The following is a 461,373-nucleotide window of genomic DNA, read 5'->3' as shown; positions in this document are numbered from 1 at the left end:
GTAGTGATTACTAAATTATGTTCGTTATCGGGCAGTTTATAGGCAAATTCTCCTTCGGCTGAGTATCCTGATGGCTGCTCATCACTAATGACGAGCTCGTCGCCTAAAGTTCGATCAAGAGTTGCTAAACAAGCACCTAAAACATCAAAGCCAACAATAAAATTACCGATTGTCGCCGGGGAAAAAACCTTTATTGTTTTCATCTAAGCAACCACGGTTTGTAGAATGTCACCAAAAACACCGGCTGCAGTCACTTCTGCTCCGGCACCGTAGCCTCTGATTACGAGAGGAACCGGTTGATAACGTGCCGTTGTAAATGAAAATGCATTCTCGCCATCTCGAATAGAATGTAGTGGATGTGAACGGTCGACAGCAATTAAATCAACGGACATATTATTTTGATCATCAATGACTCCAGCAAATCTTAGCACTTGATCATGCTCTTTAGCACTAGTAACTTTTTGAGCGTAAGTTTCATCAACTTCACTTAGTTGCTCGAGAAATGACTCTATATTATCTGCAGCAATAAGCTCGGGGGTTAGTAAAGGAGTAATCGCGACATCATTCAACTCACTTTGTGCACCAAACTCTCGAGCAATGATCAATAGTTTCCGAGCGACGTCCATCCCGGAAAGATCATCACGAGGATCAGGTTCAGTGAAACCTTTTTCTCTGGCTTCTAAGACAGCTTGAGAAAATGAAAGCCCGTCTTCCAATCTTCCCATTATGTAAGATAATGAACCCGACAAAATTCCACTAAACTCTACCAGCTTATCACCACTTCTTACTTGGTTTTGAATATTGGCGATAATGGGCAGTCCAGCGCCAACATTCGTTTCATAGCCAAATTGTTTTAAAGCTGAGTGTGCTGAACTTCTTAAAGCTCGGTAGTAGTCAATATTTGACGTGTTGGCTTTTTTATTGGCAGCGACAATATGAAGGCCTTGTTGGAATAATGTTACGTACTCATCCGCCAGTTCATCGCTGCTCGAACAATCGACAAAAACAGGGTTAAGAGGTCGTTGCTGATCGATGAGAGTAAGTAGCTGTTCAATTTTAGGTGAGCTGCTAGCATGTTCAAACTGACTGTTCCAGAGAGTTAAGTCAATACCAAGAGGTTCCCACAAGAGTTTTTTTGAGTTTGCAATGCCAACGACACGAACATCAACGCGTTGTTTAAGCAACTCTTGTTGTTGCCGAGATATTTGCTCTATCAATTCCGATCCTATGGTACCCACTCCGTAAAGTATAACGGAGATCATTCGCGGACAATTGAAAAAGTACTCGTAAGTTTTACTTAGTGCAACATCGGCTTTGGCTTGACGAATAATAGCTGAGATAGAACGTTCAGAAGAATCTTGTGCTATCGCTACGACATTGACATTTGCCGTCGCTAGTGCTGAGAATAGTTTGGCAGCAACGCCATGAGTCTGTTTCATATGATCACCCACAACAGTGATCGATGATAAATGTTGGCGAACTTCAATGGGATCCACTTGTTGATGCTTCATTTCAAGTGAAAACTCATTATTGAGAGCTCGAGTTGCTCGTTTAACATCCGCTTCTTTAACGCAAATTGAAATTGCATATTCTGAAGAAGATTGAGAAATTAGAATGATTGAAACTCTTTCTTTCGATATGCAACGAAATACTCGTTCAGCGAGTCCTGCTTGGCCTTTAAGGTTAACCCCAGAGAGATTAAGCATGGCGAGATTATCGAGCATGGTAATTCCAGCAATGGCGGTGTCAGCTCGCTCATTGCTTTCCGTTATCAAGGTTCCAACGGCGTCAGGGTTATAAGTATTTTTGATTAGCGTTGGAATTTTATGGCTGGCAATAGGAGCAATCGTTTTGGGGTGCAGTACTTTGGCACCAAAAAAAGAAAGTTCCATCGCTTCGCGATAACTGAGTTTATCAACAACTTGAGCCTGAGGAACTCGGTTGGGATCAGCATTGTAGATACCTTCGACATCACTCCAGATTTGCAGTTCATCGGCTTTCAACGTTGCGGCAAAAATAGCAGCCGATAAGTCAGAGCCATTTCGACCGAGTAAAGTTAAATCGCCGTCTTCATTACTAGCAATGAATCCCGGAGCTACAGCCCATTGATTTTGTCCTTTCATTGAAAGCGATTGCATGGCTTTATCTGTGAGCTCTTCATCGTAGTGTGCTTCTAAAGGTGAACCCTGAGTTTTAATAAACGATTGACTCTCGATGAGGACAACTTCAATATCATCAGAAATATCAGAGTCCACCAGAGCTGCTTTCACGGATTCGAAAAAATAATTACTTGATAGTAATTCACCATAAGCCAAAACCTTCGCTTGAGTTCGCTCATTCGCATCTTTAACTAATGTGATTCCCTGAAGAAGTTGATAAAGATTATTGAGATGTGCCTTTTTTTGTTTTTCCAGTGCGTCAAAGTGATAGCCAGAAAAATGTTCTTTTAATTCTTTAAGTCGGGTTTGATGTTGGGCGACTATTTGTTGGTATTCGTTTTCAGGGAAAATTCCCGTTAGAGCTGAGTCGAGTGCCTGCTGCAACAAATTGGTAACTCCACCAAATGCAGAAACGACAACGATACCGTTTGAGTTGGCTAATTGTTTAGTAACGAGATTACAGCAGGTTAAAAATTCTTCAAAAGGTTTGAGTGACGACCCACCAAACTTCAGTACTTTCATGAATACTGGACTCCATGGTATTTAAAATTTTACACCTTAAGATTGCATGGGTTGGATGATAATTACAAGCTTGGGTTATATCTCAAGGCTATATCCCCAGACGAGAATAGAAATTACTCTTGGGTAAACTCAATTTTACCCGTAGTGTAAATATACTTGCCACTACCTTTTTCTTCACTGATGCGTATTTTTGACAGACCAAAATGGATGCGCACGCCCGGAAAAATTTTACTGACCACTTTAATATGACATTTTTCGAGATTTTCTTGTGTTTCTTTTTCGATTGTTTTAATTTTTTCTTGAATAGGTGCAAGGTCATTTTCAAGACTTAGGATAGAATTTCTAGCTTGTTCTAATTTTTTCTTTCGGTCAGGAGCTTCTTTGTTATCGAGTAATGATTTCTGAACTTGGTACAGCTGATCCAGTTGCTTCTTAATGGGAACCATCTTTTCTTTTAATTGGGCAATTTCTTCTCGACCTTCATCAGAGTTGGCGGTTAAAAAAAGTTGAGTGTTAATGAATGCTGGAGCGCCAATTTCTCCCGCTGTTATTGACTCTCCGACTTTAGTAAAGCCTGCTATCAGTTTGCTTTTTCGATCATTACCTTGACCTAAAATAACAGATTGTTTAGCTTCACTTCGACAGTGCAATAACTGTTTATTAATATGAATCGATTTACCAGCCTCTAAATGAGAGTATTGAGCGTATCCAATATTGATATGTCCTCCTGCTGTGACGTGGCAGCTTAAACCGGAATAATCATCACTCGCTTGTTCATCGACTTTCTTTCCTGCGGCGCCGTTCGCAATTGCAACGTCACAGCCGGCTAATATGGTCGCTGAATTTATTGAGCCACCGACCGTAACAGAGCCTGTAGCCTCTATTCGAACATTGTTGGAAACATCACCTTTAACGACAACACTGCCATCAAATATGATATTGCCGTGAGAAGCATCGGCTTCTTCAACCATATAAACTTCATCGACTCTCATTCCGTTGTCGATAATGACCGGCATACCGCTGCGAGATGCTATGATCAAATGACGGTCTTCCGCTGAGCGTTCTGCGCCTTCTCCTAACTCAAAAGGTGTTTCTTCGGTTTCTGGAGCCATAATTGTTTGGCCTGTCACCGTAAATCCATTAGTTCCAGGAGTTGCAGGAATGCGTTTCATGATTGGCTGTTGCGGTTGTACTGTATCAATGGTACCAAGATCGATTAAATCGACAGTTCCGTCGTCTTTAAGTCTTGGTTTGAGTACTCGGTCTAATAACGTTGGCACCAAACATTTGAACTCTGTTTTGGCGCCGGGTTCGGGAAGCTTACCGGTTGCTAAAACTGCTTCTAAATGAGACCCTGGCTCTACTTCATCAATCGTTTTTAAAAAGTCTCTTACGGCGTCTTCTTTGATGCCATCAACCACTTTATTATTGTTTAACCACTCAACGAGACTATCAAAATCAAAGGTCTTCCCGTGACAAGCTGTAGTCACCTTCACAACTGCAGACATTTCTTCTTCATCAATCTCAAGCTCAAATTCGGCGTCACGAGCTTCGGCAACAGTAATAATTTGAGTCCCGATGTTTGGATCATTATTGATATTCAGGCAGGTTTCCACCACTTCTTTGACCTTGTCTTCAAATAAGTGGCAACGCGCGAATTGGGAGCGTTTGAAAAAGTTGTGGAAGGCCACTTCGTTAATATTCATTGTTTTTTCAGACGGCTCTATGACAGCCTCAACAAAAAACGGCTGCTTACTCCACTGCAGTTTCAGTGCGCTCATAGAGTATGCCTCATGAAAATTACAAAGTACCAAAATTCATATCAACTGAATAAAGTATAGACAAAATGGATAAGAAGTTAAACTTTTGAGATTGCTGTATTTTTTGGGGTAATCATCAAGGAGTTTAATGAGCAAAAGAGGGGAAATAGGCCGGATTTAGCCTTGAATGCAAAACCGGCCAGGAAAAACGAAGTTTTTAGCTTAGTTGCTGCAGAATAACTTCGGCGGTACTGGCTTCAAATTGTTTGGGTTGTTCGACATTGAGTTTACTTACAACGCCATCATCAACAATCATTGAGTATCTTTGAGAGCGCAAGCCACCAAAGTCACCAGTTTCCATTTCTAGGCCGATTGCCTTGGTAAACTGTCCGCCGCCATCAGCAAGCATCATAATATCGTCAGCATTACTGGCTTCTCCCCAGGCTTTCATAACAAAAGAGTCGTTTACAGAAAGGCAAATAATGGTATCGACACCTTTGGCTTTAATTTTATCTGCGTTAACGACAAAGCCTGGAAGATGAGCTTCGCTGCAGGTTGGAGTAAATGCTCCGGGTACCGCAAATAGAACAACTTTTTTACCAGAGAAAAGCTCTTCTGTTGTTGGATTGCTGGAGCCTTCTTTAGTAATTAATGAAAATGTTGCTGCGGGGAGTTTGTCACCTTCTTTGATCATCTTTAATTTCCTTTCAGTCAGCTAGATTGAGTTGCTTTATTCTAGAAATAATTGACGTTGAAAGATAGACATAAATTTTGTGAGGTATTTAATACGAATTGTTAATTGAAACCTGCGATTCATTAATTCGATGCGATCTTAATCGCAGGTTGGAATGAGTTATTGTTGATAAATGATCGCTGATTTTTTAATAGCTGCTAAACCACTCTCATCGACTTCGCAGTTTTTCAGTTTTGATTTTTGGAAAACATAAATTTCATCATCATTACCTGAGGTTCTACCAAAGTTATCAAAAATCAGGGTGACATATTCATCGTTTTGTAAAGATTTCAAAGATGCTTTGTATTCGCACAAAGTTTTAATGGAATCATCAATTAAACTTTGCTTTTTTTCATTTAATTTAGCGAGCCGTTTTTCGCGGTAGGCTTGTATTTTAGCATTGTATTGATTCATAGCTTCCTTATTATTAGCAATTTGTTGCTCAATTTTCTTTTTTTGCTCGTCAAGTTCCTGCTGTTTCTCTTCATCGGCACGAAACTTTTCTCGTTCTACCTGACGGAGTTCTCTTAAGTTATCGCGTAAAATTTCCTTTTGCTCTCTGAGCTCTTCACGCATTTTCTCAAGCTCTTCTCTGATTACGCGAGACGCTTCGTCTTTGTTACGTAACTCATCCATACTGGATTCAAGTTCTACTTCGATTTCTTCGATGGCTTCAGGAGGCAGTACATCGGTCATTGGCGAGAGCGTGCTATGAACTAGCGCTAGCGTATTAGCTCCGATTTGTTCACCCCAGCTTTCCCAGTCGGTAGGTGTGCCGGTAACAGAGAGAAATCGATTAGAATAAATAGTGAAAACCATGCCTTGTTGAGCAAGATACTGCGAATCTATTCGGCCGCCAAATCGCTCATCTCCACCCAGTGATGCTTCCAATATTTTCTCCATAATTCGCATGTCTTTATTGATTTCTGAGAAATCATTGGCCGAAGCTTTGCAAAGTACCGTGCAAGCGATCGCGGCTAAAAAAGTGTGCTTAATAGTCATTGATATCTCCTAAACCTAATGGGATGTTTTGAGCACCTGATTTAGGTACTGATTATTTTCAATTTGATTGTCGACGACATAGTCGAGACGTTTGTTGAATTTTTGCTGATCGGAATCACGTTGTTGTAACCAGCTGGCCATCAACACATTCATATCTTGACGTCGCTCTGAACGATTGTGTGCTAATAATGCTTTAACCATTTCTTGATTTTCGCTGACACGATCCAGTTTTTGATTCTCAAAACGCGTGTCTATGTATTCCGCTTGCTGCTCTGCTAGCTGAGAAACTTTTTGCTCAACTATACTTGCTATTTCGGATTGTGAGCCTTTACCGCCAAAGCTCACAGAAAACCCGCTGTCATTAGAAATAAATTCGACGCGAAAGAGAACTAACATGATGGCCAGTGTTGACGTTGCCAGAGACAGTCGATTCATCCAGTTGACATGTTTGCTCTGCCGCGATCGCGCTACAAAGGCAGTTCGATGCCAATTCGGTGGAGTTTGCTCGTGCCAGGTTTTATCCATTTGTTGCATGTTTACCGCGCCATGATAAAGATCGCGGCAATGTTCACAACGATCGATGGACTGCTCGAATGCTCGGGCAAGAGAGGGCTCTAAGGTGCTCTCTAGGTATTCAAACAAATAACGTTCGACGAGTGAATGATCACATGACATGTTTTACCTCCAAATGCCCTTTAAGTTTTTTTAGGGCAGCGTAAAGTCGGGTTTTCACAGTGTTAGGCGAAATGCCTGTTTGCATAGCAATTTCGTCAAAAGTGAAGTGTTGGAAGAATTTAAGTTCAACGATAATACGCTGATTGTCGGGCAGCTCGGATAAACATCGCATAATCTCATTATTCGATTGCTCTGTTTGTAATTCGAGCTGTGGTGTTTTTGAATCGACTTTGTGATTGACATCGATAGGGTCTGCTTCGTGAGTCGGAACTCTGTGCTTGCTTCTTAGCCAGTCGGTTGATTTATTGGCTGCGATTCGAAAAATCCAGGTTAGAAGCTGGCTATTACCCTGAAAGCTCGGCAAATTTCTATAGACCGCTAAAAAAACTTCTTGCATTAGGTCCATGGCATCGTTTGCTGAGCCAGTCAGACGCAAGCAATAGTTGAAAACTCGCTTTTCGTATCTGCGTACGAGCTTGACCCACGCGCGCTCGGAGCCATCGAGCGCTTTACTGATTAGTTGTGAGTCTTCTTCTTTAAACAACATATTTTGGACTTATAAAGTTTGTGTTTGCAGAGTTAGTCGTTGAGTGGAGAAAAAAAGTTTTAAATTTGTATGATTTATTCTGGATCGACAAATACACTATCTCCAATAGAGAGAGCTAGCTCCGCCTTAACGGACCCCTGATAAATAGCGAGCTCCAGGTATCCATCGGAGTTGATAATTGCAATTCGGTTATTGGCATTAGCTTCGCAATAAAAAGGTCGAATGGGAAATTGATATTTGTTGCAGTCAACGGTTAACAGAGGATTTTTGGGAATGTCTGCCGAGGTAATATTGGTAATGGCATTTCCGAAGCGATCAAAGCTTAGAATCTGACCAATCAGTTTATTGCCAATGAACTCTGCCGGCGGAAAAGCAAGATTATGATAGCCGTCTATGGGACTCGCTAATTCTTCAAGCCTGATTTCAGGGTTTAGCAAGCAAGCAGCTGCAGGACTAAATAAGGCTAATCCATCAAAACTGGTATGCTTTTTCCACCATTCTGTTTGAGACTTTAATTGGTAACTTTCAACATTTTTGTAGCGAGAGGCCGCAAGAGATAGCACGCCGTTATCCGGCCCGACCAACCAATGTCGATCGCATCTGAGTGCCAATGCTTTCCGTTCTGAGCCAACGCCAGGATCCACCACTACCATATGGACAGTGTTATCGGGATACTCCTGGGCATAACGCTGCAGAGAAAAAGCTGCCTGCCAAACATTTTGCGGTTCAATGTCGTGAGTAATTTCGACAATTCGATGGTGTGGTGAAAGGCGTAACAATCGTCCCATCATTGCGCCAACATAACCATCTTGGCTTCCGAAATCGGTCATTAGTGTAATTATGTTAGCCATATGTGCCTCATTTGAAACGCTTTTTTAAATTTTAGGGCAGTGGTATAGTGGTGCCCGTTAGATAATATTAAGGTGAACCGATGAAAACTGCTACTCAATGGCTCGAAGAGTATGGTGAGAGTCATCAAAATTCGACTAATAAACTGATTCACTGGATTTGTGTGCCTGCTATTTTCTGGAGTGTTGCGTTAATGCTTTGGTCAATACCTGTGCCTCAGTGGTTAGCGGTTCATTCAATAGTAAATTGGGCAACCGTGGCTTTAGTGCTCGTGATGATATTTTATATTGTCACTTCTTTGTCCTTGAGTATTGGTATGTTTCTGTTTTCGGCAATCGTCATTTGGGCAACGTATGCTATCGAACGACTCGCGCCATTTGAACCTTGGGTGGTTGGCGTTGTCATTTTTATAGTCGCTTGGATATTCCAATTTGTCGGGCACAAAATTGAAGGTAAAAAACCTTCCTTCTTTAAGGACGTGTTGTTCTTGCTTGTTGGGCCTGCTTGGCTTATGGGATTTATATATAAAAAATTGGGAATTAAGTTTTCCTAGTTGGCGTGTCTTTTTTAATAAAACAAATAATAAAGTGAAAATATGGCTGTAGAAGAAAGTAGTGCTTTAATTACCAGTGATGGCGTAACGTTAGGAATCTTAGCTATCAGTTTGGGGTTTGTGTTTTACACGTCGCACTCTAACCACAACTTTTGGCGCAACTTTTACAAGTACGTTCCAGCATTATTGCTTTGTTATTTTATTCCTGCCATTTTTAACTCTGCGGGTATTATCTCAGGTAGCGACTCTCAAATTTATTATGTCGCTTCTCGATTCTTGTTACCTGCTTCACTGATATTGTTAACCCTGAGTATTGATCTCGGAAAGATCAAAAAGTTGGGAAACAAAGCCGTTATCATGTTTTTAACCGGGACGATAGGCATTGTAATTGGTGGTCCAATCGCAATTTTGCTGGTGTCGCTCGTGAGTCCAGAAACGGTCGGTGGCGCTGAGCCTAATGAAGTCTGGCGTGGTATGACTACCATCGCTGGTAGTTGGATTGGTGGTGGGGCTAACCAGGCAGCCATGTACGAAACTTTTAATGTTTCTGATGACATATTCCCCGCCATGATTGCTGTGGATATTATCGTGGCTAACATCTGGATGGCTGTTTTGCTGGTTATGGCCAGTAAAGCAAAAGAGTTAGATGCGAAACGTGGGGCCGACGCCTCATCGATTGAAGAAGTTCGTAAGCAAGTCGAAAAATTTCATATGGAGCATGCAAGAATGCCGATGCTTAATGATTTTATGATCATTCTTGCCGTTGGGTTTGGCGCTACCGGAGTAGCTCATCTTTTTGCCGACTTCTTGGCGCCTTTGATATCTCAAAGTTTTCCCGAACTTAAGAAGTTCAGTCTTGATAGTAAATTTTTCTGGTTGATTGTTGTTGCGACGACCATTGGTTTGGCGCTTTCTTTCAGTCCAGCCAGAAAACTCGAGGCCGTGGGAGCATCAAAAGTCGGTTCGGTTTTTATTTATATTCTGGTGGCTTCAATTGGTATGAAAATGGATATCAAAGCCGTAGCCGATCATCCCGGGCTCTTTATCGTTGGATTAATTTGGATTAGTATTCACGCGTTTTTGCTATTAGGGGTGGCAAAGATTATAAAAGCACCAACATTTTTTATCGCGGTTGGCAGTCAAGCTAATGTGGGTGGAGCTGCTTCCGCACCTGTGGTTGCTTCGGCGTTTCATCCCGCTTTGGCGCCGGTAGGTGTACTACTCGCTGTATTGGGGTATGCTCTCGGCACCTATGCAGCGTATTTATGTGGATTGTTAATGCAAATGGCCGCCCCCATTAGTTAAAAAGTTGGTCTACATTAGAATAAGCAACTTATAATAAAAGCCTATACTAGATAGTAGCGGTTAAACGAGATTGATATACAGAGCCGACACTTATGAGGAAACAATCGGATGTTGAAGTTACAATTCAGAGATAAATCACGCCCCGACCGATGGTTGGTGGATTCTCTGATCACGATTGGTAGTGACCCATCGTGCGATATTGTGATTGATTCAGCCCGTGTTGATCCTCATCATGCTGAATTGCATATTAAAGACAACGACATTGAGTTTGTTCACAAGTCGACAACGAAAAGCTCGTTTGTTAATGGTGCTCTTATAGCTTTAAATATCGATTTAAAAGCATGGGATATTATCAAGATTGGAGATACCGAACTTGAGTTGGTTGATCCTTTGCTTAATCGAAGTCCACGTCGAGACGAAGCGAGCAACAAGACGCAGATAAGAGACGCGTTAAGCGACTGGTTAATTCAAGCACAAACGGCTCCTTTTTCAGGACAAATATTTCCGGTATCCAAATCGATTACTCTAGGTCGAGATACCGATTGTGATATTGCAATTCCAATGCCTCATGTATCGCGAAAGCATGCACAAATAACCTTTGCCGATAATAAGCTTCGAATTAAAGATTTGCAGTCGGCAAATGGAACTTTTATTAATGGTGAGAGAAAACCGGAAGCGTTATTAAAGCATGGCGATGAAATTCGAGTAGATGAGTTTTGTTTTAAAGTCATCTTTACTGGTGAAGTAAGCGATCAACAACAGCAAGTTTACAACACGACAATACGAGAAACTAAAACAGCGAGCGCAAAAGCACCCAAAGCAACAGGCAAATACCCAACGCCGCAAAGTGTCGATACGATTACTGACGATATGACGCTTGAAAAGGCATTTTTTCATGGCAAGTCATCGGCAGTACGTGGCAAGCTTTACGAAGTTGAGTCGACAGGATCGCCAATTGGTCGAATGCTTGGTCATCATTTATCAAGAGAAGATACCAGTGTTTCTGGCCGGCATGTTGAAGTCTTCAAAAAGGGACGTTTTTGGAGTATAAAAAACAATGGCGCAGCAAATGGATTACTGGTTAACTCTCGAATGACGACTCGCGCTACCTTGGTTGATGGAGATGAAGTTACTATTGGCGGTGTTGACTTAATATTTCAAGCTGAAGGTGACAAACCAAACAAAATATTTTTTGAGGATGAAAAGTCATCGTTCGATTTTGGAATGTGGACAATTTTCGTTGCTGTTTTAGGCGGCGCGGCTTTGCTGTTTTTTGCACTTTTTTAGTGAATGCAATTTAAGGTTTTAACTGAGCAGCCCACCACAGTAAAAACTCTCTGAGTATTTGATGAATATGAATTTTGACTTCCGGTAAGAAAAAATAAATCTGCAAATAAGTGAAGCCGACCGAAAATACCAAAATCCAAAATAGATTATTGAACCACCGAAAAAAGGGCAATGAAGCTTTTGCTTTTCTTCTGATGCCGATAGGTGTGAAGACAGATTTACGCTTTAGGTCTTTTTCCGGTAGTGCTTTTAATTTAGCAAGTTCTCGTTGTACTTCAACGGCTGTTTGAAATCGAAAACTGGGTTCAAGGGCTAACATTTTCAACAAAAATTCATGCAGTCTCTTTGGTAACTCGCCGTAATTTTCAGTGTAAGCAATCTGCCCTTTTTTCCATTGTATTGGGCTTCCTGTAAGCATGTGGTAAAACACGGCTCCAAGTGCAAAGATATCCAATTGAGGGGAAATCGCTTCTTCTTTTTGTGGAGAATACCAATTGTCAACGTCTTCCTCATGATGATAATGCTCGCTTAATCCGAAGTCAGTGAGCTTTACCTCATTGGTTTGAGAAAACAAAATGTTGGAGGGGCGAATATTTCCATGATGAACTCTGTTTTGGTGTGCGAACACCAATGCATCGACAAGGTCGGTTGCAATGGAGAAAAAGTCGTTAAATTTAAAGGGGGTAAGCAAACGATCCGATAAGGCTCCGGCATTCATATACTCCATAACAACAATAAAGGCACGCTGATTACTGGCGGTACCGTAAATATTAATGATATTTGGATGTTTTAAATTGGAAAGTATTTTGGCTTCCTTAAGCCCGCTACTATCATGATTTCGTTTCTTTATGACAATTAAGTCATTGGATTTTTTCTTTTCGTATAAATAAACAGTGCTGAACTCGTTTTCATTAAGCACATCTAGCAGTGTAAATTTTTTATTGAGAGCCTGAACATCTTTTTCTGCACTTTCTTTCTGGCTAGCAGCAAGGTGTGCGCCTTTAATGACTTGTAGTAATTGGTTTTCGACAACGGAAGCTGAAGTGGGGCGTTGAGAGGGATCTTTGGCAATACATTGACTAATAACTTTTTTAATCGATTTTGGTAAGTTTGATGCTTCGATATTTGGTTGACTTACAGGATCTATAAAGTTTTCAGTAAACACTTCAAACATCATAACTCCTAAGGAATAAATATCACTTAGTAGACTTGCGTTAGCAGAGGATATTTGCACCTCAGGTGCCATGTATCTTTCTGTTCCTATCACTTGAGTTCGGTTGTTACTTTGAAAGCGCTCGTCGGTATAAAAACTGGCGATTCCGAAGTCGAGTATACGAGCGTTATCCTCAGTATCAACAATGATGTTTGCTGGTTTAATATCACTATGAACAATACTATTTCGGTGTGCGTAAGCTAATCCTCGACACACTTGAATTATATATTGTATTTTTTTACTCATTGGAATTTCATCGTCTTGAACGAGGTCGTGTAAAGTCACACCCTTAACGTATTCCATAACAAAGTAAGGCTTGCCAGATTCTGTAACTCCTTTATCGATAACGTGAATGATTTTGGGGTGATTCAATCGAGCTACGATGAGAGGCTCGTTCTCGAATAAGTCGAGAGCCGTAGTGTGATTAAGAAGTTGTTCGGATAAAAATTTTATGGCAACGGTGCGGCGCAAAGAAAGTTGCTCGGCAAGATAAACTTCTGACATGCCTCCTTCGCCAATTTGCTCTTTGAGTTGGTAGCCTGAAATTTCCATAAGTAATTGTTTTGCTTTGTTTTCGTTAAGCTTAGCAGAGAATTTAAGGCTTCCCAGTAAAAAGTGTAATCTCGGTAGGTGTCTTGAATTAGATGGTTTGCATCCCTACAATCGTCTGCTAATAATAAAAACTAAGAATAATGGGAACCTTTTGTGACTCTTTACCTTAACCATCAAATAAATTCATCTTTAATACCCCTGATTTTTCTTATCCTCGGTATCTTTTCAATTTCAGCGAAAGCATTATCAATCGAAGATTTCGCTAAAAACTATCAATATAAACAAGCGGTCATTTCGCCCAATGGAAAGCGTGTTGCCGTAACTTACGATAATGGCGAGTCAACACGCATATACTTTTTTGCCTTGCCGAGCTTAAAACAACTGGGTAATCACGGTTTGGGAGCGAATGTTCCTGGTGAGATTTTTTGGGTCAATAATGATCGGATTGTTGTTAAAGTTTTGCATAACTTAGTTCAATATGAAGAGCCTAAGTATTTGGGCGAGTTGTATGCTGTTGATTATGATGGAGATAACGGTAAATTTATATTTGGTTTTCGAGCTCACGATCCTGGAAAGCGTCACAGCCGTCGCAAAGCCAATGAGAATAAGGCTTGGGCAGAAATCATAGACGTCTTAAAAGATGATGATGACCATATTTTGATTAGTTCAGCAGAGTGGGATAATCGAGGTGCTTATCCCGAGGTGATGACATTAGATGTTTACCGTGGAAAAACACATCGTATTGCTAAATCACCTGCTCGTCGAGCAGCTTTTTACACCGATGAAAATGGCAAATTAAAACTAGCACATTCTATAGATTCCGAGCGTAATCAGACACTATTTGTAAAGAAGGAAGATGGTGGTTGGAAAGAAATTGATAAAGTTTCGATGGGAGAGTCGTTCAGTATCGCTTCAGTGGTCGGAGAGTCGTTTTATGCATTCAATAATGCTGGAGGAGATACTCTTGGATTATTTAAATATCAATTATCTGATGGAAAACGCCGTTTAATCTATCAAGATCCTGAATTGGATTTAGTTAGAGAAGGAGTGTTTAGTAAAAATACCAGAGAGGTTATCGCGTTAAAAACATACCCCGATTATCCGGTTTATCAGCTAATTTATCCAGATTCAAAAGAAACTCAAAACTTTAAATTTCTCGCAAAAACATTTTTAGGTTATTCAATATCAATTACCAGTCAATCTCAAAATGGCGAACAATGGATAGTTTCAGTTTCGGGTGATACGACTCCTGGCACTTTTGTTTTATTTAATACTAAAACTCAAGAAATTCGTCCTATATTGTCTATGGCAAAGCACCTAAGTCCATCTGAACTCAATGTGGTAGAGCCTTTCAAATTTAAATCGTCTGATGGATTGAATATTCGTGGTTACATTACCTATCCGCAAAAGCCAAAAAATGAAAAAGTACCTATGGTGGTTTTGGTGCATGGTGGACCACACGGAGTTCGAGATATTTGGGGGTATAACGCTGAGGTTCAAATGCTAGCGAATCAAGGATTTGCTGTGTTGCAAGTTAATTACCGAGGTTCAGGTGGGTATGGCCTTTCCTTTAAAAAAGCGGGATACCAAAATTGGGGAACTTTAATTCAGCGTGATATTTACGAAGCGGCAAATTGGGCGATTCAACAGGGACGTATTAATAAAAATCAAATTTGCATTATGGGGCAAAGTTTTGGTGGTTATTCCGCAGTTCAATCGTTAGTTAAATATCCTGATTTTTATCAATGTGCAGTTGCCTCGGCGGGTATTTACGACCTAAATATGTTAGACGAAGAGGGTAGTTATGCCGACTCTTACGCCTCGCGGTTAGTTTTAAGAGAGTTTGTTGGTACAGATGAAAAGCAATTAAAAGCTCATTCTCCGGTGTATAATGCGAAAAATATTAAGGCACCAATTTTACTCATTCATGGAGTTAAGGATGAAATTGCGCCGATTGAGCATGCAGAGGCTCTGAAAGAAGCACTCGATAAAAGCCAAAAAGAGTTTGAGTGGTTGGTATTTGACCAGGAAGAGCATGGTCTTCGATCCGATGAAAAACGAGTGAAGTATTACAAGCGTGTTGCTAAGTTTTTGAATACGCATATAAAGTAATGAGTTAAGTAACAAGCGAACTTTGAAAAGAGCGAGTCAATCTTTGGATTTTCTCGCTTTTTCTATTTATTTTGAGGGCAAAAAGTTTTCCGCCATCATGCAGCGCATGCTCCCTCCACCAATGTGCTCAATGGTGTGAACATCGTTTATAAGACAATGACCTAAATTTTCAAGTTGTTTCCTCTGTGTCGTGTTAAAGCCTCGCCAGGCTGATTGAGACATAACAATGGTGGTTTCGTCTTTGCTATTTTTTACTTCTAATATATTTCCACAAAAATAACGTTCCATCTGTTCAAAACTGATATCGATAACCTTTTTTTTACATGACTCAAGCTTTTCGAAAATAATTGTTCGTTCCGTTTTTGCAATACTCTCACCGCATATCACGGCGAACTCTGAGCCAATACTCATGACCACATTGGTGTGATAGACGGATTTTCCGTGAGAACTGGTTGCATTAAAAATATTAGATTGCCATCCATATTTTTGACAATAAGCCTCTACAATGGCTTGTTCACATCGATCTGAAAGTGCTGTGTAGGCTTGTTGGTATTCGTGGTCAAAAATTATGGCACCGGTGCCTTCGAGAATTTGATTTTGGTTTAATGATTCGGTGATATCTTCTATATTTTTTATTCGATAACCTGAGTTTTCCAATAGTGCATTTAATTTTTGAGGAATGACTTCAATTTTGCGATTGGCGGTTTTCATCGGGTAAAGTAAAACCGTACCATCGGAATGAGTGGTAAACCAATTATTTGGAAAGACCGCATCTGGAACGTGTAAATCTTCGGGGTGCTCCAGAACTAGCACTTCAACGCCATGTTCGGTTAATTGATTGACCGCGTTATCGAATTCCGATAACGCACTAGTAAGAACTGTTTCTGCTTCTTGTTTACTTGGCTTGTGTTGAAACTCGTTGTCAGACCCTGTTTGTTCGTTAAATCCAAATCGCAAGGGGCGACACATAATGACACTGTGAGTCGATTGCCTGTGTTTTAGCATGATCTTTGATAAATGAGTTGAGATTTTTAAATGAGAAACCAAGTTAACCGCAGGAAGGGGCTAATGGCAAGCACGAATTCGGTGCAAAAAAAAGGCTTGTCAAAAGACAAGCCTGATATTAGCTAAAAGTCGAGCCAGATAGGACCAAAAGGGTAGGAGGTGCTCTGACTACGCTAATCAATCACTGTTGGGACAGATAAAAGTTTGAGCTACTCACTCAGGAGCTTTTAGCTGAATCAGCAAAAGCCCCGAAAATCGTTCCCTTAGCGTGATTATTCCGCTAAGTTTTCCAAATTGTTCAAAACATTAGTGTTTTGTGCCAATTGATTTTTCATTGCTTTTGGCTTCGCAACTTCACCCAAAATTAAACTCTTAGGTGCTTTGAGTTGGTTCTTAATTTCGTATTTAACGCTGATTAATGCTTCAGCTTTTAAACGAGTTAATTGCAACTCGATGTTAGACTCAAATGACTGAGTATTTAAGTCTAGTGCCTGCGTATTTAAGCTCACGCCTGAGAAAAAAACTACCGCGCTAAGCGATACAAATCTTGCAAACTGTTTCATGGCGATTACCTCACTCCATCGAATTACATGTATATTGCGCTAACAAATACCTAAATCACTTTCCCATTCATCACTTGGTGATGACCGCCGTACTTCTGGCAAACTTCGAAAAAACTACCTGTTAAAACTGAGTGTGCCAACGTGTCTCTCGGGAACGGTTTGTATATTAATGATTTTGGTGCAATGCCTCAAACGATCATTTATAATGTTTCACATTAGAAAAACTAATGTTGTGATTATGGCTAGAAGACTACCTCCGTTAAATAGTTTAAGAGCGTTTGAAGCGGCTGCGAGGCATTTATCGTTTACTCGAGCTGCGGACGAACTTTTTGTGACACAGGCCGCAGTTTCTCATCAAATTAAGGGCCTCGAAGAGTTTCTAGGAGTCCAGTTATTCATTAGAAAGAACCGTAAGTTATTACTTACTGACCAAGGCCAGGAATATTGGCCAAAAATACGTGATATTTTTGAGAAATTAGCGGCGGCGACAGAGCAGTTAAAAGCACAAGGTGCAGCAGGTGCATTGAACATCTCAGTTGTCCCTACTTTTGCTATTGTGTGGTTGGTCCCAAGGCTAAGTCGCTTTAATTCACTTTATCCGGATATTGAGGTTCGTTTGAAAGCAACGGACCGCGAAGTGGATTTTTTTCAGGATGATATCGATATCGCGATATATTACGAAAAAGGTGATTATCCTGGAATGTATACCGAAACTTTATTAAACGAATTTTTAACACCAATGTGCTCACCAGCTTTGTTAACCGGTGAGAAACCTCTCTCTGAGCCTGATGACCTGAGACATCATATGTTATTGCATGATGGAACGACAGATGAATGGCGAAAGTGGCTCAAGTTGGCGGGCGTAAAAGGTATCGATCTTCGTAAAGGTCCCGTATTTTCTCATTCCAGTATGGTTATGCAGGCGGCGATTCATGGCCAAGGTATTGCTCTAGGACATAATGTATTGGCTCAACCAGAAATTGAAGCTGGGCGTCTGGTTTGTCCATACGATATTGTTTTGCCTAGCGATTTCAAATACGACCTAGTTTGCCCAGAAGAGTGGGCTGAACGGCCCAAAATAAAGGCTTTTTGTGACTGGATTATTGAGACGGTCGCTCAAGAGCAAGCAATGGAGTCGCTATTCTAGCGATTCCATTGCTTATTTGTTCGAACTATTTGTTAACTTGCAGATAATGGATGCTGAACAAGTTTTGTTCATCGGTCCAAACTTTTACAGGATCAAATCCCGCTTGTTTTACGAGATGGTGAAATTCTTCAACAGAGTACTTGTATGAGCTTTCCGTATGAATGGATTCGCCTTTGTTAAATCGATAGGTTTGATCTTCTATTTGTATGCTTTGTTCTTTGTTACTCACCAAATGCATTTCAATTCTACCGACTCGGTCATTATAAATTGCTTTATGTGAGAAGGTTTCAGGATCAATTTCTGAATTCATTTGATGGTTAATATGATGAAGCAGGTTCAGGTTAAATTGTGCTGTGACGCCAGCTGAATCATTGTAAGCATCTTCTAACACGGATTTTTCTTTCTTCAGGTCGACGCCAATTAGCAAGCCGCCTTTATTACCTACAAGCTTTGCAACTTGCTCAAGTAACCGGCACGCATCTTTGGGATCGAAGTTTCCAATACTGGAACCCGGGAAGAATGCATTGTATCTTCCTGGTCCGAAGTCTGGCACTTCCCAGTCTTGGCTGTAATCGACTCGATTTGCGTGGACCTCAAGCCATGGGTAATCCTCTGCCAATCGTTGCGATGACTCAATTAGATGAGCTTTGGAAATATCCATCGGAACATAGACACTGGGGCGAAGAGCTTCCAGTAAAATTCGAATTTTTAAGCTGCTGCCACTACCCAGCTCAAAAAGGATGCTGTTTTCACCCAGCAGTTCAGAAAATTCTCCTGCATGCTTTTTGAGTAAACTGATCTCTGTACGTGTTGGATAGTATTCAGGCAGTTCAGTGATTTCATCAAACAGCTGTGAACCGCGTTGGTCGTAAAAATATTTTGGCGATAATTTTTTAGGGGTCGCCGAAAATCCCTGGTGGACGTCGTCAGACATTGAGTCAACAACTTTATGCTGCTCATAATAGTAGATTCGTTCTTTTTTAATTGCTTGATTCATAAGTCACCTTCAGTGCTCGCACTATTTGGCGAGTCGAATTCCTGACATTTGCCAACGATCGGCTGGGTAAAAAAAGTTTCGATAAGATATGCGGATGTGATTTTCAGGTGAGAAGCAACTGCCGCCCCTCAAGACAAACTGGTTGCACATAAATTTGCCATTGTATTCACCAATTGCACCAGCTGCCGGTTTGAAGCCTGGGTACTGGGTGTAGTTTGATTGAGTCCATTGCCAAATCTGATTAAATAATGCGCCACTTGATGTCGCAATAGGTTGCAAGTTTTTGGACATTGATTCAACGAGCTGATTTTTATGCTTTCGAGCGTAATGCTCCCATTCGAATTCTGTTGGTAATCTATAACCGGCCCAACGTGCAAAAGCATCTGCTTCAAAATAATTCAAGTGGCATACCGGAGCATTTAGATCTAATGGCTGAAGACCTGACAGGGTGAATTCATTCCAGCCTTCTTTATTACTTAACCAGTATAAAGGGTGTTGAACTTTATTCTGGTTAATCCATGTCCAGCCATCCGATAACCACAGCAAAGGATTTTTGTAAGCTCTATCTGAAACAAAGCTGAGATAAGCTTCATTTGAAACGGGATGTTTAGCAATATCGTATTTTTCTAAATACACTTTGTGACAGGGCAATTCATTGTCGAAGCAAAAACCTGTTTCATTAAATCCGATATCCACCAGACCTTCGTCCTGGCTAACCCAACTTTGAGATTGCTTTTCAGATGGTTTAGTTTCGATAGGCTGGTAAGCTGGTAGTAAAGGATTTTGAAAAAAATTGTACTTGAGATCCGTTAAAAACAACTCTTGGTGTTGTTTTTCGTGCTGAATTCCCAAGGTTACACGCTCTAAAATAGTCGAATATTCAGGGTGATGGGTATTGTCCAGCAGGTTTAGAACTTTTTCAGTTATATGTTGCCGATAATTGAATATTTGATTGACGGTTGGACGAGAAAGTAACCCTCTTTTGGGCCTCAGAAATGGTTGTCCTACAGTATTATAATAAGAGTTGAATAAATGCTCATAGCTGTCGTCGAAGGGGATATAAGACTGGGAATAAGGTCTTAAAATAAAGGTTTCATAAAACCAGCTGGTATGCGCGATGTGCCATTTTGCAGGACTTGTTTCTGCAATTGCTTGCAAACCGTAATCTTCAATTTCAAGAGGATCACACAAGGCTTCACTGTCTAAACGTGACTTTTCAAAATTCTGAATTATCTGCTGCTTCGATAGCGCTGGCTGTTGTTCAGTCATAGGAAACCGTATTGTTTCGTCCTAGCATATCGTCTACTCAAATAAATGCAACTCTCGTTATGAGTTACTATCTGTTAAATCAAATTACAATTTTGCGACTCAGATTAGACCCTTTATGCGTCGCTTTCGTTACAATAGTAAACGCAATTTGCTTAAAAAATTGATGGAGCATGAAAAAATGAATAAATTATTAAGCGCATCACTCGGAAGCGCTCTTATTGTTGTTTCACCATGGGCGATTTCTGAGCCCTTTGATTTGAGTGTTGGCGTTGCCAGTGAGTATGTTTATCGTGGCTTGAGTGAATCTGGCGAAGATCCCGCTGTAAATGCAGCTTTTGAATTTCGGCCTCAAAAAGGATGGTTTGTTAGAGGATTCGTCTCAGAGGTAGAATCTCGAGCTGGTGGTAATTTGGAAGTCGAATTCGCGGGTGGTTATCGTGGCCGAATAAATAAGGATTTTACTTATGAAGGTGAGGTCGTTTACTCGATTTTTACGGATGAAGAAGGTGGCGATTCCGATTATGCCGAAGTGAATGCTTCTTTGACTTACAAAGATTTTATTACTTTATTATTTGGTCATACCAATGATTACTTTGGATTGGACGAAGCGGGCACTTATGTTGAAGGGAGATTCAATTTACCATTACACGATGTGATCAAAACTGCAGCTTATGTAGGTCATTATTCTTTAGATGGACTTCTAGAAAGCTACTCCGTCTTCGGATTTGATGCGTGGACAAATATTGGTGAGATCGAGATGAAGCTGTCTTTTAGTGATACTGACCTTGATAATTTTGATAATGGCGATAGTCGAATTTTTGTGAATGCGAGTTATCAATTTTAAATATTGCTATACTGATTACATTCGATAAAGAAAAAGGAGCTTTGGCTCCTTTTTCTTTATCTGCAAAAATATTTTGAACTCTTGTAAAATAAGTTTACTCTACTAATCAATGAGTGAGTTTTATTATATAACTGGATATCATGATAACGGCGCGCTGAATACCATAAAGGGGACCTTTAATGTTAAATTTGATAGCCAAATTTTTAAAAGTGTTGAACTCAGAAGAGTCTCCTAGTGCCGTTGGCTGGGCCATCGCTCTGGCTTTTATCTTTGCCATGCTACCTCTATTTAGTGCTGCTAAATGGGTGATTTTACTTTTGGTCGCATTTTTAAGAGTGAATCTATCCATGTTTATTTTGTTTAGTATTTTATTTCCGCTATTAGCCTGGTTACTTGATCCATTATTTAATGCTATCGGTCTATGGTTATTACAGAATCCACAACTCGAGACTTTTTGGACGACTGTGACAACTTCATCTGTTGGACAAAGTCTGGCATTAAATAATACATTGGCTTTATCTTCCTTAATTGTCGGCGTAGTGTTGCTTATTCCTCTTTACTGGGGCTCAAAAAAACTAGTTGTTTTATATCGGAACTATTTAAAAGAACGAGTTGAAAAGCTGTATTTAGTTAGAATGCTTAAAGCAACAAAGTTATATCAAATTTATCAATCAATGGCATGAGTTAATGATGAAACTATTTAGGTTATCAGGAATAGCTATCGTTGCTGTATTTGGATTGTTAGCTTGGATTCTTATCACGTTTTTTGTTAATGACTGGATTTCTGATGCTGTTGAGTCTGGCGGCTCAAAAGTTAATGGAGCAACAGTCTCATTAAGTGGTTCTCAATTAGGATGGCTCGATGGCAGTTTGCAGCTCGACAATATAGAAATTGCCGATCCAGACGACTTGATGCGAAATCGGTTACAGCTCGAGCTTCTTAAATTTGATCTATCTATTCAAGAGTTACTTAAAGGCAATTTTCATGTTGATGAACTGTCATTAAAATCAATCGCATTGAATCAAGAGCGAGTTCAAAAAGCTTCATTGTATAAAAAGAATTCTCAGGGAGATTCGAGTTGGAGTTGGCCTGAGACTATTGTAGAGAAGTCAAAGTCGGTTGATCCTAATGACATTTTGAAAAAAGTTGATATACGCTCTCCAGAATTGTATCAACAGTTTTCTGATAAAGTCAGCCAAATGAGAAGCTCATGGGAAACGGCGGCAAGTCAGTTACCTGACGAAGAAAAGTTAAATAAACATAAACAAGATTATCAACAGTTAAAAGAAGAGTTTAAAAGCGCTAATACTCTAGAGAAAATAAAAATATCAAAAGAATTAAAGCAGTTGACCAGTAAAATAAAGAAAGACAAGCAGCAAATAACGGATTTTAAAAAGCAAGTTGAGTCCGATATCGATAGTATAAAAGAAGACTGGAAGTTGCTCCAGAAGCAAGTCGATAAAGATACCGACTTGGCCATGTCGATTGTTAATTTAACACCTGAGGGAATGAAGCATATAGCGGCTAGTTTTCTTGGAGAAGGCGCTGCGGGCTGGGTTGAGCTTGTATTAGACAACACGGATGTCATCAAGAAATTGGCGACTCCATCATCAAAAGAAGAAGTCAAAAAGCCTGCACCAAGAGAAGGCATTGATATTCCTTTTGGCAATGAACCAGTACGCCCTTCATTTTGGGTGAAGAAAGCTGACGTATCTGGAACATTAAATTATGATTCCATGGTTGGTCGTGTAAATGGAAAAGCTTTTAATTTGGCCAATCGCTTGATTCCAGGTAATCCAATGAGTGGAGAGTTAAACTTCGTAATACCTAATGCATCGCAACAAAAAGAAGCCTCAGGTCAGTTTAATTTTTCAGTTGTTGCGAATAAGCAAAGCACATCGCCTATCAATGCAAACTTTTCAGTAAGTAACTGGCCGGTTGAGAATTGGCGAGCCGCTAGCAGTGCTTTAACTATTCGCGATGCGTCCGCTAATATCCAAATGGAATTAAGAGCAGGAAAGGAAAAAACAGAATTGACATCGACAATTCGTTTATCAGATTATGATGTTCAATTAGATGAAAAGAGCTCAAGCTCAACATTTAATCACCTTGTTGAAGTGGTACGATCAGCTGAGAACATCGAGCTGAATATTGCTGTTATGCAGCAACAAAAAGACGTTGAATTTTCGGTTACTAGTAACCTTGATGAGCTATTTTTTGCTAAAATCAGAGAAGAGCTTCAGGCTAAAGCTGAAAAACTTAAATCCGAAGTTAAGCAACAAATTCAATCACAGGTGCAAGGGCAGCGTGAGAAGATAGAGCAAAAGCTTGCCAGTCTCACAAATTATAAACAAGTTATTGCTGATAAAGTTAATTTATTAGACAAACTAAATTAGGCTTGTCGAGATTCCCAAGAATACCATTGATATTGCCTAACTCGAGTGAGACATTGGAGTATCGAATGCGCAATTTTTGGAACTTTCTTTTAATCATTCTTTTGTTGGTTCCTTTAAAAACCAGAGCAGACGATTTGTGTCTCGATGGAATTTGTATAGGAACCAATGTTGAAAACTTAAATGTTGAATGGAAGGAAGTCGTTTTAAGTTATGAAGATAGGCGTTTTATCGAAAACGAACTCTCGGGAAGAAACATAAATGAACTCTATTACGACTACAATGAGTCTATTGTAGCCAGCAAAGATCTGTTAAAGGATTTAGCTCCATTTATCATTCGTAAACAACAGTTCGATAAAAAAGTTCTCGATAAATTAAAGCAGGCTCGAGCTATTTGTTCTTCTTTGGCTTTAACGGGAGAAGTTGTCCACGACGGAGACTACCAACTCTTTGTAACCTTCAGGGCCGTAGCTGATGCAGGTCAAAGAGGTTTGTTAAGAGTGGTTCGCATAGAAAAGCAATATAATGTTATGGCTCCTCACTTAAGACCTGCCGATGCGAGTAAATATCGTGTGATTAAAAAGAGTCTTAAAGAAACCTATCCATCTTTAGCGGTTGTCCGTGATATTGATTCTCGCACGAGTTCTGATATTTCGAGAAAATCGAGCGCATTACTTGGTTTCAGATTTTTTTCGACAGTGTCGAACCCACTTATTCTTCGCTTAATTGATCCTGAGAATATTGAAATGATTGAGTACGACAAAAACGCCAGCTCACACTGCGGTAGTCAATAAATATTTAAAAAATGAATTGCAGAGGTGGATTTTCTGTATCAAACCAGTGAATACTACCTCTTTGTCTCATTTTTGCTTCTGTGACCGAGTGTTCAGCGTCGAGTAATAGCATCTCTGGAGCTTCATGGCGTTCTGCGTTGTAAATAACTGCTCCAGTTGTCGCTTTCAAGTTTAGTTTTTCATTGTTATCTAATGTTACCGATGCGTTATTAATTTCATCATGTAACCTTTGCAAAAACGCGCGAGTATTTTCGCCATTAGGAAGTGTGACAGCGACGCAAAACTCATCATCGTTAAGTCGACAAATCAGGTCAAATTGGCGTAAAGCTCGGGTTAGTGTCGCTGATATTATCACCAACGTTTTATCGCCCACTTCATGTCCGTAATTTTGATTGATCATTCTAAATTGATCGATATCGATGACGGCAACTAGCAGACAAAACTCACTACGACGGCAACGCTGCATCTCTTCAGACAAACGTCTTAGAAACGAGGGTTTCAAGAGCGTACCTGTTAAATGGTCGTACGTTGCTCCTTTGAAAAACTGCCAATATTTTTCAGTCGATACAAAACTTGAAGCTAATGCGAGTGATAGTAGGGCATAGATGAGAGCAGAGTTTTCTCGATAGTCGATAATGGTTAACCAAGAATATCGAGTAATATCAAAGGCGAGTAGCACTAAGTAAATTCCGAGGGCTGAAGACAACACGATTTGTAATTGGTTGTTACTCTCTCTTTTATGAAACATGGATAAAATCATGATAACAATTGGAGAAACAAACGCAGTAACCTTAGCCCAATTGAAAAAATCTTGTAAGTTATCGATTGATGGCCAAATTAAAACGCTTATTCCAAAGAGTAAGTAGAAAGACGCAACAATTCGATTAAATTGATGCTTTTTAAGTCCATAAGCTTGAAATAAGTAAGCATTGAGCGCGAGTTGGGCAAAGATAAATGCCACTGTTTTCCAGCGTAACACGCTATTCGCATCAAAGCCCTGAGCGAGAATGATGTGATGATTGAGAAATACAAAGGATGCTGCCAGTAAACTAAATGCTGACAAGGCGAGAGCATCAAGACTAGCTGGGATCCTGATGAAATAATGCAACTTAACGATAAAGATCATAAAAAAGACAGCAGTAATGAAGCTAAATAGAAGATCTTTGGTTTGTGCTTTAATTTCAATTGTGCTGTAAGGGTAAAAAATTGTGCTCATATACTCCATATTCGTTTTTTTACCCGGTGAGTAAATATGTAGCTGAAGCGTATTCGGTTTGTTGTATTGGAGCATTTCTGGAGGCAAATAATAATACCGGCTGTAAAATGCGGCATTCTCAAATCGAGGAGGGAAGTTACCTGTTGTTGCAACTAATTCTCCGTTTAAATAAAGTTCATCTGCTCCTGGAATTTCCTCGATCAAGAGTCCTGGGTAACTATTCTTCAACGTTTCATCGAGAATGAAGGACAACTGAAAAATATGTGTTCGCTCTGTTTTTGAGGGGGTGCTTTGAGCGCTCTTGATTGGATCGCACATAAATTGTAGAGCAACGGCGTTATGGACGTGGCTGTCACACATGCGCCAAAATCTGGAAGTATTTGAAGGCAAGTGGTCGATTAATATGGTGTCGTTGTCCAAAATAATTGGCGTTGTGCGAGAATTTTCGGACGAAAATAGCGTCGCGCTATACAGTAGCACAGCCAAAATACTCAGAAATTTCATTGACCCAACCTTTGCTGAATATTAATTAAAACCAGTCGCATATAGTATCTCAGTGAGTACTTTGTACTCGCTTTTTCTCTTCTGGACGGCTCGACAATCTCAATCCGATAAAAATAATCATCATACCGATTAATTGTTGAAGTCCCAATGGCTCATTATCTAGTACTCCCCATAGTATAGCGACGATTGGGATAAGATAGGTGACCGTTGAAGCAAAAAGAGGACCGCGAAGTTGAATAAGTTGATTAAAAAACACGAGGGCAAAAGCCGTGCCCATTGAACCCAGTAGCAAGACTGAAATAATAGGCTTAAAGGAATTGTTCGCCATCGTTATTGTGTCGGGAGTCTTAAGGAGCAAAATCCCGATAAAGCTTGGGATGAGATAAATAGATAACGATATCGATGTAATTGTTAATGGCGGTAAATGATGACAATAGTGTCGAATTAAATTCGTTGCTAAGCCATAACAAAACGTCGCAAGAACAATTAGTAAGCCGCTAGATATTATTGAAGACAGGTCGTTGTTGCCATACTCGCTGAATAACAGAAATAGTGAGCCAAAAAATCCTAAAATGATTCCCCAGACTTTCGTCGGTGGGACGCTATGCTTAAATGCCAGAAATGCGATACTCATGGTAAAAATGGGTTGTAATGAATTTAACATGCCTGCGACTGCGCTAGGTACGGTTTGCTGTGCTGCAGCAAACAGGAGTGCAGGAATGACATTTCCTATGAGTCCAATTAGGAGCAATATTTTCCAAGGTAAAACACTTTTTTCCGGTATATTAAACAGAAATGGGGTAAGTGAAATACCTGCGATAAATATTCTGAGCAAGGCCAGTTGTACAGGAGTGAATAATTCAAGACCAAGTTTAATGAGAAAAAATGATGATCCCCAAATAAAAGACAGTAAAAAAAGTAATAGCCAAGCTTTATTTTTCATCGTTAAAAAGTCCATTTTTGGGGTATTCGGGATTCCAAGAAAATTTTCATAGAGTTTTGGTTTGGCTAATTATTTTTAGTATTATGATTTCGAACTCGATGAATTTTACCTGAAAGGAGATATCATGAATACAGTACTTGTGACCGGTGCCAATCGAGGTTTGGGATTAGAGTTTTCCCGTCAATATGCAGAAAAAGGATTTAAAGTTATAGCAACATGTCGAGATGTGACCAAAGCTAAAGAACTTAATCAATTAGCAGAGAAAGATAATGTCGAAATTAAATCTCTCGATATTTGTTCACAGTCATCAATATCGACGTTAAAAGAGTCGCTGGCTAACGTTCCGATTGATTTACTTATTAATAATGCTGGAATTTATGGCGGTTCTCCGCAAAATTTTGAGAGTTGTGATATTGAACAATGGCAGGAAACTTTATTAGTTAATGCTATCTCTCCAATAATTATTACACGTTCATTGATGCCTGCTTTGCTAAATTCCGCTGAACCCAAAGTTATTTTCATCACCAGTAAAATGGGCAGTATGGGAGATAATGGTTCTGGAGGAAGTTATATTTATCGTTCTTCAAAAGCGGCACTCAACGCCTGTATTAAATCATTCTCTATCGACTTTGCTGATAAAATAAAGACTCTCGCAATGCATCCTGGCTGGGTTCGCACGGATATGGGTGGGCCTAATGGTCTTATTAATGCAACTCAAAGCGTTTCAGGTATGATTGAGACGATCGATACACTCAAGAGTGAAAATTCTGGCTCTTTTGTTGACTATCAGGGAAAACTTATTCCTTGGTAGTTGGATTTTCTTGGTGCCCATTGCTAAAAATGTCATTGAAAGAGCTGTAAACTCCAGCGAAGAAAATGGGAGCAATCCATGTACCCATTAGCAGGTTTAATCCGACAATTGATAATAGTTTGTAGAGAATTTCGAAGTCTGGGCCTTTCTTAAAAAGTGAGCTAATGTGTGGAAAATCGAAAAAGTAAAACTGGATACCAAAATACAAAGCTAGGATAAGGGTTGCGATCAAGCTATAAGCAAGATAAGGAACAAAATTTCTATAGCAAGCTACAAAGCTCAGCTTTATAGCTTCAATTGCATCGTGGTGATGTAAAATAATTAATGCCGGAGCAAACCATATTGCCATAATCACAGGTAACATTAATCCAATCGATATTAAGCCACCAATGACGCTTTCTAATATTCTAGGCGTTAATATAGATATGCTTTGGCTGGCATAAGAAGAAAGTCCCAAGTCAATCACTAGCATGAAAACAAAGGTAATAACCATTACAACAATTAGCATAGCAAAATAAAGGGCGCCACAAAGAAACAGTGAACTTGTTTGACTTGAAAACCCTGAAAAGTAGTCGGATACTTGAATGTTTTCTTGTTTTTGATTGGCCGCAGCCTGCATGAATCCTGCGATAAATAATGGGTAGAATAAGTGGGTTATCGCAATGCCAAGAATTGGAATCAGAACCAACAGTGACGAAACAATTAAAAGTAGAATATTAATGAATCCAATGCCCGTCCAGATTAAAGGAGCTTGGAAAAACTGGTTGAAGCCATCAAAAAACCAATGAATACCAGAGATTGCAGGCAGTCGATTGATGATTGGCTTTTCAATTGCTGAAGTAGCGTTTGGTGTGGATGCTGAGTATGGAGATTCATTAGCGGAGGAATCTGGCATTACTATTACCTTTCGCGCATATTATTGAGTAGTTTAAGTTTTGCACACCTGTAGTGCAAGTTTGAGGTTTAAACGTATGAACTATACTAATGGTACTAAAAGTTAACATCAGGATATTTGAATGACTGTTTTAGTTGTCGAACACTCGAGGGTTCAACAGTTAATTATCAAAGCCATGTTGCGAGAGTATAAACTTGATTCACTTGTCGTAGATTCTTACGAAAAAGCTCTTTCTGAGATTAGATCAAGAGAATATCATGCGATTTTGTGTGCATCACGACTGCCGGATGGAAAAGGCATTGAGCTGGCGAAACAGGCGAATGTGAGTCAAGGAAAGGAGTTGCTGTTTGTTTTGTTAACCACTGAGGATACCCGTGAATTTTTAAACGAAGCGATTGCTAACGGTGTTTCTCGAGTTATATCAAGAAAGGATGCATATGCGCTTCAAAATATTATAAAGGAGCTCGTCGATTCCGATGACGACGCAATGGCTGCAATCGGTCATGTTTTGTTAATTGAAGATAATCGCACCATGGTGCAATTAATTACTGCGATGATGAAAGTCTCAGGCTCAACTTGCGATAGTTGTGCTGACGGTAATGAGGCTATTGCCTGGATGGAACGAGAATCTTTTGATTTGGTAATTACTGATTATTATTTAGAAGGAGACTTAACCGGGCTTGATGTGGTAAGGAAAATACGATCCATGCCCGACGAAAAGCAACAGATACCCATTTTGGTGATGTCTGGCGAGTCGAGCGTTGAAAAAAGAGTTGAGGTTTTGGTGGCCGGAGCGAACGACTATTTAATAAAACCGATCGTTGAGCAAGAGCTCAGAGCTAGAGCTGGCAATTTGATTAAGCAAAAGAAGCTTCTAGATAGGGTTATTCGACAGCAAAATCGTTTAAAAGAATTGGCGATGACGGATCAATTGACAGGGCTTTATAATCGTCATTTTCTGACTCAAATGGTGCCAGGTAAGTTAGCTGAAGCACATCGACATGGTTTTGATTTAAGTTTAATGGTAATCGATATTGATCATTTTAAAGCGATTAATGACAATCACGGACATGAAGTTGGCGATCGTGTGTTAAAAGCAGTGGCTGAGTTATTGCAGACCAATTGTCGTGAAGAAGATATGGCAATTAGGCTTGGGGGAGAGGAGTTTTTATTTATCTTACCTTATTGCTCTCCGGCAGCGGCAAAAGAGAAGGCGGAAGATTTCAGGCAAAAACTTGAAGCTCTAATGCCTTGCAAGCTAAAGGTTACCGCCAGTTTTGGAGTTACTTCATTGGAAAAAGGACAAAAGAAACCTTTTCTTGAGCTATTTAATGCTGCCGATCAGGCTGTATATGAGGCGAAAAACAGTGGCCGAAATAAGGTTATCTATCATTCTTTAAGTTAATCATTCCATATTTTAATTCTCAAGTTTCCTCGTTAACCGAGCTTTTCACACATTCAATTTGGGCCATGATTCATCTGGTGATATTCTAACGCCTCGTTTGACCAAGATAATGAGAATAAAGATGCCTTACTTTAAAAGAATATTTATCAGCATCGTATTTATTGGATTACTGATACCCGCCGCGAATTCGGCGCCTGAAATATCATTAAAAAAGATTATGTCTGATCCAGAGTGGATTGGATTGACTCCACAAAATCCTTATTGGGCAGAGGATCAAAAGTCGGTCTTTTTTCAGCAAAAAATTCCTGGGCACCAAGCAACGCAATTGATGCAACTGAATCTTCAAAATCAATCAGTGACACCTGTACCACTTGAGCAGTTAGACTCTACTGAGGTTGCGCAGCGTGTTTATAACCAAGATCGCAGTTTGGCAGCCTATGTCTATCAGGGTGACGTGTACGTTATGAACTTGGCTTCAAATGAAGTTCGGCCAGTAACGCAAACTTTAGACGCTGAATCACAAGTATTATTTTTAGTCGATGGCAGAGTTGCTTTTCGTCGAGGTATGGCATTTTTTGCATATGATTTGACGAGCGGCCGAATGGCACAGCTGGCTCAAGTTGAGTTAAATAGTGAACCTGAAGACTGGCAAGAACCTGATGATTTTCTGGGGCAACAGCAACGTCGCTTATTTAAATACATAAAAGAAGAGCAAGACAAGCGGCAGTTCAATAAAAATAGATCCGATGCCATCGACAAAGCGAATCAATATTTGACGGCTAAAACGTTTTACTTGGGTGATAAGCAGGTTTTAAAACACTTGGTTCTGTCACCCGATGGGCAAAGAATTTTTGCAGCGACAAGTGATGAAAAATCAGGCAGTGGTAAGAATGATAATATGCCTCGTTTTGTTACGGAAGATGGTTATGTAGAAAATGAGTCGGTAAGAATATTAGTTGGGCAAGAACAGCCTGATAATGAGGCCTTTTTTATTCTTGACTTGAATTCCGGTGAAACTCAACCGCTGTCCATTGATGAACTTGATGGTATTGATGATGATCCTCTTGAAAATCTAAAAGAAACAACAGCAAAAGCGAAAGGTGAAAAATTTAAGTCTGAAGAATCAAATCGTCACGTTTATTTGCATAACTGGTTTGGCAATGGCGTTGTGTGGAGTAACGATGGGAGTCGTTTAGCTTTAAACGTCTTTTCTTATGATAATAAAGATCGTTGGTTGGCTAGAGTTAATTTTAAGAAAAAGGAATTAGTCACTTTACATCGTTTAACAGACGATGCTTGGGTTAACGACTGGACGTTTAATCAAATGGGATGGTTAAATGACAATGAGACGTTTTATTTTATATCGGAAGAAAGCGGGTACGCGCATTTGTATCTGAAACGTCGAGGTGATAGCCCTGAACAAATCACCGATGGGAATTTTGAAGTCAGTGATTTAACGGTAAGTCAAAATGACGAGTTCATTTATTTTCGCGCGAATAAAAAGCACCCTGGCATTTATGAAGTTTATCGAGTCAACTTAAAGTCCGAAAAAATTGAGCCTGTTACGGATATGGGGGGAAATAATGATTATGTTTTATCTCCAGACGAATCAAAATTAGTCGTAACGCATTCAACTCTTACACAGCCACCAGAGCTGTATGTTATGTCGCTGAAAGATCGTAAACCTAGCCAAATAACTCAAACAGTCAGTGAAGAGTTTTCATCTATTAACTGGACGAAACCACAGATTATCGAAGTACCTTCTTCCAATACAGATGCACCCATTTACTCGCGTTTATACTTACCCGAAAGTTTTGATGCAAATCGTTCGGAAGCTTATCCGGCGGTGGTTTTTGTTCATGGCGCGGGATATTTACAAAATGCACATCAAGGATGGTCCGGCTATTTTCGCGAATTTATGTTTCACACGTTTTTAAATAGAAAAGGGTATGTCGTGCTTGATATGGATTATCGAGCTTCGAAAGGATACGGTAGAGATTGGCGAACAGCAATATACCAAAGAATGGGAACGCCTGAATTAGAGGATTTATTGGATGGTAAACAATGGATTGTTAAAAACGCGAATGTTAATCCTAATAAAGTTGGAGTTTACGGTGGCTCATACGGTGGTTTTATGGCTTTTATGTCACTATTTAAAGCGCCTGGTGAGTTTGCTGCTGGTGCAGCGTTGCGTCCAGTGACAGATTGGTCGAGTTACAATCATGGTTATACTTCGAATATCTTGAATACGCCAGAGGTTGATCCTGAGGCTTACAATCGAAGTTCTCCAATAGAATTTGCTGAAGGGTTGCAAGATCCATTACTTATCGCACATGGCATGGTTGATGATAATGTGTTTTTCAAAGATTCGGTTCGATTGGTCCAACGATTAATTGAATTAGAGAAAACGCCATTATTTGAAATGGCAGTTTACCCAATTGAACCTCATGGATTTAGAACGCCCAGCAGTTGGCTTGATGAGTACACGAGGATATTTTTGTTGTTTGAAAACAACGTTAAGTAAGAGAGCAAAAGCAGCTGTTATTAATTGATAACAGCTGCTAGTAAAATTGTTATCAAGCTTTGTGCTTGAATTGAAAGTTGGAATTTGAATCGATGACGTTTTTGGTTTGTTCTCGTTCTAAATACGCCTGATATTTTTGTGGGTCATATACCTCGGCCAATATATCCAGAAGCAACATTTTTGCGGCTTCTTCACCGTAGCGACTCTGGATATAAGCTTTTATCGCTCTCATCCACATCGGCCAATTGAATTGCACGCGATCGGAGTTTTCCGAAAATTCTAGAGGTGTTGAAAAAAGATGATGGTAACCACCGTTGGATTCTGCCGCGTGGTGAACTACCTGCCAAATATAATCTTTATCGTTTTTTGTTAAGGTGTAGTCCATGGAATGGGTCCTCTTCGTCCTTGGATGATTAAGTATAGCAAATTATAATCAGTAAACTGCTAGCTACTACTCAATTTTGACCATTCTTGGCTTGAGATATTGAGTGTTTAACAGTCGATTTGCTGGGTTGTATAGGTTTATCTCATTGATAAATGGATAAAATAAAAATAGATGTATACAACTCTTTTTCGGTTAACAAATGTTCGCCCAAATGGCTTTGATCACTATTCGTCTAATCAAATATAGAGTAAAAAAAGTGAGATTTTGGGTCGAAAGCGAAAAAAATTTAGGAAAAAGCTTAAAATTCGCACAAATCCTTACATTCTTATTGGTCGTGTGAAAGGCGAATTGCGCTCAAAGCTGGTAAACTACAGAGTGATTTAAAAGATTAGATACTTTTATATGAAGTTGAAATTCCTGTTCCTTATCTTATTTGTTTCTGTTGTTTTATTGGGTTGTCATTCTCCGAATGACCACTCGAGTCTTTCTCAATGTAAAAAACATTTCAAAGCACAAAGCTACAAAGTTGCGCTCGAAAAGTGTCGAATTGGAGCTGAGTCTGGGAATCTGGATAGTCAATGGCTGTTAGCGAATTTGTACATTAAAGGTCTAGCTGGAGAAAAGCAGCCAGAGAAAGCCTATGAATGGCTCGAGGAAGCGGCTTCAAACGGCCATACCGGAGCACAAAGGGAGTTGGGAAAAGCTTATTTATTTGGTAAACACATTGCGAGAGATGGAGATTCGGCAGTCAAGTGGCTTAAGTTGGCGGTCAGAGAACAGGACGTTGAGGCTCAATTTCTCATGGGTATTTATTATCTTGGAGACAAGCAGCGAAATAACGATCAAGCATCGGCTATAAATTGGTTTAAAAAAGCGGCAGCTGCAAATCATAAGTTAGCGATTAATAATCTTGCATGGATTTATTCAACAAGCCCAAACCCTTCACTTAGAAATGGCATGCAAGCCGTTAAAATTATGCAGCCTCTTATTAAACGGTCGCCAGACTCTGCCGTATTATTGGATACATTGGCCGCCGCGTTTGCTGAGTCAGGCGATTTCAAGAAAGCTATTGATTACCAAAAGCAGGCGATCGATAACTTAAAATCGGAAGTCAAAGGAGCGGTTCGTCAGGGTTATCTCGACCGTTTGAAAAATTATGAGAGCAATAAGCCTTGGCGAGAAACTGTGCCTGAGTGGTCTGAAAATGAAGACTACGATAAAGAAAAAGGTGAAGACGTCAAAAATGATGAAAATGAGCAACATGAACCAGTAATGGATGCCTAGTTCATGGGGCTTGATAAGCGTCGATATTGGTGGGTAGAAAACACTGGAAGCCTGAAAGAAATTCATTTACGTGAAAGTGAGTTTTCATCAGCGTCACTGTCCGATAATGATCTAGAGATTGAAGTTCGAGCAATAGGATTAAATTTCGCCGATATTTTTGCGATAGCGGGATTATACTCTGCAACTCCAAATGAACCTTTTACGCCCGGTCTTGAAATATCAGGTGTCGTGAAGCGTATCGGACGCGAGGTAACGAGTTTCAAGCCCGGTGATAGAGTTATGGCGGCAACTCGATTCGGGGCTTATACGGATCGTATTATTTTACCTGCGAGTCAGTGTGCAAGACTTCCTGATGATTGGTCGCATGAAGAGGGTGCTTCATTTTTAATTCAAGCTTTAACCGCTTGGTACGCCCTCTTTGAACTGGGTAATTTAAAAACAGGACAAAATGTATTAGTGCATTCGGCAGCCGGAGGCGTGGGTCTCATGGCATTGAAGATGATTAAATCTTTTGGAGCTTGTCCCATTGGTACCGTCAGTCATTCTGATAAAGCTGATTGGTTAAAATCGCAAGGTTTTGAAAAAATTGTTCTGCGCGATAAAGAATTTAAGCACCGATTAACAGAACAGCTCGGTGGTCGGGCATTAAATCTGGTTCTGGATGCGATTGGCGGCAGCATTCAAAAAGTTTCATTTGATGCATTAGCACCGATGGGACGTTTGGTTACTTTTGGCGCAGCTCAATATACGCCGGGAAAAAAACGAAACCATTGGCTCAAGGCTGCATGGTTTTATCTAACGCGCCCAAAATACGATGCCTTAGCTATGATCTCAGACAATAAATCGGTGATGGGATTTAATCTGATTTGGCTTTGGCAGGAGCAAGAATTGCTCGAGTTTATTTTGCAGCAAACTTTGGCTATGAATCTTTCCAAACCTCATGTTGGCGGTTCTTTTGCTTTTGAATCGCTCCCCGATGCACTCGAACTTTTGCGAAGTGGTAAGTCAATGGGAAAAGTCGTCGTTACCATTTAAGTCAACATCAAAAGTTGTGTCGTCATCGTAAATTTTCGTGGATAAATAAGAAGCGATTCGGTGTAATAAATAGTTTCCCTTATCGACTATAGAGTCTGATAATTTGGGGAAATCCGAGTATGGCGTTACAATCGAACTTTCAGCAAACAAGCACAATTCGTCATTACGAACTCGGTATTTTTGGGGAAAATATAACCAGCATGAATGAGCAAGAACGCCTTTTTAATGATGCTTGGCGTCAGCACCACTCGGCCGTCGCTCGTGTGGTCCAGTCTTATGAGGCGATTCCTGCATTGCAAGAGGAATTGCAGCAAGACATAGCCTTTGCAATCTGGCGATCCTTACCCCGATTCAATCAAAAAAGTTCATTGAAGACTTACATTTTATCCATTGCTCATAATCGAGCTATCAGTCACGTTGCGAAGCATGTCAGAGAAGGTAAAAGCACCTCTACAGAAGACGTCGTTTTAAAAGGAGACGATTGTCCGTCCGGCTCCCTTGAAGCTCATCGAAAGCAAGGGCGTCTAGTGAAGGGGATGCAAATGTTGCCATTGGCACAACGACAGATTCTCGGATTAGCGTTGGAAGGGTTAAGTTATGATGAAATTGCTGAAGTTCTGGGTATTACCGTAAACAATGTAGGTGTACGGTTAAACCGAGCAAAAAAAGCGCTTAAACAAGCTGTTGAATCGATATGAACTCAGTAGAGCCGCATTAAGGGTTTATTAGGTATGAGTGAAGAATTTAATTGGGAAGAAGCGAAAAATGATTGGCAAAGTCATGAGCCCCATCTTCCTGAGTTGAAAAAGAATATGCGTTGGTTATCGATGCGTATGAAACTTATTTTGATCATTGATATCGTCATATTAATCGCGATGATTCCCTTTGCTGTTTATATCTTTCAAACTGCAGAATTGTTAAGCGTTAAGGTTTGGTTTGTCTTGGCATTTATCGTTGCATTAATAGGTGTTTATTTTGATTTTTATTTAAGAAAAGACTTGTGGGAAATGCCGTCAACGACTAGAGGCATGTATTTACATGTCATTAAGCGTGAAAAAGCAGGTATTAAACTCGCGCGTTTTGCTGTAATTTATCTCTCGTTTTTTGGATTTGCTCTATTAGCATGGGCAATCTATTTCGAGTTTTTTGAAGATGCTGCCACTATTCAAAAAATGGAGTATTCAATTTTTCATCATATGTTGGGACTTTTGGTTGTTGTTGCTTCTGTCTTTGTTTCAAAGTGGTATGGAAATCGTAAACGAAGAGCATTAAAAGAAGCTGAGCTTCGGCTCAAAGAGTTTGATACTGCAGATTTGTAAATTAGAAATCAAACCTGTGGAAATGAATACATCATTTCCACAATTATTAGTGGCAGAATTACTTTTTAGTTTGAATAGTAAACCAGAACTCAGAACCTTTTTGTTGCTCACTTACAACACCGATGGTACCGCCCATAAGCTCGCTTAACTTTTTAGAGACGATTAACCTCAACCGTCCAGCAAAACTGCTGTTAGTAAGCTTTGTTCTTTGTTCAAGCGAATCAAATAATCCTTTCTGAGCTTCTTCGGGTATCCCAACGCCTGAGTCTTTCACTGCAAATCTTAAGTGTTCTTGCCCTTCTTCCTCGGTAACAAGGTCGCATAATAAACAAACTTCACCATCTTTAGTAAATCGTATCGCATTACCTAATAAATTTTTAAGTATTTGTTTTACGCGTTTTGGATCATTGTAAATAGTATCAGGTACATTGTGTGATATTTTTGAAGTGAGAATTAATGTTTTAGCATCTGCATGAGGTGAATACTCTTTTACAATATCCTCGAGTAATTTTTTGACCTCAAAATTATCTTTGTACAATTTTAACAGGCCGGCATCGAGTTTGGAAAAGTCGAGAATGTTATTCAAATTGTTGATCAAAGTATTGGCTGATCGTCGCGAAATATTGAGTAATTCTTTCGGTTCATCGTCAAGTTTATATTCGCTGAGTAAGTGCAACATGTTGGATAGTGTTTTCATAGGCGTGGTAATTTCATCACCCATACGAGAAAGGAACTCTGATTTTGTTTTCGGTGCCTTTACAGCGCTGTCTCGCTCATCTAATAATGCTTTCTTCTCGCTTTTTAAGTCCTTGAGAGAATGCTCTAATTGTTTAGCTTTATTCTGCAACTGCCTATTTTGATTATTCTGCTCAGTAATTAATCCCGTAATATTTTGTACCAAGTTATTTAGTTCAGTATTAAGTGTTAAATTTTTGAGTGCTGCAGCTAGCTGCAAAGCATTTTCGGCATCTTCGGAAGCTTTTGCCATGCTTTGAACCTGATTGGTATAGCTTTGAGAAATAAAGAAGACTAGCAAAATGAGACCAACCATCATGCCAATAATTGCATAGGTGCCTATGTAACTTGTGTCTTCTTCAATGAGCTTGTCTGTTTTTAATGAGTTAACAAAAAGAATAGAAACATTCACGTTCGTTTTAATAGGAAGTTCGATGACTTCACCTTTCGAAAAATCAATGCCTGAATTCGAGACATAAGATTTATTTCCGATTGAAAGCTTGAAGTCTGCCCCGGTTAATTGTGCAAGATAATCCACCAGCGTTTGATTGAGAGGAAGAATTGAAAGTATGACGCCTGAGACCAATTCTTCTTTCACTATTCCACTCGATTGAATCAAGGCATGTTCACCTTGGTAGTTATGTATCGCGGTTCTTAAGCTGGGTGATTTTATTTGATTAAGAATTGTATTTTCTAATCCATAGTATTTATTAGCTTGAGAGGGCTTATTAAAACGATAAAGTGTTGAGTCATCGGCAGAATACACAGCGAATTCATAAAGCTTCGAAGAAGTTGCATTTAATAATCCCACTAAGTCTTTGTTGCCAAACTCTCCAAGCTGGGCAATAAAGTTGGCTTGTTGGTCTATTGCACGGCTAGCAGATAGGAATTGATTAAAGAAGGATCGAGCTTGATTTTGAATTTGATTGCTTTCATCAATTTTGATTGATTCGTGCGTGTTTTTGATGGCTGCAGCGGTATTTTGTCCATTTAGCCAAGTAATTGCAGAAGTAATAATTGCAATTCCAAGTGCAATTAATGTCAGTTTGATTTTTAGTGTCATTGCTGTTTCTTTCTCCGGAAACATGGTTAATCGACGCATTCTACTGAATTTAAGCGTAGCAAAATGTGAAGAGGTTCTCTCACTTTTTCTTCATTGGGTAGGTGGTCAGATATGTAACTGCTTATAATGCCGCCATTTTTAAATAGATTTCCTTATGTCCAGGTAAGGCAATTCCCTGTTTTTTACTCTCTGAGAGTAGAAATCCGGTAATCGATTCTATTTCTGTCGGTCTTTGTCGCTGGACATCTTGATACATTGAGCTGAAATTCGATGCGGTTTTTTCAGCGATTTTGATGACTTCTTTTAATAGGTCGTCTATCGTCAGTTCTGGCTGAACGCTCTCGAGTAAAGGTTTCAATTCGTTAACGAGGTTTTCGACATGTTTAAAGTAAACCGGATTTGAAATGAGTTCACCGTTTTTGCACTGATATAGAACTGAAAGGGGATTGATAATGGCATTCACCACGACTTTCTTCCATAAAACGAGATCAATCCGGTTGTTCCAGATGACTTCAGGTAAAGCGACGTTTAAGTGATGGCAAAATTGAACAGATGCTTTGATGGGATAACTTGGCGTCGATGGGCCTACTATTAGTTGACCTTTTCCGGCATAAACGAGTTCATTGGCTGTTTTAAAGTAGGCACCGTGAGAATTAGAGGCGAGTAGGCATTGTTTTTTGGGCAATAGATTGTTAAAAACTTCTTTATTTCCCATGCCGTTTTGCATGAGCAAAATGACTGCATTGGGAGCAAGGCAAGTTTCTATGGACTTTAAGGCCGCTTCTAACTGATAAGCTTTAACGCAAACCAAAAGGTTTTGAATTCCGGAGCAGTGCTCTGCGGTTGTTTGCGCTAGTGAAATTTTTGATGACTCGCCCTTCGTGATAAGAGTTAATTGTCGAGTAGCTTGCGTGTGTTTGGCAATTAAGTTGACCGAATATCCTGAAAGCATGAGATGCGAAGCCCATAGGCAACCTACAGCACCTGGGCCCAAAACATGAAAGTCGGAGCGAGTTGTGTTAGTCATTTACTGTTCTTTATGCTTTCTTTCAATTTGACTGATGTCATCTCGAATCCACCATAATAAGACAAGACTGGGAATTACCATTAGCGCCGTCAATAAAAAGAAAAATGCCCAATTACCGGCTAGCCAGTCAACTAAGGCTCCGCCACTGGAGCCGATTAATGTTCTCCCAAGTGTCCCCAGAGAGGCCATTAATGCGTATTGTGATGCAGAAAATGCTTTGCCTGTTAACATTGATAAGAAAGAAACAAAGACTACGGTAGACCATGCTTGAGTGATGCCATCGACAATGACTGCTGCAGCAAACAAGGTTTTATCCGGACCGGCTAAAGCAATCCATGAAAACATAAGGTTACTGGCACTCATTGCAATACCGGCAATGAGTAAACTTTTTACCAGGCCTTTTTTTAAGGCGAAGTAACTTCCAATAAAAGCGAAACCAATGGTTATCAACCAGGTCATTATCTTCGAATAAAAGCCAATATCAGTATTTGAAAACCCGATTTCTTTATAGAATACGATAGACATTCTACCCAAATACGCTTCACCAATTTTAAACAAAAAGATGAACAGCAGAAGGTTTAATCCAACACGTAGGGAGTTGCGCTGAAAGAATTCAGCAATTGGTCGAATCATGGTTTGTTGTAACCATTTAACTGAGTCTTTAATAAAATGCCCGGAAGCGACAAAATGATGAATGGCTTCTACTTCTGCATTTTCTTCCGGTTCTTTTGCCCATAAGGTAATACCCGCTAAGATTATCATCAGTATCGGAAATAAAAGATAAACGGTATTCCATCCAAAAGCGTCGGCGCCAAAAAAAGCTAAGCTTCCCAGCCCTGCGTAACCGGTCCACCATCCCGATGTGATCATTGCAGAAGCTGCAGAGACTTTATTTGTTTCTGTTCGATCAATAATATCAATTCGATAACCGTCTACGGCGATGTCATGAGTTGCTGCGCAAAAACCAATGACAACAGCGGATAACGCAACCCAATAAAGGTGTCCATGAGGAACCGCTAGCGCAATTCCCAAACAGGCTAACGCGATCGTCAATTGCATCATTAATATCCAACTACGACGGCGGCCGAATTTATTGCCAACAAACGGTAACCAAATTCGATCGACAAGTGGTGACCAAAGAAAATTAATAGAATAAGCTGCGAAAACAAGTCCAAATAGTCCGATAGAGGTTCGTGATAGTCCGCTTTCTTGTAACCAGGCATTCATGGAGGAACCAATGATTATCCATGGCACGCCTTGCGATACTCCTAACAGAAAAATAGTCAGTAAGCGTTTGTCTTTAAAGTAATGGACAAACTTTGAAGCTTTTGTGGCAATCTCAGCCATGAAAAACCTTGGTGTTGTTAGTTGTTATTGGCATAGCATATCAAAGAGGAAATCGCATCACTAAATCTATTTACAGAAATTCCCCTTTCTTAGTGATATATAGAGTCTGGATTGTGGCAGGAGTTCTGCTTTTGGGTTTTTGAGCTATCGACTTTTACCCCAATTAAAACTAAATGCGCTTAAAATGAAAAAGATCGAAGTCATTAATATTAAAGCCAAAATATTGTCAAGCACACTCATAAAAGAGGCACCTTCGGTCATTATTGCTCGAGTGGCATTAACAAAGTGAGTTAAAGGGAGCCATTGCGCGATAAATTGAATAATCTCGGGAGATCCTTCCAGACTAAACCAAACGCCTGATAGAAACATCATCGGCCAGGAGGCAAAGTTAAGTAGTCCTCCGGTAAGCTCTTCACTTTGTGAGCGAGAAGCTATCATTAGTCCGAGAGCTATCAGGCATAATGTTCCTAATACGAGTATTAGTAGGAGTAGAAGCAGCGAGCCTTTTACCATAAAGCCGATAGTCCACCAAGTGGATAGAAAAATGACAACAGAAATTGATGTGACGATGATCAATCGAGAAACAATTTGTGCCGCAATAAACTCAAAGGCAGTGATAGGAGTTGCATTCAGCCGTTTTAACACTCCACTTTTTCGATAACGGACTATGACGTAACCAACACCGAATAAACAACTAAACATAATATTCATTCCGAGAATTCCGGGTATTACCCAGTCAATATATCGTATAGGCTCCCCAGAAATACTTTCCTTTTTTAGCTTTGGAGTATGATTTTGAATGACATTTTCAGCAAGAAACCCATTGGGTGACGTATCGTTGATCCAATAAATTTTATTTTTCCAGTCAAGTAGTAGATCGAGTTGATGTTGAGCCACTTTATTTTGTGCATCATTTTGGTCTTGATAAAACAGGAACTCAGTATATTTTATTGAGCTTAAACTCTGTGGAACCGATGATTCATTGAGTAATCCGACTTTTAATTGATTTCGGCTATCACCTGAAAATACGATTGAGAAACCAACAATTAGCAAAACTGGAAAAGCGAGGTTCCATGTGAGTGCTGCTCTATCGCGGAAAAATTCTCTATTACGAGCGATAAAGATTGCGATAAAGCGTTTAATAACAAACATAGTTAAGCTCTCAATTCATGCCCGGTAAGTTTAATAAATAAGTCTTCCAGGTTCGGTGTGTGTATGTGGAGCCCATCGAGTGAAACATTACTTGAGAGTAGCTTTTTTAAGTCGGCATCGATATTTTTTGTAACAATTTCGAAGTGTTCTTGATGATAAACGACCTTTTCAAAAGGTAATTCCTGATCATTATTCAATGCAGTGATGGGAAGTCGGATAAGAGAGCCGTCAAAATTTTGTTCTATTAATTTAGACGGTACGCCTTGAGCAATGATTTTTCCGTTATCGATTACCGCTATTTCATCGCACAGTTGGTGTGCTTCATCCATATAGTGCGTGGTGAGGATTAATGTTTTTCCGTGTGACTTTATAGATTGCACTAATTCCCAGAAGTTTCGACGTGATTGAGGATCTAATCCGGTAGTTGGTTCATCCAAAAATATGATTTCGGGATTATGTAATAATGCTAGAGCAAGTAATAGTCGTTGTCTTTGTCCACCCGATAGTTTTTTGGTATCTCGATCTAAATAACTCCTCAAAGAACACAACTCAATCAGATTGTCTATGTTAGCCCGTGTTCCATAGAGATCAGCAAACATAATTAAAGCTTCATTGACTTTTAAATGATCTTGTAATGCTGTTTCTTGAAATTGAATGCCAATGTGTGATTGAAGTGATTGTTTGGATTTTAAGAGTGGAAACTCAACGGAGCCTGAATCGGCTTCTAAAATACCTTCAAGTATTTCGAGAGTGGTTGTTTTACCTGCACCGTTAGGACCGAGTAATCCAAAACACGTGCCTTTCGGAACGCAAAATGATATTTCGGCAACGGCTTTAACATCGGCGAAAGATTTTGTTAATTGATTTACGATAAGAGCATCAGTCATTTAAGTATTGTAATGACTGATGCTCACATCAACAATGTCTAATTGTCTAAAAGGTTCGTTCTTTAGCTATCTAGAAATGATAGGTTAAGTTGATGAAGACACCATCAAATTCAAGATCCGTGGTGAAGTCATCTTCGTCATCGACATCGAGGTTAAAAGTACGAATACCACCTTCTACACCCAAACCGATTGATGATTCATAACCTAAAATTAAAGAAGTGTCTGAAACTGTGTTTCCACCTGCGCTGATGTAGTTCAATATGGCGCTGACACTTAAGCCAGTGAAAGGCAGATCAAACCGTGCTTTACCGTAAAGCATGGGTAGTGTGAAATCAAAAGATTCTCTATCTGATGTTGCAGGATCGTTTGCGTCGGTTACTTCCGCAAAACCATCAAATTTTCGTGCGGTTAACCCTAAGTCAAGATTGACCCAGTTATCTAGAATTTCATAATACAGAGTGTAATCTTGATGAGACAAATCCATTTCCGCATTAATGTCACCAGCGAAGGTTTCATTACCAAATGTTCCAGTGAAAGTACCAGAACCTGAGGATGCCATATCTTGTTGAGTAATCATCACGTTAGGTATAACGGGAAGAGGATGTTCGAAAGCCAGATAAAATCCAGTTTGATTGTCACGATCGACATCAACATCGGATCCTATGTTTAAGCTTGTATCTGAGTTATTAGCAATGTTACCTGAAAAATCAGGTTTCCAATTGCCAACTCCAGCGTAAATTCCTAGTACATCTGCTGACGCTGTTGTTGAAAGTAGTGAGGCTGTTACAATCGCAGGTATGAGTTTCCGCATAATGGTTCTCTCTATTTATCATTTATTAGGCAAATAATAGCCAATGTAGTTTATAAATCCTTGACTGGTAGCACAAAACCAATAAGACGATCGTTTAAATTTTACAGACCAACGAGCTTTTTGTCTCAAAAAAGTAGAGTTATCCTTCATTTCGTTGATAAATGAGATTAAAAAAAAGGCGCTAGTCTAAGCGCCTTGTGGAAGTTGAGGGTTTGAAAAGCCGAATTTAAACCAGACATTTCAAATTCGACTTATTTAAAGTGTAGTTCAGGCACTGATCCCTGCAAGCTTTTTCCATATATTGTGTTTTTATCACCGAGAGGGACAATATAAGCTTATTGCATATTATTCATGAAGGATATAACGGACTTATCATTAAATGCTGTTTGGAGTAGCTTTCCGGCTACTTCGTTTGCAACTCCTGTAATTTCTGCTTGATTCGCCTTTAATGCAACGGTTAGCTCTTGCGATCGAGAAAATGATTTAGATATAGAATGAGGTTTTCGCTTCAAGGTAATAGCTAATTGTCCATCAACGGAGATGGTTTGTTTGATGCTGCCTTTGGTCACTCGAACATTAAACTTTGTGAAGTCTAGTTCGACGTTAAAATCGGTAAAAAACTTGTTAGAACTTATTTTGTAGCCTTGTTTTATCAGCGCATCAATCAAGTTGTTTTTAATGGCATCTTCAAAGTTGTTGTCGGGTTTAATCACCGCATATTCATTATTCGACTCGGTTGAAACTTCAGGCGGTAATACGCGAATTGCAACCGTTTTATCGTTAACTTTTTGCGCGCCATAAAATTGAATTTCTGGATCAACTTGATAGTTAGTTGGTTGATTTGCACAGGAAGTAAGGCCAAGGGTCAATATTCCCAATACCAATAATACGTAATTCGTTTTTAACATAGTCATTCCCAATCCGTTCTTGTTCATTTTTTCGCACTCAATATAACAAATTTATGATTTTCTTTAACCTTATTCACGGTATTAAAATAACGATTTAGCACTTTGTCATAATCGAGATGACGATTTGCAATAACCCATAACTTTCCTTCTTTGTTAATTAATTGGCTCGACTGTTTGAACATTAATTTTGCCGTGTCAGTGGTTACTCGGCGGTTTTGATGAAAAGGAGGATTGCATAAAATTGCATCATAAGAAGTTTCTTCAGTATGACTGAACACATTGCTTACCGTGAACGTTCCGTTAGACAGTTGATTTTGCCGAAAAGTTTCTCGTGCTGATGAAATCGCCATATATGATTCGTCAAAACCATAGAAGCGAGAATTGGGGTAATGTGAAGCGCCAAAGGCTGACAACACGCCATTCCCACATCCTAGATCAGCAATGTGCTTTGCGTCAGTTAAATCTGGAAAATTCTCTAATAGAAATCGAGCTCCAATATCCAAACTTTGTGCCGAAAAAACATTGGGCATGTTAAATAAAGTTAAGTTGTTAAATCGAAAACTTGAAAAATTTTCTTGTTCATTACTTGGCAAGTCAGATTTAAGCGAGCCTTCAATGACTCGTGCTTTTCGCTGGGCTCGTCCAGGATTTACATGATCCACATGTTGTGAAATACAGGATTTCATTCCTGTCGTGATAAATTTTTGCATGACCGGAATGATTATTTGAGTATTCGGATAAGAACTTCGTAAAGTTTTTAACTGGTAATTTAAGTATTGAATGATTTTGGGTGGGCGAAGGATGATTAGATTGGGCTTTACTTTCGGAAGTTGTGACGTTGAGTTTAATAACTCAAGATTGTTGGTACTGTGATTACTGGTATTTTTAGATACTGCCATTTGAGATAGTAAAGAGTCGCTCCAATGAAATACTTGATGCTGACTCGAAAGCGGGACAGAAAGTGCACCAAATTCATCATTCGCGATAACCACTATTCCATTTTGGGGCAAATGGCCTGTCGTCATTTTTAGAGCTAAATCATCGGCTGCATCCCAGGCTTTTAAAGTGGGATCATGCGCTTTTGGGTACCGGATGAACTCAAAGCTTCCATAGGGTGTTTCAAAGTGTGTCATAGAACATTATTTTCTAATAAATCGCAGTCTGATTTTACCATCGATGTAGCCTTAGATGGGTAATTTTGGTAGCTTCATTAAATGGTAAGATACTTGCTTTATGTTTAGTTCAGTGGGTGAAAGATTCGCCGTCCCGCTAATGTCATTATAATTAACCCAGACACACAAATATTGAAGGAGAACTCAATATGTCCAGTCGCGTTGCATTAGTTACCGGTGGTACCGGAGGAATTGGAACCGCCATATGTCAAAGATTAGCGAAAGATGGGTATAAGGTTGCTGCAGGATACAATGCAGGTGGAGACCACGATAAAGCCAAAACATGGCAAGCAGTACAAAAAGAACAAGGATTTGACTTTGATATCAGCTACGGCGACGTTCGAGACTTCGAGTCGTGTGGTCGATGTATCGCTCATGTCGAAGAGACGTTAGGTCCGATTGATATTCTTATCAATAATGCAGGGGTCACACGCGATGCGACTTTGAAAAAAATGTCAGAGAGTCAGTGGAGTGAGGTACTTAATGCTAATCTAGACTCTGTTTTCAATATGACCCGGCAAGTGATTAATGGCATGATTGAAAGAAAGTTTGGACGCATTGTTAATGTATCTTCTATTAATGCACAGAAAGGACAATTGGGCCAAACGAACTATTCGGCTGCGAAAGCGGGTATGCATGGTTTCACCAAAGCGTTATCACAAGAAGTCGCGCGTAAAGGAATTACTGTAAATACGGTCTCTCCTGGCTACATTGCGACTAAAATGGTTATGGAAGTTCCAGAAGAAATTCGAAACAAGATTATTGAAGGTATTCCTGTTGGTCGACTGGGTTTACCGGAAGAAGTTGCGAATGCGGTAAGTTTTTTGGCTTCGGAGCAATCCGGATTCATTACCGGCTCGAACCTCTCGGTGAATGGTGGCCAACACATGTTTTAAAACACCAAATTTTCCGCCTTAATAGTAATAATAAAGCCGGGAATTCCCGGCTTTATTATTGATGTCGTTTATTGAAAAAAGGAGATTGAAATTTGCGATATTCTGAAAGTAATGAGATGAGCGACACAAATTGATGTTAATTTGTACAATAGTACAACGGACTTTGTGACTTCATTCACAGCAATTTAAGGCCTAAACCCTTATTTTCCGGAAGTAAGAGAATTCTCATGGAGTTGCCCCATGCAAGGCAAGAGTTGGTATTTTAGTCGAAAGGGAAGAGTCGAAGGACCTTTCACTGTAAAACAATTGAAAGAACGGATTAAATTGGATGACGGATATAAAGTCTGGAATCCTCAGCTTGCACAATGGATGGAAGCTGAGCAGCTTTTCCGTCATTCGACAAAAGAAAAGGAATATCTGAGTCACAAAGTGGATCAACCAGCAACCGTCAGTGCTCAGTTACTTACCAAATGGAAAGCACTAGAAAAGCGTCAGGCAGAAGAGCGTCAGCAGCTCATTAATGAAATTATGGCGAAGCAACAGCATTATGGTCTTTCGATAAATAAAATGCAGCAGAGTGATAATTGCGCTCATTTTGAAATCGATGATGCGTCATCAGAGGCTATTTCGACAAAAAAAGTGGCTTACCTGAAACGCAAATAACCTCGCAAGGCTTGGTTAGCAAGGATTGCCTAGTCGATGTTGTAAACAAATTGTTTTAGGTAGTTTTTAAGTTCTGGAACAATAACTTGTTGATCGAGCTGTGGGTGAGACTCTATCAATTTCGCGATCGTCTCAGTGTTCATTTGTGTTATTAATTGATCTGCCACGGGCCGATAACTAATGTGCCATGGTTCTGGACAGACGCCTCCACGATCTTGTTGATAGGGTCGGGAAAAGTCAAAGCTTAACAAGTTATTCGTCAACCAATCATTGAGCTCGGCGCACACGCCACTTTTATCAAACTCACTTTGAACTAATTGAATTGAATGACCTGCATCCACCGGGGCTTTTAAAAATATATCTAAGTCTGTGCCCCAATGATGTCGGCTTGTACCTGGAATCGCGCTCCAGTAACATAAAGCATCAAACTTCTCTTTTTGTGAGAGCTTTGAACTATCAACTTGATCGCCCGACTTGTTGAGTAATGGACGTTTCCCCTGCCATTTTTGTTGCCAAATAGAAGCTTGATGGTCAAATGAGCGCCAATGACTTACGATTACAATTTTCAGGTCATTTTTAGTCAGTGCAGCAATTAACTTTTGTAAAGGTGCTGCTACTTCACGATGTATTGTAATTTTTTGGTTATCAAGGGTGAAATCAACGAGATAGTCATTGTGAAATCCATAAAGTAACTTTTCGTTTTCGTTAAGCGTTATCACAATAAGGTATTCTTTAATATTCGTTCATAGATTAAGCTGAGTTTTTCGAGCTCTTCAATGTTTACACATTCATCGACTTTATGAATCGTTGCATTAACAGGACCTAACTCGACAACTTGAGCTCCAGTTTTTGCAATGAATCGACCATCTGATGTGCCACCACTGGTTTCTGCACAAGCTTCGATATTTTGATAATGCCGGATTGCTTCAATGCAGGATTCTATTAATTTGCCTTTTTCGGTGATGAAAGGTTCACCATTTAACTTCCAATCCAGATCAAAGTCTAATTCATGTTGATTTAAAATATCATTGATTTGCTGTTTTAATCCTTCTGCTGTTTGCTCTGTTGAATAGCGAAAGTTGAATTCAAATCGAGCTTCTCCAGGGATGATATTTCCTGCTCCGGTACCGACGTTGATATTGGTGAACTGAAAGCTAGTCGGAGGAAAATGCTCATTTCCCTCGTCCCATGTTTTATGAGCAATTTCTGCCAAAGCAAAGATAGCTTCATGGAAGGGGTTTTTTGCTAAATGAGGATAAGCAACATGCCCTTGTATGCCATGCAGAGTTAACCATCCCGTCAGTGAACCACGACGTCCATTTTTTATAATATCACCCAATTTAGTTTTAGAAGACGGTTCGCCAACAATGGCATAATCAATGGCTTGTTTTCGACGTATTAATTCTTCGACAACTTTAATGGTGCCATTAATAAATGGACCTTCTTCATCACTGGTAATTAAAAAGCCAATACTGCCCTTGTGGTCAGGATGTTGTGTTACAAATCGTTGAGTCGCAATTAACATAGCGGCAAGACTTCCTTTCATGTCGGCTGCTCCTCGACCATATAAATAGCCTTCGTGCTCAGTAGGAGTGAAAGGATCAAATTTCCATTTTTCAAGCGGTCCTGGTGGTACAACGTCGGTATGTCCAGCAAAAATAAAAACCGGCTGGGCATCGCCGCGCAGAGCCCAAAAGTTTTCGGTATCATGAAAGTCCATTTTCTCAATATCGAAATTAAGGGCTTTTAACCAATCGATCATTAATGTTTGGCAACCTTCATCTCTCGGGGTTATCGAAGGTCGACGAATCAATTCTTTAGCCAATTGAAGTGTTGTTGAACTCATTCGTTAAATATTCCAGCGTAAAGTTCTGGCTTGAAGCCTAAATAGAATTGACCATCAACATCAAGCAGTGGTCGTTTAATGGCGCTGGTATGTTCAACAGCAATTTTTTTAGCAGTTGTTTTATTTAGGTTGTTTTTTACTTCATCATCCAGTTTGCGCCAGGTTGTTCCACGTTTATTAATAAGTTCTTCAGGAGGCAGTTGCTTAAGCCATGATTCAACCAAAGACTGTGAGAGACCTTCTTTTTTATAGTCATGAAATTCGTACTGTATGCCTTGTTCGTTTAACCAGTTAAAGGCTTTCTTCATCGTATCGCAGTTTTTAATTCCGTAAATTTTGATGGTCATAATAAGTTGAGATATCTGTGAGTGAATTTTGATAATGATAACGTCCCATCATCATACAGTAAAATAGCCAATTGATTCTTTTTCAGCGTTGTCGACGTGCAATTTATATCTTTCTCTTGGATAATTTCGTAAGTTACTGGCATTTATTATGACTAGACAACTCAGCTTAAGCGACAAATTGAAAAATTGAACGTAATACTAAAGCGAGCTTTCCACCTCAAATAAAAAGAAGATTAAGGAGACGACCGGTGAAGATATACATCTCAAAAGCACTGGCCATAGCCATTTTAGCTGTGAGTCCGTGGCTCATGGCAAATAAGCCCTTGCGTATTGATGGTCCTCACAGTGACCGAGTGCATTATACGAAAATACAAGCTGAACTCGATGCTGATGAGCACCGAGTGGACGCATCCATGACCTTGCGTTGGACGAACAAAACCAGTCAGACATTTAATGAAATTCCTTTCCACTTATACCTCAATGCTTTTTCTTCGACAGAAACCACATTTATGCAAGAAACCAATGGCGGTCAGTTGCGAGGTGATCGTAGAGAGGGGGATTCAAGAGAAAACTTTGGTTATGTCAAAGTGCTAGAGCTTACGGATGAAAAGGGGAGCAATATTATCGATCAGTGGTCTATGGATGTTGATATTGCAAAATTGACTTTGTCTCAGCCTTTGGAACCTGGTCAAACAATCACTCTTAACTTTAAGTTTGAAAGTCAACTACCAAAAGTTTTTGCTCGCAGCGGACATAATGGAGAGACTTTTAACTTTGTTGCTCAATGGTTTCCAAAACCCAGTGTTTGGTACAAAGGTCGCTGGGTGAATCACCGCTATCATGCACACAGTGAGTTCTTTGCCGATTTTGGTGTTTATGACGTGTCACTTACCGTTCCCAAGTCATATAAAGTTGGTGCTACAGGTGTGCGAGTAAATTCTGAAGAGGACGAGGAGAAGAGTACTCATCATTACCGTGCTGAAGATGTGCATGACTTTGTTTGGACTGCAGATAAAAACTTTGGGGAAGCGAGCAAAGAGTGGAATGGGCTTACAGTACGTCTTCTTTATCAAAAACCGTTGGACGATGAGTCAATTCAGCACCAGTTGGATAGTGCAATCGGAAGTTTTAAATGGTTTGATTCGGTGGTTGGTCCATATCCTTACTCAACGATGACATTAGTACAACCGCCAAGTAGTGCCAGTGGCGCTTCGGGAATGGAATATCCAACTTTAGTAACCACCATTACCAATATAGAAAAGTCTTCATTTCAAGAAATGGCTGCAATGGTGACGGTTCATGAGGTGGGGCATAATTATTGGCAGGGTATTCTAGCTTCTAATGAGTTTGAAGAATCTTGGATGGATGAAGGAATCAATAGTTACACCGAAGGACGCATCATGGAAGAGGGATTAAATATGCCCGCTTTAATGAGTATTGGAGATTGGCAAGTTAATATGCCAATGATGCATCGGATTCGAGCTGCGGCGTCACAAAATATTGATCCGGTTAACACCAACTCTTGGAGTTTTATCGATTCCAGAAGGTACGGCTCTAACTCGTACTCAAAACCGGCAACTATATTAAACACCGCCGAACGCTATTGGGGAAAAGCGACAGTTGATCAATTACTGGCAAATTATTATCGTGCCTGGGCTTTTAAACATCCGACAACAGAGGATTTTCTTACAGTTGCCAGGGAGATAAATCCTGAAATGGCCGATTTTTTAAATCGAGCAATTAACACGACACAAGGAATTGATCTTAAGATTCACAAAATTTCTTCGCGAAAAATGGATACACCTGCCGGATTTGATTTGGCAGCTAAGGAAGTAAAAGAAAGCTTTAAAAAGCCAGAAGAAACGGACAAATACCGAAATGAAGTTATATTGTTGCGGAATGGAGAGTTGTTTCCCAAGTCAATTGATGTTCGGCTCGTATATGAAGATGGAACAACTGAATATCGCAAGTGGGAGCTGTTATCTGATAGGAAATGGTCGAAATGGTTGTGGGAATCGGACCAAAAGTTAGTCGAAGCGATGGTTGATCCTAAGTTTACATGGCTACTTGACTTAAATTACACCAACAACATTCAAAGAGTTAGTTCAGAAAGCAATGAAACATGGCGTTGGTCGTTACCACTAGCTCAAGCATTACAAAACATAACAACAACATTATTTGTATTTTAGGGGGAAGAAATGAAAAGGGCATTGGATCTTGTATGGCGTTTTAAGTGGATTCCTCTATTTACAGTGATTATAGAGGCGTCTTTAATTTTTCCATTTATTTTCTTGTTAAATCAGTTCGGTGAGCGATCTTTTACTTACAACCTCAATGCAACGCCTATGGGTTCGCCTGAATTTGTGAGTATGATGGTTGAATCTGTCGTAAATGACGCTTCTTTTATCAGTGCTTTCAAGCTTTTTATGGTGATTGCTGTCATTGCGTTTATTGTTAAGCTCGCTTTGGTGGCGGGCACTTATGCTGTTTTGCATCATGACAAACCACGCATAAGAGATTGGTTATCCGCTGCAGGTGAGTATTTATTGAAGACGATTGGCCTATTTCTTCGATGGCTGCTTATTCCCATCATTATAGTGTCACTGTGGGCACTACTGCTAGTTCCCGATATTTCGTGGCTATCAATTATTGCCTTTATTATGATGGGATTAGGTTGGCTACTTTCTTTATCAATCCTCAATTACGCTATGATTTTTTCAGTCCGCGATGAAAAAAAATCTTTACGTAAAGGATATTCTGTATTTAAAAGAAATACGGTTAGGACATTGGGCGTTATTATGATTGTAATACCGTTGTTACTAGGAATTAATTATGTATCAACATTTTTAATTCAATGGACGGCTTCACCTGATTTCGGATCTTTGGTAACGGTAATTTGTGCTTTTCTATTTGCTTTAATCATGCGTTTTGTAATTCTACTTTGGCAAAGTATGCACATGAAAGTCTTCGAAGATGATCAACAGCCTGTTTATTGAGGTTTAATAAATCCTTTTTAAGGTTAAGTTTTATAAGCAAACACTATCGAAAAACTGATCATTAATAACAAAATGATCAGTTTTTTTGTCAAAAGAAACAAAAATTGTTTTTAATGAGCGAAAATTGAACGTAAAAGTTGATTTACTGCGAATGCAGACGTATATTTTTAGTTGAGTGCTCAACTCAACTGAGAGTAAGAGAAAACATTCCTTTGAATACGAGCTCGGTCTGTTTTCTCTCACTCTTTTTTTTCATCCAAAGGTTTTCACTCGTTTTATCCATTTCGATTCTTTTTATATCATTTCACTTAGCGAAGCTACCGTCATCTGTCGATTTTAAAATAGGCGTGGGATCAAATTATTTTATTCATGAACGGATAGATTGTCTTAGTCAAATTCGTTAATTTAGCTTTTACTGCTAAAAAAATCGGCGCATTTTAGTCCTATAGTTGAGTGGATGAGCTGTATTATTAGTTGAGATGAAAAGGCATTTGCGATGTAACAATCAATTCTCGTTGTAAAGCTGTTGATAAATTATAAGTAACGATAATACATCGAAAAGGATTGAAGTTAATGAGCTGGCAAGAGATGTCTCGAGCAATTGGTTTGAATACGAAATGACGGAGAGCATTCGCTCTCCGCAAAATTCGAATTAACGAGCTAGTCGTAGTAATTCATTGATGCCCGTTTTAGCGCGTGTTTTTTCATCGACTTGTTTGACGATAATTGCGCAATATAAACTGTAGGTACTATCTTCTGAAGGCAAACTACCGGGAACAACAACAGCTCCGGCAGGAATTCTTCCGTAAGATATTTCACCAGTTTCACGATTGAAAATACGAGTGCTTTGGCCAATGTATACGCCCATTGAAATAACAGCGCCTTCTTCTACGATGACACCTTCTACAATTTCAGAACGTGCGCCAATAAAGCAGTTATCTTCGATGATAGTCGGACTGGCTTGTAATGGCTCTAGTACTCCGCCTATTCCAACCCCGCCAGATAAATGTACGTTTTTACCAATTTGTGCACAACTTCCGACAGTCGCCCAAGTATCAACCATTGTTCCCTCATCAATAAAGGCACCAATGTTGACGTAAGACGGCATTAATACAACATTTGGGGCAATGTAACTGCCTTTTCGTGCAACCGCTGGTGGAACGACTCTAACTCCAGATTGTGCAAATTGCTCGGCGGTCATATCGTTAAATTTGCTGCTAACCTTATCGTAATATTGAGTAAATCCACCATCCATCGGTGAGTTGTCATTAAGCTTGAATGATAATAGAACCGCTTTTTTTAACCATTCATTCACAATCCATTCGTTGTTTTGTTTTTCTGCTACTCTGGCAGAACCTGAGTCAATCATGGTTAAAGCTTTGTTGACGGCATCGCGCACTTCTTGTGGTGTATTTTGTGGTGAGAAGCTTGCTCTATTTTCAAATGCATCATTAATTAAGGTTTCTAAATCGGACATAGACTCGCTCTTAACAGTTATAGTTGTTCAATTTGCTTCAGTAACTGGGCTTTTAATAAAGACTTTTGAGATTCATTTAAAGGATCATCGTCTAACGTAGAAATTTCAAAAATATCTTCAACTTTTTCTCCCAATGTCACAATTCTGGCTGAATGAACCGATAAGTTACAGTATCGAATTGCGTCACCAATTGCCGCTAGTAAACCGGGTTGGTCCAAAGCTGTCAATTCCATTTGGGTATATCCTTTATTGGTGGTTTCAGTAAAGGATATTTCTGTAGGAACATCGAAGTGTTTTACTCGGCTTGAAACATGTCGTTGAACCTTTTTTGACATACCATCGATGTTCTTTAAACGCTTTTGAAGTAATTTACGAATGCTTTGAACGCGTGTAGCGGATTGAATTGGTTTTCCCGATTCTTCTAATACAACGAAAGAATCGAAACATTTACCTTGTGAATTGGTATAGAGCTCTGCTGCTTGAGTGCGCAGGTTCTTTTGACTCAGGGTCGCTGTCATTGCTGCAAACAGTCCGGGCTGGTCCGCTGTATAAATGAAAATTTCGGTGCCGGCATCGTTGTAGTGCTTCTTTATTTCAACGAGCGGCCCGCTGCCATGAGCGTGAATTATGATAGAGCGGGTTTGCCAGACAATTCTGTCAACGGGAGTTGTGCGAAAATAAGCGTCATCAAGAGTATTCCAAAGAGCAACAATCTCACTTTCCGGTACTTTCTTTTTAATTAAATGTGAAAGTGCCTGATTTTTAATATCTGAAATATGCTCTGCTTCACTCAAGCGATTCTTGGTGGTTTTGGATAAGTAGTCGGTGGTATTTAAGTAGAGTTCTTTCAGAAGTGCATCTTTCCATGAGTTCCATAGTTTAGGGCTGGTTGCCCGTATGTCTGCAACGGTTAATATGTAGAGTAAATCCAGCCGTTCTTGCGTTTTTACTTGATTGGCAAAGTAAGCAATAACTTCTGGATCTGAAATGTCTTTGCGCTGTGCGGTTACGGACATTATTAAATGATATTCAACTAGCCAGGAGACTATTTGTGCCTCTTCTTCAGGCATTGCTAAGTAATGACAAAACTCGTAAGCATCTTTTGCTCCTAATGTCGAATGATCACCACCGCGGCCTTTGGCGATATCATGAAATAGCCCGGCCAGAAATATGAGTTGTGGTTTCTTCAATGCTTGCATGATTTTGCTGCAATAGGGAAATTCATCCTCGTGCTCGGAACTTGCAAACCGAGTCAGGTTTTTCAGCAAGAACAGGGTATGTTCATCAACTGAGTAGATATGGAACATGTCAAATTGCATTTGTCCCGAGATTTTTTGGAATAAAGGTAGAAATCGGGCAAGCACACCGTTTCTTTTAATGAGAAATAATGGTCGATCCCCTGTGTGCTTAATGCTAAAAAACTCGAGAAATAATTGTTTGTACTTTTTATTCTGTCGGTACTCGGAATCAATTAAATGCCGGTTATCACGAATAGCACGGAGTGTTTTTGCACTTACGTGTTTATTTCCTGGTGTTTGAGCGGCAACAATGAATGTTTGTAGTAAGAGCTCAGGATGCTTGGGTATTAATGTCGGATCTTTTAGAGCAACTCGATCATTTTCTAACTGAAAAAGGTCATCAATCGGCTCGATTTTAACTTTCTTGTTATTATCCAAAATGACTTCTTCGAATACTTGGAGTAATAGTTCGGTAACATTACGTATTTTACTCGCTGCTCGATATACTTTCTGCATCAGTTGTTCAACAGCCAGTATTTCTTCTTTATCGTTGAAACCCAGATACTCTGCCACTTTTTTTTGATGTTGGAATAATAACCTGTCTTCACCACGTCCTGTAATTGTGTGTAATGCAAAACGAACTCGCCACAAAAAGAGTTGGGAACTTATGAGTGTTCGATATTCTCTGAGAGTAAATATGCCTTGATTGGCAAGATCGTGCAGAGTGTCTGTTTCAAAGTATCGTTTGGCTATCCAGCCGACGAGTTGAATATCTCTCAATCCACCTGGATTGCCTTTTAGGTTGGGTTCAAGCTCAAAAGATGAACCGCGGTATTTACGATATCTTGCTTTCTGCTCTGCAACTTTTGCTTCGTAAAAATCTCGCGCAGGCCAGATTTTGTTAGGGCCTGTTTTTTCCCGCATTTGTAAGAAGAGCTCTTCAGCACCGGCGATTACTCGAGATTCAATTAAGTTGGTTGCAATGGTTATGTCTTCGATAGCTTTTTGAGTGCATTCTTTGACAGTGCGAACACTGTGACCAATATTAAGGCCAATATCCCACAAAAAAGTAATTAAGTTTTGTAGTGAGTCCAGAGTTTCTTTTGGCGCTTTTGGAGTAATTAAAAAGAGTAAGTCAATGTCGGATCCTGGATGCAATTCGGCACGACCGTAGCCCCCAACGGCAATGAGAGCGCAGTGTTTATCACTCATACTAAATTGACGCCAAATTTCAATCAGTATTTGATCAACAGTATTCGCTTGCGCTTTTACCAAGTGCCTGACAGACACTCGCTCATTAAAAGCTTTAGCAAGAATCTGATGACTTTCGTCTAAGTATTTTTTGCACAGGGTTATTGACTGGACTGTTCCAACTTCCTTCGTTTCTAGCTTGGGTGATTTAGGAAGTGGTAACTGCTCTAGTATACGAGAGTTCATTAAAAGGATTCTTCTCGACGTTTGGTAAGAACATCAACTCCAGTCGCAGTTACTAATAATGTGTGTTCCCATTGAGCAGATAGCCCACGATCTTTGGTCACTACAGTCCATTGATCGGGTAGAAGTTTCACGTGTCGTTTTCCTGTGTTCACCATTGGCTCAATTGTTAAACACATGCCTTCTTGCAGTTCGACACCAGTATCTGGCTTGCCGTAATGCAATACTTGGGGGTCCTCATGAAATTCTGCGCCGATACCATGTCCGCAGTATTCTCTGACTATAGAATAGCTGTGTTTGTGAGCGTGGTTCATTATGGCATAGCCAATGTCACCAAGTTTGATGCCTGGCCTAACCATTTCAATTCCGAGATACAAACATTCTTGTGTCACTTTGATTAATCGATCCGCCATGATTTTAGGTTTGCCGACGGTAAACATTTTACTGGTATCACCATGGTAACCATCTTTTATTACGGTAATATCGATATTCACAATATCGCCATCTTTAAGTTTTTTGTCAGCCGGGATTCCGTGACAGACTACATGATTAACCGAGGTACAAATGGATTTTGGAAATCCATGATAATTCAGAGGAGCTGGTATGGCTTTTTGTTCGTTGACGATATAGTCATGGCAAATATCATTGAGCTGATTGGTTGTGACGCCTTTCATCACATGAGGTTCAATCATTTCTAGAACTTCAGCTGCTAGTCGTCCTGCAACCCGCATTTTTTCAATTTCTTCAGGCGTTTTAATCTTAATGTTCATGTATTACTTGAACCCTGTCGTCTAGTCATATTGATAAGTCTCGAGGGGATTTTATAGATTTTGTAACCGGACTTCACGAATAAACGTTAACTTTCATCGAGTCTGATGTTTTTTTTCGTTGATGTTGATGCTAAAAGCCGCCAGGTTCCTGCCTTTGCATGGAGTTTTCGATTGTTCTTGAAGCCCATATATGGTATAAATCGCGCCCGGTTGGATGATCCGACCGGATAACTTAAAAACACACGCAAATCGTCACATGGGTTAGGGTGCCGGTACACCGAGAGGTCTCGCTGGTTGACTTATGGGATTTGCGGAGGTTAAACCCTTGATTTTGGAGAAAATATAATGGCAAAAGTTTCAATGCGTGACATGCTTCAGGCGGGCGTGCACTTCGGTCACCGTACCCGTTTCTGGAATCCGAAAATGAAGCAATACATTTTCGGCGCGCGTAACGATATTCATATCGTTAACCTTGAGCAAACACTCCCAATGTTCCATGATGCACTTAATTTCATTTCTAGTATCGCGTCACGGAAAGGGAAAATTTTATTTGTGGGCACCAAGCGCGCAGCTAGCGATATCATCGCTGAAGAAGCAAAGCGTTGCGGCCAGTACTTCGTTGATAAGCGCTGGTTAGGCGGTATGCTTACAAACTATAAGACCATTCGTCAGTCTATTAAGCGTTTGAAAGAATTGGAAGTTCAAAGTCAAGACGGCACATTTGATCGTTTGACTAAAAAAGAAGCTCTTCTTTTGACTCGCGAAATGCAAAAATTAGAAGCTAGTATCGGTGGTATCAAGGACATGGGCGGATTGCCTGATGTTCTTTTCGTCATTGATGCTGATCATGAGCACAATGCGATTGCGGAAGCTCGTAAACTGGGTATTCCTGTTGTTGCTGTTGTTGATACAAATTCTAATCCTGACAATGTTGATTATGTCATTCCTGGTAACGATGATGCGATTCGTGCAATTCAATTGTACGTTGGCGCTGTTGCCGATACCGTTCTCGACGCTCGTCAAAGCGCTCAAGTTGTTGAGCAAGCTGGCGAAGAAGAGTACGTTGAAGAAGCTGATAAATCAGAAGCTGAACAAGCATAATCCTCAGCTTGCTTGGATTTAAAAGGGGGCCTCGCCCCCTTTTTTAGAGTCCAAACATATAGAATCAAATTTCTTTTATTCGGCCGTGCAAACACGGCAAATAAATCGGAGAAAAATCATGGCAATCACTGCTGCATTAGTTAAAGAGCTGCGCGAGCGTACTGGCGCAGGTATGATGGAGTGTAAAAAAGCGCTTGTTGAGACTGATGGTGACGTTGAAAAAGCGATAGAGAACATGCGTAAGTCGGGCCAAGCGAAAGCTGCTAAAAAAGCGGGCCGAGTTGCTGCGGAAGGTTTAATCATTATCAAGTCTTCTGACGATGCGAAAACTGCTGCTATTGTTGAAGTAAACTGCGAAACCGATTTCGTGGCGCGAGATGAAAACTTTGTAAGCTTCGCAAATGGTGTTGCTCAAGTCGCATTAGATGGAAAGATTACTGACATCGAAGCACTCAAAGCTGCAAAGTTTGATGGAGAACATACAGTAGAGCAAACACGTGAAAATCTTGTTGCCAAAATTGGTGAGAACATGACTGTTCGACGTGTGGTTATTGTTGAGTCTACTGAGGGTTCTTTAGGTTCTTATCAACACGGTTCTAGAATTGGCGTTGTCGTAGAAACTAAAGGCGGTGACGATGACTTAAATCGTGACCTAGCGATGCACATTGCTGCAAGCAAGCCGGATTACTTAAATCCAGAGGCTATCCCATCTGAAATCATTGAGAAAGAAAAAGAAATCATCAAAGCTCAACCTGATATGGAAGGTAAGCCAGAAGAGATCGTTGAAAAAATGATTGGCGGCCGTATTCGCAAATTTGCTGCTGAAATCAGCCTTACTGGTCAACCTTTTGTTAAAGATCCTTCTCAATCAGTTGAGAACTTATTGAAATCTAAGTCAGCTGAGGTAGTATCTTTCGTGCGCTTCGAAGTTGGTGAAGGCATTGAAAAGAAAGAAGAAGACTTTGCTTCAGAAGTAATGGCTCAGGTTCGCGGCTAGTAATTGGAGAACATTGATGACAACGGCATCTTCGCTTCCGTATAAGCGGATTTTATTAAAGCTCAGTGGTGAAGCTTTAATGGGGCAAGAATCTTTTGGTATTGACCCTCAAGTGCTCGATCGAATGGCCAATGAAATTCGAGATATTGTGAGTGCGAAGGTGCAGGTTGGCATCGTAATAGGCGGTGGCAATCTTTTCCGAGGAGAGAAATTGGCGCGCGTTGGAATGAATCGAGTCGCAGGCGATCACATGGGAATGCTTGCAACGGTAATGAACTCTCTCGCTCTTCAAGATTCTTTGGAACGCTCGGGATTGGAAACTCGAGTGATGTCTGCTATCTCCTTAACCGGTGTTTGCGAAGATTATAATCGCCGATTTGCAATGCGCTTTATGGAGCGCGGTCAGGTAGTCATATTCTGTGCAGGCACTGGTAATCCCTTCTTTACTACGGACACTGCAGCGTGTTTGCGTGGAATTGAAATTGAAGCTGATTTAATTTGTAAGGCCACTAAAGTCGACGGTGTTTATTCTGCTGATCCAAATAAATTCAGTGATGCCGTTAAATATGACCGATTGTCTTATCAAGAAGCTTTGGATAAAGAGCTGGCTGTTATGGATTTGACGGCATTTTGTTTGGCTCGAGATCATCAAAAGAAGATTCGAGTTTTTAACATGAATAATCCAGGCGCTTTAGTCCGTGTGGCGACAGGAAAACAAGAAGGCACGTTAATCGAGTGCTAGACACAACTAATTTCGCAGGAGAAAGTTTGTGATTAACGATGTAAAGAGTGACGCAAAAACTCGCATGGGAAAATCAGTCGACTCATTTAAAAGTGATTTGACAAAAGTTCGAACCGGAAGAGCTCATCCCAGTCTGATTGAGCATCTAATGATCCCATATTACGGTTCCGATACACCTATTACTCAGGTTGCTAACGTTTCGATAGCAGATGCACGTACGTTGCAGGTGCAGCCTTGGGAAAAAGATATGGTAGCACCCATTGAAAAAGCCATTATGAATGCTGATCTTGGATTAAACCCAAACACAGCAGGTCAGGTTATTCGAATTCCTCTTCCTCCTCTTACCGAAGAACGACGAAAAGAGTTGATTAAAGTTGTACGAGGCGAAGCGGAGAATGCGAAAGTAGCGGTGCGTAATATCCGACGTGATGCGAATTCAACATTAAAAGATTTAGTAAAAGAGAAAGAAATTTCTGAAGACGATGAGCGTCGTGCCCAAGATGAGATCCAAAAGTTAACAGATGAGCATGTAAATAAAATTGATGCGATATTGTCTGAAAAAGAAGAGGAGTTAATGGAAATTTAATTCCATTAGTCTTTTTGGATGATGCACGCCGCGTAGATAAAACGCGGCGTTTGTGTATTTATTAATGTCAGAAAAAGAAATAATAATTTTGCAAACAAAACCACGTCACATAGCTATCATTATGGACGGCAATGGCCGTTGGGCTAAAACTCGCGGTAAGAAAAGAGTACAAGGTCATAAAGAAGGCATGGAGCGGGCCCGAGAGATGGTGCAAACTTGCGGTGCGCTTGGGATAGAAGCTTTAACTCTATTTGCTTTTAGTAGCGAAAACTGGAATCGTCCTCAAGACGAAGTCGGCTTTTTAATGAATTTGTTTGTTACTGGTTTGACTAAAGAAAGTAAATCTCTCCATAAAAATAATGTTCAGTTACGTGTGATTGGTGACGTAAGTCGTTTTGATAAGAAGTTACAAAAGGCGATATTTGAAGCTGAAAAGTTGACTTCCAGCAATGATGGAATTGTTTTGCAAATCGCTGCAAATTACGGAGGTCAATGGGATATTCTTCAGGCCGCGAGTAAAGCTGCTAATGAGTCTTTCCAGAACGGAAATGGTATGGTTGAGTTAACGAGCTCTGATATTGAAGCTAAACTCACAGGTGCCGATATTCCCCATCCTGATCTTTTGATTCGCACAGGTGGCGAGCAGCGAATTAGCAATTTTTTATTGTGGCAGTGCGCTTATTCAGAACTTTATTTTTCTCCTTTATTGTGGCCAGACTTCGATTCTGAAGCCCTGAAAGAAGCTGTGTCTGAATTTGGTCAAAGACAACGACGTTTCGGAAAAACGGGTGAGCAAGTCGAAGCCGATATATCTGCGATAAATAATAATTAGAGAATAAATATCATTATGCTGAAACAGCGAATAATTACAGGTGTTTTACTTCTACCCGTGGTGGGAGTCGTGCTCTTTGGTTTGAATCTTAAAGGGTTTGCGTTGGCGTTGTTAGCCATTAATTATTTGATGGGATGGGAATGGGCAAGGCTTGCTGGTGTTCAGTCGGGAGCTAGCAAATCTTTTTTTGCTTTGTTTGTATCTTTTTTGGCATTAGTGGTTTGGTATTTTAATCAGAACTTACAGTTATGGCCATCTACTTGGTTCGTTGAATGGCACTGGACGTCAACTCTTATATCTTATTGGCTCACTCTGATGGCATGGGTTCTAGCCATAATCATGATTTTGGTGTCGAAATATAACAAATCTTTTTGGACTCATGGCCCCTGGTTCCGCTTAGCAATTGGCGCTATTTTAATTGTTGGCTTTTGGGTTTCAGCAATATCTGTGAGGAACATTCAGATCAGTCAAGATCCCTATTTTGGGGGATACCTAGTGCTGTACATGCTAACACTTATTTGGGGAGCTGATGTTGGCGGTTATATATTCGGTAAGCTTTTTGGTAAACATAAATTGGCACCGAGCGTGAGTCCCGGAAAAACTTGGGAAGGGTTTTTGGGTGGTTTGGGATTGAGTTTGGTAGTTGCGTTTGTAGGAAGTTATCTACTTAATTTTAAAATTAACGACTATTTTATATTTGCAGGTTCAGTTATTTTTATAACGGTAATTTCAGTATTTGGTGATTTGTTTGTTAGTTTATTAAAGCGTCAAGAAAATTTAAAAGATACCAGTCATTTGTTACCCGGGCATGGTGGAATACTTGATCGACTGGACAGTTCTCTTGCGGTTGCTCCGTTCTTTTTATTAATCTTTAGTTTTCAGGGATGGATTTAATGCAGCAGGTAACTGTGCTGGGATCAACCGGTTCAATAGGCGTAAATACACTAGATGTTATTATTCGTCATCCTGATAAATACCAAGTATTTGCTCTTTCTGCACATACGAATGCAGAAAAATTAATCGAACAAATTGAATTAATAAAGCCGGCTTTTGCTGTTCTTGTTAAAACAGACAATCCATCTGAAATCGTGCAACGTGTTTCTTCTGTTTCATCAAAAACTGAAGTGCTATTTGGTGAAGATGCTTTAAAATTAATAGCGTCGCACGAAAATGTTGATACCGTGATGGCAGCTATCGTAGGTGCCGCGGGATTAATTCCGACACTTTCGGCAGCCCTTGCCGGAAAGAAAATATTGCTAGCCAATAAAGAAGCGCTTGTTGTGGCAGGCGATTTATTTATGAACGCGGTAAAGCATAACGGTGCACAATTATTGCCCATCGATTCTGAACATAATGCGATATTTCAATGTTTGCCTCATAATTATTCCGAGCGAGGCTTTGAATCCTCAGGTGTTCATAAAATATTACTCACCGGGTCGGGTGGTCCATTTCGGGAATTGCCATTAAACGAATTTGACTCTGTTACGCCAGAGCAAGCCTGCGCACATCCTAACTGGGATATGGGGAAGAAAATATCCGTTGATTCGGCAACGATGATGAACAAAGGGTTTGAGGTGATTGAAGCCTGTCATTTATTTCAAATCAGTACTGATCAGCTCGAAGTTGTGTTGCATCCACAAAGTATTATTCACTCAATGGTGAGTTACAGTGATGGCTCTGTTATTGCTCAAATGGGTCAACCAGATATGAGAACGCCCATTGCTTATGGCTTGTCTTGGCCGGAGCGAATTGATGCTGGCGTGGAACCATTAGATTTCAGTGTGGTCACTCAATTAGGCTTTGAAAAACCTGATGCTACACGCTACCCGTGTTTAAAGTTGGCCTTTGAGGCTTTTGATGAGGGTGGTAGTATGCCTGCCGTATTGAATGCTGCAAATGAAATAGCGGTTGCGTCTTTTCTCGCAGGTGATTGTCGGTTTACTGATATTTGTCGAATAAATGAACAAGTAATGTCGCGAATTGGGCGACAACATTGTGCTAGCGTCGATGAGTTACTCGAACAAGACCTGAAAGCGCGCGAGCTTGCAGCAAATATCGTTTCTATAAGTGGGTTAGGTTAGATTTAATGTCAGACTTTTTTCTTTACACAATCTCTCTCATCGTGACTTTGGGTGTCTTGGTTACGTTCCATGAGTGGGGCCATTATTACGCCGCACGAAAATTGGGAGTGAAGGTTTTACGCTTTTCCGTAGGCTTTGGTAGCCCGATCTGGAAGCGAGTCGCTAAAAATGGTGTAGAGTTTGTTGTCGCTGCCATACCTTTGGGCGGTTACGTCAAAATGCTCGACGAATATGAAGGTGACGTTGCTGAAGAAGAAAAGTCGAAAGCGTTTAACCAGCAACCTATTTGGAAAAGAAACATTATAGTCGCCGCAGGGCCCTTCGCTAATTTTGTGTTGGCACTTGTGGTTTTTTGGCTGATGTTCATGTTGGGGATATTAGAACCCAAACCCATTCTTAGCTCACCAACGAAAGATTCCATCGCGGAAAAAGCAGGCCTGCAAGCCAATCATGAAATCGTAAAAATTGATGGTGAGGACGTTTCAGGTTGGAAAGGCGTAACTTGGGCACTGGTTGAACGTCTGGGAGAGCAAGGCCAAATAGTTGTTGAAACTCAGTCGACAGAAACAGGAGTGTTCACAACTCACACTTTAAATATTGACAGTTGGCAAGTCGACGATCGGCGACCTGATGTTTTAGGGAGTTTAGGCATAATTCCTAAATTCGATCGAGATGCAATTATTGGTCAATTTTCAGAAAAGAGTCCTGCGAAAGAAGCTGGACTAAAAGCTGGCGATAAAATTGTTGCTCTCAATGGCGAAAAAATAAACTTGTTTGATGAGCTCGCGGAGTTTATGCAAAAGCTGGATTCTGCTGACCCAATTCAAGTTTCAGTCATGCGTGATAGTAACATTTTAAATTTTTCTGTGACGCCTATATCCACTGACTCAGGTTATTTATTAGGCATATGGGCAGCAAACTTGCCGGTTGAAGTCCATAAGGCTGGAGTTTTTGAAGCATTTCAGCTTGCGATGGATGAAACTTGGGAAGTAATTTCTTTAACCGTTACCATGCTTAAGAAGTTGATTTTAGGGGAAGTTTCTACCAAGTCATTGGGTGGCCCAATTTCGATTGCTGAAGGTGCGGGTAGCTCTGTGCGAGGAGGACTGGTATATTTCCTCAGCTTTTTGGGAATGATCAGCGTAAATCTTGGTCTTATTAATCTCTTACCAGTTCCGATGTTGGATGGTGGGCATTTATTGTTCAATACCATTGAGCGTTTAAAAGGTAAGCCTTTGTCCGATCGCGCTCTGGATTTTGGCCGCAGTATTGGGCTTGTTATGGTTTTGGGGTTGATGGCGATTGCAATTTTCAACGATATCGCTCGTTTGTAGTTTTGGAGTTCGAAAGTCTTGATGACAATAAAACAAAAATTTGTAGGTTCGGTGTTATTACTGGCGAGCTTAGGGGCAAATGCCGAATTTAAAGCGTTTAAAGTAGAAGATATTAAAGTTCGTGGCTTACAGCGTATAGAGTTAGGAACCTTCTTTACTTACTTACCTATTCAAGTTGGTGAAACGCTCGACGAGGCAAGACTGCCTAACGTTATTCGTGCACTCAATGACTCGGGATCATTTCAATATATTCAAGTTCTCAGAGAAGATAATGCATTAATAATTGAGGTTGAAGAGCGTCCAATTATTTCTGACATTGTTATTGACGGTAATAAGCAATTAAAGACTGAAGATTTACTCAACGGGATGCGTGGTGCTGGATTCGCTAAGGGCGAAGTTTACCAAGCAGCTGCTCTTGAGGCGATAGCATCAGAAATTCAAAACCAATATTTTTCACACGGTAAATACGGTGTCGAAGTTAAAACTCGAGCGGTAAATATGTCTCGAAATCGTGTTCAAGTTCGGCTTGAAATTGATGAAGGTGAGCCAGCAACCATTCAAGAAATTAATATCGTAGGTAATCGAGTTTTTGATGACGAAGAATTATTGGAGCAATTTGAGTTATCAACAGGCGGTGTCTTTTCTTTTTTCACTAGCGATGATCAGTACGCTCGAGAAAAGCTCTCAGGTGATATGGAAAAATTAAGAAATTATTATCTCGACCGCGGATACTTAAAGTTTCAAATTGTCTCGACTCAGGTTTCCATTTCTCCCGACCGAAAAAATATGTTCATCACCTTAAATGTCGATGAAGGTGAAAAGTTTACGGTTAAAGAAGTTAAGTTTTCTGGCGAGTTAATTTATACCGAAGAACAACTAAGAAGACTTGTCCCGCTACGTAAAGGCGACACCTATAGTGGTGCTGCGATTAGTTTTGCAGAAGAACGTATAGCAGAATGGCTTGGCTATAAGGGTTATGCTTTTGCAAATGTCGTCAGCGTGCCAGAAATTGATCAAGACAATCGAGAAGTCAGCATGACGATTTTTGTTGATCCCAAGCAGAAAACTTATGTTCGACGAATTACCTTCTCTGGTAACGAAGCTACCAACGATCACGTACTTAGACGTGAAATTCGTTTGATGGAAAAAGAGGCATTATCGACCCAGTTAGTTGAGCGTTCCAAAACTCGATTAGAACGTTTGCCGTTTATTGAAGAAGCTTCTGTTGAAACACCAAAAGTTGAAGGGACTGACGATCAAGTTGATGTTGAGTTTAAAATTAAAGAACGTTCGGCTGGTACTATCTCAGGAGGTTTGGGATATGGAAGTTTTTATGGGCTTTCTTTGCAAGCCAGCATAAGTCATGAAAACTTTTTGGGAAGTGGTAATCGAGTTGCTTTCTCATTAAATAATTCAAAAGCGATAAAAAACTATAACTTCAGTTACACCGATCCTTACTTTACGATCGACGGTGTTAGTCTTGGTTATAACTTATTTTACCGAGAGACAGATTACTCTGAACTAAATATAAATCGATCATCACAAGAATCTTTGGGTTTAGGAGCTACATGGGGCGTCCCTCTTAGTGAAGTTTCACGATTTAGCTTCGGCGGTACCTTCTTAAAGAACCAGTTAAATTCTTTCGCACGTTCGTCTCAAGGTGCTCGATCAGAATCAATCATGGATTTGTTCTCTGGATTTGGTCTGGATCCTTTTGCTGATTCATCGCTTGATTTTGAATTAATGGAAGTTCAAACCGGTTGGTTAAGAAATACCTTGAATCGCGGAATTTTTCCTGACAGTGGGTCTATGAATCAAATCTCATTGGAAGCTTCTGTACCTGGAAGTGATCTAGAGTATTATAAACTGAGTTATAACTTTTCAAATTACTGGGCTTTTGCTCGAGGCTGGTCTTTGAAAACCGGATTCCTAATGTCTTATGGCGACGGTTACGGAGATGGAGTCAGTGAAGATTTACCTTACTTTGAAAATTTTTATGGTGGCTCTTCAGACTCTTTACGAGGGTTCGAAAATAATACAGTGGGCCCACGAGAAATTATTCGAACACCAACGACTCAAACTGTGACAGGACCAGATGGTTCTCCGATAAGTATTATATTGCCTCGCGAGTTTGATTCGATAACGTTGAATCGTTTCTCAACCGGTGGTAATGCTAAAGTTACAGGCACACTGGAATTGATTTTTCCAACTCCGTTTGCAGAAAATAACCGTTCTGTAAGAACGTCATTTTTTGTTGATGTTGGTAATGTTTGGAACACCAAGTTTGATCCAGAAGATTACTCTCAACTTCAAGTCTCTTTACCAAACGGAGCAATCGGAACTATGCCAGATTACGGTGACCCAGAAACGTATCGTGTGTCGGCAGGCTTTGCGGTACAATGGTTATCACCAATGGGACCTATTTCTATCAGTTTAGGACGGCCAATTCGAGAGCAGCGTTTCGACGAGTTTGAAACTTTGCAGTTTAATATTGGACGGACTTTTTAAGGTTTAAAACTAATAACTGAATTAACATACTAAGACGCAAGATAAGGGGAAGTACTTTGAAACATATAGTGATTATTTTTGTATCAATTATCGCAATGATGGCAACAGCTCAAGCTGAAGGCGATAAAATTGGATACGTAAACGGCCAATATATTGCGCAGAATTCACCTCAGGCAGTTGCGATTCGTGAAAAAATGCAAGCTGAATTCAAAGAGCAACAAGAAGAGCTAAAAACTATCGATAGTGACTATCGAAAACTTCAAGAGAAAGCTCAAAAAGATGGCGCTACCATGAGCCAGCAAGAAAAGATTGATCTTTCTCGTAAGATGCAGGAGCTTGAGACTCAGTTGAAGCTTAAGCAAAAAGCATTACAAGAAGACATGCAACGATTCGGTCAAGGTCAACAAATTGCTTTACTTAAGCGTATCCGCAAAGAGATCGATGAATACGCTAAAGCAAACGGCTACAAAATGGTTATCAATGCCGAAGCATTATTATTTGCTGATCCAGCTCTCGATATTTCTGATAAAATTCTAGCTAAGCTTAATTCAAGTAATTAGTTGGAGGGGTTATATGTCCGATAAAGGATATACCCTGGAAGAAATTGCTCAATCTATTGGAGCAACAGTTAGTGGAAACGCGGCTTGCCGCGTTTTTGCTATAAACACCATCCAAGATGCATCTGAGGGCGAAATAGCTTTTTTGAGCAATCCTAAGTATCAGTCGTATCTTAAATCGACAAAAGCATCGGCAGTTATTCTGTTGCAAGAGCTCGCAGACAGCTGTCCGGTGAATGCTTTGGTTATGGATAATCCATATCTAGGATTCGCAAAAGTAGCCCAACTACTGGATACAACTCCATCACAAACTCCCGGAATTCATCCTTCTGCTGTTATTGATTCTACTGCCGATGTTGATCCTACAGCTTCTGTCGGGGCTAATGCAGTTATTGAGTCCAACGTAACAATAGGAAGAAATGTTCAGATTGCTAGCGGGTGCGTTATTGGTCAGGATTCTTCGATTGGTGATGACTCTCGTTTATTCGCGAATGTCAGCCTTTATCATGGCGTGGTCATCGGAAAGCGGGCCATTATTCATGGCGGTACAGTCATCGGATCAGATGGATTTGGCTTTGCTAATGAGGCTGGTGTTTGGATTAAAATACCGCAGCTGGGTAATGTAGTAATCGGAGATGATTTTGAATGTGGAGCTAATTGTACTATCGATCGTGGTGCAATTAACGATACGATCATCGGAGATGGTGTAAAATTAGATAATATGTGTCACTTGGCTCACAATGCAGAGTTTGGTGACCATAGTGCTATGGCGGCGTATTCAGGAGTCGCTGGAAGCTCAAAAGTTGGAAAATACTGCACTATCAGCGGAAGAGTCTCTGTTTTGGGACATATAGAATTAGCGGATGGTGTTCATGTAACTGCAGGTTCTCAAGTGAGTAAGTCGCTTGAGAAAGGAGCGTATTCCTCGGGTACTCCATTGATGCCAAATCGGGAGTGGAAACGTAACGTAACTCGCTTGCGGCAATTGGATGAAATAGCAAGAACAATGAAACGGCTTGAGAAGCGTTTAGCCGAACTCGAAAGTGAGAAAGATGATGAGTAATGAGAAAGACGAAATTTCAGTAATGGATATTAACGAGGTAATGAAGCACTTACCTCATCGTTATCCATTTTTATTAATCGATCGAGTTATCGATTTTAAACTGGGTGAGTCGCTTCATGCCATTAAAAACATTACAGTGAATGAGCCCTGTTTTACTGGTCATTTTCCTCACCGGCCGGTTATGCCTGGGGTCCTAATCTTAGAAGCTTTGGCTCAGGCTACAGGTATATTAGCTTTTAAAACAATGGGCGAATTACCAGATGCAGATTCATTATATTACTTTGTGGGTATTGATAATGCCCGCTTCAAACGCCCTGTTGAACCAGGTGATCAAGTACAGCTAAAAGTGGAAGTTGTAAAACGCAAGCGAGATATGTGGAAATTTAAAGCTGAAGCAACAGTAGATGGTACAGTTGTATGTTCGGCTGACTTGATGTGTGCAAAAAAGAGTATTGTATGATTCATCCTACCGCAATTATCGATCCTAAAGCAGAATTGGCTGGCGATGTCGAAGTAGGGCCTTATTCTGTGATCGGTGCGCATGTATCTATCGATTCTGGTACTCGTGTCGGTCCTCATGTGGTTATCAACGGCCATACAACGATTGGTAAAAATAATCGGTTCTTTCAATTCTCCAGTATTGGTGAAGAGAATCAAGACAAAAAATATCAAGGCGAACCGACGAAAACGATCATTGGTGATGAAAACGTTTTTCGAGAGTGCTGCACTATTCACCGAGGAACAGTGCAAGATATTGGTTACACGCAAATAGGCAGCCATGGATTGTTTATGGCGTACACTCATGTCGCTCACGATTGCATTGTTGGTGATAATGTGATTTTTGCAAACAATGCATCAGTCGCGGGTCACGTACATGTTGGTAATTGGGTCATCTTGGGCGGTTTTACTGGGGTGCATCAGTTTTGCAAAATTGGTGATCATGCTTTCTCCGGTATGGATTCAAACATTACTCAAGATGTGCCTCCTTATGTCATGTTGCAGAATGGAGTTCCGAGAGCGATCAATGCCGAAGGATTGAAGCGTCGGGGGTATACTCCTCAAGATATTCGAGCGATTAAAGAAAGCTTCAGAACTTTATACCGTAAAGGATTGAAGCTCGATGAGGCTATGATTCAACTTGAAGAACAAGCAAAGTCTGCTTCTTGTGTTCAGCTATTTGTTGATTTTATTCAGAACTCTAATCGCGGCATCGTTCGATAATCTTTCATGAATCCACTTAATGTTTTTATTGTAGCCGGTGAAGCTTCTGGCGATATTTTAGGAGCGGGTTTAATTGAGGCTCTTAACAATCGTTTTTCTCATAATATAAAATTTACCGGCATTGCCGGTGATAAAATGCAAGCAGCTGGGTGTGAGTCTGTTTATCCTATGGAGCGACTCTCAGTCATGGGTATTTGGGCTGTACTTAAGCGCTACCGTGAATTAAGCAAAAAAAGAAAGCAATTGATCAGTGAGCTTATTGCTAATCCGCCAGATTTATTTATCGGAATTGATGCGCCTGAGTTTAACCTGGACTTTGAGCTTGCTTTAAAACAGGCTGGAATCAAAACTACACATTATGTTAGTCCTTCGGTTTGGGCTTGGCGCCCCAAGCGCATTTTTAAAATTAAAAAAGCTGTTGATTTAATGTTGTGCTTGTTCACTTTTGAAGAAACTTATTATCGAGAACACAATATTAAAGTCGCTTGTGTCGGGCATCCTTTAGCTGACGACATTCCTGAAATAGTTGACTCGGCAGAATACAAAAAAAAGCTGGGTATTGATGCTGAAAAGAAAGTTCTTGCAGTACTTCCTGGCAGCCGGTCTTCAGAATTAAAGTATATCGTTGAACCATTTTTAAAAGCTGCAGAGCTGTGTAAAAAAGAAATTCAAGATTTAGAGGTTGTTGTACCACTCGTTAACGAAAAGCGGCTTGAGCAATTTAATCGAATACTGGCAGTTCTTGAATTGCCATTTAAAATTAAAACAACAGTGGGGAATGCTCGTGATGTGATGTCAGCTGCTGATGCTGTGTTAATTGCTTCGGGTACTGCAACTTTAGAAGCAACATTATTGAAGCGACCCATGGTCGTTGGATACAAGATGGCAGCATTTAGTTATGCAATTTTTAGTCGGATGCTGAAAATTAAAAATGTTTCTTTGCCTAACTTGTTAGCAGGTGAGCCTTTAGTAAAAGAATTAATTCAAGATGATTGTCAGCCTGAATACTTAGCGAATGAAGTACTTCCGTTGCTTAAAGGTACTGCTGATAGTGAAAAGATGGTTTCGGCATTTAAAAATATTCATCAGGGTCTAAAGCGAGATGCCAGTAAGATTGGTGCAGCTGCAATAGCAGATCTATTAAGAGATAAAACTAATGAAGACTAGACTCATTGCTGGTGTTGATGAAGTTGGCAGAGGGCCTTTAGCTGGGCCGGTTGTTGCAGCTGCCGTTATTCTGGATCCCAATAACCCAATTGTGGGATTGACCGACTCTAAAAAACTATCGGAAAAGAAACGCGACTTTTTCTTCGATGAAATTAAAGAGAAAGCTATAGCCTGGTCTTTGGGAAGATGTGAAGTTGAAGAAATTGATGAAATTAATATTTTGAATGCGTCAATGTTGGCAATGGAGCGGGCTGTTGAGGGTTTATCTGTACAACCAGAGCATGTGTTAGTTGATGGTAATAAAATTCCTAATATTAATATTTCTGCAGAAGCGATTATTAAAGGCGATTTAACCGAGCCAGAAATTAGTGCGGCTTCTATTTTGGCTAAGGTCACGCGAGACAGAGAAATGGTTGATCTTGAAGATCAGTTTCCTGGGTATGGTTTTGCAAAGCACAAAGGGTATCCGACTAAACAGCATCGGGAAGCATTAGTACAGCTAGGAATAACACCGATCCATCGCCGCAGTTATGGACCTGTTCAAAAATTATTGTTCTAATCATTTAACTTTATTCGTTAATCTGTTGAATTAATTATGTCACGACAAATTGAGCCTGGTATTTACCGACACTATAAAGGTAGTGATTACCTTGTGCTGGACACTGCTCGTCATTCTGAAACCGATGAGTGGATGGTGATTTATCAACCCCAATACGGTGACAAGGGATTATGGGTACGACCATTAGATATGTTTACTGAACTGGTAGACTTTGATGGCGAAAAAGTTCCTCGATTTCAATGGCTTAAAAAAGCAAATTAATTTCTTTCATTTTATTTATGCAGGATTTTGTTAATCCACTTTAATTTGCTGCATAAAGAAATAGTTCATCAATGGAATACCGGGTCACAATCTCTTGTTGTCAAGGCTACCTTTCAATGCGAGATTCGCTTAGTATTTAGTTTTCATGTCTTAATCGATTAATCTTGGTGATTCCAATAATATGACCTCATCTTTTGTCCATCTTCGAGTTCACACTGAGTATTCAATGACCAACGGCTTATGCCGCGTGAAGCCTCTGGTTAAGCAAGTTGCGGAGTTGAAACAACCGGCCGTTGCGTTAACCGATCAAAATAACATCTGTGGTTTGGTGAGATTTTATAGTGAAGCTTTGGCCAATGGAGTTAAACCCATTGTTGGCTGTGATGTTTGGGTGCATTGCGATGAGTTGGGCGATGAGTCTTTTAGAATCGTGTTGCTTTGCCAAAATGATGAGGGATACACAAATCTAAAGCGATTGATATCTGAAGCTTTCAAGACAAATCAACATCGTGGAGTTCCCATAGTAAAGCGCGAGTGGCTTAGGACCTGGTCGGAAGGCTTGATAGTTTTATCGGGTGGTCGACAAGGTGATGTTGGAAAAGCCTTATTGGCCAATAATATGGAACAAGCTGCACATTTGCTGGGATTTTGGAATCATTATTTTGCTGATAGATATTATTTGGAACTACAGCGCACTGGGCGAGAAAATGAGGATGATTACATACATGCTGCAATAGGACTTGCTCAAGGTTCAAATATCCCAGTGGTTGCGACAAATGATGTTCATTTTTTAGATAAAGAAGAGTTTGTAGCCCATGAAGCTCGTGTTTGTATTGGAATGGGGCGCGTACTAGAAGATCCCGATCGTCCTCGAAACTATAGTGATCAACAGTACTTAAAAACAGCAGATGAAATGATAGAGTTGTTTTCTGATATTCCGGAAGCTATTGAAAACACGGTAGAGATTGCAAAACGTTGCTCAGTAGAGCTAAAACTTGGAACCTATTACCTTCCCAAGTTTCCAACTGGAGACATGGACGAAGCGGAGTACTTATGTAAGGTAAGTCGAGAAGGATTGGAAGAAAGGCTGGATGTCTTACTTGACCGTGACGCCCCTGATTTTAATGAGAAAAGGAAACCTTACGATGACCGCCTTGAAGTCGAATTGGGCGTGATCAACCAAATGGGGTTTCCGGGTTACTTTTTGATTGTTGCAGACTTTATCCAATGGGCCAAAGATAATGATGTGCCGGTTGGACCAGGGCGGGGCTCGGGGGCCGGTTCTCTTGTGGCCTATGCGTTAAAAATTACCGATCTCGATCCGCTCGAGTACGATCTTCTATTTGAGCGATTTTTAAATCCCGAACGTGTTTCCATGCCCGATTTCGATGTTGACTTTTGCATGGACGGGCGTGACCGAGTCATCGATTATGTGGCAGATACTTACGGTCGAGATGCGGTTTCACAAATTATTACTTTTGGTACCATGGCGGCGAAAGCTGTGGTTAAGGATGTTGCACGAGTTCTTGGCAAACCTTACGGATTGGCCGACCGATTATCGAAGCTCATTCCACCGACACCAGGAATGACGTTATCTAAAGCTTTAGACGAAGTCCCAGAGTTGGTGGACTTTATTGAGCAAGATGAAGAAGCTCAAGAAATTTGGGATATGGCAAAGTTATTAGAGGGTGTTGTTCGGCAAGCGGGTAAACACGCAGGTGGTGTTGTTATCTCTCCGACAACATTGACTGACTTTACTGCCATTTATTGCGACGAAGACTACAGTGGTTTAGTAGCCCAATTTGATAAAGATGATGTTGAAAAAGCAGGTTTGGTCAAGTTCGACTTTTTAGGATTAAAAACACTGACCATTATTGATTGGGCAATGGACATTGTAAATCGTTTACGAGAAAAACAGGATGAGCCTGCACTCGATATTAATCATATTCCTTTAGAAGATTCAAAAACATTCGACTTGTTGAAGCGTTCAGATACTACCGCGGTATTTCAGCTGGAATCCGCAGGAATGAAAAATCTGATTGATCGCTTGGTGCCCAGTAATTTTGAAGAGATTATCGCACTGGTAGCATTATTTCGTCCGGGTCCTTTGCAATCGGGTATGGTGGATGATTTTATCAATCGTAAACATGGACGAGCAGAGGTATCTTATCCGCATCCTGACTATCAACATGAGTCATTGCAGCCGATTTTAGAACCGACTTATGGCGTTATTGTCTATCAAGAGCAAGTCATGCAAATTGCTCAGGTTCTTGCGGGTTACAGTTTGGGTGGCGCCGATTTATTACGTCGTGCAATGGGAAAGAAAAAACCAGAAGAAATGGCGAAGCAGCGTGCTATTTTTGAAGAAGGTGCAAAAAGTCAGGGAATTGATGCACAGCTCGCGATGAATATTTTTGATCTGGTGGAAAAGTTTGCCGGTTACGGATTTAATAAGTCGCACTCTGCGGCTTATGCACTTGTCGCTTATCAAACCGCTTATTTAAAAGCACATTATCCAGCAGCATTTATGGCAGCGGTTATGTCTGCTGATATGGATAATACCGATAAAGTCGTTACTTTTGTCGATGATTGTTTACAACACAAAATTGAAATTATGCCTCCTGATGTCAATCAAGGGGAATATAAATTTACAGTGACTGATGAAAACACCATCATCTACGGTATCGGTGCGATTAAAGGAGTCGGTGAGGGAGCTATTGAAAGCTTTGTCATTGAACGAGAAAAAAATGGCGCTTACAAAGACTTATTCGATTTTTGTCAGCGTGTCGATTTAAGAAAAGTTAATCGCCGAACGATTGAAAATTTAATTCGAGCCGGCGCATTAGATAAACTGGGCCCCAATCGTGCCGTGTTAATGGCTAGTCTTGATGAAGCGATTCGTGCTGCCGATCAGCAAAATAAAGCCGCCGCGATTGGTCAAGATGACTTATTTGGCAATGCTTTTACAGCAGATGCCACAACTGGCGAATTAAACTGGGCTAAGGTACGCCCATGGCCTGAAGAACAAGTATTACAAGGAGAAAAGGAAACCCTCGGACTCTACTTAACAGGACATCCAATTGACCGTTATATTGTTGAATTAAAAAATTTCGTATCTTGTCGATTCAATCAATTACAACCGACACGTCGCGGAGAATCGATTAAAGCTGCGGGTTTGATCATTGATGTTATGGTGAGAACGAGTAAACGAGGCGATCGCTTTGCTATCGTAACTCTTGATGATAAAAGCGGACGAATAACTCTGTTTGTTGGTGCCGCACTCTATGAAGAGTACAAAGAGATATTGAACAATGACAATATCGTTATTGTTGAGGGCGACGTGAAGTATGATGACTTCAGTGGTGGTATGCGTATAAACGCCATGAAGCTCTATGATTTTGTGGTTGCTCGTGAGCAATATGCTAAATGTATTTCTGTTCAAATGAGTGATCAACACTGTAAAGATTCCATTGCTTATGATTTAAAACGTCATATTGAGCCTTGTTTAAATGGTAGTACTCCTATTAAGTTTATTTATCGAATGAACGGACATTCAGCAACCATTGCCCTATCAGACGAATGGAAAGTTCAGCCGACGAATGAGCTACTGTATCATCTTGAAGGAATTGAGGGATGTGAGAAAGTTGAGTTGGAGTATTAGTAGATTGCAATAGGAAACGTTATGAAGCTAAATATTCTCGTCACTCTTTTTGTATTAGTCAGCTTTAAAGCTTGTTTTGCTGATGTTTTAACTGAAGAAAAAAGAAAAGATATTGTCGAGTTGTTAGATCTTATGCAAGGTGAAAAACTTAGCTATCAATTGGCCGATGCTATAGTTTCACAACAGACTAGTATCATGTCGGATGATAAAAGAACTCGAAATCAAATGGCTGTCATTAAGGAAGTAACATTAAATCTTTTCAAAGAGAGTTTTCCTGAATTAACGAAAAAAATGGTTAAACTTTATAGTAAGTATTTTACTCATGAAGAAATCAAAAAGCTTTTAGCTTTTTACAAAACAGACATAGGTAAAAAAACGATAAAAGTTATGCCTGGATTGCTACAAGAGAGTATTTTTTTGAGCCAAGAGTGGGCAGATGAGCTAATTCCTGAAGTTCAAAAGCGAGTTCAAAATCGTTTAAAAGAGATTGAATCGCCATCGAGCTCCTAAGTTTATAAACTGTTTTAAAGTACTCTATTAAAGAAAAGGCGCCCCAAAGTAAGGCGCCTTTTTTCATCATTTAATTTTTTGACAAGAAATGGCCAGCTAGTGCAACAACGGGAGCTGCTGTTGGCTTATCATGTTGCCAGTCGCCAGCCTCGACTCCACTGCCTGCAATATCGATGTGACAGTAAGCAAGTGGCTTGGCTGAGTGTTGGCCATGTTCATCAAGGCCTGATGCTAAACTCAAAAATGCCATTGGAAATTGGTGGCCTCGAGCGACTGAAACAGATGGTCCATTATTAGACGATAAAACATCATCGGCTTCGCTTCGCGCTTTAATTATTTTCCAATCTTCGCGTCGTGGTCGGCTTAGTTCAGCACAGTCGCCCCACAATTCCCCCGCTTGTTGCATTTGAGACGCTAATTTTTTATTACGAGCGGGACCATTTTCAACAAATATTGTGTAGGGGCCTGCTGTTAGAGCTGCATGACCCGTGAGAGTTGCAATGGTAAATAAAGCAGCATCGGATTCTCCGGCAGCTTGTTCTCTGAGGTGAGAAAGTAAGTCGCACATGACTAAGCGACCCTCGGCATCGGTATTTCCTATTCTTACCCGTTTACCTGAATGTGCCTTTATGATTTCGTCAGCGACAAAACAATCAGCACCAATGCTGTTTCTTACGGCACCAATGGAAGCAACCACTTTTAAACCTTTTGGTTTGAGTTCGGCGACCGTTTTCATAAATCCAGCAACTGCCGCTGCACCACCTTTATCGCGGCTCATACCCGCCATATGACCACCCACTTTTAAGTCGGCACCACCGGTATCGTAAGTAACAGCCTTGCCGACGAAGAAAAGTGTTTTCTCAATGGGTCCGTCACCTTGATAAGTAAGGTTTACAACTCTTGGTTGGTGGCGTTCTACACCTTGTGAAGCTCGAGCAACAGCGGCGAGTAATGGATACTTCTCTTCGAGGACTTCACGTTTTGACTCGACATCAACTTTAACTTCCGTTCCGGCAAAAGCATCATTGCAATAATCTGCAAATTTTGGCGGTGCCATGCGCTCTGGTTCTGTTCCACATAAATCACGAGCCAGTCGTCGGCCTGACTCAACCGCTGCTAAATATTGAGTATCAACGGATCCGTCGGGATCAAATAGACCAATTGATTGAACAGGCTCAAGCGTTTCTTCCTCCAGTGCTTCTCTTGCTTCAAGTGGTTTCCATAGCGCTTGGCAAGCTGACAAATAGGAAACTTCGATAGCCTTTAAAAATATATCGTTTTGTGGCAAGCCATCTATTGCTATGACTGGGTTTTTCGCGCCGATGTTTTTTGCTGTTTCAATGGCTCTTTTAGCCGCATCACCGAAGTCGCGAACATCGGCAACATCAACATTTAAGTTGGTGACTGGTGCATGAATTATTCGATTACCAGGCACACCATCCTGATAAATAGTGATTTCTTCTTTTCCGAAACGACTGTCTAATTTTGCTACGGATTGCAATGCTTCGTTGATTGTTGCATTGAGCGAGAATTCAGTTTGTCCACACACAAGAATGAGTGCATCAAATTTTGAATCTTTTAGCATATCGTCAAAGTTCGATACGCTCACTGGATTTGGAAATGGCATGATAATCTCCGGATCTTATTTTTAATTTTGTGTTAAATAACCAGTAAAACTACTGTCTGAGGCGCAGAATTACAAGTGCAAACTGGTTGGAGGGGCTATTCTCCAACCTGATATTTTTAGACTTCTTTTAGTTTCCAGTGACCACGACGAAAGATCCAAACTCCTACGATGGCCATCAAAGATTCAGCCAAAGTAATTGCGAGAAACACGCCAAGCGGTCCCAAACCTAATGTATTGGCTAAACCATAGGCTAATGGGATTTGAAATATCCAATAACACAGAAAGTTTATTTTTGTTGGCGTCATTGTGTCTCCCGCACCATTAAAAGCTTGAACTACAATCATGCCGATAGCATAAAACCCATAGCCATAGCTTATAAATCGTAAACAGTCAGTCGCGTAGTTAATTACTACCGTTGACGTTGTAAATACTCCGATGATCACTTCAGCAAAAGTGATAAATACAACAGCAATCGTTACCATAAATACCACATTGTATTTGGTTATTTGCCAGACTGAACTTTCCGCACGCTCCGGTTTTCCAGCTCCCAAATTTTGACCGACCAAAGTGGCCACTGCGTTGCTCAATCCCCATGCGGGTAAAATAGTGAAAATAATTATCCGAATAGCAATTGTGTATCCGGCGACGGCTTCGCTTCCGTATTGAGAAACAATTCTGACTAAAACTACCCAGCTTGCGGTGGCAATGAGGAATTGCATGATTCCACCTATGGACACTCTCGCAATTCGCGAAAGAATCTGCGGTGCAAGTTTCAAGTGTTGAGCTTGAACCCCGACTCGGCGTCTTATATCAAATAAATGATACAGTTGATACAAAACACCGACACCACGGCCAATAGTTGTTGCAACTGCAGCGCCAGTTACGCCCATTTCAGGAAAAGGACCAATTCCGTAGATTAATAATGGGTCGAGCACAATGTTGATGCCATTAGCGAGCCATAAAGACCGCATCGCTATAGTTGCGTCGCCTGCACCCCGGAAAATGGCGTTGATTAGGAATAAGTAAAGTATGGTGATAGAGCCACCGAGCATGATCATGGTGTAACTCTCGCCATTTTCTAAAACGCTTGGAGAGGCTCCCATAAATGCCAAAATAGGTTTTGCAAAGACAATGCCGGAAAGACCAACAGTAATTCCAACAATCAGTCCAGCCCATAGTGTTTGTCCGGCAACTAAACTGGCGGCTTCAGTATTCTTTTCTCCCACACGACGGGCAATCATTGCAGTGACAGCCATACTCAATCCTATCGCAATGGCATAAAGGAGCGTAATTACGGCTTCGGTTAAACCGACAACAGCAATCGCCTCCGAACCGAGCCCTGAGACAAAGAAAATATCGACAATTGCAAATATGGATTCCATGCTCATCTCAAGAACCATGGGTACCGCTAATAGGAATGCCGCTTTACCAATCGAACCCTCTGTAAAGTCATGTTTTATATCGCCCTTTAAGGCTTGCTTGAACAAAGCAAAATAATTTGTTTTTTCCTTTATATGTTCTTTCATTGAAAAATCCTCTCTCCCAAATTACAGCGATCCTTTGTGAATCGGAAGATAATAAGTCTGGATAGGAAGGCGAAAACCGCCCATAGACTAATACCAGGTGCTAACCTGAGATCTCACTATTTGAAGATTGGGATCGAAACTGATTCAGTCAGTACTAAGCTTCACCGAGATCGCAGCGAACACGTCAGCGAGGAGAGCGCAAAGAATATTGTTCATGGGTTCATCTCGGTATATGAAGGAATGGAAATGATGGGCCGAATGTGCTTTTGAGTCAAGTGTTTTAAACTATCTTTGATAGCTCAATGTACTAGATTTCAGTAAGAAATAATTTTTAACATTTTTAATTAATCGATCCAAACGGTTGGTTGCATCTTATTATATGGTTAATAAATTAGTGAATTTTACCAACTATTTGTTAACAGAATAGAGATAAATGAAAAAAATGTTATATAAATCAGCAGTATAGGTTTTGGCCTGTTTTCTGCATTCGCCTCAGTGGCAATGGCGGTTTGGTTAGTTTTGACATTTAAAATGTTCGCTAGTGTGCACATGTCGTTACATTTGCCGTTTGTGTTATAGTGAGTTGGTGTTATATATTGGTATAACACCAAGTTTTGATAGGTCATTGTCATTGAGTGTTTTGACGAAATGGCGATGCAATTATTTAGGAAGTCTCATGCAAACAGAGAATCGTTTAAACAGTTTATTGGTATTGGTCTTCGGAATTCTTATGCTGACCGGATGCAGTAATGCACCGGAAGAGAAAGTCGTCGCAGACAAAGAAAAGGAAAAAGAAGAAGTTGCAGTTCCCGTTGAAATTGCACGTGTTAGCACAGGAGATATTAGTGCGGTTTACACCAACACCACCTCTCTGGAAGCTGAGCAGGAAGCAATTGTTGTGGCAAAAACCAGTGAAATCATTACTGAAATCTTTGTCGAAGAAGGTGATTTGGTAGAGAAAGGTCAGGTGCTTGCACAGTTAAAAACCGATCAGCAGGTTTTGGAGTTGAAGCAGGCACAGGTGAATTTAAAGCGACTCAAAGCAGAACTCGACAGAAATAAACGCATTTTTGAAAAGAAAATGGTGAGTTCTGATATTTACGAAAAATTAAAATACGATTATGAGGCACAGCAAGCCGCATACGAACTCGCAAAACTCCAACTTGAGTATGCCACAATTGTTGCGCCAATCGATGGTGTTGTATCAGAACGTATGGTTAAAGTTGGCAATATGGTTACCTTAAGTGAGCCTCTTTTCCGAATTACCGATTTTGATCCATTACATGCCGTGATTCATGTTCCTGAGCAAGAACTTTCAAAGTTAACAAAAGGAATGCCAGCTTTGGTTGGGGTTGATGCACGGAAAGATGAAATTTTTAACGCTCATGTGTTGCGAATCAGTCCTATTGTCGATGCGAACTCGGGTACGTTTAAAGTGACTGTAGAAGTCAGAGATCCAGAACGAAAACTCAAGCCGGGAATGTTTGGTCGAGTGGGAATTGTTTATGCTAATCACAAAGATACGATCTTAGTCGATAAGAATGCTTTGATCGCGGAGGAAGAAAAACCATCAGTTTATGTTGTCTCTGATAACAAAGCTTCAAAAGTTGTCGTAACAACAGGATTTGAAAACAGTCAACAAGTAGAGATTATCGATGGATTGAAGCCGGGCGACAAAGTTGTTATCGCGGGACAGAACAGTTTAAAGGAAGATTCTAAAGTTGAAGTCCTTAATGATGAGCAAGTAAACACTGCAATTGCCAATATAAGTCAAAGTTAAGCCAAACGTTAAACTGATTTGGGGAAAATAAATGAGTGTTACTAGTACCGTCGTTGATGTTTCAACGAAGCGGCCCGTTACTGTCTCAATGTTTACGGTTGCATTTTTAATCTTTGGTTTTGTGTTAGTGGGGCGCTTGGGGCTCACTTTATTACCAGACTTATCTTATCCGACCTTAACTGTGCGAACGGAATATACAGGAGCTGCCCCAGCAGAAGTCGAAAACTTAATTTCAAAACCGATAGAAGAATCACTGGGTGTTGTCAAAAATTTACGAAAAATTCAGTCGACATCAAAAGCTGGTCAGTCGGATGTTTTATTGGAGTTTAACTGGGGCACCGACATGGGGATGGCGGGGTTAGATGTCCGAGAAAAACTCGATATTGTTCAATTACCTCTGGATGTTAAACGTCCCTCTTTGCTTCGCTTCAATCCTTCTTTAGCGCCGATTGTTCGATTGTCATTATCACATAGCAGTAGCGATGAACAATTATTTGATGAGTCAACGCTGATTGAATTACGCCGGTTTGCTGAAGAAGAGGTTAAGCGGCGACTTGAGTCTGTTGAAGGTATTGCCGCTGTTAAGGTAAGTGGCGGTCTGGAAGATGAAATTCAAGTGCTGGTTGATCAAAGCAAACTTAGTCAGTTGAACTTGTCGATTGAACAAGTGGCTTCCAGGCTGAAGTCAGAGAACGTTAATCTTTCTGGAGGTAGGCTTGAAGAGGGAACACAGCAGTATTTAGTTCGCACGATTAATCAGTATCAAAGTGTTGACGAAATTGCGAATTCAGTAATCTATTCACAAAATGGAAAGCCGATCTATCTTAAAGATATTGCAAAAATTCAACAAAGATATAAAGAAAGAGAAGCGATTACTCGACTCAATGGTCACGAAGCAGTTGAAATAGCCATTTACAAAGAAGGTGATTCTAATACCGTTTCTGTCGCTGAGCGGCTGAACCGTAAACTTAACTCTTTAAAACGAAACATTCCTGAAAGTCTTTTACTTGAAGAAATATATAATCAAGCGGAGTTCATTGAGCAAGCCATTAGTGAAGTTATCTTCAATGCTATCATTGGTGGATTACTCGCGATGCTTGTTTTGTATTTATTTTTACGGAATTTTCGTGCAACGCTGATTATTTCATTATCTATTCCTATCTCTGTCATTATCAGTTTCAACTTAATGTATGGTTTTGACATTACCATGAACATTATGTCGCTAGGAGGAATTGCACTTGCGGTTGGTTTGTTAGTTGATAACGCTATCGTAGTACTGGAAAACATAGCACGAAAAAAAGAAGAGGGGTTGGACGACCAAAAAGCGGCAAGAGAGGGAGCGAAGGAGGTTTCTGGAGCAATTTTTGCGGCGACAATGACAACCATTGCTGTATTTTTACCGTTGGTGTTTGTTGAGGGAATTGCTGGGCAATTATTTAGCGATCAGGCATTAACCGTAACTTTTGCTCTGTTAGTATCTTTGGTTGTTGCACTCACTTTTATTCCAATGGTTGCATCGTCGAAAGGTCGCAAAAGTACTTACGCAGACTCGTCAAATCAACGAAAAATACCGACTACTCGATCGCAACGTTTCTTCGGTTTTATATTTGTAAAAATTCCAAAGAATATAGTATTTGTCATTCAGCTATTATCTCATTTAATACGGCGTGGTGTTTATTGGCCAATGCAATTACTTGTTATTCCATTTACTCATTTTTACAACGCAATAGAACATGTGTATCAAAAGCTACTAACAAGTTCATTAAAGCATCGAGCTTTGGTTGTGTTATCAGCTATAGCGGTACTTGTCGGGTCTTTGGCTTTAGTTTCTCGAATTGGTATAGAGTTAATACCACAGCTATCACAAGGTGAATTAAAGATAGAAATCAAGGCACCTACCGGCACGCCTCTGGTTAAAACTGATCAAATCGTCTTGAAGGCGCAAGCGCTAGCAATTGCGATAGATGGTATTGAAACCTCATATTCAGTCGCTGGAAGTGGAAATCGATTAGATTCGAGTCCAGAGAGAGGCGGTGAAAATATCGGTGAGTTAAATATAGTTATTAGTCAGCCGGTAAATCGGGAAAAGGAAGAGCGAATTATTCGAGAGTTAAGAGAAGCGCTCTCTGTGTTACCTGGGGTTGATATTAATATTGAGCGTCCGGCTCTGTTTAGTTTTAAAACACCATTAGAAGCAGAAATCGTTGGCTATAATTTAGAGAAAGTTAAGCAGCAAAATGAACGATTAATAACCTTGATGCAAGCAAATGATCGATTCAGCGATGTAAAGTCGACTATCCGACAAGGGCATCCAGAAATTCAAATTCGGTTTAATCATGATAAAGCGGCTCATTTGGGATTGAATGTACCGGAAGTTGCAAATCGTGTTGTTCAACAAATTCGTGGTGAAGTAGCCACCAAGTACGCCTTTCGTGACCGAAAAATTGATGTTCTTGTTCGAGTTGCGGAGGAAGATCGTTCTTCTGTAGAAGATGTGAAAAACTTAATTGTGAACCCACAAGCTGAAAAGCCTATTACGCTACAGACAATAGCTGACGTGTATGTTGATATTGGACCGAGTGAGATACATCGAATTAACCAACAACGTGTTGCAATTATCAGTGCTAATTTAACTTACGGTGACTTAGGAGAGGGTGCTGCAGAGCTACAATCGCTTGTTGAACAACTACCTGATATTCGAGGTGTAGAAACTCGCATTAGTGGACAGAATGAAGAAATGGAGGTTTCTTTCAATTCGTTAAAGATTGCTTTAGCGCTCGCTATTTTTCTAGTTTATTTAGTTATGGCTTCGCAGTTTGAGTCGTTGCTCCATCCTTTTGTTATTTTGTTTAGCGTTCCTTTGGCACTTGTTGGTGCAATTTGGGCATTATTTATCACTAATACGACAGTAAGCGTTGTGGTGTTTATTGGTTTAATTATGTTGGCAGGAATCGTTGTTAATAATGCGATCGTATTAATTGACAAGATCAATCAATTAAGAGAAAGCGGGTTGGAAAAAATCTCTGCTGTAAAAGAGGCTTGCCACTCGCGTTTAAGACCCATTGTTATGACAACTTTAACGACAACGCTAGGTATGCTTCCGCTTGCATTGGGTATTGGGGAGGGCGCAGAAATTCGTGCTCCTATGGCCATCACTGTTATTGGTGGATTGCTATTTTCTACTTTGTTAACACTGATTGTTATACCTGTGTTTTATACTTTGTTTGACCGTTCTAATTAAGGAGCATCGATGAAACTCACATCGTTGGCATTAAAGCGCCCGGTAACAACTTTCATGTTGTTTGTATGCTTTTTAATTACGGGTGGAATGGCTTCTCGGTTGTTGCCTTTAGAGTATTTTCCGGCCATTAACTTTCCTGGGATTTTTATTAATATCCCATATCCAAACTCATCGGCAGAGGAAATTGAGCAAAGTATCACTCGGCCCGTTGAAGAAGTTTTGGCGACCATGAGCTCAGTGAATACCATGTGGTCACAAACGTCGGACAATAATGTCCAGGTCTTTTTGCAATTTGACTGGGATCAGAATGCCCGAATAAAGGGGGTTGAAGCGCGAGAAAAAATTGATGCCATTCGAAATGAATTGCCAGATGATTTGCAAAGAGTTTTTGTCTTTACCGGGGGGACTGGTGATATACCTGTTTTGACTCTTCGAATTTCGAGTCAAAGAGATTTGTCGGATGCTTATGAGCTACTCGATAGAAAGCTAAAGCGTCCAATTGAACGAATTGAAGGGGTTTCAAAAGTTACTTTATACGGAGTCAATCAAAAAGAAATAAAAATTAAGTTATTGGCGGATCGAGTTACTGCCTACAATATAAATCTTGCCGACCTTAGTGCGAAACTGCAACAAAATAATTTTTCTTTGTCTGCAGGGCGAGTTACAGATGGCGAATTGCGTTATCGTGTAAAACCAGTGGGGGAATACCAGAGCATACAAGAAGTAAAGGATCTTATTATTAATGATCAAGGCTTACGGCTTTCAGATATTGCGAATGTTGTTCTTGAGCAGCCTCGACAAGAAGAAGGTCGGCATCTTGATCAAAGTTATGCGGTAGGAATGGATATTTCAAGAGAAGCCAATGCTAACTTAGTTGAAGTTTCTGAAAAAGTGATTGACCGAATTCAAGAAGCGGAAAACGACCCTGCATTTGATGGCATTAAGTTATTCACTATGGATAACCAAGGGGAAGGGGTAAAGAATTCTCTGAGAGATATTAGTTATTCGGGACTGATAGGATTTATATTATCAATTATCGTTCTGTTCTTCTTTTTACGAGACATAACCTCGACATTGATCGTCGCCTTAGCTGTTCCGTTTTCGTTAACCATCACACTCGCGTTTATGTTTTTCTTTAATGTATCGCTTAATATTTTGTCGATGATGGGGCTTATGCTAGCTATAGGAATGTTGGTAGATAATGCCGTTGTTGTGACGGAAAGTATTTTCCGATATCAAGAAAAATATCCTAACGATCATTTGAAAGCAATCAAGCTCGGTGTGAGAGAAGTTGGTATTGCTGTTTTTGCTGGCACTGTCACGACAGGTATTGTATTTTTGCCCAATATTATTGGTGAGAAAGTCGATGTTACTGTATTTCTTTCTCACGTAGCGGTGACCATTATCATTTCTTTAGCGGCATCTTTATTCATCGCTTTGACTATTATCCCATTGTTGCTCTCCAAATTTAAAATTAAAAGTAAAGAAAAATCGAGTCGTTGGATAAATAAACTAACCGAACGTTATGTCTCTTTCTTAAAGTGGTCATTACGACATCCCAAAACATCGGCTTTAGTTGCCTTCTTGACTCTGGTGAGTATTGTTATTCCTATGAAATTTGTGACTAAAGATAATTATGTTGATGATACGCAACGTCGATTATATTTACCTTATTTTATCGACAGCCAATACACCATTGAGCGCGTTGAAAAATCGGTTGATGTGATCGAAGAATTTTTATATCAGCATAAGGAAGAACTGGATATCGATTCGGTTTATAGCTTTTATACCAATCGCTTTGCTGCTTCAACTATTCTTCTAAAAGATAAAGATAATGCAACTCGCTCAGTAACAGATATACGTAAGTTTATTGAAGAGAACAAGCCGAAAATTGCAATTGGCAGGCCCAGTTTTGAAGTCAAGCGAGGCAACCAAGAGGGAATGAAGATTTATATTTCGGGAGATTCTACTGAGCGATTAGTGGGGTTAACACAAGAAGTGTCTCGAATATTAAATACAATAGATGGAGTTTATGATGCGCGCTCTGAGGCTGAATCGAACGACCGTGAAATACAAGTAAGAGTTAACCGAATTCGAGCGCAAAATGTTGGTCTTGATCCCGCTCAAGTGGCCAATATGATTGCTATCGCAATGCGTGGCCAGCCACTGCGTTCATATCGTGGAGAGGATAATGAAATTCAAATGATGCTGCAATTCAGTCAGTCCGATCGGCGATCGCTCAATGATTTAAAAGGATTGCTGTTAACGACTCCTGGTGGTGATAAAGTGACATTGTCCAGCATTGCCGATTTTGAAACCAAGCTTGCATCCAACAATATTTCTCGTCGTGATAGACGCACCAGTATTGGTATTACTGCTAACCTGGAGGATATAACATTAGATGAAGCAAAGAAGAAAATTACTGAAGTGATGAAAAAGGTTTCTTTGCCTCCTGGCTATCAGTGGACTTTGGGGCAAGCTTTTGAACGAGAAGAGAAGACAGACAATTTAATGCTGCAAAATATGCTTTTGGCGATTGTTATGATTTTTGTTGTTATGGCTGCATTGTTTGAGTCTTTGTTATTCCCTCTCGCTGTTATAACTTCTATTTTGTATGCCGTCGTTGGTGTCTTTTGGTTTTTTATGTTGACGGGCACTACCTTTTCCGTAATGTCGGGCATTGGCATTCTCGTATTGATGGGCGTTGTAGTTAACAACGGAATTGTCTTAATAGACCATATTAATCATTTGCGTAAAACCGGATTGCCGAGAGAAGCGGCGATAATTCAGGGGGGGCGCGATCGTCTCAGGCCTATTTTAATGACGGTTTGCACGACAATTCTGGGTCTTATCCCATTGAGTGTGGGTGATACCACCATTGGCGGAACGGCTAATGCACCACCTTACTATCCAATGGCTCGAGCTGTTGTCGGTGGTTTGGCATTTTCTACGGTAGTGAGCTTACTTATTTTACCGACCATTTATGTTGGCTTAGATAATTTGAGTCGCTGGGGAAGATTTATTTGGCGAGAGGCTAGAAGTCAACGCGAGAAAGTTCTTTCTTAAATAACAATATGACGAATGGCTACATGGTTTAAATTATGAAAATTGGCTAACGTAGTCTTCGATCATTTTTTGCTTTTTTGGATCTTCATCCATAAACGCAACCCGCAATTGGACGAGTTGGCAGTCGGGACGACTCTCTGTTGCCGTAAGAGAATGTATAAAACCATTGATTCTCATTACTTTGGATTCATCTTCTTGCTTAAATTCAATATCAACCGAAACGGTTTCTAACAGATTTGGAAGGTAGTCTGATATTTTGAAAACACCGAGACAATAATCTTTAGTGAGTTGTTTTACCGCACAGCGAACTTCACCTTCTGCTGTTCGGACGAGGGCGACACCTTTCGGTAAAGGTTTTTTAGGTTTGGGTTTTGCGGTTGATACGGGCTTTCCGGTAAGCACCTCTAGTGAAGAGGAGGCCGCCTTTTTAGGCTCTGCCATTTTCCCTTTTATGCCATGACGGCGGAGTGCTCTTTCTACTTTTTCGGCAAACTGTTGTCGGTTGAAAGGCTTTACCAAATAGTCACTGACACCAGCCTCAATGGCTTCCATAACAAATTCCTTGTCACCGCGACTGGTAACCATAATAAAAGGTAAGTTTTTGTAGCGTTCTTCCTTTCTAAACCAGCCCAAGAGCTCAATGCCGTTCATTTCTGGCATTTCCCAGTCGCATAAAACCATATCGATTTCTTGATGCAATAAGACAGATTTTCCAGACGCACCATTGTGCGCATCAAATAATGCCGCATTGGGAAAGTAGTCTCGCACAAACTTTTTTATCAAGTCCCGGATCATACTGGCGTCATCGATCACGAGTATGTTGTATTTTTTCATGGCAAACTATCTTAAATAAGGCTTTTATAAGTGTAGCTGAAAAATCTAAAGTCGCTTTATCATTACGTAGTCATCCATTACATAGCCAGAACCAATATCGAAAACGGCCTCTTCAACTATTTCAAATCCCAAAGCTTGATAGGCGGCAATTGAACCAGAATTATATTTATTGACGGTAAGCTTAATGTGATCCAATTTCTTCTCTCTAGCCAGCTGATCAATATGAGTTTGCGTTATTTTTGCAAATCCCTTCCCTCGATTTTGGTTCGTCAAATACAGCTTGCTTAAAAATAGCATGTTGTTTTGTGGCTGGACTGCGAAGTAACCAATTAATAGGTTGTCATAATTAATCGAAAAATATTCATAAGACTCCGACTCTATTTGTTGCTTCATCGCGGCATACGACTGATATTTTTCCAGCATATAATCGACTTGAGCTTGACCGATAATCGGAACATAGTGCTCGTTCCATATGTTGAAGGCGATACTTTCAATTTTACGGAGTTCATCTTCCGTTGTTGCTTCTTTAAACTCAAGTGTCATAGATTGTTCTTTGTTGTTGGACAGCTTTAATTGGTCATTTTAACTGGGAAAGAAATTGTCGTCATATCTAAATAAGTACTTGCATAAGTAGTGTTTGTTTTGCTAGTATCTTGGTGTCGGCAGGCGCTGCAGGGAAAAGGCAGGGGTGTCTCTAAATGCAGCAGCTTGCCGGGCAATATCTGGTGCTTTTGTTCGCCTCGATTGAGACTAGCCGTTATTATGGACGTGTTTAATGGTTTCGTTCTCACAGAGCCGGACTTCAGATAGTGAGTTAATTTACGCCGACTTGTGCTAATCCCTGAAACTAACTCACCTCATGCCTGTAGCCGTGAACGAGCGATTGCTACAGGCATTTTTTTCTCTTTCTTTCATCCAATCCTGGATTTAATTGTCTCTAATAAGTAATGTTAATTTTTTTGGAGAATTCAATGAATCCTATAGAAGTCGTTATTCCTGTTGCTTTTATTCTTGTTACAGCTGTTGTTGTCGTTACATTTCTTTATTTAAGCCATAAAAATAAAATGGCTATTCAAGAGACGATTCGTCGATCTTTGGATCAAGGTAATTCATTGACGCCTGAATTATTGGAAAAACTCGGTACAACACCATCGCCTCGGGTAAAAGATTTACGCCGAGGGATTGTTTTGGCGGCTCTTGGGCTTGCTGCAATATTATCGGGTTTAGTGGTCAATGATTCAGACGGTATGATTGGTTTTGTAATTGCTGGCTTGTTTCCGTTGATGATGGGATCAGGTTTTTTATTGGTTTGGAAGTTAAATCGGTACAATGACTAAATAGGGTTACGATTGGAACTCTGATGCTTCCGGACAATGAATTGATCGCCAAAGTGATTGCACATAATGACAGTCATGCTTTCGCACTATTGGTAAAACGTTACCAATCAAATATACGTCAGTTTTTACGTCGATTGACGGCTGGCGATTATGCAATGGCAGATGATTTAGCGCAGGACTGTTTTATGACTGCTTTTGAAAAGCTTGCCCAATATAATGGCTCGGGTAGTTTTAGTAGCTGGCTCCATACTTTGGCGTATCGGCGATTTTTGCGAGTCATACAAACTGGCGCCCAAAAATACGAGATTCCTTGTGATGTTAGTTGGCAAAAGCTAACAACAAAAGATTCAACTGACCAAGATATTTTAGCGGAAAGTTTGATGTCATATTTGGATGTAAAAGAGAGAACCGTGATTACTTTGAGTTGTGCTGATGGTATGAGCCACAATGAAATTGCTCAAGTAACGGGTATTCCACTTGGGACAGTTAAATCCCACATTGCCAAAGCGAAGCAGAAGTTACATGATTTGATGAGTAAAGACTCAGTTGAAGCATCATAGCAGGAGGTATCTATGAGTTCGGGAGATTTTATCGGAAATCTATTGCGGTACCACAAAAACTTGGTGGATCACGATTTTGTGGAGCGTTTGATTAATCGCATAGACAAATCTTATCGATTTAGACAATGGATTTTGACTTTATGTACTTTAATTGGATTAATCTTCGGTGGTCTGGGCATAACATTGTTGATGGATCACTTTACTTTATCCCTCTATAGTGAGCATCCGCTTTTTGCAACACTGGCTTCAACACTGGTGATTACGGTGATTCTCTTTTTCCTTTATTGGCTTTTTGATGATGAGTTTGAAATTTCTTAAGTCTTAAATATCTCTTTAGAGAGATAAAAAGCATCAAAATGCCAATTGGTTCTAGTAGAAAAATCTAAAAAATCAATAGTAAAAATTACCCTCTCTGGTCCATAATTTCTATTAATTACTTCTTGTAACAATGTTAGAATTGCATCGATAATCTATCTCTTTGAAAATAATAAAATTATTTGTGTAAATATCAGCCGTTTGTCCCAGCCTTAACGTTTTGAGTGACAGTACATGAGTGAAGCGCCAGCTGCCGATGTCCAAAGCATTAGCGAAAGCGATCTCTACGAAAAATGGAGCCATCACCCCTTTAAAGTGGGTGAGTTTACTGTGGATCTTAATGAGAAGCTGGTAGAGTCTCCTGATGGCGATAAAAGGAACATTACGCCAAATTCCATAAAGCTTTTATTGTTGTTAATTCACAATGAAGCCACTTATGTTTCTCTTAATGACATCCATAAGTTTATTTACGGTAATCAATACAAAGATGACTCTTCAATTAGGAAACAGGTCACTGTTCTTAGAAAGTTATTTGATGATACCGAAAAAGAGAAATTCTACATTGAAAATAAGTTAGGCCACGGATATCGGTTAATCGCTCCTGTTAAAACCACGGAATGGCGATTTGAAGGAAGTGACAATAAAAGTTTTACAACTTTAATTATTATTACTTTGGCTTTGTTATTAGTTGTGGTGACAACCTACTTCTTAATGCGAGAAGATAATGGGGCACAGCCGGTTAATCTTTCAACGCCAAAACCATTAACGCATCTGGAAGGCCTGGAGTTCTATCCTTCTTTTTCTCCCGATGGTAAATGGATGCTATTTAACCATTTACCTCACGAGCAAAGTAAGTGGGAAATCTGGGTTAGAAATATGGAATCTGGCGATTTGATTAAACTCAGTCCGGATGTGACCGCCTCAGATTATCGAGTTCCACGTTGGACGGGTGAGGAATATAAATTTATTTACTCCGAATATAATGACGGTACTTGTTATTTCACTGAATCGACATTTGATCCAAATAATGCTGTGATTACCGATTCCCAAAAATTGGTTAAATGCAGTTTTAGTTCTTTGAATGCAACGAATGCATTATGGAAGGACGGTAAAGGAATATACTTTAATAAGGCTGAATCGATTAATGCGCCTTTTGTTATTTATTCGCATTCTTTCTCATCGGGTGAAAGTTGGCCTATAGCTTCTCCGCCACCGAGTGGAAAAGGCGACTATTATTTTTCGTTGTCGCCTCACAAAGAAAAAATGGCTGTCTTAAGAAATAAAAATGGCTCTCAAACGGAAGTGTGGATTTACGATGTGAATTCCTGGGAGACCAAGTTGGTGGACACCGTCAATCAAATATTGATAACGGTGACCTGGACTTCTTCTGGCGACTCAATTCTATATCGTAACGATTCAAATCAGATTATTGAGTTTGAAATCGCTCAAAAACGCCATTCGGTGAAATTAAGACCCGCTGTACCTGTTATGGCTCCCGAGGCATTTGGTGATAAATCCATATCGGTTTCTGTTGGAAGTTATTTCAGACAAGAATTAACTAAACATAATTTGAAAGATAATGAAGCCAAAACATTAATCAATTCTTCTTATAACGACTTTATGCCAGCTGTCTCCTTTGACGGAAACACCCTTGCCTGGATTTCGAATCGAACAGGAGTATTTCAAGTCTGGATAATGCATCCTGATGGCCGAAAGGAGCAAGTGACTCATTTAAAAAATAATTTGGAATTTATTGATTTAAGTTTTAGTCCATCCGGCGACAAATTAGGTGGCACAGCCAGTGGTCGTTGGTTTGTGATCGATGTTAATTCAAAAAATATACACTGGGGACCAAAGGATAAATATTTCAAAAACTTTCAGTGGAAAAGAACAAAAGACATGGCCTATGTTGCTGTGAAACATATGGAGCAATGGGAGCAAGCGGAATTAAATACCGTGTCTGCTGATTATAAATTAGTCGATACAATGAAAGATGCCTTTATTGTGTTGGAGGATCGAGACCTACCGATCACCTACATTGCCAATTTTAAGCAAAGTGGTTTTTGGCGAGTGCATGGTGAGCACAAGAAGTACATACAAGTTGATGAACCGATCAACCAAACACGTCGGTGGGTAACAACTAAGGATGGTTTATATTTTGTCTCTAAGCAAAAGTTGATGTTTTTGGCGAATGATAGTGAGCAAGCCGTTAAATTAGACATCGAACTATTTGGCAATGAAGTTTCTGCGCCTTACAATAACTCTTGGCTGGTAACAACAAAAAAGGTTGAGGGTGAAGTAGACTTGAATAGAATTGAATGATTCTTAAACAATAAACATGATAAATCTCACAAATGGATTTTTAATATCTCAATTTTCACGTTTATTGCACGTCAAAGTCACAGCTTTCACACCTCTACTGCGATAACTTAGTTTCCGTCAACAGCAGTTAATACAAGTGAAAGCGAGGCGTTAAAAATGACACATATTAATATTTTCTTATTCTTTCTTGGTCTTCTTCCTTTAAATGAAGGTGTTCAGGTCGAGTCAACTACTGAACCTACTCAAAAGCAAATTGAAGTCGATGTTTCAGAGCAAACAGGTGACAAGGAAGAAAGTGATCAAGTTACGACTTGCCCTAATTTCCCGTTTTGCTAATTTGTTAAGACACTGCAAATAATACAATGCTGGATTGAATGGCAAGGAAGCGTCGTCCAAATAATAGTTATAAATAGCAGTTTTTATTTACTCTTAAACTTTGTTTGGAGGATTGCGAACATGCGACGAGGCGATATTGTTCAATTGAGTTCTGGCGGCTTAAAAATGACCGTATTCTCAAACTTGAAAGATTTACCATCAGAAGCGCGAGACCCATATTTATCGAAAGGGTATGACAACGAAGATGTTGTGTGTAAATGGTTTGTGGGTACAACATTGAAGAAAGAAGTCTTTCGCTCAGAAGTTCTTAAACAGATTTATTTGTGATGCTAGTCAGAAAGGTGGTGTGCAAATACACCACCTTGGATATTTTAAGAACCTTCCATTATTAATTACTTCTCTTTTTATTTTTTCTTCCTCTGAAGTTAAAAAAACGATTAAAAAACACTCATATTTCTCGCTATCTCAATTCGAACAGGCGTAGAATAAGGATCCGACTTTGAATATTTCATGAAGGAGGAAGCATGTATATACCTAAACCATTGGAGTATTTGGATTCCGAAGATATTCAATATCAACTTATTCCTCATCAAACGAGTTACACTGCGCTTGCAACTGCATCTTTGGCTCGGATTCCTGACAATTTGCTGACTAAGGTTGTTGTGGTTCAAGCTGATAACAAGTTGGCGATGGTGCTTATTCCGGCCAATTGTTGTATCGATCTACATTCACTGGCAACGCATGTTGGGGCTCAGCATATTACGCTGGTTCCCGAGGATGAGTTGGGTCATCTGTTTCCTGATTGTGAATTAGGCGCCATGCCACCATTTGGAAACTTGTACGGTATGAAAGTTTGGATTGCCAACGAACTATTCCAGAGATTTGAAATTACTTTTAATGCTGGCAATCATCATCAGTTAATTAAAATGAATACCGTTGATTTTTGTAATTTGGTGCAGGCCGTTGCTATCAGTAAGGGTTATCATCGGATGAACTCTTCGATTCTGATTAGAGAATCGTCATCACGTCCTTGGCACTGGATTTAAAATAGGACCAGTTGATGAGTGATTATTTTTTCAAAGTCTTCGCCAATAAAATGAAGAATCCCATCGGCTATGGGTTTAATCTGTCGATTGATATATCGCTCATAGTCGAAGGGAGAGGATTGAAACTCGTAAGGTTCCGGGCCTTGAGTTGTAAATACGTATTCAATCCAGCTACCGCGTCGATATCGAGTCGGTTCTCCTTTAGTTTCTAATATTCTTTCTGCAAGCTTTGCAGCTTGAACATGAGGTGGAACATTCTTTTGGTACTCATTAAGCTGACGTCTTAGCCGCTTGCGATAAATCAGTTGTTTATCGAGTTCACGTTGCATTATTTTTTGAACGTAATCAACTATAAAGTCTTGAAATGGCTCATCGTTAAAAACTTTTTTATAAAGCTCTATTTGAAATTGGCGTGCAGCTAGAGTCCAATCAGTTCTAACACTTTCAAGTCCTTTAAAAATAAGCTTTTCTTCTCCAGAACGAAGTAACTTGACTCCGGCATATCTTTTCTTTGAACCTTTTTCTGACCCTCGAATCGTTGGCATTACAAACCGTTTGAAGTGCGTTTCAAACTCAATCTCAAGATAGCTTTTTAGCTGATATGTTTTTATTAAATACTCTTTCCAATACAGATTAAGTTCGTCAGCTATTTCTTTGCCAATATTATGAATGGTCTGCTCAGCAATATTTTTATGGTAACCTTTAAGCCAGACAAATACAGAGTCGGTATCGCCGTAAATAACTTTTAACCCTTTCTCTTCCAGTACTTTTTTTGTTTGATAGAGGATTTGATGACCTCGCAAGGTAATAGAGCTGGGTAATCTGAAATCAAAAAAACGACATCCGGATGTTCCGAGTACGCCATAAAATGAATTCATCAGAATTTTAATTGCTTGGGACATAGGTTGATTATCAAGTGCTTTAGCTTCGTCCCTGGCGCACCAAAGCTCACTAATTAAATCGGGAAGAATATTATTTTCTTTGTGGAAAACAGCGCCATTAAATCCAGGTACCAATCTATCGCGGTCTTCAATTTCGGTCTCTAATTGGTTTTTAATGGCCGGATGGTCTTCAATTTTTAGGCCTTCGATTAAAGCCATGGGATCGACTTTAAAAGTTCGAATAATACTGGGATATAGGCTTTTGAAATCTAACACCAAAACATGATTATAAATACCCGGAAATGAATCCATCACATAACCACCTGGGCTACCTATGTTTTCTGGGTGTTGGGGGATATTGGGAGCTATATAACCTGTTCGATGTAACCGAGGTAAATACCGATTATCAAAACTTGCTACCGAGCCACCGAAACGATCCATTTGTAAGCCGGTCAATTGAGCTCGCTGAACAGAAAAGGGAATAAGAGAAGCCTCATGAAAAATTTTTATTACCAGTAAGCAATCTTGAAGGTTGTATTTTGCTAAAGCGACTTTATCGTTTTCATATAAATCGATAATTTCTTGTCCTCGATCGCTGCCTGTTATAAGTTTCTGCTCCTTCAATAATTCTCCTGCGACAAAGTTGAGTGAAAAACTTTCAAAGTGATAGGTTGCTGAACGGAGTGTATCAATGCCATCCAGAACGAGTCTACCTTCTAACTTCATTGTGTAGTGTTCGGAGTTATCGAATGATTGACGCCAAATAGGCGACGTACGGTTGCGTCCAATCGAAAATGGAATACCGAGCTCTTTCGCTTTGTTGTCCAGAAATTTAAAGTCAAAGTTTATGACATTCCAGCCAATGAAAATATCGGGATCTTTATCTTGAATATAAAGAATAAAGTGATTAAGTAAATCCCTTTCATCATTAAAGAATTTTAAGTAGGGTAATGAATGCTGCTCCTTCTTATTGCCAACCATAAAGACATGTTTTTCTATATTATTGTGATCGTGTGAAGAATAAAGCGCGATACCGATAGAGAAGAGTCTTCCATCATACATCGAGGTTTCAATATCGATAGATGCCACTATAAAGCTTGGTGAAAAGTTTGATGGCTTTATATGAGGATTAACAAATATTGAAAGCTCATTTTGCTTGTCGCACTTACCGGTAAAGGCCACGCCACCGGTGATAAAACGCTCCATAAGGAACCGATCGAAAGGTTGAATATCGGACTCTAAAGGGTAAATGGCATGTTCATTGAGCAAACGCCTTGCTTGGTAAAGGTGGTGTTGTGTTTTAAAGTAGAAGCCATAAATTTTCTGATCTGAAAAACTTTTTAGATTCAATAATCGATAAAAAAAGTCGTTGTTTTTATTGACTTGAGACAACAACTTGATCGCTTGTGCTAAAAACACTTCTTCAATGAAAAAGACAGCTTTCTGCTGAGGATATTTTATTAAAGCAATATCGGTATCGGTTTTTACCCAAAACCTGAGCTCTAGGCCTTGGCCAGGAATATCTTGCCAGTGCCTGGATAATAGAAAGCCTCGATTGGACGATGTCATAAACCGGAAAGATTAAAGCGAAAACAATCAATAGAATACCATACTCTAATTAACTTTAGTCGTGAGGTCTCGAAGGAGTGTTGTGATAACTTATTTAATCGGTTAAAGCGAACAAACCTATCGCATAATTAGTATTTATCTATGGCAATGAATTTGCCATACTTAGGTAAATTTTATTTAAGAGGACTCAATCATGTCTTTAGAAAACAAAGAAGGACAACGAATTCCAAAGGTTACTTTTAACGTTCGTGTCGGCGACGCCTTTAAACCAGTAACAACGGATGAGTTATTTGGTGGTAAAACGGTTGTTGTTTTTTCTCTACCTGGCGCCTTTACACCCACGTGCTCATCGACGCATTTGCCGAGATACAACGAATTAGCTGATGTTTTTAAAGAAAACGGTGTCGACGATATTGTTTGCATTTCTGTGAATGACACTTTTGTGATGAACGCTTGGTTGAGAGATCAGGAAGCAGAAAATATAACTGTTGTACCAGACGGTAACGGAGAGTTTTCTGAAGGGATGGGCATGTTGGTCGATAAGTCGGATCTGGGTTTTGGTAAACGTAGCTGGCGCTATTCAATGTTAGTCAAAGACGGTGTTATCGAAAAAATGTTTATTGAGCCAGAAAAACCAGGCGATCCCTTTGAAGTGTCCGATGCAGACACCATGCTTTCTTACATCAATGATAAAGCGGTAAAGCCACAAGCCGTGTCCATTTTTACAAAGCCAGGATGTCCTTTTTGCGCCAAAGCGAAGCAACTATTAATGGATAGAAAAATTCGTTTTGAAGAAATTATTCTTGGTCAAGATGCTACTTCGGTATCCTTAAAAGCAATAACTGGTAGAAATACAGTTCCTCAAGTATTTGTAGGTGGAAAACTCATTGGTGGCTCTGAAGAACTAGACGCTTATTTTGGTCAATAGATTTTTCATATCTCAAGCCATGGATGGCTTCTATCAAATCGTGACGGATTGACTCTATAACTTTAAGTTCTATTAAATTATATATAGATAACCTTAAATATATTCATCTTTTTGTCCAGCAGGATTGGACAATTTAAAGTAAGTGTGTAGGATATAGGTGAAACAGCAAAATTAAACCGTCAACAGACGGTGTCTAATCAGGTGGTGAACAGGAGTCTTTGTATTTGAAGCTCGCTGCACGGAGTCGCTTGTATCTTAAGTAACATCAAGTCAAATCGCTATACAGCGCGTTAACGCGGTAAGTGCGTCCGATTATAAAGTTTAAATAACACAACGAGAAGCTGTAGGCATTTACATTAAAAGTTCTTAAAGATTAAAAAAATCTGGAGACACCATGGCTTATATGCAACCTCAAGAGCAAGACTTTGGATCCGATCCTTTAGAAGTAAGAGACACTAATCATTATCAAGAAGAGTACATTCATGCTTTTGTTGATAAATGGGATGAATTAATTGATTGGGAACGTCGTGCTGAGAGTGAGGGTCAATTTTTTATAAAAACGCTCAAAGAGCACAATAAGCGAAAAGTTTTAGATGTCGCAACAGGTACCGGATTTCACTCTGTACAACTTTTAAATGCTGGTTTTGAAGTGTCGAGTGCCGATGGTAGTCCAGTAATGTTAGCCAAAGCGTTTGAAAATGCTTTTAAACGTAAACATATTCTGCAAACCATTCAAGCCGATTGGCGTTGGCTTAATCGCGATGTACATGGCAAGTTTGATGCCGTTATTTGCTTAGGAAATTCTTTTACGCACCTTCATAATGAAAATGACAGAAGAAAGTCGTTAGCGGAGTTTTATGCTGCATTACGCCATGATGGCATATTAATTTTAGATCAGCGTAATTATGATGCGATTCTGGATAAAAACGAAGAGCCGGGTCATGATTATTATTACTGCGGTGAAAACGTAAAAGCAACACCCGAACATGTTGATGATTCGTTAGCTCGTTTTCGCTATGAGTTTTCAGATGGTGATGTTTATCATCTGAATATGTTTCCTATAAGAAAAAACTATGTGCAAAAACTTTTGTATGACGTAGGCTTCCAAAGAGTAACGACTTATGCGGATTTTAAACAAACCCGTAAAGAAGGTGAGCCCGACTTTTTTATTCATGTAGCGGAAAAAAAATACATAGAAGGAAAATAGTATGAGTGGTTATACTGGCGCTGTAGAAGCGGCCCGTTCTTACTATAACAGTGATGACGCAGATAATTTCTACTTCCATATTTGGGGCGGTGAAGATATTCATGTCGGAATTTATAAATCCACTGATGAATCGATTCGTGATGCCAGTCGAAGAACCGTCACTCAAATGGCTGACCTTCTCGGCAACTTAGATAAAACAACTCGTGTGCTCGATGCGGGATCTGGATATGGCGGCTCAGCTCGTTACCTGGCAAAGCGATTTGGTTGTCAAATAACGGCACTCAATGTTGCTGAAACGGAAAACACTCGTAATCGTCAGATGACTGAAGAGCAGGGGCTTTCAAATTTGATAAATGTTGAAGATGGAAGTTTCGAAGATATCAAAGCTGAAAACGAATCGTTTGATGTTATCTGGTCGCAAGATGCAGTCTTACATAGTGGTGATCGCGAGAAAGTTATGGCTGAGTTTGCTCGTGTATTGAAACCCGGGGGACAATTAATTTTTACTGATCCAATGCAGGCTGATGATTGTCCTGAAGGTGTTCTCGATAAGGTGCTACAACGTATCCATCTCGACACTTTAGGTTCAATTGCATTTTATCGAGAGCATTTGAAAATGCATGGGTTACAGGAAGTTGGAATTGAAGAGATGACTCAAAACCTTATTACTCACTATGGTCGTGTTGCGCAAGAGTTAAAGAGCCATCGCGCGGAGCTTAAAGGTAAGGTATCGGAAGATTATATTGAACGCATGTTAACAGGATTAGGTCATTGGGTCGAAGCAGGAGAGAAAGGCTATCTTAGCTGGGGAATATTACATTTTCGGAAATCATGATTGCTGTAAAGTTATACTGATATTTTGGCCGAAATTTCTTCTTAAAATAATGTGTAAATAGGAAGAAATAGTTTCGATAAAAAAGCGACCCTCAGGTCGCTTTTGCATTTTTTAAGAGGTAATCTTTGATTCGAATATTATTCGTTGGCTGCTAGTTGAGTTACCTTATCATCTTCTTCTGAGCCTTGAATGTCGAGCAGCACTTCTGGTTTTCCTTTGATGGCCTTCGCTAAAGTTTCTTTGTTTTCAGCGATTAACATACCAATTGTCTCGGCTTGATCTTCTGTTAAGCCTTCAACTTCATTTTCTAGCCACGTGCTTACATTTTCGGCCAATTCAAGCATTTTGTCGTATTGGTCGGCTTCTTTTTTATCGGTGAATGTTTTTGATTTATCGCGATCAGACATATATAAAGTCACCACTGCCATTTTTGGAATACTCCCCATTTGGTCGGTTACCACACAGCTCATAAAACCTTAGAAATATGATACCAAGGTCCTGTTCTGTACAGTAAGTACCCATTTGTTTAATAAGTTTGATGGTTCAAAATAAATACTACTTGAATAAGTAGGTTCTGGCAAGTCGCATTTTGTTAATATTTTTCTCTGTATTTTAGCGCCTTAGACTGAATCGGTTATGCTAACCTATTGTCCTAAATGTAACCTAATGTCAGAGCTTAAATATGCAACTTTCAGTTAAAGTTTTTTGTTTATTGATGTTCGTTTTTTCATCACTTGTACTTTCTGCCGTTGAAAAAGCGAACGATGAATTGCCCGATCATTTTCCTGAAGAGGTTACCTCGGTAACTGAGCACAGTGTTCGAGTTGGCGATGAACGTATCGATTATAAGGCGATTGCCGGAACCTCTTTTGTGTTTAATGAGCAACATGAAAAAATCGGCAATATCTTTTATACCGCATATGTAAAAGAAAATGCTAAGAAAAGTCGCCCGATTACTTTTGCATATAATGGTGGTCCTGGCTCTGCATCCGTGTGGCTTCACATGGGGGCGCTCGGGCCAAAAAGAGTGGTTATGGATGATGAAGGATTTATGCCAAAGCCACCTTATCAAGCGGTTGATAATGCGTACTCGATTTTAGATCTCACTGATATTGTTTTTATTGATCCCGTAGGCACCGGTTACAGCCGAGCAGCAGGTAAAGGAACTAATGAAGATTTCCATGGTACATGGGAAGACATTAAAACCGTTTCAGAATTTATTCGTTTATATTTGACGCGCAATAATCGGTGGTCGTCGCCGAAATATTTGGCCGGAGAGAGTTATGGAACCCTTCGATCAGCGGGTATTGCTTATCATATGGGACAGAATCTTGGAGTTAACTTTAATGGCATTTTATTAATTTCAAATGTTTTAAATTATACGCTTGATAACTTTGATCATGGTGTCAATATTCAAGCTCCTATTACTTTGTTGCCGACTTACACTGCAACTGCTTTCTATCACAAAAAGTTAGACGGGCGGTTTAAATCCATTGATGAAGCGATTCAACAGGCGAAGGACTTTGCTATGGGCGATTATGCGCTGGCTTTATTGCAAGGGGATAACCTGTCGGACCAAAAGAAGAAGTCGACGGCGCAAAAATTGGCAGAACTCACGGGTTTACCAAAAGAGTTAATCTTAAGAAATAATCTTATTGTCAATATGCAAACTTTCGTTCATCAATTACGTCGCTCTGAAGGAATGACATTAGGGAGGCTTGATAGTCGCTTTGTTACTCCGGAACTGAATGCCTTTGAACAACCGGGTTATCGAGATCCAAGTTATATGGCTATTCACGGACCATACACCGAAACCTTGATGACTTACTTACGTAAAGATTTAAAGTTTGAAACGGATTTGGTTTACCATATTTTAGGTGGCGGCGTGAAAAGTTGGAATACGAAAGAGTTTGCCGATGACTCATTTGATATGAGCCGAAAGCTTCGACACGCGATGTTAAGAAATCCTGATATGAAAGTTTTTGTAGCAAATGGTTATTTTGATATGGCAACTCCATTTTTCTCGACAGAATATAATTTCAGTCATATGGGATTGCCTGAGCAGCTGCAAGACAATGTTAAAATGACTTACTATGAGTCAGGACACATGATGTACATTCGTAAAGCAGACTTAATAAAGTTCAAAAAAGACATTAAAGACTTTTTCAAATTCTCTTTATAAAGCTGTAGGAATCGATAGAGATATTAACGACGAATGACGGTAGAAAAATTAAACTCAGTGTTGGCCGAGTTGGAGGTTGAGTATCATAAATACTCGCATCCGCCGTTGCACTCATGTGATGAAGCTGACCGATTAGAATTAAAGCGCTCGGGTCAACGTTTGAAAAACTTGTTTTTGAAAGATAACTATGGTCGACGCCATTTTTTACTCGTGGTAAGTCCGGATAAAAAAGTGGACTTGAAACAGCTCTCACGTCAATTAAATATTGCTCGTTTAGGGTTCGCTTCCGAACGACGACTCGATAAGTATTTAAAAGTGAAACCCGGTTGTGTTTCTATACTGTCGTTACTGAATGACGAATCAAGCTCTGTTGAGTTCTGGATCGATAAAGAGGTTGCGTCGGCGGAGCTTTTTCAGTGTCATCCATTTATCAATACCCAGACTTACATTTTATCTCGAGCAGATGCGAAGAAATTTGTTGAGTATACTAACCATCGCTGGGAAGAGCTCGATATACCTAGCATAATGACTAAAGAAGAAAACTTTGACTGAACAATCACGAGACATTATTGAAACAAAACGTTGGTTAGAATGTGTCGTTATTGGCGAGAACTTTTGTCCATTTGCGAAGCCTGTTTTCGACGACAATAAAATTCTTTATATCGCGTCAATGGAGCAAGATTTTGAGCTGGCGCTGATGACTTTAATCCGTGAGTGTCACCATTTGGATAACACACCCGATGATGAAACAACACTGCTTATTTTTAGCAAAGGCTTTAAAGCATTTGACGACTTTTTAATACTTATCGAGTTAGCCGAAAACTTATTAATTGATCAAGGCTATGAAGGTGTTTATCAGTTGGCACACTTTCATCCAGAGTATTGTTTTGAAGGATGTGAAGAAGCCGAGGCGCAAAATTATACCAATCGCTCGCCGTTTCCAACATTGCATATCATTCGTGAGGCCAGTATTGAAAAAGCACTGCAGTCAGTGAAATCGCCCGAAAATATTCCACAGCGAAACATTCGACACGCTAACAAGAAAGGTGCGGATTATTGGCGTTCTGTTTTACAGTCGTGTATTGACTCATGAAGGTAAATGAAATGATAAAACTTGGATGTTGGTTTGTTCTTATGGGGCTTTGGCCAACCGTTTGGGCAAATGAAAATAATGAAAAAGATCGTGTAAATCAAGTTCTAGACGCGATGCACCAGGCAGCATCGAGTGCCGATGGTGAAGCTTACTTTAACTTTTTCTCTGAAGATGCAACTTATATAGGAACTGATATTGGAGAAACCTGGACAATCAGTCAGTTCAAAGAATTTGCTATGCCATATTTTTCTAAAGGAAAAGGATGGACGTACCGGCCTGTGCGGCGTCAATTGGCGTTTTCTCAATCCGGTGATGTAGTCTGGTTCGTTGAAATATTATTAAATGATAAATATGGAAAGTCGCGTGGTACAGGTGTTTTGGAACGCCATGAAAACAGTTGGAAAATTGTACAGTATCATTTAACTTTTCCCTTGCCGAATGAGTTGGCCGTTAAAATTACTCAAGAAATCAAGCAGTTCGAGATGGATGAAAAATAGGCAAAGGATAAGGTCGAAATTCGATAAGAGGTTGGGCATAATAGCCGGTCATTTTTAAGGTTGGACGGATGTTATGTGGTTTCGTAATTTTCAGTTATATCGGTTTGTCGAAAAATTTTCTCTAACAGAACAAGAGCTTGCCGATAAGCTAAATGAATTTCGCTTTCAACCCTGTGGTCGTCAGTCTAAAGAAACAGTTGGTTGGATATCGCCACTGCATCGCAATGAAGATGAGCTGGTTTACGAAGCAAATGGCTGTTTGTTGTTTTGCATGAGAAAAGAACAAAAAGTCATTCCGCCTTCAATGGTTAATGAAGCTCTCGAGGAGCGTGTTGCAGAGATCGAATTTGAACAAGGGCGAAAAGTTTTTCGTAAAGAAAAACAGCAGTTCAAAGAAGATATTATGGCAATGCTGTTACCTAAAGCGTTTACTCGAGCTACTCATACTCACGCTTATATTGATACGCGCAATGGCTTCATGCTGGTTAACGCAGCGAGCATCGCGTTGGCCGATACCTTCATCAGTTTACTGGTCGATTCGTTAGGTGTTTTGGGAGCCGTAAAGATAGATGCAGAAATGAATCCGGCACAAACCATGAGTCAGTGGTTGCAAAATGGAGTGCCTGATGATTGGGCTTTATCTGGCGACTATGAATTGAAAGATCCGGCTGACGATCGAGTCGCGCGATTCAAAGATAATGAATCTGAAAATCAGGTTATCAATGATTTACTCGATGATGGGTATTGGGTGAGTAAGCTAGGCATTCATTTTAAAGATATTTTGAAGTGTACCATTCAAGATGACTTACAAATTAAAAGTGTTAAGTTTAGTGATGAATTGTTAAACCAAAACGATGAATTAGAAATTGAAGATCATCGAGCGAAATTTGATGCCGATTATGTTTTAATGACGCAAACCGTTGCACAATTTTATGAAGATTTTTGCTCGGCTTTTCAGATCAATGATGGAGTTAGTGCACCCGCTTAATTAATATAGATAGTAGACAGGTCTTTGACGAAACATTGAGTTACTGATACGGGTTGTCTTTACCTTGAATTTTAATGAGCAATCCTTATTATGAATGAAGCAGTTTTTGAATTGACTAATTCATATGAGGTGAAGAATGAAATGTCCCCATTGTGATATTCCATTAATGATATCTGAGCGTAAAGGAATAGAAATCGATTTCTGCAGCCAGTGTCGGGGCGTTTGGCTTGATCGTGGTGAGCTCGATAAAATAATTGACCTGAGTATTCGAGAGCGTGCGGCAGATACACGCTCATCAAGACCGTCTCACAATTATAGCGACTCATCTTCAAATAGTTCCAGTATTTCAGGCTATATTGATAAGTTTGAGCAATTGATGGGAAAAAAGAAAAAGCATCATTCCAAGCATTACTACTCACAACACAAAGACTATCGGTACAATAAGCGAAAAAAGAAGAAAAGCTTGTTATCTGAAATATTTGATTTGTAAATTGATAAGAGCGCTTTGATAGCGCTCTTTTTTATCGTATTAATCATTTTAAAATTGCTTTAATTGAGCTCTAAAACATTAATAACTTGCTCGAGGTAATTGTTGATCTTGTTCTCAAAGTGACTTGAATGTTTTTCGAGTTTTAATTCGAGTTTTCTTAAATGCTTTTCATGAACTTGAACTTGCTTTTCTATTTGGGCTACCAAAGCCTCTTTGTCTTGTAATTCAATGTTTCGCTGCCGCTCTATTAGTTCAGGCAAGGAATGAACGTCGTAAGACTCGTGAGTCGCGGCAAGTGCTTCCGCTGCCTGAGCCATTTTTCGAGCCTGTATTTCCAGCTCGATGGAAGCAGGCTCCATAGTTTGGGCCATCTTCTCTAGAAGCTTTTCACTGGCTTTTAAAGCTTTTTCCAATTGTGTAAGTCGGTGCTGTTGATGCTGGCTGAGATTTTGCCAATGATATTTCTTTCCATCAACAATATAAGTTGGAAATTCGTCCTCTTGGTATTTAATGGTTAACGACTTTCCATCAACATCATCGGCTTTGATGGTACGTTCCTGTCCAGCATCGATGGGCTGAATCAGAGTTAGTAAGGCTAGCATAATCGCGCTTCCTGCGGCAGCGAGGAGCGGCTTGAAAAGCTGTATTAACATGTTGTGTCCATTACTTTGATTGTGAATTATTCTATTAGTCGCTTTCGAGAAGAAAATAGTTTGAATTTATATGGATTTTTTATCGATACTTGAGAAAGTTTTGCGTTTAAGTGAGCAAACGAAGCTTTTGAAGTGGTATAGCTTTTTAGCACTAACTCACCATTTCGCACTGTTATCACAGGTTGAGCGACTTTCAGGCGTTGCCAAGTGACTGGGAGTCTATATAATTCGAGCAATTCATTAGAAACACTGGACATTAACTATGGACGAATTAACTTCTGATCCCGAACAAAATTACCAGATATTTCTGGAAGGCGCTGTTGACTCTGGTCTGGTTTGGGCCTTGGTAACATCGGAAGAAGAAGATGGTGAATTTGCCTTATGTGAGTCTGAAGATAAAGATAATACAGATGTTATGCCTTTCTTTTCAGCACAGGATTTTGCTCAAGCGGTTTGTCATGGAGAGTGGGCTAACTATCAGCCTCGCGCAATCGAGTTGGACGATTTCATTGATAACTGGCTACCAGGCATGCAAAAAGATGGATTGCTTGTGGGCGTTAACTGGACGGAAGATCTGGAGGGATTGGAGCAAGAGCCATTAGAGCTTTCTCTCGACTTATTAGAAACAGACTAATCTCCGCCATTGAGTGTAAGCTCATGGCGCTTTCTTTGTATTGCAAAGTTAGATACTGAGCATGAGCAATAGCAAAGAAATGACGGTCGCCACTATTAAATAATATTGTAAAAACAACTGTTTAGTGCGTTGCATGCACCCTGTTCCTCTTCGGGTCATCATTTGATAATAGCTTACTGAGCGGTCATTGCATTTTTATTAAATGCTGGAAATATGCCAATTCATGAATACCTTTAATATCAGGTACCTAGGAGCTTTTGAGGAAGGTTGGTTGAGCTGAATCCGGGAAGTGAGTCCCGATTTCGGGACTCTCAACCTTGATTTACAGTTGTTGGTACATTCTAAGAAAGGTGGCGAATCGGGGTTTGTCGTTACTGGTTTTGCCTCGGTAGCGGTAAGTTATTTTAGAGCCTACCGCCGGTGGGTTCTCTCGTTCATCGACACTGAATCCTGAGCCAATTTTGAAGCGTATACCATTATCCGTCTCTACTAATATCGCTCCTAGTTTCCCTTTGTATTTTCCTTTTCCAGGAAAGTGAGCGACGACGACGGCTTCTGCATCATCATAAGGCTTTAATTTTTGTAAATCGTAGGTGCGTTTGGCTTGATACAGTGAATCTCCACGGTGAAGCATCAATCCTTCACCACCTTGGGCAACGATTCTGTCTAATTTTTCGTCGAGTTCTTTTTGATTCGCGACTTTAAAGTGTCTAACCAGTTGTAAGTGAGGTACATCAACATCATTTACCACAACCTCAAGCTCTTTCAATCTAGCATCAAACATTTTGAGGCTGTGGGGGAGGTCAAAAACCATAAATCTTACTTCTTTCCATTCCTCATCAATCGGCTCTTCTGTTCGAATAATGCCTGAAACATCGTCAAATCGGCCACGCTCAATCCAAAGCTCACCATCTAATGCTTTACGTGGAAAGCTCTCTGTGAACCATTTGGGCGCATTTATTAAGTTGCCATGTCTAGTGTAGAAAGCTTTACCATCCCAGTAGGCACGTACACCATCATACTTCTCGCTAACCCAAAATCGACTGAGGTCGCTTTTCGGTTGATAAGATTTTGCGAGTAATAATTGGGGAAAGCCATCTGTCGCTGAAGCGGAAGTGATCAACGGTAAAATAGCGAGTGAAAATTTGAGTCCTTGTTTAACGGAACGCATATTAATAAATCCTTTTGTGTCATCCATTCAGGCGACATTATGAAGCTTGGTGCGTTCAATGTTTATCAGTCGAATACGGAATTCGGTTTGAGAGATGTCTCAAAAGAGTTGGGTATTATTTCGGTGGTGAGTGCAGTCGCTCGCTGCTTGAAGCGACTGCGATTGATTTACTGCTTTCTGAGAAAGACAGGTTCTGTCGGTGTACTGCTTTTTTTATCATAACGATAACCATCAGTATTAAAATCTTTTAATTCATCGGGTGAATTAATTCGGTTATCAATGATAAAGCGTGCCATCATGCCGCGAGCTTTTTTAGCGAAAAAGCTGATCATTTTATATTGACCATTTTTATAGTCTTTAAAAGCAGGGGTGATCACGGTATGGGAAAGTTTTTTATGTTTGACAGCTTTAAAATACTCGTTGGATGCTAAATTGATGAGCTCTGGAGAGTCTTGCTTGGTGAGCTCTTTATTAATTGCTTCGTGAATAGTGGTATCCCAAAACTCATACAAATTTTTGCCACGAGCATTGGCAAATTTAGTTCCCATTTCCAAGCGATAAGGTTGGATTAAATCCAGTGGTCTCAGTAGACCATAAAGACCTGACAAAATGCGTAAATGTTTTTGTGCAAAATCAAAGTCTTTTGCTTTCATACTTTCGGCGTCTAAACCGACATACACATCACCTTTAAATGCGAGTAAAGCTTGTCGTGCATTGTCTGGTGTGAAAGGGGTTATAAAAGACTGAAAGCGATGAACATTGAGTTCGGCAAGCTTATCACTCAATTTCATTAAACTGGCGACATCTTGGTGCGTGAGCTTTTGAAGTTCTTCAATTAATGCTTCTGAATGTTCTAAATACTGAGGTTGCGTGTATTTCTTGGTCGCTAGTGGGCTTTCAAAATCCAGACTTTTTGCAGGGGATATTACCGTTATCATACCACTCAGTGTCCTAAATCAATATAAATAAACTACGATTGAGAAAGGATATCAGAATAAATAAATTGAATCATGCTTGCCAGTTTAAGTTTTCTTCTTCTGTTATCGTTTTTATCGATTGAAAGTGCAATCGTTTGAGTACAATATGTTCAAAATAGCTTTTTAACATGAAAATTTCAGATTGAAAATTAATCGTATTGATGGGAGGTGCCGTTGTGAGCGTTCGCCAAAAAGTGACTTTCGATAGCCAAGGCAATCAGTTAGTTGGATTATTGGAAATACCCAATGAAGGCGCCGAACATTATGCTTTATTTGCTCATTGTTTTACTTGCGGGAAAGATGTCGTTGCTGCATCGAGAATCGCAAAGGGATTGGTTAATCGTGGTATTGCTGTATTGCGATTTGACTTTACAGGATTAGGCGGGAGTGATGGGGATTTTGCGAATACTAATTTTTCTTCCAATATTGACGACTTAGTTGCTGCAGCCGATCATTTACGCGCGAACTATCGTGCGCCCAGTCTATTAGTTGGACATAGTTTAGGTGGAGCTGCGGTCATTCGTGCTGCTCATCGCATAAAAGAAGTTCAAGCGGTTGCAACGATTGGAGCTCCAGCACAAGCTTCGCATGTGACTCATCAATTTTCCTGTCGTTTAAATGAAATTGAATCTAAAGGTGAAGCCGAAGTGACTCTTGGCGGTCGACCTTTTTTGATTAAAAAGCAGTTTATTGATGATATAAAAGATTCTGATACTAAGCCTGTTGAAAATTTGCATGTTCCTATACTCGTTATGCACTCGCCAGTTGATACCATCGTCGATATCAAGCAGGCAGAAATAATTTACAAAGCAGCAAAACATCCAAAAAGCTTTATTAGTTTGGATGATGCGGATCACTTATTAACAAAACAGCGTGATGCTGAATACGCTGCTGATGTCATAGCCAGTTGGGCCAATCGATATTTACCTGAATTTTCTTTCTTAAAAACTCAAGCAACAGCAATTGCTCCAGGAAAAGTCCGCGTTGATGAGCGCAATCACCGCTTTGCCAGAAATGTCATTTCAGACTCTCACTCCTGGATTGCCGATGAGCCAACTAAAATGGGAGGGGATAACTTAGGTCCCGATCCTTATGAACATCTATTGGCAGCACTTGGCACCTGCACGTCTATGACTATTCGAATGTATGCAAATAGAAAAAAATGGCCGTTAAACAATATATCAGTATTATTAGAGCATGAGCGTAAGCATGTGAATGATTGCGAACACAGTGATTGTGTCGAATCTAGAATTGCGGTTTTATCGCGACGAATAAAATTAGAAGGTGATTTAAAAGATGAACAAACTGAACGGCTGTTGGAAATCGCTGATCGTTGTCCAGTGCATAAAACGCTTGAAGGCCAATTAAAGATTGAAACGAAGGGGGGATAGATTGGTCAGAGTAAAAGCTCAAGTCTATTTAACGCAATATTTTCAATTTTCTCTTAGACGGTATTTTCATCTTTTAAAATAACAGTGAGCTCACCGGCTGGATTAATTGAAACTTCAACAACAATAGGACGACAACAAACTTCACAGTCTTCAATATATTGTTGATTGCTTTCACTGCAGTCGATGAGTAGCGTGATCATTTCGCCGCAATAAGGACATTGCCCTTGATACTCTTCCCAGTCACTCATGCTCAATCTGCTCGTCAATTTTTCCTTTTACGGAAGCTCGTTTTAAGTAGTAAATAAAGAGGCTAGCTGCAACTAGTCCAATTAAAGATATAAATGACATTAATATAAAATAATATTGAAATCCAGAAGTAACATCATTAGCATCCAGAATGCGTCCAGTGATAGGAGCAAAGAAAATATCCGGTGTAAAGCCTACAAAGGATATAATGCCAACTGCGGCACCGGTGCGTTGAATCTTAAGTTGACTTTCTTCGAGAAGTGTAAAATAAACTCCGCGTAAAGCAAAAATAGCGAAGCCAGTGATTGCCAAATTCAAAATAATTAGTTGTTGAAAGACCGAAGAAGAGTCGATGAACATTAAAATCAAAAAAGAGATTATCAATAAAGCAAACAAAACTGTTATCGCACGACTGGGAGACCACCGGTCAGCCAGAATGCCAACCGTTATTGCCGCGATTGGACGCAAATAACTTAAATAGCTGGTTAACTCTGCCGATTCTAATTCGCTCATACCTAATACCTCAACAGCGTATAACCCCAAATTATCCAATGATTTGTAGCCGCAATAGGCTGCGATAACAATGAGACCTTGTAACCAAACATATTGATTCTTAAGGGTATTGAAAATATCGTTTTGCAGTGCTTCTGTGTTTTCCTGAACTGACCGCTCTACGCTAAAACGATTCGCAAAACAATAGATTAACAGTGCTGTTAATGCTGTTGTTACTGTATAAAATAGTATTACGGGTTGTAATGTCAAAGTCGAAGTTGTTTGACCTACTACGGCTGAAAGTTGTTGATGGCTATTGAATTGAAATAATAATACAGCGCCACTAGCAAATAGGCTCGCCACTAATCCACGCCCACCATCAAGAATGCCAAATGCTTTTCCTTGTCGGTAATGGCCTGCCAGTAATCGTGTTCCTTTTATCATGGCGGCCCAGAAAAGTAATATTGTCGTTGCGCCCCAGTAGCCAAATAAAATCGCTAACCCGGTCGTATCCGGTTTAGTTAGTAAAAATAAACCACCTGCAGCGGTAGCGAATAAAGAAAATGCCATTAATTTTCCGGGAGCAAATCGATCGGCAATGATACCTCCGGGAAAATATGACAGCATGGCAACAATGCCATAAACAGCAAAAATATCGCCCAACTGAGTATTGCTTAATTGAAACTCAATGAGAAAAGTGGGGCGAAAAAAACGGGTAATGTGAAAAGGTAAACTAAAAATAATTTCCCCTGCAAGAACGAGAAGAAATAGAGTCAAAGAAAAATTTTTATAAGAGTTATCGAGAGAAATGATGTTACCTCAGAATTTCCTGCTGACGTATAAGTGAGTACCTTACAGGGTTTGAATTCTTAATGGTAGCGGTATTTACTCAGTAAAAAAACGGCGCCTTATGTGGCGCCGTTGACTAAGAGGTTAAAATTTTATTCTATTTAAGGTAACTCTAGGTATCCAAAATTATATAAAGTAAAAGCAAAAATATCAGCAGCTTGCTCAATTCGTTTTGAAGTTGGTGTACCGGCACCATGGCCAGCATTGGTTTCAATTCGAATTAATGTTGGGTTACTGCCCGACTGATGCTCTTGTAGTTCCGCAGCAAATTTAAATGAGTGTGCAGGAACAACGCGATCGTCATGGTCGCCGGTGGTGATAAGCGTCGCAGGATAATTAACTCCTGACTTAACGTTATGTACTGGTGAATAACCTTTGAGATATTCAAACATTTCTTTGCTATCTTCTGCTGTCCCGTAGTCATAAGCCCAGCCAGCTCCTGCTGTGAAAGTGTGATAACGAAGCATATCGAGTACGCCAACGGCAGGCAGCGCAACTTTCATTAATTCAGGGCGCTGTGTCATGACAGCTCCAACCAACAAGCCGCCATTCGAGCCACCTTGAATCGCCAAATGATTCGAGTCTGTATATTTTTGCTCGATAAGAAATTCACCCGCTGCGATAAAGTCGTCGAATACATTTTGCTTACTCAACTTAGTACCTGCTTTATGCCATTCTTTGCCGTACTCTCCACCGCCACGCAAATTAGCGACGGCGTACACGCCACCCATTTGCATCCATACTGCTGTGGTTACAGAAAAGCGAGGCGCCAAGCTGACATTAAAACCGCCGTAGCCATACAAGATGGTTGGATTAGAGCCGTTAAGTTTTAATCCTTTCTTGTGAGAGATAATCATTGGAACTTTTGTTCCATCTTTAGAAGTGTAAAACACTTGTTTGGATTCGTAATTATCCGGATTAAATGCTATTTCTGGTTTTCGATAAACGTCAGAAGTTCCTGTTTTAGGATCGTAAGAATAAATTGTGCTGGGCGTTTTGTAATTGGCAAAGTTGTAGTACAGAACAGTATCGTCTTTCTTACCGCTGAATCCACCTACGTTGCCAACGCCGGGCAAGTCAACTTCACGAATTAATTTGCCTTCGTAGTCGTATTGTTTAACTTTTGAAATTGCGTCGACCATGTATTCGGCAAAAATATAGCCACTACCTGTTGCTGGTGTAAGTACATTCTCTGTTTCGGCTATAAAGTCTTTCCAATTTTCGACTTGTGGCTTTGAAGCATCAACAGTAACGATTTTTTTGTTGGGTGCATTCAAATTAGTCACGATAAAGAGTTTCGAACCGCGATTATCGATCGGGTAAGTATCTGAGTTGGTATGATCCAAAATAGTAATGAGTTTGGCATCGCTTTTACTCAAGTCTTTCATAAATAATTTATTGCCAGACGTCGAAACGGCGGCACTTATGAAAAGATATTGGTCATCTTCTGATACCCAACCACTAACATATCGATGTTTTTGCTCGTCTGTTCCACCAAAAATGATAGGGTCGTCTTTTTGTGATGTTCCTAACTTATGGTAGTAGAGTTTGTGTTGGTCCGTTTTCGCTGAGAGCTCGCTACCTTCAGGTTTGTCGTAGCTTGAGTAGTAGAATCCTTCATTGCCTTTCCATGAGATACCACTGAACTTGACGTCAACTAGCGCATCTTCTAGCGGCTTTTTTGTTTCAACATCGATAATGATTATTTTACGCCAATCACTGCCTCCTTCAGAAATAGAATAGGCTGCGATGCTGCCATCTTTAGAAAAGGTCAGTTGTGCCAAAGAGGTGGTGCCATCATCACTGAATTTATTCGGATCAAGGAATACCTCCGTTTCTCCTTTATCATTAGTACGATAGACGACCGATTGATTTTGCAATCCATCATTTTTATAGAAGTAAGTGTATTGTCCTTCTTTGAATGGAGAACTTACTTTCTCGTAATTCCAAAGTTTTTCTAATTTCTTTTCGATGTCTTCTCGATATTTAATTTTATCTAAAAAACTAAAGGTGACTTTATTCTGAGTTTTCACCCAAGCGGCTGTTTCTTCACTCATATCGTCTTCTAACCATCGATAGGGATCGTCGACTTTAGTTCCAAAATATTCGTCGACTTGATTGCCTTTTCGAGTGGTTGGATATTTTATAGCCATTTCTGTGGCTGCATTATTTGATGGTGTTTCTTGGGAGGCTTGTTTTTCGTCTTTGGCTGCTTTTGTTTGTGGCTCATCATGTTTCGAGCAAGCAACCAGCAGTGATGACGTAAGCACAGCAACGAGTAGTTTTTTCATTGTGTCTGTCCTGGTGTTAGTTTTTTTTCGATTGGGAGTGTACCAAAGAGGGCTGTAGGATTGAATACTTGTATATTCCAACCCGCCTGAAAGCGGGCTGGAATGGTTAAGGCGTACTAGTTTTTAATTGGAAAACCGCGATCGCGCATTAACGCTTCGACTTTGGCGTCTCGCCCACGAAATGCTCGGTAAGCATCAGCAGGGTCAACGGCATTTCTCACAGAAAAAAGGTGTTTAACCAGTTTATTCGAGATTTCTTCGTCATAGAAACCGCCAGGAGCTTCGGCAAAAGCCTCTGCGGCATCGGAGGTTAGAACCTCGGCCCAAATATAACCGTAATAGCCCGCCGAGTAACCTTCCCCTGAAAAGATGTGACTAAAGTGCGGTGTGCGATGACGCATAACCAGTTCTCCGGGCATATTCAATTTTGCCAAGGCTTCTTTTTCGAAGGCGTCTGGATCTATATTTTCTGGATCTGTTGTATGAAGCATCATATCGACAAGCGCTGAAGCCAGATACTCTGTCGTTTTGAAACCCTCATTGAAAGTTGAAGCACTTTTAATTTTTTCAACCAGCGATTTGGGCATTGGTTTTCCTGTTTCGTGATGAATTAAATAGTTATCGATCACTTCATCAGTTAATAACCAGCGTTCAAGTAATTGCGACTGAAATTCAGTGTAATCACGTACTCCTCCATTAAGTGTCGGATAAGCGACTTTGGAAGACAGTGAATGAAGAGCGTGGCCAAACTCGTGGAAGAACGTTTCTGCATCATCCCAGGAAATTAATACTGGCTCGCCAGGCGCTCCCTTAATGAAGTTAGAGTTATTTGATGAAAGAACATTTTCTTTTCCATCAAACGTGGTGTGACTGCGATAACTTGTTGCCCAGGCACCTGAACGTTTGCCTTGTCGGGCAAAAGGGTCGAGGTACCATAATCCAATATGCTCACCTGATTTCAAATCGGTGACTTCCCAAACCTTCACATCTTCATGAAAGACGGGTACTGAATTATCTGTGATAGGAGTAAATTTAAAATTGAATAAACGTCCGGCAACATAAAACATTGCGTCACGAAGTTTGTCTAATTGCAAATATTGCTTTATTTCATCGGAGTCTAAGTCGAATTTTGCTTTTCGAACTTTTTCAGCATAGTAACGATAGTCCCAGGGTTTGATAGTGATAGGATCTTTACCTGCTTTTTTGTACTCTTCATTTGCAATGGCTTGCATATCGGCGACTTCTTCATCGACTCGTGCAATGGCTGCTGGCCAAACGGCTTTCATTAACTCAAACGCATTTTCTGGCTTTTTCGCCATGCGATCGCCCAGTCGCCATTCGGCGTAATTGTTATAACCGAGAAGCTTAACTCGTTCGTGACGAAGCTTTAAAATTTTTGCAATAATGGCATTGTTATCATATTCATCGCCATTGTCGCCGCGGTTGTAATAAGTATTCCAAACTTTTTCACGAAGAGCTCGCTCGTTGGAATAAGTTAAGAAAGGATCCATTGATGAGCGCGTATTTGTAATGGCGTATTTGCCTTTTTGATCTCTTTTCTCAGCCGCTGCCGCCGCTGATTTTACAAATGAATCGGGAAGTCCGCCGAGTTGGTCTTTCTCAAGATAAAGTACATACGATTCTTCATCGTGCAGTACGTTGTTAGAAAACTGGGTGTGCAATTTAGCGAGTTCTTGGTTAATTTCAGCGTAACGCTTTTTACCTTGCTCATCTAAAGTGGCTCCATTGCGAGCGAAGCCATCATAAGTCAGTGTTAAGACACGCATTTGATCGTCACGCAATTTTTCATTGGCGCGATTATCATAGACGGCTTCAACACGTTCAAAGAGAGGTTCATTTTGATTGATTTTGGTAAAGAAAGCAGAAATCTCCGGAGCCATTTCTGCCTGAATTTTGCGAAACTCAGGGCTGGATAAATTTGAACTCCAGATTCCATAGTAAGTGAATACTCGGTTTAAATCGTTACCCACTCGCTCCAATGCTTCGATCGTATTTTCAAAGTTTGGTTTTTCCTGATTTGCGGTGATGGCATCAATTTCCTGTTGATACAGTTTCATGCCTTCATTAAGAGCGGGCTTTAAGTGTTCTAAGTTCATTTTGTCAAATGCTGGGACACCTTGGAAAGGTCCCGTCCACTCTGCTAACAGTGGGTTGTCCGATTGCTTCGCATCATTCATCGCTTGGGAATCACTGGCTGGTTTTTCCATTGCTTTTGGTTCGCTCACATTTTCTTTGGTTGAGCTCGAGTCCCCACAGCCAGAAATTGCAGCACTCAATGCTGCCGCAATTAATATGGTTTTTTTATTCATTTTCAAAGTACCTCTTTTTAGTCGCAGACAGTTTAACCACTTTTGACGCGGATCCCCAGCCTAAAAATGTTAAGGAATTTATCGGGTGTCGAGCTTTATTAATAAGAGGTTCAACTATTGCTGTTTGTAACTACTTACTATCAATCTCTATATTTGATTTCATAGCATTGTAGCGTTGATTAAAAATCGTAAATGTATTCAGCAAGGTGGCTGCCTCTGAATTAGCGAAGCAAGCAGTCAGTGCTAATGAAGCTGACTCTGCGGTCGACAGGTAATGCTTGTGAGCAGCTTGCCGTGTGGAGTAGGTTGCTGCTTCATCAGGGGATAAATTTAGAGCTGGAATATGACTTAACCACTGACTGCGGTTAAACATTCGTCTCGCTTGGCGCCAAGTTGCGTCCAATATCACAAAGGTGGTTATTGTCGGTAGTGGTGATATTGAATTAACAATGACTCGACCACTGTCTGGCTCTGCCGGGAAAATGAGATAGCAGGAACGATCTGGAGCATTCAACAGAGAGATAAGCTCCGGGTTTGGATCAATTCGATCCCATAAAAAAGCATGTGTATGGTTAGGAAACTGCTGTGCGATGAGTTTGCCTGTATTGGTGGGTTTAAACACTTCGTCGCGATGATAAATTAAAATCCACTCGACAGAGCTGTCCATAGGAGAAATGTCGTTGCAAATACAATGGCTAACTTTTAATTGACAGACATCACAACGAGTTACTAGGATACCGCGCCCATGGTAGGGGCGATTCGCGTTTTCTGTCGCTTCTTTTTTCAGCTCAAGGTAGGCGTTTTGTGCAACGGTGCTGCTCATTAGAATATGATTCGATGTTTTCGAATAGGCGAGTCTATTTCAAGCACTGTTAAATTTCAATTTTTGATATTCAAGAGCTTCCCATACAGCAAGCCGCCAATGCCTCCACTCACAATATGAGCGAGATAACCCAGAGTGCTGCGGGTTCCGGCAATAAAGGTAATATTCATGAGCATGTAAAGAGCAAAATGCATGATGAAAATCGTTAGCATACCTGCAATGCCGTATATTAGATACGTGTTTAACTTTAGATATTCATTCAGTTTTCTAACACTGTTAAATGCAATAACAAAACCGATTAAAATTAAACTGCCATAAGTTGGTAGCAAACCTACCCAATCTATGAGTATTGATTCAATCCAGTGGGGCAGTGATAATTGAGCCCCTATATTCTCAAGGCGAATTAGTACCGAAGCTGTGTGCGATAGGCTTGCTAAAGTAAAAGCAACCAGAACCGAAATCATAATATTTAACGTACTTTTTATGGGTAATTTCATAGCTTTGTACTGAATATTCTTTAAGTTTTGAGGTGTCTGTTCAGGACGGTAAGATGTTTAAATTTACGTTATTGAAGCTGTTAACTTACCTTTAATTGATTTAGGCTTCAACTAAGTTATTTATTAGGAGCTTCAATGAACTATCGAATAATAATAGTATTATTTCTTGTTGTGAGCACGCTACCTGCCATTTCTCAGGGTGTATTTAATATTAATGAGCAGTCCATAGAATATTCTATGGAAGTAAAAGTTAAAGGTCTGAAGCATCCGTGGGATTTCTCATTTTTACCTAACAACGAGATATTAATCACTGAGCGAGGTGGCCACTTAAGGGTATTTAAAGATGGTAATCTGTCAAAGCCGATAATGGGTTTGCCAGAAGTTTTTGCTAATAGTCAAGGTGGACTGTTTGATGTTGAGTTACATCCTCAGTTTTCAGAAAATAAAATCATCTTTTTGAGTTATGCTCATGGCTCGATTGAATCAAATACATTACGTGTTGTACGCGCTAAGTATAAAAATAATCGTTTAAGTGATATTCGAATTTTATTCGAGGTTGAGCCCTATAAAGATACTCCTGTGCATTATGGCGGTAGACTCCTCGCATTACCTGATAGTTCATTGCTAATAACAACGGGGGATGGTTTTGATTATCGAGAAAAGGCGCAATTACTTAACAACTCAATGGGTAAAGTCTTGCGAATTTATTTCGATGGAAGCATCCCCGGAAATAATCCCTTTTTAAATGATCCTCAAAAAGTTAAAGCTATTTGGACTTACGGGCACCGAAATCCGCAGGGACTTATTTATGATTCGGTTCGTAAAAAAGTCTTTTTGCATGAACATGGCCCAAAAGGTGGTGATGAAATTAATTTAGTTACAGCCGGTAATAATTACGGTTGGCCACTGACATCTTACGGAAAAGATTATTTTGGTGCACAAATAACACCCTTTGAGCAATATGAAGGTGTTACAGAACCTTTGTTGTATTGGAAGAGTGCAATTGCGCCTTCAGGTATGGCTGCTTACTACGGTGAACAGTTTCCTGAACTTGAAGGTGACTTATTGGTGGGCTCTCTAGTTAAAAAGGAAGTCCGCTTAATAAAGATGAATGGTTTGAATGTGGTCGAGCAAATGCCTTTGTTTTCTGAGTTAAAAGCACGAGTGCGAGCAATTAAAATTTCACTGGATGGTAGTATTTATGTTTTAACCGATGAAGAGAATGGAAAACTTGTTGAGATTAGACGGCGTAAGAAATAAAAAATTATTGGTTTTCAACCAGCTTTAATTCTTTTTTTTCTTCCATCCAACGCAAAAACTCTTCAGCAGGCATTGGTTTGGCAAAATAGTAACCTTGCATTGCGTAAATATATCGTTGTCGAAGAGCTTCTAGTTGAGTATGCTCTTCTATGCCTTCTGCAATGACCTTAATTCCTAGGTTAAAACACAGATTGACGATGGCATCGATGATTGCTGTTACTGAGTTACTGCTCATCATTTTGTGAACGAAGGATTTGTCAATTTTTAATTCATCTATTGGAAATTCGTGTAAGTAATTCAGTGATGAATAACCTGTCCCAAAGTCATCGATGGATATTTTGAATCCGAGGTTTTTTAGGTAATGCATTTGCTTTACCGTATCTTTAATATCATGAACAAGCATGCTTTCAGTCAGCTCTAACTTGACTCGACTGCAGGGTATTTTAAATTCACGACTGCTTTCTGTTAATGTTTGCAATATATGCGGATTTTTGAAATCAACAGCACTTACATTGGCAGAGATATTGAATTCGTCGTTAACAAGCTTCCTGTCGATCAGCGTGTTGAGCATCTGATAGACGTCATGCATAACGACCTGACTTAGATTTTGCGTTAAACCAAATTGTTCAGCTATCGGTATAAAGTGAATGGGAGTAATGAGCCCTTTTTCAGGATGATTCCAGCGAATTAATGCTTCGGCTCCGGTAACTTCTCCAGAGTGATTTATTTGTGGTTGAAAAAAGGCACAGAAGTCGCCTTTATCGAGTGAGATTAGAATATCTTTTTCAATTTTCAAACGATCATCAATCGATGCTTGAAGGCTTGGATCATAGAGAGTATATGTATTTCCACCTCTTTTTTTACTGGAGTACATTGCTGAGTCGGCATATTTCAGAGCATCGTCAGCGGTGCTTATGGAATCATCAATGATTGATATTCCGATACTGGCTGAGAGCTGATACTCTGAAAATGTCGAGCGGACAGGATTTTTAAGTGCTCGAATGACTTTTTGTGAAATAATGGTGGCTTCATTTGCTGCTTCTTGAAAATCTTTTTTTAAGTTCTCAAGGATAATAACAAATTCATCGCCACCTACGCGGGCAAAAAAGTTAGATGAGCCAACAAGAGGTAAAATCCTATTTTTAAAGGAGGTTAATAGGGAGTCACCCTCAGAATGACCTAGAGAATCATTGAATCGTTTAAAGTTATCGAGGTCAATATAAAGGACTATAAAGATTTTATCATTGTCTTGACTTTGTTGGATTAATTTTTTTAATTCATCGATAAGTAGTCTTCGATTAGGCAGTTGAGTTAACTGATCGTAGTAAGCTAGTTTTTGCACTTCATTCTCTGCTGTCTTTCTATCTGTAATATCGCGAGCCATCCAGAGAATATACTGCTTATCTGTTATTTTATGGTCGTAACTTTTTATTAGTGCTGTTCTTCCTTCAAATATTCGAATTCCTTTTGGCACATCGAGTTCATATTCTAAAATTTGAGTTGTGTCTGTATCAATGGTTTTTTGTACAGTGTTCAGCACCACGCTGGATAAGTCTTCGGGCAATATTTCAAAAATATTCTTACCGAGAACATTCTCTTTTGTTTTATAAAGTAATTCGGAATCAGAGCCGTATATTTCGCAACAGGTACCTTCATTATCGACGATAAAAGCGATATCTGGTAATACTGCGGTAATTGCATTAAATCGTTCATTAGCTTGTTGAACTTTCGTAATTAAATGTGCGCGTTCACTATTCTTATCCGACTGCTCAATTGCCATCCCTGCAAGATTTACAAATCGATCAATCAGGCTGAGGTGAGTCTCCGTGGGTTTTAGTGGTTCTGAGTAATATACAGCAAAGCTGCCTAGCACTTCGTTATTGACCGATATTATGGGAGTTGACCAGCAAGCTTTGAGATTATTTGATAAAGCAAGCTCTTTGTAGTTTTCCCAAAGAGGATCTTTTGCTATGTCTTCGACAATGATTCGTTGTTGCCGATAAATAGCGGTACCGCAACTGCCAACATTCGGGCCGATTTCAGTACCATCGACTTGCATACAATATTTTTTAGGTAAGCTGGGAGCTGCACTGTGCATTAGTTGGTTGTCTTTCACCATAAGCACAGAGGCAAACGCCTGTTCAGTAGAAAGTGCATTTTCGATTAATTCGCAGATGCGGTTTAGTGTAAAAGGAAGAGGCTTATCCGATAAAATCAAATGTATGATTTCTTGCTGAGCATCCAAAAGCTGTAATGGCGAAGTCTGTTCCATAGGTATCTCTAGCTAAAAAATTCCAACTTTTAAATACGGTGTAAGTCGCTTTTATACTCTAAAAGTCTTTGTTAAACGTAGTATTAGAGTAGTTGAAAGTCAAAAAGTGGTGATTATGAAATATTCAGTTTTATTTGTGGTTTCGTTATTTATTTTTGGGTGTTCGTCGACTTATCAAAACAGAAATCCCAAAAATGAGATTTTTCCGAATGTTAGTGGTGAGTCTTTAGCTAAGGAGAGCGTGACGATTCCTCAATTTTTTAATCAGGAGAAAACAATTTTACTTCTTGGGTATGTACAGAATTCGCAGTTTGATATTGACCGTTGGTTGATAGGGTTAGATATGACGGGAACAACCTTACCTGTCTATGAAATACCTACGATAGCTGGATTATTCCCTCAGTTTTTCGAAACTCAAATTAATAATGGGATGAGAGCTGGCATCCCCAAAGAGTTATGGAAAGGGGTTATTACTGTTTTCGAAGGTGGAGAAAAAGTGCAAAAGTTTACTGGAAATGAAAATCCCAACAATGCCAGAGTTTTATTAATTGATGCTTCTGGCAAAGTACTCTTTTTTCACGATGAAGGGTTCTCTGTTGGCGCATTAAAAAAATTAAGGGCGGAAGTAGAGGTCGATTCGTTTCAGAAGTAAAGTTTGAGAAGGGTTATTCTTAAACAAGTCACCTCAGGCAAAAACAGCATCAATTTGCCGGCTTAGCATAATCAATTCACCCGTTGGAGACCAAATGTTGGCCTCACAGTGGGCATATCCTTCACTGGCTTGGCGAGTAATGGCTTCGTAGCCAACCCAATCGTCTGGATGCAAATGACAATGAGGTTGTAGAATTTCTATTTGCCAACTCAGAGTACTGGCTGGCTTTGGCCAGCGGAGCATTTGTAATACAGTCGGGGGCCAAGCATCTGCAAGAGCTATAATGTGTGGCCAAGTAAGTCGTTTGTTTGCTTTTTTGAATTTCATCCAACCCGAAATATTGGATTGTTCACTGCCTGTAAATGGTAGTCGCCCATCGACGATTGCAAGTGACACATGTTGAATAAAGTTGGGAGTTACCTTAGGTATCATTGGTAAGAAGCTCGGCTTTTTGGGTAACTTGAATGCTAGGGGAGTTTTATTGGTGACGTTTACTTTTGATGAGCGGTCATTGGCAAAACAGGCTTGCGATTGAACACACACTAATTCATTTTGAATTAATTGCGCTTGTAAATGGGTTACGTTTTTACCATCTCTGAGATGGGTAACCTTTAATTGACAAGATTCTTGAGAGAGTAATGGAGCAATAAAGTTAAAGTTTGCAACACGTAGCGGCCGCTGATCAGGAAGCTCGTGCATCATCGACTGAATTAATAGTGCGGCAGATAATCCGCCAAAAACGGTGCGCCCCTGGCTCCAACTTTTGTCGATAGTTAATTGCGCCTCGGATTTCGCCGAAGCTAATATTTCATCAATTCCTAATATATTCATTATTTAAATAAGCTTTTAAGTTTGTGATAGGCCTTTCAGCTTAAACTATCGAGAATGCATTACCACCCAAGTAAATTTGAATCATTTTCATACTTTATTCGTTTTTTTTCAATGATTTATTGTCAAGTGACCTAGAGAAAGAGAGGGGGAGGTTTTCGAAGCATCAAGTTAGAACGATTGTCAGGTATGCATTCTAAATTGGTGAATATTTGGACTTTTGTACTAAAATTACTTTCATTGTCTGACAATGCTTTGCCAATATGAATGAATGTGTAAATTTTAGTAAGACAATTATGGTTGTCGATGACAATCCGACAAACCTTAAATTGATCGCAAAAATCCTTGAGGCAGAGGGCTATCATGACATCTTGCCTATCGTTGACTCCAGAAAAGTAATATCTCAATATCAAGAAAGTCGACCCGAATTGATATTGCTCGATATCAATATGCCTCACCGCAACGGCTTTGATGTTCTTAGTGATCTAAAGAGCCTTGATGATCCCTTGTTACCGCCTATTGTTATGTTAACCGCGTATCATGACAGAGAGCCGTTAATTAAGTCTTTAACACTGGGTGCTCGTGATTACATAACCAAACCTTTTGATAAGAACGAATTATTGATTCGTGTTAGAAATTTACTTGATGCTCAGTTAGCCCACCATCTCTTACATGACCAAAAGAGCACTCTAGAAAAAATAGTCGAAGAGCGCACTCGGGAACTTAGAGATACTCAACTCCAGGTCGTTCAAAGACTGGGTAAAGCCGCTGAATATCGAGATGAAGAAACGGGCAATCATATATTAAGAATGAGCCATTCTTGTGCTGCTATTGCGAAGAAATTGGGCTGGAGCCATGAGCAATGCGATCTAATATTGAACGCAAGTCCAATGCACGATATCGGTAAAATCGGTGTTCCAGATGATATTCTATTGAAGCCTGGAAAGTTTGAGCCTCATGAGTGGGAGATTATGAAATCTCACGCGACAATTGGAGCACAACTACTGGAAGGTGACGAATCTGAGTTATTGACCATGGCGCGAGATATAGCGTTAAACCATCATGAAAAATGGGATGGTTCGGGATATCCAAACGGGCTCTCAGGAACTGATATTCCTGAGGCTGCGCGAATTGCAGCATTGGCTGATGTATTTGATGCATTAACTTCAATAAGACCTTATAAAAAGGCTTGGACAGTCGATGATGCAATATCGTTTATTAAAGAAAACAGTGGCACGCATTTTGAACCAGGCTTGGTCGAAGTTTTTATTGAAGTGCTACCGGAGATATTAGAAATAAAAAGCAAATATTCTGACTAGATTACTCTTATCTTTAAACATTTTTCGTCGCGAGACCTATTTTATCTTCATATAACAATAGAACAATCAAAGTAGACGACGAGTAAAAAGAGGGAGGGATAAATAATAAAAGCTATTTAAGCATTTTAAAAATATCAAAAGCAGGTGTCGGTGATGACTAGTAGTAGCTCACATAAAGGGGTAAGGCCTTTAAGTGTATCAATAGGTGTTAGCCACCTTTTAACAAAAAGATTAGAACTAATAATTAGTCTAGCAAACAAGCTGGATGACGAAGGTTCGATACATGATGTGATTCAGGAGTTGTATATTGCTACTCATAATTTTAGAAGTGTTGCTAGTCAAGTTGGTCTTGGTGGTATTGAGAAAGATGCCGAGGCTTTAGAAATTCTAGTGAAGCAACTGAAAGAAAAAGAGGGTCATATAGGTAGATCTCAACTAAACTCAATAAAAGATATTGTTAGTGGTCTAAAAGAAAAACAGGGAGTGTTTGGCACAGAGCAAAATACTAAAAAATTACTAGAGAGAGTTTCTGTTAACCATGGTTACTCACCCATCATATTTGTTGTTGAAAGTGATTATGAGCAATCAAAGTTAATTTGTGATCTTCTTGAATTGAATAATTTTCGTACCTGTCGCTTCAATTCCTTAGTTCGCTTTAAACAACATGTTACATCAAGCAAAGTGAAGCCTGATGCTGTTTTAGTTGATGTATTTTTTCCAGAAGGTGATTTAGCTGGGCTTGAGGTTGTGCGCGAGCTTAATAATAGTGGTGCACTAAACTCTCCTGTCATAATTTTATCAGATCATGATGATTTGTATGCCCGGCAGCGGTCTGTTCAAGCCGGGGCCGATAGACACATAAAAAAACCATTTGACCCAATTAATCTAATTCATATTTTAGAGTTATTAGTCGAGAATGATTCCACAGAACCATACCGAGTTCTAATTGTTGATGATGACAAAATATCATTATCTCTTCAGAAAAAAATGCTTGAAAGTTCGAACATGGAGGTTTTGGCTATTACGGATCCCAAAAGAGCGCTCGAAGCAATTTATACTTTTCATCCGGAGCTTATCGTTTTAGACGTTTACATGCCAGATATAAATGGGCCCGAGTTGGCTGCAATAATCAGAGAGGGAGAATCTATTCTTCAAACGCCTATCATATTTCTGTCCTCTGAAAATGATATAGACAGGCAAATGGAAGCATTAAGTTTGGGAGGGGATGACTTCCTTGTTAAACCTGTTGACGCGAAGTATTTTTCTATGGTTGTACAAACCAGAGTCGCTCGCTCGAGACAGCTTAATTCAATTCAAAAAAATCTACAAAAATCACTTTATGAAAGAGAACGGGAAAGGGCGGCATTAAATCAACACGCTATTGTTAGTGTGACAGATATAAAGGGACGCATAATAGAAGTAAATGATAAGTTTTGTGAAGTTAGTGGTTATGAGCGTTATGAATTGATAGGTGAAAATCATCGTATTTTGAAATCTGGAGAACATTCTCCGAGCTTCTATCGTGATATGTGGTTGTGTATTTCTAAAGGAGAAACATGGCATGGTGAAATTTGTAATAAAAGGAAGGAGGGGGGATATTACTGGGTAAACTCGACGATCATGCCTTTGATGGATGAAAATGGAAGGCCTTATCAGTATGTTTCCATTAGAACTGAAGTAACAGAAATTAAACAGCAACAGGAACTATTGAATAATGTAAGACAAAAACTTGTAGCGACTCTTGAATCTACAGCGGATGGTGTTCTAGTAATAGATACGCAAGGTTTAACGCGAATGGCGAACAATAACTTGTATGAAATGTGGGAGGGAGAAGACGATAGTCAATATTCAACTCTTGTAGAAAAAATTGAACAACAACTCGTTCAGGTGAATGGTTCTAGAACACTGTTTTCAGATTTGTATTTATCCAATGAGGAAGCCTCTGACATCTTGAACTGTGCCGATGGAAGAGTGTTCGAATGTTATTCAAGACCATTAATTATAAGTGCTAAGGTTCACGGTCGAGTATTTAGCTTTCGAGAAATAACTGCAAGAATTGCAGCTGAAAAAGAACTAGTTAAAGCGAAAGAGGATGCGGAATCTTCAAATAAAGCAAAGTCAGAGTTCCTCTCAAATATGAGTCATGAGTTGAGAACACCATTAAATGCTATTGTTGGGTTTACTCAGCTGTTATTAAGAGAAAATCTGTCGGATGAAAATATAGAATGTGTTAAAGAAATTGAAGGTGCTGGAAATCACCTTTTAAGCTTGATTAATGAAATACTCGACTTATCAAAAATTGAAGCTGGAAAGTTAGAGCTGGAGTATGAATATTTCAGTGTTACTAACTTAATTGAAGAATGTTTGAAACTTGTTAACTCGTCTGCAACTAATGAAGGGGTTTCGTTAAACTTTGAGCCTAATAATGCATTTGATATTAGAGCTGATAAAAGACGCACTAAGCAGATATTGTTGAACTTGCTCTCGAACTCTGTCAAGTATAATAAGAAAGATGGAAAGGTTGATGTTTCTGTAGAGGAGACGTCAAGTTCTATGGTGAAAGTTACTGTACAAGATACTGGCGTGGGAATACCAGGAGATAAAGTTAGTGAACTTTTTCAACCCTTCGTGCGTTTGGAGGCGGAGTATAGCGGAATAGAGGGAACAGGGATCGGCCTTGCTTTAGTAAAAAGAATTGTTGAGCAGATGAACGGCAGAGTTGGGGCTGAATCAGTTTTAAATGAAGGAAGTCGATTTTGGTTTGAATTGCCCATTGACCCAAATGTTTCGGCCATAACATCAGAAGAGGCTATTTCTTCTAGTGTAAAAGATGGTTCCAAGAAAATCTTTACCAAAAAAGTTTTATACATCGAAGACAACCTTGCAAATTTAAAACTGGTGCAAAAAATATTTAACTCTTTTAAAAGTATTGAGTTACTAACTGAAGTTAGTCCTACTGCAGGCATTGAGCTAGCAAAAAAAGAAAGGCCTAATTTAATTTTACTGGATATAAATTTACCAGGAATGGATGGTTATCAAGTACTTGAGCGTTTGAAAGATATGGATATAACTAAAGATATACCTGTTATAGCTGTAACGGCTAATGCAATGCTTGATGATATAAATAACGCAAAAACAAGTGGCTTCGAGGAATATGTAACCAAACCTATTGATATTGCAAAGTTTAGTGCAATGATAAATAAACTTGTTGTTGACTCAAATGGCAAGGAAGAGACTATTAGCTGATGAAAAATAGCTTAGATGAACAAGAGTTCCATCGTTCACTTTATATAGGTGTTTTTCTTATTTTTTTAGTCCCCCCATTTGTCGGTGGAACTCTTTTAGGTATTGCTGGGTTTTATCCTATGCCTGAATTTTTCGGGGTTTTTTTTAATGTTACAGGTATTTATTTTGCGGGCGTTTTGAGTGTGGTTTATTTTATTTTGAAACGCTATTCAAGACAATTTGTTCAGCTTCTTTTGACTGATATACCGTCCAGTCAGTCTCGAACGAAAAAGATTCTAAAAAGACTACCTTGGTACTTAATTGGTATAACAACTACTTATTCAATATTTGGAGCTATAACAGCCGACATTTCCCTGGAAAACATGGGGTATGCTAACTATACGATGAAAGATCATTTGAATCATCAATTAGGTGTTATACCCGTTGTTTTAATCACTTGTCTGCCTATTTTTTTTTATTTAACGGATAAGCTTGGGTTGTTTCTTGGGGCATATGGTGAAGATATTAAAGTGATAACGTTAGACGTGAAGGTTATTATTCTAGGTATATTTACTCCCTTAATGATTGATACTTTCTTAGTTGGCTATTTTTTTAATCATACTGGCTTTTTTAAAATCGATACCTTAGTAGTTTGGTTTGTATTACTAAGCTTTTCTATCCTTGGTACTTTATTGGCTATCCGAAGTATTTATCAGGGGTTAAAACCACTAGAAAACTTTGTTAAAAAAGATGATGTTTCTGATAGTGGTATGAATCAATTGCTACCTATGTCCTTAGATGAATTTGGAATTTTAACAAAAAAAGTGAGAAAGCTCACGGAGCAGATTGCGAAGGAAAGAGATTTTGCAAGAAAAATTGTTCAAAACGTTCCTGCCATGATAGTCAGGCTTGATAATGATGCAAGTATTATATTTGTTAACACATGGTTTGAAAAAGTAACAGGCTACTCACTTGATGAACTAAAAGGTGAAAATTGGTTCGATATCTTTATAGATGAAAAAGACAGGAAACGTATTGAAGAAGTATTTGAAAAAGCTGTCGATGGTGATCGTACACAGGGCAATATTAACACTATAAAAACAAAAGACGGTAGGGAAATAGAAGTCGAATGGTTTGATGAAATTATAACGGATGAAATTGGTCGTTTTGATTCTTTATTGGTTACAGGGACTGATATTACGGAACGTTTGCACAATGAGAGACGATTGAGCGAAGAGAGAGAAAGATATGAAACACTATTGAATATTCTGCCTTGTGGGGTGCAAGAAAACGATAAAAACGGAATAATTACCTTTTCAAACCATGCACATTCAAAAATGTTTGGTTTACCACCTGGTGCTATGGTTGGGAAATACATCTGGGAAGTTTGTAACGACTCTGAAAAAGAGTCTTTCAAGAAATACTTAAGCCAGTTAGTTGAATGTCAACCTGAGCCAACGGTTTTTGAGGCTAAAAATGTTCATAGTGACGGTCATCTTTTTGATGTAAATGTCAAGTGGGACTATCGTTATGATAGTAAAAATAATCTTATTGGGTTTATTTCTGTAATAACCGATGTTACTGAGGATAAAAGATTTGAGAAAGAAATCCTAGAAAGTAAAATGCGTTTGGACCTTGCTCAAAGTATCGCCAAGATCGGTAGTTGGGAGCTCAATCACGTTAATGGCGCCCTATATTGGACTGATCAAATATATAAGTTATTCGGTTTAGATAAAGAGTATTTTAAGCCTAGTTATGAATCGTTTTTGAGTGCCGTTCATCCCGATGATAGAGAGTCCGTTAATAATGCATTTAAACAATCCTTAAGTACACAGAAGTCGTATCAAATAAGACATCGGATTGTGGATAAAACAGGAAAGAAACGATGGGTTGAGGAGCGATGTGATACATCCTTTGACAACGATGGCAATCCGATTATTTCTAGAGGAACGGTTCAAGATATTACTGATCTACAAAACGTCGAGGAAAGACTGAGTAAAGTTGCATCCATTGTAAAATATTCTTCTGATTTTATAGGATTTGCCGATATAGAAGGAAACGCTCAGTTTATTAATAAAGCTGGACGAAAAATGGTGGGAATCGATGAAAATGATGAGCTAGATAAGCTGAAGGTCATTGACTTTTTCGCATCTAAAGATAAACCATTTGTTGCACGAACCATAATACCAGAGGTTATGAAGTTTGGTCGATGGGTTGGAGAGTTTAACTTTAAGAATTTTAAAACGGGCGAGATGGTGCCGGTTTGGTTTGATATGTTTCGAATCGATGATAACCAGGGAGTGCCGAAGAATTTTGCGACAATAACTCGCGACACTTCCGAGTTAAAAGAAGTTAGGGAGTCTCTCGAAAGACATACAAACCACTTAGAAGAATTGGTTTATCAAAGAACTGAAGAGTTACAAAATGCAATTGTTAAGGCTGAGGAAGCAAGTAGAGCTAAAACAGACTTTCTTTCAAGAATGAGCCATGAATTGAGAACTCCACTAAATGCGATTATTGGATTTAGTCAGCTTCTCCAAGCTGATGGTGAATCTGAATTAAGTGATGATCAAAAGGATAACCTTAGTGAAATACTATCGGCTAGTGAGCATTTATTACATCTCGTTAATGAAGTATTGGACTTGAGCCGTATTGAGAGTGGCAGAGTCGACTTAAACATAGAGCCTGTGCCGCTAAAAAGTATTTTTGAGCGCTGTGTAAGTCAACTAGAGCCCTTGGCGAAGCAGCGTAATATTCTTTTAGAAATTAACGAAAGTGCCGACTGCTGGGTTAGCGTTGATGCATTTAGACTTAAACAAATACTCATTAACTTGATTTCCAATGCTATTAAATACAATAAAAATTCAGGTAGTGTTTTAATTTATTGTGAAAATAAAGATAGTCACACCGTTAGGGTGCTAGTTAAGGATACTGGTCGAGGAATTTCTGAAGATAAATTAGTGGAAATATTCAGTCCCTTTGAGCGTTCTGTTTTACCGAATGAGAACATTGAAGGAACGGGTATTGGCTTGGCTCTAGCTAAGCGATTGGTCACAGCAATGAATGGTGAGATTGGTGTATCTAGCACAATTGGAGAAGGCAGTGTTTTTTGGCTGGATATCCCATTAGCACAAAGTAATCAATAATTAACACGAATGATTAGAGGAAAATCATGAATAATCCCATTGTTTGTTATGTTGATGACAACAAAAGCAACCTCTTATTGATAGAAAAATCTTTAAAAAATGAATATCAGGTTGATACTTTTGTTGATCCGGAAGAGGCTTTTGAAAAATTACTAAACTCATCTCCCGATTTGATTTTACTTGATGTGAATATGCCAAAAATTGACGGATATCAACTTTGTCGAAAAATAAAGCAAGTAGAGAAACTTGCGAATATACCAGTTGTTTTTTTGACCGCGCGCAAAGAGTTAGAAGACAGGCTAACCGGATTTGAATGTGGCGGCGAAGCGTATGTTTCTAAGCCATTTGACTTGTCTGAATTGGAACATGTTATTCATGTGCTTATTACACGATCTAGACTTCAACAGGAAGCAGAGAAGAAAGCCAGTGATAATAGCTCATTAGCGTTTATGTTAATGAAGAATAATAGTGAAACTGGAAACTTGGTAGCCTATGCAAGAAATATAGCAAAAGCTAAAGAGGTTAATACTTTGAAAGAAGAAACTTTTGAAACGTTAAATAGTTTCGGCTTAAACAGTACGATTTTATTTAGAATTTTAGACGAAGAAATTGTTGTTCGCTCTGACAACGCTTCGATTACTCCATTAGAGAGAGAACTTTTTGAAATGGTAAAGAGCAGAGGTCGTATTATTCATGCGGGTGATAAATATCTATTTAATGGAGAATCCGCTGTTTTTCTGATCAAAAATATGCCTATTGAGGATGAAGAGCTAACAGGAAGATTGAGAGACCATTTAGCAATAATGATTGATTTAATTGATGCATCACTGGAGCTGATGAACTTTCGAAAGCTAGAAGAAAGAAAAAGGAAAGTCGAAGCGGATAAAACTCAGTCAGTCGTGCATGATGAATTCAATAATATTCTTTCTCTTTATGAAAAGTTTAGCAAGAACTCAGAAGTCGCTTTTGAGAATTTAACTGCAAATATAGAGGATTCATTTATGTTTTTAGGACTAACTGAAGAACAAGAAGATAAATTGAGTTCTTATATTAAAGAAGCAAGAAGCGATGTTGAGCAGTTTAAAGATATTGGTGAAAATCTTCACGAAGCAATGAATCACATTGCCTCGCAAATTAAGAAAATGGTTTAGATACCCTTACATACGCGCAGCAGTATGATTAATTAAGAAAGTTATCTTTTAATGGAACTTCGAGACGATTGTTTTTCGGAGATGTATCATCATGACCAATCATTTCATCATAGGCACTTTCATGCCGCAATACCATTAATAGAAAGTTAAGTGACCTAAACAGTTTTTGCACAGTTAAGACGTTATTGGCTTTGAATAGATTCCCATTTGAGTTAGCGAGCCAATACGTACGATTATCTTTGATAATGGATACTTGATAGAGACTCATTCCTATGGAGTGAACAATTATTTTATCAAGTGGCTGTAGCATTTTTAGTTGCTGTAGGGTTTTATTCATAAGTAAAATGATTTGTTAATGACGTATAGTGTTGAACTACGTTTTTTGTTAGGAATTAGAGCCTACCTTGGCAAAATAAATCCTTTTGAAAGAAACAGATGTTGGTCATGGGAAGATGAGAATTAGAAAGTTGGGAGAAATCCCAGACACGCAATATACGCAAATACCCATAATCCACTCCAAGTGATCCAACGACTTCTTGAACGACTGAACAACCGGGAACGTCCGAGTTTTTGGGATAAAAAAGCGATAATGATTAATCGTATAGTGAGTAACAGAAGTAATGCAGTAATGGTCAATATTGGTGATAAATCAGCGTTTCCTGCGTACAGTGCAATTAAACCAAGTGGAAGCCCACCGAGAACGGACAGTATTAACGTTTCAGCATAGAATGATTGGGGATTGGTTGATAATTCAACGGAATCTCTCAGTTGAATCATTGGAAGCGAATGGGCGGATTGAAGGCTTGAATAATCATTAAAGTGACCTTGAGTGTGCATGAACAAGAGTCCTGCAGCAGTCGCACATATTGCGACGAAAATCGCTCGAAATAAATATCGCTTTTGCTTTACACCGAAGTAAGAAATGACAATATCTGGCCCGAGCATCAGCAAAGTCGATCCAAGAAAGCTCCAGGTTGCTGTTAATTTGTGTGCCGTTCTCATAAGTAAAATCATCGGTAATGAATGGATGCGTCTTAATTTATAGCCTGTATCAATTTTCTCAACCCGTATTGTTATAGTCGCACATTGCGCTTTAAAGAGTATCAATATAGTATACCCAGATAGAAAATCAGGGTGACTTAAGATGATTCGAACAACTGAAATGATTCAAGCTCTCAAGAAGCAATTAAAACAAGCGGGAGTTACTTACGCGCAATTAGCTACTGGGCTTGAAATGAGTGAAGCGAATGTTAAGCGTATGTTTTCTCAGGGAAATATGACCTTGCAAAGGATGGAAAAAATTTGCGATTTACTGCAGTTGGACTTTTTACAATTGGCTCAATTTGCGAATAAGCAACGCTCGCAGGTGACAGAGTTGAAGTTAGAGCAAGAGGAGGAGTTGGTTGCGAATAAAAAACTGTTATTGCTTGCTCAACTATTGTTATCTCGTTGGACCTTGGAAGAAGTGCAAGAAGTCTATGAATTCGAAGAGCATGAGTTGACGCAATTGCTGGCGAAGCTCGATCGTATTCGGTTTATTGAATTGTTGCCGGGGAATCGTGTAAAGCTATTGGTAAGCAGCTTTTTTAAATGGCAACCTAATGGGCCCGTTCAGCGCTTCTTCGAACAAAACATACAAGTAGAATTTTTTCGTTCTCGATTTAACGACGAGACTGAAAAACTCATTTTTATCTCAGGTATGCTCAGCCGAGGATCCAATCGCAAAATTCAAGATAAAATGACTGAAATAGCGTCGGAATTTGAGCGATGTTTGCAAGAGGATATGATTTATCCTGCTAAAGAAAAAGATGGATGCAGTTTAGTCATGGGCATTCGCTCCTGGGAAATTAAAGCGTTTGACGACTTTCGAAGAAAAAATACGCGAAAATAGTTAAAGAATACTAGGATTGTCAGGCGCTCTAACTGAGTGCAAGCCAACAACCAACGGCGATCATCAAGGTTCCTGACAATCGATTGATCAAGACAACTTTACTGCTTTCCTCTAAGAGTTTTCTCAATGCATTGCCACCAGATGCGTAGAGCATCAGAAACAGAAACTCACTCATCAGGATAATGATAACCAGCAAAGTGAGTTGAGGTGCCATCGGGAGTTGTGGATTTATAAATGAGGGTAAAAGCGATATAGTGAACGCCCAACCTTTCGGGTTAGCAATTGCAGTAACAAAACCCTGGATCATGAGTTGCTTTCCTGCAATGATCGAGGTGTCATTATTAATGTTAATGGCCATTTTCCCCCGAGATTGCCACATCTGAATTCCGAGATAAATTAGATAAGCACCCCCGAGATATTTTAAAACCACAAATACTGAAGGGTAATTCAGCATCACACTGGCAACTCCAACAACGGCCAAAACAGAGACTAGTGCAACCCCTATGAGTTCTCCCCACATCATCCATAATGTTCTTTTAATGCCAACGCTCATACCCAAAGTAAGTGCTAACGTCATGCACATTCCCGGAGTTGCGGAAATGACCATAAATGTGGGAATGAAAAGAAGAATTAAAGTTGTATCGATCACTAGACTATCTTACTATTTTTTATGAGCGCAGATTGTAACATGTAATCGTCAGGGTTTTACTTCTGCTTATATTTCGTGAGGTTAGCGAAAATCTATACGAGAGGGAGTCTCAGTTATCTCATATATCTATGAGTGAGCATCTCAAAAGAATGCCTTAATTTACTCGTTCAAATGTTTATGTTCGCTCGTAATTACTTGAATTAACTAGCCTTTGTTCTATGCTAAAAGAGAAATCTTCGGTACTTGCGATGTCATTCGTTAAGCCACTTATGTTCAATTAGGTACTTTAGATTTTCTACGATAGAGAAGGTTTTTCGATTTAGGCTTGGGCGAAAATATTGCTAATGACAAAACGGTATTTCTCATAGTTTTTCGTACCCTGATTATCCTGTAAATTGGAAATCAAACAGGGTTAGCACTAAGTCATCCTCTAATTGGGAAAAATTTGTTAAGTCTCGTTGGGTGTGACTTATCAATGAATTTTAATTTGGTGTAGGTTATTGGTCAGTCGGCTCAGTTTATTAACTCGTTTAGCTTTAGTTACTTTGACCATTGGGGTGCTCATTGGGGCATTGGTCGCCTACAACTTTTACCAAACAACACTTAATGACGAGCTTGATGAAGCTTATGGATCGATAGAACAATTAGTGAAAGCCGTCTCTTCAGCGGCTTCGGCTGCTGCCTTTCTTAACGATGAAGAGCTCGCCAGTGATGTAATTAAAGGATTATTAACTGACTCAACCGTCGATGAAGCTGCGATCGAAAATGACGCAATAATGGTCGGTGCTGAAACCATACAATCAAGAGCGGTTATTGTATTTGATATTGCTCATCCTTTTAATCAAGGTGAGACTGTTGGAAAGCTCAAGGTGTACCCTAACTTTTCAAATATCAGAGCCAACGCCGTTGAAATTGCTTATGCGAATGCTATTAATTTATTGATCTTAACCGTTTCAATGACTGCGTTGGCAATTATCATTTGCTATTTTCTAATTACTCATCCAATGACGAAAACCGGTGAAGCTTTGCACGAGATAGTGCCCGGAACACCAGCCCGTCTTAAGGTGCCTGGATTTCATGAACATAGTGAAATTGGTCAATTAGTATGTGATGTCAATGCACTACTCGATAAAACGGAAAAGCAATTTATGCAAGAGCGATCACTGCGCGATCAAATAGGAGAGTTGGAATCAAAGTTTCAGCTTGTATTTGAAAGTTCCATAGCACCAACGACCTTATTGACAGAAAGTGGCGAGATTGTGCTGCGAAATTTGGCCTATGAAAAGTTAATTGATAGCCTAGATGAAAAGATTCAACAAGACGAAGCTGGCCAAATGTTAAAGCGAATATTCGTAAACGAAGATGAATACCAAGTTGAAATTAGTCGTCAGCTCGATTCTGCAGATGTTGCAACGGGAGAGTTCCAAACTCGAACTGTTGGTGGCGATAGCTTATGGATGCAGGTTGTTGTTACTAAAATTTACTCAGACTATAAACAGCTTTATTATCAAGTTACTCTTCATGACGTTACTCGGCGTCACAACCAGTTAGAGCAATTGAGCAAACAAGCTCATATTGATGCGTTGACTGATCTCTACAACCGCTCAGCTATTGAAAAAGAGATTAACTTTCTTGCTCATAAGGGGACACCATTTGCATTTGTACTTATCGACTTAAACGGTTTTAAACAAGTCAATGATGTCTATGGTCATGACGCAGGTGACGCAGTATTGAAATATGTCGGACAGCTAATGAATAAAGTTATTCGTAAAGATGATTTGGCGGGTCGTTGGGGCGGTGATGAATTTGTTTATGTACTTAAAGACATCAATGAATTTTCTGTAAAACGAGTGTTGCAAAATTTTCGTGAAGCATTGAAAGAGCCTATTCAGTTAGAAAGTCATGATACCGCCGTTGATATTGGTGCAAGCATGGGTGTCTCATTTTACCCTGATACCTGCACCGATTTAGAAACACTGATTCGACGCGCCGATAAAGCGATGTATCAGGCTAAAGCTTTAAAGCATAGCCAACCCGAAAAATATGTTTTTTTTGCGGAGCACGCATAATTTGTTAGTATCATCATATCTTTGTTTTTCATTACTATTTTATTATCAATTTTGAAGTGTGAGCTAGCCTAAATGAAAAGTCATTTCTTTGCCTACATCAGTAAAATCCGCTGGTTACATCGTTGGGGATTAAAACGTAATACTGTTACTGAGAATGTGATGGAGCATAGTTGGGAGGTAGCGACAATTGCTCATACATTGGCCGTAATTAAAAATCGAAAGTTTGGTGGTAAGTTAGATGCTAATGCTATTGCGGTAGCTGCTATGTACCATGATTGTAGCGAAGTCATTACTGGCGATATGCCTTCTCCCATCAAGTATCACTCTAAAGATATAACTCAAGCCTACAAGTCGATAGAACGACAAGCCGAACAAGAGCTTTTAAGTTTACTTCCTGAAGAATTAAAGCCCGACTTTGAATCTGTATTAATAGAAGAAAAGGTATCCGCCGAAAACCACGTTATCATAAAAGCAGCTGATACCATATCTGCCTTTATTAAGTGCCAAATGGAAGTAGCTGCAGGAAATCAGGAATTTGTTAAAGCGGAAGAGCAAATTAAGCAGAGAGTGAAAGCTATCGATTTGCCAGAAGTTAAGTATTTTATCGAAACATTTATCGATAGCTACAATTTAACTCTCGATGAATTGCTTGTGTGAGCTAGGGGGCGTTAAATAGAAAGTTAAGTTTTGAAAAGCTCCTCTTCTATGTTTTTGAATCCTTTAAATTCAAGTGCATTGCCTGAAGGATCTTTAAAAAAGAGAGTCCCCTGTTCTCCGGGTTGATCTTTAAAACGCACATAAGGTTCTATAATAAAATTGTCAATCACCGAGGATAGTTTATCGGCAAGTTTTGTCCAGTCTTCGAGGGTTAGTATAACGCCGAAATGAGGAACCGGAACACCATGACCGTCTACTTGATTAGAGATAGCAGCGACTGTTCCTGTTTTTCCAATATTGGGGTTTAAGTGTGTCACCAGTTGATGGCCGTACATGTTAAAGTCAACCCAGTGCTCAGAACTTCTCCCCATTGCAAACTCTAGTTTATTTCCATAAAAATCTTTCGCCTCAGCTAAGTCTCTAACCTGAATGGCTAAATGGAAAGGGGATAATGTCATAGTTGATTTTTCTTTATACATTCTAAATGCCCTAAATAAGTAATTTTTTTCTGATAGAAGAATTTATCATTTATATCGATAATAATCCGAGTTTATGTGAATGGCTTCAGTCTTGGCTATAACGAATATGTAATAATTTTTCGAGAAAAAGTGGTAATTATACCAATTCCATTGTGGTAAAAAAAATAGACAACTATTCTACGAAAGTTTTCTCAAGGACAGATATTTCTTGTTAAAGCAAAATTAAAACGTTCTAACCACAATTGGAGATAATATGAAAAATACTAAATACATCTCTCTTTGTGCGTTTGTTGGTGTCATTTTTTCTACAAATGTAACGAGTGCTGAAAGAGAACAATTATTAGATAAAACTGAATATCTGAATACACTTTCTAAGTCATCGCCTATTATTTATCATTCACCGGGGCGGCTTTTAGGATTAACGCCTTCGAATAAACTGGAGATAATTAAACAGCATGCAGAGAATGGTTTCACCTATTCTCGGTATCGACAATATTATAAAGGACTTCCTGTTATTAATGAATCCGCTGTCCTCAAGATAAATGATAAAGGTGAAGTGTCCAGCGCTTTTGGTTCAATAATAAGAAAAATCGATACTGATAATCTTAACTTAGAGCCAACCATTTCGAAAAAGAAAGCGCTTCTTTTAGTTAAACAATGGCACTCTGAAAATAATAAGCAGGTGTTTGACTTTATCGATGTTGAAGACATTAAGCAGGGATTAGCGATAGGCTTAGATTCTAGAAATAAAGCTAGATTAGTCTATCAAATTTCTTTTCTAATTCATGGAGATTCTCCCTCAAAGCCTTACTTTGAAATCGACGCTCACAATGGTCAAGTTTTGAAGTATCGAGATTCCTTATTACACTTTGATGCAACAGGGCCTGGAGGTAATGAGCGTATTGGTCGATATGAATATGGAACAGATTATGATTTCCTAAAGGTAAGACAGGAAGGTGCTCTGTGTATTATGGAAAATAATGACGTTCGAACAATTGACTTGGAAGGGAATAGGCAAGGCAATGACGCTTACACTTTTGGCTGCCCTGAAAATAGTCCTCCGCCTATAAATGGCGCCTATTCACCAATTAATGATGCTCACTTTTTCGCGACACAAGTTTACGCGATGTATCGAGACTGGATAGGTGTTGATGTTTTACCCTTTCAAGTAAAAATGAAACTTAACTATGGTCAAAATTTTAAAAATGCATTTTGGTCAGGCGATTCATTCTACATGGGGGACGGTGGTCAAACTCTCTTCAGTTTTGCATCGATGGATTTGGTTGCTCACGAAATGTCTCATGGATTTACCATTCAGCATTCAAATTTAATGTATGAGGGTCAGAGTGGAGGATTAAATGAGAGTTTCTCGGATATGGTTGGTGAAACACTAGAGCATTATATTAATAACTCAAACGATTGGGCGGTTGGTGCTGATTTATTCAAGCAGGCAGGACGAGCTATTCGCTACATGGATGAACCCACTCGAGATGGTCAATCCATTGCTAACGCATCTGATTATACCGATGACATGGATGTTCATTATTCAGCAGGTGTTTTCAATAAGGCTTTTTACTTAATTGCAACCAGTGAATATTGGAACTTAAAGAAAGCGTTTCAAATATTTGCACGAGCAAATATGTACTACTGGACAGAGAGCGTAGATTGGGTAACTGCAGCAGAGGCTGTTCGAATTGCCGCTATGGACTTAGGATATGATACTTGTGTTGTTGATGAAGCCTTTTCTGCGGTCGGAGTCTTTCCCAACAGCCCTCCTGATTATTGTCGAGCTGATTCATTACGCCATGGAGTTCCGGTGAATGGATTGTCTGGTAATGCAGGTGAAGAACTGATTTTTTCAATGTGGGCTCCTTACGATTCGACGCAGGTCTCTTTTGAAATTTATGGAGGCTCGGGCGACGCTGACTTATACGTTAAAGAAAATGAAATACCAACGACTTCTAGTTATGATTGCCGCCCTTACAAAAAAGGTAACAGTGAATTGTGTACTTTGTCACCGACTGGTGGCCAAGTTGGTTTGACTGAACCAGGTTATTATTTTTACGTTGTGGTCAGGGGATATCGTAGTTTCTCAGACGTTAGTTTGGTCGGTAGATTTTCCATAATTCCGGATCAAGTCGATCAGGTGTACTCTGATATTACTCTTGCGCAGAATGAATGGAAGTACTATCGAGTGACTGTTCCAGATGGGTATCAAAATCTATCGATTTCGACTTCTGGTGGAGCAGGCGATGTTGACTTATATGTGTTAAAAGATAGTCAACCTTCAACTAGTAACTTTGACTGTCGACCTTATCGCTGGGGTAATGAGGAATCTTGTGATTTTTCTTCTCCGGAAGGGAGCTGGTATATTGGTCTCAGAGGTTACTCCCCAAGCTCTGGGGTTACTTTAACAATTAAAGGAACTCGCTAAAGAAACAGCTACTGGCAATAAGTTTATAGACTATTGCCAGTAGTATTTAATGGCTTTAAATTTCTTTTATTAAAGTATGACGTGTTATTATGATTTAAATTTTTAATATCAAACCCTTTTCCTATGAACTATTGGTTACTAAAAACAGAACCCGACGAGTTCAGTATTGACGACTTGGAAAAAATAGCACCTCGTTCGGAGCGCTGGAATGGAATTCGAAATTATCAAGCTCGAAATATTATTCGAGATGAAATCAAAATTGATGACCTTGCATTTATTTATCACAGTAGTTGTAAAAATGTCGGGATTGCAGGTATTGCAAAGGTAACTCGATCTGCTTACATCGATGAAGATCAATTCGATAGTAATAGTGCTTATTTTGATATTAAAAGTAATCGAGAAAATCCCAGATGGTATTGTTTCGATGTGGCTTTTATCGAAAATTTTAATTCTATTATAACGCTTAAACAGTTAAAGTCAGACCTTAAACTTTTAGATATGGTACTTATAAAGCAAGGCAGGTTATCGATTCAACCCGTTAAAAAGAAAGAATGGGATCATATAATTACCTACTCGAACTAGAGTGGTTATGATTAAGTTATAGAACAATTTAAATGTATTAAAACCCCTAAATTAACAATGATGTTGGAATTAAAAATTATCGACCGCCTGTTTAATTAGGCTTTATCTACCAATTGCAATAAATCTCATAATATAAAACATAACCTCTTTTATAATGAACCGTCACACATATTCAAACGCAAAGTGTGATGTGCGTTTTCAAGTTTAAAAACTCTGTCGCAAAATTTTAGCTCATATCTCACCATACTTAATAACGCAGGTTTTCTTTGAGGTCTTCACCATTTCGGTGTTGTTTCCATGCGTTAAGAGAGGAGTTATCCATGTTGTCGCTTACTCAAATTGCAAGAATGATTATATTTTTAATTGGCGTTTTGGCACACAGTGTGTCACACGCAACGGATTACCTTTTAGATTCGTCTATATCGAAGATAAAATCTATCGAGGTAAAGGATAAAATGCGGACGGATAATTCTGAAGAAGTTGCAGTAGATTACGAAGGTTTATTAAGTGCGAGTGAAAAGTTTTTGGTAGTAACAGGAGGAGCCCGTGACTCTGCCGTTCTTTTAAAGAACTCAGATACGCCGACAGATGCAAATAGCTTGGAGCCTGATCAATGGCTAAATCCGGGCGAAAGCCTAATTTCATCAAACGATAAATTTCGATTAGAAATGCAGCATGATGGAAACTTAGTGATTTATGATGAGCTGGATAATGCGACTTGGGCTTCGAATACGGATGGCAGTGGTGCTGATTGTTTTATATTTCAAAGTGATGGCAACTTAGTGATGTATGCGAGTGGCAAAGCCGTTTGGTCAAGTCAAACAGATGGTAAAGACTCCAGTATTCTTGTTCTTAATGGTAATGGCTCTTTAGTTTTATACAAGGAAGATGATGTCGTTTGGTCCGCTGGTAACACACCGCCGACCGATACTAGCGATCCTCAGTCCGGTGTACAACATATTGGTTCAACATCTGATTATGATAAAAGAGGGAATATTAATATTGATGTACCAGCTTATGCAGAAGCGGGTGACTTATTATTACTGTTTCTCAGTCGTGATAATGATGTTTTACCAATTCAATTGGACGGTTGGACAGCTGGTGCATCGTGTTTTAAATCTTATAATGAGCAGTACCAATGTCATGCGATTCCCGACTGTATTGATGTAAGGGGAAATTATTGTGCACGTTTCGATCATGGACATGGTCGTGACTTATCGACTGTTGTTTTTTATCGAACGCTAGCTGTGGGTGATGATCGTCGTTATCGTTTTGATTTACATGGTAAAAGAACGGGTATGGCTATTATGTCGGCTTTGCGTGGTGCAAAAAATGACGACCCAATTGGTGATGTAGCCTCGGAATCTAACGATCACAGTCATGATAGTCGTTTTCCATCGGTTAACGGTAATGCTGGCGATATGTTAATGCTTTCTATGGTCTTTGACGACTCAACACATCGAAATGATTTTCGAGCCCCTGACGGAATGGAAAGGTTCCGATGGTTATCTGGTAGAGATGAAGCTGGCTACGTATTCGGAAAAACACTAACGGAAACTGGTGCAACAGGAGAGCTTAAGACGCGAGGAAGAGGAGGTTCAAGATCAAAAGACGCGCTCATTTCATTAGTGATCAAAGCCGGTGCCGATAACAACTCTGATTTAATTTCGATCCAACGGCGTATTTCCAACGGACTTGATGATGTAGAAGAACAGTACGATGGATACATGTATACCAATAGCTCTGATTTAGAGATGGTGTACGATTATGGCGTGCAAAATGTGGGATTAAGATTTACGAATATTGATATACCTAATGGAGCAATTATTGAATCTGCGACAATTCAGTTTGCCACTGATGAAACGAGTTATTGTCGTACTGAGTTAGAAATACATGGTGAAGCGGTTGATAGCGCAAATCAATTCGAGCGTATCTATTATAATCTAACCAGTCGAGTAAAAACCAATGCCTCTGTTGCATGGAATCCTGAACCATGGAGACATAGAGGAGAATCTGGAGCTAAACAAAGAACACCCGATTTAAAAACGATTGTTCAAGAAATTGTTGATCGATCCGGTTGGCAGAGTGGTAACAATCTTGTCTTTATGATTTCTGGGCATGGAGAACGAGGAGCCGAATCTTATGAGGGTTCGAAAAGGCGTGCTCCACTATTGGAAATTGTCTATCGAGAAAAAGCGTTACCCAGAGATGACATTCCTCCAGTCTTAACACTCATTGGCCCTCGATTCGTTAACGTTAATGCCGGAGATACCTATGTTGATCTTGGTGCAACGGCAATTGATAACGTGGACGGTGATATTAGCGATCAAATTCAGGTAAGTGGTAATGTAGATACGTCGACACCTGGTATTTACGCATTAATATTTTCCGTTAGTGACTCTCAGGGGAACGAAGCGGTTCCAGTCAATCGAGTAATTATTGTCATTTAGTTAAAGTTCCCTAATAAAAAGCACATCGATAATTTGATGTGCTTCCAATTTCTAAAAATAAAATAGTTAGAATTTAAAAAATATGGTCTAAATGCTCAATGAATTTTTACAATACGATAAATACAATTTTCTAGAAACTAAAAACCACTTATATGATTATCTCGTCAAGTGTATACTTAAACATTTCCTTCAAATAAGCATCACCCTCTCGTCATAAATCTTTCTTATTAAAAAAGCATACTACTGAGCTTGTTGATTATCTTATGAAATTTCATAGGGATATATAATTAGAGAGGCTGAATATGTCGCAATCTATATTAAGAATTTTGTTCTATCTGTTTTTATCACTTATTTTAATCACTCCTTTTGATAGTTTAGAAGCTCATCCTGGATATTATGGTACTGCTTTTCATGCGCACTCACTTGAAGAAGCTTTTAACACAGCAGAGCAAGAAAAAAAGCTTGTCTTTGTTTATGTGGGAGAAAATGAACGAGGGTGGCGACATTTTCGATGGCCGACAGATGAAAATTCCAGCCTTATAGATTTGCTGGTCAGGGAGTCCGTCATTGTCGAGAAAAATATCAATAAAGACGCAGAGTATTTAGCAAGTTTCGGAATTAGAAAAAAAGGACTTTATCTAATGAGTGAAAATCGAAAGCTTCTTGAGGCGATACCTTATGATGCTGTTGCGTCGAAAGTCGAGCATATTCTGACTCAGTTTGTTACTTCGAAAGAAGGCTTTACTCGAATAGAACAAGCCATGGCATCGGGAAGTAATCCATTCTTTAATAGAGAGAGAAAAGCAGCGGCTCTGGCGTTAGCTGGAAATTTAGACGAGTCAATTTCATTATATGATCAATGCTTGGAAGAGGCTGTTAACGAAGACTCGCTGGCAGCGAAGAGCCGACGACCGCACGTGATCGGTGCTCTATTAAATTTATCCAAAAAATCAGATAAAGCAGTTACCGTATTGCGTAAAAATCGTGACCTGGCATCCAATGCGCTGGCAAAGAATACTGGTAATTCCAAACTAAGTTCGGATATTGCTCGTATCGACTTTGCGCTTGATAGCGAAGAGAACGCTTATGAATTGTTTAAGTCATTGCCCAAAGGCAGCCGTGCAAAACACGGCATGTTCGATTATGTCAGTGGAATGCTCATGAAAAGAGGACAATACAAGGAGTTATTGGAACTTATTGAGCCCATTAAGGCGATTGAAGGTGAAATCACTCTTTATCATCGGAATAAAGTAATGGCACCTGCTTCCGCTGAGAAAGGAATTAAGCGAGGTTCCAGAAACTTTGTCATTGATCGAGCATTAATGGTGATAGAAGCACTTGCTGGTACTGGTCGAACAAAGGAGAGTCAACAAGCAAAGAAAATACTCCTCGACTTTGATAGTTCGAAAGAGACACTTAGTCGATTGAGTGATTCACTTGGTCGAGTGAGTCAACGGACCATTAAGAATAAATAAGGAGATAATAAAATGAATATTAAAAATATTGCTTTGGCAGTTTCTTCTTATACTTCAGCGTTTCTTTCCATTAATGCCGCTACGGCATCCGATTTTTCCGTTGTTGTATTGCCTGATACTCAAAAGTATTCAGAAAACTATCCTGAAATATATTCGGCACAAACTCAATGGATTGCCGATAATAAAGGTTTATATGACATTCAGTTTGTTTCTCATTTAGGCGACATTGTCGAGGAAGCAGCAACCATAGAACAATGGGAAAATGCTTTTTCGTCGATGAGTATTTTGGATAATGCAAATGTACCTTACGGTGTTGTTGGTGGTAATCACGACTTTCTTTATCCCGGCGATTATTACGATCCCGATGGAGTGAACTACTTAACTTATTTCAATCCGGAGCGTTATCAAAACAAACCTTGGTTTGGTGGGGCATCAGAAAGTGGGCTGAGTAGTTACCAAATTATCAATATTGATGGCAAAGACTTTTTATTCCTCCATATACTTATGGAAACACCGGCAGAGGAATTAGCCTGGGCGCAAAGAATATTAAATCAATATCGGGAATTGCCCGTATGGGTCAGCACCCATCGCTATTTGTTTGATTGGCTCGTTTTAGGTTCTGGTCGTTATAGTGACTTTAATTATACTTTTGAACCACTTTATCGACACGATGGAATGAAGTCTGAGGACTTCTTTAACAACTTCGTTTCTGCCAACCGTCAAATATATTTAGTCCACTGTGGTCACAATCATTCTGAATATCGTCAAAATAGTACTAATGACTTTGATAATACGGTTCATGAGGTATTAGCGGATTTTCAAAGTGGTCCAAACGGAGGTGATGGATGGTTACGAATTTATCGTTTTAAACCAGAGGATAACCGAATTGAGGGAAGGACTTATTCGCCAACTCGCAATGAATGGGATACCGATAGTGATAGTCAATTTGTACTGAATGTAAATTTTGATGATTATCGCGGTATGCCAGCTCAGTCGCAAGTTATCTTACAAAATGGTCACAATGGTTATTTTGGTACGATTGATACCTGGATAAATGAAGCTGAGAAAAATAAAGAATACGGTAATTCGACTGAGCTGGTTATCGATGATGATACTAAAAACTCTTGGTGGGGTGAAAATGCGGGGCAAACATTGATTCGTTTTGAGAATATTATGCAAGGACCCTATTCACCCGGTGATGCTGAACCAACGCGTATTCCATCTAACGCACAAATAGTGTCTGCTGAATTAAGTATTAACTTAAAAGATGATCAAGATAATGGAAACACAACGTATCGAGTTTTTCCGATGTCGGTGAGTTGGAGTGAGTCTTCCACTTGGAACAGCATGGGTAATGGTATATCGATCGGTAGTGAAACCGGAGCTGAGATAGCATCTTTTAGAGGCGACAATGAGCCTGCGAACAATGCCCTTAGAACGGTCGATGTTACTGAATTAGTACGTGAGTGGTCTCAGGGGGGCGATAACTTTGGCGTCGCAATGATTCGAGACAACACGAATGGTAATGACGATGGTATAACCGCTTATTCGTCAGAAGCTCAAGAAACTATTTTGCGCCCTAAGCTGACCATTAATCTTACTTATGATTCTATGAAGAGCTCCATAAGTAAGGTCACTCAAGTGACTCAGAAGTTAACAGCTTCGTCTTACGAAGTTAATGAAGGAGAAGAAGTTGCGCTCCGCTTCTCGGCCAATGGCACTAGTGAACGTGCTCCTCTTATTTTTCAATTGGAAGGGCAATCGGTTGGTTATGCCACCGGACAAGGTGACATTGAACATTACATTTTATTGGAAGATGAAGGCGTGTATCGTTTTGGTGGAAGCGTAAAGAGTAATGAACAAACTCTGGATGCAGGAAGCGTCGCTATTCGCGTTAAGAATTTACCACCACGGATCATTGACTTGGAAAACAACATCTTTGCCAAGGCCGGAGAATTAATTGAGTTATCAGTTAAGGCTTCTGATCCTGGAAAGCTTGATCGTTTGACTTATCAATGGAGTGTTGACTCTGACGGACAAATCAACAATGCAGCTAGTGATAAAGCACAAGTTTCCTTTATGCGCAAAGGAAAGCATAAAGTGTTGTTGAAAGTTAGCGATAATGACGGTGCCAGTGTTTCTGAAATCGTTACGATAAATATCAAATAATATTGTCGTAATTTTTTACCTTGTTTTGAGGAAAGCTCCTGAATTTATTTGGCTCGGGAGCTTTCGAAACTTTTTAGTCTGTCTATTCCGCTATTTGCAAATTCGTTGTCGCTTTTCTTACTTGAGTAATCCAATATTGAAACTCATTATGAGAACAGTTATAGATTGAACGATGATTAAGTAGACTTGACGCTAAATTATTCGAAAGTGGCGGGAGGGTGTGGTTTCCCTAAAAAAAGACGTATAATCGTACAAAAATTTAATTGAGGAAACGACATGACGGTCATTGGCACACCTTTTTCTCCGTCCTCTCTTCGCGTATTACTTTGTGGCGCGGGAGAGCTTGGTAAAGAAGTTATCATTGAACTGCAGCGCTTGGGAGTTGAAGTTATTGCTGTGGATCGCTATGAAAATGCACCGGGCATGCAAGTGGCTCATCGAAATTATGTGGTCGATATGTTAGATGGCTCTGCGTTGCGAGAAATTATTGAGCAAGAGCAGCCAGATTATGTTGTGCCTGAAATAGAAGCGATTGCAACCGATACATTAGCCGAACTTGAGAAAGAGGGAATTAATATCGTCCCGACAGCTCGAGCAACTCAATTAACGATGAATCGAGAAGGTATTCGTCGCTTAGCAGCTGAAGAATTGGATGTTCCAACTTCGCCTTATGCATTTGCAGATAATAAAGACGACTTCGCTGCAGCCATAGAGAAGATTGGAGTTCCTTGCGTTGTAAAACCAATTATGAGTTCTTCTGGAAAAGGGCAGAGTGTTGTTCGTACCAAAGATGATATTGATTCTGCTTGGGAATACGCACAAGAAGGCGGTCGTGCTGGTCGTGGTAAAGTCATTGTTGAAGGATTCGTCGACTTTGATTATGAAATAACCTTGTTAACGATTAAACACATTGGTGGAACGAGTTATTGTGAGCCCATTGGACATCATCAAGAAGACGGTGACTACCGACAATCGTGGCAGCCTTGCGCTATGAGTGACACTGCATTAAAGCGTTCGAAAGAAATTGCTTTAAAAGTAACCGATGCGTTATGCGGTGATCATGGCAGGGGAATTTTCGGTGTTGAGCTATTTATTAAGGGAGATGATGTTTATTTTAGTGAAGTATCGCCCAGACCTCACGACACCGGCATGGTTACACTGATTTCTCAAGACTTGTCACAATTTGCACTGCACGTGCGAGCTATTTTAGGGTTTCCAATCCCCAATATTACACAGCATGGACCTTCCGCTTCGAGTGTCATTTTACCAACTGGAGAATCGAAGCAAACCAGTTTTTCAAATTTTGAAGAAGCATTATCCGAACCTGACACTCAGATTCGATTGTTTGGTAAACCAGAAATTGCGGGACGTCGCCGCATGGGGGTTGCTTTGGCACGCGGGAAGTCAATTGACGACGCTATTGAAAAAGCAAAACGTGTTTCGAGCAGTATAAAAGTGAATTTTTAGTTTAAATAAATTTCAGCAAAATCTTTTATTTTTAATATCGGAGAGCTCAAAAAACGAGCTTTCCGGTTTATCTCCCATTCAGTCTTTGGCTGAGTTTTCTATCCCTGTTCTACGAGACATCAATCATTGATTAGTTAAGCAAGTATCGCTATACAATTTGAGAGTCTTGTCATATTAAAACGATCATTTTTTCTTTATTTAATGTAATCGCTAGAGATACTTTCCTTCGTTTGGCTAAATATTGTTCTGTGCATTTCGTGTGAACCTTAGGACGATGGCTTAACTAATGACTAATTATTAATCGTTAGACATTTAGTATTGGTTATATTCTGCAAATTTGGCTGAAAATTTACAGCTCAATTGAATTGGCAGAAAAATGAGATGCACTTGTCAGAATTCTATTAACAGATTATTCCAATCATTCTTAAACTGGCTGCCATCAAAGACAGTGACGGTCTATCTGGATCTCGTCAACTGGATTGACACCTTTGAAATAATTACAGGGCATATTCTTGGGGAGGAATACACCGCAGTCGTAATTGTTTCGACACTATCTTTGATAGACAACTTGTCGTTTATTTTTATGAATTCAATTTATATTGGAGTAATACAATGAAACATCCATTTGCTTTAAATAAAGCTGAACTAGAATCAGCAAAAGACTCTGTTAAAGAACTTTCTGTTGAAGAAATCAATGCAGTATCTGGTGCATGTGGTGACTACACTACAATGGCGTTAGGTGAAGAAGGTGGTGATTACACTACTTTAGCTATCGGTGAAGAAGGCGGCGAAGGCCCACAGCCAACAACTATGGCGATAGGTGAAGAAGGTGGTGATTACACTACTTTAGCATTAGGCGAAGAGGGTGGTGACTGGGGCTTCTAAGCTCTTTCATTCTCCTGTTTGTTAATAGGTGAGGCTTTGCCTCACCTATATTTATTGAGTTTTGACGTAATTGAGGAATGTTTTAATGAAAGTGCTAGTTATGGGACACGCACGTGATCAACATGCTGTTCATATGCTTGGAGCATTAGAAGCCGCTGGCGTTCAGGCGGAATTATTTGATACTAGTTTGTTTCCAATGAAGGCGCAGTTGACTTGGAATCCAGAAGAATCTAGTGGTCAAATAGTATTACCTAATGGCAACCGTCTAGCATTTAATGATATTCATTCTGTTTATTGGCGAACAATTAATAGCATAAAAATTGCCGATGTTGACCCTGAGCAACGATATCTTGCAAATAGAGATGCAATGAGCACGCTGCGAACATTTTTAAATGGGACTCCTGCGAAGTGGGTTAATTCATGGAAAGCTTATGAGTATCATAAAGAAAAACCATTACAATTAGCGCATGCTGCTCGATTAGGTGTGAAAATACCGAGATCAATAGTGACTAACTCTCCCGATGATGTATTAAATTTTGTTAAAAGTGTTAACAAAGCAATTTATAAACCTGTTTACGGTGGCGCGCATACTGATTATGTTTCGGAAGAGCTTCTTGATGCAGAACGATTGAAAAGCGCCCTCGCAGTTTCTCCTGTCACTTTACAAGAGTATATCGCAGGAACCAACATTAGAACTTATGTGATCGGTGAAGAGACATTCTCAGCAGAAATAGTCAGTGGCAATGTCGACTTTCGGGAAGACGATAGTGCAACATTGAGACCTGTTGAGTTACCGGAAAAATTAAAAGCATTAAGCATTCAAGTGGCACGGGAATTTGACTTACAGTGGACAGCAATTGATTGGCGACGCGATGAAACAGGTGAACACTACTTTTTAGAGGCAAATCCGAGCCCAATGTTCATTCATTTTGAAAAGCAAACCGGATATCCGATTACTGAAAAAATGGTCGCATTGTTAACAAGTTGATAAATAGATTTTATAAGGATATTTTTGTTAAGGATGACGACAAGAATATTTGAAATCTCCGATTGAGAAGTTGCGGTTGTTATTTTGAATCTACTTCGTTAAATCATTCAAAATATGCAAGTTAGGATTATCAATCATTAAGCTAAACCGTAATAAGAAATTTGATTTTTCTAACGACTTCCCAAGAAAATTTGTCTTTTTATACAAAAACTTAACGGTTTCTTGACAGGCATTGTTTATTGAACTATCCCAACAGTAGTATAAATAAAAAGTTGGAGTGTTCCATGCGCTTTCGAATCTCTGTTTTAACCGCCAGTATATTAGCTGCTTCGGTGAGTGTTGCAGAAGAGAATCTCGATTTAACAGAAATTTCGCTCGAAGATTTATTAAACCTTAAAGTTACCGTCGCGAGTAAAAAAGAAGAGTCATTAGCTGATTCGGCAAGTTCTGTTTCTGTTTACAACCAAAATGTAATGAGTTCTCTCGGATATTATACTTTGGATGAGCTTTCTAATATTACTCCGGGCTACAGCTCAAGAAAGTCGACGGGTAATACAGTTTTTGAAACGCGAGGAGCTTTTGGTGATTTAAATGCAAAACATTTGTTACTCATTGATGGTATTCCGGTAAATCATGCACGGGATTACATGGCGATGGCACAAGAGCATTTACCATTACATTTTGCAAAACAAGTTGAGTTTCTTCGCGGTCCGGCTTCTGCATTATATGGTGTTAGTGCATTTAATGGTGTTATCAGTATTACCAGTGATGATGCAGATTCCGATGAGTTTTATGGGCAAGTGTCACGTGGTAGCGTCAATAATGAAAATCGTGTGATGTTAAAGTCGCTTCACAAAACAGAACATGGAAAAATACATTTTTCTTATGGCAGCTATCAAAAAGATGATTCGTTAGCAGAAATTCCGGGCTTTGATCCTTTTGTCGGTAGCTATCGTGTTCAAAATTATTTACGCGATGGACAAGACAGTTCGTTTACCTATTTTACTTACACTCCAACAACCGAAAATTTAGAAGGATTCAAATTCGGTATTATTAATATGGCCAAAACGAGTAATTTTTGGGAAGCATGGAATGGCGGACAAGATACCAGTGAAATTAGTCGAGAAACTAGGGATACCTGGATCTACTATTTAAAATACAGCACGGATTTAATGGAAAATCTAACGTTGAACTCTTATGTTAAATATAATAACTCAACAGAAAGAGGAATACAGGAGAACAACATTTGGGTCGCGAATCCTGGAGTCGATCAATGGTATTTTAGTTTTGATGTTGATAGCAGTAGCTACGAGGGATTAGTAGAAGTTAATTGGCAAATTGATGAAAACTCTTCATTTATTTCTGGTATTAATTACGACGACCGCTATCAAAATGAGCCCGGAGCTTTCTTGTTCGATGCGAATGTTCCCGATGTCGATGCGCCATTTTTCACTCGCTCTGCACGCACTCAGTCGTTTTACGCTCAGTACTCCAGGGAATTTAATGTTCTCGATGGATTAATATTCACTGCTGGTGTTCGCTCCGATGAAGGTACAATTGCTATTAACAATTATACTGAGACCTCTCCTAGAATTGCTGTCGTTCAGCGATTAAATGAGAATTTTAATATTAAGTTTATGCGAGGTCATGCCTTAAAAGCGCCTGGTATTGCAGAAGCTAATCAAAATACCGAAAAGGCACCAGCACTCCGAAATCCTGCTGATGTACCCAATGTTGATCCGGAAGTTATTGATGTCAACGAATTGCAGGTAACTTATACTGATGGAGGTTTGTTCGCGAGCTTAACGTACTTCGAAAATACAATAGAAGACTCGATTATTCGGCAGGTATTGGACTGTTCTCTCTATGTGGCAGAACCCGATCCCAATAATTGTGATAATGACAATCGAACGGGTGACCAGCCTGATTTCTTTTTAAATGATTCTGGTGAAGCAGATTCGACCGGCGTTGAGTTTGATTTGCAATACTATCAAAAAAATTATTGGGTTTTATTTAATGTAGCTTATTCTGATACCGAAAACGATAAAAATCCCTTTGGAGCGGTAAATGCACCCGAGACCAAAGTAAACCTTATCGGTAATTATCGATTTGATGGTGAAATACCGATTAATGCATCTTTAATTACTCGCTATGTATCTGAATACAATACGTCTACTTCTTCCAAGTACAGCGGTCAAACAACTTTAGATGCGAATGTTACATTTACGCTCTCTGATTCGTTTGATGCTTCGATACGAATTAAAAATTTAACGGATAAAGAATATTACCAACCGAATGATGGTTCCGATGGTATTCCGATGCCAGAGCGTTCCATACTGCTTTCTTTATCGTCAAAATTGTAAAATACGACATCGAATAGCGAAGAAATATAAACTATTACGTCTTAGTTAAAGGCCCTTTTTAAAAGGGTCTTTCTTATTCTGTCTTTAATGCCGCTTCCATCAATTGGCCGTTATGAATCGTCATAACTCGATCAGCGCTACGAATGGTCTCTGGACGATGGGCAATAATAATACGAGTAATATTGAGCTGCTTTACCGAGTGGTTAACAACAGACTCAAGTTGCGTGTCCAAATTTGACGTTGCTTCGTCCAGAAATAAAATTTTGGGCTTTCGGTATAAGGCTCGCGCCAATAACAATCTTTGTCGTTGTCCGCCAGACAAGGTCGTTCCCATATCTCCAATTAGAGTATTGTAGCCCATAGGCATATTCGCAATATCTTGGTGAATGCATGCCAATTTGGCGCACTCAATAGCGTGTTCTTCATCAATTTCGGTATCAAAGAAAGCAATATTATCTAACATAGAACCGGACAGTAACTGGTCATCTTGCATGACGGCAGCTATTTGTTGACGGTAATTCGTTAAACCTAATTGGTTAATATCAACACCATCAATGATAACACTACCTTCGGAAGGCTGGAGTAATCCCAACATGATTTTCATGAGAGTTGTTTTGCCACAGCCGGATGGCCCAATGATTGCGACGGATTCTCCATTTTTAAAATCTGCAGAGAGTCCGTTTAATACCATGGGTTCATCTTTGGAATATTTAAAGCCAATATTTTTTAATGAAAGTTGTCCAGTTATCGGTTGTGTTGCTAAGCCATCATGTGAATTGGTTTTCTCTTCAGGAGTCATTGCGATGTCTGCAATACGAGAGAGATGCAAACTGATCATTTTAAATTCGATTAGCTTTTCTATCACCGCTGCCGTTTTGGAAGTAAACTGACCTTTGTAAGACATAAAAGCATACAACATGCCAACGGAGAACTGATTGTCCAACACTAATAATGCAGCAAAATAAATAACAACGACATTTTCTAAACCGAAGAGCAAGTCATTAATCGTTTGATATTTTATATTGAGCTTATTAACTCGAATACCAGCATTCATAGATTCGGCATAATTGTTATGCCAAACGGATTGGCGCTGCGATTCGCGACAAAACAGTTTAATACTTTGTGCAGCGCGAACCGTCTCCATAAAATTACTGTTTTCACTTGCGCTGGCAACGATCGCTTCCTCTTGAGCTCTTTTTAGAGGTCGGTACATTGCGAATCGGATGACACCGTATAGCACAACGACGCCGATAACAATCCATGCCAGCATTGGACTGTAAATGAACATCATAATCAGTGTTCCAATCGTCATTATGCCATCAACAATGGTTTCAATCAGTCCAGTGGTAATCAATTGTTTTATGTTATCGATCGACTTAAAGCGAGAAACAACGTCACCAATGTGGCGTTTCTCGAAATAATCAAGCGGTAAGCGGAGTAAATGACGAAATAGATTCGCGGCCATTTGAATACTCAGTTGACTGCTAAGATACATAATGATGTAAGAGCGTAGTAGTGACGTACACACCTTAACTATAGCAAGCAGTCCAAAGCCCAGGGCAAGAACCACCAGTAAGTTTAAATCATTACCGATTAAGACACTGTCTACAACCATTTGAACATATAATGGACTAATTAATGCAAATACTTGCAGTAACAATGATAGAAAAAAAACTTGAGTTAATGCACGTTTCAAACCCGACATACGACTCCAAAGATCGGAGAGGTGCATGGTATGTTCTTCGTTTTTCTTCTCAAATTGTTTGGTTGGTGTTAACTCTAAAACTACGCCGGTAAAATGCTTGGATACCTCTTCGAGGTTTAAAGTTAATTCACCTTTTGCTGGATCATGTATTTTAATTTTACCGGCTTTTACTGACTTTAAGACGACAAAGTGGTTCAAATCCCAATGAATAATGGCTGGAAGTTTAACCTGCTGTAGCTGTTCTAAGTCGACCCTTAAAGCACGACTTGATAGTTGTAATGAGTCTGCTGTATGAATGATACTCTTGAGCGTAGCTCCCTTCATAGAAACCGGATATTTACGACGTAGCGTGTTCATATCGATACGGTGACCATGAAAGTTGGCAATCATAGCCAAACAAGCCAGGCCACACTCTGCCATTTCGGTTTGTAAAAAAATGGGTAAGCTTTCTTTATTTTTAAAAGAAAGCAGGTGTACAGGATTTTGCATTACAGACGGCCTTTCAAGCTGTATAAAGGATCGAGTATCCAGTCAAAAAGTGAGAGTTTTTCAAGAATGATATCAGCATCAAGCAACATACCTGCTTGCAACGGGAGTGATTTTCCATAGGCAAGAACATCCTGCTGCTCTAGAGATACACGTACTCGATAGACCGGTTCGTTTAACGAAACGGGAACGGGCAGTTCTGAAGGCGAAAGTATAACTTCGGAAATTTTTTCAATCTCACCTTTATAAATACCAAATCGTTGATAAGGGAATGCAGAGTAGCGGATCATTACTGGATTGCCCGGCTCAATAAAGCCGACCGCGTTCGTCGGAATAAAAAGCTCGGCTTCAAACTTAGCACCTTGGGGCAATATCGACATTATCGGTGTTGATGTTTGTACTGTTGCGCCTTGATGGGTTTGCAAGGCTGTTATTTGTCCATCTGAGGGTGCGGTTAAAGTATAAGAGCCTTGACTTTGAATCGTTAACATTTGGGAGCGTAAATCGGTAATTCTGTTCTTTATGTCAATCATTTTGTTGGCAAACTGAATTGGTAATTGAAGTTCGTCAAATTGTGCCGTTTTTAAATTATTTTTTATGCTTTCTAGATTTCGTTCTGCATTATTTAGCTGAATTTGGTTATCCAGGTGGGACTCGTATCGAGTCTGGTATTCAGTCTGCGAAACATGGCCTTTTTCTTTTAGGCTATCTAGCTTTTTTAGTCGGTTACTACTGGATTTAAATCTTTCTTTGAGTAAGGCAACTTGTTGAGACTGCTGTTGTAATTCTTTGGTGAGTCCCGATATTTTCTCGGCAAGCTTTTCTGCTTCTATATCATTAAGTCGCTGTTCTTCAGTTAAACGTTTGAATAATGCTTGTTTGGTTTGCTTTAACTCTTCAACAATAGCCTCATCAACGTCTTTTACATCGCCTAACCCTTGAGCGGTAGAAATTGTCACTAGCTTATCGCCTTTCTTAACCGCTTGCCCTTCTTGAACAAACTGTTCTACGACAGTTCCATTTCTTACTGCAAATATTTTAGACAGTCCTTCACTGGGAACCAGATATCCCTGAACGGTTTCTTTTCGTGCATATTCTCCCCACAGTAATAACAAAATAATAAGTACGACAAGCAGTGTTATACCAAAGCTTAGTACTGTAAATGAGATGGGCTGAATTAATAGCACATCGCCCCACAAGCGTTCTCGCTTATGTTCCATGACTTCTTTTCGAAACAGTGAATCTTTCACGTTGTAAACTCTTTAAACATCGATTGATTAGGTAAGCAGTTCTTCGGTATTTGAGTGTTGGTCTGAGTTTCTGTTCTTATTTTTATCGACAATATATTGCGACGGCGTCGTACCAAATTTTGCTTTGAAGCATTTACTGAAATAAGTATGACTGGAGAAACCGACGTCGATAGCGACTTCACCTGCGTTAGAGCCGGTTTTAAGCATTTCACACGCCTTTTCCAGTCGGTAAGAGCGTAAGTAATCAGCAGGCGTTACATTAAGCAGTGCCTTTATTTTTCGAAATAACTGTCGTTCACTCATTGCCAACTCTTTGGCAATATCGTTCACTTTTAGATCTGCGTCGTAATAACGCTTATTTAAAAGCCCACGAAATTTTTCAATAAATTGGTGTTCGTTTGAATTGGTTAATGACTCATTCGAATGGGGGCTTTGAGATAATAGTGTCTTTTCAATTGTTTGGTGATTACGTTGTTGCATAAGTTGACGAATTTCAAGCAAGTTTTCAACTCGTGCGATCAATTCATCATCATCAAATGGTTTGCTGATGAATTCGTCAGCATTGGAATGCCAACCACTTAATCGGCTTTGTTTATCGCTTTTGGCGGTTAGTAGTATCAATGGAATGTGGCTGGTTGCAACATTCGATTTTAGTGTTTTTGAAACTTCAAAACCATCAATGCCTGGCATCATTATGTCACTAATAATAAGATCCGGTACGTGATGATTGGCTAAACTGAGACCTTCCTCGCCATCATTAGCAAGAATACAATGATAGCTCTTGCAGAGCAGAGATTGGATATACGTCTGCATTTCAGGGTTATCTTCAATGATTAAAATCTGTGTTTTGTCGTGTCGAATTACACCTGAATAATGAACATCCTTAGCTGGAGTAAAATTATCGAAAGAGTAAAATCGTTGAATTTCTTGCTGAAGCGCTTCTCGCTTTTGATCGGATGACAGGTCGTCACTGTTATTCAAAAGGGAATGTTTAGATAGCGGGAGAGTCACCTTAAATTCGGAGCCCTGCTGAGGCTCGCTTTTAACGGAAATGCTGCCTTGATGAGCATCAACAATTTCTTTCACTAATGATAAGCCAATACCGGATCCTGTGATTGTTTGAGTTTTTGTTCCGGGTACGCGATAAAAACGTTCGAAAATTGTTTCTAGTCGATCGACTGGAATTCCAATGCCATTGTCAGCCACAATTACCGAAGCTGTTGACTTTTCTTGTGTCAGTGAAACACTAATTCTGCCATTTTCCCGAGTGTACTTGATAGCATTCGAGATTAAATTTATGATGATCTTTTCATAGGATTCTAGTCCTATATTGATGAAAGTACCAGACTCAAGACTTTTATTGATAACGATATTTTTATTATTGGCTAATGACTCAAAGGATTGGCAAATGACATCGATAACGGTATCAGCCTGCGTCGTTGCCTCGTTTGGCTTTATTTTATCAACATTCAGCTTTTCGATTTGTAGAAGTTGATTGACCAGTCTCAGTAATCTGTCGGCATTATTTTTAATGACAGATAATGTACGTTTTTTCTGGTCGTTTGATTCTGTTTTTAATAGTTGAACGACAGGGCCTAAAATTAAAGTCAACGGCGTTCTTAATTCGTGTGACATATTGACAACTTCTCGCTGCTTTTTATCGAGTAGTTGATCAACCAGGTTTTTTTCTTGAGCAAGTTCTTCAGTGCGCAGTTTAACTTCTGCTTCGAGTTGTTCGGAGTGTTTTCTGATTGCTCGGGTTCGAAGGCGGTATATTATGGATAATACCGATAATATAAAAATGACATAAATCACTTTTGCCCAAACGGTTAACCATATTGGTGGAAGCACTTCAATGGATAACATATGAATTGGATTGCCCCACCGGCCGTCATGGTTTTTCGCTTTAACTTCTAACTGATAAATTCCTGGAGAAAGGTTATTGAGTGTCGCACGTCGATTATTCTGTCCAGTATAAATCCAATTGCCTTTGTTGAGACGATAAGCGTATTGCAGTTCCGTTGGAGAAGCATGATGATCAGACGCAAACTCGATACTTAAGGCATTCTGTTGATGGGACAGTGTAATTGCGTCTGTGTAATTAGGCGCATGAGTAAATGGCGAGTTGCCATCGTTCGATAAATTTATTTTGGTATTGTGTAAATAAACATTCGAAATGATAGGCTTGGCATCGAGAGGGTTGGCGATAACTTTGTCAGGATCAAAGTGAGTTAAGCCGTTTGTCCCCGTAAAATACATATTCGATTGAATATGATCAAAATATCTGCCGCCAGTGAATTCCAATCCTTGCAGTCCATCATTTAAACCGAAATTGAGCGTCTCGTTGGATGTTGGATTAAAGCGGAAAATACCCTTGTTACTACTTATCCATAGGCGATGCTGTTGGTCGCTGAGAATTGCATATAATGCATTCGTTGGAAAACCATGTTGTTGATTGAAAGTAGTAAATGTTTTGTCGTTATTGTCTCTATGTAGCAGTCCATTCTCTGTGGCTATCCATACATTGCCATTTTTATCGGCATAAATATCGTTAATACGGTCACTTGATATTCGATAGGGAAGTTCTTGTCGCGTGGTGAAATGCTGCAACTGATTATTTCGCGGGTCGTAAAGGTTTAATCCTTTTTTCGTGCCAAACCAAAGTTGTTGGTGATTATCTTCGGCAATAGAAAATACTTTGTTTGAGGTTAGATTTTTGCCAGTCATATCTTCAATATTTACCGGCTTGAATTCATTCGCTATCTTACTTTTGTAAGCCACACCTTGCCGAGTGCCCAACCAGAGTTGCGCTTGATGATCTTCAAATAGCGAGTAAACCGTATTGCTAGGTAGGACTCGATGTTGTTCGCTGTTCTTAAACACTTTAAATGAGAGGCTATCTTCCTGGAATTGATTTAATCCTGATACCGTTGCAATCCATACTGTGTTATTTGAGTCTTCTAGAATATCGGTGACAATATTATGGGATAAACTGGTAGCATCGTCATGTTGGTGTTGAAAGTGTCGGCAGTCGGTACCATCAGCACTGAGTCGATATAGCCCATCCGCACTGCCAATCCATCGTCGACCTTTGGAATCGACAATCACAGAACTCAAAACAGTGCCGACACAGTTGTTCATTGCACTGGTAGAGGCTAGATGTCGAAATTGCTGCGTATGTAAGTCGAGTTTGTTGACTCCACGATTGTAGCTGCCTGCCCACAATAGATTCTTACGATCAATGTACAGAGAAATAATTTGATTTTCGTTTAAGCTATCAAGATGATTGGGTTGTCGTTGATAATGTTCGACAGATGTATCGCTAATGATGCGATGAAGTCCATCGGGAGTCGAAAGCCAAATGTTTTTGTCGTAATCTTCTGTAATGTCAAAGATTCGATGACCTCTGATTTGGGATAGTAGAGGACTTTCAGGACCCAGTAATCTTTTAAATTGAAGGTTTAGTTGATAAGTTCCAGCTCTTTGAGTGCCAATCCAGAGTTGCTTTTCAGATGAGTAAAACAGCTTTGATATATGATTGTTTTTGAGTGCGGCTAGAGCTTTATAAGGACTCTCTAGGTTAATATATTCTTCTCGAATGGTATCAAATAAGAAAATGCCTTTGGCAGTACCAATCAATAATCGACCGGCTTCGAGGTTTTCTAGTGTATTTATATAACTTGTATAAATTGTGTTTACTGGATTGATATATCGCGAAACACTGTTTGTTTTTGATGAATAGGAGAGGAGTCCGTTTCTAGCTGTTCCTATCCAGAGGGTGTCATTCTCATCGAGTTTGAGACTGCGAATGGATAGGTATGGTTCGTTAGGTTTTGTTTCAATGAGTTGGATGTGTTTGAATTCTTGTTTAACGGGGTTGTATTGGGAGAGTCCTCCGTCCTGAGTCCCAATCCAAATGATGCCTGTCGCATCTTGTACAATCGATTTGATAATGTGACCTGAAATTGTATTTTCTTTTTCGGGTTCGGGAACGAAGGTTACCACTTCTAAACCATCGTAGCGATTGAGCCCATTCTCAGTGCCAAACCACATAAAGCCTTCGTTATCCTGGAATGCAACGTTGATTGTATTTTGTGACAGACCGTGTCGCGTTTCCAGATGACTAAAATGGGGGTAAGGTTTTTCTTTGGCGTCAGTTTGAGGAACCCAAATAGTAACTAATATTAGTAGTAAAAATGGCTTCAGCAACTTCGCCATATTGATGGATGCCGCGTTCATTATGTTGTGTGAATATGGCGCGGACTTGTGAAGTCCGCTACTTTTTAATTTCTTAGTATGTCTTACAAGCCAAAAAGCCAGTTTAACCAATCATTGATCGTTTCTTCTTTACCACCAATGCCAGTTTCGGGACCGTCTTCAGGCTTTACAATTACGTCGCCATTTGGGCTGTATTCACCTTCTTCATCAGCTCCACCACAACCACCGGCAACCCAGTTAATTTCTTGTTGGTTAAGTTCTCTCATGGTTAATCTCCATTATTGTAAAGGTACGAGTCGGAAAACCGACACGAGTTTCCTCGTTTCTCTTGGTTGGTATGCCCAACCCATTGCATTGACCAAAGAGCAATAAAGCGGCGGCAAGGTTACACATAAACCAAATTTAGATCAAACAAAGCTATGTCGGACCACTTAGTTCGTTAGCCAATTCTATTGGACAATTATTAACAGTGCTTGACATATTTTAATCTTATTAAATTTTACACACTGGAGAGTGTGTCCATTCCGATAATATGAATTGTGTTTTACTGCTATAAACATACTGTCGAATCATTAGCAATTTTCTGCCAACTTGGTGATTCATCTCAAATTTCAAGATGTTATGTCAATATTTAAAAAGAATAATTAGTTTTTAAATTTTTATAGAAATGGGACTAGTTTTTCAAATCAAAGATGCAAATAATATTTTGTAAATTATTGGTGATTAAAAAGTGTATTTTTTGATGTAAATAATTCACAGTTAAAAAGTGTACAATTTATTTAATAATGTTCTGAGAAGTGATTGCTTTTTATTCAATTAATAAACAAGTTGATTGTTGCCTTTTCTATAAAAAGGCAACAATGAATCAACAAAGTTTTAAAAGCGCATTCTTTGGCCGAATGTCTATTGTATTTCATCCTAAAACAAGTGAACTATCCCATCATAAGACGATTTAACGATTGTTTGTTTCGTCGTCCGACGATTCAGGCGTTGTTTCTACGGTTGGAGGATCGGCGGGGAGTAAACTTTGGCTATTGGACGATTGGCTTTCATTACTTGTTTTTAACGCGGCCAATTCTGATTTGAGTGAATTTAGCTCGCTTTTTAGTCGATTGTTTTCTCTTCCTAACCAGCTGGCTCTGCCTTCTTGCTTTTCGGTTTCTTTTTGAGCGGATGCCAGTTGTGATTTAAGCGTTTGGATCTCTGATTGACGCTCATCCGATTTAGCGGACTGATTCTCTTTTAGCTGTTGGTTATTTTGTTGAGCCGATTTAAGTTGGCTCTCCAGTTCTGCTATCTGATTAACGAGCGCTTGAATTCGCTCATTAGCGGCGGTCACTTGCTGTTGATTGTTTTCTAGTAGTTGTTGCTTCGACTGTTCAAGTAATGATTGAAAGCTTTTGTGGCTCACCCAACCAAGGGCTGCCAGTACGATAATTGCCAACGCAAGACTCGAACCATAATGTCGAAGTCGACTCTGAGCCGCGCCACAAAAGGGGCAGGAACTGTTGCCCCAAGATATTTCTCGCTTACATCCAATGCATTTCTTTTGCATATTTTCTGTTCCTTTCGCTCGTTTAGAGCTAAGAATAGCATTCATTGATTTTGTGAAAAAGAGAGGTGTTAAAAGAACCTTTAGGCCTTTAGAATTTGCAAGGTAATCTAGAAATCCAATCTAACAAAGCAGAAATCTCTAAATGAGAATATGGCGCTTAAAAGGAAAAGAAAATGTCCCAGTTGAAATTAACGTATTTTGATGTCGATGGTGGTCGCGGCGAGCCCATTCGATTGGCGTTGCATATCGGAGGAATAGAGTTTGAAGATGATCGATTCCCGCTGTCTGACTTTGCGGAGGTTCGACAATCGTTACCTCTAAAACAAGTACCAGTACTTGAACTTGATGGAAAGGCAATTACTCAATGCAATGCCATTTGCCGTTTCGTCGGCAAACAAACCGGTCTCTATCCTAACGATCTTTATCTTGCACTCTTATGTGACGAAATTATTGAAGCTCTGGAAGATGTGACGAATCACTTAGTGCGAACATTTGGACTGCAAGGCGATGATTTAAAAGCTAAGCGAGAAGCATTGGTAGAAGGGCCGTTCACTCGTTACTTACGCTGGGCTGAAAGCCGGTTGAAAGAAAATGGAGGCGACTTTTTTGTGGGAGACTCTTTAACCATTGCCGATTTAAAAGTATTGGTTTGGACTAACTCTCTCCGTTCTGGACATTTAGAGTATGTTCCAACCGATTCAGTTTCGCGTATTGCTCCGGAACTTGAACGGCATCGCGAGCGTCTAATGGCGTATTCGCCTATTGCCAACTACTACAGTAATAGACGGTAGTTTTGAAAGATGATGCGGGATTCTCAAGACAAATATTGGAATGCTCGCATTGTTATTTGTGCTGTTAATTGAGTTGCTTAAATTGTTAAAAACCATCATTGTATTTTATTTTTTTACCTTCAGTATGTCGCTGTTTTCTGCTGGCTCACCCTTAATTATTGAAGGTGTTGATGGACCTGTTAAAGATAATATTGTTGCGCATCTGGAGCTTAATGAAGGTAAGGTTCCTCTGTCGATACTTGGTTTCCCGCGTTCGAATGAATACATTTTAAGAAATGTGCGGGCTGCACTTAAAGCACTCGGGTATTATTCACCTAACTTAACTTTGTCAGGAGGCCATGAGCAGTGGAATTTAACCGTTGATGTTGGCTTACCGATTCGTTGGGCGAGTATCAATCTAAAACTAATGGGAGAAGGAATCGGTGCCTCTTTACTGGAAGACGAGTTAAACGAATATTCATTTCACCGCGGCGATAAGCTTAATCACGGTGACTACGCGGCATTAAAAACTCGACTTCAATCGCGAATTTTGGAGCTGGGTTACTTTGAAGCTAATTTTGAAACTTCTGAGTTAGTTGTTGATCCCGACAAACATGAAGCTCATTTAAATTGGTCGATTGTATTAGGACCGCGTTATCAGTTTGGAGAGATTGCGATAAAGGGTAGTGAATTATCAAGTTCGTTTTTAAAGAGATTTTATAATTTAAGTACTACCGATTTTTACGATCAGGCGGATGTCATAAAAGCACAACAGGCTCTGAATCGTTCAGGGTATTTTTCATACGTTAGTATAAAGCGAGTTCCCGATACTGAACGAAAAAAAGTGGATGTTAAAATTGAACTTCAAGATCGTGAAAAATATGAGTTAAAAACCTCGGTTGGTTATGGGACGGATTCAGGCGGTCGATTAGGATTGAGTTGGCGCGACAGAAGAGTAAATGATAGCGGGCATAATTATATTGCCAGTTTGGAGCTGAGCGAAATTTCTTCTGGTATCGATTTTCAGTATCGTATCCCCTTAATGGAACTGGGGGACGAGTGGATTAACCGGTTTAGTTATCGTCTCAAAAATGAAGATATTGCGCGCAGTAAAATTACTTCTATTGAATCTCGATGGGTTGATAAGTTAAATGATTACTGGTCATTTCAATGGGCGGCAACGATAGCCGCAGAAGAAATATCTTCGAATGATGTTATTGAAAGCTATTTAGAATACCTCGTACCTTCCTGGCAAGTCGATTATTACAGTCTAAAAGATCCTTTCCGAGTTAAGAACGGTTGGCATTGGCATTCTGTTATTCGATTGAGTGACGAGAGAATCAGTGATCCTGATTTACAATTTATACAATGGGAACAAAAAATAAAATGGATATATTCGTTCAATGAAGACTGGCGCTTTCTATGGCGTTTTCAATCAGGAATAACGGATATGGAATTGGATAAGTTTATTAATCAAATGCCAACTACCTATCGATTTTTTGCTGGTGGTGATACTTCTGTCAGAGGATATGAGTATCAATCGCTAGCGCCAAGAGATGGTGATGGAAATATAATTGGTGGTCGTTACCTACTCACCCAGTCCGCCGAGATTGATTGGGAGTTTAAAGATAATTGGCGCTGGGCTTTATTCACCGATGCCGGCGATGCATTTAACCATAAAAGTGATTATGAGCTAAGCCGCTCTGTGGGAATGGGAATTCGATGGGTAACACCCGTTGGAGCCATTCGTTTCGATGTTGCTCGAGGATTGGATGATCCAAAAGAATGGCGTTGGCATATTACCATTGGGCCTGATTTATGAAGTTTATTTTAAAGCCCACTTTAATCGTTATTTTAATCATACTTACTTCTTTAGTAAGTGTGTCAACCTGGGTGTATTTCAGTTCTTCAGGACTGCAGTGGGCAATAAAGCGAGCCGAACCTTGGATTCCCGAAAATCTTACTTGGGAGAAGTTAGATGGTACATTAAATGATTCAATCACTTTACAAGCCCTCCGTTGGCAAGATAATGGTTGGTCATTCGAGGGAAAGTCGGTTCAACTCGATTGTCATTGGTTTGATTTTTTAGTGGGTTTTTTTAGATGTAACTCCATAGAGTTGGAAAATGTCGACGTGTACTTAAAGTCTCAGGCTGAGGATATCAATCAAGATGATACCTTGTCGGCACTACCCGAAATCGAGTTGCCTTTTTCTTTGGATGTCCAACAGTTAAACGTTAATCTTTTGACAATATCGGAAGTCAAACAAGCTTCAACTCAATCCTTATTGCAAATAAAGACAACAGAGATAAAGTCATTAACCGTAAAGCAAAGCCAAATCAAATTGAAAGAGCTTCGTTCGAGAGTAGCGAATAGTCGAATTAAATTAAAAGCATCCGTTGATACCCTCAATCAATGGAAACATAAATTAGTCCTCGACTGGCACATTGAAGACTTGCATTTTAGAATGAGTTCAAAAGGCTCACTCAATAATGAAAACACCTTAACAGGAACAACAGTGGGGTGGCTTAATTCTCGATTTGATGGAGATTTTTCTCTTTTTCCTCAATTAAACTTAACAAACTTTTTATGGCATTTAGAAGAGCAGTCTTTGGTTCCGGTATTAGAGAAGTTTGAATTAGCGTCGCCACTGAATGAACCTATGCTTAAACCGACTGAAATAGTTGTCGATTTAGTTTGGCCTCAACTTACTTCAACACTGAAAACGAAGCTCAGCTCAAATGAAGTTGAATACAGTACGCTTAATTCAGAGTTGAACATAAATTCAGTTACCAATTGGGCACAAGACTCTCAACTGAAAACAAACTTATCTGGCCAGTTTCTTAACTCTGCTCTAAAGACTTTCGATGAGTTTAATATAGCCGCGAATAAACAGTTTGAAATTAATGTTGAGTTATCAGTTATCGATAACCAGTTGAATGCTAGCACTCAAGATTTTTCTATTCTGGGATTGAAAGGGAAAGCACATGCGTCTGCTGATATTGGCATTGATAAGATTATATCTGCTTTTATGGAGTTAAGTTTAGTTCCAGACAGCGCATTAAAGCATCCTATGTTAGCACCGAGCAGTCGTGTTAAAGCCACCGGGCAACTCAAAGATGGTCAGTGGCTTATTGATTCTCAAGGTAACCTGCCAAAGTTTCATTTTCAGTCCTTTTCTACTACTGACCTTAATTGGCATATCACTCTTACTGAGTCATTGAGCGGTACTCTATCGGCCAAACAATTTAACTATCAGGATTATACGTTATCCGATTCCTTGATACAGGTTCTTCAAGTCGGTGAACAACAAAAGCTGAATGCTCGTGGAAAGTTTTTGGATTATCCTTTTTCTATGGTTTTCAACTATCCTGGTCAGTTATCATCTATAGACGGTATTTCATTAACCAATATCGATGTCGATGTTAACTCGCAAAAGCCATTTCGCTTCACTGCGAATTCTATTCAATACTTTGAAAGTAACATCAATTTCTCTGAAGCGTGTCTTTCAGAGATAGGAAGCGTTTGTTTAACGGGACAGTCTAATTTCGAACAGTGGAAAGTTAAAGGCGAGTTAAAAAATATTAATCTTAATCGCGTGAGTGAGTTGATAAGTGAATTAGCTCCAAGTTGGAACGCTGAGCTGTCTGGATATTTGAGTGGTGATGTCGACTTGGGTGGTCGTCAAAATGTTATTGATACTTTTAAACTTGATCTAAAAGCGAATGAACTTTCGGTTCGACAAGATTATTGGTCTGCTTCCTGGTTGTCACCAACGATAAAAAGTAAAGAAGACAACAGCATTCGAATTGATTGGAAAGCACATGAGCAAGAATTTAATCTACCACAAACCCAATCTAAGCTGATATCCCCCCAAGGCGCCATCAGTTTAAAGTATTATACGCTCGATCGTTGGCAGTTAGCGCTCGCTCAGTCTGGAATAAGGCTCCAACTGCCTCGTGCATACACTAAAGAAGATAATAAGCTGGCTAATACAATAGCGCCAGCGACCGAGTTAGGCATATCCAACCTACAGCTTGATGCAAAGCTGAATAAAAGTGTCGCTGATGTATCTCTTGCTATCGATTTAAAAGACCAAGATAGAATCAACTCTCAGTGGAAGCTTGACTGGCCTATTCGTTCGAACAGTCAGTTTTCTGGAAGTGCGGATATCAAGATATCTGACTTTGAGTGGTTGAAAAAATGGCAAACTCGAGTCGATAAAGTTGATATTGATTGGCAGCACCAGTTATCCATTGATGGTCAGTTTAATCGTTTTAATTTGAATGGCAATGGTGAAGTGAATGTGAATAAACTGGTGATGGAAGAGATTGGTTTGGATATTCAAGACTCGCAATTATCTTTGAACTCTAAGAATAATAAAACCTTTGTTAATGGAAAACTAAGTAATAAAGCAGGATTCTTAACTTTAAAAGGGGAAGTCGAGCTTTTTCCGACAATGCAATTTATTGCTGATATCACGGGTGAGAAGTTGAAGATACTCGACGATAATAGTGGAAAAATCGTTGTAACTCCGATATTAAAAGCAAGCTTTATTGATAATCTGTATAAACTAACGGGTGATATAATTCTCGATGAAGCCGACATAAAGTTAAAGAAATTACCAAGAAAGAGTGTCACAGTATCTGACGATGAAGTATTAATTGGTGATATCAACAAAGAGCAAAGCACCACACAGTATCTCATTGACTTGAATATCAAAACGGGTCGAGAAGTCTATTTCTCTGGGTTTGGTCTAAGCAGCCAGCTAGTTGGAAACCTCGACCTGTTAGCTCAACAAAAGAAGAGTGTTCAACTGACGGGTGAGTTGTTGTTAAAGTCAGGTAAGTTCGAAGCTTATAAACAAGTATTAACGATTGAAGAAGGGCAGTTATTATTTCTAGGTTCACTCGAAAATCCCGGAATTCAATTTAAAGCAACGCGAACCGTTGATGATTTGAAAGTTGGCGTTATTGCAGATGGCTCTTTGGCAAACCCAAAGTTGACTTTGTATTCGGAACCACCAATGGCTGAAGAAAATATCCTTGCGCTATTAGTGACGGGGCGATCCATTGAGTCATTATCTGAGTCAGAAGGCAATGCTTTGGCCAATGCAGCTATCAGTTTAGGTGTTGAAGGTGCGAATCGAGTTGCGCAAAAGGTTGGCGATGCTCTGGGAATCAAAAATATTCAAATTTCAAGTAAAATGGAAGCTGACAGCTCACGAATTGATATTGCAACACAAGTTAACGATAAGCTAAGTGTTGGATATGGAACAACGATTGACTCAACTAATGAATTTCAAGCGGGATGGATTATTGAATATAAACTAACGCCGAATCTTTCATTTGAAGCAATTAGTGGCCAGGAGATGAGTGCCTCACTATCGTATAAGAAACAGTTTGATTCGACCACTCAATCAAATGAGCCAAATGAAGACCAAAAAAATGATGAGCAGTAACTGTGTACACTTGTACTAATTAATGAATATGATTATTTTTTATTTTAAATAAAAGTAAATTTTTTAAGGTTTAATTAAAATTGAGATTAAAATATTTAAATAAGGATAAGTGACACAGCTATTATTGATTTATTAAATCTTGAGAAAAACCGTACCTTTCTCATAATCAATATTGGAGATATATTTATAAAATGTGATTAAAATTTAATTCAAAAAATGGAAAAAAATTCGCCTCAAGTATAACGTGAGTAATGATGCTCAAAATGTATTCACGAGTTCATCTCGAATGTACGTCTGATTTTGACATCATAAAACAAAAAAACTTAAGTCATTAGACTTAAATAATAAAGCAACTCTCTAAGTTGTTATAAAAATATCACTGAAGAGGCAGAGTTATGAAGCGATCCATTTTTTACATTATGTTATTCCTATTTTTTAGTTCTTACTTATCGAGTAGTTACTCTGAAAGTAGCGCAAATGAAGTCGTCAAAGCTAAAAACTTAACGACTGAAGCGACCAATAAGAAAACGAAGCAAAAAATAACACAATCCGTTGTTCAGGTTGCAAAGCCGATAAGCTATCGTGCGTTAATTGCTAACAAAGGACAGCTAAAGCGGGCATCGTCTGCATTTGATGTTACTAGCCCCAATAAAATAGTCATCAAACGACCTGGCGCCAGCTTTATTAAATTGCATTTTAATAAGATTTCAGTTCCATCAGGTGCGGTCATTAAAGTCAGCAATCCTTCTGGCTCACAAATTCATCAATATGGTGGGACAAATCCTTCTCTTTACACATTGAACCCTGGCGATGACGGTTCAAGTTCTTTTTCTGCTCTTTCTATTATTGGCGATGCTGTTGTTGTTGAAATTGAAGCAGCTAGCCTTTCAGAGCAGTCCTATTACGTCGAAATCGATTCATTCATGCAGGGGCTTCCGCAGGACGAATTAAACGAATGGATGTATAACCAGGAAAATAATGGTACTCAACCATTATCGACTTGTGGTGTTAACGAGCGGAGAGACGTTCAGTGTTGGGCTGATTCACATCCAACTGAGTTCGAGAGAACTCGACCGGTTGCTCGTTTGTTAATGAATGGTTCTGGATTATGTACGGGGTGGCGCGTTGGTGATGACAACCGCATGTTTACAAACAATCATTGTGTCTCATCGACTTCGACTCTCCAAAACACCGAAGTGTGGTTTAACTATCAACGCTCGGGTTGTGGTGGAGGCTCGATCGAAGATACTGTTATTGTAACGGGAGCATCAATATTGGCCACTGACTATGAATTAGATTATACGCTGTTTACTATTAATAATTTTCCTTCAGTAGAGTCTTTTGGTTACTTTGGTTTAGATGTAAGAAATGCAGAGTTAAATGAGGCTATTTATATTGCTCAGCATGGTAGTGGCAATCCAAAAGAATTATCGATTGAGAGTGATCAAAATATCGGGGGAATCTGTCGCGTTGATGAGCCTGAAGTCAATGGTCGTGGTAATAACACCGATATGGGGTATTACTGTGATACGACAGGAGGAAGTTCTGGTTCGCCTGTTCTTGCTTCAAGCACTAATAAAGTTATTGCGCTTCATCACTTTGGAGGATGTACCAATCAAGGTGTGTTAATCAATCGAATTTGGCCTCAAGTTGCTACGCATTTTAACAATCAAATTCCTACCGGTGACAACTTGCCGCCTACAGGTGAACCTATTGCAAGCTTCAATTATTCTGCTGACGCATTAGAAGTTACTTTCACTGATACGAGTGATGATAGTGATGGCACGATCGTATCCTATCAATGGAGTTTCGGAGATGGTTCTTCTAGTACCGCGTCGAACCCTGTACATACATACAATCAAGCCGGTGATTATAACGTTTCACTCACAGTGACAGACAATGATGGAAACACTGACTCAAACACTCAGCAAGTTTCTGTCAGTAACGTTAATGATGGTCAATTAGAAAAAGGTGTTCCGGCGGGTAACCTATCTGCTGCGAGTGATCAGGCATTGTATTTTAATTTTGATGTTCCAGAAAATGCTCGTTCTGTTTCATTTACCATGTCTGAAGGTTCGGGTGACGCAGATTTGTACGTTATGTTTGGTGAGCCACCAACACTTAATGAATACGATTGCCGACCTTACATTGGTGGTAACGACGAAGTGTGTAATTTCAGTAATGCACAAACGGGCCGATATTATGTGATGATAAAAGCCTATAATGCATTTGAAGGCGTTGAATTAGTCGCTGACTACACTGAAGATGGTGGTGGAAATGATGGCGTTAGTTTCACCGAAACTAACTTGTCAGGAAGCCGTGGCAGCTGGCGTCATTATACGTTAGAAGTACCTGAGAATATGACGGAATTAGTCGGTCGACTTTCGGGTGGGACGGGTGATGCCGACATGTATTTGCGTTTTGGATCTGAGCCAACAACATCAAGTTATGTTTGTCGGCCTTATCTTAACGGGAATAATGAAACTTGTCGTATCAACAATCCTCAAGCGGGAACTTGGTATTTTAGTATTCGCGCCTATCGAAATTATTCGGGCGTCACCCTGAGTGGTGAAGCTAACTAGGCGTATTCAAATTTGACGCAGGGAAGCGTCACTTTGGTAAAAGTCGATTAGAATAGCCTTTTGTTAACTTCTGACTTCTCCGGTGCCTACTTGTAATTGATCTCTTCCATTTGACTTTGCTTTGTAGAGAGCATCATCGGCTCGCTGAATGAGAGAGTCTTTCGTATCATCTTTGAGTAACTCTGTCAGTCCGACACTGGAGGTAAAAGTGATCGTTTTTCCCTGATATTCTATGACCAGTTCTTTAAGAGATAATCTTAGTTTTTCAACAATAACTTTTCCTTTATCCAGTGAACAGCCATTCAACATTAAAACAAACTCTTCACCACCCCAGCGAGAAATGATGTCCGACTCTCTAATATTTTTATTCATTTTTTCTGCCAGTGCTTGAATAACTTTATCACCCGCTAAATGTCCGTATTGGTCATTGATCTTCTTAAAGTGATCAATATCCAAAATAGCAACACACATGGATAAATGATCACGGCGACACTCTTCAATTTTTTGTTCGATTAGAAGATCGAAAGCCTGTCGATTGTATATGCCCGTAAGTTTGTCGGTGACGGCCATTTTCTCTAAGCGACGCTGATAAGTCGTTATCACAAAATTGGTGCTAAGCACAACAAATATGGCAATCACAAGATAAATGAGCAAATTGATAAGTAGCGTATTAAACAATTCATCTTCAATCAGACTTTCTGATTGCTCGACAACCAAAAACCAGTCGAACTGTGGTAAGTATCGAATGTTCGCATGATAACGATTCCCTTCTTTTGTGTATGACAACTGCTTTCCAGCGCGTTGCATTAATACCGTTGCGTTAAGCTGGTTTTTTGTCAATTCAAAAATATTTTTATTTAATGTTTGCTCCGGAGAACTGCTTAACTGAATTGCACCGCGAGGGTCGGTCACATAAATACTCTGCCGGTAACGGCGTTTATAATTGATAAGAAGTTCTTCTATGTTTTCGATGGAGACACCAACGCCAGTTACTCCTATGAAATTGTTGTTAACATCATAAACTTTATAGTTTACAAAAACAGTTAACTTATTTTTGTTGTTGGAGTCGTTGTTTATATTAAGCTCATAAGCATTGTTAGTATTGATAAATCGAAAGTACCAGGCGTCGATGGGATTGTTTTCGCTAACATGTTGAATAACACCTGATGGATGATAGTAACGATTGGTATTAACCGATACAAAGAAGCTGGATACTGTGCCATAGGTGTTTTGAATACGTCTTAAGTAGTCATGCATTTTCTTTGATGACTTTTCACCATCAATTACCCAGTCGATAAGAAAGGTATCATTGGCCATAATGGACGCAATATATTGCGGTTTTAATAAGTCCTTTTGAAATTCAGACTGAATGGTATCACTCGTGATAGGAAGTTCATTGTTGGTGATTTGCGCCCGTAAAGCGACAAGAGAGACATAATAAGTCGATAAGCTTGTAATTAAGAAGCCAAGAATCAGTAATAAACTTATTGTAAAAATCAGTCTTTTTTTATGATAAAACATAAGTCGTTTCAGTTGAGTTGACAGCTCGTTTAAATCGGGCAGATATTATATTTCTGGTTTTTCTGCACCTTTAAAAACGGTTTTCCAAAGCGTCGCAGTGAGCCATGAGGTTAATACTAAAATTATGGTAGCAACCAGGAGCATAACCCATTCGCTGTTGATGGCATGAGTTATTAGTGCACCGCACATTAATAAAGATAGACCCAATGCGGCTAGATGTCTCAGAATGTTTATAATGAGTGCGAGTCCTCCCAAAACTTCACAAACTCCAATGAAATACATGAAGTAGATTGGATAGCCCCATCTTGCAAACGCTTCTAATTCGAACCCAAGTCCAAGCAACTTTGCGCATCCTGAGGCTGTATATATCAAACCTAAAATGTAAATAAGAGGTTTCAAAACGATCTCTCTTGTTAAGTTTTTTATCATTTTATTATGGTGTAGTGCATCAAAAAATGCGAGCAGGAAGCTCGAAAGCCCCAGTCTATGCAGCTAAAAAATTTATCTCAATAATTTGTTTGCGTACTTTAGATCTTAGTACCACATTGTAAAACGCTACTGGTTGTAGGTCGTACCAGTCAGGTCAGACTACAAATTAATAATTACGAGACAGGACATAGTTATGATCAAAAACAGCAAGATACATTTATGGATAGGTATGCTGATGATGCTTTTTGCATCGATTGCGAATGCAAAAATTTGCATTCAATTACCCAACATACCTACTGGCGATTTTATTTTTGAAGACGATATTTCAATTCCATCTTTTGATGGCTCAAACATAGCTGCAAATCTTTTTACTCCAACAAAGAATAAGCCCGAAGCAGGTTTTCCGGCAATCATATTTGTCAACAGTTGGGTGCTTGAAGAACATGAATATATTTTTCAGGCTAAAGAGTTTGCCAAGAACGGCTACCTGGTATTGAGTTACAGCGCTCGAGGTTGGGGATGTTCTGATGGCGAAGTAGACGTTGCTGGTGAGAAGGACATGGCAGACCTTTCAAGAATTGTTGAATGGTTAGATGCGAATACCGAAGTCGATATGAACAACATTGGAATCGGTGGGATATCTTACGGCTCTGGTATTAGTTTGATGGGACTAGCTAAAGTACCTCAAATTAAAACAGCCGTCGCAATGAGCACTTGGGGATCTTTAGTCGACTCTCTTTATCAACATGATACGGCTCGTTTATTTTGGGGATTTTTTTTAGTAAGCAGTGGTTTTATCACGGCAGACTTAGATCCCGAAATTGCTGAAAGCTATTTCAATTTACTGATGCGAAGAAATATACCTGAGACACGAGAGTGGGCAAATGAACGATCGGTGAGTCACTGGGTTCATCTAATTAATGAACGAAATGCTCCCGTTTATTTAGCGAATAACTTTGGTGATAATTTATTTCAGCCTAATAATATATTACGCCTATTTGAAGACTTGACGGTTCCAAAGCGACTGGATTTAAATCAAGGGTCTCATGCTAGTGCAGAGGGTTTTGGGTTAGTCAGTTTAGAGAATTATACTTGGAATAACGCTCGGCTCTGGTTTGATTATTGGTTGAAAGGTGAAGAGAATGGAATTATGTCTCAAAACCCAGTAACCATGCAGGTGACCGGGACTAAAGAACGAGTTGAGTATTCGAGCTGGCCTACGATTAATGGCCAAGAAAGAAAGTTCTTTTTGGAGCCAAGAAGTATGCTCTCTGATGGTCGACTACGTACATCCACTTATGACTCTTGGTGGATGAAATCAAACCGTATACTCAGCGGATTCGATACACGAGCCTCTACTGGTATTCCGTTTCTATCTGAAATATTAGAAGCACATTTAAACTTTCCGGTAAAAACACCTTTAAGGTCAATTAACAGTACTAATGGAATTTTCTTCAAATCTGAGGTTTTAGATGAAAGGCTAAGAATTCGAGGTATTCCAGAAGTAACCGTTAATGTGAAGCCCTCTTTGAGACAATTTCAATTAAATGCGTATTTGTACGATGTTGACCCAAATGGTGTCGGCACTCTAATAACTCACGGACCAGTAACTCGTTACGATGCTGAGGCCAATCGAACTCAGAAAGTTAATTGGGAATTGGTTGCTACGGCTTACGATATTCCAAGAGGCCATCGAGTTGCATTAGCCATTGATACCTTTGATGCATTGTATGCAGTTCCCACGTTACTGCCTTACTCTTTAGAGTTTAAATTTAAGTCGGGATTAAACTCAATGCTAACACTGCCTGTAGAAGAGTAAGAAAGACTCTTAAAAGTAGCGCAATAAGAAAATGAAATGTACGCCTCTTTGAAATTGATTGAGGCGTTTCAAATCTTTCCTAACTAATATTTACCGATTATCTATCCAACAAACGTAACCTTCGTTTCACATATACTTCTTTATCGGTTCTCGGAATAAAGGCAACGTTTGAAAGAGTGTCTCGCAAAACTTTTATTATTTTAATTTAAAAACACGCAAAATATCTCACTTCAATAATAGAGGCGTACCTGAGCTTTGATTAGACTGAGGTATAATCTATATATTGAAAGATTAACTGATCAGTTGACCATTGGATTTTTTAATTTTGCTGGCCGAAAGGAGCGGGAACATGAGTATCGAATTATTACAAGAGCTGGATATAATTCCTGATGTAGATATTTTTGAATATGTTGATGGATGGGCGAAGAAATATAATCTGCCAACCAAAAAGGTGTTTGAGATATTAATGCGTGTATCTTCCGGCGATTCGCAAGAAGATAGTGAATTATGGCAAGAGATCGCTGGAGTACTCGCCGAAGCAACGATTAAAACTAAATTCGAGGAACAAATTAAAGAGCTTGAGAGTTGGGGGATTGTTTTCGAAAATGGTCAGTTAAAATTTCCTTCTGTTTCTCGGTATGCGTCGAGTCATTTGGCTGAACGTACCTGGCAATTATCGAAAGAAAGTATTAAGAGTCCATCTATAGGTGGAATTCCGGTGTACATTCGGGGAGAAGTTAAGCCGGAGCTAACAATAAATGTGGTTAACCAAGAGAATAGTCTTCAACGATATGGCATGAGCTTACCTGAGAGCGACTTCAGCTATTGTGTTGGATTCGGATTAAGCTCTCAAGCCGAGTTATCGACAAAAGTTGCGACACCAAAGCTGTCTTTGGAGTCCGATAACAGTGCATCTCTTGAAATAGATGTAAACTATTTATTTCAGTTTGACGGTAGTGATTCAATGTTATCGTCAACAGGGAATGTTCTTACAGCACTTAAAGACAGTCATGCCAAGTTTTATGATCTTGAGCGTTCTGCTAAAACATTGGTTAGCTCATCAAGTGCTTCAACAGACGATTTTCAAGGGTTGAGAAGTATTGAAGTACGGCACCTTAACGGCATTGCACTATCAGGCTCTTTAAGTGCAGGAAGAACTGCGCCGGTATTTTCTTCGTTTGATGTTAACAATAAAAAATACAGCGTAAATGCAAGTGTAACACTCGGTGCGACCGCAAAATATCGAGCACAGTTAAAGGAACAGTATATTTCTCGCGTTTCAAGAAGCGGTTCCAATGCGCTTGAAATAACAATTGAAAGCCAGAATATAAAAGATACTGAAAGCCAAATGGCCCTATCTGCAAGTATTAAAACGAGTGGACTCGATGAACTTGGTGTTGCGTTAGTCGATGCTTATTTACCGTATAGTGATGAGTGGAAAGCCAGATTAAGTCAGTGGTCTGATCTAGGTGATAGCTTACAAGAAACTTGCGTAGAAAAGCTGAAGGAGTATTTCGACTCCTCTGAATTATGGCAGTCATTAGTGGATGACCTTTTTGGTAAAGGACAACGAGACCAAACATCTGAATTTATTTTAGAGCAAATTAATCAAGAGCTTGAAAGTGCTAATGAGTCCATAAACAACTGGATAAGTTCGGCATCAAAAGATGCAGAAAGTTACGTCTCAAGATTATTATCGGACTTAAAAATTCCAGGTGGATTGAGAGATTTTATTGTTCCTCAATTGAATAGTACAGTTACTGAGTTTATAGATAAGAAGAAAGAAGAAGTTAAATCGAATATAGAGCAAGAAGTACAAGCTCTAAACAGTCAGTCGGAAGAGCAAGTAAAGGACTGGTTGGCACCTCTGGCGACGATTGGTGAAAATGTCGACGAGTTGGCGGCATCTGTTAATCAGTCAGCAAACATATTAGTTAACAAGCTGTTAACGTTTTTAGAAGACTATCAAACATTACGGCAGCGACTTTTAAATGCTGCCAAAAAGACAGCTGAGTTTCAGCTCGCTTTGCAGTTACAATATTCAAGAAGCCTGCAAAGTAAATCCAATGCTTTATTGAAGATTGTGTTACTCGACAATGAAAGTTCGGAAAATCAGGTTGCAAAAATTTACCGCGACATGATGTTGGGAAATGTTGGTGATGCTTTAACTCAAGCGCGGGCACTGCAAGCTGCGGGTGATACGTCGGTTATCAGTATCGAAGGAACGTTCGAGCAGTGGCAACAAGAAGCAGAGTCCACCAGTATCGGCATCCAACTTCCTAATTTCAAGTTGTATCATAATAAAAAACGAATTTCAGAAATTGAAACCACAATCAATCAAAATGGTCAGCTAACATTTGGCTCTTTGAAAGGGACGTTTGAGGAGGCTTCGCAAGGATTTAATGAAAGTAGAAAGTTGACATTATTCAATACAACCAACTTGGTGCAAGCGGCAAAGCAATCTGAATTACCAATGATTGGCGGGTTGGGATACACATTAACCGATGAGTCATTAAAGTCAGGTGAGTTACAAACCTTTCTGTCAAATATCGAAGATGTTGGCGAAGGGAAGTTGATTGCAAAAGGAACAACAAAGCGTGCTCTGGAGCTTTATTCGAAAGTGAAAAAGCCAGATTTATACGCAGTTCTTAGGCTTAACTTTATGTTGCCATCCTCATTTTTCAACAAAGTATCCAACCTTTCAGAGCAGCGAGCGTATGAAATGGCTTGTGACAGAGCATTGGATGTCTTTTTTGATTACGATAAATACGCAAGTTACTTCTATCAAATGAGGAACTCATTTAAATATACCAACGACACTTATGAGTTTATAAAGAAAATTGGACGGAAAAACTTTCCCAAACAGGCAGCCGAGTACTTCACCCAAAATAATCGAGAAGATATTACCATTGTTAGTTCTGATACGAGTTCGGGATTATACGATGTCATTAAGTTGATTATTAAAACTCATAAATACGCGCGTGAGTTTGTCGAACTGTCGGGTAATTTGGATCGGTTATTTAAAGAAATAAAGGATTTGGTTGAATCAACGGATGATAATATTGTGGATAGCAAGTTTCTCAAGCCAGTTAGAAAGCTAAGCCAGGAAGTCAATGACAATATTGATGACTTGACGAGCGTGAGTGGCGTTGTTGAAATGTTGTTTAATGATAAGTTACAGAGAATGAACTTAATATTTTTATTATTAATCTCTGATGTTATTGGTGGTACCGCGCCACATATCGTCGCTAGCCTATCGGTTGGCAAGGGAAAAAATTCAGAAACTTTTATGATTTAATTCTTGGTTAAAGTGAAAGACAGACTAAAAACAGCGATTGGCGATATTACGCATTTACCGGTTGATGCCATTGTGAATGCTGCCAATCGAACTTTGTGTGGTGGAGGCGGAGTTGATGGCGCGATTCATAGAGCCGCCGGGCCTGAATTATTAGAGCATTGTCGAACACTGGGTGGTTGTAATACGGGAGATGCCAAGTTAACTCAAGGTTACAATCTACCGGCGTCTTTTATTATTCATACGGTTGGACCTGTTTGGGATGGCGGTGATAAAAATGAGCAAGAATTACTGGCTTCCTGTTATCAGCGTTGTATGGCGTTGGCAGAAGAGAACGATATTCGGTCTATCGCCTTCCCTGTCATTAGCTGTGGTGCGTATCGATTTCCGTTGGAGCTTGCTGTGTCAATTGCTGTTGAGCAGGTTGCCCAATTTTTACAAAACAGTCCGCTATCAATTCAGGTAACCTTTTGTTGTTTTGACGCCAAAACGGCTTCTGTTTACAAGAAAGAAATTGAAAGTCAGTTTTCTTAGAAACTGTTTTACAATGCGTGTCCCGATAACTGATTGGCAACGTAGGTGGCATGATGATCGGTCATTCCAGAAACAATGTCTGTAATGCGCAAATAGCAATCATGATAGCTTTCTTCAGGGTTGAATTTCTGAGCACCCATTAAATCTAAAACGCGTTTCGATTTAAAAGAAACTTTGCCTTCCTTGAGTTCATTAATGGCATGAACAAAAGGATTAAGAATGGTTTCTAAGGTCGTGTAGGCACCTAGTTCTAGCTCAATTTTTCTTTTATTTAAGAAAATATTTTCTTCGGTAATCTGTTTGGCTTCTTTGAGTGCAGCGCCTTCTTTTCCTCTTAACTCTCTAAGCAATTCCGATGTGAACTGACCGTTAATAATTGCATTGTAGTTATCAATAAAAATTTGCTCACATTGATTAACCAAATTATCAATGGCATTTGCTCTCATTGGCGAAATTCTGCGGCGATAATTTAACTCATTTGCAACACTCGATTGCTTTAGCGGACCTGCAAGATCTTGAAAAATGGTTTCGATATCGTCAAAGCGAAGCATTTCGAGTTCAAGGGCATCTTCAATGTCGAGAATTTTGTAGCAAATATCGTCAGCAGCTTCCATAAGATAAGACAGGGGATGACGAGCATAACGCCCTGCGACTTCTTCGATACCCAATGTTTCGTATACGGACTTTACAGATGCTTCTTCCGACTGAAAAAAATTATATTTACCGTAATCAATTGCAGTTTTGTAATCGGAAAACCAGGGGTATTTGACAATCGTTCCTAGGGTTGCGCAGGTTAAGCGCATGCCTCCTTCATTGAAATTATTCTCGACTGTGGCGACAACTCTAAATCCTTGAGCATTACCTTCAAATATTTCCAGATCATTTCTTTCACGCAATGTTTCTAATTTAAGTTTTTCAGTATTGTCTTGAAACCATTGTCGTATAGCGAATTCTCCGGCATGTCCGAAAGGTGGGTTTCCGATATCGTGAGCCAGGCAAGCCGCTTGAACAATCGCTCCCACATCATGAGGTGATAAAAGCTCGGGCAATACTTTTTTAGACAGTAAATAGTTTCCAATTTTGATACCGAGACTGCGACCCACACTAGCGACTTCAAGAGAGTGTGTCAGGCGAGTATGAACATGATCGTGATTAACTAATGGATGAACTTGAGTTTTACGGCCCATACGACGAAAAGCAGGGGAGAATATAATTCTATCGTAATCTTTGTGAAAGTCGTTACGTACGTCTTCGGGTTTAGCAGATCCCTGAGTATCAAGACGCTGAGTGGATAGTAATTTATTCCAGTCCATTATTCGATCCAAGCTTAGGATTCTATTCTAAGCCTAATAACTCCAATGAAGAAATGCAACTTATTGACATAATGAGATGTTCTTTATTGTAGTCGCATTTGGATTACTGGTAATTAATGCGTATGTCTCTAACCCACTTTTGTTGCTCGAGTAATTGGTTGTCGAGTGCTTCGACTGCATCATCCATGACTTGCTGAAATTCATGTCCTGTTTCGGGATCGGTTGCAGTAACCGTGACAATTCCTTCAATGTCGTATGAAAGAAGTATATCAATGGGATAATTAAGTCTTGGTTTTTCTATCGCAAAGGCAAAGTAGCCAAGACTCTCTTCTGTCACTCCCTGTGTTTGAACCACCTCGATAATTAATCGTTTTTGATCAGCTCGATTGGTATAGAAGGTAAGTTTCTCTTGAGCAGGTAAAGGTGTATTTTGTTCAATTAATGTCTTTATACTTGGTTGACCATCGCTGTTTTTGACGCGAATACCTAGCGCTTGAGAACTAATGGTTTGAACTTTCTTTTTGTGCGCGCCCAAATACAATTGTTGAGCCAATACTGCGGCGCCATAAGCTACGGCTTGATGGGGTTGACGACAGATAAGTTCTTCTCGACTTTTTCCACACGTCGCCGCCAGTTTTTCCGAAACTAATGGGAGCAAAGATGATCCACCGGTTAAAAGTATTTGATCAATGAATTCCCATTCGAGACCGGCTTTGGATAAACAGCTCTGGCAAACACTTAATGTATTTTCGACGAATTGATCGATTAACGAATCAAATTTTGTGCGAGTTAAGATAAAGTCAAGAGTTTCACCGGCGAGAACAAGTGTGCGATTGACTTTCGAAACACTGGGTTGAACCAGTTCAAGTTTGATCTCGTGTGCCATATTACGTAGTTGAACGAGGTGCGATGTTTCCGTTAAGTGATAACCAAAATTACGTTTAAACTCAGCGAGAATGTCTTGCATAATGATTTCATCAACGTGCTTTCCGCCCAGTTGATTATTTCCCTCAGTAGCTAATGCAAATAATCCAGACTCCCCAGTTTGTAAGATCGTAGCATCAAAGGTTCCTCCTCCCAGATCGTAAACAAACAGTGTTTGATCGCCAGCAATATCCATCCCGTAATAAGTCGCAGCAGCAACAGGTTCTTCAACTAACTTAACGTGTTTTATTCCAGCAAGTGAGGCTGCCGAGCGTGTTGCTCGACGTTGTTTGTCATTGAAGTTCGCTGGAACAGTAATAACAACACCTTCGATATTTTCTTGAACAAAGTTTTCGACGTCATTTAATAATTTTTTTAAAACCAAAGCCGATAGAGCTTCGGGGCGCCAGTTTCGATGTTGATGGTCTTGGTAAACGCATTGAGTTTCACCAAGATTTAATTTGAAAAAACGAACCTGATGAGCTCCAGGCTCCTCATCAAAAAATTCAGTAAGAACTTGTCCGAGTAACGCGCCATCGGGACCAATATGTATAACGCTGGGTGTGCGATACTCTTCAATGTTTTCTGAATCTGGAATGAGAACAGGGATTCCTTGTTCGTTAACATAGGCTGCAAGCGAGTAGGTGGTTCCCAAATCTATTCCAAGATAAATCATCGGCAATCTCCGGGCTAACGTCCCTAAAGTGTCAATTTTGGGGTTTATATGCTAATTTTTCTTAAGCAAAGTTATTAAAAACATTAGCAGGAATGTGCCGTGTCGTCATCAGATTATCGATCACTCCAAGAGCAGCTTGAGCAGCAATTGGCTGCAGCAAAAGCGGAAGCGGAAAAAGCAAAGCAAGCGGCAGAAGATGCGAAAGCTCATGAGCAGAGTGCCTCAACCGACGCGAGTCAGTCAGACAAATCTGCGACAGATGCACAGTCAGCTGCGCAACAAGCGGATCAGCAAGCGAGTCAAACAGCTCAGTCGGCATCGGATGCGCAGATAAAATCCGATGAAGCAACCGATGCAGCGTACAGTTCAAAGCAAGCCGAACAATCTGCAACACAAGCAGCTCAGTCTGCCGATCAGTCTGCCGATACAAGTTATGACGCGGCTCTTAGGTCGAGTCAATCTGCTGATGATTCAGTTACTTCTGCGAATACTGCAGCGACGGCAGCCAGCGATGCGAATAGTCAGGCTGATGTGTCAGCGTCTGCAGCTCAAACTTCCAGTCAACAAGCTGATCTTGCATCTTCCAGTGCTTCGGTTGCTTCACAACATGCAGACCTTTCAACGGCGGCATCGACCGCGGCTGAGCAATCGTCTCAAGAGGCGACAAGTTCTGCGCAGTCGGCAACTCAACAATCAACGGTTGCGGAACAGTCTGCTCAGGCGGCAAGTGATTCGCAAAACAAAGCCACGGAATTTGCTTCGAATGCACAGAGCGCTTTTTCTGACGCAGAAGCGGCACGTAACCAAACAGAACAAGCGCAAAAAGATGCTGAGTCGGCAGCCAATGAAGCTTCGCAAAAAGAGACGGATGCAACTCAATCTGCCGAAGCTGCTAATCAGTCTGCAACGACGGCTGAGGAATCAAAACGAACTTCAGAAGAGATCGCCAAGTCGGTTGAAGAGTTGGAAAAGCAAGCAACAGAAGATTCAGAAACGATTGAAGAAGCGCGTAAAGAAGCCGAAGATGATGCCGAAGAAACGCAGTCTTTAAGAGATAAAAGTGAGCAGTTGGCAGAAGATGCCGCTGACTACGAAAACGAAGCGAGAGACTCGGCTCAGCAAGCAGAGAATTCGGAAGAGCAGGCACGGTCTAGTGCGCAATCGGCCGAGAGCGAAGCAGGGCAAGCCGCTTCTGCTGCATCGAGCGCCCAATCCGATGCCAGTCAGGCGTCCGGTGCTGCGTCGAGCGCTCAGTCAGATGCTTCACAAGCATCGGGTTCAGCTGCGCAAGCGAGTGGTGCCGCGGCTCAAGCAACCAGTGAAGCATCGGAAGCTGAAGCTTCATCGGCGCGAGCTCAAAGCAGTGCGATTGATGCTGACAGAGCTTATGAAGAAGCGAGTGATTCCGCTGAAGATGCTGAAGACAAAGCTGAGCAAGCGGAACGCTATATGCAGCAAGCGGAAAAGCATTTGCAAGCGATTCAACAGCTTGAAAAGCAGGCTCAAGAAGCCGTCAAAAATGCAGAAGCCAGTATTAAACAAATTTTAGGTAAGCTACAAACAGCGTTGAATAAAGCTGAGCAAATGGCAAAAGATGCTGAGCAATATAAAACGGATGCCGGTAATCATGAAATACAAGCTGGCAATTACCGAACACAAGCTCGCATGCATATGGAAGAAACGGAAAAGCACATGCAAGAAGCGTTACGCCATTCAGGCGATGCTGAAAATGGTTCTCGACACGCGCAAATGTTTGCTGACTCTGCTAAAGAATATATGGAACGTGCAAGAGAGTGTGCCGAGCAAGCTTGTGCTGCAGCGAGAGATGCGAAATCTTGTAATTAAATTAACTTTCGCAAAACGACATTTTGTTTTTAGTGAGACTCAGCTCTTTACTGAGAAAGGTAAAGAGCTAAATCGGCTGCAACGTACAAATGCCGGTTTTCATCGAGTGTTGCATCATTGGCGACACCATTCACGTAGAGTTGATAGTCTTCACGCAATCTTATACCGGCAATATGAAAGCCTAAGCCATCTAATGTTGGTACACAAATGGGCTCGCGCGTAGCAAAGTCGGAACCAAAGATTCGATTCACCATTTTTCCATCAACAAACCATGGCATTTCATCGGAACCCAAAAGACGATCCAGTCCATACCATTCAGTCAGTCGATCCATAACGGCAGAACTGTACTTACGCTCACTGACACCCTCACCGAGTGATCGTGTTTGCATTTCTGAGCCGCGATTACCGAGTGCTTTTCCGGCTCCAAGATCACGCGATTGTTGCTGTGACCCTGTGTTTGCACCATCGGCTCCTTGCCCCGTCATTCGATCAGCTGAGCCAGAACCGGTTAAGCGCCCCTGATTGCCACTACTTAAATCACGACCGCCGAGATCACCGCCAATGTCACGACCTTTTTGATTTGCTGCCAAATCTCGAGAAACCATTTGTGAGCCAAGAATATGTCCTGCGCCATGAGAAGCCAACGCACGGGGCGAAAAACAACTGCCGGGAGCCGAGTAAAAGCGGTCTTGTATTTTTAAGATTACAATTCCGCTTTTGGGTGTGGCCGTATCATCAAGACGTGATAAAAAAGCCGCTTTGGGTTCAATAAAATTGTCCGCCATCAAACAACTGCTAAAGATGGCGGCTAGTAAAGGAGAAACTCTCATGGATGTTGCTCCTTAGAGTGGCGTATATGCAGCCCAAAGTACCCAGGTGTAATAATTGTTAGTTCCGCCGGTGTTTCTGCGATACCCATCAACTATTCGAGCACTTTTCTTTTCCCACTTTGCTTTTTCATAAAAGACGACGGTATTACCGTCATAGGCAGTCATGAGTCGATTGGTATCAACTTTCATAAAGTATGCGTGACTCGCTGGACCAAAAGCTGAACCATAAACCCGTGACAAAGCGAGAATGCCATTAAGCGGCTCACTTCTTCCGTCGATATAGATTAATACTTCTTTACAACCGACATTCCGTGCTTTTTGATAAGATTCAACAATATTTTTATCTCCAACTCCTCGTGAAAAGGTGCCTGGCCACAAGTCACAGAAGAAAGGCGAGTCAAACATCTCACCACCTTTCAGTTCGAAACTTCCGTCTTTGGCAACGATACGAAGGTCTTTATTAACCAGTTTGCCTTTATAAATTTGCTTTAACGAATAGTCGGTGTTATCGACGTATCTGATGTCGGGTCCGAAACAACCCGATGCAAAAAACCAAAAGATAAAAGTAACGATGAGTGTCGTAAAAGCCTTAACCCATTTCATTAGTGAACCTCCGAAAATAAACAATCAAGAATAAACACGCGATTGAAGCCGCAATTAAAGATAAAACAATGTCAGTGTGTGTGTAGGTGCCAGGAGCGACACCCAGGAATTGAGCAAACTCGTAACTAATGCCAACAACAATGCTCACTAATGCACACGAATACCAATTTCGTAAGTCGTCAATCCAAATCAATAGAATGGCTGAAGCGATTGAAAATGCCCACATGAAATCTGCGATTTGACCTGATAAATAAGCCGTGAGAAGGTGTGTAGCCTGAACGGACAACCACCAGCTAACGATGGATTCTGGTAAAAACTGACCAACAATTTGGTACCTGGGGCTAATTAGATAGCTTAAAGCGCCAAGACACATGGGAAAAATAATAAATATAAAAATCGCTAATAATTTTTTTTGTGTTGTTGTCATTCAGCTATCCGAAATCCAATGTCAGCTTTCACTTGGCCAGCAACTTTAAGCATAGTCCGACTTCCTGCCAAAATGTAGTTTGGATCGCTATTCCAACCACCGCCTTTTGCGACAATTGCGTTACAGCCCGTTTTACTAGCGAGCTGTGAGCTTTTTGAGTTAGACCAGCAGTTGTCGGTAATTTCCCAAACATTACCTAACATATCGTATAATCCAAATCGGTTGGGAGGAAAGCTAGCAACAGCAACGGTAAATATATTAGAGCTCTTTCTTCCGCAACCTTGGCAGTTTGCCTTTCCAGGAGTAATGGTATTGCCCCAATAAAATTTGCTGGTAGTGCCAGATTTGGCAGCAATTTCGAATTCAGATTCACTGGGCAAACGGTATTGCCGTTTTGTCTCCTGATTTAGCCATTGAATAAATGCTTGTGCATCGCGATAGCTGACACAGACCACAGGGTGGGATGGTTGTTGTGAGAAGCCCGGCGTTCGCCAATTTATGCGGCGACTGTAGCCCCAACGTCGATTCACTTGTCCCCAGCAGCCATCGTTACCCGGTTTTTCGGCATCCGTCTGATAATTGGTGGCATCGACAAACTTTCGAAAGTCGGCAACCGTGACTTCTTTACTGGCGATTTTAAAATTGTCGATGGATTTCATATCCATTGAAATAGATTGAGCAGCGAGTGTCGATCTTACGTTCTTTAAAAAAGAATCACTTTGCTGAACAATTTTTCTTAATTCATTTTGAGCCGACGTTAGATTCTTCGCTGCTAATAAAGGCGTTAAACTAGCCAGTTGCGTTTTGAGTTTTTGATAGTCGTTTTTATAACGCGATAGTTCATTAATTTTACTTTCGACTTGTGAAAGAATGTATTGCGTCTTTTCAAGATCAACCGCCATCGCTTCCCACTGACTCTTGTTACTTTGGAATTGATTAAGCTGGGACGATAAGTCACTCAATAAATAGTCGATTCCGTTACGATGTTTTCTTACCAGATTGCATTCTTTCTCGAGAAATCCAGAACCTGGCTTTATCGAGAATATCTGGCAAACGGTTTCGAGCAAGTTGAGAGAGGTTTTTAAGTTGGTATATTGCTTTTTGTCGCGATTTAATTGAGCATTGTATTTTTTTTCGATATCTCGAAATTTTAGTCCTGCTTCAACAATATTGCCTTTGTCATAGACAGCTTTCGCACTGGTTAATTGTGTAGTCCAATCATTTGATTCTCGATGCGGCTTGAGATTGCTTTGTTTAAGGAAGCTTTCCCAGTTGCTTTTCGCTTTTATTGATTTGCTGTAGTAGGTTTTCGAGTTTTTCGCAGAGTCCAGCAAACCAGAGTATTCATTGTTCAAATCATTCAGTGCTTGCGTTGCCTCGGTAAGCAGTCCTTGTTCGGCATTTGAAATCGTTTTTTTATACAATCGCTCCAACTCTTGAGATTCTTTCAGGTTTAACAATGACTGCTTTTTCGCGTATCCGGTCCACGCACTGCGACTTTTCGATGCATTTTCTTTTGCTTTAGCATAGCTCGCAATATTACGTGTGAATTGTTCGCTAGCTCCTTTTAGTTCAGCCAATTTATTTGCGGCTAAGTCAAACTTTACTTCGTTCGCTAGTTTTTCCGCTGATTTTTTACTCTCTTCGAGTGATTTTATTTGTGGGGTATTTCCCAGGTTATATGTGCGAGTAGCATTTTTTGCTTGAGTATAAGCATCGTTCGCAAGTTTTCTCATGTTAACAAAGGTACTTGCTCCTTCTGTTGAGTTAATCAGCCGTTGATATCCTTCCGATAGCTTTTCAAGTGTCGTAATCGCATCGGCATAATTCTTATCTCGTAATAATCCCTCTGCCAGTCGGTCTTCTCCCCTTAAGTCTCGAATAAAAGGTCCATTAAATACATACTCATCGAGCATGGTAAAAATATACTGAGTATTTTGCTCTTTAGTTTTTGCGAGTTCTAAATCACGACGAATGGTTTGTTGTTTTGAACGGTTTGTTGAGTCGGAAAGTTTCGTGGCAAGTCGCTTGGTGTCATTTTTAATAGTGTCTAACTCGCGTTTTTTTTGTTGCTCAAGCTCAGCTAATTGTTCTCTAAGATCTTTAACTTGGCCGTCGAGTCGAAGTGCTTGAGTGTACTGCGCTTTTGTATCCGTTTCGCTATCAGGGAGTAATGCTTTTAATTGGTTGAGTACCTCAGGATTTAAAACGATGAAAGTAGCTGCCGCAGCAATAACTAAAGTCGCAGCAATTCCTCCTAGCAGTTTTTTATTTAGTCCAGAAAAATTTATCGATCGCTTATCGAGTTGAGCTTTTAACTCTGAAATATCATGAAACCTGTCCTGAGGGTCAGGTTCAAGACACTGATCGATGATAGAGGCTAATTTTTTGGAAATGTCGGGTCGAGCTTTCTTTAGTGGCTTGTAACGACCCGCAGGAATATCTCCGGTCAGTAACTCATAAAGAATGATACCGATCGAATATATGTCGGCACGACCATCCACGCTTTCAGCACGCTTTAATTGTTCAGGAGCCATATAATAAGCGGTTCCCATGGCGCTTCCGGTTTTGGTGCGCTGTGATGTGCTGACGACTCGAGCAATTCCAAAGTCCATAATTTTGTAATCACCACTTTGAGTCACCCAGATATTTTCGGGTTTGAGATCTCGATGCACGGTTTTTTGATGAGCGTGTTCCAGTGCATCACACAACGTTTTTAGTAATTGTTCGGCTTCTTCTTGTTGGTAGGGTTGGCGCTTAAGTTGGCGCTCGTCCATTTTGGCTCGAAGGTCACTGCCTTCTAGTAACTCCATTGATAGAAATACCAGATCATCCTTTTGTTGAACATCATAGACGTTGATAATCGCTGGATGACTCAACTGACTAGATAGTCTTGCTTCGTTAATAAAGCGTTCTCTAGCTTTGGAATGATCGGAAATTGCTGGAGCTAAAAACTTTAGAGCGACAGTTTCATCTCTGGCTTTGTCGTAGGCACTGTACACCATTCCCATGCCACCTTGACCGATAAGAGATTTAATTTGATAGCGATCCGCAATCCATTCATCGATTTTAAATTCGGTTTTGTTAGCTGTTTGACTGCCTATTGGTGCGGCTTCGGGTAAGTCAGCAAGCTTAGTCTGTGTTAACGGCTTTTTAGAATTCTCTATTAGTAATTGTCTGGCTTGATCCAGTTGAGTGAGTACCGCGAGAAACTTTTCTTTGAGTGCATCTGTGGGTGCAGAATTGGCTTTTGATTGAATGTCGGAACGTTTGTAATCGTAAGCTGACTGCACTTCTGCTTGGGTCGGAGAATCATTGAGACCTAATAATTTACACGCTTTTTGTTTATCCATTGATTAACGTTCCGATGACTTTATTGATGTCTGATATTAAAGAGTCTTTAAGCGTCGCAAACTCTCTTACTATGGAATTAATCTCCATTTGTTGTTGTTCCATTTGACGAATTTGAGCATCAATTGCTGAAACGCGCTGCTGTGATTTTGAGCGTTCAGAGTCTGCTTGAAATTGCTTCGACTCTCGTTCTTTTGATGTGACATCGTCGACAATTTGGTTGAGTGATCGTTTTATTTGATCGAGCTGATTATTAATTCTTTGATTATTTTCTCTTAATAAGTCACTGATTAATCGCTTTGATTTATTGGCGGTTTCATTCTGTATTTTTTGCAATTCCTTTTTAATACGCATTTCATCTTGCTGTTTCCAGGAAGAATAAGTGTAAACTATTGAGCCGATAAAAACGGGAATGATGATCCAGCCTAGCCATGCACTTGTTCTTACATTAAACCCCATGTAACCGAGTAGAGTTGCTAGCATTAATATGACAAACGCAGAGCGGCGGCCCTCTGATAGTCGATCGAAAAAGTTTCGTTTGGGTAATTCCCCTTGGTACTTGAGGTCGACAGACAAATAGTCATCAATGTCATGCCAAACGTCATCAAACGACATGGAGGCTGTTAGCTCTTTAATTCGGTTATTTGTAGAGCCTTCTAATTCGATTGATAGCCAGCTTGTCGTTTCCGAGATAACGCCTTTTGTTTCATCCAGAATTTGCTTTATCTCTTTTGAAGTCGCTTTTTTTATAAAGCGCTTCAAGTCCATTTCGTATTGGTCATTGATTGATAAATGTATTTGTTTATATTCTTTATTTTGAGATAAGTCTTTTAGTGAAATACTTTCAAGAAAAGTAGCCAGATCACTCATGATTGAACTTGATGAGAGTTCAATCTTTTTACTTTTTGCTTGAATTGATTTGGAGAGTGATGTCGTGCGCTCATTGATTCCATTGCTCAATTGAGTGCGCAATTGACTCATGTCAGTGTTTGTAGAGCCTTGCCCTTTTTGCTTTCTTTGTTCATTATTTTTTTTACTATTGAGCTGTTTGAGTTTAGCTTCGTATTCTCTTTTTAAAGCATCTGAAGTTGATTCCATTTTCGATAAGACTCGTTCAATACCGAGAGCTTGACGCAATGGACTTTTGCTTTCTGCAAGAAAATCAGGCAAAGAAGGTGAAACGTGTTGCGTCAGTAGTAAGGGAGGCAAGTGTTTCATCTTGGGAAATAGGGTCCACCAGCCATTTTCTGGTATTGGTGCGTTATCTTTCAGTTCATCAACAACAAACAACGGCCAAATACATGGAATTTCCTCCGATAGCGCTTTTAGCAATTGTTGTTCATTGGACTCAAGCGATTGCCAAGGTGTACCAGCAACGGCGAGCAAGTTGGCAGACCGGACAACTTTAGTATAAAGAGCAGGTAACGATTGTATTTTCTCGATGCTACTGGGAACCAAAATGGTCAGGTTTTTCAGCTGATTCTCGCTTGTTAAAGAGAGTTTGAGCGCTTCTGTATCTGAATGACTTAAATTGGTGTCAGACTCCAGCGACTCCATTAATGTATCCCACTGATTGAATTCCTTTCTCGTACCGTTTTCTGATTCGTAACTGAATCCTTTGTCTTTTAATGATATTTCGAGTAATCCCAGTTGTTGATTGGTATTTAAGTTAAAAACGGAAAAAGAGTGACCGCATAACCATTTGAGCGCCGACTGTTTGGCATCGGAATTGAGAGTCAATAAAAGTATGGAAAAGTGTCCGTCTTCCAGCTCTTTCATATTATTCGTAAAGCGATCAGACAAGGGCGTTTGTGCCTGCCCTTGCTCCACTTTGGCACTGACCGAAACAGCTCGCTGCGCTAATGTATTGGCTTTTGTTTTTAGTAATAGTACGTCAGACATTTTTTCGAGTTAATTTAATCGCTGGCGACGCGCAAAGTAGAAATATTGTCTATCTCAGTGATTCATGGCCTGAAGTGCATTTTTGCAGATAGTAAATAAACTTTGCTTTAGAAATCAAAGTTTTGTTAGACCTAGAAGTACTTTGCATACCCATTAAGGATAGTCGAAAACCGATGGTTTACTAGAAGCCGGCTTAAAAATGCTGCGCTGGATGATTCGATGTTAAGTTTTCGCTAAAAAACGGCTAGTGACTGCGTTTAAACCGCGCTTGTTATCAAAAATCGCCATGGGTTAGAGTCTTGAATCTCGACTCTAGTAAGCACCAAAAAGAGAAATGATTAATTGAGCACCCGGCGTGCTTTCCAATAACTAGAAAGCCAGTAGGGGTTATTGAGCTTGGAGACAATAACACCACGGCTGGTCGAAGCATGAAGAAACTCGTGATTGCCAAGGTAGATGCCCACATGTCGTGTTTTCTTGCCCGTATTAAAAAAGATAAGATCACCCACCCGAAGCTGACTTTTAGAAACTCTCTCACCAGTTTGCGCCAGCGCCTGAGTGGTTCTGGGAACGGTGAAACCGATAGCCGATTGATACGTTAGGTAAACAAATCCTGAACAATCGACGCCTGAACGGCTTAATCCACCATAACGATAGGGTGTTCCTCGCCATCGTTGATAGTGAGCGAGTAGGTTTTGTCGCATTGAGTTATCGGGTTTTTTACTGGATAACCCAGGATTGGAAGAGGAATATTGCCCTGGTGATGAGGAGTGGAATTGGCGATCGTGCGTAACTTGGGAGCTGTTCGAGCTCGAGCAGCCTACAATAACCAAAAATGAGACAACCAGAATTAATTTCATCAGTTACAGAGCTGCGGCCAATTAAACATAGGAGTCAGTATACTTGATGCTTATGAATAAAAACTGAACAAAAAACACACTGTTTAAAGGAAGGATTCAATACCATCTTGCCCAATATGAAAGGCAAGATGGCGGGTGTTCTACTAATTATTGAGTAAATTCAATGAGTTGCCAATCTCCTGGCGCTCGTGCGGAAAATATCATTCCTTTGCCAAGACCAAAAAACTCTCCGGTAATTTTAGAATCGTTGTGTAGCGTGTTCCAGTCGGCAATTAAGTCCTGCCCTTGGTTATGGTTTAGTTGGTGCCAACTATTATTATTGCGAAATTCCATGAGTACCGACCATGGATGATATTTATTGGTTAATACAACTTCATCTTCTGGATCATTGTCAAAGTTGCCTACCAATGCAATATCGTTCCATCCCAGTTGATAACCTCCAATCCAACCACTGCCATTGCCTTCTAGGTAACGCCAGCCGACAGGAGTTAGGTGCATTGTATGATGCCAGCCGTTAAAATTCATCGCGAGTAGCTCGTCTTTACCATCGTTATTAAAATCACCTGCGGCATAAACATCATTAACGTTGGTAATCCACCAATAAATAATACCGTTTGTTCCACTGGCATTAGCGCGGATATCCCAGTTTGAAGTTATGGTATTGAAGTCCATAGTGAAAAAGCGTCCATCGGTTTTTATTAAAATTAATTCATCAGCACCATCGCCATCAAAATCTCCTGATACGAATCGATCGTCTGAATCGATGTCGCCATTATTGGCGGATTGAATAGCCGACCAGCTTTGTCCATTGGTCCAACTAAGTGTTCGATAACGACCTAAAGGATTCGCTACGAGCAATTCATCTTTGCCGTCGCCATTAAAATCGCCAGTGGCATAATGATCCCAAGGCGCTAGAAAATATCCAGGAACAATTTCACTGCCGCCATGATCCATCAATAACCAAGCATTGGCAGGCGAGGAAGAGAACAACATTTTAAAAACACCGCTAGGGTCGATTATCATAAGTTGATCGTTTCCTATTCCCCAAAAGTCACCACTCAAGAGGCGTTGATCATCTTTAAAAGGCCAGTAACTGCTGATAAGTGGCTCGACAGGCCCAAGACGGTAGTGGCCAAAAGTGGAGCATTCGGAGTAGTTATTTCGAATGCGATTGATATCTCGCAAGCTGTGTTGCCAAATTGATTTTACGTATTGATGATAAAGAATCGAGTCGGGTTCATTATTAAGAACGAATGATTCAATTCGACCAATCCACTTTAAAGCAATGGATTTCACATCAACAAGGCTTCCCCAGACAGGATCTTGAGTCGTGAGACGCCATGAATAATAGTCGTTAAAGATAAGGTGAGTTTGGCCGTTCTGGTTGACGTAGTTTGCATAGTTTGAAAAGGAATTGTTCGGCGGTAAATGCCCGTTGGTACTCCAACTTACCACAATATCGGCAGTATTAATGTCACTCGTATATACAAACTTTTTGTGGCTTAATGCACTCCATTGATTAAACGCCTCGACAACAGGTTGATATTCAGAAGTTCCACCGATCGAAGCTGTTCCATTAAGAAACGCATAAGTTTCGGTATCGCATTTATTCGGCGATCGTGAGTTATCTTCTAGAGTTGTAGTTTCTATTAATTGCCCAATCTGCTTTTCTCCGTGGGCAGTGGACAGTATCAATAAACATATTGTTGAAATAAAAGTTAAAGTTATTTTCCTTTGTAACATGTTGGTGTTCCTCCATTAGGAATTGCTGAGTCCTTTTTTATCATGCACAACTTATAGAAAAATGGGGATGAAAATGACGGGCGAAGTTGGGCATTTGGGAAGAATTGGGGAAGAAATAGGTAAATATCTCAACTAAGTAGGAGGATGACTTGATGCACCTACAGAAAAACGCTCTTGTCAGTGCCGGTATAGTTCTTATAAAAAATATTTGAATGGAAATGGATATAAAATATAGAGACTAATTTAATTATAATGAAAACGGACTTGTCTAACTTTTCATAGATAAGCCCGAATTCAATTAAGTAGAACAATTTCAATAGACGTTGTGATACAAGAAAGTGAGATTAGGAAAATTTAAAACAATTATTTTTAAAGTCTACCGTTAAAGCATGTTGCTTTAACACATCCTGACCTAATATCCCGTCAATGCCCGGTATATTGAGGTCGATCACTTGTACCGGAAAATCGTTTATCACAAAATCTTTTGTTTTAAAGGACTGCGCAACTAAGGTATCTGTTGGTTCGTTTATTACGGAGCTTTCTTTATTGATTACGGTTTTTTTTGTCCCGGTATCAATAATAAATAATCCTCTCTGACCATTCAATTCAACTTCTGTCACAATGGCTCCAGAGGCGGGATCGAATTTATAGCATTGTTGCAATGACTGCTCTGAAACCTCAAGGATTTGCTCTCTAAAGTTTATGGTCAGGGTTTGATTGCTAAATAAACCGGCGCCAATTGCCCCAAAAGGACTGGGTGATAAGTTTTCACTGTCTTGAATGTCCTCTGACCCGACCTTGGACTCATAGACAACTTCACCCAGTTTGATGACCGGCAGTTGAAATTGCTGTGCCTTAAAAACATCACCTTTATAGTCTTGGAAAGTATCGTAACGATCGAGCTTTTTATGAGGAACAGTTTGTAAAACTTTTTCTGTGAGTGATATCGCTCGATAGTCGCCAAGATCAAATAATAAGCGGTATTTATGCTCTTGATCTTTATTAGAGAGATTAGCATTAACAAAAATAAACGAATCATCTAATTCGAACGGAATTTTTTGAACGCTGTCCTTACTTGCCATTGTATTTAAGCTGATTGCCATAATTAGAGAACTGATGGTCCAGTTTAACTGATTCATAATTCCTCCTCTAGTCTATTTAACTAGCTTGTTGTGTAACCGGATTATGGTACTGAACATCAACGTCAACATTTCCATCCTTTGTAATTGTAATGTTGGCCTCGAGCAATTCATTTGGTTCATTCGGGTTATGCGCTTCTATTAGTTTTTCGATTAAGTTCGAGGAACCCTCAAAATCAGGAATATCATGCTCCACATCATCAGTATCGATGAATTGAATAAATACATCGCGCTGACTGCCATAGTGTGCCTCAACAGAGATTTCTTCCCACTGGCTTGAAAGGTTGGGGTAAATAGTTTGAATCAACTGATTTGCTAGTTCAGAAAATCGATCGCTCATAAAGACTCCTGTTGTGTTTTAGTATCAATGTGTTGGTTAATATGTCTGATATCAACGACACGATCGCATTGTTTTATCGTTTCTTTTCGATGGGCAATAACGACTCGAGTAATACCCAGCTGAGAAATTGCTCGAGTAACTCGTTTCTCGGTTATGCTATCTAAATGACTGGTCGCTTCATCCATAAACAAAATAGAGGGTTGTTTGTATAAGGCTCGAGCAATCAAAACGCGTTGCTTTTGACCGCCCGATAAGGCAGCGCCCATGTCTCCGACCAATGATGACAACCCCATTGGCATACGACGAATATCGTCGTAAATCGCTGCGTGTTTACAACACTCAATAATAAGTTGTTCGTCTGGGTTTGGATCAAACATACAAATATTGTCTCTGATGGAACCACTAAATAAAGTGTCATCTTGCATAACTGCAGCAATATTATCCCGGTAGGCAGATAGACCAGACTGAATAATAGGTACGCCGTCTATTTCTACTGTGCCATGTGTCGGTTGAATCAGTCCCACCATTAACTTTAATAAAGTTGTTTTACCCATGCCTGAGGGACCAACAATGGCAACAGACTCTTTTTCCGCTATTTCGAGTGAGAAATCCTTTAGAACAAATGGGTCGTTGGATGAATACTGAAAAGAAACGTTCTTAACAGAAATATTACCTTTAACCTTTTCCATATTGAAACCGTGACCGAAACGATTTTTCTCCGGTTCGGCTTGAATTATGTCGGCAACACGTTGGACATTGACTTTGAGTAATTTAAAACGAAATAGTAAATCAACTAAAGACATGACTTTAGTTGAAAAGCGTTGTCTAAATCCAAGAAAGGCGATAAGCATGCCAATTGAAAACTCATTGCTAATGATTAATGTTGCAGCCAACCAAACAACAATCACGTACTCAAGAGTTGTGGTGAGCAATTTAACGACCATACTCGAGTTTTCCAACCACCGTAGCCGAACATCGGCATTAACATTATCAATCAACCGATTTTTCCATACTGAGAAACGTCGACTTTCATCGCCAAAGTTTTTTAGTGCTGTCATACCACGAACGGTTTCTAGAAAAATGGCTTGTTCTTTAGCGCTTGTCGTGATTATTTCATCCGTGTGTAATTTCATTGGTGAATAAATGGCCCAGCGAAATAATGAAAATAACGATACTGAGGCAACCACAATGGCTGTTAGGGTTAAACTATAAAGACTCATGACAACCAGGGTTATGATGACCATCAGTCCATCGACAATACCGGAAACGAATTCATTTTCGAACAATTCGCGAATGTCTCTTAATGCCGAAAAGCGTGCTGTGATATCACCAACATTGCGTTTTTCAAAGTAGGTGATAGGAAGATTCAATAAATGCTTAAATACTGATGAGGTCAAGTGTAGGTTTAGACTGGCTCCCAAGTAGGTTGTCAGCCATTGTTTTACAAATTCGGAAACAGCACTGAAAGCCGCTAAGAATATAAATCCTAAACCCAGTAAATGGAGGAAATCAACATCCTCGCTCACCAAAACCCGATCAATAACGACTTGGCTAAAATACGGGATCGCAAGCGCAATTCCCTCAAGCATTAATGCGACGATTGCAATTTTTGCGAAGAGCGAAACGAGTCCTTCGGTATTCGAAAATAATTTCCAAATAGGAAAGTGGTCTGTCTTTTTTTTAGTTTGAAACTTTTCCGAAGGCCAAATTTCGAGAATAACCCCGGTAAAGTTTTTTGACAGTTCAGCTTTGGATACTTTGAGTTTTCCACGACCTGGATCAGCAATGATAACGTGTTCTTTATGGACTTCTGTTAATACAACAAAGTGGTCGAATCCCCAATGTAATATGCAAGGTAAGCGAGTCGATGAAAGGTCTTCCATTTCAACGCGCACCGCACGTGTTGAGAGACCCAGCTGATCAGCATAGGACATAAGATGGCGTAATGTCGTACCTTTTAAACTCACCGGTAATTGCTGACGTAGTTCATTAAGTGAAATGTTGTACCCAAAATGAGTTGAAATCATTGCCAGGCAAGCGAGTCCACACTCTGACTGCTCAGATTGAATATAGATTGGGAATCTTTTCTTTAATAAATGATTAATATTGATAACTTGACTCATGATTGATACCGCTCCATTAGTCCATAGACAGGCTCGAAGACCCATTCAAAAAGGCTTCGTTTATCACCATAAATAAATCCTTTTAACATCATACCTGGTACAAACTTCAATTGTTTTCCCTTGTGTTCCAATGACGAATCTTCCAGCTGCACAAGAACCCGGTAGTGGTTGTCTTTGGAATTTATCGTCTGAACAGTGCCGAGATCTCCCATAGCCGTTTCACTAATACTACTTACTATTCCTGACGCATAACCGTATTTTTGATAAGGAAAGGAATCTAATGCCAGTTTCACTTTTTGGCCTTTTTTAACAAAGGCGATATCCTGAGATGCCAAATACACTTCAGCTAATAAAGGAGAATCTTGTGGTACAATCTGCATAATGGTATCTGATGAAGAAAGCTTACTTCCTTGAGAGTTGGTGAAATTAGTTACGACACCGGAAATGCCCGCTTTAATTATCTGTTCTTTTTCTCCGCTGATTTGAATTAGCATTTGCTTCTTATCTTCAATGCTGACTAATAAACGACTGTTCTCGCTGTCTTGTGATAAGTCGAGCTGTATTAAAGCTTCTTTAGTACTCAGAATTTGATTCTTGATTGAATCAATATCTTGTTTTATTTGATTCATACCAATTTCAAAGTCGATGAGTTCGATTCTTTTGTTGTAAAGTTCCGACTTGCTAATTTGGTTTTTATTGAACAGACGTTCGAAGTTGCCAATTTGCTCCTTCATGAGCTGATGCTTCAATTCATATTTGCTTAATGAATCTTTTAAGGTATTCAGTTTGTTTTTGTCGATAGCCATGCGGCTAGTGAGAACACTTTTCTTTTCTTTATAGCTGCTTCTCGTAATTTCAAGCTGTTCGTTAAGTAATTCGAGAGTTGACTGAATGGTTGATTTATTGCTTTCCAATAAATCATTTCCCTGTATATCAAAGTTTCTATTTTTGACTTTAAACAGGGGGTCTCCCGCAGATACTTGATCTCCATCGCTTACAAATATCTCGACAATTGAGGTTCCTTGCGGCGCTGTTACTTTTTCAGATTGTAATGCGGGCCTGATTTGACCGCGGGCTGATCGTGTTTGTTCGTAATCGACGAACATAGAAAATAAAAGAGTGATAACGAAAAGGGCGATCAATAAATAAATAATAACTGTGAGTCTAACTGGATGTGCAATCAACACCTTTCCTTGTCGACTCGATTCACTAAATTGAATCGCCTCTTTTCGAAATAGCTCTTCAGGATTAGTTAATTGCTCACTCATGCTTCAACTTTTTCCTCAAAGAGAATCGATTCAACTTTCTCAATATTGAGACCGTTATCAATCAGGAAGCTTGTCAGGTAGGCGTAAAACTCTTGCAATGAGTCGCAATAAACCGAAGCGTGATTGCAACTGTTGTCTTTTTCACTGTATTGGTGAGCGAGAATGCCACCTCCGCCACAAACATTTTTCCAACAGCATTCAGAGCATTCATCTGGAATCTTATGAGCAGCTTCTTCTAAATATAGAATTGCTGGATGGTGTAAGTATTCAACTAATGAATGTTGATAAATGTTTGGGCGAGGGTTAACGTTTTTCCAAGCTCCCGTCGAACGAAGTGTGTCATCCGGACCCAGGTCGCCATTACTTTGAATGACGAAGGCTACGGCTTTTGCTTTGCCTGTACTAAATGCATAACCAGAGTCTGACTCAGAAAAATGCCCCAAGAAAGAATCAATTATACGAATTCTATTGGTATTAAAATCGGCCTTCCAAACATCAAAGAGCTCTTTTAAAAACTCGGTATAAGCAGGGATGTCTTGATAGTCGAACGTTTCTTTAGTGAAGTCAGGGAGTAGAAAGTCAGCACCCCAAAATTTCATTTCGTGAATGAAGTGGTTGTACATTTCTGTTGCGTTATATTTGGGATCGATAACGCTAAGAACGGAAATGGGTTCTATTTTTTCTGCAGCGACTGCGGCTTGAAGTTGTTTGACGCCATTTGCTGTTTTCTCGTAGGTACTGCGTCCTTTATGATCCAGTCGATACATATCATTAATATGCTTTGGTCCATCAAGGCTAACACCCACGCCAATATTAAACTTGGAAAATATTTCAATCCAGTCGTCATCTACCAAGGTCGCATTGGTCTGAATAGCGAAAGACAAACGTACCTTGTCTTGCAATGCATCAACTAATTTATTGCACATTGATTCAAATTGATCTTTTTTCATCATCATGGGCTCGCCACCATGAAAATCAATTTGAATCGCTTTGAGGTTTAGCTCATCGGCGGCCTCGGAAAGAAATCGACAGATTTGGTCAACCGTTTCTGGAGAAACAACCTTGGGGTATTGTTCGTATTCTTTATTGTTGCCATTGAAGTAATAGCAGTAAGAACAATTGATATTGCACCGCTCTGTGCATTTTATTATGACTTCAATAGCCTCCAGCTCACTATAGATAGCGTTTTTCATTTCGTCCTCCTAACTTATAAAAAGGACGAAGCTAAGCTTCGTCCTTACTACTCGTGAATTACATGTCTTGAGCAATGATAATAATTACTCGACGGAAACGTAGGAAGCGTAGAAATGCATCGCCACCAGAAACGTGGTCGAGCATATCGTTTGCTAAAGTTTTCCCAACAGAGTTGAACTCACAGCCTTGAGCAGTTAATTGGTCACGCAATTGATTTTTCATTTTAAAATTCTCCATGTTTAATTTAGTGGTTTGAATATTCTTATTCTCACCATTTGCAAGATTTAAATGAGGAGTTCGAACTTCGATTTCCTAGGTTTCAAAATCCGAACTCATCTTACACATCGATGCGCGCTTAAAAAATTAAATTGAAAATTGATATAGATCAACAAAAAAAAGACTAGCTATCTTTCTTTTTTATAAAAAATTGGAAATAGAGATTAAAGCTATTTTCAGTGAACAAAATCTCGAATTTAATTTCAGGTATCTCATATATAAAAATCTTTTGTATTAGTGATGAGCAAAAAATGTATTGAAAATATAAAATTGGGTAGATATTCTTTAGATAATGATTAGTGATACTTATTTTAATTAGGGATATTTTTCTATTGGCTGAGCGGTTAATTTTTTATTAATGCACTTTTTCGTATGGACTGCTTTTCTACCGACAAGCATGTGTTTGTCGCGAAGCTTTTATACTGTTCATTTCTTCCGGTAGGGTCTTGTTGTCGTCAACCTGTCCCATTTTAAAGTTATTATTCCAATGAGCGTTATTTTAATTAGGAGGTTATGATTTGAGTTTTTTAGATTGTATTCATGGGACACTTGATTACTGCTGATATTAAAACGGATGCTTTAACTCTCGTTTATGAATGAAGCAAGAACGACTCTTCCACAATTTGTATATTTTCTTTCTAAGTGTTCATGTCTTAAAAATTAAGTCGGTCAATAAGTGTGGTTTTTGTTAACTCGTTATTGAAGTGCTCAAAATTTGTTCTGAGTTAAGGGTTGGCTGAAATTTAACCGTTCGCAATAATTTTTGGTTAAAAGGGATTTTATTTGAGACTCTTGTGTCTATAAGTACTCACATAATCGCAGCGTTTCTTTTTAGGAATAAGGTATCCATAGATAGATGGATAAGTGTGGTTGTTATATGTACAGTTAAATGTGATGACATCACCGATAGACCGCTGATATTTTTAATGAGATAAACTGACTTGCTGGAGGTTAGTTAATATATGAAGTTACCTCCAGCTGGTTTTGTCCTATTGAGTGTAGAGAGTTTGGAGTATTATTTAAATTTGTTAGAAGTTCCTCTGGAGCTTAAATAAACCCAGCGGTCATAAATGCTACTTAAGCATTCTCGTCAGGAAAAAAAGATGCTCAACGTAAAAGATATTAATAAATATTATGACTCAAATCCGGTGTTGAGTGATTTAAGCTTTGAGCTATCGACAGGTCATTATATTTTGTCGGGTAGTAATGGTTGTGGCAAATCAACCTTACTGAGGGTTATAGCTGGTGCAGACTCCGAATGGAGTGGGCAAGTTTTGTTAAATGGTATTGACTTAAAGAAAGACTTTAAGTCATATGTAAAAATGATTAGCTTTGTTCCCGATAACTTGAGTCTTTTTGGTGAATTGAGTGTTGACGAGTTTTCTTCTTTTGCATTAAAACAACGAAAGCTGATTGAGCCCTCTTTGCCCGAAGAGTTAGCTGAGTTGTTTAAATTTGATCTAAGCTCTTCTAAGTCACTAGGAACCTTGTCTCTGGGCAATGCAAAAAAGCTGATGCTCATTATCGCTCTATCCTATGACTGCCAACTGTATTTATTTGATGAACCAATGAATGGATTGGATAATTTAGCCTGTGATATATTTTTTCAGCAGTTAAAAAATAGGGAAGATCGCTTTATTGTAATGGCGACACATATGGAGCACCCGCAATTTACTGCTCAGTTTCAACGAATTCCATTTATTTCTCTCAATGAATATCAGTCAAATTCTCTATAAGCAATGTTCGAGAACGATCAGGCGGTTGTATAAAGAACAATTTAAAGTTTTAGGCGTTCTATTCGCTTGCATGTACGTTCTAATCTTTACACTTCCGTTTGCACTTCAGATGCTGAGTCGTGAAGATGTATCGCTGGTTGTCAGAGTCATTATCTTTTTGTCGGTGATATTGGGTGCTCAATGGTTTGTAGAGAAGTTAAGGATGCTCGCATTTGGTAGTCGAGATGTTGATATTTTGTCTCAATTCATCGGCAGTCGTGTAAAAACTGTATTTCTACTTCAATTAACCAGCCTCATTATTTTAATACCATTGCACATTCTTTTTGCTTGGTCTTATTTATTAGTTATATTTGAGAAGGATTTCCCGACGAATATCAATGCGTTTGTCCTATTTTTATGTTCTTTCTATTTGTTTATTCTCGGTCGTTTAATTAGCAATAAAGTCAGCAACTATTTGCTCCTATTGACGCTTACCATATACATAGGATCATTCAAGTACTCTGATGACCTTTCAATAATTATTCTCCCGATGGTCGGATGTGCTTATGTTCTGAAAGAGCTGTTCGCAAAGTATCTATTCAATCAATTTCAACATCCTGTTTTCCTGGTAGCCTACTTACAGAGAAAAGTGTTTTTCTTTTTTCAGGTTATAACATTGGGATTCATTTATTTCGTTAGTTCAAATTCAATTAATACCGTATTTTCAGCTTCGCTATTTGTAATTTTGCTGAATGGCTTGATGTTCTCAATGGTTGCAATAGAGCGCTCAAAAGAAAGTAGTTTGATTTATCTTGATTCAATTGTAGCCAGCCATCGAACGTTATTATCTAATATGGCTTTAATTGCCTATGTAACTTGTTTATTGCCCGCTTCCTTTGTCCTCACTTTTACATTGCTTAAGCTTTCGATATGGAGCATATTATTTCTAACAGCCATCAGCTTTATTTGTTTCAAGCCAAACTGGTTCGTTAACTTTCGGGTGGGTCATTCGCTGCTATTGTCAAACTTTATTGTCGTCGTTCCTTTGGTTGCTACTATTCTTGAATAAAGTCGCATAATTTTAATAATAATCTCGGTTTTGTATTTGGAAAGGTATTCATTTCTGGGAAGGTCATTTGTCGCAACAGTAAAAAACTCCCTAGGATTATCTCTGCCATTTTATTATTCGAGAATTAGACAACTTAAATTTCTTAAAGAGCTTTAATAAGAAAACGAATGTGGTTGCTATAAAGGACGATGCCGAATTTATAGTAGAAAACTAAAAATTTATTGCAGAATTTTAAAATGTTTTTATAGAACCTCTAGGCCTTCATTGCTGGTTGGAAGAGTGTAAGTACTGCTGATTATTCACTAATTGTTTTCTTTTAAAGCATTTTCGTTTTAAAAAGGTACGAAGTGTGAATATTACCGATAATCCATTCTATTTTAATTTTTGTAACAAAAACATTGAATTAGCGTCTTTTGTATAAAGAAGGATGAGATCGCTCCCAAATTAATGCAATAGCTAAGTTGTATAAATAAAGCTGATATTTTTCTCGCTTTAAATAGAGTGTTTTTCTGGTCTGTTAGAAAAAGATGTATAAATTGGCTTGGTGTTTTTTAGTCAAAATATAAATATTTTAGGTAGTGTTTTATAAGTATTTTGTATTAATGGTAAAAATAAACACTATTTTAAAGATGAAGATTCGTTTAAGGTATTTGTCGAGCATTAAACGTACTAAACAAAAATTAAAAATAACGTAAGTTTGATTTTCCAATGGTATGTTTGTGTTTTTCAAAGTGAGTTTTAATTGGGGTGCTGAAAACTTGTTATTAGTTTTGCAGTTTAAAACAAAAAGTTGGTTGTACAAGTATGGACGTGTTCAGTATCAATCACGAATGCATCTAAATGCTTTTGACTCAAAGTTAAGCTCTTATCCTCGTAATCGTATCAGTTTATCTGTATTTCCTTTAGTCGATTTAAACGGTTGTGCTTATGAATGACAATTTAGCGAATCCAAATCTTGTCATTTTTATTCCTGAAGATAACCTAATTCAGAGAGATGGTCAGCAATACAAACTTGATCCCATCATTAATGCTTTACTGCAATTCTTATTAAGTAATCCTAAACAAAATATTTCTAGAAATGATATTGCGACCCATGTTTGGCCTAATGCTTATGTCTCAGATGACGCAATTAATAGAGCCATTTCTGTGTTGCGGAAGGCATTGAGCGATTCTCGAGAAGAGTATATAAAAACGGTACATCGAATTGGCTATCAGTTTGTTAATTCAGAGAAAATTCGCGTTCAAAAGAAGGACGAGCTGAATTCTTTAGAAGCAGATTGTTCCTCGATACCTGGTAAGATGAAGAGACCATGGTATTACATGGAAAGGTTGAACTTTCCGTTAACGTTCGCGTTAATCTTTGTTATTTCTTTGAGTGTTATAGTCTCTGCAATCGATAGAGACAATGCTTCAGGTGTCACTCCTATAGTTCTGATTAAACCTTTTACAAATCAAGTGACACAATTATTTCCTGATTATTTTGAAGACGACTTACATGAGAATATCTTACTGAATTTATCTAAAATTCCTCAAGTGAATGTGATTGATGGATTAGAGAGAAATGCAGGTAAAGACTCTAATTTTATTTTAAGTGGTGTTGTGAAAGATTACTCCAATATTATTCGAGTTTCTATTAAGTTGGTGGACAAGAGCTCTGAGGCTTTATTGTTTTCTTATGTTATTAATCTAGAAAATAATACAGCGTCAAAGCTGATTGACGAAATTTCTCAACAAATCGCATCAGCACTTCGGCTAAAGTTTGTTCATCAACATGAGGTTAACTATTATTTAAATCTCTCAACAAGACTGTCTCCGCATGATATAGAGCAGCTTATAATCGCCAATACATACCTTAGAGAAGGCAACGAGTTTGCTATTCAAAAAGCAATAAGCATTCTGACGAGTCTTAATTCACAATTTCCAGATACACCAGAAATTGAAGGCGCATTAATTAAAGCATCGATTAGTAATGGTTCAATTAATGTTGAGCATAGAAAGGAAGTTATGAAGTATGTCGACATGGCGAAAGATGTACTCTTGTCTGAACCCAATAACATAGATGCTTTGATTGCACTTTTGTATGGATACAGTTCGCAGGCTAAATATCGCCAGCATGCATTTGATATTGCAAATATTCTTGTCAGTAAATATCCGGGTGAACAGTCTGTATGGCGGGCTTTTTTATATTTAATGATTAAGTCTGCCGTACCTTGCGAAACTATCGAAAATCGAATTATTAATGGTGGAGCTCAATCGGCCTTTTCCTCGCATCAATTATCAACCATTCAATCGATTATTGATACTTGTGCGTCAAATAAGTCGTTGGAGAAATTAAGTCAGCAATGGGAAAGAGCCGCATCGACGATTCGTAGTCAGGATGAGGGCCTGGCGAATCGTTTGGAAACGTCGTTTGCGAATAACTCCTTGATGTTCTCTTTACGAAGTGACTATTTAGCATTTGCTTCAGAGCATCAATTTCATTTGTATTCTAATACTTTTAGTCAACTTCAATGGTTAAAAGTGCAATTTATGCTTGAAAACTTTGATGAGGTTCGGTTGTTCATTGAACAGGCGAAAGATAATGATTGGTCACGCTGGATGCCGGTCATTCAGTTATTCGGAGATCTTCATGGATTGGAATCTAATTTTTCTCGATTGAGTAATGAGGAGATTGCACTATACGATGTTGATGCGTTTTTATTGCCAAGAATAGCTCTTTTAATAAAGCGAAGCGACATTGAAGGGGTTGAGAAATTGAAGCCAGCTTTTCAATTATTTTTAGATAATCAACCCAATATTTCGATCTCAACAGAAAACAGTAATGCTTCTTTGGCTATGATAGCCGCACAATATTTTTCAGGAGATATTGAGGGTGCCGAGATTTCAGCCAAGCACTTTTACAATAAGCTTGAAAAATACAGAGAGCTCTATCCTGAATCTTACTCTTTTTGGGGATTAGCTCGATTTCAAATCGTTTCTGGATTTTACTGTAGTAATAGCTGCGCTGGTTTTGCAGAAAACAGAGAACATATGTTAGCTGAAAACTTTCGCGATGATGAGGCATGGTGGACCCATGACAGAACAACCGTCGAAGCCTTTTTATTACCATGGAGAGATAACGACTTTGTGCTCCGGTATCTACAAGAGATTGAAAATAACTTGAAATCAAAGCGTGGTCAGTTAACGCTGTAAAACCTAAAACCTAAAACCTAAAACCTAAAACCTAAAACCTAAAACCTAAAACCTAAAACCTAAAACCTAAAACCTAAAACCTAAAACCTAAAACCTAAAACCTAAAACCTAAAACCTAAAACCTAAAAAACTAGATTTGAGTTACAGCGTCTCCTGCAATTCAGCTAAATTTTTCAGTGATAACCGGGTATATCGATAAGAGATAACTGCTGGTGTTAATTGAACTGTGTTTATTATGCGTTTTTGCTTGAATTAATATGCAGGAACTTGTTGAATCCGTTTGTTGAAAAATATCTCAAAAATATCGATTGTTTGAGTATCAATAAACTTACAACTGGTTCGTTCTTACCAGTAGAAAAAGTCAAAAGTATACCTTTCTCGTCTTTCTTATGATTGAATAAATCCTTTTAAAACAAGCACATCAGGAAATATTAGAACTTTATCAGTAACTAGTAGTTTACTCTCGCATCTTTTTCCTTGAAAACGTTACGTGACACTTACGGTTAATAAAATGTCGAGTTTCACAGAATAAAACGAAGATTTTATTGAATGCATAAAAACGAAGTTAAGAGAGGCAGATTATGAAACACTCCTATGGATCTCCACCACTTGGGCAGCGAATTAAAAAATTGGCACATGTCTTTTCACCAGCAGTACTATCGATTGCGGTTGCGAGCGCGCTTCCTGGGTCTTCCATTGCAGGTGATTTTAATGTTGATATTGATCGTGCCAGCAATTCTAGTTGGAAACTGGCAGAAAAAAGATCGGGTAAACGAGCGATAAAGTTGACCGACAAAAAACAGGAAGCAACGCGTTCATTAAAATCTTCAATTCCCATTGACGACTCCATCGATACTTATTTATTGGGCGGCGGTTACGACTCTGAGCGCGGGGAATTTAAAGGGGCAACTTCAGTGTATGTTTCTGCACTGCCAGCTGAAGATGAGGACGGTAATGTCATTGTCGATGTTGATGCGAATAACGATGGTTTTGTCGATAGCGCACAGTTCGTAGGAAACACTCAACTCGATTTATACATTGGCGTTGACCAAAACTATGAAAAATTGTTGAACAGTATTCGCGGCTCGGCCAGTGCAAACATCAGTGCTGCTTCTTTTGAAGTGAGTGGTGATGTGGGACTAGCGTTTCAAAACTCTGCCGACGAATTTACCAGTTCGTACACTTTAATTACGCGAGCAACACCACGTAAACCAGTGTTACTTCCATTAGAGCCTGAAGGCGAAACCGCGGTGGGATCAGGAAATGGATTACACCCGACATCAGGCTTTATGTTTTGGGCAGAAACTATGGGATACCGTGGCAAAGAATTGGCTGAATTTACCGGCGATGAATTTATCCAAGGAGTTGAGCTCGGTGCTTGGTTAATGGTGAACATTCAATTTAAATTCCGTAACGCCGAAGATAAGAAAAACATTGGTGGACGTTTATCGGTGGACTGGGCACAGGGCACAGTCTCTGTCGATGGTGAAGCCGACTACTCCGCTATTAATAATTCTGAAACGGTGGATGTAACTATTCGAGCCTATCAGTACGGTGGTGATAGTGGTTCGCTACTGAGTATTTTGGATGACCAAACCTCCCATGCTTGTACATTACGCGATCCAAATACATGCTTGGGCTACTTCGAAAATACCGTCCTGTACGCGAAAGATAAATTACCAGGTGTTGTCGGCTTTCCATCGCAATTCAAAAACAGTGACGGCGAGTGGTTGTATAACAAATTTAATCCCGTGCGTTATTTGACGGCAAGTTACGAGGATAGTGGTCCCGAATTTCGTCAATACTTCAGTGATCCATTGGACAAATTAACGTTTGCTTCACGCCAGGCTCTCCGTGATATCAAAACGCGTTGGGAGCGTTCGGTGATGCATCAGCAGCGTGCGAATTATTTATCGTCACAACGAGTTGCCGATCTAAAACCGGGTCAGCTGACAATTGTGCGTGATATCGAAAATCGAGCAAGTAATAACGCGTATCACTTAAGCGAATTGGCAAAAGATTGTTTAACCGGAGGACCAAACGATTGTGCGACCTGGTGGTCGAGTCAGAACTTTTTGCAATCGTATGATGTAACGGCGTTGGAATACTAACGGTTAAGTACTTCGGTAAGAGTAACGAATGGTTATAGGAAAAAATTATGATGTATAAAACAAAATGTGCAAAGTGGGTTGGTGGTGCGCTAGCGTGCTTAATGAGTTTTTCGAGTCAGGCAACTACAGTTATAGCTGGTGATAATGATTACATTCCATTGGGAACGGCCTACAACAGTGTGACGGGTGAGTTTTTGAATTATAAAACGGTGCAAGGTCAGTCCTCGGAAGTTGTGGGTGCTGAGGGAACCGATTTCTTTTTTGAAACCAATCAAAACTATCAGCAGATCGCGAGTGTTATTAATGGTTCGGTGACCGCGGACTTAAACTTTCCCGTGGCTTCGGTAGATGCCGGTGCGGAAGTTGCTTTAGAGTCGTCGGCGGACGAATTTTCTAGTAACTGGGTGTTTATGGCGCGACACCATGCGAAATCTAAGATTCTTTTAAGAAATCCTGGTGATAGTGATGTTGTATTGAGCCCTCAAGGTCAAGCTGTTTTGAATACGGAAAATCTTAGTGATTCACAACTGCTAGAGCGTGCCGGCGATGAGTTTGTCCGAGAAATTGAACGCTCGGCGCTATTGTTTGTATCGATGAAAGCAGAGTATGTGAGTGCTTCAGATAAATTGGCTTTTGAGGGCGCATTGGATGTCGATTTTTCTTTAGGTGAAGTCAGCGGTGAGCTTGATTATTTAGATGATAAACAGAAAGCGTCTATTAATATTACCGTGCGCGCGCACCAATTTGGTGGTGATCCATTAGCGTTACTGAAAGCGATTCCAGACAATTTCGTTCAGTGCAGCGCGCTAAACTTTGAAACATGTCGAACATTATTTGAAAACGTTATTAAATACGCTCGAAGTTTAGAAGGATCTGAATTCGAAGATGATGGCTTCAGTAAAATGATTTTAACGCCAAGTAACTCCAATGTGGTTGGTTACAAAACACAGCGTTATTTTGGTACAGCGAGTAACGTACATCAATTAGGGCGTCGTAGTTATGATGTGAATGATAACTCTGGAATTATCCGAGATCTGCAACGAGACTATGCCGAAGAGATGCAAAATAAAAGTCGAGCAACCAGTTTGCTTTCTCGATCGTCCAGTTACTTAAATAGTTATCAACGTCAGTCTCTTCGCTTTATTACTGAGGCAGCACAAAAAAATGCCGATACTTTGAAAGATCTTGCTGATTATTGTGAGAAGAATATCTATAACAACGATTGTTCGAATTATTTGGAAGAAAACTGTGATAATGCTGGTAATGGAAGAGCTTGCTTAACCACTTATTCACAAAAGGTTTTAGATCTCGGAGGAAGTGATGAGCTAGAGTTAGCGCTTAATACTTACAGTTACCCAATAAAGATGCAAAGTGGACGTGATGCTTCGTATATGTTAATCGGTGCCGAAAACAGTGGTACGGATTATTGGAATCATGACAGTGCTACAGGAAAAGTTACAACGAATGGCTGGGGATTTCAATTCAGTGGCTTCTTTAATGAGACTCGAAAAGGACGGTTTTTAACAAAAAGCTCCAAGAAATTAGCAATGGCAAATCCAGTCGGTATTCGGTCTCCTATTAATGGAAGCTACAAACTTTGGGTCTACACGGAGAATGGATGGGAAATTGCACGAGATAAAAAGTATGGCGAAGAGGAGCTTTACAAAACAGAAGTGGTTTTAAGAGCTAAACGAGTCGACGGTCACTTTCACTACATTACAGAATGGGAAACTGAAAAAAATGATGAACCCGAAGCTGCTGTTAGCATGGCATTTTGGCGCACGCAATTTGGCAAGAGTGCATCCGACTTGTACTTCTTCTTAGACCGTACGATAACGGTTCCGATGTTGAATGAGGAGTTGGAATTATTTAATGAAGATTATCAGATGTACACGCATAGCGATACAACACCTTGGTTCTATACCGCTCAAAATCTTAATGTGGCTAAAGATATTAATGGTAATGATATCGGTTGGTGTGTCGACTCAGAAGGGAATTTAACTCGAAATACAACTGCAATGTGTCGTGCGAAAGGGCGTCTTTATAACCAAGTTGAATCTGAAAAGGCGTGCGAAGCTTACAGTGAGAAGTATGAAGCCATTACTGGAATGTTTTGGAGTTTGCCAACAACCCCAGATGGCATCAATATGAACATTCGCTTGCGGGCAGAAATGAATAATGAAGCCGATGGAAGTGCCATTTATGCACGCTCTCATCTACTAGGTGGAAAAAATGCTTGGAGTATGAACATTTTACCCTACGGATACATTACAAGTTCTGACGGGAATAACCCCAATCAGTTTATTGACAATAACTCAGCCTATTTTTGGATGGCATCGCCACAATTAAACCGGCTTGACTTTACAAGTAAGCCTTATATTTTAACCGGTATGTGGGGACATATAGAGCAATCGTATCCTGTTCGCTGTGTTGGAAAATTCAGTCGATAGAACTATCTGGTTGTTTTTTAAATCTAAGCCGAACGTTGACATTTAGTTAATGTTCGGCCCATCCAGGAACGATAATCATGCGACAGTTTGTAAAATATTGGTTTTGTGGTTCGTTGATATCCTTGTATACGAGCTTCAGCTTGGCAACAACGTTCCAATCGATTAATGCACAAGTTGAATGGTTGGGGTATGGAATCGAAAGCTTGAGTGGAGTGATTAAAGAGCCTTGTTTGCGTGGTGATTGGATCCGTTATAATAACGACAAACTTTCTCTAGGCTTTCAAAATAAGCAAAGCGTCTCGAGTTCTATTCGAGAAATTGACGGAAAAATAAGTGGTGATGTTAACTTAGGATTGTTCGGTGGTGGCGCTTCTGTTCAATTGCACACAAGGATGGTAGAAAACAGTAATACCATTAGTGTTGTTTTACGAATTAACTATCATGGCAGTACTTATCGCTTGGAAAATCGAGAGTATTCTTCGATAGGACAATCTTTGATTGGTCAGTCATCTCAGTCGATATTTTCTGTTTGTGGAGATGAGTATGTTGATCATGTTCAATTGGGCAACGATATTTATTTAACCAGTCAATTAGTGTTTGATGATAAAGAAGAGTATAGAAAATTCGTACGAAAGATTCGTGTAAGAGTACTGTTTTTTAAAACAGAAAGTACACGAACTGAAGAGTTCTATGATTACGCTAAAAATGCTCGCTACACCGTAAAAGCCTTGTCATCGAATACGTTACCTCCATTTATTGTTGAGCAATTGGGTGGCAGTGATGAACTACATTGTGGTTCTGACAGCTCTCAAAGCATTGCCGTTTGTGACCAAGCTAGTGATGCAATTATGAGTTATCTATTACGAGACGATGGATATGCTCAGTGGTTATCAAATGACGATAATTTAAGTGTGACCTATTTTGAGAGTAGCCGTTACGGAGAAACGGGCCATCAAGAGTTTGCAGTTGTTACACCCGAGAATATTAAGGATTGGTTGGTTCTAAGCGATGAAATAAATACGTTACTCATTCATCAATACAGTTTACTTAATGTTTTTCAATCCTTTGCTGAAGTGCCTGTGGCTGGACAAGCTGCAGCAGCGCTAAGTCGTTCTAAAATCCAAACGAATATTGGATGGCTTAGACAGGCGCAGGATGATTGCATTAATGCTTATCGAGTTAAAAATATTGAAGCCTGTCAGCAATCTTTTGATGAATCTAAGGAACAATTAAAAGCAATTAACTAAATTGAGGTTGATTTAATGATTGTCAGCTTGATGTCGTGTTACACCTGACAATCATTTTTAAGTGAATTGACTCTAAAGAAATTTAACAACTTACTTATAGTTAGTCAGGTCGAATTGAAGTGCATGTGGAGACGTCAATTTGAAATTATAGCTTACATAGCGAGCTCTCTGTCGTTTGATCCGATAGTAAATCCCAAGATAAATTAGCAGCGAGATTTTCACCTGACTCATCAAAAGAAACTTTACCACTGGTACCATGATAACTGAGTTTGCCATACTTATCGTACAGCTCAATTATATTTCGATAATCTCGGTAATTAATGATGTGTCCTTCTCGCGTAATGCTTTCCATAGCGCTCTCAAAGCTGATGTTGCGATAGGTTGAAATCATTTTTGCCATAGCAAATAGCATCACTGAATCGTAGGCGTACCCTGTATCATTTCCGGAAACGGTTACGTCAAATATTCTTTTAATTTTACTTTGTAGCAATGATGTAGCTTCATCGGACTGTTTGGCAACAATATATTTAACGCATTGCTTTATGTCGCCAACGCCTTTTTCTTTTGCGTATTTTCTATTGATAATGTCACCCATCAGGATAAGCGGTATTTGGGATGTCCAATAGGTTTCGAGCTTTTTTAAAACAATATCTGAAAAGTCAGGTCGGGTAGCAATTATGATGGCGGTTGGTTTTAGACGTTCAATTAGGCGTATTTGATCTTTCATATTATAAAGGTTGAGATCGACTAATGTATTTAATTCCAACTTATGCGAGAGCGCTTTATTATTTTGTTTTAACTTCTCTTCTATGCCGCTAAGGATTTCTTGACCGTAAACATCTTTCGTTCCGATAAATACCACTTTTTCGAGTAAATCTTTAGAATTTAGTTCTTCGAATATCAGATCTACTTGTCGATTGTTGTCTGGTGTTAAGCGATAGAAAAGTTGATTCTTACTGACTTTGTTCAAGTGGCTGGCAGAGGCTCTGAAAGTAATCAATGGAGTATGGCTTGGTATTGACACATTACTGAGGACATCCAGCGTGCTTTGTGAAGTCATAGGGCCAATAATGCCAAAAATTTGATGCTCATCGATCAGTTGCTTTGTGAGTTTGATTGCCAATGAAGGAAGATGCTCATCATCGGCGCGAATTAACGCCAGTGGTTTACCGGCAACTCCACCATTCGAGTTAATATCATTAACCGCAAGATCGGCAGCGGCTAAAACGGATGCTGAAGAGTAGGGAAATTTTTTCAAGGGAACCACAATACCTAGGTTGATTGAGCGATCGGACACTTGATTTACATTGGACTGAAAAATGCCATACCCTTGAGGTTGTCCTGATAGGCGTACTGCCATTAATTCCGCCAAGCTCAGTTCGAACAGTGCTTTATCCGCTTTACTCTCAATATCCTCGTTTTGAGTATTTCCTTTGTTGTTCGGCGGCGAGGCATAGCTGATTAAGCTCAATGAGAAACCGACTAATACCGTCGTATACATTAAGGTTAATGGTATTGATCTAAGTAACTTGTTGAAAAACATATACTTAATTGCCATTTATAAAGACGAGGAAAAACTTTCAAGTACCTTAATAGTAGCTCATCGTGGTTATTTCGGTGCATATAAGCTCGTGTTGTGGCGACTTTGATTGCTATTGAAATCCTTATTATTTTCACATTTCTTCCCTATTGTTTGCACGCTAAACCCATACTCTGGTCTCGTACTCACTTATCTTGAAGTGGCAGGTTAAAAATTTTGTGGTTAAGGGGCTGGTATGCGATATCACTTATTAAAATATTGCGGTATTTTCGTTGTTAGTGGTTTGTTGTTCGCTTGTGGTTCAAGCAGTGATTCTGATACATCTGATATATCGGACGATCCAGACATTCCTGATGAGCCAGTTGAAATGACTATTTTAAGTGATGGCACAGAAGTCCCCACGGCGCAGTTAGTAGAAATAGGTTCGAAAATTTTTAACGACACTAGTTTATCGACTCCTCCCGGACAATCATGTGCCAGTTGTCATAGTCCTGATTCTGGGTTTGATGACCCTAATGATTCAAATCCCACCTCACTGGGAGCGGATGGAATGAGTTTTGGCACCCGTAATTCCCCAACGGCGAGTTACGCAGCACATATCCCAGACCGGCATCTGGAAACTCGTCAATTGCCGAATGGTGATGAGATTGAAATTACTGTTGGCGGTCTATTTTGGGATGGTCGTGCCGTCTCTCTCGAAGAGCAAGCAAAAGGCCCCTTCTTAAATCCCATTGAGATGGGTAATGCCAGTGAACAAGCGGTGATCGACAAGTTAGTTTTTACGGAATACGCCAGTGACTTTGAAGCCTTATTTGGAAACAACGTACTTCAAGATACAGAGCGAGCGTATGACTATATTGCGGATGCGATAGCAGCGTTTGAAAGGACTGAAATTTTTAGTCCTGCTACCTCAAAGTTTGATCGGGTATTGGCTGGTAATGATACTTTCACTGATGAAGAAGATCGAGGACATGATTTATTTTTCGGTCGCGCGCAATGCGACACTTGCCATTCCAACGAAGATGGCGGACTGCAAGTATTTTCAAATTTTGAATATCATAATATTGGCGTTCCAAAAAATTCGATGTTACCGGCATTATTAGAAGATCCTTCCTTTCTGGATTTAGGGTTGGGGGAGATAACCAATAATCCCCGTGATGACGGCCGATTTCGTGTACCAAATTTACGTAATATCGCGAATACTGCGCCTTATATGCATAATGGAGTCTTCAACACATTGGAAGAGGTAGTCGACTTTTACAACACGCGTGATACTGATTTTGGTGAACCGCCAGAAGTGAATCGGAATGTTGATAATGGTGGGAATATCGGCGAGCTTGAATTGTCCGACCGCGATATTGCTGACCTGATTGCATTTTTAAACACCTTAAGTGATGAATAATAATTCTTCAGGAAATGTAAAAACAATTCAGCAATATAGTTGTCTGCAGATTTGTTTTATTTTCAGGGTTATAAATTTTGATGAAGCTAGACGTCTATTCGTATTTGTAACCCACGCCATAGACCGAATGTATGCAGTTTTCTTCAAACCCAAGTGTTAATAATTTCTTTCTTAGCTTTTTTATATGGCTATCAATAGTGCGGTCACTGACAGAGTGACCGTCGTCATAGATAATGTCCATAAGTTGATTGCGAGAGTAGATAAGTCCAGGATTCGATAGCAGTGTCTTTATTAAAAAAAACTCCACCTTCGTTAATTCACAAGCCGCTCCGTTTCTTTCGACTCGAAATCTTTGCTCATCTAAAGTCAAGTTGTCATGATCTGCTGTTTTGTCGGAGGTATTACTTTCAAGATTGAACCGGCGCAATACTGCTTTGACGCGCGCGACCACTTCTCTTGGACTAAAAGGCTTGCAGATATAATCATCAGCTCCTAATTCGAGTCCTAACAGACGATCTATTTCTTCTATTCGTGCAGTGATCATAATTATTGGGATATTGGACGTTTCTCGAATGCGTTTACATACTTGTAACCCATCTAATCCCGGCAGCATTATATCAAGCAAAACTAAGTCAAAAGATGACTTGGAGAGAGTATCAATGACTTGATCGCCACGATAAAGTTGACAGGTTTTAAAGCCATCTTGATTCAGGTAATCCGCCAATAATCGGGCGATTTTTTCTTCGTCTTCTACAATCAGAATATTAGTTTTCGAGTTTGCATTTAACATTGGCTTAACCTGAATGTTTTTTATAACGGTAAATTTATTTTAAATGAAACGCCGCCGAGTGATGAGTGTGTCGCTTCAATACTACCACCATGCGCTTCCACAATATTCCGAACAATGGATAAACCTAAGCCAGAACCTCCTGTATTTCTATTTCTTGACTCATCGATTCGATAGAGTCGCTCAAAGAGTTTTTCCAGTTGATTTTCTGTGACTCCGGGGGATGAATCTGACCAGGTTATGCAAATATTACTATTATCTATTGAGTATTTTATTTCAACTTTTCCTGGGTGATTACAGTACGATAAGCTGTTGTTTAACAAGTTTAAGAATAACTGAGTTAGCCTTTGTTCATCACCTTTAATTATAGTGGGCTTATCGGGTTTGAAATGCTCGATGATTAATTTTTTCGAGAGTCGGTTTTTTTGAGAAGATATGACCTCATCAACTATGTTGATGAGGTTAGTTTCTTCGAACCGGTAGTTAAGTGCTCCGATATCAGACATAGATAACTCATGTAAATCATTAATCAGGTGATTAAGCCTTTTAACTTCTTGGTGAAGCGATACAATCGCTTGAGATGAAAGAGGGCGAACGCCATCTAATAAAGCTTCTAATTCCCCTTGCAAAATAGAAACCGGTGTCCTTAGTTCGTGTGAAATGTCAGCAACCCATTGCTGACGAGCATTGAGGTTTTTATCGAGCGATTTTGCCATTCTATTGATGTCATCACTTAATTCTCCCAGCTCATCCTTTTGATGGACTTTTATTTCTTCTGAAAAATCGCCTTTTCCTAATTTATGAACGAGACGTCTTAACGTAATAATCGGTTGAACTAGAATACGACTTAAGAAAAATGTGACGAGTCCAGAGATCGCAATAATGATAAGTAGAGACCATAAAAAGTTGAGTTTTAATTTATCGATGAATAAGCGATCGAGTTCATCAGTAATTTCATTGGTCGCATGGTAGCCAAGGAATCCGATGATTTGATCATCTCTCATAATTTCTAACCAGACAATTTCGGTGTCAGGTGTCTGTCGACCAATCAAAAGTCGTTTGTTTTTATCGGCGAGTAGTAAGCGAGGCGATAACATGTCGGCTAATTTCGGTGGTGTGGGTGGTGGTGTGGGCGGCGGTGGGCGTCGGTCACCACGAAAGGGTCGATCATGTGCTTGTGGTCTTGGGACTCTATGATTGTTTCTCGGTTGTCGAGTATTCTTTGATAAATAATACGTATCCACTAAATCACGCCATGCATCGTGATTATTTCGATTAAGCCACTGCCATCCTTCTTCTCGCTGATAATTTTGCGATAAGGCTTGAATGAGAGGGCCCAAAGTTTGTGCTCTATTAGCATCCAGGTATTCTTTAAAGCTAGCGCTTAAGGACCAATTGCTCAGAAAGTAAATCGCTGCGATAACGACAAGGTTTGCTAAAATCATCGCAGAGAAGAGCTTATATTTTATGGTAAAACGCATAGGGTGTTGATGGAAAATTAGAGTCGACTTAACTAATCATTACAAACAAATGTGCAAATAAAAAGGAATTTTTGCTTATTGAAACAAATGACCCCATTAACATTTGACTTACCTTTAGTGTATGGAAGCGTCGATAGAGTAAGGGTCTAATATTTTTCGAATATCACGATTTAAAGTTACTTTCTTATGCTCGAAAAAATCCGTAGAAAGTTGATATTCAACTGGTCCAATAATTTCATAGCTGACGAAAATAGAAAGATTAGAATCGGGTATCTTAGTGGGTAATCGATTATATTCTTGAAAATACTGCCAAATCTCGGCATCTGCTTCTATTAGAATTTCTACAGAAGATTTTTGAATGTTTTCATGTATTTTTTTGTCTCTTAGAGAAAAATACTCGCCAATTATTATTATCAAAGTTATAGCCAATACGAAATTTAACCAGACTGGCCATTGAAGCTTCTTTGATTTGCTCTGAATTTTTTTTCGTGCATCTTCACTAACCTCTTTTGCTGCTGCTATCTGGTCAGTTATATTAGATTCATTCATAATTATTTAACCATGTTTATTGCAACGACCGTACGCGTAGCCAATACCTGGATGTATGCAGTCATCGTTATTATCAGTTTGTTGATTGTGCTGATTCGAATGCGGTGGATTATTTGGATTTCCATGGTTCCCGTGATTTCCATGGTTTCCGTGATTTTCATTGTTTCCATTTACCGAATGATCTTGATTAATATTTGATGTGCTTTCTTCTGGTCTATTTGTGCTTGTTCCTACATTCGGTAAGTCTGTTGGTGTTGGTGTTGGTGTTGGTGTTGGTGTTGGTGTTGGTGTTGGTGTTGGTGTTGGTGTTGGTGTTGGTGTCTGTACCGATAAATCAACGTTATCGACCAGTGAAACAGCTAAACCAATAGATGGTAACCACCAACCCCAAATACTCTGCGGTAGCATTTCACTCAAAAATGTCAGTTTTTTTGCACCAATCTCGTTTTGAGCAACCAACAATAAATAGGGACGATCAATTCCTCCGGTAAAGGGCATGATCGTTTTGTCTGTATGGATTAGTTGCATGGTAATATCCGAATAAGTCATTTGAATCGGCTGTAATACGGATTTAAGCTTTTCTGGAAATTCATTGGGTTGTGAATTAAAAGATATGAGATATTCTGAGTGAGTTGTATTTGCAATGGCCGCTGATTGTCTTAAAGCACCAATTCTCATTTCTATATCAACAAGCTCAGCCTTAAGCAAATAATCTTTATAGTTAGGTAAAGCTATCGCTGCTAACACACCGATGATTGCTATGATCATCATTAGTTCAAGTAAGGTAAATCCGCGTAATTTCATGTTTTAATCGCAAATTAGATTCGTTGTAGTAAAGTATAGTATAAAGATAATAATCGCTTTAAACTGAAAGGTAAATTGATGGTAATAACCAACTCTTGCCAGTATGAAGGTTTTTTCGAGTATGTAAAAAAATATCATTCTGAGTTTTTGAATGACTCGTCAGATCTTAGCGGCCTTTCACTGTCTGAGTTATGGAAAGCCTTGGCTGAACAATTGCATGAAACGTCAAGTTCTCTGGCACAAATAATTGGAGGTCATCTTCAATTAAAAGTAATGGAAAATATCGAGGATATTGACAAAGACTACTTGTCAAAAATTCCACACAAATTTGCTTTAACTAACCTAGTCATACCAATATTATCTGATAAAGAATCGGTAGTTTTTGTTACATCAAACCCTTTTAATAAAGAGCTTGAAGCGCAGCTTAAATTTAGTGTCTCAAAAAACGTTGAGATTCGAGTTGCACCACCCGAGCAAATTGAACTACACATTGCTCGATTTTATTCTGAAAGCTTTAGAACAAAATTACAACCGTTAGGAAAGTTGTGGCTGGATAAAGATGGCCAATTGTTAAATATTGGAACAGTCGAGTCGCGAGAAATTCCGACACTAGCGCGTCAAATTCTAGTAAAAGCGATGTATCAAAATGCATCAGACCTTCATCTTCAGCCATTATCGGGAACTTACGTCGTAAGGTTTCGCGTCGATGGTGTTCTTCATCGAGTATTAGCATTACCTTATCTGGTTGCTGAGGATATCATCCGCTATTTCAAATCCAAGTCGGGGATGGATCCAACTAACGAAATGATTACGCAAGATGGTCAAATGACCGTCTCGCTTGATAATAGAAATTTTAACTTAAGGTTATCGTTACTTCCTGTTAAAGATGGTCAACGTTTGGTGATTCGTTTTCTCGATCAAGGACGTGTCTATAGCATAAATGGCTTAGGCCTATCATTACACGACCTTCATGCATTGCAAGGATTTGTTTCTGAATCTTCGGGTTTGGTATTAGTAACGGGACCGACAGGCTCAGGTAAAACGACAACATTATACACGTTATTATCCGAAATAAACCGAGAAGATATTAGTATCATTACTGTAGAAAATCCCGTCGAATATGAAATTCCGGGCATATCACAAACACAAGTTAACTTTAAAACAGGATTAACTTTTGCGGAAGCTCTTCGTTCTATATTACGTCAAGATCCTGAAGTTATTTTGATTGGAGAAATTAGAGATAAAGAAACAGCAAAAATTGCGATGCAAGCGGCATTAACGGGGCATTTGGTGTTAGCAACGCTTCACACAAACGATGCTATCACTTGCATTCCCAGAATGCTCGATTTAGGGGTGAGCTCAGCGGTTTTGGCCGATGCCTTTAAAGGTGTGGTTTCGCAAAGACTTTTGCGAAAACTGTGTGTCAAATGTCGAGTACCTGTCGAAGAACCTCTCTCATTTGAAGAATCTTTATTCTTTAGAACAACTCATGTAAAACCGTCATTCCGTGCCAAAGGCTGCTTAAATTGTAAATTTACAGGTTTTAGTGGCCGAGCTCCCATTTTAGAAGTATTTGAGAATAATCATGAACTCGCGCAGTTAATCTCAACGGGACAAAAGGATATTTCAAGTTTACGTAATGCGGTAGGTAACAACATGATGCCGATTTCCGTTGCCGCTTCTAAGCAAATTATTTCAGGAGAAACTACCGTATTTGAAGCTGCTCGTATTTTAGGTTTTAAGTTTTGGAGTGAGTGTGCAGAATATTATCAAGGTGATGCTCCCAGTTCGGTAGAAGTTAATAGTTTATGGAAGAATAATGTTAAATCGCAGCTAGGTGTACTAATTATTTCGGATAATTTGGAAAACCATATGTATCATCAACTATCCAATGCCTGGTTTGATATATTTAATGCACAGTCTCCTGAAGAAGCCCATAAAATGCTAAAAGAACACTCTGATATCGCATTGGTTATTCTAGAGTTACCCGTAGATTTGAATGATAAGCAACAGGTCAAATTAGTCGAGCAATACCGAGTCGCTATGGCCTGGTCTCAATTGCCTGCGATAGTGTTAATACCTCAAGGCAGAGAAAAGCTGGCCGAGCTCTTGAAAACAAGTGGCACAACATCGCTTTGTTTATCGTTGCCTATAAGTGGTATTGAACTTAGCCAGCAAGTGATTGCTCAGCTTTAGGTTGGTACTTAGTCGAATCATATTTTTCAAATTTAGAAAATGTCGGCTGACGGAATAGTTTTGTGATTAAGTTTACTCTGTAGAAAAAACATTCAAATTACTATTGCGTTTTTAATTTTATCTAATTAGACTACGCGCCAATTAACTATCACATAACTGCAAAGGAGATTTAAAATGAGCTTTACTAAATTCTTTTGCGGGTCTGTCTCTAAGTAGTAACTCCTTCTTTTTTAAGGTTTAGTTACTCACTGTAATTAGGCCCGCCAATTTCTAGATATTTATATTTTACCTATTTTTTAGAGAATTGGGCTATGGGCAATTTCATTCAAAAATTATCCGAGCGCGTACGTTTAGTGGCGAGTTCGGACACCTGGATCGAAGGAAAAGCGATCCAACAATTAAAAAAGACAGCTGAACTGGAAGGTATCTTCGAAGCCGCCGGCATGCCAGACTTGCATCCGGGACGAGGATATCCGATAGGCGCTGTATTTACATCACGTAATAAAATTTATCCTGCTCTTGTGGGTAATGATATCGGTTGTGGCATGTCACTGTGGTCGACCAATATCAAAAACCAAAAGGTGAATTTGGATAAATTTGAAAAGCGTTTAGTAAATATCGATACGTCGTTAGATGACAGTTGGAATCAACTCATCGAGCAACGTTTTGTTGAAAAGAAAATCCAAAACGTAAACTACAATAAGGTTCTTGGAACTATTGGGGGTGGTAACCATTTCGCGGAATTGCAGCAAGTGGATACCGTGATTCATGAAAAGATTTTCGACTCAACAGCAATTGATAAAAAAGCATTAGTACTTTTAGTGCATAGTGGCTCCAGAGGATTAGGCGAACGAGTTTTGCGACATCATGTCGATCAATTTGGTCACCAAGGATTAGAAGTTGGCTCTGAGTCATTCAATCAGTATATGGAGCAGCATCAAGAAGCCATTAAGTTTGCCGAGTTGAATCGAGAATTCATAGCACGGCGAATGCTTAATTGTTTGCGGTCACAAGGCCGTTGCTTGTTAGATGTTAATCATAATCTGGTTTCTAAGTACCAAGATTCACAACTTGGTGATATTTGGATTCATCGTAAAGGAGCAACACCGGCGGATAAAGGTCTGGTTATGATTCCGGGATCACGAGGCGATTACTCATATTTGGTTAAGCCTTTGATTCATACCAAAGAGAGTCAAGAAAGCTTGTTATCTCTTGCACATGGCGCTGGTCGTAAATGGATGCGCTCGGAATGTAAAGATCGACTGTCAAAGAGGTACAAAAAGTCAGACCTTGAACGCACTGCGCTGGGTAGTCGAGTCATTTGTAAAAGCAAAGATCTAATCTATGAGGAAGCACCCGAAGCCTATAAGTCGATAGATTCTGTTATTCAGGCGATGGAAAACGCTCGATTAATAAAACCCATCGCAAGGTTCAAGCCTGTATTGACTTATAAAACTCAAGGAGGCTGCTGATGAAACTCTTATTGTTATCGGCAGCTCAGGGGCCCGCGGAATGTTGTTTAGCCGTATCGCTTGCGGCGAAACGATTACAGCGAGAAGCAGAGAGCAATAATATAAGACTGAGTTTAGTAGAAGAGCAACCAGGCTTAGAATCTGATACCTATAAGTCATTACTTTATAAGCTTGAGGGCGATGCCGTCAATGAACTGACTAAGAACTGGCAAGGGAGTTTTAAGTGGATTTGTCCCAGCCCTTTTCGTAATAACCATAAACGAAAAAATTGGTTCTTTACAGGACGCGTATTAATAATTGATATGCAACGACTGGAAAATGAATTGACCGACGATGAATTTGAATTTATGACCTGTCGAGCCTCTGGTCCCGGAGGGCAACATGTTAATAAGACCAACTCGGCGGTGAAAGCGACGCATATACCCAGCGGGTTAAGTGTAAAGGTTCAATCTGAGAGAAGCCAACATGCGAATAAGAGGTTGGCTAAAGCTTTAATTCAAAAAAAGCGATTGGAAATAATGAAACAAAAGGAATCTTCTGAAAAAAGTCGGCGACGACTCATGCATCATTCCATTGAACGAGGTAATGCGGTGCGAGTATTTAAAGGAATGGATTTTAAAGAAGAAAATTAAGGGATGAACGACATTTATGAAACCAGAAAATTTAAAAATTAAAAGTCGGGCCAAAGGAGAAGCTCGGGTAAAAACACTTATCCGGGCTCACTTGTATTGGTTACATGGCTTTCCGTACAAGGATGATGGAACCATCTACTGGTGCTGTCCCAAACTTAAAAGCAATAACAATAAAAGAATTGTAGTTACGCCTAAATTAATTAGCAAAGCGCATCGAACCATTAATGAATTGGTTCGTGACTATCCTCGCGCGCTACCTCGCGTAGTGGGGGATATTACTGAATGGAGTTCTCGGTGCAAAACCTATTTAGAGTTTTCGAAAAAGATAATATCTGAGTCTCATCCGGTTGTTTCTTCCATGGCGTTCGATACTGCATACGCTCAAAAGCTATCAAGAAAATTCTCGAGTAGTATTTTACAATGCGATACAGGAATTGCATTTAGCTGGATGTACTATATCAAGCAAGATCAGTTACAAGAAGCTATGCAATTTGTCATCGAATATCAAGAAGAAGTTATTAATAGAGACTCTTTTGAACTCACACTCGTAAGTCAGCTGTGTGAGCTCTATTTATTCGACGCTAAACTTTCGAAGAGTTTAATCGACCGGATGATAGACTCGTATGGTTTTAATGTGGCAACGAATCAAGGGAATGATTATATAGAAAACTTTCTTAGATACCGTTATGAGCCTGAAAAGATAAACTACAAAAAGAAAGCCCAAAGTAGCGATTGGTTCAAGGCGCCGGTCAAACCGCAAAAAACAACACAAGAGACGCTGTCAAAACTCGTTAACAATTTGTTAACGATGAGTAAGAGTAAAGCGAAACGAGTATTAGAGTTATTAAACGCCATTGATTTATCTCAACTAATATTTCGCTATCTAGAATGGTGGTACTGGGTAGAGCAACTAACAGATAAACTTACCAATTTCATCCAATACGACAGTCCTAATAAGTTAGAGGGGATTACTGATTTACAAAGACAATTACGGCCTTATTCCGGCTCTTATCCTGGGAATATTAGTGTTAAAGAGCTGATAGATGCGATTGATGACATAAGTGATAATGTTAAGTTAACGAAAGCATTGATTAATGTTCTCAAGTCTTTTTCTAAGTATAAGGAAACGAATGGCCTTAAACCTTGGTTACTATTGCGATTCAAAGAGAGCTTTACATGCAGTGAAAAAACCGTTGCCTACTTCGCGTCTTATTCAAAAGCTTTGTCAAACTATGTTAATCAAACTGAAGGACTGGAATACATCACACCTTGGGCTCAAAACAAGCGAAGCTACTGGTCGAGCTGTGAATATGAAATATTTGAAGAGGTCGGAACAACACAGTTAAAAACCTTATTTGAGGTGCTACATAGGATCGTTGAGACAAAGTCTGTTAGTTTATCAGATGAATGGATAGAGGGCGTTTCACAAATAGTTGCTACCGGCTTTGAGCAAGAGACCAGTTTTCTACTTGCGCTTAAATTCATCGAACTAGAAAAGATTGACAGTCTATCGAAGATACCGCTGTCGATAGCATTCGAACAAGGGTTTAATGTTCTACAGACGGTGGAACTTTTTAATATTTGGTTAAAGCTGGATGAGGAATATACCGAAGAAGATACACTCGAGTTAATCTATAAGTCATTTAAAAGTATAGGTCGTACTTCATTGTTTAATGACCTGATCTTTTCTCAGCCCATTGAGGTCGTTCGAAAATGTAGCAGTCAACTAAGAGTTATAACTCGAGTAAACAAAAATCAGAAGGTGCCCGAACTGGCTGCTGAGACTAATGCATATGCTGATTGGTTTAACCTTTATCCGAAAGAACTCCACTCAACGTTAGCATTGCTTAATGGCTGTAGTGAAAATGCAAGAAAGAAAGCTAAAAAAATAATATTGCAGCACTGGTGGCCAAAGGAATTCATAGAGACTGAAATTAATTTTCTCTTAGATCAATTACAGTCGATTAATGATACACATCATGCCAATTTAATTAAGCGCATTAATAACTTTAAAGAAAGGTTAAAAAATCACACAGCTCCTGATGGAGCTTGTTTAGCTAAAATCCAGAAAGATTTATCGCGATGTGTTGAAAGAGAGCAGTTCAAAATGTGGCAGACTAATCTGGATCGTTTATTTCGTGATAGTTGGAATGTTTTTCTTGGCCTTGAATCTAGTGATGTTCCAGGTTGGTTGTATGATGAACAGATGGTTCGTTATCTTTTACCGATTGCTGAATTTAAGTCGAATACCCGTCAACTCGCTAAATACGTAATACGACATCGAATAAAATCAAATGATGGATTATTTCTTGAGAATGAGAAGAATAAACAATTTGTTGCGCAATTATCTAACGACGGTTTTAATTCTGAAGTATGGATAAAAGGTATTGGTTCTCATCACTACACTGCTAAATCTAAAAAGGTAATAACGATTGAGTGTATTAACGACCCTATTGAACTACTTAATATGGGTGGCATTTTTAAAACCTGTTTGTCTCCGGGAAGTTTTAACTATTTTTCTGTTTTTACTAATATTGTGGATATTAACAAAAGAGTCATTTACGGAAAGTCATCCGATGGAAAAGTGATTGGTCGAGTACTAATAGGCCTCATGCCTTCGGGCGGCGTTAAAGTTTTTAATATATATGCGCATCATTCGGAAGACGAGTTTAAGGACAATGTCTTAATTTATATTAAAAACTGGATCGCTCAAGCTGGATTTACTTTAACTACACTTGGCGAGATTCCGACCGTTGTAGCAAATGAATGGTACGATGATGGTTCAATCGATCTTGATAATACTGTCCCATGCTTAGAAAAGGATTCTGAATTTCGTAAACGATTAGCTAATATATCGCCTGAGAATTTGGAGCAAGAAATGGAGCTTCAGTTGAAGCCACTGCCTGTCAACGAATTGACTTTTCCTATGGTTTTTAACTTACCAGAAATTAAAAAGCGCCCAGAGCTTTTACCCGCCTTGATTCAAATCGCACAGAAGATATCTCGTTTGGGAAGATATGAGTTTATTAATGTTTTTGTCCGAGCTTGTCAGGCAGGCTACGGAGACTTATGCTTTAGAGTCTTTCGTAAAATGTTAATGAAGTTCCTAATACAAAGAGCGAGAGATGAGGTCTGGATTGATGACGAGTTATTGAATTATATTGCCGATTATGATCCAGCAGGCGCTCTACGAGTTATTAAAAAAATGACGAATAAAAAGGGTGAGGACTGGCGCTTTAACTTATACCCCAAGATAGCCAAAGTCGCTATCAAGTCGTTAAAGCTGCTCGAGAGGCCGTCTCAGGCTAAAGCGATGGAGAGAATTTATAACGGCCGAAGAAGTTATTAAGTCGAAACTTACTTCCACAGCCGATAGATTAGATATCCCGCAAGCAATAATATTAATGGTGAAACTTTCGCAAGTGCCACAGCGATAATAATAAGTGTTACGGTAAAGAATCCCTTTCCTATCAGCTCTGGTAACTCGCTACTTCGGTTTCGAGTACTGCCTCTATTACTTTGAGAAGATGAAGTGCTTTCAATACTATCTGTGGCTTTGCGACGACTATCCTGTTTTTCATTCTCCTTGGGCAGAATAAGCTCTGGTTCTGTTTTTTCTACTGGTTGCCACCAATCATCCCAGGGCGACAAACCTTGCTTACTTTTTTCGATAAAAACAGACTTTTTTAATTTTCCTATAAAAGGCGTTTTACTGATTTCGTAAGGATGTTTTTGAATGATTCTCTTCAGTTGCTCTTTGTACTTAACTGATTTTGCAGGATCGACCATGGCATAGTAATTTACAAATCCTGTAAGCGACCTAAGAATGTCTTTACTGTCATCCCAGTTCTTTCCAGAAAAGCCATCTTTCTCAATTTGAAAGAGAGTTGCTCTGAGTCGTTTCAGCTTTTTTCGCGACAAGTTAATCTTCTCGTTGACCACAATACCTGTCACTTCTTGTTGCTGATGAGAACGCATAATGCGGGTTTTTTCTGGGTGAAGGTTGAAGCCTTCATCTTTGATAATTGCTTTAACTCGCCATAGTAATTTTCGAACCTTGTCTGAATCATTGTCTTTAATAGAAAAAGTTAAATCATCGGCATACCGGGTATATTCAAAACCAAGTTTTTTTGCACAATCGGATATACGTCGATCCAGTCGTCGACAAATTAAGTTGGCAATAGCTGGACTTGTGGGTGCCCCCTGAGGTAACAGACGCTTACCTTGAGCTACATAATAGGTTTCTGTATCGAGGGATAGCTCGTCACAGTGAGGTTCTGTTGTTAGCAAAGCAAATAGAATTGATATTTTTTCATTGTATCCTAACTGCTGAAATAAACCTTTAACACGTTTATAAGTGATCGTCGGGAAAAAATCCTTTAGATCCATATTAATTACGATGGACTGTCCAATATGTGGTGCTGCGTTAGAGACAATTGACCGCTCCTTCACAAAACCATGCGCACAGTCATGGAGTGGAAGTGTATCCAGAATATTGGTTTTAACCCAGTACTGAATCCGTTTGAGTCGCGGCATAGGCGCAGAGATATGCCGAACACCGCCGGACTTTTTGACTAAGGAAAATCGTTGGTAATGAGTGACTTTAGATACATCTCTCGTGTAGGTTAAAAAGCGGAGTTCAGAAAGACAGAGTCCCATGGCTTCCGCCAGCTCACTCGACTCAACAAACTTAGGTAAGTTTTGTTGATTAAGTTTTTGCTCATTGGTTTCTGTTTGACTTATTTCAATTTTAGTATTTTCACCCAGATAGGTGATTTCTTTTTGGTTTAGCTTAAACCAGTTAAGCGCGCGCTCATATGCTGATTTAATTCGTTCTTTCTTCGTTTCTTTTCGCTTTTCTAATGCTTTCTTTTTGCGCTCTTTATGCATTAACTCAAGCGCTTTTTCAGGATCGTCCATCAAGCGTTTGTTACGCAATAATTTATTAAGCTCCTTGCGTAACCGCGCCTTTTCCTTTATTAGTTCTTCAGCCTCAGGAGGCTGCTCTGACTCATCCCAAAATCCTAAACGTTTCATTTCTTCGAGAATATATTCGTCTTTCGAGGATTCTCGAATCCGGTCATAAAGTTGTTGGCGAGTTAATTTTCCAGGAGATATTTCTGACATTACACATTCTCCTTTTTCAGGATGCCGGCCAATGGAAGAACAGATAGTTTATATTTTATAGATGAAGCAATTGAGTGAGGTAAGTCTGTTGGAAAGCGCAATAGTGCTTTCGTAGAGTTCTTAGAACTGAACTGCTCAACTCGACGCGGAAGTGCCCTACTATCGCTCATTGACTTCACCGAAGTCATACTGCAATAGCGATAGTAGGGCATCTTCCGCCCAGTAAAGAGCTGGTCAGTGAAGCATGAGAGGTCTTGAAGCCAGGTTGGCGATCCACCAACCGAGATGCAAAGTTCTTCACGCTTTCCAACAGATTTTGGCAGTCTACCAAGGAATGCTAATGGGCTCAATGTTTTGCCTCCAAATTCGTACTTGAACTTAGTTTTCTAAGTGCAAGCATATGTTCGCAGGGACCTTTGTAGACTTTATTCTTAATGTAAAATTCGCATTGGCATTGGCCTTCGACCAGTCGTAAGTCCTGATCAATATCAATTTCAATGTTAAACTCTTTTCCATCATCCATAATCGTTCCGCGAATTTTTGTTATATTTTCAGCTCGAACTTTATCTAATAAATTAACTAAATTCGCCTGTATAAATCGATTAGCACTTTCTTCTCTAGGATCAGAGAAACTCAACTTTTCAAAATCAATCGGTTGCTGGGTCAGTTCTCGAAGTCGATAGCTTGTGTTATCTAAGTCGTAAACAACTTTTCCAGCTTGTATCAGTAAAAATAACGCACTTTCTATTTGTGCAATTGATTCTTGTAATTCATTTGCAAGTTCTTTACTGGTTTTTACATGATCTTTCTTAAGAATAGAGAAAACTTCTTCTTTCAATGGGTCACTGACTGTTTGACGTTGTAATAATAAGTCAAAGCTTCCCATCTTGCTCCAGTCGTTTGCTGTCCAGCCGGATAAGCCCAGTGTAAATGTCATGTCGCCCATATCTGCAACAAAAAAGCTTGGAAGACCGGTGCCCAGTAAATAGACGTCAAATTTTTTGCTAACTGGAATCAAACGTTCAAGTATGTGCAAGCGTCGTCTGCCCCAGATTCTAATTTCTTGACTGTCGTTCCCATGATAAATGGATCTCTGGCAAACAAGTTTTTGATTCCAGGGTTCAAATATGATGGTAGGTGGTTTCCCCGATTCTAGTATAAAACGTAATGAACGAGGGCCCATTTTTTCTTTCTTCATTCTTAACAGACGACAAATATTATAAACGTCCATTGGGGATAAAGTGATATGACTCTTCGGTAGAGTCATCGCGGCGCTGACTTGTAAGAAGCCTTTTACCCAAGTATCTGGCAGATCAATTTTTTCTTCATGATATTCGGCATCATTGCCGGTTTGTACATTGAAGCCACTGGGGTCGATTTTAAATTGGGTGTTTTTGTAAGTTCTAATCTTTTGGAATTCATCGTATAACTTCGATGAGTAATCAATGTTTGTTGTCCCAAAGGCAATATCATCAATCTTTTTAAATACATTATGACTGCAGCTGAGACACCCGTAACTGGACTCATCTTGACTAAAGCATTCGAAGAATATCTGATCGGGATGTACCGTAATAACAGGATCAAGCACAAACCAGGCATCTCTATCGACTTTGTAAAGGTAGTTGAAGTATTTTTTTTGTGCCTGATAAAAGGGCTTCATTATCTTATTAGATTGATTATGAACCTCTTTGATTCGATCTTGTAGATCTTGTATTTGTGAGTCAAGGTCACCTTGAGAGCCTAAAAACTCTTCTAATAATGACTGTTCATTTTCTTGCAGCCATTGAAAGTATTCTGTTCTGTCTTTGGGTTGAGTTCTAAGATCTGAAACAACGACTTTATTAAGAGCGGAAATAGCTTCGCGAAACGGAATGTGTTGATTGAGATCGCCAACAAAGAAAGTCGGTTCTCTTAGAGTATCGGGGGCCATCGCAATATCAACCGACTTTCTCGACTTCTTGATTTGAGAACGTCCTAAATAACGATAATCAAATTTCATGATGTCGTCTCCGCGTTTTCTTGCGCAATTCTTTTGTTGTTATCGTCAGTTTTATTACTCAGGGAATTCCATTGAATGGGTAATTTGAGATCGGCGTACATTACTTTAAGATCTCGCATGGCCATTAAATATTGAGCCTTCTCTTGAACTGCCGAAGTGTCAGAGACTCTGGTCAATATTTTTGCGGTTAAGGTTGCATAATCAATGTTTGATTGGGCTTTTTCCATCAAAAACCTTAATACGCGATTCTTGGCAACACGACCTTTTTTAACTTGCGATAGTACGGTAATAAAATAAAGTTCTAGATTTTGAAGAGACTCTAAATCATTGCCTGCAAAGTCTGGGAGCAACTGAGTCACGAATAATTGAACATTAACGGAAGGGTGTTGAGACAAACAGTTAAGATAAAATTTACCTTGTGATTTATCAAAATGATTTAAAATTAAATCTCGTCCTAAGTTCTGCAACTCGTGATCCGTATTATCACATATGCCAACTAAAACCTCGGGAGTCCAGTCAGAAGAATCAAATTGAGTTTTAAAATAATTTAAGGCAAAAGTTTTACTGTCTTCCCAGGTGCAATTTAGTAACGGTAAGGCATCGACTAGTTCAGCTTTAATTGTCTCAACATTATTTGAAAAATAAGTCATAGCTCGGTCGCGAATAGACTTACTTTCCTGATTGGCTAAGATTGCCCATTGGCGAATAGAAAAGTGTTTATCTTCGAAATTATTGATAATGCTAGCGGCAAACCGTTTTGCGCCAAGACTTTTTGCTTGAGATAGCCGCCAAAAAAGTTGATGATCAATGCGCTTTGATAATTCATCTAATGGCTGGGTAAGAAGGGTAATCAAATCATTATGAACACCATCGAAAGTTTCCGCCGAAAATAAACAATCGATCAGTTGACGATGTAACTCTTGTGCCTTAGTTGGATGATCTCGTAGTAGTTTTTCAACCGCTTGAGTCGTCGCTAAGCGAACGCTCGGACTGCTCGATATACAAAATCGAACCAGTAAATCTAACTGCTCGGCAATTCGCGAACTCGGTAACTTAGAGTATAATGCGACGCCGCTGCTTTGTAGTGAGATAACCGATGAATCAATGAGCCCTTTAAATATTTGTGGCGGGATTGACTCTACCGGGCACTGATTAACCTCGAGTAATTTTGCTGCAAAAACATGCAAGGCGAGTCCGGGTTGCTCAAATAGATCTTGTATTTTTGTTAGCTCAAGTGTTTCAATCGTTGATTTGAAATTTTTAAGCAGGCGTTCAAATATTGGGATGAGGGCCGCTTCCTCATGATTTGTCGAATAATATTCCGCGGCTTTATTTAACACTGAGTCAACAATGAAAGAACCTTTTTCGGAATCGTGCAGATAAATTGCGATGTTACAGAGCCACTCTTGAACATCTTCATAATCAACAAACAATAACGATGGAAAAACGTCAATAAAGTCGTTTATTCGCGTTAGATGTGAGCGCATCCAATCCATCGCCAACTTTCGGCCATCTTGTATTTGGCAGGCTATCAAATTGGATAACAGTGAACTTGTCGGTTCTTCGCGGTGAAGTCTGGGTTTAATGATTTCAACCGCAAGTGTTTGAGCCGCCAATGCCTCGCTGCTTAATAACTGACATAAGACTTCGAATGACAACTCGGCACAAAAGGAGGGGTGATCTTGTAATGCTCTGGCACAAAACTCCTGGATAAGAGTTAGTTTGCTGTGACATAAGAGTTTCAATAGTGCTTCGGGATTTTCATCCCACAACTCCGGGAATGCTTCACCACGTCCAGTAAATGCACTTTGTGTATTTTCTTTTTGCCAGACTTTATAACTGTTAGAGGGTTTAAATCCTGGGTGATTAGCACGAGTGAGATGGCACAATAAATTCTGCGATGCGTATTCATCGTATTCAGCCGTCGTCGCGTGGCTTTGTCTGGTTTTTGCGTCGTATTGGTATTGCGTTCTCGTTTGTGGTTTCTCTGCGCAGAGATCGTTATAAGTTAATAAAATATCGGCAGCAAAGGTTACATAACGGGAATCGTGTGCTTCGCCAAGGCGTCTTAAGGTCCGCCAGCATCGACGTCGAAAATAGCGACGCGTTTTATTTGAGTAGGCAAGACGGGGATTCGATTTACTTTGCTCTTCTTGAATATTCACCCATTGGTAGCTTGGTGATTGAATCACCGTAAAGTCACTCCAATCACTGATAAAATAGAATTCTTTTGTGCGGTCAAATTTTTGAGCGATCAACCCATAGATTTCACCGTCTAATCTAAATTCCGCCAATTTAAATACATGTCGTATAGCAACAAAATAATTGGGTGCTAAAGAAAAACGAGCTAAGGCTTCTTTTACCAGGTGACGCCCGACATAGCTGGTATTTTCTTGCGAACTTAAGCCGAGCTGATAAAAAATGACTAAGGATAAGTCGATGGCTTCCGGTGTCGACTCAAAATAACGAAAAATATCATTTGTCGTATCGCTCAAGTTTGATTGAGAGGTGCTGATATCATTGCTGTAAACACCAGACCGGCTCAAGATACTTTTAATCTCTGAGGGTAGCTGATTATAAATATCTTTGAGCAGTGATTCTCGATCTTCTTTGTTAGCCACGTTTAAAGCCGCTTCTAAAGCGATCCGTTGTGTGGCAGACGAGCGACTGGTTTTGGAAAGATCCAGTAATGTATTAAATGCGGCTTCGGCATTTAAACGACCCAGTGACCAGGCTAAAACATAGTTAAAAGCATCGTCTTTTTTTCCAATTAACTGTATCAGTTCGGATATTGCCGGTTGGTAACCCATTTCACCAAGCCGCCAAACAAGTCGTTTCGCCTGATGGTCATTCAGAGAACCTGCCATCAACTTAACGATGCGCTGGTTATAATTGTCGGCCGCAAGCTCTAACAGCGAGCCTGAAGATTGACGATTTGACTGTCGAGACGTCGCGTTGTTAGATTGCGAATGACTTTCGCTATCAATGTAACCTTTGTTAATTTTAGAGATGACAATACTGTCAAACAGCTTTTCGGCTTTTGCGAAATCGACGGGATCGGGCGTTTTCGTGCCTTCTCTTAAATTGCTGCCCCTTCGGCCATAACGAAAGTTAACCAAATAAGCATTGTCACCTTCTGCCGAGGTTTTAACGAGATCAACTTCGTAAACTTTATCGGACTTGCCTTGTTGAAATTTTAAGCGGCTTTTACGGATCAGTTTCATATGAGTTTCTGTCCATTATAATTTTAGGCGTTCTTGGCTAAGTAATGATTAGCCCTATTAGCTCCATCTCAGTAATGGAATACTATCGACTTGGTGGCGTTAGAGCAAGAGGATTAATTCGGATAAACATTGCCATCTTGATCAATCGCAACAAAAGGAAGTCCAAGTTTTTCGAGCCAGTCGAGTCCATCTTTTGTAGGTTTTAGCATAGAAATTGTAGAAACGCTGCCTGCTAGCACGCACGCTGGTCCACTAACGCTAACAGCGGATATTCCTTGGACGGGCCATCCAGTTTTCGGATTTAGCAAGTGCGAGTAACGAACACCATTGAGTTCAAAGCAACGCTCGTAATCGCCGCTACTGGCAAGTCCGCCAGAATCCAATTGAATGGTCGCCATAGCCTGCCCCGGCTTTAGTGGGTGACGAATACCGACTCTCCACGGTGTGCCGTCAGCTTGTGGACCGCTCACGGCGATATCACCACCGAGGTCAATCATTCCATGATTAACTCGATGAGATTTAATCGTACTCACCAGAACATCGGCAGCGTATTCTTTCACGATTCCTCCAAAATCAATTTCCATGCCTTTTTCAGGTAAGCAGAAAGCTTTTTGGTTAAGCTGAACTTTTCGCCAACCGACTAATGATAAAACTGCGGATAGTTGTTCTTCTGTTGGAATTTGTTTCGATTTGAAATTCCAGGCTTTTCGTAACACACCACTGGTGATATCAAATAAACCATCACTTTGCTCGAAAGCGGTATTGGCGTAGCTGAGTAATGCCCAGGTTTCTGAATCGAGTTCGAATGTTTGAGCAGAGCCTGCGGCTTTATTTATTTGTGTCGCTAAGCTATCTGTTCGATACCGAGAATATTTTTTTTCCAGCCGATCGACTTCTTTGATACACGCTTGAGTTACTTTCTCAAAGTTTTGCTTATCACTGCAAAAAAGACTTAAAGAGCAAGGCGAGCCCATGGCTTTAAACGTTGTATGAAAAGCTTTTAATTTAGTTTTTGACACAATATTCCAAACGCTGTAATCAAGAGTTACCAAATTATAAATATTGATAACTCTTTTAATAATGTATAGGAACTCTAAATCTCGAATAAAAATGTATCGAGCTCATGCTACATCGAATTATAGTAAGGTCGGAGAGATATTAAAAACGATTCATTTTATTATTGATAAATAAAGCAGTGATTTATTGTCACTGCTTTATTTATCAAGGCAGACAACTTAACCGAAACTCGTCGTCAAGATTTATTGGAAGTATTAGTGTACTGAATTGACGACTCAACGCATCATCACACAGAGCGGCACGTTCAGATTCATTGTTTACATACTTGGCTAAGTATTCTGCATTAAACACAGGTTTGCCTGCCATAATAAAGGGGGTTAAACGGTCACATTCGTCGTACTCAAAACATTGCTCATTGACGGCGAAATCAAAATATTCGACCAATTCTTCAATCTGATCCAAATCGTTTTTTAAACCGACGGATAGGTTTAACTTATGTGCTTCATTGGCGATAAAACGATTGTAGTCGAGCTGGTCATTACCGTTAAAGTTGAAACCAGGCTGATTTTGGTAGCCGTCCATATTGTCTGGCTCAACGCCGTCGCAGCCTTTTTGCTTGGCAAGTGCCAGACGTTGTTTCATGATGTCGCGGACGTTATTAGAACGTATATCGAGCCACCGTTCGCCTTCCCAGTCTTCAAGAGGATTCCCCAGATCGGTTGCCAAAAACTGGTTGGCATCGTCACGCCATTCTTCATAAGAACCACCGGAGAAATAACAAATGACTCGAATTCCAGATGATTGAAATTGTTGAATTTGTTCCAAGGGCACGTCGAATAAATCAATATCGTAGATATCAACGGCATACGCTTCGTTAACATCGCCCATTAGCTGCCATTGCCAGGTGGTCATGACGGGAGGTTTGTACCAATCACCAACTTCGGGTGTTGGCGGATCGGTATCTTCATTGTCGCTATTATCATTCGAGTTACTGCAACCGAACAATAGAGCTCCTAAAATAAGCGCTAGCCCTTGTTTCATTATAAAGCCCAGAGAATCAGTAAGACTTCGATTTTAGATTTCATTCCGCTGTAAATCCGAGACTTTGGTACCAATATTTATAATTTAGAAGAGCATTAAAACGGCAATTATTCTTGTTTACCAAAGAGGTATCGCTGGTTGGAAATATTAATTCGTTTTTTATATGAAATGAAGATTTTTCAAAAAAGTATTAGTTTAATATTAAACGCTGAAGAAACAGCTTCTACTGCCTTACTTTTTGAGTAGAAGCTGCCTTTCTATTTTATAGTGACTTTAATTGGCTTTGGTACAATGCGAGTTTAGATTTTATATCTGAAGAATAAAATCCGCCATCTTCTGCTTCTTCGAGAGCTTCTTCCTGAAGTTCGACGGCATCTTCTAGTTTGCCAATAGCAGCAGATGCGGCCGCTTTAATTTCATACTCGGTAATTGGATCGCCAATTTTTATCCATCTGATATCTTCCGCAAGTTGTAACGCTCTTTGGGGATCGCGAATTTCTTCAAACGGCGATTCAAGGAGTAAATTTGCTAAGCGGAGCTTAGCGCGCTCATTAGGATTTTTTTCCACTACATCCTCTAAAAACTCACGCGCAAGACGTTGACTTTCAATATCTTTACGGTCGGCATAAATTAAACCGAGTTTCTGTTTGGCATCTAACTGACCATTTGATGCGGCTCTAGCTAGCCATTCTAATCCTTTTTGTTTATCAGTGACGCAACCTTTACCTCTCATTAAGTTTTCACCTAAGGAGTATTGTGCAATGGGATGACCTTTTAGTGCCGCCTTTAAATACCATTCATTCTGCGTTCCATAACCTTCCAGTAATGGAAACTTCTCGAGGAATAAACCATATCGCCACTCATTGTGATAGTCACCTTGTTCGGCTTTTTCCTTAACTTCTTCTAAAATATTTTTTTTAGGCAATATAGCGATCTTATTTTGTTGCTTAAATACGACGGTTAGCTTTTGATTCTTAAGCGATGTATTGTTCTTAAATATCCAATCCTCAATAACATCTTCCACTTCTTCTTGAAAGTCTTTATTGTTGGTTGATGCATATGCGATATTCACCGGCTTGCCAACTTCATTAATATCAAAAGTCGCATTGACTTCTACTCTGCCTTTGAAAAGTTCTTTATCATTGTTAGGAACATCAGGCTTTTTAAACTTTGTTGCTTTAAGGACAGGATTATCGAAAGAAACATAGCTTTCTTTAGTTTCTCCTTTACTACCATCAAGAACATATTTTAATGTGTAGTACATGTTTTTAACGTATTCGGGCTCATTGTTTTCATTTAATTGCGGTTCGAAACGCCATCTTTTAATGGCTTTTAGTGACTCTCTTTCAAATACATCAGCAGGAAAAGAATCAACTAATAAAATATTTCGAGGCATGCCGTTTTGGTCGAGGTCGAGCTTAAATTGTGTGTAGCCTTCCCAGCCGGCCATAGCTGCTTTTCTCGGATAATTCGGTTGTACTATTTTTAATGGCTTTGCCGCAAAGCCTTCTGTTTTTTCTGGGCGAATGATCGGGTAGAGTTTTTTATACAGTGCTTCTAAGCCATATTCTTGTTGCAGCTTTTGATACTCTTTTTCTGCCTCAGCGGTATCAACTTCCTTTCTCACAATCTCAAATATTTGCTTTTCACGATCGGTCATATTTTCACTTTCAAGAGCGAGCTTCATCCAGCCGTAAGCTTTATTTAAATCAGACTGAACATGTTGGCCCTGGTAGTACATAACGCCTAAATTAAATTGCGATCGCTTTTCACCCATATGAGCCATTTCTTCAAACTCATTGTAAGCAGTTTGGTATTCCTTTTTCTGATAAGCACTCATTGCGGAATTAAAATCTGCTAATGCACTAAAACTCGAAATTACTGTGCCAAGTATTAACCATTTTTTCATAGTTATATCCTATTTTATTTATTTGCCATAATGGATAGCTGTGAGTGAAGTTTGAACAGTGAAAATAGTGTTCAGATATCATCGTCCATTGAATATTATTTCTCAAATCGAGAATGTTATATTAATGGAGTACCTAATTCATATGCAATATTACACTAGGAAACGAGAGTTTTTTATCTCTATTATTAGATATTTTGTCATGGTTCTAACCATTGAATTCAATAAAATTCGCTATTTTTTAACTACTTAATAAGAATCGTACTTAGAAACGAAAATAGAAGTCTAGATGGGTTAACGAACCGTTTTTTTAGTATTTCTATCAACTCAACTGGAAACCATGTGGTTCAAGAATAGACTACTTGCTCGATTTATAGTTCACTTCAACCTACTATAAATGAGTCATTCATAAAGTTAACTTGTTAAAATTTACAGTAATCTCATTTCGGTTAAATTGTTTGAATATTTAGACTTCATTTAAAGGATGAGTCATGTGAAATATGTTTCGATAAGTCTTGGTTTGTTGTTTAGCACTCAAGCATTTGCATATTCAGACAATGATAATGATATTCATTACAACGCTTCTTTTGGGATATCTCCTTTCTATGGAATTTTCGGATTCGAAATAAAAAAATCGCATCACAGCTTAGGTATTGGATTGTTCGATAGAGTGGCTTATCGCTACTACAGTAAACCTAACAGCGACTCTAAGTTTTATGGATTATATATTGGAACTTTTGACGAGCCGACAAACGGAGGGACGCGGTATCGAGGTGTTACCTATCATAGAGCAGAGGGAAATGATGGCGGATTGGGCGCTGGATATCGCTGGCAATGGCCATCGGGTTGGAATGTGACGGCAAGCATTTCCATTCATTATATGGACAAAAAATATATTGATCCTGACTTACCTGTGGCAAAAGAGTCTGAGTTCTTTTTGTTTCCTGGAATTCATGTTGGCTATCGTTTTTGAATGGAGTGATTTATAAACAGGGTATTGAAAGTTAAACTTTCGATGAACGTTCATTATGCCACGTCCAAAATATTCAAATGAGTCTGTCGATCCTATCTGGGAGCAATGGTATCCAAAGCTAGCTATTCATGAAGAGGGACATGGAAAGCTTGCAAAAGATATCGCTCATCGAATAGACAAAGAGATTCTGGCATTAGAGCCGAAGAGTTCTTGTGAGATCTTAAAAGCTGAGGCTAACGGTATCGGTCATAGATTAACGAAAGAGTTATCTAAAGCCAATAAAGAATATGATAGAGAAACGGATCACGGATTAACTCAAGGGGCTTCCATACTATCTTATGTCAGTCGAACTATGAAAAGAGCAACCCACTAAAAACTGTAAACACTCTCGGTTTTGATCTTATCTTATGACTATATATTTGCGAACCAATAAATTAAATAGTGCGAGAGAGTTATAGACACTTATCAACTTAAGTGCCTATAAATTTCTTTAGTTTCCGATTGGCATAATACAAGCCATATAACTCAACTGAGCATTTGAAACGGCTCTTTCCGCTGACCTTGCTTGTGGGCTCTCGTACCCATGTAGCGCGACTGCTTTGAAATAATTACTATACGCACGATCGAGTGCAGCAGCCTCGGCAGAGCAAGTAACTGCATGGGCTGACGGTGAGTACATACTCGCGCCTATACATAAAGATACTGCGATAGCACTGATCGTTTTTCCGATAATGTTCATACTTAATCTCCTAATTAAAATATATATTCGTCTGGTCGACGGGTTGAACAATACCAGATTCATTTATCAGGAATTTATAAAGAAAAAGACATTAGATATCAAAAATAAGACATTAGGTATTTTTTCCTATTAAAGCTTATCGCCGAGAGTCGATACCAATTACCTTCTAGATGAGAGGAGGCAGCAAGGCTTTCTTTTTTATCCAAGTCGTTGCTGTTCAATGTTACAAGCACTTCATTGACCTTCTGTTAAATAGAATAATTGTTCATTCAGTGCAGCAACAGAATTGAGTCGAACTAATCGCTTAATAAAATATCGATAGGAACATTTATGATAAAAGCGCTTAAATATTTAGCATCGAGTTTTAATGTTGGGTCTAGTTACGCAGTCAATAAAACACAAATTGAGAAGTAAGTATTGGGCATACTTCAAGTAAACCAAGTGTCTGGTTAAACAATCAGCGATTTTAATAATAGTCTCATTTGAATAGCTTGGTCCATACTTTTTCGGTAGTGATTTTTGAGCTTCTGTAACTCGTTGATTTTGAGTTATTATTTTCTGGTCGAAAAACAAGCTAGAATATTATAACGCGCAGCGGTCCGCTTTTTGTTCTATTAAGAAAGAGTAGTGAAATTGTTACAACCCTCTTGTGGCCAAGGTTTCAGCAAAATGTGGTAAAATGAGATATATTTATCATACGGTTCTTAGGGTCCGTTAAACCCCAATGTTAGGTCATAAATATGAAAGTTCGAATCTTAGCTGTCATAGCAATATTTTTTGCTTATTTTGGCTATTACACATATGAGCGAGGTGAATGGGATTTAATCTTATCATTGCAAATACTATGGTTTGCTTGTTTTGGTATTGCCTTATACTTAAGTAAGCTTATTCGAGATAGATTTGCTAAAAGTGGTGATCCAGCATTCCCGATGACTATTGTCTTTCTTGTATCATTTTCTATTGTTGCGATACTTTCTCCATCTATTGAAGCTCCGGTGTCAAAAGGATTTAAATTGACCGAGTGGAATGAAAATCCTTTATTAGTTTTATCTGGATGGTTTAGTTGGTATTTTTCGATAGGTTCTCTTTTCATTGGATTGATTGGACCTAACCAAGAAATGAAAGAAGATGCGGAAAGATAACACCGTACTTATTATTTAAACGTTAGCTGTTCACAGTGAGTAAATTTAAATTTCAGCCACGATGGAAAGAGGAGCTTGTTGTAACAGGTGATGGAGGCCAATTTATCCTTGAGCTTCCAATGGGTATTCTTTCTGCATATCTGCCAACAGAGGAAGCCTGGAAATCAAAATCTCCTGATTGGGCGCGCAATCAATATTCTGATTTGAAGCAAGAACTCGAAGAATGGTGCAGAGAAAATAACGCAAAATTCTATATTTTTGAAACAGCAGGTGTTGGAATTGAAGGCAAATGGTCATAGTCATAACACCTAACAAGGCATTTCGCGCCTTCGGTGCCGGATGCAGCAAAGCTGCGCCTATTATTTAGGCGTTATAAGTGCGTAAGTCCATGAGTAAGGTAAAGCCACAATTTAAAATGAAAATTTATTTTGAATTTTCGGAGCACGATGAATCGAGAAGGCAGTGGTTTATGTTTGGTGAAGATCTGCACAGGCGAGTACCAATGCAGATGGATGGTGTTGAAGGTCTAAATACAGTTGGGATGTTTATAGAGCACGCCGCAACTTTTAATAAAGGGGACTCTTGTGAAGTTGACTGTGCAGTCATTGCTCCCGAATTATTTGAGTCGGTTATAGAAGTTGGCTCTAAAGGGAAATTGTGGGATGGTGGCTTTTTCGCTAGTACTGAAGTAACTAAAATCTATAGTAATGGTTGGTAATATGACTTATAACAAGGCGCTGTAAAAAGACGCCGATTACTACAGCACTTCTTAGCGAAGTGTTATGCTCATGAAGAAATGGAATTAATCATTTAATAATACGTTGAGTAAGCATCAAAACAGATAAGAGAACTTGAAATGGAACGAGCTCTATATACAACATCTAGTAATGTCGGATTGCTGGCGGTCGCAATTTTTGTAATGCCTCATGAAGATGGAATCAGAATTCAGATAGAAATAGGCAATGATCTTAATCCCAAGATTATAGTCAAAGAATCTTATATTAAAGAGTTGGGAGCAAAGCTCAGCAATTGTGGTGAAATTAGCGAGAGCATAGAATTGAATAAGATAGGCTTAACCAGCTCCATTTTTAAAATTACTCCGATCGATTCGGATACATGTAAAGTGAACTATATTGCGAAAGCGGTAATCCCACTTACAGTATTGAGTTTTAAAATCGAACGAAAAAAACTTAATGTGCTCGGCGAAACGCTGATGGATTTAAGAAATGTCACATAACCATACGTTTGAAATCGACGAGGCAAAAACGCGCGCCTCAACTTTGCGTTATATGTTTTAAATCTGGACGAGTATGAAGATTGTAACAGCTATCTTATTATTAATTTTTTCTGCATTAGGTTTTGTTCTTTATTCTTACTTATTTTCTGGTTGCGATGTTCCTCTGGAATATCAAAAAGAGCGATTGCTTGTACACCTTAAGAAAAATGGCTTGTCCGAACAATATTTATCTTACGATAAAGAAGGATCAACCGAATGCCGGCCTTCTTTTGTTTACAAAAGTAAAACAGAGCATATTCATTATGTGTTAGTTGATGGCGGTAACATTACATCATGGAATTTCAATGAACAGTAAATTGAAAACATACAACCAGGCTCTGAAGTTTAGCGTTAAACAATACGTAAACTTAGCGATGTGTTAAGTGAAAAGCATGAAGATGGAAGATCCTTTCGATTTATTGGAAAAGGTGAAAGACAAAAGTAGTTTTCTTGAGTTCGCAAAAGCTCTGAGAGATGAACGGGAATCGCATGAAGGAAGAGAGCCTGATGTTTTTGGTTTTTCCGGTGATTGGGCCAATAATGATATATACGGTTTTCTTGAAGCAGCAATTGCATGGGCAGACCCTGATTTTGGAGTTGCACAAGAACCAGAATTAGAACAAAACCCATGGAAACAATTTGCTATATTCTTATGGTGTGGGAAAACTTATGAGTAAGAGTCACTTAATAATTAAAGGCAAGCGAAATAAAATAATATTCGCCTGCTTTAAGCGTTAGCTATAAGATATGAACGAATACGAACTAAGTAAATCTTTACTAGAAAAAAAGGAAGTAGGCGTTCCGATGTTGACGTATTTGAAGAATGGTATTGGAACCCTGGTATATCGAGCCATTATGATCGTTTCATGCGTCTATTTGTATTACGAATTGGATGGTGGCTGGAAAATGACTTTCATTCTAATTATTGGAGCGCTTATAGGTTCAACTTCGCAAGAGATATATTTGCATTACAAAGGACAGAAAAGCTGGCATTTGCTTAGATCTTTGTATGATTGGAATAAAATTGAAGAAATAGTTAACCAGAAAACGAAAGAAGATGTAGCAAAGTGAAGCTACAATTTTTGTTAAATCGTTATGTGTGAAAAACAACTGGGTCGATGAATTTAATGCATTCATGGTTTATAAAAAATTTAAAAAAATGTGTGATATAAGAAAGGTGACTGAGTGGCTGAAGGTGGGCAGCTCCATTTATGGACTGCTCTTTTGTATTCGATTTATCGTAACGCAGAACGCAGGTTCGAATCCTGTCCTTTCTTACCAATTTACACATAACAAGAAGTTGAAAATTGACGGTTTACAGCCGCACTTTAATTGAGCGTTATACCAATATTAGTGACGAGATATGAATCTAGAAAATAGCGTAGATGAATTGGAGAATGTGGATTGGGGAGAGCCTACTTATTCATCGTTTCTGGTAAAGGAATGCCATAGGCTTAGGAAGATACCAATCAAAGAGTTTAAGCCTGCTGATTTACGAATTATGATATCGCAAGATATTAGCTTGCAGATTCTCATTCCATTAGCTATCCAAGTTCTGGAGAGAGACCCGATGATTGATACTTACTATTTTGAAGGTGACCTTCTGGAATCTGTATTAGATTGCGATAAAGAGTATTGGCTTAGAAATATGGAGTTGCACGGTAAAATTAAGCGCATAGTTTTGGGTATCAGTAACTTTGAATATGCTAGTAAGGAGCTCAAGGAAAAGTGGGAAAGGTTATTAGCTATGTAGGGTATAACAAAGCCAAGCAGCCATGCGCCAGCAAGTTTCTGGAGCAGGACTTCGCTTCTCTCAGACATAATTGGCGGTGTTATGCGTATTATGAGTAGACTTTTTATATATTCAGGTCTGATATTGGCATTTATAGGTATTTTGTTATTTACGCCGATCGCAGATTTTTTTCCTGTTGATTTATGGTCAAATATAGTGCAGTTTTTTAGCTTTGGCGAACACTCAAATTACATCAAAGTGGTTGCAACTGAAGAAAGTCATTCAGATAATTATACTTTAATCGTCGTTGGCGTTTCGTTTCTACTAATGGGTTATTATCTAAAAACTAGAGATGCTAAAAATGTATAGCATAACCATAAACTGTTGCGCGACTTTGAGCAACACCTTGTTGTCGCGAATCAAATCTGCAAAGCAAAGCGTTATGCGTAGCAAGGATATGAATATTGTCAGACACTATGAATAAAAAGGAAAAGCTCCAAATTTCTTTGCCTGTTTCGGCCTGACTATAATCGTAATGCTTATATTCAATCCTGGAACAAATGGGTAATATTTACCTGAGTTTTCTAGTTTCAGGCTGATAAGCTTTGTTATAGTTGTTAATTTGAGTTTATCCATACTTTTTTCTCCTTTGTTCTTTAAGCTCTGGAGTAAATTTATGGGTAAGAAATACCTGTTTTTGCTGGTAGTATTTGTACCGGTGAATTTGATGTATTTATATAAATCTGTTGTGCTGCTTTTTCAGTGAGTGTCGAGGAAAATAGGACAACTAAACATTTGAGAAAGGCGCGAAAAACGCGCCTCTCAATTTTGCGTTAGCTGTTTAAAAAATAAAAAAGGAGTCTTTATGTCATTATTACGTGTTTTATTGTTTACATCGCTATTCTTGTCAATGGAATCTGTTTCGGCTGATATAACAGTCGGCCAAGCTCCGTATGATAATATTGGCCGAGGTGGCGATGGAAAAAAAATAAAAGTGACAGATTATACTGGGAAGGTAGTAATCATCACATTTTGGGCTACATGGTGCAGTCCGTGTATGAAAGAGCTACCAATTTTGAGCGCTATACAGAAACAGGTCGGTACAGAAAACCTTCAGGTCATCGCTATAAGCTATCAAGAAGGGATAAAGCTTTTTAAAAAAGTCTCTAAGACTCTCTCAGACAATCCGATGATATTTTCGTTTGATAGAAATGGGTATATTGCTAAGATGTATGGTGTAAAAGCAATACCTCACATGGTGATCGTCGGAAGAGATGGAAATGTATTTTCAGAGCACATTGGTTATAACGAAAAAAATCTTCCATCCCTTGTAAACGAAATAAATTCGTTACTTCAAGCAAATGACAGCTAACAAGGCGCTTAACCGGAATCGTAACTCACGCTTCGTTTCGCGCGTGGCTTCGCTACTTTACGCGCTCCATTGCGCTTCCGTTACTTCCGGTTAACTTTGCGTTAATTCTATGATGAAGTCTTATCTTAACTATAAAGATGCTAAGTAATAGTATCGTCAAAGCTTGGAAGCCCTGAGTTTTTAAAAAGTGAAACTTTGAAATTAAATTTTGAGACTGGCGTTGAAAAAGTTAGAAAACTAAATCTGGCATATAAATTTCCTCCTGAATTAGAGAGTGATACTAATGGGTAAAAGTTTGATGTTTTTGTGTACGTTGTTTTTAGCGTCTTGTGCAAGTAGCGGAGTGGTGTCAGAAGAAAGTGCTGATGGTAAACTGTCGCCTTTGTCGAGTGAAGACATTCAAAATGTCTTCGATGAGAACCAAGCATTGATATTTTCTATTTATAAAAGGGCTTTGGGAGATAATCCCTCTCTCGGCGGTGAGATGGTTTTCGACATTACCGCAATTTATAACAAGCCGAATAAGTGTCAGGTTAGAAAAGCGGGTGGTGGTTTAGAGCTGGTTGCCGAAAAAATATGTACTGTCATTAAAGATTTGGATTTTGGACCTGCAGCTAATAAAACGTTTTCCTATCCGATTAATTTTCTACCAGAAGAGCACCAAAGTAAATCTTTAGATGCGAGTAGCAATGACGACTGTCTAGTTGATTCATGCGAGGTTGGATTTGTAAAGTTAGAGTTTGATTTGTCTGAAACGGGTAAAGCAATCAATATCAAAGTTATTGAATCCAATCTTGGCGAAGAATTTCAAAAGGTAGCAATAGAGCAAGCCAAAGAGTTTCAATTTAAACCAAAGTTAGTTAATGGAAAACCTGCTCGGCAGAACAATTTGCAATACACTATGGAATTTAAGCCTGAACAAGAATAGTCGAAAAATATATTTTGAAAAAATCAATATTAAATTATTTAGTAGCCGCACTATCAATGTTGCTTTTGGCGTCTTGTGCAAGCAATGGTTATAAGCTTGAAAATAGTGTGAATACAGAAAATTTAAGGATGGCAGGGCGTGACCCGATACCACATGTCATAGTTCAACCGGGCTATCCTAGAAAGGCGATTGAAGAAAAGCTATCGGGCTGGGTACGGCTTGAGTTTTTTATTGATGATAACGGCGTTCCCGTTGATATTAAAGTTGCAGAGTCTCACCCCGGAGATGTTTTTGTTAAGTCCGCTTTAAGCGTGTTTAAACATTGGAAATTTAAGTCGGAGCCAATTTTCAAAGAAAAGTTAGCGACTTACACACTTGAATATCAGCAATAATCGTTAGTTATTAATAGTGTTAAGAGATAGTAGTGCCAGTGATATACTATCTCTTATATTTTTCATTTTAAAAGAAATCCCTTCGGCTCATATGCCGCATAAAAAATACTATTTCCTAGTCAACAAAGTCACGTCGATCACTAATTTAATTTCTTGAAGTTGGAAATTGTCACAAAACAGTAATTTGTCGAATAATGAGGTTTTTATCTGAGTAAATACAGTATGAAAGCTCGTTACAGATTGGAACATTTCTTAGGCATTTGCTACTGTTGTCAAGAACAGTTATCGGGATGTGATGGTTTGAATTCTGCAGAGCCATATTTTGGATAGAAAGAATCTCAAATTTGTAATATCTGGAAGTTTCTGACGAAAATATTCATTTAGTTGAAAGATCGAGCTCTGCGTGGGGAATAATACAATTTGAGATTGTTGATTGGTGTAGTGTTACCGCGTGACGAGAATTCAAAAGGCTACCAGGAAAATATCATTTACCGGAAAAGGTTGAGAGTATTCGAAAAGCATCCGATGATTCCGACAGGTGTAAATTTAATCTATTGATGGGTGGCTTTTTCTGCAAGCGTAAAGAGCAGCTACTAAGGCCGCACTACAGTTTTAAATTTGATACGTCGACTGGTGAAGTGAAAGAGTCGAAGTATGGTGAAAGCTTTATTGAAAGGCTAGTTGGTCTAAAGTATAAAGCTCGAACATTTATTACTCGATTACATGAATGGAGTGTGGAAAAAGTTCGAACTGAAAGGGTTACCCCCCCCTTGGAGTTCTGTAAATAACTGTATCCAAATTCATAGAAAAAGTTATTTAAAAAGTAGAAGTTTTGAATGGATTACTCATATACAAGAGCAAATTTAGCCCGCCTACTTAATGGTTTCGATTTTTATAAATGTAAAGATCTTTTAGATGAGGATTATCGAAAAAGCTTTATTCAAGGTGCGCTAAAGTTAGCAGAAAATTTTCTAACGCCTTCTCCAACAATAAAAACTCACTTGGTAGATGGAAAGCAAGTCTATCAAATTCCTGACTTAGCATATCAATTGGTATTGAGGAAATGTACAGCGAATATTAAAAGTCGACTTAAACTCAACCTAAAGCCAAGGACTACAATAATAAGAGAACTGAAGATTGTTCTTTCAGAAGGCTCTCCATATTCACTATTTCGATTGGATATAAAAGATTTTTTCGAGACTTGTAGTCATAATTACCTTTTGAGTATATTGAAAGATAATGGCGTCGACAAAATTACGTTAAACATTATAGAGAATATATTGAAAACAACACCCTGTAGTGGAACTGGTATACCTAGAGGCTTATCAATTAGTTCTGTTCTTGCAGAATCTTATTTAAAAAATTTTGATAAGTGGGTGATGTCCGTGGAGGATATATTTTATTATTCTCGATATGTCGACGATATAATAATTGTTGCAAATAGCAAGTCGGATAATCTTCTACTGGATATAGAGACAAATTTGCCAGACGGACTCAATTTAAATCGAAAGAAAACAAATATTATTCATGTGAATAAATTCTCAAGTGGAGAGAACAATCCAGTTGCTAACTTCGACTACTTGGGCTATCAGTTTCAGGTCATAGATGATATTTCCTCAGACAAAGGCCTGCAGGATGAGAAGCGTAAAAGAGAGATAAAGACAATAAAATGCACTAGGTTTCGTAGAGTCGATGTTGATATCTCTAAGAAAAAGCTATCGAAGTTTCAAACGAAAATTTATCAAGCAATATACTCATTTGGGAAAAGTGGTGATTTTAGCTTATTAGTTGACAGGTTCAGGTTTCTTACAACCAACCGAGATATCATTGATAAGTTAAGTAACAGGAAGATACCTTCAGGAATTTATTATAATTACTCTGAAGTAGAAGGGCCTATAAGCTCGTTGGATAAGTTGGATGATTACTTGAAAGTGGCAATCTTGCATCCTCCCAGGAGATTGAAATTAGGGATGAAGCATCACCTGAGCAATGTCCAAAAAAGCAGGTTAATGAAAATTAGTTTTAAAACAGGTTTTCGGAAAAAGGTCTTTAAGCGATTTAGCTTAAATCGACTTCAAGCAATTACGAGGATCTGGAAGTGAGTAGACTCAGAGTTAATAAAAAGGATGATTTTAGAGCATTGTTGACTGATACAATGCCAGGTGATCTTCCTTTTATTTTTTCAAATGATGGTCTTTACCTAAATCTGCATAAACATGCTGAGGGAGTTGCCTCCAGAGAACTGAGTATTTTGATAGAAAGAATACTAATGAATAAGGGGGAGCAGCAGACAAGTCCTTATAAATATAGTATACGAAAAGACAAAGTTTCATTTCGACATTTATCACTTCTCCATCCTCGATTACAGTTGAGGTTATGCGAGTTTTACAACAAGTTTAGCTACCTGATTACATATCTTTGTGATAAAAGTCCTGCCTCTATTAGAGCTCCGAAGAAAATTGGGAATAGCCTTTATTTAAAAGATAAAAATATAAATTCTAAGTTTAAGAATCAAGGAATAGATACGGTAAAATCTGAAATAAATCGTTCCTATTTATCATCATTTTACTCATATGGTGGATACGACAAACTCTATAAATTTTTCAATAGTGCAAGGTATCTGGAACTTGAGAAGAAATACACCTGTATGTGGATGTTAGATATTTCGAATTGCTTTGGTAGTATTTATACTCATACTGTTACATGGGCTGTAAAGTCAAAAAGTTATGCAAAGAAAAATATAAGGCAGGAAAACCAATTTGCATGCAAGTTTGACCGGTTGATGCAGCGCTCAAATAATAATGAAACTAACGGAATAGCTATTGGTTCTGAAGTGAGTAGAGTTTTTTCGGAAGTTATATTGCAAGAAATTGATGCTCAGATAATTCAAGAGTGCGAGGAACGTTGTCAGTATAGTTACGGAATTGATTTCGAGTTTGTGAGATATGTTGATGATTATATTTTGTTCTCAAATGATGAGAAGTTAAATGAAGACGTAGCAAACATAATAAATGATAATTTAAATGACTATAATATGCGTTTAAATGAACTTAAAGTCAAAAAAATAGAACGTCCATTTATAACTAAAAAATCAATGTTGATATCAATAATGAAGGATGAGTTAGCATCTTTAGATGAAAAGCTTTTTGATGTTATTGAAGATTCTGGTTATCGTCGCTCCTATTTGAAAGGAGTAAGCTCAAATGGCCGTCTACTTCGAGATTTTGTTAATAGGATTAAACGCACTCTAGGATTAGAGGGGGCAGATTATGAAGATGTGGCAAACTTTATTATTTCAATTATTTCTTACCGAGCTATCAAAATTATAAAAGACTTTAGGATTATCACTGGGTTAAATAGGGATGAATTGGTTCTTAGGTACAGAGATACTCTGTGCCTATATGTTGATTTAATGTTTTTCTTCTTTACAATTTCACCTAGTGTTCAATCTTCTTACAAGTTAGCTAAGGTAATTGTTTTGGCTCAGAGATTCTTTAATAATTTCGCGAAAGAATTCTCTAGTTTTTTTAAATCAAGGGTAATGGAACACTACAATAAATTGGAAATGGATTTCGACAAGAAGAATAAGAGGAAAAATCATATATCAGTAGAGTGCCTGAATATACTGCTGGCAACACATGAGTTCGGTGAAGCATATTCTACATCAAGTGACAAGTTACGAAAGTTTATAGATGAAAAGCCATCATATTTTGAAATTATATCATTATTATTTTATATGAGAGATTACAAAGAATATGATAACTTGAGAGCTCAATGTGAATCAATTATCGAAAACTATATTACTGACGAAAGTAATCTCGATTATAGCTCTGAGTTCACGCATATGTTTCTAGATACAATCTGCTGTCCTTATGTTTCCGATGACTTGAAAAAGAAATTATATGTAAACTTCTATAAACAGCAGTCAATAGATTTAACTGAAAATGAAGCACAACAAAAGCTTGGAGAGCTAAATGGGATTAATTGGTTTGTAAAATGGAAGAATGTAGATTTAGTTAAGATGCTCAAAAGGAAAGAGTTGATAACGCGTTATTAGTTTGCTAGCCTCAAAGTGGTAGCGGAAGGCCGATATTGCTCTATGAGCTTGTGTTTCTTTTTGAACTTAAACTCATCTTTCATAGACAAATTTAGTTTTACTAAGCTGTTCTATTGAGGAAGTCTAACTTCCACACACCTGATGCTGAGGTTGACCGCTACCTGAATTCCTAATTATTCAAGTGGTCTCCTCCGCTTTACTTCAATACTTACTTTAAACTGTTTCGCCTTGGACTTACGGTGGACTTACGAGAATCGGAAAAGAAAAAGGCTAGTGGTTACTAACCTACTAGCCTTTTAAAAATTTGGTAGCTCCAAAAGTAGGCGCTTTAAGCGAGGGGTGGAGTTGGACTGGTCCGCATCCGGCACCGTACCCCATCTAAAAAGAGTGTCGGTGGTTTCTCGCAGTCATAAAAAAAGCCCGCTAAAAAGCGAGCTTTATAAATATGGTAGCTAGGAGTGGAGTTGAACCACCGACCCCATCATTATGAGTGATGTGCTCTAACCAACTGAGCTACCTAGCCACAATTCCCGACTTGCGTCAGGAGGCGCGTATTTTGCTGATTTCAGGGCCATCTGTCAAGGCTTAAGGGGAATTGAAATAACAAAAATTATTAAGTTGTAATGAACCCAGGTTTACTGCGTCTGAGTATTAACATCAAACCGATAATAAGAGGTATTATGAAAACTAACTTATTGATAGTTATAGCTTTATTTTTAACCACTTCGGTACTCGCTGACAAGCGCAGTCGCATTGCGGATACGCCAAATGATGTGGCTCCGTTACTGGTTGGTCAAACTATACCCGATACACCGTTATGGACTTCTGCGGGAAAACCCGTGTCATTAACAAAGCTGGCGACAAAACAGCCTATTGTGCTGGTGTTTTATCGCGGTGGCTGGTGCCCCTACTGCAATCATCAACTTCAGGAGATGAAATCCATTGAGGGCGATTTACAAAATCTGGGCTATCAAATTATTGCGGTGAGTCCCGAACTACCCGATACGATTAAGAAAATGGAGCAGGAGCGTGATTTGGGTTATTTACTCCTGTCGGACTTTCGAGTGGAGGTCTCTCGTGATTTCGGCATTGCATTTCGGGTCGAAAATGAAATTACTCAATTGATCAAAGACCGTTTAGGTGCGGAGTTGCAGCGTTTTGAAGGTGAGCAACAAGCGAACTTGCCAGTGCCAGCAGTATTCATTGTCGATAAAAAGGGTGTGATTCAATTTTCGTACGTTAATCCAAACTACCAAGTACGTTTGCATCCTGAATTATTGCTCAAAGCCGCCGAAGTTGCGCTGAAAGGCGAAGAGGTTCGTTTGAAGCGTTAACGGTTTGTTTCTTCAGAGGTTAAAAATTGAGATTGCGGTACGTTGAATCGAAAACCTTGTTAACCTAGTATTGAGTACTGCTCTCTCAACTGGTTGTATTATTAATGGATAAGTTAAATCCGTATGAGCCTGGATCTGAGTCGGCTAACGATTACAGCGACCGTTCTAATAAACGCTTGATAACGACTATGATTGGTTGTGTTCTAATTTTGGCTCCTGGTTTTATGGTTTACAGTTACGTTGTGGCTTTGTGGTATTCCGCTTCGAGTAAAGATTGGTCGGAACTCGCGATTTTATTTCCTTTCGTGCTCAATATGCTGAGTTATGCCATGTTGGTATTTCTTGGAGGCTTAATGTTAATTCGAGCGGCGTGGATATTTAAAGTATGGTGGGTTGGTATTATCCTCAGTGTGGTTGACGCGTTAGTGTCAATTTATTCTCTCTATGATTTAGCCGATAAAGTAAAAATCCCTGTCAGTACTGGCTTACTGGAAGATATTGTCATTAAGCTGGTGATTTTTCTAGTGGTTTACTTGGGGCTTTATTTCTTTTTGAAGACTCATAAATCTAAGCAAGAGTTTTCATTGTCAATTGAGCAAAATGACTCATGACGATGGACCCTTATCAATCGAGTGAAACCTCCAACGACTCACCGATTGTCCATTCAGCGAAACAGACGTTAACAACGGTACTTGCAATTACCTACATGGTGCTCGCCGGGATTGGACTTATTGTCGCTGTATTCAGTGTTGGCGTGTCACTGTCGGACACTTACGAATCTGGCCCGATGTCGCAAGTTTTGGCGCAAACGTCTTCAATACTCTCGTTGTTGAGTAAGTCTGCTTTAATGATTTTTGCGTTCACTTTATTGATTCGTGCTCGACGAATTAAATACTTTTTAATTTCCGGTATTCTTGTCAGTACGCTTGATACGATACTGGCTATGGTATTTGTTAGTCAGTTAAACTTAGATAAGTTCAGCCACCAAACAATGATGAACAGTTGGTGGTATATTTGGACTGGCGTGCCTTATTTGGTTTCTTTGGCAATGTATTTAGGTGTTTTCTTTCATTTAAGAACAAATGCCAGTCGAAAAGAATTTGAGTTGAGCTAACTGAAGCAGTCTTAAACTTGAGCTGTTCATTATTTTTAGCAGGAAGTCTAAATGGAAATTAATTATTTACTGCGCTCTGTCGTGCAAGTTGGGATTGTTCTACTGGGCGTTATACATCTCACTGGCTGTATTGGCTTTGGCGCGACTTATAGTGGTACCGAAGTTATTGAAAAGCCACAGTTGAGTTCGCGTTACTCCGACAAGAAAATTTTAGAAAGTACCGAAGAGTCCGAGTTATTAACGAAAGACGATGTTTTGGAAGCTTTTGGTAAACCCACAGAAGTTACGACGAAAGATACTCTCGAAGTTTTGTATTATGAAGGTGAAAGAGAATGGTGTGGCTTGATTCCTGTTGTGATTGTACCGATACCGCTATTTTTGCCCGTTTGTGAGACTTATAAGCGATTTACAATAGAAAACGATGTGGTTATAAAAGCAGAAATTAAGTCAACCGATGGTTGGTTAGCTTACTGTGGACCATTAGTGGGTATGAATAAAAACTGGAATACTGGTGGTGGCGGTGGCCCATTTTGTAAGTCTGAATAGTTCAGTCGGCCAGGTCATTAAGCACACTTAGCAAGACATAAAGGATATTTTTATAAATGATATTGAGGCAAACGAGTGGTTGATAAGAAGCGTCGTGAGCTATTGCAGTATGGGCTTTTGGCTTTTAAAAGGATTCTTCAAAGTGGCTATGTTGCTTTATTAGTTTTTATTTTGCTCCTTTTTACTGTGACTCCAATTTGGGTGATTTTTCAGTTGGACAATCCCATTGTGGTATTTGCGACGATAGCGGCAATTACTATTTCGTTAGTGTTACTCAGAAAATGCTTTCGCAAGCTGCTCGCTCTTTACTACCTGAGAAGCAAGCATCGAGGAAAAATGAATGTTTTTATCGCTGATGTTATTGTCTCGACATTAATTATTGCATTTGCCAGTTCTCGCTTGACGGTTGCCTATATTGACGGGCGACTGGATAATGTTGTTATGTGGAGCATTCTTATGGGGTTTGTTATTTATCTATTAGCTAAAAAAGTTCGTCAACAACAAGTAAAGCCCTCTCAACGTTGAATTAACAGAGAGTTTATTGGTGATTTAATTTGATAAAAACACACTTTAAATCGTTACCCAGCCCTTTAATAACAACGGCTTGATTCATATATACATTTTTCTGACACATTTTTTTACGTCCTTAATTCAAACTATTTGAATTCTCTTCTCGTCATTTAAAGATATGACTGTTGTTCCGGTCATCATCGATGAATGAAATTGGGGATTTCAAGTGAAGATAGCAGATACGTCTGGGCAAGATGTGGTACTAGAACGCCCAAAAAATCGCAAGAAACGCATTATTTATTTGGGGTTAATAACCCTGTTTATTATTTCAATCTTATTGTTGGCTCCGGCATTTTCTCGCTGGTCTTCTGCGGAACACAGTGTTTCTTACGATCGCGTTCGTCTAGCTACCGTGAGTCGCGGTGATTTTGTTCGCGATGTTTCAGTACAAGGAAAAATAATAGCGGCAGTGAGTCCGACACTGTACGCCTCTGCATCAGGGACCATTAGTTTTCATGTTCAAGCTGGCGAAGATGTCACACAAAATCAATTGCTCGCTGAAATTGATAGCCCAGAACTCAATAATCAACTTGAACAAGAACAGGCAACTTTACAAAGCATGGTGATAGATAAAGATCGCCAGGTGATTCAATCGAAAAAACAAGCCCTCGAAAATCAGAAACGCGTCGATTTAGCAAAAGTAACGTTAAACGCTGCTGAGCGTGAAATGCGTCGTGCTGATAAAGCGTATCAACGCAATGCCATCAGCTCTATCGATTATGAAAAGGCGCAAGACGATCTACAAAATGCCAAGCTGGCTTACCAACATGCGGTGCAGGACGCAAAGTTGAATAAAGAAAGTCTCGATTTTGAACTGAAAACAAAGCGTTTACAAATTCAACGGCAACAACTGATGGTTAATGATTTGTTGCGTCAGGTTGATGCATTAAAACTTCATTCGCCAGTCGATGGCATTGTTGGTCAGCTTGTTGTGGAAGAGAAGACCGCGATTGCCAAAAATCAACCCGTGATTTCGGTTGTCGATTTAACACAATTTGAAGTTGAAGTGTCGGTTCCTGAATCTTATGCCGATGATTTAGGCATTGGTATGGAAGCCGAAGTACGAGCGGGTAATGAATTGTATCAAGCGACACTAGTGTCTATTTCACCGGAAATTCAAAACAATCAAGTACTAGGTCGGGTTCGTTTCCAAGGGAAACCTCCGGAAGGGCTGCGACAAAACCAACGTTTAACGACACGTATTTTATTAGAGCTAAAGCAAGATGTCTTGATGGTTAAGCGTGGGCAGTTTCTTGATTCGGGTGCGGGGCGCGTTGCTTATCGAGTAACTGGAGATGTCGCTGAGAAAACGGCGATTAAAACCGGTGCCAGAAGTTTGAGCCATGTTGAAATTATTGATGGCTTAGAGCCCAACGAGCAAATCATTATTTCGAGTACAGAATCTTTTCAGGGCGCAGCAAGCGTTTTGATCAATCGGTAAAAAACAGGAGTCCGTTATGTTAAAGATGTCCAATATTAAAAAAGTTTTTCGCACGGAAGTGGTAGAAACGCATGCGTTACGCGATTTCTCATTGCATGTAAAGGAGGGTGAGTTTGTTGCTGTAACGGGACCTTCTGGCTCTGGAAAAACAACCTTTCTAAATATTGCTGGATTGCTGGAGACATTTACCGATGGCGATTATTTGCTGGATGGTGTTGATGTTCGCAATCTTAATGATAATCAACGGTCACAATTACGAAATGAAAAAATCGGTTTTATCTTTCAAAGTTTTAATCTGATTCCGGACTTAAATTTATTTGATAATGTGGATGTGCCTCTTCGATATCGAACGATGAATAGTAAAGAAAGAAAAGAACGCATTGAACATGCGTTAGAGACGGTTGGTTTGGTGAATCGAATGAAGCATATTCCCTCGCAATTATCTGGTGGCCAACAGCAACGTGTGGCTATTGCAAGAGCACTCGCCGGCTCACCGAGATTTTTACTAGCGGATGAACCAACAGGAAACTTAGATTCCGAAATGGCAGAAAGTGTTATGTCTTTGTTAGAGGATATTAATAGCAAAGGAACAACCATAATTATGGTCACTCATGATTTAAAACTAGCGCAGCGTACTCCGAGAGCCATTGCCGTTAAAGATGGACGAGTCACAGAGTTGAGTCATGTCGTTGAGCCAGTTATCGACATTGCAACGGCTAAGCCGGCTATGGCTTAAGGAATCGACTATGTTGAGTTACTACTTGCGTTTAGCGCTTTTATCGATAAAGCGAAATCCAATCTTAAGCACGTTAATGGTTGCGGCTATTGCGGTGGGGATTGGAGCATCCATGACAACGATTACTGTTAACTATGCCATGGGCAGTGATCCTGTTCCACATAAAAGTGATGAGCTGTTTGCGGTTCAAGTCGATAGTTGGGATCCCAACAATCCTTTTCGTGAGCCCAACATTGCGCCAGATCAAATGACTTACATGGATGCGATGGCATTGATGAAATCGGCACCGGCAAAGCGTCAAACGGCAATGACGAAAACGTTTGCCGTGATAGAACCGGAAGATCGCGATGTTCGACCATTTGAAACAACAGGCCGCGCTACTTATGGTGATTTCTTTCAAATGTTTGAACCACCTTTTTTATACGGTAATGGTTGGTCGCGAGAGAGTGACGACAATCTTGAAATGGTGACGGTATTGAGTCGCGAAACCAATGAAAAGTTATTTGGTGGTGACAATTCGGTTGGCAAGTTTGTTCGTATTGGTGGAAGAAACTATAAAGTGGTTGGAGTGCTCGATCATTATCGCCCCGTTCCTAAATATTACGATGTGACGAATGGTCCTTTTCGAGATCCCGAAGATTATTATATTCCTTTTAATTTAGTGGCGGCATTTGAGCTTTCTCGAGCGGGAAATACTAATTGCTGGAAACCCAACAATGAAGAGGGCTTTCAGGGCTTTTTAAATTCGGAATGCGTTTGGATTCAATTCTGGGCAGAACTACCAACAAAGTCTGAACAAGAAGATTACCTTGCGTTTCTTAATAACTATGCCAACCAACAAAAAGAACTAGGGCGTTTTCCACGACCTCTCAATAACCATATTCAAAGTGTTATGCAATGGATGGAGTTGCAAGGCGTAGTCGACGATGGTGCGCAAGTGGTTATGTGGTTATCGATCATGTTCTTGCTGGTTTGTTTGTTGAATACCATTGGTTTGTTGTTAACAAAGTTTTCGACCAAAGCGGGCGAAATTGGTTTGCGACGTGCGTTGGGTGCTTCTAAAAGAACGTTATTTTTACAGCACATTATTGAGTCGGCCATGATTGGCGTTGCTGGTGGTTGTGTTGGCCTTTTTTTAGCATGGGGAGGATTGCAGGGTATTGGCGCTTTATTTGGCAACGAAGTTCAGCACTTGGTTCGACTGGATGTCACTATGATGTTTACCGCAATTTTATTAGCCATTGTGTCTGCTTTATTGGCAGGAATTTATCCAACCTGGCGAGCGTGCAACATTCAACCTGCTGTTCAATTAAAGACGCAATAAGGAGCCATTATGCAAATTCGTCCAATACTCAGTGCATTGTCACGAAATAAAACAGGAGCGATTCTGATCGCGTTACAAATTGCGTTAACGATGACCATAATTGTTAATTCTGTGTTTATGATTCAAGATCGGCGCGGACAAATGGACCGTGCTTCTGGAATTGATGAAGCCAATACTTTTATCTATTCGTATTCGGGTTTTGCTGAAGACTTTAATGAAAAAACTCAGATACCTGAAGATTTAAACTACATTCGTCAATTGCCCGGTGTTGTTGATGCCGTTCAAACGAACTCTGCGCCATTAACTGGCGGTGGTTGGTCGATGGGGCTGGCCACCGAACAAGGCGCCGATGCCGATGGAGTTGGAACCGCCATTTATTTTGTCGACTCACATGGGCTCGATGCGTTTGGTGTTAATTTATTAGCCGGACGAAACTTTACGCCTGATGAGGTTATATGGCGAGAACGGTCGGAGACAAAATGGCCAGGACAAGGAATTATCACGAAAGAACTGGCGTCCGATATGTTTGATGGTGACTGGCAGGCTGCACTCGGTAAAACCGTCTTTATTGCAGAAACTCATCCAATCAATATTGTTGGAATTGTTGAGAAAATGCAGGCGCCTTGGAATGGTTGGAATGGTATTGAGCGTACTTTGTTATTTCCATCGCAGTTATTATTTGGTTCTGGTCGTGTGATGGTTCGCACAGAGCCGGGTGAACGCGATCGACTTATGAGAGAAGTCGAGGAAGGATTGGTTGCCAATTATGATGGAAGATTGATTCGTCGTGTGCAAAGCATGGAGGAAATTCGTGAGAACAGTTATCGCAATCATAATGGAATGAATACGATTCTTACGACACTGATTGTTTGTCTTACCGTAATTACCGCTTTAGGTATTGTCGGGTTAGCAAGTTTCAGTGTGAATCGTCGGAAAAAGCAAATAGGGACACGCCGTGCTTTAGGTGCTCGGAAAATAGATATTATGCGTTATTTTATGTTGGAGAATTTTTTGATTACGTCTTTCGGTGTGATTGTTGGCGCGGGAATGACTATTGGACTCAATATGTTATTAGTAAATGCATTGGATTTACCCAAACTCGATTGGTATTACGTACCCGCTGGTATGGTTGTACTTTGGTTAATTGGTCAATTGGCGGTGTATGGCCCTGCCAAAAAAGCGTGTCAAATCTCTCCCGCCTTGGCGACGCGAAGTGTTTGATTGAAAAAGCGCCTAACGGCGCTTTTTTTGATGTTTTTATTCGATATGAATAGATTTTTTCGATGTTCGAACATTGTTTTCTTTGAGCAATTCATTGTTTAATTCAAGTTAGTTGTATAGTTAAACAACTCATTTTTGAATCCTATTTCTACTGCACTGCCGCAATCGTGCTGTTTGACTAATAACTAAAACTTACTTTTTTCTGTTTTTCAATTCCTTTTCAAAAACAAGCTCTAATTTTGAACAACCCAAGTTAATGAATGAATTTGAACATTGTTTCTTTTCGATTTGTTGAAAAATGTCAGCCGTTAAAAGCGAAATTCTTATTTTCTTTTCTAGTGCCTTATAAATTCAATTACTTAATTTCAAATTTTGAATACTGGAAAATAAATCGTAAATAGTTTGGTATTTTTGGGCAAGAAATCGATTTTGAGATTTTTGTTTTCGCATTAATCAATTTTGTTTCTTGCTAATTAATTAATAGAAATTGAGATTTTTTCGTTGTTTCTTGGCCAAAAAATAACCTTGTTTTAAGTAGTGGTGAAATATAAGGTTCACAAAAGTTTAATAGTGACCAATAAAAAATGGAGAGTTCATGAAAATAACAATAAAAAATATTTTGGTGTCGAGCGCACTGGTGGTTCAGTCCCTTGCATCATTTGCTGGTGGAGATTCTTGTCCTGCGGTTTATAAAAAAGCCGAAATTAAATTGCCATTTAATCCGGCTTTTACTGAAGTTGATCGATTCTACGATGGACATGGGCTGACGGTTACCAGTTTTTATAATAAAGATATAAGAGTTCCTGGTGGGTTTGCCGAGCGTGATTTGGTGGCTCGAATTCCTTGGATAAATGATTATTATAGTGACAATTTTGACGCTTCTCGTGATATGGAAATCATTACTGATATTGATGCTGCGCCAGGCACGTCTCGTACAGTGTGGCCAAATGGAGTAAAACGCGCTCCGGTCGACTTAGTGCCTTTCGAAGCAATTATTGTTGCTCAAGGATTTTTGCGCACACCTGCTCCAGGTCGTTTAACGCTCATTAATATTTCCGATCCTTTGAAAACAGAATACGTGATTCATCAAAGTGGTATGGATGGCACTATGCCAACGTTTTATCACGATTTTGTCGTTCATGATATGGACGGAGATGGTAAGCGAGATATTGTTTCTTTACGTTCTTCTTTTAATGTCATTTTAGGCACACCGCCTTTCGGTGAGCTTGTCTGGTTTAAAAATCCAGGGGATGCACTGTCTCCAAATACAGCCTGGGAAGAGCACCTTCTGGTTGGTGGTCCAACGGTTGGCTTTAAAGGGCCGGATACGCATTTGGAAATACACGACTTTGAAAACGATGGAATTCCAGAGATCGTTACAACCCACTTTTTCACGGGGGATAGTCAAGCACATGGCAAGATTGCTATTTATGGTGCTCCGGTCGGAAAAAACTGGGCGGATGTTAATCCAATGATAATGCCTGCACGTTCGGCGACCATCAGTGGTGATCAAGGCTTACCGTTTGATATTCAAATTGTTGATTTAAACAAAGATGGTCGCGTTGATATTTTAGCAACCAATCATCAACCCGATGCTTGTCGTCCATTTCCTACCGTTCCTGGTCGAGTGTACGCATTAGAAATGCCTGAAAGCGGAGATATTTTCCAAGATGCATGGCCAGTGCATATTTTACTCGATAACATTCGTCCGCAACCTTCATTAGCTGGAACTCAAGGTCTGGGTCGATTGGCTCCTGGAAAAGCAACCGCTTTTTACATGCGTCAATTTGATAAATACAGTTATTACAAAAAGCCACACATTGTTGTTGGTGGCGATGAAGCGGGTAAAGTATGGGTTCTTACACCAACTCATAATGACTGGGAGTATGATTCAAACGTTATCTTTGACATTAATCATCACTATGGAGAGGGAACCACTCAGACAACAACCGCAGCTGGCGTAACCGTGTCGACTATTGGTGCCGTCTCTGTGAGTTACGACAATTTATTTGCACGAGCAAACTTATTTATTCCTGTTTTCGAGGGTAAAGAGATTTTAGTTTATACCTTTAATCGACGATATCGCGAGCGAGTCGCGTGTGTTGAAGATACCGTATTAGCTTGTCCTGCTCCTTAAAGCATCCTAAAACTTGGTCGCGACTTGTGACGTCGTCGACCAAGTTCTTCTCTTTCTGTACTATTATTAGCATTTAACTGAATTAATTGAGTGATAACGCTGTCCTATTGGTAGTTATTCCGCTGCTTGTTATTTCTTTTTTAGACTAATAATTTTTCAAAAGAGAGAGTATTTTGAAGCCCGCTGTCATTAAGTTTTTATCTGCTTTTATTGTCCTTCACTGCCTGTTCTTGAATTCGGCTTTTGCAGAAGAAAAACGACCATTAGAGAAAATGGAGGAGCTGGGACGTCAGTTCGCACAGGCTATCAATAACCAACAGTCAGAAAAAGTTGAAGCTTTATTAGACTTATCGGCGATGAGCGATCGTATTCTTAACTTGGCTGAGTTGAAAATTCCGTTTAAAGAACAAAGCTCATTAAAGAAAGGAATTAAAGAGGGCATTAAGCGTAACTATGTGTTGGCGTTAATGCGATCTGTTGAAGATGGTGCAACGATTTCATTTCGAAGAATTATTAAAGTAGGTACTCAAAACCGAGCCTTAATATTGTTTGATTTCGGTGAAAATGGAATGGCTTTCTATGAGCTTCTTTTTGATGAAAAGGTTAATTCTATTATCGACTGGTATGATTATGCTTCGGGTAGTTTATTGTCGAAATCGTATGCGACAGCGCTTTCTTTTCTTATTCCAGAAAGCAATTTTTTACAAAGGCTAGTTGGAAATTTTAATGTTGATAGAAAATTACTTGATACATTCAAAAAAATTGGAGCGTTTAATCGAGCTGGAAATTCTAAAGCGGCCTATCAGGAGCTTAAAAAGTTACCGCGGGAAATTTACAATCATGAACAGATATTTGCAATGAGGGTTGTATTATCTCAATCGATTTCTGATAAAGAGTACCAAAAACAGCTTTATTTACTAGATAAATTTCATGGGCATCGCCCAGAGCTTTTCTTATTGTTACTTGATCATTATTTCTATGAAGAAAAGTATGATCGGGCGATTGACGGAATTCTGAGGTTGAACCGACGGTTCAACAATGAACCAAAATTACTCTTGTTAATGTCGACGATTTATTATTTGAAAAAGGAACTTGAGCCAGCAGTTATTTATGCTGAAAAGTCGGTTAAGCATGGTATTGATGAACAAGAATATTATTGGAATTTGAGTGAGCTTTATATCGAAGCAGAAAGGTATAAAGAAGTGGTCGAGCTTTTTAAGAAAATGGAACCTCGTTTTCAGTTGGAGTTTGATTACGATTTTTTCAGAAATGAAGAGGCCTATAAAAAGTTTTCTCGATCTCGAGCTTTTAAAGAGTGGGCTGGAGAGAGCTGAGTTTAAAAGCAGTTCAAATTAAAAAGGCGCACGAAGCGCCTTTTTAATTGCTCTAACTGTCGATACTGTGAAGAGCTTTAGACATTAAAACGGAAATGAATAACGTCGCCATCTTTAACAACGTATTCTTTTCCTTCTAATCGCCATTTACCCGCATCTTTAGCACCTTGCTCGCCGCCAAGCTCGACGTAGTCATCGTAACCAATGACTTCGGCGCGAATAAAGCCTTTTTCAAAATCCGTATGAATAACTCCTGCCGCTTGTGGTGCGGTAGCGCCGACTTTAACCGTCCAGGCTCGAACTTCTTTTTCGCCGGCAGTAAAGTAGGTGTGCAAATCCAGTAGTTTGTATCCTGCTCGAATAACTCGATTTAAGCCGGGTTCTTCAAGTCCCATTTCTTCGAGAAACTCAACTTTTTCATCATCGTCCAGGCTGGCAATTTCAGATTCCATAGAAGCGCAGACAGGAACAACTTCGGCATTTTCACTCGTAGCGTATTCACGAACTTTATCTAAGTTAGGATTGTTTTCAAAACCGTCTTCGTTAACGTTAGCAATGTACATGGTAGGTTTTGATGTTATTAAGTGGAGTTGCTTAACAATTTTCCACTCGTCGTCGTCAAATTCAATGGATCGCACAGGTTTTGCTTCATCCAGTACTGGTTTTATTTTTTCTAAAAGTACTAATCGAGCTTTGGCTTCTTTATCGCCGCCTTTTGCTAATTTTTGAGCTCTTAAAATGGCTTTCTCAACACTTTCGAGATCGGCTAATGCTAGCTCGGTGTTAATGACTTCGATATCGGCAATAGGATCAATCTTTCCCGCAACGTGAACGATATCGTCATTTTCAAAACAGCGAACAACGTGCGCGATCGCATCGGTTTCTCGGATGTTAGCTAAGAATTTATTTCCTAAACCTTCGCCTTTTGATGCGCCGGCAACTAATCCTGCTATGTCGACGAACTCCATTGTGGTCGGTAAGATTTTTTGCGGATTAACGATGTCTGCTAACTTATTTAAGCGAGGATCGGGAACGCCTACAACACCGGTGTTTGGATCGATAGTACAGAACGGGTAGTTTTGAGCATCGATACCTGCGTCTGTTAGTGCGTTAAATAAAGTCGATTTACCGACGTTGGGTAGTCCGACAATGCCACAATTAAATCCCATGATGAAAAACCTTCTATTAACTTTAAACTCTTCTCTTAAAGAGGAATTTGATAAAAATCTTGTTAGTTTGCTTTTAAACTGTGCAAATACTGCATGGCTTTCTCATGATTGCCACTGATAATGTCATCGACAGAACGAATTGCTTCGTAAATTGCTGTATCGATGTTGTCTCGTTCTTTTGCTGGTGGTTTACCTAATACAAACCCCGTCACCTGGCTTTTATCACCAGGGTGGCCAATACCAATTCTTAAACGGTAAAAATTTTTGTTGTTGCCGAGTTTTGCAATGGTATCGCGCAATCCATTGTGTCCGCCGTGTCCACCGCCTTTTTTCAAACGTATTTCTCCAGGAGGAATATCTAACTCATCGTGCGCAACTAAGATTTCTTCAGGTTCAATTTTGTAGAATTGGGCGAGTGAAGCAATGGATTTACCACTCAGATTCATATAGGTGGTGGGAATGAGCAAGCGTATGTCACGATTGTTGATTAAGCCACGACCGGATAAACCAAAGTGTTTGCTATCGGTATTGAGAGAGATTGAATAACTGCGGGCGAGTTCCTCAACAAACCAGGCGCCAGCATTATGTCGGGTATCTTGATATTGTGGGCCTGGATTTGCCAGGCCCACAATTAGTTTAATAGCGGACACTAGAATTAATCCTAATGTCTCGAAGAATTACTCTTCGCCGCCTTCTTCTGATTCTTCGTCAGAAGCTTCTTCGCTTCCGCCACGACGATGAATAGATACAACCGCATGGTCGTGATCTTCGCCTTGAATCAGATCGGTAATTTGAATGCTGTTACCTAATTTAATGTCAGTTAAGTGGATAACGCCATTAACGTCTAAATCAGCAACATCAATTTCGAGGTATTCTGGTAAGTCTTTTGCGGCACAAACGATTTCGACTGTATTCATGTGATGCTGAATGATGCCGCCATTTTTAACACCAACACATTTGTCTTCGTTTAAGAAGTGCAAAGGAACTTGCATGGTGATAACTTGCTTGTCAGAAACGCGTTGGAAATCCATATGAGTAATTTTTGGCTTGTATGGATGACGTTGCATGTCTTTTAAGATAACTTTGTTTTTCTTGCCGTCGACAACGAGGCTTAAGATGTGTGAGTAGAATGCTTCGTGATCAACGTGCATTAACACTTCTTTGTGGCTCAACGAGATTGGTTGAGGTTCTTTGTTACCGCCATAAATGATGGCTGGTACTTTGTCTGATTCACGACGTAGGCGGCGGCTCGCACCTTTCCCCATGTCTGAACGCAGCTCAGCATTCAATTCAAATAAATCCATGGTTTTTCTCCAAGTGTTCAATTTAATAAGCCAGCTTCCGCGACCAAAAGCTGGATGGACCCTGATAAGGGGTGGCGAATTATACTGTTTCTCGGAGGGCAGGTAAACCGCAAAAACGGTTAAAAAGGCGGGTTAACCCGCCTTTGAAGCTTTGACTATCTAGAGGCTGACGGATCAGTCAAGAAACATCGATGATAAAGATTCTTCTTCGTTGACTCGGCGAATGGCTTCTGCCAAGACATTAGACATGGTAATGACTTCGATTCGGTCGCAATCTCTAGCTTCTAGGGATAGCGGAATGGTGTCGGTTACGACTAATTTATCGAGTGAAGATTCTTTGATATTGGTAATTGCTTTGCCAGATAAAACTGGGTGTGTACAGTAAGCAACGACTGACTTAGCGCCGTTTTTCTTGAGTGCGCCTGCGGCAAGACAGAGTGTTCCGGCTGTATCGACCATGTCATCGACGATAATACAATCGCGGCCTTCAACATCACCGATAATGTGCATGACTTCAGATTGGTTGGCTTTAGGGCGACGTTTATCGATAATGGCCAGGTCAGCATCATTTAAGCGTTTGGCAACGGCTCTCGCTCGGACGACACCACCGACATCGGGCGATACAACCATCATATTATCGGTATGCGTTTTTAATATATGGTCAAGAAGTACCGGAGTAGCGTAAACGTTATCAACTGGAATATCGAAAAAGCCTTGGATTTGATCGGCGTGTAAATCGACAGTGAGTACTCGGTTAATGCCAACAATGGCCATCATATCGGCAACGACTTTTGCACTGATTGGAACACGTGCCGAACGAACACGACGATCTTGTCGGGCATAACCGAAATAAGGCACAACGGCAGTGATTCGACCGGCAGATGCACGTCTTAGCGCGTCGGCCATAACGACGACTTCCATTAAGCTGTCGTTTGTCGGAGCACAGGTGGATTGGATAATAAAAACGTCTTTTCCTCGCACATTCTCGAGTATTTCAACGTTAACTTCACCATCGCTGAAGCGGCCAACGGTGGCGTCTCCAAGTTCGATTTCCAGGTTTTTAGCAATGAGTTCAGCAAGTTCTGGTGTGGCGTTACCACGAAAAAGCATCATGTCGGACATGGAGGATTCCCAAATTTTCTTTTGAGTTACTGGTGACGAGTGAGACCGAATTTTAGCTTGAATCACTTTGATTGAAAACCGGTAATTGGATTCTTGCGATGTTATAGAATAGAGGTGGGCGGTGATACGGGTTTTAATGACTAAAAATTACGGTGCGAATTGTATTAGGCCCATTTGTTTTAGACCCAAATTAAACATAAGTTGAATGAATCAAAAACTGGCGTTTAAGAAGTCGGAAATTTTGATAAGAAGTTCAAAAGAGAAAATGGCAGGGGTGGCAGGATTTGAACCTACGAATGACGGGATCAAAACCCGTTGCCTTACCGCTTGGCGACACCCCTGTAGGATAGGACTTTAGTTAAGTCCAAATAGCTTGGTATGAGTTGGTGAAGTGTTAACACCTTTAGCCACAAAGTTGGGCCATTCACACCGGCTCGCTATTTTACGCGCTTCTCGCTCATTGTCAAAGGGTGCAAACAAACAACTTCCGCTTCCGGTCATTCTTGCATCTGGATTGAACTGAATTAGCCAATCCCGCACCTTTTTCACTTCAGGGTAAAGGTCAAAGACCACTGGTTCCATTACGTTGTTACCGCGCTTGGGACCACCCTGTGCGAGAAAGTCGCGTATTTTGCTGATTTCGCAGTCCCGTGTCAACGCTTTATTTGAAAAAATTTTGGCAGTGGATACGAAACATTCAGGGTGGATCACCAAGTACCATAATTCGGGCAAATCGTGAGCAAAAAGTTCCTCTCCAATACCTTCTGCCCATGCTGTTTTTCCATGTATGAACACTGGAATATCAGCACCGAGTGAAACTCCCAATTTCGAAAGTTCATCAATACTTAAATGACACTGCCACAATTCGTTTAATGCGAGCAATGTTGTTGCACAATCTGAGCTTCCGCCACCAATGCCTCCTCCCATGGGGAGAACTTTATCGAGATGAATATTAATTCCACGGAATTCGGTGGCGTAGGGTCGCAAAACTTCTGCGGCTTGTAACACAAGATTGTTGTCGGTTTCTAACTCAGGCACAGAACAGGAGAATGTCACCTGATCGTCATTACTAAATTCAAACGTGAGAGTGTCACCATAGTCTAAGAGTTGAAACATGGTTTGCAATAAATGATAACCACGTTCGTCCTGACCAGTGATGTGTAACATTAAATTCAGTTTTGCAGGCGCTGGTAGAATTATTGTTTCTTCCCTGACAGGCTTAGTCATCGGGCGTAAATTCCCAGTCGTAAATAGCAAACTTTAATGTGATGTCTGGGTGCTTCGCTTTAAGTTTACGCGGCATATCAAGTCCGCGGTAAGAGTCGTAAAGTTGAAAGTTAATGGCCCAATTCTGAAATTCTATGGATTTAACATATCCTTTGTCATTGAGTTCAAAAGATGGGGCATTGTTGGGGAGGCCTAACAGCCACTCCCGCAAGGCGTCTACTGGAATATTCCAACCGGTCTTTTCCCACAATAAATATTGCGCATTAGTACCTTCATAAACTTCGTCGTCAGAGAGTTCTAACTTCGCATAACCGGGTTTGGTATGAACCAAAGCGTAAGTCGCTCCAAGTGCACCATAAATTCTGAGCTTTGAATTTTCTCCACTTTGCGTCCAACTGATGTTAGCCGACTCAGACTCTCCGTTCGCAATAATTCCAATGCGACCATCGAGATGCCAATATTCCAGTTGAGATAAAAATTTAACGCGTCCCTCGGCGGTTAAGTTGGCTGGTATTTCGAGTTGCTGGGTTTTAAACAGCGAACATCCAGTAACCAACAACATTGAGGCAAAGAAAACTCCAAAGCGTTGCATTTTTTTGACTGAAGCCATAATGGTTTATTAATCCTATGGAGTTGTCAGTTTAAATTGTTCGACAACTTCAATGATATCTTTATCGGATTTCACTTGAGGCCAAAATTGTTTAAGCAGTAATTCCGCTTGGTCCTGCTTCTTGTTCTTTACAAGAACTTCAATTAAGTGTGCCAAAACTTCACCGGAAACATCGATTTTTAATGAAGACGATAGCCATTTTTCGGCATTTTCGAAATCTCCTTTGCGATAGTACACCCATCCTAAACTGTCCATTACTGCGCTGCTTCTTGGTAATTTCATTTGTGCAGCCTGGATTAACTCAAGTGCAAAATCGAGTTCTTTATTCATATCGGCTAAAGTATAACCCAGCGCGTTTTGAATATTGGGATTGTCGGGTTCCATGGCATAAAGTTTTCTTAATTCCTTTTCCATTTTTGAGTATTCTTCGGTAAGTTCGCGAAGTAATGCTCGGGAATACATGTAGTTCACATTGTCAGGCTCTGCGGTGAGCTGATGATTGAGTAGTGCAATGGATTGTTCTGCTTTGTCTTGATTCGCTAATTCATTGGCCAACTGCAGGTACCAGTTTTCTTTTAAAGAACTTGGTATTCGGTTGGCTATTGAGTTTGCGTAATCAGTCCAGTTAGTTTGTGGCTGGATGAGATGCATTATGTGGAAATGTTTGATCGGTATTTCTATGTAAGTTAGGTCTTGATTAATAAATCGAACAAGCCAATCAATGGCTTCTAGTTGTCGATTAAGTTGCATTAATAAATCTGCTTTTAATACGACACTTTGTTCTGATTTTCGCGGATCGTCATCGGTAGATAATGACTCGAGTTTTTCTAATGCGGGCTCGGGATTATTGTTTCTTAAATGCAAAAATGCCCAGCGTTGCAAAGCGGGATACCAGTATTTTCCAGAGTCTATCATCGCATAACATTCAATCGCTCGATCAACTCTATTGGTTCGCTCTGCTGTATCTCCGCAATAGTATGCCGAGAGTACAGGACGGAAGTCTTTATCCAATAGTTGCTCAAAGGCTTCGAAGGCTTGCTCAAAATTTTGTTCGCCATAATAACTCGCTGCTTTAATGTAGATCGCTTCTAAGTTATCGGGGTTCAATTGTTGCCAACGATTTGCTGTGATGATGGCTTTGTCGAACTGTCGGTTTTGGTAATACAATTGCGATAGCGCTGAGTAAGCGCCTTCATTATTCGGGTTTTGTAGTAGCAAGGTTTCTAAGAACGTAGAAATTTGTTGCTCTTTGCCCGTCGCTTTGAGCCATTGAATGCGAAGATTTATCGCTGGTACAAAACTATCATCCACTCTCAATGCGGCTTCTATGGCTTGTTCTGCTTCGTCGATAAAGTTTGTTTTGTCGTTTACCTGAGAGGCTCTTAAAAAAGCATCGGCTAACAGCACCCAGCCTAAGGGGCTGTCAGGATCGCGGCGAATTAATTCTCGCCACAGTGACAAAGTTGATCCTTGAAGGTACAAACGACTTAAGCCAGCGAGTTCATGAAATTGTTTTGTTGGATCGCTGTATAACGTACTCAGTGTTTGGATACGGTCATAGGCATTATTCAACGATTGCGCGCGTAAATCATCCGATTGATCAAATTGCATGAGTTGACCCAAAATATTGGCTTCTAATGCATTTTCATTTCGGGGTTCCAACTCAAGCCATACTTTTGAAGCTTGAATGAGCGCTGCGGGATCGTGAGTTTTTTGTGCGAGCACGATTGCTTCGGCAGCAATTTCACTGTCTGGCAATATGGTTAATGCATACAAATAGTGGGTCAGTGCGGTTTCCAGATCGCCATTCCCTTCAGAGAGCTCTGCCGTGAGAATGGCCTGATACAGTTCGGACCTTTGGCGATCAGAAAGCGATTGTTTGGAAGGTGCTTTGATGCCATTGGGAGCATTTGTGTCGGTATTATCGCTGGTCTGCGGTAGCTGCGTTTGGCAGGCCGAGATGAGTGCGGCAATGGACAATGACAAGATAATTCGTTTCATTCGTTGCAATCTGATCCTTGTGTGTCTTTGGCTTAGTTTCCCAAGCTTGGGCTATTAGAATGCAGTAAAGTTCAGCATTATGCGGCTTTTGACCTAAAATTCCAATGACGGCCTTTCGTTCCAAAGCTTAGACCCTGTAATTCCTGAAGAGAAGGGTATTGTCAAAGAGTGCTCGATGCTATAATGGTAAATTAGATTAACGTTCTGTTTCTTTTTTGACCGATGCAATCAAGTCCTAATCATTCTGTTATTAACCACTTTGACTTTCCGCAGGGTGCGTTAAATCATTTTGCAGTTCGCGCTTAGCGAGCTTCAGGTTTCATTGTATGTCGGTTTCTGCAATTGGTATCAATCATAAAACAGCTCCTGTCGAAATTCGGGAGAAAGTAGCTTTTGATCCCGCATCTATTCTAGAAGCTCTTCGTCTTGTTCAATCTGAAGTAAAGCTTGATGAAGTGGCTGTGCTCTCCACTTGTAACCGGATGGAAGTGTATTTTCGCGGTGATGAGTCGGCTCATCAGCGGCTGGTTCAGTGGCTCACAAAGCACCACATGCTAGACGATAGCGCGCTTGATCGATGCTTGTATGTGCATCAAGGCGAAGAAGCAATTCAACACGTGATGCGTGTTGCTTGCGGTTTGGACTCGATGGTTTTGGGAGAGCCGCAAATATTAGGACAGATGAAAGACGCCTATCAGTTTGCCAGAAATGCCGGCACTTTGGGTCAGTTGTTGGATCGACTTTTCCAACACACCTTTTCTGTCGCCAAAAAGGTTCGAACTGATACCGAAATTGGAAGCAGCGCAGTGTCAGTTGCTTATGCCGCTGTCTCGCTTTCGAAAAAGATTTTTACCGACTTGTCGAATATGACGGCTTTATACATTGGTGCTGGTGAAACCGTCGAACTGGCTGCGCGACATTTTTTGAATCAAGGTGTGAAAAATATTATTGTTGCTAACCGAACTCTGGAGCGGGGTGAGGCGTTAACGCGTCAATTTGGTGGTAAGGCAATTACTTTAAGTGAATTACCAGAATCCATGCCTTTGGCGGATATTGTTGTTTCATCGACGGCGAGTCCATTACCCATTGTTGGTAAGGGGCTAATGGAAGAAAGTTTAAAGCAACGTAAGCACAAGCCAATGTTCATGGTTGATTTGGCTGTCCCTCGAGATATTGAGCCTGCAGTCGGCCAATTAAACGATATTTATTTATATACGGTTGATGATTTAAAAGACGTCATAGATGAGAATATTAAGGCTCGAAGTCAAGCAGCCGAAGAAGCGGAAGATATCGTTGCTTATCAAGCGGAACATTTTTTAGAATGGGTGTCGTCGCTTGAATCGGTCGACTTGGTGAAAGACTATCGTGAGCAGATGAATGCGCTTAAAGAACATGAATTGCAAAAAGCAATGTTGCAAATTCAATCTGGAGAATCCGCTGAGCTGGTATTGCAACAAATGGCGCATCGGCTTACGAATAAAATGATGCATCACCCGACGCGTTATTTACGAAATTTAACGCAAGGCAAAGATACGCAATTAGAACAACAAGCAAAAGAATTACTGGGTCTGAATAAAGACGACTCAAAATGATAACTCGTAACATTTGATTGGAATCAAAAAATAATGAAAGATTCGATTCGCGTTAAATTAGAATCATTAGTGGAACGGCACGAGGAGATTTCTGCTCTGTTAGGTGATCCTGATGTGATTAGTGATCAAAATAAATTTCGGGATTTGTCGAAAGAATATTCTCAACTTGAAGATGTTGTAAAAACGTTTAACGCATACACTGAAGCGACGGGTGCCATTGAGTCCGCTGAAGAAATGCTTAAAGACTCTGATCCCGACATGCGAGAAATGGCGCAAGAAGAGCTTAAAGAAGGGAAGCAGCAAAAAGAAGTTTTAGAAGTCGAATTGCAAAAGTTATTGCTGCCAAAAGATCCTAACGATGAGAAAAATATTTACTTAGAAGTGCGTGCTGGAACGGGCGGTGATGAAGCCGCTATTTTTGCGGGCGATTTATTTCGTATGTATTCAAAATACGCTGAACGAAATCGTTGGCAAATGGAAGTCTTAAGTGAAAACGCCGGAGAACATGGCGGCTATAAAGAAATAATCTGCCGCATTGCAGGCGATAGTGTTTATTCTCGACTAAAATTTGAGTCAGGGGCCCATCGTGTGCAACGTGTGCCGGAAACAGAGTCACAAGGGCGTGTTCACACCTCGGCTTGTACGGTCGCAGTGTTACCTGAAGCGGATGAAATGGATGAGATTGATATCAATCCTTCGGATTTGCGGGTTGATACTTTTCGTGCGTCAGGTGCGGGCGGTCAGCACGTTAACAAAACAGATTCTGCAATTCGAATTACGCATTTACCGACGGGTGTCGTTGTTGAGTGTCAAGAAGAGCGTTCGCAACATAAAAATCGTGCAAAAGCGATGTCGATGTTGAAGTCTCGTTTGCTCGCAGCACAGCAAGAGCAAGCGAAGAGTGAAGAAACTGAAGCACGGCGCTCTTTGGTTGGAAGTGGTGATCGCAGCGAGCGTATAAGAACCTACAACTTTCCTCAGGGGCGAATGACCGATCACCGAATTAATTTAACTTTATACAAGTTAGATGAAATTATGGAAGGTGATTTAGCGCAAGTTATTGACCCTTTAATTAACGAACACCAGGCCGATCAGTTGGCGGCGATGTCGGAGTCGAATTAATTTTCTAAGTGAAATTATATGCCTGCAGAGCAAGATGTCGTTAATAAAATTCTTATTGTTGGTGGTACTCACGGCAACGAGTCAACTGGCGTCTTTTTAATTAATAAGTGGCTTAGACGTCCAGAGTTGCTACGCCGCGAAGGGTTAAAAGTTGACATTTTAATTGGTAATCCTCAAGCGGTTAAAGCGAACCGACGCTATTTGGATAAAGATTTAAATCGTTGTTTTAGTGAAAAGGTATTAAAAGATGACTCTTTAAGTGGGATCGAAATACAAAGAGCTCATCAGTTGGTTGAACAACTTGGACCGAAAGGGAAGTGCAATTACGATTTAATTATCGATTTACATACCACAACGGCGAACATGGGTGTCAATTTAGTGCTGACATTGCATGATACCTTTCACCATAAAATGATGGCGTATATGAAGAAACAACGTGATGATGTTGTCGTAACATCGGAAGCTGAGTTAATTCCCGACCATCATTTTTTATGCGCATTAGCTAATAAGAACCTGATCGTTGAAGTTGGGCCTGTCGCGCAAGGGTTGTTAAATCATCAGGTCATTGAAAAAACTGAGCAAGCCACTTATCAGCTGCTCGATTTCGTCGAGCTATGGAATAAAGATGCAGTAAAAAATTTACCGCCATCGATAGAAGTCTTCGAATACACGGGTAAAGTTAAATACCCTGTCGATAAAAATGGCAATATCGTAGCTTGTATCCATGAGTCGATCCAGAACAAAGATTTTATCTCTATAAAGGAAGGTGATGTTGTTTTTCGCAATATTATGGATGGAGATATCCCTTATACGGGATCGCCGACTTACATTAGCTTCATCAATGAAGCCGCTTACTATGATCAAAACATTGCTTTTTGCACGCTTAAAAAATCGACAATAAAAATTCCTGGTTAATTTCTTCAAGCGACGCCTTTCATTCGATAACGCTATTAATTTCTGAGTATCTCTGAAATTTGTTTTATAAATAGGTTTTTATTTGTACAAATATTTCGAAATGATATTTTTTTGACTCGTCAAACCCTATTTCATAATGTGTCGTCAATCACAAAACATTGTGAATATTTCACTAGAGATGTCATTGCGATGACATTTTTTCGATGTTAGCTTGCGGATGGACCTTTAAATACAATAAAACTCGATCAAGGAGAAGAAATGAAACACGTTCTTTTTGCTGGTGTTGCGGCATGCTTCGCATTGTCTGCATCAGCTGAGTCTAGCTTGGGGATAGATGTTAATAAAACATCTTATGAAGACTCATCGTTTGAAGCTCAATCAAATAACATCTCACTCGCTTATCAATACCGCTTTCAAGATAACTTTTCGATTGTTGGAAAAGTTGGATTTAAAGCACACGAAGATAACATCGACATTTTAGGTAGCGAAGCAAAGTTTTCCATCGATTACTTAGCAAGCGTTTTCGTAAAATATGACCTGATGCCAAAAGAAACGTTTAATGCGTATGGCTTAATCGGTTATAGCCAAGCGAAATTTCAAGCTAAGAACAACATTTTCCGCTATGAAGAGACTGACTCTGATTTATCGTATGGTTTAGGCGCGGATTATGAAGTTGCAGAAGACATTCGTTTGTATGTTGAAGCGGTACAGCTTATCGATACTAGCGATGCTGAGTTACGCTCGTACAACATCGGCGTACAAGTAAACTTCTAAAGGGATGGGAAAACACATGAAAAAATCAATTATTTGGACCAGTGTGGTTTCTACTCTACTCGTAGGATCATACGCAAATGCAGCAGAAAAGCATGCTGTGAATAAAATGAATCATGAGTTAAGCGTGCTAACAAAATCTGGCAAAGCTGACTCAAGTGCTTTGAAATCGCACTTCAAAATGAACAAGAATTACGATTTCAAACAATTAAAATCAATGACTGACGCTAAAGGAAATACGCATCAGCGTTTCCAGCAGACTTACTTGGGCGTTCCTGTTTGGGGGGAGCAAGTAACGAGTCATGATAACTTAAAGCGTAAAGATACTTATTTCTCTGGTTACGTTATTTCTGATATCGAAAAAGATCTTAAAGGTAACGTGACTCCAAAAATGGGTAAGTCAGACATCCTTTCAAGCGTTATTGCTAAAGCAGAAACCAAGCTTGGCAAGCTTTCTGAGTTTGATCGCAAAAACGCAGACTTAGTTGTTTATTTCAACAAGACGTTAAACAACAAAGGTAAAGCAACTCTTGCTTATCATGTTGAGCTTCGTGCATTAAACAGCGACAAGCACCTTGTTCGTCATATGTTTATTGTTGACGCAAACTCAGGTGAGATTCTTGACAACTGGAATGCGTTACAACACTTTGACGTGACCGGACCTGGTGGAAATGAAAAAGTTGGTCGTTATGAGTACGGAACTGATTATCCTGCGTTGAATGGTACTGATTTGGGCGACGGAACCTGTTCGCTTGAAAATGAAAACGTTCGAGCGGTTGATTTGCAACATACTACCAACCAATCTTTGAATGACGCCTTCACTTTCGCATGTGCTGAAAATACTTATAAAGAAATTAACGGTGCTTATTCGCCAATTAACGATGCTTTCTATTTCGGTAACGTTGCTTTTGATATGTACAGAGAGTGGTACGACGATGCGCCGCTTCCTTTCCAACTTTCTATGAAAGTGCATTATGGAACTAACCACGAAAATGCTTACTGGACTGGCGACTCTATGTTGTTTGGAGACGGTCAATCTATGTTCTACCCGTTGGTCGATATCAACGTATCGGTTCATGAAATCAGCCACGGTTTTACCGACTTCAACTCAGATTTAATTTATTCGGGTGAGTCAGGTGGTATGAACGAAGCTTTCTCTGATATCGCTGGAGAGGCCGGTGAATACTACTGGAAAGGTTCTGTCGACTGGTTTGTTGGAAGTGATATTTTTAGAAGTGAAGGTGGTCTGCGTTATTTTGAAACTCCTTCTCTAGACGGTCGTTCAATTGATCATTTTGACGACTACTATAACGGTATGGATGTTCACTTCAGCTCAGGTGTTTACAATCGAGCTTACTACTTACTATCAAACACTGAAGGTTGGAATCCAAAAACGGCTTTTGACGTTTTTGTTTTAGCGAACCAAGCGTACTGGACTCCCAGTGAAACAATGGCTGGTGGTGCATGTGGCGTTATCATGGCTGCGATCGACCTAGATTATAATTGGGCTGACGTTTTCAGTGCAATGAATACAGTCGGTGCAACTTGTGATGGCGACGGTGTCGATTCTGACCGTGATGGAATTTCAGATTTTGCTGAAATGATTATCGGTTTTGATCCGCAATCCGCGGCTGATGGCGCTGCCGATTTCGATGGCGACGGAATTACCAATCGCGTTGAAATGTTAGAAGGTTACGATCCTAAAGATAAAGATTCAGATAATGACGGATTAACCGACGGTGACGAGTTATTAACTTTCGGTACTGAAGTTATGGATTCGGATTCTGACGGTGACGGCATGACTGATGGCTGGGAAGTTCAGTATGGCTTAAATGCTTTGAATGGTGACGATGCCAGCGAAGATGCTGACGAAGATGGCTATTCAAATCTTTATGAGTTCCGTACTAATACCGATCCTTCTGACGCATCAAGTAATTCGCCTCAAGGATTAAACTTATCGGTTGTTTATGACTTTGAAACTCAAGATGCTTCAGATTTCGTCGATCTTGATCCTCAATTTGCAACTAATGGTTTTGAGTTAACTAACGTTTACGCTGCTAGTGGTATGTACAGTTTGCAAAATAAAGATATCGATAACAACCAAGTTTCTGGAACTGTATTATCTATTGATGCAGAAGCTGGCGATTTAACCTTCGATCTTAAAACTTCAACAGAGCGTAATTGGGACTTTTTTGAATTGTATGTAGGTCCAAACGTTGATGAAGCCCTACGTGTTCTTAGAGTTTCTGGTGAAAACGATTGGCAACAAGTTAATTACACTCTAGAGGCCGGCGAGCAAGTTGTTGTCTTTGTATATGTGAAAGATGGTTCTGTTAGTAGTGGTGAAGATACTGTTTGGATCGATAACGTTTACTACGAAGGTCTAGCCAGAGATACTGATGGCGATGGCATGCTTGATGTTTATGAAACCTACTACGGTTTAGATCCCGAAGATGCTGATGACGCTGCGGTTGATAGTGACGAAGATGGGTTAACCAACCTTGAAGAATTTGCTTTAACAACCAATCCTGTATCTGCAGACACTGACAGTGATGGCCTATCTGATAGCGCTGAGCTAGACGCTGGAACGGATCCTCTCGTTGCAGACAGCGATTCTGATGGTGTTTACGATGGTCTTGAAGTTTCTTTGGGATTAGATCCTTTAGCTGCTGAAGACGGCGTTTTGGATTTGGATGCGGATGGTTTCACTAACGCAGAAGAAGCAATGGGCGGAAGCTTATTGAACGACGCAACTTCAGTACCAGCTGATGCGTTGGAGTTCTTTGCTGATAGCTTTGATGCTGCAAATGACGTTTGGGTTCCTGCTTCTGGAAATGGTGAGACTTGGACTCCAGTTGACGGTGTATTAAAAGTTGATCCAACTTCTAATGACAAGACTGCCGAAGTTTCAATGTCAGGTATTTTCTATGACGGTGTGTTGAGTTTTGACTTAACCATGGATTCAGAAGAAGATGCTGATATGTTCAAGCTTGTTATTGACGGTGAGACAGTTGCTGAATACAGCGGTGTTGTAGCTGGAGAGACAATCTCTGTTGATGTTGATAAAGGTGCTCACACAGTATCTTTGATGTACGCGAAAAACTCTTTATTGAGTAGTACTGCTGATACAGTATCTATCGATAACTTGAAGTTTATGTCACCCAATATGGATACAGATAATGACGGCCTAACCAATGCAGAAGAAGTTGCTGCAGGTACAGACGCGTTGAATTCTGATACCGATGGCGATGGACTGAGCGATGGTCGTGAAGTTAAGTCATTAGGTACTAATCCGAACAGTGCTGATAGTGATGGTGATGGTGTAGGAGACGCAGCTGACTTATTCCCTAACGATGCAAGTCGTTGGAACAAAGTAAGTAGCGGAACAGTTTTCTACGTTCTATTCTTACTAGCAGCTCTTGCAATGGGACGTCGTCGTGCATAATCGACATTAGTCTCTTGATACAAAGAAAAGGGCATCGTATGATGCCCTTTTTTATTGGATGAAAAATAATCGTGACTCCTAATTCAATTCTGGCTGAATACCTACCTAAGTTACCAGATGCTGATTGTAATCGAATTGATGCCGAGATATTGATTGCTGCGGCGATGGGTAAAAATCGTAGTTGGCTTCGTGCTTATGGTGATGAACCCATCGACGACTCACAACTGATCGATATCAGAGCCTTATTGGAGCGAAGAGTTAAGGGTGAACCTGTTGCTCATATTATTGGCGAATGGGAGTTTTACTCATTAGTTCTAAAAGTAACACCTGATACGCTGATCCCTCGTCCTGAGACAGAGCTTTTAGTTGATTGGGCATTGAGTGTGGTCAAGGATTTGAGTTCACCAAAGGTATTGGATTTAGGTACGGGAACGGGAGCTATCGCGATTGCTATCAAGTATGAGTGTGATAAGGCAAAAGTGACGGCTGTTGAAAACAGTCTGGCTGCACTGAAGGTGGCGCAGGAAAATGCTCGGTTACACAAATTAAACATAAACTTTCTCCAAGGAAGCTGGTTTGAACCCATTGAATCTGAAAAGCAGTTTCATATCATTGTGAGTAACCCGCCATACATTGCAAAAGATGATGAGCATTTACGGTCGGGTGATTTGAAGTTTGAACCGTCTTCTGCGTTGACAGCCGGTGACGATGAGTATGCTGATATCAAGCAAATCATTGAAAAGGCTCCAAATTATTTAATTAACGAAGGATGGCTTGCCATTGAGCATGGCTATAATCAGGCGGAAGAAGTCATTTCTCTGTTTGAAGCTCGTGGATTCAAAGGCGTAAAGAATTTTAAGGATTACGGTAATAATCCGCGTTTTACGATAGGGCAATGGCATTCCTAAGCCATCAGCTCAAATCATTTTAATCTGGTAAACCACTAAAAAATACTCTTTATAGAAATAAAGAGTATTAAATATCTCAAGTTAACTGGTTCACAAACGACTATATTTAATAGCAATAAGCGATAATTTTGCTGGGAGTCTTTTATGTTGTCGTTGTTAAGACCTGTGGTCGTTGCTATGAGCGTTGCTGGAGTTACACATTCCTTCGCTATCGGACTGGGTGAGCCGCAAAATAATGGATTTATGAATGAGCGGCTCAATGTGGACTTGAAGCTATTGGGCAATCCACTCGATTTTGAATCCATTAAAATTAAGCTGGCAAATGAGCAAATGCATGAAAAATTTGGGATTAACTTTCCAGATCATTTACCACGCATTGATGGTCGAGTTGTTAATGACAATGGAAATTATTACGTCGAATTGACTTCATTAACTCGTATTAAAGAGCCTTATGTTGATGCGATTATCGAAGTAAAGTATCGAAATGGCATTTTCTACAAGCAGCTTACATTTTTTCTCGACCCTAAATCCATTGCTCTTAATAGTCGACCAGCAAAAACTATCGAAAGCAATTCCCGTTCTTCAGTTCCCACAGTGAATACTATTCCTGCTAAGGAGCTGTTGAAAAAAGCCCGCTCTCAAAACACAGCAGCAAACGTCACATCGCGCAAAGAAGAACCTGTGATTATCGATTCAGGTAAATCTATTGTTGTGCAGCGGGGTGATAGCTTGTGGAAAATTGCCAGCCGTTGGTCGTCGGATTTATCAATGCATAAAAAGATGGATGTGTTATTTAAAAACAACCAGCATGCGTTTTTATCGGGTGACCGAAATAAACTTTTGGAGGGAGCTAAGATTACGGTTCCTCAAAACTATGGCGTAACAGAGTCAACAAAAGTTGCTTCTCATTCCTCTGATGTAAAAAGTTCAACGTCTGAGAAGATCGAAATCAATCAATCAATGGCGGCCCAGTCCGCAGCTGTGACATCGTTGCGTGAAGAGCTGATGGAACAACAGCAGCGACTGGATGCCATGGAGCAAGCTAATCGTGAGTTGCGCGCACAGCTTCAAGTCGCTGAGCAAAATGTTACAAGTCAACAATCTGAATTGATGCCCGAGGTTGGTAAAGTTGAACTTGCACAAAATGTTGAAATGGATGTTAAGCCAGTTGAAAGTGAAAATACTTCGTTATCTTCTGTATTCGCATCAGAAACACCCGTCACGTTAAGTATTCAACCGCCGGTTGTTTCGGATGACGTTGTTACAGATAAAGTCGTTACTGACGATGTTGTCGCTAAAGAGAGTACAGAATTGACTGGTCAATTAAGCTCTACTCAAGGCGATAATGCGATTGAAACAAGTGGTGGCGAATTTCTTAATCTCGATAAATCCGTTGTTGCTTCAGCTCTTGCGATTGCAAAAAATAATCTTTGGGCCACATTTATTTCGGGATTACTTTTGGGAGGTTTGCTATTTGCCTTTATTGGTACTCGAGTATCTCGCTTTTACACCAATCGTAGTCTTAAGAAAATTCAGGATGTTTTTGATGCCGCGGAACTTAAACATGAGAAGAAGAAATTTATGCGGGTGCCTGATTTAAACGACTTACCCTTGCCAAAAATCCACTCTATTCCTATGCAAATGGCGGAGTTACGTGCAGCAGCGAATCTATATATTGAACATCATCGATATGACTTGGCAAAAGCTGTTGTTAATAGTCGCTTGATTCAATATGCCGGCAACAGTCAATTCGTTGCTCAGCTCGAGGCTTTGCGGGCTGAAATTCAAGTTGCTATTGATGAGCATGTTAAAGAAGACTTGGACTGCAAGCTAAAAACGGATTCTCGAAGTGTTGTGCAACGCTCAATGGAAGTTACTGAAACTGATCAAAATGGGCCTATTAGTTTGGAGCAATGGAAAAAGATTTCGTAAATTTAGTTGGTAACTAAAAAGCTCCTAGCCCAGTTAATCTGGGCTTTTTTTTTGGGTGTCTTTAGCTCACTTCAAATTGTTGACAAGCTCTTTTCTTTAAATGATAATGATAATCGTTAACATTATAGGGCGGTAATATGAAATCTACGGAAGCTGTACTGAAATTGTGGGAGCAATTTACACTCCGAGGCAATCAATTTTGTCATGATAATAATTACGTCGCCGCCCAATTGGCCTTTGAAAAGTCAGTTGATGGGTTAACGGAATGCCTCAATTGTCCACCTAAACGAAATCTGGCGACATTAATTCGGTGCTTTGTTTTGGGTTGCCAAAATGCAGCCTATTGTGCTGAAAGAAATGGCCAAAGACAGGTTGCAGAATATTTCCATCGATTATGTTTGAAAAAGCTAACCTTACTGAGGCGTAGTAAAAAATACCACCGGTTAGCCGACTATATTGATATCGAAAAACAATCAGTAATGGAGAGGTTTCAACTTCTGACGGACAATATTTTTCTTCTTGAGAATACTTTACCTTGGGAACAAGATCGCTCTTCGCAAAAGACAAAGAACGATCCTTTTTTTGGGCGTATTAGCTTTTTGTTTTTTTAGGTTTTATATCAAGAATAAAGCCTTCGTAATAATCTGGGTCACAGACATACCACTCTGTCAGAGAGGCTTTTGCAAATTCGGTGCAACGTTCGGCGAGCTCCAAGAATGGTGAACGGCCAGGGTCTGCTAAAACGATGCGTTTAACACCACTTTTCAAAGCCCGGCGAATCATTTTTTCTAGCATTTGAGCGAGCTCGTCCCAAAAACAGATATCACCGCCCATGATCAAATTGTAATGGTCCAGCTGTTTTGCTGTAAGCTTATCGTATGATTTTGTTTTACACTTTACATCCACACCGTTTAGTGCGGCTTGCGTCTTCAGGTAAGGAAATACGTTTTCATCGATATCGAGCCCAGTCACTTCTTTTGCGCCATTTTTTGCACAGTAAATCGATGCGGCTCCCCAGCCACAACCTAGTTCTAATACTTGGCTGGTTGATTTTATGACGCGATGGGTTTGAAAGTAGTCCATCAGTAGAAAGCTCGATGCCCATGTTTTGTGTCCATGTACGTTAGGTTCGTAGCACTCTTTCAGTTGTTTAACTAGTCGATGCTTGTTTTCTAATAACAAGATATTAAACACATTAAACAGATTATTTTCTGGTAATTCGATAACCTCTGGCACCCGATGTTCCTCGTACTTTTTATTCTCGATAATATTTAGACGCTTATTGTGCCCATTTGATAGAAAATTTCCAGTCTCAAGAAAAGAAACTTCCTTATTCGCGTTGTCAAAACTATGAATTGTGATAGAAGGCTTTTATTATTTCGATGGCTTCTTCCGATGACTCAACGTAGTGAAAGAGTTCAAGATCGGAGTAAGAGATCATTCCTTCATCGGCTAATGCTTCGAAATTTATGATTTTGTTCCAGAACTGTCGGCCAAACAAAAAGATGGGAAATCGTTTTATTCTTCCTGTTTGGATGAGCGTTAGTGTTTCCATTATTTCGTCGAGTGTGCCAAACCCACCGGGAAAGGCAAATAGCGCTTTTGCACGCACAAGAAAGTGCATTTTTCGAATAGCGAAGTAGTGAAATTGGAAGCAATACTCAGGTGATATGAATCGATTAGGCTGCTGTTCTCGAGGTAAAACAATATTCAGACCAATACTGTCTTTGCCTGCTTGGTGGGCTCCTCGGTTGGCTGCTTCCATAATACCAGGGCCACCACCGGTAATAACCGTTGCCTCAATTCCCGTTTGCTTGGTTTTTGCCAGTAAAGAGGTCAGACGAACGCATTCATTGTAAAAATGCTGTTTATCGAGCAGCGACTCTGCTGCTTTAAGCTTATTTTGTAAATTTTCATCGTTGGGGTTTTGTTTAATCTGATTCTCTAGCGAGCTTTTTTGATCGATGAGGTGTTGGTGTTCAAGAATGCGTGCGCTACCGAAAACAACCCAGGTCGCTTTGATGTTGTTGTCGAGAAGTATTTGTTCTGGTTTTTGCCATTCCAACATTAGGCGAACAGAACGTTGCTCATCTTTAAGTAGAAAGTCAGGGTCATCAAAGGCCAGGCGATAGGAGTCGGAGCAAGTTTGCGGTGTGTCTTCACATTGCTTGGCTTCTCCAACCATATCTCGAGAAGTGGGAAGTGTGGAATATTCGCTCAGTACCTGACGTCGATTTTTTCTTTTCACCTAACAGATCGCTTTTTAATAAATGAAGATAGATCGAGATTACCTTGAACAGATAACTTAACTCAAGTCACCTGTTGAAACGGCTTGCCTATTCTTCAGTTTTCCAAGCCCAATGATTATTGGAAGTATTTTTACGGCTCGGGTTATTTGTTGCAGCCTCTTGCATTGATGTTTCCTTCGTTAGCGCATTCTCCTTGTTGGATTTATTTTCCAGCTCCGCTCTTTGCTCGGCTTGTTTTTCCACTTTGCTACAAATAATAGGCTTTCCGGCAACGCTTCTGAGTTTTGGTTTTGATGCCTGCTTTTTTAGTTCAATACTGTCTCCAGCAAGAACGTTGGAAGAAGGGACGTCGAGTGAATGCACAAGAGACATGTTGGGCCAGGTTTCTTCTACAGCGAGTCTTCCCACAACGTAATTGAAGGAGTTGTCCGATTGATAAATCAGGTCGAGCTCTTCATTGGGGTAAACAACACCTTCTCCGATATTGATGTATATATCATTTTGCTCAACTTTAACAACTTTACCGACTATCGGTAGGTCGCCAAAATGAGAAGCGACTTCTTGTAATGCCCGATTCACTGCTGCAATAAATGCCTGCCCGGTTGTGGTGGTCGCAAAACCGTTTAGAAACTGTTGTGGTGTAACGGGCGAAAATGTCATTACATTACCACTGCGTTGGCAAGGTAGTAGTTTCGCCGAGATTGGCACTTCGAGAACGGGGATAAAGTCTTCATCATAAATGACAGCAATTAATTTAACGACTGAGGGTTTGTTATCGCCGTTTAATTGACTCCAGGCGCGGTCGATATGTGCGAATCCTAAATTGAGTAAATGATTTCTATCTCCCGGAGCATAGAGTGTATCGAATTGTCGTAAATGAAATTGTAAAGAATACTGAGTCGGTTCGGTTGCTATGGTCGGGTTGAGAAAGTGGGTATTCTTAACGAGTTGGTAAATGAGGCTATCGAGTGCATCGGGAATTGTGCGGACTTCACTGTTATGGCTTTTGCCACTTAAGTTTTGAGTGGAGTAGCTGGCTTTCCCGGTTGCGTTGACTGAAGGCAATAAACGAATGGGTATGCCGGGCCCTGGGGAGTTTTGCCAATGAATATGGCTGTAATTTCGCGTTGTCTCGCCAGTCAAATGGGGTGGTTGACGAAGTGTTGTTGCCGAAGAACTAAGGCAAAAACCAACAAAATAAAGACTCATTATCAAACTGTATTTCCAACCTGCACCTGGCATATTGCTCAACCTTAATTTTTTCCTCACAGTTATTGTTATCGACGGCTAGCTCTGCATATTTAATAAAGATAGCGATGAACATTTATTTTGAGATGTTTATGAATATTTTTGAATGGCTTGTGCATAAAAATACATATGGAGTGTAAGGATATTACAAAAATGAGATGAGGTGGTAGCCTGTTACGGTGTTTATAATATCCAATAACCTATTGAATTAAAGAGGGTAATTGCTTTGATTTTGTTTTAAATGTTTGAAAGCTAGTGTTTTTACGTGCTTTGCATCTTCATTTACGACAGTTATTATGTAATAAAATTACATGTTTGAGTTTTGCAATGCCTAAATATCCAGTGTATGCTAGTTTGTTGTTGCTATGCAGCACCACTCTGGGAAGACCATTCGTACCGTCTGAATAATTCACGATAAAGAAAAGGATGGGCCATGAATAAGCTTTATCACCATAGCCAAGCCAAAGATAATTGCGGCTTCGGCATGATTGCACATACACACGGCGAAGCCAGTCATCAATTGGTGGAGACCGCGTTAGACGCACTGAATCGTATGACTCATCGAGGCGCCGTTGCCACCGATGGCGTTTCTGGCGATGGGTGTGGATTATTAGTACAAAAGCCAGAAGCTTACCTACGTCGAGTTGCCGAAGAATCAGGTATGAAACTGGGTAAGAACTTTGCTGTTGGCATGGTGTTTTTGAGCAAAGATGATCAAGTGGCCAGTCAGTGTCGTCAAATGCTTGAGCAAGAAATTCGGCGAGAAACTTTAACGATTATTGGTTGGCGTACAGTGCCTGTCGATACCAGTGTTTGTGGTGAAGTTGCTCTAACCAGTATGCCCAAAATTGAACAAGTTTTCGTTCAAGGGATGCCAGGTTGGAGCAAGTACGACATGGAGCGACGTTTGTTTATTGCACGACGTCGAGCTGCTTGGCGAATTCAGAGAGAGCTGAATTGCCCTGATTATTACGTTTCTTCATTGTCATCGATGGTGATGGTGTACAAAGCTCTAGTAATGCCAAGGTATCTATCGCAGTTTTACCTGGATCTCCAGTCGAGTGATTTTCAAAGTGCTATCTGTTTATTTCACCAAAGATTTTCCACCAACACTTTACCGCAATGGAAATACGCGCAACCGTTTCGATTTTTAGCGCACAATGGAGAGATAAATACTATTTCTGGTAATCGTAATTGGTCGAAAGCAAGAACCAGCAAATTTGTCACGCCGTTACTTCCCGATTTGAAAGAGATTTCTCCGTTAGTTAATCAGACGGGGTCTGACTCTTCTTCACTGGATAATATGTTAGAAGTTTTTCTTGCTGGTGGAATGGATATTTTCCGCGCGTTACGACTATTAATTCCACCTGCATGGCAAAATCTACCAGGAATGGATCCTGAATTACGTGCATTCTATGAATTTAATTCGATGCACCTTGAACCTTGGGATGGTCCTGCTGGTATCGTTATGACAAACGGCCGTCATGTGGCGTGTACTTTGGATCGTAATGGGTTGCGTCCAGCGCGATATGTCATGACGAAAGATAATATTATTACGTTGGCTTCTGAGGTTGGTGTTTGGGATTATGATGAAGCGGATGTCATTGAAAAAGGGCGTGTTGGTCCCGGAGAATTATTTGCGATTGATACCCAGCGCGGAAAAATATGGAAAAGTCGTGAGATTGATGACGAGTTAAAAACCCGGCATCCGTATCGAGCCTGGTTAGAGGAACATACTTTAACGCTAGCCAATACTACTACGGCAGAGTCGGATGAGATTGCTAAAGAATCACTCAGATACAATCAAAAACTGTTTGCTCTTTCTATTGAAGAAAAAAATACCGTTATTAAAAGTTTGTATCAGCAAGGCATTGAAGCAACCGGTTCGATGGGTGATGATACTCCTGTCGCTGTTTTATCGAGTCAGCACCGTAATTTATTCGATTATTTCCGTCAGCAATTTGCTCAGGTAACAAATCCACCTATTGATCCATTGCGAGAAAAAGCCAGTATGAGTTTGGAAACTTGCATTGGTGCTGAATACAATGTGTTTCAAGAAACTTCGGGTCATGCTTATCGTGTTGTTTTAGACAGTCCAGTGTTAATGCGTAGTGAGTTTCAACAATTGATGACATTGAAAGGAAAGCATTATCGTCAATCGGTCGTTAAACTCGCGCTGTTAAAAGACGAAACATTAGCAGAAGCTATTGCTCGCATTCGTTCATTAGCGTTGCAATTGGTTAGCGATGGTGTCGTTATTTTGTGTTTGTCGGATCAAAACTTGGAAGCCGATGAAGTTCCTATTCATGCTTCACTAGTGGTAGGAGCAATTCATAACGCGATGATTGAAGAAGGGTTGCGTTGTGATTGTAACTTATTGGTTGCTACAGGATATGCTCGTGATCCCCATCATGTCGCTGTGCTGTGTGGATTAGGCGCAACGGCTGTTTATCCCTATCTAGCCTATCAAACCATTGCGGAAATCGAGTCGGATTCTGAATCTCTTAGTGTTGCAGTACAAAAGTATAAAACTGGGATGGAATATGGCCTAAGAAAAATTCTTTCGAAAATGGGGATTTCGACGATGGCCAGTTATCGAGGGGCGCAGTTGTTTGAAGCGCTTGGTTTTGGTCAGGATATTATGACGGAATGCTTTTCTAACATGGCGTCACGCATTGATGGTGTCACCTTCGATGTGCTGGAGAAAGAATTTCGACTGCATCAACAACGATCGGCAATACCGCAAAAGCCACTGCAGCATGGCGGCTTGTTAAAGTTCGAATATGGCGGTGAAGAACATGCGTACAATCCCGATGTCATTCAATTATTACAGCAAGCTGTAAACTCCGGTAAATACGAAGATTACAAAACGTTTTCGAATCAAGTTAATCAACGCTCTCCATTGGCGTTGCGTGACTTACTTGAGCTTGTTCCAGCAAAAGAACCGTTATCAAAAAGCGATGTTGAAAAAGCGAGTCAATTGTTTCCTCGATTCGATACAGCAGCAATGTCAATTGGTGCTCTTTCTCCAGAAGCTCACGAATCACTTGCGATCGCCATGAATCGATTAGGTGGACAATCGAATTCTGGAGAAGGCGGCGAAGATGAAGCGCGTTATTCCAGTTTAAAAAATTCAAAAATAAAACAAATCGCTTCGGGACGTTTTGGTGTTACTGCACATTACTTGGTTAACGCAGAAGTATTGCAAATCAAAGTTGCACAAGGAGCTAAGCCAGGAGAGGGCGGGCAGTTACCGGGACATAAAGTGACGGCTTTAATTGCTAAGTTGAGGCATTCCGTTCAAGGAGTTACCTTAATTTCGCCACCGCCACATCATGATATTTATTCGATTGAAGATTTGGCGCAACTCATTTTCGATTTAAAGCAAGTAAATCCTAAAGCTCGAGTGTCGGTCAAGTTAGTCTCTGAACCTGGTGTAGGAACGATTGCAGCAGGTGTTGCTAAAGCGTATGCCGATATGATCACAATCTCTGGTTATGATGGCGGCACCGGAGCCAGCCCCTTAACTTCGATTAAATATGCGGGCTCTCCTTGGGAGTTGGGATTAGCAGAAGTACAACAAGCGCTGGTCGAAAATGGATTGAGACACAAAGTCACCGTGCAAGTTGATGGTGGATTAAAAACAGGGCTTGATGTTATTAAGGGAGCCATTCTTGGTGCCGAAAGTTTTGGTTTTGGTACTGGCCCAATGGTGGCTTTAGGCTGTAAATATTTAAGAATTTGTCATTTAAACAATTGTGCAACGGGTGTTGCGACTCAAGATGATGAGCTACGCAGGAAATACTTTCATGGATTACCCGAGAAAGTTGAACATTACTTTAAGTTTTTAGCTGAAGAAGTTAGAGAATGGTTAGCTTTTCTGGGTTTTGATACTTTAGAGCAGATTATTGGCAAGACGCATTTATTAAAGCGAGTAGAGTCATCCATTGAAAAGCATAAGTTAATTAACTTAAGTTCGATCCTCAGCAGTGCGTCTGTTGTTAATCCGCATCCAAATTATTGTGTGGAAAAATCAAATCCTTCGTTTGATAAAGGTTTATTAAATGAGCAAATTTTCGAAGACGCGAAAGCCGCGGTCGATGCAAAGAAACCAATTACTCTCAGTTATCGAGTAAAAAATTATCAACGTTCGATAGGCGCGCGACTCAGTGGCTATATTGCGCAAACTTATGGTCGTGATGGGTGCGATAGTCATCCTGTTCAATTGAATTTTACGGGTACTGCGGGCCAGTCATTTGGTGTTTGGAATGTTCCTGGATTGAATTTACTGGTTGAGGGCGATGCGAACGATTATGTTGGTAAAGGAATGTCTGGAGGGCGGATTGTTTTAAAAACGCCGCGCGTTTCAACTTTGGTTAGCCGACGAAACACCATAATTGGTAACACCTGTTTGTACGGTGCCACAGGTGGAGAGTTGTTTGCTGCTGGGAAAGCGGGCGAAAGATTTGCTGTCAGAAATTCTGGTTGCGACGCAGTAGTGGAAGGTGTCGGTGCGCATGGGTGTGAATACATGACTGGTGGAACGGTTGTTGTTCTGGGCCCTGTAGGATGGAATTTTGCTGCAGGTATGACAGGTGGCGAAGCCTTTGTTATGGATCCGGGAAATGACTTTGAGAGCTTTTGTAACGCGGAGTTTGTCGCTATCAATCGTTTGTCTGATGTGAACGACTCTGCGGTGATTGCTCGCTTAAAACACTTAATTGAAGAACATGCGGCAGCTACTCAAAGTGAATGGTCGCAGCAGATTCTTGAAAGTTTTGAGCATTACATTGGTGTTTTTAAATACATCAGTCCGAAAAAGAAAAAGCAATCTGATTCAAAGTCGCATCAAAAAAAGGCTAAGTTAATTTCTTTGGCGAAAGTGGGTTAGGAGTCAATTTATGGGTGAACACAGAAAGTTATATGAATTTGTTGACTGCAAACGGCAAGAGCCAGATAAACAAGTTATTGAAGTCAGAAAAGAATCTTTTGCAGAAATCTACGAGTCGTTTAAGCAGCCCAATATAAAAGAGCAGTCATCGAGATGTATTTCATGCGGTAATCCATATTGCCAATGGAAATGCCCAGTCCATAATTATATTCCTGATTGGCTAGATTTAGCAGCACAAGGAAAGTACATCGAAGCGGCGGAGCTTTCGCATCAAACTAATAGTTTACCTGAAGTGTGTGGTCGGGTTTGTCCGCAAGATCGTTTGTGCGAAATGGCGTGCACGCTAAATAATGATTTTGGTGCGGTAACCATTGGTCAAGTTGAAAAGTTTATTACTGATACGGCATTTGCTCAGGGCTGGCGACCTGACTTATCCAATGTTAAAGCTCAACCATTTAAAGTTGCTGTAATCGGTGCTGGACCCGCTGGCTTAGCCTGTGCCGATGTGCTAGCCAGAAATGGAATTAAAGCAGTGGTTTATGATCGTTATCCAGAAATTGGTGGGCTATTAACTTTTGGAATTCCTGAGTTTAAATTAGAAAAGCAGGTTATTGAGCGTCGGCGAGAAGTTTTTGAGTCTATGGGGATTGAATTTAAGTTAAATACAAATATCGGAAGTGATATCAGTTTTGAGTCTCTTTATAACGAATACAATGCTGTATTCTTAGGTATGGGCGCTTATAAAACCGTAGACGGTGGATTAGGTGAAGGTAACGCACAAGGCGTTTATAAAGCGTTAGATTATTTAATTGGTAATACCAATCAACTGCATAACTATCAGGTTGATGATGCCCAATACATCAATTTAAAAGGTAAAACGGTTGCTGTGTTAGGTGGTGGTGATACTGCGATGGATTGCGTTCGAACGGCGACACGTCAGGGCGCCAAAAAAGTGATGTGTGTTTATCGACGTGATCAAGAAGCCATGCCGGGATCACGCAAAGAATTCAATCATGCGGTTGAAGAGGGCGTTGAGTTTGTTTGGTATCACCAGGCAATTGATATTAATCGTGATGAAAGCGGTAATGTTATCTCTTTAGTTTGTGATAATAACAAGAGTAAAAAAGAAAGCATTTTAGATTGTGATGCGGTTATTGTTGCTTATGGCTTTCGTCCCGAGCCTCCAAGTTGGTTAGAGCAAAAATCAGTTGCCTACGATGAAGCTAATCGAATAAAAGCTTCAGAAGCTTCGGGCTATCGAACGACCAATTCGAAGGTGTATGCCGGTGGAGATATGGTTCGCGGCGCAGATTTGGTGGTGACAGCAATTGCGGATGGCAGAAAAGCAGCACTATCCATTTGTGAAGATCTGGGCGTGTTAGTGTAAATAGAAATTAACCGCTAAGAAAACTCACTAACAAGGGTGTTAGTGAGTTGTCATTTACAAATCTTTAAAAGCTTTTCGTTGATCGGCGACGAGAGTTTGTAAAGTATCTTCGAATTCTTTTCCTTGTTCAAGAAGGACAATTCTTTCTGCTGCAAACAAGTCGATGAGTTGATCTTCTTTCGGGTCTAATACACGTTGTCCACGGGCATCAGTAAAAATGTATTTATTGGTTGTTGTCGAAATGATACTCAGAGTTAACTGCTGAGCTTTTCCTTCCGAAGATTTATAACGCAAAATTGCACCAGGCATTAATTCATTAACCTGTTTTTGAGCATCTTGTCGTTGACGTTCGAGTGAAGCTTCTTCTTCTTTTGCTTTCGCCAAAGCTCTCGCCCGTTCTTCTTCCAACTTTTGCTTTTTCTCTTGTTGTTTTTTGAGCTCTTCTTCTATCTTCTCTCGAATAACTTGTCTTGCATGTTCTTCAGCTGCTTGTTTTCGTGCATTGTCTGCTGCGATTTCTTGCTCAACACGTTTTACTTGCTCTTCAAGAATTGCAACTCGACGAGTCATAACATTTTCGAGGTAATCTTGAAGTTCTTCCCAATAGTTATGTGTTTCAATTGTTACGATGGGCAGTTGACTGGGTTTAAAGCTCGCTGACGTAATATCGAATGTCGCAATGACAGCGCCAGATAAATTGACAAACACTAACCATTTTCCAGTGTAATCGCGTGGTACTAACTGACAACGAAATCGTTTACCTTTTTGAATAATATAATACCAGTCATCATCATGAAGTTTTTCGTCGAGCTCTTTTGAGTAGTCTGGAGCTGCCTGTTCTGGTTCGCTTTCATCGAAACCTTCGACCGTCGGACTGTGAATTAAGGTGTGATAATCGGTTCTTTCTCCATTGAGCTTTTTAATATGAATGCCTTCTAGCTCGTAGAAGAAATCCTGTAAGCCCTCTGAGCCATGAAACAATTTATCAATACCTTCGAAAAGTCTTTTAAGAGATTCGGGAACTTTCTCTTGATACTGGTCGGAAAAGTCAGCATTGAAGGGAGCAAAAATACTCCAAATCAAATTTTCTGTATCTTCGATAGCGGTGTGCCATTTTTGACCAACCGGTCCGGTTTCCATAAAAATCGTTTTTAAGTAGGGTGCCAAATAATTTTCTAGAAATTCGAGAAGAAAGATTGGAAACTCTTCGCCGGTCGTTTTATCTTGAATAAACTTGGTAACAAAGGCATCGGCTTTGATTTCTCGTTCTTCTTTTTGCTTTTGCTCAACAATTTGTTTTAGTCTATCCGTTCGGTATTTGTTAAATGCGCTTTCCAACGACATGACTCGATTGGAAGCTTGCTCGTACAACTTGGGGTTAGCACCTTTTTGATTGAGCTGAGTCAGTACAAGCTTGACACCATCGAGTAACTTTTTAGCCAGCGTCCCACTTCTTTGATCCCAACATTCTCCTAGCATCAAAAGCTTCGACAAAATAAGTTTTGCAGGATGTTGTTTAATTTGTAAGAAGTCGGGTGAGTGAACTGACAACTGTGCCCAGCTTAGAGCTAACAGCTGAAGTAAACGTTTTATCTCTTCGTGTTCTTCCGTAATACCGCTGAGATATTGAAAAGTGAGCTCGGTTAAATGCAGGCTATTTTTGATAGTACCTGGAATATGGAAGTTCTTATCATTGGATAAACGCTGATAGATTGCTGCAACTATCTCATAATGTGACACTGGAGAATCTTCAGGCACTTCATTTTTGAGAGTCTCACGAAATAATTGCTGTAATATCGTCAGGAGTTCCTTTTGGGACAACTCTTTGAAGTCTTTACTGCGCTGTTTATCTTTTTCACGAAATAAACGCGTTTCCAGCTCGCGATTTTTTTCGGTCAGTTGAAAGATAGTTTTGTTCATACGCAGTCGTCGAGTGTGCTCGTTTGAAGTGAATCGGTGGCCAGCCTTAGAATGTTACCTGAGTTAGTCAATTTCTACATCACCATAAATGTTAAATGCATCGCAAAATAAGCGAATGTTTTCCTTTGTATAAAAGCTGAGCTACTAGAGTTACAGAAGCTGGTACTCTCTACTAAGGTTAGTCGTTTGAGGCTGGGCTTCAACTCAAAGTTTTATTAGCAAGGACGTAAAGAGCAAAAAGAGATGGTTCTTTCTTGAAGTTGGCTTGCAGCTCATAGACGGCCTTGTTACATTAGCGCAGTTATGCTGCCGGAAAGGCTATTTTGGTATATCATTACGTCAGAGTTGCCTTTTCGGGAACCCAGACATCTCTCCACTGTCAACTATGGGAGCGGCAGGGAGCGTTTCCTCATGAATCTAACTGGACACTATAAGAATCAAGAACAATGTTAAATAAAATTCGTGGTTTATTTTCTACTGATTTATCAATTGATTTGGGTACGGCAAACACCCTTATATACGTACCACAAAGTGGTATTGTCTTAAATGAACCCTCAGTAGTTGCGATACGTCGTGAACGCAATGGCAATAAGTCGATTGCGGCTGTGGGTCAAGAAGCCAAAATGATGCTGGGGAGAACTCCAGGAAATATTGAAGCCATTCGACCGATGAAAGATGGCGTTATCGCGGACTTTGAAGTCACCGAAAAGATGCTTCAGGAGTTTATTCGCAAGGTTCATGATAGCAGCTTTTTGATGCGGCCCAGCCCGAGAGTACTGGTGTGTGTGCCATGTGGCTCGACACAGGTTGAGCGGCGAGCGATAAGAGAATCTGCATTTGGCGCTGGTGCTCGCGAGGTTTATTTGATTGAAGAGCCGATGGCTGCTGCTGTTGGAGCGGGTATGCCGGTTGGAGAGGCGCGTGGTTCAATGGTTGTTGATATCGGTGGTGGTACGACTGAAATCGCAATTTTGAGTTTGAATGGCGTGGTGCAATCGGAGTCGGTGCGCATTGGTGGCGATCGATTTGATGAGGCTATTATTGAATACGTTCGACGCAATTATGGCACGGTGATAGGCGAAAGTACTGCGGAACGTATTAAGCATGAGATTGGAACCGCTTATCCGAGCACCGAAGTGATGGAAATTGATGTGCGGGGTAGAAACCTGGCTGAGGGTGTTCCCCGAAGCTTTACCATCAATAGCAATGAGGTGTTAGAAGCGTTACAAGACCCTCTTGCAGGCATTATTCGTGCTGTTCGCTCGGTTCTAGAACAGTCTCCTCCTGAGCTGGCTGCCGATATTTCTGAACGTGGCCTGGTACTCACCGGCGGCGGAGCGTTAATTCGAGATATTGACCGCTTGTTTATGGAAGAAACAGGGTTGCCTGTTATCGTAGCTGAAGATCCTTTGACCTGCGTGGCACGTGGCGGTGGCAAAGTCCTGGAGACCATAGAAACTCACGGTGGTGATCTTTTCTCTCACGACTAGTCAAAGTTATAATTTCTATCTATAATCAAAGACTTAGCTTAATGTTTGTAGGCTAAGTCTTAACTTATGGGTGGGGAGCCGTTATCAAGCCGATTTTTGTTGATCAAACGTCTAATTTGTCGCGATTGCTGTTTGCCATCGTGCTGTCGGCTATTTTTATGTTTGCGGATCACCGCGGGCAGCACCTTGATTCTGTCAGAAATCTACTCTCCACTTTTTTGACTCCGCTTGTTTACATAGCCGATCTGCCCAGTGAGTTGGCCTTCTGGAGTGGTGAGCGGATTCGCAGCCGTGATGAATTATTTTCTGAAAATCAAGCACTTAAAGACGAAGTTTTTATTCTTCGAACGCAATTGCAAAAGCTTGTCTCGCTCAAAGCAGAAAACGCGCAATTAAGAAATCTTCTCGGTACGGAGCAAAAAGTTGAGGGGCGGCGGTTGGTTGCTGAAATCGTCAATGTTGCTGGCGATCCCTCTGCTCACGAGCTCTTAATTAATAAAGGAACCGCTCATGATGTTTTCGTTGGGCAGGCGGTGCTCGACGCTTATGGGGTGATGGGGCAGGTTACGGAAGCGTCCGCACTGACCAGTCGAGTGTTATTAATTACCGATCCACGACACGCTATTCCTGTTCGAGTTGAACGCAGTGGCGAAAGAAGTGTTGCCCTGGGAGAAGGGCGATTCGATTTCATTAGTTTGCAATATGTGCGCAATACGGCTGATATTCAGGTCGGGGATCTACTGTTAAGCTCAGGTATCGGAGAGCGTTTTCCTGATGGATACCCTGTGGCGACAGTTATCAAAGTGACTCAAAATCCAGGTGAGCCTTATGCTCGAGTTGAAGCTTCGACCGAGGCGCATCTTGCCCGTACTGGTCAGGTGCTACTAATCTGGCCAGATAAGGAATTTCAAACTGAGCGCGAAAATGTGGAGTTGCGGCAAGAGCAGAGCCGTCAACCTGAGAGTGACAATGACAAGGAAACCTTGCGATGAATCCCGTTGCGCGCAATAACTATTGGGTCATTATTGCTTCTTTTGCGACAGCGATGCTGCTCGATACATTGCCATTACCAAAGTTTATTAGTCCTTACTGGCCAGAGTGGCTTGCGATGGTTCTATTGTACTGGGTTGTTGCTTTACCTCAACGTGTAGGCATTATGACGGCTTGGGTTGTTGGATTGTTTGTTGATGCACTTCAAGGGGCTGTTCTAGGATTGAACGCTTTGAGTTTATCAGTGATGAGTTATTTTGCATTGGTGCTTTACCAGCGAATTCGGCTCTTTCCCCGATGGAAACAATCTCTGGTCGTTACTGTCTTAATTGGAATACATATGTTGCTGACACTGGGCTTGAAAAGTCTCGTGGCTCCAATCGAGAAGTCATTAGTGTATTGGCTCCCTATGTTGATTAGCGGCATCGTGTGGAGTTGGGTATTTATTCTTTTACGTGATGTGCGACGACAGTTCAGGGTGAATTAAGCATGAATGGAGTAAGATTTAATAAAATCTGTTTAGCATCGCAATCACCTCGACGGGCCCAGTTGCTGCAACAAATAGGGGTAGATTACGACATTCAACCTGCTCACATCGATGAATCTGTGGTCGGTGGAGAAATGGCATTGGAGTATGTTGAGCGAATAACCCTTATGAAAGCTAAAGCGATTTGGGAATCGAAAGATTACTCGCGCGAATATCCTGTTTTGGCATCTGATACTGCAGTGGTGGTTGACGGTAGTATTTTAGGTAAGCCTGAATCAAAGGAAAGTGGGCTTGCCATGTTGGCGGAACTGTCGGGTCGAAAACATCAGGTTATTACTGGCGTTGGTGTTGTTTATGACGACGAACAGTCCTATGTTGTTAGTATCTCAGATGTTCAATTTCGTCCTTTATCTTTGTGTGAAATGGAAGAGTATTGGTCTACCGGCGAGGGGACTGATAAAGCCGGTTGCTATGCGATACAAGGATTGGCGGCAACCTTTATCGAATCGATGAATGGTAGTTTTTCAGGAGTCATGGGATTGCCTCTGTTTGAGACGGCGCAACTTCTCGAACAGTTTAATGTCGCTTACTGGCCAACGACACAGACAAATTAAAATCACCGGTTTGGTGATATCGACAATACAGGTCTTATTGAGACAATGAGCGAAGAAATATTAATTAATGTTACGCCGCAAGAAACTCGTGTTGCTGTTATAGAAAATGGCATGTTGCAAGAGTTGTTGATTGAGCGGAGTCATAGCAAAGGCTTGGTTGGTAATATTTATAAGGGTAAAGTTAAAAGAGTTCTTCCTGGAATGCAGGCTGCTTTTGTTGATATCGGTTTGGAGCGGAGTGCATTTTTACACGTATCTGAAATATTACCTCAGCATGAACCTGACGAAGAGTTGACGGATGACATTACTCAACTGTTACGTGAGGGGCAAGAGATTATCGTTCAGGTTATTAAAGATGAACTCGGTAGTAAAGGAGCTCGACTCACCACCCACACTACTGTTCCGAGTCGTTACCTAGTTTTAATGCCAAAAAATTCTCATGTCGGGGTCTCGCAGCGAATTGAAGATGAAAATGAGCGTAATCGACTAAAAGATATTCTCAATGAAAATGAAGACGATGAGCAAGGTTATATTATTCGCACCGCGGCTGAAGGAGCACGGGAACAAGAGTTGCGTCGAGATGTTTCATTTTTACAGAAGCTCTGGAATCGAATTCAAGGGCGTATTCAGACCGCTCGTTGTCCTGCGTTAATATACGAAGATTTAAGCATCGAGTTACGCATTGTACGTGATATGGTGGCGAGCAAAGTAGAAAAAATTCGTATCGATAGTGAAGAGGTTTATCAAAAAACCAAACAATTTGTTAAAGAGTTTGTGCCTGAATTAGAAGAACGATTAGAAGTGTATCACGGTGGACGACCGTTATTCGACGTGTTTAATGTTGAAGATGAAATTCAAAAAGCCCTTCATCGTCAGGTTCCTTTGAAGTCTGGAGGATATTTAATTATTGATCAAACTGAAGCTATGACGACTATTGATGTGAATACAGGTGCTTTTGTTGGACATCGAAATTTAGAAGAAACTATTTTTAGAACGAACTTGGAAGCAGCATCCGCATTAGCTCGACAGTTAAGATTACGAAACTTGGGCGGTATCATCATTATTGATTTTATCGATATGAAAGAAGAGGAGCACAAGCGTCAAGTTTTACGAACACTTGAGAAGGCGCTTGAGCATGATCACGCCAAAACTCAAATTACGGAAGTCTCAAGTTTGGGTCTGGTTGAAATGACTAGAAAACGAACTCGTGAAAGCTTAGAGCGAACATTATGCGAAACCTGTCCAACTTGTAGAGGACGTGGCTCGATTAAAACAGCACAAACTGTCTGCTATGAAATATTCAGAGAAATTACTCGAGCAGCCAGAGCTTATGAAGCACAAAAACTATTAGTGCTGGCTTCTCAAGAGGTTGTTGATTGTTTATTGGATGAAGAAGCCAGTAGTGTGGCTGAATTGGAATCATTTATAAGCATTCCTATCCGTTTTCAAGTTGAATCTTTGTATAGCCAAGAACAATTTGATGTTGTGCTGATGTAATGATGGTTAGTCTTTATGTCAATACCTAAACTGTTTGGCAAATTGATCAATTGGTTGTGGTTATTTTTAGCAACGACGATTATCACTATTGCTGTTCTGGTCAGTTTAGCTCGAGCATTCCTACCTTTTATTCACGTTTTGCACGATGATTTGGAGAGTTTTCTCTCCGAAAAACTCGATGCAAATGTATCTTTTGAGTCCATTTCAGGAGGCTGGAAAAATCAGGGGCCTCATTTAGTGGTAAAACAAATTGATGTTGCCGAGAAAGATGGCTCGTCACATCCTGTTGTTGTCGAAGAGCTGATTGTTGCCATCAATCTTTGGCAATCAATTTTTGATCTTGCATTAGTTACGGATGAAATTAAGTTAAGTAATAGTCGCATCGAAGTTGATTTAGAATCTAAATTATTTCAATCGGGGGAAGAGGAAGAATCAGAATCCACGTATTCTGGTATTGATATTTTTATTGATACCTTATTAGGGCAGAATGATCTCGCATTAACGGACATCGTTTTTAAGTTTTACAATTCTGAGCGAATATACCCTGAGCTTCAAATTAATGAATTGTTAATTAACAATTTTGATACCACGCATCAGCTTGTTGCGAAAATGGACCAGGCATCCGGTGGAAATTTAAAAATTATAGCTGAATTGTATGGTGACCCTCGACTCCCAGAGTCTCGAGTTGATATGTATTTTAAAAGTGACTCTGTTCATCTTGCTGACTTACCTCTTTTCGAATCGATAGTTGCTGGGCGAATTAAAGAAGCTGCGTTAAGCGGTGAGATTTGGGTTGATTGGTCATACAGTGGTTGGCACCAAGCGTTTATGGATATAACCCTTGAGCCTATGAAGTTTGATATTGCTCAGCGACGCTTTTCCTATAAAAAAATTGAGTCGGAACTTATTTGGAGTAAATCGAGTGAGTCTGAAAGCAGAATGCATCTTAATCGATTCAAAGCAACATCGGATAATAATTCCTTAATTGACTTATCGGGCCTTGATGTCGAGATAATGAGTCAACCAGAAACTCGTATTAACCTACTCTATGAAAATATTCAGCCCGGGAAACTCAATAATGTCTGGGCTTTGGCGATGGAGGAACCTGAGCTTCAAAACTGGTTTTTAACAGCAGATCCGCAATTAACGATTGATAGTTTGAATTTATCAGTTGAAGAAGTTGATAGTCACTGGGAATTTTCTGAAGGAAAAGTTGTGTTGTCGGAAATAAAAGTTAATCGAACAGAGTCAACACCTGAATTGCCAGTTTTATCGGGTGTCGTCAATATTCTTAGTAACAAGGTAACTTTTAATTTTAAATCTGAAGTTGGTGAATTAGATTATCGGCCACTGTTTCGCTGGCCGATCCCCATTAATCAACTAGAGTTGGCGGGTGAATTTTTAACTTATTCTACCGGAAGTTATTTAACTTTCAGTCAGGTTAAAGTCAGTAACCCCGACTTTAACCTGATATTTGCGGGTAACTTACATTTTAGCGACTTTTCTGACACGGAGTTAAGTTTGCAGGCTGAGGTTTCGAATACCAACATTGCAAAAAAATCAACGTATCTTCCGGTCGCTGTTATGGGCGATGAATTAGTCACTTATCTTGATGAGTCCATTTTAGGCGGAAAGTTAGATTGGGCTCGTCTAAATATGCAAGTTAAACTCGTTGATAATATGTTAGAGCAACCCGATGCAACCTTTGATATATTAGGCTCTATTCGTCAACTTGATTACCTCTATCAACCGGGATATCCAAAACTTGATTCTCTCGATGTGCTTGCCTTTTTTGATCAAAACAGTATGGCAATATCAGCCTCTAATGCAAAGATTTACGATCTATTGGTCAACCGAGCAAACGCGACTATTTCTGATTTTTCAGTGCAAGTTCCGGTTTTGGATTTAGACTTACGAGCTACGACCGATTTAAACAGCGCGCAAGAATTTGTTCGTAATTCAGAATTAAAAAACTTCTTGGGTTCAATTTTGGATGATATTCAACCCGAGGGGCGCTTTTCTGTTAATGCTCGACTATCCGTTCCTTTAGAGGGTGATGATGATGTACGTGTTAGAGGGGCTGTCTTTCTCAAGAACAATCCTCTCAGAATACCCAATATCGACTTGGCGTCTGACAATGTAACAACACGAATTGATTTTACTGAAAACGGAATATGGTCAAAAAAAGTCGAAGCGGATCTTTTTGATGGCAAAGTTTCCGGGACTATTGATACCCAAGATTATGATGGTGAAAAACGAGTTTTATTAAATGCAGAGGGCGATGTTGATGTAAAGCAAGTGACGCAGTGGTTGTTGCCTGGCAATCAGTATGATGTGGAAGGGCGGCCAAATTTAGCCCTGGATGCATGGTTTTGTATTGCTGGTTGTCGAACTAGTTTGAGCGAAATTAAAGTATCGAGTGCGATGTCGGATGTTGAGTTAAATTTGCCTTCCCCGCTTAGTAAGTTAAAGGATCAAGAGTTGCCACTTGAAATATCAGTAGTAAGCGATCAGGAGTCTCAATCGATAAATGTGAATATCGACTCTAAGTTAATTTCTAATTTGCATTATCAATATACTGAATCTGAAAAACAACTTGTTCAAGGAACTATTGTTATCACCGATGATCCTATTGCCGTTCAGTCGGTTCAAGACCATTTGGCAGTGCAAGTCAACTTACAGGAAGTTAATTTAATCAATTGGCTCGACACATTGCAGCCATTATTTGAACAGTTAAGCCAAGGATCCAATACATCTGCTTTACCCTTACAAATTTTATTTAAGATACAAACGTTGTACCTGTCTGATATTAAACTTAGTGAGATATCGGCACGAATGGTTAATGTAGGTGATGACAAATATAAAATAACCTTTGAGTCAAAAGAAGGAACTGGAAGTATCCTTATTGGCGCAGAAAATACGCTGACGATTAACTTGGATAAATTAGTGCTAACTGAAGAATCATGGATCGCAGAAAAAGAAACGAAGAATGAAGATTCAGCCGATTTCTCAAATTTACCCGATATTCAACTTCAGTGTGATGATTGTCAAGTTAAGGGTATTCAGTTGGGGCAATTGTCATTAGCGATTGAAAGTACTGATTTTGAATTGATAATAAAAGGGACGGCAGAAATAGAATCACTATTAAGTAGTGAGTTACAATTTATATGGAATAATTCTTTGAGTCAGTCCTCTTTTACATCGTCATTCACTAGTAACAATATTGGTGGTCTACTTCGATTATGGGGGGCAAAAGTAGGTCTAAAAGATAGCTCGGCGAATGGACAAGTTTCTTTGGGATGGAATGGTGGACCTGGAGAGTTTGCGCTTCAAAACTTAACAGGAGGCTTAACCGTTCGTGTCAGTGAAGGGTATCTGGAAGAAGTTTCTGATGCCAAAGCAAGAATATTTTCGTTATTTAGTTTGCAATCATTACTCCGACGATTGACTTTAGATTTTAGTGATATCTACAAAGAAGGCTTTTTTTATGATGCGATGCGTGGTGCTTTTCGAGTAAAAGATGGCAAAGTTGTTACCGATAACTTTTACATTAATGGAAAAGCGGCCGAGGTTTCGTTATCGGGTATGGTTGATTTGCATAAAGAAACATTGGATCAAAGAGCATTAATTATCCCAAAGGTAACTTCGAGTTTACCCGTATTAGCCGGTTGGGCGGTCGAGCCGGCAACCGGAATATTAGTTTGGCTAATAAGTAAAATATTTGAACCGGTTATTGACGTTGTTACCAATATTGAATATCGAATGGTTGGTTCATGGAATGCGCCTCAAGTTATTGAGCTAGGAAAGTCAACGCGAGAAGTTGAATTGACTGATGATCAACTCGAAGCTATTCGTAAAGTCCAATCCGGCGAAATTGATGAGGTTGAAGACGAGGGTAAATTACCTTCAAAAACAGTAGATCCCGAACTAAATAATATAGAAAGCATTGAAGATTTGGAGAAATCCCAAAAGGAGGAAAGCATTAAAGATGACTCCGACAACAAACCGTCAGATAGTGTTGACGGGAACGAGGAGTTAACAGATAAAAATCTTTCGATTCTAAAATTATTTTATCAACCAAGCGAACTCTGTTTTTATGATTGTGTTGAATTTTTTGTATCTCAAAGGCGATTATTAAGTGCAAAAGGTATAGCATCTTGACTGTGAAACACACATCAACTCTGAGGTTGTCTGTCATTCAAATGTGCTCGGGCTGCGATCTTCACATTAATTTAAAATTTGCAAAACAAAAAATTGCAGCAGCAGCTGCAGATGGTGCTCAGCTAGTTATTTTACCTGAATACTATCCTCTGATGGGACGTGATTTAACATCAAAATTAAACGTTCAAGAACAGCATGGACAGGGACAAATACAAGACATGATGCAAGAATCTGCCGCAAAATACGGCGTTTGGATTATTGGTGGCAGTATTCCCGTTTGCTCAGATGATCCGCAGCGGCCGTATGCTCGATGTTATGTTTATGATGACTCAGGCGAAAACGTAGGGTTCTATGATAAGGTGCACATGTTTGATGTCTCTATTGATGATAATGTTGGTAATTATCAAGAATCTCAATATAGCATGCCCGGAGAAAAGCCTGTTTTTGTGGAGTCTCCCTGGGGTAAAATTGGCTTGGCGGTTTGTTACGATATTCGCTTTCCGGAGCTTTTTCGTAAATACGCAGAAGACAATGTCGATTTAGTCGCGTTACCATCGGCCTTTACTGTACCAACTGGAAAGGCACATTGGGAAGTTTTATTGCGAGCTCGAGCAATCGAAAACCAATGTTTTATCGCGGGTGCTGCACAAGCTGGCAAACACGAAAACGGACGTATCACCTGGGGACATTCTATGATTATTAACCCATGGGGCGATATCTTAGGCCAATTAAAAAGTGAGCTTGGAATATTGACACAATCGATAGAGATAGCAGATCGTGTTAAGTTACAAGAAAAGCTTCCGGTACTCGAACACCGAAGAATAAATTAGTTTAAGCAACCAAATTAGGACATTTATGGCATCACATCTCGATCAAGTAAAGCAGCATTTTTTTCAACCATCGGGTTTAGATGAGCAACAACTTGCAAAATTATTAGAATCGATGTTGAGTCACAAAGTGGATAACGCAGAACTTTATTTTCAGAGTGTCCGACACGAAAGTTGGGGACTGGAAGATGGTATTGTTAAAGATGCCAATTACAATTCTGATCGTGGTGTTGGTGTAAGAGCTTTATCGGGAGAGAAAACGGGTTTTGCCTATTCGGAAGAAATTATGATGCCGGCTTTGCAAAGAGCATCTGGCGCGGCCAAAGCGATCGCTAAAGCAGGTAGCATCGCCAAAGTAAATGCTTGGCAATCTCCAGTCATCACTTCTCTTTATGATGATGACGATCCAATACTATCGATGAGTGAAGAACAAAAAATTACCTTACTCAAAGAACTCGACGAACGGGCGCGAGCTGAAGATCCTAAGGTTAAACAAGTCATGGCATCTCTAGCCGCGGTTCATGAGCAAGTGTTGGTTGTTGCATCGGATGGAACTCTGGCTGCCGATGTTCGACCTTTAGTTCGAATTAATGTGTCTGTAATTGCTGAGCACAATGGCCGTCGTGAACGTGGCAGTGCGGGTGGTGGAGGTCGTTATGATTTTAACGCCTTAATTGCGCAACATAATATTGATTATTTTGCTAAAGAAGCCGTTCGACAAGCATTAGTTAACTTGGAGGCCGTTGACGCGCCTGCAGGAGTTATGCCGGTTGTACTTGGGGCTGGATGGCCTGGAGTATTGTTGCATGAGGCTGTCGGTCATGGTTTGGAAGGTGACTTTAATCGTAAGGGGTCGTCTGCATTTTCTGGAAGGATTGGTGAGAGAGTGGCTTCTCCTTTGGTAACTGTCGTTGACGATGGAACCATTGATCGTGCGCGCGGATCTTTGTCTATTGATGATGAGGGAACTCCGACTCAAAAAACAGTACTTATTGAGGACGGTGTGTTGCGCGGATACATGCAAGATAAACGTAATGCACGACTGATGAATCAACAATCAACTGGCAATGGCCGAAGAGAGTCTTACGCGCACTTGCCGATGCCGCGTATGACAAACACCTACATGTTGGCTGGAAAAGATAATCCAGAAGATATCATCAAGTCGGTTGAAAAAGGTATCTATGCACCAAACTTTGGCGGTGGACAAGTTGATATTACGTCGGGCAAATTTGTATTTTCAACCAGTGAAGCTTACTTAATTGAAAAGGGAAAAATTACGACACCGGTAAAAGGAGCAACATTAATTGGCAATGGCCCAGAAGTCATGAAGAAGATTTCTATGGTTGGCACTGACTTAGCCTTGGATAAAGGCGTGGGCGTGTGTGGTAAAGAAGGTCAGTCAGTACCGGTTGGTGTTGGGCAACCTACTTTGAAAGTCGATGAGCTAACTGTTGGTGGTACAAATTAGGGGATGAGACTCCTATTATTGGAATTTAAGCTCTCATTGCCAGCCTCTTGTTACCTAAGACCCTAAGTCGTTTTTTGGACATATCATTATAGAACTCAGTCTGGCCGAATATTTATTTTGTCTGACTGAGTAGCCTGCTGCGTTTCAATAAACCGAGATTTTTACGTTCCTGCAGTCTGTACCTCATTCATTTTCTGTTCTTTTCTTTCACATGTTGCGCCGCACTCAAAATAATATTCTGCAGTTAGTATTATCTCTGGTTGTTTGGTTAATTAAATTTTGCTGAAAGCTCGAAATGCTTAATTAAAAATGCTATTTATGGCGTATCGCAATTTAATCTTAATTATGAGGGCCGATAATGGTAGAGTCAAAAATAGAGCTGGATGCTGCTGATATCGCTATTTTAAGGGTGTTACAGACTGAAGGTCGGATCAGCAATGTTGATTTAGCAAAGCGCGTTAACTTATCGCCACCGGCGACTTTAGCCAGGCAAAAAAGGTTGGAAAAGCAGGGACTTATCGATCGTTTTGTGGCGGTGCTGAATCGTTACAAAACCGGGCACGATACCTTGAGTTTTATTCAGTTAACCTTGTCGCTTCATCAACATCAGCAAATCCACGATATTCTGGATCGTATCGTAGCCATGCCAGAAGTATTGGAGTGTCACAATGTCACAGGTGAGTACGATTATCTGCTCAAGGTAATTTTAAAAAACACTCAAGCACTTGAGGCATTTATTTCGCAAAAGCTTATTCCAATGCCTGGAATCGCTCGATTGCATACGAGTTTAGTATTAAAAGAATATAAATCATCAATGGTTTTAGACCTTGATGAACCCTGATTGACGACTCTTTCATGAGTCGGTTTGTACAGAAACAATAGAGGTAAATCCAATGAAGTCGACTCACATAGAAACGAATACTATCCACGCTGGAAAAGTCGCAGATCAACAGTTTGGCGCTTTGAGTACCCCGATTTATCAAACTTCAACTTATGTGTTTGATAATACAGAACAAGGTGGGGCTCGTTTTAATGGCGATGAGCAGGGATATATTTATGGTCGACTGGGTAATCCGACTGTTCGTGAGCTTGAGCAAAGAATGGCAACTCTTGAGGGTACAGAAGATGCTGTTGCTTTAGGCTCTGGTATGGGAGCGGTTTCTGCAACTATTTTTGCATTAGTTAAAGCGGGCGATCATATTGTTGCTTCTAATGCGCTGTATGGCTGCACCTATGCTTTACTCGAACACAAGTGTCGTGATTTTGGCATCGAAGTTTCTTTTGTTGATATTAATAATGAAATTGCCGTTCGCAATGCAATGCAAGCCAATACTAAAGTCTTGTATGCAGAAACTCCTATCAATCCGAACATGGTGTGTGTTGACTTAGAATCTTTGTCTCGATTAGGTAAAGAGTTTGAAGTGAAAACGGTTGTCGACAACACGTTTATGTCACCGGTACTTCAGCGGCCTGCGGAGCATGGAATTGATTTAATTATCCACAGCGCAACCAAGTATTTAAATGGTCACGGTGATGTAATTGCTGGAATTGTCTGCGGCGATCAGGAAACCATTCAAGAAATCAAAATGACAACCTTGAAAGACATGGGCGCGGTGATGAGTCCTCATGATGCTTGGTTGATTATTCGAGGTCTTAAAACGTTACACATTCGTGTTGAGCGTCATTGCGAAAACGCTCAAAAAGTAGCTGAGTTTTTAGAAAACCATCCTTCTGTTAAAACCGTATTTTATCCAGGTCTAGCCTCTCATGAAGGCAATCGTTTAATCGGCCAACAAATGAAAGCGGCTGGTGGAGTTATGGCTTTTGAAATGCACGGTAATTTTGAAAACGCAGTACAATTTATGGATAAGTTATCGATGTGTAAAATTGCGGTGAGCTTAGGTGATGCGGAAACATTAATTCAGCATCCGGCGTCCATGACTCATTCGCCCTATGAACCAGAACAACGCAGAGAGGCAGGAATCAGCGATACATTAATTCGTTTATCTGTTGGTTTAGAGCATGTTGATGACATCATCAGTGACCTCCAGCAGGCTCTCCATGCAGCGTATACTGAGTGTGTAAAAGCCGGTTAGCCGCTTTCGCTTTCATGGATTATTGTCAAGCGTTATTGAGTTACTGTAACGTAACCTAAATAGCGCTGGTGAATTTCTCGCACATAATCAACGGGCTCTGATCCTCGACAATAACCAAATCGAACTGTCTTGTAGTATTTGGGCTGTTGCAATTTAAGCATCGCGACTTCTACATTTTGAAACCATTTGTTAGGATTTAAATTAAGTTGTTTAGCAATTTTTTGTGCGTCTTTTACATGTCCATAACCCGCATTGTATGCCGCTAATGCAAAAAACAATCGCTCTTCTGGCGGTAATGATTCCTCGAATCTTTCGCGAGTCCAATTTAAGTATTCAATACCCGCCATAATTGACTCTTCAGGTTTTTTTAAATTTTTGTAGCCAAGTTCATGCGCTGTTCTAGGTAGTAATTGCATTAAGCCCACTGCTCCAGCATGTGATTGTGCTTTGGGGTTAAAGCGGCTTTCTTGATACATTTGCGACACGATTAATCGCCAGTCGAAATCGTAAGGATCGGCATGCTGCTTGACGATAGTGTCATAGGGTGACAATGATGAGCCACTGATGATGCGTTCGGAGCGAATTTCTTGTTTTTTTGATTCATTTGAAAAGTATTTGTTTTTAACCACGTTATACCAAGTACCGCGATATTCTTTTCTAATAAAGGCATTGATTGCGTTTAGTAGTTGTGGGTTTCCTTTACGGACAATATAAGCCCACGGAATATCTTCATTCAAAGTAATTGGAGTGTAAAGGGAATCGCGAAAAGATTGTTCGATCGCAATTAAGTTGCTATCTGCAATAGTTAAGTCTATTTCTTTATTTGCAACTTGGCCGATCAGTAGTTCTGTCGAGGTGGACTCATCTGCGGCTTTAATAATGATACCGAAATCTTTCTCTAATACTTTTGCTGTTGGCCAAAAAGCACTGGATTTTCTTACCCAGATTGTTCGCCCTTTTAAATCGGATTTAGTCTTTATAGGAACACTCTCATTGTGTGCTACGATTTGTTCATCGACACGGTTATAACGAATACTAAATTCAGATTCAGTTGCTCTTTTTTCGGTTCGAGAAATTCCTGCTGCAATAATATCGCCTTTGCCTTGTTTTAATAGCTTTAACATTTCTTCATAAGTTTCGGCTACGACAACATCAAGGTATAAACCATGACGTTCAGAAAACTCCTTCATTAAATCATAATCGAACCCCATGAGCTCTCCGCGCCATAAAAAATACGTCTCTGGACTGTTACGTGTAATCATACGAATGGTTTTAGAGTTTTTCTTAATAGCTTCTAAATCTTGGGTGCGGATAGATTGTTTTGAGCTTTGTAAGCGATGGGTTGATATAAAGCTATTTAGTTTTTCAAGAAATTCTGGACGTTCTTTATTAATTGCCCATGCTTGATAGGTTTCCTCTGGAAAAGTATGAATGACTTTAATATCAGTTCGATAACTCTGGAGAACTTCAACCGCTGATTGGTCAAGGATAGTATAATCGATCTGTTTATTGGCAATCATATCGGCTAAATCATCTGAGTTGACGGCTTTATCCATGGATTCAATTTGCCATTCTGGGAAGAATTTTTTTGCGGTATCAATATAGGACGACTCGGCTGGCAGTTTCACTGTAATCGATTGCTTATTTAAATTTGATATTTTACTTCGTCCGATCAGAACTTCTTTGTCTTTCGATAGGTGTTGAGTAAAACTTAAATCTTTAGCTCTTTTTGAAGTAATCGATAGATGTCTAGGGATAATATCCGCTTGATGATTTTTCAGTGCATCCAGCATGAGTTCTAAATTATCGACCATAATCCATTTAACGTCTAAACCGTTTTCTTCAGCGAAGTCTTCAAACAGTTCTCGATGTACCAGGCTTGTAGATCCAGAGCGAGGCAAATGTTTTTCTTGTTCCCAGGAGAGTTTGAGAGCTCTAATGTATCCTGAGTTTTTAATATCTGACCAGTTTTTCGGTTGCGATTTCAATTTTTCATGAGATTCGTAATTTTTAGTGACTTTTTTAATTTGATTTTTACTTTCGGTTGTTACGGAAGGTATTTTTTTCACCGACGTTTCATTTTCGGAAGAATTGCAGCTAATAAATAGGCATAAGATCAGGCTAACGAATGTAAGCTTTTTTAGCGTCATAAGATTATTTTTTATCATACTTATCATTAAAAAATTTGATGTTAACTCAATACTAGCAGTGTTGGGTCCCTTTATGAAATGACGATATTTTGACGAACTTTCGACGATAAACGTGCATACCTCACATTATTGGTGAAAACATGACGTATTGTGCATTATTACCGCCGTTATTGTATTGATGAGTGGTAGCTCGCTCCTTAAACTCCGCCGCATTAAAACTCGAATTGAGTTTGTTGTTTCCTGTCTGCGAGGATTTAAGTATGTCTAAAAATTTATTTTCACCTAAGCCAATTGCGGCTCTAGTTGCTTCTGTATTTGCATTTGGATTCCAGACAAATGCGATTTCTGCGGAAAAAAAATCGACCAAAAAATACAGTCAAGAAGAGCGAATTATTATTACTGGCTCTCGTATTAAACGGACTGAGGTTGAGGGGGCTGCTACGGTTGTCAGTATGACAGCTGAAGAAATGCAAGCACAAGGATTTACCACTCTTCACGAAGCTTTGGGCTCTTTTACGTCTGCAACTGGAAGTTTTGTGGGCGAACAGGCTCCTAATGGATTCCAATCAAATGCACAAGCGTTAAACTTTCGTGGTTTAGGGGCAGGTCGAACGCTTTACTTGTTAGATGGTCGACGTATTGCTGATTATCCTTCTCCTCAAGATGGTGAAAGTAATTTTGTAAACTTGGCACACATACCACTTGCTATTGTCGAACGGGTTGAAGTTATGGCTGGCGGTGCTTCAGCAATTTATGGTTCAGATGCCATGGCTGGTGTAGTTAATATTATTACCAAAAAGAATCTCGACAGTCAGACTTTGGCGGCTCGGACCGGAGATACATTTGAAGGTGGCGCTGCTTCCAGTCGCTTTCAATGGTACGGTGGAGTTGAGCAGGATAGTTTTAAAAACTTATGGGCTATTGAGTATTATAGTTCGGATCCTTTAACTGCGGCCGATCGTGCGAGTGTTGGAGAACGAGAAAGCAATTTAGCTTTTGGTTTCGCTAACCAGTTTTTTTCCGACGGCACGCCTTTTTATACAACGACCCCCGAAATTTGTGATGAATTTGGGTACTCCTATACGACTTATGACATTGCAAATAACGAAGGAAGCTTCTGCTCATCTTTTGCCGATCAAAGCCGCACATTAAAAAATGAGCGTACTCGCGTGAATGTCTTTGATCGCATTTCATTTGAACAAGGCGATTACGATGAGCTTTATATGGAAGTTCACTTATGGAAATCCGATGCGAAAAGTAATGGCGGACCATTAGTTTTTGGTTCGGAACGTCCAACAGCTATCGTTAATGATGCGAATGAACTAGTTGATCTCTTTGAGTATTCTCGATTATTTACCCAAGATGAAATTTCTGATTCTGGAAAAACTCATGAAGAAAGTGGTGCAGATATTCATATTGGTTACAGTGGGTTTAATGATAATTTCCAAGATTATGAAATTGTCTTTTCACATAGTTTCCAAAACTCCTCTGAATCACAAACTCGCCTGAAAGAGCGCGAAGCAAATGAGTTTTTCTTCGGACAATATTTAACGACCGAATATAACGATGCATTTGGTGGTTTTATCGATATTTATCGAAACGATCAAACTTCTCAAATGTTTGGTCAGCTCACCCAAGCTGAGTTAAACCAGATAACTGGAGAGAATGATTCCGAGAAAAGCAGTGCAGTTTCGACCTTGTCTTTCTCCTATTCTGGCGATTTATTCTCCATGACTCATGGTGAAGCACAGTTTGCAACAATCATTGAAGCTTCTAATAAAACCTACGAAATCGATCTGCATCCTCGTACTTTGAACCTTGAAGGTGATGGCTGGTGGGGACTTACCGGAACTGAAGGTGAAGGTACTCGTAATAGTTATGGTTTAGGTATCGAAACTCGATGGCCGTTAATGAAAAATATGCATTTAACAGCGGCAGGTCGTTACGATAAGTACGACGATGAAACTGCGGTCGATGATGCTTGGACTTATAATTTAGGATTAGAATATCGTCCTGTTGAAGGCCTTTTATTGCGAGCGACGGCTAATTCCAACTTCCGTGCACCTGACATGCATTTGGTCTATGCCGGTATTGGCGGTGCTTACTACTCAGGTACCAATGTTTTTGCTTACACCTTGGGTAATAAAGGTTTAGAAGAAGAAACAGGTACAGCACAATCACTCGGTTTTGTCTATGAGCCTATCGAAAATCTTTCTTTGTCGGTTGATTTTTATCAAATTGAACTGGAAGGCTTGGTTGAATTTGAAAATGGATTGGCGATCACTAATATTTACCAGAACTGTATAAATGTTGATGGTTATGCTGATGCTAATCCTGAGCTGTGTGCGTTTGCTGATTATCGAGTTGATACAGACGGTACTGGATTCCGCGTTTTAACTTTTCCTATCAATACTGCTTATCGTTTACAGCAGGGCGTTGATAGCAGCTTTAAATATAATTTTGATAGTGAATATGGAAGATTCTCATTCACGGCAAATCATACAAACGTATTGAAGAGCGAGCGTCAATTATTCTCGGGTAGCCCTGTTGATACTAACTGGAGAAATAACCGAGCCAATAATGATTTGCGAAGTCGTTTCCGAAGTAGTAGTACTTGGGAATACAATGACTATCGAATTACTTTAACGTCTAACCGCCTGGGAACAATAAATAGTGTGAATGGTGGAGAGCGATTGGATTCATGGACAACTTACAATTTGTCTGCAACATATCATGTTGATTTTAATCTATCGATCGATTTAATTGTTAATAACCTTACTGATGAGTATCCTCGAATTGAAGAAGGGCGTAATTGGCCATATTTCAATACTAGCCATTACAATGCATTACGTCGTGGATGGTTTGTTGAGGCTCGCTACGAGTTCTAATTAAGGACCAAGCGAACGAAGGTAAATGAGAGCCGTTCACTGTTTAAGTGAACGGCTTTTTTGTGCTTATGCTTAAGTGTTGATAACAGCGTCAAGATAAGTCAATAACTTTGGTTTTGATTTTTTAGGGGATTTGAGTGTGTTGCGAATAAGTTGTCGTAATTGTTGACGATCGCATTGTGGGTACTGTTCAATAAACAATTCTGCGTTTTCATTTTTATTGATTAATCGATCGAACCACTTTTCTGCTTCAGACTCTTTCGGTTCCATTAGTGGTAAACCACGTTTATACCTCTCAAATGCGAGTTTTATCGGTTCTAACTCGACTTCTCGAAGTAATTTTCCAATGCGCTTAAAGTGACGTTTTCTTGCTTCATTGCCTTTAATTCGTTCTAAGTCTCCATAGGCGTCAATGATGCTTTCCGTGAGTGGCAATTTTTTTAGGTTCTTGATGCTCAGTTCGGATAAATCGACACCGAAAGCGGTGATTTCTTTAAGCTCTTGCTTTATCTGGGTTTTACTTTGAAAGTCTTCGTCGGTGGGATCGAGCTCATCGTCCAGATCGATGTCCTCAGGGTGATAATTCATGTAATGCTTACCAGTTTAACGATATTGTTGCGTAAATTTTATCAGGATTTGTGTATCTATTGCGAAGATCTAGTAAATAATCTTCATCGAATCGATGTTGATAAGAAAGTCGAGTATCGAGTTTATAATCACCTAAGTTAAATGAATAGTTTATTGAGGCATCAAATCGCTCAAAATCTGTTCTGAACCAGTTTTTGTAACGGTAATAACTGCCGGCAACTGTAAAGCTATTTTCAAATTCAAAGATGGAATGAAGCGAATATGTTCGTTCTGCACCACTTTTTCGATAAAAAAGGTCTGTCAGGTTGGTATGGTCAACATTTGAGTAGGTGCCCATGAATTTAGTTGAAGCATTGGGTGTCCATTCAAATTGTGCTTCGATTCCCGTGACATCTACTTCTCCTGAATTCTCAAGGGAAAAGAGTGCAATTGATGTTGATCCTTCTAAAAGATTTTCGAGCTCTTCTTTAAATAGTCGAACATCAAACTCAATGGTTTGTGAAGCGTTTCTGAAGTACCAACCCAGCTCCCAAGCTTGTATTTCTTCAAAATCAAGATCGCTGGTACTTTGTGAGTGCTGATAAAACAAAGCAAAAGAGTCTGTGCTGTTGACTGTAGTTGGCGCTCCTGTGGTATCGACCAAATTGCGAAGAAGGTAACTGCGGTCGTTATCAAATTCAAATAAATCTGGACTTCGGTTAGCTTTGCTATAGATGATTCGTAAGCTTTGATTGGCTTCATACAGCCAATTTACTGCTGCGCGTGGAGTTAGTGTTGAGCCAACTAAATTATCTTTTTCGTACATTCCACCAAGATTAATCCGCCAAGATTCTGCCGGGCTTAACTCCCAGTTGGAAAATAGTCGCCAAATATCTTTAGACGTCGTGCCGGAAAAATAGCTCTCTGATTTTGCTTTATCATTTCGATAACTAAGACCGGCAACAATTCTCGAACTTTCTAACTGAGTTGTCATTTGAGTTTCAAAGTCAAACCGATGCTCTTTCATGTCCTGGTTGGCTGTGCCACAAACAGTTTCTGCGCCTCCATTGAGTAAGCGCTGTATGACAAGCTGAGTTTGAGCGTCGATTTCTGGATCACCCGTTGGAGTCGGAGGCGCTGGCAAGTTGCTAATGACACTTACCGTGTATGCTGGATCGAGATCGTACAAATCGTAAAGTTCTGTCGATAGAAAGAGTGCAGGTAAACAGCTTATCCAGTTTTCTTCAATGTTAGTGCGAGAAATAAACGCCTGTGTTTTAAATTCTGTTTTGAGTGATGTTGACTTAGCAAATGAAAATTGAGCAAATCCATTGGTTAAATCTAACGGATGAAAATCTGTGATTTCGCTGTCGTCAAGGTCATCGACTTGTTTTTCGCTTTCGGCGATACCAAACTCAAATCGAAAATAATCATTATTACTTTGTTGCCATTTAAAATCGGCATTGAGTAATTGAGTATCGTATTTGTCGAATCTTTTTTCATCGTTTCTATCAATTTCAAAACCGTCATCAGAATGATATCCGGCAGTAACATCGAAAGAAAAATTGCCACTATTTTGGGTGTAGTTAACTTGTCCGTCGTTAATTCCATGGTTGCCATGGGTTATCGATGCTAGACCTCCGAGCCGATCTTCGGGATGAAAGGTAATGATGTTGATGACTGCTAAATAGCTATTAGCACCGTATAGTGCAGTATTAGGACCTCTTATAATTTCTATTCGAGAAATTTTTTGCAAATCAATGGGTATGTCTTTCCATAGTATGCGGGCGAGTGCTGGTTGATAAATGGAACGCCCATCAATTAATACTTGCAGATGCCGACTATTTTCACCTGCAAGAGTGTGATAGCCAATTTCTGGTTGGTGCCCCCTTTCATAGCCGACATACATTCCAGGAACTAAGCGAAATATCTCTGCAAGAGTTCGAAAACCCATTTGTGAAATAGTTTCATGATCGATAACCGTTACTGCAGCGGGAGTTTCACTTTTTGGCTGTTTGAGACGGGTTGCGGACAAAACAATTGGTAAGCTTTGATCAAACACTCCATCTTCGAGTTCAAGACTGTCTTCAAAGCTCAATGTATGGCTCGTATGAGTCAAAGCTATGAGCAAAATGACAGAAACTTTTTTTAATTGCATATGAGATGCTTATTTTAATGTTATCAAATGAAAATATATAACCAAGTTAGTGACTCTGCAAAGAGCGTGATATTATTGGCAAAAGTGACTATGAGTTTAGTTACAGAATTTAAAATTTTCATCTTTTTTAGGGAGTTTGCGTGACAAATCAACCTTCAACATCTCTAAAGTCAATCAACCTGAGTGAAAAGGTTGAAACTATGCGATCGACTTGTGAAAGAATTCTTTCTTTAGCTGAAGATAAAGGTGCAACGAGCGCTCAGGTGGGTGTTAGCCAAGATACTGGGATCGGAATACAAGTTAGAGATGGAGACGTAGAAACCGTTGAATTTAATCAAGACAGTAGTTTTGGTATTAGTGTGTTTATTGGTCATCAAAAAGGGACGGCATCAACAACAGATACGAGTGAAGCCGCGATAAATGAAGCGGTGGAAAAAGCCTGTAATATTGCCCGATATACTTCTCCAGACCCTTTTTCTGGCTTGGCCGATAAATCGCTGATGGCGCAAAATATTCAGGACTTAAAGCTTGATCATCCCAGTGACTTACCGATGGAGCGAATGATTGAGTTGTGTTTGAAATGTGAGGAAAGCGGGTTGTCAGCGGATAAGCGGGTAAAGAAATCCGATGGTGTCGGAATGTCGGCCCATCGTTTTGCTCGAGTGTATGCGAACTCACACGGTTTTATAGGTAGTAACACGAGTACTCGTTATAGCATGAGTAATGTGTTAATTGCAGAAGATGCAAAAGGGATGCAAAGAAATCATTGGTATACCTTGAGTCGCGAGCTAGAAAAACTAGAGTCTCCGGAATCTGTTGGACGTCGGGCAGCCGAGCGTGTTGTTAGCCATCTTGGAGCAAGACCAATGAAAACCTGTAAAGCTCCGGTCATGATGACTCCTGAAGTTGCACGAGGTTTATTTAGTCACTTTTTCAGTGCTATTCAGGGTGGATCTCTTTATCGCAACGCGTCTTTTCTTGTGGATTCTATCGGGCAGACTGTATTTCCAGAGTTCATAACCATTAATGAGCGACCTCATATAGTCGGTGGTTTAGCATCAACTTATTTTGATAGCGAGGGTGTCGCAACCAAAGATCGAGATATTGTAAAAGATGGCAAGCTAGAAGGATATGTTTTGAGTAGTTATTCGGCGCGAAAGTTAGGGTTGGAAACTACGGGCAACGCAGGTGGTTTACACAATGTTTTTATTAGTCACAGTGACAAAGACTACGAAGCGATGCTGAAAGAACTTGGTACCGGACTTCTGGTAACTGATGTCATGGGGCAGGGAGTTAACATTGTTACCGGCGATTATTCTCGGGGAGCGTCAGGATTTTGGGTTGAAAATGGAAAGATACAGTTTCCAGTAAATGAAATAACAATTGCAGGAAATTTAAAATCAATGTTTCAAAATGTACGGATATTGGGTAACGATTTAGATTTACGATCACCGGTTGTTTGCGGCTCAATGATTATTGATGGTATGACAATCGCTGGTAATGAATAACTTTGTACACCTTCTTGAAGCAGAGAGTTAGTGAGCTTTTTAGGTAAAAAATAAAGTCGCAAATCCTAATAAAGTAAAAAAACCGACAACGTCAGTAATGGTGGTGAGAATAACGCCACCTGACAAAGCGGGATCCATATTAAACTTTTTCAGAATCATTGGTAATGTGGCGCCCGCAAACACTCCCATCACTAAATTAACGATCATGGCGCCGGAAATAGCAATTGCGAGTAATAGCGAGTGTTCTCGATCAAACCAGAAGAAAGTTAATGTGCCAACTGCAATTGCCCAGAAGAATCCGTTAATTAAACTGACGCCGAGTTCTTTAAGTACAAGCCAGCGGCTGTTCCCCGATACGATATGACCTAGCGACATGCCACGAATAACCAGGGTTAATGTTTGAGTTCCTGCAACACCACCCATACTCGGAACGATGGGTTGCAATATTGCCAGTGCTGTAACCAGTTTAATGGTATCTTCAAAAACACCAATCACTTGAGATGCGAGTAATACGGTGAGTAAATTGATACCCAGCCAGACCGCTCTGCGTTTGGCTGATGACCAAACGGGAGCAAATGTGTCATCGGTTTCATCCAGACCGGCCATGCTCATTAGCGAATGTTCAGCTTCTTCACGAATGACATCGACCACGTCATCAATGGTGATACGGCCCAAAAGCTTTCCATCTTCATCGACAACTGGCGCAGAGATGATGTCTCGGCGTTCAAATATTTGCGCAACTTCGGTATCTGAGGATGTTGCTAATATGGTTTCTACATTGCCATCGAGAATTTCTTCAACCAGAACGCTAGGTTTCGAAGTAATGAGTGACGCCAAGCTCACGGCGCCTAACAGTCGATCATGAGTGTCGACGACATAAATGCTGTCGGTTGAGTCGGGTAACCCTTTCATTCGGAGGTAGCGACAAACAACATCAACGGTAACTTTAGCGCGCACCGTGATGGTGTCGATATTCATTAAGCCGCCGGCAGAGTCCTCTGGGAATATCAGAGCGGCTTCAACTCGATGTCGGTCTTGCTCACTCATCGAAGCCATAACTTCGAGGTAAACGCTTTCGGGTAACTCGCCGAGAATATCAGCCAGGTCGTCAACCTCTAAGCCCTCTAGCGCTTGAGCCAGATGTTCAGGCGCCATTTGATCGACAAAGCTACTTCTTATCTCTTCATTAAGGTAATTGAGAATGTCACCTTCGAGCTCAACGTTGACCAGTTTCCAGATTAAATTTCTTGCTCGCGGAGGTGACGATTCAAGTAAATGAGCGACATCTGAAGGTGGCATGTCATTTAGCATCATGCGAACATGAACAAACATTCCGCTATCTAGAGCTTCATTCAGCTGCTGGATTTGGTTATCTGGTTGCTCTTGTTCGACCGATTCGACCATGTATCACTCTTTTTAGTTGGAAATTAAAAAACTATATTTTGCAATGGCTTAGCGCACAGAGATTATAGCGTTTCTAGAATTATAGTCGAAGGGAATTCAGGTGGATTCATAGAATCCGTCGCGAATTAGCTTTTCTAAGGCGTCAATCGCCCGCTGTTCATCAGGGCCATTGGCGCAAATTTCAACGGTTTTCCCGCAATTTGCTGCGAGAGTGAGCAGATGAATAAGACTATCGGCGGGGACCTGTTTACCTTGGTGAGTAATGGTTATATCAGACTGAAATTGATCAACTAGTTTAACCACTTCTGCGGCGGCTCTGGCATGCATGCCTTTGGCATTCACAATGGTACAGCTTTTCTTTATCATCTTTTGCTGCCTACTGTCTGAGTGCGTTTAAACCGAACGAATAGAGTCTTTGGCTGCTTCAATAACAATATCACTTGCCTCATCAAGCGACTTGTTTTGACAAAACTTTAAGGCATTGATCATGGCATCATTGAAGCCAGTAACGCAAACGACATTGGGCAGTTGACTCAGTTGTTCAAACAAAGATTTGTGAGTGGCATCACTATCGATTAATACAAGGACTCCTGAGCCCTTGTCGATGTTGTTTATACGCCCCGATATATGAGGAAAAATTATATTCTCAGACGCTTCTGGATTGAATGTCAGAGTGTGGCAGTCTATGCCTATGCCATCATTGCGTTTGCGAACAACATCGAGTAACTCGGCACCTGCCATTGAACGAGACAAAATTAGAACACTGATGTGACTCATATCGTCCCTCCGATTGGGTGATTAGTGTTTGAGATCGCGATGCGAAATTTTGGTTGAAGGCCGTTCTTGACGAAAATATGCCGCGAGTTTTTCTGCCATATAAACACTTCGGTGGTGCCCTCCGGTACAGCCAATAGCGACGGTCATATAACTGCGATTATCTTGCTCAAACCTTGGCAACCAAGTATGTAAAAATACCTTTAACTGCCAAAATAATTCCATGACAAGAGGCTGTTGATCCAAATAGTCAATGATTGGTTGCTGTGTTCCATTGTATTCTCTGAGAGCTGGATCCCAGTATGGATTTGGTAAACATCGGACATCAAAAACATAGTCAGCTTCCGTTGGAATTCCATTTTTAAACCCAAAGGATTCAAACAAAATATCCATCTTGGCTTCCCGCTCCGACAAGACTCGCTCACGAATAAAGTCGCGCAAAGCATAGGGCGTCATTGATGTAGTATCAACTAATAGGTCGGCGGCTAGAGCTATGGGTTCTAGAAGTTCACGTTCTTTTGCGAGTGCTTCTTTAAGCGAATAGCCATTTTGGGTCAATGGGTGACGCCGGCGAGTTTCGCTAAATCGTTTTAATAACGTAGCGTCATCAGCATCGATGTAAAAAACCTGAAAACGCTCGCCGCTATTGCTGATATTTTCGAGAATGTTTGAAAACTTTTGTAAATCGCCAGGAAAGCTACGAGCATCGATACCCAGTGCCAAATCTTGATGCTTCACTTCAAAAGTTTCGACCAACTGAGGAACGAGTGACAATGGAATATTGTCGACACAATAAAAACCTTGATCTTCAAGCGCGCGGAGTGCAACGGTTTTACCGGAGCCAGAGCGTCCGCTTAGAATAACTCGTTTCATATGCGTAAACAGTTAGTTAGAGGTTATGTGTTTGTTTTTCGAAACCTGTTTTGACTATATCATACAGCGCTTGATCATTATAGGCGTTACGCAACTGACGGCAAAACCCATCTTGCTGTAATAAATTGGCAATGCTAGACAAACATTCGATGTGTTCATCGTGTGCGTCTTCTGGAACTAAGACAGCAAAAAGAATATCGACAGGTTGCCCGTCGGGAGAGTCGTAGTCGACTGCGCTGTCAAGCATGAGAATGGCGCATACGGGACCATTGCAACTATTGCATCTTCCATGAGGAATCGCAATGCCGCGACCAATGCCCGTACACCCTAATCTTTCTCGAGTGAACAGACTATCAAGAACATTTTGTTCTGACATTTGATCGCAAGAGTGAGCAATTAGCTCACTTAACATTTCAAATGCGCGTTTTTTACTGGAAGCTTGCGCACCTACGCGGGTGCGCTCCAGTTTCAGACAATTTAAAAAGCCCATAAATCAGTGGCGAATCATTTTTTCCTTGTGCTTGATAACTTGTCTATCAAGCTTATCTATAAGAGAGTCAATGGCTGAATACATATCTTCGGTTTCTGCGTTGGCGAATATCTCACCACCATTGACGTTGAGTTTTGCTTCTGCTGATTGTCTCAGTTTTTCTACGCTAAGTATAACGTGAACGTTATTAATGTGGTCGAAATGCCGCTCGAGCTTTTCGAACTTCTCATGAACATAATTGCGTAATGATTCAGTAATATCGACGTGGTGACCGGTGAGATTAATTTGCATAGTCGACTTCCTTCTTTTGTGGAGATGATAAACTGAAGAACTGCTTCAGCATTCGCTGGCTATTCAAAGTGCATAAAGCTCTTTGAAATAACTCGATAAATCTATTATCTGATATTAAATATTTCATACATTTGACTTATATCAGGGATTTGCGTTCATTTGAAGGTGGAATATTCATTGCTTCACGATATTTTGCGATGGTTCTACGAGCAACGTTGATACCTTGATCTTTTAATAAATTTGCAATTTTATTGTCACTTAGAGGTTTTGCCGAGTTTTCTGCGGCAATTAACTTTTTAATTAACGCTCTAATGGCCGTTGAGCTACATTCGCCGCCAGCTGAGGTACTCACATGGCTCGAGAAGAAATATTTAAGTTCAAAAATACCTCTTGGTGTGTGCATGTATTTTTGAGTGGTCACTCGGGATACGGTTGACTCGTGCATTTCAACTTCGTCAGCAATGCTGGACAATACGAGTGGTTTCATTGCCTCTTCACCGTATTCGAAGAAATCGAGCTGCTTTTCAACGATACATGAGGCAACTTTGAGCAGGGTTTCATTACGGCTCTGTAGACTCTTTATAAACCACTTGGCTTCTTGCAGGTTATTTTTTAAATAGGTGTTATCAGAACTAGAATCGGCACGTTTTATAAGGGATGCATAGTCGGTATTTATTCTTAGTTTCGGTGCGCAATCAGGGTTGAGTTCAACCGTCCACCGACCATTTTTTTTAGCGACAAAAACATCGGGTACGATATATTCCGAACCCGTTGTTGAAACACTGCTGCCGGGCCGAGGATTAAGTTTTTGTACAAAGCCCATGACTTCTTTGAGGAAATCTTCTGGCCATTTAGTTTGGCGCATAATTTGTTTGTAGTTGCGTGCTGCCAGCGCATCAAAATGTTCTTCGACTAGTTGCTTTGTCTCAAGCCAAAAAGGATCCTCGTCTGAGTAGTGTCTTAATTGAAGTTGTAAGCACTCTTTTAAATTTCTCGCAGCGACGCCGATAGGATCGAAAGATTGAATCAACCTTAAAACGGCTTCAATTTCTTCTAGTTCAACAATTTCGTCAAGTTCATCTTGCTCATCAGAGTTGAGCTGTGTGAGAACTTCTTCTAATGGCGTGCGGATGTAACCTTCATCGTCTATTTCATCAATTAAGATTAAAGCAATGGCTTTATCTCTCTCGGAAATTGGCGTTAAATCCAACTGCCAAATTAAATGGTCTCGTAATGATTCGGATGTTTCGCCTTGATATTCGAAATCTCTATCATCACCGCCGCGAGACATTGATGAGGATGGTGTGTATTGCCAGTCTTCCCATTGCGTATCCACAGCAAGCTCTTTTTCAATGTTTTCATTTTTTAAGGCTTCTGCTGAATCTATTTCTGAGGATTCTGTTGCTACTTTATCATCGCTCTTCGAGGCGTCATTGTCGACTTCGTTGGATTCTTCATTGCCCTCAAGCATTGGATTTGATTCCAGCGCTTCTTGAATTTCATTCTGAAGATCTAAGCTAGAAAGCTGCAAAAGCCGTATGGCTTGTTGCAGTTGTGGGGTCATGGTCAGGCTTTGACCAATTTTAAGTTGTAAGGAGGGCTTCATTTAGTATCGTTGTAGCCGTTATCTTCGTTTGTTAAACACTTTCCTTTGAAAATCAAAAGGTTTGATCCTCGACCAAAACATTAGATTTTACGCTTACTATAATAATAGCAATTCAGCTAGAAAGCGTGAATATTATTATGAATCTGACTGATATCTTAGTTATGGCCCATTGTAACTTTTTCAAGCCCAAGCGCAATATTTTAGTGAGAAAAACAGTCACTTAAATGTTAAATTCGTTACCTAAATAAACTTTCTTAACGAGTTCGTTTGACAATACTTCCGTTGAAGATCCTTCAGCTATTAGCTCTCCTGCGTTCACAATATATGCATGTTCGCAAACAGAGAGTGTTTCACGCACATTATGGTCAGTGATTAAAACACCGAGACCTCGCAATTTAAGTTGCTGAATAATTTGTTTAATTTCGTTCACTGAGATTGGGTCGACTCCAGCAAAGGGCTCGTCAAGTAAAATAAATTTGGGATCGTTTGCCAGTGCTCGCGCAATTTCAACGCGTCGCCGTTCACCACCGGATAGACTCATACCAAGAGAATTACGAATGTGCTCAATTTGAAATTCTCCTAGTAATTTTTCTAACTCATGTAAGCGTTGTTCATCATTTAGATCCTTTCTTAATTCAAGTACTGCCATAATATTATCCGTTACCGACAGCTTACGGAAAATTGACGCTTCTTGTGGCAAGTAGCCAATACCCATTTGGGCTCGCTCATGCATAGCTTTGCTTGAGATATCTGTATCGTCAATGGTTATGGAACCTTGGTCTTGAGGCACTAAGCCAACGATCATGTAAAAGGACGTTGTTTTACCTGCTCCATTAGGGCCAAGTAAGCCAACAATTTGGCCACGTTGCACTTGCATCGAAACATCTTTAACAACTTTTCGACCTTTGTAAGCTTTTGCAAGGTGTGATGCTTTTAGCTGACTCATAGTTTTGATTTTTTAATTATTTCAATGCGTTTGTTTTTAATCGAGGGTACTTCCCAAGACTTGTCTTTTGTATTGTAAATTAACTTCTCTGCTTTAATTAAATCGCCAGCTTGCAAAAACCTTACATCACCTTCAAGCGTTAGAGAGTTAGATTGATAGTCAAAGTTCAAATGTTTTGCTTCGGCAGAGAGTTTTTCTGTTTGATTGTTCAATTCAAGTTTTAAGGGGGTTCCAGAAGCTCTCATGCTTGCTGGTTTGAGCTTCTCGTCTTTTTGAAATTGGTATTGTAATTGACGGCCCGAAACTGAAAAGTTTTGTGCTGTGCTTTCCAGGTTGAGTTTGACGTTATCGAAAAATGAAAACTGAAGTTTTTGTGGCTCATAATTGACAGAGCTTGCGTTGACATTGAGTTTAAATTCGGTGGAAGTTTGATTCATCTTTACGGGGGTTCCTTCAGCATGCATTTCGACATTATCTTTCTGTCGACGAAGTGTCAGATTGTCTGCTGAAAAAGCGGCATTGGGATCACAGTAGTTGACATTTCCTCTATGAACAATGACTCCATCAACGCGTGAGCCAGACAAGCTATCGGCTGTGAGTTTTGATTGGGAGCATTGTTTGAGAGTCTCATCAGCGAACACAAATACTGAGAAAAAAAAGCTGGTAAAAAGGAGAGCAAAATATTTCATTATTGTTCCTGCCCCTCGACCTGACTTAATATTTCATAAGACTGGTTTTTCAGGTCAAGCTTAAAGCCTGTACCTTTCAACTGAAAAGTACCGTCTATAATAGACACTTCTGCTGATGAGGAAATCAAATTATTTTGTGAGGAATAAATTAATGAGTCTGTTTTCATGATGAGTGGTAGACTTGTTTTTGTTTGCTGTATTTCCACTTGGTTGTTTAGTTCCAGGGATTGAAACTGGTTTTTCGTTACCGCTTTTTCAGCTGTTAAAGTCCAACTTGAATTGTTGACGCGTGTAGAGACAATGGGTTGTTGAATAATCAACGATTCATTTAAGGCTATCGACTCTTGTGCCTTAATTTCATGAATCTTTTCTCCTAGTGAGTCAAATTGCTGAATCGACATACCTTTAATTTTATATTCACCAGTAAAAGAATCATTAGTTGAGGATATCGAACTTTTATTTGGAGCTGACATGAATTTAACGATGAGTAATATTACTACAATACTTGCAATGGCATAAGGTGCGAGACGTTTGAACGTCATAATGTTAAATAATCCTGATATACATCTTCCAACATGTCTCGACTGATCAGAAGTAATTCAGCAATATTTCTTACGGCACCTTGCCCACCTTTATCATCTGTAATCCAATCAGCATTTTGCTTAACGAACCAGTTGGCGTCTTTTACGGCTATTCCTAACCCACTTTGTTTCATTAATGGTAAGTCGGGTAAGTCATCACCGACATGGGCGACTTGGTTAGATGATAAATTTTCGTTTTTTAATATAGATTGAAAGGCAGCACGCTTGTCGCTTGTTCCTTGAAATACATGGTGAATACCCAATTCTTGAGCTCTTTTTTCAACAATGGCAGAGTGCCTACCAGTAATAATTGCGGTTTTAATTCCTATTTTGTGAAGCAGCTTTATACCGAGACCATCTTTAATATTAAAGTTTTTAATTTCTTCACCGCTATTAGTGTAGTAAACCTTCCCATCGCTCAATACGCCGTCAACATCCATAATCAAAAGTTGAATGTTTTTTGCTTTTTGGAGTAATTTTTCAGAAAGGTTAGGTAGTTCCATTAAACAACTCCAGCTTTTAGCAGATCATGCATGTTTAACGCACCAACGACGCAGTTATCTTTGTCAACAACGATGAGCGAGTTAATCGCTTTCTTTTCCATAATTTGAACAGCTTCCGCAGCAAGCATGTCGGGGGTAACGGTTTGACAATTTATCGTCATGACTTGATGAATGGGTGTTGCGGAAAAGTCGACTTTTTTCTCAATTGAGCGCCGTAAGTCACCATCGGTGAAAATTCCTTTAAGACAATCGGAATCATCGATAATAGCGGTCATACCCAGACGTTTTTGAGTGATTTCTAACAGGGCATCTTTTAATAAAACTTGTTCTGTTACGCGCGGGACACTATCGCCTTGATGCATAATGTCTTCGACTTTTAACAGAAGTTTTCGACCAAGAGAGCCTCCCGGATGAGATAAAGCAAAGTCGTCGGGACTAAACCCTCTGGCATCGAGTAGCGCTACCGCAAGTGCATCGCCCATCACTAACGCAGTAGTGGTTGAGGCAGTAGGCGCTAAATTTAATGGGCAGGCTTCTTTCTCTACACTGGTGTCTAAATTAACGTCGGATAACTGAGCCAGTGTGGAATTTTTGTTGCCAGTCATACTAATAAGCGGGACATCTTTTCTTTTTAAAACTGGCAGAATACCCGTAATTTCTCCTGTTTCACCGGAGTTCGACAGCGCAAGTACGACATCGCCTCGCGTAATCATTCCAAGATCGCCATGACTAGCTTCTCCGGGGTGAACAAAAAAAGCGGGAGAACCAGTACTCGCCAATGTCGCGGCAATTTTATTGGCTATATGACCTGATTTACCCATGCCTGTTACGACCACTCGGCCTTGGCAATTAATGAGAAGCTCGCAGGCGCGAGCAAAGTCGCCATTTATCGAGTGCTGCAATTTTTCTATGGCTTGCTTTTCGATATTAATTACGGAGCGGCCAAGCTCAATAAAACGTTTGTGATCAGACATATAAGCAAAAAAGTTGATTTGTAGAATAAGGTTAGCTCATGCGTTCCGAGTATAACCCAAGTTATCTTGAATTGCGGTTATTTATTTCGAGAATGAAAGCTTGATTAACCAAGCTTCCCCATCTCCTGGAGTGCGCTAATTGCAAGCCAGGTGATAAATGTGCCCATTAAAAGCCCACCTTCTAACCGCGTAATGTGGCCATGTTGTTTGCTAAACCCATATCCCATAATGCCCATGGCAATGGTTAAACCCAGCATAGGTGCGGCATTCAACCAAACAACCTTAAATAGGTCTGCCTCAAAATTAATTCCCACAAGAATGCCTGGTAAGCTCATCACCGCCAGAATATTAAAGATGTTTGAACCAATAACATTTCCGAGAGCCATCTCGTCTTCATCCTTTAAAACACCAGCGACAGTTGCTGCTAATTCGGGGAGACTGGTGCCGATGGCGATAATGGTGGAGCCGATAATTATGTCACTGATGCCAAATTGCTCGGCGATATTCGATGCTCCGTAAACCAACATTTTTGAGCTTAGTTGCAATAAGGCCATCCCAACGATGATCCACATAACCGCTTTACCATTTGTCATATTATCGGGCAGTTCTTCGACGATTTCCTGGAGCATCAAATCTTGCCGGACTCGAGTTTTTAAACCTATGTGAATGAGCCAGCCAACGTACAGGACTAAAGCGATAATGAGTGGCCAAGACTCAAAAGGCGTTAAATCGCCGTCGATTAGTAGAACACAAGCCCATACGGTGATGCCTAGTAAGACAGGAAATTCTCTTTTTATGGTGCCTGAGTTGACATGGAGTGGTTTTATGAGAGCTGCAAATCCGAGTACAAAAGCGATGTTGGTAATATTAGAACCCAGAGCATTCCCAAGTCCCATGCCCGGTTTGCCCTCAATTGAGGCGTTGAGCGAGATGAGAATTTCGGGAGCTGAAGAGCCAACCGCAACAATGGTTAATCCAACGATAAGTGGAGAAACGCCCAGATTGCGCGCAAATGCTGCTGCACCGTCGGTAAATCTGTCGGCGCTCCAGACGAGCAGGGCAATGCCTGAAACCACCAGTGCGAAATACTGAAACATCATAGGTTAGAATATCACCCCAAATAATTCAAAGGCGCTCATTAAAGAGATTGTTCCGAAAGGAATCAAGAGGTTTTTACTTTAATTGGCATCATGCATCCTATTCTACGCATTTAAATAAGAAATACCTGAACGAAATCGTGACAAATTTTTACATAACCATAAGTACAAAGTGGTTATGTGGGTGTTATTCAACTGGACACTGCTCGATGCATCAGTCAAAATTACGCCCTTTTAACGCGAATTGATCGAAAGGTATTAGTATTATGGCGCCTGAAGAAATTAAGCATTTACTGGAACAGGCTTTTGAAGGAGCTGACGTAGCTGCGGAAGGCGACGGAAGTCATTTTAAAGTTCGTGTCGTTGCCGATGTTTTTGCCAACGAGCGTCCCGTGAAAAAACAACAAATGGTTTATGCTGTATTGAATGAGCATATCCAGAGCGGTGCGATTCATGCCTTGTCTATCCAGACCTACACGCCCGCAGAGTGGGATAAAGCGCAAAAGTTACAAGTTGGTTAAACCGTCTAAACTAAATACTAAACAGTCGTTACTGCGACTCATCAAAATCAAACCCAAAGATCGATTGCAATTCGGAGCCTTGAATGGATAAGTTGTTAATTTCCGGCGGAAAACCGCTTTCTGGAGAAATTCGCATTTCTGGCGCAAAGAACGCTGCTTTGCCAATATTAATGTCCACTTTGTTAGCTGACGGAATGACCGCAATAGGCAATGTTCCGCATTTGCATGATGTCACTACAACCATCGAATTGATAGGGCGCATGGGCTGCAGTTTGACGATTGATGAAAAACTGAATGTCGAAATCGACACCAGCACAATCAAAAGCTTCGAAGCGCCATACGAGCTGGTCAAAACGATGCGAGCATCGATTTTGGTGTTAGGTCCCCTGGTGGCCAGGTATGGTCAGGCCGACGTTTCTCTCCCTGGTGGATGTGCTATTGGTACTCGCCCGGTAGATTTGCATATTAAAGGGTTAGAAGCTTTGGGTGCGAAAATTCAGGTTGAGGGCGGTTATATCAAAGCGAGAAGTGAAGGTCGCTTGAAAGGCGCCCATATTTTTATGGACTTGGTGAGTGTGACTGGAACAGAGAATATTTTGATGGCGGCAACTCTAGCTGAAGGCAAAACTGTAATCGAAAATGCGGCGCGTGAGCCTGAAGTCGTTGATTTAGCGAATTGTTTGAATTCAATGGGGGCAAAAATAAGCGGAATTGGCACCGATACCTTGGTCATCGAAGGTGTTGAGCGCTTAAAAGGGACGTCTTATAAAGTATTACCCGATCGTATTGAAACAGGAACTTACTTGGTGGCTGCTGCGTTGACGCGAGGTCGGGTTAAGGTGAAAGATACCGATCCGAAAATATTGGACTCAGTATTGATGAAATTAGAAGAGGCGGGTGCGAAGGTCACTATCGGTGACGATTGGATTGAGCTTGATATGGAAGGGCGTCGACCTAAATCTGTTAATATCAAGACGGCGCCTTACCCAGGATTTCCCACAGATATGCAAGCTCAATTTACTGCTCTTAATGCGGTTGCAGAGGGAACCGGGACCATCACCGAAACCATTTTTGAAAATCGTTTTATGCACGTACCAGAAATGAATCGAATGGATGCAGATATGCGTATTGAAGGCAATACAGCGATTATCAAAGGGGTTGAGCAATTAAATGGTGCGCAAGTTATGGCGACTGACCTACGAGCATCTGCGAGTTTGGTTCTGGCTGGATTGGTGGCTCAAGGCGATACCATTGTAGACCGCATTTATCACATCGACCGCGGCTATGAATGTATCGAAGAAAAGCTGCAACTGATGGGCGCCAAAATTCGTCGAATTCCATCCTGATCAAAACAGGGTTTCCTGTCACTCAAAAGTACGGCTGGTTGGTGAACTAAAACTCTGTTTTCCAACTTGCTTATTGAGCTGATTTGGGATATTTGGCGACCGTAATAATGACCTTCATTCTGCTTTTGTCTCGGTACACTCTAAGCGTTAGTTGGTCATTAAGTTTTGATTGCGAAACCACGCGGTAAACCTGTTCGATAGAGGTAATTGGCTGGTCATTTATGTGTGACACATAATCACCAAATTGCAAACCAGCCTTATCCGCAGGTCCATTCTTATCAATGCTAGTGACGGCAAATCCTTGGCCATACTCTATTTCGTTGGGCGCGTACAAATCGTGACCACGTTGTGACAGTTGGGTGGCTGAAAAACCAAGCCATTTTCGGCTCACTTTACCATCGTCTAATAGATCTGATGCAATTTCCTGGACGACCGGAAATGGAATGCTGAAACTAATACCTGTTTGTGCGGCACCCTGACCACGCGCAGCAAGTTGTTGAGAGGTAATTCCAATGACTTCGCCATACGCATTTATCAATGCTCCTCCTGAGTTTCCTGGATGAATTGCCGCATCAATTTGGTAAATAGGGAAGTCTGCCGTTGTTAACCGAGTCGCGCTGATAATACCCATGGTAACGGTTTGGTCAAAGTAGCCATAGGGAGTGCCAATGGCGAAGACCACATCGCCGGTATTTACTTTTCTTTCATTATTGATTTTGGGCGTTGGCAAATTATCAAGGTCAACATGTAATAATGCGATATCGGTGTCCCTGTCGCTGCCGATTAAAGTCGCAATCTTTTGCCGACCGTCCGATAGTTGAACCTTAATGGATTCAGCATCGTGTACTACGTGATAATTGGTAACAACGTATCCTCGACTATCGATAATAACGCCAGAACCGACGTTTAATCCGACATTAACGAGATATTTATCCTCAATACTGGTTGGATTTGGATTCTTGGATAACTTTCCTTTACCTACCGTTTGAATACTGACGACAGAAGGTGCGGAAGCGGCGATTGCATCAGCATAGGTTGATTGATCGGCAAAGGGCCGATGATTAACGATGGGTTTTTGCTGTTCTTCTACAGAATGAACCAACCGATTCGCCAGCCATTTGCGTAAATCGATGCTCGCTTGAGAGTCAGAAATAATGAGCAAGTAAAAAAAGGCAGCGAGAAGTCCAGCACTAATGTATTTGATCCAGAATACCAATGTTTTCGTCTTTTATAATGGTGATTTGCTTCGATTTTACCTTAGTATGGACTCAGAACAAATAAACCCCGGAACAAAAAGCTCCGGGGATAGTTACAGAAGGACTTATTTATCGAATAACGATGAGGAATTGTTCGTTATCTCGAGTGACTCGGAGCGGCAAGGCCCGGTTAGCTGATGGCATTATCTGCTTTAAATCATCGAAGCTTCTTACTCGATATCGTCCGACCCCAGTAATTTTATCTCCTGGTTGAAGTCCGTAATAGGCTGCGCGAGAACGTCGATCGATACTGATAACTTCAATCGCCGCGCGTTCACTAACAACGCCTTGTTTCTCGCCAAGCTGGACGCCGGTTAAAAGCGGGTGAAAATCGTCACCTGACTCAAAGTTAATTTTAGGTTCATCAAGAGTTAAATCGATGGACAAAGGTTTATTGTCGCGAATCATTTCCAAGGTAATTTTGCTCCCAGCAGGAAGTAACCCTTCTTGATTCAAAAGATCTGAGGGGGTTTTTAATTTTCGGCCATTAACAGAAAGTAAAATATCAGTTGTTTGAATGCCTGCTTTTGCAGCTGACGAATCAGGACTTACTTCGGTAACAACGACACCAATATTGTCTTTTACTCGGAGTGCACGAGCGAGTGAGGGGGTTAACTCTTGTACCGCAATTCCGATTAGACCGCGACGCACTTCGCCATAGTCGACCAAATGCTGAGTAATGGTTTTTGCCAAGTTAATGGGAATCGCAAAACCAATGCCGATGTTTCCTTTTGGCCCTAGGATCGCCGTGTTTATACCAATGAGTTCGCCATTTAAATTGACTAAAGCGCCACCCGAGTTGCCCGGATTGATGGCAGCATCTGTCTGAATAAAATCTTCAAAGCGCTCAATACCGAGGCCAGAACGGCCTTTGGCGCTAACAATACCAGAAGTGACAGAATGCCCCAGGCTGAAGGGATTGCCAATAGCCACAACAAAGTCACCGACTCGTAGTGCATCTGAGTCGCCGAGTGGAATAGCGATTAAATCGTTTGCTTCTACTTGCAGTAGGGCAACGTCAGTTTCCTCATCAGAACCGACAACTTTAGCATTGAGTTCTCGACCATCTTCCAATGTCACTTGAATTTCATCGGCGCCATGAATGACATGGTGGTTTGTTAAAATCATTCCCTTGTCAGCATCAATAATCACGCCTGAACCTAAACTGTTTGCCTGGCGTTGACGCTGTCCTGGAATCAGGAAGCCGAAAAAAGGATCGCGGGTAAGTGGTGTTTCAATCGTGGCTGAGGTTGCAATATTGACCACGGCTGGATTAGCTTTTTCAAGCATTGGTGCAAGGCTTGGCAGAGGTGTTGTTCCAACTTGCTGCGGTAACCTGCTGCTAATGGAGCCAGCCCAGGTGCTAGCTAAAATTAAAGCGAGGGACCAAACCCATGATTTCATTATTAATTCCTCGAAGATTAATGACTTAACTGAGACCTGAAATTGTATTTAAGGTTCGCAATCATTTTTTCAAGAGCAATAAAAAACAAAAATCCCGCTGAAGCGGGATTCTTTAAGTATTTAAAACAGAATGAGATCAGGTTTTAACGTTATCCATGTTAAGGCTATTATGGTTAATAACGCCTTTTTCTTTTACCGCGTAATCGAGAGGCCGTTCACCGGTTTGTTCACCTTGTTTTCCAAGTTGAATCACATTATCTGCATTTTCAGCCAATTCTTCTTGTGGTATTTCGGCTTTGGCCGTTGGCTCTTCATTCTCAGACTCTGATGATTTTTTCTCCTGATTTCGATAGTCGTGCGCATGATAATATTGCTCACTGCTAAAGGTATCTTCGCCGCGAAATTCATTTTCGATTTCAGGTGTCGTTGGTTTATGCTCCATCGCATTTTTGAAAGGCTGAGCACCAATCAAATGTTCAGAGCTTTGAGCCATGTGTTGATAGAGCTCTTGATAATTTTCGGTCACTTTGCCGAACAACTGAGCTGTTTTTTCAAAGTGATAACTCACTCTTTGACGGTATTGTTGTAGTTCGGTGTCTTTTTCGATAATAACATTTTCCAGTTCATCAATTTTCTGCTGAGCTGGCGCCTGATTTTTACCAAAAGTGTAAGCGATAGCCGCAGTAGCGGCGAGTATTAATAAGCCTGCAATCCACTCCATGATATCTCCCCGTGAAATAAACGTGCTAGTTTAATGATAGTTGGATTTTATTGAAATTACGACTGATCTGACCTGAAAAGTTCATCTTCAAACCCAAAATATCGCAAATCCTTTATTCTGTATGGATATAAGATTCCTAACAAATGATCAACTTCATGCTGGACGACTCTAGCATGAAATCCCTCGGCTTCGACCGAAAAAGATTCTCCTTTTTGATTAAAGCCACTGTATTGTATTTTTTTAGGGCGAGCAACAAGACCACGCATTCCCGGAATAGATAAGCATCCTTCCCAGTCACTCTCGGTAGACTCGTCAAGAATTTCGATTTTTGGATTGATCAAAACCGTATCCGGGACGGGCTCGACGTCGGGATACCTTGGGTTGCCATCAACACTAAAAATGACGACCTGTTTCGATACTCCAATTTGAGGGGCAGCCAAGCCGGCGCCGTTATTTTCTCTCATCGTGTCGTACATGTCTAAAATCAGATCGTCAAGCTCAGGTGAATTAAACTCTACAACGGCTTCCGCTTGTTGAAGTAGAAGTGGATGTCCCATTTTGAGGAGCGTGCGTGCTGTCATTCAATCATTCTCTTTGAATTGCTATTTGGAAACATTAGAGTTGTTCTCAACTCGTTGATTACCCAAAAGGTCTATTATCAAAGTTGATACCCTACGATTCAAGTATTTGTTCGATTTCCTGAAAAGTGAGAAAATAGCGGGCTTTAGTGCAAAAATGAATAATCGTCGAGAGTTGATACGACATGCGACCGTCCCATACTGAAAAGTTTTTTATTCAAGGCCCTGTAGGCCAGCTTGAAGCTATTATTGAGTTTCCAGAAACTCAAGTTGCGCGTAAAGGTGTTGCCGTATGTTGCCATCCACATCCATTGCATGGTGGCTCGATGACGAATAAAGTCACTTATACATTAGCGCGCGCTCAAGTGGCTTTGGGGTTGATTGCTGTGCGTTTTAACTTTCGAGGTATTGGAAAAAGTGAAGGAAGTTTTGCCGAAGGCATTGGCGAACAGGATGACTTGCGAGCTGTTATTGCCTGGGTAAAAAAAGAATTTCCCGACTATGGACTTTGGCTTTCTGGCTTTTCGTTTGGCTCCTGGATTTCTGCTGCGGTTGCTCATGAGTATGAAGTTGAGCAACTGATCAGTATTGCACCTCCCGTTGAACGAGGTGTTTTTGACGATATGGAGCATCCATTTTGTGATTGGTTGGCTGTGATGGGAGATGCTGACGAGGTGGTTAGTTTTGAAAAAACGGACGAATGGATCGAGTCACTTCATCCGAAACCCGAGTGGATTGTACTTGAAGGAGCTGGTCATTTTTTTCACAGTCGTCTAGTAGAGTTAAGAGATGTACTCGAGGAACAATTAAAACATCGGGTCAGTGATTTACCATTGGTCGGTGGATAAGTTAATTATGAATACTACCTCCATGACACCGTTAGTAAAGTATCAGCAAGATTTACAACGAGATGATTTTTCTCATGACCCCGCGCAGGAGCGAGCGGTGAAATTGCTTGAGGAGCTATATCATCGATTAGTGAATCGCGTAGAAAAAGAACAATCCCTTATTTCTCGCTTGTTAAGTTTTTTCGGGAATAATGAACCTGAAATGGGTCTCTACTTTTGGGGAGGAGTAGGACGTGGGAAAACTTATTTAGTTGACACTTTTTTCGATTGCTTACCTTTTGAAAAGAAGAAGCGACTGCATTTTCATCGCTTTATGCACGAGGTTCACCATCAGCTTAAACACTTTAAAGGTGAAAAGAATCCATTGGAAAAAATTGCAGATGAATTATCAAAGGACTTGATCATCATTTGCTTTGATGAATTTTTTGTTAGTGATATTACCGATGCCATGATTCTTGGTGGATTATTCCAGGCTTTATTTCGCAGAGGAGTCGCTTTAGTTGCGACATCGAATATTCCGCCAGAAAAACTGTATTGGAATGGTTTGCAACGAGAGCGATTTTTACCGGCAATTGAACTCGTTCAAAAGTATACCCAGGTAATAAATGTAGATGGTGGCATTGACTATCGATTGAGAACATTGGAACAAGCGGAAATTTATCATTATCCACTCGATGAACAGGCGCAGGAAAATCTACATTTCAGCTTCCAACATTTAGCAACTGAAATAGAACCCGATGGGACGCCAATTGAAGTTGAGGGGCGAACGATTGATACGGTTCGCCTGGGAGAGGGGGTCGTTTGGTTTGAGTTTGATGCTATTTGCAATACGCCGCGAAGTCATGCCGATTATATTGAGTTATCCAGATGCTATCATAGTGTTTTAGTCGACAATTTGTATCAGATGAACAATGATAAAAATGACGCTATGCGAAGATTTATTGGATTAGTCGATGAATTTTATGAGCGTAATGTTAAGCTAATTATCGCTGCAGAAATTCCTATGGAAAAAATTTATGTAGGAACGGGGTTGGCATTTGAGTTCAAGCGAACTTTGTCACGTTTGCAAGAAATGCAATCGCATGAATATTTATCTCGTCCACATCTACCATGATCGTGATGAATGATTGCCTGATGTGGATTTTCGGTGATATTGTTCTTTGACTTTGTTTTCAATTTGGTTGATCAATGAAAGTAGCGATTCTCGGTGCTGGAGCTATCGGTTGTTATTTGGGAGGAGTTCTCAAGTTATCAGGGATTCCAGTCACTTTGATTGGTCGAGAAGCGATTAAGCACTCAATTATTGAGAATTCAGGAATTACGATAACCGATTACTTGGGTAGAAGTGATCAAGTGATGCCTGATGAGTTTTTGACAGATGATTTAAAAGAGCAATATGACTGTGTATTTATAACCGTTAAATGTCATACCTTACCTTTGATTGTTGAATCACTTAATTGCATAAGTAATAAAAAATCGACATTGATTTTTATGCAAAATGGGATAGGAAGCCTCTCGCAAATACGAGAACAACTTGTGACAAATAATATTTATCAGGGAATTACGCCATTCAACGTACTTCAACAGGATAAAGCAAAATTTCATCAAGCTACAGAGGGACACTTTATTTTTGCTGAATGTCCTGCAACGAAGTTTATTCAGTCAAAGTTACTGGTCAATCAATTTGAGTGTGAGTTAAGTACTGATATGGAGTCTGTAATTTATGGAAAGCTCCTGTTGAACTTAAATAATGCACTCAATGCTATTTCTGATTGTCCAATCAAAGAAGAATTAGAAAATCCAGTTTGTCGTCAGATACTGGCGACTGCCATGTCTGAATGGCTTTTAGTAAGTAAAAAACGTCAGGTATCTTTGAAGCAGTTTACAAAGGTGCCACCCAGTTGGTTACCGAAGATATTACGTTTGCCTAATGCCTTATTTCGTCTACTTGCTCGTTCAATGTTAGCGATTGATCCCACTGCGCGTTCGTCAATGTGGGAAGATATTAAAAATAGAAGGAAAACCGAAGTTGACTTTATTAATGGTGCTGTTGTTAGACTTGGTAGAGAGTTAAATATTGCGACGCCTGTGAATGAATCGATAGTCAACGCGATCAAAAAGTTGGAACTCGGCGATGAAGTGTCTCTTGATGATATCGAACTTTAAAACAAGTCATTCTATTGAAGTAAGCTTAATGTTTGATTAAACGAGTAACAATGACTGTGTGTAAAATATTGAGAGGAGCATCTTTAGAACTATGAACAAAGAGGACGTTGTGCAGTATACTCTCTCTAAGCCTGATGCATATGAAGACTTTCCTTTTGGACCTGATGTTGCGGTTTATAAGGTGAGAGATAAAATGTTTGCGGCAGTTGGTAAGCACGAAGGTGTTTATCGAATTAATTTAAAATGTGAGCCACTGGAAGCCTTAATGCTTCGAGATTTATTTGCAGGAGTCATTCCTGGCTATCATATGAATAAGAAGCATTGGAATACCGTTATTCTAGATGGGACTGTTCCAAAGCAAGAGGTTAAACGCATGATCGATAACTCTTATTCATTAGTCTTTAAGAGTTTGCCGAAGAAAGTTCAAAACCAATTAAAGCTTGAGTATAACGATATCTTATTACCGCATGATAAGTGCGAGTAATTACAGCGCTTCGCTGCCTAAAAACTTTTTAAAGATATCGAATAGAAAATCTTTCAGTTTTCCGCACGTATTATTTCTTCTGAAAGGGCTTTTTGAAATTCAGATAAGGCTTGAAGTTGAATGCTATCATCGGTTAAGTCAATGCCGTGATTTAAAAAATATTGGCGAGTTTGATCTAATCGACAGGCTTGATCGATTAGATCTTCAATAGGCAAACCACTGTATTGATGATTTCTTAAGAGGGTAGACGCCATATCTTTTGCGATGGTGTTTGCCGCATTGGTAATTTTCGAGAAACCCATAAAATCCTCTTAAGTTTGAATATTCCACTTCTGTAGAAAAAGGATCTTACTCGAGTAAGGTTAGGAATCAACTGATAAAAGTCCTGTTGCTCTTTTGATTTAGAAAAAAGTGAACCTCATAATGTCTTATGTTCGGATATCTCGTAGAATCAATTCTATATGAGATATTTTTTCAAAGTCGTTAACAATTTAAAAATCATAAATTGGCTAGAGTGACTTCTAAATGCTGAGTGTCAAGCTTGGTGATGTAGGCTCGTTGCCCTGTGTTTACTCGATAAGCGACTTTGGTAGATTCTGCATTTTCTTTTTCGGAAAATAATCCAAGTATCACTGAGTAGCGGATAGTGCCGTCTGGAAATGCTCGAGGAAGAATCCAGTATTGGAAGTCCTGGTTTTGTTGTTGTCTCCATTTTAATGCGTTCGATTGGTTATTAAACAGAGCAACTTGAACAATGTACTGTTCTCGTACCGGTTTTGAGCTGTATATCGTAGCTGTTTTTAATTGTTTCGGCTCTGACTCACGGGGACTTGATGAATAAGTGGTTATGTTTGCGGCCACTGATTTCGGAGATTCGGGCGAATTGGATGCAAACGTCTCTTGCTTCTTCTGATGTTGATGTATTGCAATTTCACCTTCATCAAAGCGCATTAAAGATTGATTTTGTGGAGACTTAGTCGTGGTTTCATCATTCTCCTTTTTGGCCGACGCTATTGCTTCAGCCCGATTTTGTCTGTGTAGAGGTTGAGTGTCTAAAATAGACTCTTCGTTTCTAGATAAAGGTTGAGTTGTTTTTGATTGAAAATTGGTAGTAGCTGTCTCTGCCGTTTGAATGGCAAGGTCCGAGTGACTGCGTTGAAGATAGATACCTGCAGAAAAGCTAACTATCGGTAAACTGAGTAAAGTAAAAAACAATCCGTAGAGCTCTTTGCGACTTAATAATAATCCATCAGCGGTTTCTTTTGCTGGTGAAGCCAATTCTAAGTTGTTAATGGCAGGGTCGGCATTTGGAGATTTGCTGCGATCCATCTTTGACTCCTTACGATCATCATTGAGATCACTTTATTCGTATTGCCGATTAACAAGCAGAAAGCGTGCCTATCCAATAAAATATATAAAATACAGTAAGTTAGTTGGCCTATCTAAGCGCCTGTTTATTTAGTTACTCGAGTGGCAAAAATTTGACGCCGCCGTTTTATCTAGATTCAGTGAAACGGCGGCTACATAGAGTCTAAACTTTAAATTTCTTTTTGAGTTTTTTCTCGACGGCTTCATTTTTCAAAGTGACGTATTGCGGAAGGCCGTTTTTATATTCAGGGTAAGATTCCCCTTGAATGAGAGGCGATAAATATTCCCGACAAGCATCGGTTATATGAAAGCCATCGCGAGTGATAAAGTTTCGAGGCATCATCTTTTCAACATTCGCAATTTTTTCTAGAGGGGCTTCACCGAGCTTCCAGCTGTAGCGTTTAGTTGGTTTTCGGTCGATGGTCACCATGACGGAATTTTTACCTTTGAGAGCATAGTCAACAGCGGCATGTCCAACAGCATAAGCTTGTTCAACATCCGTTTTAGAAGCAATATGACGGGCTGCTCTTTGCAAATAGTCTGCAACGGCCCAATGGTATTTGTAACCCAGTTCATCTTTTACCAATTGTGCGACAAATGGTGCGACTCCGCCGAGTTGCTTGTGGCCAAAGGCATCGGTTGTTCCTGATTCTGCCAGGAATGAGCCGTCTTTATGTTGCGCGCCCTCTGAAACAACAATGGCGCAATAGCCAAACTTTTTGACGCAACGATCAACTTTTTTTAGAAACTTGTCCTGATTAAAAGGAATTTCTGGAAATAAGATAATGTGTGGGCTATCGCCTTCTTTTTCCGCCGCGAGACCGCCAGCTGCTGCAATCCAGCCTGCATGTCGACCCATAACTTCCATGACAAAAACTTTGGTTGATGTTTTTGACATTGAGGCGACATCAAAGCCAGCTTCGCGAATTGAAACAGCGATGTATTTTGCAACTGAGCCAAAGCCTGGGCAGTTGTCAGTGAAAGGCAGGTCGTTATCGACAGTTTTAGGTATATGGATTGCCTGAATTGGGTAGCCGAGTTGCTCAGAGAGTTGCGAGACTTTAAGACAGGTATCAGCAGAATCTCCACCACCGTTGTAAAAGAAATAACGAATGTCATGCGCTTTAAAGACTTCAATCAATCGTTCATATTCTGCACGATTTTGCTCTAGACTTTTTAACTTGTAGCGGCAAGAACCAAATGCACCAGACGGTGTGTACTTCAGTGCCGCAATATCTTTTTTGGACTCTTTGCTGGTATCTATCAAATCTTCTGTCAATGCTCCAATAATTCCATTTCTGCCGGCATAAACTTTTCCAATTTTGTCTTTGTTTTCGCGGGCAGCCTCGATCACTCCACAAGCAGAGGCGTTAATAACGGCAGTAACACCGCCTGATTGTGCATAAAATGCATTGTACTTTTTAGTTCGAGCCATTGTGTCCCTCGGTGGTAAATTGGCATGTGGTCATAAATGTCGGCTATTATAGAGCATTAGCGATAACTCTCAAATTTTGGTGATTAACTTCTGTGCTATTGAACGAGTTAAAAACTTTGTGGTCCATCGTACAACTGAATCGATCGCCAGAAAATCTGGCTTATTCGCGTGGAATGTTGGTTGCAGTTCTGGGTTTAGTGTTTATTGGTCAGTGGTTAGCAAAGGAACAGTCAATTCCTGAAGCTCCATTTGTGCATTGGGCCAGTTTGATCTTTTTGCTGATCTTTGTACGAGTGTTGCCTTTTATTATTTTTCAACGCACGGAACGACTGGTTCAAAGTTTAACCGCTTTATTTGGAACCGACTTGTTAATCTCGTTGCCTTTACTAATCGCTTTAATGGTTGTTGATGCAACGAAAGAAAGTATTTTTTTACATGTTTTGTTTTTATTTGTGCATACCTGGCGCTTAGTGGTGGGAACTTTTATTTATAAGTTATCGCTGGAGTTCAGTTGGTTACAAGCTGTTGTTACCATGTTAGTGCTTCAAGTATTAAATATTGCAGGCGTTACTGCATTAGCACATTTATTGGAGATGAGTTAAGTGATCAAAATTCACATATCGGCTATTTGCGGAACTTTTATGGGTGGTATTGCGCAACTAGCGAAAGCGAAAGGATTTGAAGTAACAGGCTCTGACAAAAACTGTTATCCACCGATGAGTACTCAGTTGGAACAGGCCGGCATTCAGCTAATGGAAGGGTATTCGGAACAAAATTTGGCGAATGATCTCGATTGTGTCGTCGTCGGTAATGCTATGTCTCGCGGTAATCCAGAAGTCGAATTGATGCTCGATAAGGGAATGAATTACCGTTCTGGACCACAGTGGCTGGCTGAAAATATTTTGCATGATAAATGGGTTATTGCGGTTGCTGGTACGCATGGTAAGACGACAACATCGAGCATGATAGCTTGGATTTTGGAGGCAAATGGACTGAATCCTGGGTTTTTAATTGGTGGTGTTCCAGAAAATTTTGGTGTGTCAGCTCGAATAACAGATTCCATTTTTTTTGTTGTTGAAGCCGATGAATATGACACGGCGTTTTTTGATAAACGTTCTAAGTTTGTTCACTACCATTCACGAACAACGGTGTTAAATAATTTAGAATTCGATCATGCGGATATTTTTGATGATTTAAAAGCGATTGAAACTCAGTTTCATCACCTTATTCGAACAGTGCCGCGTAACGGCGTCATAATTCACCCACAAGGAGCCGAAGCGCTCGATAGAGTTTTGCAAAGAGGTTGTTGGACACCACAACAATCTTTCGGTGAGGGAGCCGATTGGCAATATAAACTAATTCACTCTGATGGATCCAAGTTTGAAGTTGCGTATCAAAACGAAAATTTTGGTTGCGTCGAATGGGATCTTATAGGAACGCACAATGTGAACAATGGATTGGCAGCTATAGCTGCTGCGCATCATGCTGGGGTGCAAATAAAAGATGCCATCGATGCACTCAGTGACTTTAAAAGTGTGAAGCGTCGTATGGAGCTTAAAGGGGCAATTAATAACATTGCTGTTTATGATGATTTTGCTCATCATCCAACGGCTATTGAGCTAACGTTAAATGGACTCCGTGCATCAGTAGGAGATGCTCCGATAATTGCTGTTGTTGATATTCGCTCGAATACAATGAGAATGGGTCACCATAAACACAGCTTGATTCCTGCATTGACGTTGGCGAATGACAAAGTTATACATGATCCTGAGAATATAGAGTGGGATCAGGATGGCGCGGTTACCGTGTGTAAATCTGTCGATGAAACGATTGATCGAATAGTAGAATTAGCAACACCTGGAACTCATGTGCTATTAATGAGTAATGGCGCATTCGGTGGAATTCATACGAAGCTTTTGGAGCGTTTAGAAAGTAATACAAAAGAGTGACGTCGAAAGAGATATTTAATTTATGAAGTCAAAGAATATTACGTTAGGATTTACCGGGGCATCAGGTGCAGCATATGGGATGGCCTTGCTTAATCAACTCCGACAAAACTATGACGAAGTTTTCGTTATCTTGTCCGATGCCGCGCGAGTCGTTTTTGCAACTGAATTGGGTCTCGCTTTAAGTGAAAACGTGACGAAAGCCGCTGAAGTATTAAAACGAGAAACGAAAGGTGATGGTAAAGTTACTGTACTCGGAACACAAAACTGGATGTCACCCGTTGCATCTGGCTCAGCTGCGCCCAAACAAATGATTGTTTGTCCTTGTAGTACCGGAACGCTTTCTTCGATTGCTGTTGGCGCCAGCGATAATTTATTAGAGCGAGCTGCTGATGTGGTTATCAAAGAACGTGGGCAACTCATATTGATGCCCCGAGAAACGCCTTTTTCAACGATTCATTTACAAAATATGACTCGATTGTCAGAAATTGGCGTTACAATAATGCCTCTTGCGCCAGGTTTTTATCAAAAACCAGAGTCGATTCAAGATCTCATCAACTTTATGGTTGCTCGTGTGTTAGACCACTTGATGATTGAGCATCAATTGATGGATCGTTGGGGATACGGCAAATCAAAGTAGTATAAGATTGTTACTTAGTTGATAAACTTTTCAGGTTTATCACTGAAGATTTGATAATTTTCTTTTCTGATGATTTCAGCTGTCTATTGTAATTTCTAAGTACATTATCAAAGTCACTGGATGAAACAGGTGTGCTTAAAACTTCACCTCGAATACCATTACATTCAAGTTGTTCGAGTACTTTTAATTGCTCGGTTGAAGTAACGTCCAGGCCGACAACTCGAATACCAAACTTTTGACAGATTTCAACAATCGCCTCCATCAAGAGTCGAGATTGTTCACTGTCTTCCAGTTCATGGATCAAGGTTGCATCAACTTTTATTTTGGCAATTTTTCCGGAAGAGAGTAAGTGTAAAGAAAGAGGCCCAATACCAACGTTAATTAAACTAATTATGCATCCCATTGATGCAAGTTGATCTAACGTTTTGTAGCCCTTTTCCTGCTCATAATTAAAATCCGACTCATTAATCTCAAACTCGATACAGTTCGGAGGAATATTATATCGCTTCGTCAAATCTTCAACGGCTAGCGAACAACGCGATGAACATAATAAATCACGATAAAGAGGAACGACTATTTGAGGCACGACGGTGAAATGTTTTGACCAAATACTATATTGCTCGACTGCCGACCGAATAAGTTCCATATTTAACATAGATACTTTACGTCCTGCTTCGGCGGCTTCCAGTAAAGATGCTTCGGTTTCAAGACCTGGGAAGTTAATGTAGGCAATTTGTCGAAGAGCACAAATTTTACCGGATTTCAGTTCTAGTTCCGGCTGAATGCGCTTTTCTAGTTTTCGCAAATGCAACATGTGATTTAAATGCTTTTGTTGAGTATTGAGCAACTGTACTTTTTCAGCAATTTCTGGCGTAAAAACACTGACTGAATTACGTCCGCTTCTTTTCGCTTCGTACATCGCCATGTCAGCAAAGTGGAGTAAGTCTTGAAATGATTTACCATCATCTGGATAAATGCTAACACCGATACTGCAAGTGATTAAAAGAGATAGTTCTTCACATTGAAAGGGACGGTTTAGCACACCACGAATGGAATCAACAATCCCGAGTATGGCATTGGTCTGTTCAAGTTCCTCAACTAAGAGGCAAAACTCATCACCGGATAAACGGCAAAACAAATCACTATCTCGCGTCGCTAAATCAATTCTTTTGGCAACCTGTTTTAAAATCTGGTCACCTGTTTTGTGTCCATGAGAGTCGTTAATCGATTTAAAGTGATCAATATCAATAAATACGAGTGCAAAACTTTTATTTCGTCGAGAAGTTCGTTTGATAGCTTGTTCAACGTAATAGTGGAAAAAATTTCGGTTGGGCAAGCCCGTAAGAGGATCGTAATGAGAGCCTTTGGTTTCATAAACAAGGGCTTCAGATTGCTTAATTGAATCGGAGTGAGTAAATTCTGACCGTTCATCAACCAGCTTAAAATAGTCGGCGGAGACTTCTTTTATTAAGTGGTAAATTTCAGCCGGATCAATATCTTTCGATTTAACATCGAACTCAGGGTCGAGTTGTTCTAAAAGCTTTAACAGCTTTCTCTTTGTCGCCAACATTTCTGGTGTCTCAGCAAACTTTTAATGCCACTTCTCTCCACAAAGAAGTGGTGTCCAATTGTCACCGATATCCTAATCGGGCTTTTGTTGCACTGAACTTATGTCAGTGGCCGACACTGCAAAATATTGTGTGGCAATCTGGATAACCACGTTTAACATATATTCCGATTTGTTTTTATTCTTATATATTATTTGTCGAAGCAATTACTTCTATAAGTTAGACTATCACCGATTGTTTGTGAGATAAAACCTTTTTTGTACAATATTTGGCTTTTGAAAACATAAGTTAAAGAAAACAAGATGTTAGTGAGTCGCTTTAAATATACTTCGAATATAACGAAGTCCTTTTGAAATCTATATTTATATGAAACTAGACCATCCGCTAAGAAAAAAGCTCAAAACTGAGATTGTAACTGTCATTACTGCCAGTAATCGGCAAGCGAGATATTGGACGGAGCAATATCACTCAATGCAATCGAGTCAACATCAAGTTTGGTCTTCGCCTGATATTTTACCGGTGGGCGCTTTTCTAAATCGCGTTTTTGATGAGCTATCAATGAGCATTGAGACGCCCGTGTTATTCAACAGTCAGCAAGGCTTCATATTGTGGCAGCAAATTGTTCAGCAAAGTGACATTGCGACTCACTTAATTTCGGTAAATTCAACGGCACGAAAAGCTTACGAAGCGTATCAAACATTATTGCGTTGGAATGTCTCGCTTGATGATATAAATGTCGAAACTGAGGATCACTCCGCATTTATATCTTGGGCTCGAACTTATGAAACAATGTTGAACTCTGACAGTGCGATTGATATTGCTGGGCTTTGTCAGTGGTTAGATTTTAATTTAGAAACAGTTTCTATTGAGGAATTACAGAGCATTAAATTACCCATCGTTTTTACTGGTTTTCATCAAATGGATCCTGCTTTGAATCGATTGATTGAGCGATTGAAGAATAAAGGTTGTGTAATTGATGAGCTTGAAATAACCGAAACACCCAATGCGTCAGTTGCTTTTCAGACCAACGACTTTGAATCTGAAATGGTATTGGCCGCAGACTGGTGTAAAGAGCAGCTTAAGACCACTTCTCGCAAGCGTCTGGCTGTAATTATTCCAGAATTAGATAAACGGCGATATCAAGTAGAAGATATTTTTCGAAGGCAACTTCATCCCGATCAGTTGTCCCAGATTGATGACTGTAACCTGAGTTATAATATTTCGGTGGGTGTACCTGCTTTGCATTATCCACTCATGCGTACCGCATTAAATCTTATTAAACTTTTAGGTTTGGCATTAAAACAAGATGAGCTGGCAGAGTTGTTAAAGTCAAGCTGTCTTGGTCGTTGGCATACGATTGGTGGTGAAGATTTTATTTGGCAGTTAAAGCGCTCTGCATTTCGAATTCATGAAACCGACAAGGATGAATGGAAACTTCAGTCGGTTATTGTCTTATTAGAAAAGGAGAGTCGTTCACTTAATAGTGAATCGACATCAAATAAATTGACTCAGTTTAAGTCAATAATTAGCAACTTCAATTCTTTAATGTCTCAGTCTAAAACTCCGGAGCAGTGGTCTGAAATATTTTGGGATTGGTTAGAATTATGGCAGTGGCCGGGAAAAGAGACTTTATCCAGTTATTTATTCCAACAAAAAACTCAATTTATCGGACTTTTACAACAGCTCAAGCAATATAATATTATTAATAAAAAAGTTTCATTGAGTACCGCATTCTCTTGGTTTCAAAGCATTATCGAGCAAGCAACTTTTCAACCAAAAAGTAAAGGCGAACCCATTCAGGTGATGGGGTTGTATGAGGCCATCGGGCAATCGTTTGATGCGGTGTGGCTCTCTGGAATGTCGAACAATAGTTTACCTGAAACTCCCGATCCTAATCCCTTTATTCCCTTGTCGTTTGCCCGCCAGCATTCAATGCCGGGATCAAGTCCAGATAAAGAATTGGAATACGCAACATCGTTAATTAAACAATTATTGAAAGTAAGCGACTATACCGTTGTTAGTTATTACAGCCAAGAAGGAGAAGAAAGCTTTAGTCCGACATCAATATTAAATGATTACATTACAAACTGGGAACTTAAAAGTAGTGAGCAGAAAAGCATTTTTCCTGTGATGGCTTTGGAGGAGGAAGAGTTTAATGATGAAACAGGTCTTCCAATGACGGAGTCGAAACTTATTGGCGGGGCTCAGTTTCTGCAATCACAAGCTTTATGTCCAATGCAAGGATATTTAAGTTACCGGCTGGGTTTAGAGGAGCAAGAAGAGGCTAACTTAGGCATCGATCCACGTGAACGTGGTATTTATGTACATGAAGTGATGCAATTTATTTGGCAACAGCTTGGCTCTCAAAACAAATTAATCAGTTTTAACGATGACGATTTATTTGAACTAATTAATGATGCTATTGAGAGTTGCTCTCGTCAAGTGACAACTAATTCTTCATTAATCGCAGCGATTGAAAAAGAAAAGTACACGCATTTAATTTTTGAGTTATTGCAATTGGAGAAAAAACGAGAACCCTTTAATGTTAAGGCGTTAGAGTTTGAGCAAGAAATTGTTATTAATGGTGTTAGCATTAAAACTCGTCTCGACAGGCTCGATGAGTTAGAGAATGGTAGCCAGATTGTTATTGATTATAAAACTGGGCGAGTTGATGCTCAAAAATGGTTTGGTGAACGAATAGCAGAGCCACAAATGCCAATTTACCTGATGACTGAAAAGGAAAAAATTAGAGCATTGTGTTTTGCTCAACTCCATCATTCGGGAGTTAAGTTTTCAGGTGTTTCGGAACATGACAAAGTATTGCCTGGAGTGAAGTCGATTGAGAAAGTGAGAGCGCCCGTCGATTCTTGGCGTGACTTTATTCATCAGATAGAAACAAGTATTTTTAATCTTGTTGAAGAAATTAAATTAGGTTTAGCCAGTGTTACACCTGAACATCGATTGAGAGCTTGTGATTTTTGTCCTTTTGACAGCGTATGCCGCATTGCTGAAATTGAAGCGGGTAGCAGTAGTTTTGAGGAGATGAATTAATGGCATTAAAAGATGCTGTCGCGCGTGAACAAGCCATTGATGTTACGCGATCCTTCATTGTACAAGCACCCGCGGGTTCCGGTAAAACAGGCCTAATTACTCAGCGCTTTTTGAATTTGTTGTCTTATGCGACTCAACCTGAAGATATTTTAGCGATTACATTTACCCGTAAAGCAGCCAATGAAATGCGTGAAAGAATTGTCGAGGCATTAATGGCGGCATCTGAACCGGAACCGGTAGAGGAGCATGAGAAAAAGACTTGGCGCTTAGCTAAAAAAGCAATTGAAAGAGATAAAGAACAAGGTTGGCAACTTATCGACAACCCCGCGCGGCTGCGTTTGCAAACAATAGATAGTCTTAGTGCATCTATTGTACGGCAAATGCCACTATTATCTAAGTTTGGTGTTCAACCTGGTATTGAAGAGAACGCGAGTGAGATTTATCAAGCTGCTGCGGAAGAGTACGTAAAGGCTGTATTAGTGGAGCGCTCTTATCCTGAATTTGAGAGTAGTTTGATAACGCTTTTAAAAGGAGTGAATAATCAACTTCCAACGTTGGTTGAATTACTTTCAACATTGCTTGCTCGTCGTGATCAGTGGATTAGACACTTTGTTGCCAATCAACGGTTGCTTGATCGTGAAGCTTTAGAAGCTGCGCTTGGTCAGTTTATAGGACTAAAGTTATCTAACTTAACTCAACAGTGCCCTAACTCATTGCAATCTGATTTTTTTAACTGGATTCATTTAACCGCTCAGCATGCCGATGGATTACCAGAATCGCATGCATTGTGGTCAATTGCTTCGTTAGAGCAGTGGCCTGGAGATGATGTTTATGATCTAGTTCACTGGAAATCAATTGCTAGTTATTTGCTGACAGCAAAGGGCGAGTTGAAGAAGCGTTTCACTAAAAATGATGGCGTGTTATCACCTAGTACTGCAAAAGGTAAGGAGCAAAAAGCAATCGCTCAGCAACAAAAAGAGCTGCGCGAGAGAATACTTGAGGAGCTACAAACATACCCAATGTTTTTACAGCTCTTAAAAGAAGTCAGCGCATTGCCTGACAGTGAATATACTGATGAGCAGTGGAAGGTTATAGAAGCACTTAATCAATGTTTAAATATATTGCTTGGCTTTTTGAAGTTGGAATTTCAGGCTCGTGGAAAAGTTGATTTTATTGAACTCTCTCTATCTGCTCTATTCGCTTTGCAAGATGACATTGGCATTACTGATCTTGGATTAAAGTTAGACTATCAAATTAAACATATCCTAGTTGACGAGTTTCAAGATACATCTCACGGACAATATGAATTATTGAAATTATTAACCAGTGGCTGGCAATCAGGCGATGGTCGAACATTATTTGTTGTTGGCGATCCTATGCAGTCGATTTATCGATTTCGAGAGGCTGATGTTGGTTTATATCTAAATTGTCGGCGATATGGTCTTCAAAGTATTGAGTTGGAGCCACTGCTTTTAACAACAAACTTCCGTTCAGATGCAGGAATTGTTCATTGGGTTAATCGTGCATTCAAGACAATTTTTCCGGACACAGAAAATGCGATGCTTGGCGCAGTTCCTGTAAGTTTAGCTGATGCGAACAGTGATAATAATAAAGATGCTGTAAATTTTTTGCATAAACTTAATGCCGACGAAAACTACCAGTCTATTGAGATGTTGCGGATAATTCAGTCGATACAGCAAAAACCGGAAAATAAAGATCATTCAATTGCCATTCTTGTACGGAATAAATCGCATGCCCAAAAAGTCGTCACACTGTTGAAAGCGAATGAAATTCCTGTTGAAGCGATAGAGATGGAGCGCCTTGAACAACGCCCACTCATTAAAAACTTGAAAAGTTTAGTTCGCTTTTTTATAAATCCAGCAGATTCTATTGCTCTAGCGGGTTTATTAAGAAGTCAACTTTGCGGTATTTCACTTGTCGCGATGCAAAAACTATTTAGCAGGTCACAGGCGCCCTGGCGAGTACTAGAAAGCTGGGTAACGCAGTCTAATGAAGAAACCGAGTTGGAAGATGATTATACACGTTTGAAGGAGTTTTATTATCGTATTAAACCTTTTGTTAACCGAGTAGGTAATGCTCCCGTAATCAGCTTGGTAAAATCATGTTGGTTGGCTTTGGGCGGCTATCATTTGAATCATAACCCACGAGATTTTAAAGATGCAGAGCGATTCTTCAGCTATTTTGAGGCGAAGTTATCGGGGCAATCACTTAATAATATAAAAATAGTCGATAAATTAATTGAACAGCTTTTCTCTGAATTCGAAGTGGAACATAAAACGCATCCGATAAAAGTAATGAGTATTCATAAATCGAAAGGACTTGAATTTGATCACGTGATTGTTCCTCATTTGGAGAAGCAACCCAGAAACGAACGTTCACAATTGGTTTTGTGGCAAGAGCTTCCCGATGATTCTCAGTTTGGCGATTTTTTAGTGGCACCAATGCAAACTGGAAATGAGAATGAAGATAAAATGTATCAGTTATTAAATGGAATTAACGAAGAAAAGCAGGTGTATGAAAACGGACGCTTGTTGTATGTGGCTTCAACGAGAGCAAAGAAAAGCCTTTATTTGATTGCCGAGTCAAAAGTTACTGATAATGGTGACGACTTCTCCGTCAAAGCTCCTAACCGTGGTTCGCTGTTGAATCAATTATGGCCTACTGTTGAATTTGAAATAGAAAAGCAACGTAAGGCTTATGATAACCCCGTTGACGAGTCATTTTCGGTTATAGCTGAGCACAAGAGAGGTTTGGGGCGAATTCCATTGGGTGCCATAATTAATTTGCCTTCGCCGGAACTTGAGCTAACTCAATTTATGACAACGATGAGTTCAGACAAAGATGATATTGAATTTGAGCGGGGTAATAGCAGTGCTTCAATCGTTGGCACTTTAATTCATCGCTACTTGCAAAAAATATCAGAAGAAGGTGTTGATAGCTGGGATGCCGCTCGTGTTGATCATCTAGTCCCAATTTTCAAAAAACGTTTAAAGCAGAATAATTTAATTGATGATGAGATTGAGTTTTGGTCGGAGCGAATTCGTCAGTCACTTAGCTTATGTTTGAGCGATCCAACCGGTCGCTGGATATTAACCAAACATCCATCGGCGGAATCTGAGTTTGAACTGTCGACAAAAGTGCAGGGGCAGTTTGTAAGCTCCGTTATTGATCGTACCTTTATTGACGAGAAGGGAACTCGCTGGATTGTTGATTATAAATCCAGCTACCACGAGGGAGATGATCTCGAGCAGTTTTTTGAATCGGAGTTAGCCTCATATCGTGGACAGCTTCAAATGTACGCCAAATTGATGTCAGCACTCGATCAGAGGCCGATTCGATGCGCATTGTATTTTCCTATGCACCAAAAGCTATTAGAATATTCGGAATATTAAATTTGAGAATGAGTTATGAAAAAGAATTTTTTAGCGAGTGTTGTTGATAAAATAAACAACAAACCTAAGTTGTATCGAAATTGGTTATTAAATTATTTGTTGGGCTCAACGATTAAATTTGTTGGCACAGCTGGAGTTAAGTGCGAAGCGCTCTCACGTGAAGAAAGTATATGGACTTTAAAAAATCGGAAAAAGGTGAGAAATCACATAAAAGGAATTCATGCTGCGGCAATGGGATTATTAGCTGAAACGGCGACAGGAATGGTGGTTGGTATGAATGTTCCTGATGACCGTACACCGGTAATAAAGTCAATGCGGGTAAGTTACCTCAAGCGCGCAAAAGGTAATTTACGCGCTGTTGCGAAACTATCAGGTGAACAAATACAACAGATTATTGACACCGAAAAAGGAGAACTGACGGTCCCTGTGGTGGTAACCGATAGTGAGGGAAATGAACCAATTGAATGTGAAATGATTTGGGCCTGGACACCCAAAAGAAAGTAACTGATTTAGCGAGAGCTCTTTAAGGGCTCTCGCTAAAACTTAGTTATTGAGCTTGCTTTATTTGGCTCCATAATCCCGACATTTCTTTCTCAAACACCTGAAAACGTAAAGACAAATCTTTCATTATTTCTTTTTGCTTTTCCTCCGTAAGGAAAGAGTATTTAATACTATTAAAGACATATTCCTTAATCTGGGAGTAGTCTGGTCGATAACGAGTGGTTAATAATACAAACTCATTTGTTAAGTTGTTTCTCGAAACACCGGAGTCGTCGGTTGAAATGACCATGGGTACATCGTATTTTGAGTAAATATTATATGGGTGAGCATTGTGTTTAACGCCAAGTATAAATTCGTTGCTCGTCAGGTTTATTTCTACGACTGCGTTTTCTTTTAAATCTTTAAGAACATTAATTGAGTTTTTTTCATAGGGTATATCGATACCATGTCCAATTCGTTGTGCTTTGGCAATGTTTCTTGCTTCTTCGATATGGAATAACAAATCTTCAGGACGAACCATGCCGAGTGTAAGTTCCCCTGCGTGTAGTGCTCGTCCCACTTGTGGATAATTTCTCGCTAAATAATTATACATTCGCATATGTAGCGTATAGTCTGCGAGAGCGGTCGCATTATTTTCAGGTGCGACAATGTTGACACCGACAAAAAGGGGTGATGTCTCACAAGCTTGGTAACCAGCTAATAAGTCAAGATACACTTGCAACGGATTCAATACGCGTACGGCATAAGATTGATATCGCATGGTAAAGTTGGATTGGTCGATACCTTGGTGGTCTTGTTCTAACGTATCGACAAAAGATTTTACTTGCGATACAAAGTCGGAGTTATTGAGAACTGCATCGTCAATTTTCTTTAATATGGTGTCGACTTCTTTTTGACTTTCTGTTTTCCTGAGTTCGTCAATTAGGGATATGGATTGTTGGTTATCGAAAAAGTTTTTTGCTTTTACTCCGACACGACTCAGCATGGTTTCAATGTAAGAAACATTTTCATCGATGGCACGTTGCTTGATGATTTTTAAGCCAATTGCCTGGTTGTCATCGGATATTGGGCCAAAATAACCAAATGTATTAAAAAAATTTGAGTCTGGTGGAACCTGCTCATGAAAATGATTTGAGAAATCTTTATTGGACCAAAGCATTAGTAATTGGCGAAAAGAACGGTTGTCATTTAAAAGTTCTTGAACTGTCATTGCCGGCTTATCGCAAGCCTTAATTTTCGTTTTTTTATTGGATGTAATAATTCTCGATGTGCAGGGATTGATGAGCCAACCTTTTTCTTTAACCCAATCTAAGTAAGTTTCGGCATAAATTGTTCCTGAGTAATGGTGATGGATGTCAGCACCTTTGGGCATTTTAGTTAGAAATAGATTAAGTGTTGATTCATCTATGGCTGATGGTCGAGTTATTGACTGATAAAACTCTTCGGTAGCTTTGAAGTGTGATGTTTCTGATTGGATAACTCTAGTGTTAGCACATCCCGATAGAACAACTATCAGTATGGAATATAATGTGAGTCGATTTACCATGGCAATTCCTCTTTATTTTATTTAAGCCTGTATCGATCGCGTATTGTATGACTCTTATCTTACAGGGGTTGAGTGTTGATGTCTTGATAAGCTTGCTTGCTGGTTATTTAATGCACGACATCTTCTAAGAGTAGATGAGACTTAATTTAATCGCCAGTTCAGGAATGGTTCAGTTTACTTGGGTAAAATTGCTCTCGAATTTTACAAATATAACTGGAGTATCTCATGAAGTTAAAATTACTTGTTGCGTCAATGCTAGCTGCAACCACTGTTATGGCTGAAGACTACCAATTATTTACCGATGTATCTTATCAAAATACGAACTTTGAATTTGGCCCGGTAGAAACTGATATGAATGCCGTAGCTTTATCTGGACAATACTTTTTTTCGGACAAAACATCATTAGGTCCGTTAAATGAATTTGAATACATCAATTCAACCAGTAATGTTTTTGGAAATTACTTTAATGTTGAAAATGGGGATTTTTACTCAGGCACTGTAGGTGGAGAATTATTCGTAAATAGTTTCTTAGTGGGTGCATCTTATTCAGACGATGAGGATGGCGATGATGTTTCCGCAGTAAAACTGGGTTATTTAATTTCGGATGACCTGTTGGTTGATGTCGAAGTCATTGACAATGGTTTTGATACGGTTAGTTACTTCTCTGCTGCTTATAATTATCAACTGAACAAAAGCGATTACATCGGATTTTCGATGACCGTGGATGATGAAGGCGAGCAAACAATGTTGTCTTCAAAGTATTTTACGGCATTGAGCAATGGAGGGTATTTGACCGCGAGTTTAGCGTATATGGATAATGAATTTGATGATGCTTGGGCGCTAGAGTCTTCTTACTATTTCAATGAAATGACTTCTGTCTCTGCTGGTGTTACTACCGAGGATGAGTACAGTGTTGGCGTTCGTCACTTTTTTAATAAAAATGTATCCGCGAATATTGGTTATCAATCGGGTACAGCCGATATTTTTGGAATAGAGTTTGACCAAGAGGTGTTAACTCTCGGAGTTTCAGCTCAGTTCTGAGGCTAACTATGGTTACACCGGGTTGTTAAGTTGTCATTTTGCAACCCGGTATTATTTTTTATTCAGCTTGAGTTTCATTTAGCCAATCAATTATTTTTTCAACGCCACTGATACATCCACCGCCATACTGTTTGGCAAACTCTTCACCCAGAGTCTGATCGAGAGGAATTTGCTCTGCTGCTGTTAACGCTCTGGCACCATCAAAATCGACAAAAGCAATTCGGACGGTCAGTTCATCTTTTGGTCGTCCGAATGACTCTCCTGGTAACATGGCGACTCCAGTCTCTTTTAAAATTACTTCGCACAATTTTGAGCTCGAGGTAATTCCTCGCTGATTGAGTTTCTTTTTAAAAGGTGCAAAGTCAGGAAAAATGTAAAAGGCGCCATCCGGCATGACAAGGTCAAAGCCTGCATTTTGCAACCGAGAGACTATCGCTTTGGCAATAGCGTGTAATATGCGCCGGCTATTTGCCAGATAACGCTCAATTTCGAGACCGCCGATAAAGGCACGCACAGCAGCATACTGTATTGGGGCCGAGGTTGAGGTAAATGTTTCACTGGCCACAGTTGCCATTGCATTAAGTAGCCATTTCATATTATTCGGAAAAGCAAAAGTTCCAAGGCGCCACCCTCCAGCACCACACCATTTACTTAATCCACTGCTAATGATTGTTCCTTCTGGATAAAATTGGGCGATAGACACATGATTGCCATCGTAATCGAGTTCGCTATAAATTTCGTCAGATAAAACCAGAACTTTATATTTTCGGAATTTTTTTGCTAACGCTTTTAATTCTTTTTCAGTGTACGTATATCCGTGTGGATTGGCTGGATAATTTAAAATAACAAGTCGCGGTTTATTTTCATCTTTGTGGCACAGTTCTTCGATGCATTCAGGAGTAACTTTCCATTGATTAGAGGCATCCGTTTCAAGCCAATGAATATGACGTCCAATAATATGAGCTTGTGGGGCGTAAGATACCCAGCTTGGCGTTGGAATTACCAGGTCTCCGTAATACACTAATTGGAGAATGAACATTAATTCTTTTGAACCAGGGCCAATTAATATGTTTTCCGGTGCCGTAGAAATACCATGAGTTCTATGATGGTAATCTGCAACTGCACCTCTCAGTTCCCTTAATCCTGCTACCGGTAAATAGTCTTTTTGGTGAGCATTAACTTTAAGCTCTTCTTCGACAACTTGTGGTACTGGAAATGGGCTTTGACCTAATCCCAGCTTTGTGACTGGCTGGCCCTGCTTAATGAGGTCGTTACTGATCTCATTGATGGCTAATGTTGCTGATAAAGGTAAACCTCGCACATTTAAATTAAGGTGGATGTCGGGTTGTTTTTTCATATGTCTCCTTGTCACTGTGAGTTATTTGTTTTTTTATAATGTCCGACTTATCAGTTTAGAATAAATCTTTCGCATCTCCAGTCGAGTATAATTTCAGGAGAATAAATTAATTGATAAATTTGTCATGTTTTGTACATTTCGTTTTCACATTATCTCAATATTCTAAGTTTGTCGTTGGATATTAAATTCAATTTTAAGATGAACTTCTGGAGATAATATGAAATTGTTCTTATGGGCCACAATATTTTTAGTTATTTGCGTTACGTCATCAGCAAAAGCACAGAATAACTCATGGAAAAAGCTGTTTGATAATCAGTTAGGGCCTAGGCCCTTTTTTTTGTTAAATGATATGGATGAAGGGCCTTTAAAGTCCGCACTTCAGCAATGTGAAGATCGCTTGTTTTATCGTAAATCAGATTTTTCAATTGGTCATCGTGGAGCGCCAATGCAGTTTCCTGAGCACACGAAGGAGTCGTATATTGCAGCTGCAAAAATGGGGGCTGGTATCGTTGAGTGTGATGTCACATTTACTCAAGATAAAGAGCTTGTATGTCGACATTCCCAGTGCGACTTACATACGACAACAAACATTTTGGAAATTCCTGAGTTAGCTACCAAGTGTAGCGAACCTTTTTCTCCAGCAGATCCTGTTTCGGGTAAGCCCGCATCTGCTCGCTGTTGTACCAGCGATATCACACTGAATGAGTTTAAGAGTTTGTGCGGAAAAATGGATGCTGCGAATACTGATGCTAAGAGTGTTGCCGAGTATTTGAAAGGGACAGCAAAATGGCGTACGGATTTATACTCTTCATGCGGAACTGTTTTATCTCATAAAGAAAGTATTGACTTGTTCAAGCAATTAAGCGTGAAAATGACACCTGAGTTGAAAGCGCCATCCGTTGATATGCCTTATGAGGGGACATACTCTCAAGCCGATTACGCGCAACAAATGATCGACGAGTATCGTGAAGCCCGTATTCCACCTCGTCAGGTTTTTCCCCAGTCTTTTAACTTAGATGATGTTAAATACTGGATAGAAAACGAGCCTCGATATGCTCAAAGAGCGGTTTATCTCGATGCGCGCATGTATCAAGATGAAGACTTCCAGCCCAGTTTAGTGGATATGATGCGTCTTAGAGATCAGGGTGTAAATATTATTGCGCCTCCCATGTGGGCATTGTTGAGTGTTTCCGAAAATAACGAAATTGTGCCCTCAAGTTACGCGTTACTAGCTAAACAAGCGGGCTTAAAAATAATTACCTGGACTCTTGAGAGAGATGGTCCTTTGGCCAGTGGCGGTGGATGGTATCATCAGTCTATTTCACAATTGATAAATAATGATGGTGACACTTATAAAGTGCTCGATGTACTTGCTCGAAAAGTTGGTGTTATCGGTGTTTTTTCTGATTGGCCAGCAACTACGAGTTTTTATGCAAATTGTATGAATATTCGCTAATAAGCTGTAGGGCGAGGCAGCATTCTGCCTCGCAAATTTCTCCGTCCCCCAAACTTCCTTTTTAAGTGGTATAATGCGGTCATAATCGAAAGTTTAATTTCTATCTTCCTTTTGAAATCACAGCAATGGAGACGGCATGACCGAATTGACCATAACGCAACCCGACGATTGGCATCTGCATTTTCGTGATGGCGATATTTTAAAGGAAACCGTTAAAGCCACCGCTCGATGTTTTGCTCGAGCAATCGTTATGCCAAACCTCGTTCCTCCCGTTACAACGGCAAACATGGCGCTAGAGTATAAGTCTCGCATCGTAGACGCCATTCCGAAAGGTCATTCTTTCGAACCTCTTATGACTTTGTATCTGACTAATCAAACGACTAGAAAGGACATACGGGAAGCAAAAAAAGCTGGTGTCATTGCTGCTAAGTTGTATCCTGCAGGAGCGACAACTAACTCTGACGCTGCAGTGAGTCAGTTAGATGCGCTGTATCCTATTTTTGAGGAAATGCACGAGCAAGGTATGCTCTTACTCGTGCATGGAGAAGTCACAGAGAGTCATGTTGACATTTTTGATCGAGAAAAAGAATTTATTGATCGGTTTTTAATTGATATCGTTCGTAACTTTCCATCATTGAAAGTTGTTCTGGAACATATCACAACAAAAGACGCGGTTGATTTTGTCGTTACTTCTCCGGATACCGTTGCTGCGACTATAACTCCACAACATTTGTTAATGAATCGAAATGATTTATTAGTAGGTGGCATTCGACCACATAATTATTGTTTGCCAATACTGAAAAGAAACACACATCAAATTGCTTTGCAAAAAGCCGTGGCCAGTGGGTCTAAAAAATTCTTTTTAGGAACCGATTCAGCACCTCACGCGAAACATAAAAAGGAAACAGCCTGTGGCTGTGCAGGATGTTACAGTGCATGGAGTGCTATTGAGTTATATGCGCAAGTATTTGACGACCTAGGCTGTTTAGAAAACCTGGAAGGGTTTGCCTCACATTATGGTCCTGATTTTTATGGGCTTCCAAGAAACGAAAAAACGATCACTTTAAGAAAGAAATCATGGCAAGTACCTGAGTCGATAGAGCTTCCCGATGGATCACCCATTGTTCCTTTTTATGCTGGGCAAGAAGTTCACTGGCAATTAGACGAAGCTTAGTTGTGAATGAAACGAACTTGGTTTTAATGTAAAAGTTACTCATGGCTGAGTTCTTTCTAAATTCTTAGATTGGTTGCTGGCCTTTATTGTAGATTATGTTTGATTTCAATTCTAATAATACACTTTTGGTGATCGGTTACGTTTGGCCAGAGCCAAACTCGTCGGCGGCGGGTCGGCACATGCTCTCGCTTTTACGACTCTTTAAAAAGCATCATTGGCGTGTGATTTTTTCTACTCCGGCAAAAAAAACAGAATTTATGCATGATTTATCTTCGGAGAATATCGAGTCTGTTGAAATCAAACTAAATGATGTTTCATTTAATGAGTTTGTTAGAGAACTTCAGCCTGATGCGGTTCTATTTGATCGTTTTATGATGGAAGAGCAGTTTGGCTGGCGAGTGGCTCAAGAATGTCCCAATGCTGTTCGAATTTTAGATACCGAAGATTTACAGTTTTTACGACATGCGCGTCATACGGCTTTTAAACAAAATAAAGAGTGTGAACCTGCATTTTATTTTAATGATATTGCCTACCGCGAAATTTCTGCAATTCACCGCAGTGATCTTTCTTTAATTATTTCGAGCTTTGAGTTTGAGCTGCTGCAAAAGCAGTTTCACGTTCCGGAATCGCAGTTGTTGTATTTGCCTTTTTTATTGAACGACTCGGAGTTTAACCGGAAGACGAAATCATGGTCCGAGAGAAGTCACTTTGTCGCAATAGGAAATTTTCGTCATGCACCAAATTGGGATTCCGTTTTATATTTAAAGCAGCTTTGGCCGAAGATTCGACAACAATTGCCCACTGCAGAACTCAATATTTATGGTGCTTATACACCGCCAAAAGCGACAGCATTAAATGACCCTTCTTCTGGATTTAATGTTTGTGACCGTGCGGAAGATGCCTTTGAGGTTATTGAGAATGCGCGTATTTTACTGGCCCCGTTGCGATTTGGTGCTGGTATTAAGGGCAAATTATTGGACGCTATGATTACTGGAACACCCAGTATTACCACTTCGATAGGTGCAGAGGGCATGTACGATGGCTCGGACTGGCCTGGTGCGGTAGAAGATGGATTTGAATCCTTCGTCGAGCAAGCAGTGCGCCTTTATCGAGATGAAGATTCCTGGTTAGGTTGTCAAGACAGTGCCAAGAAGTTGTTAAATACCCGATATGATTACCGACCTTATGAAAAAGCACTAATTGCTGCGTTAGATAACATACTAGCGGACGTATCTGTGCATCGAGCGAAGCATTTTCTGGGCGCCATGATGCGCCACCAAAGTATGAACAGTTCAGAATATATGTCACGATGGATTGAGTTGAAAACCCAGCTCAATAATTTGACCAGCGATACTGACGAAGACGCTTGAGTATGTTTTTGATACAATAGCGCGCTCACAACTAGTCGCCAGGTTTTTTGATGTATAAGTTTTTGATTTATCTGTTTTTATTAAGCGTCACATTGAGCTGTGTGGAAGCCAGACAAGATATTGAGTATCACATTGATATTAATCAGCCAGTGCATCATTTGGCTAAGGTGACAATTAAGTTTCCTGCTCATACTGAGTCAATGCTTGAAATCAAAATGCCTGTTTGGCGTAGCGGCTACTATCATATTTTAGATCTCTCAAAAAATGTCCGGGAATTTTCGGCGACTACTCTGACGGGTGAGCCGCTTGAGTGGTCCATGATCGATAAAGCCAGCTGGCAAGTGCTGTCGGAAGGGAAGGCGACTAAAATTACCTATCAGATCTATGCCAATAATATTGGTCGACGAACCAGCGTCATCGATGAAACACACGCGTTTTTAGATGCTTCAGCCGTTTTTATGTACAGCCCAACGTTTCGCGATGAACCTTTAACGGTATCTTTAGATGTTCCAACAGAATGGCGATCACGTTCTGGTATGGAGTCGGTCGGACGACACGTTTTTCGCGCGGGGAATTACGATATATTGATTGACTCGCCTATTGAAACTGGAATTCATAGTTTTCATGAATTTTCAGCGGGTGAGCGACAATACGAAATTTTATTTTGGGGACGTGGAAATTACGACGAAACAAAGATTATCAAGGATTTGATTAAGTTGGATGCTGAAGTCGAAAAAGTATGGGGAGCATTTCCTTATTCTAGATATCTTTATATGGTGCACGCAACGAGTGGACCAAGAGGGGCAACAGAGCACATTAACTCGACGATAATTCAACGGCAAAGAGACAAGTTTGCATCGCGTGAAGACTACATTGATTTTATGACAACCGCTGCGCATGAGTTGGTGCATACCTGGAATGTTAAAGCTTACCGACCTGAAGGACTAGTTCCTTACGACTTTCAAAAAGAAAACTATACGACATTATTATGGGTGGCAGAGGGAACAACCAGTTACTTTGATACGCTATTGACTCGTCGAGCAGGAATAATGACTCAAGACGAGTTTCACAAAGATTTGGCGAAGGGTATTGAGCGGTACTTAAATAGACCTGGTCGCGAAGTTCAGTCCATCTCTGAGGCTAGTTTTTATAATTGGATTGAGTCGACAAATGACTTTACCATTAATCACAGTGTTAACATCTATCGCAAAGGCTCTTTAGTTAGTTGGTTGCTTGACTTTGAAATTCAAAGAGCAACGGCAGGTGAAAAGTCCTTAGAAGATGTACATCGGAGACTTTACGAGCTGTATCCATTACCGGGTAAAGGATATTCAGAAAAAGATTTTTTGACGATTGTTAATGAGCTGACCGATAAAGACTTTAGTAACTTTTGGGAGTCTCACATTGCAGGAACAGAAAAAATCGACTTTTCATTGTTGTTGGATTTCGTGGGACTCCAAATAGAAAGAAAAACAAGTGATAAACAGACCATCGATTTAGGGCTCTCCTACGATGATTCCTTGAAAGTCACTCGAGTTCGCAAGGGTTCCGCAGCTTGGGAAGCTGGTTTAACAATTGATGACGTTTTGATTTCATTCGACGGTATGCGATTAACCAATAAAAATATTGAGCAGCGTCTCGATGCTCTTAAAGTGGATAGTGAAGTGAACATTCATTTTTTTCGTCGCGATGAATTATTCGAGCTAAGCGTCGATGTAGAGAAAAACGAGAATAAAAACTTAAATGTGGTTGTTAATAAGGATGCTTCCGAAGAGCAGCAGAAAAGGTACAAGGACTGGACCGGACATGATTTAATCGAAAAGGATGATAAGAAAGAGACACAAACCAATGAGTAAAGTTTTTTTAACCGCATTAGGTTGTCGTTTAAACGAAGCTGAATTACAACGATGGGCTCAAGAATATCAAGCGATAGGTTACTCGTTAACACCTATGCCAGATGATGCAGCAGTCATGGTTGTTAATACCTGTGCTGTAACTGGAGAGGCAGCGCGAAAATCTCGTCAGATTATTCGTAAGCATCACCGAAAAAATCCTTCGGCAAAAATGGTTGTTACGGGGTGTTACGCGTCGCTTGAAGAGGAGCAAGCCAACGAGCTATTAGGTGTTGACTTGGTTGTTCCTAATACCGAGAAAGACTCTTTGGTCGAGAAAACACAAGCTGTACTTGAATTACCAACAATGCCGGCAATGGCATCAGAACCTGGCGCTCCCGCATTATTTGCGCGAAACAAAGAAAGAGCGTTTATTAAAGTGCAAGATGGTTGCCGTTACCGATGTACATTTTGTATCGTTACTGTTGCTCGTGGAGAAGAGCGAAGTCGCACCGAAGAATCTATCATTGATGAAGTTAACCAGCATGTAAGAGAAGGGGTTCAAGAAATTGTCATTGCCGGTGTTCATGTTGGTGGTTATGGTAGCGATATTGACTCTGACTTATTCAGTCTTGTTCGGCGTATTTTAAAAGAAACTGAAATACCTCGAATTCGTTTTGCTTCGGTGGAGCCATGGGATTTGCCTGAAGACTTCTTTACTTTATTTGAAAACCCTCGTGTGATGCCCCACATGCACTTACCATTGCAAAGTGGTACTGATAGTGTCTTACGACGAATGGCTCGACGGTGTAAAACTGAGGAGTTTGAGCGATTGGTGACGCAAGCCCGAGAGAAAATTCCAGGATTCAACGTGACAACAGATATTATTGTTGGTTTTCCTGGCGAAACGGATGAAGAGTTTGAACGATCTCTAGCTTACATTGAACAAATAGGATTTGGTCATATTCATATTTTTTCTTATTCACCGAGAGAGGGAACTAAGGCTGCGAGATTGGCAAATCACGTTGATAAAAGCGTTAAAAAGGAACGAAGCTTAAGATTGCATCAATTGGCGTCTCAATTAAAAACAAGCGCTCTACAAGATCAAGTGGGTCAAAAGGTTTCTGTACTCTGGGAAGGTTCTCCAAAAATGTTGGATAACGGTAAAGTCCGATACGTTGGTCACACACCCAATTATCATCGAGTCTGTGTTGAGCTTTCTGGAAAGTATCAGTTGGAAAATCAAGTGACAGAAACGACATTGGTATCGGTGGAAGATGAAATGCTAATCGGCTCAATTGATGAGTCATCCATTGCAACATCTGGAGCGGTTATTTTTCGACAATAATGACATTGAGTCTTAAAGGATAAATCGGATAGTAAAAGATTGATATATAGCTCCAATGCTTATTGAAAAGTGCCATTTTAGTAACGCCAAAAGCGTAAGTTTTCTTATCTGAAAGTATATTTGATATGCTGAAATCTTTAATTCGACTGATACTCTTGTCAATAATCCTTGTTGCGATTGCATTTGGTTTTAATGATCTTTTAGTAAGTCACTTTGCTTTTCATCCAATGAAACAAAGTGAACAAACTTTTATTAGCGAAGATAACATTGAAGAAGTTGTTATCGAAACTAAGGAGGGTATTCGGCTTCAAGCATTTCATTTAAAAAATAAAAATGCTGATAGTATCCTCGTTTATTTTCACGGCAATGCAGGTAATGCCTATCAAAGAATTGAACACGTCAAACAATTTAGAAATTTAGGATTAGAAGTTTTACTCCTTAGCTATCGCGGCTATGGAAACAGTGAAGGAGAGCCAAGTGAGCAAGGCGTTTATGAGGATGCGGCAGCCGCACTTCATTTCGTGAACACTAAACTCGGTTGGGATGATAAGAAAATTGTGATTTATGGACGGTCAATTGGTAGTGCTGTGGCCATTAATGTGGCTCAACATCGCAATACTTTAAAAGGATTGATTTTGGTTACTCCATTGCAAAGTGGAAGGGAGATGGCTGAAAGGATGGGGCTTGGGTGGTTTATCAGGCCCGACAAAATACCATTTAATTCGATTGAGAAATTGAAAAATATTTCGAGCCCAATTTTGTTTATTCATGGAAATAATGATCAAGTTATTCCGATTGAGCAAGGGCAAGCGCTCTATGAAGCGTTTCTTGGTAAAAAAGTCTTTCGAGTTGTCAAAGGTGGCAATCACAATAACTTAGTTGGATTGGCGGGAAAAGACTTTTGGAAATGGATTGCAAACTTCTTACAAGACAGCTCAAGTAAAATCATCAACTAAAAGAAGTTGTGATTTAATTTGAGTCAAATATTTTTATACCTGCCTAGAAGATAAATGAATAATTTTAGAAAATCTTTATTAGGCTGTTTCTTTCCATTCTGTCCATAGCTTTACGCTTTTAATCAAATTTCCTTTAATCTGTAAAATTTCAATGGGGTAACTTTCTAGTTTCAACCCGGTACCTGGTTGAGGAATTGTCTCCAAGTATTCGATTATAAGACCACTAAGTGTTTTGGGGCCATCTGTCGGTAAATCCATTTTAAGTGTTTTATTTAAGTCTCGAATAGTGACTGTGCCATCAATCATGAAGCTGCCGTCTTCCTGAGGATGAATGTCTTTGGACGTCGTTGCTGCGAAATCGGTGGTAAATTCACCTACAATTTCTTCAAGAATGTCTTCTATAGTTACGAGTCCCTGGATATCGCCATATTCATCGACCACCATTCCAATTCGCTGTTTTTTTCGTTGGAACTTTAAAAGCTGTGTGTTTAATGGTGTACCCTCAGGAACAAAGTAAACCGGAGTCATTAGCTCTAGGATGGCTTCTTTGGTGATCTCTTCAATATCTCTGCTCATCAAATTTGCGATATGTCGAGCATGTAACATTCCTTTAACTTGATCGATACTGTCAACATAAACCGGCAAACGAGTATGTTGTGCATTTCTGAGCTGTTTGATCAGGTCATTGATATCCTCATCCAAATCAACGCCAGTAATCTCATTTTTAGGAACCATGATGTCTTCAACCGTGGCGTGCTCTAAATCGAGAATGCTTAATAGCATATTTTGGTGACGTTTCGGTATCATACTTCCCGCTTCATTTACAACGGTTCGCAGTTCTTCTGAGCTCAAGTCATCGCCTTGTTGGCTGTGTACGCTAATGCCAAATAATTTCAAAAGGCCATTGGAAATTGAGTTTACAATCATTACGAACGGCGTTAGTAATTTGAGTAACGGTGTTAAAATAAAGGAAGCTGGAAAGGCTATGCGCTCAGGTTTTATTGCTGCTAACGTTTTGGGAGTGACTTCAGCGAAGATGAGAACAACGATCGTAAGGACGAACGGCAAAATAAATTCGCCATACTCACCCCAAAATCGAATGGCTAGAACTGTAGCCACCATGGTAGCTAAAATATTAACAAGATTATTGCCAATCAAGATAATTCCAATCAGCCGATCAGGTCTTTTCAATAAATTGCTAACCAGACGGGCTGCTCGGTGATTTTTCTTTACGCGATTTTTAAGCCGATAACGGTTGATCGACATCATGCCTGTTTCTGAACTGGAAAAGAATGCGGAAAGAAACAGTAGAGCAATAAAGCTGAGTATCAGACTACTCGTCGATAATTCGTCCAAAGATTCGAGTTCTCTTATTCAATATAGTGGGTTCAAGCGACTCAGGCTTTCATTTTAAAGGATGCCATTTGTCATCGCTAGTCTATTGTAGAATTAGTTCAATCACGAGTTTGCTGCCAAAATATCCCAGTGACAGTAAGACAAATCCCGCTAATGTCCATTTTGCTGCAGTCATGCCTCGCCAGCCTTTCCACTGATGTCCTACCAATAGGATTCCAAATGTAAACCAGGCTAGTGTTGAAAGTACGGATTTGTGCAGAGGTTGATTAGAAAAACCCTCTTGCAGAAAAAATATTGCAATAACAAGCGATAGGCTCATTAAAATAAAACCAATGAGTAGCCACTGAAATAGAAAGCTTTCCAAACTTTGTAATGGTGGAAAGTAGGAAGGCACATGAGTTGGATGGCTTTTTAAACGCATATCTGCAAAAGCTAGCAAGATAGCTTGAACGGCTGCCAGCAAGAGAAATCCTGTCGCTGTTATTGCTGAAAAAATATGCAGTAAAGTAATCCATTGACCGCTTAATTGCGCCTCTGGCTCGCCTGGATAAGCCATGCCGAGAGCTGAGCTCAGTAACGCAAAGCTCGCAATTATGCTGGTCATTAAGGTGACATTGCGCTTAAAGCTGTTTATCAAAAGAACAATCATTGCGAGCCAGTTGGTCAGGCTCATCATATTGAAAAGTGTCAAATTTTGACGCTCTGTTTGATCAATTAACAAATATAAGAACAGCCCATGAACCAACACCGCGCTCAAGGTAAATATATTGAGGCCAGAAGGACTATTACGTGCAGCTCGCAATTTTAATAAAGATGTCGCAACAACCAGCACGTACAAGGATATTGTAAAAATACCGCTAATAAACAAAGGAGTCAGAGGGTTTTCCATTCAATTAATCTAATTAGAGGCATTTAATTGGGTGCTTGGTTACTGGCACGCAACTAAGTACCATGCATTTGAATTTACTTGAGTATATAATAGCGAGTTCGCACTGTAACCATCAATAATGAAAGAGATTTTTCAATGTTTGATAACCTAAGCGACCGCCTGAGTCGGACTTTAAAAAATATTAGCGGCAAAGGGCGCATCACTGAAGACAATATTAAAGACACTCTTCGCGAAGTGAGAATGGCTCTATTAGAGGCCGATGTCGCATTGCCAGTCGTCAAAGATTTCATCGATGCTGTAAAAACGCGCGCTTTAGGTCAAGAAGTGGCAACAAGCTTATCTCCGGGTCAGGCATTCATTAAAATTGTTAATGATGAGATGGTTAAGGCCATGGGAGAGGCTAATGATGCGCTCGATCTTGCAGCCCAACCTCCCGTCGTTATTTTAATGGCTGGCTTGCAAGGCGCGGGTAAAACCACCAGTACCGGTAAATTAGCCCGTTATTTGTCAGAACGAGAGAAAAAGTCAGTATTGGTCGTCAGCGCCGATGTATATCGACCAGCTGCCATTAAGCAGCTGGAAACCGTTGCGGGGCAGGTTGGAGCTGAGTTTTTTCCGAGTTCGACCGATCAAAATCCTTTAGATATTGCTAATGCAGCCATTGAGCATGCTAAAAAGTCCTTCATCGATGTTGTCATTGTTGATACCGCAGGTCGATTAGCGGTCGATGAAGACATGATGAACGAAATCAAAATGCTGCACTCTGGTGTAAAGCCGACTGAAACGTTATTTGTTGTGGACAGTATGACGGGGCAAGATGCCGCTAATACAGCAAAAGCCTTCAACGATGCTTTGGCTTTAACTGGTGTGATACTCACCAAAGCAGACGGTGACGCACGAGGCGGTGCTGCTCTCTCTATTCGTCATATTACCGGTAAACCGATTAAGTTCTTAGGTGTTGGAGAAAAGCTCGATGCTTTAGAGCCTTTCCACCCTGATCGAGTTGCTTCGCGTATATTAGGAATGGGCGACGTTCTTTCTCTTATCGAAGAAGTCGAGCGTAAGGTTGATAAGAAAAAAGCTGAAAAATTGGCGAAGAAAGTCATTAAAGGCAAAGGATTTGATTTAGAAGATTTCCGTGAACAATTAGTGCAAATGAAAAGTATGGGCGGCATGGCTGGGTTAATGGATAAGCTGCCAGGCATGGGGCAAATTCCAGAAGCTGCAAAATCGCAGATTATGAACGACAAGTCGACGATTCAAATGGAAGCGATCATTAATTCTATGACACCGAAGGAGCGCTCACATCCTGACCTAATTAAAGGATCTCGCAAGAAAAGAATTGCAATGGGGTCTGGTACACAAATTCAAGATGTTAACCGCCTGCTTAAGCAGTTTAAGCAGATGCAAAAAATGATGAAAAAAATGAAAGGAAAAGGCGGCATGATGAAAATGATGCGCGGTATGAAGGGGATGATGCCTCCGGGAGGTGGATTCCCTCCTTTCGGTGGTGGAATGCGTTAGCAATCACTTACTTTTCTTTTTTTATGGAAAAATTCGGAGAATTTTGACGTTTGTTTTCAAATAACCTCGAATTTCTGTTTAAAAAGGTTTCCAAAAACATGTTTTGGCGCTAAAATGCGCGTCCTTTAAATTAAGGTCCCGTGTCGGGTGCCTCAATTGATAGAATAACCCGCGAGAAGCGGACTAAAGACACTATAGAGGATTTCAAACGCATGGTTACCATTCGTTTAGCACGTGGTGGCTCTAAGAAGCGCCCGTTTTACCACATTGTAGTAGCAGACAAACGCTGTAAGCGTGATGGACGTTTCATTGAGCGCTTGGGCTTTTTCAATCCAGTAGCTCGTGGAAAAGAAGAGACACTACGCCTTGATCTTGGTCGAGTTGATCACTGGGTAGGTGAAGGCGCTCAAGCATCTGAACGTGTTGCACAGTTGATCAAAACTGCTCGCAAAGCTGCTTAACTGATAAGTTAGACGGTTAGTTGTTATGGCTGAAGATATTGTCGTTATAGGCAAAATAACTTCAGCCTTTGGCGTGAAAGGTGGGGTAAAAATATTTTCTTACACCAAGCCACGCCTGAAAGTTTTAGATTATGACCCTTGGTTGTTAAAACTGGGCGGAGAGTGGAAGCCTGTGAAGCTGCTCAGTGGCAGAGAGCAAGGTAAAACTATCGGCGCGATGTTAGAGGGCATAATAGATAGGAGCCAAGCTGAAGAGCTTGCTGGCACCCAAATCGGTATTTTTGAGCACCAGCTTCCTGATTTAGACAGTGATGAATATTACTGGAGAGATTTGGAAGGGATGCAGGTGGTTAATCAAGAGGGTGTCTCTTTCGGCGAAGTCAGTCATTTGATTGAAACAGGCTCAAATGATGTTCTCGTGGTCCGAGAGACTGCTGAACAAGCTTCTGGAAAAAAGCGAAAAGAGCGTATGGTTCCTTTTACTCCAGATGCTGTGGTTGATGTCAATACAGACGCCAGATTGATTACTGTTGAGTGGGATGCCGATTTCTAACTCAACAACAGCTGAACTGGTTTTCAGTTGTGTGACGCTCTTTCCGGAAATGTTTCGGGCCGTAACTGAGCACGGAGTGACTGGACGAGCAATTAAAGATGGTCTCGTGGATGTTTCTTTTGTTAATCCGCGCGATTATACAACAGACAAGCATCGTACCGTAGATGACCGCCCTTATGGCGGTGGACCCGGTATGTTGATGATGGTTGAACCACTTCGTAAAGCAATTGCGAAGGCGCGGGAAACAATGTGTGGTGAGAGCCATGTTGTTTATTTGTCTCCTCAAGGTTCTCCTCTAAATCAGAGCAAAGTCGAGCAATTGGTTTCTCGAAAGCGCTTAATCTTAGTATCAGGTAGATACGAAGGCGTAGATGAGAGAATTATCGAAAGCCAGGTTGACGAGGAAGTGTCGTTAGGCGATTTTGTTTTGAGCGGTGGCGAGTTAGCTTCTATGGCGCTGATAGATGCCGCAATTCGTTTTGTGCCAGGTGCGCTAGGACATAGCGAATCGGCAGTGAAAGATTCATTTGTGGACGGCTTACTGGATTGTCCACATTATACTCGTCCAGAAATATTGGACGGTAGAAAAGTGCCAGATGTATTGTTGAGCGGAAATCATGCTGCGATTGAACAATGGCGCTTAAAGCAGTCATTAGGAAGAACGTGGTTAAGACGTCCAGAACTGCTTGAACAGCTTGATTTGACTTCTGAGCAACAAAAACTGCTTGCAGAGTTCAAAGCTGAGTACGATAAAGATTAATTTTTTAGTATTTTTTAACATGTGAAATCAGGAGTGGGCCATGAGTAAGATCATCGCTGAACTGGAAAAAGAGCAAACAGAAAAGCAAATCCCTGAGTTTGGTGCGGGTGATACACTCGTCGTTCAGGTAAAAGTAAAGGACGGCGACCGCGAGCGTTTACAGGCGTTTGAAGGTGTTGTTATTGCGAAACGTAACCGAGGATTAAACTCTTCTTTTACTGTTCGTAAAATTTCTTCGGGTGTTGGCGTTGAGCGTACATTCCAAACTTACAGTCCACTTGTTGATAGCATTGAAGTGAAACGTCGTGGTGAAGTTAATAAAGCGAAACTTTACTACTTGCGTGAACGTTCAGGTAAGTCAGCGAGAATCAAAGAGAAGCTTGATAACAAATAAGCAACTGTTTTGATTAAAAAAGGCGTCCATCGGACGCCTTTTTTGTTAGCTAGTTAAAACATTGAATGAAAGTTATACTGAATAAGGTCAAGAACTTTTAATCGATTAACATGCTTATAAAGACTTCAGTTATTTCACGGCTGTTTTTGTTGATTTCGCTTGCATTCTTTTTAGTAACCTTGCGAGCTAAAGAGTACATCGGCTTGTCTATAGGCGGTGATATAGAAGGTTCGGATACTTATTCATCGATTGTCGAGCTAAATTATGCGGGTCGCTATAATTCTAATGTTTCAACCTATTTAGGATGGGCGTGGCGAAATGTTCCAGGTCGAGAATTATTGGTTGAAGGTGAAACTAAGTTTCAGTTGCGTGGCTCTCATGCCGGCTTTCAAGTCCATCCTGATATTCGTTTTGCACGTCCTTTTATTGGCTTAGGTGTGTATTCTGCGATAATTCGATTGTGCGATTTAAATGATTCGACACAGTGTGAAAATGATACGACTTGGGCAATTTATCCTGAAGCAGGTATTCATTTTGCGCCTTTGAAAAATGTAGAGCTAACGATCAAGGTCCGTAAGTACCAATTTGAGAGACGTTATTTGCAAGATGATACGTTACTATCTGCTCACTTTAGTTTTTATATGAACTAATTTCTTTAGTCGATTTTTCGAGCTCTCTCTTGAGGATATTTAGTTTTAATCTTCTACTGTCGCTCAACTATTGCTTGGTTTAATATTGTCTTTCCGATACCTTAATAATTTCAAACTGTAAGTCGAATATTTTTGAAATGGTTTTGAGCTAAGATATGACGAATTCAAGCATTATTTTAAACTCACCGATCGGAAAACTTGAGTTTGTAATCATCGGCGAAGCAGTTCATCAAGTTAATTTAAACGTAGATAAACCAGAAATACCTCCTCATACTGAATTTGAAAGTGAAATATCAAATCAAGTAGACGGCTATTTTTCTGGTGCCTTAAAGCGTTTTACTCTCCCCACTAATGCAAATGTGTCGGAGTTTCAAAAAAGAGTTTTGCAAGCTTTGAGCAATATTCCTTATGGGAAGACGTTGAGTTATGGACAACTGTCTAAAATAATCAACTCCTCACCACGAGCAGTAGGTGGAGGTTGTAGGAGAAATCCGTTGCCGATTATTATTCCATGTCATCGCGTGACAGCAGCCAGTGATATTGGTGGTTTTGCTGGAAAAAAATCGGGAACGCTAGTTCAAATGAAGCATTGGTTGATCCATCATGAGCGAGCTAATTATTAAGATGGATTATATTGAGCAATTTATTGAACACTTGTGGATAGAGCAGGGACTCAGTGAGAATACTTTGTCCAGCTATAAAACAGATTTAAAAAAATTTAATGATTGGTTGCTTTTAAACAAAAAAATATTATCTGATGTTGAGTCACAAGATATTCAACAGTATTTATCTTGGCGCCATAAAAACAATCTTTCTGCACGCTCTACTGCTCGCTTTTTATCGACTGTGCGTCGATTTTATCAGTATTGCATCCAGCAGAATTTAATTTCTTATGATCCATCGGTCAATATCATTTCTCCGAAGTTAGGTAAGTCATTACCGCACTCGTTAACGGAAAGTGACACTGAATTATTGCTGTCCATGCCAGATCAAGATTCTTCTATTGGAATTCGTGATAAAGCAATGATTGAGTTGATGTATTCTAGTGGGTTGCGTGTGACAGAGTTAATTTCAATCGAAATGTCGCAAATAAGTTTGCGCCAGGGAGTCGTCAGGATTGTCGGTAAAGGCAATAAAGAGCGGTTGGTGCCCATGGGAGAGATGGCTCTAACCGCTGTTGAATATTACTTATCACATGCCCGATTAGAGTTTTTGAAAAATCAGAGTAATGATATTTTATTTCTGAGTTCTCGAGGTCAACAAATGACTCGTCAAACTTTTTGGTATCGCGTTAAATTTTATGCGAGTCAAGCAGGTATCAAAAAGCATCTTTCCCCTCATACACTTAGGCATGCCTTTGCAACTCATTTACTCAATCACGGAGCTGATTTAAGAACTTTGCAAATGTTGTTAGGACATTCAGACTTATCTACCACTCAGATATACACGTATGTAGCGAAGGAGCGTTTAAAGCAGCTTCACCAAGAGCACCATCCAAGAGGATAATTGCAATTCTCAATATGTTGTTTTTACTGAATTTTTATTGAAAGTTATACCAATTGACCATTCGTCGGCTTTTTTATGCTGTTGGCGACTTGAGTGTGCACTTTGTCGACTTTCGTCAGTCTGGACTAATGGTATAATGCAAAATTGATACTGAGATTTAATCGCCAATTCGTAGAAGTAAGCGAGTATGTACCTGTTAACCAATTGATTTTTAAGTGGAAAATATGAAATATAATATAATTAGCAAGAGTTTATTCGGCCTTGTTACTGCAGGGTTAATTTTTGGCTGCAGCGAAGCGACCAGTGATTCGACTGAAGCAGAGGCAGAAACGGAAAAGAAAGCCGTTTCTGATGTGAAGCCAGTTGAAAAGAATTCTGAAGCAGCTGAAGAGTTGACTGGTGCCGATAAGGTCAGAAAGGCGTTGGAAAAGCAGTTCGGGCCAATTCCAATTGATAAACTGCGGTTAAGTGAAATGCCCGGTATCTATGAAGTCGTCGCTCAGGGACAAGTCATTTATATTACTGAAGATACGCAATTTTTCTTTCCTGGACCACTTATTGCTCTAAAAGATGGAAATAGAGTTAATCTAACTGATAAAACATTGCGCGAGATTGAGCTCGAAAAAGCACCTGAGAGAGCTGAGCTAATGGCTGCTGTTGATTCAAATGATACCGTTTTATTTAAAGCTGAGAATGAAAAGCACGTCGTTAATGTTTTCACTGATGTAGACTGCGCCTATTGCCGTCGGTTACACCAGCAAATGGATGGATATTTGAAAAACGGCATCACTATTCGATATTTAGCTTTCCCTCGCGCGGGAATTGGCTCTGGCTCTTATAATAAATTAGTTTCTGTGTGGTGTTCCGAAGACCGTAAAGCGGCGATGGATCAGGCCAAACTTAATAACAAATTTGAGCCTAAAGAATGTAAAAATCCAGTAGCGGATCAGTACACTTTGGTTAAGAAATTAGGGTTATCGGGGACGCCAGCATTAATCCTTACCGATGGCGAGTTGATTAGTGGTTTTGTTGAGCCTGATCAACTTGTGGAAATGCTGGACAGTAAAGCTAGATAAATTCCGCAGGTTTAAGCTGCTTTATTTTCTACAGAAGTAAAGCAGCGACATCTCTACCTTCTGCCGCTAATAACATGAATGTTCGACATGCTGCATCTGTTGACATGACATCTATGACGAAATGGTTACTGATACAGTAAGCATTTAGGTTCTCATCTAAAAAGCGAGTTGTTTTGCCAGTTCCTAGAAGGACGACTTCAGGCTTGTTTGCCATAATTTTATCGATATGATTTTGTGTCAAATTTCTTAACTGAGAGCAGTCGCGGATTTGTTCAATACTTTCTGGCGTTAAGTAAAGAGGCAAAGAATAATCTTTTTTATTGATTTTTAATTTACCGTCTTGGTAGGCTTCTATTTGAACCGAGTGTTCACCGTTATCGAGTTGAATTTGCATTCTCAACACTCCTGGTAGGTTGTATAAAAAATGAAATATAAAAAAGTCGAGACAGAAAGTTGGTTCATTCCAGAGTTGTCTCGTCTCTTAGAACTTCCGCTTGATAATGCCAGTCAGTTAAGTCACTGTTTAAAAGCTCAATATTCTCATGTTCCTGCTGAAAGTCAAATTTCTGTTGTCGAGGGAAAAAAGGACGCAGAAGCAAAGTCTAACAATGAAGTAGGCGAGTATAGATATTGGTGTCATGCAACTTATTTGCAACCTGATTCCTCGGGGATTCGAGTGGCCGCTGCGACGAGTTATTCGAGTAATATTGAAAAACAAAAATTGATTGTTCAACAATTGAACTCACATTTTGCCGATCAAAGTATCGACTTTTTTCTTGAAGGGAAAGAAATTAAGTTGAAAACTTCCAGAAAGTTACCCGATTCTTGGGCGTCTATCTTTGATATTATTAATCAAAATCTATTTAGCGTTATAAAAAATAACGATCCAAATACGCTTGAGTGGTTATCGCTGGTAAATGAAAGTCAGATGTTGTTCGCTGAACCTGCAATAATCGATAGCCGGTCTTCCAGCATGTCACATAGTACGATGAGCATGCACGGGATTTGGGTGAGCCCAATTCCGGATTGGTTGGAGTCTGTAAACATTCATCAAGAAAGTTTTTTCGTTAAGGGTGCACAATTGTATTTACAGCAAGATCCCCAAGAGCTTGAGTTGTGGCTGGGTCAGCTCCTGGCGCGATTAATAAAGTTAAGATCAAACTCTCCTGCCTCAATCTCTGATGGAAAAAATACTTGGCGAAAAAAATCATTACAACAATGGCTTCTAAGGCTTCGGTCTTTATTTAAAATGGGTGAGTCATGATTTTCAAAAATATACAACGTCGAGCTATATCATCTGTTTCAGAAGAATTATCTTCATTCCCGCCGTTGCTACAAAGGGTGTATGCAGCTCGGAATATTCAACAAAAGAATGAGCTTGAGTCGGGGTTGTCCAATCTTCTGGACTATCGGATGTTGTCAAATATTGATGCTGCTACAGATGCTCTAATCGAAATGATTAACAGTAATGCAAGAGTTGTTATTGTAGGTGATTTTGATGCCGATGGTGCTACGAGTACGGCTTTGCTTATGTTGGCATTATCCGCAATGGGATTAAAGAACCTCGAATATACTGTGCCTAATCGATTTGAATACGGTTATGGGTTGTCTGAAAAAATAGTCGACGAAGTTGCCAAAAAAAATCCCGATTGGATCATTACTGTTGATAATGGTATTTCAAATCATCAAGGTGTCAAAAGGGCGAAAGAAAAGGGGATAAAGGTGCTCATTACTGATCATCATTTACCAGGTGAGTCATTACCTGAAGCTGATGTGATCATAAATCCTAATTTGCCAGGTGATCGTTTTCCCAGTAAAGCCCTGGCCGGAGTTGGTGTCGCATTTTACGTTTTGATTGCTCTTCGAGCAAAATTACGAGAACAAAATTATTTTTCGAATAATAACTTATCTGAACCTAATCTTGCAGAGTGGCTCGATTTAGTTGCATTGGGTACGGTAGCTGATGTTGTTCCTTTGGATGCGAACAATAGAAGAATCGTCGCGCAGGGATTAGAACGAATCAGGGCCGGGCGATGTCGCCCCGGAATTTTACTGTTATTACAAGCAGGAAAACGTAAGGTCAATTCACTTGAAGCCAGTGATTTGGGGTTCGCCGTTGGTCCAAGACTAAATGCTGCTGGGCGGCTTGAAGATATGTCTTTGGGAATCGAATGTTTGCTGGCTGATACAGAAAGTGCTGCTGCGCCAATGGCATTCGAATTGGATGGATTGAATCAGTACCGACGTGAAATAGAGCAAGAAATGGTTGAGCAAGCTGTTCGAGTCGTCGACAAATTAGGCTCAGCCTCTAGCGGTTCACGACCCAATGCAGTGTGTTTATTTGATGAGGAGTGGCATCAAGGGGTTGTCGGGCTGGTTGCGTCAAGGATGAAAGAAAAATTAAATCGTCCCGTAATTGCTTTTGCCGAAGAAAGTGAAGACACAATTAAGGGATCGGGTCGCAGTGTGCCGGGAGTTCATATGCGAGATGTACTGGCCAACTTAGCAACTAATCATCCGCAAATTCTTAGCAAGTTTGGCGGGCATGCAATGGCTGCGGGATTATCAATTAACCGGTCTGATTTTGCTGAGTTCTGTGAGCTGTTTGAGCAAGAGGTGAATCACTGGTTGGGTGACGAAGTTATCGAAGATGTATTGGTTACTGATGGGACTTTGGAAGATCATGAATTTAGTCTGGAAACAGCCATTCAACTAAAAAATGCTGGCCCTTGGGGACAGGCGTTTCCTGAGCCGTCTTTTGATGATGAATTTGAGGTGATTAATCAAAGAGTTGTCGGCGAAAAGCATCTTAAACTAGTTTTAAGAAAAAAGAATTCTTCGATCGACGTGGATGCCATTTTTTTCTTTTGTCCTGAATTGTTACTCATAGAGACGCTAAGTACAGTTGAAGTCGTTTATCGATTGAGTATTAATGAATTTCGTGATGAAACTAACCTGCAACTTATTGTTGAGCAGCTGCGCCCTATTGTTTGACTTTTGATTTTGCCGGGGCTGGATTTAATTCTGCGAGAATTTCTCCGCAATAATTGCTATTGCCCTTCCATTGCAAGTCTTTGACTTCACTTCTTTCGACATTGGTTGTTGCTTGAAAAATACAAATATCGTCTTCTGTTTCAATCGGGAGAGTTATGCCGATTCCGCCAAACCAACCGCGTCCTCCGGTTGATGAGCCAATGGACACTGAACTTTGTGAGCTCGAGTGGTCTTGCTTTTTCCATTCGACATACGTTGCACCATCCAGCTCATACTGTCGAGTCGGAACACCGAGAACAGCGATAAGTTGTGTTAGATTTAGACCGTTGAAGTGATTTAATTGCTGGTCGACCTCTTCATTGCTGTACGTAGCGCATGATGAGATAAGATGGAGTGCAATGATGATTGTGACAATCTTTAGATATTTCATTAATTTACACCCTTAATCGTGTGATACCTCTGTCTAAATCAGAGGCGTTTTTGTACAATAGCGCCTTTTGTAATTATAGAAAAGTAACCGGTTAACAATATTATGTTAGAAGTCAACGCAATCAGAGAGAAAATCAAGGACTTAGCAGCTCGTAATGTCGAGCTTAGGGGGTATCTTTGACTTTGAAACAAAAAGCGAACGGCTAACTGAAGTCGAGCGAGAGCTCGAAGACCCCGAAGTTTGGAATGAGCCAGAAAAAGCGCAGGAGCTTGGTAAAGAGCGAGCATCTCTCGAACTAATTGTCGAGACGTTCAATAAACTAGGTTCTGGGTTATCGGACAGTGAAGAGCTGTTAGAGCTAGCCCTCGAAGAAAATGATGAAGAGAGCGTTTCTGAAGTCGAATCTGAACTGCAAGATCTTGAAAAGCAATTAGAGGTCTTAGAGTTTCGTCGAATGTTTTCGGGGGCGAATGATGAATCTGATTGTTACATGGATATTCAAGCTGGTTCTGGTGGTACTGAGGCTCAAGACTGGGCTAATATGCTACTGCGCATGTACCTTCGATGGGGAGAAGCAAAAGGCTTTACCACCGAACTTATCGAGGTTTCAGATGGCGAGGTCGCCGGTATCAAAAGTGCGACGATTCGATTCAGTGGCGAATATGCTTTTGGCTGGTTGCGAACTGAAACCGGTGTTCATCGTTTGGTAAGAAAGTCACCCTTTGACTCGGGCAATCGCCGACACACTTCTTTTGCGTCTGCTTTTGTTTACCCAGAAGTTAATGATGATATTGAAGTTGAAATTAATCCCGCTGATTTGAGAATTGATACTTATCGAGCCAGTGGCGCGGGCGGGCAGCATGTCAATAAAACCGACTCTGCGGTGCGAATTACTCATTTACCGACAAACACCGTCGTGCAGTGTCAGACGGATCGCTCGCAACATAAAAACAAAGATCAAGCCATGAAATTATTGAAGGCTAAATTACATGAGCTTGAGGTTATGAAACAAAATGAAGAGAAACAGCAAATGGAAGATAACAAATCAGACATTGGCTGGGGTAGTCAAATACGCTCTTATGTTTTAGACGATGCACGAATAAAAGACCTTAGAACAGGCGTCGAAAATAGAAATACTCAAGCTGTTTTGGACGGTGACTTGGATACATTTATAGAAGCCAGCTTAAAAGCGGGCTTGTAAATAGAAATAACGATTGAGAAAACTTATGACCGATCAAATTCAACATGATGAAAACAAATTAATCGCCGAACGACGCAACAAGTTAGAGTCTATTCGCAAAGATTGTAAGTCTAATGGGCACCCCAACACATTCCGCCGGGAACATTATGCTGGTGACTTACAAAAAGAATATGAAAATACGAGCAAAGAAGAGTTAGAAGATTTAGGCAAAGTTGTCTCGGTTGCTGGTCGAGTTATGGCAAAGCGAGGTCCTTTTTACGTATTGCAAGATATGAAGGGGCGTATTCAGGCCTATTCTGGCAAAGAGGTTCAGAAAGACATTAAACAGCGCTGGGGCGATTTGGATATTGGTGACATTATCGGTGTCAAAGGTCCGCTAAAGCGATCCGGAAAAGGTGATTTATTCGTAGGTATGGGCGAATATGAATTACTTACAAAGTCACTTCGACCCTTGCCTGATAAGTTTTCTGGATTAAAAGATCAAGAGCTTAAGTATCGGCAACGTTACGTCGATTTAATAACTAACCAGGGTACACGCGATAACTTTTTGGTGCGTAGTAAAGTGGTTGAGGGCATTCGTAAATATTTGGCTGACAGAGACTTTATGGAAGTTGAAACCCCGATGCTTCAGGTTATTCCTGGCGGTGCGACAGCGAAGCCATTCGTCACGCATCACAATGCAATGGACATCGAAATGTTTTTGCGAATAGCTCCTGAATTGTATTTGAAGCGGCTGGTTGTCGGCGGCTTTGAAAGAGTGTTTGAAATTAATCGTAATTTCCGAAATGAAGGTCTGTCGACCCGGCACAATCCGGAGTTCACGATGCTGGAGTTTTATCAGGCATACGCTGATTATCGAGACCTAATGAACTTAACTGAAGATATGTTGCGAACTTTGGCAAATGATATTTTGGGAACCACTAAGATCGTCAATACGACGAAAGATGATGATGGCAATGTAACTTCTGAAGTTGAATACGATTTTGGTCAACCATTTGAACGACTTTCAATGGTTGAAGCTGTTCTTAAGTATAATCCTGAGTTTGATGCTCAGGTGTTTGATAACGCAGAAGAAAATCTCGAAACACTTAAAGAATATGCAGCAAAAGTCGGTGTTAAAGTGCCTGAGAAAAATGTTTGGGGTGCAGGCAAATATATTACTGAAATATTCGAAGAAACGGCTGAGCATAAACTGATCCAACCAACTTTTATTACAGAGTATCCGTGGGAAGTGTCTCCACTAGCGCGTCGTAATGATAATAACCCATTTGTCACCGATCGATTTGAATTCTTCGTAGGTGGTCGTGAATTAGCTAATGGTTTCTCTGAGCTTAACGATGCCGAGGATCAAGCGGCGCGATTCCGGAAGCAAGTGGAAGAGAAAGAGTCGGGTGATGATGAAGCCATGCACTACGATGAAGACTACATTCAAGCATTAGAGTTTGGCTTACCACCAACGGCAGGTGAAGGGATTGGTATCGACCGACTCGTCATGTTATTTACCGACTCTCCAACCATTAAAGATGTTATTTTATTCCCTCACATGCGCCCGCAAGCTCAATAGAGAAATGATAAGTTAAAGGGGCGCTAAGGCGTCCCATATTTTCAGGTTTTTACTATGAATTTTGTTATACGATTTAACTGGATATTGATTGGACTCGGAGCTTTCTTGCTTTATTTTGAGTTTGGTTCGATTTCGTCAGTAGAATCAGGAACGCCGCATTTTCTGATGATTGATTTAATTGCGGTTTCTGGTCTTGCGTTGTTACAGCTAGTTTTTCTTTTAAAGTTACGCCAGTTTTATGGATTTTCGCTAGTTTTGCTGTACACCATTGCGCTCCTCGTCGGATTGAGAATCATGCTCTCAGTCGGGCAATTACTGTCGTTTTCCGGAATCTTGTTTTTCATTCTTGAGTTGTTTGTTATTTTTTACTTAATTGGTGTTCGAGGATTTTTGAAGTCGAATAAAGGTCGTGCAGCATTTGGTCTTGAGCCTAATCCTTCGCAAGGTGGCGAGCAACGTACTGATGTTTCTTAATATTTAATAGTTATAACCTGTGGCGGTAAAATTAATCTCAATTTTATCGCTAATTTGAATCTGAATTTTCCTGCTATTTTTATTCGCAAATTAAGCAATATTTGAGATTTGTCATACACTTAAGACAATATGGGTTTATCCCGATCTGTCTTGAGGAGTATGTTGTTTGACACCCTTGTGGAAGTTGGCCACCAATTCTCGAACATTGCAACGGTTGCTTATGCCGTTGCTATCGGCTGAGCAAATGTGCATTTTGATGGACCATCAAACTCGTGATTTGCGGAATGTCGCTGCCATCTTTATTGATTCCGATGCTGACTTTTTACCTGACTTAAATGAACTCGACTTCGATGGTTTAATTTTTACAACCAAAGATCATCCAAAATCGGACAGTACTTTTTCTTCAGACTTTAGTCAGGCGCAATTAAAGAAGGCCATTCAGCTCATCAAGAAATTTGCCCGACAGCAAGATGCTCTGGTACAGCAGCAAGAGCTAAATCAGGAAATGACACAGATCGGCATTGCGCTGTCATCGGAAAAAGAATTGTCAAATCTACTTACGATGGTTTTAGAGGAAGGGAGAAAACTTGCGCAATGTGAGGCGGCTTCTCTTTACCTTGTTGATAAGTCTGATAAAGATGAACCGTGCTTAAAGTTTATGCTTTTTCAGAATGAAAAATTGGATGTTCCTTTTGAAGAAAAGCGTTACCCATTGAATCCATCTTCTATGGCAGGATATGTTGCATTAACTGGCGAGTCTTTAAATATATTTGATGTTTATCAAATAGAAGAAGATGCCCCTTATTCGTTTGATGATGCTTTTGATCGTTTATACGACTATCGCACGCGAGAAGTACTAACGATTCCAATGAAAAACCATAGTGACGAAACGATTGGCATACTGCAGTTATTGAATCGTAAGAATCCTGAGCAGCAAGGTAAACAATTCGATCCTCAAACATGCGATTTAGTTACTGCTCTAGCAAGTCAATCGGCGGTCGCTATCGATAATAGTTTATTGATCGAAAATATTAGAGAATTATTTGAAGGATTTGTATCTGCTGCTGTTACGGCTATCGAGGCACGAGATCCAATTACCAGTGGACACTCTTTTCGCGTTGCAGACTATTCATGTCTATTGGCAGAAAAGTTAGAACATCATCCAACACTTAGAGAACAGCGTTTATCAATTGTTGATATGCGAGAATTAAGATACGCAGCTCTCCTCCATGACTTCGGTAAAGTTGGTGTCCGAGAACATGTATTACAAAAAGCAAAAAAGCTTAATCCGTTCGAGTTAGAGTTAATTCGAGCTCGACTAAAATGGTTCCGGCAAAAATTGAAGGCCGACTTTTATCACATGGCTTTTGAGTGTCAAAAAGAAGGTAAGCCGGAATTTAAAAGTTGGTACGATGAGCACTACGAAAAGCACAATGAACATTTGGGCCAACTCGACGTTTATTTATCGATTATTGAAGAAGCCAACGAGCCAAGTATTCTACACCAGGATCATTTTGACAAGTTGGTACGGTTAAAAGACTTAAAATTTGAGTCCGATGGAAATGTTCAAGAATTGATTACTGAACAAGAATTTTTGTCACTTTCGGTAACCCGAGGTAGTTTAACAGACGCGGAACGAGAAGAAATTCAATCACACGTTAATCATACTTTTGAATTCTTACGCCGTATCCCCTGGACGCAAGACTTGCAAAATGTTCCTAATATTGCAAGTGCTCACCATGAAAAACTGGATGGTAGTGGATATCCTTTTGGTTTGACCGCAGACGATATTCCAATACAAACACGAATGATGACCATCGCCGATATTTTTGATGCACTAACTGCAGCGGATCGACCCTACAAAGCAGCAATGCCACACGATAGAGCTCTTGATATATTGCTTGGTGACGCTAAGGGAGGTAAGCTGGATCGAAGACTGGTCGATTTATTTATTGAATCTAAAGCGTATCAACTTCCTGAAGTAAAAAAATAGACATAAAAGATATGTTTAAAACTGTGCGACGAAGTGCATTAATTGGTGCGATGCTATCATCGTTGTTGCTTTTAATTTTAAGTGACACACAAATTAAAACTCATATTGATGAGAGTTGGAATGACTGGCTCGTACGTTTAAATGCTGTTTCTCAAACTCCTTCTTCACAAATACTTATCGTCGATATCGACGATAAAAGTTTATACGCAATGGAGGCGATTGCGGGCAAATGGCCCTGGCCTCGAAGTATACATGCATTGCTTATTGAAGGATTGAGTGAGTATCATCCCAAAGCGATTGTATTTGACATCTTATTCGCCGAGCAAGACGTCTATCGACCTGATAGTGACCGTTATTTTGCTGAGTCGCTAACTCCCAAAAATTCAGTCTATTTAGCTGGGAGTGTTGTTGCTAATGCGGCAGGAGCTAAAACTAGCACACTGTCCGATGTCAAAGATGCATTGTCTTTAACTAAAACGTCATCTGCAGATCCTGCCGCGACAGCATCGTTGGTGTTACCGTGGATTATTGAGCAAGATGATTGGCGAGTAGGCAGCATTAATTTTTCGTTGTCTGAAGATGGCGTTGGCCGTTTGTATCCCGTGTACCATAACTTGAGTGGATGGCATTGGTTGAGTTTACCTGCGATAGTTGCGCGAGATCTCGGTATTTCTTTGCCTGATCAAGAAGATATTCGCTTACGTTGGCTTGGCGAGCACACCATGTCTTTTCAACATGTCAGTTATAGTGATGTTTTTTCTCATTTGGAAGAGGATGTCGATAAAAAGTACAGTGACTTATTTGAGAATAAAATAATTTTAATTGGAAGTTCTGCAACGGGATTATTTGACGCGCGTCCTACACCGGTGAGTCAAAATCATCCTGCGATTGCTATTCTTGCAACGGCGCTAGATAATTTGATAGAAAGTCGCTATTACAAGGATATTGATGCTGCTTGGGGAAATCTTCTGGGAATATTACTTACCAGTTTCTTTTTTTATTTTATGTGGATAAGCCCAAAATATCGTTCATTGTTCGTCGTTTACTGGCCTTTATTTTTATTGAGTAGTTCTTCTATATTATTGTTTTCTTGGTTATCAGTGAAGAATGGTTTTGTTTTCTCCGTCGCATTTACCATCGTATTTTCTGCCTTTAGTTTGTTAATAGTAACTTTATTGCGCGGATTTACAGAGTATCTACAACGCCTTAGATTGGTTGGACTTTTCAGTCGATTTATGGATCCCAGAGTAGTCAATCAGCTGATTAATAAGCATCAACTTGAAATATCTACTCAAAGTAAAAGTTGTGAAGTAACCATTTTATTTTCTGATATTAGAGGATTTACTACGCTTTCCGAAAAGAATACTCCAGAGGCCATTGTCAATATTTTAAATCAATATTTTTCACTACAAGTCGAGACGATATTTAAATACGGTGGAACCCTGGATAAATTTATTGGTGATGCCATTATGGCATTTTGGGGAGCGCCTGTTGATGACCCTAAGCAAGCAGAAAATGCAATTTTAGCTGCCATTGAAATGACAGAGAATTTAAAGAAATTCAGACAAACACTGCCCTCGGAAATGCGAGACTTTGATGTTGGTATTGGATTGCATACTGGTATAGCTGTCGTCGGTATGATTGGTTCTGAAAAACGTTACGACTATACTGCAATAGGTGATACAGTAAACTTAGCGAGTCGAATCGAAGGATTAACAAAGGATAGAGCTCGTATTCTTATTTCTGAAGATTGTAAAGATAAATGCGGAAATAACTTTTCGTGGCAACCAATGGGGTCGTTTACAGTTAAGGGTAGAACAGAACCCGTTAACATTTTTAGCATCGAAGGAGGTGAGCTATGAGATTGCTCCAGTTACTCGTGATACTCGCGTTTCTGTTAAGTAGCGCTGTCAGCGCAACGAGTTTAGGACAGGTGACGAAAGACACTCAACTTTTCGAAAAGCCAACGGCAAAGTCGAAGAAACTTAAACGACTTAAAGCTGATCAAAAAGTATCTGTTAAACGAAGAAAAGGTGGCTGGTATGAAGTTTCAATTAATGAACTCGAAGGTTGGATGCGAATGTTTTATCTGCGTTTTTCGCCACAAAACCCTGGCGAAAGTCGATTAGGAGTCGGCGCTTTACTTGGGAGTACCAATAAACCTCATAGTGACATAACTTTGACTACTGGTGTGCGAGGTATCACGGAAAAGCAGTTGAAGAATTCAAAGCCAGCATTTTCCGTTTTAAGTGAATTATCACTTAATGCAAGTAATGCAAAGGAAGCTGAAAAATTTGCGCAACGTGAAAAACTTAAAGTTAAAAAAGTAAAGTACGCAAAGGTCAAGGAGTAAGATGATGAAAACTTTGAAAGTAATTTTGTGTTCTTGCCTATTGGTTCTTGTGTCGTGCAAAGGAATGGTTATTAATGGTATTGACCTTGGGCGGGCGGTTGATATTGGTTCCAAGGCATTGTCCTCAAACGATGTATCTGAAGAAGATGAACGAAATATGGGAGCGCAGATGGCTGCTATTGTCTTGGGTAGCGCACCGTATCACAAAAATGTCAGCCTGCAAAACTACGTAAATCGAGTGGGATTTTGGGTCGCGTTGCAATCTGAACGACCCCATCTCGCATGGCAGTTTGCTGTTGTTGATACTTCTGCTGTTAATGCCTTTGCGATGCCTGGAGGATATGTTGTTGTTACCTCAGGAATGTTAGATTTGTTATCAACAGAAGCTGAGTTAGCCGCCGTTCTCGCCCATGAAATTGCTCATGTTAATCGCAAACATTACCTAAAAGCGATGGAAAAATCACGCTCTCTCTCGTTAGTTGGAGATGTAGCAATGTTTGCCGGTGATGTCTATCAAACGAAAAAAGGAAGTAGTTCTGATACAGATTTTTATCGCAATAAAGTTGTTGCTGAGAAATTGTTGAATACAACATCCGAACTTTATTCTAAAGGTTTGGAGCGAGGTGATGAGTTTGAGGCTGACTCTCATGCTGTAACCCTTGTAGCAAGAGCTGGATACGATCCTTATGCTGTTGCGCATGTTTTACAAAAGTTAGGGAGTTTAAGTGCCGACGATTCGGATCTGCAATTGTTATTTAATTCTCATCCTGCTCCAGATGATCGAATTCGCTCAATTCGAAAAACTTATCAACAGATTGATGTGGAGAGTGGAAAGCTCGTTGAACAGCGATTTGATACAGTGATGGCGCAAGTTAAACTGAGCGATTGAGTTATAAGTCTGTTTTTTTTAAGAACGAGAAAATAAGCTCTCCGACTATTTGTTTGTGCGATGCGGCGAGGGAGGAGATTTTTACTCGTTTTTTGAGTTGATAGTCCGAGTTTTTCACAATTAGAAAGCATTCTTTTTGCTTTGATGAGCTCTACCGATTAATGTGCTTGTGATAAGTTACTACTCACCTCTTATTGGGAGATGATTAAGGTTGTTACAAGCCATTAATTTTTTTGCCTGATAGTTACCTAAATTTTTCGATTAAGACAATGTGATCAAGATCATCTTCTATAATCAATAGATAATGATATGAGATTTCAGTTCGGCCGATTAATGAAGTCTCTTTAGTGCAGTTTACTAAGGAGATTAATATGCACCTCAAGCGATTGCTTGCACTTTATTGCGCGTCTCTAAAAACTGTCAGTAGTATTTTAGGGTGTTCGCTGCTGATTTTTCTGGTGGGCTGTCAGTCAGCTCGTTTTTATCCAAAGATCACTAAGCTTCCAGAGAACAATTCTCAAGCACCTCAGCTATCCAGTCATTCATGGAATGATAAGTTGTTAAATGCAAAAACACCTACCTCTTTAACATTCCAGAAAGAGTTGGTAACTCGACCTGATGAAGACTTTAATTTTCCGATACAGTTTGGAGAGATAGGTCCAGTAGACTCATTATTTTCTGGTCCTCTTCAGTATCCTTTTTATTGTCGCACTTATGACTCTGGATTGGGGCAACCGCTAGTCGATAATTATGAAGGATTTGGAATTCCTGTTTATGAAGGCTCACCGAGTAAAGACAGTAGGGTAATTGGATATAGCAAAGATTGCTCGATACAAACACAGGTTATTTACTTCTACAAAAGTCAAGAGTCAGGAAAGTTTTTACGCTGGAAGAACTCAGGAGAAAAGATTGAAAGTATTTCGTTAAATGGGAAAGCTGTTCCCTTTATAGTTCGCATAGAGGTGGGGACTATTAATCGATTTATTTACACTTTGATGTCGTTGAAAGGGGCAAAAGACACCGCTGAACAAGTGGATAAGACCCATTGGAATAACAAGCTAGTGTATTACTTTGGCGGTGGCGTCGGAATAGGATACGATCAAGGAAAAATTCGTTTTAATCGTTTACTTGAACGTTTAGAAGCACCCTTATCATCGGGCTATGCTGTTGCGCATTCAACAGGTAATGACACATCAACCCATTTTGATATTGTTTTATCAGAAGATACGGCCCTACGTGTAAAGCGCCAGTTTGTGAGCCGTTATGGCGAACCCGAATATACCGTTGGAATGGGTGCATCAGGTGGGGCAATTCAACAGTATTTGTTGGCTCAAAATCGTCCTGGATTTTTAGATGGAGCCATTACGATTTACTCTTATCCCGACATGATTACGCAAACAACTTATGCGTTAGATTGTGACCTTTTGGAATACTATTTTGACGAGCAAGATAAAGACTCTGAACTTTGGTCGGACATGAGAAATCGTCAGTGGATATTGGGTACTAGTGCAAATAATAATGCTTCAAATCGATTTTATCAGTTAGATATTTTAGCGCATGTTGCCAGTTTACGATGGCCAAATTGGCGCACTGAGGGCATCACGGAGTGCGCTAAGCATTGGCGTGTTGTCAGTCAACTCGTTCATAACCCCAGGGCTCTAAGGTATGAAGATTTATATTCGAAAAATGTTTTGAATAGTGTGGAGTGGTCCTTTTGGGGTAATTTATCTCATCGTCTTGGTCAACGAGCATCGGGCCTGGGAAAACAAACTTGGGATAATGTGGGAGTTCAGTATGGATTAAAAGCATTAGTTGACGGTCGAATTTCTCCTGAACAATTTTTGGATTTAAACACTAAAGTTGGCAGCTGGTTGCCTCCCGAAGAAATGAAATCAGTGCGTTACTGGCTTTATGCGGGCAATGAAAAAGCATCCAAGTTTTCAATGTGGAGTCACCACAACATGCAATTGGCAAAGCGTTCAAAAGAGCGAGTTGCACCTCGCTTAAGTGGTGACATTGATGCGATGAAAGCCGCAATTCGTGAAGGATATGTTTTCCTTGGAGATATCGATATTCCGGTATTAGATTTTCGACATTATCTGGAAAAGAAAGTCGACATGCATCATATGTCGGCTTCATTTTCTTCTCGTTTAAGGATTCAAAAAGCGAAAGGACATTACAATAATCAAGTTATTTGGGTCAGTAATGAGTCAGGCTTTCCTGTCGCAAGGATGTTGTCTTCAATGGATAAATGGATTAAGGCGAAGCGTCGAGGCGGCCGTGTAGAAAAGCCAGTTCTTGATGCTTGCTTTAACAAAAAGGGTGAATTAATTGCTGAAGGGAATAATGTTTGGAATGGAAGTTGGAATGGTAAAAAAACAGGGCAATGCAGTTCAATTTTTAAAATGAATTCGACATCACGCGTTGTTGCGGGTGATTCACTGGCCGGATACACCTTTAAGTGCCAGCTTCAATCCGTAGAGCAGGCGATTAACCGTGGCATTTACCGGGGCATTAATATGAAAAATTACCAAGCGCAGCTGGAGAAAGTCTTTCCCATGGGAGTTTGTGACTATGGGTCAACAGAGTTTTATCCCATCGAGCAAGCTAAACCCATGTTGACTTCGAAACCAAAAAATATGACGCCGTAAGGTGATGATTTGTGGATCGTGAGTCGATTATTACCCGTTAAGTTAGGTCTCTAAACAGCTCTCAAAACAAATATCATTATTTACGTTGAGAGCTGAAGCATTTTTGTTAGCAGAGTTTTACGAGTCGCTGGCTGTGAAAGTTTTACATTTAGCTGATAGTTTGAGTGTATCCTCAACGACTTCGAATACTTTTTCGTAACCGCCAGCACTGGTGACATCAACTGTGTATTGATAGTTGACTAAAATTTTAGGTACGCCAGTAATTTTATAATTTTTGCTGAGCTCAAATCCTTTAACAAGATCTTTGCGAATAGTTTCTGAGTCTTCAAAGGCTTTTTTTGCCTCTTCTTCAGGAATTCCTGCGGCTGTGAATACTTCAAGTATATTATTGATTGGCTTATTTTCATGAATAATGGCGAACAGTTGAGGTTTGACTTTATCTAATACGTTAAGTCGCTCTGCTATGTAGTGACTGACGACAAAAACGGTGAACTGTTCGCGACCTAAATCTGAAGGGACGGTAATGAACTGGACATCATCACTTTTATTTTTTTCCCATTCTTTAACGTGTTCTTCTAGCTTATAACAATGAGGACATTGATAGGCGAAAAACTCTATCACGGTTGGTGTTTCACACCGATCTTTCACTTCAACCTCACTGTAGCCCGCAGAAATTAGCGGTCCGCTAGTTGATTCATGCACATGGCTGTCATGCTGGTGATTATGCCCGTCATGTCCATCATGAGATTCTGTTTTTGCTTCAGTAGACGTTTTAGTTTCCGCCGGTTGAGCGGTTTGATCTTCATTCTTTGAAGCCTCTTCTGATTGAGAGGGTTCGTTATTGCAGCCCAACAGTACAAGCGTTAAAAATAGTGTTGTTATAATTCGCACAATCAACTCCGATTTTTTTAAAGTGAATTTTCAAAATTCTTTAACTACTTCCAATTCACTCGTTTCATTTTAAGTGTGGGATAGTTTTCCCTTTAGATTGGTGTGCATTATAAACATAATCCGCTGCTGGGTGCACTCTGGCCCCTATGAATTGTTCAACTGGAAATGAAACTTTAATTTTCTTTCCAATAAATAATGCGATCGCTACCACGATAAAGCCCGAATCCCGCAGTGGATTGAGGATTGCCGGTTGTCCCGTCTCCATTCCAGTCGAAGTAGAGCCAGTTGGCAAGTGATAAGTCATATTCGACATCGACTTCGCCAGAATTGCCCAGTCCGGGTGCCGCTAGCCAGAAACCTTCGAGCGGTTCTGAGCGACCAGTATTGACGACTGCGGGTGTTGCCGGGAAAGTGACTGACGTCTCGCCACTGTTCAGATTGCCGCGATAAGTGCCGGCGATGAATGCCAAATTACTGTCAATGTAAGAAGTGCAGTTATCCGCATTATTAATTGTCCAGCCACTACTCGAAAAGTACTCTGTGAATAAAGGAATTTGCAGAGTTTCGAGTTCTGAGCCATAACTTGTTTGAATTTGAAGTCGACCAAGTCGCTGTTCGACAGATGAGGAGCTGACTGCTCCAGTAACCCCGTCAGAATCGGTGGCATTAATGTCGACACGTAAATTAAAAATATCATCCAGTGCGGGATATTGATAATTCACATTGGTGATAACCACATTGGCTGCAGCGCCGTTAGTATCAAAAATGGGTGTTGGAAGACTATCGCTTACCAAGGAGCCTGAAGCTGCTGCACTGGTGTCAACATTAAACGGATTCAAGTTGATAGTGCCTGCTTCGAGTTTGGCGAAACCATCATCGTAATTATTCGTTGCAGCACCATTCTGATTCAGTGCTTGAATATTAATGGTTATATTGTCGCTCTGTCCGCTTTTGGATAAACCGGGATTACCATCATCGAATCCTGCATAAGTAAAGCCTGTGCACTGAGCTTCAAAATCATTAGTTACTGATAACAAAAAACTGGCGGGTATGAATCGGCCAATATTAGAGCGTGTGCCCGACACAGATGCGCCTGAGCTTAAGAAATCACTGGTCACTGCATCGAGAGTCATAATTCCAACTTCGCTCCAATTTTGTAACATGTTAACTTCACCTTGGCTGGCACTACCAACGCTTCCAAATTCACTGAACGTTATGTTTGAATCACCCAAAGTACCGTTATTGTTAGTTACTACCTGGGCCGTTGCACTTAAGTTAATGTCGGTTGCGCTGGCAGGTAAGTTGACTATGTTCGGTGTAATGCCGTTGTCCGATAAGTTAGCTCCGGCATCGGGTTGGCCGTTATTATCGGCATCGTCACTGGATTGCCAAAGAACACTTCTTAGTGTCAGGTTGAAGTCGACAGCCGCAGTACTGTAAATCGAAGAATTTGCATCCGTTGCATTCGGATTACCTTGCGGTTGTAAGTCATACCCAAAAGGGCGTACAACGAATGGTGAAATACCTCCGATAACTTCGTCTGAATTACCACTGGTTGGATCGCCGATACCGACATCGTCTTTTGCTGCAAAGCTAATTTGACCAACGTCATTATAATTGACCGTAAGAGTCGAAACGCCATTGGTAAATTCGACATTTTGTGACGTCGATGTAGCCTCACTTGTCGCAATGCTTGCACCATTAACGCTCAGTTCTGTTGGGCTGGTAACGGGTAAAACATAACTGGACCAAAAATTAATAGTTTTAGTTCCCGTGTACTCCTCTATGACACCGCATTCTGGTTGAGTGGGAGTTTGTCCCGCTGCGGTTAATTGAACATCAAAACTACGTCCAGCAATTTCAGTGTTAATCGGGGAGGGAGTAACAACAAAACCGAACGGACGAAACGTTAAGCTTCCCTCGGTATTGTCGTCGATCGCTGAGCCATCAATAACGGTTAGATTGACGGCTTCTTCATGAGTGTCTTCAAAATAGAGGGTGACTGTACCCAAATCGGCGGGAGTAAACTGATAACTGGCGGAACCGTTATCGTCATTTGCCGTATCGTTTAATGTGCCTTGTGCGAGATCAGAACTGGCACCGCTACTGTCGGTTGTAAACCAATTGCCATTAGAAGTTGTTGTTGATAAAAATGCCGTTCCATCATAACCCGTTAAAATATTATTGTTGCCATCAAATGCAGTAATTGAAATGGCTTCTCTTAAACAGTTTATGCCCGAACCATCGTGATTAATGACAAAATATGAAACACCGCAATTTTCGGTAACACTGACTTGAATGCTATCAAATTCCATGTATTCATTATTGTTAAAATAGCCCTGTGTAACTCTCAATCTTATTGTAGTATTAGCGCTGATATAGGGCGTTAAATCATAGGTAAACACACCCACTCGATCATTGCGAATTTCTCCGCTGAGCGATACAAAGCTGACGCCATCATCAGAGGCTTCAATAACAAAACGATCATTGTTTTCAAGTTGATTGGAGGTTCGCAAATCAACACGTAATTCTGCATCTATGGCTTGTGACAAGTCCATCGTTCGCTGTATCGAGGGCTCATTACGATCGGTATTTTGAACGCGTAGATAGCCACCTGTTATTCTAATGTCGCCAGAGTTTGGATTGTTGTTGTCACCGCTCTCTTGCCAGTTTCCGGCAAAGTTTTTCGTACCGTCATTATTTCCATACGATTGCACGTTGAAGTTGTCGGTATAGTCGAAGGGACAAATAGAACTTCCGGTGCAGGGGTGAACTTGAAGCATGGTTTGTACAACTTGGCCATGGGAAAGCGTGTTATTAAAAATTCTGACTTCGTCGATTAAACCATTAAAGAAACGTCCACTGGCCAGCTGGTCTTGGCCAACTTGTAAAGGGTCGGTATTTTGGGGCAAGGTGCCACTCCAGTTACTGCTAGCAAGTTCAATACCATTGACGTAAATTTTTTGTTCGCCGTCTTCAAAAGTAATACCGATATGATACCAATTACCTGCTTGAATATTGGCTCCTGAAGTTGTCAGTGACGACTGTTGCCACCACCAGTAAATTTCGCCGCTTGAATTTAAATGAAACTCATAATTTTCATCTTTTGAGACGAGACTTGATAAGCCCGTCCCAGGGATTGCATTAGGCTTCATCCACAATGTAATGGACATGTTTGTGCTAAAACTGAGTAATGGGTCGTGATCGATTTGAAGATAAGTTGCGCTACCGTCGAATTCTCCATAACCACAAGTTCCAGGACTACCAACAATAGCTGGATCGATATCACCTGTATCTGCACCTCCAAAAGCGGTTAAATCCAATCCGTTACCCGAATAATCAATAATTTCATTTGGACCACCGGTCCATTCGCTTTCATCCATTCGCCAATAGGCGGTGCTGCTAGGTGGTGTTTCTGGGCAAACTCGCTCAGAACCATCCCAGTTTCGACCAGCCAACTGGTTGTCGTAAATAAAAAGGACTTCGCCGGCACTAAGCTCGTTGTCAAACAAAAGCAACTCGTCGATAAGCCCTACCCAAACCTGATTGATATCAAAATCACCTCCAACAACGTCTTGTTCCTGTCCGATAACCAGTCCGTCGACAATAACGTCCATGGTATTGCCACCATCGGCGTGTGTTGTACAGCCTACGAGAGCCGAGTCGAGATAAATGCAGGTTTCAGATTGAGAAAGATCGCGTGTCCAGGCGAGGTGATGAAAATCGCCATCGTTGATAGCGTAAGGCAAAGTAATTTGAGTATTGTTGTCAAAAAATGGGTTACTGCGCACACTGGGCCAAAAAGTGGATGCGTCGTCAAAATACATAACGGCTTCGTTTAATTCCGTTTCGTTTTTAGACGCTGATAAAATGGTTTGCGCGGCATCTCTGTTTGACGTTACCCAAACAGAAATGGTCCAGTCATCAAGGCCATTTAACGATTCGTTATTTAATCGAATGTAATCTTCGGTGCCTGCAGCAGTAAAATCGGCAGAGTTGCAAATAAGGCCGGCAGTGGGTTGGCTATTAAAAGCGATTCCATGATATCCGTTGCCGCTACTGTCTCTAACTTCGAGCTGCGATGAACTCCAGGATAATTCGTCGAACCTCCATTCGGCGACCAGTCCAGTTGGCGCAGAGCTCGAAAGCGTATCAATAATTACGTCATCAATATGCCAATAGTCAAAATCAGTACCGCTGCCCTGGGTTAATCGAAATCGGATTTGAAGCCCGTTGTATAAAGCGTCTGCTGGCAGTGCTTGATTATAGTTAAATTCCTCTCCCGGCGTTCCTCCACCAGCATAAGTCTCTAAATTAGTCCAGACACTCGAACTATTAAGGTATTCGACAATTAAATTTTCGTTAGTCTCCGGGTTTTCACTAAAGGCATCGTCACCGCGTCTTACCCAAAAGCTGAGCTGGGCCCCCGCGGAGCTTGCATTAATGGCATCGGAAGTGATGGTTACGGTATCCCACCGCAATCTTAGAGAGTTACTTCCTGAGTTTGAGGTTTCATTACCGATACTGGCATCTCCACCGCTACTGTTTTCGGTCCACTGGTTCAAGTTGGATTCGAAGTCGTCTGAAAAAACAATAGCGCTGTTAAGCGGTGTCGTTGCCAGCGAAAGAGTCGCGAGGACAATTAAAGTGGAATAATGGATAAAGGAACGAAATAAAGTTCTATTCATATATCAAACGTATGCTCATTATTAAAGGCAGTATACATGGAATGAGTCGCGTTTGCTCATAGAAGAGACATTAGCGGTCGAGTCGGACCGACGGTAGGCCTATGATTTTTATCAACTTTAATGACGAGAGTGATTGAGGTAACCAGAGATGCTCTAGGTTAATGCGCTGCGAGCTTCGTCAAGGTCATCTGCCAATTCATCAACATCATGAACGTCGATCTCAGGTGACATTCCCAATTTGCTGAATGCGGGCACTGTCGCCCAGTCGACGCTGGCAAGGGGATGTTCTGTTCCTGCATAGCTTTGTAGATTCGCAACGGTCACCAGGTCAACGTAGTTGGCTGGTCCTTCGTGTTCTCGTTCTAAATTGAGATAACCTTGAGGAATGACAACAAGGTCATCAGGGAAATCCCAAGTTTTTAGTATGGCAGTACCAATTTTGGGATGTAATCGTTGGATAATTTTATCCAAAACGCCTTTGTGCTCGAGGATTTCGGGAGTGTCCTCGGCGCAAGTTAAAATAGGAAGCGTGCCAATCTCATGAACCAATCCGGCTAACATGGCTTGGTCGGGCTTTAAGTTAGTGTAATGGCTGGCCAAAACCTGGCAAATTGATGCGACCTCAATAGAGTGTTCCCAAGTTTCTCGAAGTTTGGCATCAATTTGATCATTGGTTGCCTGAAACATTTGTTCCATTGCCAGGCCGGTGGCCAGGTTTCTGACGAAGGATATCCCCATGCGAGTAATTGCTAACTGCAAGTTATCCACAACAACTCTACCTCTCAGTAAAGGGCTGTTAGCAACTTTTATGACTCGAGCTGCAAGTGCAGCGTCTTTGGCAATTTCGTCAGCTATCAGTGATGAACTAGCGTCAGGATTTTCGACAGCCTCGCGAATTCTAAGCGCAACCTCCGGCAACGTTGGGAGGGTGAGGCGGTCGTTTTTAATAGCATCGAGCAATTCGGATAAAAATGTTTGTTCCAGACTCATAAGCTTTCTTTTTGTTAATGATTCACACAGATTTCAACTTTAGTATAGGCGCTTTTTCGGGATCGCACTGAATTTTTCCTGTATTTTCAATGCTGTCTTTGCAGAAGGCGAGTAGCCATAAGTTGCCGTTATGCAACGTTGCTGAGACGACTTCTCCAATTTTTTTTCCATCGCCGTAAATAGGGTCGCCAGGTTCGGGTTGAGCTTGCTCTTCGCCTGTCAAACAGCGAAGATGCGACTTTAATTTTCCTTTGTAGTGCATTCGAGCGACCACTTCTTGTCCAGTATAGCAGCCCTTTTCAAAACTAACGGCATTCAGCTCGGGTAAGTTGAGATTATGTGGTAAAAATTTTTCAGATGTTTCTGCGTACAGTCGAGGCAAACCAGTCTGAATATCCAAAGCTAACCAACGTGTATATGGGTGGACATTTTTGGCATTTTGCCAAGTCACCATTGCAGCACCGTGACTTTGGATAAGTAATGCTCTGTCGGTGTGCCATTGAACGAGAGTCGTGTCATCACTCGTTGTTGTTTCCAAGTGAAGATTGTTCGGATCGGTTGATAACCCGCTAACTAACTTTTTATCCGACAGATCGGTAATATCAACTTTAAAAAACACACCATATTTTTTTAAGTGATTGATGGTTTTTTCAACCAATGTATGGGGCAAAATGAGCAACCAATGATCGTTCATTTTCAGTAGCAAGAACAAAGAAATCATCCGACCCTGAGGGTTACAGATTGCCGATAACTGAGCTTTTTCATCGGTAACTTGTTGCGCATCGTTGGTTGTTTGGCCCTGTAAAAATTTTATGACATCTTCGCCCGCTAGCTGAATAACGCCAAACGAACTAAGGTCGAACAGATCACCTGCTTTTATTGCTGACGAATTACTCAAATTTTCTTCTTGATTGAGCCTTTCCTGGATAAGTTGTTGCCATTGCTCGCGCATTTTTTCTCCTCTTAGTGGATCGATACTTGCGTCTAGCGCAAGGTTACATTAATTTAGGCGCCAATTAAAAAGCCCATCGTATTGTAATTCATATGGCCGAAAAAATTGATCTCAAGAAGTTAAAATGGACCTGTCGTCGAGGAATGTTGGAACTGGATGTTATTTTGGTTCCATTCGTAGAGAAGCATTTTGCTTCACTGGACGAGCAGGACCAGCGATTAATGCTCGAGTTATTGGAGCAGCCCGATCCCGATCTTTTTAATTGGATCATGGGATACAGTCGACCCGAGGACGATAGCTTTGCACAGCTGGTGTCGAAGATTCGCTCTTTGATGGGTATTGGTTAAACATGCGACTCGCTTGCTGATAACTACTTCATATCGATTAAATGACTCGTTTTGACGGTTCTAATCAAGAGGGAGTGTATTTTTATTTACTCGCTTTGATAATTCCTTTGATCATCACAATAGTCTCAGCGCTATTGTTCAAATCCTGGGTTGTTTGGAGCTCAGTGGTTATCGCTATTATGGGGTGTACAGTTGCATGCTTATGGCGACATAAACGATCGTTTATTCTCAAACGCTTGACGATTAATGATGGGACATGGTGGATTAGAAACGATGTCAATGAGGTTTCTGAGACCATTTCACCTTTGGAGTCTTCTCGGTTATTTCCTTTTGGCCTGATGCTCGTGTATCAAAATAATGATAAAACTAACGAGCGTATCTTTTTATGGCGTGATGTGTTGGGGGAAAACTCGTTCCGGCAGTTGTCATACGAGTTGCATCGTTATTTTCATATAAAGAATAAAAGTTCCTAGCTTTTTTCATTGAACTAGCTCAATGCGTCCAAAAGGATTTAGTCGGGCGTTAAAACCGTGTCGTGGGCTTCTTTGGCTAATTCGGGATAGTCGAGCGTGTGATGTAATCCGCGACTTTCTTTTCTGAGTTTGGCACACTTCACCATTAATTCTGCCACAAGTACCAGATTTCGCAGCTCCAGTAAGTCGTTGGTTACGCGGAAGTTTTGGTAATACTCAGCGATTTCCTGCTTGAGTAATTCAATTCTTCGTTCGGCACGCCGTAGGCGCTTGTCACTTCGAACAATGCCTACGTAATTCCACATGACTTGTCTGAGCTCATGCCAATTGTGTGTGATAACAATTTGTTCGTCGGAGTCAGTGACGCGACTGTCATCCCACTCAGCAACTTCGTCGCAAACGGTGATCTTGTCAAATTGAGACTCGATATCTTCGGCAGCCGCTTTAGCAAAAACCAGGCACTCGAGCAAAGAGTTACTGGCCATTCGATTGGCGCCATGCAAACCTGTACAGGCGACCTCTCCAATCGCATAGAGTCCAGCGACCGCAGTTTGACTTTTCAAGTTAACGGCAACTCCGCCACAGGTATAATGCGCGGCCGGTACCACTGGCATGGGTGACTGGGTTATATCGATACCGAGACTTAAACATTTTTCTAAAATGTTGGGAAAGTGACTTTTAATAAACTCGGGTGACTTGTGAGAAATGTCTAGATACATACATTCTGCGCCAAGTTTCTTCATTTCATGATCGATGGCTCTGGCGACAATGTCGCGCGGTGCAAGATCGGCTCGTTTGTCATATTCGGGCATGAATCGAGTACCGTCCGGTCTTTTTAAAACCGCACCTTCGCCTCGTAAAGCTTCTGAGATAAGGAATGACTGTGCTTCAGGATGATACAAACAAGTTGGATGAAATTGATTAAACTCCAGGTTAGAAACCTCGCAGCCGGCACGCCAAGCCATCGCGATTCCATCTCCTGAGGCAACATCTGGGTTACTCGTATAAAGATAGACTTTACTTGCTCCACCAGTCGCCAAAATGACAAATCGAGCTTTGAAAACTTCAACTTCGCCGGTGCTTAAATTTAGTGCGTAAGCGCCGACACAGCGTTTTTTACCATTCATCTGCCGCGTAATGAGGTCGATGGCATTGTGGCTCTCAAATAAAATTATATTTTGTTGTTGTTTTACAGCGCCAACTAATGTTGTCGAAACTGCTTTACCGGTAGCATCGTCAGAATGAATAATTCGTCGGTGACTGTGCCCACCTTCACGGGTGAGGTGGTATTTCAGTTCACCTTCTTTATTGGGTTTTGTGCTAAAAGTGACACCTTGAGATATGAGCCACTCGATGGATTTTTTTGAGTTTTCTACCGTATATCGAACGGCATCTTTATGGCATAAGCCTGCCCCTGCAATTTCGGTATCCTGGACGTGTGATTCAATACTGTCTTTAGAGTCAAGAACTGCAGCAATTCCACCTTGGGCATAAAATGTGGAGCCTTCAGTTAACTCTGCTTTTGATAGAACAGCTACGGTTCCCAGTTGCGACAAGTGCAAAGCTGCAGAAAGGCCTGCGGCACCACTGCCAATGATGAGTACGTCGTGAATATGTTGAGACATTTAATGCCCTAATTTAAAAAATTACTAAAAGAGTCGGTTGAAAATTAAGCAGTTTCAACCGTTTGGCGAAAAAGATGCGTCTTTTTCGTCGCAATTTCACCATATATGACTCTAAACTGTCATAATTATAAAAAAATAAACTCATGAACACGAACTAAAGTTCTATTGGATGGTCATAAATGACAACGAATAATAACCTGACACTCAGGAGGAGGTATGATGAGTGCCGGGAATGACAAAGAGCTGGTTGAAAGGGTCCAAAAGGGTGACAAAGGAGCCTTCGATTTACTGGTTAAAAAATACCAGCATAAAGTTTTTAGTTTAATTTCCAGATTAGTTAGAGAGCCTGCTGATATTGCTGATGTTGCGCAAGACGCTTTTGTAAAAGCTTACCGAGCGTTACCCAACTTTAGAGGGGACAGTGCGTTTTATACTTGGCTTTATCGAATTGCCGTGAATACGGCAAAAAATCACTTAGTCGCTCAGGGTCGGCGCCCACCCGATTCGGATGTAGATGCGTCAGAAGCGGAGCAATTCAGTGGGGTTGATGCTTTAAAAGACAATGGTTCTCCAGAGCGCTTGGCTTTAACTGATGAGTTGAAAACTCGGGTATTTGAGTCGATAGAGGCGCTTCCTGAAGATTTGCGGTCTGCTATAACACTTCGAGAAATGGAAGGTATGAGCTACGAAGAAATTGCTGATGTTTTGGAATGCCCGGTCGGTACTGTACGTTCGCGGATTTTTCGAGCACGAGAGGCAATTGATCGGAACATTCGCGAATTGTTGTAGTCTCAGAAGGTAGACGTCGCGATTTTGAGAATTAACCAGCGGGCTTTGGAAAAAGCTCATTGGGAAAGCAGGTTTGATGCGCTTTAGTCGAGTAAATTGTTGAATAAACTTTGAACTTTATAGGATTTCTAGCGTCAGACTGTGCCAGGTTGAAGGCGTACGATAAATAAGAAAACTCGTTTTTGAGTTGGTTGCTCTATGGCGAGAAAATCGGGGTTGGTTGATATGAAGCACGATGATGTTAAACAGACAATTTCAGATTGGATGGATGATGAATATGACGGTCCAGACAGCGAGACGTTTTATCAAGAAATAATGCGTTCTGAAGATGGCCGCAAATCATTCGAATCTTTCCATGCGATTCGTGCTGTGATGTGTAATGAATCATCAGCTCATTGGCAGGCGGGCTTTAGTAATCGAGTCAGTGAGGCAATTGCTCAAGAACCGACTGTATTAGCGCCGAAACGATCGTCAAAAACTCGTAAATTGGTTACTGGTTGGGCGGTGGCTGCTTCTGTTGCTCTCTCTGTGATTGTTGGGGTTCAGTGGTATCCTGGAGCCTCTGCGCCGTCAGGTAATGCGACTCTTGTAAACTCCTCTTCATTACCCGCCGCAAATAATGTGAGTGGGACTACCGCCTCAGATACCATGTTAGCTGAGTATCATGTTACGGAAGAGGAACGAGCACAATTAGAACGCATTAATACAATCTTCAATAAATTTTCACAATCATCGAATGCGACAAATTCAGGCGCGTTACCTTATGTTAGGTTGGTTAGCGGAGAGCAAGTTAAAACTTATCGCATGACACCCAAGCAGTTCCGCCAAGTTATGATGGAATTGGAGAAGAAAAATCGAGAGGCTGAGCTCAAAGCGTTTGAGGAGCTTGAGCATCAAGATCAGTAAATCGCGACTACTGTATTGATTATTTTAAATTAGCCCCCATTTTTGGGGGTTAGTTGTTTTTGTAAGATAGATTTTTGTTGAGTTATTTTTTAACGGATATAACTCGTTTGGTCGTTAATGTTAAATTGATGCAAACGTATCGTTTTAACTGACGAGGTTTTTATGGCTGCAAACTATCACAATGAATTTGCAAATGTCGTTGAAGCTGATGAAGCTCACGTGTGGATTTCGGCTGTTCAAAAATCGTCTTGTGATAGTTGTTCTACTTCTAATACTTGTGGAACTGGAATTCTTAGTAAAGTTTTTGGGCGACAATTACAACTGTTGAAATTGGAAAATACGATTGGTGCAAAGTCTGGTGATGAGGTGATTGTTCAAGTTCCCAATGCCGGTTTATTGCTTGGTTCTTCTGTCATTTATTTGGTCCCGATAGTCTTTCTTTTTGTTGGTGCGGTGTTTACCGAAGCACTACTATTTTCGGAAGGTATTGTCGTCGTGGGAGGTGTTTTAGGATTCATTTTGGGTCTGGGCACTTCAAAATTGCTTACCCAGAAATTATCGCGCCGAATTTTGAATGAGATTAAGTTAATTGCGTTTCGCTCTGACAACATAGTGTTACAAATCGAGTCGCACTAAAGTTGAATTATGAGGTCATAAACAGACGTACACGAATTAGTAACGATTTTAGATCATTTAATTTTTCAAATATATCCAATAGTAATTTTTCTGAATGAAGGAGATGCAAGCAGTGAAGTTTGTAAAAGCAAATGTGTTGTTATTGTTGGTTGCCCTGGCGGGCGTGGTTCAGGCTTCTCGTCCTGATTTTACGCGAGTTGTTGAAGATGTGAGAGATTCTGTTGTTGTTATCACAACAGAAGTAGAAAGTCGTGGACGACAGGCCCAAGGACCCTCTGGTTCGGGCTTTATTATAGATAACGACGGCTACGTTTTAACAAATCGACATGTGATTCATGGTGTTAAATCTATTTATGTTCAGTTGGTGAATAAAAAAGTTTATAAAGCTGAACTGTTGGGAGAGGATGAGGATTCCGATATCGCCTTGCTAAAAATCGACGCAAAGGATTTAAAGGCGGTAAAAATTGGTGATGTGGAGAAGCTCAAAGTTGGAGCATGGGTTTTGGCGTATGGCGCCCCTTTCGGACTTGAGCATACAGTAACGGCTGGTATTGTCAGTGCGAAAGGCCGCAGTTTGGCAAGAGAGCAATATGTGCCGTTTATTCAAACCGACGCTGCTATTAACCGAGGTAATTCCGGTGGCCCACTTTTCAATGAAAAAGGAGAGGTTGTCGGTATCAATTCACAAATTTTCAGTATGACTGGCGGAAATATGGGCTTAGCTTTCGCCATTCCGATGGATTTAGCGATGGACGTCGCTGAGCAATTGCGTGAAGACGGTCGAGTCAGCCGAGGATTTCTTGGTGTAATGTATCAAGATGTCGACTATGACACTATGCAGGCTTTTGAGCTGGATGAAGTTAAAGGCGCTTTATTGCGTCAGGTAACTAAAGATTCGCCGGCTGAAGAAGGTGGCTTGAAAGTGGGCGATATTGTGATTGAGGTCGATGGAAAAGAAGTTGGCAGTGCCGCGGATTTGCCATTTTTAGTTGGACGGATTAAGCCTGGAAAAGAAGTGGAAATGGTCATTTTAAGAAATGGCGATCGTAAGACATTGGATATCACTATTGGTGAGAGGCCTCAAAGTGAAGTTGCCGACCGAGGCAGACCTGGTGGCGAAAGTAATGCCGGCCTTGGTATGACGGTTGTCGAGTTGGATGATCGTATCCGAGAAATGGCCGACGTTGAATACGGTGTACTGGTAAGAGAAGTGATTTCTGGTCCAGCGAGAGATGCGGGTATTCGAGAAGGCGATATTCTGCAAATGCTTAACCAACAACGGATTAATAGCATCGAAGACTATCAAAGCGCTCTCGATCGGTTGCCAGAAATTGGCTCTGTCGCGGTTCTAGTCAACCGAAGAGGTATGGGGCCAAGATTTTTGGTACTAAAATTAGGTAATGAATAACCCAGTGACTTGCCAGATACGTGCAAAGTCACTGCCTTTGTTGTTTAAAATACGTTAGAATCGGCGCCTTTTTGATAGAATGCGAGTAGTTGCGGTTCATTTGGGCGCCGCATTTTCGTTGAAACAGAGGTTTTCTGGGCAATTACTTTATGTCGTATACACAATTTATTCGTAACTTTTCAATTATCGCGCATATCGATCATGGCAAATCGACACTCTCAGACCGTTTAATCCAGTTTTGTGGCGGGCTTACAGACCGTGAAATGGATGAACAAGTACTGGATTCAATGGATTTGGAAAGAGAGCGTGGCATTACCATTAAAGCCCAGAGTGTTACTTTGGATTATCAAGCAAAGGATGGAAATACGTATCAGCTGAATTTTATTGATACGCCGGGGCACGTTGACTTCTCTTATGAAGTCTCGCGTTCACTTGCTGCTTGTGAAGGTGCGCTTCTAGTGGTTGATGCAGGTCAGGGCGTTGAAGCGCAAACAGTCGCAAACTGTTATACCGCCATCGAGCAAGATCTCGAAGTCATTCCGATACTCAATAAAATTGATTTACCAGCAGCAGATCCTGACCGAGTCAGTCAAGAAATTGAGGACATTATTGGCATCGAGGCAACAGACGCAGTGCGTTGCTCTGCCAAAACTGGTGTTGGAATTCAGGACGTTTTAGAAACGATCGTTGCTAAAGTGCCGCCAGCACAGGGTGATGACAAGGCACCGCTCAAAGCGCTCATCGTGGATTCATGGTTCGATAATTATTTAGGTGTTGTCTCTTTAGTGCGTGTGGTCGAGGGTACCTTGAACGCAGGTGACAAAATGTTGGTCATGTCCACAGGCAAAGCTCATCTTGTTGATCATGTCGGTATCTTCACACCCAAAAGAAAGGATACTGGTCAGTTACGTGCGGGAGAGGTTGGATATGTTATTGCTGGCATCAAGGACATTCATGGTGCGCCAGTAGGTGATACGCTGACCACGGTAAAGAACCCTTCCGAAGAACGTCTTCCAGGCTTTAAAAAAGTGAAACCTCAAGTTTACGCCGGCTTATTCCCGGTATCTTCTGATGATTATGAGAATTTTAGAGATGCTTTGGGTAAATTGAGTTTGAATGACGCATCTTTGTTTTTCGAGCCAGAAAACTCAACTGCTTTAGGCTTTGGTTTCCGTTGTGGCTTTCTCGGAATGCTTCATATGGAAATTATTCAAGAGCGTTTAGAGCGAGAATACAATCTTGATCTTATAACAACCGCTCCAACCGTTGTTTTTGAGATCGTAAGAAACGACGGTGAGGTAGTTTATGTTGATAATCCGTCGAAACTGCCTGAGCCCGGCGAAATTGATGAAATGCGTGAACCTATAGTTGAAGCGAATATCCTGGTTCCACAAGACTACTTAGGTAATGTAATTACGTTATGTGTCGAAAAACGCGGCGTTCAAAAAAATATGCAATATGCCGGTAATCAAGTTTCTTTAACTTACGAGTTACCAATGAATGAGGTAGTGCTCGACTTTTTTGATCGGATTAAATCGGTGAGTCGAGGTTATGCTTCGCTGGATTATAACTTTGTCCGTTTTCAGCCTGCTAAATTAGCACGGTTGGATATTATGATTAACGGTGACAAAGTTGATGCGTTAGCAATGATTGTCCATAAAGAACAAGCTTTTTATCGCGGTCGTGAATTGGTCGAGAAAATGAAGGAATTGATTCCCAGGCAGATGTTTGAAGTCGCTATACAGGCTGCTTTAGGCAATCAAATTGTGGCACGTTCGACTGTTAAAGCATTACGTAAAAATGTTACTGCGAAATGTTATGGTGGTGACGTCAGCCGTAAGAAAAAACTATTACAAAAACAAAAAGAGGGTAAGAAGCGAATGAAGCAAGTTGGTCGCGTCGAAATCCCTCAAGATGCTTTTCTTGCCGTATTGCAAGTTGGCAAAGATTAATGAGTGGGACTTGGTAATTTATGGATTTTAAAACTTTTTTAATTATTGCATTTATTGCTTCTTCGATTATTAGTGGGCTTGATATTTGGGTTTGGTCAAAACAGCGAAAAGATAAGCTTGAAAAATTACGCTCGAAAAAGCGAAATATTGAATACGAAGATGCTCAAAAAATTCTAGAGAAACCAGATTGGGTGAGCTTATCTGACACCGCGTTTGTTATGACTTGTATTGCGGCAGTTATTTGGATGATGTTACCCAATTTTGAATTGATATTGGTCGTGGCTTTAGGAATTAGTTTCGTTATTACCTTAGTCGAAAAGTTTTACATGGAAAAAAAGGCAGAAGCCAAAGTACAAGCCTTATACCAAATTAAAACGCATCCGGATGAAAAAGAAATTGAAGCGGTTCGTAAGTTACCTTGGTGGATCGATTATGGTTGGTCTTTCTTTCCGTTACTTTTAATTATTGTTTTACTACGTTCATTTTTTTATGAGCCCTTTAAAATTCCCTCGGGTTCAATGAAACCAACGTTATGGGTCCACGACTTTATCTTGGTGAATAAATTCGCGTATGGTCTACGTTTGCCTGTTACAAAAACGAAGCTTACTGAGGGCGATGCGCCTCAAAGGGGTGACGTTGTGGTTTTTCGGGCACCTCACGAGCCTGAGAAAGATTATATTAAACGGCTAATTGCGTTACCAGGTGACACTGTTTTTTATAATCAAAAACATGAACTCTTTATCATACCGAATTGCGATACTGATTCTGCACGAGAAAATGCAAATAACGCGGGTTTACAGTGTGGTGTAAAAAACTTGATACATCGACGTCTCGTTTCTGATGATGGTTTCGAAAATACGGATGTTTATGAAGAGACTATCGGTACGGTAACGCATCAGATTTTAGTTCATGAGAAAGATATTCAATATGGACAGTATCGTTACATACCTGGATGGCGAGCAAGTTATGAAGCTAATAAGCGGGTTTATCCGAATTTAACTGAACGAAAATTCCACGCAGATAGAGGCTCATTTCACTACGATTGGGCGAAAGGCGTGAAAGTACCTCAGGCTAACTATTTTGTGCTGGGAGATAATCGAACGGGCAGTAGCGATAGTCGTTTTTGGGGATTTGTTCCTGAAAAACGTATGGTTGGCAAAGCTGAGGCTATTTGGATGCATTTAGAGTTCGGCTTTGAAGATAAGAAGAATCCTGATAAAGGCGGTATAATGAGCTATATTCCAACAGGAGTAAAGTTTGATCGGGTTCAGGGTATAAAGTAATTCTTTAGCAATTATGGAGAGAGTTTTATGTTAACAAAACAGCGCGGAGCTTCATTTTGGCAGTGGCTTATTATCGGCGGAATGGCTGGAGTTTTCCTCTATGCTGGTTTAATGCTAACACCTATCTATATGGAAGGTATGAGTGTTAGAAAAGCTCTTCTCTCCGTTGAAAAATCTAATGTTGGACGCTCTCAAAATGAAATTTTGAAAAAAATACAAGCAAACTTTCAAATAGATCAAGTTGAGAGAGCGACTACGAAAGACATTAAGTTTAAAAACTTAAGAAACGGAAAGCTAGAAGTGTCTATAGAGTACAATGCTAAAGTTCAGATGTTTGGGAATCTTTATTTGTTAGTTGAGTTTCGGGAAAGTGTCGAAGTGTAATGCGTCAATATCAAGCTCTAGAAGAACTCGAAAAAAACATTGAATACTCATTTCAAAAGCGAACTTTACTTGAACAGGCGCTAACTCACCGAAGTGCTAAAGGACAGCACAATGAGCGTCTTGAATTTCTTGGTGATAGTATTTTAGGTTTCGTAACCGCAGCCAAACTGTACGATTTGTTTCCTCAAGGAGATGAAGGTCAGCTAACTCGTTTGCGCGCAAAACTCGTGAAGGAAAAAACACTGGCTGAGATAGCAAATGAATTGTGCCTTGGTGACTTATTAGCTCTGGGAAGTGGTGAATTGAAAAGTGGCGGGTTTCGTCGAGCGTCAATCTTGTCGGATGCATTTGAGGCGATTTTAGGAGCCGTTTATTTAGATGGCGGTTTACAATCTGCGGAAAAGGTCGTTCATAAGTTGTATGAGAATCGTTATCAGTCTTTGTCACTAACCATGGCAGAAAAAGATCCAAAAACTCGCCTTCAAGAGTGGTTACAAAGTCGAAATCAAGAGCTGCCTCAGTATGAAATCGTCCGTTCAGAAGGTAAAGATCATAACCGAACCTATTGGGTGTCTTGTAAAATTAATCAGCCAAAGTTAGAAACTGAAGGTCAAGGCACAAGCCGACGCAAGGCTGAGCAAGCTGCTGCAGATAAAATGATGGAGCAATTAAGCGCATGAAAGATGCAAAAAAAACATACTGTGGCTATGTTTCAATAATTGGTCGTCCAAATGTTGGTAAGTCAACATTACTGAATCGCTTGCTCGGTCAAAAAATCAGTATAACTTCAAGAAAACCGCAAACAACTCGTCACAGAATTTTGGGTATTGATACTGTTAAGAATACTCAAGTGGTTTACGTTGATACGCCAGGTATGCACGTTAATGAAGCCCGGGCAATAAATCGATTAATGAATAAGGCCGCTTCCTCGACAGTAAAAGAAGTTGATTTAAATGTTCTTGTTGTTGAAGGCTCTCGTTGGAATGAAGATGATGATCTCGCTTTAAAATTTGCCATTGACTCAGGTGTTCCAACCATTTTATTTATCAATAAGGTTGATAACGTAAAAGATAAATCAGATTTATTGCCGCATTTAGAGTCGCTCGGCAAATTACACAACTTTAAGGAAATTATCCCGGGTTCAGCAGAAAAAGGGGATAACGTTGAACTCTTAAAGAAAAAATTATTTGAATTTATGCCTGAGGGAACGTTTTTCTTCCCGGAAGATTATGTTACAGATCGCAGTCAACGCTTTATGGCAGCCGAAATCGTTCGCGAAAAAATTATGAGACACTCTGGAAATGAGATTCCTTATTCCGTGACCGTTGAAATTGAACGATTTGAATATGATGATCGTGGTATCGCCCGTATAAATGCATTGATTCTTGTAGAAAGAAATGGTCAAAAAAATATTGTTATTGGCCGAAAAGGTGAGAAGTTAAAAGTCATTGGGCGCGATGCTCGTAAAGAGCTTGAGCATTTATTGGATTGCAAAGTGTATTTAGAAACCTGGGTAAAAGTTAAAGACGGATGGGCTGATGATGAACGTGCTTTACGTTCATTGGGGTATGATGAATCTTAACCTGGTCATGATAAATTAGACTCTTGCATTAATGAACACATCGTCCATTCTATCGATTGTATTACATTCCAGACCTTATCAAGACACCAGTTTGATCGTCGATGTTTTTACGGAAGAGCATGGTCGGATGGCTTTTGTAGCGAAAGGTGCGCGAGCACAATCAAGAAAAGACTGGCGGGCACTACTTCAAATGAGTAGTGTGGTTGAAGTTGAATACAAGGGGCGAGGAGATTTAAAAACGTTAGTTTCTGTAGAAGCGTTAACTGGGCCAAAAAGCTTTAATGGTGAATCTTTTGCTTTATCGTGCTATGTCAGTGAACTTTTGTGTCGAGTCATGGAGCCCGGTGAACCTTTCCCGAGAATATTTCAGTTTTTGCCTGACGTATATCACGCGTTAGCCGTAAAAAATGATGTACAAATTGTTTTACGGCAGCTAGAGCTGATGGTGTTACAAGATTTTGGCGTTGCAATCGACTTTTCACTGGATTCATCAGGTAGTCCAATTGAGCCTAATTTACTTTATACACTAAACAAACGAGAGTCTTTCTCCGTTTGTGAGCGTGGTTCTACATCAGGATTTAAAGTTGAAGGTATAACATTGTTGGACATTGTTGCTGGTCGATTAAATAACCCTGATGCATTAAATGCTCTAAAACACATTAACCGCGAATTATTGCTACCGTACCTAGGGAACAAACCGCTACAGAGTCGCGAGCTTTGGTTGCAGTGGCAGAAAAACAGCTCTGTTAATTCCCGTCGTTGTTAAACAGCTTTCGAAATCTTTATACTGTATTGGACATTTTAGGAGCCCAAGTTTTATGAAAAATCCGATTTTATTGGGTGTGAATATTGATCACATTGCGACGTTGAGAAATGCTCGTGGAACAATTTATCCGGAACCAATAACTGCAGCCGCGATTGCTGAGCAAGCTGGCGCAGATGGTATCACTGTCCATTTGCGTGAAGATCGTCGCCACATAACTGACAGAGATGTGTTTCTGCTGAGAAATACTCTACAAACTCGGATGAATTTAGAAATGGCGGTTACCGAAGAAATGTTGTCTATCGCCGAACAAGTTAAACCCCATTTTTGTTGTTTAGTTCCTGAAAAACGTGAGGAGCTAACAACGGAAGGTGGATTAGATGTCGTTTCCAACGAAGCAAAAATAAAAGATGCGTGTTCGCGATTGGCGGATATAGGCATTCAAGTTTCATTATTCATTGATGCAGAGCCTTCTCAGATCGATGCCGCGGTCAGATGTAAAGCGCCGCTGATTGAGTTGCACACGGGGGCATTTGCTGAAGCAAAAACAGAAGAATTTGCTCGAACGGAATTGCGAAAAATACAGAAGGGCGCAGCAATCGCTTATGAGCAAGGCCTGCAAGTGAATGCTGGACACGGATTGCACTACCATAATGTGCAGCCAATTGCCCAAATACCAGAAGTGATAGAATTGAATATTGGTCATGCAATCATTGCGCGATCGGTATTTTCTGGGTTGTCTGATGCGGTTTCAGAAATGAAGCGTCTAATGGTTGAGGCTCGAGCATGGCAATCGCCGGTATAGGTACTGATATTGTTGAAGTTGCTCGAATAGAGCAATCATTCAATCGATTTGCCGAGCGATTTGCTCAACGAATTTTGTCGGAAGAGGAATTACGCTCAAAAAGCTATAAAGCCCAACCTGTCACTTATTTGGCAAAGAGATTTGCAGCGAAAGAAGCGATTGTGAAGTGTTTGGGGACAGGAATCGCGAATGGTGTGCGTTTTGATGATTTCTCGGTTCTTAATGATGACAATGGAAAACCGTTTGTTTCTGTGTCTGGTAAAGCTAAACAGTTAATGGAAGAAAGAGGGATTTCCAAGATTCATATCAGTCTATCAGATGAAGCCACCATGGCGGTGGCTTTTGCGGTTGCTGAAATTTAAATTACCGCACTTTTTCTTCGGAAAGTTCTGCGGCTAGAATAGTGTTTTCCATCAGGGTTGCTACCGTCATCGGGCCAACACCACCTGGAACCGGTGTAATCCAACCTGCTTTTTCTACCGCAGCTTCATAATCCAGATCGCCAACAACTTCACCTGTTTCAAGTCGATTAATTCCCACATCAATTACGATTGCTCCGGGTTTTATCCACTCTGCTTTAACGATTCCGGGTTTTCCAACCGCGACAATAAGTAATTCCGCGCGCTCTACATGAGACTGTAAATTTTTAGTAAAGCGATGACATACCGTTGTCGTGCATCCTTTGATGAGTAATTCAAGAGACATCGGTCGCCCGACGATATTCGATGCCCCAACAATTGTTGCATCCATGCCGCGGATATCGACGCCGTCAATCGACTCCAATAAAGTAATAATTCCCTTAGGGGTGCACGAGCGAAGCAATGGATTTCTTTGAACCAGTCGTCCCAAATTAAATGCATGAAATCCATCAACGTCTTTTTCAGGGGCGATATGCTCGAGCATCTTATTAGAATCGATATGCTCAGGAATAGGGAGTTGCAGTAAAACGCCATGAATTTCCGGGTTGGCATTTAAACTGTCGATTGTGTTGAGTAATTCTTGCTCACTGGTGGATTCCGGCAATTCGATTTTTTTCGAGTTGAATCCTATTTCTTCGCACGCCTGAACTTTTTTGTTCACGTAAATAGAGGATGCAGCATCATTACCCACTAAAATCACCGCGAGACCTGGCGCAGGGAGACCTCGGTTGAGTCGGGAAGATACTTTTTCGGCAATTTTAAGTCTGAGTTGCTTAGCGATGGCTTTTCCGTCGATAATTTGAGCAGTCATAAGATATTGTTTGTCCACAAATTAACCCAATTGATTGGTGGAGTATTTTCTCAGGAAATGTTCAGAGTTGAAAGCCTGAAAAATCGTATAATAAAATGTTTTTGGTTGTTGACGATACCCACCGAAATCAGTATTATGCGCGCTCCTCGTGAGGCAACGAACGAGATATCGGGGAATAGCGCAGTCTGGTAGCGCGCCTGCTTTGGGTGCAGGATGTCGGGGGTTCAAATCCCTCTTCCCCGACCAGTTTTATTGCTTATGTTCATGGTTTTAGGTTACATAGCGCCCGTAGCTCATTTGGATAGAGCAACGGCCTTCTAAGCCGTGGGTAGCAGGTTCGAATCCTGCCGGGCGCGCCAAACTTGTTTGGCAGCTGGTGGGGCCGAACTTGGCCAGGACATAAGTTAAAGTTTATGGTGGGTGTAGCTCAGTTGGTAGAGCCCCGGATTGTGATTCCGGTTGTCGTGGGTTCAAATCCCATCACTCACCCCAGAGTTGAGCCGATAATTAGTATGAAATGACAGCGGCTCATAGCATGTAGGGTGGTGTAGCACTAGGGCCGATACCACATCATGTCAGGGATTTTAAAGAAAACGCGAAAGTGGTGGAATTGGTAGACACGCTGGATTTAGGTTCCAGTGCCGCGAGGCGTGAGAGTTCGAGTCTCTCCTTTCGCACCAGTTTTCTTTGAATGTATCTTGCCGCACAACCCCCCGCATACTGAATTTTATCAATGCACAGCATAGCTGCCAATCGTAGGCGGCTTTTTGCTATTTAATACGAGAATTTTTTGGAGTATTGCAATGCAAGTTTCAGTAGAAACCACGTCAGCTTTAGAGCGTAAATTAACGGTCAGTATTCCTGCTGAAGATGTGGATACTGAGGCGCAAAAGCGCTTACAACAACTGTCACGCACTGTCCGTCTAAACGGTTTCCGCCCAGGAAAAGTGCCTTTTAAAGTGGTAAAGAAGCGATTTGGTGATAGCGTTCGTCATGAAGTTTTAGGCGAGTTGATGCAGCAGTACTTCTACAAAGCCATTATTCAAGAAAAAATCACTCCTGCAGGAGCTCCATTTGTTGAGCCAACGAAAAACGAAGAAGGTCAGGATGTCGAGTTCACTGCAACCTTTGAAGTTTATCCAGAAGTTGAAATAAAAGATCTTTCTGGCATCGAGGTGGAAAAACTGACAGCTGAAGTTAAAGATGAAGACTTAAGCGACATGCTGGACACTTTGAGAGAGCAGCGTGCAAGCTGGGTTGAAGTTAAACGTAAAGCGAAAGAGGGTGACCAGGTTGTTATTGACTTCGTGGGTTCTATTGATGGTGAAGAGTTTGAAGGTGGAAAAGCGGAAAATCATCCTCTTGAACTAGGGACAGGCTCAATGATTCCTGGTTTTGAAGATCAATTAGTCGATGCAAAAGCTGGTGATGAAGTCGAAGTGAAGGTGACTTTCCCTGAAGACTATCATGCGGAAAATTTGGCAGGCAAAGAAGCGGTATTTAAGACAACTGTACATAAGGTTAACAAAAAAGAGTTGCCAAAAGTTGGTGAATTAGCGGAAGCGTTAGGTGTCGAGGACGGTAACATCAATAAAATGAAAGAAGATGTCCGTGCTAACATGGAGCGTGAACTTAAAAACGCATTAAGCTCTAAAGTTAAAGAGCAGGTTATGGATGGATTGCTTAAAGTTCATGACGATATTACAGCTCCTAAAGCAGCGGTTGACTCAGAAATAGATGCGATGCGAAAACAAATGATTTCGCAATACGGCGGAAATGAGGATATGGCGGCTAACTTACCGGCATCTATGTTCGAAGAACAAGCGATGCGTCGTGTGAAGCTGGGATTGGTTATTGGTGGTGTCATTAAAGCCAAAGAGTTAAAAGCCGAAAATGCTGACATAGATTCTCAGCTTGAAGAGTTAGCATCTGTTTATGAGCAGCCAGAAGAAGTTATCAGTTGGTATAAAGAAGATAAGTCTCGTTTATCTCAAATTGAGCAATTAGTGCTAGAACAAAAAGTCGTTGATCTAGTTTTATCTGAAGCAAAAGTAACCGATAAAGAAACTAGCTTTAAAGAAATTATGGATCAAAAACGTTAATTTGTTTGGTTATTAACCGCTCCAGTTAAGTGGTTAATAACTCAATAAAAAAATTTAAGCCCGGGGCCAATGCTGCTATAGTTTAGGTTCCGGGCTTTTTATTTTAATAAGCTAAATAAATATTGGTAGTGAAGCCAAAAATCCAATATCGTCCGTTGCGAATAATAGGAGAAAATATGCTGGACAAGAAGCATCTCGAAACTGCGGCAACTTTGGTACCTATGGTAGTTGAGCAAACCGCAAAAGGTGAACGGTCTTACGACATTTATTCTCGACTTTTAAAAGAGCGGGTTATTTTTCTCGTTGGGCAAGTCGAAGATCATATGGCTAATTTAGTAGTCGCCCAGATGCTATTTTTGGAGTCAGAAAATCCAGAGAAAGACATTTATTTGTATATTAATTCTCCGGGCGGCTCTGTTACTGCTGGAATGTCCATCTACGATACGATGCAATTTATTAAGCCAGACATTAGTACGCTGTGTATTGGACAAGCATGCAGCATGGGCGCATTTTTGCTGGCCGGAGGAGCAAAGGAAAAAAGGTGTGCATTGCCGAATTCTCGTATAATGATTCATCAACCTTTGGGTGGATTTCAGGGACAAGCCTCTGATATTGAGATACACGCCAAAGAAATTCTTCAAATGCGTGCTAAATTGAACGAAATACTAGCGTTCCACACTGGCAGAGAACTGGCGGATATTGAGCGAGACACCGATCGAGACAATTTCATGAGTGCCGCAACGGCTCAGGAATATGGTATTGTCGATAAGGTATTAGAAAATAGAGATAATTAACTCTTATTATTGAAAGGCGACATAGCTACTTGCTATAAGTCTGCAAATCTGCTCTATTGGACGCTGCGAAATGATGACAAAACGTCAAAAACGGCTAACATATAGAGTATATCGGCTTAAAACGGCTCAGGCCGTAGCTTTTTTAACCGAATTTGAGGAAAGTCCATGAGTGATAAAAAAGGCACTGGCGGAAAAGACGATAATGGCAAGTTGCTGTATTGTTCTTTTTGTGGCAAGAGCCAGCATGAAGTTCGCAAGCTGATTGCGGGGCCTTCTGTCTTTATTTGTGATGAGTGCGTCGAACTGTGTAACGATATCATCCGAGAAGAAGTCGAGGATATTGTACAAGAGTCAGAAGGCGTTAAATTACCAACTCCAGAAGAAATCAACGAAACCCTGAACGAATATGTTATTGGGCAAGCTCAGGCGAAGAAAGTTCTCTCTGTGGCTGTCTATAACCATTACAAGCGCCTGAATTCGGCAGTTGGTGGTAAAGGGGATGAAGTTGAGTTAGGCAAATCGAATATTTTGCTGGTTGGACCAACGGGAAGCGGAAAAACTCTGCTGGCTGAAACCTTGGCGCGTCTATTAAATGTTCCCTTCACCATTGCTGACGCAACAACATTGACCGAAGCTGGTTATGTTGGTGAAGACGTTGAAAATATCATTCAAAAGCTATTACAACGCTGTGATTATGATGTCGACAAAGCTCAGCATGGTATCGTTTATATCGATGAAATTGATAAGATATCTCGAAAAGCGGATAACCCATCAATCACTCGTGATGTGTCTGGTGAAGGCGTTCAACAAGCTCTTTTAAAGCTTATTGAAGGTACAGTTGCATCAGTGCCACCACAAGGTGGGCGAAAGCACCCTCAGCAAGAATTCCTACAAGTCGATACCCGAAATATATTGTTTATCTGTGGTGGTGCGTTTGCTGGACTCGATAAAGTTATTCGTGACCGTTCAGAAAAGGGCGGCATCGGTTTTGGTGCTGAAGTTCGCTCAAAAGACGATAGCAAAAACGTAGGTGAAGTTCTGCGTGATTGTGAGCCTGACGACTTAGTGAAATACGGTTTGATTCCTGAGTTTGTAGGGCGTTTACCGATTGTAGCAACTCTTGAAGAGTTGGATGAAGAAGCTCTCGTTCGTATTTTAAAAGAACCCAAAAATGCGTTAACCAAACAATACAGTCGACTCTTTGATATGGAAGATGTTGTTCTTGAGTTTCGTGAAGATGCATTAAGAGCCGTAGCTCGTAAAGGAATGGAGCGGCGTACAGGAGCACGTGGGTTACGCTCTATAATGGAGAAAGTTTTGCTTGAGACCATGTACAAATTGCCTTCGATGAAAAATGTATCAAAGGTCGCAATCGATCAGGCCGTCGTAGATGGCGAGTCGGATCCTTTGCTCATTTTTGAAAATGACTCTCAGGGGAAAAAAGCATCAGCTGAATAGCGAGTTGAGCGCCAAAGTTGATAACAAAAGGCCAGTTCGCTGGCCTTTGTCGCATTCAACGTTCACTAATTGGCGTGTCCGAGAGGATTTTTAGTGCTTTTATTTGAATATCGCATTTGAATCCCCATATAGTTACTAAATCAAATCGAGAAGTAATCATTATGTCAGAGAGCGAAACAGTCACAATTGAAACCGTACCCGTTTTACCCTTGCGGGATGTCGTCGTTTTTCCACATATGGTCATTCCTCTCTTTGTGGGACGAAGCAAATCGATTCAAGCACTTGAAGAAGCCAATAGTCGTGGCGATAAGCACATCTTATTGCTGGCGCAAAAAGATGCAGCAACGGATTCCCCTGAGTCGGATGATATTTATACAACTGGTAGCATTGCAAAGATTTTGCAAATGTTAAAACTTCCTGATGGCAATGTGAAAGTTTTGGTTGAAGGCCAAAGCCGCGCAAGAGTAAAAGATTTTGCAGAAAATGATTCGGTTTTATTTGCAGAAATTGAACATCTAGAAGATCCTCTACCTCCCGAATCAGAAGCAGAAGCATTGATGCGTTCTGCTACCGAACTCTTTGAGAGCTACATCAAGCTAAACAAAAAAATACCTCCAGAAATATTGTCAGCGCTGTCAGGTATTTCTGATTTAGGACGCTTAACTGACACTGTCGCTTCTCACTTAACTTTAAAAGTCGATGAAAAGCAAAAAATTATTGAAATCGATGATGTCAAAGAACGACTTGAACATTTAATGGGACTGATGGAAGGCGAGATAGACGTCCTGCATGTCGAAAAGCGCATTCGTGGTCGCGTCAAAAAACAAATGGAAAGGAGTCAGCGTGAATATTATTTGAATGAGCAAATGAAAGCCATTCAAAAAGAGCTTGGTGATGGCGAAGAGTCGACAAAAGAGTTAGCTGAGCTTGAAGAAAAAATTGAACAAGCAGGCATGCCGAAAGAAGCCAAAGAAAAAGCTGATGCTGAACTTAAAAAGTTAAAAATGATGTCTCCTATGTCAGCTGAAGCGACAGTTGTTCGGGGCTATATTGATTGGATGATCAGTGTTCCTTGGAGTAAACGCGGTGACGTTAAAAAAGATTTGATCAATGCAGAAAAAGTACTTGATGACGATCACTATGGTTTAAAAGAAGTAAAAGAAAGAATTTTAGAATATTTAGCTGTTCAACAAAGAGTCGACAAAATAAAAGGGCCGGTATTGTGTTTAGTTGGGCCTCCTGGAGTTGGTAAAACTTCTTTAGGTCGCTCAATTGCTAAATCAACCGGTCGTGAGTATGTAAGAGTGTCTCTAGGTGGGGTAAGAGACGAAGCTGAAATTCGTGGTCACCGACGCACTTATATTGGCTCTATGCCGGGCAAAGTTATTCAAAAAATGGCAAAAATCGGAGTTAAGAATCCACTCTTCTTGCTTGATGAAATTGATAAGATGGCATCTGATATGCGTGGTGATCCCTCGTCTGCATTATTAGAAGTTTTAGATCCTGAACAAAACAATACTTTTAACGATCATTATCTTGAAGTTGATTATGACTTGTCTGAAGTAATGTTTGTGTGTACTGCCAACTCAATGAATATTCCTGAGCCATTATTGGATCGTATGGAAGTGATTCGTATTCCGGGTTATACCGAAGATGAAAAACTTGCAATTGCAGAACGTTATTTAGTTCCGAAGCAAATGGAAAGCGCCGGTCTGCAAGAGAATGAACTACTTATTCATAAAAAAGCGATTCGTAAAATCATACAACGATATACCAGAGAAGCCGGTGTTCGGTCACTCGAGCGAGAAATAGCTAAGATATGTCGCAAAGTTGTCAAGAATTTAACGCTAAAACCAAAAGATAAGAAGCAAGTTGTTTCAGAAAAAAATATTGAAAAATATTTGGGTGTTGAAAAGTATGATTTTGGCAAAGCGTCTGAAGAACATCGTGTTGGTCAAGTAACAGGCTTAGCTTGGACACAAGTGGGTGGCGATTTATTAACAATTGAAGCAATGGCAACGCCTGGTAAAGGTAAAACTCTTTTTACCGGACAACTGGGTGATGTTATGCAAGAATCGATCAAAGCGGCTATGACAGTTGTTCGTAGTCGTGCGAAACGTCTTGGTATTGATGCCGATTTTTATGAAAAATTAGACATTCATGTTCATGTTCCTGAAGGTGCAACACCAAAAGATGGTCCTAGCGCAGGTATTGGAATGTGCACTGCATTAGTTTCGAGCTTAACTGGTATTCCAGTTTTGTCGGAAGTTGCCATGACAGGAGAGATTACTTTGCGCGGCGAAGTGCTCAGAATTGGTGGATTAAAAGAGAAGCTTTTAGCTGCGCATCGAGGTGGAATAAGAAAAGTATTAATTCCAAAAGATAATATGCGTGACCTCGAAGAAATTCCGAAAAATATTAAAGGCGATTTGGAAATTATTCCTGTAAAGTGGATCGACGAAGTTATGGAGGTCGCATTTTCTGAATCTCCTGTAAAAATAGAAGACGAGAAAGTTGTTACCGATTCGACTGTTTTAACGAAAGATGAATCAAGCGAAACGATTAACAAAGCGCATTAATTATTATCGCTAAAAAAATTAATATTGCTTTGCACTAAATACTTGCAATTAAATAATAAATACGCGAGTTCGAATTTCTATTGTGTAAATTGGTTAAAGAACCGTCGAAGCTGTGAAAAATTGAGCGCTAGGCCGCATAAATACTGGCTTCAGACGACAAGTTGCTTGACAGTCAATTTATCCAATTGGTATAAAGTTCGCTCGCACTTCGGTCGGTGGTGTAATAAAGTGAATAATACATCCAACGACTTTTAAACACACAACAATTACAAGGGGAAGTTGAGTGAATAAATCAGAATTGATTGATGCAATTGCAGCTGGAGCGGACATTTCAAAAGCGGCTGCAGGTCGAGCCTTAGACGCAACCTTAGACTCAATTACAGAATCATTACGCAAAGGCGATCAAGTCGCACTTGTTGGCTTTGGTACGTTCAGTGTAAAACAGCGTGCAGCGCGTACTGGCCTTAATCCACAAACTAAAGAAAAAATTCAAATTCCAGCAGCAACAGTTCCTGCATTTAAAGCTGGTAAAGCATTAAAAGACGCGGTAAACTAGCGCGCCTTTGTTGGGCGCTTAGCTCAGTTGGGAGAGCATCGCCCTTACAAGGCGAGGGTCACTGGTTCGAGCCCAGTAGCGCCCACCAATTTTTGGGTGGGATATGTTCAGTTTTCGAAAAGTCGTGAATTGAATAACTGATTTAGGAGCGGTAGTTCAGCTGGTTAGAATACCGGCCTGTCACGCCGGGGGTCGCGGGTTCGAGTCCCGTCCGCTCCGCCAGTAAGTGAACGCGCCTTTCGGGGCGCGTTTTTTTTATCAACATTAATTATTAGAAAGCAAGAATCACTCAGGTATCTCGTTATGATGGAGAGTATTCGGACGGGCGTTCAAAAGCCTTGGTTCAAATTTGTATTAGCAATAATCGTAATTTCATTCGTATTTGCGGGTTATTTTACGTCAAGCGCCGGCGGAACAAGTGCTGAAGCTATCGCGACGGTAAATGGTGAAGAAGTTACCGGTAGTCAGTGGCAAAATGCGATCCAATCGGAATCAGCTCGATATGGTGAGCAATTCGACGCAATGTTTCCGACTGAGGAGCGAAAAAAGCAATTTCGATTGAATGTTCTTGATAAGTTAATTAATGCGGAACTAGTGTCTCAAGAAGTTTCTGATTTGGGTTTCCGTGCTTCTCCCAGCCAAATACAAAAACGAGTTAAAGAAATACCTGTTTTTCAGGAAAATGGAAGCTTTTCTACAGCAGCTCTTGATCGATTTCTCGTTCAGCGTGGGTGGACCAGAAATTATCTTCAAGGATTAATAGCTGATGAAATTACCCAATCGCAATTTGTTAATATCTTTAGTTCTACCCAGGTAGCGATGCCCTATGAAGTTGAAACTCGAGTGGCACTTGAGCAACAGCAGCGCTCGGTGAAAGCTCTTGTTATCGAGGCGAAACCTTTCGAAGAAAAAGTTTCGTTAACTGACGAAGAGATTAATACTTACTATCAGAATAATTTAGGTAATTATGAAATACCGGAAAAGCTCTCGGTTCAATATATTGAATTGAAAGTGGATGATTTGAAAAAAGATATTCAAATCCCTGATGAGAAAATTTCAGAGTATTACTCTAATAATCAAGAGCTTTATCGCGAAGAAGAAGAGCGCCGAGTCGCTCATATCCTCATAAAAACTGATGAGCGTTCCGACGAGGAAGCACTAAACACAATCAATACTCTAGCACAACGTATCGAGAGTGGAGAAGACTTTGCAGAAGTGGCTAAAGCTGAATCCGAAGACTTTTCTGCTGAACAAGGTGGTGACCTTGGCTTCGTTGGACGAGGTGTAATGGATGGAGAGTTCGAAAAAGCAATGTTTGAACTCGCGCAAGCTGGTGATGTATCGGCTCCTGTTAAGACGGAGTTTGGATATCACTTAGTCAAGTTACTTGAAGTTAAAGAAGGTGAAGTACGAGCTCTTGAAGAAGTAAAAGATGAAATTGCGAATCGACTCAAAACAGATGAGGCAGAGAAGCAGTTTTATATTAAGAAAGAAAAAATTTCGACATTGGCATTCGAAAACTATCGCTCACTGTCTCCCGCCGCTGCCGAAGCTAGCTTAGATATTAAAACCAGTGACGCTTTCCCTCCTTCTGGTGGAGATGGTGTATTCGCTAATCAAGACGTTGTCAGTGAAGCCTATAGTCAACCTGTATTAATGGATGAGCGCAACTCCAGAGCGATTGAAGTTTCTGAAGGTCATCTTATTGTTATGAGAAAAGCTGAGCATACTCAGAAGCGGACTAAATCTTTAGAAGAAGTTAAAGAAGAAGTTACTACTGCACTTAAAATTGATAAGTCTCGTGAATTAGCGAAGCAGAAAGGAGAAAGTCTTGTTGCGAAACTAAATGATTCTGAGAATATTGATGATGAGATTGCTGAATTGAATGCTGAGTGGAAAGTTGGTGAAAAAGTTCGCCGAAACTCATCGGAGCTTGGATTCGATATCACTAGAGTGGCATTTAAGGCACCAAAACCGGTTGATGGTAAGCCTGTTGCTGTTGGAGAAGAATTACTAAGTGGCGACTTTGCTGTTGTGCAAGTAACAGAAGTTATCACTCCAGAAACAGCTAAGTTGACTGAGGCTGAAAAGAAACAGGCTGAGTCTCGAATTCGCCGTTCTATGCAAGAAATTGGATATCAGGCAATTATTGATGCCGCAAAAGAAAACGCCGACGTAGTAAAGTTCCAAGAGCGTATTGAGCAACAAAATTAATCTAGTATTTGTCTGAGAAAAAGCCGGGTTTTCCCGGCTTTTTTGTTATTTTTAAATTTCCTCTCATCAACTTCACCGACCTCTTTATTAGTTCTTTTCAATCATACTATGTCAAGGTAACATGCCGTTATTCTGCCATGCGCAATAGAGGTTAATGATTATGGTTATTAAACCAAAAATTCGTGGATTTATTTGCACTAACGCTCATCCGGTAGGTTGCGAACAAGCCGTTAAAGAGCAAATCGATTTCGTAAAATCTAAAGGAACTTTAGAGTGCCCTAAAAAGGTGCTGGTTATTGGATGTTCTACGGGTTATGGATTAGCTTCCCGAATTACCGCTGCTTTTGGAGCTGGAGCGAAAACGCTGGGCGTTTGTTTCGAAAAAGAGCCATCTGAAAAGAAGACAGCAACAGCAGGTTGGTACAATACTGCGGCTTTTCATAAGTTTGCTCAAAAAGAAGACTTATATTGTAAAACAATAAATGGTGATGCTTTTTCTGATGAGTGTAAAAAAGAAGTCATCGATTTGATCAAGTCAGATCTAGGCGAAGTCGATTTGGTGGTTTATAGTTTAGCTTCTCCTCGAAGAAAAGATCCTAAAACCGAAACCGTTTATAATTCTCAGTTGAAGCCCGTTGGCAACTCGTATACTACTAAAACTTTTGATACTTCTAAGGAAGTTGTTCACGAAATAACCTTAGACCCCGCAACGGATGATGATATAAAAAATACGATTAAAGTGATGGGCGGTGAAGACTGGGAATTGTGGATTGAAGCTCTGAATGATGCTGGCGTTTTAGCTAAAGATTGTCGAACCACCGCCTATACTTACATAGGAAAAGAGTTAACTCGTCCAATTTATGGTGATGCAACTATCGGTAAGGCGAAAGAAGATTTGGATCGAGCGGCTGCTCAGTTAAATAAGCAATATTCAAATATTCATTTAACAGCTTATGTGTCGTCTCTTAAAGCAGTTGTGACCCAAGCGAGTTCTGCGATTCCAGTTATGCCGTTGTACATTTCTTTGATGTTTAAAGTGATGAAAGATGAAGGATGCCATGAGGGAGTTATAGAGCAAATTTATGGACTCTTTGATAAAATGCTTTTTGCTGATAATCCATCGGTTGATGAAGTAAACCGGCTAAGAATGGATACTGTAGAAACTAATGACGCCATTCAATCAAAAATTAAAGAAAAGTGGGATATGGTGACAACTGAAAACTTTTCGGAACTTGGTGATTACAAAGGCTACCATCTCGATTTCTTAAAGCTTTTTGGATTTGGCTTTGAACAGGTAGATTATGAACAAGATGTCGATCCAGTTGTTGATTGGTCATGAAAAAGCGGCTTAGCCGCTTTTTAATCTTCTCTTGGCCAATGGCAGGTGACACGATGTCCCTTCAAAAATCGCGTTTTAGGCACTTCATCAATACATTTTTCTTCTGCATAGGAGCATCTCGAGGCAAAAACGCAGCCTGATTTTAAATTGGCGAGTTTTTTAAACTCAGGATCTATCTTTTTAAACTTATAATTCACAGTATGACGATATGAAGGCGTGCTCGATAATAGTTTACGTGTATAAGGATGTTTTGAGTGGTCAAATATTTGGTCGACTTCTCCGTATTCCATCAGTTTTCCGCGGTACATTACCAATACTTGATCGCTGATATGTTCAACAACGCCTAAATCATGAGAAATGAACACATAAGATATTTTTAACTCTTCTTGCAAATCCATCAATAGATTGAGAATTTGAGCTTGAACTGAAACATCGAGTGCGCTTAATGGTTCATCGGCAACAATGACATCCGGATTTAATATAAGGGCTCTTGCTATTGCGATGCGTTGTTGTTGTCCACCGGAAAACATATGAGGAAATCGACTAGCATGTTCCTCTCTTAACCCAACTCTTTTTAGTGCGTGCTTTACCGCGAGTTTTCGATCATGACTACTCAAGTTGGTGTTTATTTTTAACGGTTCCTCTAATGTTGTACCTATCCGGGCATGAGGATTAAGTGAGCTATAGGGATTTTGAAAAACCATCCGAATTTTTTTGAATTGTTTTTTTTGATCACTTTTACTGAGTTCGAAAACATCTTGTTCTTCGATAAATATTTTTCCAGTTGTTGGATTATCACAACCAACCAATAATCGTGCTAAAGTTGATTTTCCAGAGCCCGATTCTCCCACAATAGCTAATGTTTGGCCGCGTCTTAATTTAAAACTAATATTATCCAATGCAAAAATATTTTGTTGTCTAAATCCTAGTGATGAATATTTATAGGTTTTAGATATGTTCTCAACGGATAAAACCAGATCAGTCATTGGCTCGATCCCTCTGATTGATTTTCTTTTTCCAGAGGAAAGTGGCAACGCACCAACCCATGTTGATCAATTTTTTCTAACCTTGGAGGCTTAACGCACTCTTTCGCTGCCTTTGGGCAACGGGGGCCCAGCCGACAACCCACCGGTAAGTGATCTATCGCAGGAATTGTCCCTTTAAGAGAATAGAGTCGTTGGCCCATATGGTGACGTTCTCCAATATGAGGAATGCTATCCAATAAAGCTCTGCTGTATGGATGTCGAGGATTTTCGAGTATGCTTTCCGTTGGAGCATTCTCCATGATTTGTCCGCTGTACATTACGCATACACGTTGCGTACTCTCAGACATCAATGCGAAGTCATGGGTAATGAGCATGAGTCCCATTTCGCGCGAGCGGTTCAACTCAAGTAGTAATTCGATGATTTGAGATTGTATTGTAACGTCCAGTGCTGTTGTTGGCTCATCAGCGATTAAAAGTTTTGGCTCTGCTGCAATTGCCATTGCAATCATAACACGTTGATTCATTCCTCCTGATAACTGATGAGGATATTGTTTTAAACGTAGCTCTGGTTCATTGATACCAACAGCATCTAAAAGTTCTCGAGCACGTTGTTTTTGCTTTTTTGGACGTCGAATTCCATGCAGTTCGATGGTTTCCATTAATTGCCTTCCGATCGTAAAGCAAGGATTCATACTGGTTTGCGGCTCTTGAAAAATAATACTGGCATTTTGAGCAACAAATAGTTTTCGTTGCTCTTCTGTTAGTTTCATTAGATCTTGATTATTAAGACTTAAATAATCCGCTTTAAGTGAGGCATTTGGTGCTAACAGGCCCATAATTGCCAGAGCTAGCATACTTTTTCCCGAACCTGACTCACCAACAATTCCCAACACTTCGCCGCGTTCCATTCGAAGAGAAACTTTGTCCAATACTGTTACAGGGCCTTTGTGAGTGGGAAATTCGACACTTAAATTTTCGATGTGAAGGAGTTTCATTATGAACCATCCTTTGGATCGAGAGCATCACGCAGACCATCACCAACAAGGTTAATACTTAACACGGTAATTAAAATCGCTACTCCAGGAATTGTCACTGTCCATGGGGCGAGCTGAATATAATCGCGTGATTGTGACAAAATAGTCCCCCATTCAGGGTTCGGCGGTTGAGCACCTAGTCCTAGAAATCCAAGGGCTGCTATATCGATAATTGCAGTAGAAAAAGCGAGGCTAACTTGAACAATTAATGGCGGAAGAATATTGGGTAAGATCGAGTGAGTAAATAGTCGCGCTTTATTTGCTCCGTCAAGCCTTGCCGCGACTACATAATCTTTATTCATTTCTTCTTTTATTGAGGCTCTGACAATGCGAACGAAGTGTGGAATTAAAACAATGGCTACTGCGTATATTGCATTTGGTAAACCTGGACCTATGATCGCAATGATCACAATGGCAAGTAACAAAGATGGAACAGCTAAAATTATATCCATTAGCCTTAAAATGCTGAACTCAATGAATCCTCGGCTAAGTCCTGCAATTGCACCGAGCAAAATACCGAATATCGCAGCAATGAACACGACAACCGCAGACAACCCTAAAGATAGCTGTGATCCATAAATAATACGTGAAAATACATCTCTTCCGAGGTCGTCAGTTCCAAAAATAAATTCGCGGTTTCCGTCGTCAGTCCAGGCTGGAGGTTTTCTTAAAAACTCTGGAAATTGTTCTGCAGGATCATAAGGGGCAATAATCGGAGCAAACACAGAAGCAATTAATATAATAAGTAAAAAAAACAATCCAAGCATTGCACCTTTGTGTTGACGAAACTGACGATTAAATTGTCGCCAACGACCAGGTATTGGTATATCTTTATAAATCTTAACTTCGATCATTCCGGGCGCCTCATTCGAGGATTAATTGCCGCGTAAAGTAAATCGACAGTTGCGTTGATTAGAATGACAAATACGGCTATTAACAGTACACCACCTTGGATACTGGGATAATCCCGTCGAAAGATTGCTTCGACCATCCATTTTCCAACACCTGGCCAGGCAAAAATTGTTTCAGTTAAAATCGCACCCGTTAACAGTACGCTCGATTGAAGTCCTAGTACGGTGACTAATGGAATAAGTGCGTTTCGTAAAGCATGCACCCAAATAATTTTAAAGTTACTCACCCCTTTGGCTTTTGCTGTCAAAATATAGTCGGCGGATAGAACTTCAATCATTGCAGAGCGAGTCATTCTTGCAATAACAGCAAGAGGTACTGTGGCTAAAACAACTGAAGGTAAAATCAGGTGAAGCAATGCGTCATAGAATGCAGCGAATTCATATTTAGGATAAGCCAGTAAAGTGTCTATTAACATGAAGCCGGTAACGGGTTCAATATCAAAGACAAAGCTAATTCGACCAGCGACAGGTGTTAGGCCTAAGTTGAGAGAAAATAAAAGGATTAATAGCATACCCCACCAAAATATTGGCATGGAATAACCAATTAATGAACTGCTGATAACCAGATTATCTATCCAGGTGTTTTTGTTAACAGCTGCGAGAACTCCTGCACCAACTCCAAAGACTAAAGCAATTAAAATAGCAAACAAACTGAGCTCTATAGTTGCAGGAAAAAAAGTAAAAAACTCTTCCAAAACGGAATGATTGGTTACTGTAGAACGTCCTAAGTCTCCTTGAAGAACATCTTTTATGAAAATTAAATATTGTCGCACTAATGACTCATCAAGCCCGAGTTCTTGGTAAGCGTTTTCATATTGCTCCGTTCCGGGTGTCAAGTTTCCATAATGTAAAATTACCGGATCTCCAGGGACAAGTTGAGCAAGAGAAAAAAAGATAATGGTTATGCCAGTGAAGCTTAATATTAAAATTGTAAGCTGCTTGAGAAGAATTTTAATCATAAACGCATATCACTCTCTCGTCGTGGCTCAAGTTTGACGCCGCTGAAAAATATCCCTCCAGTTAATGGAATCGTTAAATTTTTTACTCGATCATTAACAATTAAGTTTTGTTGGGTATGAGCGATAGTTAGCCAGGGTGCTTCACGTTTAAAAATTTGTTGTGCTCTTTGGTACAGTTTTGCTCGCCGAGCTCGGTTGGAAATCACTTGTGCATCTTTAATAATGGCATCAAATTCTTCATTACACCAGAAAGCAGAGTTTTGTCCGGGAATCGTCGCTTCGCAACTTAATAGCGAATTAAAAAAATTGTCGGGATCGCCATTATCTGCAATCCAACCCTGTAGAGATGTTATATGTTCGCCTGACTTTACTTTTTGTAAAAAGGTTCCAACTTCGTAAGTAATGATATTGGCTTTAACACCGACTTCTTTTAGATCTTGTTGAATAAGTTCAGCCGTTTTTATTGCATTGGGATTGTATGAGCGCTGCTCTGGAAATGCCCAAATATCTATTTCAAAACCATCTTCGAAGCCCGCGCTAAATAGTAAGTTCCGAGCGAGCTGAGGATTGTATTCATAATATTTTACTTCGTCGTTGTAAGACCACATGCCTGGTGGAATGGGGTTTTTAGCTTTAAGCGCAGAGCCATAATAAACCGCCTCAAGTATTGCATCTCTATTAATGGCATGATTTAGAGCTTGCCGAACTCGACGATTATCGAGTGGAGGCTTGCGAGTGTTAAATGCCCAGTAAGCGATGTTTAATCCCCGTTCCGTAACAATCTTGAGAGATGATTCTTCATCCAGGGCTTTTAAATGAATGGGCAGTGGATTACTCATTACATCGCATTCACCAGCAGTAACTCGAGCAAATCTCAGTGAGGGATCGGGTGTAATTGCAAATACTAAATGCTCAATAGGTTCTTTCCCGCGCCAATAATGTTCGAAAGCCTTATAGCGAATAAATGCATCGACCTGATAACGGACAAGCTGAAAAGGGCCAGTCCCGATAGGGTATTGAATAATGTAGTTCTTGCGGTCAGTTTGTTCTAACACGTTGGCGTATTCAGCCGACATAATTGAAGTGAACTCCATAGCAAGAACTGAGATAAATGGGCTAAATGGACGCTCTAATTCGAATTCAATGGTGTGCTGGTCAATTTTCTTTATCGACTTGATAAGTGTATTCAAGCCTTGGAAATTAAAGTAAGAATAATCACGGTTGCCAACGGAATGAAATGGGTGTGATTTTTCTTTTTGTCTCATGAAGCTAAATATTACGTCATCGGCATTAAAGTTACGTGTCGGTTGAAAAAACTCATTACTGTGAAACTGCACATCTTCACGTAAATAAAATCGGTAAACAGTGCCGTTGTTTCGGATTTTCCAGCGCTTAGCAAGAGATGGAGTTATTTCTGTAGTACCACGTTTAAACTCTACGAGTCGGTTATATACTTGGCGGGCGGAAGCATCAAATGCAACTCCAATCGTAACCGTGTGAGGATCGAAACTATCCGGGCTGCCCTCTGAACAATAGACAAGTGTTGTATCAAATGCGTCAACATTCATAGCATTTTGATCACACCCAGCTAATAACAACTGAGCAAGTACAAGAGTTGTGGTGGACAAGATGTATTTTACTTTGCCTGTTAACAACATTGTTTAATAAGTCAACCGTCGAGTAGTTTGTATTTTTTTAAATAGCCTCGGAGTTGATGATACGTCAATCCGAGCAATTCTGCAGTTTTCTTCTGGTTAAACTGCGCATGTTCAAGGGCATTTTGAATAATTTGTACTTCTGTCGATTGCATTAAATCTTTCAAGTCTATAGGAAAAGATACATCGGATGTCGAGCTCGGCGATGGGCTTCGTGCATTGGTGTTTGATGATTGAGTTTGATTTCTACTAATGGGCCGATAAGGAGAATCGAAAGGGTCCAATACTATTTGCTCAACAGGACCTTCTTGATCACTTAAGTAAAGGCTACGTTCAATGGCGTTCTTCAACTCCCGAATATTTCCTGGCCAAGTATAGGACTGAATCTGCTCTTCAGCTTCAGACGAAAAGCCAGGAAATCGCGACAAACCCATCTCTAAACTCATTTTAACTGCAAAATGATGAGCCAAAAGCGTTAAATCCTCTTTTCTTTCTCGCAACGGTGGAAGCGTAAGAACATCAAATGCGAGGCGATCCAGAAGATCATGTCTAAATTTGCCTTTATCTGCCAAACTTGGTAGATCTTCATTTGTCGCGGCAACGAGTCGAACATCGACAGAAAGCGTTTTATTGCCACCCACTCTCTCGAATTCTCCGTATTCGATAACACGCAGAAGTTTTTCTTGAATTAACGGGGAGGAGGTTGCGAGCTCATCAAGAAACAAGGTTCCGCCATCGGCAAGTTCAAATCGGCCGGCGTGACGTCCCTTAGCGCCCGTAAATGAGCCTGCTTCATGGCCAAACAATTCTGACTCTAACAGGTTTTCGTTAATGGCTGCGCAGTTAAGTTTTATGAAAGGTTGGTCCCATCGTGCAGACAAATAGTGAATGCGTGATGCGATAAGCTCTTTTCCCGTACCTCGTTCGCCAACGACTAAAGCAGGCCGATTGAGTGTCGCGATTCGAGATACTTTTTCCAGACATTCTAAAAAGCTGGAGGACTCACCAATTAAATTGTCTGGCTCTCGACGATTCATCAAAAATTCTTTGGTTAAATTCACAATTATTTAGTTAATTTAACCTTATGTAGAATTAGATTACCAGAATTAAATAAAAAACTTATTGTTTAACAGAGTGTTATGTTGAATTTAATTTGGCATGTATCTTGTAATACTCATGAATAGTAGGTCAATTGATTAGAGGAATGGTGAGGTAGAATGATGAACGCGCTGAGTGGGAAGAAGTTGCCTTCGACAATTAAACTGGTTGTCTTTAAGCAATGGGCGAGTGGATTAATGGCTCTGTCCGGCATCTCTCTTTTTCTTTTATCGTTGGTATTTGATAAGCCTCTTGAGGCAGAATATGTTGATTATTTTACTAACCCAATACGAGTTTTATTTGAGCCGTTACCACAGCGTTCTCAAACACCTAACTGGAGTCCAAGTTTATGAGCATTTTTTCTCGCTTTGCAGACATCATTAATTCGAATATGAATGCTTTGCTCGATAAAGCGGAAGACCCTCAAAAATTGATACGAATGATAATTCAAGAAATGGAAGACACATTGGTTGAAGTTCGTACTGTTTCAGCAAAAACTTTGGCAGACAAGAAGGAACTCCTTAGAAAGCTCAATTGGCTTGAGTCTGAAATCCAAGATTGGCAAGAAAAAGCTGAACTCGCTGTATCAAAGGAGCGAGAGGATTTGGCAAAAGCCGCCCTCAACGAAAAGTACAAGCTGGAGAGAGATTTATCGGAATTATCTTCCCAATTGCAAAAGCTTGACGACTCACTTGGCAATCTCACTCAAGAGATCAATCAACTTCAAGATAAACTGGTTGATGCCAGAGCGCGCCAACAAACCATCGAGATGCGTTTTAATACTCAGCAGTCGCGCGTAAAAGTTAATCGAAAGCTCTATGACTCCAGCTCGTCGAATGTTGTTCAGAGATTTGAACAGTTTGAAAGAAAACTTGATGAGTTAGAAGCGGAGGCCGAGAGTTTTAGAACGGTAAGCTCACGAAACTTAAAAGCAGAAATTAATGATCTAGAATCTGATCAAAAGGTAGATGATGAATTAAAAGCTTTAAAAGAGAAAGTGAAAAATCGGTAGCTTAAATAGGTATATTTTTGGAGGGAATATGTTCGACACCGTATTAGTATTATTTTGCATATTTGCAATTATTGTCGGTCCTTACTGGCTAAAACTTCATTATAAAGAAAAAAAAGAGAGTAGGAATATATCTCCGGATACCGAGTGCGATTTGAAATCTCTTGATCAATTAGCAACCGATTTGCAACATCGAGTGAAAGTGCTTGAGTCTATATTGGATAATGAATCACCCGACTGGAGGAAGAAATATGGCTGAACCCTTTCTCAATCATAGATTATATCGTGATCCGAAAAACGGAAAAGTGTTCGGTGTTTGTGCAGGAATTGCTTCTTCATTTGGATGGGAAACTTGGGCCGTTCGAGCAAGCGTCTTAGCATTTGGTTTAATGACTGCTTTTGGTCCGGTTGTCATTGCTTATTTAGTCGCCTTTTTTGTTTTGGATCCCAAGCCATCCAATGAAGTTTCCTCAAGTGGTAGGGCCTCTCGATTCAGCGATCGAGTTGCTGAAGCAAAGAGTACTTTTGAAAGAAAAAAAGAAGAAAGTGAAAGTATTTCTTATGGCGAAGTTTCAGCGAAATTAAATCGATTAAAAAAACGTGTTGAAAACTTAGAAGCCCATGTAACGTCTGAACAATTCACCCTTGAGCGTGAATTTGAGAAGATGAAAAACGACTCTTAAAATCTCTTTAAAAACCCTGGTCCGACCTGTCTAAGAACCCCGAATACCTTTATGTAACGTTGGTTAAAAAAAAGGCATTTTTAATTACGTTTCATAAAGTTATTCAAGGGCGTGCTCATTGACTCTCAGGTTAATAGTGTTTATATTCGATTCGAATCGCGAAACTCGTTTTGCGAGGTTCGTCATTTTCTTTCAAAAACAAAGAAAATTGTCTGAATTTTAGTCGTTAACAGCAGGCGCTGGGGTCTGATTAAAGATTAGACGTAATTGGGGCAGTTTGAAGGTTAATAGCAAACTGTAATATCCAGCATAACTTTCATAGCAAACTCAGGAAGTAACATGCTAAATAAAAAAATATCATGTGTTTTCACTGTCTGCCTGGCAACTCTTTTGGGTTGTTTTTCAGGGACATCTTTTGCGGGCAAATTGGAGCCCTCTATTCAAGTCGAGATGAAAATCGACAAGTCGGCGCAAGCTACTCAAAAGCAAATTGATCGATTGGCGGAAGATACGCTAGACATCAATGCAGACTACAAGTCTGTGCTAACGCAAATTGAAGATTATAAAGCTTACAATATGCGTCTCGAGCGCGCTATTAACGAGCAACAGAAAGAGATGGATTCTTTGCAGTCGCAAATGAATACAATCGATGAAACTGAGCGCGGTCTTCTTCCGTTAATGGATGAAATGATCGACATGCTAGCTGAATTTGTTGAAGCGGACGTTCCTTTTAAGAAAGAAGAACGTTTGAATACGGTTGACCGTTTGCGCACAACAATGCTTCGTGCTGATGTTTCAACTTCTGAAAAGTATCGACAAATCTTGACTGCTTATACTACTGAAATCGCTCAAGGTAATGCGGTTGATGTGTACGAAGGTCAACAAGAAATCGGTGGTGTCGAAAAGCAAGTTGATTACATTCAATTTGGTCGTACAGCACTGATGTTTGCCAGCCGAGGCGAGCCAGCGATGGCTGCTATTTGGGATAAGAGTGCAAAAGATTGGAAATGGCTTGAGGGTGATCAAGTTACTTTTGTTCGAGATGCAATCAAAGATATCGAGATGAAACAGAAAAAATTAATTGTAGTTCCTGTAGCTACAGCGGAGAAAGGATAATGAAAATGAATAAAACAATCCTAACTTCATTATTAGCTGCTTTTGTGTCTCTCACTCAAGTGACACAAGTTGAAGCTGCAGATTCCCTCGATACGTTACTCAATAAAGTAAAAAATGCTCAACGCATTGAGTCGAAAGAAAACCGCGACCGACTCCAACGTTTTCGTTCAGACAGAGGTCGTCAACAACAATTGTTGAATGACGCTAAGGCCGAGTTAGCAAGACTTGAAACTCGTGCTGATGAGCTGAAAAAGCAGTTTGATACCAATGAGGTTGTCTTGGGTGAAATGTCTGAGCAGCTAAGAATTAAGTTGGGTAACTTAGGTGAAGCTGTGGGTGTTGTTCGTCAAGTTTCTGCCGATGCAGCTGCAACTGTCGAAAACTCGCTAGTTAGTGCGCAAAAGCCGAATCGCCATAAGTCACTTGAAGAATTAGCTGGTAGAAAGGAAATTCCGACAATTCCTGAACTTAGAGAGTTGTGGCTCCAGTTACAGACAGAAATGACCGAGCAAGGAAAAATTGTCCAGTTTGATGCGACATTACTTGATAAAAACGGTAGTGAGGTTAACAAACCTGTGACTCGTATCGGTACATTTAACTTGATTGGTGACGGGGAGTTTTTAACTTACAACCGAAAAACAGGCAATATCGAGGAACTCGCAAAGCAACCTAAAAATCCGAGTGGTGTTACCTCTTACATAGGAAATTTCCAATCTGCTAACGGTTTTGCGTTGTTTCCAATCGATCCTTCCAAAGGAACGATTGTAGAAAGAGAAAAAGATCGTGAAACTTGGGCTGAACGCGTTCAAAACTACGCTGGTGTTGTCGGTGTGGCTATCATCATCGTTCTAGGCCTTGGCTTGATTATTGCGCTTGAACGTCTTGGCGTGTTGAGTGCTACTGGTGCGAAAATGCGTAAGCAAGCCAAAACTTCAACGCCAGGAAACAACCCATTGGGTCGCGTTATCTCTGTTTACATGGCAAATAAAGACGACAGTTTTGAAAATCTGGAGCTGAAACTTGATGAGGCGGTTTTGAAAGAGCTGCCAAAACTTGAGACTCGGGTTTCAATTATCAAGATATTTGCCGCTGTATCGCCGTTGATGGGACTACTAGGTACCGTTACCGGTATGATCGAAACCTTCCAGGGTATAACTCTTTATGGTGCTGGTGACCCATCTGTTATGGCTGATGGTATTTCATCTGCATTGATTACAACTGTATTGGGTATTGTTGCTGCAATTCCTCTTATTCTTCTACATGCTTTTGTTTCTGGAAAATCAAAAAGCTTAGTACATATGTTAGAAGAACAGTCTGCTGGGTTAATTGCACAACACACAGAAGGCAAGTAATTATGGGGTTGTTAGACCTTTTTAATGACTTTATCGATGCCGGCGGTCCAATATTATATTGGGTCGCAGCGGTACTCTTCGTGATGTGGACATTAATTTTTGAGCGTCTTTGGTATTTCAGCTTTGTGTTTCCAAAAGAAGCTCGTCTTATGATTGCGGAGTGGGATAATCGGTCAGACACAACATCGTGGAAGGCTCGAAAAATTAGAGAAGCTTGGATTTCACAAATGTCTGAGAAGTTAAATTGGGGTGTTGGTTTTATAAAAACACTCGTTGCTATATGTCCAATGATTGGCTTGTTAGGAACAGTAACTGGAATGATTACTGTATTCGAATTAATGGCTTTATTTGGAACCGGTGATCCTCGGGATATGGCATCAGGCATTACTCAAGCGACGATTCCGACTATGTCAGGAATGGTTGCGGCACTCTCAGGTCTTTTTATCTCTTCTCGATTAGAGTTTATGGCGAAAGTAAAGTCTGAGCAGTTAGCTGACAAAATGCCTCAACACTAAGGTTATATCTTATGGCAAAACAAGTTGCGAAAAGAAGAGAAGAAGAAGCTGAAATTGACATGACACCGATGCTTGATATCGTGTTTATCATGTTGATTTTCTTCATCGTGACGGCATCTTTCGTAAAAGAAGCAGGTGTCCAAGTTACGAATCCTACGGCTGTTACGGCAAAAGAAAGACCCGATGCAAACGTTTTTATTGCGGTCACCAAAGAAGGTGAAGTGCACATTGATAATAAAAATATCGATGTTGACAAGTTGAAGGTCGAAATTCAACGCATTATGGCTGAAACACCTTTTATCTCGATTGTTATCCAAGCTGACAAAAGCTCTAAAGCCGGCGTGGTAATGAAAGTTCTTGATGCTGCAAAAGCTGCTGGCGTTAAAGGTGTTTCGGTAGCCGCAACGAGGAGTTAGATTATGCAAAGAGTATTAATAGGCTTGGTTCTCAGCGGTGGCATAACATTTGGTTTATTTATTTTAATGTCTTTCCTTGTTCGTGGTGGTGATGGAGAATTCCAAAAGAAAGAGTACCCCAACGTCGAGTACGGAAACGTTGAAATTGAACCTGAGGTTAAACGTAAAGAAAGACGTACACCCAAAAAGCCGCCACCACCTGATGAGCCTCCACCACCAGAAACTCAGCAAGTTTCTAAAGTGACTAACCCTAATATTCAACAAATGAATATTAAGATGTCGAAACTAGACGTTTCGGTAGGCGCGGGCGGTATGTTTATCGGAAACATGGAACAAATGATGTCTCAGGATGGTGAAGCCATTCCTATGGTTATCATTCAACCTCAATATCCGAGAAAGGCCGCAATGGAAGGAATCGAAGGGTATGTAAAGTTTAAGTTCACGGTAAAAGCGGACGGTTATGCGAAAGATATTGAGATAATTGACGCTAATCCGCGACGGATTTTTGAAAGAGATGCTCGTCGTGCCATTTATAAATGGAAATTCAAGCCTAAAGTAGTTGATGGTAAAGCGGTTGAGCAACCAAATATGTATTATACGATGGAATTTAAACTTGACGGTTAATTTCTGTCGTCGCTAGTTTTGTTGGTTTGTAGAAATACAAACTGATAGAACTGGCTAAAGGCGTAAAGAAAGACTCTTTGTATAAAGGTTTGTAAAACCTAAGAGTGTACTAAAGGTGATCATACAAGTTAAGTGGACGTAAGTTTCTTAACTTGTAAATGTAAGAACAGATCTTCACTCGATAAAGAAAAGATAAATTAGTGAAGAGAACGTATTGGGTCAGACAGATGAAAAAATCTTTAAAGGTATTGTTCGCAACATCTTTTGCTATGAGTGCACTTACTAGTGTTGCTTATGCTGCGGAAGAAAATGCAGCGCCACCAAAACCACCGAAGAAAGTTGTTGATATCGACACTCGCTATACAAAGAGCTGCCGATCTTTGGGGGCTAAACAAGAACCAGAAAAGCGTCCATTTAAAGCTGTTCCTCAGGGCGTTCATAAGCGTATGAATCGTGCTATGGAGCTTATGGGCAAAGATGATATGCAAGGAGCCCTAGAAATACTCAAAGGTTTGTATGAAAGAAATAGCAGCAGCAGTTTTTTGAAAGCTCTTTTGGCACTGAATCTGGGCCAAGTCTATATCAATCTAAATCAAAATGCTCAAGCGATGCGCTATTTTGAAATTGCGTTGGAAGAGAAAGCTCTCCAAGTGCAACGAGAGCAGAATGCTCGTTTGTTACTCGCTAACTTTAACTACAGCGAAGAAAATTATTCTCAAGCATTAAAGTTTCTTAATGATTGGTTCTCTTATGAAAAGGAACCAGCCAGTACAGGTTATTTATTACTTGCTGGTATTTATATGCAACAAGGCAAAATAAAAGAGTCGGTATGTCCTTCCTACATGGCAATTAAATCGGCAGACGAACACAAAAGAAATATCTTTACTATTTTGCTAAGTGCTCATAATGAATTAGGTGATAAGAACGGTACGATTAAAATTGCGCGAGCGATGGTTGAAATTTGGCCTGAGAATGTAAAAGAGTGGCGAATGCTTGCCTCTTTATATGCTAACAACGAACAATATGAAAGAGCCTTAGCTGTTTTCGCTCTTATGTATCGTCAAGGTATGTTTAGCGAGAAAGACGATTACAGACAACTTTCTTCTCTTTACGCAATGCAAAGTATGCCTTTTGAAGCTGCAGAGATGTTGAAAGAAGGTATAGAGAAAGGCGTCGTAGAGTCTAATGAGAGGAATTGGAAGGCTGTTGCGCAAAATTATCACGCATCGAATGAATATATTAAGGCTGTCTCTGCGTATGCCGAAACTGCAAAGTTTGTTGATGATGGTCAATACGACTTAAAACAAGGTCAGTTGTACGGATCTGCTGAACAATGGAAAAATGCAGTGCGTGCTTATGACCGAGCGATCAGTAAAGGGAAGTTAGAGGATACGGGGAAGGCTATTTATGAAAAGGGCATAGCCCAATACTACTCTAATGATCTTAACGCTGCGATAGCAACACTTGGCGAGGCTAAAAAATATAAGAGTGTGAAACAACGAGCTACTCGTTGGCAAACTTACATTGAAGGCCGAAAAGAAACTCGAGCTCAGTTAGCCGAAAATTAAAGAAAAGGCCGCTTATGCGGCCTTTTTAATGACCTCTTTATCATTGTAAACACTCTAAAGTTCCTACCAAATTATCTCTACTATTTGTTTCCTAATTTAATCAAATGCTTTAAAGCTAAAGCATTGTTCTATCGGATTTTGAACACTGTTATCATATGAAGCAATTAAGATTTCTTAACGCTAGTTTAAGTGAAAGGTTCTTTTCATGTGGAAGCTCGTGTTCATTTCCGGTTATTTTCTGAAAATGAAAGGAATATTTAGTACTAAAAGTATATCTAGTATTAATGTTTACTTATTTTAAAGAGAGAAAAACTACACTGGGAATAACAAAATTCTAAGAATCAATCTTATTCATACCGAAGAGCATCTATAGGTTTTAAATTTGCGGCTTTAGCGGCAGGAATTATGCCGAATAGAACGCCAACAGCGGCTGAAAAACAGAAAGCCAGAGTAATAGCCCAGAAAGGAACTGCTGCAGGAGGAAAGTTTGGAATCATTGCTGAGGCCGCTATTCCTAAACCATATCCAATGATAATACCAACGACTCCTCCCAATACTGACAAAACCACAGCTTCAATTAAAAATTGCAGTAGAATGTGATGTCTTTTTGCTCCGATAGCTTTGCAAATACCTATCTCACGTGTTCTCTCAGTTACAGAAACCAACATAATGTTCATTATGCCAATGCCGCCAACGAGTAGGGATATACTGACAATACCGCCAAGAACAATCGTTATACCATCTATAATTTTATTAACTGAGTTACGAAGCTGCTCGGGCGTTTGTATTTTAAAGTCATTGACATCATCTGGAGCTAGACGATGATTTCTCCTAAGTATCCGTGAAATATTTTCTTCAACTTGGTTCAATGAATTTAAATCAGAAAGCGAAAGTTGAATCTGTATAGGGGCTGTCGATTGTCTTCCGATTAGACTTCTCATCGTTGAAAATGGCATAAAAGCGGTGTTATCTTGATCGAATCCAAAGAGTTTTCCTTTGGATTCTGTCACTCCTACGATTTTAAACCACTCACCACCGACTTGGATAAATGTTCCTATTGGATTGTCACTTAACTCCAAAGAGTCGATGAGTGATGGACCAATTACAATGACTCTTCGTCTTTTATTATTGTCATCAAAAGTAAGAAACCGTCCTTTATCCATGTATAAAGAGTTTACCTGCCTATAAGTTGCAGTAGTTCCAATGACTTGCGATGTCTCAATTTGAGAGCCAAATTTTACTTCTCGAATTCTGCCAAAGCCAAAAACTGTTGGGGTAATTGAGTTTATGTCGGTAATCGTATTTGATATGTCTTGATAGTCTCTTAATGTGATTCGCGCGATCTTTCCTTTCATCGCATCTTCTATCGGTGTATCTGCTGAAATTGTTAAAGTGTTCGAGCCCAAGTTCTCAAACTCAGCATTGATGGAATAAGAAAGGCCTTGTACAACTGAAACAACAGCAATGACGCTAGCGACGCCAATGATGATTCCTAGTGTCGTTAAAAACGAACGGAAGCCATGTGCGCGAATTGCTTGGAGTGCCGATCGAAAACTTTCAGCAATACTAAACAGCATGAGAGTCCTCAATTATAGTGCCATCTTGCATTCGAACGATGCGTTGGCAATGTGCAGCAATATCATTTTCATGTGTGACCATTACGATTGTCTGTCCTTCGTTGTGTAATTGGTCGAAAAGCTTCATTATTTCTATACTTGTTTGGCTATCTAAATTACCTGTGGGTTCATCAGCAAGTAATATCGATGGCTTTGTTACTAAAGCTCGCGCAATCGCTACTCTTTGTCTCTGCCCACCCGAAAGCTCATTGGGTAAATGGTTCATGCGGTCTGTCAAATTCACTTTATTCAGTGCTTCAGTCGCGAGTTTTTTTCTGTCTTTTAATGATACACCCCGGTAAATGAGTGGCTGCATCACATTCGATAACGCAGTTGCTCTCGGTAATAGGTTAAAACTCTGAAAAATGAAGCCAATTTCTTTATTTCGAATATCTGCTAAAGCTGACTCTTCGAGCGTAGCGACATTATTATCATTGAGACAGTAATCACCATAAGTCGGCGTATCTAAACACCCTAATATATTCATCATTGTTGATTTACCGGATCCCGAGGCTCCAATGAATGCAATATATTCATTTTCTAAAATGTTCAATGTAATATTATTTAAAGCCCGGACCGTCTGTGCACCCATCGTGTAGTGTTTACTGATTGACTTTAATTGGATTAATGGCACCGTTTACTCCGCTTCAACAACGTTAACAGTTTCACCATCTTTTAAGTGTCTAAGGATTCGGTCAGGACCGGATACGACTTGAGCATCTTTATCAAGCTTTGACAGTATTTGTTGGTAGCTATCATCAGAAATTCCCGTCTCAATAGGAATTTTGCGTGCAACGCCATCTTCTATAATAAAAACATGATGTTTTATTATATTCTCCGAGCGCACTTCCTGAGAAATAATTGATTTTATTGGTAATGAACGCACGGGTTGAGTTGAGTTGGTAAATATTTCAGCACGGCAGCTCATTCCTGGCTTTAATTGGATCTCTTCGCTAGAAAGAATTTTCAGTTTAACTAGAAAACTTAAACCTTGCCTTCCGGAAACTGTTCTTGCTGAGGTTGCTATAGATTTAACTTCTGCGTCGATGTGGTTATCGGGATAAGCAATGGCCACAATTTTTGCTGGCTGACCGACTTTAATGTCGGCAACGTCGGCTTCATCAACAAAAACCTCCGTTAACATGCTATCTGGGTCCGCAATCGTCATTAATGAAGAACCGGCTATATTAGTTGTACTCGCAATAGCTGTTTCACCTTCTTTGATATCGAGAGAGGTAACCTTGCCATTGATAGGAGATAGCACTCGCGTTTTCTTGAGTTGATCTTCTGCTTGAGAGAGTAGGGCTTTTGTTTGTCGTAATGATTCAGTGGCTGATTTAACATTTATTCGAGCTAATTCGAGCTGACTCGTAAATTCGTCGAAAGCATCGTCATCTAAGAGCTTTTGCTCATGCAGTCGCTTTTTTCGTTGCCATTGTCTCTCGTATTTTCTGAGTTGAATTTGCTGCTTTTCAATATCAATTTTTTGCATGCGCACGGCAGCTTGTCTTTGTTCCACTGTGGCTTTAAAGGTTTCGTCATCGAGCACCAGTAATAATTGATTTTTTGATACAAAGTCGCCTTCTTTAACAAGAACTTGCTTTACTTTAGCGATAACTTCAGTGGTGAGTCTAACTTGATCTTCATGAGCTAAACGACCCGAGGCGAGGACTGCTGTTTGGATTGCTCGCATTTCAGTTGCCACTACATTAACTTCTTTTGTAGAGTCTGTTGTTACCTTTTTTATAAGAGGAATACCTACGATAACTGACAGTATTCCCATAAATATTAAGAAGTTTTTCATAACAGTATGATGAGAGCCCAGACTCCATTAATCAGAATAAAAGGGATAAATCCAATTATGATTCCGGTAGTTAATGAAGTTTTTGCATAAACTTTGTAGCCCAGTCCGGATATAATTGATATCCAGATATAGCTAAGGTCAAAATTGGTCATAAAACTGTACCAAATATTGTCTGGTGCTATATTGAACAATAAGTCGTTAATATTAAGGCCTTTTAATAGCGTTTGGGAAATTTGGCTACTATCAGAAATGGCAATATGAGCAAATCCAACCAAGGTAGGAACGAGGCTAACAAGGTTTGACCAACAAGCAATGTTAAATGCGTCGCCAAATCTCAGGTTATCATTGCGAATGTTTGAAACGATTAAGAAGTACAAGGCAAAAAGACAAAAGAGTAAGGGTAAAAATATCACCATCGATCCTACCATTCCATACATCATTTTATCTTTGCCAATTGATAAGTATAGGTTGATGGCTTGTTCCTTTTGAGCAGAGCTTAAGTCTTTGTCACTAATCTCAACTGTTCGTTCAATAAACCATTGAAAATCAACTGATGAAAAGTAGAAATACATTAGGAGTATCGTTGAAAGTATTATAGTGATTAAAGGAAACCAGGCCCTTCCTTGAGTTTTTATCGACTCGAAAGCTTGAGTTGGAGACGTAAAAATTTGACCGACAGTGGTCATTAATCCTGCATTTTTGTCCATAGTTACTCCCATTAATCCAGTAAATCTGCCTTGTTAGTAGTGATATCAACTTTTTTATTACATCGAAATATAACATGATCTGTAAGTATTTATCATAACGTTTGACTCATTGAGTTATTCCAAAAAGGGAGAGTTTTTATGATTGAAGTACAAAATTTAGCCAAGTCGTTTCAGTACGACAAAGTAGCTTTAAAAGAGAAAAAGAAAAAAGCTCAGGTTGAGGTCGATCCTCGAGAAGATGAGCGTCAATTTCATGCTGTTCGTAATGTTCACTTTAAGTGTGAACCGGGTAAAGTGTTAGGGCTTTTAGGGCCTAATGGTGCCGGCAAAACGACAACCTTGCGAATGCTTTCAACCGCATTGACGCCAACGAAAGGGACTATTGTTATTGACGGGCAAAATGTGATTGATAAACCCCTGTTAATGCGCAAACAAATAGGTTTTTTATCTGGTAAAACCAGCTTATACCGACGTTTGACGGTAAGAGAGAATGTTAGGTATTTTGGTAAATTGCACGGAATGTCAGGTCCACAGTTAGAAGATAAAATCGATAAGATTTTCGATCTCTTGAATATTCACTTATTTGAGAATAAGAAAGCCGAGGATTTATCTACTGGTATGGGGCAACGGGCGAATATTGCTCGAACCGTAATTCATGATCCCAAAGTTCTTATTCTTGATGAGCCTACAACAGGCCTGGATGTTATCAGCGCAAAAACGATTGTTGATTTTATAGATTCCTATCGAGGCAGTGATGTTTCCGTGATTTTCTCCACTCATCATTTGCACGAAGTGGAATCTGTATGTGATCACGTAACTTTAATCGATAAGGGAATAACGCAGTTTTCTGGAACCGTGGATGAGTTTCGTGCAAAAGGTGGAGGGAAAGACCTTTATTCTTCCTTTTTGGCGCTTGTATCGAGTGGTGAAGAGCATCAAACGCCTGCTAAACAACAAAAAGAATTGATGGGGGAAGTTTGAAATGTGGGAAATATATAAAAAAGAATTTTTGGAATTGGTGAGAGACAGAAGAACTCTCATATTCGCTATTTTATTACCAACTATCATAATGCCCGCGATATTCGGAGGCGTAATTTTCGTTGCTGATAAAGTAAATAAAAAAGCACAAAACGAAGAGCTCACTTATATTATTCAAAATGCTGATGCCATGCCTGATATTGTCAAAGAGCTGGAAAAGCAAGATAAATTTAAACATATGAGTGTTGATGATATCGATACTCTTACGGCCGATGATATTAAAGCTAAAGTTCAAAGTGGGGAGTTCAAGTTTGCACTTATATTACCAAAACAGGGACTTTCTAATTTAGCTCAGGGCAAGCAAGCGACTGTTGAGTTGCATTTTAACAATGCTTCGGTAACCAATAAGATTTACCAACGTGTAAAATCGGCGATTGATGTCTTGAATGAAAAGCATCAAGGGCAGCTTTTAGCAAAGTTTAATATATCGAAGGATCAATTGAGCGGTCTTATGAATCCCATTGATATCAAGCGAGTAAATACAGCGGATAACCGAGAAGATATAGGTGAAAAAATAGGTGGTTTGTTGCCTTATGTTTTGATGATCTTGATTTTAACTGGAGCAATGTATCCCGCTTTAGATCTTGGTGTCGGTGAAAAAGAACGCGGCACTTTAGAAACATTATTACTTACTCCTGTTAGTCGAACGCAAATTGTATTGTCCAAGTTTTTAGTTATTTTTTCGACCGGATTTCTGACTGTGTTTTTAACGTTAGCAAGTTTAGTCATTTGGAGTCTGATTGCGCTAAATGTTCTTGCTATTGGTGTCCTGGATAAATTAACCCAAATAATTGCGTTATCTGATGTGTTATTAGTCTTTCTCATGTTGGCACCTGTGGCTGCAATTTTTGCATCATTGCTTTTATGTGCGTCCATTTATGCAAAAAACTTTAAGGAAGCACAAAATTACATGTCACCGATAATGATGTTTTCATTCATACCTATTATTTTTTCAATTTTACCTGGTGTGCAACTTGATAATACTTGGGCGTGGGTACCATTGACGAATGTCGCTTTGGCAATCAAAGAAATCGTTAAAGGGACTATAGATTACGGTATGATGGGAATTATATTTTTATCGACAACGATTATGGCAGGCATTTTGCTGTACTTTTGTAACTTATGGTTTAATCGAGAATCAGTGTTATTTCGAAGTTAGTCGTTAAGTAGTTAGGATATCAGGCGGCTTTGAGCCGCCTTTTTTGTGCTTGTTATTCTTGATAAATATCATGGCATGGTATAAATGTATTAACTTACGTAATTAGTAACGAATATTGTGTAATGCGATGACTCAAATAAAAGATTATGGAATTCTTACTCTTGGCAGCTATTTACGCAAAATCAGCGACCTTTTATATCGTGAAGTCGATGAAATTTATTCGAATCAAAAGCTTGAAATGCCAGCAAGAAGCGTCCCATGTTTAATTCTAATTAAAGATTCTGGCCAACTACCTATTACGGTACTCGCTGAAAAGTTGGGACAATCACATTCTGCCATAAGTCAAATGACTAAAAAGTTAATGGAACATGATCTTGTTTTTGACTCAATTGATCCTGCTGATGAGCGTCGTCGACTTGTTAATCTAACTCCCAAAGGATATGAGTATTTAGACAAACTCGAACCTATTTTCCACCAAATTCGTCGTCAGTTAAACGTAATGTTGAATGAGCAAGGCCAAGATTTAATTCAATTGCTTTCATCATTTGAAGATGAGCAGGTAAATCAACCACTGCATTCCCGGGTTATTGCAGAGTTATCGAAGGTTAAGTCAAATAATATAAAAATTGTGGATTTTAATGAGAGCTATAGAGATATATTTAAAGCCTTAAATGTTGAGTGGCTGGAAAAATACTTTTATGTTGAGGAGGTTGATGAAAAAGTACTGTCACATCCAGAAGAGTATATTATTAATCCTGGTGGACATATTTTTATTGCTCTGGTTAATGAGAAACCCGTAGGAACCGTTGCATTAATTTGTGATAGTGATGATCGACTTGAATTGTCGAAAATGGCCGTTACCGAAGGTTATCAAGGATTAGGAATTGGTAGAAAACTGCTGAGCCAAGCAATCGAACTTTTTAATAAATCGGACTATTCGATTCTATTTCTGGAGTCCAATAGCAAATTAAAGGCGGCAATTGGAATGTATGAGTCCGTTGGATTTATTCATAGGAGAAAGCCAGGTAATGAAACTCATTACCAGAGAGCGGATGTTTATATGGAATACCAACCAGAAATTGTGACTAGTGAAAGTTAAAGAAAGAGATACAAGCATCAATTAAATACATTTTATAAGCAGGCACCAGGATGTGAACTTATAAATAGCGGTTGCTAATTTACTTTTATGATATATTCCCTTTCGACATTGATAGCATTAATAAAACATTCTTTCTCTAAGACTGAGACTGTAATCCAATAGGACTTTCCTACAGTAGTTTAGCTTAACAATAGACAAAATTTATCTACTCTTTCGTGTCAGTAAATTCGTTTTGAAAATCTCGCTAATGAATTTTAGATGCCGGTATAAGCCTCCGTAATACACTGTAATGAATACGACATTTAAATTATATAGCGCAATAATGACCAAACTTTAGTTTAAGTAAGGAGAAGACGTTTTGAAAAAGATATCAATGATAATAATATTCATGGTTTTCTTATCGTCATGTGATGGTGATGGGGATATAGCCAATACTTTTCAAAAAGCTAAGCTGGAGGAAAACAAAAGTCTTTGGGAAAGCCAAGACATTTCCAGTTATCGCTTTACTTATCGAGTGTCTTGTTTCTGTTATTGGGAAGATGATGTTGTTGTTTCGGTTGTGAATGGAGATATAACGGGGGCTTTCTACTTAAATAGCGGTTTATATTTAAATGAACAGGAGTTGTCGAACCTTTACACAATTACTGATATCTTTGATTTAGCTGGAGGCTTTATTGATGAAAATAAAGGAAAGTTACAGATCACTTACAATAAGGATTATGGTTATCCAGAAGTCATCGATTATGATGTGAAAAAGGAGGCGGATAATTGGGTAGCGTATCGTTTGTGGGATTTTCAGTAGTGAGTAAGGATGACTCTTTTTGCACAGAGTTTAGAAATAGAATTTAATAGAGCAACATCCCAAAGAGCCAATGAAACGTCACAATATCAGTCATTTTATAAGATGTGTGACGTTTCTATTTCTCAAAAACCGAAATAAAATTTTTTATATGAGCTTTTATGAAAAGCTAATGGGGAGAAAAAAATTAAGTGGGTTCTGCTTCAAAAGCTTCGATTACCTCTTTCATTTCATCAATGAGTTGCTGATGCAAGGTATCGACTTTTGAATTAATTCCTTCTTGTTTTAGCTCCGTTTCATATTGGTTTGCCAGTTGTCTTAATTGTGGTACTCCGACATAGCAAGTGGCACCATGAAACTTATGTACGCGTTTAAGTAAGTTTTCGAGATCTTTACTCTCGTAGGATTCTATAATTTCGTCTCTCGCCTCAGGAATATGTTCGATTAACATTTTAATCATGTCTTTGGCCAATTCCTCCTTACCTCCGGCCATTTTTACGCTCAATTCCCAGTCGATTGATGAGCTCTCAGATTTTTCTTTTCGGTCACTTTTTTCTTTAGTGCTTTTCTTTTTCAGTGATTGGTCTGGACGAGAGTGTGTCCACTTCATAAGTGTTTCTTCGACTTGTTCTAGGCCTATCGGTTTTGTTAGGTAATCGTTCATGCCTTCCGAAAGTAACTTTTCTTTTTCGCCCATCATTGCATGAGCCGTTAATGCGATAATTGGAGTGCGTTGATTCAGCCTTGAACGACGAATTTTTCGGGTAGCTTCTACGCCATCCATTTCGGGCATTTGAATGTCCATAAAGATCAAATCGAAGGGTTGTTCTGAAGCTTTATTAACCGCTTCCAGTCCGTTAGTTGCTGTTTCAACATTAACCTGGAAGTCTTCGAGAAATACGGTTATGAGTTTTAAATTTGCATCATTATCGTCAACGGCAAGAATATTTAATTCTTCGAATGGAGAATCTACTTCTTCAACTTTCTCGGCGCTGAGTTGTTCTCGATTTTTCTTATCCATCAATTCATGCAAAGTATTTTCAAGTTGTCGATGAGCTATTGGGCGACTGATGCACTCATGTGCCCCCAAGCTAATGAGCTGACTGTGTTTTTGACTGTCTGGACTTGCCGTCACGGCAATAACAGCGCAATCGAGTTGATTGTGGGCGAGCGACATAACCAGCTTTACTTGTTCGATATAATTCTCATATTCACTGCAGTCCATAATTAAATAATGGATGGTTTTACGTGTTTCTGACGCATGTTTTACTTTACGAATAAACTCATCGATGTTTCCTGTTCCTCTTGACTGTAAAGACCAACGTTCGAGCATGTGTTTGATGGATAAACGTGTGGTTTCTAGGGGCTCAAAGAATATGACTCGTTTGTCTTCAAGTAGATTTATTTTTTTATCTTCTTCAATGAGCGTATCAAAGTCTCGATTGACTTTAATGTTGAACCAGAAGTTTGAACCTTCATTGACTTTACTATCGAGGCCAATTTTACCACCCATTTTTTCAACGAGCTTTTTCGATATTACCAAACCGAGTCCTGTACCACCGAAGCGGCGAGTCGTGGTTGTATCAGCCTGACTGAATGCTTGGAATAAAACATCCTGTTGTTCCGGCGACATACCAATACCGGTATCGCTGATATTAAACTTGAGATTCACTTGTTGCTCATCTTCCTCCTCAAGCATTACGCGAACAACGATAGAGCCTTTTTCTGTAAACTTAACCGCATTGTTTACTAGATTGGTTAACACCTGTTTAATACGGACCTGATCGCCTAAAATAGTCGTAGGTACATCGGAGTAGACTAGCGTTGCAATCTCAAGATTTTTCTCTTGAGCTAGCGGTGCGATTAAGCTTAAAACGTCGTCTACACATTCGCGAATATCAAGAGCCGTTTCATCCAGTTCCATTTTTCCAGCTTCAATTTTTGAGAAGTCGAGAATGTCATCGATGATGGATAATAGGTTATTTGCTGATTTATGAATGGTAAATAAAAACTCACGTTGTTTATCGTCCATGTTGGTACGTAACAACAGGTTGGTAAATCCAATAACACCATTCATTGGCGTACGAATTTCATGACTCATATTAGCCAAAAACTCTGACTTAACACGACTGGCTTCAAGTGCTTGTTTTCGCGCTAAATCGAGCTCAACGTTTTGTACTTCCAAAGTTTCGAGTGTTTGGCTTAAATCTGAAGTGGCTTGTTCGATGGCTTGTTGCATCTCTTCTCTCGCTTCATAAAGAGATGAGGCCATATCATTGACGCCGTTAATTAAAGTACTTAATTCTCCAGTTGATTTGCCTTCAACGCGAGTATTGAGTTTCCCTTCTTTTATTCGGTTAACAGCATGGGCCAACTGAATAATTGGGGTGGTAACGGTTCTTGCCATTCTCAAAGCTAGAAAGCCGCCTAGTGATAATCCAATAATAAGAATAACAACCGACGCGATGATTGTTTCGTATTGGCGGACGGAAGAAAAATCTTTTGTCATGTGAACCGCAACATAACCAATGATTGGTTCGCGTGATCGATTGAGTGGTTGCATTTCATCGACGACGGAGGGTTCACTATAAATGGGTGCTCGTATAACAACACCCGAGTCGATTTCATGCCACTGTTCCACCGTTGGTATTTCGCCAGAATCTACTTGCAGCCGTTCTGTCTGTTTTCTTGCACCTGCCGAGGAAAATGGACGATTGTATTTGTCGTAAATAACGATTGCTGTGATATCTTCATCGCCGTCTTGGGCAAGATCGATTAAGCGTTTAACGATAGGGTAATTAGCAATGTTGACGCCATATTCGCTGGCGTAAGCCAGATTTCGAGCGACGGTGAGTCCACGATCAATCTGAGTACTTTTAAGATCATGTACTCGTGCGCCTATAAAATAAACGCCCATGACGATGGCAATAAGTCCTGTTGGCACAAGAGCCAAAACTAAAACGCGAGTTCGAATCCCCCAGTCAAACATGATTAATTACTCATTTCCTTCAGTAGTCGTTTTAATTATTTTACGAAGTTGCGTTTGATCAATATCGCTCAAATCGAAAGAACGCATCACATTGTAATTGAGTCTGAGAGCAAAGCTTTCAGGATACAAAGGAGGCATATCATCAATTTTTTCATCCACCATTTTCAATATATGCTTTGCGGCTTGTTGGCCCAACTCAAAATTATCAGTATAAAGGGAGGCTATCGCCCCGATTTCAGTATAGTTACGTGTCACACCTATAACAGGTATTTGATGACGAAAAGCCGTTAAAAGATGGCTTTTGATATTGGTTTGCGAGTAAATGTTGTCATCAAAAATAGCGATAATTACATCGGATTTTTGTGCCAGTCTTTCCAATACTCGTTGTGGCAAATCGTTCTCTCTTACAATGTTAACGACCGGTGTCAGGTTATATTGGCGCATAACCTCGTCAAATTGCGGTTTGAGCGTTTTTGTTTTCTGGCTGAGTAAAATTCCGACGCGCTTGTATTTTGGCATCGATTGTTGAATTAGTGCCGCATATCGAGAGAAAGGCTGATCTCTAAAAATTCCGGTAACAAGTTTGGCTTTGGAGTGTGCCGATTTGTTTAAGGCTCTTAATACCGATTGATCGACTTTGAGGGCAAAAATGGGGAGGTTGGTGTGGGTGCGCAAGACATCGCGTGTCGATTTTTCGCCAAGTGTAACAACGACATCGTAGTCGCCAGCCAATTGTTCACTAATAAATGCAGGTGTTTGGTTATCATTATTAACCATATCAATACGAATCAGTCTGCCGACATGCTTTCGTGAATACTCACGGAATCCTTTTAGTATGGGTAAGTAATTGCCTGTTTGATTGTCTAAAACAAACACGACTTTTGGAACATTCACATCATCTTGTCGAGCATGTGATAGCGCAGTTATGATCGCAATGAAAAATAATACTAAGCTTTTGAAAGTGATAGTTTTTATTTGCAATTGAGATTCCTATATAACATTGGATTCTTGCTTATCTTTGGTTGCTCGCTGGTGACTACCGCCACATAACGGTACAATGCCTCCCGCTAATCTAATGATAAACTAAGCTATTGAAAATAAGAAATAATGTAATGAATTTCTACCAAGATGATCGTTTATGAATGTTTTTGTCTTTGATATTGAAACAGTACCCGATGTGGAAGCTGGCCGACAAATTTTTGAGTTACAGGATTTGGATGACGCTGATACTGCAGAAGCTATGTTTCACTTAAACCGGCAAAAGAAAGGAACTGAGTTTTTGCCGCACTATTTGCACCAAGTTGTTGCAATTTCCGCTGTGTTTCGTTCGAGAGACCGAGTAAAAGTATGGTCTTTGGGTGATGAAGATTTTTCAGAAAAGGAAATTATCCAACGATTTTTTGATGGCATTGATAAATTTAGTCCAACACTAGTGTCGTGGAATGGCAGCGGGTTCGATTTACCCGTTTTGCACTACCGGGCTCTTAAACATGGTGTTGCTGCGCCGCAGTATTGGGATATGGGCGAAATTGATCAAGGATTTAAATGGAATAACTACATTAGCCGTTATCACGCCCGTCATACCGATGTTATGGATTTACTGGCGATGTACACCGGTCGAGCCAATGCTCCATTGGACCATATCGCAACTATGTTGGGTTTTCCTGGAAAAATGGGAATGAGCGGTGCAAAAGTGTGGGATGCTTACATAGCTGGCGATATTTCTGGTATCCGTCATTATTGTGAGTCTGACGTTTTGAATACCTATCTGGTTTGGCTTAAATTTGAGTTGATGCGTGGACACATTGATCACACCATGTTTGATAATGAATGCCAGTTGCTGAAAGAAAACCTTGCTTCATCAGAAGCAGAGCATTTAAAAACTTTCCTACACTTATGGGAAGGTTCTAACCACTAATTTTAATTAACTGAGTAGTACTTAATGGCAAGAAGACGTAAGCGTAAACCGGTCCCACAGGAAGCGGTTGAGGTAACTATTGAGAAGCTTTCTCATGAAGGCAGAGGCATTACCCACATTGATGGTAAAACAACATTTGTTGATGGAGCCTTGCCGGGCGAACGAGTGACGATGAAGTATGCGGTCGTTCGCGGTAAGTTCAATGAGGGTTATGCTGAAGAAGTGTTGCAGGCATCCGACTCTCGAGTTGAGCCACCTTGTCCTAAATTCGATATGTGTGGCGGTTGTAGCATGCAACACATGGCAACGGATGAGCAAATTCGTTTTAAGCAATCCATTTTAGCGGAGCATTTCCAGCACTTTGGTGATATTGAGCCAGAAGAATGGTTGGCGCCATTACAGGCTGATACATTGCAATATCGCAAGAAAGCGCGATTGGGCGTGCGTTGGGTTAGCAAAAAAGAATCATGTCTTGTTGGCTTCAGGGAGAAGCGCAGTAATTTTTTAGCCGAGATAGAGCAATGTCCGGTGCTCGACAAAAAAGTCAGTGATTTAATCATGCCATTGCGCCAGTTGATCGGGTCAATGGATGCAAAGCAGTCGACGCCACAAATCGAATTGGCAGCTGGAGATACCGGGTTGGCGTTTATTATCCGCCATATGGAAGCGATGACCGAGGCTGACCACGCAAAATGGTTGAGCTTTGCTGAAGAAAATTCGATCGATCTTTATTATCAGTCGAAAGGTCCGGACACCGTTAAAAAGGTTTTTCCAGACGATGGTAATGAACGTTTAAATTATGAACTGATCGATTTTTCTGTGAAACTAGCATTTCACCCCATGGACTTCACTCAAGTAAACACGTCAATTAATCGGAAAATGGTTAAATTAGCAATTGATTTACTTGAGCCTAAAAAAGAAGAGCGGGTTTTGGATTTGTTTTGTGGTTTAGGCAATTTTACCATTCCATTAGCAACGCAATCGGGAGCAGTCGTTGGCGTCGAAGGTGTCGATAGTATGGTCAAGCGTGGTTATGAAAATGCTGATTTAAATAAGCTTAAAAACGTCGATTTTTATCAAGCCGATTTACAACAAGATTTCAGTGATAAACCTTGGGCGAAAGAAGGATTCGATAAAATCTTAATTGATCCGCCGCGAAGTGGAGCATTAGAAGTTGTTGAGTATATTTCTAACTTCGGTGCCAAGCGCATTGTTTATGTGTCCTGTAATCCTGCAACACTAGCGCGTGACGCAGGCGTTTTAAAAGAGAAAGGTTACCGATTAACAAAAGCCGGTGTTATGGATATGTTTCCACACACAGCTCATGTGGAGTCGATAGCTGTGTTTGAAAAGCAATAGATTTAAAACTTGATATAAACTGAGACAATCATGGTTAAAGTAGCCGACACACACTTTGTAGACTTTTCTTTCAAAGAAGATCCGAAAGAGTGGTTGAAGCAAATTCCGATTAACTACAATGACAGTCAAAAGTCACTCGTTTCTCGCGGATTTGCGTTGGCTCAAGAGCTTGTTAGTCGAAATCCTGAGAGTGAAAATGAGTTTAAGGAAGGGCTGAGTATTGCCGATACTTTAATTCATTTACATGTTGACGCAACTACATTGACCGCTGCGATTATTTATCCATTTTTTCAGCAAAAATTAATTTCTGAAGAAGAGCTTACTGAGACGTTCAGCGAAGAAATTACCAAACTTTGCCAGGGCGTTATTACCATGAGTGCCATTCAAGACGTTCAAAAGCAGAACATGAGTTCGCAAATGGACGGCCAGCAAATGGATAATTTTCGTCGTATGCTTCTGGCTATGGTTGATGATGTTCGTCTGGTGCTTATCAAGTTAGCAGAACGAGTTTGTGTTTTGCGTGAGGTCAAAAAGGCCAATGAAGAAACTCGTGTCATGGTGGCTCAGGAAGTTAGCGATATTTATGCACCACTTGCCAATAGGCTAGGCGTCGGACAGCTTAAATGGGAAATGGAGGATCTGTCATTTCGTTATCTTAATCCTGCGCAGTACAAATCAATCGCCAAAAGTCTTGATGAACGACGTGTTGATCGCGAACGTTATGTAGAACGTGTTTTAAAAGAGATTCAGGAAAATATAGATCAATTTGGTATTAAGAATGCCGAAGTTATGGGACGAGCCAAACACATTTATAGTATATGGCGCAAAATGCGGCGAAAAAATGTTGGCTTTGAAGAAATTTATGACGTTCGTGCAGTCAGAATTTTAGTCGACGAAGTGCCGCAGTGTTATGCTGTTTTAGGCATTGTTCATGGTCTTTGGAAGCACATCCCCAAAGAATTTGATGATTACATTGCAACCCCCAAAGAAAATGGTTATCGATCGTTACATACAGCAGTGATTGGTCCTGAAGGTAAAAACCTTGAAATTCAAATTCGAACTCGAGCTATGCATCAGGAATCAGAATTAGGCGTTGCTGCTCATTGGCGTTATAAAGAAGGTGCGAAAGCTCAGCAAGCTGGATTTGAAGCGAAAATTTCCTGGTTACGTCAATTACTCGAATGGCAAGAAGAAGTTGCCGATGCTCAAGACGTTATGGAAGAGTTTCGTAGCAATGTTATTGAAGATCGCATTTACGTTTTTACTCCACAAGGTAAGGTCATTGATTTACCTCTTGGCGCGACTCCAGTGGATTTTGCCTATCATGTCCATACTGATGTTGGGCATAATTGTCGAGGAGCAAAAGTTGGTGGGAGAATCGTACCGCTAACGTATAAATTGAAAACAGGTCAAAAGGTTGAAATCCTCACGGCTAAAAATGGTCATCCCAGTCGTGATTGGTTAAATCCGCACAATGGTTACATTCGTTCTTCGCGAGCGCGTTCCAAAATACACCAGTGGTTCCGTCATCAAGATAAAGATAAAAACGCAGCTGCAGGTCGAACCATTCTCGATAAAGATTTGCAACGTCATGGTTTTGATAAAGTCGACTTGCAGGCTTTAGCGAAAAACTTTAATTTCCACAGTGAAATGGATCTTCATGCGGCGATTGGCGCGGGCGATATTGGAATGACTCAAGTGTTGAACAGTGTTCGTTCAATGCAAGGGCAGGAAGAGCCAAAAAAACAAAAGGCTGTTTTTCGAGATTTATCCCATCGAAAGAAGCAGAATACATCTGGTATCGAAATTGAAGGTGTTGGCAGTTTATTGACAAAAATTGCCGGATGCTGTCATCCAGTTCCGGGAGATTGTATTAAAGGATACATCACACGCGGACGAGGTGTCGTGGTGCATCGAACAGATTGTAACTACATACTTGATGCTAAAGAATCATCGCCTGAGCGCTTAATTGAAGTTTCCTGGGGTGATGAGTCCGATGACATTTACGATGTTGATATCCAAATTATTGCTTACGATCGAAAAAGCTTGCTAAAGGATATTACGACTGTCTTTGCAAATGAAAAAGTGAGTATCGAAAGTATGAACACGTCGACAGACTCTAAGTCTCAGACTTCGACGATTAATGTACGACTTAATGTCGAAAATACCGATAAACTTTCTCGAGTATTGGCTCAATTGAGTCAAATCAGTCATGTCATTGATGCTAAACGACAAAAATAAGAGAGGCATTTGGGTGGACCAATCAACGCAATCGTCAGTCGATAAATTATTGGCGATAATGAAAAAACTGCGCGATCCAGAGTTTGGGTGTCCGTGGGACGTTAAGCAATCGTATGAATCTATCTTACCTTATACAATTGAAGAAACATACGAAGTTGTCGACGCCATTGAACGAAAAGATTATGACGACTTAAAAGGAGAGTTGGGAGATCTTCTGTTTCAAGTCGTTTTCTATTGTCAAATTGCTAGTGAAGAAAATCGCTTTGAGTTTTCAGAGGTTGTTGATGCTATCTCTCATAAACTGGTGACTCGTCATCCGCATGTATTTTCAGATAAAGTTTATCAATCGGATGAAGAATTGCATTTGGCCTGGGAAAAGCAAAAGGCGAAGGAAAGAAAAGTAAAAAAGGGAACAACGAGTTTACTCGATGATATTCCCATCAGTTTACCTGCACTAAAGAGAGCACAAAAGGTTCAAAAGCGCGCTGCAAAACACGGATTTGATTGGCCTTCGATTGATGGTGTTTGGCAAAAGCTTGAAGAGGAGATTTTAGAGCTCAAGGATGAAGTTGAAAAAAGCGACAATCAAGAACGAATTGAAGATGAGTTGGGTGATGTGTTGTTTTCGGTCGTTAACTTAACTCGGCACCTTAAATCTGATTCCGAAACCGCGCTGAGAAGAGCGACAAACAAGTTTGAGAAACGCTTTCGAATTCTGGAAAAACTTGTTAATGAAGACAAACAAGAGATCGATAAGCTGAGTATTGATTCACTGGAATATTATTGGCAAAAAGCTAAAACACAATGCTAACAGCGCTATCGATGGATTTTATAAACCATTAAAAAAATAGAGTTTGTGTTAGAGATCTAGGCAGTCTTACTCGTTAGTCTAATTGTAGGTTAAGTGATTGAGGGAGATGAGTGTGATCCAATTTAATAAAATTGTATTATTTATTTTATTGCCATTGGCGTCTGTGATATTACCTATATTCTCAAATCAGGTACTCGCTTCGCAATCGAAGCAGACATCAGAGTCAATTCGGGCAGACAAAATTTATGCGAATTACTTCGAGGGGTATTTAGAACTCTATCCTTTTGAAGCAACATTTATTGGAGATACTCGATACAATGATAAACTACCCAATTTTCTGAGTGATAAGTATCGTGAAAGACAGGTTGATTTTGAGAAGCTTTATTTAAAGAAAATTGAAAAAATTGATTATAATGCTTTATCCCCTCAGGGAAAACTTAGTTACGATATATTTAAACGAAATCGACAGTTGGCAATAGACAGTTTCAATTATCCTTCGCATTTAATTCCTCTTAATCAATTTTACAATTATATCAATACATTTTTCGCTTTGGGTTCTGGCTCATCGGCTCAACCATTCAATTCTATTAAAGATTATGAAAACTGGCGTGATCGCATGGAGCAATTTCCAGTAATTATCGATCAAATGATCACTAATATGAACGAAGGAATAAAGCAGGGGGTTGTTCAACCAAAATCGTTAATTGAGAAGGTTATTCCTCAGATCGATATTCAATTAGCGAATAGTTTAGAGAATAGTTTGCTGTATAAGCCGATCGCTGAGATGCCTCGTTTTTTCACCACGAATCAAAAGCAATATATTATTCAACGTTATACAACAGCGATAAATTCTTTTGTATTTCCTTCACTCGAAAAACTCTCACACTATTTAAAATCGACCTACCTTCCCAAAGCGAGATTAACGGCTGGGCTATGGGATATTCCCAATGGGAATTTATGGTATCAACACTTAATTCGCAGACATACCTCAACCGAACTTACTGCTGACGAAATTCATGAAATTGGCTTACAAGAAGTGTCTAGAATTCATGAAGAAATTCTAGAGGTTATGAAAGACGTCAATTTCGAAGGTGATCTCGATGCGTTTTTTCAGTTTACAAATTCTAACCCGCAGTTTTTCTTTAAATCAAAAGATCAGATGCTCAATGCCTATCGACAGTTTGCTCATAAAGTCAATTTGAAAACACCGGATTTATTCAGTCGTTTTCCAAAGTCGACTTACGAAATTCGACCAGTAGAAGTCTATCGGGAACAATCGGCTTCTTCGGGCTCTTATCAGCGTCCTTCGGCAGATGGTACTCGACCGGGAATTTTCTATTTAAATACTTATGATTTATCGGCACGCCCTCGTTGGGCTATGGCTTCATTATTTCTTCATGAAGCAGCTCCTGGGCATCATTTTCAATTAGCGTTGCAGCAGGAACTTAAAGATCTTCCTAAATTTAGAGCATTTGGTACTGAAACAGCATTTGTGGAAGGATGGGGATTGTATGCGGAGTCTTTAGGGAATGAACTTGGTGTTTATTCCGATCCCTATCAGCACTATGGTGCATTGGTTGCTGAACTTTGGCGATCAATTCGTTTAGTGGTAGATACGGGATTACATAGTAAAGGTTGGTCTCGCCAAAAAGTTCTGGATTACATGTACTCGAATGCACCAGTTGCAGAAGCGCGAGCGATATCTGAAACAGAGCGATTTATGGCAATTCCAGGACAGGCTTTAGCATATAAAATTGGCCAGTTAAAAATAGAATCCTTGCGTGACAAAGCAGAATCTGAACTGGGGGCTCAATTTGATATTAAAGCCTATCATTTTGAAGTTTTAAAAAATGGAGCATTACCGCTGTCTATTCTGGAGAAAAAGATAGAGCATTGGATAGCGAAGATTAAAACAGAGAAGGTTAAGCCTTAACTCATCAGTTAATTGCCGGATGTTCAATAACACCCGGCGAAATTAAACTTATTCTTTTATGCCGGCGAGGTCGGCAAAAAAAGCGTATTCCAAAGCCAGCTCTTTATTACGTCTGAATCGACCTGATGCTCCACCGTGGCCTGCTTCCATGTTTGTTTTAAAGATCAATAGGTTGTTATCTGTTTTAAATTCTCTCAGCTTTGCAACCCATTTCATGGGTTCAAAATATTGGACTTGAGAGTCGTGTAATCCGGTTGTCACTAGAATATTTGGATATTGTTGCGCTTTTATTTGATCATAAGGAGAGTAAGAGAGCATATATTCATAACTGTCTTTGTTGTTAGGATTGCCCCACTGGTCATACTCATTTGTCGTTAAAGGTATGCTTTCATCCAACATGGTGGTAACGACATCAACAAACGGCACATGCGCGGCGACTCCTTTGTAAAGCTCCGGTGCCATGTTTATTACTGCTCCTATTAAAAGTCCTCCGGCACTGCCTCCTGCTGCAAAAACTTTATCGGGTGCAGCGTACTTTTGAGCTATCAATGTTTTTGTAACGTCAATAAAATCGAAAAATGTATTTTTTTTGTTAAACATTTTGCCATCGTCATACCATTGCCGACCGAGCATTTGCCCACCCCGAATATGCGCTATAGCAAATACAAATCCTCTATCTAATAATGATAATCGATTGGATGAAAACGTAGGCTCTACAGTATAGCCGTAGGATCCATATCCATACAGATACATTGGATTTGTTCCATCCTTTTTAAAGGTATCTTTTTTATAGACCAGAGACACAGGGACTTCGGCACCATCACGGGCCTTAACAAAGATTCGTTCGCTGCTGTATTGCTTTGGATGAAATTCACCAATAACTTCTTGCTGTTTTAGCAATTTACGATCTCCTGATTTTAAATCGTAATCGTAGGTTGTTGTTGGCGTAGTTAGTGAACTGTAGACGACACGAAGGGTGTTTGTATCAGTAGTCACATTACCGCTAAATCCGGCAACGAAAACCGGATCGTCAAAACTTAAAAGCTCATCTTTTTTTGTCGACCATTCAATGGCTCGAATTCGCGTTTGACCTCGTTCTTTTTCATTGATGACAAGGTAATTATTGAATAATTCGAAGTCTTTTAAATAGACATCAGGATCATGCGCTATCACTTCTATCCATTTGGATTTATCTTGTGTTTCATCGGCTTGAACTTTCATTAATCGAAAATTCTTCGCTTGCCAGTTGGTTAAAATATAAAACCACTGTCCAAGTTTTTCGATAGAATATTCAAGGTTATCCTCTAACTCGGCAAATCGTTTGAATGATCCCATGGGTGAGTTGGCATCGAGGATAGAAGCGCCGTCAATCAGGGTGCTGCTGTGATAAATGATGAGTGTACTGTCATCTTTGGTTTTTCCTATTGAAGTAAAAAAGGAAGCGTCTTCTTCTTCATAAACCAACACATCCTCTTTTTGCGACGTACCGAGTTTGTGGCGGAAAACCTGATTTCCTAATAAAGTCTGTGGATCTTTCTTGATATAAAAAAGATGTTGATTATCATTTGCCCAGACAATTTCACCAGAGGTTTGTTCTAATTTATCAGAGAGGTGTTTTCCTGTTTCCAAAGAACGTATTTCGATAGTATAAATTCTGCGACTGACGGTGTCCGTGGAATAAGCCAACAACTGATTGTCCATGGAAACTTCATAGTCGCCGATATTAAAGTAATCGTGGCCTTCTGCCATTTTATTCCCGTTGAGTAGAATTTCTTCTGTGGAATCTAAGTTCTCCTTTTTACGTGCGATGATCGGATATTCTTTTTCACCCTCATAGCGACTGTAATAAAAATAGCCGCGTATTTTAATTGGAACACTTTGATCATCTTTTTTAATTCGTGAGATGAGCTCTTGGTAAATTTTCTCTTGTAAATCTTGGGTATGAGATAAGGCTTTCTCTAAATAATCATTTTCAGCTTTTAAGTGATTAAGCACGGCCGCATCTTTGCGTTCGTCATCTCGCATCCAGTAATAGTCGTCGATTCGAGTATCGTCATGAATCGTGAGCTTGTGTGTAACCTTTTTTGCGATTGGCGGCTTAAGTTGTGTCATTGTTTGTGTCACCTCTTTGTTAGCAAGTTCTGATGAGTTTAGTGTTGTTTTATCATCTGAGCAGGCGGCCATTAGAAGAGCTGTTACGAGAAGGATTAATCGTTTATCCATTAACAAGTGGTCCAGTTGGGCTATTATTATTTGTTTGGCTTCATCATAATTCAGTAAATTGTGAATTGCATCTGTAAATTACCTCATTGAGTTTTAGTCCGTTTATTCTTGGGCATCCAGTCTTTTTGCAGATGAAACTATATTTTCCTCGATTGATCACCGGGTTATTTGATATAATTATCTCCCGTCTTGAAGTGACTCTTCACTTAGATACTCCAGAACTTAATCGCTATGCGTGATGCGAGCGAATATTCCTCTAACCGGCTGATTTTAGGCGTCTATTGGAAAAATCGCAGACTGTTTGATTTTGGAGTCCAAATTGATTGCTTGTGTGTCTCAACAGGCGCGTGCCAAATAAATGAAATGGGTGGTTAAATGGCAACTAAGTTTATTTTTGTTACCGGTGGGGTTGTCTCCTCTCTTGGGAAAGGGATTGCAGCAGCGTCTTTGGCGTCATTGTTAGAATCTCGCGGATTGAGTGTGACATTACTAAAATTGGATCCCTACATCAATGTTGATCCCGGTACTATGAGCCCATTTCAGCACGGAGAAGTTTATGTCACCGAAGATGGTGCAGAGACCGATCTTGATCTCGGGCACTATGAGCGTTTTGTTCGAACACGCATGTCGCAAAGGAATAATTTTACTACCGGTCGAGTCTATGCTGATGTTCTACGTAAGGAAAGACGCGGTGATTATTTAGGTGGAACCGTTCAGGTTATTCCACATATTACTGATGAAATTAAAAGTAAAGTTCTTGCCGGTGCCGGCGATGCTGATGTTGCAATGGTTGAAATTGGCGGTACGGTCGGTGATATCGAATCTTTACCGTTTCTTGAGGCGATACGTCAATTGGGATACGAGTTAGGACAAGAAAGAGCCTTATTCATGCATCTCACTTTATTACCTTTTATCAAAACTGCCGGTGAATTAAAAACAAAGCCGACCCAGCATTCGGTCAAAGAACTGCGCTCGATTGGTATTCAACCCGATGTTTTAGTCTGTCGTTCTGAACAACCATTACCGCCCGGAGAGCGAGCCAAGATCGCATTATTTACCAACGTCAAAGAGAATGCGGTTATTTCGATGCGTGATGTTGACAGCATTTATCGAATACCGTCTTTGCTGCAACAGCAAGGATTAGATGAAATTATATGTGAACGTTTCAAATTGGATGTGCCTGAAGCAAATCTTGAAGAGTGGGAACAAGTGCTTTATGAGCAAGCAAATCCGAAAGGCGAAGTTACTGTAGCTATGGTTGGTAAATATATGGACCTCACCGATGCTTACAAGTCATTATCTGAATCATTAACTCATGCCGGATTAAAAACGCGTTTAACAGTTAATATACAGTATATCGATGCCGAGGATGTCGAGAAGAAAGGCACCTATATTTTAGAAAACGCCGATGCTATTTTGATTCCGGGTGGATTTGGCGAACGAGGTGTCGAAGGAAAAATTCTGACCGCTAAGTATGCGCGTGAAAATAAAATCCCTTATTTGGGAATTTGCTTAGGGTTGCAAGTCGCCGTTATTGAGTTTGCTCGAAATGTTGCGAATTTAGAAGGCGCCCACAGTACGGAGTTTGATATAAATTCTCCACATCCTGTGGTTGGACTTATTACTGAGTGGATTAATAAAGACGGTTCTGTTGAGACTCGCACAGAGAGCTCCGACCTTGGTGGCACGATGCGACTCGGTGCGCAGCCTTCTGAGTTAGAGCCAGGTACAATGATTCGAGAAATTTATGGCTCAGATGTAATTAACGAGCGGCATCGCCATCGTTATGAAGTGAACGACAATTACATTGAACAATTGCAGTCGGCGGGACTCAAAGTGTCAGGTTACTCGGCAGCTCAACATCTAGTCGAGACGGTCGAGCTTGCGGATCATCCTTGGTATGTCGCGTGCCAGTTTCACCCTGAATTTACATCGACACCACGTGATGGACACCCATTATTTACTGCTTTTGTTCACGCTGCGCGGACATGGCAGCTCGAGCGCACTACAGGAGAAAAGTAATGAAGTTATGTGATTTTGAAGTTGGAATTGATCAACCGTTTTTCCTGATTGCCGGGCCGTGTGTTATCGAAAGTGAGCAATTAGCACTGGATACAGCCGGATTTTTAAAGGAAGTTACCGATAAATTGGGCATGCCTTTTATTTACAAGTCGAGCTTTGACAAAGCAAATCGCTCGTCACATACCAGTTTTCGTGGTCCAGGCCTTGAGAAAGGCATGCAGATTCTACAAAAAGTGAAAGACCAGTTGGGTGTTCCTGTTTTAACCGATGTGCATGAAGATACGCCAATAAATGAAGTGGCGAGTGTTGTTGATGTGATGCAAACACCAGCTTTTCTCGTGCGCCAAACAAATTTTATTCAGCGAGTGTGTGAAGCACAAATTCCCGTCAACATTAAGAAAGGTCAGTTTCAAGCGCCTTGGGATATGACTAATGTAGTCGAAAAAGCAAAAGCGACTGGTAATGAGCAAATTATGGTGTGCGAACGAGGTGCTAGTTTTGGCTATAACACACTCGTGTCAGACATGCGTGGTTTGGCAATTATGCGAAATACCGGATGTCCAGTCGTGTATGACGCGACTCACTCGGTACAACAGCCTGGTGGCCTTGGGGCAACCAGTGGCGGCCAAAGAGAATTTGTTCCTGTATTGGCAAGAGCAGCAATCGCAGCGGGTGTTTCTGGACTCTTTATGGAAACGCACCCCGATCCGGCGAAGGCAAAAAGTGATGGGCCAAACTCATTTCCAATGAATCAAATTGAGGAGTTATTAACTTTATTACAGCAAATCGATAATGCCGTTAAATCGGTGCCTTTTGCTGAACAAGGCTTAATGGCTTAAACATTCAATCATTTAGTTAGATAGAGATAGGAAGATCAATGTCGAATATTGTTGATATTAAAGCTCGAGAAGTTTTGGACTCTCGTGGAAACCCGACCGTTGAGGCCGATGTGATTTTAGAAACAGGAACTGTTGGGAGAGCTTGTTCTCCTTCTGGTGCTTCGACAGGATCTCGAGAAGCATTAGAACTTCGAGATGGTGACAAAGCTCGGTATCTTGGTAAAGGTGTTTTAAAAGCGGTTGGGAATATCAATAAAGACATTCGAATGGCATTAGTCGGCGAGTCGGTCGATAATTTGACCGCTCTTGACCAAAAAATGCTTGAACTTGATGGCACCGAAAACAAATCCAAGCTAGGCGCTAACGCTATTTTGGCGGTTTCCTTGGCTGCTGCAAAAGCTTCAGCTCAGGATCGTGGCATGGCTCTATTTGAGCGTATCGGTACGGGGTCGTTTGCCATGCCTGTTCCTATGATGAATATTATCAATGGTGGTGCGCACGCGGACAACAATGTCGATATTCAGGAGTTTATGATTTTACCTGCTGGCGTAAAATCATTCTCAGAAGCTTTGCGCTGCGGTACTGAAATTTTCCATGCCCTTCGCGGTGTTTTAAAAGAGAAAGGTTTAAATACTGCTGTTGGTGATGAAGGTGGATTTGCCCCTAATCTTGGTTCAAATGATGAAGCACTGGATGCCATTATTGAAGCAACCAAACGAGCTGGTTATAACATTGGCGAAGATTGCTGGCTGGGCTTGGACGTTGCGTCTTCAGAATTCTATAAAGATGGCAAATATCATTTGGCGGGTGAAGGTAAAACATTAAGCTCTGCTGAGTTCGTTGATTATCTGGCTGATTTGGTTGATCGTTATCCTATTATTTCGATTGAAGATGGTATGGATGAAGGTGATTGGGAAGGGTGGAAACTTCTTACCGATAAAGTAGGTGATAAAGTTCAGTTAGTGGGTGACGATTTGTTTGTAACCAATACCAAAATACTGAAAGAGGGTATTGATAAAGGTATCGCCAATTCGATTTTAATTAAAGTCAATCAAATTGGAACATTAAGTGAAACATTGGCGGCCATTAAGATGGCACAAGATGCTGGTTACACAGCGGTAGTATCGCACCGTAGCGGTGAAACGGAAGATGCGACTATTGCTGATTTGGCGGTTGCAACAGCTGCTGGTCAAATTAAAACCGGTTCTTTGTGTCGAAGTGATCGTGTTGCAAAATACAATCAATTGCTAAGAATTGAAGAGAAACTGGGTGATAAAGCGGTTTATCCTGGTAAATCAGCGTTTCGCTGTTTAAACTAATCGAAAGATGTTTGTCATCGCGGGTCGTGATAAACCCGCGATGATGCTGAATTTAAACGGACGATTCGATGAAGTGGTGGGCAATTTTATTTTTAACTCTATTGGTTTGGTTGCAAGTTCGCTTGTGGTCGGACGATGGTGGTATTGCTGAGTTTCGAGAATTGTCTGACCGCGTAGCAGAACAGCAAAAAGCGAATAAACAACTAGAAGCGCGTAACCAAGAACTTTTTAAACAAGTTAAAGCATTGCGTAACAATGACGATGCAATTGAACAATACGCACGACTTCATTTGGGTATGATAAAACCCGGCGAAACTTTTTACCGTTTCGTTCCGACCAAAAAGTAACCTCTCATGGCAAATTGTGAATCCGATATTTGGGTTGTTATCCCAGCTGCTGGTTGTGGATCTCGTATGCAATCGGATGTGCCCAAGCAATATCTTTCTCTAGCAAATAAAAAAGTCATTGAGCATTCGCTCGATTTATTTTCTCGCGATGAATCATTATCGGGTATCGTGGTTGTGGCAGATGCTGATGACCGTTACATTGACTCGATTTTGCAAAATTATTCAGACAAGGTAGTTCGTGTTGAAGGTGGCAAAGAAAGAGCGGATTCGGTGTTAAACGGTTTGCTTTGGCTTAATGAACTGGATTCGGCAAAAAATATTTGGGTGTTAGTGCACGATGCAGCGCGCCCGTGTTTAACAGTCGGTGATCTCGACAAATTGAAAAAGAGCCGTAAAACGTTTTCGCAAGGAGCCATATTGGTTGCACCAGTCGTTGATACATTAAAACAAGTTAGTGGCGATACTATTGTTGCAACACATAACCGGGCAGAATTTCGACGTGCGTTAACACCGCAATTGGCTCCGTTAACAATATTACTTGATGCTTTAATTAATGCACGAAAAGCCAATCAACCGATCACTGATGAAGCTCAAGCTCTAGAATTTGCCGGGCATCAAGTGGGAACGGTTGAAGGTGAACGGAATAATTTAAAAATAACTTACCCTGAAGATCTAGCATTGGCTGAGTGGATACTAAAAAATCGAGAGATAGAATTAAAATGATACGAATTGGACATGGCTTCGATGCGCATAAATTTGGTGGCGAAAAACCATTAATTCTGGGCGGAGTAACATTCGATCATCCAGTGGGACTGTTGGCTCACTCTGACGGCGATGTTGTATTGCACGCGGTGTGTGATGCGCTTCTAGGTGCCGCGGCTTTGGGAGACATTGGTAAACATTTTTCAGATCAAGATGATCAATTCAAAAATATTGATAGTCAAATATTATTAGGGCGAGTTATTGAGATGTTGCGAACTCAGTCTTATTTGGTGGTCAATCTTGATATTACGGTGGTCGCTCAGGCACCGAAAATGGCTCCGAAAATAGAGTCGATGAGAGAAACAATAGCGCGTATTTGTGGTTGCGAGATTGATCAAGTCAATGTCAAAGCAACAACGACTGAAAAGATGGGCTATATTGGACGCAAAGAAGGTATCGCCGTACACGCTGTGACGATTATTGAATCGGCACCAAAACCTCAACAGTAATCACTGAGCATTAAATGAGTAATAACCCTATGATGAGTTGGCCAAGAGCCATAGCTCCTTCTCTACAGTCGGCAGTTTTAAAACAACAACCGGCAGACTTCCAAGTCACTGAACATTTGTCTTTTTCTACTTCAGGCGATGGCGAACATTGTTTTTTGCTCATTGAAAAAACGGGAGCTAACACACAATGGATTGTTAAAAAGCTTGCTCAGCAATTGAAAGTTAGAGAGCGAGATATTGGTTACGCTGGATTGAAAGACCGGCACGCGATAACGCGCCAGTGGTTCAGTATTCACCTTCCTGGGCAAGACAATCCAACTGAAATTTCGGGAGATGAAGAATTTAAAGTATTGCGTATTGAACGCAATAATAAAAAATTAAAACATGGTGCCATCGCTTATAATCACTTTGCGATTCGTTTAAGAGACTGTGTTGGCTCTCCCGAGAAAATAGCAGAGCATCTAACTGTTATTCGAGATCGCGGCTATCCAAATTATTTTGGTTTGCAACGTTTTGGTCATGGCGGACGCAATGTCGAAAAAGCGGTTGCGATGTTAGAGGGTAAGTTTAAAGCCCGTAAGAATCAGCGGTCAATTTATCTCTCTGCTCTCAGAAGTTGGTTTTTTAATCAGCTTTTAGCGCGGCGAATTGAGTGCGGCACTTGGCAATCTCCGCGCGTTGGCGATCGAATGCAATTGGCGGGAACTCGTTCGTTTTTCATGGCAACAGACGATGACACCCAGCTACAACAGCGTCTAGATTCTGGCGATATTCATATCGCGGGTCCCTTACCTGGAGAAGATGCTCCGCAAGTGATGAGTGAATATGCTGAATTAGTAGAGTCAATTTGGCAGAACTATGCGTCAATGATTGAAAAAATACCATCAAAGACTGATTGGCGAGCTTTGCGGGTAATTCCGAAAGCGTTAGATTGGCGATTTGATGATGTGGGACATTTATATTTAGAGTTTGAGTTGCCCAGCGGTTGTTATGCCACAGAGTTACTTTCAGAATTAGGTAACGTTTCCGATGCTTCACTAAAATCCGATGAGGAGTTTAATCGTGAAAATACTGCTTAGTAATGATGACGGATATTTTGCGCCCGGTTTGATTTGCTTGTATCAATATTTAGCCGAAGAACACGATGTTACCGTTGTTGCGCCCGATCGCAATTGCAGTGGTGCATCCAACTCTTTGACTTTGGAAGTCCCTATCCGAGTCAGCCAAACGGAAAATGGTTTTTATTCTGTGAGAGGCACGCCTTCGGATTGCGTTCATCTTGGTACCTATCATGTAATCGATGGTACTCCTGATATTGTTGTTGCCGGTATTAATGCTGGTGGAAACTTGGGTGATGATGTGCTTTATTCTGGAACTGTTGCTGCAGCTATGGAAGGGCGTTCATTGGGTATGCCGGCCATAGCGGTATCTTTGTTGGGAGGAGAATACAAGCATTATGAGACTGCAGCTCACGTAACTCGAAGGGTGATCAAGCGGTTAATTGAAAATCCATTACCGATCGATAAAATTTTGAACATTAATGTGCCCGATGTACCACTGGAAAATTTAGCTGGCTATCAATTAACAAGGTTGGGAAGTCGGCACAGAGCTGATACTATAGTCCCCGCTAAAGATCCCAAGGGCCGCACTGTGTACTGGATTGGGCCAACTCCCGGCGCGCAGGACGAAGCTGAAGGAACGGATTTTTATGCAGTTGAACATGGCTTTGTATCAATAACGCCCATTACGGTTGATTTAACAGCGAGCGACTGTTTTGAGCAAGTTGGAGAGTGGATGTCTGAATTATGAATTCGGTTCATGTTTCTGGAATCGGTATGACGTCACAAAGGACGCGTGAGCGACTTGTCAATCGATTGAAAGAAAAAGGTATAGTAAACCCTAAGGTGTTGGAGATTATGGCTTCAACCCCTCGGCATTTATTTGTCGATGAGGCAATTTCTCATCGTGCTTATGAAGATACCTCACTGCCTATCGGAATGGGACAAACGATTTCACAACCGTTTATTGTCGCTCGGATGAGTGAGCTCTTGTTAGACACAGGGGATATGAATAAGGTTTTGGAAGTGGGTACTGGCTCGGGATATCAAACGATTATTCTGGCTCAAATGTTTAAGGATGTGTTTACTATCGAGCGAGTTGGTCCATTGCAGCGAATGTCGCAAAAGCGTTTACGTAACTTAAAAATATTTAATGTTCATTATCGCCATGGTGATGGCTTTAAAGGATGGGAAGATAAAGCTCCATTTGATGCAATTATTGTCACTGCCGCACCAGAGAATATACCAGAGGCCTTGGTTGAGCAATTAGCCGAGGGTGGCCGAATGGTGATTCCTGTCGGTGCTCAAAATGGTGTACAAGAATTAATGGTGTTGCATAAAGTTGATGGAGAATTGCAAAAGTCGGTACTCGAGCAAGTTCGTTTTGTTCCCTTGCTCGGCGGTGTTGTGGATTAGACTTTTTGCCTGATTCTAATTAGGGAAAAGCAGTAAATAGAAAGTCATACCTTTTATGAAAATATTCAGTTCGCTCTATGACAAGTGTCTCACTTGGGCAAGGCATCAACATGCCGTTTATTATTTGGGGGGATTAAGCCTCGCAGAATCCATATTTTTCCCAATTCCAGTCGATGTTATGTTGGCTCCTATGGCTATGGCTCGGCGGGACAAAGCTTGGTTTTATGCGGCTGTGGCAACTCTGACTTCTGTTGTCGGCGGAGTTCTTGGTTATTTATTAGGATTCTGGGCGTTTGACAGTTTAGTCATGCCCGCAATTGAGGCTGCTGGCTATCAGCCAAAATACGACAAAGTCGTCGCCTGGTTTGAAGCTTACGGGGTTTGGGTTGTGTTTATAGCAGGGTTTTCACCGTTGCCTTACAAGCTATTCACCCTAACCGCAGGGGCTTTAAATATGGCGCTTCTTCCGTTCATCATTGCGTCAACTATCGGCCGTTCTGCTCGATTTTTTCTGGTTGCAGGCATTATGTACTGGGGCGGTGAAGCAATTGATCGAAAGCTCAAGCAAACCATCGATTGGTTAGGTTGGGTCGTAATTTTACTTGCGGTTGTTGGATATTTGTTATACAAGTATTTATAATAAGTTAAATCATAGAGTTAGAGCCAAAAGTTAAACTTTTTATTAAGTATAAAGTGGATAAAGTTGAGATCAGGCAATTCCAAGTGCTTAATCTTCACCTCCCACTTTGATTCTTCAGGCACTTAAGTAGGTTAGTAAGTGATTGATAAACAAGCGAATTGGTTTCGAATAGTTGTTTCTGCTTTAATGTCAGCAGGTTTGTTCGCTTGCGCACATCACGTTCCAGCACCAGTCATTAATCTATCCAAAGTATCTTCTTACGAGCCAGGTGGTTTCGTATCTGTTGAAAATTCACAGCAAGCTGAAGTTTTACCCGAATATCATGAAGTTGAAAAAGGGGAGACATTATTTTCGATTGCTTGGAGCTATGCTGTCGATTATCGAAAACTCGCAGAGATAAACGATATTAATAATGATTATCGTATCTATCCTGGTCAAAAGTTGCGTTTTGCGCTGCCGCAAATTCCTTTGAAAGTTGATTCCTTTGAACCTGCCAAGCTTCAGATAGCCGTAAAAAGGGCTCTTGAGTTACCTATACATGATCAAGATGTGAACACTTTGCGAAAAACTAACACTTCAAGCATTAGTAATCACTCGCCTCAAAAGGCCAATAAACCGGTTGAGATGGTAATAAGTCACAAAAAAAATGAAAAAAGTTCTCGACAAGTGGTGCTTAAATCGGTTAAAGGTCATTCAGAGGCAACAAAAATTCGTCGTTGGTATTGGCCTGTTAAAGGGTCAATAGTAGATGGTTTCTCAAGCAAGTTGCATGGTAATAAGGGGCTTGATATCTCTGGGAAACCTGGGCAGCCGGTTAGAGCTGCCGCACCGGGTCGTGTGGTGTACAGAGGCAATTCGTTAAAAGGCTATGGCAATCTCGTTATCGTAAAGCATAATGATGATTATTTAAGTGCCTATGCTCATAACAGCGCTATCCATGTTAAAGAAAACGAAATGGTTAAAGCTGGACAAGTAATTGCCGATATAGGTAACAGTGGTGCGGATAAACCAAAATTACATTTTGAAATCCGATACCGCGGTAAGCCAGTCGATCCAATTAAGTACTTACCGAAACTATAAAAGAAACTAGAGTTTTCCCGATTGAGTGGTGAAATGGAACTAAGCGACTCGACCGGATGATGTGACGCGACATGTTCGCAAATTTAGTGGAGAGGTGAGTTATGAGCAAACAACTAGAAAGTGTTACCCAGACAGAAGCAGTTGAGCCTGAAACCATTTCTGACTCTTTGTCGGAAGAGTATGCCGAGTACCATAAAGTCCACGAGAAATCTCTTGATGCAACACAAATGTATTTGGGCGAAATTGGTGCAAGTGCTCTACTGACAGCCGAAGAAGAGGTTTACTACTCAAGAAAAGCTCAAAGAGGTTGTGCTAAATCTCGAGCAAAAATGATCGAAAGTAATCTACGTCTTGTCGTTAAAATTTCCCGTCGCTACACTAACCGTGGTCTCGCTCTTCTTGATTTGATTGAAGAAGGTAATCTCGGGTTGATACGTGCAGTAGAGAAATTTGATCCTGAGCGCGGTTTTCGTTTTTCAACCTATGCAACTTGGTGGATTCGGCAGACAATAGAAAGAGCGATAATGAATCAAACTCGAACCATTCGTTTGCCAATTCATGTCGTTAAAGAACTTAATGTATATCTCAGAGCATCACGTGAACTCGCTCAATCCTTGGATCATGAACCAACAGCGGAAGAGATTGCACAAAAGCTTGATAAGCCAGTTGAAGACGTGACTCGCTTGTTGGGATTAAACGAACGTATTGCATCTGTTGATACTCCCTTTGTTGCTGACTCAGACAAGTCTTTGCTTGATACTATTCCAGACGATCGAGACATGGGACCAGCTGAACAGCTGCAAGACGACGATTTAAAGAACAACATTGAACATTGGTTGGGTGAGTTAGGTGAGAAGCAACGTGAAGTCATTGCTCGACGTTTTGGCTTGTTGAACTATGAGCCCTCAACATTGGAAGAAGTTGGTGTTGAAATCGGACTAACACGAGAGCGTGTTCGTCAAATACAGGTTGAAGCACTCAGACGTTTACGTCACTTGCTGGAGAAGCAAGGACTTTCTCTTGAAGCTTTATTCAAAGCCTAAAGAAAAGCGTCACTATAGATAATGCACCTCTCGAAAAGCCTGTTGATACAGGCTTTTTTAGTTTCTGTCGAGATTAAAATACTCAATATTTCATTCATTGATTCAAATTATCGAATAATTGTTTACCATATCCGTCTTTAAGATGGTTGAGGTGAAGAACTTGGAAGATTTTGAAGTCTTATATGAGAGAGCATCGAATAGAAAAGGTGGTGATGAAGGATTAGAAGCGATTGTTTCTGAGCCGTTAAATGATCATGACGTTTCCGAATTGCCAGATAGCTTTGTATTATCTGAGTTATC

General features: G+C 40.2%; 385 protein-coding genes and 9 tRNA genes (2 of these 394 running past the window's edge). 244 read left to right on the top strand and 150 right to left on the bottom strand.

Annotated features, from left to right (window positions below):
• The 8 genes from thrB to FAX86_RS02205 all read right to left on the bottom strand — a co-directional run.
• On the bottom strand, positions 1-203 hold the 5' end (the start) of the coding sequence (thrB, locus tag FAX86_RS02240; RefSeq protein WP_144391705.1) for a homoserine kinase. Its footprint begins 739 nt before the window's first position; only the first 203 of its 942 coding nucleotides appear in the window; it begins with the start codon at positions 201-203; its stop codon lies off the left edge, out of view.
• Entirely contained in the window at positions 204-2,681 is a 2,478-nt protein-coding gene (gene thrA, locus FAX86_RS02235) for a bifunctional aspartate kinase/homoserine dehydrogenase I (RefSeq protein WP_144391704.1), read from the bottom strand.
• A 113-nt stretch (positions 2,682-2,794) separates the two neighbouring features.
• Entirely contained in the window at positions 2,795-4,462 is a 1,668-nt protein-coding gene (locus tag FAX86_RS02230) for a FapA family protein (protein ID WP_144391703.1), read from the bottom strand.
• 196 nt (positions 4,463-4,658) lie between these two features.
• On the bottom strand, positions 4,659-5,135 hold the full coding sequence (locus FAX86_RS02225; protein ID WP_144391702.1) for a peroxiredoxin: 477 nt from the start codon (positions 5,133-5,135) through the stop codon (positions 4,659-4,661).
• 159 nt (positions 5,136-5,294) lie between these two features.
• Positions 5,295-6,176 carry a hypothetical protein gene (locus FAX86_RS02220; RefSeq protein WP_144391701.1) on the bottom strand — a complete coding sequence of 294 codons (882 nt, stop codon included), beginning with the start codon at positions 6,174-6,176 and terminating at the stop codon, positions 5,295-5,297.
• Positions 6,177-6,191: 15 nt separating this feature from the next.
• Positions 6,192-6,851, bottom strand: a complete 660-nt coding sequence (locus tag FAX86_RS02215; protein WP_144391700.1) for a zf-HC2 domain-containing protein — start codon at positions 6,849-6,851, stop codon at positions 6,192-6,194.
• Positions 6,841-7,398, bottom strand: a complete 558-nt coding sequence (locus FAX86_RS02210) for an RNA polymerase sigma factor (RefSeq protein ID WP_205859088.1) — start codon at positions 7,396-7,398, stop codon at positions 6,841-6,843. The genes FAX86_RS02215 and FAX86_RS02210 overlap by 11 nt, the downstream gene beginning before the upstream one ends.
• 74 nt (positions 7,399-7,472) lie before the next feature.
• Positions 7,473-8,249, bottom strand: coding sequence for an SAM hydrolase/SAM-dependent halogenase family protein (locus FAX86_RS02205; RefSeq protein WP_144391699.1), 777 nt, complete (start codon positions 8,247-8,249; stop codon positions 7,473-7,475).
• Between the two features lie 80 nt (positions 8,250-8,329).
• On the opposite strand from FAX86_RS02205, the gene FAX86_RS02200 reads away from it, so the two are divergent.
• The 3 genes from FAX86_RS02200 (at position 8,330) to FAX86_RS02190 (ending at position 11,392) form a co-directional block, all read left to right on the top strand.
• Positions 8,330-8,800: an Mpo1 family 2-hydroxy fatty acid dioxygenase gene (locus FAX86_RS02200; RefSeq protein WP_144391698.1), complete on the top strand. Its 471-nt coding sequence runs from the start codon at positions 8,330-8,332 to the stop codon at positions 8,798-8,800.
• 42 nt (positions 8,801-8,842) lie between these two features.
• Positions 8,843-10,105: a DUF819 family protein gene (locus FAX86_RS02195; RefSeq protein ID WP_144391697.1), complete on the top strand. Its 1,263-nt coding sequence runs from the start codon at positions 8,843-8,845 to the stop codon at positions 10,103-10,105.
• A 108-nt stretch (positions 10,106-10,213) separates the two neighbouring features.
• Positions 10,214-11,392: an FHA domain-containing protein gene (locus FAX86_RS02190; RefSeq protein WP_144391696.1), complete on the top strand. Its 1,179-nt coding sequence runs from the start codon at positions 10,214-10,216 to the stop codon at positions 11,390-11,392.
• A gap of 10 nt (positions 11,393-11,402) precedes the next feature.
• Here the strand turns inward: FAX86_RS02190 and FAX86_RS02185 are convergent, their stop codons facing one another.
• A complete protein-coding gene (locus FAX86_RS02185; RefSeq protein WP_144391695.1) occupies positions 11,403-13,157 on the bottom strand; it encodes a protein kinase domain-containing protein in 1,755 nt (584 codons plus the stop codon).
• 153 nt (positions 13,158-13,310) lie between these two features.
• On the opposite strand from FAX86_RS02185, the gene FAX86_RS02180 reads away from it, so the two are divergent.
• The gene (locus tag FAX86_RS02180) at positions 13,311-15,269 is read left to right on the top strand and encodes an alpha/beta hydrolase family protein (RefSeq protein ID WP_144391694.1); all 1,959 of its coding nucleotides are present in this window, start codon (positions 13,311-13,313) and stop codon (positions 15,267-15,269) included.
• Positions 15,270-15,335: 66 nt separating this feature from the next.
• On the opposite strand, the gene ctlX is transcribed toward FAX86_RS02180, so the two are convergent.
• Together ctlX and FAX86_RS02170 are read right to left on the bottom strand one after the other, a co-directional pair.
• Positions 15,336-16,238, bottom strand: a complete 903-nt coding sequence (gene ctlX, locus FAX86_RS02175) for a citrulline utilization hydrolase CtlX (RefSeq protein WP_246128482.1) — start codon at positions 16,236-16,238, stop codon at positions 15,336-15,338.
• A gap of 308 nt (positions 16,239-16,546) precedes the next feature.
• Positions 16,547-16,837, bottom strand: coding sequence for a hypothetical protein (locus tag FAX86_RS02170; RefSeq protein ID WP_144391692.1), 291 nt, complete (start codon positions 16,835-16,837; stop codon positions 16,547-16,549).
• Between the two features lie 238 nt (positions 16,838-17,075).
• On the opposite strand from FAX86_RS02170, the gene FAX86_RS02165 reads away from it, so the two are divergent.
• Positions 17,076-17,984, top strand: a complete 909-nt coding sequence (locus FAX86_RS02165) for a transcriptional regulator GcvA (RefSeq protein WP_144391691.1) — start codon at positions 17,076-17,078, stop codon at positions 17,982-17,984.
• A 25-nt stretch (positions 17,985-18,009) separates the two neighbouring features.
• Here FAX86_RS02165 and egtD read toward each other — a convergent pair whose 3' ends face one another.
• Complete coding sequence (egtD, locus tag FAX86_RS02160; RefSeq protein ID WP_144391690.1) at positions 18,010-18,981, bottom strand: L-histidine N(alpha)-methyltransferase; 972 nt, start codon at positions 18,979-18,981, stop codon at positions 18,010-18,012.
• A 21-nt stretch (positions 18,982-19,002) separates the two neighbouring features.
• Positions 19,003-20,250 carry an ergothioneine biosynthesis protein EgtB gene (gene egtB, locus FAX86_RS02155; RefSeq protein ID WP_144391689.1) on the bottom strand — a complete coding sequence of 416 codons (1,248 nt, stop codon included), beginning with the start codon at positions 20,248-20,250 and terminating at the stop codon, positions 19,003-19,005.
• Positions 20,251-20,428: 178 nt separating this feature from the next.
• Between egtB and FAX86_RS02150 the strand changes: the two genes are divergently transcribed.
• The 4 genes from FAX86_RS02150 (at position 20,429) to FAX86_RS02135 (ending at position 24,282) form a co-directional block, all read left to right on the top strand.
• Complete coding sequence (locus tag FAX86_RS02150) at positions 20,429-21,094, top strand: TorF family putative porin (RefSeq protein ID WP_164503427.1); 666 nt, start codon at positions 20,429-20,431, stop codon at positions 21,092-21,094.
• A gap of 179 nt (positions 21,095-21,273) precedes the next feature.
• The gene (locus tag FAX86_RS02145) at positions 21,274-21,777 is read left to right on the top strand and encodes a TIGR03546 family protein (RefSeq protein WP_144391687.1); all 504 of its coding nucleotides are present in this window, start codon (positions 21,274-21,276) and stop codon (positions 21,775-21,777) included.
• Positions 21,778-21,781: 4 nt separating this feature from the next.
• Entirely contained in the window at positions 21,782-23,491 is a 1,710-nt protein-coding gene (locus FAX86_RS02140; protein ID WP_144391686.1) for a TIGR03545 family protein, read from the top strand.
• Between the two features lie 65 nt (positions 23,492-23,556).
• Entirely contained in the window at positions 23,557-24,282 is a 726-nt protein-coding gene (locus FAX86_RS02135) for a hypothetical protein (RefSeq protein WP_144391685.1), read from the top strand.
• 4 nt (positions 24,283-24,286) lie between these two features.
• Here the strand turns inward: FAX86_RS02135 and FAX86_RS02130 are convergent, their stop codons facing one another.
• Both FAX86_RS02130 and FAX86_RS02125 read right to left on the bottom strand, forming a co-directional pair.
• Positions 24,287-26,002, bottom strand: coding sequence for a GGDEF domain-containing protein (locus FAX86_RS02130; protein ID WP_144391684.1), 1,716 nt, complete (start codon positions 26,000-26,002; stop codon positions 24,287-24,289).
• A gap of 49 nt (positions 26,003-26,051) precedes the next feature.
• Positions 26,052-26,945, bottom strand: a complete 894-nt coding sequence (locus tag FAX86_RS02125) for a DMT family transporter (protein ID WP_164503426.1) — start codon at positions 26,943-26,945, stop codon at positions 26,052-26,054.
• A gap of 124 nt (positions 26,946-27,069) precedes the next feature.
• Here FAX86_RS02125 and FAX86_RS02120 point away from each other — a divergent pair, with 124 nt between their 5' ends.
• Complete coding sequence (locus FAX86_RS02120; protein WP_144391682.1) at positions 27,070-27,756, top strand: SDR family oxidoreductase; 687 nt, start codon at positions 27,070-27,072, stop codon at positions 27,754-27,756.
• Here the strand turns inward: FAX86_RS02120 and FAX86_RS02115 are convergent.
• Entirely contained in the window at positions 27,743-28,651 is a 909-nt protein-coding gene (locus FAX86_RS02115) for a BPSS1780 family membrane protein (RefSeq protein ID WP_144391681.1), read from the bottom strand. The genes FAX86_RS02120 and FAX86_RS02115 overlap by 14 nt on opposite strands.
• 121 nt (positions 28,652-28,772) lie before the next feature.
• On the opposite strand from FAX86_RS02115, the gene FAX86_RS02110 reads away from it, so the two are divergent.
• Both FAX86_RS02110 and FAX86_RS02105 read left to right on the top strand, forming a co-directional pair.
• Positions 28,773-30,056, top strand: a complete 1,284-nt coding sequence (locus FAX86_RS02110) for a response regulator (RefSeq protein WP_144391680.1) — start codon at positions 28,773-28,775, stop codon at positions 30,054-30,056.
• A 121-nt stretch (positions 30,057-30,177) separates the two neighbouring features.
• Positions 30,178-32,580: a S9 family peptidase gene (locus tag FAX86_RS02105; protein ID WP_164503425.1), complete on the top strand. Its 2,403-nt coding sequence runs from the start codon at positions 30,178-30,180 to the stop codon at positions 32,578-32,580.
• Between the two features lie 52 nt (positions 32,581-32,632).
• Here FAX86_RS02105 and FAX86_RS02100 read toward each other — a convergent pair whose 3' ends face one another.
• Positions 32,633-32,965, bottom strand: a complete 333-nt coding sequence (locus FAX86_RS02100; RefSeq protein ID WP_144391678.1) for a hypothetical protein — start codon at positions 32,963-32,965, stop codon at positions 32,633-32,635.
• A 402-nt stretch (positions 32,966-33,367) separates the two neighbouring features.
• Here FAX86_RS02100 and FAX86_RS02095 point away from each other — a divergent pair, with 402 nt between their 5' ends.
• The 4 genes from FAX86_RS02095 to FAX86_RS02080 all read left to right on the top strand — a co-directional run bounded on the left by FAX86_RS02095 (position 33,368) and on the right by FAX86_RS02080 (position 36,603).
• Complete coding sequence (locus FAX86_RS02095) at positions 33,368-34,249, top strand: SEL1-like repeat protein (RefSeq protein WP_144391677.1); 882 nt, start codon at positions 33,368-33,370, stop codon at positions 34,247-34,249.
• Between the two features lie 3 nt (positions 34,250-34,252).
• Positions 34,253-35,284: a zinc-binding dehydrogenase gene (locus FAX86_RS02090; RefSeq protein ID WP_144391676.1), complete on the top strand. Its 1,032-nt coding sequence runs from the start codon at positions 34,253-34,255 to the stop codon at positions 35,282-35,284.
• A gap of 119 nt (positions 35,285-35,403) precedes the next feature.
• Positions 35,404-35,982 (top strand): RNA polymerase sigma factor, encoded by a 579-nt coding sequence (locus tag FAX86_RS02085; protein ID WP_144391675.1) that lies wholly within the window; start codon positions 35,404-35,406, stop codon positions 35,980-35,982.
• Positions 35,983-36,015: 33 nt separating this feature from the next.
• The gene (locus FAX86_RS02080; RefSeq protein WP_144391674.1) at positions 36,016-36,603 is read left to right on the top strand and encodes a hypothetical protein; all 588 of its coding nucleotides are present in this window, start codon (positions 36,016-36,018) and stop codon (positions 36,601-36,603) included.
• 58 nt (positions 36,604-36,661) lie between these two features.
• On the opposite strand, the gene FAX86_RS02075 is transcribed toward FAX86_RS02080, so the two are convergent.
• The 8 genes from FAX86_RS02075 to FAX86_RS02040 form a co-directional block, all read right to left on the bottom strand.
• Positions 36,662-38,401 carry a sensor histidine kinase gene (locus FAX86_RS02075; RefSeq protein WP_164503424.1) on the bottom strand — a complete coding sequence of 580 codons (1,740 nt, stop codon included), beginning with the start codon at positions 38,399-38,401 and terminating at the stop codon, positions 36,662-36,664.
• Between the two features lie 121 nt (positions 38,402-38,522).
• A complete protein-coding gene (locus tag FAX86_RS02070) occupies positions 38,523-39,428 on the bottom strand; it encodes a ketopantoate reductase family protein (protein ID WP_144391672.1) in 906 nt (301 codons plus the stop codon).
• Positions 39,429-40,775 carry an AmpG family muropeptide MFS transporter gene (locus FAX86_RS02065; protein WP_144391671.1) on the bottom strand — a complete coding sequence of 449 codons (1,347 nt, stop codon included), beginning with the start codon at positions 40,773-40,775 and terminating at the stop codon, positions 39,429-39,431. It abuts the gene before it with no gap.
• Positions 40,776-40,919: 144 nt separating this feature from the next.
• Complete coding sequence (locus FAX86_RS02060) at positions 40,920-41,927, bottom strand: ABC transporter permease (RefSeq protein ID WP_144391670.1); 1,008 nt, start codon at positions 41,925-41,927, stop codon at positions 40,920-40,922.
• A gap of 2 nt (positions 41,928-41,929) precedes the next feature.
• Positions 41,930-42,814, bottom strand: a complete 885-nt coding sequence (locus FAX86_RS02055) for an ABC transporter ATP-binding protein (protein WP_144391669.1) — start codon at positions 42,812-42,814, stop codon at positions 41,930-41,932.
• 70 nt (positions 42,815-42,884) lie between these two features.
• Positions 42,885-43,625: a TIGR04219 family outer membrane beta-barrel protein gene (locus FAX86_RS02050; protein WP_144391668.1), complete on the bottom strand. Its 741-nt coding sequence runs from the start codon at positions 43,623-43,625 to the stop codon at positions 42,885-42,887.
• A gap of 335 nt (positions 43,626-43,960) precedes the next feature.
• Positions 43,961-44,533, bottom strand: a complete 573-nt coding sequence (locus FAX86_RS02045; RefSeq protein WP_164503423.1) for a YajG family lipoprotein — start codon at positions 44,531-44,533, stop codon at positions 43,961-43,963.
• A gap of 23 nt (positions 44,534-44,556) precedes the next feature.
• A complete protein-coding gene (locus tag FAX86_RS02040; RefSeq protein ID WP_144391666.1) occupies positions 44,557-45,666 on the bottom strand; it encodes a class I SAM-dependent methyltransferase in 1,110 nt (369 codons plus the stop codon).
• A gap of 188 nt (positions 45,667-45,854) precedes the next feature.
• Between FAX86_RS02040 and phbB the strand changes: the two genes are divergently transcribed.
• Both phbB and FAX86_RS02030 read left to right on the top strand, forming a co-directional pair.
• Positions 45,855-46,601, top strand: coding sequence for an acetoacetyl-CoA reductase (gene phbB, locus FAX86_RS02035; RefSeq protein WP_144391665.1), 747 nt, complete (start codon positions 45,855-45,857; stop codon positions 46,599-46,601).
• 240 nt (positions 46,602-46,841) lie between these two features.
• The gene (locus FAX86_RS02030) at positions 46,842-47,264 is read left to right on the top strand and encodes a DUF4339 domain-containing protein (protein ID WP_144391664.1); all 423 of its coding nucleotides are present in this window, start codon (positions 46,842-46,844) and stop codon (positions 47,262-47,264) included.
• A gap of 29 nt (positions 47,265-47,293) precedes the next feature.
• Here the strand turns inward: FAX86_RS02030 and FAX86_RS02025 are convergent, their stop codons facing one another.
• From FAX86_RS02025 to FAX86_RS02015, 3 genes are read right to left on the bottom strand one after another with little or no spacing between them, the layout of a single operon-like run.
• Entirely contained in the window at positions 47,294-47,983 is a 690-nt protein-coding gene (locus FAX86_RS02025) for a M15 family metallopeptidase (protein WP_164503422.1), read from the bottom strand.
• Complete coding sequence (gene dapE / locus FAX86_RS02020) at positions 47,980-49,110, bottom strand: succinyl-diaminopimelate desuccinylase (protein WP_144391662.1); 1,131 nt, start codon at positions 49,108-49,110, stop codon at positions 47,980-47,982. Before dapE ends, FAX86_RS02025 begins: the two co-directional genes overlap by 4 nt.
• Complete coding sequence (locus FAX86_RS02015) at positions 49,107-49,457, bottom strand: ArsC family reductase (protein ID WP_144391661.1); 351 nt, start codon at positions 49,455-49,457, stop codon at positions 49,107-49,109. Before FAX86_RS02015 ends, dapE begins: the two co-directional genes overlap by 4 nt.
• Positions 49,458-49,705: 248 nt before the next feature.
• Between FAX86_RS02015 and FAX86_RS02010 the strand changes: the two genes are divergently transcribed.
• Both FAX86_RS02010 and FAX86_RS02005 read left to right on the top strand, forming a co-directional pair.
• Positions 49,706-51,646, top strand: a complete 1,941-nt coding sequence (locus FAX86_RS02010) for a M1 family metallopeptidase (RefSeq protein ID WP_144391660.1) — start codon at positions 49,706-49,708, stop codon at positions 51,644-51,646.
• Between the two features lie 9 nt (positions 51,647-51,655).
• The gene (locus tag FAX86_RS02005; RefSeq protein WP_144391659.1) at positions 51,656-52,453 is read left to right on the top strand and encodes a hypothetical protein; all 798 of its coding nucleotides are present in this window, start codon (positions 51,656-51,658) and stop codon (positions 52,451-52,453) included.
• A 652-nt stretch (positions 52,454-53,105) separates the two neighbouring features.
• Here FAX86_RS02005 and dapD read toward each other — a convergent pair.
• Genes dapD through map form a run of 3 tightly spaced genes read right to left on the bottom strand, consistent with a single transcriptional unit; the run spans position 53,106 to position 57,372 of the window.
• A complete protein-coding gene (gene dapD, locus FAX86_RS02000) occupies positions 53,106-53,930 on the bottom strand; it encodes a 2,3,4,5-tetrahydropyridine-2,6-dicarboxylate N-succinyltransferase (RefSeq protein WP_144391658.1) in 825 nt (274 codons plus the stop codon).
• A gap of 17 nt (positions 53,931-53,947) precedes the next feature.
• Positions 53,948-56,605 carry a [protein-PII] uridylyltransferase gene (gene glnD, locus FAX86_RS01995; RefSeq protein ID WP_144391657.1) on the bottom strand — a complete coding sequence of 886 codons (2,658 nt, stop codon included), beginning with the start codon at positions 56,603-56,605 and terminating at the stop codon, positions 53,948-53,950.
• Positions 56,605-57,372: a type I methionyl aminopeptidase gene (gene map, locus FAX86_RS01990; RefSeq protein ID WP_144391656.1), complete on the bottom strand. Its 768-nt coding sequence runs from the start codon at positions 57,370-57,372 to the stop codon at positions 56,605-56,607. The genes glnD and map overlap by 1 nt, the downstream gene beginning before the upstream one ends.
• Positions 57,373-57,717: 345 nt before the next feature.
• Between map and rpsB the strand changes: the two genes are divergently transcribed.
• The 18 genes from rpsB (at position 57,718) to FAX86_RS01900 (ending at position 76,552) form a co-directional block, all read left to right on the top strand.
• Positions 57,718-58,473: a 30S ribosomal protein S2 gene (gene rpsB, locus FAX86_RS01985; protein WP_144391655.1), complete on the top strand. Its 756-nt coding sequence runs from the start codon at positions 57,718-57,720 to the stop codon at positions 58,471-58,473.
• Between the two features lie 115 nt (positions 58,474-58,588).
• The gene (gene tsf, locus FAX86_RS01980; RefSeq protein WP_205859148.1) at positions 58,589-59,470 is read left to right on the top strand and encodes a translation elongation factor Ts; all 882 of its coding nucleotides are present in this window, start codon (positions 58,589-58,591) and stop codon (positions 59,468-59,470) included.
• 16 nt (positions 59,471-59,486) lie between these two features.
• On the top strand, positions 59,487-60,212 hold the full coding sequence (gene pyrH, locus FAX86_RS01975) for a UMP kinase (RefSeq protein ID WP_144391653.1): 726 nt from the start codon (positions 59,487-59,489) through the stop codon (positions 60,210-60,212).
• Between the two features lie 28 nt (positions 60,213-60,240).
• Entirely contained in the window at positions 60,241-60,798 is a 558-nt protein-coding gene (frr, locus tag FAX86_RS01970) for a ribosome recycling factor (RefSeq protein WP_144391652.1), read from the top strand.
• An 88-nt stretch (positions 60,799-60,886) separates the two neighbouring features.
• Positions 60,887-61,630, top strand: coding sequence for a polyprenyl diphosphate synthase (gene uppS / locus FAX86_RS01965; protein ID WP_425467765.1), 744 nt, complete (start codon positions 60,887-60,889; stop codon positions 61,628-61,630).
• Between the two features lie 15 nt (positions 61,631-61,645).
• Positions 61,646-62,524 carry a phosphatidate cytidylyltransferase gene (locus tag FAX86_RS01960; RefSeq protein ID WP_144391650.1) on the top strand — a complete coding sequence of 293 codons (879 nt, stop codon included), beginning with the start codon at positions 61,646-61,648 and terminating at the stop codon, positions 62,522-62,524.
• Positions 62,524-63,711, top strand: a complete 1,188-nt coding sequence (gene ispC / locus FAX86_RS01955) for a 1-deoxy-D-xylulose-5-phosphate reductoisomerase (protein WP_246128481.1) — start codon at positions 62,524-62,526, stop codon at positions 63,709-63,711. Before FAX86_RS01960 ends, ispC begins: the two co-directional genes overlap by 1 nt.
• 5 nt (positions 63,712-63,716) lie before the next feature.
• Entirely contained in the window at positions 63,717-65,045 is a 1,329-nt protein-coding gene (rseP, locus tag FAX86_RS01950; protein ID WP_144391648.1) for an RIP metalloprotease RseP, read from the top strand.
• 21 nt (positions 65,046-65,066) lie between these two features.
• Positions 65,067-67,553: an outer membrane protein assembly factor BamA gene (gene bamA / locus FAX86_RS01945; protein ID WP_144391647.1), complete on the top strand. Its 2,487-nt coding sequence runs from the start codon at positions 65,067-65,069 to the stop codon at positions 67,551-67,553.
• A gap of 56 nt (positions 67,554-67,609) precedes the next feature.
• Complete coding sequence (locus FAX86_RS01940; RefSeq protein WP_144391646.1) at positions 67,610-68,113, top strand: OmpH/Skp family outer membrane protein; 504 nt, start codon at positions 67,610-67,612, stop codon at positions 68,111-68,113.
• 13 nt (positions 68,114-68,126) lie between these two features.
• Entirely contained in the window at positions 68,127-69,173 is a 1,047-nt protein-coding gene (gene lpxD / locus FAX86_RS01935) for a UDP-3-O-(3-hydroxymyristoyl)glucosamine N-acyltransferase (protein ID WP_144391645.1), read from the top strand.
• A 22-nt stretch (positions 69,174-69,195) separates the two neighbouring features.
• Positions 69,196-69,633 carry a 3-hydroxyacyl-ACP dehydratase FabZ gene (fabZ, locus tag FAX86_RS01930; protein WP_246128542.1) on the top strand — a complete coding sequence of 146 codons (438 nt, stop codon included), beginning with the start codon at positions 69,196-69,198 and terminating at the stop codon, positions 69,631-69,633.
• A complete protein-coding gene (lpxA, locus tag FAX86_RS01925) occupies positions 69,630-70,394 on the top strand; it encodes an acyl-ACP--UDP-N-acetylglucosamine O-acyltransferase (RefSeq protein WP_144391644.1) in 765 nt (254 codons plus the stop codon). The genes fabZ and lpxA overlap by 4 nt, the downstream gene beginning before the upstream one ends.
• A gap of 6 nt (positions 70,395-70,400) precedes the next feature.
• Entirely contained in the window at positions 70,401-71,561 is a 1,161-nt protein-coding gene (lpxB, locus tag FAX86_RS01920; RefSeq protein WP_144391643.1) for a lipid-A-disaccharide synthase, read from the top strand.
• On the top strand, positions 71,551-72,120 hold the full coding sequence (gene rnhB / locus FAX86_RS01915) for a ribonuclease HII (protein ID WP_144391642.1): 570 nt from the start codon (positions 71,551-71,553) through the stop codon (positions 72,118-72,120). The genes lpxB and rnhB overlap by 11 nt, the downstream gene beginning before the upstream one ends.
• A 36-nt stretch (positions 72,121-72,156) precedes the next feature.
• Positions 72,157-72,381: a DUF1653 domain-containing protein gene (locus FAX86_RS01910; protein WP_144391641.1), complete on the top strand. Its 225-nt coding sequence runs from the start codon at positions 72,157-72,159 to the stop codon at positions 72,379-72,381.
• 181 nt (positions 72,382-72,562) lie between these two features.
• Positions 72,563-76,042, top strand: coding sequence for a DNA polymerase III subunit alpha (gene dnaE, locus FAX86_RS01905; protein ID WP_144391640.1), 3,480 nt, complete (start codon positions 72,563-72,565; stop codon positions 76,040-76,042).
• Between the two features lie 21 nt (positions 76,043-76,063).
• Positions 76,064-76,552 (top strand): DUF2059 domain-containing protein, encoded by a 489-nt coding sequence (locus FAX86_RS01900; protein WP_144391639.1) that lies wholly within the window; start codon positions 76,064-76,066, stop codon positions 76,550-76,552.
• A 70-nt stretch (positions 76,553-76,622) separates the two neighbouring features.
• Here the strand turns inward: FAX86_RS01900 and FAX86_RS01895 are convergent, their stop codons facing one another.
• Positions 76,623-78,179, bottom strand: coding sequence for a M17 family metallopeptidase (locus tag FAX86_RS01895; RefSeq protein WP_144391638.1), 1,557 nt, complete (start codon positions 78,177-78,179; stop codon positions 76,623-76,625).
• Positions 78,180-78,295: 116 nt separating this feature from the next.
• The gene (locus FAX86_RS01890) at positions 78,296-79,705 is read right to left on the bottom strand and encodes an MATE family efflux transporter (RefSeq protein ID WP_144391637.1); all 1,410 of its coding nucleotides are present in this window, start codon (positions 79,703-79,705) and stop codon (positions 78,296-78,298) included.
• A 676-nt stretch (positions 79,706-80,381) separates the two neighbouring features.
• On the opposite strand from FAX86_RS01890, the gene FAX86_RS01885 reads away from it, so the two are divergent.
• The 3 genes from FAX86_RS01885 to FAX86_RS01875 are packed head-to-tail and all read left to right on the top strand — an operon-like array spanning position 80,382 to position 87,792.
• A complete protein-coding gene (locus FAX86_RS01885) occupies positions 80,382-81,485 on the top strand; it encodes an efflux RND transporter periplasmic adaptor subunit (RefSeq protein WP_144391636.1) in 1,104 nt (367 codons plus the stop codon).
• Positions 81,486-81,516: 31 nt separating this feature from the next.
• Complete coding sequence (locus FAX86_RS01880; RefSeq protein WP_144391635.1) at positions 81,517-84,726, top strand: efflux RND transporter permease subunit; 3,210 nt, start codon at positions 81,517-81,519, stop codon at positions 84,724-84,726.
• A 9-nt stretch (positions 84,727-84,735) separates the two neighbouring features.
• Complete coding sequence (locus FAX86_RS01875) at positions 84,736-87,792, top strand: efflux RND transporter permease subunit (RefSeq protein ID WP_144391634.1); 3,057 nt, start codon at positions 84,736-84,738, stop codon at positions 87,790-87,792.
• 33 nt (positions 87,793-87,825) lie between these two features.
• On the opposite strand, the gene FAX86_RS01870 is transcribed toward FAX86_RS01875, so the two are convergent.
• Together FAX86_RS01870 and FAX86_RS01865 are read right to left on the bottom strand one after the other, a co-directional pair.
• On the bottom strand, positions 87,826-88,626 hold the full coding sequence (locus FAX86_RS01870) for a response regulator (RefSeq protein ID WP_144391633.1): 801 nt from the start codon (positions 88,624-88,626) through the stop codon (positions 87,826-87,828).
• Between the two features lie 45 nt (positions 88,627-88,671).
• A complete protein-coding gene (locus tag FAX86_RS01865) occupies positions 88,672-89,169 on the bottom strand; it encodes a GNAT family N-acetyltransferase (RefSeq protein ID WP_144391632.1) in 498 nt (165 codons plus the stop codon).
• Positions 89,170-89,597: 428 nt separating this feature from the next.
• On the opposite strand from FAX86_RS01865, the gene FAX86_RS01860 reads away from it, so the two are divergent.
• The 7 genes from FAX86_RS01860 (at position 89,598) to FAX86_RS01830 (ending at position 94,542) form a co-directional block, all read left to right on the top strand.
• Positions 89,598-89,963 (top strand): DUF6249 domain-containing protein, encoded by a 366-nt coding sequence (locus FAX86_RS01860; protein ID WP_144391631.1) that lies wholly within the window; start codon positions 89,598-89,600, stop codon positions 89,961-89,963.
• A 23-nt stretch (positions 89,964-89,986) separates the two neighbouring features.
• The gene (locus FAX86_RS01855; protein ID WP_144391630.1) at positions 89,987-90,523 is read left to right on the top strand and encodes an RNA polymerase sigma factor; all 537 of its coding nucleotides are present in this window, start codon (positions 89,987-89,989) and stop codon (positions 90,521-90,523) included.
• A gap of 12 nt (positions 90,524-90,535) precedes the next feature.
• Complete coding sequence (locus tag FAX86_RS01850; RefSeq protein WP_144391629.1) at positions 90,536-90,841, top strand: hypothetical protein; 306 nt, start codon at positions 90,536-90,538, stop codon at positions 90,839-90,841.
• Between the two features lie 231 nt (positions 90,842-91,072).
• Complete coding sequence (locus FAX86_RS01845) at positions 91,073-93,160, top strand: winged helix-turn-helix domain-containing protein (RefSeq protein WP_144391628.1); 2,088 nt, start codon at positions 91,073-91,075, stop codon at positions 93,158-93,160.
• Between the two features lie 156 nt (positions 93,161-93,316).
• Positions 93,317-93,496: a hypothetical protein gene (locus FAX86_RS01840; RefSeq protein ID WP_144391627.1), complete on the top strand. Its 180-nt coding sequence runs from the start codon at positions 93,317-93,319 to the stop codon at positions 93,494-93,496.
• 120 nt (positions 93,497-93,616) lie between these two features.
• Positions 93,617-93,823 (top strand): DUF2158 domain-containing protein, encoded by a 207-nt coding sequence (locus FAX86_RS01835; RefSeq protein ID WP_144391626.1) that lies wholly within the window; start codon positions 93,617-93,619, stop codon positions 93,821-93,823.
• 197 nt (positions 93,824-94,020) lie between these two features.
• Positions 94,021-94,542, top strand: coding sequence for an aminoacyl-tRNA deacylase (locus FAX86_RS01830; RefSeq protein WP_144391625.1), 522 nt, complete (start codon positions 94,021-94,023; stop codon positions 94,540-94,542).
• Here the strand turns inward: FAX86_RS01830 and FAX86_RS01825 are convergent.
• Complete coding sequence (locus FAX86_RS01825) at positions 94,539-96,992, bottom strand: DNA polymerase II (protein ID WP_144391624.1); 2,454 nt, start codon at positions 96,990-96,992, stop codon at positions 94,539-94,541. The genes FAX86_RS01830 and FAX86_RS01825 overlap by 4 nt on opposite strands.
• Positions 96,993-97,185: 193 nt before the next feature.
• Here FAX86_RS01825 and FAX86_RS01820 point away from each other — a divergent pair, with 193 nt between their 5' ends.
• The 3 genes from FAX86_RS01820 to FAX86_RS01810 all read left to right on the top strand — a co-directional run bounded on the left by FAX86_RS01820 (position 97,186) and on the right by FAX86_RS01810 (position 99,962).
• On the top strand, positions 97,186-97,920 hold the full coding sequence (locus FAX86_RS01820; protein ID WP_144391623.1) for a glutathione peroxidase: 735 nt from the start codon (positions 97,186-97,188) through the stop codon (positions 97,918-97,920).
• Positions 97,921-98,314: 394 nt separating this feature from the next.
• Positions 98,315-99,127, top strand: a complete 813-nt coding sequence (locus tag FAX86_RS01815) for a glycine/sarcosine N-methyltransferase (RefSeq protein ID WP_205859085.1) — start codon at positions 98,315-98,317, stop codon at positions 99,125-99,127.
• Position 99,128: 1 nt separating this feature from the next.
• Positions 99,129-99,962 (top strand): SAM-dependent methyltransferase, encoded by an 834-nt coding sequence (locus FAX86_RS01810; RefSeq protein ID WP_144391622.1) that lies wholly within the window; start codon positions 99,129-99,131, stop codon positions 99,960-99,962.
• 137 nt (positions 99,963-100,099) lie between these two features.
• Here FAX86_RS01810 and FAX86_RS01805 read toward each other — a convergent pair whose 3' ends face one another.
• A complete protein-coding gene (locus FAX86_RS01805; RefSeq protein ID WP_144393169.1) occupies positions 100,100-100,390 on the bottom strand; it encodes a YebG family protein in 291 nt (96 codons plus the stop codon).
• A gap of 254 nt (positions 100,391-100,644) precedes the next feature.
• Between FAX86_RS01805 and FAX86_RS01800 the strand changes: the two genes are divergently transcribed.
• The 6 genes from FAX86_RS01800 to FAX86_RS01775 all read left to right on the top strand — a co-directional run bounded on the left by FAX86_RS01800 (position 100,645) and on the right by FAX86_RS01775 (position 105,212).
• A complete protein-coding gene (locus tag FAX86_RS01800) occupies positions 100,645-102,144 on the top strand; it encodes a S10 family peptidase (protein ID WP_144391621.1) in 1,500 nt (499 codons plus the stop codon).
• 33 nt (positions 102,145-102,177) lie between these two features.
• On the top strand, positions 102,178-102,696 hold the full coding sequence (locus FAX86_RS01795) for a prolyl-tRNA synthetase associated domain-containing protein (protein WP_144391620.1): 519 nt from the start codon (positions 102,178-102,180) through the stop codon (positions 102,694-102,696).
• Positions 102,689-103,237: a DUF1415 domain-containing protein gene (locus FAX86_RS01790; protein WP_144391619.1), complete on the top strand. Its 549-nt coding sequence runs from the start codon at positions 102,689-102,691 to the stop codon at positions 103,235-103,237. Before FAX86_RS01795 ends, FAX86_RS01790 begins: the two co-directional genes overlap by 8 nt.
• Positions 103,238-103,248: 11 nt before the next feature.
• On the top strand, positions 103,249-103,734 hold the full coding sequence (locus tag FAX86_RS01785; protein WP_205859084.1) for a nuclear transport factor 2 family protein: 486 nt from the start codon (positions 103,249-103,251) through the stop codon (positions 103,732-103,734).
• 73 nt (positions 103,735-103,807) lie between these two features.
• A complete protein-coding gene (locus tag FAX86_RS01780; protein ID WP_144391618.1) occupies positions 103,808-104,722 on the top strand; it encodes a recombination-associated protein RdgC in 915 nt (304 codons plus the stop codon).
• A gap of 136 nt (positions 104,723-104,858) precedes the next feature.
• Positions 104,859-105,212: a TFIIB-type zinc ribbon-containing protein gene (locus FAX86_RS01775; protein ID WP_144391617.1), complete on the top strand. Its 354-nt coding sequence runs from the start codon at positions 104,859-104,861 to the stop codon at positions 105,210-105,212.
• Positions 105,213-105,271: 59 nt separating this feature from the next.
• On the opposite strand, the gene FAX86_RS01770 is transcribed toward FAX86_RS01775, so the two are convergent.
• Complete coding sequence (locus tag FAX86_RS01770; protein WP_144391616.1) at positions 105,272-105,865, bottom strand: hypothetical protein; 594 nt, start codon at positions 105,863-105,865, stop codon at positions 105,272-105,274.
• Between the two features lie 262 nt (positions 105,866-106,127).
• Between FAX86_RS01770 and FAX86_RS01765 the strand changes: the two genes are divergently transcribed.
• Entirely contained in the window at positions 106,128-106,499 is a 372-nt protein-coding gene (locus tag FAX86_RS01765) for a DUF2750 domain-containing protein (RefSeq protein WP_144391615.1), read from the top strand.
• Between the two features lie 322 nt (positions 106,500-106,821).
• On the opposite strand, the gene FAX86_RS01760 is transcribed toward FAX86_RS01765, so the two are convergent.
• Both FAX86_RS01760 and yaaA read right to left on the bottom strand, forming a co-directional pair.
• Positions 106,822-107,670: a DNA ligase gene (locus tag FAX86_RS01760; RefSeq protein WP_246128479.1), complete on the bottom strand. Its 849-nt coding sequence runs from the start codon at positions 107,668-107,670 to the stop codon at positions 106,822-106,824.
• 167 nt (positions 107,671-107,837) lie between these two features.
• On the bottom strand, positions 107,838-108,608 hold the full coding sequence (yaaA, locus tag FAX86_RS01755; protein WP_144391613.1) for a peroxide stress protein YaaA: 771 nt from the start codon (positions 108,606-108,608) through the stop codon (positions 107,838-107,840).
• Positions 108,609-108,823: 215 nt separating this feature from the next.
• On the opposite strand from yaaA, the gene FAX86_RS01750 reads away from it, so the two are divergent.
• Entirely contained in the window at positions 108,824-110,038 is a 1,215-nt protein-coding gene (locus FAX86_RS01750; RefSeq protein WP_246128478.1) for a bifunctional alpha/beta hydrolase/OsmC family protein, read from the top strand.
• Positions 110,039-110,091: 53 nt separating this feature from the next.
• Here FAX86_RS01750 and FAX86_RS01745 read toward each other — a convergent pair whose 3' ends face one another.
• The 6 genes from FAX86_RS01745 to FAX86_RS01720 all read right to left on the bottom strand — a co-directional run bounded on the left by FAX86_RS01745 (position 110,092) and on the right by FAX86_RS01720 (position 117,566).
• On the bottom strand, positions 110,092-110,286 hold the full coding sequence (locus FAX86_RS01745) for a CPXCG motif-containing cysteine-rich protein (protein ID WP_144391611.1): 195 nt from the start codon (positions 110,284-110,286) through the stop codon (positions 110,092-110,094).
• The gene (locus tag FAX86_RS01740; RefSeq protein WP_205859083.1) at positions 110,279-111,553 is read right to left on the bottom strand and encodes an MFS transporter; all 1,275 of its coding nucleotides are present in this window, start codon (positions 111,551-111,553) and stop codon (positions 110,279-110,281) included. Before FAX86_RS01740 ends, FAX86_RS01745 begins: the two co-directional genes overlap by 8 nt.
• Before the next feature lie 173 nt (positions 111,554-111,726).
• The gene (locus tag FAX86_RS01735; protein WP_144391609.1) at positions 111,727-113,916 is read right to left on the bottom strand and encodes a prolyl oligopeptidase family serine peptidase; all 2,190 of its coding nucleotides are present in this window, start codon (positions 113,914-113,916) and stop codon (positions 111,727-111,729) included.
• 116 nt (positions 113,917-114,032) lie between these two features.
• Positions 114,033-116,246: a M3 family metallopeptidase gene (locus tag FAX86_RS01730; protein WP_144391608.1), complete on the bottom strand. Its 2,214-nt coding sequence runs from the start codon at positions 116,244-116,246 to the stop codon at positions 114,033-114,035.
• 130 nt (positions 116,247-116,376) lie between these two features.
• Complete coding sequence (locus FAX86_RS01725; RefSeq protein WP_144391607.1) at positions 116,377-117,069, bottom strand: tRNA-uridine aminocarboxypropyltransferase; 693 nt, start codon at positions 117,067-117,069, stop codon at positions 116,377-116,379.
• A gap of 56 nt (positions 117,070-117,125) precedes the next feature.
• Positions 117,126-117,566: a hypothetical protein gene (locus FAX86_RS01720; protein WP_144391606.1), complete on the bottom strand. Its 441-nt coding sequence runs from the start codon at positions 117,564-117,566 to the stop codon at positions 117,126-117,128.
• A gap of 135 nt (positions 117,567-117,701) precedes the next feature.
• Here FAX86_RS01720 and FAX86_RS01715 point away from each other — a divergent pair, with 135 nt between their 5' ends.
• Complete coding sequence (locus FAX86_RS01715; RefSeq protein ID WP_144391605.1) at positions 117,702-118,826, top strand: PQQ-dependent sugar dehydrogenase; 1,125 nt, start codon at positions 117,702-117,704, stop codon at positions 118,824-118,826.
• A 4-nt stretch (positions 118,827-118,830) separates the two neighbouring features.
• Here the strand turns inward: FAX86_RS01715 and FAX86_RS01710 are convergent, their stop codons facing one another.
• Entirely contained in the window at positions 118,831-121,098 is a 2,268-nt protein-coding gene (locus FAX86_RS01710; RefSeq protein WP_144391604.1) for a bifunctional diguanylate cyclase/phosphodiesterase, read from the bottom strand.
• 115 nt (positions 121,099-121,213) lie between these two features.
• Between FAX86_RS01710 and FAX86_RS01705 the strand changes: the two genes are divergently transcribed.
• Entirely contained in the window at positions 121,214-121,750 is a 537-nt protein-coding gene (locus tag FAX86_RS01705; RefSeq protein ID WP_144391603.1) for a hypothetical protein, read from the top strand.
• A gap of 33 nt (positions 121,751-121,783) precedes the next feature.
• Here the strand turns inward: FAX86_RS01705 and FAX86_RS01700 are convergent, their stop codons facing one another.
• Positions 121,784-122,581, bottom strand: coding sequence for a thioesterase family protein (locus FAX86_RS01700; protein ID WP_144391602.1), 798 nt, complete (start codon positions 122,579-122,581; stop codon positions 121,784-121,786).
• Between the two features lie 260 nt (positions 122,582-122,841).
• Between FAX86_RS01700 and FAX86_RS01695 the strand changes: the two genes are divergently transcribed.
• The 4 genes from FAX86_RS01695 to FAX86_RS01680 all read left to right on the top strand — a co-directional run bounded on the left by FAX86_RS01695 (position 122,842) and on the right by FAX86_RS01680 (position 131,419).
• A complete protein-coding gene (locus FAX86_RS01695; protein WP_144391601.1) occupies positions 122,842-123,897 on the top strand; it encodes an HD-GYP domain-containing protein in 1,056 nt (351 codons plus the stop codon).
• 153 nt (positions 123,898-124,050) lie between these two features.
• Positions 124,051-127,143, top strand: a complete 3,093-nt coding sequence (locus FAX86_RS01690; RefSeq protein ID WP_144391600.1) for a response regulator — start codon at positions 124,051-124,053, stop codon at positions 127,141-127,143.
• The gene (locus FAX86_RS01685) at positions 127,143-130,268 is read left to right on the top strand and encodes a PAS domain S-box protein (protein WP_144391599.1); all 3,126 of its coding nucleotides are present in this window, start codon (positions 127,143-127,145) and stop codon (positions 130,266-130,268) included. The genes FAX86_RS01690 and FAX86_RS01685 overlap by 1 nt, the downstream gene beginning before the upstream one ends.
• A gap of 26 nt (positions 130,269-130,294) precedes the next feature.
• Positions 130,295-131,419: a response regulator gene (locus FAX86_RS01680; RefSeq protein WP_144391598.1), complete on the top strand. Its 1,125-nt coding sequence runs from the start codon at positions 130,295-130,297 to the stop codon at positions 131,417-131,419.
• A gap of 28 nt (positions 131,420-131,447) precedes the next feature.
• Here FAX86_RS01680 and FAX86_RS01675 read toward each other — a convergent pair whose 3' ends face one another.
• Both FAX86_RS01675 and FAX86_RS01670 read right to left on the bottom strand, forming a co-directional pair.
• Complete coding sequence (locus tag FAX86_RS01675) at positions 131,448-131,756, bottom strand: DUF6482 family protein (RefSeq protein WP_281286373.1); 309 nt, start codon at positions 131,754-131,756, stop codon at positions 131,448-131,450.
• A 122-nt stretch (positions 131,757-131,878) separates the two neighbouring features.
• Positions 131,879-132,526 carry a hypothetical protein gene (locus tag FAX86_RS01670; RefSeq protein WP_205859082.1) on the bottom strand — a complete coding sequence of 216 codons (648 nt, stop codon included), beginning with the start codon at positions 132,524-132,526 and terminating at the stop codon, positions 131,879-131,881.
• Positions 132,527-132,563: 37 nt separating this feature from the next.
• On the opposite strand from FAX86_RS01670, the gene FAX86_RS01665 reads away from it, so the two are divergent.
• On the top strand, positions 132,564-133,310 hold the full coding sequence (locus FAX86_RS01665; RefSeq protein WP_144391595.1) for a helix-turn-helix domain-containing protein: 747 nt from the start codon (positions 132,564-132,566) through the stop codon (positions 133,308-133,310).
• 28 nt (positions 133,311-133,338) lie between these two features.
• Here FAX86_RS01665 and FAX86_RS01660 read toward each other — a convergent pair whose 3' ends face one another.
• The gene (locus tag FAX86_RS01660; protein WP_144393167.1) at positions 133,339-133,917 is read right to left on the bottom strand and encodes a LysE family transporter; all 579 of its coding nucleotides are present in this window, start codon (positions 133,915-133,917) and stop codon (positions 133,339-133,341) included.
• Positions 133,918-134,459: 542 nt separating this feature from the next.
• Here FAX86_RS01660 and FAX86_RS01655 point away from each other — a divergent pair.
• Both FAX86_RS01655 and yfbR read left to right on the top strand, forming a co-directional pair.
• On the top strand, positions 134,460-136,028 hold the full coding sequence (locus tag FAX86_RS01655; RefSeq protein WP_144391594.1) for a sensor domain-containing diguanylate cyclase: 1,569 nt from the start codon (positions 134,460-134,462) through the stop codon (positions 136,026-136,028).
• A 72-nt stretch (positions 136,029-136,100) separates the two neighbouring features.
• On the top strand, positions 136,101-136,685 hold the full coding sequence (gene yfbR, locus FAX86_RS01650) for a 5'-deoxynucleotidase (protein ID WP_144391593.1): 585 nt from the start codon (positions 136,101-136,103) through the stop codon (positions 136,683-136,685).
• 23 nt (positions 136,686-136,708) lie between these two features.
• Here the strand turns inward: yfbR and FAX86_RS01645 are convergent, their stop codons facing one another.
• Positions 136,709-137,143 carry a VOC family protein gene (locus FAX86_RS01645; RefSeq protein WP_144393166.1) on the bottom strand — a complete coding sequence of 145 codons (435 nt, stop codon included), beginning with the start codon at positions 137,141-137,143 and terminating at the stop codon, positions 136,709-136,711.
• A 274-nt stretch (positions 137,144-137,417) separates the two neighbouring features.
• Here FAX86_RS01645 and FAX86_RS01640 point away from each other — a divergent pair, with 274 nt between their 5' ends.
• The 9 genes from FAX86_RS01640 (at position 137,418) to FAX86_RS01600 (ending at position 151,977) form a co-directional block, all read left to right on the top strand.
• Complete coding sequence (locus FAX86_RS01640; protein ID WP_144391592.1) at positions 137,418-139,598, top strand: M4 family metallopeptidase; 2,181 nt, start codon at positions 137,418-137,420, stop codon at positions 139,596-139,598.
• Positions 139,599-139,721: 123 nt separating this feature from the next.
• Positions 139,722-140,180, top strand: coding sequence for an EVE domain-containing protein (locus FAX86_RS01635; RefSeq protein WP_144391591.1), 459 nt, complete (start codon positions 139,722-139,724; stop codon positions 140,178-140,180).
• A gap of 320 nt (positions 140,181-140,500) precedes the next feature.
• The gene (locus FAX86_RS01630; protein WP_144391590.1) at positions 140,501-142,630 is read left to right on the top strand and encodes an immunoglobulin-like domain-containing protein; all 2,130 of its coding nucleotides are present in this window, start codon (positions 140,501-140,503) and stop codon (positions 142,628-142,630) included.
• Between the two features lie 302 nt (positions 142,631-142,932).
• On the top strand, positions 142,933-144,105 hold the full coding sequence (locus FAX86_RS01625; RefSeq protein WP_144391589.1) for a hypothetical protein: 1,173 nt from the start codon (positions 142,933-142,935) through the stop codon (positions 144,103-144,105).
• Positions 144,106-144,117: 12 nt separating this feature from the next.
• Positions 144,118-146,274 carry a DNRLRE domain-containing protein gene (locus FAX86_RS01620; protein WP_144391588.1) on the top strand — a complete coding sequence of 719 codons (2,157 nt, stop codon included), beginning with the start codon at positions 144,118-144,120 and terminating at the stop codon, positions 146,272-146,274.
• A 276-nt stretch (positions 146,275-146,550) separates the two neighbouring features.
• Positions 146,551-147,741 (top strand): formate-dependent phosphoribosylglycinamide formyltransferase, encoded by a 1,191-nt coding sequence (gene purT, locus FAX86_RS01615; RefSeq protein WP_144391587.1) that lies wholly within the window; start codon positions 146,551-146,553, stop codon positions 147,739-147,741.
• Between the two features lie 612 nt (positions 147,742-148,353).
• The gene (locus FAX86_RS01610; protein WP_144391586.1) at positions 148,354-148,626 is read left to right on the top strand and encodes a hypothetical protein; all 273 of its coding nucleotides are present in this window, start codon (positions 148,354-148,356) and stop codon (positions 148,624-148,626) included.
• Between the two features lie 85 nt (positions 148,627-148,711).
• Positions 148,712-149,614 carry an ATP-grasp domain-containing protein gene (locus FAX86_RS01605; RefSeq protein WP_144391585.1) on the top strand — a complete coding sequence of 301 codons (903 nt, stop codon included), beginning with the start codon at positions 148,712-148,714 and terminating at the stop codon, positions 149,612-149,614.
• Positions 149,615-149,898: 284 nt separating this feature from the next.
• Positions 149,899-151,977, top strand: a complete 2,079-nt coding sequence (locus FAX86_RS01600; RefSeq protein WP_144391584.1) for a TonB-dependent receptor plug domain-containing protein — start codon at positions 149,899-149,901, stop codon at positions 151,975-151,977.
• A 73-nt stretch (positions 151,978-152,050) separates the two neighbouring features.
• Here FAX86_RS01600 and FAX86_RS01595 read toward each other — a convergent pair whose 3' ends face one another.
• The 5 genes from FAX86_RS01595 to FAX86_RS01575 form a co-directional block, all read right to left on the bottom strand.
• Entirely contained in the window at positions 152,051-154,171 is a 2,121-nt protein-coding gene (locus FAX86_RS01595; protein ID WP_144391583.1) for a peptidase domain-containing ABC transporter, read from the bottom strand.
• A complete protein-coding gene (locus tag FAX86_RS01590; RefSeq protein ID WP_144391582.1) occupies positions 154,171-155,418 on the bottom strand; it encodes an HlyD family secretion protein in 1,248 nt (415 codons plus the stop codon). Before FAX86_RS01590 ends, FAX86_RS01595 begins: the two co-directional genes overlap by 1 nt.
• A gap of 27 nt (positions 155,419-155,445) precedes the next feature.
• Positions 155,446-159,636, bottom strand: a complete 4,191-nt coding sequence (locus FAX86_RS01585) for a hybrid sensor histidine kinase/response regulator transcription factor (RefSeq protein WP_164503420.1) — start codon at positions 159,634-159,636, stop codon at positions 155,446-155,448.
• Between the two features lie 83 nt (positions 159,637-159,719).
• Positions 159,720-159,902, bottom strand: a complete 183-nt coding sequence (locus FAX86_RS01580) for a hypothetical protein (RefSeq protein WP_144391580.1) — start codon at positions 159,900-159,902, stop codon at positions 159,720-159,722.
• Between the two features lie 686 nt (positions 159,903-160,588).
• Positions 160,589-161,191, bottom strand: a complete 603-nt coding sequence (locus FAX86_RS01575) for a hypothetical protein (protein WP_144391579.1) — start codon at positions 161,189-161,191, stop codon at positions 160,589-160,591.
• Between the two features lie 173 nt (positions 161,192-161,364).
• Between FAX86_RS01575 and FAX86_RS01570 the strand changes: the two genes are divergently transcribed.
• The 4 genes from FAX86_RS01570 (at position 161,365) to FAX86_RS01555 (ending at position 170,003) form a co-directional block, all read left to right on the top strand.
• A complete protein-coding gene (locus tag FAX86_RS01570; protein WP_144391578.1) occupies positions 161,365-161,982 on the top strand; it encodes a glutathione S-transferase in 618 nt (205 codons plus the stop codon).
• A 40-nt stretch (positions 161,983-162,022) separates the two neighbouring features.
• Positions 162,023-163,783 (top strand): autotransporter assembly complex protein TamA, encoded by a 1,761-nt coding sequence (locus FAX86_RS01565; protein WP_144391577.1) that lies wholly within the window; start codon positions 162,023-162,025, stop codon positions 163,781-163,783.
• The gene (locus FAX86_RS01560) at positions 163,780-167,421 is read left to right on the top strand and encodes a translocation/assembly module TamB domain-containing protein (protein WP_144391576.1); all 3,642 of its coding nucleotides are present in this window, start codon (positions 163,780-163,782) and stop codon (positions 167,419-167,421) included. The genes FAX86_RS01565 and FAX86_RS01560 overlap by 4 nt, the downstream gene beginning before the upstream one ends.
• Before the next feature lie 395 nt (positions 167,422-167,816).
• Complete coding sequence (locus tag FAX86_RS01555) at positions 167,817-170,003, top strand: pre-peptidase C-terminal domain-containing protein (protein WP_246128475.1); 2,187 nt, start codon at positions 167,817-167,819, stop codon at positions 170,001-170,003.
• A gap of 63 nt (positions 170,004-170,066) precedes the next feature.
• On the opposite strand, the gene FAX86_RS01550 is transcribed toward FAX86_RS01555, so the two are convergent.
• Together FAX86_RS01550 and FAX86_RS01545 are read right to left on the bottom strand one after the other, a co-directional pair.
• Positions 170,067-171,524, bottom strand: coding sequence for a sensor domain-containing diguanylate cyclase (locus FAX86_RS01550; RefSeq protein WP_144391575.1), 1,458 nt, complete (start codon positions 171,522-171,524; stop codon positions 170,067-170,069).
• 45 nt (positions 171,525-171,569) lie between these two features.
• Positions 171,570-171,923 carry a DoxX family protein gene (locus tag FAX86_RS01545; RefSeq protein WP_246128474.1) on the bottom strand — a complete coding sequence of 118 codons (354 nt, stop codon included), beginning with the start codon at positions 171,921-171,923 and terminating at the stop codon, positions 171,570-171,572.
• A 223-nt stretch (positions 171,924-172,146) separates the two neighbouring features.
• On the opposite strand from FAX86_RS01545, the gene FAX86_RS01540 reads away from it, so the two are divergent.
• From FAX86_RS01540 to FAX86_RS01530, 3 genes are all read left to right on the top strand, one after another.
• Entirely contained in the window at positions 172,147-173,772 is a 1,626-nt protein-coding gene (locus FAX86_RS01540; protein ID WP_144391573.1) for a CocE/NonD family hydrolase, read from the top strand.
• A gap of 349 nt (positions 173,773-174,121) precedes the next feature.
• Complete coding sequence (locus FAX86_RS01535; protein ID WP_144391572.1) at positions 174,122-177,070, top strand: hypothetical protein; 2,949 nt, start codon at positions 174,122-174,124, stop codon at positions 177,068-177,070.
• Positions 177,071-177,082: 12 nt separating this feature from the next.
• Positions 177,083-177,601 carry an O-acetyl-ADP-ribose deacetylase gene (locus FAX86_RS01530; RefSeq protein WP_144393165.1) on the top strand — a complete coding sequence of 173 codons (519 nt, stop codon included), beginning with the start codon at positions 177,083-177,085 and terminating at the stop codon, positions 177,599-177,601.
• Positions 177,602-177,609: 8 nt separating this feature from the next.
• Here the strand turns inward: FAX86_RS01530 and FAX86_RS01525 are convergent, their stop codons facing one another.
• Positions 177,610-178,914 carry a deoxyguanosinetriphosphate triphosphohydrolase gene (locus tag FAX86_RS01525; RefSeq protein WP_144391571.1) on the bottom strand — a complete coding sequence of 435 codons (1,305 nt, stop codon included), beginning with the start codon at positions 178,912-178,914 and terminating at the stop codon, positions 177,610-177,612.
• Between the two features lie 103 nt (positions 178,915-179,017).
• Complete coding sequence (locus tag FAX86_RS01520) at positions 179,018-180,514, bottom strand: Hsp70 family protein (protein WP_144391570.1); 1,497 nt, start codon at positions 180,512-180,514, stop codon at positions 179,018-179,020.
• Between the two features lie 99 nt (positions 180,515-180,613).
• Here FAX86_RS01520 and FAX86_RS01515 point away from each other — a divergent pair, with 99 nt between their 5' ends.
• The gene (locus FAX86_RS01515; protein WP_144391569.1) at positions 180,614-182,359 is read left to right on the top strand and encodes a hypothetical protein; all 1,746 of its coding nucleotides are present in this window, start codon (positions 180,614-180,616) and stop codon (positions 182,357-182,359) included.
• A 47-nt stretch (positions 182,360-182,406) separates the two neighbouring features.
• Here FAX86_RS01515 and FAX86_RS01510 read toward each other — a convergent pair whose 3' ends face one another.
• From FAX86_RS01510 to FAX86_RS22110, 13 genes are all read right to left on the bottom strand, one after another.
• A complete protein-coding gene (locus FAX86_RS01510; protein WP_144391568.1) occupies positions 182,407-183,189 on the bottom strand; it encodes a hypothetical protein in 783 nt (260 codons plus the stop codon).
• A gap of 12 nt (positions 183,190-183,201) precedes the next feature.
• Positions 183,202-183,792: a hypothetical protein gene (locus FAX86_RS01505; RefSeq protein WP_144391567.1), complete on the bottom strand. Its 591-nt coding sequence runs from the start codon at positions 183,790-183,792 to the stop codon at positions 183,202-183,204.
• Positions 183,779-184,219 (bottom strand): hypothetical protein, encoded by a 441-nt coding sequence (locus tag FAX86_RS01500; RefSeq protein WP_144391566.1) that lies wholly within the window; start codon positions 184,217-184,219, stop codon positions 183,779-183,781. The genes FAX86_RS01505 and FAX86_RS01500 overlap by 14 nt, the downstream gene beginning before the upstream one ends.
• Positions 184,216-187,572 (bottom strand): bifunctional serine/threonine-protein kinase/formylglycine-generating enzyme family protein, encoded by a 3,357-nt coding sequence (locus tag FAX86_RS01495; protein WP_144391565.1) that lies wholly within the window; start codon positions 187,570-187,572, stop codon positions 184,216-184,218. The genes FAX86_RS01500 and FAX86_RS01495 overlap by 4 nt, the downstream gene beginning before the upstream one ends.
• Positions 187,565-189,472: a hypothetical protein gene (locus FAX86_RS01490; RefSeq protein WP_144391564.1), complete on the bottom strand. Its 1,908-nt coding sequence runs from the start codon at positions 189,470-189,472 to the stop codon at positions 187,565-187,567. Before FAX86_RS01490 ends, FAX86_RS01495 begins: the two co-directional genes overlap by 8 nt.
• Before the next feature lie 338 nt (positions 189,473-189,810).
• A complete protein-coding gene (locus FAX86_RS01485) occupies positions 189,811-190,332 on the bottom strand; it encodes a C40 family peptidase (protein WP_144391563.1) in 522 nt (173 codons plus the stop codon).
• 147 nt (positions 190,333-190,479) lie between these two features.
• On the bottom strand, positions 190,480-192,075 hold the full coding sequence (locus FAX86_RS01480) for an FG-GAP repeat domain-containing protein (protein ID WP_144391562.1): 1,596 nt from the start codon (positions 192,073-192,075) through the stop codon (positions 190,480-190,482).
• Positions 192,076-192,419: 344 nt separating this feature from the next.
• Positions 192,420-193,214, bottom strand: coding sequence for a retropepsin-like aspartic protease (locus FAX86_RS01475; RefSeq protein WP_144391561.1), 795 nt, complete (start codon positions 193,212-193,214; stop codon positions 192,420-192,422).
• Between the two features lie 19 nt (positions 193,215-193,233).
• Entirely contained in the window at positions 193,234-193,554 is a 321-nt protein-coding gene (locus FAX86_RS01470) for a hypothetical protein (RefSeq protein ID WP_144391560.1), read from the bottom strand.
• Complete coding sequence (locus FAX86_RS01465) at positions 193,551-195,677, bottom strand: peptidase domain-containing ABC transporter (protein WP_164503419.1); 2,127 nt, start codon at positions 195,675-195,677, stop codon at positions 193,551-193,553. Before FAX86_RS01465 ends, FAX86_RS01470 begins: the two co-directional genes overlap by 4 nt.
• Positions 195,674-196,945: a beta-barrel domain-containing protein gene (locus FAX86_RS01460; RefSeq protein ID WP_144391558.1), complete on the bottom strand. Its 1,272-nt coding sequence runs from the start codon at positions 196,943-196,945 to the stop codon at positions 195,674-195,676. Before FAX86_RS01460 ends, FAX86_RS01465 begins: the two co-directional genes overlap by 4 nt.
• Complete coding sequence (locus tag FAX86_RS01455) at positions 196,942-198,138, bottom strand: radical SAM protein (RefSeq protein ID WP_144391557.1); 1,197 nt, start codon at positions 198,136-198,138, stop codon at positions 196,942-196,944. Before FAX86_RS01455 ends, FAX86_RS01460 begins: the two co-directional genes overlap by 4 nt.
• 58 nt (positions 198,139-198,196) lie before the next feature.
• Positions 198,197-198,361: a hypothetical protein gene (locus FAX86_RS22110; protein WP_164503418.1), complete on the bottom strand. Its 165-nt coding sequence runs from the start codon at positions 198,359-198,361 to the stop codon at positions 198,197-198,199.
• A gap of 1,157 nt (positions 198,362-199,518) precedes the next feature.
• On the opposite strand from FAX86_RS22110, the gene FAX86_RS01450 reads away from it, so the two are divergent.
• The 7 genes from FAX86_RS01450 (at position 199,519) to FAX86_RS01425 (ending at position 210,199) form a co-directional block, all read left to right on the top strand.
• On the top strand, positions 199,519-200,151 hold the full coding sequence (locus FAX86_RS01450; RefSeq protein ID WP_164503417.1) for an ATP-binding cassette domain-containing protein: 633 nt from the start codon (positions 199,519-199,521) through the stop codon (positions 200,149-200,151).
• Between the two features lie 70 nt (positions 200,152-200,221).
• Positions 200,222-201,199, top strand: a complete 978-nt coding sequence (locus FAX86_RS01445; RefSeq protein WP_144391555.1) for a hypothetical protein — start codon at positions 200,222-200,224, stop codon at positions 201,197-201,199.
• Between the two features lie 731 nt (positions 201,200-201,930).
• Positions 201,931-202,134, top strand: coding sequence for a hypothetical protein (locus FAX86_RS22105; RefSeq protein WP_164503416.1), 204 nt, complete (start codon positions 201,931-201,933; stop codon positions 202,132-202,134).
• The gene (locus tag FAX86_RS01440; protein ID WP_144391554.1) at positions 202,127-204,391 is read left to right on the top strand and encodes a transcriptional regulator; all 2,265 of its coding nucleotides are present in this window, start codon (positions 202,127-202,129) and stop codon (positions 204,389-204,391) included. Before FAX86_RS22105 ends, FAX86_RS01440 begins: the two co-directional genes overlap by 8 nt.
• A gap of 581 nt (positions 204,392-204,972) precedes the next feature.
• The gene (locus FAX86_RS01435) at positions 204,973-206,502 is read left to right on the top strand and encodes a hypothetical protein (RefSeq protein ID WP_144391553.1); all 1,530 of its coding nucleotides are present in this window, start codon (positions 204,973-204,975) and stop codon (positions 206,500-206,502) included.
• Positions 206,503-206,549: 47 nt separating this feature from the next.
• Positions 206,550-208,952: a hypothetical protein gene (locus tag FAX86_RS01430; protein ID WP_144391552.1), complete on the top strand. Its 2,403-nt coding sequence runs from the start codon at positions 206,550-206,552 to the stop codon at positions 208,950-208,952.
• 77 nt (positions 208,953-209,029) lie between these two features.
• A complete protein-coding gene (locus FAX86_RS01425) occupies positions 209,030-210,199 on the top strand; it encodes a hypothetical protein (RefSeq protein WP_144391551.1) in 1,170 nt (389 codons plus the stop codon).
• Positions 210,200-210,344: 145 nt separating this feature from the next.
• Here FAX86_RS01425 and FAX86_RS01420 read toward each other — a convergent pair whose 3' ends face one another.
• Positions 210,345-211,670, bottom strand: coding sequence for an ABC transporter substrate-binding protein (locus FAX86_RS01420; protein WP_164503415.1), 1,326 nt, complete (start codon positions 211,668-211,670; stop codon positions 210,345-210,347).
• Positions 211,671-211,974: 304 nt separating this feature from the next.
• On the opposite strand from FAX86_RS01420, the gene FAX86_RS01415 reads away from it, so the two are divergent.
• The gene (locus FAX86_RS01415) at positions 211,975-213,141 is read left to right on the top strand and encodes a cytochrome-c peroxidase (protein WP_144391549.1); all 1,167 of its coding nucleotides are present in this window, start codon (positions 211,975-211,977) and stop codon (positions 213,139-213,141) included.
• Between the two features lie 94 nt (positions 213,142-213,235).
• On the opposite strand, the gene FAX86_RS01410 is transcribed toward FAX86_RS01415, so the two are convergent.
• The 4 genes from FAX86_RS01410 to FAX86_RS22710 form a co-directional block, all read right to left on the bottom strand.
• Positions 213,236-213,931 carry a response regulator gene (locus FAX86_RS01410; RefSeq protein ID WP_144391548.1) on the bottom strand — a complete coding sequence of 232 codons (696 nt, stop codon included), beginning with the start codon at positions 213,929-213,931 and terminating at the stop codon, positions 213,236-213,238.
• 20 nt (positions 213,932-213,951) lie between these two features.
• The gene (locus FAX86_RS01405; RefSeq protein ID WP_164503414.1) at positions 213,952-215,373 is read right to left on the bottom strand and encodes an ATP-binding protein; all 1,422 of its coding nucleotides are present in this window, start codon (positions 215,371-215,373) and stop codon (positions 213,952-213,954) included.
• Between the two features lie 150 nt (positions 215,374-215,523).
• Complete coding sequence (locus FAX86_RS01400) at positions 215,524-215,958, bottom strand: hypothetical protein (protein ID WP_144391546.1); 435 nt, start codon at positions 215,956-215,958, stop codon at positions 215,524-215,526.
• Positions 215,959-215,964: 6 nt separating this feature from the next.
• Positions 215,965-216,762 carry a type IV pilin protein gene (locus FAX86_RS22710; protein ID WP_144391545.1) on the bottom strand — a complete coding sequence of 266 codons (798 nt, stop codon included), beginning with the start codon at positions 216,760-216,762 and terminating at the stop codon, positions 215,965-215,967.
• A 78-nt stretch (positions 216,763-216,840) separates the two neighbouring features.
• Here FAX86_RS22710 and FAX86_RS01390 point away from each other — a divergent pair, with 78 nt between their 5' ends.
• From FAX86_RS01390 to FAX86_RS01375, 4 genes are all read left to right on the top strand, one after another.
• Entirely contained in the window at positions 216,841-218,958 is a 2,118-nt protein-coding gene (locus FAX86_RS01390) for an ATPase, T2SS/T4P/T4SS family (protein WP_144391544.1), read from the top strand.
• 311 nt (positions 218,959-219,269) lie between these two features.
• Complete coding sequence (locus tag FAX86_RS01385) at positions 219,270-220,430, top strand: RNA ligase RtcB family protein (protein WP_144391543.1); 1,161 nt, start codon at positions 219,270-219,272, stop codon at positions 220,428-220,430.
• Positions 220,430-221,062, top strand: coding sequence for a peptide chain release factor H (gene prfH, locus FAX86_RS01380; protein ID WP_144391542.1), 633 nt, complete (start codon positions 220,430-220,432; stop codon positions 221,060-221,062). Before FAX86_RS01385 ends, prfH begins: the two co-directional genes overlap by 1 nt.
• A 16-nt stretch (positions 221,063-221,078) precedes the next feature.
• Positions 221,079-224,411, top strand: coding sequence for a hypothetical protein (locus FAX86_RS01375; protein WP_144391541.1), 3,333 nt, complete (start codon positions 221,079-221,081; stop codon positions 224,409-224,411).
• A gap of 8 nt (positions 224,412-224,419) precedes the next feature.
• Here FAX86_RS01375 and FAX86_RS01370 read toward each other — a convergent pair whose 3' ends face one another.
• The 7 genes from FAX86_RS01370 to FAX86_RS01340 form a co-directional block, all read right to left on the bottom strand.
• A complete protein-coding gene (locus tag FAX86_RS01370; protein WP_144391540.1) occupies positions 224,420-226,189 on the bottom strand; it encodes a reverse transcriptase family protein in 1,770 nt (589 codons plus the stop codon).
• Positions 226,189-226,539, bottom strand: a complete 351-nt coding sequence (locus FAX86_RS01365; protein ID WP_144391539.1) for a hypothetical protein — start codon at positions 226,537-226,539, stop codon at positions 226,189-226,191. The genes FAX86_RS01370 and FAX86_RS01365 overlap by 1 nt, the downstream gene beginning before the upstream one ends.
• The gene (locus tag FAX86_RS01360) at positions 226,536-228,188 is read right to left on the bottom strand and encodes an SWIM zinc finger family protein (protein WP_144391538.1); all 1,653 of its coding nucleotides are present in this window, start codon (positions 228,186-228,188) and stop codon (positions 226,536-226,538) included. Before FAX86_RS01360 ends, FAX86_RS01365 begins: the two co-directional genes overlap by 4 nt.
• Positions 228,185-231,412, bottom strand: a complete 3,228-nt coding sequence (locus tag FAX86_RS01355; RefSeq protein ID WP_144391537.1) for a hypothetical protein — start codon at positions 231,410-231,412, stop codon at positions 228,185-228,187. The genes FAX86_RS01360 and FAX86_RS01355 overlap by 4 nt, the downstream gene beginning before the upstream one ends.
• A 113-nt stretch (positions 231,413-231,525) precedes the next feature.
• A complete protein-coding gene (locus FAX86_RS01350; RefSeq protein ID WP_205859081.1) occupies positions 231,526-232,431 on the bottom strand; it encodes an FAD:protein FMN transferase in 906 nt (301 codons plus the stop codon).
• A 202-nt stretch (positions 232,432-232,633) separates the two neighbouring features.
• Positions 232,634-233,470, bottom strand: a complete 837-nt coding sequence (locus FAX86_RS01345; protein ID WP_144391536.1) for an endo alpha-1,4 polygalactosaminidase — start codon at positions 233,468-233,470, stop codon at positions 232,634-232,636.
• 262 nt (positions 233,471-233,732) lie between these two features.
• Entirely contained in the window at positions 233,733-235,379 is a 1,647-nt protein-coding gene (locus FAX86_RS01340) for a TonB family protein (RefSeq protein WP_144391535.1), read from the bottom strand.
• Between the two features lie 490 nt (positions 235,380-235,869).
• On the opposite strand from FAX86_RS01340, the gene FAX86_RS01335 reads away from it, so the two are divergent.
• Positions 235,870-236,349, top strand: coding sequence for a DUF3575 domain-containing protein (locus FAX86_RS01335; protein ID WP_164503413.1), 480 nt, complete (start codon positions 235,870-235,872; stop codon positions 236,347-236,349).
• A 55-nt stretch (positions 236,350-236,404) separates the two neighbouring features.
• The gene (locus tag FAX86_RS01330) at positions 236,405-236,722 is read left to right on the top strand and encodes a DUF922 domain-containing protein (protein ID WP_144391533.1); all 318 of its coding nucleotides are present in this window, start codon (positions 236,405-236,407) and stop codon (positions 236,720-236,722) included.
• Between the two features lie 117 nt (positions 236,723-236,839).
• On the opposite strand, the gene FAX86_RS01325 is transcribed toward FAX86_RS01330, so the two are convergent.
• Entirely contained in the window at positions 236,840-237,088 is a 249-nt protein-coding gene (locus FAX86_RS01325) for a hypothetical protein (protein ID WP_144391532.1), read from the bottom strand.
• Between the two features lie 740 nt (positions 237,089-237,828).
• Between FAX86_RS01325 and FAX86_RS01320 the strand changes: the two genes are divergently transcribed.
• The 10 genes from FAX86_RS01320 to FAX86_RS01280 all read left to right on the top strand — a co-directional run bounded on the left by FAX86_RS01320 (position 237,829) and on the right by FAX86_RS01280 (position 241,607).
• On the top strand, positions 237,829-238,230 hold the full coding sequence (locus FAX86_RS01320; protein ID WP_144391531.1) for a hypothetical protein: 402 nt from the start codon (positions 237,829-237,831) through the stop codon (positions 238,228-238,230).
• 35 nt (positions 238,231-238,265) lie between these two features.
• Positions 238,266-238,529 carry a hypothetical protein gene (locus FAX86_RS01315; RefSeq protein ID WP_144391530.1) on the top strand — a complete coding sequence of 88 codons (264 nt, stop codon included), beginning with the start codon at positions 238,266-238,268 and terminating at the stop codon, positions 238,527-238,529.
• Between the two features lie 77 nt (positions 238,530-238,606).
• Entirely contained in the window at positions 238,607-238,948 is a 342-nt protein-coding gene (locus FAX86_RS01310; protein ID WP_144391529.1) for a hypothetical protein, read from the top strand.
• A gap of 138 nt (positions 238,949-239,086) precedes the next feature.
• Positions 239,087-239,467 (top strand): hypothetical protein, encoded by a 381-nt coding sequence (locus FAX86_RS01305; protein ID WP_144391528.1) that lies wholly within the window; start codon positions 239,087-239,089, stop codon positions 239,465-239,467.
• Between the two features lie 73 nt (positions 239,468-239,540).
• Positions 239,541-239,822, top strand: coding sequence for a hypothetical protein (locus tag FAX86_RS01300; RefSeq protein WP_144391527.1), 282 nt, complete (start codon positions 239,541-239,543; stop codon positions 239,820-239,822).
• Positions 239,823-239,898: 76 nt separating this feature from the next.
• Positions 239,899-240,183 carry a DUF7660 family protein gene (locus FAX86_RS01295; RefSeq protein WP_246128473.1) on the top strand — a complete coding sequence of 95 codons (285 nt, stop codon included), beginning with the start codon at positions 239,899-239,901 and terminating at the stop codon, positions 240,181-240,183.
• A 70-nt stretch (positions 240,184-240,253) separates the two neighbouring features.
• Positions 240,254-240,577, top strand: a complete 324-nt coding sequence (locus tag FAX86_RS01290) for a hypothetical protein (protein WP_144391525.1) — start codon at positions 240,254-240,256, stop codon at positions 240,575-240,577.
• A 100-nt stretch (positions 240,578-240,677) separates the two neighbouring features.
• Positions 240,678-240,783 (top strand) — tRNA-OTHER (locus tag FAX86_RS22100).
• An 86-nt stretch (positions 240,784-240,869) separates the two neighbouring features.
• A complete protein-coding gene (locus FAX86_RS01285; RefSeq protein WP_144391524.1) occupies positions 240,870-241,259 on the top strand; it encodes a contact-dependent growth inhibition system immunity protein in 390 nt (129 codons plus the stop codon).
• Positions 241,260-241,340: 81 nt separating this feature from the next.
• Positions 241,341-241,607: a hypothetical protein gene (locus FAX86_RS01280; RefSeq protein ID WP_144391523.1), complete on the top strand. Its 267-nt coding sequence runs from the start codon at positions 241,341-241,343 to the stop codon at positions 241,605-241,607.
• A gap of 105 nt (positions 241,608-241,712) precedes the next feature.
• On the opposite strand, the gene FAX86_RS22095 is transcribed toward FAX86_RS01280, so the two are convergent.
• A complete protein-coding gene (locus FAX86_RS22095; protein ID WP_164503412.1) occupies positions 241,713-241,874 on the bottom strand; it encodes a hypothetical protein in 162 nt (53 codons plus the stop codon).
• Between the two features lie 229 nt (positions 241,875-242,103).
• Between FAX86_RS22095 and FAX86_RS01275 the strand changes: the two genes are divergently transcribed.
• From FAX86_RS01275 to drt3b, 5 genes are all read left to right on the top strand, one after another.
• Positions 242,104-242,610, top strand: a complete 507-nt coding sequence (locus FAX86_RS01275; protein WP_144391522.1) for a TlpA family protein disulfide reductase — start codon at positions 242,104-242,106, stop codon at positions 242,608-242,610.
• A gap of 283 nt (positions 242,611-242,893) precedes the next feature.
• A complete protein-coding gene (locus FAX86_RS01270) occupies positions 242,894-243,538 on the top strand; it encodes a TonB family protein (protein WP_144391521.1) in 645 nt (214 codons plus the stop codon).
• Positions 243,539-243,552: 14 nt separating this feature from the next.
• Positions 243,553-243,930 (top strand): energy transducer TonB, encoded by a 378-nt coding sequence (locus FAX86_RS01265; RefSeq protein WP_144391520.1) that lies wholly within the window; start codon positions 243,553-243,555, stop codon positions 243,928-243,930.
• A gap of 836 nt (positions 243,931-244,766) precedes the next feature.
• Complete coding sequence (gene drt3a / locus FAX86_RS01260; RefSeq protein ID WP_144391519.1) at positions 244,767-246,032, top strand: antiviral reverse transcriptase Drt3a; 1,266 nt, start codon at positions 244,767-244,769, stop codon at positions 246,030-246,032.
• Complete coding sequence (gene drt3b, locus FAX86_RS01255; protein WP_144391518.1) at positions 246,029-247,987, top strand: antiviral reverse transcriptase Drt3b; 1,959 nt, start codon at positions 246,029-246,031, stop codon at positions 247,985-247,987. Before drt3a ends, drt3b begins: the two co-directional genes overlap by 4 nt.
• A 446-nt stretch (positions 247,988-248,433) precedes the next feature.
• On the opposite strand, the gene FAX86_RS01250 is transcribed toward drt3b, so the two are convergent.
• Positions 248,434-248,510: transfer RNA gene (locus tag FAX86_RS01250), tRNA-Met, on the bottom strand.
• A gap of 157 nt (positions 248,511-248,667) precedes the next feature.
• Between FAX86_RS01250 and FAX86_RS01245 the strand changes: the two genes are divergently transcribed.
• The 11 genes from FAX86_RS01245 (at position 248,668) to FAX86_RS01195 (ending at position 259,744) form a co-directional block, all read left to right on the top strand.
• A complete protein-coding gene (locus FAX86_RS01245) occupies positions 248,668-249,321 on the top strand; it encodes a peroxiredoxin-like family protein (RefSeq protein WP_164503411.1) in 654 nt (217 codons plus the stop codon).
• 104 nt (positions 249,322-249,425) lie between these two features.
• Positions 249,426-249,932, top strand: coding sequence for a hypothetical protein (locus FAX86_RS01240; protein WP_144391516.1), 507 nt, complete (start codon positions 249,426-249,428; stop codon positions 249,930-249,932).
• Positions 249,929-250,435, top strand: coding sequence for a hypothetical protein (locus FAX86_RS01235; protein ID WP_144391515.1), 507 nt, complete (start codon positions 249,929-249,931; stop codon positions 250,433-250,435). The genes FAX86_RS01240 and FAX86_RS01235 overlap by 4 nt, the downstream gene beginning before the upstream one ends.
• 51 nt (positions 250,436-250,486) lie before the next feature.
• A complete protein-coding gene (locus FAX86_RS01230; protein WP_144391514.1) occupies positions 250,487-250,981 on the top strand; it encodes a hypothetical protein in 495 nt (164 codons plus the stop codon).
• 75 nt (positions 250,982-251,056) lie between these two features.
• Positions 251,057-251,506 carry a hypothetical protein gene (locus FAX86_RS01225; RefSeq protein ID WP_144391513.1) on the top strand — a complete coding sequence of 150 codons (450 nt, stop codon included), beginning with the start codon at positions 251,057-251,059 and terminating at the stop codon, positions 251,504-251,506.
• Between the two features lie 211 nt (positions 251,507-251,717).
• Positions 251,718-252,992, top strand: a complete 1,275-nt coding sequence (locus FAX86_RS01220) for an efflux RND transporter periplasmic adaptor subunit (RefSeq protein WP_144391512.1) — start codon at positions 251,718-251,720, stop codon at positions 252,990-252,992.
• A 16-nt stretch (positions 252,993-253,008) separates the two neighbouring features.
• Positions 253,009-253,728 (top strand): ABC transporter ATP-binding protein, encoded by a 720-nt coding sequence (locus FAX86_RS01215; protein ID WP_144391511.1) that lies wholly within the window; start codon positions 253,009-253,011, stop codon positions 253,726-253,728.
• Positions 253,729-253,738: 10 nt separating this feature from the next.
• Positions 253,739-255,052 carry an ABC transporter permease gene (locus FAX86_RS01210; RefSeq protein WP_144391510.1) on the top strand — a complete coding sequence of 438 codons (1,314 nt, stop codon included), beginning with the start codon at positions 253,739-253,741 and terminating at the stop codon, positions 255,050-255,052.
• 9 nt (positions 255,053-255,061) lie between these two features.
• The gene (locus FAX86_RS01205; RefSeq protein WP_144391509.1) at positions 255,062-256,273 is read left to right on the top strand and encodes an ABC transporter permease; all 1,212 of its coding nucleotides are present in this window, start codon (positions 255,062-255,064) and stop codon (positions 256,271-256,273) included.
• A gap of 595 nt (positions 256,274-256,868) precedes the next feature.
• Positions 256,869-258,410, top strand: coding sequence for a hypothetical protein (locus FAX86_RS01200; RefSeq protein ID WP_144391508.1), 1,542 nt, complete (start codon positions 256,869-256,871; stop codon positions 258,408-258,410).
• Positions 258,411-258,583: 173 nt separating this feature from the next.
• Complete coding sequence (locus FAX86_RS01195) at positions 258,584-259,744, top strand: tetratricopeptide repeat protein (protein WP_144391507.1); 1,161 nt, start codon at positions 258,584-258,586, stop codon at positions 259,742-259,744.
• Between the two features lie 77 nt (positions 259,745-259,821).
• Here the strand turns inward: FAX86_RS01195 and ychF are convergent, their stop codons facing one another.
• From ychF to FAX86_RS01155, 8 genes are all read right to left on the bottom strand, one after another.
• Positions 259,822-260,913: a redox-regulated ATPase YchF gene (gene ychF, locus FAX86_RS01190; RefSeq protein ID WP_144391506.1), complete on the bottom strand. Its 1,092-nt coding sequence runs from the start codon at positions 260,911-260,913 to the stop codon at positions 259,822-259,824.
• Between the two features lie 62 nt (positions 260,914-260,975).
• Positions 260,976-261,563, bottom strand: coding sequence for an aminoacyl-tRNA hydrolase (pth, locus tag FAX86_RS01185; RefSeq protein ID WP_144391505.1), 588 nt, complete (start codon positions 261,561-261,563; stop codon positions 260,976-260,978).
• A gap of 27 nt (positions 261,564-261,590) precedes the next feature.
• Positions 261,591-262,217: a 50S ribosomal protein L25/general stress protein Ctc gene (locus FAX86_RS01180; protein ID WP_144391504.1), complete on the bottom strand. Its 627-nt coding sequence runs from the start codon at positions 262,215-262,217 to the stop codon at positions 261,591-261,593.
• Positions 262,218-262,391: 174 nt separating this feature from the next.
• Positions 262,392-263,339: a ribose-phosphate pyrophosphokinase gene (locus FAX86_RS01175; protein ID WP_144391503.1), complete on the bottom strand. Its 948-nt coding sequence runs from the start codon at positions 263,337-263,339 to the stop codon at positions 262,392-262,394.
• A gap of 266 nt (positions 263,340-263,605) precedes the next feature.
• A tRNA-Gln gene (locus FAX86_RS01170) sits at positions 263,606-263,680 on the bottom strand.
• 13 nt (positions 263,681-263,693) lie between these two features.
• Positions 263,694-264,566, bottom strand: coding sequence for a 4-(cytidine 5'-diphospho)-2-C-methyl-D-erythritol kinase (gene ispE, locus FAX86_RS01165; RefSeq protein WP_144391502.1), 873 nt, complete (start codon positions 264,564-264,566; stop codon positions 263,694-263,696).
• Entirely contained in the window at positions 264,559-265,176 is a 618-nt protein-coding gene (lolB, locus tag FAX86_RS01160) for a lipoprotein insertase outer membrane protein LolB (RefSeq protein ID WP_144391501.1), read from the bottom strand. Before lolB ends, ispE begins: the two co-directional genes overlap by 8 nt.
• A gap of 15 nt (positions 265,177-265,191) precedes the next feature.
• Positions 265,192-267,177, bottom strand: coding sequence for a tetratricopeptide repeat protein (locus FAX86_RS01155; RefSeq protein ID WP_144391500.1), 1,986 nt, complete (start codon positions 267,175-267,177; stop codon positions 265,192-265,194).
• Positions 267,178-267,503: 326 nt separating this feature from the next.
• Between FAX86_RS01155 and hemA the strand changes: the two genes are divergently transcribed.
• The 8 genes from hemA to FAX86_RS01115 all read left to right on the top strand — a co-directional run bounded on the left by hemA (position 267,504) and on the right by FAX86_RS01115 (position 278,473).
• Positions 267,504-268,769: a glutamyl-tRNA reductase gene (gene hemA, locus FAX86_RS01150; RefSeq protein WP_144391499.1), complete on the top strand. Its 1,266-nt coding sequence runs from the start codon at positions 267,504-267,506 to the stop codon at positions 268,767-268,769.
• A gap of 33 nt (positions 268,770-268,802) precedes the next feature.
• Positions 268,803-269,891, top strand: coding sequence for a peptide chain release factor 1 (prfA, locus tag FAX86_RS01145; protein WP_144391498.1), 1,089 nt, complete (start codon positions 268,803-268,805; stop codon positions 269,889-269,891).
• 18 nt (positions 269,892-269,909) lie between these two features.
• The gene (locus FAX86_RS01140) at positions 269,910-270,806 is read left to right on the top strand and encodes an aspartoacylase (protein WP_144391497.1); all 897 of its coding nucleotides are present in this window, start codon (positions 269,910-269,912) and stop codon (positions 270,804-270,806) included.
• A 258-nt stretch (positions 270,807-271,064) separates the two neighbouring features.
• A complete protein-coding gene (locus tag FAX86_RS01135) occupies positions 271,065-271,580 on the top strand; it encodes a porin family protein (RefSeq protein WP_144391496.1) in 516 nt (171 codons plus the stop codon).
• A 16-nt stretch (positions 271,581-271,596) separates the two neighbouring features.
• Positions 271,597-275,022: a M4 family metallopeptidase gene (locus FAX86_RS01130; protein WP_205859080.1), complete on the top strand. Its 3,426-nt coding sequence runs from the start codon at positions 271,597-271,599 to the stop codon at positions 275,020-275,022.
• A 71-nt stretch (positions 275,023-275,093) separates the two neighbouring features.
• Entirely contained in the window at positions 275,094-275,930 is an 837-nt protein-coding gene (gene prmC, locus FAX86_RS01125) for a peptide chain release factor N(5)-glutamine methyltransferase (RefSeq protein WP_205859079.1), read from the top strand.
• A gap of 144 nt (positions 275,931-276,074) precedes the next feature.
• Positions 276,075-277,862, top strand: a complete 1,788-nt coding sequence (locus FAX86_RS01120; protein WP_144391494.1) for a type IV pilus assembly protein FimV — start codon at positions 276,075-276,077, stop codon at positions 277,860-277,862.
• Between the two features lie 137 nt (positions 277,863-277,999).
• Positions 278,000-278,473 carry a hypothetical protein gene (locus FAX86_RS01115; RefSeq protein WP_144391493.1) on the top strand — a complete coding sequence of 158 codons (474 nt, stop codon included), beginning with the start codon at positions 278,000-278,002 and terminating at the stop codon, positions 278,471-278,473.
• Here the strand turns inward: FAX86_RS01115 and FAX86_RS01110 are convergent.
• The 3 genes from FAX86_RS01110 to FAX86_RS01100 form a co-directional block, all read right to left on the bottom strand.
• Positions 278,454-279,098 (bottom strand): class I SAM-dependent methyltransferase, encoded by a 645-nt coding sequence (locus FAX86_RS01110; RefSeq protein ID WP_144391492.1) that lies wholly within the window; start codon positions 279,096-279,098, stop codon positions 278,454-278,456. The two genes, FAX86_RS01115 and FAX86_RS01110, sit on opposite strands and share 20 nt — an antisense overlap.
• A 112-nt stretch (positions 279,099-279,210) precedes the next feature.
• On the bottom strand, positions 279,211-280,110 hold the full coding sequence (locus FAX86_RS01105) for an LOG family protein (protein WP_246128472.1): 900 nt from the start codon (positions 280,108-280,110) through the stop codon (positions 279,211-279,213).
• Positions 280,111-280,198: 88 nt separating this feature from the next.
• Positions 280,199-281,353: a hypothetical protein gene (locus tag FAX86_RS01100; protein ID WP_144391491.1), complete on the bottom strand. Its 1,155-nt coding sequence runs from the start codon at positions 281,351-281,353 to the stop codon at positions 280,199-280,201.
• A 439-nt stretch (positions 281,354-281,792) separates the two neighbouring features.
• On the opposite strand from FAX86_RS01100, the gene gltB reads away from it, so the two are divergent.
• A complete protein-coding gene (gene gltB, locus FAX86_RS01095; RefSeq protein ID WP_144391490.1) occupies positions 281,793-286,250 on the top strand; it encodes a glutamate synthase large subunit in 4,458 nt (1,485 codons plus the stop codon).
• Positions 286,251-286,260: 10 nt separating this feature from the next.
• Positions 286,261-287,637 carry an FAD-dependent oxidoreductase gene (locus FAX86_RS01090; protein WP_144391489.1) on the top strand — a complete coding sequence of 459 codons (1,377 nt, stop codon included), beginning with the start codon at positions 286,261-286,263 and terminating at the stop codon, positions 287,635-287,637.
• 54 nt (positions 287,638-287,691) lie between these two features.
• Here the strand turns inward: FAX86_RS01090 and FAX86_RS01085 are convergent, their stop codons facing one another.
• Entirely contained in the window at positions 287,692-289,557 is a 1,866-nt protein-coding gene (locus FAX86_RS01085) for a DUF1631 family protein (RefSeq protein ID WP_144391488.1), read from the bottom strand.
• 446 nt (positions 289,558-290,003) lie between these two features.
• Between FAX86_RS01085 and FAX86_RS01080 the strand changes: the two genes are divergently transcribed.
• The 10 genes from FAX86_RS01080 to megL all read left to right on the top strand — a co-directional run bounded on the left by FAX86_RS01080 (position 290,004) and on the right by megL (position 303,187).
• The gene (locus FAX86_RS01080; RefSeq protein WP_144391487.1) at positions 290,004-291,047 is read left to right on the top strand and encodes a rod shape-determining protein; all 1,044 of its coding nucleotides are present in this window, start codon (positions 290,004-290,006) and stop codon (positions 291,045-291,047) included.
• Between the two features lie 83 nt (positions 291,048-291,130).
• Positions 291,131-292,039, top strand: coding sequence for a rod shape-determining protein MreC (gene mreC, locus FAX86_RS01075; RefSeq protein WP_342778950.1), 909 nt, complete (start codon positions 291,131-291,133; stop codon positions 292,037-292,039).
• Entirely contained in the window at positions 292,036-292,524 is a 489-nt protein-coding gene (gene mreD, locus FAX86_RS01070; RefSeq protein ID WP_144391485.1) for a rod shape-determining protein MreD, read from the top strand. Before mreC ends, mreD begins: the two co-directional genes overlap by 4 nt.
• A gap of 2 nt (positions 292,525-292,526) precedes the next feature.
• Entirely contained in the window at positions 292,527-293,138 is a 612-nt protein-coding gene (locus tag FAX86_RS01065) for a Maf family protein (protein WP_144391484.1), read from the top strand.
• 45 nt (positions 293,139-293,183) lie between these two features.
• Positions 293,184-294,635, top strand: a complete 1,452-nt coding sequence (gene rng / locus FAX86_RS01060) for a ribonuclease G (protein WP_144391483.1) — start codon at positions 293,184-293,186, stop codon at positions 294,633-294,635.
• Positions 294,636-294,650: 15 nt separating this feature from the next.
• Positions 294,651-298,796 (top strand): YhdP family protein, encoded by a 4,146-nt coding sequence (locus FAX86_RS01055; protein ID WP_144391482.1) that lies wholly within the window; start codon positions 294,651-294,653, stop codon positions 298,794-298,796.
• 2 nt (positions 298,797-298,798) lie between these two features.
• Positions 298,799-299,626: a carbon-nitrogen hydrolase family protein gene (locus tag FAX86_RS01050; RefSeq protein ID WP_144391481.1), complete on the top strand. Its 828-nt coding sequence runs from the start codon at positions 298,799-298,801 to the stop codon at positions 299,624-299,626.
• 25 nt (positions 299,627-299,651) lie between these two features.
• Positions 299,652-301,091 (top strand): metalloprotease TldD, encoded by a 1,440-nt coding sequence (gene tldD, locus FAX86_RS01045; protein ID WP_144391480.1) that lies wholly within the window; start codon positions 299,652-299,654, stop codon positions 301,089-301,091.
• A gap of 358 nt (positions 301,092-301,449) precedes the next feature.
• Entirely contained in the window at positions 301,450-301,932 is a 483-nt protein-coding gene (locus FAX86_RS01040; protein ID WP_144391479.1) for an Lrp/AsnC family transcriptional regulator, read from the top strand.
• A gap of 52 nt (positions 301,933-301,984) precedes the next feature.
• Positions 301,985-303,187: a methionine gamma-lyase gene (gene megL, locus FAX86_RS01035; RefSeq protein ID WP_144391478.1), complete on the top strand. Its 1,203-nt coding sequence runs from the start codon at positions 301,985-301,987 to the stop codon at positions 303,185-303,187.
• Positions 303,188-303,219: 32 nt separating this feature from the next.
• Here the strand turns inward: megL and FAX86_RS01030 are convergent, their stop codons facing one another.
• Positions 303,220-305,256 (bottom strand): transporter substrate-binding domain-containing protein, encoded by a 2,037-nt coding sequence (locus tag FAX86_RS01030; RefSeq protein WP_164503410.1) that lies wholly within the window; start codon positions 305,254-305,256, stop codon positions 303,220-303,222.
• 341 nt (positions 305,257-305,597) lie between these two features.
• Between FAX86_RS01030 and FAX86_RS01025 the strand changes: the two genes are divergently transcribed.
• Positions 305,598-308,225, top strand: coding sequence for a TonB-dependent receptor domain-containing protein (locus tag FAX86_RS01025; RefSeq protein WP_144391476.1), 2,628 nt, complete (start codon positions 305,598-305,600; stop codon positions 308,223-308,225).
• A 72-nt stretch (positions 308,226-308,297) separates the two neighbouring features.
• Here FAX86_RS01025 and yjgA read toward each other — a convergent pair whose 3' ends face one another.
• Both yjgA and FAX86_RS01015 read right to left on the bottom strand, forming a co-directional pair.
• Positions 308,298-308,813: a ribosome biogenesis factor YjgA gene (gene yjgA, locus FAX86_RS01020; protein ID WP_144391475.1), complete on the bottom strand. Its 516-nt coding sequence runs from the start codon at positions 308,811-308,813 to the stop codon at positions 308,298-308,300.
• Between the two features lie 7 nt (positions 308,814-308,820).
• On the bottom strand, positions 308,821-310,950 hold the full coding sequence (locus FAX86_RS01015) for a TonB-dependent receptor plug domain-containing protein (protein ID WP_144391474.1): 2,130 nt from the start codon (positions 310,948-310,950) through the stop codon (positions 308,821-308,823).
• A gap of 140 nt (positions 310,951-311,090) precedes the next feature.
• Here FAX86_RS01015 and pmbA point away from each other — a divergent pair, with 140 nt between their 5' ends.
• Complete coding sequence (gene pmbA, locus FAX86_RS01010; protein ID WP_246128471.1) at positions 311,091-312,458, top strand: metalloprotease PmbA; 1,368 nt, start codon at positions 311,091-311,093, stop codon at positions 312,456-312,458.
• Between the two features lie 39 nt (positions 312,459-312,497).
• On the opposite strand, the gene mgtE is transcribed toward pmbA, so the two are convergent.
• The 13 genes from mgtE to FAX86_RS00945 form a co-directional block, all read right to left on the bottom strand.
• Positions 312,498-313,862, bottom strand: coding sequence for a magnesium transporter (mgtE, locus tag FAX86_RS01005; protein ID WP_144391473.1), 1,365 nt, complete (start codon positions 313,860-313,862; stop codon positions 312,498-312,500).
• 96 nt (positions 313,863-313,958) lie between these two features.
• Complete coding sequence (locus FAX86_RS01000) at positions 313,959-314,228, bottom strand: HPr family phosphocarrier protein (protein WP_144391472.1); 270 nt, start codon at positions 314,226-314,228, stop codon at positions 313,959-313,961.
• Positions 314,229-314,255: 27 nt separating this feature from the next.
• Complete coding sequence (locus FAX86_RS00995; protein WP_144391471.1) at positions 314,256-314,639, bottom strand: PTS sugar transporter subunit IIA; 384 nt, start codon at positions 314,637-314,639, stop codon at positions 314,256-314,258.
• Positions 314,640-314,660: 21 nt separating this feature from the next.
• Positions 314,661-315,509: an RNase adapter RapZ gene (gene rapZ, locus FAX86_RS00990; protein WP_144391470.1), complete on the bottom strand. Its 849-nt coding sequence runs from the start codon at positions 315,507-315,509 to the stop codon at positions 314,661-314,663.
• 16 nt (positions 315,510-315,525) lie between these two features.
• Complete coding sequence (locus tag FAX86_RS00985) at positions 315,526-315,999, bottom strand: PTS sugar transporter subunit IIA (protein WP_144391469.1); 474 nt, start codon at positions 315,997-315,999, stop codon at positions 315,526-315,528.
• A 3-nt stretch (positions 316,000-316,002) separates the two neighbouring features.
• Entirely contained in the window at positions 316,003-316,290 is a 288-nt protein-coding gene (gene hpf / locus FAX86_RS00980; RefSeq protein ID WP_144391468.1) for a ribosome hibernation promoting factor, read from the bottom strand.
• A gap of 136 nt (positions 316,291-316,426) precedes the next feature.
• Positions 316,427-317,896: an RNA polymerase factor sigma-54 gene (locus FAX86_RS00975; protein WP_144391467.1), complete on the bottom strand. Its 1,470-nt coding sequence runs from the start codon at positions 317,894-317,896 to the stop codon at positions 316,427-316,429.
• Positions 317,897-318,116: 220 nt separating this feature from the next.
• Entirely contained in the window at positions 318,117-318,842 is a 726-nt protein-coding gene (gene lptB / locus FAX86_RS00970) for an LPS export ABC transporter ATP-binding protein (RefSeq protein ID WP_144391466.1), read from the bottom strand.
• Positions 318,839-319,531: an LptA/OstA family protein gene (locus FAX86_RS00965; protein ID WP_144391465.1), complete on the bottom strand. Its 693-nt coding sequence runs from the start codon at positions 319,529-319,531 to the stop codon at positions 318,839-318,841. The genes lptB and FAX86_RS00965 overlap by 4 nt, the downstream gene beginning before the upstream one ends.
• A complete protein-coding gene (gene lptC / locus FAX86_RS00960; protein ID WP_144391464.1) occupies positions 319,531-320,073 on the bottom strand; it encodes an LPS export ABC transporter periplasmic protein LptC in 543 nt (180 codons plus the stop codon). The genes FAX86_RS00965 and lptC overlap by 1 nt, the downstream gene beginning before the upstream one ends.
• Positions 320,070-320,615 (bottom strand): 3-deoxy-manno-octulosonate-8-phosphatase KdsC, encoded by a 546-nt coding sequence (kdsC, locus tag FAX86_RS00955; protein ID WP_144391463.1) that lies wholly within the window; start codon positions 320,613-320,615, stop codon positions 320,070-320,072. Before kdsC ends, lptC begins: the two co-directional genes overlap by 4 nt.
• Positions 320,615-321,589, bottom strand: coding sequence for a KpsF/GutQ family sugar-phosphate isomerase (locus FAX86_RS00950; protein ID WP_144391462.1), 975 nt, complete (start codon positions 321,587-321,589; stop codon positions 320,615-320,617). Before FAX86_RS00950 ends, kdsC begins: the two co-directional genes overlap by 1 nt.
• Positions 321,590-321,693: 104 nt before the next feature.
• Positions 321,694-322,689 carry a calcium/sodium antiporter gene (locus FAX86_RS00945; RefSeq protein WP_246128470.1) on the bottom strand — a complete coding sequence of 332 codons (996 nt, stop codon included), beginning with the start codon at positions 322,687-322,689 and terminating at the stop codon, positions 321,694-321,696.
• Between the two features lie 263 nt (positions 322,690-322,952).
• Between FAX86_RS00945 and FAX86_RS00940 the strand changes: the two genes are divergently transcribed.
• Together FAX86_RS00940 and murA are read left to right on the top strand one after the other, a co-directional pair.
• Positions 322,953-323,207, top strand: a complete 255-nt coding sequence (locus FAX86_RS00940; protein WP_144391461.1) for a BolA family protein — start codon at positions 322,953-322,955, stop codon at positions 323,205-323,207.
• An 83-nt stretch (positions 323,208-323,290) separates the two neighbouring features.
• Complete coding sequence (murA, locus tag FAX86_RS00935; protein WP_144391460.1) at positions 323,291-324,553, top strand: UDP-N-acetylglucosamine 1-carboxyvinyltransferase; 1,263 nt, start codon at positions 323,291-323,293, stop codon at positions 324,551-324,553.
• 70 nt (positions 324,554-324,623) lie between these two features.
• On the opposite strand, the gene FAX86_RS00930 is transcribed toward murA, so the two are convergent.
• The 4 genes from FAX86_RS00930 to def form a co-directional block, all read right to left on the bottom strand.
• Positions 324,624-325,769, bottom strand: coding sequence for a S1C family serine protease (locus tag FAX86_RS00930; RefSeq protein ID WP_144391459.1), 1,146 nt, complete (start codon positions 325,767-325,769; stop codon positions 324,624-324,626).
• A gap of 109 nt (positions 325,770-325,878) precedes the next feature.
• The gene (locus tag FAX86_RS00925) at positions 325,879-327,213 is read right to left on the bottom strand and encodes a DegQ family serine endoprotease (protein ID WP_144391458.1); all 1,335 of its coding nucleotides are present in this window, start codon (positions 327,211-327,213) and stop codon (positions 325,879-325,881) included.
• A 136-nt stretch (positions 327,214-327,349) separates the two neighbouring features.
• Positions 327,350-327,934 carry a ZapG family protein gene (locus FAX86_RS00920; protein WP_144391457.1) on the bottom strand — a complete coding sequence of 195 codons (585 nt, stop codon included), beginning with the start codon at positions 327,932-327,934 and terminating at the stop codon, positions 327,350-327,352.
• Between the two features lie 56 nt (positions 327,935-327,990).
• The gene (def, locus tag FAX86_RS00915) at positions 327,991-328,515 is read right to left on the bottom strand and encodes a peptide deformylase (protein ID WP_144391456.1); all 525 of its coding nucleotides are present in this window, start codon (positions 328,513-328,515) and stop codon (positions 327,991-327,993) included.
• Positions 328,516-328,697: 182 nt separating this feature from the next.
• Between def and FAX86_RS00910 the strand changes: the two genes are divergently transcribed.
• From FAX86_RS00910 to FAX86_RS00895, 4 genes are all read left to right on the top strand, one after another.
• A complete protein-coding gene (locus FAX86_RS00910) occupies positions 328,698-329,360 on the top strand; it encodes an alpha/beta hydrolase (RefSeq protein ID WP_144391455.1) in 663 nt (220 codons plus the stop codon).
• Between the two features lie 7 nt (positions 329,361-329,367).
• Positions 329,368-330,474 carry a cell division protein ZapE gene (zapE, locus tag FAX86_RS00905; RefSeq protein ID WP_246128469.1) on the top strand — a complete coding sequence of 369 codons (1,107 nt, stop codon included), beginning with the start codon at positions 329,368-329,370 and terminating at the stop codon, positions 330,472-330,474.
• A gap of 74 nt (positions 330,475-330,548) precedes the next feature.
• Positions 330,549-331,526 carry a 2-dehydropantoate 2-reductase gene (locus tag FAX86_RS00900; protein ID WP_144391454.1) on the top strand — a complete coding sequence of 326 codons (978 nt, stop codon included), beginning with the start codon at positions 330,549-330,551 and terminating at the stop codon, positions 331,524-331,526.
• Between the two features lie 91 nt (positions 331,527-331,617).
• A complete protein-coding gene (locus FAX86_RS00895) occupies positions 331,618-332,010 on the top strand; it encodes an MmcQ/YjbR family DNA-binding protein (RefSeq protein WP_144391453.1) in 393 nt (130 codons plus the stop codon).
• A gap of 53 nt (positions 332,011-332,063) precedes the next feature.
• Here the strand turns inward: FAX86_RS00895 and FAX86_RS00890 are convergent, their stop codons facing one another.
• The 3 genes from FAX86_RS00890 to FAX86_RS00880 all read right to left on the bottom strand — a co-directional run bounded on the left by FAX86_RS00890 (position 332,064) and on the right by FAX86_RS00880 (position 334,813).
• On the bottom strand, positions 332,064-332,312 hold the full coding sequence (locus tag FAX86_RS00890) for a hypothetical protein (RefSeq protein WP_144391452.1): 249 nt from the start codon (positions 332,310-332,312) through the stop codon (positions 332,064-332,066).
• Positions 332,313-332,508: 196 nt separating this feature from the next.
• Positions 332,509-333,339 carry an SPOR domain-containing protein gene (locus FAX86_RS00885; protein WP_144391451.1) on the bottom strand — a complete coding sequence of 277 codons (831 nt, stop codon included), beginning with the start codon at positions 333,337-333,339 and terminating at the stop codon, positions 332,509-332,511.
• 202 nt (positions 333,340-333,541) lie between these two features.
• Positions 333,542-334,813, bottom strand: a complete 1,272-nt coding sequence (locus tag FAX86_RS00880; protein WP_144391450.1) for a 6-phosphofructokinase — start codon at positions 334,811-334,813, stop codon at positions 333,542-333,544.
• A gap of 92 nt (positions 334,814-334,905) precedes the next feature.
• On the opposite strand from FAX86_RS00880, the gene FAX86_RS00875 reads away from it, so the two are divergent.
• The 3 genes from FAX86_RS00875 to FAX86_RS00865 are packed head-to-tail and all read left to right on the top strand — an operon-like array spanning position 334,906 to position 337,399.
• On the top strand, positions 334,906-335,415 hold the full coding sequence (locus FAX86_RS00875; RefSeq protein ID WP_205859077.1) for a hypothetical protein: 510 nt from the start codon (positions 334,906-334,908) through the stop codon (positions 335,413-335,415).
• Entirely contained in the window at positions 335,416-336,762 is a 1,347-nt protein-coding gene (gene mpl / locus FAX86_RS00870; RefSeq protein WP_425467764.1) for a UDP-N-acetylmuramate:L-alanyl-gamma-D-glutamyl-meso-diaminopimelate ligase, read from the top strand. It abuts the gene before it with no gap.
• Positions 336,763-336,784: 22 nt separating this feature from the next.
• Positions 336,785-337,399, top strand: a complete 615-nt coding sequence (locus FAX86_RS00865) for a flavin prenyltransferase UbiX (RefSeq protein WP_144391448.1) — start codon at positions 336,785-336,787, stop codon at positions 337,397-337,399.
• A gap of 10 nt (positions 337,400-337,409) precedes the next feature.
• On the opposite strand, the gene FAX86_RS00860 is transcribed toward FAX86_RS00865, so the two are convergent.
• Positions 337,410-338,969 carry a putative bifunctional diguanylate cyclase/phosphodiesterase gene (locus tag FAX86_RS00860; RefSeq protein ID WP_144391447.1) on the bottom strand — a complete coding sequence of 520 codons (1,560 nt, stop codon included), beginning with the start codon at positions 338,967-338,969 and terminating at the stop codon, positions 337,410-337,412.
• Between the two features lie 364 nt (positions 338,970-339,333).
• On the opposite strand from FAX86_RS00860, the gene FAX86_RS00855 reads away from it, so the two are divergent.
• The 3 genes from FAX86_RS00855 to FAX86_RS00845 are packed head-to-tail and all read left to right on the top strand — an operon-like array spanning position 339,334 to position 345,935.
• Positions 339,334-342,018, top strand: coding sequence for a PD-(D/E)XK nuclease family protein (locus FAX86_RS00855; RefSeq protein ID WP_144391446.1), 2,685 nt, complete (start codon positions 339,334-339,336; stop codon positions 342,016-342,018).
• Positions 342,018-345,431, top strand: coding sequence for a UvrD-helicase domain-containing protein (locus tag FAX86_RS00850; protein WP_144391445.1), 3,414 nt, complete (start codon positions 342,018-342,020; stop codon positions 345,429-345,431). The genes FAX86_RS00855 and FAX86_RS00850 overlap by 1 nt, the downstream gene beginning before the upstream one ends.
• Positions 345,432-345,446: 15 nt before the next feature.
• Entirely contained in the window at positions 345,447-345,935 is a 489-nt protein-coding gene (locus FAX86_RS00845) for a DUF4442 domain-containing protein (RefSeq protein ID WP_144391444.1), read from the top strand.
• Positions 345,936-345,978: 43 nt separating this feature from the next.
• Here FAX86_RS00845 and FAX86_RS00840 read toward each other — a convergent pair whose 3' ends face one another.
• Positions 345,979-347,478, bottom strand: a complete 1,500-nt coding sequence (locus FAX86_RS00840; RefSeq protein WP_144391443.1) for an amidohydrolase family protein — start codon at positions 347,476-347,478, stop codon at positions 345,979-345,981.
• Positions 347,479-347,703: 225 nt separating this feature from the next.
• Here FAX86_RS00840 and FAX86_RS00835 point away from each other — a divergent pair, with 225 nt between their 5' ends.
• Positions 347,704-348,519 carry a putative porin gene (locus tag FAX86_RS00835; protein ID WP_144391442.1) on the top strand — a complete coding sequence of 272 codons (816 nt, stop codon included), beginning with the start codon at positions 347,704-347,706 and terminating at the stop codon, positions 348,517-348,519.
• A 58-nt stretch (positions 348,520-348,577) separates the two neighbouring features.
• Here the strand turns inward: FAX86_RS00835 and FAX86_RS00830 are convergent, their stop codons facing one another.
• Positions 348,578-349,876 (bottom strand): pyridoxal phosphate-dependent aminotransferase, encoded by a 1,299-nt coding sequence (locus FAX86_RS00830; RefSeq protein WP_144391441.1) that lies wholly within the window; start codon positions 349,874-349,876, stop codon positions 348,578-348,580.
• Positions 349,877-350,093: 217 nt separating this feature from the next.
• On the opposite strand from FAX86_RS00830, the gene FAX86_RS00825 reads away from it, so the two are divergent.
• The 6 genes from FAX86_RS00825 (at position 350,094) to FAX86_RS00800 (ending at position 358,012) form a co-directional block, all read left to right on the top strand.
• Positions 350,094-351,332 (top strand): glycerophosphodiester phosphodiesterase family protein, encoded by a 1,239-nt coding sequence (locus tag FAX86_RS00825; RefSeq protein ID WP_144391440.1) that lies wholly within the window; start codon positions 350,094-350,096, stop codon positions 351,330-351,332.
• Between the two features lie 136 nt (positions 351,333-351,468).
• Positions 351,469-352,506 carry a dihydroorotase gene (pyrC, locus tag FAX86_RS00820; protein WP_144391439.1) on the top strand — a complete coding sequence of 346 codons (1,038 nt, stop codon included), beginning with the start codon at positions 351,469-351,471 and terminating at the stop codon, positions 352,504-352,506.
• A gap of 95 nt (positions 352,507-352,601) precedes the next feature.
• Positions 352,602-353,876, top strand: a complete 1,275-nt coding sequence (locus FAX86_RS00815; protein WP_144391438.1) for a glycosyltransferase — start codon at positions 352,602-352,604, stop codon at positions 353,874-353,876.
• A 50-nt stretch (positions 353,877-353,926) separates the two neighbouring features.
• Positions 353,927-355,732: a M61 family metallopeptidase gene (locus FAX86_RS00810; RefSeq protein WP_144391437.1), complete on the top strand. Its 1,806-nt coding sequence runs from the start codon at positions 353,927-353,929 to the stop codon at positions 355,730-355,732.
• Positions 355,725-357,056 (top strand): tRNA (N(6)-L-threonylcarbamoyladenosine(37)-C(2))-methylthiotransferase MtaB, encoded by a 1,332-nt coding sequence (mtaB, locus tag FAX86_RS00805; RefSeq protein WP_144391436.1) that lies wholly within the window; start codon positions 355,725-355,727, stop codon positions 357,054-357,056. Before FAX86_RS00810 ends, mtaB begins: the two co-directional genes overlap by 8 nt.
• Positions 357,057-357,181: 125 nt before the next feature.
• The gene (locus FAX86_RS00800; RefSeq protein ID WP_144391435.1) at positions 357,182-358,012 is read left to right on the top strand and encodes an alpha/beta hydrolase; all 831 of its coding nucleotides are present in this window, start codon (positions 357,182-357,184) and stop codon (positions 358,010-358,012) included.
• Between the two features lie 78 nt (positions 358,013-358,090).
• Here the strand turns inward: FAX86_RS00800 and FAX86_RS00795 are convergent, their stop codons facing one another.
• Both FAX86_RS00795 and FAX86_RS00790 read right to left on the bottom strand, forming a co-directional pair.
• Positions 358,091-359,368, bottom strand: coding sequence for an HlyC/CorC family transporter (locus tag FAX86_RS00795; RefSeq protein WP_144391434.1), 1,278 nt, complete (start codon positions 359,366-359,368; stop codon positions 358,091-358,093).
• Between the two features lie 82 nt (positions 359,369-359,450).
• On the bottom strand, positions 359,451-360,257 hold the full coding sequence (locus FAX86_RS00790) for a cytochrome C assembly family protein (RefSeq protein WP_144391433.1): 807 nt from the start codon (positions 360,255-360,257) through the stop codon (positions 359,451-359,453).
• A gap of 135 nt (positions 360,258-360,392) precedes the next feature.
• Here FAX86_RS00790 and ffh point away from each other — a divergent pair, with 135 nt between their 5' ends.
• From ffh to FAX86_RS00745, 9 genes are all read left to right on the top strand, one after another.
• A complete protein-coding gene (gene ffh, locus FAX86_RS00785) occupies positions 360,393-361,781 on the top strand; it encodes a signal recognition particle protein (protein WP_144391432.1) in 1,389 nt (462 codons plus the stop codon).
• A 212-nt stretch (positions 361,782-361,993) separates the two neighbouring features.
• A complete protein-coding gene (rpsP, locus tag FAX86_RS00780; protein WP_144391431.1) occupies positions 361,994-362,242 on the top strand; it encodes a 30S ribosomal protein S16 in 249 nt (82 codons plus the stop codon).
• A 25-nt stretch (positions 362,243-362,267) separates the two neighbouring features.
• Positions 362,268-362,795 carry a ribosome maturation factor RimM gene (rimM, locus tag FAX86_RS00775; RefSeq protein WP_144391430.1) on the top strand — a complete coding sequence of 176 codons (528 nt, stop codon included), beginning with the start codon at positions 362,268-362,270 and terminating at the stop codon, positions 362,793-362,795.
• A gap of 16 nt (positions 362,796-362,811) precedes the next feature.
• Positions 362,812-363,555, top strand: coding sequence for a tRNA (guanosine(37)-N1)-methyltransferase TrmD (gene trmD, locus FAX86_RS00770; protein WP_425467772.1), 744 nt, complete (start codon positions 362,812-362,814; stop codon positions 363,553-363,555).
• A gap of 40 nt (positions 363,556-363,595) precedes the next feature.
• A complete protein-coding gene (gene rplS, locus FAX86_RS00765; protein ID WP_144391428.1) occupies positions 363,596-363,949 on the top strand; it encodes a 50S ribosomal protein L19 in 354 nt (117 codons plus the stop codon).
• Between the two features lie 149 nt (positions 363,950-364,098).
• Positions 364,099-364,599, top strand: a complete 501-nt coding sequence (locus FAX86_RS00760) for a hypothetical protein (protein ID WP_205859076.1) — start codon at positions 364,099-364,101, stop codon at positions 364,597-364,599.
• A gap of 155 nt (positions 364,600-364,754) precedes the next feature.
• A complete protein-coding gene (locus tag FAX86_RS00755) occupies positions 364,755-365,222 on the top strand; it encodes a methylated-DNA--[protein]-cysteine S-methyltransferase (protein WP_144391426.1) in 468 nt (155 codons plus the stop codon).
• Complete coding sequence (xerD, locus tag FAX86_RS00750) at positions 365,203-366,105, top strand: site-specific tyrosine recombinase XerD (RefSeq protein ID WP_144391425.1); 903 nt, start codon at positions 365,203-365,205, stop codon at positions 366,103-366,105. Before FAX86_RS00755 ends, xerD begins: the two co-directional genes overlap by 20 nt.
• A 224-nt stretch (positions 366,106-366,329) precedes the next feature.
• Positions 366,330-367,181 carry a DsbC family protein gene (locus tag FAX86_RS00745; protein ID WP_144391424.1) on the top strand — a complete coding sequence of 284 codons (852 nt, stop codon included), beginning with the start codon at positions 366,330-366,332 and terminating at the stop codon, positions 367,179-367,181.
• Positions 367,182-367,209: 28 nt separating this feature from the next.
• Here FAX86_RS00745 and FAX86_RS00740 read toward each other — a convergent pair whose 3' ends face one another.
• Positions 367,210-367,575: an Mth938-like domain-containing protein gene (locus FAX86_RS00740; protein WP_144391423.1), complete on the bottom strand. Its 366-nt coding sequence runs from the start codon at positions 367,573-367,575 to the stop codon at positions 367,210-367,212.
• Between the two features lie 30 nt (positions 367,576-367,605).
• On the opposite strand from FAX86_RS00740, the gene FAX86_RS00735 reads away from it, so the two are divergent.
• On the top strand, positions 367,606-368,445 hold the full coding sequence (locus FAX86_RS00735) for a hypothetical protein (RefSeq protein WP_144391422.1): 840 nt from the start codon (positions 367,606-367,608) through the stop codon (positions 368,443-368,445).
• Positions 368,442-370,175 (top strand): single-stranded-DNA-specific exonuclease RecJ, encoded by a 1,734-nt coding sequence (gene recJ, locus FAX86_RS00730; protein ID WP_144391421.1) that lies wholly within the window; start codon positions 368,442-368,444, stop codon positions 370,173-370,175. The genes FAX86_RS00735 and recJ overlap by 4 nt, the downstream gene beginning before the upstream one ends.
• On the opposite strand, the gene FAX86_RS00725 is transcribed toward recJ, so the two are convergent.
• Complete coding sequence (locus FAX86_RS00725; protein ID WP_144391420.1) at positions 370,165-370,605, bottom strand: hypothetical protein; 441 nt, start codon at positions 370,603-370,605, stop codon at positions 370,165-370,167. The genes recJ and FAX86_RS00725 overlap by 11 nt on opposite strands.
• A 102-nt stretch (positions 370,606-370,707) precedes the next feature.
• On the opposite strand from FAX86_RS00725, the gene prfB reads away from it, so the two are divergent.
• The 8 genes from prfB to FAX86_RS00685 all read left to right on the top strand — a co-directional run bounded on the left by prfB (position 370,708) and on the right by FAX86_RS00685 (position 381,730).
• Positions 370,708-371,806, top strand: a protein-coding gene (prfB, locus tag FAX86_RS00720) for a peptide chain release factor 2 (RefSeq protein ID WP_164503409.1) whose coding sequence is annotated in 2 segments (ribosomal slippage) — positions 370,708-370,782 and positions 370,784-371,806 — 1,098 coding nt in all. Because the reading frame shifts where the segments join, the coding sequence is not laid out codon by codon here.
• Positions 371,807-371,831: 25 nt separating this feature from the next.
• On the top strand, positions 371,832-373,370 hold the full coding sequence (lysS, locus tag FAX86_RS00715) for a lysine--tRNA ligase (protein ID WP_144391418.1): 1,539 nt from the start codon (positions 371,832-371,834) through the stop codon (positions 373,368-373,370).
• 54 nt (positions 373,371-373,424) lie between these two features.
• Positions 373,425-373,844: a hypothetical protein gene (locus FAX86_RS00710; RefSeq protein WP_144391417.1), complete on the top strand. Its 420-nt coding sequence runs from the start codon at positions 373,425-373,427 to the stop codon at positions 373,842-373,844.
• A 166-nt stretch (positions 373,845-374,010) separates the two neighbouring features.
• Complete coding sequence (locus FAX86_RS00705; protein WP_144391416.1) at positions 374,011-375,837, top strand: GAF and HD-GYP domain-containing protein; 1,827 nt, start codon at positions 374,011-374,013, stop codon at positions 375,835-375,837.
• Between the two features lie 11 nt (positions 375,838-375,848).
• Entirely contained in the window at positions 375,849-377,699 is a 1,851-nt protein-coding gene (locus FAX86_RS00700; RefSeq protein WP_144391415.1) for an adenylate/guanylate cyclase domain-containing protein, read from the top strand.
• On the top strand, positions 377,696-378,190 hold the full coding sequence (locus FAX86_RS00695; protein ID WP_144391414.1) for an SH3 domain-containing protein: 495 nt from the start codon (positions 377,696-377,698) through the stop codon (positions 378,188-378,190). Before FAX86_RS00700 ends, FAX86_RS00695 begins: the two co-directional genes overlap by 4 nt.
• Before the next feature lies 1 nt (position 378,191).
• Positions 378,192-379,079, top strand: coding sequence for a M48 family metalloprotease (locus tag FAX86_RS00690; protein WP_144391413.1), 888 nt, complete (start codon positions 378,192-378,194; stop codon positions 379,077-379,079).
• Between the two features lie 371 nt (positions 379,080-379,450).
• A complete protein-coding gene (locus FAX86_RS00685; RefSeq protein ID WP_144391412.1) occupies positions 379,451-381,730 on the top strand; it encodes a DUF6351 family protein in 2,280 nt (759 codons plus the stop codon).
• Between the two features lie 117 nt (positions 381,731-381,847).
• Here FAX86_RS00685 and FAX86_RS00680 read toward each other — a convergent pair whose 3' ends face one another.
• From FAX86_RS00680 to ygfZ, 4 genes are all read right to left on the bottom strand, one after another.
• Positions 381,848-382,621, bottom strand: coding sequence for a thiol:disulfide interchange protein DsbA/DsbL (locus tag FAX86_RS00680; RefSeq protein WP_164503408.1), 774 nt, complete (start codon positions 382,619-382,621; stop codon positions 381,848-381,850).
• A 173-nt stretch (positions 382,622-382,794) separates the two neighbouring features.
• Positions 382,795-387,309 (bottom strand): DUF6701 domain-containing protein, encoded by a 4,515-nt coding sequence (locus FAX86_RS00675; protein WP_144391410.1) that lies wholly within the window; start codon positions 387,307-387,309, stop codon positions 382,795-382,797.
• A gap of 153 nt (positions 387,310-387,462) precedes the next feature.
• On the bottom strand, positions 387,463-388,299 hold the full coding sequence (locus FAX86_RS00670; RefSeq protein WP_144391409.1) for an HDOD domain-containing protein: 837 nt from the start codon (positions 388,297-388,299) through the stop codon (positions 387,463-387,465).
• 22 nt (positions 388,300-388,321) lie between these two features.
• Positions 388,322-389,251, bottom strand: a complete 930-nt coding sequence (gene ygfZ, locus FAX86_RS00665; RefSeq protein ID WP_144391408.1) for a CAF17-like 4Fe-4S cluster assembly/insertion protein YgfZ — start codon at positions 389,249-389,251, stop codon at positions 388,322-388,324.
• A 92-nt stretch (positions 389,252-389,343) separates the two neighbouring features.
• Between ygfZ and FAX86_RS00660 the strand changes: the two genes are divergently transcribed.
• Both FAX86_RS00660 and FAX86_RS00655 read left to right on the top strand, forming a co-directional pair.
• Complete coding sequence (locus FAX86_RS00660; RefSeq protein WP_144391407.1) at positions 389,344-389,598, top strand: FAD assembly factor SdhE; 255 nt, start codon at positions 389,344-389,346, stop codon at positions 389,596-389,598.
• 41 nt (positions 389,599-389,639) lie between these two features.
• The gene (locus FAX86_RS00655) at positions 389,640-390,071 is read left to right on the top strand and encodes a protein YgfX (protein WP_342778933.1); all 432 of its coding nucleotides are present in this window, start codon (positions 389,640-389,642) and stop codon (positions 390,069-390,071) included.
• 38 nt (positions 390,072-390,109) lie between these two features.
• Here FAX86_RS00655 and nadB read toward each other — a convergent pair whose 3' ends face one another.
• Positions 390,110-391,696, bottom strand: coding sequence for an L-aspartate oxidase (gene nadB, locus FAX86_RS00650; protein WP_144391405.1), 1,587 nt, complete (start codon positions 391,694-391,696; stop codon positions 390,110-390,112).
• 216 nt (positions 391,697-391,912) lie between these two features.
• Here nadB and rpoE point away from each other — a divergent pair, with 216 nt between their 5' ends.
• From rpoE to acpS, 12 genes are all read left to right on the top strand, one after another.
• Entirely contained in the window at positions 391,913-392,485 is a 573-nt protein-coding gene (gene rpoE, locus FAX86_RS00645) for an RNA polymerase sigma factor RpoE (protein ID WP_205859075.1), read from the top strand.
• 198 nt (positions 392,486-392,683) lie between these two features.
• Positions 392,684-393,391 carry a sigma-E factor negative regulatory protein gene (locus tag FAX86_RS00640; RefSeq protein WP_144391404.1) on the top strand — a complete coding sequence of 236 codons (708 nt, stop codon included), beginning with the start codon at positions 392,684-392,686 and terminating at the stop codon, positions 393,389-393,391.
• 162 nt (positions 393,392-393,553) lie between these two features.
• A complete protein-coding gene (locus FAX86_RS00635) occupies positions 393,554-394,027 on the top strand; it encodes a SoxR reducing system RseC family protein (RefSeq protein ID WP_144391403.1) in 474 nt (157 codons plus the stop codon).
• 112 nt (positions 394,028-394,139) lie between these two features.
• A complete protein-coding gene (locus tag FAX86_RS00630) occupies positions 394,140-395,435 on the top strand; it encodes a Do family serine endopeptidase (protein ID WP_246128468.1) in 1,296 nt (431 codons plus the stop codon).
• A gap of 149 nt (positions 395,436-395,584) precedes the next feature.
• Positions 395,585-397,387 carry a translation elongation factor 4 gene (gene lepA / locus FAX86_RS00625; protein WP_144391402.1) on the top strand — a complete coding sequence of 601 codons (1,803 nt, stop codon included), beginning with the start codon at positions 395,585-395,587 and terminating at the stop codon, positions 397,385-397,387.
• 20 nt (positions 397,388-397,407) lie between these two features.
• Positions 397,408-398,670 carry a signal peptidase I gene (gene lepB / locus FAX86_RS22410; protein ID WP_205859074.1) on the top strand — a complete coding sequence of 421 codons (1,263 nt, stop codon included), beginning with the start codon at positions 397,408-397,410 and terminating at the stop codon, positions 398,668-398,670.
• Positions 398,671-398,697: 27 nt separating this feature from the next.
• A complete protein-coding gene (locus FAX86_RS00615; protein WP_144391401.1) occupies positions 398,698-399,054 on the top strand; it encodes a DUF4845 domain-containing protein in 357 nt (118 codons plus the stop codon).
• Positions 399,054-399,734 carry a ribonuclease III gene (rnc, locus tag FAX86_RS00610; protein WP_144391400.1) on the top strand — a complete coding sequence of 227 codons (681 nt, stop codon included), beginning with the start codon at positions 399,054-399,056 and terminating at the stop codon, positions 399,732-399,734. The genes FAX86_RS00615 and rnc overlap by 1 nt, the downstream gene beginning before the upstream one ends.
• Positions 399,731-400,636 (top strand): GTPase Era, encoded by a 906-nt coding sequence (gene era, locus FAX86_RS00605; RefSeq protein ID WP_144391399.1) that lies wholly within the window; start codon positions 399,731-399,733, stop codon positions 400,634-400,636. The genes rnc and era overlap by 4 nt, the downstream gene beginning before the upstream one ends.
• 31 nt (positions 400,637-400,667) lie before the next feature.
• On the top strand, positions 400,668-401,402 hold the full coding sequence (gene recO / locus FAX86_RS00600) for a DNA repair protein RecO (RefSeq protein ID WP_144391398.1): 735 nt from the start codon (positions 400,668-400,670) through the stop codon (positions 401,400-401,402).
• A gap of 52 nt (positions 401,403-401,454) precedes the next feature.
• Positions 401,455-402,204 carry a pyridoxine 5'-phosphate synthase gene (gene pdxJ / locus FAX86_RS00595; RefSeq protein ID WP_144391397.1) on the top strand — a complete coding sequence of 250 codons (750 nt, stop codon included), beginning with the start codon at positions 401,455-401,457 and terminating at the stop codon, positions 402,202-402,204.
• Positions 402,186-402,566: a holo-ACP synthase gene (gene acpS / locus FAX86_RS00590; protein WP_144391396.1), complete on the top strand. Its 381-nt coding sequence runs from the start codon at positions 402,186-402,188 to the stop codon at positions 402,564-402,566. Before pdxJ ends, acpS begins: the two co-directional genes overlap by 19 nt.
• A 1-nt stretch (position 402,567) precedes the next feature.
• Here the strand turns inward: acpS and folD are convergent, their stop codons facing one another.
• Positions 402,568-403,434 carry a bifunctional methylenetetrahydrofolate dehydrogenase/methenyltetrahydrofolate cyclohydrolase FolD gene (gene folD, locus FAX86_RS00585; protein ID WP_144391395.1) on the bottom strand — a complete coding sequence of 289 codons (867 nt, stop codon included), beginning with the start codon at positions 403,432-403,434 and terminating at the stop codon, positions 402,568-402,570.
• Positions 403,435-403,603: 169 nt separating this feature from the next.
• On the opposite strand from folD, the gene FAX86_RS00580 reads away from it, so the two are divergent.
• From FAX86_RS00580 to fabV, 13 genes are all read left to right on the top strand, one after another.
• Positions 403,604-403,680: transfer RNA gene (locus FAX86_RS00580), tRNA-Pro, on the top strand.
• 36 nt (positions 403,681-403,716) lie between these two features.
• Positions 403,717-403,793: transfer RNA gene (locus FAX86_RS00575), tRNA-Arg, on the top strand.
• Between the two features lie 57 nt (positions 403,794-403,850).
• Positions 403,851-403,926 (top strand) — tRNA-His (locus tag FAX86_RS00570).
• A 103-nt stretch (positions 403,927-404,029) separates the two neighbouring features.
• A tRNA-Leu gene (locus tag FAX86_RS00565) sits at positions 404,030-404,114 on the top strand.
• 123 nt (positions 404,115-404,237) lie between these two features.
• A complete protein-coding gene (gene tig / locus FAX86_RS00560; RefSeq protein WP_144391394.1) occupies positions 404,238-405,536 on the top strand; it encodes a trigger factor in 1,299 nt (432 codons plus the stop codon).
• A 176-nt stretch (positions 405,537-405,712) separates the two neighbouring features.
• Complete coding sequence (clpP, locus tag FAX86_RS00555; protein ID WP_144391393.1) at positions 405,713-406,330, top strand: ATP-dependent Clp endopeptidase proteolytic subunit ClpP; 618 nt, start codon at positions 405,713-405,715, stop codon at positions 406,328-406,330.
• A 165-nt stretch (positions 406,331-406,495) separates the two neighbouring features.
• Positions 406,496-407,788, top strand: coding sequence for an ATP-dependent Clp protease ATP-binding subunit ClpX (gene clpX, locus FAX86_RS00550; protein ID WP_144391392.1), 1,293 nt, complete (start codon positions 406,496-406,498; stop codon positions 407,786-407,788).
• 161 nt (positions 407,789-407,949) lie between these two features.
• Complete coding sequence (gene lon / locus FAX86_RS00545; protein ID WP_144391391.1) at positions 407,950-410,367, top strand: endopeptidase La; 2,418 nt, start codon at positions 407,950-407,952, stop codon at positions 410,365-410,367.
• Between the two features lie 283 nt (positions 410,368-410,650).
• Positions 410,651-410,923, top strand: coding sequence for an HU family DNA-binding protein (locus FAX86_RS00540; RefSeq protein WP_144391390.1), 273 nt, complete (start codon positions 410,651-410,653; stop codon positions 410,921-410,923).
• 12 nt (positions 410,924-410,935) lie between these two features.
• A tRNA-Val gene (locus tag FAX86_RS00535) sits at positions 410,936-411,011 on the top strand.
• A gap of 57 nt (positions 411,012-411,068) precedes the next feature.
• A tRNA-Asp gene (locus FAX86_RS00530) sits at positions 411,069-411,145 on the top strand.
• Positions 411,146-411,226: 81 nt separating this feature from the next.
• Positions 411,227-413,137, top strand: coding sequence for a SurA N-terminal domain-containing protein (locus FAX86_RS00525; protein ID WP_144391389.1), 1,911 nt, complete (start codon positions 411,227-411,229; stop codon positions 413,135-413,137).
• Between the two features lie 160 nt (positions 413,138-413,297).
• Positions 413,298-414,476 (top strand): enoyl-ACP reductase FabV, encoded by a 1,179-nt coding sequence (fabV, locus tag FAX86_RS00520; RefSeq protein ID WP_144391388.1) that lies wholly within the window; start codon positions 413,298-413,300, stop codon positions 414,474-414,476.
• Between the two features lie 20 nt (positions 414,477-414,496).
• On the opposite strand, the gene FAX86_RS00515 is transcribed toward fabV, so the two are convergent.
• From FAX86_RS00515 to pspF, 6 genes are read right to left on the bottom strand one after another with little or no spacing between them, the layout of a single operon-like run.
• On the bottom strand, positions 414,497-415,462 hold the full coding sequence (locus FAX86_RS00515) for an ABC transporter ATP-binding protein (RefSeq protein ID WP_144391387.1): 966 nt from the start codon (positions 415,460-415,462) through the stop codon (positions 414,497-414,499).
• A complete protein-coding gene (locus tag FAX86_RS00510; protein WP_144391386.1) occupies positions 415,459-416,457 on the bottom strand; it encodes an ABC transporter ATP-binding protein in 999 nt (332 codons plus the stop codon). Before FAX86_RS00510 ends, FAX86_RS00515 begins: the two co-directional genes overlap by 4 nt.
• On the bottom strand, positions 416,457-417,350 hold the full coding sequence (locus FAX86_RS00505) for an ABC transporter permease subunit (protein WP_144391385.1): 894 nt from the start codon (positions 417,348-417,350) through the stop codon (positions 416,457-416,459). The genes FAX86_RS00510 and FAX86_RS00505 overlap by 1 nt, the downstream gene beginning before the upstream one ends.
• Positions 417,347-418,366 carry an ABC transporter permease gene (locus FAX86_RS00500; protein WP_144391384.1) on the bottom strand — a complete coding sequence of 340 codons (1,020 nt, stop codon included), beginning with the start codon at positions 418,364-418,366 and terminating at the stop codon, positions 417,347-417,349. The genes FAX86_RS00505 and FAX86_RS00500 overlap by 4 nt, the downstream gene beginning before the upstream one ends.
• Entirely contained in the window at positions 418,363-420,024 is a 1,662-nt protein-coding gene (locus FAX86_RS00495) for an ABC transporter substrate-binding protein (protein ID WP_144391383.1), read from the bottom strand. The genes FAX86_RS00500 and FAX86_RS00495 overlap by 4 nt, the downstream gene beginning before the upstream one ends.
• Positions 420,025-420,035: 11 nt before the next feature.
• Positions 420,036-421,058 (bottom strand): phage shock protein operon transcriptional activator, encoded by a 1,023-nt coding sequence (gene pspF / locus FAX86_RS00490; protein WP_144391382.1) that lies wholly within the window; start codon positions 421,056-421,058, stop codon positions 420,036-420,038.
• Between the two features lie 180 nt (positions 421,059-421,238).
• Between pspF and FAX86_RS00485 the strand changes: the two genes are divergently transcribed.
• The 10 genes from FAX86_RS00485 (at position 421,239) to FAX86_RS00440 (ending at position 428,402) form a co-directional block, all read left to right on the top strand.
• On the top strand, positions 421,239-421,472 hold the full coding sequence (locus FAX86_RS00485) for a hypothetical protein (RefSeq protein WP_144391381.1): 234 nt from the start codon (positions 421,239-421,241) through the stop codon (positions 421,470-421,472).
• Positions 421,469-422,131 (top strand): phage shock protein PspA, encoded by a 663-nt coding sequence (gene pspA, locus FAX86_RS00480; protein WP_144391380.1) that lies wholly within the window; start codon positions 421,469-421,471, stop codon positions 422,129-422,131. The genes FAX86_RS00485 and pspA overlap by 4 nt, the downstream gene beginning before the upstream one ends.
• A 28-nt stretch (positions 422,132-422,159) precedes the next feature.
• Positions 422,160-422,387, top strand: coding sequence for an envelope stress response membrane protein PspB (gene pspB, locus FAX86_RS00475; RefSeq protein WP_144391379.1), 228 nt, complete (start codon positions 422,160-422,162; stop codon positions 422,385-422,387).
• On the top strand, positions 422,380-422,811 hold the full coding sequence (gene pspC, locus FAX86_RS00470) for an envelope stress response membrane protein PspC (RefSeq protein ID WP_164503407.1): 432 nt from the start codon (positions 422,380-422,382) through the stop codon (positions 422,809-422,811). Before pspB ends, pspC begins: the two co-directional genes overlap by 8 nt.
• Positions 422,812-423,150: 339 nt before the next feature.
• Positions 423,151-423,927 carry a DUF3450 domain-containing protein gene (locus FAX86_RS00465; protein ID WP_144391377.1) on the top strand — a complete coding sequence of 259 codons (777 nt, stop codon included), beginning with the start codon at positions 423,151-423,153 and terminating at the stop codon, positions 423,925-423,927.
• 5 nt (positions 423,928-423,932) lie between these two features.
• Positions 423,933-425,279: a MotA/TolQ/ExbB proton channel family protein gene (locus FAX86_RS00460; RefSeq protein ID WP_164503406.1), complete on the top strand. Its 1,347-nt coding sequence runs from the start codon at positions 423,933-423,935 to the stop codon at positions 425,277-425,279.
• 2 nt (positions 425,280-425,281) lie between these two features.
• Positions 425,282-425,794 carry a MotA/TolQ/ExbB proton channel family protein gene (locus FAX86_RS00455; protein WP_144391375.1) on the top strand — a complete coding sequence of 171 codons (513 nt, stop codon included), beginning with the start codon at positions 425,282-425,284 and terminating at the stop codon, positions 425,792-425,794.
• 11 nt (positions 425,795-425,805) lie between these two features.
• Positions 425,806-426,210: an ExbD/TolR family protein gene (locus FAX86_RS00450; protein ID WP_144391374.1), complete on the top strand. Its 405-nt coding sequence runs from the start codon at positions 425,806-425,808 to the stop codon at positions 426,208-426,210.
• A gap of 3 nt (positions 426,211-426,213) precedes the next feature.
• Positions 426,214-426,834, top strand: coding sequence for an energy transducer TonB (locus FAX86_RS00445; RefSeq protein WP_144391373.1), 621 nt, complete (start codon positions 426,214-426,216; stop codon positions 426,832-426,834).
• Between the two features lie 227 nt (positions 426,835-427,061).
• Positions 427,062-428,402: a tetratricopeptide repeat protein gene (locus FAX86_RS00440; protein ID WP_144391372.1), complete on the top strand. Its 1,341-nt coding sequence runs from the start codon at positions 427,062-427,064 to the stop codon at positions 428,400-428,402.
• Positions 428,403-428,749: 347 nt separating this feature from the next.
• On the opposite strand, the gene FAX86_RS00435 is transcribed toward FAX86_RS00440, so the two are convergent.
• The 4 genes from FAX86_RS00435 to FAX86_RS00420 are packed head-to-tail and all read right to left on the bottom strand — an operon-like array spanning position 428,750 to position 432,529.
• The gene (locus FAX86_RS00435) at positions 428,750-429,979 is read right to left on the bottom strand and encodes an ABC transporter permease (RefSeq protein ID WP_144391371.1); all 1,230 of its coding nucleotides are present in this window, start codon (positions 429,977-429,979) and stop codon (positions 428,750-428,752) included.
• Positions 429,969-430,652, bottom strand: a complete 684-nt coding sequence (locus FAX86_RS00430; RefSeq protein WP_246128467.1) for an ABC transporter ATP-binding protein — start codon at positions 430,650-430,652, stop codon at positions 429,969-429,971. Before FAX86_RS00430 ends, FAX86_RS00435 begins: the two co-directional genes overlap by 11 nt.
• 3 nt (positions 430,653-430,655) lie before the next feature.
• The gene (locus FAX86_RS00425) at positions 430,656-431,822 is read right to left on the bottom strand and encodes an efflux RND transporter periplasmic adaptor subunit (protein ID WP_144391370.1); all 1,167 of its coding nucleotides are present in this window, start codon (positions 431,820-431,822) and stop codon (positions 430,656-430,658) included.
• Positions 431,819-432,529 (bottom strand): YIP1 family protein, encoded by a 711-nt coding sequence (locus FAX86_RS00420; RefSeq protein ID WP_164503405.1) that lies wholly within the window; start codon positions 432,527-432,529, stop codon positions 431,819-431,821. Before FAX86_RS00420 ends, FAX86_RS00425 begins: the two co-directional genes overlap by 4 nt.
• A gap of 138 nt (positions 432,530-432,667) precedes the next feature.
• Here FAX86_RS00420 and FAX86_RS00415 point away from each other — a divergent pair, with 138 nt between their 5' ends.
• The 4 genes from FAX86_RS00415 to FAX86_RS00400 all read left to right on the top strand — a co-directional run bounded on the left by FAX86_RS00415 (position 432,668) and on the right by FAX86_RS00400 (position 436,627).
• Positions 432,668-433,510, top strand: a complete 843-nt coding sequence (locus FAX86_RS00415; protein WP_144391368.1) for an ABC transporter ATP-binding protein — start codon at positions 432,668-432,670, stop codon at positions 433,508-433,510.
• A gap of 1 nt (position 433,511) precedes the next feature.
• Positions 433,512-434,726 (top strand): ABC transporter permease, encoded by a 1,215-nt coding sequence (locus FAX86_RS00410; protein WP_144391367.1) that lies wholly within the window; start codon positions 433,512-433,514, stop codon positions 434,724-434,726.
• 127 nt (positions 434,727-434,853) lie between these two features.
• The gene (locus tag FAX86_RS00405) at positions 434,854-435,825 is read left to right on the top strand and encodes a bifunctional helix-turn-helix transcriptional regulator/GNAT family N-acetyltransferase (RefSeq protein WP_144391366.1); all 972 of its coding nucleotides are present in this window, start codon (positions 434,854-434,856) and stop codon (positions 435,823-435,825) included.
• Between the two features lie 358 nt (positions 435,826-436,183).
• Positions 436,184-436,627, top strand: a complete 444-nt coding sequence (locus FAX86_RS00400; RefSeq protein WP_144391365.1) for a DUF6174 domain-containing protein — start codon at positions 436,184-436,186, stop codon at positions 436,625-436,627.
• 184 nt (positions 436,628-436,811) lie between these two features.
• Here FAX86_RS00400 and barA read toward each other — a convergent pair whose 3' ends face one another.
• Positions 436,812-439,613, bottom strand: coding sequence for a two-component sensor histidine kinase BarA (gene barA, locus FAX86_RS00395; RefSeq protein WP_144391364.1), 2,802 nt, complete (start codon positions 439,611-439,613; stop codon positions 436,812-436,814).
• Positions 439,614-439,619: 6 nt separating this feature from the next.
• Positions 439,620-440,594, bottom strand: a complete 975-nt coding sequence (locus tag FAX86_RS00390; protein WP_144391363.1) for an ABC transporter substrate-binding protein — start codon at positions 440,592-440,594, stop codon at positions 439,620-439,622.
• A 157-nt stretch (positions 440,595-440,751) separates the two neighbouring features.
• Between FAX86_RS00390 and FAX86_RS00385 the strand changes: the two genes are divergently transcribed.
• From FAX86_RS00385 to FAX86_RS00365, 5 genes are all read left to right on the top strand, one after another.
• Positions 440,752-441,531: a 3'-5' exonuclease gene (locus tag FAX86_RS00385; protein WP_144391362.1), complete on the top strand. Its 780-nt coding sequence runs from the start codon at positions 440,752-440,754 to the stop codon at positions 441,529-441,531.
• 24 nt (positions 441,532-441,555) lie between these two features.
• Positions 441,556-442,890: a 23S rRNA (uracil(1939)-C(5))-methyltransferase RlmD gene (gene rlmD / locus FAX86_RS00380; protein WP_144391361.1), complete on the top strand. Its 1,335-nt coding sequence runs from the start codon at positions 441,556-441,558 to the stop codon at positions 442,888-442,890.
• Between the two features lie 30 nt (positions 442,891-442,920).
• Positions 442,921-445,131: a GTP diphosphokinase gene (gene relA, locus FAX86_RS00375; RefSeq protein WP_144391360.1), complete on the top strand. Its 2,211-nt coding sequence runs from the start codon at positions 442,921-442,923 to the stop codon at positions 445,129-445,131.
• 13 nt (positions 445,132-445,144) lie between these two features.
• Positions 445,145-445,942, top strand: a complete 798-nt coding sequence (mazG, locus tag FAX86_RS00370; RefSeq protein ID WP_246128466.1) for a nucleoside triphosphate pyrophosphohydrolase — start codon at positions 445,145-445,147, stop codon at positions 445,940-445,942.
• Positions 445,943-446,054: 112 nt separating this feature from the next.
• Positions 446,055-447,875: a DUF885 domain-containing protein gene (locus FAX86_RS00365; RefSeq protein ID WP_164503404.1), complete on the top strand. Its 1,821-nt coding sequence runs from the start codon at positions 446,055-446,057 to the stop codon at positions 447,873-447,875.
• 48 nt (positions 447,876-447,923) lie between these two features.
• Here FAX86_RS00365 and FAX86_RS00360 read toward each other — a convergent pair whose 3' ends face one another.
• Complete coding sequence (locus tag FAX86_RS00360) at positions 447,924-450,098, bottom strand: S9 family peptidase (protein WP_205859073.1); 2,175 nt, start codon at positions 450,096-450,098, stop codon at positions 447,924-447,926.
• A 375-nt stretch (positions 450,099-450,473) separates the two neighbouring features.
• Between FAX86_RS00360 and FAX86_RS00355 the strand changes: the two genes are divergently transcribed.
• The 13 genes from FAX86_RS00355 to FAX86_RS00295 form a co-directional block, all read left to right on the top strand.
• Positions 450,474-452,120, top strand: a complete 1,647-nt coding sequence (locus FAX86_RS00355) for a CTP synthase (protein WP_144391357.1) — start codon at positions 450,474-450,476, stop codon at positions 452,118-452,120.
• Complete coding sequence (kdsA, locus tag FAX86_RS00350) at positions 452,120-452,959, top strand: 3-deoxy-8-phosphooctulonate synthase (RefSeq protein WP_144391356.1); 840 nt, start codon at positions 452,120-452,122, stop codon at positions 452,957-452,959. Before FAX86_RS00355 ends, kdsA begins: the two co-directional genes overlap by 1 nt.
• 38 nt (positions 452,960-452,997) lie before the next feature.
• Positions 452,998-454,278, top strand: coding sequence for a phosphopyruvate hydratase (eno, locus tag FAX86_RS00345; RefSeq protein WP_144391355.1), 1,281 nt, complete (start codon positions 452,998-453,000; stop codon positions 454,276-454,278).
• 68 nt (positions 454,279-454,346) lie between these two features.
• On the top strand, positions 454,347-454,625 hold the full coding sequence (locus FAX86_RS00340) for a septum formation initiator family protein (RefSeq protein ID WP_144391354.1): 279 nt from the start codon (positions 454,347-454,349) through the stop codon (positions 454,623-454,625).
• A gap of 6 nt (positions 454,626-454,631) precedes the next feature.
• The gene (ispD, locus tag FAX86_RS00335) at positions 454,632-455,348 is read left to right on the top strand and encodes a 2-C-methyl-D-erythritol 4-phosphate cytidylyltransferase (protein ID WP_144391353.1); all 717 of its coding nucleotides are present in this window, start codon (positions 454,632-454,634) and stop codon (positions 455,346-455,348) included.
• Positions 455,345-455,836, top strand: coding sequence for a 2-C-methyl-D-erythritol 2,4-cyclodiphosphate synthase (gene ispF / locus FAX86_RS00330; RefSeq protein WP_144391352.1), 492 nt, complete (start codon positions 455,345-455,347; stop codon positions 455,834-455,836). Before ispD ends, ispF begins: the two co-directional genes overlap by 4 nt.
• A gap of 14 nt (positions 455,837-455,850) precedes the next feature.
• Positions 455,851-456,915, top strand: coding sequence for a tRNA pseudouridine(13) synthase TruD (gene truD, locus FAX86_RS00325; protein WP_144391351.1), 1,065 nt, complete (start codon positions 455,851-455,853; stop codon positions 456,913-456,915).
• On the top strand, positions 456,896-457,645 hold the full coding sequence (surE, locus tag FAX86_RS00320; RefSeq protein WP_205859142.1) for a 5'/3'-nucleotidase SurE: 750 nt from the start codon (positions 456,896-456,898) through the stop codon (positions 457,643-457,645). The genes truD and surE overlap by 20 nt, the downstream gene beginning before the upstream one ends.
• Positions 457,642-458,310, top strand: a complete 669-nt coding sequence (locus FAX86_RS00315) for a protein-L-isoaspartate(D-aspartate) O-methyltransferase (protein ID WP_144391349.1) — start codon at positions 457,642-457,644, stop codon at positions 458,308-458,310. Before surE ends, FAX86_RS00315 begins: the two co-directional genes overlap by 4 nt.
• 55 nt (positions 458,311-458,365) lie before the next feature.
• Entirely contained in the window at positions 458,366-458,950 is a 585-nt protein-coding gene (locus FAX86_RS00310) for a YqaA family protein (RefSeq protein WP_144391348.1), read from the top strand.
• A 138-nt stretch (positions 458,951-459,088) separates the two neighbouring features.
• Positions 459,089-460,030, top strand: a complete 942-nt coding sequence (locus FAX86_RS00305; RefSeq protein WP_144391347.1) for a peptidoglycan DD-metalloendopeptidase family protein — start codon at positions 459,089-459,091, stop codon at positions 460,028-460,030.
• 101 nt (positions 460,031-460,131) lie between these two features.
• Positions 460,132-461,073, top strand: coding sequence for an RNA polymerase sigma factor RpoS (gene rpoS, locus FAX86_RS00300; protein ID WP_144391346.1), 942 nt, complete (start codon positions 460,132-460,134; stop codon positions 461,071-461,073).
• A gap of 151 nt (positions 461,074-461,224) precedes the next feature.
• Positions 461,225-461,373, top strand: the 5' portion of a protein-coding gene (locus FAX86_RS00295) for a DNA-3-methyladenine glycosylase I (protein ID WP_246128465.1). 541 nt of this gene lie beyond the right edge of the window; only the first 149 of its 690 coding nucleotides appear in the window; the start codon lies at positions 461,225-461,227; its stop codon lies off the right edge, out of view.

Origin of the sequence: Pleionea sediminis, assembly GCF_007570825.1 — a bacterium.
Lineage (GTDB): Bacteria > Pseudomonadota > Gammaproteobacteria > Enterobacterales > Kangiellaceae > Pleionea > Pleionea sediminis.
Note: the sequence above shows the minus strand (reverse complement) of the source record. Positions and strands in the feature narration are given on the sequence as shown.

What these genes read in the sequence shown, in the direction of transcription:
- nadB (WP_144391405.1), bottom strand. Translation starts at nt 391,696, where the DNA reads ATGTCTCAACATATTCACGACGTACTCATCATTGGCAGTGGTGCCGCA.
- FAX86_RS01210 (WP_144391510.1), top strand. Translation starts at nt 253,739, where the DNA reads ATGTTGAGTTACTACTTGCGTTTAGCGCTTTTATCGATAAAGCGAAAT.
- FAX86_RS01585 (WP_164503420.1), bottom strand. Translation starts at nt 159,636, where the DNA reads ATGGCGAAGTTGCTGAAGCCATTTTTACTACTAATATTAGTTACTATT.
- FAX86_RS01455 (WP_144391557.1), bottom strand. Translation starts at nt 198,138, where the DNA reads ATGAAAAACGCTATCTATAGTGAGCTGGAGGCTATTGAAGTCATAATA.
- FAX86_RS02040 (WP_144391666.1), bottom strand. Translation starts at nt 45,666, where the DNA reads ATGACACACTTTGAAACACCCTATGGAAGCTTTGAGTTCATCCGGTAC.
- FAX86_RS00675 (WP_144391410.1), bottom strand. Translation starts at nt 387,309, where the DNA reads ATGAATAGAACTTTATTTCGTTCCTTTATCCATTATTCCACTTTAATT.
- FAX86_RS01270 (WP_144391521.1), top strand. Translation starts at nt 242,894, where the DNA reads ATGGGTAAAAGTTTGATGTTTTTGTGTACGTTGTTTTTAGCGTCTTGT.
- pspF (WP_144391382.1), bottom strand. Translation starts at nt 421,058, where the DNA reads ATGAATCGTCGAGAGCCAGACAATTTAATTGGTGAGTCCTCCAGCTTT.
- FAX86_RS00855 (WP_144391446.1), top strand. Translation starts at nt 339,334, where the DNA reads ATGAAACTAGACCATCCGCTAAGAAAAAAGCTCAAAACTGAGATTGTA.
- FAX86_RS02230 (WP_144391703.1), bottom strand. Translation starts at nt 4,462, where the DNA reads ATGAGCGCACTGAAACTGCAGTGGAGTAAGCAGCCGTTTTTTGTTGAG.
- egtD (WP_144391690.1), bottom strand. Translation starts at nt 18,981, where the DNA reads ATGAATCAAGCAATTAAAAAAGAACGAATCTACTATTATGAGCAGCAT.
- FAX86_RS01460 (WP_144391558.1), bottom strand. Translation starts at nt 196,945, where the DNA reads ATGAGTGAGCAATTAACTAATCCTGAAGAGCTATTTCGAAAAGAGGCG.
- rpsB (WP_144391655.1), top strand. Translation starts at nt 57,718, where the DNA reads ATGGCAAAAGTTTCAATGCGTGACATGCTTCAGGCGGGCGTGCACTTC.
- FAX86_RS00450 (WP_144391374.1), top strand. Translation starts at nt 425,806, where the DNA reads ATGGCAAAACAAGTTGCGAAAAGAAGAGAAGAAGAAGCTGAAATTGAC.
- recJ (WP_144391421.1), top strand. Translation starts at nt 368,442, where the DNA reads ATGATTTTCAAAAATATACAACGTCGAGCTATATCATCTGTTTCAGAA.
- rimM (WP_144391430.1), top strand. Translation starts at nt 362,268, where the DNA reads ATGGCTGAAGATATTGTCGTTATAGGCAAAATAACTTCAGCCTTTGGC.
- ispC (WP_246128481.1), top strand. Translation starts at nt 62,524, where the DNA reads ATGCAGCAGGTAACTGTGCTGGGATCAACCGGTTCAATAGGCGTAAAT.
- FAX86_RS00640 (WP_144391404.1), top strand. Translation starts at nt 392,684, where the DNA reads ATGGCGAGAAAATCGGGGTTGGTTGATATGAAGCACGATGATGTTAAA.
- FAX86_RS02185 (WP_144391695.1), bottom strand. Translation starts at nt 13,157, where the DNA reads ATGGAAATTTCAGGCTACCAACTCAAAGAGCAAATTGGCGAAGGAGGC.
- prfH (WP_144391542.1), top strand. Translation starts at nt 220,430, where the DNA reads ATGAAACTCTTATTGTTATCGGCAGCTCAGGGGCCCGCGGAATGTTGT.
- FAX86_RS00985 (WP_144391469.1), bottom strand. Translation starts at nt 315,999, where the DNA reads ATGGGCTTTTTAAATTGTCTGAAACTGGAGCGCACCCGCGTAGGTGCG.
- rpoE (WP_205859075.1), top strand. Translation starts at nt 391,913, where the DNA reads ATGATGAGTGCCGGGAATGACAAAGAGCTGGTTGAAAGGGTCCAAAAG.
- ffh (WP_144391432.1), top strand. Translation starts at nt 360,393, where the DNA reads ATGTTTGATAACCTAAGCGACCGCCTGAGTCGGACTTTAAAAAATATT.
- mreD (WP_144391485.1), top strand. Translation starts at nt 292,036, where the DNA reads ATGAATCCCGTTGCGCGCAATAACTATTGGGTCATTATTGCTTCTTTT.
- FAX86_RS01505 (WP_144391567.1), bottom strand. Translation starts at nt 183,792, where the DNA reads ATGAAATGGGTTAAGGCTTTTACGACACTCATCGTTACTTTTATCTTT.
- FAX86_RS01570 (WP_144391578.1), top strand. Translation starts at nt 161,365, where the DNA reads ATGTCCCAGTTGAAATTAACGTATTTTGATGTCGATGGTGGTCGCGGC.
- FAX86_RS01700 (WP_144391602.1), bottom strand. Translation starts at nt 122,581, where the DNA reads ATGAATATATTAGGAATTGATGAAATATTAGCTTCGGCGAAATCCGAG.
- FAX86_RS01000 (WP_144391472.1), bottom strand. Translation starts at nt 314,228, where the DNA reads ATGATAAAGAAAAGCTGTACCATTGTGAATGCCAAAGGCATGCATGCC.
- FAX86_RS00945 (WP_246128470.1), bottom strand. Translation starts at nt 322,689, where the DNA reads ATGATGTTTCAGTATTTCGCACTGGTGGTTTCAGGCATTGCCCTGCTC.
- FAX86_RS00420 (WP_164503405.1), bottom strand. Translation starts at nt 432,529, where the DNA reads ATGGACAAAAATGCAGGATTAATGACCACTGTCGGTCAAATTTTTACG.
- FAX86_RS01200 (WP_144391508.1), top strand. Translation starts at nt 256,869, where the DNA reads ATGAAAATAACAATAAAAAATATTTTGGTGTCGAGCGCACTGGTGGTT.
- FAX86_RS01300 (WP_144391527.1), top strand. Translation starts at nt 239,541, where the DNA reads ATGAAGATTGTAACAGCTATCTTATTATTAATTTTTTCTGCATTAGGT.
- FAX86_RS00405 (WP_144391366.1), top strand. Translation starts at nt 434,854, where the DNA reads ATGACTCAAATAAAAGATTATGGAATTCTTACTCTTGGCAGCTATTTA.
- FAX86_RS01355 (WP_144391537.1), bottom strand. Translation starts at nt 231,412, where the DNA reads ATGAAACTGATCCGTAAAAGCCGCTTAAAATTTCAACAAGGCAAGTCC.
- FAX86_RS00830 (WP_144391441.1), bottom strand. Translation starts at nt 349,876, where the DNA reads ATGAAAAAACAACCCGACATCCACCTTAATTTAAATGTGCGAGGTTTA.
- FAX86_RS02195 (WP_144391697.1), top strand. Translation starts at nt 8,843, where the DNA reads ATGGCTGTAGAAGAAAGTAGTGCTTTAATTACCAGTGATGGCGTAACG.
- FAX86_RS00315 (WP_144391349.1), top strand. Translation starts at nt 457,642, where the DNA reads ATGAATTCGGTTCATGTTTCTGGAATCGGTATGACGTCACAAAGGACG.
- FAX86_RS01340 (WP_144391535.1), bottom strand. Translation starts at nt 235,379, where the DNA reads ATGAAAAAATGGTTAATACTTGGCACAGTAATTTCGAGTTTTAGTGCA.
- FAX86_RS01445 (WP_144391555.1), top strand. Translation starts at nt 200,222, where the DNA reads ATGTACGTTCTAATCTTTACACTTCCGTTTGCACTTCAGATGCTGAGT.
- pyrH (WP_144391653.1), top strand. Translation starts at nt 59,487, where the DNA reads ATGACAACGGCATCTTCGCTTCCGTATAAGCGGATTTTATTAAAGCTC.
- FAX86_RS01720 (WP_144391606.1), bottom strand. Translation starts at nt 117,566, where the DNA reads ATGAAATTACCCATAAAAAGTACGTTAAATATTATGATTTCGGTTCTG.
- FAX86_RS01140 (WP_144391497.1), top strand. Translation starts at nt 269,910, where the DNA reads ATGCCTGCAGAGCAAGATGTCGTTAATAAAATTCTTATTGTTGGTGGT.
- era (WP_144391399.1), top strand. Translation starts at nt 399,731, where the DNA reads ATGAAAGATGCAAAAAAAACATACTGTGGCTATGTTTCAATAATTGGT.
- FAX86_RS00850 (WP_144391445.1), top strand. Translation starts at nt 342,018, where the DNA reads ATGGCATTAAAAGATGCTGTCGCGCGTGAACAAGCCATTGATGTTACG.
- FAX86_RS00310 (WP_144391348.1), top strand. Translation starts at nt 458,366, where the DNA reads ATGAAAATATTCAGTTCGCTCTATGACAAGTGTCTCACTTGGGCAAGG.
- FAX86_RS02100 (WP_144391678.1), bottom strand. Translation starts at nt 32,965, where the DNA reads ATGGACTACACCTTAACAAAAAACGATAAAGATTATATTTGGCAGGTA.
- FAX86_RS00950 (WP_144391462.1), bottom strand. Translation starts at nt 321,589, where the DNA reads ATGTCTGATCACAAACGTTTTATTGAGCTTGGCCGCTCCGTAATTAAT.
- lysS (WP_144391418.1), top strand. Translation starts at nt 371,832, where the DNA reads ATGACCGATCAAATTCAACATGATGAAAACAAATTAATCGCCGAACGA.
- FAX86_RS01510 (WP_144391568.1), bottom strand. Translation starts at nt 183,189, where the DNA reads ATGAGAGTTTCTCCTTTACTAGCCGCCATCTTTAGCAGTTGTTTGATG.
- FAX86_RS00655 (WP_342778933.1), top strand. Translation starts at nt 389,640, where the DNA reads ATGACTCGTTTTGACGGTTCTAATCAAGAGGGAGTGTATTTTTATTTA.
- FAX86_RS00895 (WP_144391453.1), top strand. Translation starts at nt 331,618, where the DNA reads ATGAACAAAGAGGACGTTGTGCAGTATACTCTCTCTAAGCCTGATGCA.
- barA (WP_144391364.1), bottom strand. Translation starts at nt 439,613, where the DNA reads ATGTTTGACTGGGGGATTCGAACTCGCGTTTTAGTTTTGGCTCTTGTG.
- FAX86_RS01885 (WP_144391636.1), top strand. Translation starts at nt 80,382, where the DNA reads ATGCAAACAGAGAATCGTTTAAACAGTTTATTGGTATTGGTCTTCGGA.
- FAX86_RS02045 (WP_164503423.1), bottom strand. Translation starts at nt 44,533, where the DNA reads ATGTTAAAAACGAATTACGTATTATTGGTATTGGGAATATTGACCCTT.
- drt3a (WP_144391519.1), top strand. Translation starts at nt 244,767, where the DNA reads ATGGATTACTCATATACAAGAGCAAATTTAGCCCGCCTACTTAATGGT.
- rpoS (WP_144391346.1), top strand. Translation starts at nt 460,132, where the DNA reads ATGAGCAAACAACTAGAAAGTGTTACCCAGACAGAAGCAGTTGAGCCT.
- FAX86_RS01560 (WP_144391576.1), top strand. Translation starts at nt 163,780, where the DNA reads ATGAAGTTTATTTTAAAGCCCACTTTAATCGTTATTTTAATCATACTT.
- FAX86_RS22710 (WP_144391545.1), bottom strand. Translation starts at nt 216,762, where the DNA reads ATGAAATTACGCGGATTTACCTTACTTGAACTAATGATGATCATAGCA.
- FAX86_RS00435 (WP_144391371.1), bottom strand. Translation starts at nt 429,979, where the DNA reads ATGCTGTTTAGTATTGCTGAAAGTTTTCGATCGGCACTCCAAGCAATT.
- FAX86_RS02135 (WP_144391685.1), top strand. Translation starts at nt 23,557, where the DNA reads ATGCGCAATTTTTGGAACTTTCTTTTAATCATTCTTTTGTTGGTTCCT.
- FAX86_RS01525 (WP_144391571.1), bottom strand. Translation starts at nt 178,914, where the DNA reads ATGGACTGGAATAAATTACTATCCACTCAGCGTCTTGATACTCAGGGA.
- FAX86_RS01850 (WP_144391629.1), top strand. Translation starts at nt 90,536, where the DNA reads ATGAGTTCGGGAGATTTTATCGGAAATCTATTGCGGTACCACAAAAAC.
- FAX86_RS01565 (WP_144391577.1), top strand. Translation starts at nt 162,023, where the DNA reads ATGCTCGCATTGTTATTTGTGCTGTTAATTGAGTTGCTTAAATTGTTA.
- gltB (WP_144391490.1), top strand. Translation starts at nt 281,793, where the DNA reads ATGAATAAGCTTTATCACCATAGCCAAGCCAAAGATAATTGCGGCTTC.
- FAX86_RS00440 (WP_144391372.1), top strand. Translation starts at nt 427,062, where the DNA reads ATGAAAAAATCTTTAAAGGTATTGTTCGCAACATCTTTTGCTATGAGT.
- FAX86_RS01605 (WP_144391585.1), top strand. Translation starts at nt 148,712, where the DNA reads ATGAAAGTGCTAGTTATGGGACACGCACGTGATCAACATGCTGTTCAT.
- FAX86_RS01685 (WP_144391599.1), top strand. Translation starts at nt 127,143, where the DNA reads ATGAAAAATAGCTTAGATGAACAAGAGTTCCATCGTTCACTTTATATA.
- FAX86_RS01640 (WP_144391592.1), top strand. Translation starts at nt 137,418, where the DNA reads ATGAAAAATACTAAATACATCTCTCTTTGTGCGTTTGTTGGTGTCATT.
- FAX86_RS01890 (WP_144391637.1), bottom strand. Translation starts at nt 79,705, where the DNA reads ATGAAAGAACATATAAAGGAAAAAACAAATTATTTTGCTTTGTTCAAG.
- FAX86_RS01320 (WP_144391531.1), top strand. Translation starts at nt 237,829, where the DNA reads ATGAAAGTTCGAATCTTAGCTGTCATAGCAATATTTTTTGCTTATTTT.
- fabV (WP_144391388.1), top strand. Translation starts at nt 413,298, where the DNA reads ATGGTTATTAAACCAAAAATTCGTGGATTTATTTGCACTAACGCTCAT.
- FAX86_RS01815 (WP_205859085.1), top strand. Translation starts at nt 98,315, where the DNA reads ATGGCTTATATGCAACCTCAAGAGCAAGACTTTGGATCCGATCCTTTA.
- bamA (WP_144391647.1), top strand. Translation starts at nt 65,067, where the DNA reads ATGACAATAAAACAAAAATTTGTAGGTTCGGTGTTATTACTGGCGAGC.
- FAX86_RS00965 (WP_144391465.1), bottom strand. Translation starts at nt 319,531, where the DNA reads ATGAAATATTTTGCTCTCCTTTTTACCAGCTTTTTTTTCTCAGTATTT.
- FAX86_RS01040 (WP_144391479.1), top strand. Translation starts at nt 301,450, where the DNA reads ATGGTAGAGTCAAAAATAGAGCTGGATGCTGCTGATATCGCTATTTTA.
- FAX86_RS00745 (WP_144391424.1), top strand. Translation starts at nt 366,330, where the DNA reads ATGAAATATAATATAATTAGCAAGAGTTTATTCGGCCTTGTTACTGCA.
- tldD (WP_144391480.1), top strand. Translation starts at nt 299,652, where the DNA reads ATGGCATCACATCTCGATCAAGTAAAGCAGCATTTTTTTCAACCATCG.
- kdsA (WP_144391356.1), top strand. Translation starts at nt 452,120, where the DNA reads ATGAAGTTATGTGATTTTGAAGTTGGAATTGATCAACCGTTTTTCCTG.
- FAX86_RS01895 (WP_144391638.1), bottom strand. Translation starts at nt 78,179, where the DNA reads ATGCCATTTCCAAATCCAGTGAGCGTATCGAACTTTGACGATATGCTA.
- FAX86_RS00455 (WP_144391375.1), top strand. Translation starts at nt 425,282, where the DNA reads ATGGGGTTGTTAGACCTTTTTAATGACTTTATCGATGCCGGCGGTCCA.
- ctlX (WP_246128482.1), bottom strand. Translation starts at nt 16,238, where the DNA reads ATGTGTCGCCCCTTGCGATTTGGATTTAACGAACAAACAGGGTCTGAC.
- FAX86_RS01540 (WP_144391573.1), top strand. Translation starts at nt 172,147, where the DNA reads ATGATCAAAAACAGCAAGATACATTTATGGATAGGTATGCTGATGATG.
- FAX86_RS00940 (WP_144391461.1), top strand. Translation starts at nt 322,953, where the DNA reads ATGGCGCCTGAAGAAATTAAGCATTTACTGGAACAGGCTTTTGAAGGA.
- FAX86_RS00515 (WP_144391387.1), bottom strand. Translation starts at nt 415,462, where the DNA reads ATGACTGATCTGGTTTTATCCGTTGAGAACATATCTAAAACCTATAAA.
- kdsC (WP_144391463.1), bottom strand. Translation starts at nt 320,615, where the DNA reads ATGGAACTACCTAACCTTTCTGAAAAATTACTCCAAAAAGCAAAAAAC.
- FAX86_RS02030 (WP_144391664.1), top strand. Translation starts at nt 46,842, where the DNA reads ATGCAAGGCAAGAGTTGGTATTTTAGTCGAAAGGGAAGAGTCGAAGGA.
- FAX86_RS02190 (WP_144391696.1), top strand. Translation starts at nt 10,214, where the DNA reads ATGTTGAAGTTACAATTCAGAGATAAATCACGCCCCGACCGATGGTTG.
- FAX86_RS00635 (WP_144391403.1), top strand. Translation starts at nt 393,554, where the DNA reads ATGGCTGCAAACTATCACAATGAATTTGCAAATGTCGTTGAAGCTGAT.
- lptC (WP_144391464.1), bottom strand. Translation starts at nt 320,073, where the DNA reads ATGACGTTCAAACGTCTCGCACCTTATGCCATTGCAAGTATTGTAGTA.
- FAX86_RS00690 (WP_144391413.1), top strand. Translation starts at nt 378,192, where the DNA reads ATGATGAAAACTTTGAAAGTAATTTTGTGTTCTTGCCTATTGGTTCTT.
- FAX86_RS02115 (WP_144391681.1), bottom strand. Translation starts at nt 28,651, where the DNA reads ATGCCAGATTCCTCCGCTAATGAATCTCCATACTCAGCATCCACACCA.
- FAX86_RS02215 (WP_144391700.1), bottom strand. Translation starts at nt 6,851, where the DNA reads ATGTCATGTGATCATTCACTCGTCGAACGTTATTTGTTTGAATACCTA.
- fabZ (WP_246128542.1), top strand. Translation starts at nt 69,196, where the DNA reads ATGGATATTAACGAGGTAATGAAGCACTTACCTCATCGTTATCCATTT.
- lpxD (WP_144391645.1), top strand. Translation starts at nt 68,127, where the DNA reads ATGTCCGATAAAGGATATACCCTGGAAGAAATTGCTCAATCTATTGGA.
- FAX86_RS01580 (WP_144391580.1), bottom strand. Translation starts at nt 159,902, where the DNA reads ATGAGAGAACTTAACCAACAAGAAATTAACTGGGTTGCCGGTGGTTGT.
- FAX86_RS01015 (WP_144391474.1), bottom strand. Translation starts at nt 310,950, where the DNA reads ATGCAATTAAAAAAAGTTTCTGTCATTTTGCTCATAGCTTTGACTCAT.
- FAX86_RS00725 (WP_144391420.1), bottom strand. Translation starts at nt 370,605, where the DNA reads ATGAAATATCTAAAGATTGTCACAATCATCATTGCACTCCATCTTATC.
- FAX86_RS00445 (WP_144391373.1), top strand. Translation starts at nt 426,214, where the DNA reads ATGCAAAGAGTATTAATAGGCTTGGTTCTCAGCGGTGGCATAACATTT.
- FAX86_RS01745 (WP_144391611.1), bottom strand. Translation starts at nt 110,286, where the DNA reads ATGAGTGACTGGGAAGAGTATCAAGGGCAATGTCCTTATTGCGGCGAA.
- FAX86_RS01645 (WP_144393166.1), bottom strand. Translation starts at nt 137,143, where the DNA reads ATGACATTATCCCCTTTCCATTTAGCCATTCAGGTTAGAGACTTAGCT.
- FAX86_RS00865 (WP_144391448.1), top strand. Translation starts at nt 336,785, where the DNA reads ATGAAGTCAAAGAATATTACGTTAGGATTTACCGGGGCATCAGGTGCA.
- FAX86_RS01450 (WP_164503417.1), top strand. Translation starts at nt 199,519, where the DNA reads ATGCTCAACGTAAAAGATATTAATAAATATTATGACTCAAATCCGGTG.
- FAX86_RS01240 (WP_144391516.1), top strand. Translation starts at nt 249,426, where the DNA reads ATGGATAAGTTAAATCCGTATGAGCCTGGATCTGAGTCGGCTAACGAT.
- FAX86_RS01425 (WP_144391551.1), top strand. Translation starts at nt 209,030, where the DNA reads ATGCGACAGTTTGTAAAATATTGGTTTTGTGGTTCGTTGATATCCTTG.
- FAX86_RS00695 (WP_144391414.1), top strand. Translation starts at nt 377,696, where the DNA reads ATGAGATTGCTCCAGTTACTCGTGATACTCGCGTTTCTGTTAAGTAGC.
- FAX86_RS01215 (WP_144391511.1), top strand. Translation starts at nt 253,009, where the DNA reads ATGTTAAAGATGTCCAATATTAAAAAAGTTTTTCGCACGGAAGTGGTA.
- FAX86_RS00890 (WP_144391452.1), bottom strand. Translation starts at nt 332,312, where the DNA reads ATGGGTTTCTCGAAAATTACCAATGCGGCAAACACCATCGCAAAAGAT.
- FAX86_RS00755 (WP_144391426.1), top strand. Translation starts at nt 364,755, where the DNA reads ATGACGAATTCAAGCATTATTTTAAACTCACCGATCGGAAAACTTGAG.
- FAX86_RS02120 (WP_144391682.1), top strand. Translation starts at nt 27,070, where the DNA reads ATGAATACAGTACTTGTGACCGGTGCCAATCGAGGTTTGGGATTAGAG.
- dapE (WP_144391662.1), bottom strand. Translation starts at nt 49,110, where the DNA reads ATGAGTTCAACAACACTTCAATTGGCTAAAGAATTGATTCGTCGACCT.
- FAX86_RS01600 (WP_144391584.1), top strand. Translation starts at nt 149,899, where the DNA reads ATGCGCTTTCGAATCTCTGTTTTAACCGCCAGTATATTAGCTGCTTCG.
- FAX86_RS01130 (WP_205859080.1), top strand. Translation starts at nt 271,597, where the DNA reads ATGAAAAAATCAATTATTTGGACCAGTGTGGTTTCTACTCTACTCGTA.
- FAX86_RS01435 (WP_144391553.1), top strand. Translation starts at nt 204,973, where the DNA reads ATGAAACACTCCTATGGATCTCCACCACTTGGGCAGCGAATTAAAAAA.
- FAX86_RS01385 (WP_144391543.1), top strand. Translation starts at nt 219,270, where the DNA reads ATGGGCAATTTCATTCAAAAATTATCCGAGCGCGTACGTTTAGTGGCG.
- FAX86_RS02060 (WP_144391670.1), bottom strand. Translation starts at nt 41,927, where the DNA reads ATGTTTGTTATTAAACGCTTTATCGCAATCTTTATCGCTCGTAATAGA.
- rlmD (WP_144391361.1), top strand. Translation starts at nt 441,556, where the DNA reads ATGGCAAGAAGACGTAAGCGTAAACCGGTCCCACAGGAAGCGGTTGAG.
- FAX86_RS00790 (WP_144391433.1), bottom strand. Translation starts at nt 360,257, where the DNA reads ATGGAAAACCCTCTGACTCCTTTGTTTATTAGCGGTATTTTTACAATA.
- FAX86_RS02150 (WP_164503427.1), top strand. Translation starts at nt 20,429, where the DNA reads ATGAATAAATTATTAAGCGCATCACTCGGAAGCGCTCTTATTGTTGTT.
- FAX86_RS02065 (WP_144391671.1), bottom strand. Translation starts at nt 40,775, where the DNA reads ATGGCTGAGATTGCCACAAAAGCTTCAAAGTTTGTCCATTACTTTAAA.
- mtaB (WP_144391436.1), top strand. Translation starts at nt 355,725, where the DNA reads ATGAGTAAAGTTTTTTTAACCGCATTAGGTTGTCGTTTAAACGAAGCT.
- yfbR (WP_144391593.1), top strand. Translation starts at nt 136,101, where the DNA reads ATGAAAAGTCATTTCTTTGCCTACATCAGTAAAATCCGCTGGTTACAT.
- FAX86_RS01725 (WP_144391607.1), bottom strand. Translation starts at nt 117,069, where the DNA reads ATGAGCAGCACCGTTGCACAAAACGCCTACCTTGAGCTGAAAAAAGAA.
- FAX86_RS01325 (WP_144391532.1), bottom strand. Translation starts at nt 237,088, where the DNA reads ATGAACATTATCGGAAAAACGATCAGTGCTATCGCAGTATCTTTATGT.
- FAX86_RS01805 (WP_144393169.1), bottom strand. Translation starts at nt 100,390, where the DNA reads ATGGCAGTGGTGACTTTATATATGTCTGATCGCGATAAATCAAAAACA.
- FAX86_RS01880 (WP_144391635.1), top strand. Translation starts at nt 81,517, where the DNA reads ATGAGTGTTACTAGTACCGTCGTTGATGTTTCAACGAAGCGGCCCGTT.
- FAX86_RS02200 (WP_144391698.1), top strand. Translation starts at nt 8,330, where the DNA reads ATGAAAACTGCTACTCAATGGCTCGAAGAGTATGGTGAGAGTCATCAA.
- FAX86_RS01280 (WP_144391523.1), top strand. Translation starts at nt 241,341, where the DNA reads ATGCGTATTATGAGTAGACTTTTTATATATTCAGGTCTGATATTGGCA.
- FAX86_RS01155 (WP_144391500.1), bottom strand. Translation starts at nt 267,177, where the DNA reads ATGAAACGAATTATCTTGTCATTGTCCATTGCCGCACTCATCTCGGCC.
- FAX86_RS00660 (WP_144391407.1), top strand. Translation starts at nt 389,344, where the DNA reads ATGGCCGAAAAAATTGATCTCAAGAAGTTAAAATGGACCTGTCGTCGA.
- FAX86_RS01080 (WP_144391487.1), top strand. Translation starts at nt 290,004, where the DNA reads ATGTTAAATAAAATTCGTGGTTTATTTTCTACTGATTTATCAATTGAT.
- FAX86_RS00500 (WP_144391384.1), bottom strand. Translation starts at nt 418,366, where the DNA reads ATGATTAAAATTCTTCTCAAGCAGCTTACAATTTTAATATTAAGCTTC.
- FAX86_RS01245 (WP_164503411.1), top strand. Translation starts at nt 248,668, where the DNA reads ATGAAAACTAACTTATTGATAGTTATAGCTTTATTTTTAACCACTTCG.
- ispD (WP_144391353.1), top strand. Translation starts at nt 454,632, where the DNA reads ATGGCAAATTGTGAATCCGATATTTGGGTTGTTATCCCAGCTGCTGGT.
- rng (WP_144391483.1), top strand. Translation starts at nt 293,184, where the DNA reads ATGAGCGAAGAAATATTAATTAATGTTACGCCGCAAGAAACTCGTGTT.
- FAX86_RS02085 (WP_144391675.1), top strand. Translation starts at nt 35,404, where the DNA reads ATGGCGTTACAATCGAACTTTCAGCAAACAAGCACAATTCGTCATTAC.
- FAX86_RS01665 (WP_144391595.1), top strand. Translation starts at nt 132,564, where the DNA reads ATGATTCGAACAACTGAAATGATTCAAGCTCTCAAGAAGCAATTAAAA.
- rplS (WP_144391428.1), top strand. Translation starts at nt 363,596, where the DNA reads ATGAGTAAGATCATCGCTGAACTGGAAAAAGAGCAAACAGAAAAGCAA.
- hpf (WP_144391468.1), bottom strand. Translation starts at nt 316,290, where the DNA reads ATGCAAATTAATCTCACCGGTCACCACGTCGATATTACTGAATCATTA.
- FAX86_RS00825 (WP_144391440.1), top strand. Translation starts at nt 350,094, where the DNA reads ATGAAATTGTTCTTATGGGCCACAATATTTTTAGTTATTTGCGTTACG.
- FAX86_RS02140 (WP_144391686.1), top strand. Translation starts at nt 21,782, where the DNA reads ATGATGAAACTATTTAGGTTATCAGGAATAGCTATCGTTGCTGTATTT.
- FAX86_RS00460 (WP_164503406.1), top strand. Translation starts at nt 423,933, where the DNA reads ATGAATAAAACAATCCTAACTTCATTATTAGCTGCTTTTGTGTCTCTC.
- lpxA (WP_144391644.1), top strand. Translation starts at nt 69,630, where the DNA reads ATGATTCATCCTACCGCAATTATCGATCCTAAAGCAGAATTGGCTGGC.
- pspC (WP_164503407.1), top strand. Translation starts at nt 422,380, where the DNA reads ATGGCTGAACCCTTTCTCAATCATAGATTATATCGTGATCCGAAAAAC.
- FAX86_RS02005 (WP_144391659.1), top strand. Translation starts at nt 51,656, where the DNA reads ATGAAAAGGGCATTGGATCTTGTATGGCGTTTTAAGTGGATTCCTCTA.
- FAX86_RS01840 (WP_144391627.1), top strand. Translation starts at nt 93,317, where the DNA reads ATGACACATATTAATATTTTCTTATTCTTTCTTGGTCTTCTTCCTTTA.
- phbB (WP_144391665.1), top strand. Translation starts at nt 45,855, where the DNA reads ATGTCCAGTCGCGTTGCATTAGTTACCGGTGGTACCGGAGGAATTGGA.
- FAX86_RS01360 (WP_144391538.1), bottom strand. Translation starts at nt 228,188, where the DNA reads ATGAAATTTGATTATCGTTATTTAGGACGTTCTCAAATCAAGAAGTCG.
- clpX (WP_144391392.1), top strand. Translation starts at nt 406,496, where the DNA reads ATGAGTGATAAAAAAGGCACTGGCGGAAAAGACGATAATGGCAAGTTG.
- FAX86_RS00800 (WP_144391435.1), top strand. Translation starts at nt 357,182, where the DNA reads ATGCTGAAATCTTTAATTCGACTGATACTCTTGTCAATAATCCTTGTT.
- FAX86_RS01285 (WP_144391524.1), top strand. Translation starts at nt 240,870, where the DNA reads ATGAATCTAGAAAATAGCGTAGATGAATTGGAGAATGTGGATTGGGGA.
- FAX86_RS00880 (WP_144391450.1), bottom strand. Translation starts at nt 334,813, where the DNA reads ATGGCTCGAACTAAAAAGTACAATGCATTTTATGCACAATCAGGCGGT.
- rnhB (WP_144391642.1), top strand. Translation starts at nt 71,551, where the DNA reads ATGAAGACTAGACTCATTGCTGGTGTTGATGAAGTTGGCAGAGGGCCT.
- FAX86_RS00525 (WP_144391389.1), top strand. Translation starts at nt 411,227, where the DNA reads ATGATGGAGAGTATTCGGACGGGCGTTCAAAAGCCTTGGTTCAAATTT.
- FAX86_RS01085 (WP_144391488.1), bottom strand. Translation starts at nt 289,557, where the DNA reads ATGAACAAAACTATCTTTCAACTGACCGAAAAAAATCGCGAGCTGGAA.
- FAX86_RS01660 (WP_144393167.1), bottom strand. Translation starts at nt 133,917, where the DNA reads ATGGTCATTTCCGCAACTCCGGGAATGTGCATGACGTTAGCACTTACT.
- FAX86_RS01730 (WP_144391608.1), bottom strand. Translation starts at nt 116,246, where the DNA reads ATGAATAAAAAAACCATATTAATTGCGGCAGCATTGAGTGCTGCAATT.
- FAX86_RS01690 (WP_144391600.1), top strand. Translation starts at nt 124,051, where the DNA reads ATGACTAGTAGTAGCTCACATAAAGGGGTAAGGCCTTTAAGTGTATCA.
- FAX86_RS00425 (WP_144391370.1), bottom strand. Translation starts at nt 431,822, where the DNA reads ATGAAAAACTTCTTAATATTTATGGGAATACTGTCAGTTATCGTAGGT.
- recO (WP_144391398.1), top strand. Translation starts at nt 400,668, where the DNA reads ATGAACACATCGTCCATTCTATCGATTGTATTACATTCCAGACCTTAT.
- FAX86_RS00355 (WP_144391357.1), top strand. Translation starts at nt 450,474, where the DNA reads ATGGCAACTAAGTTTATTTTTGTTACCGGTGGGGTTGTCTCCTCTCTT.
- ygfZ (WP_144391408.1), bottom strand. Translation starts at nt 389,251, where the DNA reads ATGCGCGAGCAATGGCAACAACTTATCCAGGAAAGGCTCAATCAAGAA.
- thrA (WP_144391704.1), bottom strand. Translation starts at nt 2,681, where the DNA reads ATGAAAGTACTGAAGTTTGGTGGGTCGTCACTCAAACCTTTTGAAGAA.
- prfA (WP_144391498.1), top strand. Translation starts at nt 268,803, where the DNA reads ATGAAAGATTCGATTCGCGTTAAATTAGAATCATTAGTGGAACGGCAC.
- FAX86_RS01175 (WP_144391503.1), bottom strand. Translation starts at nt 263,339, where the DNA reads ATGTCCGACATGATGCTTTTTCGTGGTAACGCCACACCAGAACTTGCT.
- FAX86_RS00740 (WP_144391423.1), bottom strand. Translation starts at nt 367,575, where the DNA reads ATGCAAATTCAACTCGATAACGGTGAACACTCGGTTCAAATAGAAGCC.
- FAX86_RS01295 (WP_246128473.1), top strand. Translation starts at nt 239,899, where the DNA reads ATGAAGATGGAAGATCCTTTCGATTTATTGGAAAAGGTGAAAGACAAA.
- ychF (WP_144391506.1), bottom strand. Translation starts at nt 260,913, where the DNA reads ATGGGATTTAATTGTGGCATTGTCGGACTACCCAACGTCGGTAAATCG.
- FAX86_RS01345 (WP_144391536.1), bottom strand. Translation starts at nt 233,470, where the DNA reads ATGAAACAAGGGCTAGCGCTTATTTTAGGAGCTCTATTGTTCGGTTGC.
- FAX86_RS01715 (WP_144391605.1), top strand. Translation starts at nt 117,702, where the DNA reads ATGAACTATCGAATAATAATAGTATTATTTCTTGTTGTGAGCACGCTA.
- lolB (WP_144391501.1), bottom strand. Translation starts at nt 265,176, where the DNA reads ATGGCTTCAGTCAAAAAAATGCAACGCTTTGGAGTTTTCTTTGCCTCA.
- FAX86_RS01400 (WP_144391546.1), bottom strand. Translation starts at nt 215,958, where the DNA reads ATGAATGAATCTAATATAACTGACCAGATAGCAGCAGCAAAAGAGGTT.
- pyrC (WP_144391439.1), top strand. Translation starts at nt 351,469, where the DNA reads ATGACCGAATTGACCATAACGCAACCCGACGATTGGCATCTGCATTTT.
- acpS (WP_144391396.1), top strand. Translation starts at nt 402,186, where the DNA reads ATGGCAATCGCCGGTATAGGTACTGATATTGTTGAAGTTGCTCGAATA.
- hemA (WP_144391499.1), top strand. Translation starts at nt 267,504, where the DNA reads ATGTCGGTTTCTGCAATTGGTATCAATCATAAAACAGCTCCTGTCGAA.
- FAX86_RS01875 (WP_144391634.1), top strand. Translation starts at nt 84,736, where the DNA reads ATGAAACTCACATCGTTGGCATTAAAGCGCCCGGTAACAACTTTCATG.
- egtB (WP_144391689.1), bottom strand. Translation starts at nt 20,250, where the DNA reads ATGACTGAACAACAGCCAGCGCTATCGAAGCAGCAGATAATTCAGAAT.
- FAX86_RS01305 (WP_144391528.1), top strand. Translation starts at nt 239,087, where the DNA reads ATGGAACGAGCTCTATATACAACATCTAGTAATGTCGGATTGCTGGCG.
- FAX86_RS01810 (WP_144391622.1), top strand. Translation starts at nt 99,129, where the DNA reads ATGAGTGGTTATACTGGCGCTGTAGAAGCGGCCCGTTCTTACTATAAC.
- lepB (WP_205859074.1), top strand. Translation starts at nt 397,408, where the DNA reads ATGGATTTTAAAACTTTTTTAATTATTGCATTTATTGCTTCTTCGATT.
- FAX86_RS00900 (WP_144391454.1), top strand. Translation starts at nt 330,549, where the DNA reads ATGAAAGTAGCGATTCTCGGTGCTGGAGCTATCGGTTGTTATTTGGGA.
- tig (WP_144391394.1), top strand. Translation starts at nt 404,238, where the DNA reads ATGCAAGTTTCAGTAGAAACCACGTCAGCTTTAGAGCGTAAATTAACG.
- FAX86_RS00510 (WP_144391386.1), bottom strand. Translation starts at nt 416,457, where the DNA reads ATGAAACTCCTTCACATCGAAAATTTAAGTGTCGAATTTCCCACTCAC.
- FAX86_RS01795 (WP_144391620.1), top strand. Translation starts at nt 102,178, where the DNA reads ATGACGGTAGAAAAATTAAACTCAGTGTTGGCCGAGTTGGAGGTTGAG.
- eno (WP_144391355.1), top strand. Translation starts at nt 452,998, where the DNA reads ATGTCGAATATTGTTGATATTAAAGCTCGAGAAGTTTTGGACTCTCGT.
- FAX86_RS01900 (WP_144391639.1), top strand. Translation starts at nt 76,064, where the DNA reads ATGAAGCTAAATATTCTCGTCACTCTTTTTGTATTAGTCAGCTTTAAA.
- clpP (WP_144391393.1), top strand. Translation starts at nt 405,713, where the DNA reads ATGCTGGACAAGAAGCATCTCGAAACTGCGGCAACTTTGGTACCTATG.
- FAX86_RS01485 (WP_144391563.1), bottom strand. Translation starts at nt 190,332, where the DNA reads ATGAAATTAATTCTGGTTGTCTCATTTTTGGTTATTGTAGGCTGCTCG.
- FAX86_RS01370 (WP_144391540.1), bottom strand. Translation starts at nt 226,189, where the DNA reads ATGTCAGAAATATCTCCTGGAAAATTAACTCGCCAACAACTTTATGAC.
- FAX86_RS01865 (WP_144391632.1), bottom strand. Translation starts at nt 89,169, where the DNA reads ATGACACTTGAGTTTAAAGAAGCAACAACGGAAGATGAACTCCGTAAA.
- rpsP (WP_144391431.1), top strand. Translation starts at nt 361,994, where the DNA reads ATGGTTACCATTCGTTTAGCACGTGGTGGCTCTAAGAAGCGCCCGTTT.
- yaaA (WP_144391613.1), bottom strand. Translation starts at nt 108,608, where the DNA reads ATGATAACGGTAATATCCCCTGCAAAAAGTCTGGATTTTGAAAGCCCA.
- FAX86_RS01910 (WP_144391641.1), top strand. Translation starts at nt 72,157, where the DNA reads ATGTCACGACAAATTGAGCCTGGTATTTACCGACACTATAAAGGTAGT.
- murA (WP_144391460.1), top strand. Translation starts at nt 323,291, where the DNA reads ATGGATAAGTTGTTAATTTCCGGCGGAAAACCGCTTTCTGGAGAAATT.
- FAX86_RS01845 (WP_144391628.1), top strand. Translation starts at nt 91,073, where the DNA reads ATGAGTGAAGCGCCAGCTGCCGATGTCCAAAGCATTAGCGAAAGCGAT.
- FAX86_RS00840 (WP_144391443.1), bottom strand. Translation starts at nt 347,478, where the DNA reads ATGGTAAATCGACTCACATTATATTCCATACTGATAGTTGTTCTATCG.
- FAX86_RS01620 (WP_144391588.1), top strand. Translation starts at nt 144,118, where the DNA reads ATGAATATTAAAAATATTGCTTTGGCAGTTTCTTCTTATACTTCAGCG.
- FAX86_RS01090 (WP_144391489.1), top strand. Translation starts at nt 286,261, where the DNA reads ATGGGTGAACACAGAAAGTTATATGAATTTGTTGACTGCAAACGGCAA.
- FAX86_RS01415 (WP_144391549.1), top strand. Translation starts at nt 211,975, where the DNA reads ATGCGATATCACTTATTAAAATATTGCGGTATTTTCGTTGTTAGTGGT.
- FAX86_RS02125 (WP_164503426.1), bottom strand. Translation starts at nt 26,945, where the DNA reads ATGAAAAATAAAGCTTGGCTATTACTTTTTTTACTGTCTTTTATTTGG.
- FAX86_RS01520 (WP_144391570.1), bottom strand. Translation starts at nt 180,514, where the DNA reads ATGATTTATCTTGGAATAGATTTGGGAACCACCTACTCGCTTGCAGCC.
- FAX86_RS01475 (WP_144391561.1), bottom strand. Translation starts at nt 193,214, where the DNA reads ATGAATCAGTTAAACTGGACCATCAGTTCTCTAATTATGGCAATCAGC.
- FAX86_RS00885 (WP_144391451.1), bottom strand. Translation starts at nt 333,339, where the DNA reads ATGGATCGCAGCAAATCTCCAAATGCCGACCCTGCCATTAACAACTTA.
- FAX86_RS00925 (WP_144391458.1), bottom strand. Translation starts at nt 327,213, where the DNA reads ATGAAATCATGGGTTTGGTCCCTCGCTTTAATTTTAGCTAGCACCTGG.
- FAX86_RS01495 (WP_144391565.1), bottom strand. Translation starts at nt 187,572, where the DNA reads ATGGATAAACAAAAAGCGTGTAAATTATTAGGTCTCAATGATTCTCCG.
- FAX86_RS01390 (WP_144391544.1), top strand. Translation starts at nt 216,841, where the DNA reads ATGGTAATAACCAACTCTTGCCAGTATGAAGGTTTTTTCGAGTATGTA.
- FAX86_RS01630 (WP_144391590.1), top strand. Translation starts at nt 140,501, where the DNA reads ATGTTGTCGCTTACTCAAATTGCAAGAATGATTATATTTTTAATTGGC.
- FAX86_RS00340 (WP_144391354.1), top strand. Translation starts at nt 454,347, where the DNA reads ATGAAGTGGTGGGCAATTTTATTTTTAACTCTATTGGTTTGGTTGCAA.
- FAX86_RS01705 (WP_144391603.1), top strand. Translation starts at nt 121,214, where the DNA reads ATGAAATATTCAGTTTTATTTGTGGTTTCGTTATTTATTTTTGGGTGT.
- FAX86_RS00360 (WP_205859073.1), bottom strand. Translation starts at nt 450,098, where the DNA reads ATGGATAAACGATTAATCCTTCTCGTAACAGCTCTTCTAATGGCCGCC.
- FAX86_RS02220 (WP_144391701.1), bottom strand. Translation starts at nt 6,176, where the DNA reads ATGACTATTAAGCACACTTTTTTAGCCGCGATCGCTTGCACGGTACTT.
- FAX86_RS01695 (WP_144391601.1), top strand. Translation starts at nt 122,842, where the DNA reads ATGAATGAATGTGTAAATTTTAGTAAGACAATTATGGTTGTCGATGAC.
- FAX86_RS01440 (WP_144391554.1), top strand. Translation starts at nt 202,127, where the DNA reads ATGAATGACAATTTAGCGAATCCAAATCTTGTCATTTTTATTCCTGAA.
- FAX86_RS01855 (WP_144391630.1), top strand. Translation starts at nt 89,987, where the DNA reads ATGCTTCCGGACAATGAATTGATCGCCAAAGTGATTGCACATAATGAC.
- FAX86_RS02110 (WP_144391680.1), top strand. Translation starts at nt 28,773, where the DNA reads ATGACTGTTTTAGTTGTCGAACACTCGAGGGTTCAACAGTTAATTATC.
- FAX86_RS01290 (WP_144391525.1), top strand. Translation starts at nt 240,254, where the DNA reads ATGAACGAATACGAACTAAGTAAATCTTTACTAGAAAAAAAGGAAGTA.
- FAX86_RS02165 (WP_144391691.1), top strand. Translation starts at nt 17,076, where the DNA reads ATGGCTAGAAGACTACCTCCGTTAAATAGTTTAAGAGCGTTTGAAGCG.
- FAX86_RS01870 (WP_144391633.1), bottom strand. Translation starts at nt 88,626, where the DNA reads ATGAAAAAATACAACATACTCGTGATCGATGACGCCAGTATGATCCGG.
- yjgA (WP_144391475.1), bottom strand. Translation starts at nt 308,813, where the DNA reads ATGAATTATCACCCTGAGGACATCGATCTGGACGATGAGCTCGATCCC.
- FAX86_RS02130 (WP_144391684.1), bottom strand. Translation starts at nt 26,002, where the DNA reads ATGAAATTTCTGAGTATTTTGGCTGTGCTACTGTATAGCGCGACGCTA.
- FAX86_RS02205 (WP_144391699.1), bottom strand. Translation starts at nt 8,249, where the DNA reads ATGGCTAACATAATTACACTAATGACCGATTTCGGAAGCCAAGATGGT.
- FAX86_RS01135 (WP_144391496.1), top strand. Translation starts at nt 271,065, where the DNA reads ATGAAACACGTTCTTTTTGCTGGTGTTGCGGCATGCTTCGCATTGTCT.
- FAX86_RS02090 (WP_144391676.1), top strand. Translation starts at nt 34,253, where the DNA reads ATGGGGCTTGATAAGCGTCGATATTGGTGGGTAGAAAACACTGGAAGC.
- ispF (WP_144391352.1), top strand. Translation starts at nt 455,345, where the DNA reads ATGATACGAATTGGACATGGCTTCGATGCGCATAAATTTGGTGGCGAA.
- FAX86_RS01405 (WP_164503414.1), bottom strand. Translation starts at nt 215,373, where the DNA reads ATGATTTTAGCAAACCTTGTCGTTATCGCAGCGATTTACTTTCTGAGC.
- FAX86_RS01465 (WP_164503419.1), bottom strand. Translation starts at nt 195,677, where the DNA reads ATGAGTCAAGTTATCAATATTAATCATTTATTAAAGAAAAGATTCCCA.
- FAX86_RS00995 (WP_144391471.1), bottom strand. Translation starts at nt 314,639, where the DNA reads ATGAGTCACATCAGTGTTCTAATTTTGTCTCGTTCAATGGCAGGTGCC.
- purT (WP_144391587.1), top strand. Translation starts at nt 146,551, where the DNA reads ATGACGGTCATTGGCACACCTTTTTCTCCGTCCTCTCTTCGCGTATTA.
- pspB (WP_144391379.1), top strand. Translation starts at nt 422,160, where the DNA reads ATGTTCGACACCGTATTAGTATTATTTTGCATATTTGCAATTATTGTC.
- FAX86_RS00810 (WP_144391437.1), top strand. Translation starts at nt 353,927, where the DNA reads ATGTATAAGTTTTTGATTTATCTGTTTTTATTAAGCGTCACATTGAGC.
- FAX86_RS02055 (WP_144391669.1), bottom strand. Translation starts at nt 42,814, where the DNA reads ATGACTGATGCTCTTATCGTAAATCAATTAACAAAATCTTTCGCCGAT.
- FAX86_RS01470 (WP_144391560.1), bottom strand. Translation starts at nt 193,554, where the DNA reads ATGAGCGATCGATTTTCTGAACTAGCAAATCAGTTGATTCAAACTATT.
- FAX86_RS01330 (WP_144391533.1), top strand. Translation starts at nt 236,405, where the DNA reads ATGCCACGTCCAAAATATTCAAATGAGTCTGTCGATCCTATCTGGGAG.
- FAX86_RS01675 (WP_281286373.1), bottom strand. Translation starts at nt 131,756, where the DNA reads ATGAATAAAACCCTACAGCAACTAAAAATGCTACAGCCACTTGATAAA.
- FAX86_RS01860 (WP_144391631.1), top strand. Translation starts at nt 89,598, where the DNA reads ATGAATCCTATAGAAGTCGTTATTCCTGTTGCTTTTATTCTTGTTACA.
- lon (WP_144391391.1), top strand. Translation starts at nt 407,950, where the DNA reads ATGTCAGAGAGCGAAACAGTCACAATTGAAACCGTACCCGTTTTACCC.
- rseP (WP_144391648.1), top strand. Translation starts at nt 63,717, where the DNA reads ATGTCAGACTTTTTTCTTTACACAATCTCTCTCATCGTGACTTTGGGT.
- FAX86_RS01680 (WP_144391598.1), top strand. Translation starts at nt 130,295, where the DNA reads ATGAATAATCCCATTGTTTGTTATGTTGATGACAACAAAAGCAACCTC.
- FAX86_RS01960 (WP_144391650.1), top strand. Translation starts at nt 61,646, where the DNA reads ATGCTGAAACAGCGAATAATTACAGGTGTTTTACTTCTACCCGTGGTG.
- FAX86_RS00485 (WP_144391381.1), top strand. Translation starts at nt 421,239, where the DNA reads ATGATGAACGCGCTGAGTGGGAAGAAGTTGCCTTCGACAATTAAACTG.
- FAX86_RS00845 (WP_144391444.1), top strand. Translation starts at nt 345,447, where the DNA reads ATGAAAAAGAATTTTTTAGCGAGTGTTGTTGATAAAATAAACAACAAA.
- FAX86_RS00710 (WP_144391417.1), top strand. Translation starts at nt 373,425, where the DNA reads ATGAATTTTGTTATACGATTTAACTGGATATTGATTGGACTCGGAGCT.
- FAX86_RS01785 (WP_205859084.1), top strand. Translation starts at nt 103,249, where the DNA reads ATGATAAAACTTGGATGTTGGTTTGTTCTTATGGGGCTTTGGCCAACC.
- FAX86_RS01595 (WP_144391583.1), bottom strand. Translation starts at nt 154,171, where the DNA reads ATGCAAAATCCTGTACACCTGCTTTCTTTTAAAAATAAAGAAAGCTTA.
- FAX86_RS01550 (WP_144391575.1), bottom strand. Translation starts at nt 171,524, where the DNA reads ATGTTTTATCATAAAAAAAGACTGATTTTTACAATAAGTTTATTACTG.
- FAX86_RS00495 (WP_144391383.1), bottom strand. Translation starts at nt 420,024, where the DNA reads ATGTTGTTAACAGGCAAAGTAAAATACATCTTGTCCACCACAACTCTT.
- FAX86_RS01490 (WP_144391564.1), bottom strand. Translation starts at nt 189,472, where the DNA reads ATGTCTGACGTACTATTACTAAAAACAAAAGCCAATACATTAGCGCAG.
- rnc (WP_144391400.1), top strand. Translation starts at nt 399,054, where the DNA reads ATGCGTCAATATCAAGCTCTAGAAGAACTCGAAAAAAACATTGAATAC.
- FAX86_RS01100 (WP_144391491.1), bottom strand. Translation starts at nt 281,353, where the DNA reads ATGCCAGGTGCAGGTTGGAAATACAGTTTGATAATGAGTCTTTATTTT.
- FAX86_RS01835 (WP_144391626.1), top strand. Translation starts at nt 93,617, where the DNA reads ATGCGACGAGGCGATATTGTTCAATTGAGTTCTGGCGGCTTAAAAATG.
- FAX86_RS01775 (WP_144391617.1), top strand. Translation starts at nt 104,859, where the DNA reads ATGAAATGTCCCCATTGTGATATTCCATTAATGATATCTGAGCGTAAA.
- FAX86_RS00835 (WP_144391442.1), top strand. Translation starts at nt 347,704, where the DNA reads ATGAAGTTAAAATTACTTGTTGCGTCAATGCTAGCTGCAACCACTGTT.
- FAX86_RS22095 (WP_164503412.1), bottom strand. Translation starts at nt 241,874, where the DNA reads ATGGATAAACTCAAATTAACAACTATAACAAAGCTTATCAGCCTGAAA.
- ispE (WP_144391502.1), bottom strand. Translation starts at nt 264,566, where the DNA reads ATGACTAAGCCTGTCAGGGAAGAAACAATAATTCTACCAGCGCCTGCA.
- pspA (WP_144391380.1), top strand. Translation starts at nt 421,469, where the DNA reads ATGAGCATTTTTTCTCGCTTTGCAGACATCATTAATTCGAATATGAAT.
- map (WP_144391656.1), bottom strand. Translation starts at nt 57,372, where the DNA reads ATGAACATTAAGATTAAAACGCCTGAAGAAATTGAAAAAATGCGGGTT.
- zapE (WP_246128469.1), top strand. Translation starts at nt 329,368, where the DNA reads ATGAATACTACCTCCATGACACCGTTAGTAAAGTATCAGCAAGATTTA.
- lepA (WP_144391402.1), top strand. Translation starts at nt 395,585, where the DNA reads ATGTCGTATACACAATTTATTCGTAACTTTTCAATTATCGCGCATATC.
- megL (WP_144391478.1), top strand. Translation starts at nt 301,985, where the DNA reads ATGAAGTCGACTCACATAGAAACGAATACTATCCACGCTGGAAAAGTC.
- FAX86_RS00505 (WP_144391385.1), bottom strand. Translation starts at nt 417,350, where the DNA reads ATGATCGAAGTTAAGATTTATAAAGATATACCAATACCTGGTCGTTGG.
- FAX86_RS00815 (WP_144391438.1), top strand. Translation starts at nt 352,602, where the DNA reads ATGTTTGATTTCAATTCTAATAATACACTTTTGGTGATCGGTTACGTT.
- truD (WP_144391351.1), top strand. Translation starts at nt 455,851, where the DNA reads ATGAGTAATAACCCTATGATGAGTTGGCCAAGAGCCATAGCTCCTTCT.
- FAX86_RS02095 (WP_144391677.1), top strand. Translation starts at nt 33,368, where the DNA reads ATGAAGTTGAAATTCCTGTTCCTTATCTTATTTGTTTCTGTTGTTTTA.
- FAX86_RS01625 (WP_144391589.1), top strand. Translation starts at nt 142,933, where the DNA reads ATGTCGCAATCTATATTAAGAATTTTGTTCTATCTGTTTTTATCACTT.
- FAX86_RS01230 (WP_144391514.1), top strand. Translation starts at nt 250,487, where the DNA reads ATGGAAATTAATTATTTACTGCGCTCTGTCGTGCAAGTTGGGATTGTT.
- pdxJ (WP_144391397.1), top strand. Translation starts at nt 401,455, where the DNA reads ATGAAAAATCCGATTTTATTGGGTGTGAATATTGATCACATTGCGACG.
- FAX86_RS01555 (WP_246128475.1), top strand. Translation starts at nt 167,817, where the DNA reads ATGAAGCGATCCATTTTTTACATTATGTTATTCCTATTTTTTAGTTCT.
- FAX86_RS02210 (WP_205859088.1), bottom strand. Translation starts at nt 7,398, where the DNA reads ATGTTGTTTAAAGAAGAAGACTCACAACTAATCAGTAAAGCGCTCGAT.
- FAX86_RS02015 (WP_144391661.1), bottom strand. Translation starts at nt 49,457, where the DNA reads ATGACCATCAAAATTTACGGAATTAAAAACTGCGATACGATGAAGAAA.
- FAX86_RS01480 (WP_144391562.1), bottom strand. Translation starts at nt 192,075, where the DNA reads ATGTTACAAAGGAAAATAACTTTAACTTTTATTTCAACAATATGTTTA.
- FAX86_RS01765 (WP_144391615.1), top strand. Translation starts at nt 106,128, where the DNA reads ATGGACGAATTAACTTCTGATCCCGAACAAAATTACCAGATATTTCTG.
- folD (WP_144391395.1), bottom strand. Translation starts at nt 403,434, where the DNA reads ATGACTGCTCAAATTATCGACGGAAAAGCCATCGCTAAGCAACTCAGA.
- FAX86_RS01055 (WP_144391482.1), top strand. Translation starts at nt 294,651, where the DNA reads ATGTCAATACCTAAACTGTTTGGCAAATTGATCAATTGGTTGTGGTTA.
- FAX86_RS01780 (WP_144391618.1), top strand. Translation starts at nt 103,808, where the DNA reads ATGTGGTTTCGTAATTTTCAGTTATATCGGTTTGTCGAAAAATTTTCT.
- FAX86_RS01275 (WP_144391522.1), top strand. Translation starts at nt 242,104, where the DNA reads ATGTCATTATTACGTGTTTTATTGTTTACATCGCTATTCTTGTCAATG.
- FAX86_RS00410 (WP_144391367.1), top strand. Translation starts at nt 433,512, where the DNA reads ATGTGGGAAATATATAAAAAAGAATTTTTGGAATTGGTGAGAGACAGA.
- FAX86_RS22110 (WP_164503418.1), bottom strand. Translation starts at nt 198,361, where the DNA reads ATGAAAAATCAATTGCGTGACCAATTAACTGCTCAAGGCTGTGAGTTC.
- FAX86_RS01610 (WP_144391586.1), top strand. Translation starts at nt 148,354, where the DNA reads ATGAAACATCCATTTGCTTTAAATAAAGCTGAACTAGAATCAGCAAAA.
- FAX86_RS01800 (WP_144391621.1), top strand. Translation starts at nt 100,645, where the DNA reads ATGCAACTTTCAGTTAAAGTTTTTTGTTTATTGATGTTCGTTTTTTCA.
- FAX86_RS01205 (WP_144391509.1), top strand. Translation starts at nt 255,062, where the DNA reads ATGCAAATTCGTCCAATACTCAGTGCATTGTCACGAAATAAAACAGGA.
- FAX86_RS00415 (WP_144391368.1), top strand. Translation starts at nt 432,668, where the DNA reads ATGATTGAAGTACAAAATTTAGCCAAGTCGTTTCAGTACGACAAAGTA.
- FAX86_RS00385 (WP_144391362.1), top strand. Translation starts at nt 440,752, where the DNA reads ATGAATGTTTTTGTCTTTGATATTGAAACAGTACCCGATGTGGAAGCT.
- FAX86_RS00670 (WP_144391409.1), bottom strand. Translation starts at nt 388,299, where the DNA reads ATGAGTCTGGAACAAACATTTTTATCCGAATTGCTCGATGCTATTAAA.
- mgtE (WP_144391473.1), bottom strand. Translation starts at nt 313,862, where the DNA reads ATGGTCGAATCGGTCGAACAAGAGCAACCAGATAACCAAATCCAGCAG.
- FAX86_RS00975 (WP_144391467.1), bottom strand. Translation starts at nt 317,896, where the DNA reads ATGAAGCCCTCCTTACAACTTAAAATTGGTCAAAGCCTGACCATGACC.
- FAX86_RS01115 (WP_144391493.1), top strand. Translation starts at nt 278,000, where the DNA reads ATGAAATCTACGGAAGCTGTACTGAAATTGTGGGAGCAATTTACACTC.
- lpxB (WP_144391643.1), top strand. Translation starts at nt 70,401, where the DNA reads ATGAATCCACTTAATGTTTTTATTGTAGCCGGTGAAGCTTCTGGCGAT.
- FAX86_RS01120 (WP_144391494.1), top strand. Translation starts at nt 276,075, where the DNA reads ATGTTGTCGTTGTTAAGACCTGTGGTCGTTGCTATGAGCGTTGCTGGA.
- FAX86_RS02080 (WP_144391674.1), top strand. Translation starts at nt 36,016, where the DNA reads ATGAGTGAAGAATTTAATTGGGAAGAAGCGAAAAATGATTGGCAAAGT.
- FAX86_RS01235 (WP_144391515.1), top strand. Translation starts at nt 249,929, where the DNA reads ATGACGATGGACCCTTATCAATCGAGTGAAACCTCCAACGACTCACCG.
- FAX86_RS00685 (WP_144391412.1), top strand. Translation starts at nt 379,451, where the DNA reads ATGCACCTCAAGCGATTGCTTGCACTTTATTGCGCGTCTCTAAAAACT.
- FAX86_RS00615 (WP_144391401.1), top strand. Translation starts at nt 398,698, where the DNA reads ATGTTAACAAAACAGCGCGGAGCTTCATTTTGGCAGTGGCTTATTATC.
- FAX86_RS02070 (WP_144391672.1), bottom strand. Translation starts at nt 39,428, where the DNA reads ATGACTAACACAACTCGCTCCGACTTTCATGTTTTGGGCCCAGGTGCT.
- FAX86_RS02225 (WP_144391702.1), bottom strand. Translation starts at nt 5,135, where the DNA reads ATGATCAAAGAAGGTGACAAACTCCCCGCAGCAACATTTTCATTAATT.
- FAX86_RS02145 (WP_144391687.1), top strand. Translation starts at nt 21,274, where the DNA reads ATGTTAAATTTGATAGCCAAATTTTTAAAAGTGTTGAACTCAGAAGAG.
- FAX86_RS01025 (WP_144391476.1), top strand. Translation starts at nt 305,598, where the DNA reads ATGTCTAAAAATTTATTTTCACCTAAGCCAATTGCGGCTCTAGTTGCT.
- FAX86_RS01825 (WP_144391624.1), bottom strand. Translation starts at nt 96,992, where the DNA reads ATGACATCGTCCAATCGAGGCTTTCTATTATCCAGGCACTGGCAAGAT.
- FAX86_RS01065 (WP_144391484.1), top strand. Translation starts at nt 292,527, where the DNA reads ATGAATGGAGTAAGATTTAATAAAATCTGTTTAGCATCGCAATCACCT.
- FAX86_RS01760 (WP_246128479.1), bottom strand. Translation starts at nt 107,670, where the DNA reads ATGCGTTCCGTTAAACAAGGACTCAAATTTTCACTCGCTATTTTACCG.
- FAX86_RS02170 (WP_144391692.1), bottom strand. Translation starts at nt 16,837, where the DNA reads ATGAAACAGTTTGCAAGATTTGTATCGCTTAGCGCGGTAGTTTTTTTC.
- FAX86_RS01500 (WP_144391566.1), bottom strand. Translation starts at nt 184,219, where the DNA reads ATGACAACAACACAAAAAAAATTATTAGCGATTTTTATATTTATTATT.
- FAX86_RS02105 (WP_164503425.1), top strand. Translation starts at nt 30,178, where the DNA reads ATGCCTTACTTTAAAAGAATATTTATCAGCATCGTATTTATTGGATTA.
- FAX86_RS00920 (WP_144391457.1), bottom strand. Translation starts at nt 327,934, where the DNA reads ATGGAGTGGATTGCAGGCTTATTAATACTCGCCGCTACTGCGGCTATC.
- FAX86_RS00700 (WP_144391415.1), top strand. Translation starts at nt 375,849, where the DNA reads ATGTTTAAAACTGTGCGACGAAGTGCATTAATTGGTGCGATGCTATCA.
- dnaE (WP_144391640.1), top strand. Translation starts at nt 72,563, where the DNA reads ATGACCTCATCTTTTGTCCATCTTCGAGTTCACACTGAGTATTCAATG.
- FAX86_RS01180 (WP_144391504.1), bottom strand. Translation starts at nt 262,217, where the DNA reads ATGGATTTATTTGAATTGAATGCTGAGCTGCGTTCAGACATGGGGAAA.
- FAX86_RS01830 (WP_144391625.1), top strand. Translation starts at nt 94,021, where the DNA reads ATGTATATACCTAAACCATTGGAGTATTTGGATTCCGAAGATATTCAA.
- FAX86_RS01635 (WP_144391591.1), top strand. Translation starts at nt 139,722, where the DNA reads ATGAACTATTGGTTACTAAAAACAGAACCCGACGAGTTCAGTATTGAC.
- lptB (WP_144391466.1), bottom strand. Translation starts at nt 318,842, where the DNA reads ATGAGTCAGCTAAAAGCATCACACCTTGCAAAAGCTTACAAAGGTCGA.
- xerD (WP_144391425.1), top strand. Translation starts at nt 365,203, where the DNA reads ATGAGCGAGCTAATTATTAAGATGGATTATATTGAGCAATTTATTGAA.
- relA (WP_144391360.1), top strand. Translation starts at nt 442,921, where the DNA reads ATGGTTAAAGTAGCCGACACACACTTTGTAGACTTTTCTTTCAAAGAA.
- FAX86_RS01575 (WP_144391579.1), bottom strand. Translation starts at nt 161,191, where the DNA reads ATGCAAAAGAAATGCATTGGATGTAAGCGAGAAATATCTTGGGGCAAC.
- FAX86_RS01820 (WP_144391623.1), top strand. Translation starts at nt 97,186, where the DNA reads ATGTCTTTAGAAAACAAAGAAGGACAACGAATTCCAAAGGTTACTTTT.
- FAX86_RS00860 (WP_144391447.1), bottom strand. Translation starts at nt 338,969, where the DNA reads ATGTTGGCGACAAAGAGAAAGCTGTTAAAGCTTTTAGAACAACTCGAC.
- FAX86_RS00465 (WP_144391377.1), top strand. Translation starts at nt 423,151, where the DNA reads ATGCTAAATAAAAAAATATCATGTGTTTTCACTGTCTGCCTGGCAACT.
- FAX86_RS01410 (WP_144391548.1), bottom strand. Translation starts at nt 213,931, where the DNA reads ATGTTAAATGCAAACTCGAAAACTAATATTCTGATTGTAGAAGACGAA.
- rapZ (WP_144391470.1), bottom strand. Translation starts at nt 315,509, where the DNA reads ATGAAACGAGTTATTCTAAGCGGACGCTCTGGCTCCGGTAAAACCGTT.
- def (WP_144391456.1), bottom strand. Translation starts at nt 328,515, where the DNA reads ATGACAGCACGCACGCTCCTCAAAATGGGACATCCACTTCTACTTCAA.
- FAX86_RS01710 (WP_144391604.1), bottom strand. Translation starts at nt 121,098, where the DNA reads ATGGAACAGACTTCGCCATTACAGCTTTTGGATGCTCAGCAAGAAATC.
- FAX86_RS00735 (WP_144391422.1), top strand. Translation starts at nt 367,606, where the DNA reads ATGAAATATAAAAAAGTCGAGACAGAAAGTTGGTTCATTCCAGAGTTG.
- FAX86_RS01535 (WP_144391572.1), top strand. Translation starts at nt 174,122, where the DNA reads ATGAGTATCGAATTATTACAAGAGCTGGATATAATTCCTGATGTAGAT.
- FAX86_RS01770 (WP_144391616.1), bottom strand. Translation starts at nt 105,865, where the DNA reads ATGTTAATACAGCTTTTCAAGCCGCTCCTCGCTGCCGCAGGAAGCGCG.
- glnD (WP_144391657.1), bottom strand. Translation starts at nt 56,605, where the DNA reads ATGAACTCTCGTATACTAGAGCAGTTACCACTTCCTAAATCACCCAAG.
- FAX86_RS01375 (WP_144391541.1), top strand. Translation starts at nt 221,079, where the DNA reads ATGAAACCAGAAAATTTAAAAATTAAAAGTCGGGCCAAAGGAGAAGCT.
- FAX86_RS01430 (WP_144391552.1), top strand. Translation starts at nt 206,550, where the DNA reads ATGATGTATAAAACAAAATGTGCAAAGTGGGTTGGTGGTGCGCTAGCG.
- FAX86_RS01735 (WP_144391609.1), bottom strand. Translation starts at nt 113,916, where the DNA reads ATGAAAAAACTACTCGTTGCTGTGCTTACGTCATCACTGCTGGTTGCT.
- dapD (WP_144391658.1), bottom strand. Translation starts at nt 53,930, where the DNA reads ATGTCCGATTTAGAAACCTTAATTAATGATGCATTTGAAAATAGAGCA.
- FAX86_RS02075 (WP_164503424.1), bottom strand. Translation starts at nt 38,401, where the DNA reads ATGACACTAAAAATCAAACTGACATTAATTGCACTTGGAATTGCAATT.
- FAX86_RS00910 (WP_144391455.1), top strand. Translation starts at nt 328,698, where the DNA reads ATGCGACCGTCCCATACTGAAAAGTTTTTTATTCAAGGCCCTGTAGGC.
- FAX86_RS02050 (WP_144391668.1), bottom strand. Translation starts at nt 43,625, where the DNA reads ATGCGGAAACTCATACCTGCGATTGTAACAGCCTCACTACTTTCAACA.